Genomic DNA, 340,626 nt, shown 5'->3' on the forward strand with positions numbered 1-340,626 from the left:
AGCTACGGTGTGGGGTTGCCGTCGGCCCCTTCGAGGCCGACCGCGCGGCCGCGGCCGACGAGGCGGGCGCGGACGTGCTCTTCATCGACTGTGCCCACGCCCACAACGCGAACGTGATCGACAGCGCCCGCGAGATCAGTAGCGAGGTCGACGCGGACGTCGTCGTCGGCAACGTCGGCACCCGCGAGGCCGCCGCCGACCTCGTGGAGTTCGCCGACGGGATCAAGGTCGGCATCGGTCCCGGCTCGATCTGTACGACCCGGGTCGTCAGCGGCTCGGGAATGCCCCAGATCACGGCCGTCGCCCAGGTGGCAGACGTCGCGAGCGACCACGACGTTCCCGTGATCGCCGACGGGGGAATCCGGTACTCGGGCGACGCGATCAAGGCCATCGCGGCGGGCGCCGACGCCGTCATGCTCGGCTCCTATTTCGCGGGCACCGACGAGGCACCGGGCCGGGTCGTGACGATGAACGGCAAGCGATACAAGCAGTACCGGGGGATGGGCAGCGTCGGCGCGCTGAAGTCGGGCGAGGGCAACCGCTACCAGAAGGATAGCGACGAGGAGGAGGTCGTCCCGGAGGGCGTCGAGGCCGCCACGCCCTACAAGGGCACGCTCAGATCGGAACTCACCCAACTCACGGGCGGGATGCGCTCGGGGATGGGCTACGTCGGCGCCGGCTCGATTCCGGCGTTCAAGGAACGCTCGGAGTTCGTCCGGGTCTCGAGTGCGGGCCAGGCCGAGGGCCACGCCCACGACGTCGTCATCACCGACGAGGCGCCCAACTACAGTCCGGGCGAGGAGTAAAGGGAAGGCATACGGTCGTCGACCCCTTCGGTTCGACCGTGAACCGCCGTACGCTGCTCCGGGCCGGAACCGCTCTCCCGCTGGCCGCGCTCGCGGGCTGTCTCGGCTCGATCCAGGACCTCAGGCTCTCGACACCGGTGACGCTACGGATCGAAAACGAGAGCGACGACAACCGAAACGTCGTGATCGTCGCCCACACCGTCGACGACGACCGCCAGACCTACGACGAGGCGGTCTCGGCTCCCCCCGAGCAGTCGGCGAGCGTCGGCCACCTCTCGGACGAGGAACAACACCTCCGGGTCGAACTGGTCGACGAGAGCGGCGAGGAACCCGAAAGCGGCGAGGTGATCGCGAGCGAGGAGACGTTCATCGGCGCCGACACCCGAAGCGTCGTCGTCTACGTCTCCACGGAGGACGTCCGGGTCGAAGTCGACCGACGGGACTGAGCCGATTACTGGGCGTTCTCGTAGGCCTCGCCGACGCCGGCGATCAGCCGGTGGATCGGGAGGGTGACGCCGGCCTGGCGGGCGGCGATCGCGAGCGGCATCATGGCGATACCTGCCACGAGGCAGAGTTGATACAGTGCGAACAGCGTGACGCGGCGGACACGGGATTTCATCGACGTTCGCCCGTCCCGAGCCCACGGTTGTATATAAGCGTTCCTCCTCGGCCTCGGGGTGTATTATCGTTCGTTACCGTTTCAGGTCGCCGCCTGCCTGCGATTCAATCGTGGTTTCCTCGAGGACAACTGTACCCGCAGTTCGGACGATCCATGCCTATCCGTACGACAATCGACTCGTTCGATTCCGATAAGTTATCGCCATTATCGGTCTCTCGTGCGCGGCCGGCCCGAACCACAAAGCAGGAAAGGGCCGGGCGCGAGGAGGCGGTATGGGAAACTATCTCGTCGGGATGGAGGCCGCGTGGCTCGTCCGCGACGTCGGGGAGATCGACGACGCGATCGGCGTCGCCGTCAGCGAGGCCGGCAAGCGACTCAACCAGGAGGACATGGAGTACGTCGAGGTCGAGGTCGGCGCGACGGGCTGTCCGGCCTGTGGCGAGCCGTTCGACTCGGCGTTCGTCGCCGCCGAGACCGCCCTGGTGGGCCTGGCCCTGGAGATCGACATCTACAACGCCGACAGCGAGGAACACGCCTCCCGGATCGCAAAGAGCGAGATCGGCGGCGCCTTACGGGACGTGCCGCTGTCGGTCGTCGAGGTGTTCGAGGTAGACGGCGAGAACGACGAGTAACTAGAACCGTCGCTTCATCTCGACGACCCGGCCAGTGACGCCGGTCGATCGCGCCGCCGAGAACTCGTGGCGGTACGCCCGAACCCGCTCGTAGCCCCGCGACTCGTAGAAGCCGACCGCGTTCGCCGACGCCGTCAGCCCGAGGCGGGAGACGCCGGCTTCCCGTGCTCGTTCCTCGAGGGCAGCGAGGAGCCGCGAGCCGACGCCCTGGCCGGCGTCGGCGGGATGGACGTAGACGCCGGTGACCTCGCAATCGACGTCCGCGGCATAGTCCTCGGGTGGACCGACCGACAACGAGCCGAAGCCGACGATTTCGTCCCCGTCGGTCGCGACGAGGAAGGGCTCTTCGCCCTCGATCCCCGCGGCGTAGTCGGCGTCGGCACAGCCCGCCGCCCAGGCCGCGACCTGCTCGTCGTCGTAGGCCGCCGGGCCGAGCCCCAGGATCGACTCGCGGTGGACCGCCCGGATCGCCTCGCCGTCCTCGAGGACCGCCTCGCGAACGGCCACCCCGTCCTCCGAGTTCCGACCGGACCCTCCCGACATACTCGGTGAATGGCGTCTCGGACCCAAACACATTTCTATAACCCGTGGTTATCCACGCACATGGAGCTCCCGACGCCCGCGGACCTGCGCCAACGGCGGACAGATCTCGACTTGACCCAGAGCGAGTTGGCCGAGCGAGCCGACGTCTCCCAGCCGCTGATCGCCCGGATCGAGGGCGGCGACGTCGATCCGCGCCTGTCGACGCTGCGGCGGATCGTCACCGCCCTGGAGGAGGCCGAAAGCGACGTGATCCACGTGGGAGACCTGATGCACGAGGAGGTCGTCAGCGTCTCCCCGGACGAGACCGTCGGCGATGCCGCGACGCTGATGGAAGAGGAGGCGTACTCCCAGCTCGCCGTGATCCAGGATGGGGTGCCCGTCGGCTCGATCAGCCAGGGCGACCTCGTCGGCCTCGACTCGGCGGCCCGGGACGAACCCGTCTCCGAACACATGAGCGAGAGCTTCCCGACGGTCTCGCGGGACGCCACGATCGACGAGATCTCGAACCTGCTCGACCACTACAAGGCGGTGATGATCACCGAGGGCGGGGGAACCGTCGGGATCGTCACCGAGGCCGACCTCGCGGCGCGGCTCTCCTGACTGCCGGCCGTACCCGTATGGTAGGCCCGATGTCGGTCCTCGCGAGATCCCGACCGACGAAGAGCCGGGAACTCCGGGACCGCCGACGTCGGGACGGATCCTGTGGCGTCCCGCGGCTCTCTCCCGTTCGCAGGATTCGTTTCACGGCCCGGAGAACGATCACGAAACCCTTATACGGGTCAGCCGTCACTCTACGAAGGCAATGGCGAAAGGCAAGGTTGATTTCTTCAACGACACGGGCGGTTACGGTTTCATCGAGACTGACGACGCGGACGACGACGTGTTCTTCCACATGGAAGACGTTGGCGGTCCGGATCTCGAGGAGGGACAGGAGATCGAGTTCGACATCGAACAGGCCCCCAAGGGCCCCCGGGCGACCAACGTCACCCGGCTCTAAGCCGGACGACCCACTGCGGTCGGCCGAATCTACTTCGACATTTTCATTTCACCCTCGTAGCGACGGCTCGCGCCCTCGTGTGGTCGGGTCCGCCGGCCACCGCTGGGAACCCGTCGACCGATCGGGAGCGATCAGGAGTGACTCGAGACCCGGACCGGCTCGTAGGGCTCCTCCAGATACTCCCGGTCGCTCGCCGACAGGTCGATCTCTATGGCCTCGACCGCCTCCTCTAGGTGTTCGACGCTGGTCGTGCCGACGATCGGGGCGTCGACGGCGTCCTGCTCTAAGAGCCACGCGAGCGCGATCTGGGCCATCGTCGCGTCGTACTCGTCGGCGAGTTCCTCGACGCGCTCGTTGATCTCGCGGCCGCCGCCCTCTCGGTAGGGGTGATCGTAGAGGCGATCCTCGTTTTCCCCGCGGGTCGTCGCGTCTACCTCCTCGTGAGGGCGGGCGAGGTAGCCCCGGGCCAGCGGGCTCCAGGGGATGACGCCAACGCCCTCGCGCGCACAGAGGGGTAGCATCTCGCGTTCCTCCTCGCGGTAGACGAGGTTGTAGTGGTTCTGCATCGTCTGGAACCGCTCTTTGTCCAGCCGGTCGCTCGCGTGGAGGGCCTCGGCGAACTGGTGGGCCCACTGCGAGGAGGTGCCGACGTAGCGGACGTCTCCGCGACGGACGGCGTCGTCGAACGCACCCAGGGTCTCCTCGATGGGCGCGTCGTAATCCCAGCGGTGGCTCTGGTAGAGGTCGACCGTGTCCATCCCCAGCCGATCGAGGCTGGCCGCAAGCTCCTGGTCGATCGCCTTCCGGGAGAGCCCCCCGCGGTTGGGGCCGTCGCCCATCGAACCGTACACCTTCGTGGCGACGACGAGTTCCTCCCGGTCGTAGCCCTCGAGTGCGGAGCCGAGGATCCGTTCGCTTTCGCCCTGCGAGTAGACGTTCGCGGTGTCGAAGAAGTTGATCCCGAGATCGATCGCCCGGTCGATGATCTCCCGGCTCTCGTCCTCTTCGAGAACCCACTCGCGCCAGTCCGGCGAGCCGAAGCTCATACAGCCCAGACAGATCTTGCTGACCTCCATCCCCGTCGATCCGAGGGTCGTGTACTCCATACGCGAGCCATGTGAACGGGGACCAAAAGGCTACGCGAGCCGGGGAGTATCGCCGGGACGGCCCTGGCCGCCGTCGACGGTCGGCGGCGTTTCGCGGCTCGGTCGTGAGAGCCGAGGGCTCGAGAGGGCGTCTCAGTCGTTCGCCCGTTCCCGTTCGGCGGGTCCCGGGGTCGTCCCCCGGTTCCCGCCCTCCCGGTCGGACGTCGGGGAGACGGCGGGATCGCCCCGAACGATCGCGTAGCCGACGGCGACGAAGAGCAGTCCCCAGACCAGGAAGGCGACGTCCCAGAGGACGACGGGTCCGGGACCGGCCGGCCAGACGTGGTGGATACCGAGGAGGTGGTGGTTGAGGACCCCCTCAACGGCGTTGAACAGTCCCCAGCCCGCGATCGTCGAGCCGAATAGCGTCCGGCGGGAGGCGGGGACGCCGGAGAGCCGCCAGGCGCGCATGAGGAGGGTGATCCCGAGCAGGGTGAGGACGTACGTCGCCCCGTGGAAGAAGCCGTCGGCCACCACGTTCAGCCGGAAGTCGTTCGCGACGCTCGGGTCGGGGTACGACGACACCATGTTGTGCCACTGCAGGATCTGGTGGAGGACGATCCCGTCGAAGAACCCGCCCAGCCCGAGTCCGAGGACGACGCCCGCGACCACGAGCGGTCTGGCGAGTCGCTGGATGCCGAGCCACGTCTCCGAGGAATCGGGTTTGCTCATGGACCAGTCAACCGCGACGACGCGAAAGGCCCTTGTCCATTCCAATGCAGGGCGGACGGCCCCGGCCGGTCGGATTCAAGGCCAACGGTTAACGGTCGCCCCACCCGATTGTTCGTATGGCAGACGACGTCAAGGCCGGACTCGAGGGAATCGTCGCGGCCGAGACCCGGCTGAGCACGATCGACGGCGAGGCGGGGGAACTCGTGATCGCGGGCTACCCCGTCGAAGAGCTCGCGGGAAACGCACGCTACGAGGAGACCCTGTACCTGCTCTACCACGACCGGCTCCCGACGGAGGGGGAACTGGCGGAGTTCGAGGACGACCTGCGTGCCCACCGGGAACTCGACCCGGCGACCCGCGAGGTCGTCGAGGCGGCCGGCGAGGCCGGCGAGTCGGCGATGGACGCCCTCCGGATGGGGGTCGCGAGTTCGACCCTCGCCCGCGGGGAGGAAGAGCCCGAGCGGGATTCGCTGCTCGCGGTCGCACAGTTGCCGACGATCGTCGCAACCTACTGGCGCGCCCGCCAGGGCGAAGCGTCCGTCAAGCCCCACGACGACCTCCGGCACGCGGCGAACTACCTCTACATGCTCCGGGGCGAGGAGCCGACCGGGGAGGAGGCGAGGGGGCTCGAGACCTACCTCAACGCGGTCGTCGACCACGGCCTGAACGCCTCGACGTTCACCTCGCGGGCAATCGTCTCGACGGAATCGGACCTGATCTCGGCGGTGACCGGCGGCGTCGGCGCGCTGAAGGGACCTCTCCACGGCGGCGCGCCGGGGCCGGTCCTGGAGATGCTCCGGGAAACCGCCGACGGCGACACGGAGTCGATCCTCCGGGAAACGTTGGAGGACGGCGATCGGCTGATGGGCTTTGGCCACCGGGTGTACGACGTCCGTGACCCGCGGGCGGCAGTTCTGGAGGAGGCCGCCGAGCGCTTCTACGACGACGACGCGGCCGACACCGAGTTCTACGAGAGCGCCCGGGAGACCGAAGAGGTCGCCCAGGAGTTGCTCGAGGAGTACCAACCCGACCTCGATCTCGCGACGAACGTCGAGTTCTACACCGCCGTCTTGCTCCACGGCGTCGGCGTCCCCCGGGAGCTGTTCAGCACGACGTTCGCCGTCGCCCGGGTCGGCGGCTGGACCGCCCACTGCCGCGAACAACTCTCGGACAACCGGCTGATCCGACCCCGTTCGAAGTACGTCGGCGACCGCGGGCGGGCCTGGACGCCGATCGACGAGCGCGAGTGAGAATGGCCGATTCCGGCCCCGCAATCGACGCGGTCCGGTCGATCGCCGTCGACCCCGAGGCGGTCGTCGACGCCGTCGTCTACACCCGCGAGAACCCCGGCACGGCCGTGCTCCGGGTGACGCCGCCGTTCCACGGGCGGATGCGCGCCCGGATCCACGTCTTCCGGGACGCCCCCGGGAGGGACGCGGCCTACTGCCGGCCGGCAACGCTCCTCGAGGAGGAGGTCCTCGCGGTCTACCCCTCCCCCGGAGACGCGACGGAGAAGTCGGACGACGGCGATCCCGACGACCGCGCGTCCCGCGTCCGTGCGCTCGAGGACTGGCGCGACCGGGCCGAAGGGGCGGTCGTCGAGCGAGCGGTTCTCGAGCGCGGCGACGAGCGGGTCCGGGTCGACGTGGCGGTCCTCGGCTAACCTTCGCCGATCGTCTCGACGATCTCCTCGGCCTGCTCGCGGGCCGTCTCCTCGCCGACGCCCTTCTCGATCAGCACGCTCTGAACCTCCCACTCGTCCTCTCGTTTGCCGGTCCGGACCTCCGAGACCGACCGGGCCGCCTCGGCGGCCCAGTCGGGGGTGCGGATCGTCTCGTAGCGATCCGGATCGCGGTACCTGACGTGGATGTACTCCTCACCCGTCTCGAGGAGTACCTCGCCCGCGAGTGGTCCTAATGCGGTCGGGGGAGGGGTCCAACCCCGCGGACGCGAGTTCGCGGACACCACATCCCCCTTCGTTACCGGAGCGGGAACGTCGTGTCGACGGATCCGCGGGGTCGCTGTGACGAACCGGCCGGTTCGTCGTCGCGCCCGGCGAGGGCGGCGATCGCCTCGCCGACCGTCACGATCGCGAGGTCGTACTCCAGAGCGGTCTCGATCGTATAGCGGAGGCGCTCCTCGGGGAACGTCTCGAACTGGGAGTGGGCGCCGACGATCGCGAGAACGTCTTCCGTCGCGGCGGTCTCCATGAACGCCGCGATCTCGGCCTCGCTTGCCTTGTCGGTCTGGACGTACCGCCGGCGCATCGTCGTCGGATCCAGCCCGTCGATCCCGTTGTGGCCGCCGCCGTAGCGGTGGTTCGCGACCGCCCCGTAGCGCTCGCGGACGATCCCCTCGATGGCGCCGTGGTACCGGTCGTAGGGGTAGACGAACCCGGAGACCTCAACCCCCCACGACTCGAGACGTGCGTCGGTTCTGGCGAGAACATCCCGCATGAATCGCTCGGGATACCTGACGTAGCCCGACGCGCCGATCGACTCCGAGAGGGGGGCCTCGAACTCGACGAACTCGCCGGTCGAGTCGCTTCCCCGCCCCGCGACGGTGGCCGAGACGGTCGTCTCGTCGTCGAAGACGACCAGCGGATCCCCCTCGAACCGGCCGTGGCGATGGGTTTCGACGTACGCTCGCCGGTCGCCCTCGCGAGCGGGTTCGGCGAGCCCGATCCGCCCGAGCGCGCGGTGGCGATACGTATGCGAGAGGACGCCCCACCCGTCGCCGTGCATCTCCCGGAGGTGGCCCGGCTCGAGGAACCCCCCGGAGTCCTCCATCCGCCCGGGACAGACGGCGAGACAGCCGGGGACGCCGTACTCCCGGTGGATCCGGTAGGTCATCGTGTAGTCCTCGATCGGACCGTCGTCGTACGTGAACACCACCAATCCCGCCGCCTCCTCGAGGGGCGCCCCTCCGGCGTCCCCGTCGGTCGATCGCCGCTGGTCGCGTCCCACGTGAGGGGTGGCATCGGGAACGAGCGCGTACTCCCGCAGCACACAGCCGTTGGCGACGACCCCCGTGAGGAACTCCCGCCGATGCATGACCTGTTGGATCCGGCGACAGTAATTCGTTATGATCCGATTTCGAGGGACTAATCCCCACCTACCCACTGTTTCGGGACCTGCACAGACTGGGTCCGTTCGAGGCCGATACGGTGCCCGACCGGGCGACGGGTCTCCCGGTTGCGCTCGGAGCCGGTACGACTAACCGCGAGGGGGACCGACCGCCGGTATGCGACTCGCACGACTCTCTACGCCCGACGGGCCGGTCTCGGGACGCTACGACGAGGGCACCGTCCACGCCGAGGACGGCCGCTACGAGGTCGGCGTCGACGGCGACCTCCTCCCGCCGTGTCGGCCGACCGCGCTCTACTGCGTCGGGCGCAACTACGCCGAAACGCTGGAACAGATGGAGTACGACCGTCCCGAGGAGCCGGACTTCTTCATCAAGCCCCCCGCCGCGCTGGTCGCCCCCGGCGAGCCGATCCCCTCCCCCGAGTTCACGGACGAACTCACCTACGCGGGCGAACTCGCCGCGGTGATCGACGAGCGCTGTCGGACCCTCGCGCCCGAGGAGGTTCCCGGAGCCGTCCGGGGCTATACAATCCTGAATGACGTCGACGCCCTCGACCAGCAGGGCCGAACCGCCCGAAAGGCGTTCGACGGCTCCGCGCCGCTGGGCCCCTGGATCGAGACCGACCTCGATCCCCGCGCCATCGAGATGTGGACCGACGTCGCCGGCGAACGCCGCCAGGAGGCCTCGACCGAGCTGATGCTGTTCGACCCCTACGAGGTCGTTTCCTACCTCTCCGAGCGCTTTACGTTCCGGCCGGGCGACGTCGTCGCCTTCGGCAGCCCCGCGAACCCGGGACTGCTCGAGCCGGGAGACACCGTCGAGATCACCTACGAGGGCGTCGGAACGCTCGAGAACGCGGTCGAAGAGCCCGGCGAGCGGCGGCCGTAGCTCGTCTGAATCGCTACTCGAGGTCGAACCGGTCTGCGGTCATCACCTTGTGCCACGCGTCGACGAAGTCCTCGACGAACTCCTCCTCGCCGTCCTCGGAGGCGTAGACGTCCGCGATGGCACGAAGCCGGGCGTTCGACCCGAAGACGAGATCCGCGCGGGTGCCCGTCCACTCGACCTCGCCCGTCTCGCGGTCGCGCAGTTCGAAGACCTCCCCTGCGTCCGCGGGCTCCTCCCGGTCCATGACGTCCTCGGAGTCGTCGGTCTCGATCCCCTCCCACTCGTAGTCCATGTCGAGGACGGTCTCGAAGAAGTCGTTGGTCAGCGCCCCCGGCCGGTCGGTGAAGACGCCGAGTCCCGTGTCGTCGTAGGTCGCGCCCATCGCGCGCATCCCGCCGACCAGCGCCGTCATCTCGCTGGCCGTCAGATCCAGCAGGTCGGCTCTGTCCACCAGCAACTCCTCCTGGGACCGGTCGTTGTCGTCGCCGAGGTAGTTACGGAAGCCGTCGGCTTCCGGCTCAAGGACCTCGAAGGAGTCGACGTCGGTCTGTTCCTGGGAGGCGTCCGTTCGTCCGGGTTCGAACGGGACCTCGACGTCGTAGCCGGCCTCCGCCGCGGCCTCCTCGACGGCCACGTTGCCGCCCAGTACGATCAGGTCCGCCAGCGAGACGCGCACGTCGTCGGATCGCGAGGCGTTGAACTCCTCTTTGATCCCCCGGAGGGTGTCGAGCACGGTCGCCAGTTGCTCGGGCTCGTTTGCCTCCCAGTCGCGCTGGGGACGAAGCCGGATCCGGGCGCCGTTTGCCCCGCCGCGCTTGTCGCTGTCGCGGTAGGTCGAGGCCGCCGCCCAGGCGGTTTTCGCGAGCTGGGAGGTCGAGAGCTCCGACTCGAGGAGCGCGTCCTTGAGTTCGGCGACCTCCTCCTCGCCGACGAGGTCGTAGTCGGCGTCGGGGATCGGGTCCTGCCAGAGCATCTCCTCGTCGGGGACCTCCGGGCCGACGAGCCGCGAGGGCGGGCCCATGTCGCGGTGGATCAGCTTGTACCACGCCTTCGCGAACGCGTCCTGGAACTCTCGGGGGTCGTCCTGGAAGCGCTCGACGATCTCGCGGTAGTCGGGATCGCGCTTCAGGGCGACGTCGGTCGTCAGCATCATCACGTCCTCCTTCTCGGCGGGATCCTCGGTGCCCGGCGCGGCCCCATCGAGGGAGTCGTCGACCGTCGTCCACTGCCAGGCGCCACCGGGGCCCTTCTCGGGTTCCCACTCGTGGTCGAGCAGGTTGTCGAGGTAGCTCGTGTCCCACATCGTCGGCGTGGTGTTCCAAGGCCCCTCGATCCCGCTCGTGATCGCGTCGCTGCCCTTCCCGGAGCCGTGCTCGCTCTCCCAGCCAAGCCCCTGCAGGTCGATGGGCGCGGCCTCGGGCTCGGGACCGACGTGCTCGTCGGGGTCGTCGGCGCCGTGGACCTTCCCGAACGTGTGGCCGCCGGCGATCAGCGCGACCGTCTCCTCGTCGTTCATCGCCATCTTGCCGAACGACTCGCGGATGTTCGTCGCCGACGCCTCCGGGTCGGGCTCGCCGTCCGGGCCCTCGGGGTTGACGTAGATCAGTCCCATCACCGTGGCTGCGAGGTTCCCCTCGAGTTCGCCCTCGCTCTCGAAACGTTCGGAGGCCTCCCACTCGTCCTCGGGCCCCCAGTCGACGGCCTCGTCGGGCTCGAAGGCGTCCTCGCGGCCGCCGCCGAATCCGAACGTCTCGAAGCCCATCGACTCGAGGGCGACGTTCCCGGTCAGGACGATCAGGTCCGCCCACGAGAGCTTCCTGCCGTACTTCTGCTTGACGGGCCAGAGCAGCCGCCGGGCCTTGTCGAGGTTGGCGTTGTCCGGCCAGCTGTTGAGCGGTGCAAAGCGCTGGGTGCCCCCGCCGGCGCCGCCGCGGCCGTCGGTGGTCCGGTAGGTGCCCGCGCTGTGCCAGGCCATCCGAATCATCAGGGGTCCGTAGTGGCCGTAGTCCGCGGGCCACCACTCCTGGGAGGTCGTCAGCACGTCCTCGATGTCGGCTTTGACCTCCTCGAGGTCGAGTTTCTCGAACTCCTCGGCGTAGTCGAACTCCTCCCCTCTCGGGCCCGCCTGGCGGGCGTTCTGGTCCAGGATCTCCAGGTTCAACCGGTTCGGCCACCAGTCTCGGTTGGATCGGCTCATCGACCGGTGGTTGTCGCTCTCCCCTGTTAAGATTGTCTAATCCAGTAAGGAAACCCCTGTCACGACCTAACTACCCTTTTCGATAGGTGAAGTTTTATTCCCCGTTCGCACACCCGATCGAGGACAGATCGCGTCCACCGTCCCCGAACGCAGTCGTGAGCCTGCCCGTCCCACCGCCGACCGGATGCCAAAGACACTTGGCTTTCGCCCCCCTCGATCGAGCCGTGAGCGCCGAGCGCCCCCGAATCGAGGTCTACCCCGGTCGGGAGGCCGTCGTCGAGTTCGACCCCGACCTCACCTTCGAGTGCGTCGACGACTGCACCTGGTGTTGTCACCACGGGGTCTTGCTCTACGACCGTGACTTACTGGAACTCGCCGCGCGGGCGAACCTCGCGGAGACGACCACGGAGTTTCGCGGCGAGAAGTTCGTCGCTCGCGAGGACAAAGGGAGGGACGAATACGTCGGCGACGACGGGAACGCGTGTGCCTTTCTCCGCGAGGACGGCCTCTGTTCGCTTCACGCGGAAGAAGACTGGAAGCCCGCCCGGTGTTCGGTGTTCCCCCTCGGCGTCTGGCGCGAGTCGGGCGACCTCCACGTCGGGATCCGCGACTCCGCCCATGACCACTGCGAGGGACTGGACGTCAGCGAGCGCCGGGTGATCGACGAACTCGACGCCTTCCTCCCCGAACTGCTCTGGGAAATTCCAAATCCCGACAGCGACCGGGAACTGTAGCGGGCGAGTCTCGCGGCGCGAGGGCTCGCGGGCTCGAAAAAGTCCGAAAAGAGGTCCCGAGTTACTCCTCGGCGTCGAGTTCGACGTCGCCCTCGCCCTCTAGCTCCTCGACGATCTCGTCGGCATCGACGTCGGCGTCCTCCAGGGCCTCCTCGATGTCCTCCTCGCCGCCCATTCCGCCCATGCCACCCATACCGCCCATCATGCCGCCCATGCCCATCCCGCCGGAGCCGTCGATGACGTCCTGGACGATGACGCGATCGACGCCGACGTTCTCCATGACGTCCTGGGCGATCTGCTGTTTGGAGAACATCCACTGCTGGTTCATCGTCAACTCGGGAGTGGACTCGACGTAGAGGGTCTCCTTTTCGACCGTCTGGGTCTCGGTCTCGGGTTCGCTCTCCTCACCCTCGTCTTCGTCCTCGTCATCGCTCTCGACTTCCACTTCTTCCTCGACCTCGTCTACCTCGATGTGGACCTCGGGGCTGACGTCGACGTACATCTCGAAGAGGCCGGCTGCCTGCTGGGATCGGTCGTCGACCTCCGAGAGCACCTCGTACTCGTACTCGACGTCCTCGCCCGCAAGCGGGTGGTTGAAGTCGACGCGGGCGCGCCCGCCGACGACGGTCGTGATGTTGCCGTGCTGGCCGTCGATCTGGACGTGGGCGCCGGGATAGCGGTCGTCCTCGTCGATCTTCTCGGCGCTGATCGTCTCGACGTCGTCGGGGTCGTACGCGCCGAAGGCGTCCTCGGCGTCGATCGTCACGGTGCCGGTGTCGCCGGCCTCGGCGCCGACGACGGCCTCCTCGACGTCCTCGAAGATGTGGCCCTCGCCGAGGATGATCGTGCGGGGTTTGAACTCGTGGTCCTGGTCGGCGACACCCTCTTCCTCTGCGACCTCGATGTCGGTCGTGTCGACGAGCTGGCCGTCCTCGACGGTGCGGGCGGTGTACGCGATCTCGACGAAGTCGCCCTCGGCGAGTCCGTCCTCGCTTTCGGTTTCCTCGCTCTCCTCGCTTTCGGCATCGGTCTCGGATTCCTCGACCTCGTCGGCGGCCTCATCGGCCTGTGCGTCGGTCTCGGCCTCGTCGTCCTCGGTCATACCCAAACGTCCCCCCGTCGCCATTTAAGGACGACGTTTTGGGCCGGCGGTAACCGACCGATTCTTCCCCTCGCCGTCGGACTCCCCCGTATGTACGAGGTCGAACTGAAGGTTCCCGCCCACCTCGAGGCCGTCCGGGCCCGTCTCGAGGAGCGCGACGCCGCCTTCCGCGGGCGGGTCGTCCAGGAGGACACCTACTACGACGCCCCACATCGATCCTTTCCCGAGACCGACGAGGCCCTCCGGGTGCGCCGGGAGTCCGCCGACGGCGGCGACGAGAGCCGGCTGACCTACAAGGGCCCCCTCGTCGAGACGGAGTCGAAGACCCGCACGGAGATCGAGACCGCGATCGAGAGCGGCGAGGCAGTCGACGCGATCCTCACCTCCCTTGGGTTCGAGCCGGCCGCCACCGTGCGAAAGGAGCGCGAGCGAGTCAGGGTCCGCGAGTACACCGTCACTCTGGATCGCGTCGAGGGCGTCGGCGAGTTCGTCGAGGTCGAGACCGAGGCCGAGGAAGGCGAGATCGAACCCGCCCGCGAGGGCGCCGTCGCAGTCCTCGACGAACTCGGGCTCGACGCCGACGATCAGATCCGAACCTCCTATCTGGAACTGTTGCTCGAGGAGTGAGGTCGGGCGGTGATCGTAGCGTCACGACCCGTCGGAGAGCCGAGCGAGCCGGCGATCCATCTCGCCTTCGACCCACGCCGCGAGTTCGTCGGCCGGCTCTTCGCGGTACGCTACGTAGTTCTCGAAGAATCCGGAGACCCCCAGAAAGCGAACGGCATCGTAGATCGGACGGCGTCGCTCATACCCCGACGGGAGCCCGCCGGCCTCGGCCCGGTACCCCTCGTGGAGCGCCTCGACGAGCCTGTCGGGGCCGCACCCGCGGAGCGGGGCGACCTGCTGGTCGCAGGCGCGGTGGAGTTCCCTCGCCGGGTCGCCGACGTGGGCGATCTCCCAGTCGAGGAAGCCGACGCCCCGCTCGTCGCAAAAACAGTTCGGGCGAGCCGGGTCGCCGTGAACCAGGGTGGCGGACGCCCCCTCCAGCAGGTCCCGGTCGGCCTCGACGGCCTCGATCACCCGGTCGAAGTGGCGATCGAAGCGGTCGGCGGGTGCGAGCGATCGCATCGCCTCGATCCGTTCGACGAGGACCGTCGTCCACGGTCCGGTTTCGACGTCGAGTCCCTCGGGACCGCCGCCGGTCACGTGGCCGTGGTCGTCGAACCGGACCCGGTGAAGGCGCGCCAGCGCCCGTCCGACCGCTCGAGCGAGCGCCGCCCGTTCCGCCGGATTCGCCTCCATCCACCGCTTCTCGAGTGATCGGCCGGGGACGGGTTCCGTCACGAGGTACGGAGTCTCACGATCGACGTCGCTCGCCACCACGCGCGGTACCGCCACCGCATCGGTCGCCGAGACGAACGCGATCACGGCCCGCTCGCGGGCGATTCGGGTCCCGTCCCCGTCGATGGCGAGTTTCAGATAGATCCTCTCGCCGTCGGCGAACTCGACGCCGACCGTCCGGTTCGCGTCGTTCCAGGAGGGGCCCGTCGAGGCGACCGTCTCGACCGTCCGGTCGGGAAAGGCGTTCTCGAGAGCCGCCGCGACGCGGTCGTCCATGGACCGACGACGGAGATCGTCGCCAATGAGCGTTCCCCACGTGTGGGGCGTGGTGACGGGAGGCGTCCGCGACTGTCCCACAGTTATAATCCACGTCGAAATCATCTTCGCAAGTTATAGAACGGCCGGCGGCGAAGGCGAGACAATGACCGAACGGAACGTCCGCGTCGAGGCGATCGATCGACGCGCAGTCGAGGACCAGGAGGTAGAGATCGTCGAGCGAAAGGGGCTGGGACACCCCGACTCGATCTGTGACGGGATCGCCGAGAGCGTCGCGAGCGCGCTCGCCCAGGCGTATTTAGACCGAGTGGGCCACGTACTCCATTTCAACACCGACGAGACCCAACTCGTCGCTGGCGAGGCCGAACCCGCCTTCGGTGGCGGCGAGGTCGTCGATCCGATCTACCTGCTGATCGTCGGCCGGGCGACGAAACGATACGAGGGGACGACGATCCCGACCGAGCGGATCGCTCTCGAGGCCGCCCGGGAGTACCTCGCCGAGACGATCCCCCAACTCGAGTTCGGGACGGACATCATCGTCGACGTCAAACTCGGCGCGGGCAGCGGCGACCTCCAGGACGTCTTCGGTGAGGACAGCGAGGAGGCAGGCTCCTCGGATAGTTCGAGCGGGCAGAGCCCGCGAGAGGAGGTGACGGCGCCGATGGCCAACGACACGAGTTTCGGCGTCGGCCACGCTCCCCTCTCGGAGACCGAACGGATCGTCCTCGAGGCCGAACGCCATCTCAACGGCGCCTACGCCGAGGAGAACCCCGAGATCGGCTCGGACGTGAAGATCATGGGCAAACGCGAGGACGACGAGATCGACGTCACCGTCGCGGCGGCGATGGTGGACGAACACGTCGCCGACATGGACGACTACCGCGAGGCCGTCGAATCCGTCCGCGCGGAAGTCGAGGAGCTGGCGGGCGAGTACACGGATCGGGAGGTCTCGGTCTACGTCAACACCGCCGACGACTACGACGAGGGTTCGATCTATCTCACCGTCACCGGCACGTCCGCCGAACAGGGCGACGACGGTTCGGTCGGCCGCGGGAACCGTGCAAACGGCCTCATCACGCCCAACCGGTCGATGAGCATGGAGGCCACGAGCGGGAAGAACCCGGTCAACCACATCGGGAAGATCTACAACCTTCTGAGCACCGAGATCGCGGAGGCGGTCGTCGCCGACGTCTCGGGCATTCGAGACCTCCGGGTTCGGCTCCTCAGCCAGATCGGCCGGCCGATCGACGAGCCCCACGTCGCCGACGTCCACGTCGTCACCGAGGAGGGCGTCACGGTCGAGGACGTACGCGGCGAAATCGAGGCGATCGTGAACGACCAGCTCGCCGATGTCACCTCGATTACTCGCCGGGTCATCGACGGCGAGCTCTCGACGTTCTAGGACCCCAAGTCAGTCGATCCCATCATATCTCAATCGATTTTTTGTGGTTTGCAGAATATGCTCACTGAAGGTGCGAGTATATCACTACCCATATTATTTTTACTATACCACACCGACGTAAATAGGGGGACTACACGATGATCCAAGTCCGGATGTCAGAGGTGGAGTACGCCGTACTAATGCTGGTGCTATTTACTCTATTTACGGTGCTGTACGGCTATACTGTGTTGCGCTTGCGATCGGAGCTCGTTGTCGTACTTGGGATAGTTGTGGGACTCGTGGGCATCGGCTACAATCTGTTCATCCTGTGGTCGCTGTTTCGGGAGTAAGAATTCCTACGGGTCTGTACGTCTCCTGTCTGAAGCACGAGATTCCAGTCCAAATGGGTCGAAAATAACCCACAACGGCCCATGACCCCTTAGAAGTCGGTCACCCGCGACTGGATCCGGCCGTCCTCGACTCTCCGCTCGCCCGCGAGCGCGTCGGCCAGCTCCCCCCGCGGGACGTCGTCGCTTCGCTGGAGGTAGGCGAGTTCCGAAAGCGACAGCGTCTCGCCGTCCTCGAGCCGACGGAGCAGCCCCTCGCCCGACAGCGCGTGGAACGTCCGCTCGAACTCGACCGAGACCGCACGGTCGCGGTCGGCCTCGGCCAGTGCAATCCCCTCCCGGAGGACCTCCTCGACGTCGGCGTCGGAGTCCTCGGCTCCACGGTAGAGAAAGGCCATCGCCGCGACGAGCGCGTCGAACGCCTCGGGACCGTCGAGTTCCTCGAGACGCTTCTCGAAGACGAGTTCCCGGTCGCGTTCGGGGAGGTGTTCGATCAGGAGTTCGAAGTCCCGGAGCGACTCGAAGACCCGCTCACGGATCCGCCCGCGAGTGTTCCGCTCGGACTGGACACTCCCCGGTTCGTGCTCGCCCCGGAGGTACGCGCGGTCGGACGGGGTCAGGATCCCGCGAGATCGATCGTTGGTAGACATAACCCGTTCCAGGTTACGATATCTGATTGGGTCATATATAGATAACTGATATCGGATTATCTCCCTCGAACACCCAAGCCTCTCGACATAACGATTATACGGTCCGGGCGAGTACGTCGTTCCGGGATCCGAGACGCGATCGGCCGGTTTCCCTGCCAGGATCGCCCGGCCGATCGAAACGCGGAGGCGGCTGCCCCCACCGTCGGGTGGAACCCCGCACGGATAGCCGTTGCTCCGTCGGTCGAGGGTCCCGCCATCATGACCACGACCGACACCCGACCGACGCGAACGGAACAGTACGACGACGAACCTCCGGTCGAACTCGTCTGCTCGGCCGACACGCTCTCGACGACCCTCGAGGCCGTCGGGAGCGTCGTCTCCGAGTGTCGGCTCCGCCTCGGTCCCGACGGACTGGGGATCTCGGCGATCGGTCCGGCGACCGTCGCCGCGGCGAGCGTCGAACTCGAACCCGCTGCCTTCGACTCCTACCGGAGCGACGGCCGGACCCTCGGGATCGATCTCTCCCGGATCGACGACGCGCTCTCGGTCGCTCCTCGCGGGCCGATCCGGCTGTGGCTCGATCCCGACGGCCGGCTCCGGCTCGCGGCCGAGGGACTCGAGTACGCCATCGGCCTCCTCGACCCCGACTCGATCCGGGAGCCGCCCGACCTCGAAGCGTTCTCGATGGACGGGGCGGCGGTCCAAACGGAGGGCGAGACGGTCGGCTCGGCGATCCGGGCCGCGGGAACGCTCGCCGACCACCTCACGCTGGGGGTCACGGACGACCCCGCGTTCGTCGCCGCGGCCGACGGCGATACCGACGAGATGTCCCTGACCGTCCCCGAGTCCGATCTCGAGGGGCTCGAGCGGCCCCCGACCGAACCGTCGAGATCGACGTTCTCGCTGTCGTATCTGGAGGCCATCCATCGAGTGCTCCCCGACGAAGCGGTCCGGCTCCGACTGGGCGATGACGAGCCTCTCGAACTGGCGTTCGATCTGGCCGACGGTGCGGGTCGGGCCCGGCTGGTGGTCTGTCCCCGGATCCGGAGGGGATAGTTAGTAAAAGAGTTCGACGACGGTCAGCGTCTCGAAGGGGTAAGACTCGTCGGCGCGGGCGACAGCGCTGAAGCCGGCCTCGCCCGCTCGCTCGACGACCTCCGAGACGCCGGCGAGGCTGCTCACGAGCAGGAGGACCCGCCCGTCGGAGGTGAGCACGCGCCCGACGCGTTCGAGAAACGCCTCGATCACCTCTCGGCCCGACTCACCCCCCGAGAGCGCCCGCTCCATCCAGTCGTCCCACTCGTTATCGGGGTCCGTCGGGAGGTACGGCGGGTTGAAGACGACGGCGTCGAACGCGCCGTCTGCGAAGGGAGAGACGAGATCCGCCCGAACGGCCTCGACACCCCGCTCGCGCGCGCTCACACAGGCATGGGGGTTGACGTCCGAGGCGATCACCCGGGCACCGGTCTCCTCGGCCATCCGCTCGGCGACGTACCCCGAACCGGTGCCGACCTCGAGGACTCGGCGTGCGTCCGCAAGCCGGGAGACGGCGACGCTCGCGAGCAGCCGGGAGTCCTCGGCGGGCTCGTAGACGTCGGTCTCGAGCCCGCGGCGGTCGGCGAGGTCCCCCATTTACCCGTCTCCCCTCCCGACATCGTCGGCCAGGGCCGCGAGGTCGGCGAAGTCGGTCGGCGCGAGCGCGCCGGCGCGTTTCGAGAGGAGGGTCTCGTCGGCCGCCGCGACGACCGCATCGGGGTCGTCGAGCCCGGAGATGTGTGCGGTGTTCCGGATCGCGTTCCGGATCGTCTTCCGGCGCTGGGTGAAGATCGCTTTGACGAACCCGAGAAAGAACTCCTCGTCGCCGACCTCGTAGTCGGGTTCTCGGGGGGTGGTCCTGACCACGGCGCTCTCGACGGCCGGCGGCGGCGAAAACGCCTCCTTCGGGACGGTCTCGACGACCTCGCAGTCGGCGTAGTGTTGTGCGGAGACGGAGAGCCGGCCGTACTCCGGGGTCCCCGGCTCGGCGACCATCCGGTCGGCGAACTCGCGCTGGAACATCAGGACCAGGGGGCGCTTTTCGGGGAGCAGGCGAAAGGCGATCTCGCTCGAGACGCCGTAGGGGAGGTTCGAGACCGAGGCCGAAAATGCGGGGAGGTCGGCGTCGAGAGCGTCGCCCTCGATCACCGTCAACGCTCCCGCGTCGATCTCCGCCGCGAACTCCTCGCGGAGGAAGGACGCGAGGCCGGGGTCGCGCTCGACGGCCGTCACCCGCTCTCCGGCGGCGAGCAGACGATCGGTGAGCGCGCCGGTGCCGGCGCCGATCTCGAGGAGGTGGTCCGTGTGGGGTCCGTTCTCGGCCCCGTGGACCGACTCGAGGTAGCCCGGAAGCCGATCGAGGACCCGGTCGTCGATCAGGAAGTGCTGGTCGCGATCGGGGTTCCCGCGGACGCCGGCCCGCGCGATGAGGGCGTCAGGGTCCCGCCGTGGCTCGCTCATCGCCCTGGGTTGGCGGTCGCCGGCTGTAAACGCACCGTCTCGCGCCCGCTCGTCGCTGGCGCGCCCCGTGGAGGATCGTCCCTTTCATGGGCCCCCCCTTCGATTCACCCCGTATGATCGAGTCGGGCGTCGGGACGACCGCGAACGCGTGGCCGCAGGGATGAGCCTCGCGACGCCGGTCGGCGACCCGATCGCGATCTTCTTTCTCGCGATCGTCGCCTTCCTGGTCGCGCCCGCCGTCCTCGACTACGCCCGCCTTCCGGGGATCGTCGGGATCATCCTCGCCGGTGCCGTCGTCGGCCCCAACGGGCTCGCGATCCTCGAGCGCGGGGAGACGGTCGTCCTGCTGGGCGAGGTCGGCCTGCTCTACTTGCTCTTTCTCGCGGGCCTCGAGATCGACGTCGCCCGGTTCGTCGAGAGCCGCTCGCGGAGCGTCGCCTTCGGCCTGCTCTCCTTTCTCGTCCCCCAGGCCGTCGGCACCGTCGCGGGCGTCGCCCTCTTCGGCATGAGCCTCCCCGGAGCCGCGCTGTTCGCCTCAATCTTCGCCTCCCACACCCTGCTCGCCTACCCCGTCGCCTCGCGGCTCGGGCTCGCCGACCGCGAGAGCGTCGTTGCGACGATCGGCGGTACCGTCGTCACCGACACGATCGCGCTCCTTCTGCTGGCGGTCGTCGTCGCGGCCGACGCCGGGACCCTGGGCTTGGCGTTCTGGCTCCGGTTGGGGGTCGGCGTCGCGGGCTTCTTCGCCGTCGTCTGGCTCGCCGTTCCCCGGCTGAGCCGCGCCTTCTTCGCTCGCGGCGGGCGCGAGGGCGTCAGCGACTACCTCTTCGTGCTCGCGGTCGTCTTCGGCTCGGCGCTGCTCGCGGAGGTCGTCGGGATCGAGCCGATCGTCGGCGCCTTCCTCGGCGGGCTGGCGATCAACCGCCAGATCCCCCACCGCGGACCGCTGATGAACCGGATCGAGTTCGTCGGCAACGCGCTGTTCATCCCCTTTTTCCTGCTCTCGATCGGAATGCTCGTCGACGTGCGGGTGCTCGTCGCCGGCAGCGAAACCCTCCTGCTTGCGGCGTTCCTGATCGTCGCGACCCTCGCGACCAAGTGGGCCGCCGCCTGGATCGCCGGCGCGGCCTTCGGCTACTCGTCGGCCGAGCGGATGACGATGTTCGGGCTCTCGCTCGGCCAGGCCGCCGCGGCGCTCGCGATCGTCCTCGTCGGCGTCCGGATCGAACTGTTCGACGACGCCGTCCTCAACGCCACCGTCCTGTTGATTCTCGCGATGAGCGTCGTCAGCCCCACGGTGGTCGACCGGTACGGCCGCGAGATGGCCGGCGAGGGCGGGCCGGCCGGCGATCGCACCCCCACGGCCGGCGACCGGCTCCTGCTCGCGCTCTCGCCGTCGGCCGACCACGCCGAGGGGCTGGTCGAACTCGCGCTTTCCCTCCGGGACCCGGGTGGCACGCTCTCGGCGCTCACGGTGGTCCCGCCGGGCCGGTCGGTCGAACGAAACGTCGAGGCCGCAAGCGAGGCCCTCGAGGACGTCGCCGACCACGCCGCGGCCGCGGACGCCCCGATGGGAACCCGAACGCGGGTCGATCACGGCGTCCCGGCCGGCCTCGAGCGCGCGGCCGTCGAGGACCGGGCGTCGGCGATCCTGGTGGGCTGGGACGGGCGAGCCGGAAGGCGACGGACGATCGGGCGGACGGTCGATCGCCTGCTCGCCGGCAGCGACCGGCAGGTGGTCGTCGCGCGCGTCCGCGAGCCGATCGCGGCGACCGCGGCGGTTACGGTCGTCCTCCCGGCCGGTATCGAGGGGGAGTGGGGCTTTCCGGCTGCCGCCCGGAGCGCAAAACGGATCGCCGCGGCGGCGAACGCGCCGGTCTCGGTCCTCCTCGTCGGCGGCGAGTCGGGACTTGAGCCCTTCGAGCGAGTCGATCCCGAACTCCCGGCCGCCTTCGAGCGCGTCGGCTGGGACGACCTCCCGGAGGCCCTCGGCGAGGACGGCGAGCGGACGACCGTCCTCCTCTCGCCGCGACCGGGCGCGCCCGGCTGGAGTTCCGAACTCGAGGCGCTTCCCGCGACGATCGCCACCAGGTCGGGCAACCTCGCGGTCGTCTACCCCGCCCGCCGCGAGCGCGACGACAGGCGCTTCTTCGAGCTGCGCTGAGACGGTCGGAGACCGCCGACCCCTCGAACGCCGGTACGTTCGAGGGGGAGTGGCGTTCCCCCATCGTATGACCGTAGCCGATAAACCGCCGCCGTCCCAACCCCTCACTATGCAGGCGCTCGTCATCGCGGCCCACGGCTCGCACTTGAATCCCGGCGCCGCTCGGCCGACCTACGCCCACGCCGACACCGTCCGTGACGCCGGTGCCTTCGACGAGGTCCGGGAGGCGTTCTGGAAGGAAGAGCCCCACTTCCGGGAGGTGATCCGAACCCTCGAGAGCGACGAGGTGTACGTCGTCCCCCTCTTTATCAGCGAGGGGTACTTCACCGAGCAGGTGATCCCCCGGGAGCTTCGCCTCTCCGAGTGGGACCCCGACCGCTGGGACTCCGAGGGGACGGACGCCGACTGGGCGACCCTCGAGGCGGAGGGGAAGACGATCCACTACTGTGGCCCCGTCGGGACCCACGACGCGATGACCGACGTGATCGTCCGGCGCGCGGAGTCGGTGACCGACGACCCCGACGTCGGGGAGGGGGTCGGCCTCGCGGTCGTCGGCCACGGCACCGAACGAAACGAGAACAGCGCGAAGGCCGTCGAGTACCACGCAGATCGCATCCGCGATCGGGGACGGTTCGACGAGGTCGAGGCGCTGTTCATGGACGAGGAACCCGAAGTCGACGACGTCACCGACTATTTCGAGAGCGACGACGTGGTCGTCGTCCCCCTCTTCGTCGCCGACGGCTACCACACCCAGGAGGACATCCCCGAGGACATGGGGCTGACCGAGGACTACCGCGAGGGGTGGGAGGTGCCCGCGGAAGTAGAGGAGCACCGGATCTGGTACGCCGGCGCCGTCGGCACCGAGGCGCTGATGGCCGAGGTGATCCTCGAGCGGGCGGCCGACGCGGGTGCGGACATCGAGAACGCCATCGACCGCGTGAAACGGGCGACCGCCGAGATGGCGGACGCCGACGACCGGGGTTCGCGGGCGGAGGCGGGTGACTGAGCCGTGAACGCCGAGCGAGCGGTCGAGGCCCTCGTCGAGCGCGTCGATGGCGGCGAGACCGTCGACTGCGACGGGCTCTCGGTCGAGGGCGACCCGGAGGGGTACCGACTCGAGCTCCCCGAACTCGAACGGACCGGACTCTCGACGGAGGAACTCCGGCGGACGCTCTCGGCGTTCGGCGAGTACGCGACGAACTGGCGCTACTGGGATCGCGTTGGCGGCGCGGGCACCGCCCGCCGGGCGTTCCTCCGGTGGTGTGAACGCGCGCCCGTTCCCGGCGAGGCGACCCCCGGCGAGTCCGATCCCGAGCCGCTGGCGGTCCCCGACCGCTACGACGCGCTCGCGGAGGGTATCGACCGCGAGTGGGGTCAGCTCCTGCTCACGACGACCCTTGCTGAGAACGGAGACCGAAGGTACGACCTCCGCCACGTCGAGGACGCCGGCGCGGCCGTCGAGGACCTCGACACGTACGACGAGCCCCGCGAGGCTCGCGAGCTGACCACCTTCGACGAGGACGGCCGCTACCGGCCGCTGAAGACGGCGCCGACGCTCGTCCCCGGTTGGGTCTTCCCGTCGCTGTCGGCGACCGAACTCGTCTCCGCCGTCGGCTTTTTCTACCCCGCCACGGTCGAAAACTGGCACCGCGAGCGCGAAGGCGAGCTGGACGTCGATCACTGGATCGACACCGCGGAGCGCCAGACCGGGATCTACGACGTGATCGACGAACTCCCACGGGAGGCCGTCGACTGGATGGCCGAAGCCTGCTGTGTCGACTCCCAGTGTCTCCGCCGCCGGGAGTGGGAGTACGATTCCGAGGACCCGGTCGACGCCCCCGGCGGCGAGGGACCGTTCCCCTGTCGAGAGCCCTGCTCGCTCGTGATCGCCGCCGCGCGGAGCTGGGCGATCGACGAATCCGAGGAGAGCCACACCTGGGAGGTCGAGTTGACGAGGGGCGAACGCAACCAGATCGAGGAGATCGTCGACGCCGTCGCGGAGGGCCGGACAGAGGAGATCCGCGAGGCGGACGTCGGGGAGGGGGCGAACCGCTACCGCGCGCGATACCTTCGGGCGAAACGGTTCGGCGGAGAAGACGACGGCGACGAGGGTGGAGAGGGATTCGGCGACCTCGTCGAGTGACCGGGAGCGATCAGGCGGTGTACGCGAGCCAGCCCGCGACGGCGACCGCCGCGGCGACCGCGAGGACCGCGAGGAATCCCCACGAGCCGCCGACGACGCTCGCGGACACGACGGCGACCCCGATCGCGACGACGCCGACGAGGGTCACCGCGAGGGTCGTCCGGTCGATCTCCCCCGTGGCCGCCCGGTTCCGGGTTCGGCCTGCCGACCCGCCGGTCGTCGGCTGGACGAACCGTCCGCCGCCGCCCGACCCCGAGGAGCCGCTCGCGGGGATCCCCAGGGTCTCGTCGACCTCGATCTCCTCGGGCGCCGCCGTCACCGCGAGCCCGACGTAGACGGTGGTGGCGCCGTACCCCGTCGAGATCGCGAGCGTTCCCTCCAGCTCCCGGTCGACGTCGGGCGCCCGAAGCGAAATGTAGGCGTCGGAGTGTGCTTCGACGTAGTGGTTCGACTGGTCGATCGAGAGGTAGTCGCCGAGTTCGCCGGTGATCCGGCAGTGGACGTGGGCCGACGATCCCTCGTTCTCGATGGCGATCCCGAACCGGTCGCCCGCGAGCACCTCGAGCTTCGAGGGGCGGGCGTCCAGTGGCTGTGGGCCTTTGCGGCTGACCGTGACGGTGACCTCTTCGGGGGGCACGGTACTCACCCGTTAGGCCGGCGTCCCCTCGCGCATGTCCGGCGGGAGCAGGTTCGGGATGCCGTCCTCTATGGGGTAGCGTTCGCCACACTCCGTACAGACGAGGGTACCGGAGACGACCTCGTTCTCCTCGTACTCGGCGTCCTCGAGCTCGAGGTCGTGTTTGTCCAGCGGACAACAGAGGATCTCCAGGAGCGACTCCTTCATACTACCTTCGCTATCCGCATTCAGCAAAAGGTTTCGGGAAGAGCCCTATGGCCGTTCGACGACGACCGTCTCCTCGCGGGCGGGGCCGACGCCGACGGCATACACTGGCGCGTCGAGTTCGTCGGCGACGTACTCGAGGTACGTCCGGGCGTTCTCGGGGAGGGCGTCGTACCCCTCGGTCGCGACGTCCGCCCAGTCGACGTCGGGCCAGCCCTCGAACGTCCGGTACTGGGCCTCACACTGGCCCCACTCCTCGGTCGTCGCGGGCATCGTCAGGCGCTCCTCGCCGTCGACCTCGTAGGCGTGGCCGACGTTCAGTTCGTCGAGACCGGCGAGGGTGTCGACGTGGTTGACCGCGAGACCGGTAAAGCCGCTCGCGCGGGCCGCGTGGCGCAACATCGGCATGTCGAGCCAGCCGACGCGACGGGGACGGCCGGTGACGGTGCCGTACTCGCCGCCTTCCTCCCTGATCTGGTGGGCGAGTTCCTCGCTCTCGGTCTCGGGATTCGAGGGATCGCCGTCGTACCCCGGCGTGTCGCCGGGGACGCCGCCGAGTTCCGTCGGCATCGGGCCGCTGCCGACGCGCGTGAGGTAGCCCTTGACGACGCCGACGATCTCGCCGTCCCCGACGACGCCGGGGCCGAGTCCCGACCCGGTGGCGGCGCCGCCGGCGGTCGGGTTCGAGGAGGTGACGAAGGGGTAGTTGCCGTGGTCGATGTCGATGAGCGTTCCCTGTGCGCCCTCGAACATGAGGTCCTCGCCCTCGGCCATGCGGTCGGCGAGGAAGTCGCCGCTATCGACGAGCATCCCCTCCTCGGCGAGGCGCCGTCCGTACTCGGCATACTCCTCGTGGAGGGCATCGACCGAGAGCGCGTCGGGGTCGTCGAGACTCCCGATGTCGAGGCCGAAGACGTCCTCGACTAACGCGCGCTTCTGGGGGAGGACGTACGCGAGGCGCTCGCGGAGTGTGTCGGGGTCGGTCAGATCGGCGATCCTGAGCCCCCGCCGGGCGGCTTTGTCCTCGTAGGTGGGGCCGATCCCGCGGCCGGTGGTGCCGACCTCGTTGTCGTCCTCGCTCTTTCGGTCCTCCTCGATGCCGTCGAGCAGGCGGTGGTAGGGAAAGATGACGTGTGCGCGGCGGGCGACCCGGACGTCGGGGTCGACGCCCCGCTCGCGGAGGGCGTCGATCTCCGAAAAGAGGGTTCGGGGGTTGACGACGCAGCCGTTACCGAGGACGTTCACCTTGCCCCGGATGGCCCCGCTGGGAACCAGCGAGAGCTTGTACTCCTCGCCGTCGTGGACGACGGTGTGGCCGGCGTTGTCCCCGCCCTGATACCGGACGACGACGTCGGCGGAGTCGCCGAGGACGTCGACGATTCCGCCCTTGCCTTCGTCGCCGAGTTGGGACCCGACGATCGTGACGGTCATAACAGCGCCGGGTTTCTCCCCGGTCGATAAACCGATTACGGTCTCCCCGGTCCCGGGTGCCGCGACCAGAAGCGTTAACCCCTCCCACGAGAAAACTCGGATCTCACCCCTCGTCCCGGATCCCGGAGAGAAACTTTTAAAGGGTCCAAAGACAAGTTAACAAATGCCATGATAGATCGACTCGAGAAGGAAGTAGACATGCTGGAACGACACCTTCAGGTCCTGAAGATGGTCATCGAGAACGAGCCCATCGGCATCGTGAAGATGTCCAACGAGACCGGCTATCCCCACCACAAAGTCCGGTACTCGCTTCGGGTCCTAGAGGAGGAGAACCTGATCGAGCCCTCGAGCCAGGGCGCGATCAAGACCGAGCGCACCGAGGAGTTCGTCGACGAACTCGACGGCAAACTCGACGAGATCGGCGAGAAGCTAGACGGGATGAAGATCGAGGACGTCGCCGAGATCGAGGGTTAGAGGTCGGGCGTCGAGAGATACAGTTCCTCGCGTCTGGCCTCGACCAGACAGAGGTGATAGCCGCGATTTCTCGAGAGCGTGACGTAGCTTCGCTTCGGGCTCCGTCGCAGGAACCCCCCGCCGCCGGTGACGCCGTCGACTACCTCTAGTGCGTCGGGGTCGAAGTAGCTCGCGGCGACGACCATCGCCGCCGCGATCCCGGGATACGTCGAGGTCGCTCGCGAGGTCGCTTCCTCCACGCCGGCGACGACCTCCCGGCTCGCGGGCTCGCGCGACTCGTGACACCGTGCGGTCACCAGGGGGGTCCCGTGTCTGTCGAAGGCGACGACGTCGAAGGCGACCGACTCGCCGCCGTCGAGGTCGAGCGTGGCGTCGAACGTCGCGCGGTCGATCCGCGGGATCGCCTCGGAGAGGTCGGCCAGGGCCTCCTCGCTTCCGGTGTCTCTGATCTCGAAGGGGAGGGTCCCGACGAGCCAGTCGACGAACCGGTACTCGATGGTCGACTCGAGAAAGTCCTCGAACGGCCGGCCCTCGACGCTCGCACCTTCCTCGAACTCGGTGTGGTGGTCCAGGCGGAGGTTCGAGCGGACGGCCTCGGGGTCGGCCGAATCGAGGTCGGCCAGCGTCGACTCGCCCTTCGAGGCGTAGCGCACGAACAGGTTCGTCCCCGCGATCGCCTCCTCCGGCGCGACGTCGTCGCCGGCCGCCCGCTCGCCTCCCCCGCCAGCCTCGAGTTCCTCGATCCGGGCCTCGAGGCGGTCGACGGTCTCTCTGAGCACCCGGTTTTCCGCGACCAGCCCCGCCTCGCCCTCGCGCTCGATGGCATCGAGGCGGGCCTCGAGCCGGTCGAGTCGATCCCCGTCGCCGTCGTGGTCGCCTCCGGGCGGGTCGCCGTCGACCGTCGGCCCGAGGTCGGCGGGATCGACCGGCGCGAGCGAGACTTCGACGACCTCGTAGCCCTCGAGGGCCCTCGAGACGTGTTCGACGGCCCCGGCCCCCGTGAGGGGCTCGCCGCCCCCGACGGCGACGGCTGCCTCCCGGCTCCCGTCCTCGTAGACGATCGCCCACTCGTCGCGGGGTTCGGGGCCGCCCGCGGGATCGACGTAGCAGGTGCGCTCGTCGGCCGCGAGCACGTCGTGGAGCGCCTCGGGCGGCGTCTCCGCGGCGTCGTAGCTCCGTCGGGTTTCGCTCTCTCGCTCGGTCATCGCGTATCCGAGCACGAGCGCGGGGGCGGGAGCGACGTGGAGCCGGCCCGTTCGGACGACCCGCTCGGGGTCGCCCTCGCTCCCGACGATCCGGCCCTCGTGGACGAACAGATGGCCCTCCTCGGCGAGGACGACGCCCGATACCCCTTCCGCGAGGTCCCCTACCGCGCCGGTGAGCGACCGGGTCTCCCAGCCGTCGATACGCTCGCGGAGGCGGGGGTCCATGCGGTTTCGGTTCCTAGATCTTCGACTCGGCGTCGTCGGCGAGTTCCTGCATGCGCTTGCCCAGCCGGCCGGCCGAGGAGAACTCGTCCTCGCTCATCGCGCCCGCGAGGGCGTTGCCGAGGACGAAGACGGCGTGTTTGTGCTCGCTTTTCGATTTGTGGACGTGGGAGGGGTCGACATCGAGCCGGCGGTAGGGCTCGAAGAGGTCCTCGTCGACCTCCTCGCGGTCGCTGAAGTACTCCATGATGACCACCAGTTCGGCGTGGAGGTCGAGCAACTCGTCCTTGTGCATACGTCCGGGTACGGACGGTTTCGGTTTAAGGATTGTGTGCAGGAGAGTGCCAAAACCCGTTCCTGGCACGGACACCGCCGGTTTCGACGGAGTTCGGTTAGCTCCGGTCGAGCAACCGGACGGCGGCGACGGCCGTCCATCCGCCGAAGAGCACGGCAACAAGGAACTCGACGAGGCCGAACCACGCCCCCGATTCGAGGAGCCCGACGTCGATCGCGAGGAGCCAGCCGCCCCACAGCAGGAGGTGTGCCAGCCCGACCCCGACAGTCACTGCGCCCCACCGGCGCTCGCCGGCACGGACGGCTCCCGCGCCGAGCAACAGGTTCGCGACCGGGGCGCCGGCGAAGAAGGCGAGCGCGACCGGGCCGTGCAGCGACCGCCCGAGGTACCAGTCGGTGTGCTCGAGGAAGAACACCCCGACGAGGGCCATCCCGGCGATCGCGAGGCCGTAGCAGACGACGCCGGCACGCTCGAGGGGAGTCCGGGCCTCGGCCCACAGGCGCCCGACGAACGGCGCGCCGACGACCCCGCCGAGAACGAGCCCGCCGTTGAACAGGGGGAAGGTGGCGGTTCCCGGTCGACCGAGATCCGAGAGGGCGTGGCCCGACCAGGTAAAGGGGTCGGCGAGGGCAGTCGAGAGCAGGATCGCCGACAGCACGAGGACGGGCGCGGCGATTCCACAGCCGGCAGCGACGCGCCGGGACGAGAACGATCCCATCGGGTCCCCTCCTCGCCGCGGGGTTATCAGTTCCCGGCCTCGGCGATCCGATCGCTCCCGATTCGCCGCCCTCGCGGCGGTCTCGAATCCCGGCGTCACTCCCGTCGCCCGACGGTCACGAGCGGACGTCATCGATCCCGGAGGACGACGGCCGCGGCGACGAGCGCGAAGACTGCCATGGCGGCGGCGAGCAGCGCCATCGCCGCCCCGATCGTGTACCGGCCGGCGACCCCGCCCATCGCCGCCGGAAAGATCGCGAAGCCGGCGCCGCTGGCGACGAAGGCGACGGCGTTGACCGGGCCGCTGTACTCGGGGACGTGGTCGGTCGCCCACGCCAGCAGGGTCGGGAACATCCCCGCGACGAGGAAGCCGACGACGGCGACCGCGCCCAACATCGCGTACCCTGACGTCGAGAGGAATCCCACGAGCGCCGCCGTCGCGAGCGCCGCGCTCGCGAACACCAGCGCGAGCTCGTCGACCCGCTCCGTGGCCCGGCTGAACGCGTACCGGCCCGGGACGTACGCCGCGAGGTACAGTGACAGCGAGAGGTTCGCGACGCTCCGGGGAAGCGACTCCCCGACGTAGTAGGGGAGCCAGGTGAAGATCCCGCCCTCGACCAGGCTCAACAGAACCAGCAACAGCGCCATCGTCCCCACCGTCGGCCTGCGGAGGAGGGAAGCGAGTTCCCGGGGAGCAAGCGCCTCCTCGGCCTCGAAGCCGGGGGCCTCGAGTCGGCCGAAGGCGACGACGACGGGGACGAACGCACAGGCGAGAACGAGGAAGGCGAGGCGCCAGCCCCAGACGACGAGCGCGGCGGTTGCCAGCAGCGGGCCGAGCGTCGCCCCGACGGCCCACGCCATGTCCTGGGGGTAGGGGTTGAGTTGAGTAAGAGTTAAACAAGTAGTCCCTGAAGGTGGAGGCGTAATGTCGGACAAAACCAAGCGAGTCAACCTCGCTATCTCGGAGGGCAAGAAAGAGCGTTGGGAGGAATACCACCAAAACAACCCCGAGCTTCAGTCGATGGCCGACTTGGTTCGGACTGCTGTCGAGCGGGAGATAGCCCGTGAGGAGAACGAGACGCCCGTTGAATCGGGGGCTTCGGATCAAAAGGTGGCTCAGATCCTCGATAAAATGGACCTTCTCTCAGACCGAATGAAGAGCTTTGAGGGGCGTCTGAAGAATATCGAGGAACGGACGACGACGAACCCTGAGATTAACCGACTCAAGGGTGAGATCTATGAGATACTTCCTGACGAGAAGCCCGGGTCTGAGGGGTGGGAGGACGAGGTGTATACGATCAACAAGGCCGGCGGGACCGGGACGACGAAAGGTATGCCCGATGGATGGGAGGGGACCCCTGAGGCTCTTGCTGACGCTCTTGACGAGCCTATTCATTTGGTTGAGGAGGCCGTTGAGAAGCTTGAGGAGGCGAGTAAGAGCGTTTGGATGACTGAGGATGGCGAGTATTACATCCGCCGATGACTGAAATCTGTGAGGCCACTCTCAACGACGGGGAGCGCACCTGTTCCAACAAGGCCCGATACTCGGATGGGAAATGTGGGGTTCACTCCTCTCACTCGGATAGTAACACCGGAGGATCGGTTGAGGACGACGACATGGCCCGCTTTCTCAAGAGAGAGCGTCGGGACCCGAGCGTCGGTAAGGCCACGTTCAACAGTCGTCAGACCGGACTAAGAGCGTTAACGGAGTGGTTAGAGGCAGAGGGTCCCGAGGACGTTCGGGATATGACCCCTCTCGACGTTGAAGATTATGTTATTTGGCTTCAGTCGGGAGAGGGGAGAGGCATTTGCGACGTTACGGCTCAGGACTATGTAAATGAGCTATCAGTCTTTATTCAGTTTCTCCAGAAGAAAGGCGAGGACATGGAGAACCCCGTCCGTGAGGCCGACCTGCAACTCGACCCATCCCCTGAAATGAGCAAGCGTCTCAAGGACGATCAGGGGTATGTGGCTATGAGCACGGACCAATTTGAGGAGTTGATGAATCACTTGCCGGCCCCGACCGCTCGGAATCAGCTTCTCTTTCAGTTGATGTGGGATTGTGGGCTCCGTCCGATTGAGGCCACTCAGATAGAGTATGAGGACGACATAGACCGTGAGAAGCGTCAAATCAACGTTTACTCGACTAAGACGGGAACCAACAGGGTCGTATTTTACTCAGAAACGGCAGAAACGATGTTAGCCGAGTGGCTGGACTGGGGAGAACGGAGTCGATTCAATCCTGCTGAAGACTCTCCATACCTCTTCATTAGCCGAGAATCAGAGACGATCACGACATGGACCATCAATCAGGTCTTCCGAAAAGCCGCCGAGGCCGCCGGACTCCATGAGGAGGAGGTCTATAGAGACGCCAAGGGGAGCCCCCAGTACGACTTGAAACCGTACTCACTCAGGCATAGCTTCGCTGAGCGCATGATAGATCGGGGAGTCGATCTTGAGACACTAAGGCAAACGATGGGGCACTCGGATATCGGGACGACAAAACGATACGTCAATCCCGACCTCGAAACACGGCGGCTCCGTATCCAGTCGGCTCTTGACGATTAATCACATTGGAACGCTCTTTATCACCTGTAATTAAGCTCTCATCGCCCGGTTACGTTAACTGACTGATTGAGCTATCAGCCCTCTCAGCCCCCACTCCGAGGGGGGTCAGGATTAATGGGGATTGGAACGGAGAAATGAGGGCTGTAATAATCCCTGTCTCTCATCGATTACTGAATCTCACTACGCCCACATCGTCAGTTTGTCGTGAGAGGCACGAGGATAGGTTCTGAGAGTGTTCGTATCTCTCCGAGGCTCAGGCTATGTGTCGAGACACTCAACCCCCTCAGACACGGGATCAGCGGCTATGAGGGTCAGGGGTCACAAAGCAACTCCCGAAATTGACCGACTGAACCTCTTGGATATTATTGGGGCGGAGCAAATATCCTGAATTGAATCCCCACCCGTCTACTAAAAATTATATACTATAAACAAAAACTCGTAGATATGGTATACGATCATATCGCCTCTTCTACTGTCCAGATTCACTGTGATGAGATTGAGGGGCCGGGGGACGGCTCAGGCTTCCATTTTCAGGACGAGAATACCATCGTTACAAACGCTCATGTGATTGAGTCTGCCATAGTAGACCACGATGACATTTGGGCTGTAACAGAGGAAGACGAAGAATCTCGACTTGAATTACTCACCCATTCCCCTTCGCATAAATACGACTATGCCCTCCTAAATCTAAAGGAAGGGTTTTCGAATCCACGCAACGTACTAAATCCTAAGTTAGGAGGTGTTGATCGAGGCCAACAAATTTGCTTCGCTGGGTTTCCACATGGGATTAATGATCTTCTTGTTCAAGAGGCACGGGTTTCAGGGCCCAAAGAAGATTATGGCTTTTACATTGATGGATCAGTTAATGGCGGTAACTCAGGGGGACCCATTGTTGATGCAGATGATGGAAAAATCGTAGGTATCGTAACTGAGCGACGGTATTTAACCCCAATCGATATGGACGAGATTAGTCGGGAAATTAATGCTCTCCGACAACGCTACCAGAAAGGTGTGGGATTTGATATGGTAATGGGGGATATCAGCTTGAACGGGGTATTGGAACTAATTGCCGAGTCATTAGGACGGTTTGAGGATATTATGCAAGCAAACGCGAATACTGGAATTGGCATCGGTTATCAAATAATGTATGCTAATGATGCCTACGATTCCCTCTAACATAATCCAGTCTATCTTATCATCCGATTAATATGATGTTGTAGATTGCCCAAGTGAATACTAAAAATACGGTAATAGCTTCACTTTCAATTACTGCCGTTTCCCGAACCCAGTTCTTTACATCTTTGAGTATCCTTGTTGTCTCAGGGTCATTGGGGTGAAATACCACCCGTCCAAACGACCCGTCATCATATTCTGCATACATCATATAATTATTCGAACTCATATTGCCTTCGTATATATCAATGGCTAATGGTTCTGCTATCTGTCTAACCTGACCTGCTGCTAATCCATATTTTCTAACTCCGTTTTCAACTTGACCATGTTTTCGTAGTGATTTGTCTAATTGTTCAAATCCCGGCTCTCCACGATGAAGAGTGTTGTATTTCACGTCCTCGCTAAATTTTTCTTCACTGGGATTTTCAGCCATATCAAATTCAGATTTCTCCTTCAGAAGCCATCTCCCCATCTCTAACTGCTCATCAGTGGTTAATTTGTCAATTGCTCTATTAGCCTTTTTCACGAAATGTATCCGTTTACCCACTGGAATTGCTGGAATAGCGGCAGTCAGCATGATGTTCAACCAAGTTATAATCTCTGGGGGAATTGACATACAATAACCCGCTCAAGATATCGTTATAAAACCTACACTCAACGTCTCTTAAGCTTCCTCTCCCCTTACTCCGTATCGCACTGATCGGCTTTGTGAGGCGGCTGAGGGCCCCTCCCCCATCCAGTGACCCTTGCTATTGAGGCGGGATATTGCATCAGTTGCTTCTTAGAGCCTTAGATAGACTTGGGGTCGATCGGTTCGGCGCACCTCTCCAAATCCGACTCACGGACGTCTTAGAGCGTTGTATGAGCGAGTGAAAGCAACTCCCGGGAGCGACGTCAAGAACCCCTTGGATACTATCGAAAGTCCGCGCCTACCTTATTTCTGCCCCCCACCTTATGATTTCGGCCTATACTCCGTTCCAGCGACAATATACCCTTCCTCAGTCTTTTCGACCTTACTCGGCTCATGCCTCATCACTCTCCCGATCTGCTTCATGGTGAGGACGTCCCCATCGTCGGATACGTACTCCTGCTCCAAGCCCCGATCGCTCATGTGACCCTGTTTGCTCTCCCTCGCCCTTGTAGCCCCGACAAAGGAGATTTTGTCCTACTTCGAGTGTATGGGTCGTCTCGACCTCAGACAGCCTCAAACGGCGTGAGGGGCATTCTGATGTCCTTCTAATGCTCTAACTCAACCAGCGCCTCACTCGGTGTGAGCCTGTGACGCTCACAAATGACTCGGCAAATGAACCATGCCCGTTCAGCGTTCAATGGTTCGGCACTCTCCCACTCGCGGGCGAACTCGCCCAACGCGACGGCGATCAACAGCTCATCTTGGCGATCGAGGGTGTGGTCAGGAGCCATCGGCGAGCTTGGCCTCGTGATCCGATAAAAACCTCAGGACTTTCGACGTTATTAGCCTCAGCGCCTCTTAGAGCCTTAGATAGAGTCGGGGCCGATCCGGTTGTAAGTTCCTACTTGTCTCGCTGAATCCGCCTCATGGATGTCTCATGGCCTGTATTGGGTGTGAAAGCGACTCCCGAAACTCAGTCGCCCAACCCCTTGGATATGTTCGACACTGAGCGTTAACACCGTTTTCAGACCCCTACCCAGTCAATCGGGACTCAAATATGTCATATCTCAGTCTCAGACCCCCCACCGGGTCATCATAGAAAACTAAAGAAAGATAGCCCGAATCCGATAGCGCCGATTCCGAGTAAAGCCAACTTGATACGATCCTCAAGGCGGTTTTTGAATCGTATTTCCTCATTTCGCAGATTGTTTATCCGATTACCTTTTTCGTTAGTGACTTTGTTAGTATTGCAAACGAGCTTTCTACTACCGTCGTCCATTACAGCGTCAATGAAATGAAGAATATTTTGTGAGATCCCCCGCTCCTCTAACTTGTCAATATCATAGTTCGTTCGGTCCAACCTTTCTAATTTCACTACTTCTCTCTCTTGGTCAATGTCTTGGAAAATACTGGGGTTAATGTCTTTCAGGATTCCCAAAGACTCATCAAATCCATTATCATTTTTGACCAATACTCCATCCTTTCTTGAGTCCTCCAAAACCTCCAACGCCTCTATAACAGATTCTCGTTTTGTATATGAGTCTTGTTTGTGATATTTCTCCGTAGCCCAATCAAGAACTCTGTTTAGCCGCCTTTCCCCTTTGTGAGTCCCCAAGAAGCGGTATGTACCAGCCGCGATGCCGGTAAGAACCAAACCGATGATCCTAATCATATTACAAACCTACCTTTAAGCAATTGATTTCGTCTACTTCTCACCCTCTACTGGGGTTGAATCTACAACTCTACCTTTAGCTGACGACTCTACTCTGACAGATCCACTACCCTCAGCCACCCGCACAAATGTCACTATTGCAGCAATAAGTGTTAGAAAAGATAGGGTTAATCTGACCCACCGTAGCTCAGGGAAATACAGAGTAGCGATCCCAATAATAAGTGCTAAAAATGCTAATACTATGGTAAGCTGCGAGTCGTATTCCTTGAGAAATGTGGCTATTTTTCTTTCTCCCTTGCCTTTCACTTCAATCTCAACGCCCTCGGATCTGGATAATTCTTTAAATTCCATTGTTTTACTTTATGACTATCAGTATATACGTATACGGGCTTTGGGTCGCCCTGCTATTAGTTGGTATTTGGATTGGAGCGGTATGCGTGGTAGTTTCAGTTCTGTTTGTATGCCGGTTGAGACGGGAATAACTTGGACTTAGCCACCACTCTTAAGAAATCCTACCTGAACGTAACCCTATGGACCTGATGGGACGGCGAACGATGCTTGGGGGAATCGGCTTACTCGCTCTTTCAGGGTGCTTAGCGACTGATGAGGGTGACAGTGGGATTGAGATTGAATACAGCGTCTCGGACCCAATGAGTCCTGATGAAACACCCGAAGAGGTGATTGAGCACCCTAACCCCGAGGGTTTCGAGTGGGTAGCCATCGAGTTTGAATTTCTCAGCGGGTCTATTGACGTTGAGGATATCATGGGGCTCACTCAGGTCGAAGCTGGCGATACAAGTCACTTCACCCGGGCCGTCGAGATTACTTCCCCCGACGAGACCCTAATCACTGACTCTGAGGAGAGCTATTCAATGGAGCAAGGCACTGAGGGAGTCGCATATTACCGTATTGAGGAAGGAACTGAGCCGAGCGGATGGGTAGTTGAGCAGTTAGAGAACGAGTATGGCGGCTTAGAAGCGACTCAAGCGTGAGCTTCGGTAATGGAGTAGGTGTGTATTGCGCTGAGGAGCAAGACTGGTTGTAGCCTATTTACTGTTAGCCCAACCTAACCCCGATATTATGGGCTGAAGATGTGGCCATAACATTTATCGCCGGATATTTCTGTTTACTGTTAATGACTGATCATGACTCAGACGGGGAAAACAACAATACAAGCAATATGGGGCCCAATGAGATGAATTTGACAGACATTGACCCTATTGAAATCGACTTACCAGATTTGGACCCTATCGAGAAGGTTTTACCAAATGTGGATCCTCTCGAAATAGATCTGGACCGCGAGATAAAAAAAAAGAGGCCCGGGACGAGCGATTAGAAGAAATCAGAAAGCAGGGTCAGAGATACTTTGGAAAAGTACAAAGTTCTGTAGCTAATCAAATATCAATATCTCCACCTTGGGATTATGAACCCGAACAACACGAGATAGATCAATTTGCAATTAAGACCGGAATGAAGCACAGTCTCGAATCAAGAACGCAATTACAACAGTATGGTGATGCGGATCTTAAGGAATTGAGCGCACGAATGGAGTTAGCCGAGGACGCTCTTGTTCAAGCGTCTGAATTGAACAGACGTCCATTCGAAGCTTTCTACCTTCTTATATCAACGCAAGATGGGCTAATCTCTTGGCTTTGTGAGCATGATGACTGTGTTGACCCAAGCTTCACAAACGAAGGCGGGTCAGATGTATATCTCGGAAAAAAGAAGAAAAAGGTGGTTGAGAACTCATATGAGGAGTATAATGTGTTTTCAGTCGTAAATTCCGGAACTGAATTCAGGAGAAAATGGGCCGATTTTTGGTATCACCGTCACCGCATCATGCATGGACACCCTGAGGCATTTTTTGATGAGAACTTAGCTATCACGTCGTTATTATTTCTTACATCTATTGCGAATTTAGTTCTGCAACGGATGGATGATTTAGAGGGATACGATCGACCTTATCACCCCTAAGAGACTGTATCAACTACGAGAAGTACTCACCCAATTAACAGCGATCTCAAGCTCATCGTCAAGGGTCAGGTGAGCGTGGTCGTCGTCCTCAGCGTTCCGAACATGGTTCATGAACTCAGTAAAATCACTGCTCACTGCCGGGTCTCAATCAGGTCAACTTACCTCTCCGACCACCCCACCAAAATATGCGCCTACAGTGCCCTCACAGAGCCTTAGATAGACTCAGGGACAATCCGGTTGAGTTTCCCTGCCCTGCCTCGCTAAATCTAACTCACGGGGGTCTCAGAGCGTTCTAAGGTTAGTGAAAGTAACTCTCGAAACTCAACCACCGAGCCCCTTGGATAATATCGACTAAGTGGGCATACCCTCCTCAGATACCCCCGTCCCTATCTCAAGTCCCAGTAAGTGAATCCATATACTCGCCAAATCTCAAACAGTCAGTTTCGATATTTAGGTGGTCAAAGCGATCAGATAACCGAGTTTGGATCTCATTGGAACTACTACCGCAGACAAGTGTAATTGTACTATCTTTTTCCATATTTGTGTCAATTAATTCGATTAGCTTTGAATCCTGAGGGCTAATGCGACTACCAATCACCACTAATTCGTCTGTATTTTCTAGAAAGTGTCCAGCTGAAGACCATATTTTATCATACGCTTGAACTTTCTCATAGTCCTTTCTTCCCTCAAATGGTGGTATAAGTGCTGGTTCATATATCCCACCGCTCCTATGAACTAGTTGTTCATAATCCATAGATTCAACTTCATGATTGTCGATGTATTCGCATTTAGTTTGGACGCTATTTGAGTGAATGAATTTGACCCTTTGATGAAACGGCTGCCCATTTCCAAATTCGATCATACTAAATGGATTCATCCAATTAATCGATCCATGCAATTTAATTAAGGATATACTTTCAGATCGGTGTCTTGGGCCCACATAAAAAGAATAAGGGTGTCCTTTATATACGTAATCTAAATTCTCACTCTTTATAGCTTTTTCAAACATGATATCGTAATTTAGAGATAAAACGGTTGAATTTGTAGTGTGGACGTGGTTTGCCAGATTAGTATAGTTGTCTCGCTTAGGATAGTATTCTTTTGAATATTGGCGGAATATTTCATAGAAGTAATAATAAGATAAACTTAATGCCATCTCTTTCAATTGAATCAGATTAGATATATAGTCACTTTTAACCTCTTCTGGAAAACTATCATTTTCTAATCTTTCATATATGCCATCATCTTCAATTTCTGGTCTATTTCGAAGATGTTCTTGAAGTTGTTTCACCTCCTCCGACTCGTCCAGATCATCTAAAGACTGATACTGACTGGCAATTTGTAACAGCGAAAACTCTTCATCTAACTCTTTCAGGAAAATTTCTGAGTTAAATTCCAATTCTCCTTCATCTATGACCTGTCCATCTATACCTGCATATCTTTTCACTTCACGAAATAGCGGATTAAAATGCTCTTTTCTAAGGAGACCAGAATCCCATCCATCAACAAAGAGATATTCTCCCATTGGAGGTCGTTGGCCCTCAGGAATAGAGTCTCTAGAACCATAGGATGCCCCCGCTCCAAGTAAATAGCACTTTGACATACTTTGGGAAAATCATCCATTAATATAATACTACAGGTTCAACCACTTCAGTCGATCTCAAACTCACGCTCACTGTTTTCAGCCTTCTCAGTCTCGGTTTCAGTACTCAGCCTTCTCAGTCTCGGTTTCAGTACTGTCTCGAATCGCGGATTCGCTCAACGTCGTCGGTCGCTTTACTCATCGACTCGACTCACCCGATTTGACCGGATCATGTGAACCTTTGACAACCCATGCAGGATTCCCACATAGACTCTAATGGGGTTTCTGCATGGGGTGACACAGGTTGTCATGATGGCCACCTGTAGACCTTCCGATACGGGTGAGAATCCTCTCTTTCCTCATCTACGATCCCATGATCTTTGAAATCGTTGAGACGCTCCTCGACGGTCCGTTGTGAGACTCCTGATTCGGCCATGATCGCCTTTTTCGTTGTTCCGTCGTCACCGACCCGTTGCAAGTGATCGGCGATTTTGCGTTTCTTCTCAGTATCGAACTTCTCGACCGAAGCCGGTTGGATCTCAAGTACGTCGGGGATCGCCGATGTTTCGACGTATACGGTGGGCTCAATATCGGGAGCCCGACCGGCTCGGAGAATCGCCTGGAGGACCTGATTATGGACAAAGTGATGATAGATTTTGTCCCCGTACTCACCAAACGTCTTATCGGCTCCCTCACCCTCTTGCCCGATCTCTTGACCGGAGAAAGCGCCCCACATCTTGAGAACGTCGTTATTCGGATGAGGGCAACCAAGAGCAAGTTCGATACGTTCATGCTTTAGGTCATTATTGCTCGGGACCTTGGCGTAGTTGATCGACTCGCTCACATGGTCGAGTAGCCCCGAATCTTTACAGCTTGAGAGAGCTTTATCGGGGGTGATGAGAGCGGGCTTTTCCCCATGTTTGGCTTCGATCCCATAGAGGATACCCTTAACCCGTTCTTCTGAAATATTACCATTATGTAGTGGTTTCAAATGATCGGTCAATTGGTAGACCGTCGCTCCGTGAATATCGTGGTAATAGCCCCTCTCCTCGTTCTCATCAGCAAATATAGACCGTTCTTCTAAGCCGAGTCCGGTCGAGAGGTCCCACAGTTCTTTGGTCCCCGTTCCGTCGAGCCCGACGACCGACCGGGCCTCACTTAGGTCGGGGACGGTGAGAACGTGTAGCGTCCCGGCCTTTCTGTTAAATACGACTCGGCGATCCCTGTTATCAATGTAACAAGCTGATCCCTCATCCGCTTCGTTGAACCTGAAATATTCGATCTCATCATCAACGTTCTTAGTGTAACACAGACTGAGGGCTAAGAGGGGTGCAAGGGAGTTATATCGTCTGTTTTCGTCGGAATTGATGATCTCGTGGCTACTGATTTCTGACTCGTTCTCAGCTATCCACTCACCGACTTTGAGGGCTTGCTCGGAGTCGTCTCGATATTCGATTATATCAGTAACGGAGTTGAAAGGTATCTCGTCGGTTTGATCCAAGAACGGATTGATGGCCCCTCCGGGGTTGTCGATGGTCCTCTCAAGCTGTTCCCCCGGAAACTCGTCAATGACGACGAGTCGATTATTAGTCAGTGAGGGGACGTGAGCGTGTTTGTAGTGACCGATGAGGACGGGGTGATCGTTCGGGTCGAACCCATCCCAAAAATCGGAGTAGCGACAGTCTGAGCCGCCGTGTAAGGATAGCTCAGTGTGCATCTGTCCGGCGTTCGCTCCCAAGCCATACAGTCTAACGGCCTCAGGATCGTAATGTTCCGAGCCCTTGTCAAAGGCCGGACAAGCTCGATGAGGGCTCGGGATAACCGTCGCGTCAACTCCAAACTCATCAGCTAACCTTTCCCCATCCTCGTATCGCTCTTCCAGACCCGTGAGGTAGGTGATCGGCGTATCGAGTCGTGAGGCGATCTTGAACAGACCGGTCGTCTTTCCCGCTCCGGGGGGAGCCGTGAGTAGTATGTTCTTTTCGTCTCTTAGAGCGCTCTCAAGAGTCTCCTCAGTCCGGTCGTATACGTCCTGTTGAGACGTGAGATGACGACTCTCGGCGTCTGAACAGGCGTAATTGTTAACCGGATGGGATACGTTACTACTCACTGTCCGACGACCTCCTCAGCGTCATCGGACCTCAACTCATCCACAGTCGGTCCTGGGTCAGTCCTCAGGGGGGACTCCGGGGCTTGCTTTCCGTCCATTGATGAGCCTCAGCTTTGATTCTCAAGCGCCTCAGCGGCGTTTTCGAGAAATTCGTTCCAATTGAGGCCCAGTCCCTCTTTTGTCTCACGGGCCTTACTGATCGACGTTTCATGAGCCGGGATCGACTTGTATCCAGCCGGTCGGGTCGTCATACCCTCCCCTATTCGCTCAAGGTATATATGTCACATTGTAGGATAATTCGATGGTGGAGTCTGTAGCTATATGGTGAAAGGGTTAATAAGTGACACCACACCATATGATTCATGACCAAAGTTGAGGTCTCAGACGAAACTTGCAACGATTGTGGGTCTGATCTACTATTCCATAACCCAAGGCACCTATATCATTGCAGGGAGTGTGAGAAGACGTGGTCAAAGGAAACGTATGAGGACTGGGGAGACCACAATCAAATGCCGCCATCACAGGATCAATTTTCAAAACATTTCAACCACTATGGATAATTACCCTCAACCCCTCAAGCCTACTTAAGCCGTATAAACACATACTTCCTCATGTGTCCGGTTCTAAGCGAGCGACCCCCCATGAGCCAGAACACAACCTCATACACGGACTCTCAGACGGAGGGGGAGCCCATCGTGCTTCCCCCACCCCCCACCAACGGTTCGCTCGCTGAGCGGAAGCTATGGGCTTTCAGGGCGTATCACGGAGTCGGTCGAGATAGTCAAAGGGTCGATGAGTGGACTCAGGAGGCGATCGGCAACGTCTTCGGAGTGAACGTGAGGACGGTGAGACGCTGGCTCAATGAGGACGATATTGCTGAAGACGTCTTCGGGGGTCTTTCTGAACGCGACCGGTGGGTCATCTATGGGATGGCGATTACAGGGGGTCGAGTTGAGGAGTACTTTGAGCTTCTACGGCTTGAGAAGCGTACTGAGAACGCTGAGGTTGACGCTCATGCCGAGCCCGACGACTCGGAGGACGACGATACGGTGTTTTACCCCGATATCGATTAGAGCCGATTCTGAGGCGTTGTGGGGCAAATCGTATCGGCGACGACCGTTGTTCTCACCCGAGGTCAAAATCGCTCTCACGCCTCTCTCAGCGGCTCGGTTTCTCTCGTGACGGGTTGGCTCGTAGTGGGATTGACTGATAGAGGCGTATAAGGAGAACGTAACTCTATTCCAAAAATAATATGTTTCTTCGCTATCAATCTCTCCTTCATGCGATTCGGGTCAATCGGGGATCGGATAGACCTGTTTCACGAATTGAGACGTGAATATTTATGTAAAGGCGGAATCCTCTAATCACTACCCGTCCTGGAGGTTGTAGATCCGGCCCCGACGGTCGGGGTAGAGGTGGCTCAACAGGGGCCGGTCGAGGGCGTGGAGGCTTCCCTGGGCCAGCCCGGCGGCGCCAAAGCCCGCCAGCAGGACGGCGTACGTCGGCGCGAACGCGAGCGCGACTAGCAGTGCGACGAAGGCGACGCCCGCGACGACCAGCATCCGGCCGACGTCGATCCGGCTGACGGCCGTCCCGACCGCGGCCACCGAGACGAGGGTGCCCGCCGAGGCCGCCGAGGCGATCAGTCCGAGTTCGCCCTCCGAGACCGCGAAGCTCTCGCCGAAGCTGAGGAGCAGGGCGCCCCGGAGCTGGAGGAAGGCCCCGAGTACCCCGACCGAACAGAAGATACAGACCGTCCACGCTCGGCGGTTTCTCACAATCATCAGTCTCGGGAGAGGGTACAAAAGCCGCCTGAAAGCGGCGACCGGCCGCCGCCGTGGCAAGCGAAAGGACGTTGGCGCTCCGGCCCCTCTCCCGAGGAAATGGGCGATGCGAGGCGGTGGCTCGACGGACTGTGGCGGTTCTATCTCGGATACACCAATCGGCCGGTCCACGCCGCCAGCGCCGCTCTCCTGGCGATCTTCGGGATCCTCGTCTTCGTCGATCCCCTCTTTGCGATCCTCGCGGTCGCGGCCTACGTCGCCCCGCCCGTGATCCTCTACGTCCGCGCCGACGACCCCGAGGCTCAAGCGAGCCGACATCGGCGAGTGCCGGATCGGGACTCGCCCGCCCCCCGAGGCGATGTCGGGAGGGAACCGGCATCGAGTGGCGGACGGAGAGGTGCGGTGGGCGACGCCGATTCGGATTCGGACGCCGATTCCGACGGCACGGACGCGGACTCGGATTCCGATGGAGGCGATGGCGACTCCGATTCCGACGGAGACGACGGCGACACGGACTCGGACTCCGATGGCACGGACACCGACACAGACTCCGATGGCTGACGCTTCCCGGAGGATCGACCGAGCTAGTAAACTTGACTAGCGTTTACTCTTCTGTGGAGGGAAACGTTGAAACGGCCTCCGGTTGGACGGACGGTATGGAACTCGAGGACGTCAACAGCGTCGCAGTTCTCGGCGCCGGGAACATGGGCCACGGGATCGCGGAGGTCGTCGCGATCGCGGGCTACGACGTGGCGATGCGAGATATCAACGAGGACCTCGTCTCTGCGGGGTACGACGACATCGAGTGGTCGCTCGGGAAGTTGGTCGAGCAGGACAAACTCACCGAGGAGGAGGCCGACGCCGCCCTCGAGCGAGTGGAGCCGGTCGTCGAGATGGAAGCGGCCGTCGGGGAGAGCGACGTCATCATCGAGGCCGTCCCCGAGAAGATGGAGATCAAGAAGGACGTCTACGGCGAGGTCGAGGAGTACGCGCCCGAGCGCGCGGTCTTCGCGACGAACACCTCCTCGCTGTCGATCACGGAGCTCTCGGAGGTCACCGACCGGCCCGAACGGTTCTGTGGCATGCACTTCTTCAACCCGCCGATCCGGATGCCCTTAGTCGAGGTCATCTCGGGTGCCCACACCGACGAAGGGACGCTGGACCTGATCGAGGCCCTCGCCGAGGACGTCGGCAAGTCCCCGGTCAGGGTCCACAAGGACAGTCCGGGATTCATCGTCAACCGCGTGCTCGTCCCGCTGATGAACGAGGCCGCCTGGATGGTCCACGGCGAGGAGGCCACCGTCGCCGAGATCGACTCGACGGCGAAGTTCGACATGGGGCTGCCGATGGGGCTGTTCGAACTCACCGACCAGGTCGGCCTCGACGTCGGCCTCCACGTCCAGGAGTACATGCACGAGACCCTGGGCGACGCCTACGAGCCGTGTCCGCTGACCGTCGAGAAAGTCGAGGCGGGCGACCTTGGGAAGAAGACCGGAAAGGGCGTCTACGACTACGAGGACGGCGAGGGCGTCGAGATCCCGACCGACGAGGGCGAGGAGTGGATCGCCGACCGCCTACTCGCCGTGATGGCCGACGAGGTCGCCCAGTTGATCGACGGCGACGTGGCCGGTCCCGATGCCATCGACGAGGCGATGCAACTCGGCGCGGGCTTTCCCGACGGCCCCGCGAAGATAGCCGATAAGCGCGGCCTCGCCGATCTGCTCTCCGCGCTCGAGGACGCCCACGAGGAGACCGGGGCAGCCCGACACGCCCCCTCCGAGGCCCTCGGTGGGTTCGCCGACGACGGCGGCTTCTACGGCGCCGACGACGGGAACGACGACGGTAGCGACGAGCCCGACTACGAGGCGATCCGTGTCGAGTACCCCTGCGAGCGGGTCGCTCACGTCCTGATCGACCGTCCCCACCGGATGAACACGATCAGCTCGGACCTGCTCGAGGAACTCGCCGGCGCGGTCGAGGCGCTCGACGGGGACGACGACGTTCGCGCGATCGCGCTCACCGGCGCTGGCGACCGGGCGTTCTCGGCGGGCGCCGACGTCCAGAGCATGGCCGCCGGCGGCGGCGACCCGATCGAGGGGATCGAGCTCTCCCGGCAGGGCCAGGAGACGTTCGGCTCGCTGGAGGAATGTGACCTCCCGGTCGTCGCCGGCATCGACGGCTACTGTCTGGGCGGCGGGATGGAGCTCGCCGCGTGTGCGGACATGCGCGTCGCGAGCGAGCGCTCCGAACTCGGCCAGCCCGAGCTCAATTTGGGACTGATCCCCGGCTGGGGGGGGACCCAGCGGCTCCCGCGGATCGTCGGCGAGGGCCGCGCCAAGGAGATCGTTCTGACCGCCGAACGCTACGACCCCGAGACGATGGCCGACTACGGCTTCGTCAACGAGGTCACCGACAACGACTCCCTGGAGGAACGCACGCTCGACCTCGCAGAGGAGATCGCCGCGGGCCCGCCAATCGCCCACCGCTTTACGAAGCGGGCGATGCGTGCCGGCCGGGACGACATGGAGGCGGGCCTCGAACTGGAGGCGACGGCCTTTGGCCACCTGATGGGGACCGACGACCTGATGGAGGGGATCACCGCGTTCATGGGCGACGGCGAGCCGGAGTTCGAGGGCAAATAACCGAGTCGCGGGATTTATCAGCCGTTGTCACCATTCGGGAGGCGTGACTGGAGTCGCCGGGAGGCCGGGGAAGTGGTCGCGGTGAGCGAGCCCACCGTGCTCGTCGTGGACGACGAGGCCCGCCTGGCTGACCTCTTTGCGACCTGGCTCGAGCCGGAGTACCCGGTACGAACGGCCAACGACGGCGAGGCAGCCCTCGAGGCGATCGACGACACGGTCGAGATCGTCCTGCTCGACCGCCGGATGCCCGGACTCTCCGGGGACGAAGTCCTGGCGACGATCCGCGAGGAGGGGTACGACTGCCGGGTCGTGATGGTGACCGCGGTCGACCCCGACTTCGACATCATCGAGATGGGGTTCGACGACTACCTCGTCAAACCCGTCTCGAAAGACGAGTTGCTCGAGATGCTCGAGTCGATCGCGGCCCGCACCGAGTACGAGTCGGAGATCGGCGAGTACTACGCGCTGGTCTCGAAGAAGGCCCTGCTCGAATCCGAGAAGACCGAACGGGAGCTCGCCGACCACGCCGAGTACCGACGCCTATGCGAGCGCGTTGAGGAGCTCCGCGAGCGGGTCGATACGACCGTGACGGGGCTCTCCGAGGACGGCTTTGCGGGTGCCTTTCGAGACCTCGATCCGGAGAATTGAGCGGATCTCAGGGCGCCTGCCGGTAGATCAGGTTGCGCTGGATCTCGTTTGCCCCCTCGTAGATGACGGGGATCCGGGCGTCGCGAAAGACCCGCGAGATCCGGCGTTCGGCGAGGATCGACCGGCCGCCGTGGAACTGCATCCCCTGTTCGGAGATATCGACGGCGGCCTCCGTCGCCTCCGTCTTGGTCAGCGCCGCCCAGTAGCCCGCCTGGGTACCCTCTTCGACCTTCTCGCAGGCCCGCCAGGAGAGCGAGCGGGCGGCCTCGAACCGTCTGAGCATGTCGGCGAGGCCGTGCTGGACCGCCTGAAACTCGTTGATGTTCCGGCCGAAACCCTCGCGGTCGTGGACGAACTCCCAGGTGGATTCGATGGCCGCCGCCGCGAGGCCGATGCCGTGGCCGCCGACGATGACCCGGCCGTGGTTGAAGAACTCCGCGAGCATCCAGAAGCCAGCACCTTCGGTACCGATCAGGTTCTCCTCGGGGATCCGGCAGTCCTCGAAGGTGATGTGGGCCTGTTTGGAGGCCCGCATCGCGATCTTCTCGGGGATGTGTTCGGCCTCGTAGCCCTCGGTGTCGGTCGGGACGATGAACATCGAGTGGTTGCCGTACCGGTTGGTCTCGTCGTCGCCCGTCCGGGCGTAGACCGTGACCCAGTCGGCCTCAACGCCGTTGCCGATCCAGTACTTCTCGCCGTTCAGGACGTACTCGTCGCCCTCCTTTTCGGCGCGGGTGTCCATCCCCGCGAGGTCGCTTCCCGTCTCGGGTTCGGAGACCGCAAGCCCGGAGATCTGGTCGCCCTCCGCGACGGGACGGACGTACTCCTCGCACTGGGCGTCCGTGCCGTACTCGTAGGTCATCTCACAGCCGAAGCTCGCGAGTTGGAGGGTGAGCGCGATGCCGGCGTCGGCCCGATAGAACTCCTCTGCGATCGCGAGCGTTTGCGCGAGGTCGTACCCCTTCCCGCCCCACTCCTCGGGAACGTCCTGGGCGACCAGACCGGCCTCCTGGCCCGCCTCGAGTATCTCGTGGGGGTACTCCCCCGATCGGTAGTACTCCTCTGCGTTCGGCGCGATGTGTTCGTCGGCGAACTCCCGGGCAGTTTCCTTGACGTCGCGGGCGCGTTCGGGGACCGGATCCGGTTCGAGAAGCTCCATGTCCCCCCTGTCGTCCGCGGCACCGATATAGCTCAGGGAACCCACCGACGATTCAACGCGGGGAAACTACCGGAACGTTTGCAGGCGTTCGGCCGGCGGCCGGTCGTCGGTAGCGGCCCCCCGGACGTCCCAGACGAGATCGGAGACGACGTGGGCGTAGAGGACGACCGCCGTCAGGACCGCCAGCGGTCGGCTCGCGAGCACGAGGGCGGCGACGGCGAGTCCGCCGATCAGGTGATGAGAGAGGAGCCGCGAGAGGACGCCGACGTCGCCGGGAGCGAAGATCTCCCCCTGATCGGAGAGGGCGATCCGGGGGCTGGCGAGGCAGGTCTCGAGGGCGTCCCATCCCCCGGTCCGGAGCCGCGCGATGAGGAAGTGATCGAGGTCGATCAGGACGCCTGCGGCGACCGCGTAGAGAACGAGGACCGCGGGCGGGACGGCGGCGCCGAAAAGGGAGACCGGAGGGAGCACGAGGACGGCCGCCAGTCCGACGATCAGGGAGACGATCGCGTGGTGGACGGAGTACACGGATCAGCCGGCAAAGCCCGACAGCAGCCAGTCGTCGTCCTCGTCGTCGTCCCCCGAGAAGTTCGGGGCGCTGACGAGGACGAACGCGCTCTCTTCGTTCCCGTTTCTGATCTGGCGGGTCGACTCCGGTGGAATGCGGAGTGCGTCGCCGGTCTCCATCGCGACGTCCTCGCCGTCGACGTCGATCGTCGCCCGTCCCTCGATCAGGACGTAGACCTCCTCGTGGTCGTTGTCGGCGTGGTCGTGGGGCCGGCTCTTCCAGCCCGGATCACACCGGGCGACGGTGACGCCGACGCGCTCGGTCTGCAGAGGGTCTCGCAGGAAGTGCATCGCGTTCGAGACCTGGTCGACCTCCTCGTAGTTGACCTTCGTGTACGACATGGTACCCGTGGTTTCGTCGGCAGCGTAGTAAAACTACGCTCCCGTCTCAGGCGCCTTCGGCGACCGGATCGAAGTCGTCGACCGGGATCACCGAGTAGTCGACGGTCAGAACGTCCTGGGTCGCTCTGATCTTGCCGACGAACGTCGAGATGTCCTCTAACTCGCCCTCGAGGACGAACAGTTCCATGCAGTGGTGGTCGCCGACGTGGGTGTGGAAGTTCGAGGCGACTAGAGCCTCATGTTCGTGGCGCAGGCGCATCATCCGCTCTTCGACGCTTGTCGTCTCGTAGTCGAAGAGCACCGTGACGACGCCCATCAGCTCCCGGTCCTCCAGGCGGGTGTCCTCGAACTCCCCCAACAGGTTCCGGCCGGCCTCCCGGACGACCTCGCTGCGGCCGGTGTAGCCGTGGTCCTCGGCGAACTGGTCGATGCGCTCTAAGAGCCCGTCCGGCATGGAGACGCTGACGACTGCCATGTAACAACTCGACGCGCTTCGACTATTAAGGATTGGCATTGCCCGGGTGGGACAGTGACGGGATCGCTCCGCGACGGACCGCTACGCGATGTCACGGCTCGTGTCGATCGAGACCCGTTCGGAGAGCTCGAGCTTGATCGTCTCCGTCGGCGCGCCCCCGCCACGGAGTTTCGGAACCGTGAGGTAGGTCTCGAGTTCGGTCGCGCCGACGGCCGACCGGAGGTCGAAGACGGCGTCGGCGACGTGGAGCGTCGTCGAGCGAGTCGATGGAGGGGACTCGACTTTGGGACAGTGCAACACCGCGATCGAGCCGGTCTCGACGAGGTGTTCTTTCAGCCGGTTGAGAAAGGCGGTGTAGGCGGTGCGGTCGGTTCGCTCTATGACGTCCATCGTATCGACGATCAGGTTCGCGTCTGCAGGGAGGGCTCCGACCAGCTCGCGGGCCTCCGCCAGCGGCTCGTCGTCGCCGACTCGCCGGATCCGGGGGGTGCCGACGGGCGCCGCCGTCCGCTCCATCGCGTGTGAAACCGCCTCGGCCGACCGCTGGGTCGAGAGATACAGCGTTCGGCGGGCGGCCGTCAGTTCGTAGAGCAACAGCTCGGACTGGCTCGCCGGGCGGGCGGTGTAGGCGACGATCGTCCCGGGGGGGAGGCCGCCGGCGAGCTTTCGATCCAGCACGTCGATACCGGTGGCGACCGGATCTGCCATTCGGCGAACAACTCGTCCGTCTCGGTCATAACCTTTTGGTCTGCGAACCGGGCGCGCACACCCGTCCCCCCGAGCGCTCCCTTCGGCCGGGAGTCCGCCCGATCGGGGTGACGAAGGGGGAGATTCAAGGTCGCCCGGGGCGCCATCACGGACGAATGCGCCAGGACCACCTCGTCACGAGCAAACAACTCTCCCGGGCGGACGTCGAGGCCGTCCTCGACCGCGCGGCCGAGATCGACGCGGACCCGGGGGCCGTCGCCGACCGCCACGCCGGCTCCCTGCTGGGCCTGCTCTTTTTCGAGCCGAGTACGCGCACGAAGATGAGCTTCGAGGCCGCGATCAAGCGCCTCGGCGGCGACACCGTCGACATGGGAGCGGTCGACGCCTCCAGCGTCACCAAAGGCGAGAGCCTCGCCGATACGGTCCGGGTCGCAGCGGGGTACGCCGACGCGCTCGTGCTCCGTCACCCGCGCCAGGGCGCGGCGACGATGGCCGACGAGTTCGTCGACGTCCCCCTGATCAACGCCGGCGACGGCGCGGGCCACCACCCGAGCCAGACCCTGCTGGACCTCTATACGATCCGGGAGAACGCCGGGCTCGACGACCTCACCATCGGGATCATGGGCGACCTGAAGTACGGCCGAACCGTCCACTCGCTTTCCTACGCGCTGACGAACTTCGAGGCCGACCAGCACTTCATCAGCCCCGAGAGCCTCCAGCTTCCCCGCGAGGTCGTCTACGACCTCCACCTGGAGGGCGCGACGGTCCGCGAACACGAGGGCTACGAGGCGATCCTCCCCTCGCTGGACGTCCTCTACGTCACCCGGATCCAGCGCGAGCGCTTTCCCGACGAAAACGAGTACCAGCAGGTCGCCGGCGAGTACCGGATCGACGCCGACGCCCTCGAGGCGGCCGAGGACGACCTGACGGTGATGCATCCCCTCCCGCGGGTGGACGAGATCGCACCCGACGTCGACGACACCGACCACGCGGCCTACTTCGAGCAGGCCCACAACGGGGTTCCCGTCAGGATGGCCCTGCTGGACATGCTCCTGGGTGATGGAGATGAGTGAGAACGGAGACGACACGAGCCACCAGCTCCGGGTCAGCAAGATCCACAACGGAACGGTGATCGACCACGTCCGGGCCGGCCAGGCACTGAACGTCCTCGCGATCCTCGGCATCGACGGGGGCGACGGCGAGAGCGTCTCCGTCGGGATGAACGTCCCCTCCGACCGCCTCGCCCGCAAGGACATCGTGAAAGTCGAGGGCCGGGAGCTGAGCCAGGACGAGGTCGACGTCCTCTCGCTGATCGCCCCCGACGCGACGATCAACATCGTCCGCGAGTACGACGTCGTCGAGAAACACCGCGTCGAACGCCCCGACGCGGTTTCGGGAGTCCTCTCGTGTCCGAACTCGGGGTGTATCACGACCGCCGGCGAGCCAGTCACCAGCCGGTTCGAGGTCCTCAAGGATGGCGTCCGGTGTGGTTACTGCGGGACGATCGTCCGCGAGGGGATCGCCGACCAGATCGACACCTGATACGGGCTTCTGTAAATCATTACCGGCGAAACCGCGACAGTTCTGCGGTTTCACCGGTAAATCGTTACAGCAATCCGTATGAGAGGAACGGCTAAGTGGGAGGGGTCCGACAGGTCACACGCTATGGCACGTCTGCTCAAACTCGCGGCGGTAGTGGTCATCCTGGGAGCCCTCTGGAAGGTCCTCGGCGGTGGGGACGACGACGAAGTCGAGATCGAGTACGAACCGACCGAGTAGTCAGGAGGGCTCGCCGTGGGAGACCCCTTCACGCTCGTCGGCGCGCATCCGCCGGATCGCCGCCCGGGCGTTGCCCGCGTCGTAGCCGAAGAGGACGCCCTCCCCGTAGGCGGCGGCGACCTCCGTCGCGTGGATCAGCTCCTCGACGCCGACGTCGACCGCGTAGAGTTCGATGCTGAAGGGGGTCTCGAGTGCGCTCTCGAACCCGCGGGCGATCGTCTCGAGCCAGTAGGTCGTCCCGTAGTGGGTGTCGTACAGCGGGATCACGAACTCGTCGACGTGCTCCGCTAGCGCCGGGAGGTCGATTCCCGCCCGCTCGCGGAGGTGGCCAGGGTAGGGATCGGGATGGAGCGTGAGATACGTTCGGCCCGGAACCCGCGAGGCAGCGTCGGCGACGAACGCCGTAATCACGCTCGCGCGCCACTCTCCCCACTCGTCGTACGTGCTCTCGGCGAAGGCCTCCTCACAGCGCGAACACCGGCAATACTCCCCGCGGGGAAAGCCGACGTCGTCGAGGCGGACGTCGCCGTTTGCCGCGGCGCAGTCCTCGACGATCTCGAGGAGTCCCGCGCGGTAGTTCGGGTCCGTCGGACAGATGTACGCCCAGTCGAAGTACGGCTGCTCGCGGGTCGCACGATTGCCGTCGCCATCGACGGGAACGAGGTCGGGTTCGGCGTCGGCCGCGGCGTTGTCGGCGAAACACGAGACCATGTTCACCGCCGACTCGAGGGGTTCCTCCTGGCGCCCGGAGACGTCCTTGACCTCGAAAAAGCCCCGGTCGAACTCGGGCCACTCGAGGTCCTCGGGGTTGCGGGTGACGACGCCGTACATACCCGCAGTGGGGTCCGGGGACTGAAAACGGTTGCTCGTCGGGCTCACAGCCGGTCGCGGCGCCAGGCCTCCAGGTGCTCGCGGTCGCGGGTGTCCTCGGGGAGGTCCTCGAACCACCGTGCCTCGGAGATCTCGTCGTCGGGGTCGTCGATCTCGGGCACCAGGCTCTCGGCGCGGGCGGCGAAGACGGGCACCAACCCCCAGGTCTCGTAGCCGCCGGTCTCGAGCCCGATCCGTGTGAGCAGTCCCAGCCCGTCGTAGCTGGCTTCGATCCCGGCCTCCTCGGCGAGCTCGCGTCGGGCGGTCTCGGCGAGGGACTCGCCGGGCTCGACGCCGCCGCCGGGGAGGACCCAGCGGCCGACACCCTCGTGGCGGACCAAGAGGAGTTCGCCCGAGGGACGGTAGACGATCGTGTGGGCGCCGTAGGGCGCGCCCGTCCGGCGGATCCGGTCGACGAGCGTCGCAAAGCGCCGCCGCGAGACGCTCCGGCGGTCCTCGCGCTCTATGAACTCCTCGTGGTGTCCGGCGAGGTCCCGATAGCGCTCGGCGGCAGTGCGGGCGGCGTCGTCGGCGCGGACGGCGAGTTCGTCGAACGTCATCGCCCGCGCCCGGCCGATCCGACAGGTTCGGCGATCGACACGTCCATCGTGTGCCGACGTATATCGGGGAGGGAGAATAACGCTTCGGTCGTCACGACGGTCCGGCGCCGCTTTCGCCGGTCGTCGCGGCCGTCGTCGGACATCGTTTTGGTCCTTGGAGACGTACCACGAGGGGATGTACGACCGGATCCTCCTCCCGACCGACGGCAGCGAGACGACCGACCGCGCGCTCGCTCACGCCGCCGATCTGGCCGATCGGTACGGCGCGGACCTCCACCTCCTCTACGTCATCGACGTGACCGTGTTCGCAGACGACGTCGAGACGGCGGGGATCGTCTCGGAGTTCGAAACGATGGGCGACCGGATCGTCGGCCGCGTCGCGGCGGAGGCCCGGGAGGCCGGGGTCGAGCCCGCCGCGACGGCCGTCGTCCGGGGGACGCCCCACCGGACGATCCTCGAGTACGTCGACGAGGAGGGAATCGACCTCGTCGTGATGGGGACCCACGGCCGGACGGGACTGGACCGCTATCTGCTGGGCAGCGTCACCGAGAAGGTCGTCAGGCTCTCGGACGTCCCGGTCTTGACCGTCAGGGGACCCGGAGCGGACGGGGACGAACGGTGACCGGATCCGACGGAACGCGAGGGGGCTGAGAGCGGAGCGTGACGGAGCGGGGTGTGACGGGCATGGAACTTTGAGACCCCCCGACGTAGAGCCGGTCATGTCCCACTCGACGTTCGACGTGACCGCAGACGGGGAGCCAGCCGCCGACGTGCTCGTCGTCGGCCTCTCGAGTCCCGGCTTCGCCGGGGTCACCGCGACCGACTACCTCACCAGGCACCTGCCGAGCGAGGAGGTCGGTCACGTCTCGCCCGCGGAGTTCCCGACGATCACCCCGTTCGCGGAGGGACGCCCGCGCAACCCGACCCGGATCTACGATATAGAGGACACCGCCCTCGCCGCCGTCGTCGGCGAGCTGTTCGTCCCGGTGCCGGCCGCGCCGGCGTTCGTCGACTCGCTGCTCTCGTGGGTCGAGGAGGCGGGGATCTCCGAGATCGTCGTCCCCTACGGCATCCCCTTCCCCCACGGCCCCGAGGAACACGACGTCTTCACCGTCGCGACCGACGCGTTCCGGGAGCACCGCCTCGAGGGAAGCGGGTTCGACGGGCTCCGCGGGGGGGTCCTCGACGGCCCGGTTGGCGAACTCGTCGCCCGGAGCATGAACGACGCCGCGCCGCCGACGGGCGCGCTCCTCACGCCCGTCCACTCGCCCGGTCCCGACCTGGAGGCCGCGATCCGGCTCGTCGACGCCCTCGAATCCCTCTATGGAGTGGACGTTGACGAGGGCGAACTGCGCCGCCAGTCCCGGGAGCTCCAGGAGTACTACGCGACGCTGGCCGACCGAATGAACGCCATCGAGGAGGGCAGCCGGGACTACCCCGAGGACCGCTCGTACATGTAGCGGTCGCCGCCGCTATCCGGATCGCACGCGACAAGCGACGAGTCGGCGAGTTCGGTGCCTACAGGAGGCTGTCGTCATCGTCGTCGTTGCGGCGGGTATCGTCGTCGCCGAGGAGGTCGTCATCGTCGTCCGTGAGCCCCGAGTCGTTCCCGATGCCGGCGTCGTCGCCGACGCCGGACGTGCCGGCGCCGGTCCCCGCGGCCCCACTGGCGCCCGCGAGGTCCTGTTCGAGTCGGACCTCGTCGTCGGTGACGCGGCTGACGGCGTGGTCCTGAAGCGGATAGGTCTCCTCGCTAGTGTCCTCCCAGCCGAGTTTCGCCCGGATCGTGTCGGTGATCCCCGGGTCCGGTTCGACGCGGGCGGTTCCGTGTTCGATGGCCGAGACGATGCCGATCTCGTCGCCGCTCGCGTTGACGACGGTCTTGCCGACGTCGTCGTCGGTGAAGGTTGCACACATTGCGGTCTGATCTACCACGGTTTTACACAAGCCCCTGGTGCTTGCAGCCTCCGCGGTCGGAGTCGCCGGATCGGGGTCGTCCGCGGAATCGAAACAGTCAAACCCGCGACTGACCGTTCAGTTACCAACGTGGAGGCACTCTCGACCGGGGTCCGCGACGGGGGTGGGAGGGGCGACTCCGAGACGTCCAACGTCGTTCTCATCACGGTCGACTCCCTCCGGACGGACGCGATCGGTCCCTACGATGACGGCCGCCACAGCCCGGTGATCGATTCGCTCGCCGAGCGCGGGACCGTCTTCGAGCGGGCGTTCGCGACCGGAAACTGGACCCCCTTCTCTTTTCCCTCCATCCTCGCCTCCCGGCCGGTGTTCGCCGACACCGGCCGGATCGGCGTCGACGAGGTCCCGACCCTGCCCGAAACCCTCTCGGAGGCCGGCGTCTCGACGGCCGGCTTCAACGCCGCCAACGGCTTTCTCACCTCCAGTTGGGGGTACGACGACGGGTTCGACGAGTTCGAGCCGTTCGTCGCGAGCGTCGGCTCGAGCATCTACAGCCGGTACCTCGCGACCCACCCGACCGTCGAGGCCTGGCTCCAGCTCGCGGCCTCGCCGATCAGGCGCGCGGCCTCGCGCCTGCGGGGCAACGCCGACGACCGCCCCTTTCTCGACACCTCCCGGATGTTCGACGTCGAACACGCCGCGACCGACTTCATCGAGGGAACCGACTCGCCCTTTTTCCTCTGGATCCACTACATGGACACCCACACGCCATACGTCCCCGCACCCCGCTACATCCGCGAGGTGTCCTCGGACCTGATCGGCACCCCCCGGATGATCCACGCCCACACGCGAACCGGACTGGGCTGGGAGGTCGGCGACCGGACGCTGTCGGACCTGCGGACGCTCTACCAGGCGACGGCCAGACAGGTCGACGCCAGCATCGGCCGCCTCCTCGAGGCGCTGTCGGCGGCCGGCGCCCGCGAGGAGACCGCGATCCTCCTGGCGGGCGACCACGGCGAGGAGTTCCAGGAACACGGCCACCTCGCTCACTACCCGAAGCTGTACGACGAGCTGATCCGGGTCCCCCTGATCGCGGACGTTCCCGGCGCCGACGGCCGACGGATCGAGGGCCAGGTCGGCCTCGACGCGATCCCGCCGACGATCGCGGACCTGCTCGGCGCCGACGCCCCCGAGATCTGGGAGGGAGAGAGCCTCGTGTCGACCGTCCGCGAGGGCGACGCCCCGCCCGACGAGCCGGTCGTCTCGGTCACCGTCCGGGGCCAGGAGGTCACCGCCCAGCCGATCCCCCGCTCGCTTTCGGACGGCAACCTGCTCGTCTCCGTTCGCGACAGGGACTGGACATACATCGAGAACGTCGACACCGGCGACTCCGAGCTGTACCACCGCCCGTCGGACCCGATCCAGGGGACCGACCGCTCGGTCGATCCCTCCGAGGAGGAACGGGCGGTCGTCGAGGAGTTCCGTCCGATCGCCCGCTCGCACGCCAACAGGCTCTCGGACGGCGACGCCGCGTCGAAACCGGACGTCGACGACGATCTCGAACGACGGCTGGAGGCGTTGGGATACAAATGATCCGTGCGTTCGTCCGAAACCTCCGGAGCGGTCCGCTCGCGCTCCGGCTCCGGCGGTTCGTCCTCGTCGGGGCGATCACCGCCGGCGTACAGATGGTGTTGCTCTGGCTGTTCGTCGACACCGCCGGCTTGAACTACCTCCTCGGGGCGCTGATCGCCATCGAGATGACCATCGTCCTCTCGTACGTCCTCAACAACGCCTGGACGTTTCGGAAGAGCCGCAACACCGGCACCGGCGAGTACCTCGCCGGCCTGTTCAAGACGAACGTCGTCCGCGGGACGGCGATCCCGATCCAGCTGGCGATCCTCTTCGTCCTCGTCGAAGGGGTGAACCTCCTGTATCTGGTGGCCAACGGCGTCGCCATCCTCGTCAGCGGAGTGTACCGATACGTACTCGACGCACGATGGACGTGGGACGTATGATCGGGATACCGGTGCCGCTCCTCGTCGACTTTCTCGCCGGGGGGTTCGAGGGAATCGTCGAGTCGGCGACGGGCTGGCCCGGAATGGGCATCATCTTCGTCTACTCGTTTCTGATCGCGTTCGTGCTCCCCGGGCCCAGCGAGATCGTCCTGGTCGCACCGCTCGACCTCGGGCTCCCGACCTGGGCCCATCTCGGGAGCATCATGATCGTGAGCGCGGTGGGGAAAGCCGCCGGCAGCGTCTTCGCCTTCCACATCGGCCAGGAGGTCAAGGAGTCCGGCCCCGTCACCCGATGGCTGCGGCGCTCGCGGTGGGACGTCCTCGAGTGGTCGGAGGCCCGATCGGTCCAACTCGCCCAGCGCTACGGCTACGGCGGACTCGCGATCGCGCTGTCGGTCCCCTTTTTCCCCGACACGATCTCGATCTACGCCTTCGCCGTCCTCGAGAAGGACTACGTCCGGTTCGCGATCGCGACGTTCCTCGGCAGCCTCGGGCGCCTCCTCGTCACGATCGGGCTCCTCGGCGGGGTCGTGACGGTGTTTTAGCTCGGGCCTCGCCATCGGTCCCGCGAGCCCGACCGCCCGGTCACGCCAGTGACACGCCGTGGCAACCCTTATGCGCTGACGCCCCGTAAGCCGGAGACCGATGAACGGCCGTCCACCCGCTCCGACGACCCTCTCGCTGTCCAGGGAGACCCGCTGGACGCTCCACCACGCGCTCCTGTCGCGTCTCGAGGACGGCACGGAGCCCCGACCCGAACTCCTCCGGACGTTCGAGCGGGTAGACGCCGGCGAAACCACCTTCACGGCCGCCGAACTCGAGCGCATCCGGGACGTCCTCGCCGACTACCACCACGCGACGGGCTGGCCGGAGCTCGAACGTGCCCGACTCGAGGAGCTCCTCCACCGGGTCACGGAGGCCCTCGAGTCACCGGAAGCGGAGCCGATGCGGTGATCGGTGGCCCTCGTAGCGAGCCCAGCCTCTCGCTGATCGGGCGGCGCCTCGGTGGGCTCCGTCGGGAGGCGAGGGGCACGTCGTTGCCGGGATCGCCACGGCAGCCGACGGGCCGATCGCGTCCGAACTCGAGTCGCCGTGTCCGACGCGTTCCGGCGCCGGGCGGTAGACCTCCGGCAGGACCCGGGGCCGTCGAGCGTAAGGCGTGACATTATGGCGGAGGAGGCGGTTCGGACCTACTGACGCATGGACGACCACATCGGCATCGAACTCGTGACATCCACCGTGGCCACGTCGAGTATCCGGTCCGGACCGGCGGCGGCCGGTGACGGCCGGCCGATCCGGCCATCGTCGGACCGGAGAGCGATCCGACCGCCACCCAGCCAGTACCGTCGGCGTACGGTGAACGGATGCCGATAGTCCGATCGCTCGTCGAGAACGATCGGGTGAACGCGGCGCTTGCATGGCTGATCGTCTCGGCGATCGTCGTTGCAGCCGCCGCGACCGCCTGGCAGAATTCGGTCCTCTGGTCGTTCCTCGGGCTGAGTATCGTCGTTCTCGCCCTCGTCCCGCCGATCGTTCGGCGCGACCCGTCGTCGATGCCCCCGTGGGAGGTGCTGTTGACTGCCGCCGTCCCGATTTGGGTCCGGCTGTACGGAACCCTCCCGATCGCCGGCTTTCTGACCGTTGCGGCGATCGCCCTGCTGGTTACCGCCGAGATCGACGCCTTCACGCCGATCAGGATGTCCCCGCGGTTCGTCGTAGCCTTCGTCGTGCTCGCGACGATGGCCGTCGCCGGCCTCTGGACGATCGGCCAGTGGGTCTCGGACATCGTCTTCGCGACGTCGTTTCTCACCACGAAGAACGAACTGATGTGGGATCTCGTCTACGCGACCGCGTTCGGCGGGCTCGCCGGCGTCCTCTTCGTGGTCTACTTCTACCGCCACGACACGGCCGGCGGGGAGCACCACAGCCAGCTGGGTGATTCGTCGTGACGGACGAGGGCGGCGCCATCCCGGGACTGTCCGACCGGCGGTGCTGGCACGGCGTTCGATTGATCCAGGGCGCGCTGGGGCTCATCGTCGGCTACGCGCTCGTCACCGTCGATTTCGGGCTGGTCGTAAACGCGGGCATCCCGCTGGCGCTCACCTTCCTCCCGGCGCTCATACGCCGCGAGTTCGATCACGAGATGGGTGCCCCGCTCGCGCTCTGGATCGCGCTGGCGTCGTTTTTCCACGCGGTCGGTGCGCTCGGTCCCTACCAGACGTTCGGGTGGTACGATTCGATGACCCACACGGTGTCGGCGACCCTCGTCGCGGGCGTCGGCTATGCCGTCGTGGACGCACTCGACCGATCGGCCGACTCGGTCGAACTCCCCGGCGAGTTCCGGTTCGTGTTCATCCTCGTGTTCGTCCTCGCCTTCGGCGTCCTCTGGGAGATCGGGGAGTTCGCCTCCGCCGGCCTGGCGACCGTCGTCGGTGGCGAACCGGTGCTGGCCCAGTACGGAACGAGCGACATCGTCTTCGATCTCCTCTACAACACGGTCGGCGCGCTCCTCATCGCCCTGTGGGGGACCGGCTACTTCGACGGCGTCGCCACACTCGTCAGCCGGGGAGTCGGCGGGGCGGGCGACTCGAGGTGATCGCTCCATACGCCCGTCGTGTCACGACCGATGGACCAGTTTCGTCACTCGCGGTGTCGCTCGGAGCAGAAGCGGGCCGGGCGCGATTTGAACACGCGACCGTCTGATTAAGAGTCAGACGCTCTGCCGGACTGAGCTACCGGCCCTCGTATCCGAGATTCGGCGGCGCGTTGAAATACGTTTTGTTTGGCAGTCCCGTCTTTGGGGGTGTCGCGGAGGTTCCGGTCTTCGGGACCGTTAAGTAGACCGGGAGCAAGCTTTCGCCAACATGAGTTCCGGAGTCAGTATCTCTACGATTTCGGACTACGCGATCCTCGGCTGTGGGAGCGTCGGCTACGCCGTCGCCGAGGAGCTCGTCGAACAGGGCAAGGACGTGTTGATCATCGACCGCGAGGAGAGCCGCGTCGAGTCCCTGCGCGACCAGGACTTGGACGCCCGGACGGCCGACATCCGCGAGGAGACGGTCGCCGGCATCGTCGAGGATCGGGGGGTCGTCCTCATTCTGGCCTCCGACGTCGAGGCCAACAAGCAGGCCGTCGAGCACATCCGCGAACAGAACGGCGACCAGTTCGTCGTCGCGCGGGCCAGCGACCCCGTCTCCGGCGACGAGCTCTCCGACCTCGGCGCCGACATCGTCATCAACCCCTCGGCCGTGATCGCCGACTCGGCGCTGCGGGCCCTGGAGTCGGGCGAACTCGAGTACAACGCCGGGAAGCTGACGACGGTGTTAGAGGAGACCGACGAGAAGCTCGCGATCGTCACCCAGGACAACCCCGATCCCGACTCGATCGCGAGCGCGGCGGCGCTCCAGGCGATCGCGGCCCACCTCGGGGTCGGCGCCGACATCGTCTACTTCGGCGACATCGGCCACCAGGAAAATCGTGCGTTCGTCAACCTCCTGGGGATCGAACTCCTCCAGTGGGACGACGTCGAGGACCCCTCGATCTACGACACGACCGCGCTCGTCGACCACGATACCTCCGCCGAGTTGCCCCTCTCGGTCGACGTCGTCATCGATCACCACGAGCCCGAGCCGACGGAGGCGTTCGACCCCTCGTTCGTCGACATCCGGCCGAACATGTCCTCGACGTCGACGATCCTGACGAAGTACATTCAGGAGTTCGACATGAACGTCTCCGAGGAGGTCGCGACCGCACTGCTCTACGGCATCCGTGCCGAGACCCTCGATTTCAAACGCGACACCACCCCCGCGGACCTCACCGCCGCGGCCTACCTCTATCCCTTTGCGAACCACGACACCCTGGAGCAGGTCGAGTCGCCGTCGATGTCCCCCGAGACCCTGGACGTCCTCGCCGAAGCGATCGCCAACCGGGACGTCCAGGGGAGCCACCTCGTCAGCAACGCGGGCTTCGTCCGGGATCGCGAGGCCTTAGCCCAGGCCGCGAACCACCTGCTCAACTTAGAGGGGGTGACGACGACCGCCGTCTTCGGGATCGCCGAGAAGACGATCTTCCTCGCCGCGCGCTCGAAGGACATCCGGCTGAACATCGGGAACGTCCTGGCGGACGCCTACGGCGAGATGGGCGAGACCGCGGGCCACTCCACCCAGGCCAGCGCGGAGATTCCCCTCGGCATCTTCACCGGAATCGACATCTCCGAGGACACTCGCGACACCCTGCTCGAGCTCACCGAGGAGGCGGTGACGCGAACGCTGTTCGAGGCCCTGGGCGTCGACGGCGAGAACGGTGGCTGATCAGGCCGCGGCGGCTTCCTTTTCGTCTTCGACCTCGCCTTCCTCGTCGGTCTCGTCCTCGCTTTCCTCCTGGGTCCGTTCGACGATCTCGCTGACGAGGATCACGTCGTCGACCGCCCGCACCCACCGGTAGGGAACGATGACGCCGCGGGCGCCGCGGTTGGCCGCACTGAAGAGGTCGCCGTTTACGTTGCCGATCGCGAGCCCGGTAACGGTCTCGCGTCCGACGTCGAGTTTGACGTCGTCGACCTCGCCGATGTAGGTGCCGTTGCTCGAGTAGACGTCCCGGCCGACGAAGGAGGTGAGCTCCTGTCGTGTCTCGTCCATGCTTCGGGCCACGGAGGGCGCACTCTTAATTGTTGGTCAGACGGGCCCGCGGGTCACGGCGTCGCGGAAACTCGTCGGACCGTCGGTCGCGAGCCGCCGGGACGATCCCTCGGGAAATCGATCTCCCCGACCCTAATGGGTCGAGAGCCGGGCGACCGACCGGCTCGAGAGGGCGATCGCGGCGAGGTAGATCCCGATCGCGACGACGACGATCGACCCCCCGGAGGGGAGGCCGGCGGCGATCGAGAGCGCGAAGCCGCCGGCGATGGCGGCCTGGCCCGCCAGCACCGAGAGCGTGATCGTCTCCCGGAACCCGCCCGCGAGCTGGGAGGCTGCGGCGACGGGGACGACGAGCATGCCGGCGACGAGGATCACCCCCAGGACCTGCATCGCGCCGACGACGACGACGGCGGTCATCACGACCAGGAGGGTGTTGTACGCCGAGACGTCGAGCCGGGCGACCCTGGCTGCCTGCTCGTCGAAGGTGATGAACAGGAGCTGTTTGTACGTCAGGGCAACCCCGGCGACCACCGCGACGCTCAGGGCGGTCATCAGCCGCGCGCCCGAGGGGGTGACGACCGCGAGGTTCCCGAAGAGGTAGTCCTCGATGCTGATCCCGGTCTGGCCTCGGCCGTAGCTGACGATCAGCGTCCCGACGGCGAAACTGCCGGTGAGCATGATCGCGATGGGGACGTCGCCGTAGGCGTCGGTTCGTTCGGCGAGCCACTGGACGCCCAGCGCCCCGAGGATGCCGACGACGAGCGCGGCCAGCAGGGGCGAACCGTTCCAGCCGAGCGTACCGGCCGCCAGAAAACCGACGGCGACGCCCGCGAAGGCGGTGTGAGCGAGGGTCTCGCCGATCAGGGCCATCTGGCGGTGGACCAGAAACGTGCCCACGAGCGGTCCGACGACGCCGATGAGCACCCCGGTGGCCATCGACTGCCACATGTAGGGGTGGCGGAAGACGTTCGTTCCCAGATAGTAGTCGAGCCACTGGCCGGCGATCCGGTACTGCTCGTATGCGGCCCCGAGAGGGGGATAGTCCTGAAGCCAGTAGCAGAGGACGAACCCGACCATGAGCGCCGAGAGGGCGGCCGTCGCGGCGATTCCGAGGCGCTCGATCCGGCGGCGGAGCCCGGCCATCAGTGGTCGTGGTGGACGACCTGGCCGGTCGCCCCGTAGGCCTCGGCGAGCGCGTCGCTCTCGACGAACGAGTCGACGTCGCCGTGGTGGAACAGTTCGGTGTTGATACAGGCGATCCGGTCGGCACGGTCGGTGACGACGCCGATGTCGTGTTCGATGAGGACGATGGTGATCCCCGACTCGTTCAGCGAGTCGAGCAGCGCGTAGAAGGCGTCGCGGGACTCGGCGTCGACGCCGACGGTCGGTTCGTCCAGGGCGAGCAGGTCGGCCTCGCTTGCGAGCGCGCGGGCGATGTAGGCCCGCTGGCGCTGGCCGCCCGAGAGCCGGCCGATCCGCCGGTCCGCGAGCCCGGAGATGCCGACGGTCTCCATGGCCTCGCTCACCGCGGCGCGGTCATCCTCGTCGAGTCGGGAGTGGCCCGCGTGGGCGAACCGCCCCATCGTCACGCTCTCGCGGACGGTAACGGGCATCCCGCCCCCGCCGCTGGTGGCTTTCTGGGAGACGTAGCCGATGCGCTCGCCGTCGGTGAACTCGTCTACGGGCTCGCCGAACAGCTCGACGCGGCCGCTGTCGGGCGCGAGCAGGCCGAGCATGAGGTGGAGCAGGGTCGTCTTGCCCGAGCCGTTGGGACCGATCAGCCCCAGGAAGTCCCCCTCCTCGATCGACAGCGTGACGTCGCTGACCGCGGGCGTCTCGCCGTAGGCGAACGTCACGTCCTTCACGGAGACGACGTCGGTCACTGGTTGTCGTGGGTCGCCGTGCGGTTTAGTTCTTCCAGTTCCCGCGTCGCCGTCCGTGCCGGTCGCCCGCCGGGACCCCATCGTGCTCGCCATCACTCGACTCCGAGGGCCTGTCGGAGCGAGGGGAGGGTGACCTCCTCTAGCTGTTCGACCCAGCCCCAGCCCTCCTCGTCCCACTCGGCGGTCGTCCCCGCTGCGGGCGTCACCGGCGCCGTCTCCGTCGCCGGGCTGTTCTCGACGATCGTCTCGGCGAGCGGGGGCACCTCCCCTTCGGGTGCCTCGAAGGGGTCGTAGAGCACCGTATCGATCCCCTCCTCTTCGATCACTTCGATCGTCCCCGCGATCTCGCCCGCGCTCGGGGACTCCTCGGGGGAGGCCGAGACCGGGGTGTGGAGCTCGAAGCCGTACCGGTCCTCGACGTATCGGAAGGAGTCGTGGCCCGCGAGGACCGCGACCTCCCGGTCTGCCGACGCGACCAGTTCCTCGAACGCCTCGCCGACGCCGGCGATGCGTTCCCCGTACTCGGCGGCGTTGTCCTCGTACGTCTCCGCGTTGTCCGGATCGACCTCCGCCAGCCCCTCGGCGATCGTTCCGACCATCGCCTCGGCGAGAACCGGATCGACCCAGACGTGGGGATCGTGGCGGGCGCTCGCCCCGCCGTCCGTGTGGTTCCCCTCTTCGTGGTCGCTCTCGTTGCTGTGGCTGTCGTCGGCACCCTCGTGGCTGTGGTTGTCGTCACCCTCCTGAGAGTGGTCGTGATCACCGTCCTCGTGAGAGTGGTTGTCGCCACCTTCCTGGGAGTGATCGCCCGTTTCGTTGTCGTTCTCGTGATCACCCTCGTGGTCCTCGCCCTCCCCGTGATCGCCGCTCCCGTGGTCGTGATCCGCATGGTCGTGTCCGTCCTCCCAGGGGAGGAGTTCGGACTCGAGGCCCGCCATCGCGTCGATGACGGCCACGTCGTCGTAGTCGTCCTCAAGCTGTGAGGCGACGTCCTGGGCCCACGCGAACTCGGGGCTGTCGAGGTAGACGAAGGCGTCGGTGTCGGCGGCCTCGCCGGTGAGTCCCTGATCGGGGCTCCAACCGTGGCCCGCCTCGCCGACGCCGACCGGGTTCTCGAACCCGAAGGCGTCGCCGCCGACCTGCTCCGACCAGTCCCAGAGCGCGAAGAAGGCGGCGTACCCGCTCCGTCCTCTCTCTTCTCCGCTCTCGGCACCGTCGTCGGGCTCGCTCAGACAGCCGGCGAGCACGGCGAGTCCGCCGGCCCCCGCCAGCACGGATCGTCGTGTCGGGCTCATACCCACCGGTTGCCACCCCGGAGGTAAAAGTGTTATTATCTCCAACCTATTTTTTAATAACTCGTAGTATCGAGAGGAGGGGGGTTAGCAACGTGGCGAACCGCGCGTCGGCTCACTTCAGAGAGACGACCGGGTCGACGCCATCGAGACGGCGGTACTGTCGACTCCCGTCGGGAGACCGAACGATCTCGAAGGCCGACAACAGGACCACGAGCCGTCCGGGGCCGACCGTCCCCCGGAGGACGGGGCCGCGGCTCGTGACGACGACGTACGGCGGCGCCGCGACGGGCGTCGCCGAGAGGTCGTAGCCCGCCGCCCCGACGGCCTCGACGAGAACCGTCGCCAGGCACTCGAGCAGGCCGCGGTCATCGAGGCAGTCCTCGAGCCGGCCGGCGACTGCCGCGGGCTCGGTCGCCGACTCTCCGTCCCACTCGCTGGCGACCCGATCGGCACAGTCGCCGACCGCCGCGATCACGTCGGCGCGTTCCGAGCGGAGATAGCGCTCGACGGCGCGGACGGGGTCCGGAGGACCGGTCACTGTTCGGAGAGGAGGGCATCGGCGTCCGCCCGGTCGGGGAGGGCCGTCATCGCTCCCGCGGCCGTCGTCGCGCGGGCGGCGACCGCGTTCGCGAACGCGAGACAGCCCTCGAGGCCCTCCCTGCGGACGAGCGCGTCGATCGCGCCCGCGAGGAAGGCGTCGCCGGCGCCGGTCGTGTCGGCGACCTCGACGTCGAAGCCGGCGTGGGTGGCCCGCTCCGTCCCGTCGATCCAGGGAGCGTCCCGCCGGGCCAGCGCGAGGGCGCCCTCGCCGCCGCGGGTAAGGAGAACGGTGTGGGGACCGCAGTCGAGCGCGTCGCGGGCGCGCTCCTCGGCCGTGTCCCCCGCGAAGCCAAGGGCGTCGAGTTCCTCGACGGTCGCCTTCAGGACGTCGACCGCCGGGAGGACCTCCCGGACTTCGCTCGCGAACGCGTCCTCGCTCTCCCAGAGCTCCGGGCGCGCGTTCGGATCGAAGGAGACGGTACAGCCCCGGGTCGCGGCCCGTTCGAGCAGGTCCCGGGTCGCCGAGCGGGCGGGCTCGCTCGCGAGCGCCAGCCCGCCGGCGTGGACCCACTCGAGACCCTCGAGAGCGTCGTCGCCGACCCGACCCGGCTCCAGGCGGGTGTCGGCGGTTCCCTCGCGATAGAAGGTAAACGCCCGGTCGCCCGCCTCGTCGTGGGTCACGAACGCCAGCGTCGTCTTCGCGTCGGGGTCCCGCTCGACGTACCGCTCGGAAATCCCCTCATCGCGGAGGACGTCCTCGAGGTAGCGCCCGAACGGGTCCGCGCCGACCCGGGTCCAGAACAGCGGCGGGGCCCCGAGGCGGGCGAGCCCGACGGCGACGTTCGCGGGCGCGCCGCCGGGCCGACGCTCGAACCCGCCGACCCGCGAGAGCGGACCGGGGCCGTCGGGCAGCATGTCGATCAGGGTCTCACCGGTGACGAGGACGTTCGGCGCCATCCGTTTCCCGTCGCCTCGCGACCCGGTTAACGGTTTCCGGACGCGGCACCCGTGCGATTCGCTATCGAACAACTGAGCTAGCGAAAACGAGAATCGAGATTATCGATACGGAAACTATTATTCGGGGCCGGGGAATCTTTAAGTGGTCGGGGGCTGTAGGTAGCGACGAGATGAGCACCCAGAAGGAAGTCCGTCAGCAGGCCGGCACCGTCGAGGAGAACGAACTGCGACTCGACCGCGAGAAGGCAGAACAGGTCGTCGACGCGCTCAACACCGAACTCGCGAACTCGTACGTCCTCTACCACCAGCTCAAGAAACACCACTGGGTGGTCGAGGGTTCGGAGTTCCTTCCCCTCCACAAGTTCCTCGAGGAGTCCTACGAGCACGTCGAGGAGGGCGCGGACGTCATCGCCGAGCGCGCCCAGGCCCTGGGCGGCGTTCCCGTCTCGGGACCCTCGAATCAGGAGGACCGGGCAACGGTGGAGTTCGAGGGCGAGGACGTCTACGACGTCCGGACGATGTTCCAGAACGACCTCGAAATGTACGGCGACATCATCGAGTCGCTGCGCGGGAGCATCGAACTCGCCGAGAACCTCGGCGACTACGCCACCGCCGAGATCCTCCGGGAGATCCTCGTCACCCTCGAAGAGGACGGCCACCACTTCGAACACTACCTCGAAGACGACACGCTCACCCTCGAGGAAGCGACCCACTGAGACGGTCGGCGGCTGTCGAGAACCGTTCGGATCGAAGAACCGATTTTAGGGCTCGAGATCGACCGCGACCGTGCTCGAGATCCAGCCATCGCTGTTGTTTCGTTCGGTGAGCACGACCTTTCCGGGACGGGTCTCGTGGCTCGAGACGATCGACTCGACAGGGGCAGGTCCGTCGTCGGTGGCGTCGGCGTCCTCGCGCCGACGGGCGGGCACGTCCATCACGAGAGGTTAGGTGGGCCTAAATCTAAAAGGGTTTTGGTCTACCTAAGACGTGCATTCCGCGACCGGCATGCGCGAGGAGCGGAAGCCGCGGGCCTCCGGTTTTATGTCGCCGGTTGCCGGCCTATCCGTATGGTCGATGCCGGTTCGTCCGACTCGCCCCTCGAGGAGGTATCCGCCGGGGCGTACGCGACGGAGGCGTTCGAACTGCTCGGCAACGAGACGCGGCTGGCTATTCTGGTCGCGCTGTGGGAGGAATACGATCCGTTCGGCGAGGTCACCGTCCGGTTCTCGGAGCTTCGCGACCGGGTCGGGACGGCCGACAGCGGTCAGTTCAACTACCACCTCGATCGTCTCGAGGACCACTTCGTCCGGGCGACCGACGGCGGCTACGAACTCTCGCAGGCGGGGCTGAAGCTCGTCCGCTCGGTGATCGCGGGGACGGGCCTCGAGGAACCCACGCTCGAGTCGACCGCGGTCGATATGGCCTGCAAGCTCTGTGGCGAACCCGTTGCGGTCGCCTACGAGGACGGCTGGGTCTACGTCCGCTGTACGGAGTGTGCGGGGTTGTGGACGGATGCCGGCGATCGGTCGACGGGCCACCTCGCCAAGTTCTCTCTCGACCCCGCGGGACTCGCCAACCGGTCGGCAGGCGAGATCTACGCCGCGGCGTGGGTCCACAGCTATCAGCGGATATACGGCATGCTTGAGGAGGTCTGTCCCACCTGCTCCGGACCCGTCGAGCGATCGCTCGCGATCTGCGAGGACCACGAATCGGGGGGACCCTGTCGGAACTGCGATCGACACCTCCGGATCGTCGCCCGGCTTCGGTGTACCGTTTGCAAGGAACTCGCCCAGGCACCGTTGGGAACCGTCGCGAAGTACCACCCCGCCGTCGTCGCCTTCTGTGACGAACACGGCCTCGAGTTGCAGTACGGGTTCAACGACCTGGATCACATCGCCCGGCGCCTGGAGGTCGGCGGCTCGGCCGTCGAGCAGGTCTCCGAGGAGCCGCCCCGCGTGCGGGTGACGACCGCGATCGACGGCGACGAGGTCGCCCTGGAACTCGACGATGGTCTGAACGTCGTCGCCGTCGAGTGACGCCTTCGACCCAACGTTTTGAGGCGGCGGACCGTACGCCCGCGCATGGAGTTCGAGGTGATCCGGGGCGATATCGCCGCACAGTCCGCCGACGCGCTGGTCAACGCTGCGGGAACGAGCCTCCGGATGGGGTCGGGCGTCGCGGGGGCGCTCCGCCGTGGCGCGGGTGGGCCGATCAACGAGGAGGCGATGGAGAACGGCCCCGTGGATCTCGGCGAAGTAGCGGTCACCGGCGCTTACGATCTCGACGCCGACTACGTGATCCACGCCGCCGCGATGCCCCACTACGGGGACGGGCAGGCGACGGCCGAGACCATCCGCGAGGCGACCCGGAACGCCATCGCGGCCGCGGACGACCGGGACTGCGAGTCGCTGGTGATCCCCGCGCTGGGCTGTGGCGTCGCCGGCTTCGACCTCGAGGAGGGTGCGGCGATCATCGGCGAGACGATCCGGGAGTACGAGCCCCGGACGCTGTCGGACGTCCGATTCATCGCCCACAGCGACGAGGAGCGTTCGACGATTCGGGACGCGACGGCGGAGTGACCGGGCGGTCGTCGGACCTGCCGTGAGGTCGCCCTATCCGGACAGCGACAGGCCACGGATCTCGACGCTCTCGCCCGCCGCGACGCGGCCGATCACCCGGCCGTCGGTTTCGGCGGCCAGGGATTCTGCCTCCTCGGGGGCGAGCGCGAGGACGAACCCCGTCCCCATGTTGAACGTCCGGTACATCTCCTCGGCGGAGACCGAGCCCTCCTGCTGGACGAACTCGAAGATAGGCTGGGCGGGAAGCGGGTCCTCGATGACGTACTGGCGCTCCCCCATCCGGAGGAGATTCGTCCAGCCCCCGCCGGTGACGTGGGCCGCGGCGTGGATCTCGTGAGAGCCCATCGGCTCGAGCAGATCGGTGTAGATCCGGGTCGGCCGGAGCAGTTCCTCGCCGATGGTCACCTCGGGGTCGAGCGGGAACTCGTCGCCGTACTCGTGGTCGCGGGTCACGGCCTCGCGGGCGAGCGTGAGCCCGTTCGAGTGGATCCCGCTGGAGGGCACGCCCACGAGCGCGTCGCCGACCTCGGCGTCGCCGTCTATGACCTCCCCCTTCCCGGCGAGACCGGCACAGGTCCCCGCGAGGTCGAACCCGGAGACGACTTCGGGCATCACCGCCGTCTCGCCGCCCAGCAGCGTGAGGTCGGCCCGTTCGAGGCCGACCGCGAGCCCCTCGCCGATTTCGCGTGCCAGCCGGTCGTCGGGCTCGTCGACCGCGAGGTAGTCGACGAACGCGACGGGGGTGACGCCCGCGGCGACGAGGTCGTTTGCGTTCATCGCGATGCAGTCGATCCCGATCGTCGAGAACTCCTCGAGTGCGTCGGCGACCATCAGTTTGGTGCCGACGCCGTCGGTCGCCAGCGCGAGGTAGCGGTCGCCGATGTCGAGCAGGCCGGCGTACTCGGTGGTGAGGTCGCTGCCGAACGCCGCGAGCAGCGCCGCGGTCGCGTCCTCGCTGTCCCCGATGTCGACCCCGGCCTCGGCGTAGGTCAGCGAGTCTCCGTCGCCGCCGTCGCTTCCGGTCATGTGCCGACGAGCAGCGGGAACGGGCAAAAGCCCACCGGTCGGATCGAAACCCTTACTCCCGGTCCGAGAGTGCGAGTGAACATGAGCGACGACGCCGTCTCCCCCGAGGAGGTCCGCCACGTCGCCGAACTCGCCCGGATCGACCTCGCAGAGGACGAGGTCGAGGCCTTTACCGGCCAGTTCGGCGAGATCCTCGCGGCCTTCGAGACCCTGGACGAAGTGCCCGAAGTCGATCGCGAGGCCGACCTCGCGAACGTGATGCGCCCCGACGAGAGCCGGGACCCCTTGGAGCGCGAGCGGGCCTTAGAGAACGCCCCCGAGACCGAGGAGGGCTACTTCAAGGGGCCCAACGTCTCATGAGCGACGCGTTCATCACCGAAGAACGGATCGAGGGACGCGACGAGGGACCCCTCGCCGGACGGACGGTCGCCGTCAAGGACAACATCTCGACTGCGGGCGTTCGGACGACCTGTGGCTCGCGAATGCTGGCGGAGTACGTCCCACCGTACGACGCGACGGTCGTCTCCCGACTGAAGGAAGCGGGCGCGACGGTCGTCGGCAAGACCAACATGGACGAGTTCGGGATGGGCTCGACGACCGAAACCTCCCACTTCGGCCCGACCGAGAACCCGGTCGCACCCGGAAGAGTTCCGGGGGGCTCCTCGGGCGGATCGGCGGCGGCGGTCGCCGCCGGCGAGGCCGACCTCGCGCTGGGTTCGGACACCGGGGGATCGGTCCGGTGTCCCGCCGCGTTCTGTGGCGTCGTCGGCATCAAGCCCACCTACGGACTCGTCTCGCGCTATGGCCTCGTCGCCTACGCGAATAGTCTGGAACAGATCGGCCCGTTCGGCGAGACCGTCGCGGACGCGGCGGCCTTGCTCGACGTCATCGCCGGAAGCGATGATCGGGATGCAACTACCCGAACCGAGGGCGACGACTCGAGCTACGCCGACGCCGCCACCGGCGACGTAGAGGGGCTCACGATCGGCGTTCCGACGGAGCTGTTCGAGGGCGCCGACGAGGGGGTCGTCGAGACCACGAGGGCGGCGTTAGGGGAACTCGAGGACCGGGGCGCCGAGACCCGCGAGGTGAGTCTTCCCTCGATCGAACACGCCGTCGAGGCCTACTACGTGATCGCGACCTCGGAAGCCTCCTCAAACCTCGCGCGGTTCGACGGGGTCCGGTACGGCCATAGCGCGGAGGCGGAGGGCAACTGGAACGAGGCGTTCGGGCGGACCCGCGAGGAGGGGTTCGGCGAGGAGGTCAAACGCCGGATCCTCCTGGGGACGTACGCGCTCTCGGCGGGCTACCACGACAAGTACTACGCGAAGGCCCAGGACGCCCGCGCGTGGGTCAAGCAGGACTTCGATTCGGCCCTCGAGGAGGCCGACGTGCTGGCCAGCCCGACGATGCCCGTCCCGCCGTTCGAACTCGGCGAGAGTCTCGACGATCCCCTCCAGATGTACCTCGCCGACGCGAACACCGTCCCGGTCAATCTGGCCGACTTGCCCGCCATCTCCGTGCCCGCGGGCGAAACCGACGGCCTTCCCGTCGGTCTCCAGCTCATCGGCCCCGCCTTCGGCGAGCGGCGGCTGATCCGGGCGGCGAGCGCGCTGGCGTAGCCGGCGACCTGCCGGCGCCACAAGAGTTTTCCTGCAGTGATATGATCCCGGAAACGAGGGACTCATGGACACGCAATTCACTCACCGCCCGTCGTACAGCCACCTCGTCGTCGATCTCGACCCGGGCGAGGCGATCGTCGCCGAACCGGGCGCGATGGTGGGCCACTCCTCGACGGTCACGATCGAGACGACGAGCAGCCGCGACGGGCTCGTCAGTTCCGCGAAGTCGATGCTGGGCGGGGAGTCGATGGTCGCCAACCGCTTCGTCGCCGAGGACGAGCCCGGACGGGTAACGTTCGCCCCGCCGACGCCCGGCGACGTCTTCGCGTACGAACTCGCCGACGAGACGCTGTACAGCGTCGACGGCGCCTTCCTCGCGGCGACGGAGGGGATCGACATCGACTCCGAACTCGGCGGCCTCACGTCGATGCTCGGGGGCGCGAGCCTGACGCCGCTGGCGCTGAAGGGAACCGGCACGGCCTTCCTCGACGCCTACGGCGGGCTCGAGCGCCTCAACCTCGAGGCCGGCGAGACGTACACGCTCGACAACGAGCACCTCGTCGCCTGGGAGGACGGCGTCGACTCCTCGACCCGGCGGGTCGGCGGGCTGAAATCGACGCTGTTCAGCGGCGAGGGGCTGGTCTTCGACTTCACCGGTCCCGGCTCGGTCTGGTACCAGACGCGGGACCTCGATGGGCTGGTCGACCGGCTGGAGCCGAAGCTGTCGTCCGGCGGCGAGAGCTAGTCCTCGTAGGCGAGGTTCATGATCCACTGAGAGAAGGCGTCGCTGTTGGGATCGACCTCCTCCTCGCCGATAAAGGGCGAGAGCATGTCGCCGGCCATCAGCAGCGTGAAATCGAGGTCCTCTGCGGTCGGCGTGATGTAGTAGGTGTTGTGACCGCCGTAGACCGCCTCCTCGCGGTCGACGAGTTCCTTCTCGACCAGCGACTCGGCGATCCGGCTCCCCTTCCGCGAGGAGACGTCGAGTTCCTTCCAGAAGTCGCTCTGGTGAATCCCGCCCGACTCCCGGACGAGCGCGAGGCCGGCGCGTTCGTCCTCGGAGAGTTCGGATTCGATCTCCGAGACGCTCACGGCGACCACCCGACCGACGTGGCTCGGCCTATCCACAGGGGTTCGTCCATACGGGGAGACGGACCGCGATCCGCTTAAACCTGGCCCTCGCGGTCGCCCTCGGCGTCCGTCCGCGTGTCCGGCCGCACGTCGTCGCCCCACTCGACCGCGCCGTCGACCCGCTCGTAAGCCGTCCGACACGGCGGTCCGTCAGCGAACAGATACCGAGCACCCTCGCCGACGGCAAGCAGCGACGACGACCGGGTCCCGAAGCCGTCGCCGTGGACACAGACGCCGTACTCGTGGTTCGAGAGGACGTCGCCCGCGCGGTCGAGCCATCCCTCGACCCCCTCGCTCTCTCCCACGGTGAGTTCCCGTCGAACCCGCCGGGCGTTCTCGGCCTGCTGTCGCCCGACCTCCGCCCGGCGCTCGGGAATCGAGAGCCTGTCGTCGACGGCGACGTTGACGACGACGTGGACGCCCGGCGAGAGGTCGGTGATCGAGAGCTCCCCGTCCCACTCTGCGACGACCGCCCGCTCGCGGTCGGCGATCGTGAGGTTGAACGCGTCGTACTCACGGCGGTCGGTCTCTCGAGAGACGATGTCGATCGCCTCATCGGCCGATTCACAGTCGAGGACGTCGGCGACGAGCAGGCCCCGGGACCGGTCTCCGGCGACCTCGCGGTCGGTCCAGCGGTTGGTGATCGCCGCCACGAGTCCCCCTCGGGTGACGCCGATCCAGGTCCCCCCGGCCTCCAGATCGCGGGGCGCGAGGACGCCCGCGGCGAACTCCCCTGGGGGGTCGGAGGGCCGATCGGCCGCCTCGTCGCGGTTCGCGGCGACGGCGATCGGCGTCCCGTCGAAACAGTGCCAGGCGAGGACGAGCGTACACACGACCGGAGAGAGGGGGCCGCGGGGCTTAACTCCCGTCCCCGAACTCCTCTTCGGGCCGCGTCCCGGCGCTCTCGAGGCGCTCGCGGACGGCCTCCCGGTCGACGGTTCCGGACGCCGTCCGGGGGAGCGAATCGGCGAACACGACCGTCCGCGGGTGCTTGAACCCCGCAAGCCGATCCTCGTAGTGCTCGCAGAGTTCGCCGGAGGTCGGCGCCTCGCCGCGGGGGACGATCAGCGCCCCGACGCGCTCGCCCCACTCCGGGTCGGCGAGGCCGACGACCGCCGCTTCCGCGACCGCTGAATGCGCTTCGAGGACCCGGCTCACCTCGCCGGGATCGACGTTCTCCCCGCCGGTGACGATCCGGTCGCTTCGCCGACCCGCGATCCGGAGGTAGCCCTCGGTGTCGCGGGTTCCCACGTCGCCCGTCGCGAGCCCGCGGGGACCGAACGCCTCCTCCGTTCGATCGTCGTCGAGATAGCCGGGAGTCACCATCGGCCCGTCGACGACGACCTCGCCGACTTCCCCTGGCGCGACGGGCTCGCCGTCGTCGCCGACGATCGAGACCGACGCGGAGTAAAGCGGCTGGCCGACCCCCTGGGCGAGCGGGTCCTCGGCGGGGCTCGCGGTCGCGACCTGGGAGGCGGCCTCGGTCATCCCGTAGGTCGGACAGACGGTGACGTCCGCGTCCCCGGCGCGCTCGAGCAACGTCGGCGCCGCCGGCGCACCCCCGAGCAGGACGAATCTGAGGGAGTCGGGGGGAGTCCAGCCGGCCTCGAGCAGCCGGCGGAGCATCGTCGGGACGAGCGAGAGGCGGGTCACGCCCTCCCGGTCGATCACCTCCGGCGTCCGGTCGGCGTCGAACCCGCGGTCGATCACGACCGTGGTTCCGTACAGCGCGCACCTGATCGCCGGCGCGAGCCCGCCGACGTGGTACATCGCGAGCGGCGAGAGCCACCGATCACCCGGGACGACCCCGAGCCGGTAGGCCGAGGCCTGCGCGCTCGCGAGCAGGTTGCCGGCGGTGAGCCTGACACCTTTGGGCTCGCCGCCGGTTCCCGAGGTAAAGGCGATCAGCAGGGTCCGGTCGGGCTCGAGCGGTGGACGGTCTCGGGGACCGTCGGAATCGTCGGGACCGTCGGCGACGGGACCGGTTGTGAGCGCCTCGACGGTCGCCCTCGTGGGCTCGTCGACGGAGTACGCCGGGACCCCCGCGCTCTCGGCGAGATCGACGGCCGTCTCCTCGGTCGAGTCCCCGCAGACGACCGCGTCGACCCCCGCGCGATGGGCCTTGGCCGCGAGTTCGGGAACCGTCTCCCGGGTCGGGAGGAGAACGAGGGAGGCGCCGGCCCGCATCGCCGCGAACGGGAGGAGGGCGAACGCGGGCCGTGCGGGGAGCAGGACGGCGATCCGCGCCCCCGGATCGAGGGCGGGCGAGCGCCGGAGTGTCTCGACCCGTCGGTCGTACTCGCGGTAGTCCCAGGACTCCCCCGCCGCGTCCGTGAGCGCCGTCCGGTTCGGGGTCGCCTCCCGGCGATGGGCGACGGGATCGGTCGTCGGCCAGTCGGGCGTTTTACGCATCCCGACCACCCCACGCGCCCGCGACGCCGAGACCGGGCTCCTGGGGAACGGTCGCCTCGCCGCCCTCGAGTTCGACCGGGTCGGCCGCGAGGTCCTCACAGAGCAGGTCGGCGGTCGCCAGCCCGCTCGCCGGTCGCTTCCCCTCCGTGGGGATCGCCGCCGCGAGGTGGACCGCCGCCGTCCGCGCGAGGACCGCGTCGATCGTCGTCGTCACGACGGGGACGACCCCACACTCCCGGGCCCAGACCGCGAGCTTCATCCCGGCGTCCACCCCGCCGACCGCCATCGGTTTCACGACGATGGCGTCGGCCGCGTCCGCCCCGACGACGGCGTCGATCCCGCGCTCGTAGAGCCCCTCGTCGATCGCGACCGCGACGCCGCGCCCGCGGAGGTCGGCGTGGCCCGCGAGGTCGTCAGGGGAAAGCGGTTGCTCTAGCAGGTCCACGTCATCACCGAGGGCCTCGACGGCCTGCTCGGCCTCCGCACGCGACCAGGCGCCGTTGGCGTCCAGCCGGAGCTCGAGGTCGGCACCGACCGCCTCCCGAACCCGCCGGACCCGCCGCACGTCCCGCTCGACGCTCCCGACGCCGGCTTTCAGCTTGCAACACGAGAAGCCGTCGTCGACCGCCTCGCGAACGTCCTCGGTGGTTTCGTCGGGCGAGCCGTCGCCGACGGTGGCGTTGACCGGTACCCGCTCGACGCCGTCGCCGCCGAGATGGCGGTAGAGCGGTGTATCCGCACCGGTGGCCGCCCGGTCGAGTGCGGCGAGCGCGAGTCCGTGGCGGGCCGCCGGCGCATCCGAAACCGACTCAAGGGCGCCCGCGAGTCCCTCCTCGCGGGCCGCCTCCCGCGCCCGCTCGATGGCGCGCTCACAGTCCTCGATGGACTCGGTCCAGCCGGGTAGGGGAGTCGCCTCGCCGACCCCCTCGCCGCCGTCGTCGTCGGTCAGCCGGATCAGAAACCCCTCGCGGGCCTCGATCGGCCCCCTCGAGGTTTCGAGGGGCTCGGCGAGCGCCAGCGAGAACTGGCGATACGCCAGGTCGGTCACCCGATCGCCACCCCCGCGGCAAAGAGGAGTGCGAACCCCGCGAGCAGTTTTCCGGTTCGCTCGAGGGCGGGGTTGAGGGCCTCGCCGTCGGTCCGAGTCGAGAGGGTCCGGGCGACGAGGGCGGCGTAGGGAAGGGTCAGGAGGGGGAGGAGGACCGCGGGCGAGAAGCCCCGCGCGAGAAACCAGAAGGGAGTCAGGTACGCGAGCGCGAGGAGGGCGGCGTACTCGAGCCGGCTGGCCCGGTAGCCGAGCCGAACCGCGAGCGTTCGCTTGCCGGTCGCGGCGTCGGTCTCCAGATCGCGGACGTTGTTGACGACGAGGACGGCCGTCGAGAGCCCGGCGACCGGGAGGCTCGCGACGGCGGCTTCGGTGGTGACGGTGCCCTTGGGGACCCCCATCGGGAGCGGGGCCGCCAGGGTCGCCGCGGCCTGGACGTAGAACGTGCCGACGACGGCGACGAGCCCGAAGAAGACGAAGACGAAGAGGTCCCCGAGGCCGTGATAGCCCAGGGGATAGGGGCCGCCGGTGTACGCCCACCCACAGAGGACGCTGATCAGTCCGATCGCGAGGATCGGGAGCCCGCCGACGTAGACGAGGTACGTTCCCGAGAGAATCGCGAGCCCGAACGTAAGCAGGGTCGCGCGCTTGACGCTCTCTTCGGCGATCAGTCCCGACTGGGTGACCCGGGTAAAGCCCTCGCGGTCGTCGGTGTCGGCGCCTTTCTTCGCGTCGTAGTAGTCGTTCGCGAAGTTGGTCCCCACCTGGATCAGGGCGGCACCGACGAACGCGAACAGCGCGGGCAGGGGAGCAAAGAGTCCCTCGTGGATCGCCACCCCGGTGCCGACGATCACCGGCGCCGCGGCCGCGGGCAGCGTCTGTGGCCGGGCGGCCATCACCCAGGCCCTTCCCACCGAGAGCTCCGCCGTCTCGCTCATTGCCGGGGTTTAGACGAGGGGAGCCAAAGCGGTGGTGGTTCGGTCGAGTGTCCCGGCAGACGCTCCCCTAGTAGTGCCAGGGGAAGCCATCGAACTCCGGTTCCCTCTCCTCGACGAACGCCTCCCGACCTTCCTGCGCCTCGTCGGTCATGTAGCCCAGCCGCGTCGCCTCCCCGGCGAACACCTGCTGGCCGACCATCCCGTCGTCGGCCATGTTGAACCCGTACTTGAGCATCCGCATCGCCGTCGGACTCTTCGAATTAATGCGCTCGCCCCACTCGAGGGCTCGCTCCTCTAACTCCTCGTGGGGAACCGCCTCGTTGACCATCCCCATTTCGGCTGCCTCCTCGGCGCTGTAGGTCTTCCCGAGGAAGAACACTTCTCGGGCCTTCTTCTGGCCGATCTGTTTGGCGAGGTACGCCGAGCCAAAGCCCGCGTCGTAGCTCGCGACGTCGGGGTCGGTCTGGAGGAATTTGGCGTGTTCCTCGCTCGCGATGGTCAGATCACAGACGACGTGCAGCGAGTGGCCGCCGCCGACGGCCCAGCCGGGGACGACGCAGACGACGACCTTCGGGAGGTGGCGTATGAGCCGCTGGACCTCGAGGATATGGAGTCGGGGAGCCGCCGACTGCTCGCCATCGCCATCCCCATCGTCGTTCCCCCCACCTTCGCCGTCCGTGCCGTCCTCGCCGTACTCGTAGCCCTCGTCGCCCCGGATCGTCTGATCGCCGCCCGAGCAGAACGCCCAGCCGCCGTCCTTCGGCGAGGGACCGTTTCCGGTCAGGAGGACACAGCCGACGTCAGTCCGGCGCTTTGCGTCCCGGAGCACCTCGAGCAGTTCGTCGACGGTCTCCGGCCGGAAGGCGTTCCGGACGGCGGGGCGGTCGAAGGCGATCCGGACGGTGTCCGAATCGACGGCACGGTGATAGGTGAGATCGGCGGGGTCGAAGCCCTCGACGGGCTCCCAGCGGTCGGGATCGAACAGGTCCGAAACCATGTCCTCGAATTACGCGGAGAGCGCCAAATAGGGACCCGGTTCGGAGTCGCGACGATCTCGCCGTTCACAACGGCGATCGCGGTCTCCTCGTGGATGGCGAGTCGCCCGTCGACCATCGTCAGCGCCAGTGTGTCGGTCACCGCGAGGTCGGTTGGGACTGGTTCTCTCTGAACCCGCGATCGGCCTCCGGGGAGGGCTACGCGTTCGATCCGCTCGGTACCGTCCCTCCCGGCCGCCGCTCGAAAACGAGGTAGGCGGTTACGCAAACCCAGAGCGCGATAACGAAGCCGTACGTTCCGTCCCCCGCGGGATTTCCCGTCGCGCGAAGCGCCCCGATCGCGTAGGCGAGAACGGCCGCCCCGATCGGAACGCCGACGTACAGCCGGACGGACGGGAGCCGGTCCGTGGCGGGGTCCCGGGGCGCCGTCACGTCGATGAACAGCCCGACGAACGCGACGACGGCGGAGACGACGAGCCCGAACACACCCACGATAGAGAGGACGAGGCCGACGCCGCTCTCCGGTCGAACCCAAAGCACATACACCAAGACGATCGGTGCGACGACCGCGTAGACGAGAACGGCGAGCCACCATCGTGACCGACCGGTGGCACCCGTCTCCCCGCTTCTCGCTGCCCGGTTTCGCCGATCCCGCTGGAGCCGGGTCGTGGCCCATCCGCCGACCAGTGCGGCGACCGTCGTGAACGCGACCGTGAGGGCGACGCCGAGCCCGACGACGACCGGCCCCAGCACGGCCGCGAGCGCGACCATCCACAACGAGTCCGGCGGAACCGTCGTGACCGTGTTGGCAACGAAGACGGTTACCGTCCCGATCGAGGCCGCGAGGCCAGTCCAGATCCCGGCTCGGCGAGCCCCCCGGTTGCGATACAGGGAGCCGACGACGAGTCCGGCCAGGAGCATGGGCGTCCCCGAGACGGAGCCACCGACGACGACGGTGTCGCCGGCCGCCGGCTCCCAGGAGAGCACGAGCGTAAACGGAATCGTAGCGAGGCCGACGAGGATCGCGGTCCGTAACGAGTCATCAGCCAGGCCCTCGCGGAGGAATCGAACGGGATCCATTCGTCGGATAGACGTCCATTTCTGAGAACGTATTTCTCCCGGATTCGTTCACCTCGTGGAGTCAGAATATAAAGAACCTCGACCGAACACCCGCCGCGGTCCCCGGGCCGACTACTCGTCTCCGCTTTCGCCCGTCAAACTCCGTTCCTCCAACTCCTCCCGCCGACGATGGCTCGCCTCCGCGTCGAACGCCACCGAAAGCACCTGGGTTCCCGCACTCGCCAGCGAGGCGCGGTACCGCTCGGAGAAGTCGGCGGGCGCGACGCACTCGAACTCGAGACCGTAGCACTCGGCGAGGTACGAAAACTCGAGGCCGTGGGGCGTCTTGAACTGCTCCGTAAACGGCGGATCGAACTCCTCAATCGGGAGCATGTGGAAGATGCCGCCGCCGTCGTTGTCGAGGACGACGATGGTCGCATCGACGCCACAGCGCCCGACGGCGAGCAACCCGTTGGAGTCGTGGTAGAACGCAAGGTCGCCGGTCACGATCACGAGGGGCTCCTCAACCGCCGAACCGGCACCCAGTCCCGTACTCGTGATGCCGTCGATCCCGCTCGCGCCCCGATTGGCGAGCACCGAGAGCTCCGCCGCCCGGGGCCGGCCGAAACGGTCGGCGTCCCGGATCGGCATGCTGTTCGAGACGAAGACGGTCGCGGGGTCGGGCGCCTCGGCGAGCGCCGCCGCCAGCACCGCGCCCTCGAAGGGCGCTGCGGCCAGCCGATCGGGGTCGGTCGCCCGCTCGACGACCGACCAGTGGGCGGCCTCGCGGCGATGGAAGTCCTCGAGCCACTTGCCGGCGGATCCCGACGTGCCCGCGTCACCGCTCCCGTCGTTTCCGTCGGTCTCGAGAACCGCGAGGAGGTCGCCGACCAAGCGGTCGGGATCCGCGACGACGAGATCCGTCGCGGCGTAGGTCGCCTCGCGCCACCCTCCCGCGGGGTCGATCAGGAACTGCTTCGGAGCGACGTCGGACAACCAGTTCCGAAGCGGCTTCGAGGTCGGCGAGGCCCCCACTCGGAGGACGACGTCGGGAGCGAGGTCGGGATCGGGGAGGTAGGCGTCGTACCCACCGAAGACGACCCTCGGCGACTCCCCGTCCCGCTCGCGGACGTGCTCGCCGAAGCGCAGTCCCGACAGCGGGTCCGCGAGGATCGGGGCGCCGACCGCCCTGGCGAGACCTGCGATCCTCCCGGCGTCGATTCCCGGGGGGTCGGCGGGGCCGGCGACGACCAGGGGCCGGTCGGCGCTCTCCATGGTCTCCGCGATCCGGGCGACGTCCTCGGCTGCCGGGACCGGCGTCCCCCCGGTCGTCCGGACGGCGGGTCCCTCGTCCCCATCCCGGTCGATCCGGTCGAGAAAGTCGGCGTCTATCTCGCCCGTCTCGACGGGCTCCAGAGGCTTTCGGAACGGACAGTTGAGGTGGACCGGGCCCGCGGGCGTTCCGGTCGCGGCGGCGAGCGCCCGCGCGGCGGTCGTCCGGAGCATTTCGACCGGGCGCTCCTCGAGCCTGGCCTCGGGGAGATCCATTGCCCACCGGACGGCGTCCCCGTAGAGATCGACCTGGTCTATCGTCTGGTTGGCGCCGCTGTCCCGGAGGTCCCGGGGCCGGTCGGCGGTGAGCACCAGGAGGGGGACCCGGCCCTGGTGGGCCTCGATCACGGCGGGGTGGAAGTTCGCCGCCGCCGTTCCGGAGGTCGAGACCAGTGCCGTCGGCTCGCCGGTCCGGCGGGCGCGCCCGAGCGCGAAGAACGCAGCAGAACGCTCGTCGAGATGGGAGTAGACCTCGACGTCGGGATGGGCGGCGAAGGCGACCGTCAGCGGCGTCGAGCGGCTCCCGGGGGCGATACAGACCGCGGAGAGCCCGCCCGCGGCGAGTTCGGACACCAGAACCTCGGCCCAGAGCGTCGAGGGGTTCGGCGGCCGGCGGTCGGTCATCGTTCGAGCTCGTCGAGGACGGGCCGGAACTTGAGCTGGATCTCCGCCCACTCCTCGTCGGGGTCGCTGTCGGCGACGATACCGTTGCCCGCAAAGAGGGTGACCTCGCGCTCGCTCGCGACTCCCGACCGGATCCCGACGGCGAACTCGCCGTCGCCCTCCGCGTCGAACCAGCCGACCGGGGCGGCGTACCACCCCCGGTCGAACCCCTCGACCGCCCGGATCGTCTCGATGGCGGGGTCGGGGGGAAGCCCGCCGACCGCGGGCGTCGGGTGCAGGGCGCCGACGACATCGAGGACGTGGTCGGCCGCCCCGGCCCGGGCCGTAATCGGCGTCCTGAGGTGCTGGATCGTCGCCAGCCGGCGGACGGTCCGCTCGCCGACCGAGACGTCGGCGGCGATCGGCGAGAGCTGTGCTTGGATCGCGCGCACGACGACCTCGTGTTCGCGCTCTAGCTTCTCGTCCTCGCGCATCCTGTCGGCGAGTTCCTCGTCCTCCTCGGGGCTCTCCCCGCGGGCGACCGAGCCCGCGAGTGCCTCGGTCTCGATCCGGTCGCCCCGCATCGAAACGAGCCGTTCGGGGGGGGCCCCGAAGAACGTCCGCCCGCCCGCGTCGGGATCGATCAGGAACCGGTAACAGCCCGGATACTTCCGGCGGAGGCGTTCGACGGTCGCCGCGACGTCGATTCCCTCCCCGAGTTCGACCGCCAGGGTCTGGGCGAGGACGACCTTCTCCAGATCGCCGTCGGCGATCCGCGCCAGGGCGTGTTCGACCCGCTCGCGCCAGGCCGACCGCGAGGTGGGCCGCCGGCTCCGTTCGACCCCCGGCTTCGTCCCGCTGGGGCGCATCGTCGCCAGCCCCTCGAGGCGCTCCTCCCACTCCGCGAGCAGGTCCGTCGCGGCCCGCTCGCCGTCGCCGACTGCAGTCAGCCACGTCCCTCGGTCGGTCCGCGTGAGCTGGATCCGCGGCACGAGAAAGGACGCCGCGGGGAACCCGGTCCAGGGCGGAGTGGGGTCGTGGTCGGCGTGGAACGCGAGGCCGCCCAGGGCACGCGACCGGCTCTCGGGGGGACCGTCGTGGTCGAGCCGATCGAAGAACGCGGCCGCCGCCGACCGGACGTCCTCGATCCGGTTCCCGCCAGCGGCGGTAAACGCCGCCGCGACGCCCCGCCCGAGCAGCTCGAGTCCGTCGGGGGCCGCCCACTGGACGTGGGCCCCCTCGCCGACGTCGGCGACGGCGCCGAAGGAGACGTCCCCGAGTTCGCGGCTCCGCCCGACCGGGTCGGCCGCGATAGTCTCCCCAGCCACGTCGCCCGACGATCGGTTCATCTACCCGGACTCGGGCTGGGGACGCCTTCAGCCTAACTATCTCGCTCCGGGGGGCCGATCGTCGTCGCCGTCGGCCCCGTCGCCCTCTCCGGATTCCTCCGTGTCGTCTCCCTCGTCGTCCTCGCCATCGGTGTCGACGGACTCGTCCCCGCCATCGAGGCCGTCGGCCTCCTCGCCGCCCTCCTCGGGCCTGTAGCGGTCCCGAAGCGTGTCGAGTTCGGCGTCGACGTCCACGTCCGTCTCCTCGTCCTCGTCCTCCTCGTCGGGCGACGTCACCTCGATCGTCCGGGCGTCGCGAACGCGGTCGGAATCCCGCCCCCGTCGCTCGCGGCCCTCGGTCGCGTCCCGGAGCCGGTCGTCGATCTCGTCGCGCAGCTCGCGGGCGTCGGCGAGCAGCTCGCGGGCCCGTCGATCGGTCGGCTCGCCCTCGACGGTCCGCCCGAGTTCCGCGAGCACGTCATCCAACCCGTCGAGGGTCCGGTCCCGGAGGCCCTCGACGCGCTCGCGGCTCCGCTCTCGGGTCTCGCCCGTCCGCTCGCGGACCTCCCGCTCTCTGCGGAGGAGCCCGACGGCACGCTGGAGCCGTTCGAGGGCCCGGATCTGGGCCTCGAGGGTGCGGATCAGGAGCGGGATCGCGACCTCGTCGGCCATCCGGAGGAGCTCCCCGGGAGTAGGCGGGCGAAGCGGCGGTCCCCGCCCCGGTCCCGGGCTATCCGGCTCGAGTTCCCCCCGGAGTTCCTCCAGGGTGTCCACGAGGTCGCCGATGGCGTCGGCAGCGTCGTTTCGCTCGGCCATGGGGAGCGATACGGTCGGCCGGATGAAAAGTCGGCCGGTTCCGCGGGGTCCCGCCGTCGCCGGAAACCCGTACGCTTTAGATCACACGCGCCTCAGAAGGGGTGTGCGAATCGAGAACAGCTTCATCCCGGTTCGTGGCGTCGGCGAGCGAACCGAGCGGAAGCTCTGGGAGTCGGGGGTCACCCACTGGGACGAGTTCGCGGGGGACGTCGTCGGCCCGACGACCGCAGACCGGATCGAGGCCTACATCGAGGAGGGTCGGACCCGACTCGCCGACGACGACCTTTCCTTTTTCGCCGACGAACTCCCCGCCTCGAGCCGGTGGCGCCTCTACGAAAACGCCTCTCGGAGCGCGTGTTTTCTGGACATCGAAACGACGGGACTGGACGCCGACTCGAACGACGTGACGACCGTCACCCTCCATCGGGGCGGCGAGACGACCACGCTCGTCGCCGGCCGCGATCTGACGGCCGAGCGCCTCCAGGCCGAACTCGACCGCTCGGCGCTGCTGGTCACCTTCAACGGCCAGCGCTTCGACGTTCCCTTTCTCGAGACCTGCTACGACGTCGACGCCTCCTTGCCCCACGTCGATCTCCTCTACCCCTGTCGGATGCTCGAGCTTACCGGCGGGCTCAAGCAGGTCGAACGCGACCTCGGGATCGAGCGCGAGCGACCCGATCTCTCGGGGCGGGACGCCGTCCGCCTCTGGCACCGGTACGAACGCGGCGACGAGGACTCTCTCGAGCGCCTGATCGAGTACAACCGGGCCGACACGGTGAACTTGGAGACCGTGATGGAACGGGTCGCCGACCGCCTCCACCGGCAGGTCTTCGAGTCGGCGTGTGCGGACTGATGGAAAACCAGCGTCGGTCGGCCGGAACCGTCAGTTCTCGATCGAGACCTCGCCGCCGTCGGTGACGGTGACGTCGTAGCCACAGTACCGGAACTCGACGCGTCCGGAGGCGCGCTCGGCGCCGTTCTGACGGGGGGCGAACAGCGCGTCGAGCGCTTCGGGATCCAAGACCTCGTACAGCGCCTCGTACTCGGGGGGTTCGATCTCGGTCGGATCGACACCCTCGCGTTCGGCGACGGCCGCGATGATCTCGAAACTGAGCGACCGGGTAGAGTCCCGGTCCGATCGGTCCACTGAGAGGAGCATTGACCGGACTCACCACCTTCCTACTGATAAAGACTGTGGATTCGATTCCACCGTTATCGGCGGTTGCGGCCGGTAATACGAGGGTTTCGGATCGAATCGCTGCACGACCGTCGTCCGTCGATTCCCTCCGGTGGACGGTCGGGATTCCGTCGTTCGTTCCTGACTGTTTCGACGGGATTCGAACGCCGGACTAACAATATATTTTATAGATCCTCACCAAAACGTTTTTGCACCCGCTCGTAGACGGAGGACGTATGGAACGACGAGAGCTGCTGTACGGGAGTGCGGGCGCGTTGGCCGTCGCCGTCGCCGGCTGTACGGGGCGGGCCCAGGAAGGCGACGACACGGACGGCAACGAGACGTCCGACGAGACCTCCAACGAAACGGGCGGCGGCGAGGAGACGACCGACGGAAGCGAGAACGGCACCGACGAGAGCGGCACCGACAACAGCGACGACGGGACGGCCGGCGAGGAGAGCGGCAACGAGGAGTCCGACAGCGAGGGCGGTCCCGACGCCGACTACGACGGCGACGTCGAGGGGATCACGGGGTTCGACGCCGACGGGTTCAGCGTCGGGGGCGACGCCATGACCGTCGACTGGATGGCCTGCGAGGAGGGCGTCCTCGTCGTCAACGGGGTCGTCGACACCAGCCGCGAGGACCTCCTCAAGGAGGTCCCGATGTCGGCGGAGGGCCTCGGGATGCTCGCCGAGATGGACGCCGAATCGATCTCGAGCGAGGACGTCGAGTCGATGTCGGCCGAGGAGATCGAGCCGATGCTCGAAGCGATCGAACCGATGCTGATGGACACTGTCGAGTCGGTCCCGACCGACACCGTCGAGTCGATCGACGACATGGACGGGTTCAGCACCGACATCCACGAGGTCCGCGTCACGCTGTGTGACGAGACCGGTACCGAACTCCTCTCCTTTACCATCGACGTCGACTGGATGCTCGAGGTCGTCGCCGACCTCATGACCGACGAGGAACTGGTCGCACGCGTCCGCGAGACCGCCGAGTACCTCGTCGAGGACGACGAGCTGGTCGAACGCGTCATCGCCGCCGCCGAGGACGCCGAATAACCGTCACGAACCGCTTTCTTCTTTCGTATCGAGACCGCCTTCCGCCGTCTTTCGTCTCCGGGCCGGCGGGGTCAGTCATTTCGTTCGTGGTCGCCGACTGACGGACGTAGCCGCCGGATTCGGGTCGTTCGGAGCCACAGGGTCGGAACGTGAGTCAGCGCACCGTCGATCGCAACCTGGCGCTGCGATCGAGCGGTACATCGTCGTCTCCGACCGTCTCAGCCGAAGTTCTCGATCGCCGCGTCGTCGGGGTCGCCGCCGGCCGCCTCGATCGCGTCCGCGACCCCGCGGACGAACGCCTCGAACCCGAAGACGTAGAACCGGCCGTCCTCGACGTGGTCGGCGACGCGGTCGGCGAGCTCTTCGTCTCCCCCCTCGCTGCCCTCGAGGAGCGCCACCGACGCGCCCAACTCGGTGAGGGTCTCGAGACGGTCACCGTGGGCCGGATCGCCGTCGTACTGATAGACGACCGCGGCCTCCCGGCCGGCCTCGCGGGCGGCTTCGGCGATCGCGACCGCCGGGCCGATCCCGGGGCCGCCGGCGACGGCGACGACGTCCTCGCCGCCCTCGTAGGCGATCGTGCCGAAGGGGCCCTCGACGTGGACGGTCTCGCCGCCCGACAGCGAGGCGAGCCACGGCGAGAGGTCGCCGTCGGGGTCGATCCCGACCGTGATCTCGAACGTTTCGCCCACCCGGGGCGAGGAGAGGGTGTAGTGGCGGGCGATCTCCTCGCCGTCGACCTCCGCGCGCAACAGGACGAACTGGCCGGGGGCGGCGTCGAACCCCGCGGGAGTCTCGAGCTCGAGGGCGACGGTGTCGGGGCCGACCTCGTGGACGTCCGCGACGGTGACCGCGGTGCCTTCCATACCGGGGCGAGTCCCGGGAGGGCAAAAGGCGTTCCCCATGCGGTCGGCTACTCGTCTTCCGTGGGCACCGCCGGCTCCCGCTCGGCGGACGGGACCGTCGTCTCCTCGCGGTCGGCGTCGGGGTACTCCTCGAGACGAGACTGTCGCCCGGGTCTGCTCCCGAGGACGTACGGGAGGAGGATCGTGGCGGCGTTCGTCGCGAGCACGAGCACGATCGGGACCAAGAAGAGCCCGTAGAAACCGAAGACGACGGGGCCGACGATGTACGAAACCATCAGGAGGCCGGTGTGGGTCCGCTCGCCGCTGACCAGCGCCCGGATGAAGAAGTCGGGGATGAAGTCGATGACGACGGCGCTCACGGCAGCGAGAATTCCGACGGGGACCAGCAGCGCGGGCTCGCCCGAGAGCACGGCGGTCGCCCCCAGCCCGAGGACGACGGGGACGTAGACGAGTTTGATCCCGACGACGGGGATCAGGCTTCCGAGCCCCGCGAGCGCCCCCACCAGCGCCGGGAACGGCACCTCGACCGTCGGCGGGACGAAGAAATTGTAGGCGTAGAACGTCGAGACGCCGACGATCGCCGTCACGAAGACGTTGACGATGTTGCCGAAGAGCGTCAGCGACAGCTCCGGATCGACCGCCCGGGCGTATCGTCGGAGGGCGCCGGACTCGTCGAACGTCTCCACGATCCAGGCGACCAGCCGCGGGCCGTCGATCAGCATGTAGTAGGTCACCACGACGACGACGAGCAACTGGACCAGCGCCGAGCCGACGGCGCTGACCGCGCCACCGAGGCTCACGAGGGCGACTCCGAGGGAGGCCTGGGCACCCGCGCCGGCGAGGGCCTCCTGGAGCTCGTTCAGGTCGATCCCCGCGACGCCGAACTCCTCGATGGCCCGCTCGACGAGCTGGGTCTGGAGATCGTAGGTCTCGACGAACCCCTGCACCTCGAGGGCGACGATCATCAGGGTGTACCCCACAAGGAGGAGGAAGGGGACGCCGAAGAGGACCAGTGCGAGGCCGGCCCGGGTGCGCCTGGGGAGCCCGAAGCGCCCGAGCGAGCGGTAGATCGGGCGGACGGCGTAGTAGAGAAAGACCGCGAAGACGACGGCCGCGACGAAGCGCCAGACGATGTAGCCGACGACGGCCGCGAGCGCGAGGACGACGAGTCCGAGCCCGATCCGTCGCCGGAGTTCGCGGTCGATTTCCATGGCACCCGATACGGACGGCGGTCATTTCATCCCGTCGATGGTCCGAACTCCGACAGGAACTCGACGCGGAGGCGAAGGCTACCCGGGATGGGGAAACCGTAGCGGAAATTTACTCGGGGATGAGTAGCCGAGACGATCGTTCGGGGCCGGTAAGGGTTTCAGAAGCCTTTTCATTTGCCGAGGGTTAGGGCCGCCATAACATGGCCGAGGACCTAAACTGGGCGGTCGGCGGCGAGGCCGGGGACGGCATCGACTCGACCGGGAAGATCTTCGCCCAGGCGCTTGCCAGGGCCGGACGACACGTCTTCACGTCGAAGGACTTCGCGTCCCGGATCCGGGGGGGCTACACGGCCTACAAGATCCGAACCGCCGTCGACGACGTCCAGAGCGTCGTCGACCGCCTGGACGTTCTCGTCGCCCTGACCCAACGAACGATCGACGAGAACGTCGACGAACTCCACGACGGCAGCGCGATCATCTACGACGGCGAGCGCTCCTGGGAGGCCGACATCCCCGAAGAGATGACCGCCGTCGACGTCCCGCTGAAGTCCCTGGCCGAGGACGCCGGCGGCGCGATCATGCGAAACGTCGTCGCGCTCGGCGCGGCCTGCGAGCTCGCGAGCTTCGACGTCGAGTATCTCGATGAGGCCCTCGAGAAGCGCTTCGGCGGCAAGGGCTCGAAGATCGTCGACAACAACAAGGAGGCCGCCCGCCTCGGTCGCGACTACGTCCGCGAGAACTACGACGACCTCGATCTGGGCTACGATCTGGAGACCACCGACAGCGACTACGTCCTGCTCAACGGCGACGAGGCGATCGGGATGGGCGCGATCGCGGCGGGCTGTCGGTTCTATGCCGGCTATCCGATCACCCCCGCGACGAACGTCATGGAGTACCTGACGGGCCGGATCGAGGAGTACGGCGGCCACGTCGTCCAGGCCGAAGACGAGCTGTCGGCGATCAACATGGCCCTCGGGGCCGCCCGCGCCGGCGCCCGGTCGATGACCGCGACCTCCGGTCCGGGGATCGATCTGATGGCCGAGACGTTCGGGCTGATCGCCACCAGCGAGACGCCGCTCGTGATCGCCGACGTGATGCGGTCGGGCCCTTCGACGGGGATGCCCACCAAGCAAGAACAGGGCGACCTCAACATGACCCTCTACGGCGGCCACGGCGAGGTCCCCCGGTTCGTCCTCGCGCCGACGACGATCACCGAGTGTTTCTGGAAGACCGTCGAGGCGTTCAACTACGCCGAGAAGTACCAGACCCCCGTGTATCTCGTCTCCGACCTCGCGCTCGCGGTGACCGAACGGACGTTCCCGCCCGAAGCGTTCGACATGGACGACGTCGAGATCGAACGCGGCAAGATCGTCGACGACGAGGAGGCCCAGGAGTGGCTCGACGACCAGGGCCGCTTTCGGGCCCACGCCGACACCGACGACGGCGTCAGTCCGCGGGCGCTTCCCGGCACCGTCGACGGTGCCCACATGTCGACCGGGCTCGAACACGACGAACTCGGCCGACGGACCGAGGAGGAAGGCGAGCGCGTCCAGCAGGTCGACAAACGAAACCGGAAGATCGAGACCGCCCGGGACGAAGAGGAGTGGGACTACCGCGAGTTCGGCGACCCGGACTCGGAGAACCTCGTGATCTCCTGGGGATCGAACGAGGGCGCGCTCGTCGAGGCCCTGGACCTGATGGACGAGGACGTTCGCGTGCTCTCGGTACCCTACCTCTTCCCGCGGCCCGACCTCACCGACGAGATCGAGGCCGCCGAGAACACCATCGTCGTCGAGTGTAACGCGACCGGCCAGTTCGCCGACGTCATCGAACACGACACCCTTACCCGCGTCGACCGAATCAACAAGTATACCGGCGTCCGCTTCAAGGCGGACGAACTCGCCGCACAGATCGACGACCAACTCGCCTCGGAGGTGCCAGCACAATGAGCTCAGACGTACGATTCGTCGACTTCAAGTCCGACAAACAGCCGACGTGGTGTCCCGGATGCGGTGACTTCGGGACGATGAACGGCATGATGAAAGCCCTTGCCAACACCGGCAACGACCCCGACAACACCTTCGTGGTGGCCGGGATCGGCTGTTCGGGCAAGATCGGGACCTACATGCACTCCTACGCGCTCCACGGCGTCCACGGGCGTGCGCTCCCCGTCGGCACGGGCGTCAAGATGGCCCGCCCCGACATCGAGGTCATGGTCGCCGGCGGTGACGGCGACGGCTACTCGATCGGCGCGGGCCACTTCGTCCACGCCGTCCGCCGGAACGTCGACATGTCCTACGTCGTGATGGACAACCGGATCTACGGGCTCACCAAGGGCCAGGCCTCGCCGACCTCGCGCTCGGACTTCGAGACCGCGACGACCCCCGAGGGTCCCCAACAGCCCCCGGTCAACCCGCTCGCGCTGGCGCTCTCCTCGGGCGCGTCCTTCATCGCCCAGTCCTTTAGCTCGGACGCCCAGCGCCACGCCCAGATCGTCCAGGAGGCGATCGAACACGACGGCTTCGGCTTCGTCAACGTCTTCTCGCCCTGCGTCACGTTCAACGACGTCGACACCTACGACTACTTCCGGGACACCCTGGTGGACCTCGACGACGAGGACCACGACCCCAACGACTACGACGCCGCGGCAGACGTCATCCTCGACGGCGAAAAGGAGTACCAGGGCGTGATCTACCAGGACGAGAACTCGGTGCCCTACCACGAGCAACACGGCGTCACCGAGGACATGTCCGAGATCCCCGACGGCGCCCCCGAGGACGGGATGGACCTCGTCCGCGAGTTCTACTGACCTCCCGAACCCGGTTCCGGTCGTCCGGTTCCTGTTCGATCGCCCCTCGAGAGCGTCGGAACCGGAACGACTATTTCAGTTCCGCCGACACGTCGAGGCGTGAACCGAACGCCCCTCGTGGCCGCCCTCGCCGGTCTCGCGACCGGCGTCGGTCTCGTCGCGTTCGCGGTCGAGTGGACAACGGCGGCGGTCGTCGGCCTCGTCTACGCGGGGGCCGCCTACTTCGTCCTCGCGTCGGACCGGTCGCTGCTCGAGGCGAGTCCCGACTTCGAGGGGCGAGCGGCGACGGTCGCCTACGGCATCGGCGTGTTCGCGCTGTCGGTGAGTCCGCTGGCGTTCGGCCGGCGGACTGCGGGAGGCGACCTCGACCCGGTGTTCGTCGTCTGGCTCGCGGGCGTCATCGCCTTCCTCGAGTTCGCCCGGCCGGCGGCGGAGTGAGCGTCTCCGTGCGCTCGATCCGACAGCCGAGCCCCGCTCCTCGAGACAACCCTTATCGGCCGCGACGGCGTCTCCCGACTGGATGACCGAGACGAGCGTCCCCGAGGAGGTCGAGGAGTGGTTGACGACGGGTCGGGAGATGGCCCACCTCGCGACGAGCCGGGACGACCGCCCCCACGTCGCCCCGATCTGGTATCGCTACGAGGACGGCGTCGTCGAGTTCGTCACCGGCGGGAAGAAGTTGGAGAACGTCCGGGCGAACCCGCGAGTCTCGCTGTCGATCGAACGCTCCGAGGACGGGGTAGGGCAGTGGCACGTCGTCCTCTTCGGTACCGCGACCGTGATCACCGACAAGGAGGAGCTGTGGGCGGGCCGGACGCGGCTGTTCCAGCGCTATCGCGGCCGCGAGCCTACCCTGGAGGAGGACGGGGAGCCTCCGGAGGCCCTCGTCAAGGTCGAGGTGGCGTCGGCCTCCTGGGGCTGACGTTCGCCGCAGGTCAGTCGGTCTCCGACTCGATCGCGTCGATCAGGATCGAAATCCCGGTCTCGGCCTGGGCCTCCGTCATCACCAGCGGCGGGAGCAGCCGGATCACGTTGTCGCCCCGGCCGCCCGCCCAGACGAGGACGCCGTTCTCGTAGCAGGTCGTCCGGACCGTCTCCAACAGGTCGGGCGCGGGCTCGCCGTCGTCGGTGACGAGTTCGAGCCCGACGAACAGCCCCTTCCCGCGGACCTCGCCGACGTGGGGGTTTTCCGCCTCGCACTCGGCGAGGCGGTCCACGATGAACTCGCCCAGCTCCCGGGCGTGGGCGAGCAGGTCGTGGTGGCGGGTGTATTCGATCGCGCGGATCGAGGCGCGCATCGCCGGGTTGAACCCACGGAAGGTGCCGGTGTGGCCGCCGGGGCCCCACGCATCCAGATCCTCGTCGTACATCGTCCCCGAGAGGGGAAAGCCGCTTCCCAGCGCCTTCGCCATCGGCATGATGTCGGGGGTGACCCCGGAATGCTCGCTCGCCCACCACTCGCCGGTCCGGCCCATCCCGGTCTGGATCTCGTCGACGATCAGCGGGACCTCGTACTCGTCACAGAGGTCCCGGACTCCGGAAAGGAAGCCCTTGGGCGGGACGACGGTCCCGCCCTCGCCCTGAATCGGCTCGACCCAGACGCCCGCCGGGTTGGCCATCCCGCCGTAGCGATCGCCCAGGAGGGTTTGGACGTCCTCAAGGGCGCGTTCGACCAGCTCCTCGGGCGAGCCGTCCTGGCGGAACGGGTAGGGATACCGGGCGTGTTCGACCTCGGGGAGCAGGGGCGTGTAGGAGCGTTTGTACTTCGTGTCGGCGGTGAGGCTGTAGGCGCCGGAGGTCTCGCCGTGGAACGAACCCCGGAAGGCGATCAGCCCGTCATTTCCCGTCACCCGCTTTGCGAGCTTGATCGTCGCCTCGACGGCGTCGCTGCCCGTCGGCCCGCCGAAGTTCACCCGGTTTCGCCCCCGCAGTCCCTCGGGCGCGATCTCGTCCAACGTCTCGATCAGTTCGACCCGGGTCCGGGTCGGGAAGTCGAGCGTGTGGGGGAGGCGTTCGGCCTGCTCGACGGCCGCCTCGGTGACGTAGGGGTTGGCGTGGCCGACGTTCAGGACGCCGATGCCCGCGAAGAAGTCGAGGTAGAGGTTTCCGTCGACGTCTTTCAGCGTTGCGCCCTTCCCGTTCTCGAACGCGATCGGGACGTCTGTCGGGTAGAGGACGGCGCCGCTCTCGATCTCGGCTTGTCTGCGGACGAGCCGCCGGGATTCGGGACCCGGTGGGGAGTCGACGGCGGGTGCGTCCTCGAAGTGCAGTTCCTCGATGGCGGGGAGATCCATGGACGATTATGTGGGATATCGCCCGGTCTATATCTTCGCAAACGGGAAAACGAGCGCGGGGATCGGAGCCCGCGGCGTCCGTCGGTCGGGCCTGCGGTACGTGGATCACCGGGAGGGCCGGATGAAGACTTATCGCGCCGTCGTGACGACGTAGCCGTCGAAATTGAGGATGACCGCCTGGGCGGTGTCGCCGAAGATCGCCTTCCCCGTCGGGCTCCGCCGGCGTCCCAGGAGAAAGACGTAGTCACAGCCGCGCTCCTCGGCGACCTCGATGATCGCGTCGGCGCGGTCGCCGTCGTCGTCGACGTACCGGCCGACGGCCTCGGTCTCGACGTCCCGGTCGGCGAGCAGGTCGTTGATGGCGGTCTCAGCGACCTCCTGGGCGTACGTCGCCGGCTCGACGCTGTAGGACGAGTCCTCCATCTCGGCGATGGCGCCCAACACCTCGGCATCGTTCTGGTACTCCTCTTCGGTGACGACGGTCAGGACGGTAAGCGGGCCCCCCGAGAGCTCCGCGAGCTCCCCGGCCTCCTCGATGACGTCGACGACGCTATCACTCGAATCGGTGACCACGAGCGGTCGGTCCATACCGATCGATGATCGAAGAACTATTAGAAGCTTGTGGCGCGCTGTCGTCGGATCCGCGAGGGACTCGACGGGCCCCGTCGGCCGAACCCCACTGACGGTCACCCGTACGAACGACGGGAGAAACGTTTTCGGCCTGCTCGACCAGCGGGAACTATGACCGATCCCGGAACGCGGACGACCTACGAGACGGTCGCCGACCGGTACCGGAAGCGAAACGAGGACCGCTCTGCCGTCGAGGAACTGGTTTCGCGGTTTCTGGCAGCGATCGAGGACACCACCGATGGGCCGGCACGGCTCCTCGACGCGGGCTGTGGGCCCGGCTGGGAGACCGCGCGGTTCGGGGAAGCGGGCCACGAGCCGGTCGGGATCGACCTGACGCTCGCGTTCCTCGAGCTCGCACGCGAGGAGACCCGGAAGGCGTCGTTCGCGCGAATGGACATGCGCCGGCTCGGGTTCCCGGCGGCGACCTTCGACGGGATCTGGGCGTGTGCCTCCTTTCTCCACGTCCCCAAAGCGGACGCACGGGCCACGCTCGCCGAGTTCCGCCGGGTGCTCCGGCCGGAGGGTCCCGTCCACCTCTCGGTGAAACACGGCGAGGGGACCTGCGAGGGGTCGGCGTACGCGGACGACGACCGGACGTTCGTCCTCTACCGACCCGCCGAACTCGAGGAACTGCTCTTGGCGGTCGGATTCGCCGTCGAGACGGTCGGGACCGACGACGCCGACGAGTGGGTCCGGGCGGAGGCCCGGGCGTAGCCGGCCGGGCGTCGATCCCCAACGACTATAGGCCCGTCAACGAGTTTTTCATCGTGGTTTACGAAATAGGAAACCCGACGATCGACGGCGCGGTCCGGCGGGTACTGGAGGGCGAACGCCTCGACCGGACCGACGGGATCGCACTGGTGGCCCAGCCGATCGACGAGCTCGCCGCGGCGGCCGACGCCGTCCGCGCCCGACTTGGCGACGGCACCGTCGACGCCTGCAGCATCGTCAACGCCAAGGCCGGCAACTGCGCGGAGGACTGTGGGTTCTGTGCCCAGTCGGTCCACTTCGACGCGGGGGTCGACGGCTACGATCTCCTCGAGCCCGAGGAGATCCTGGCGGCGGCCCGGCGGGCCGAACGCGACGGCGCCCAGCGGTTCGGGATCGTCGTCGCCGAAAAGGGCGTCTCGAAGGAACGGCGTCCCGAGGAGTGGGAGCGTGTGCTGCGGGCGATCCGGCTGGTCCGCGAGGAGACGGCGGTCGAGGTCGACGCCAGCCTCGGGATCCTCACCCGCGAGGAGGCCGCGATCCTCGCCGACGAGGGGATCAACCACTACAACCACAACATCGAGACCTCGCCGCGGTACTTCCCCGAGATCGTCTCCACGCACGAGTTCGACGATCGGGTGGAGACCCTGGAGGTCGCAAAGGAGGCGGGGATGGACCTCTGTGCCGGCATCATCCTCGGGATGGGCGAGAGCCCGGCCGACCGGATCGACGCCGCCATTGCGCTCCAGGAGGTCGGAATCTCCTCGCTGCCGGTGAACGTCCTCAACCCGGTGGCGGGGACCCCGCTGGGCGATGAGATGGGGGAGTCGGCGGCGATCACGACCCGGGAACTGATCCGGACGATCGCGGTCTACCGGCTGCTCCACCCCCACGCGCGGGTCCGCCTGACCGGTGGCCGGGAGGCGAACCTCGCGCCCGACGAACAGCACCTCCCGTTCGAGGCCGGCGCCGACGGCATCCTCACCGGCGACTACCTCACCACGGAGGGCCAGTCGGCCGGCGAGGACATCGCGGTCATCGAGCGGGCGGGCCTCAAGCCCAACACCGACGCGAACGAGTTCGATCCCGAGGACGTGAAAGCACGCGCCGGCGGGGATGGCGGTGGAGCCGGGACGGCAGGGACGGCGACGGGAACCACGACCGACGGCTGACTCGTCCCCCCGGGAGGCGGCGCCGAATCGCAGGATACTCGGTCGCGGGCGGGACCGATACGAACGGCGATGGGATCCACCACGGCGGCGCGGCTCCGCGGGCTCGGCCGGTTCGACGCGCTCGTGTTGACGGCGCTGATCTGGTTTCTCGCGAAGTTCCTCCGATACGCGTTCCCGCCGCTGTTCGAGCCCCTCCAGGCGAGTTACGGCGTCTCGAACACCGCCGTCGGCGCCGCCTTCACCGCGTTCATGGTCGTCTACGCCCTCCTGCAGTTCCCCTCGGGGCTCCTCGCTGACCGGCTGGGCTCGGTGACGGTGATCGTCGGCGGCGCCCTGCTCGCGGCCGCCGGCGCCTTCGGGGTCGCGCTCGAGCCCCCCTTCCTCGCCCTCGTCGCCGCGATGGTCGTCATCGGTGCCGGGACCGGCGCCCACAAGACCGTCGCGATCCGGCTGCTCTCGCGGGCCTACCCCGCCCGGACCGGCCGCGCGCTGGGCGTCCTCGACACCATCGGGACCTTCGGAGGGGTCGCCGCGCCCGCCGCGGTCGTCGCCGTCGCGAGCGTCCCGCTGCTCTCCCCGGGCTGGCGGACGCTCTTTCTCGCCGCGGGAGTCACCGGGGTCGCGCTGGCCGCGGCCTTCCTCCGGCGGGTACCCGAGCGGCTCCCCGACGCCGGGGCCGCAGGCGGGAGCGACGGAGGCGTCGCTCTCCGGCAGTACCTCGCGGTGTTCGCAGCGCCTCGCTTTGCCGCCTTCGTCGTCGCCACGCTGGCGTTCTCGTTTGCCTACAACGGCGCGGTCGCGTTCGTCCCGCTCTATCTCTCCCAGGAGGCGGGCCTCTCCTCGGCGGCCGCCAGCGGCCTCTACAGCCTCCTCTTTGCGCTCTCGCTCGTCCAGCTCGCGACCGGCGAGGTCGGCGACCGGGTCGGGACCCTGCCCGTCATCGTCGCGGCCCTCGGGGTCGCGACCGTCGGGCTGGTCTCGCTGGTGGCGCTGACGCCGACCGGGAACCTCCTCGCGCTGGGGGCCGCGGTCGTCGCCTTCGGGATCGGCTCGCACGGCTTCCGGCCCGTTCGGGGCTCGTTCCTGATCTCGTCGTTTCCCGACTCGATCGCCGGCGGGAGCCTGGGGGTCGTCCGGACGCTGTTGATGGCCGCCGGCGCGGTTTCCCCGGTCACCGTCGGCTACCTCTCGGAAACCGTCGGCTTCCGGCCGGCGTTCTGGCTGCTCGCGGGCTCGGTGGCGGTCGCGACCGCCATCTGTGCCGCCCTGCTCGCGATCGGCGACCGCTCGTAGCGGTCGGCGACCGGGAGACCTTTGCTCTCGAGGTCCTTTCGATCACCGACGCATGAGAGAGGAAGCCGAAGCCGTCCTCCGGACCGACCCCGTGATGGCGGGGCTCATCGACGATCACGATCCCTACGGCGAACCCGACTGGAGCGAGTACGAGCGCCTCTCGATCTCGATCATCAACCAGCAGCTCTCGACGGCCAGCGCGGCCGCCGTCAGGGAACGCGTCTTCGAGGTTCTCGACGGCGAGGTCACCCCCGAGACCGTGCTCGCGGCCGACGAGACGGAGCTCCGGGAGGCGGGGCTCTCCCGGATGAAAGTGGAATACGTGCGAAACGCCGCCAGGGCCTTCGAACGGGAGGACTTCTCGCGAGAGGGACTCGCCGGGGTCCCCGAGGAGGAGGTCGTCACGCGCCTGACCGAGATCAAGGGGATCGGGGAGTGGACGGCCAGAATGTACCTCCTGTTCGTCCTCGAGCGCGAGGACGTCCTGCCTCTCGGCGACCTCGCGGTCCGGCGGGGGATCGAGCAGTTGTACGGCGACGGCGAGGAGCTGACCCGCGGGGAGATGCGCGAGATCGCCGAGGGTTGGCGTCCCTACCGGTCGGTCGCGACCCGGTACATCTGGGCGGAGTACGAGTCGGAGGGGTGAGCTACTCCTCTTCTTCGGGCGTGTCCTCGACGTCCGCATCGACCCGCCGGCCGACGTCCACCCGGTAGTGTTTGAGGATGTCCCGGCCGAGGATGACGGGGTAGTCCATGTGGCTTCGGTCCTCGACGCTCGCGGTGACGGTGTGTTGGGTGCCGCCGACGCCGACGACGACGTCGACGACCGGGCGGCTCTTTGCGGTCTTCTGGCTCCCCGAGCGCACGCGCGTGATCGACTTGATCGGGCCGGCGCCGATGTCGGCGGCGAGCTGGGTGTCGATGCTCGTCCGGGTCGCGCCGGTGTCGGACTTCGCGTACACCGTCGAGGAGCCACTGGTCCCCGAGAGGACGACCTCCTCGGTGTAGCCGATGACCGACGGTTCGCCCTCCTCGGTCGGGAGCGGCACGGGCATCGCCCGCGGGGTCGAGTCGTCGAGCGTCGCCGCGAGGTCCTCGACCCGGTCGTCGTCGACGCTGCCGCCGCCGCGCTCGATCGCGAGGCGAGCGATGTGGGGTGCCGGACTGATCCCCGTCGCCTCGTGGAGCCCCTTGAACCCCGCCGTCGGGTTGACCTCGAGGACGAACCAGCCCTCCTCGCCCTCGACGAGATCGACGCCGGCGTAGTCCAGTCCGACGACCTCGGCGGAGCGGCGGGCCATCTCGCGGGCCTCCTCGGGGAGATCGGCGGTGGCGTCCTCGACGCTGCCCCCGAGGGCGACGTTCGTCCGCCAGTCGTTGTCGGGCGCGTAGCGGTACATCGCGGCGACGATCTCGCCGCCGACGACGTAGACCCGGACGTCGCGGTGGCGCTCGTCGTCGCGCTCGATCAGCTCCTGGAGGAAGGCGTAACGGTTGCCGACGGTGGCGTTTACCCCCTCGCCGGGGCCGACCTTCCAGGTACCGCCGCCGTGGGTCCCGATCGCGGTCTTGTAGACGGCTTCCTCGCCGAACTCGCCGCGAGCGGCGTTGAGCCGGTCGCCGGAAAGCGCCAGCAGGACGTCGGGGACCCGGACTTCGGCGTTCGAGAGCGCCGCGGCCGTCGAGAGCTTGTGGAAGGCCGTCAGCGTCGCCGTCGGCTCGTTGAGCATGGGCACGAGCTGTGCGAAGGTGTTCGCCAGCCCGAGTTCCTCGCAGGGCTGGTCGGTGTTCGAGAGCAACATCCGGTTTGCGATCACGTCCACCTCGGGCTCGAGGGCGACGCCCCCCTCGCCGATTCGGACGGTGGTGTTCTCGGCCCGGAGCCACTCCGCACGATGTCCTAGATCCTCGACGGCGTTACAGATCGCCTTCGTCTCCTTGCTCGTATGGAGGCTCAACACGCCGACACGGACGCGCTCGTCGCTACTCATCGTATAGGAATTGCTGGGGTATCTGAAAAGCATTGCCCGAGCGATCGCCGACGCACGCGAGCACCCACCTCCCGTTCGAAACGGTCGGGATCGCGAGGAAGAACGTTTAAGTCCGGGCGACGGTTACGCCCGGGTGCGGGTTGGTGATCTAGTCCGGTTATGATACCTCCTTCACACGGAGGAAGTCGGCAGTTCGAATCTGCCCCAACCCACTCGGAATACTGACGAACGTGAAGGAGGGGACAGCGTCAACTTTGTCGCAAGTTTTTGCTGGTCTCTGTGTTTCATTAGCGGAAGTATCTCACCAGCACCAACCTCACGGCATTCATGCATGCCGGTTCAACTGCATTGAGACGCACCTGAATCATAGTTCTCGCCCACGTCCCAGTGATGACTTGGCAGAGGTGTGTCACTGGTCTAACCCTCGAATCCGTTTCTAATGAACTCCTCTGCGCCATTGAGTAACCGCTCGACATCTTCTGAGTTCGGTTCGTGCTCCGGATGGGCACAGTCTCCGCGAATTCCTCCTAAATACTTCAACCGCTTCATGGGCGAGTTCAAAATCACGTCAGCCTCGTATAAGGACTGCGCCAGACGCCCAATACTGTGTGAGGGGTCATAATCGACCTCTCTATCGGATGTTTCACATACGGTCATCAGATGTCTCTCAAGCGCCACACCAGCGATTACACCACCTTCACGAACTAAGCCATCCTCATATAACTCCCTTGCCCGCAACAACTCGTCAGCCTCGACATCAGCAGAAATGTCCTTTCGTGCGTTGAATTGCTTTGCAGCGACACGATTCGGGGCTGCCATTACGATGCTCTTTTGCCCATCTATTAAATTGACTATATCAACTGCCCGCTCCATAGGTGTCTCTGGAGCAGATTCCGTGAATCCAGACTCAAGATTTAGATAATTGAGGGTTTTTTCATGCATCTCATCAAATTCCTCGTACCTCCGTGGTAGATAGTCATACACTACAGGTTCGACAGCGTTGTACCACTGTTCGTACTTATCTCGAGCGTCTCTCTGGGCGGAACTCACCTCCGTTCGTGGAGCCCATTCGTAAGTTGAGAATGCTTCGGACTCCATCTCTTCGGAGAACGCATTTTCCTCGGTCTCAAGTTCCGAAAAGAAGTCCTCGATATCATCCCCAATTTTGTCCAGATGAGATTCCGATTCATTCAGATATTCTTTAATTTCTTCCTGTAGAGCCATACTTAATCAGTACCCGCCAAACAGTTAAAACTTTCAGCAATAACAACCTACTTGACGATTTATCTACCGTTGCGAGTTGTTGCTTGAGTCAGTCATGTATCCACCACTTACCGACCACGGGCCTCCTCTCCCATCGTCCACAGTGATTACTTTCTCTCGACAGAGTACGTTCGAATTCAGACTCGAGGTCAAGCGTCGTCGGTCCGTTTCTCCCCGGCCCGAGCAGCGAGCGACGCGCGGCCGTTCAGAAGCGAATCGGGCGGCGATTTCGTGCCCGAACCATGATCAACCATCATTTCCCTCAATCCGCCGCAGTCGCCCGATTCACTGGCGAAAGGTTTAAATAGTTTGCTAGCTTACCTTGGGTTAGTCGAAGATGAACATCCAGCAACTCGCCCGCGACGACGGGCAGATGGTCAGGCAGTACGAGTACGACGATAGCGACGTCTACGCGATCGACTTCGGCCCCGCAGGGGGCGAAACCACGGTCGATATCGCAGACGGCACCGTGATCGTCGTCACCGGCGACGACCAGCGGGAGTTCGACCTCCCCGAGGATGCAGGCGACGCGCAAGCGTTTATGAAAAACGGCGTCCTCACCATCGAACTGGAGGAAGACCGATGAAACTCACCGTCAAACCCCTCAAACAGAAGGACGCCGGCCGCGGACTCGCCGCGATCGACCGCGCCTCGATGCGCGAGCTAGAGCTCGAGAACGGCGACTACATCGTCCTCTCGGGCAACGGCGACGGCCAGACCGTCGCCCGCGTCTGGCCCGGCTACCCCGAGGACGAGGGCCGGGGCGTCGTCCGGATCGACGGGCGGCTTCGCCAGGAGGCCAACGTCGGCATCGACGACCGCGTCGAGGTCGAGGCCGCAGACGTCAAGCCCGCCGAGTCGGTCACCGTCGCGCTCCCACAGAACCTCCGGATTCGGGGGGACATCGGTCCCCTCGTCCGTGACAAGCTCTCGGGGCAGGCGGTCACCGAGGGCCAGACCGTGCCGTTCTCGCTTTCCTTTGGCCCGATGGCCAGCTCCGGCCAGTCGGTGCCCCTGAAGATCGCGAGCACCTCCCCCTCGGGGACGATCGTGATCACCGACTCGACGAGCATCGAGATTTCCGAGACCCCCGCCGAGCAGATCTCGTCGGGCGGAGCCTCCGGCCAGGGCGCCCCGGACGTCACCTACGAGGACATCGGCGGGCTCGATAGCGAGCTCGATCAGGTCCGCGAGATGATCGAGCTCCCGATGCGCCACCCCGAGCTGTTCCAGCAGCTCGGCATCGAACCGCCCAAGGGCGTCCTGCTCCACGGCCCGCCGGGCACCGGGAAGACCCTGATGGCCAAGGCCGTCGCAAACGAGATCGACGCCCACTTCGAGACGATCTCCGGCCCCGAGATCATGTCGAAGTACTACGGCGAGAGCGAAGAGCAGTTGCGGGAGGTGTTCGAGGAGGCAGAAGAGAACTCGCCCGCGATCGTCTTCATCGACGAGATCGACTCGATCGCCGCCAAACGCGAAGAGGCCGGCGGCGACGTCGAGCGCCGCGTGGTCGCCCAGCTCCTCAGCCTGATGGACGGCCTGGAGGAGCGCGGCCGGGTCACCGTCATCGCCGCGACCAACCGCGTGGACGCGATCGACCCCGCACTCCGGCGGGGCGGCCGCTTCGACCGCGAGATCGAGATCGGCGTCCCGGACAAAGACGGGAGAAAAGAGATCCTGCAGGTCCACACCCGCGGAATGCCCCTCTCGGATTCCGTGGATCTCGACCAGTACGCCGAGAACACCCACGGGTTCGTCGGTGCCGACCTGGCGAGCCTCGCGAAGGAGGGCGCGATGAACGCCCTCCGGCGGATCCGTCCGGATCTCGACCTCGAGAGCGAAGAGATCGACGCCGACGTCCTAGAGAACCTCCGAGTCACCGAGGCGGATTTCAAGGAGGCGCTGAAGGGGATCGAGCCCTCGGCGCTCCGCGAGGTCTTCGTCGAGGTCCCCGACGTCACCTGGAACGACGTCGGCGGCCTGGACGACACCAAAGAACGGCTTCGCGAGACGATCCAGTGGCCGCTGGACTACCCCGAGGTCTTCGAGTCGATGGACATGCAGGCCGCAAAGGGCGTGATGATGTTCGGCCCACCGGGTACGGGCAAGACCCTGCTCGCGAAGGCCGTCGCCAACGAGGCCGACTCGAACTTCATCTCGATCAAGGGTCCCGAGCTGCTCAACAAGTTCGTCGGCGAGTCCGAGAAAGGGGTCCGGGAGGTCTTCGAGAAGGCTCGGTCTAACGCCCCGACCGTGATCTTCTTCGACGAGATCGACTCGATCGCGACCGAACGCGGCCAGCGCACGGGCGACTCGGGGGTCGGCGAGCGCGTCGTCTCCCAGCTGCTGACCGAACTCGACGGGCTGGAGGAGTTAGAGGACGTCGTCGTGGTCGCGACGACCAACCGGCCCGACCTGATCGACCCCGCCCTGCTCCGGCCCGGACGGCTGGATCGCCACGTCCACGTCCCCGTGCCCGACGAGGAGGGTCGCAAACGGATCTTCGAGGTCCACACCCGGAACAAGCCCCTCGCCGACGACGTCGACCTCGAGGAACTCGCCTCGCGCACGGCGGGGTACGTCGGCGCCGACATCGAGGCGGTCTGCCGGGAGGCCTCGATGGCCGCGACCCGGGAGTTCATCCGCTCGGTCGCCCCCGAGGAGATGACCGACGCGGTCGGTAACGTCCGGGTCAACCGCGAGCACTTCGAGCACGCCCTCGGCGAGGTCCAGGCGAGCGTCACCGAGGAGACCCGCGAGCGCTACGACGAGATCGAGGACAGCTTCCAGCAGGCCGAACCCGCCGAGGAGGACCAGCTCGGCCGGACCTTCCAGTAGGACCGTTTTACTGGGGTCCTCGTTCGCGTTCGCTCACTCGAACCGTTTGTCAAAGTCTCCACGAAAAATCCGAGCGCGTAGCGTCCGGGGAACGGCGGCGAAAGCGCCGCGTATGCTTCGGTGGTTCGCATGCCGTGGGTCGATCTCTCGCTGAACCTCGTCGCTTACTGTAGAACCCGAATCCTCCCGTCAGCCACTCGTTTCCGAGGGGTTCAACTCGGCCCCGCAGTCGGGACAGACGAGTTCGACGTCCTCCGCGCGAGCGATCCGCATCTCCCCCTTGCCACAGCCCGGACAGGAGACGTCGGTATCGAGAACCGGAATCTCGGCGATTCGGACGTCATCGCTGTCCCGTGGCGCCCCGATCGCGATCGCCTCCAGCCGCCGGTCGCCGTCGTTTCGCCCCGACTGGAACTCCCCGGGCGAAAAGCGGATCGCCTCGCTCGCGCCGACGATCACCTCTTCCTCGCGCGTTTCGAACGTCGCTTCGCCCGCGAGCACGAGGAAGACTTCCTCCTGGTCCATGTGGGCGTGGACGGAGCCGCTGAACCGCTCGCCGGGTGCCAGGACATAGCGGTTGATCGCGACGTGCTCGGTAGCCAGGGCGTCGGTCAGCGACTGGCACCCGCCGCAGTCGGCGGGTTCGCGCTCGACGTCCTCGAACGAAACGCGTTCCATGCTTCGACCTCGGTCCCCGGAACCAAAAACCGGAACGCTCGGGTCAGGACGACTTTTCGTCGATTCCGTCGAGGACCTCTCCGGCGTGGCTCTCCGGCGAGACGCCCTCGTAGACGGCCTCGATCCGGCCATCCGGTCCGACGACGTACGTGTTCCGGAAGACGCCGTCGAACGTGTTGCCGAACATCTGCTTTTCGCCGTAGGAGTCGTAGGCCGCGGCGATCTTCCCCTCTTCGTCCGAGAGGAGGTCGAACTCGAGGTCGTACTCCGCGGCGAACTCCGCGAGGTCGGAGACCGGGTCGTCGCTGATCCCGACGACGGCGGCGTCGCGCTCGTCGAACGCGGGCAGTTCGTCCCGGAAGCCACAGGCCTCGGTCGTACAGCCCTCGGTGTTCGCCCGCGGGTAGAAGTAGACGACGACCCGGCCGTCGAACTCGTCGAGGGAGACGGGCTCCCCGTGCTGGTTGGGCAGTTCGAACTCGGGTGCGGGCTCGCCGATCTCGAGCATGGACCGGGGTTGGGCCGTCCCGGGGGTAGCTCTTGTGGTCCCCGGGTCCGGTTACTCGAGCGGTTCGGCGGCGTCGCGCTCGAGGAGGGGCGTCGCGTTCCGTTCGGGGAGGGTCACCACGTCGTCGTCGGCCAGCGAGTATTCCCGGTCGTCGACGCCCAGGATCGAGCCGACGTCGCGGGTGATCCTGACGGTGACCCGATCGACGTCCTCGGAGCCCGACGCGGGGGCGGTTCCGCCGCCGTCCGTCGATCGATCTCGCCCTCCCTCCGGCCGACCCGTGTCGGGTTCGTCGTCCGGTTCGGCCCCGCCGGAATCGGGGGTCGCCGATCCGGGACCGTGACTCGAGTCGGTCCCCGCTTCGGCGGGTGGGGAGTCCCGACCGGATCCCGGTTCGGCGTCGAACTCGTCGATGATCTCGTCGGGGTCGAGTCCGCCCTCCGCGCCGGACGCGCTCCCCGTCTCTAGTTCAGGTGTGGGATCGTCGCCCCCGGCGTCGGATGCGGGCGAGCGCTCCTCGAGATCGCCGCCCATCGCGTCGGCGACGGAGACGCCCTCGGAGTCCGAGGGCTCCGCCGGTTCGGCTCCGGCGGCGTCGGCACCAGGATCGTCGGGCGTGGGCTCCCGGGATTCCCCCTCGACGTCCGTCCCGTCTGCGGCCTCCTCGCTCCACTCGAGAACGTCGAGCACGCGGCCCTTGTTCGCCCGGATTCGGTCGATGAGATCCGAGAAGAGCTCCGCTTCCTCCTCGGTCAGCCCCTCGTCGTCGGCGGGCATCCCCGCGGCCGCGAGGCTGGCCTGTTTGACGAGTTTGCCCATCCGGCGCTCGTAGATCGCCTCGACGACGTCCTTGGCGGTCTCGATCTCGTCGGTGAGCCGGCCGACTTCCGGCGAGGAGAAGGGGTCGCTTGCGGCCTCGGCCGCGCGCTCGCGTTCGGCTTTGAGCTCCGAGATGTACTCGCCGACCTCCCGGTAGAACGAGGGACGCAGGTTCTGGAGGCTGTCCTTCTGGCGCTCCTTGCTCTGGACCGAGCGGAGTTCGTCGAGGTTCATCCGAGCTATACGGGTTAGGCGAACAGGTGCCGACGTTGTAAAGATACCGACCCGGAGCGTGGTCGCCGGCCCGTCGTGACGGGGACCTCCGACGTGCCGGATACGGTGAGTATATGGTGGAGCCACGGACTACCTGGAACCGATGCGACTCAGGAACGTTGCCGTGATCGCGGTCGTGGTACTCGTCGCCCTCTCGGGATGTGCCGCCTTCGGGCCGGGGGCCGACGACCCCGCAAACGACACCGGCGAGGACGAAGACCCAACGGACGCAACCGACTCGAACGAGTCCGACGGCGAGAACGACTCGACAGAGTCCGATACGGAAGCGAGTGAGGGCTCGGCGGACGACCCCGAGGAGAACGCGAGCGACCCGGGCGACGCCGACGACGCCTCGGCGAACGGGTCCGCCGGGAACGCGAGCGACGGCGAGAACTCGAGCGACTCCGACGGAGCGGGGTCGGCCGGCGCGGAGAACCAGTCCGACGGCGAGGACGAAAACGAGTCGGACGGGACGGACGAGAACTCCAGCCTCGGAGACGCCAACGAGAACGCGACCGACGAGGAGAACGCGACCACCGGGAGCGAATCCGACGAGGACGACGGGTCCGACGCCAACGACACCGAGGGCAACGCGACCGACGACGAGGAGGGGAACTCGAGCGGTCTCGAGGACCGGACGGACGACTCCGGCGAGGACGCTGGCGACGATGGAGCGGACGACTACGTCGACGACACTGCGGACGCCGAGTGGTCGCCGCCGGAGGAACCCAACCGGCCCCTCGAGCGCAAGGACGACGACGCGGACCGGATCGAGAGCATCGAGTTCGTCGATACCGTGCCAGCGGCCGACGGCGAGGGGTACTCGAACTTCAACGTCGAGGTCGTCGCCAACACCAGCATGGAGCGCGTCGACCCGCCCGAACACGGCGACGTGGTCGGGGAGCCGTACTTCTTCGTGAAGATCAACGAGGGCGCGGACAACCAGAAGATCGTCGAGCGCACCGGCGAGGTCGAGATGACCGAGAACGGCACCTTCCACATCCCCGTCCGGCCCGACGGACTGACGGAGTTCGGCGAGCGCGAGGACCTGACCGTCGAGGTCTTCCTGCTCGACGAGGACAAAGACTGGGACGACGTCTACGACGCCGGGAGCGAGACGATCCACTTCAACCCCGACGGCGCCGGGAACGGAACCGACGAAACCGACGAATAACCGACCTGCCTGGGCTTTCAAGGGACCGCTACGGTCCGCCAGGTTCTTCGAACGTCCGCGTTCCTAGACGGCGTCGGACGACTCGCCGGAGAGGGCGTTGAAGCGGGAGGCTTCGTAGTATGCCAATTAGACACATCTCCTTCGCTTCAGCCCCTCTGGCGTGGCGGACTCGTTTCGTTCGTGACTCGCGTCGAGTCGGGGAGCAGTCGCCACAACAACCCCACTCGATCGCCGCAAGCGTCGCATATTCCCCGCAGGCGGTCGAACCTCGAACCGACATGCCTTCCGAGATGACCGCCCACGTGATCGAGGAGTTCGGAGACCCGGACGTGTTCACGGAGACGACCATCGACGTTCCCGACCCCGATCCGGACGAAGTCCGCGTCGAGGTCGTCGCCTCGAGCGTCAATCCCGTCGATTACAAGATCCGGCAGGGGGCCATTCCCGATTTCGCGCCGGAACTCCCCGCGACGCTCCACTGTGACGTCTCGGGCGTCGTTAGCGAGGTCGGCGCGGACGTCACGCGCTTCGAGGAGGGCGACGAGGTGTACGGCATGCCCGGTGGCGCGGGCCGGCAGGGCTCGCTCGCCGAGTACGTCGTCGGACACGTCGGGACGTTCGCCCACGCGCCGGCGTCGATCCCGCTCGAGGACGCCGCGGCGCTGCCGGTCGTCGCGCTCACCGCCTGGGAGATGCTCACGGACAAGACGACCGTCTCCCTGGGCGAGGAGGTACTCGTCTACGGCGCGACCGGCGGCGTCGGGCACGTCGGCGTCCAGTTGGCCGACTGGTTCGGGGCCGACGTGACCGCGACGGCCTCGAGCGAGGAGAAATGCGCGCTCGCCGAAGAGCTCGGTGCCGACGCGACGGTCGACTACACCGCGACCGACGTCGCGTCGTACGTCGAGGAGTACGCGGGCGGCGACGGCTTCGACGTGGTCTTCGATCCGGTCGGCGACGACCACCTCCAGACCGCATTCGAGGCCGTGGGGCCGTTCGGAACCGTGGTAACGACCGAATCGAGTTCGACCCAGGACATCTCGGCGATGCACGAACGGTCGCTCGAACTCGGCGTCGTGCTCGTGATCCTTCCCGTGTTGCTCGGCGAGCATCAGGAACGGATCGGGGACGAACTCGCGGACATCGCCACGCTGGTCGACGACGGCGTCGTCGAACCGCACATCGACGCCCGGTTCGCCTTCGAGGACGTCGCCGACGCACATCGGCTGGGCGAATCGGGCGACTTCCAGGGCAAGCTTCTGCTCGTCAACGAATAAGAGGTCAACACAGTCTCCCTGTTTCGACTCCGTTGATTCACTGACGTTTCCCGACCCTGTCCACTGTTTCGACGCACCCCCTCGGACCTACTCCTTTTCCTTCTCGGCGCGTCCGCGAGCCATCAGGAAGATCCCGACGTACTCCGGCAGCGACTGGGGCCCCTCCTCGACCGTTCGGATCTTACCGCCCAGTTCGACCTCGCCACCTTCCTCGACATCGACCGCGATCTCGTGGCCGACGAAGGGGTCGGGAACCGCGTCGGCGAGCGGGTCGAACGCCTCCAACTCGGCGCGGTCTAGCCGGCAAACGGCGAGCCCGCTGCCGCCGTGGAGACTGCCCGGCAGCCGAATCAGCCGGTTCGTGTCGGTCGTGACGGGCTCGTCGATCGGCGCGTTGTCGCGTTCGACGGCCTCCTCGAAAAAGCGTTCGGCGAGCTGGGAGATCGCGGTGTGGACGGTGACGTTTCCGGCCTCCAGTTCCTCGCGGTTGTTCCGGGCGGCGTTCAGGGTCGCCGTCGCCTTGCCCTCGCCGATCCCTTCGAACGCCGTGAGCCGTTCGAGCGCGTCGTCTTCGGACAGATCGAGCAGTTCCTCGATAAAGGCCATGAAGTACCCGTGAACTCGCCGGCCCCAGCCGCCGTCGATCCGCAGCGTTCGGCGCTCGGTCGGGGTCTTCCGGCCCAGTCCCGAGACGGTCTCGCGATCGACCAGGTGGTCGTACTCGAGACCGATCCCGCGGACGTAATCGACGATCTCGCGGCGGTGGTCCCGTTCCAGATCGAGGACGGCGTCGTCGCGGACGTGGACGTGATACCCCCGTCCGCCCGAGAAGACGATTTCGAGTTCCGAGAAGCCGAAATCGTCCTCGAGAAAGTCGAGCAGGCGATAGAGGGCGTCCTTGCAGGTCGCGAGCATCTCGGCGTAGCTGTCCTCGCCGAGGGTCACGCCCGGCAGGTGGTCCGCGTCGAGATCGAAGACGAGATCCGACGAGCGCCACCCCTTCTCCCCCATCGAGCCCGCGCCGGGGTCGTCGTAGCGCCCCACCGAGAAGTAGACGTGGCGGGGGCGCTTTCGCTCGAGGAAGTCCTCGATGTCGCCGAGTTCGAGCAGCGAGCGGTGCCGGACCATCGTCGTTCCCGGCCCCTCGGTCCAGGGGATGAATCCCCACTCGCGCTCGTCGGCCTCGGGCGGCGGGGTGATCTCCGTCCGGCGATAGTAGTCCCGGAACCGCCCCCGGAGATAGGCCCGGGTTCGCTCCTCCATGGCCCGTGGTCCTCGGGCGGGTCTCAAAAGGGTGCCGTTCGCCCTGGGGCTACCTGCCGAGCAGATCCGAGAGCCGGTCGCGGATCCCCCCGCCCTCGCCCAGCGTGAGGTAGTAGGCGTCGCCGCCGTCCTCGTAGTAGTTGTCGATCCGGCGTTCGATCTCGAAGCCCACCGACTCGTAGAACTCGAGGGCCCCCCCGTTGGTCGTCCGGGCGTGACAGCTCACGGACTGGTTGTCCTCGACGACCCGGGCGATCAGGCGCTTGCCGATCCCGTCGCCGCGGTAGTCGGGATCGACCGCCAGAAAGAGAACGTAGCCGTCGCGGCGAACGGTGGCGAAGCCGACGATCGCGTCGTCGGCGAGATAGCAGTAGACCGTCGAGCGTCGGTAGGCATCGGTGAAAAAGCCCCGGCGCTGCTTGAGCACGCCCTCCTCGCGGCGGATGCGCTCTTTGAGCTCCCAGGCGTCCTCGAGATGGTCGTCGTCGCCGGGGGAGACGACACACGTGTCGAGATTGACGCTCACTGCCCTCCCGTAGCACTGACGCGAATATAATTCCACCGGCAGCGGGCCCCGACCGACGGACATACGGCCGCGGACGACCAAGTCCGACCGGATGACGACCGAGCCCCGCTTCGAACTCCGGGATCACACTGCCGATATCGGCGTGTGGGCGAGCGCCGATGACCTCGCGGGGCTGTTCGCCGCCGTCGCCGACGGGCTCGCCGCCGCGAGCTGTGAGACCCCCGAGCGGTCGGGCGGCGAACGTTTCTCGCTTGCCGTCACTGCGGAGTCCCTCGAAGCGCTGCTCTTCGAGTACCTGGACGAACTGATCTACCTCCGGGACGTCCGCCTCGAGCTCCCGGTCGAAAACGAGATCGTCGAACTCGTGGCTCCGGGGTGTGAGGAGACGGAAGGTGCGGGCGAGCACACGGACGAGGAGTTCCGTCTCGAGGCGACCGCCCGCGGACTCCCCCTCGACGCGATCGACGCCCGGGAGATAAAGGCCGTCACCTACTCCGAGATGCGGATCGAGCGCGTCGAGGACGGGTGGGAGGGGTACGTCGTCTTCGACGTCTGATGGGGTCGGTCGTCGTCCGTTACCGGCGATCACCGGTATATCGCTACCACCGACCCCATGAGCCCGGATCGAAAGCCGTGGAGACACACCTTTCAGCCTTCGCGTTCGACTGTCGGCTATGACCGCGCCCACGTTCGACGCCGGCGACGTCACATTGGAGCAGGTCCGGGAGTTCGTCTGGGAGATCCCCGAGGAGGGAGAGATGGGCGCACCCGCCCGCGTGCTCGCGAGCGAGGCTCTCCTAGAAGAGATCTCCGGGGACAAGACCCTCCAGCAGCTCCGGAACGCGACCCACCTCCCGGGGATCACGAACCACGCGATCTGTATGCCCGACGGCCACCAGGGCTACGGCTTTCCCGTCGGCGGCGTCGGCGCGATGGACGCCGAAAACGGCTGTATTTCGCCGGGAGCTGTCGGATATGATATAAATTGTGGCGTCCGAATGATGCGGACGAATCTGACGTACGATGACGTGAAGGGAAACGAGGAGGAGCTCGTCGATTCGATGTTTACCAATATTCCGTCAGGTCTCGGCGGCGGCGGCGTCGTCGAGAGCGGCATCGACACCGTCGAGGCGGTCCTCGATCGGGGAGTCGAGTGGGCTCTAGAGGAGGGGTACGCCGTTCCCGACGACCTCGCCCACTGCGAGGACGAGGGGGTTCGAGAGGGCGCCGATCCCTCGAAAGTGAGCCAGAAGGCCAAGGATCGGGGGAAAAACCAGCTCGGCTCGCTGGGGTCGGGCAACCACTTCCTCGAGGTCCAGCGGGTCACCGACGTCTTCGACGGCCAGGTCGGCGAGGCCTACGGGCTAAGCGAGGATCAGATCGTCGTCCTCGTCCACTGTGGCTCGCGGGGACTGGGCCACCAGACCTGCAACGACTACCTCCGGAAGATCGAGAAGCAGCATCGGGGACTTCTGGAGCGCTTGCCCGACAAGGAACTCGCGGCGGCGCCAGCGGGCTCACAGCTCGCCGCGGACTACTACGGCGCGATGAACGCGGCGATCAACTTCGCGTGGGTCAACCGCCAGCTCGTGATGCACCGCACACGCCAGGTGTTCGAACGGGTCTTCGACCGCCCGTGGGAAGAGATGGAGATGGACCTGCTGTACGACGTCGCCCACAACATCGCGAAAAAGGAAACCCACACAGTGGAGGGCGACGAACGCGAACTGTACGTCCACCGGAAGGGCGCGACGCGGGCGTTCCCGGCGGGCCACCCCGAGGTGCCCGCCGCCTACCGCGAGGTCGGCCAGCCGGTGATCATTCCCGGGAGCATGGGCGCGGGCAGCTACGTCCTCCGCGGGGGCGAGCACTCGATGGATCTCACCTTCGGTTCGACCGCACACGGCGCCGGCCGGCTGATGAGCCGGACCCAGGCGAAAAACGACTACTGGGGTGGGGACGTCCAGGACGACTTGCGCGACCAGCAGGTGTACGTCAAGGCCCAGTCGGGGGCGACGATCGCGGAGGAGGCCCCCGGAGTCTACAAGGACGTCGACGAGGTCGTCCGGGTCTCGGACGCGCTGGGCATCGGCGACAAGGTCGCACGGACGTTCCCGGTCTGTAACGTCAAGGGGTGAGTCACTTCAGCCGGAACTGGCTGTCATCGCTCCCGCCGGCCTCGTCCTCCCGGTCCCCGTCGTAGGCCCGCCGGGCGGTGATCGTGACCGACGCCTCGGGGTCGTCCTCGTCGGCCCAGGGGCTGTCGTACGCCGAGAGTTCGAGATCAGTGACCTCCCAGCCCTCGCTTTCGAGAAGCGCGACGAGCCGCTTCTGGTCCGCGAGCATGTCCTCGTCCATACCGCCGGTTCGGGCCTCGCAGGGGTATCTCTTGTGCCGGTCAACGCTCCTCGGTGCCGGTCGCGACCGCGTGCTCGACGAGAACCCGGTGGGCCCGCCGGAGGCGTTCGGACAGTGCCTGGCGGGAAACGCCGAGTTCGTCTGAGAGCGCTGCCATGTCGGCGTCGCGGGGGATCTCGTAGTAGCCACCGCCGAACGCCGCCACGAGCGTCTCGTGTTGGGCGTCGGTGAGCCCGTCGCGGCCGTGGCGGTCGTCCTCAAGCCCGTGGATCCCACGGATCTCGACCGCGAGCCCCTCCTCGGTCGCGAACTCGTAGGTCCGCGAGACCGCTTCGCGTTCCGAAAAGAGGACCCGGAGCCGCCAGCGCGAGCTGTCGCCGGTCGCGTCCAGAAGGGTCGCTCCCTCCTCGGCAAGTGCGTAGCAGACGAGAGCGACGTCCTCGACCCAGCCCATCCGGTAGAGGCGTTCGTCGCCGAGGTCGGTCAGAGACTCGACCGCCTCGACGCTGGGATCGGCCGCGAGGCGGTCGTCGAGCCCCGAGAGGGCGTCGGCGTCGGGGGCGGAAAACCAGACGTAGGGCATCACGCGATCGGGATCGTAGGCGGCGACGCGCTCGATCTCGACGTCGACGGGGAGGTCGGCGAGGGCCGCCCCGAGCGGGAACTCCGCGGCGGGCACGGAGAACTCGGCGATCGTGCTCATGGAGATCCCTGGCGGGCCAGCGCCAAGAGCGGTCCGTGCGCAGACACAGGGTGTAACCAAAACCAGTTACGATATCGGCGAACCGACCGCGCGCTTATGCGGGTGGAAAGCGAAGGGCGGCCAAGCGATGCTCACCGACGAGTTCGATCGGGACGTCACCGGGATCCGCGTCTCGCTCACCGATCGGTGTAACTTCGACTGCGTCTACTGTCACAACGAGGGGCTGGGCGACACCCGCGGTCCGATGGATCCCCGGGAGAACGAGATGGGGACCGACGACGTCGTCCGCGTCTGTAAAACGGCCGCCGAGTTCGGGGTCGACAGCGTGAAGTTCACCGGCGGCGAGCCGATGCTCCGGGAGGATCTCGAGGAGATCATCGAGCGAGTTCCCGACTCGATGGAAACCTCGCTGACGACCAACGGGACCTTCCTCCCCGGTCGGGCCGAGGGCTTGGTCGAGGCCGGCCTCGAACGGGTCAATATCTCCCAGGACGCGATCGATCGGGAGGCGTTCGCCGAGATCACGAAATCCGGAGGATTCGACCGGGTGATCGAGGGCGTCGACGCCGCCCTCGACGCCGGGCTCGACCCGGTGAAACTGAACATGGTCGTCTTCGAGGCGACGGCGGGCTACGTCCCCGAGATGGTCGATCACGTCGCCGAAAACGACGGACTCAGACTCCAGCTCATCGAGTACATGCCCGAACTGACGGGCAACCCCGAGTGGGCGATCGACATCGGGCGAGTCCACGACTGGCTCGCAGAGCGGGCCGTCGAGATCGAACGCCGGGAGATGCACGACCGCAAGCGCTACTGGATCGAAAGCGAGGACGGCGACGGCAGGGGGATGGTCGAGATCGTCGACCCCGTCGGCAACCCCACGTTCTGTGCGAACTGCCACCGGGTCCGGGTCACCCACGAGGGCTACCTGAAGGGCTGTCTCAACCGCAACGACGACCTGAAGCCGATGGGCGAGATGACCAGGGGAGAGATCCGCGAGGCGTTCCGCGAGGTCGTCGCCGACCGGGTGCCCTACTACGGCGAGTACCTCGTCGAGACCGACGAGGGCGGGTGGGAGATAAACGAGAAGTACCTCGAGACGGCCGACGCCTGAACCGGTGGAGCTACCGGTGGCTCCTGTGGGCCGACCGCGAGCGCCCGCTCGGCCGCGAGCGGCGGGCGCCCAGCCCGACCGTCACGAGCGCGGCCGCGAGCAAGAGGAGCACGAGCGCGGCGGCGGGCTGGCCGCCGCCGGCCACGAGGTACAGCGCGTAGCCGGCGCTGACGGTGACGACCCCGATCAGGACGCTCGAGGCGACGTGGACGGCCTCGAGGCGGGTCGTGTCGGCCTCCCGACCGAGTTGCTCGCCCAGGTCGATCGCACACTGGCCTAAGTCCCAGGCGACGACGCAGGCGACGGTGCCGACGAGGGTGGCCTCGACGGACTCGCCGACGAACCCGCCCGCGAGGACGCCGACGAATAGGAGGAGTCCGGCGACGTCTACCGCGGGCCGCCGGCCGTAGAGCAGGCCGAGCGCGAGCAGTGAGGCGCCGACGAGGGCGAGGCCGAAGGCAGGGAGCGAGCCGTAGGCGGCCGCGGCCGCCGCGAGGACCGCGCTCCCGGCGGCGACCCCGCCGTCGATCGTCGTCGGGCGCCGGGTCGCCTCCCGTCCCGCGGCGTCGGGGTCGGCGGCGTCGATCTCCTCGAGGTCCTCGTCGTCGGTATCGGCCGCTTCCTCCCCGCTCATCGAACCCCACCTCCCGTCGCTCCGACGCGGGCGAACGCCTCGTCGATCGATTCGTCCCCTCGCCAGTCGACGACGGGGACGCCCTCGCGCTGGAGGTCGAACCGGCGGAGCCGGCGGGCGACGCTCGCGAGGCGCTGGCCGGTGGTCTCGCCGGCGGTCGGATCCGGACTGACGACGGTGACGGCGTGGCCCCGCGCCTCGAGCCAGCGGACGATGTGGGGGGCCGCGCGGTCCGAAAGCGGCGAGAGTAAGACGACCTGCGTGTCGCCCCCGAGCCGGCGGTGGATCCGCCGGATCTGGGGGATCCAGCGGCGGCTCCCGCCGGGGGGGATCGTCGAGAACTGGGGGTGGGTCGCGAGCAGTTCCTGGAACCGGGCCCGGTGAGTGTGGCCCGACCCCGGCGCGAGCCAGCACTGGCCGTCGCCCTCGCCGCGGTCGTCGACCGGGCCGATGGCGGCGAGGCCGACCGTGTCGCCGTCGGCCATGAGGGTGGCGGCGATCCGGCCCGCGGCGGCGACCGACCGGTCGACCGCGTGGGGGGCCTCGGGGCCGGGCGCGACGTAACACGACTCGCGGGCGTCGACGAGGACGAGCACCTTCGCGGCCCGCTCCTCGTGGAACTCCAGGGTCGCCAGCTCGCCGGTGCGGGCGTGGCGGTTCCAGTCGATCCGGTTCAGCGGGTCCGAGCGGCGGTACTCCCGGACGGAGTGAAACTGGGTACCGGAACCGCCTTCGTCGGTCGTCAGCCGTCCCGAGAACGTCGCGGCGGTCTGGCGCAGGGGGACGCCGGCGGCGATCGGCCGGAGGACGGGCTCACAGACCAGCGTCGTCTCCGCCCCGACCAGGAACTCGCGTTCGACCGACCGCGAGAGGTCCCGCGTGACGACGAGGACGGGGTCGAACTCGTGGGTCCCCCGACGGGCGGTGACGGTGTACTCGAAGGAGACCTCCTCGCCGGGCCGGAGCGCGGTACCCAGACGGGCCGCGCCCTCCGTGACCGCGAGCCCGGGCGGGACGCCGTCGACGATCCGGAGGTCCGGGAGGAACCGGCTGCTCTCGTTTCGCACCTCGACCTCGATCGCGATCTCGTCGCCGGGTTCGGGGCTCGTCTCGCTCGGGGTTCGCTCGACCTCGATCTCGGGGGTCGGCGCCTCGAGGGCGTCGGCGACGGCCGCGTAGCCGATGCCGACGGCGCCGGCCATCACGACCGCGGCGGACTCGGCGAAGGTGCCGATCCCGATGGCGGCCAGGGCGATCACGCCGATCCCGGTCCAGTGGCCCGTCTCCCGGCTCGCGCGCTCGACGACCCCCTCGACAACGGAGGAGTCGGTCCGGGGAGCGGTTCCCGAGCCGGTCGCCCCGCCGTAGGCCGGCAGCTCTCCCCGGTCGTCGGTCCCGCCGTAGCCGACGGCCGCGACCGCGGCGGCGGTCCGGCGGACGCCCTCCCGAAAGCGGGTCTCGGAGGCGAGCCGGCCCGTCAACCGCTCGCGTAGCGACCGTTTCGGCGGGTCGAGTTCCGGAGCCAGGAAGGCGGCGGCGTGGGGGTCGTCGGTCCAGGTCCCCTCCTCGACGCGCTCGCGGGCCTCCACCTCCGAGAGGCCCCGAAAGCGGGTCAGGACCGCGACCGCGGCGTCGGAGAGCCCCTCCCGGATCCGGGTGCTCGGGGAGAGCCGGCGCTCGTACTCCGACCGAAACTCGGTGACGGTCGCCGAGAGGTCGGTTCCGGGGATCGGGACCGGCGCGCGGCGTTCGGGGTCGGGCGTCTCCCCGCGGTCGCGGGCGCCCCGACGGCGGGCGAGGACGTTCAGTGCGACCAGCAAAGAGATGACCGCGATCGGGAAGGCGAGCCAGCGGCCGACGTCGAAGACGATGACCCCACCCAGAATCGCCACGGCGGCGACGAACGCCGCGACCCCCATGGCGAGGGTGACCGATCGAAGCCTCATTCGTCCTCACCGCCGTCGGTGCCGTACTCGGCCTCGATCCGCCGGAGAGTTTCGACCGCGCGCCGTTCCTCGACGTCGGTCGTCTCGCGGTGGCCGTACCGGACGTCCTCGAACAGCCGGGTGAGGTCGGAGACGTCCTCGCGTGCGATGCCCGCCTCGACCGCGCTGTCGGCGAACTCGCCGGGGGTGAAGCTCTCGGGACGGTCGACCTCGAGCAGCCGGGTCATGTCCCGCCAGGCCCGATAGACCTCGTTGTCGACGTCCTCGCCGTCGCCGGCCTCGATCCGTTCTGCCGCCCGGCCGGCGGCTCCGGCGACGGCGGCGGCCTCCTCCTCGCCGTCGCCCGCCTCGACCGTCCCCGCGGAGTCGGGCGGGCCGGTGTCGCGCCTGCTCAGCGCGAGCGCGCCGACGAAGACCGCGAGGACGGCGCCGACGGCGAGCAGGACCGAACTGATCGGGCTCGTGTCGACGGTCGCGTCGCCGTCGCCCGAGCCGGGGTCGCCGACGGACTCGTTTTCCTGTGGGAGTGGTTGTGCCGGCGACTGGTTCCCGCCGCCTCCGAGATCGAGCATCGAGAGGCCGTAGATGAGCGCGATCAGGACGAGGACGACCGCCACCAGCGTCGCGATGATCTTGACGGCCTCCCGCCGGTGGTTGATCAGGTACCACGCGAGGGCGACCGCGACGAGGACGACGGCCAACAGGAGGAGGTACTCGAGAAACGGAGGGACGTCGACGGCCGACACCGGCCCCTCGGTTGCCTCGGGCACCGGCGTCCCGCTTCCCGTCCCCTCGCCGCCGGTGCCGCCGTCGCCGCCGGGCTCGACCGGGTCGTCGATCGTCGCCGCCGCGAACGCGATCGCGACGACGCCGACGACGGCGCCGGCCAGCCTGACGAGGAGGGTTCGTCGGGACACTTGTTGGGGGAGCTATCGGTTCGGGGTACATAAATCACGCCGGTCCGGACCGATCGGTCAGTTTGGTCGGCGCGGCGACCGGGAGCCGGCGTTTCGTTGGGCTTAAGTACCCGACAGGGGTAGGTTCGTCCGCACTACGATGTAGGGGTACGGTGCCCCGAGTCCGGAAGGGCGACGATAGCGGAGACCGGTGTCGTGGTAGCCAAGCGGCCCAAGGCGCATGGTTGCTAACCATGTGGCGTCAAGCCTCCGGGGTTCAAATCCCCGCCACGACGTCGACTGCGGCGGGCCGGCGAGGAGCCACCGTCGCACGCGAGAGACACCAGACGAGACACTCACAACATGAGCGAGACACAAGACACGGAGGACGAGGACGACATTCGATACTTCGTCCGGATCGGCCAGACCGACCTGGACGGGACGAAGTCCGTCGAGCGGTCGCTCTCGGAGATGAACGGGGTCGGCCGACGCACCGCCCGGATCATCGCCGACGAGGCGAACATCGACCGGACGGCAACGTTCGGCGCCTTGGAGGACGACGAGATCGAGAGCATCGTCGAGTTGGTCGAGAACTACGCCGCGGAGGTCCCCGAGTGGCTGGCCAACCGCCGCCACGACTTCTTCTCGGGCGAGACGAGCCACGAGGTCGGCAACGACCTCCAGCTCGCCCGACAACACGACATCAACCGGATGCAGATGATCGACTCCTACAAGGGCATCCGCCACCAGCGCGGCCAGAAGGTCCGCGGCCAGCGGACCAAATCGACGGGCCGCACCGAGGGAACCATCGGCGTCAACGTCGAGGAGATCCGCGAGGAACAGGCCGAGGAAGCCGCCGAGGAGGAAGACGACGAGGGAGGTGAGCTCTGATGCCGATCGGAACGAAGACCAAACAGTACGAGACGCCCAACCACCCCTATCAGGGCGAACGCATCTCGAGCGAACACTCCCTGATCGACCGCTACGGCCTCGCCAACAAGGAGGAGCTCTGGCGCGCACAGTCCGAGCTTCGCTCCTACCGCCGGGAGGCCCGTGACCTGCTCGCCCAGCCCCAGGACGACGAGACCGTCGAGCGCCGACGCGAGGAGTTCCTCGGTCGGCTCGCCCGGCTGGGGATCCTGAGCGAGGCCGACGAACTCGGCGACATCCTCGGCCTCGAGGTCGAGGACGTCCTCGAACGGCGGCTCCAGACCGTCGCCTACCGGAAGGGGCTGGCGAACACGCCCCAGCAGGCCCGACAGTTCATCGTCCACGGCCACGTCGTCGTCGGCGACCGGCGCCACCAGGTGCCCTCCTACCTCGTCGACGTCGACGAGGAGGACGCGGTCGCCTTCGACGAGACGAGCCCGCTGGCCGACGAACTCCACCCCGAACGCGCGGAGGACCAAGAATCATGAGCCAGGACGACGACAAGTGGGGGATCGCCCACGTACACGCATCGTTCAACAACACCATCATGACCGTCACCGACCTCACGGGCGCCGAGACCATCGTGAAGTCCTCGGGCGGGACGGCGGTCAAACAGAACCGCGACGAGGCCTCGCCGTACGCCGCGATGCAGATGGCCGAGTCGGTCGCCGACGAGATCAAGGCCGCGGGCATCACCGGGCTCCACGTCCGGGTTCGCGGCCCCGGCGGCAACCTCCAGAAATCGCCCGGCCCCGGCGCGCAGGCGACGATCCGCGCGCTCGCGCGCTCGGGCATCGAGATCGGTCGCATCGAGGACGTGACCCCGGTCCCACACGACGGATCGCGCGCACCCAAGGGCAAGGGCGGATACTGATCATGCCAGGGGAGTACGACGTCGAGTTCGTCGAACGCGGCGACCGGGAGGCCCGCTTTCTGGTGCGGGGAGCGACGCCCGCGTTCGCCAACGGAATCCGCCGGGCGATGGTCGCCGACGTGCCGACGATGGCGATCGACGAGGTCCGCTTCATCGAGAACTCCTCGGTGATGTTCGACGAACAGCTCGCGCTCCGGCTCGGGCTCGTCCCGCTGACGACCCCACCGGAAGGCGAGTTCGTCGAGGACGACGTCGTGACGCTCTCGCTCGACGTCTCCGGGCCCGCGACCGCCTACTCCCGGGACCTCGTCTCGGGCGACGCCCTCGTTACACCCGCCGAGGAGAACGTCCCGATCATCGAGCTGAAGGAGGGCCAACGCCTCGAAGTCGAGGCCGACGCCCGGATCGAACGGGGCCAGACCCACGCCAAACACCAGGGCGGCGTGGCCGTCGGCTACCGACACCTCCAGCGTGTCGAGGTCGTCGGCGACCTAGAGGAGTTCGAAGACGAGGAGAGCCGGATCGTCCGCGGAGTGATCGAGGACGAGGGCGAACTCCTCAACGCCGAGGAGTTCGACAACGACCTCGCAAAACGGTATCCCGGCAAGGAAGTGCGCGTCGAGGACGTCCCCGACGCGTTCGTCTTCCACGTCGAGACCGACGGCTCGTTTACCGTCGAGGAACTCGTGACGCGGGCGGCCGACTCGATCGAGGCCCGCGCCGACGAACTCGAGGAAGCAGTTCAGCTGTAAACAGCGATGTATCGACACCCCCACACCCCGACTCCGAGGCCTGTGCCGGCCGCCAGCGCGGCGTGTCGGACCGAAAGGGGTTTTACGGGGCGAACGATAGGAAGTGATGCGGGCAGGGATAGCCAAGTCAGGCCAACGGCGCAGCGTTCAGGGCGCTGTCTCGTAGGAGTCCGCAGGTTCAAATCCTGCTCCCTGCATCACTTTTCAGCGACCTACAACCAATGAGTAGCAAGACCAATCCGAGACTGACAGACCTCATCGCCGAGTTGAAGTCGACGTCCAGAGAGGCGGACGCCGACGTCTGGCGAGACGTCGCGGACCGTCTCGAGAAACCCCGGGGGAGCCACGCGGAGGTCAACCTGGGGCGCATCGAGCGGTACGCGCGCGAAGAAGAGACCGTCGTCGTCCCCGGCAAGGTGCTCGGGGCCGGCGCCCTACAGAAGAGCGTCACCGTCGCGGCCGTCGACTTCTCGTCGTCGGCGGCGACGAAGATCGACCAGGTCGGAGAGACCCTTCCCCTCGAGGAACTCATCGAGGACAATCCCGAGGGAAGCGACGTGCGGGTGATCGCATGAGCGTCGCCGAGTTCGAGGCCGACCTCGTCGTCGACGCCCGAGACTGCATCATGGGCCGTGTCGCGAGCCAGGTCGCAGAGCGCGCCCTGGAGGGCGAGCGCATCGCCGTCGTCAACGCCGAGGACGCCGTGATCACCGGCGACAGCGAGGACGTCTTCGACACCTACCGGACCCGGCTCCAGCTCGGGTCCGACCGAGGACCCGCCTACCCCAAACGCCCCGATACGATCCTGAAGCGGTCGATCCGGGGAATGGTCCCCTACAAGAAGCCACGGGGGCGCGAGGCGTTCGAGAACGTCCGGGTGTACGTCGGCGATCCGTACGAGGACGACGACGCGGAGATCCTGGAGGGAACGTCGCTGGATCGACTGTCGAACATCCGCTTCGTCCACCTCCACGAAGTCAGCGAGCAGCTGGGTGCTAACGTCACATGGTAACCAACACGAGCGGCAAGAAGAAGACGGCAGTCGCCCGCGCCACCGTCCGGGAGGGCGAGGGGCGGGTGCGGATCAACAGCCAGCCCGTCGAGCTGGTCGAACCCGAGATCTCGCGGCTGAAGATGTTAGAGCCGTTCCGGATCCTCGGCGACGACCTTCGCGGGGAGATGGACATCGAGGTCAGCGTCGAGGGCGGCGGCGTCAGCGGCCAGGCCGACGCCGTGCGGACGGCGATCGCCCGGGGCGTCGTCGAGTACACCAACGACGCCGAGCTCCGGGACGCGTTCATGGAGTTCGATCGGTCGCTGCTGGTCAACGACGTCCGCCAGTCCGAACCCAAGAAGTGGGGCGGCCCCGGCGCACGGGCACGCTACCAGAAGTCCTACCGGTGATCTCCCCATGATGGTACCGGTCCGGTGTTTCACCTGTGGCAGCGTCGTGGGCGAACACTGGGAGGAGTTCGAGGAGCGAGCCAAGGAGGGCGACGAGGATCCCGAAGCGGTCCTCGACGAGCTGGGCGTCGACCGCTACTGCTGTCGGCGGATGCTCGTCAGCCACACCGACCTCGTCGACGTCGTCTCACCCTACCAATAATGCAGGGCCAACAGTACAACCGCTACGAGAAGGCACGCATCCTCGGCGCACGCGCGCTGCAGGTCTCCTACGGCGCGCCGGTGTTGATCGACACCGATCAGTCGGAACCGATCCTGATCGCCGCCGAGGAGTACGACGCCGGCGCCCTGCCCTTTACGGTCAAGCGGGGGAAGGATCGACGATGACGCTCGTCACGGACGTCTCGCTGCGGAAGATCCTCGACTCGAGGGGGAATCCGACGGTCGAGGCCGACGTCCACACGGAGCGTGGCGGCTTCGGCCGCGCGGCGGCGCCCTCGGGCGCTTCGACGGGCGAGTACGAGGCCGTCGAACGCCCGCCCGGCGAGGCGATCGCCGCGGCCAGAGAACACGCCGTTCCCCGGCTCGTGGGCAACGCCTACGCGGGCGACCAGCGGGAGATAGACGCGATCCTGCGGGGTGCCGACGGCACCGACGACTTCTCGGAGATCGGCGCAAACAGCGCGGTCGCCATCTCGATGGCCGCCGCGAAGGCCGCTTCCGACGTGCTCGGCGCGCCGCTCTTTCAGCACCTCGGGGGGACCTTCCGCGGGGAGAACTTTCCGATCCCCCTGGGGAACGTCGTCGGCGGCGGCGAACACGCCGCCGACGCGACCGACATCCAGGAGTTCCTGTCGGCGCCCGTCGGGGCGCCGAGCGTCTCCGAGGCCGTCTTCGCCAACGCCGCGGTCCACGCGGCGGTCGCGGACCTGCTCGAGGAACGCGGCCATCCCTCGGGGAAAGGCGACGAGGGCGCGTGGGCGCCCTCGATCGACGACGAGACGACCTTCGAGGTCGTCGCCGAGGCGGTCGAACTCGTCTCCGACGACGTCGGCTTCGAGATCGGGTTCGGACTCGACGTCGCGGCCGCCGAGATGTACGACGCCGACTCCGAAACCTACGAGTACGAGTCGGAGGGAATCAGCCGCGACACCGACGAACAGATCGAGTACATCGCGGACCTCGTCCGCGAGTACGACCTCGTCTACGTCGAGGATCCCTTGGACGAGAACGACTACGACGCGTTCGCGGAGCTGACGGAGGAAGTCGGCGACCGGACGCTCGTCTGTGGCGACGACCTGTTCGTCACGAACACCGAGCGCCTCACCGAAGGAATCGATCGCGGGGCGGCAAACAGCATCCTGGTCAAACCGAACCAGATCGGGACGCTAACCGAGGCCTTCGACGCGATCGAGCTGGCGACCGAGAACGGCTACGACGCGGTCGTCTCCCACCGCTCGGGAGAAACTGAGGACACGACGATCGCCCACCTCGCCGTGGCGACCGACGCTCCGTTCATCAAGACGGGCGCGGTCGGCGGCGAGCGAACCGCCAAGCTGAACGAACTCATCCGGATCGCAGACGACGCAACATGACTGAGAACGAAACCCAAGAGGAGGGGCTCGACGCCGCCGAGGAGGAGATCGACGAGGAGCCGGACGCGGGGATGGGCCCCGGGTCCGACCAGGACGACGGCGACGTCGAGTCCACGGACGGAGAGGAATCGAACGAGGTCGACGAGGCCGCGAGCGACGAGCCGGCCGGCCCCACGCTCGACGACGACGTGATGAGCGACGAGGAGGCCGACCTGCTGATCCCCGTCGAGGACTACCTCGGCGCGGGGGTCCACATCGGGACCCAACAGAAGACCGAGGACATGGACCGGTTCATCCACCGCGTCCGGACCGACGGGCTCTATGTGCTCGACGTCTCGAAGACCGACCAGCGGATCCGCACGGCCGCGGACTTCCTCTCGAACTACGCGCCCGAACAGATCCTGATCACCTCGAGCCGCCAGTACGGCCGCTTCCCCGCCGAGAAGTTCGCCGAGGCCGTCGGCGCCCGCGCGCGCACCGGCCGATTCATCCCCGGGACGCTGACGAACCCGAAGTACGACGGCTACATCGAACCCGACGTCGTCGTCGTCACCGACCCGATCGGCGACGCCCAGGCGGTCAAGGAGGCCATCACCGTCGGCATCCCCGTCATCGCGATGTGTGACTCGAACAACGGGGTCAGCAACGTCGATCTGGTCGTCCCGACGAACAACAAGGGTCGCAAGGCCCTCTCGGTCGTCTACTGGCTGCTCGCCAACGAGACCCTCGATCGCCGCGGCGCCGAACCCGCCTACGCGCTCGAGGACTTCGAGAGCATGCCCTGATTCGGTTTCGAGATATCCACGTTCTCCGGACGCTTCTCCGTCGGCCAGCGACGGCGACCGGGCTCACTCCGCCGACCGATAGTCGAGCACCGCGGCGGCGTGCTCGCGGATGTCCTCGCTGGGATCGTCCTCGGCGACGGCCGCGAGCCGGTCGTCGATCCCCTCGCCGTCGAGCGCCGCGAGCGTCCAGACCGCGTTCCCCCGGACGCTTTTCAGGTCGTGGTCGAGCAGGGCGAGGACGGAGTCGGCCATCGGCTCGACGGCCTCCGGGCGCTCCTCGGCGACGTACGCACAGAGCCCGACGGCGGCGTTCGCGGCCACGTCCTCGTCGGACTCGAGCATCTTCCGGATGGCGTCCCCGCGGGAGGCTGTGGCGTCGGCGACCGATTCGGGGTGTTCCTCGGCGAGGATCGCGAGCAGAAAGGCGGCGTTGGCACGGACGGTCACGTCGGCGTCGCTTTCGAGGATCGCCGCGATCGGTTCGATCCCGCCCTCGAAGGCGTTCGGACGCGCCTCGGCGACGGTCGCGAGGATCGCGAGGACGTCGGTCCGGATCTCGGGATGGTCGCCTCGACCGGCGACGGCGACGAGGACGCCGGCGTCGTCGGCGATGGCCCCGGGATCGGCCTCGGCGACGCGTCCGAGCAGGGAGACGGCCCGCAACCGGCGCTTGCCGTGGGCACGCATCGTCGCCGGCGAGTCGTGTTCCACGACCGTGCCCTCGGCGAGCCACGCCTCGGGCGTCTCGCCTTCGAGACCCTCGCGGACCTCGAGAAACTCCACGACTTCGGGGACGGCGGGCGCGACGGCCTCCGGCTCGTCCTCGCTCATCCCGTGGAGGGCCTCGAGGGCGTGGCAGGCGTTGGTCCGGTCGTCCAGAGCCTCGACCAGGTCGGGGACGAGGTGGTCCAGCCCCTCCCAGTCCTCGCGGCCCTCGACCAGCGACCGGATCGCCTCGCGGCGGCTCTCGGGGTCGTCGCTGGCCAGGCCCTCGCGGATCGCGTCGACGGATGGCTCCTCGGTCATAGCGAGTCGATCGTGGCGGGCGACAAAAGAGCCGGCGGTGTCCGTCACCAGGTGAGCATCCTTAATACCTGCCGGGAGCACGAGGAGGTATGCACACGCGCGACCTCTCCGATCACGCCACCTACGAGGCGGGACGAGGGATCGAGGAAGTCGCCCGGAAACTCGGCCGCGATCCGGGGGAGTTCGTCACCCTCTCCTCGAACGAGAACCCCCACGGTCCGTCGCCGGCCGCCGTCGAGGCGATCCGCGAGACCGCCGGCGAGGTCAACGACTACCCCAAGGCCGCCCACGCCGACCTCCGGGAAGCGATCGGCGATCGCCGGGGCGTCGATCCCCGACAGGTGTGGCTCGCAAACGGCGGTGACGGCGCGATCGACTACCTCTCGCGGGCCTTCCTCGAGCCGGGCGACGGCGTGCTGGTTCCCGATCCCGGATTCGCCTACTACGGGATGAGTTCCCGCTTTCACCACGGCGACGTCCGGGAGTACGCGCTCTCGAAGGGAGAGCGCTTCGCCCAGGACGCCGAGACGGTCCTCGGAACCTACGACGGCGAGCGGATCGTCTACCTCACGAGCCCCCACAACCCCTCGGGCTCGACGATCCCCCTCCCAGAAGTCGAGACGATCGCCGAGCGAACCGGCGAGGAAACCCTGATCGTCGTCGACGAGGCCTACGGCGAGTTCGCCGATCGCGAGAGCGCGCTGGCGCTGATCGAGGACGGCCGCGAGGACGTCGCCGTCCTCCGGACGTTCTCGAAGGCCTACGGGCTCGCGGGCCTCCGGCTGGGCTACGCGCTCGTTCCCGGCACCTGGGCCGACGCCTACGCCCGGGTCAACACTCCCTTCGCCGCGAGCGAGATCGCCTGCCGGGCCGGCCTCGCGGCACTCGACGATATGGAACACGTCGCCCGCTCGGTGGAGTCGGCCGCCGCGGCCCGGGCGGCGTTCGAGGAACGCGTCGAGGCACCCGTCTGGGAGAGCGAGGGCAACTTCGTCCTGATCGAGGTCGGTGACGCGACCGCAGTAACGGAAACGCTCCAGAAGCGGGGCGTCATCGTCCGGGACTGCTCCAGCTTCGGACTCCCCGAGTGCATCCGGATCACCTGTGGCACGGACGAGGAGACCGACCGGGCGATCGAGGAACTGAACGCGGTGTTGGCCGAGCGATCCGCGGAGGCCGAACGATGAGACTCGCCGTCACCGGCACCCCCGGAACGGGAAAGACGACGGCGACGGACCTCCTGGAACGCGAGTACGGGATCGACGTCGTCCACTGCAACGAACTGATCGAAAACGAGGGGATCTCGACGGGCGTCGATACCGACCGCGACAGCGCGATCGTCGATCTCGACGCCCTCGAAAGCCGACTCGCCGACCGCGAGGACTGCGTCCTCGACTCCCACCTCGCCCACCACCTTCCGGCGGATCGGGTCGCCGTCCTGCGATGCGATCCCGAGGATCTCGAGGACCGGCTACTCGAGCGCGGCGAGCCCGAGGCCAAGGCCCGGGAGAACGCGGAGAGCGAGGCCCTGGACGTGATCCTCGCCGAAGCGGTCGATCGCCACGGTCGGGAGGCGGTGTACGAGATCGACACCACGGATCGAGAGCCCGGCGCGGTCGCCGACGAGATCCATGCGGTCCGGCAGGGGACCCGGGATCCGAGCGCGGGAACGGTCGACTTCGTGGGGTATCTGGCGTGACCCTCGACCAACTGCGGCCGTACGTCGCGGGAGTCATCGACCCGTTCGTCGAGGGGTTCGACCGGGCCGGCTTCACGCCCAACGGGGTGAGCATGCTCGCGTTCGCGGTGGCGGTCGCGGCCGCCATCGCCTTCGCCCTCGGGGGTGTCTCGGGACGGGGCTGGTACGCCGTCGGCGCCCTCCTCGTCCTCCTCAACGGCTGGCTCGACGTGATCGACGGCGCGCTCGCCCGCCGTCAGCGGGTCGCCTCCGCCGGCGGCGACCTGCTGGATCACGTCCTCGATCGCTACGCCGACATCGTCATTATCGCCGGGCTCGCGGCCGGAATCGGCTCGTTCCTGCTCGGCTTCCTCGCGGTGACCGGCGTCGTGATGACCTCCTACCTGGGCACGCAGGCCCAGGCGGTCGGGCTCGAGCGGGTCTACGGCGGGCTCGTCGGGCGGGCCGACCGGCTCGCGATCATCGCCGTCGTCGGCGTGCTTGCCTACCCGCTTGGCGGCGCGGTCGCGGGGCTGACGATCGTGGGCTGGCTGCTCGTCTTCCTCGCGGTCATCGGCCACCTGACTGCCGTCCAGCGGTTTCTCTACGCCTGGCGGGCCCTCTAGAAGCCATCCGCCGACCGATACGGCGGAGCAGTTAGGACGGCTGGTCGTCCGGATCGACCACCCCGACCGCACGAACCGGCGCGCCGTCGCCGCCGATCGGGAGCGGGTGGGCGCGCAGTTCGAACCGCTCGGGCACCCGATCGAGGCCGGTCAGGTTCTCGAAGATCAGCCGGTCGTCCCCCAGCAGGGCGTGGTGTGCCGGGACCCCGTCGGGTTCGGCCTCCTGGGCGTTCGGCGACGGCGTCGGGTCCGGGTTCAACGTGTCCGTGCCGACGGCGTACCCCTTCCGGACACACCGCCGGGCGGTCTCGGGGCTCAGATACGGATGGTCGAGATACCGATCGGTCCCCCAGTGGTCGTCCTAGCCGGTGTGGAAGACGACACAGTCGACGTCGCTCTCGGGTACCCGGCCGGGCGGGATCGGGTCGCGAGCCGAGAGGTCGAGGCAGTCGACCCGGACCGTCTCGAGGACGAACCGCTCTATCGGGAACTCCTCGAGGGCCCTCCCGTCGCGTTGGGTGTGTGCGGGGGCGTCGACGTGGGTCCCAGTGTGGCTGCCACAGCCGAGTTCGCGCACCCGGTAGCCGTCGATCGCGAACTCCCGCGTCGCGGCGAGGCTGACGTCGGGATCGCCCGGAAACGTTTGCATCGAGGGTTCGATTGGGTGTGACAGGTCGTACACGATCGGTCGAACGACGGAGTCGGGGATATGGATTGTGCACGGGCCCGGAAGTCGTCGCCCGCGGGACCCTCACCGGACGCGGGTCGTCGCATCCTTTAAGCCGCGCCGGGGTATAGCATCGGCTATGGTTCAGTGCGAGATGTGTGGCGCCGAGACGTCGTCTCCCAAGACCGTCAAGATCGAGGGGGCTGAACTGGACGTCTGCTCGGACTGCACGGACTTCGGCACCGAGGTACGTACCGAGAGCGCGTCGAGTACGTCGACCAAGTACTCGACGGACTCCGGTTCCGACTCGGGGTCGGGATCCGGTTCGACGGGGGGAACCACCGCCTCGGCCGGCGGTGGCTCACCACCGGACATGTTCGACGACATGGACGAACTCGTCACCGACTACGACGAGCGGATCCGCTCGGCCCGCGAGGACCGGGAGCTGAGCCAGTCGGATCTCGCCGACGAGTTGAACGAGAAGGCGAGTCTCATCCGAAAACTCGAGCGCGGCGACACCCTGCCGAGCGACCGGGTCCAGTCGAAACTCGAACGGTTCCTCGATATCGGGCTCTCGGCCGACGGCGGCGCCGGGGGCGACTCCGAGTGGAGCGGGGGCTCCTCGACGGGCAGCTACACGCTGGGGGACGTCGTCAAGCGAAAGGACTAGCGTCGAAACCTATTTCTTCCGCCGGCCACCCTCTGGGATATGTTCGTCCTCGTCAACCTGAAGACCTATCCGTGTGACCCGGTCGAGGTCGCCGAAGCCGTCCGCGACGTAGACCGGGAGACCGAAGCGACCCTCTCGGTCGCCCCCCAGGCCGCCCATATAGAGCGCGTCGCCGAGACGGGCGTCGAGACCTGGGCCCAACATGTCGATCCGATCGCACACGGCAGCAACACGGGCGGGACGCTCGCCGAAACGGTCGCCGACGCGGGCGCGGTCGGCACCCTGATCAACCACTCCGAGCGCCGCCGCCGGCTCGCGGACATCGACGGCGCCGTCCGGGCGGCCGACCGGGCGGACCTCGAAACGGTCGTCTGTGCGAACAACCCCGCCCAGATCGGCGCCGCGGCGGCGCTCGGTCCCGACCGGGTCGCCGTCGAACCCCCCGAACTGATCGGCACCGGGACCCCCGTGAGCACGGCCGATCCCGATATCGTCGCCGAGGCCGTCTCGGCCGCGGCGAGCGTCGATGACGAGGTGTCGGTGCTCTGTGGGGCGGGGATCACCGACGGCGAGGACGTCCTCGCCGCGGCCGACCTCGGCGCGGAGGGCGTCCTGCTCGCAAGCGGCGTCGCGAAGGCCGACGATCCTCGAGAAGCGCTCGAGGCGCTCGTCGAACCCCTTTAGCGCGGCGCGACCGAACCGGGAGAGCGATAGGCCCGGAGTCCAGACTTCCGGCCATGAGCGAGACCGCACGCGCGCGCTCCGGGCTGGTCGCGATCGATCGCCGGACGGCCCTCGTGGCGGCCGGCGACCTCCTCCTGTTGGCGGGGCTCCTGATCGTCGGCGTGATCCAGCACGGGACCGATCCGCTCGCCGACCCGCTCGCGACCGCGGAGACGATGGCCCCGTTCGTGCTCGCCTGGCTCCCGGTCGCCGCCCTCGCGGGGCTGTACGCCGCCGACGCGTTCGCGTCCCCGGGGCGGGCGATCCGGCTCGTCACGGTCGGCTGGCTCGCGGCCGCGAACGTCGGCCTGATACTGCGGTCGTCGCCGGCTTTCGACGGCGGCGCGGCCTGGCCGTTCAACCTCGTGATCGCCGGCCTGGGACTCGTCGTACTGGTCGTCTGGCGCGGGGCGGTCGCGGCCGTCTCCGCGCGCCGCTGAAGCGACCGACGTAGCCGAAACCTTCCTCGAAACCGTTCGTATCGACAACCAGTTCCGGTCGAGAGGATTTTTTCGATGATGAGTGGTCGTTCGAATCTCTTCTCGGAACGAAACCACACATTTGAGGGAGAACTCCGGGTATTGGAGTTCCTGATAGATAATGCAGGAAGTGACTGATCCCGTATGATTCGGCCGTTCTCACGAGAAATAACACTCGTATAAGTTATCGGTCCCGTTCTCAGTGATTCCACAGCACTTCCCGAATCAATATTCCCCGATTATGGGGAACACTTATATGGCTATTTCCCATACTATGGAGTAGATTATGGCTGGATATTATGACATCGTCTTGGGCCTCATTCCGCTCGCACTGCTCGGCATCACGGCCGCACTGACCGTCGTCGGCGCCTCCGTGACGACCGCCGTCCCCGTCGGCGCCGTCGTCGCCATCGGCCTCATCGGCCACGCGATGTTCGTCAACGCACCCACGGACTCGCCCGCGGCCGGCCGACCCGCCCGAAGCAACCAGTCCCCGCTCAACGCCGACTGAGCCGATCGCCTCTTTTTTCTCTTCGCGCCCGTATTCCCGTCCATGACGCTGTTTCTGACGAGCGAGGAGGTTTCCGGCCTTGCGACGCCCACGGAGTACGTCGAGGCCGTTCGCCGGGGCTACCGCGACCGCGGCGAGGGCGCGCCCGCCGAACCCCGCGAACGGTTTCTGCGCGAGGAGCCCGCGGGAATGTTGACGAGCTACGGCGCCCTCCTCCCGGAGACGGGCGCGATGGGCGGCTACATCTACGCCGCCGGCTTCGGGAGCGAGGACGCCTGGTTCGTGACCCCCATCTTCGACGCCGACAGCGGCGAGCCCCTCGCCCTCCTCGACGGTGCGAGCATGAATCCCTACAAGACCGGCGCGGCGGGCGCCGTCGGCGTCGACGCCCTCGCCCGCGAGGACGCCCGGACGGCCGCAGTGATCGGCTCCGGCGCCCAGGCGCGGGGCCAGCTCCGGGCGACGGCGACCGTCCGCGATCTCGAGACGGTTCGGGTGTTCTCGCCGACGGTCGAGAACCGCGAGGCGTTCGCGAGCGAGTTCGACGACTCGCTTTCGGCGGACGTGCGGGCGGTCGAGTCGGCGGCGGCCGCCACGGAGGGCGCCGACATCGTGATCACGGCGACGACGGCGAGCGAGCCGGTCGTCGAAAGCGCGGACCTCGCGGCCGGCGCCCACGTGACCGCGATGGGTCAGTACCATCCCGACAAACGCGAACTCGACGCCGACACGATCGCGCGGGCGACGTACGTCCCCGACCTCCGCAAGCGCGTGACCGAGGACGCGGGTTCGTTCATCGCGGCGATGGAGGCCGGCGCCGTAAACGAAGCGGACGTCCACGCCGAACTCGGCGACGTCGTCGCGGGCGAGGCGCCCGGCCGGACGGACGACGAGGAGTTGACGGTGTTCGACAGCGGCGGGACCGGGATCGAGACGGTCGCCGCGGGCGCCATGCTCTACGAACGTGCCCGCGAGGAGGGATTGGGCACCGAGATACCCTTCGCGCCGGCCAGCGAGGCGCTGACCGGGCGCTGAGGCGTCCCCGCCACCGATCTCGGGGCGGGCGGGGGCGGCGGGTTCAAACCCTCGGACCGCGTACTCCGTGGCATGTCCCGCGCGGCGGAGCTCGCGGCGACCCTCCAGGAAATCGACTCGCTCGCGGTCGTCGCCCACGACAACCCCGATCCGGACTGTCTCGCGAGCGCGCTCGCCCTCGAGACCATCGCCGAGCGAGAGGGGGTCGATCGGACCGCCATCGTCTACGGCGGCGAGATCTCCCACCAGCAGAATCGAGCGTTCGTCCAGGTCCTAGAGATCGACGTCCGGGAGGCCGACGGCGTCGACTTCGGCGAGTACGACTCGGTCGCCTTCGTCGATCACGCGGGACCGGCCTCGCGGGTCGGCGCCGACCTCGAGCCGACCATCGTCGTCGACCACCACCCCGGTACCGAGAGGGAGGCGGCGTTTTCGGACGTCCGGACGGGCTACGGCGCGACGGCGACGATCCTCGTCGAGTACTGTCTGGAACTCTCGATCCCGTTCTCCTCCCGGCTCGCGTCGGCGCTGCTCTTTGCCCTGCACCGTGAGCGCCTCGACTTCGTCCGCGAGCCGACGATCCGGGAGTACGAGGCGGCCCTCGCGGTCTACCCCGAAGCCGATCTCGAGGTCCTGGAGGGACTGTACGGCGCCGCGTTCACCCCGGAGACGATCGACGCCATCGGCCGGGCGATTGCCTCCCGGGAGCGCCGCGGATCGGCGCTCGTCGCGAGCGCGGGCCGGACCACCGAAACCGACGCGCTCCCCCAGGCCGCCGACTACCTGCTCAACGTCGAGGGCGTCGATACGGTGTTGGTCTACGGCGTGACCGACAGCACGATCCGGCTCTCCGCGCGCTCGATCGACCCCCGGATCCACGTCGGCAAGGCCGTCGAGCGGGCCTACGGCGATCTGGGTGCCGTCGGCGGCCACCACGACATGGCCGGCGGCCGCATCACGTTGGGGCTGTTCGCCGCCGAGGTCGACGACGACCGCCTGCTCGCGCTCGCCGGCGAGCGCGTCGCCGGCCGGTTCTTCGCCGAACTCGGGCTCGCGTAGCCTGCAGTCTCCGGCGAGGGCTTTTGGCGCCGACGCCCCTACGGCGGGTGATGACAGAAGCCCTGTTCGTCGTCAGCGAGGAAGGCTACTGGGGAGAGGAATGCGTCGAACCGCTCGAGACGCTTTCGGATGCGGGCGTCGAGATCACGGTCGCGACGCCGTCGGGCTCGCCGCCCGTGATCGACGAACGGTCGATCGATCCCGACGAGGTCGGCGCGGAGACCGCCGCCCACGTCGAGGAGGTCCACGCGAGCGACGAGCGGCTCAACGACCCGATCCCGGTCGCCGAGGCCAGCGCGGAGGAGTACGACGCCGTCGTCTTCCCGGGCGGCCACGGCACCGAGTGGGACGTCAACCAGGACCGCCACGCTCGCGGGCTGCTCGCGGCGGCCGTCGAGGACGAGGCGGGCCTCGCGCTCGTCGTCTGTCACGCCGTCGGCCTGCTCGCCTTTACCCGGGATCGCCACGGCGCCTTCCTGGTCAACGGCCGGTCGGTCACCGGCTTCCCCAACGAGTGGGAGGAGGGGATGGTCGACGACGCCGACCGGATGGACGACGGCCGGAAGCTGCCGTACATGGTCGAGGACGAGGTCGAGGCCGCCGGCGGCGACTGGGACGCGGAACTCGACGCCGAGACGAGCGTGACCGTCGATGGCGACCTGATCACGGCGCGGGGCCCCGAATCCTCGGCGACCGCGGCCGAGACCCTCCTCGACGAACTCGAGGGCTGAACACGCCCCTGCCGGGTACACGCCTTTCTGCCGGGACCGGTAATACGTGGACACACGATGAGTCCCATGATTCCCACGATGGCGCGAACCGCCGATGGCGAGACTGCCGAAGGAGCCGTCGGAGCGATCCCCGAGCCGGTCCGGAAGCTGATCGGCGAGTACGGGCGGGACGGCTCGATCTCGATGGCCGCCGGAGCGATCTCGGTGGTCCGCGGGCTCCAGCTCATGCGGTCGAACCGGAGCCGGGGGTTCGCGAAGCTGCTGTTCGGGGCCGGCTGGATCATGATCGGGCTCGTCCAGCGCCAGCACGCGACCGACGGCGGCCGCGGGGACCGCTCGGAGGAACTCGACGAGACCCTCGGCGACGAGATCGAGGCCGACGACGTGACGCCCGGCGAGACCGACGACGACATGGCCGCCGCGAACACGATACCCCCGAGCGGCGTCGGCGAGCCCGAGGGCCACGACGTCGGCGAGACCGGCGAGGTCGAGACGGCAGCGGAGCCCGCCGAGATGACGGGTCCGAGCGGCGAGGACGCCGTTCCCGAGGAGGACAAAACGACCGTCCCCGACGAGCCCCCCACGAGCGGCGTCTCGATGGTCGGGGAGGACGACGAGAAAACGGACGAGGACGAGGCCGACGGAAGTGGCGAGGACGGCGAAGCCGACGAAGCCGATCAAGCCGACGAAGCCGAGGAGGACGAGGAGTAGCCGCCGAATCAGTCCACTTTTACCCGACGGCGGGGAACGGAGGGGTATGAGCTTCGAGGAAGACGACCGGGTCGTCCTGTCGGACAAACACAGCGAGTTCGACGGCGAGACCGGGACCGTCACCCAGACGATGGAGTCGATGTTCGGCGACACCACCTACACCGTGAGCTTCGAGGAGGGCCAGGAGACCGGCGTCCCCGAGGACGCCCTGGAGGCCGCCGAGGAAGACGACGACGGGGACGACGTCGACGCCGAGGAGTAAGGTCCCGCGATCCCGCTGCACTGTCCGAGATGCCACATATCCCGCTTCACTACGTCGACTTGCGGACGTTTTGCTACGCCACCGAGGACGAAAAGCGCGTCGAGTCGGCGCTTCGGACCCTCCTCCCCGACGGGTTCGAAATCGAGCGCGCCGAGAGCGAGGGCCACTACGGCGACCGCATCCTCGTCCTCTCGGCACGCGTCGAGAACGCCGACGGGATCCGGACCGTCCTCGCGCGTCTCGCGGCGATCGAGGAGGGAGACCGGCTGGTCTCCGAACTCGACGAGCGGGTGACCGAGAACACGGAACTCTTCTTCAGAGTGGACAAGCAGGCGGCCTTCCAGGGGGAGGTCGCCATCGGCGAGGGGATCACCGTCCGCGCGAAGGTCGAGGCCTACCCGGCGACCAAGGAAGCCGCCGTCGAGAACGCCCGCGAGGTGCTGGAGGAACTCGAGGCGGAATCCGGCGAGGACCACGAGGAGGCCAGCGGCTAATCGCTCGTCCGCGAGCGGGTCGCTTTTCCCAGTGGGGGTCGAGCGGCTCGTATGGACGTACACATCGTCGGCGGTGACCCCGTTCGGGAGGCCGTCGTCGCCGCCCTGGAGGACGTCGAGGTCCGGGTCCGGGAGGGCGACCCCGCGGGCGTCGCGGAGGCCGACCTCGCGGTCGTCGCCGCCCGCTCCGGAAGCGGGACGCTCGAGCGGGCGAACGAGGCCGCCATGGCGGGCGGGACGCCCTGGATCGCCGTCGAGGTCGGCGGCGTCGGCGGGAGCGGGGGCGTCGACGCCGCGGTCGCGGGCTTTCCGGGGATCGAGCCCGGCTGTTATGACTGCCTGCGAACGCGGGTCGAATCGACGAGTGGCGATCCCGGCGGAGAGGAAGACGGGGAGACGAGCGCGGACGCACCGGAGGGGGCTGAGACGCCGGAGGTCCCCCGCCACGTCGCCCGCCTGGCGGGCGCGGTCGCCGGCCGGGAGTTCGTCTCCCTGCTGGAGGACGACGACCGTTCGATCATGGGCCAGGTGGTCGAACTCCCCCACGCCAGACGCCGGCTCCTCCCGGTTCCCGGCTGTGAGTGTGGTCGCGAGCGCGAGCGCGACCTCGGGCGGGACGACGACTCGCTGGGAGTCGAGGCCGCGGTCTCCCGCGCCGAGGCAGCGATCGACGACCGGGTCGGGATCGTTTCGACGATCGGCGAGGTCGAGTCGTTCCCGGCGCCGTACTACCTCGCGACGGTCGCGGACACCACCGCCTTCAGCGACGCCGCGGCCCCCACCAACGCGGCGGGGGTCGCCGAGGACTGGAACCCGGCGATGATGAAGGCCGTCGGCGAGGCTCTCGAGCGCTACTGTGCCGGAGTCTACCGCGAGACGGACTTCCACCACGCGCCGCCCGCCGATCTCGGGCGGGCGGTCTCGCCGACGGACCTCGTCAGACCCGACTCCGCCCCGGAGATCGACCCCGACGCCGAGCGGCGCTGGGTCGCAGGCGAGGAGCTATCGACGGGCGAGTCGGCGTACCTGCCCGCGGCGGCCGTCCAGTTCCCCCAGCCCGGAAAGCGGCTGGTGCCCGCGATCACGACCGGGCTCGGGCTGGGTTCCTCGACGGTCGGTGCCCTGCTCGCCGGGCTGACCGAGACCATCGAGCGCGACGCGGCGATGCTCTCGTGGTACTCGACGTACGAGCCCCTCGAGCTCGCCGTCGACGACGAGGGATTCGAGGCGCTCGCGGGCCGCGCCCGCGGCGAGGGCCTGTCGGTGACGCCGCTGCTCCTGACCCAGGACGTCGACGTCCCGGTCGTCGCCTGTGCGGTCTCCCGCGAGGGCGAGTGGCCCCGCTTCGCGATCGGCTCGGCGGCGGGCCTCGACGCGAACGCGGCCGCCAGAGGCGCCCTGGAGGAGGCGATCCAGAACTGGATGGAGCTTCGGTCGATGGGCGAGGAGGGAAGCGACGCGGCCTCCGGCGCGATCGGCGAGTACGCCGACTTCCCCGAGCGGGTCCGGGAGTTCCTCGACTGTGAGGGGCGCGTTCCCGCCGACTCCGTCGGTCCCGATCCGGTTCCCGAGGGGAGCGAGGCCCTCGACGCCGTCGTCTCCCGCGTCGAGGCGAGCGGACTGACGCCCTACGCGGCCCGGATCACGACGCCGGACGTCGCCGACCTGGGGTTCGAGGCGGTTCGCGTCGTCGTGCCGGGCGCCCAGCCGCTGTTCACGGGCGAGCCCTTCTTCGGCGAGCGCGCCGGGACGGTCCCCGAGAGCCTCGGGTTCGAGCCCCGACTCGACCGCGAGTTCCACCCGTATCCGTAGGTCACCCCCCGGTAGCGGGATGGAGTCGGAGAGAGCCGGGAGTGAGGAACGAACCGAAGCCTCGGCCCCGTACCATTATGTAGGTGTATTTATAAGATGTGTTCATGCGGAGCCGAATGGCGGCGCTCGGGGCGGTTTTCCTCCTGATCGGGGGCGTTCTGACTGCAGTCATCGCGCTCACGTTCCCGGAGTTACCGTCGACGTACTGTACCGACGTTGGATACAGAGGCGATCCGCCGGGCGGGTTCGAGTATTACGGCTATTCCGGGCTATCGATGGTCTACTCGCCGGACGGAGGCGTGAACCGGTGTGGTACGCCGGTCGTGACGTACGCGATCGCGTCGGTCGCCGTCGGCTGTGGCGTCCTGGGTTTCGAACGCCGGGGCCGATGAACCGGCTCCGGACGGGCACGAGTCGGCGCTCGGAAGAGAGTAGCTGTGAAGTGGCCGATTCGGCGGGCTGCCGCTCCCTACGCCTCCCAGCGGGCGTCGGCCAGCGTCCGCTGGACGACCTCGTTGCCGACCGCTTCGGCGAGGGTCTCGAAACCCGCACGCTCGCTTCGATCGCCCGCGTTTGCCACCAGCCGCGAGACGATGAACTCCGGGGTCGAACGTCCGACGGTGTCGAAGCGGGGCTGATAGTCGACTACCAGATCGAGGTCGGGATCGAGCCCCTCCGCGAAGATGCCGTCGACGCGTGCTTCGGGGGGAAGGGGCTCCAAGTCGTCGGCGAGGTGGGTGACGAAGACCCCGAGCGCCTCCCGGCCAACCGTCAGCCGGACCAGCCCGTGGAGCAGGTCGGCGGCGCTTCCGGGCTCGGTGATCGCCTCGAACTCGTCGACGAGCATCAGGGTTCGGCCCTCTCCCGACAGGGGCGGGACGATGGACTTGAGCGTGGACTCGAGGACGCCCGCGTTGAAGCTGGCGTGACGGCGGTGAAAGACGAGCGACTCGACGGGCGTCACCTCCGCGCGCTCGGCGGGCACCGGCAGCCCCATCGTCGCCAGCAGGACGACCTGACAGCAGGTCTCGAGCAGCGTCGTTTTCCCGCCGCTGTTCGCGCCGGTGAGGACGGCGACCCGCCCGGGCGGGACTTCATCGACGCCGTGGTCGCCGAGCGCGTAGGTGACCGGCTGGACCGCCTCCCCGCCCGCGGCGAGCGCGAGGTTGCGCGCCCCGACGACCGCGAGCGAGGCCTCCCTCCCCTCCCGGAACGCCGGGCGGGTGCAGTCGTAGGCCTCGGCGAACCGGGCCAGCGAGAGGTGGAAGGCGATCTCGTCTACGGCCTCGATCGCGACCTCGACCTCCGCCTCGGCGTCGGCGAGGGTCTCCTCAAGGTCGGCCCGGACCGCCCGCTCGCGGTCGTCGGCGGCCTCCCGGAGCTCCGAGCGGAGTTCCCGCAACGTGCTCCCGACGAAGTCGGTCGCGTCGGTCGCGTCCGTCGGCATCGCCGCCCGGACCCGGTCGATCGTGACGTCGGCCTCCGAGCGAAGCCGCTCCTCGAACGCGTCCCGAAAGCCCTCGACGTCCGCCACGCCCGCGGACTGGAGCTCCTCGATCAGGGAGAGCGCGTCGGCGTCCATGTCCTCGACGGCGCCCAGGCCCGTCCGGAGCCGGTCGAGTTCCTCGTCGGCGCCCTCCCGGACCCCCTCGTCCTCCAGGCCCTCGAGCGCGGTCGCCGCCGCCGCGAGGCGCTCGCGGTCGATGTCGGCGATCGCGCCGAACGGCCCCGCCTCGACCCCGGCGTCGATCAGGGCGAGGGCGGCCTCGACGGCGGCGCGGTCGCTTCCGCCGCGGTCGTCGTAGCGGCCGTAGGCCGCGAGGACCGCCTCGCGCTCTCCCTCGGGGAGCCCTGCCCAGGCCTCGCGGGCCCCGAGCACGCTATCGAGGCGGTCGTCCATCGCCTCGACGGTCGTCAGCGGCGTCAGTACCCGGATCCGGTCTGCGGCCCGCCCGGTGACCGCGTGCTCGACCGCGAGGTCGAGGACCTCCTTGTACGCCCGGCGGGCGTCGCTCGTCGCGAGGGTGTCCATCCCCTCGCCGCCGGTGGCCCGCCGGAGGATCCGCGTCGCCCGCCCGCGGGCCAGCCCAGCGTCGGACAGCGCCCGGACGTCCCCGCGCTCGATCGCCCGTACCGCCCGTTCGGCGCCGAGTTCGGAGACCAGCCGCTCGCGGGTCTTCGGCCCGACGCCCCAGTACTCCTCGAGTCGCATGCCCGATGGTTCGGAGGAACCGTCTTGAAGACTGTGACCGGCGGCCGAAAACGGAGGCCCGGCGACCCCACGGCGACGGGGGCCGGGTGGCGGTGGGACCGGGCGGTGGGGACGCCGCCCGGAGAGAGACATGAGCCGGTCGGGGAACCGACGACCGCGGGGCCGGCGTCGGCGAGCGACTCCGGCGGGGATCTCCTCCCCGCGGCCGACCGGACGGTCGAGACGACCTTCGTTATGCGGAGACTGTAGCCCGGACCGCGATCGCAGGGCCCGCATACGGCCCCTCTCCCCCGCCGGCAGCCCGCTGTCCGCCCCTACGCCAGCGTCCGCTCGACGTACTCGAGGATGTTGGCGGATTCGGACATCGTCACGCCCCGATCCTCGTCGACCAGCACGGGGACCCCCCGCTGTCCCGAGACCCGCTTGACCTCGTTGCGATCGGCGTGCAGGGCGTCGGTCCAGACCGTCTCGTACCCGATTCCGATCTCGTCGAGTCGGTCGGCGACCTTCTCGCAGTACGGACAGCCCTCGAGTTGGTACAGGGTGATCGCCATGCCCGTCACTCGCCGCCGGAGCCTAAAAGAGCCGAGGGTGGCGGTCGAGCCCGCCGGAAAGGCGGTCGGCATCGCCCGGTTTCGCGGGTAAACGATCGCATTCTCCGGGGTAATACGGTGTATATCCGGGGTAATCGGAGGATGGGATCGCGACCGCCCGGGTTACAGCCCGGATAACTACGATCCGATACCGGGTGTCCACTGCCATGATCGAATGCGCGAACTGCGAGACCGCTCAGTTCCTCCAGATCACCCGGAGCCGCGTCTACTTCGAGGCGGACGAACTGCTCCGCGAGATCGACGAACGCTACGAGTGTACCCTCTGTGGGGCCACCGGGAGCTACACCTACACCGGAACCGACCACGAGGTCGATCCCGACGCGAGTGCGACGGTCGCGGGCGGGGTCACACTGACCCGGCGAAAGCCCGAGCACGCCTGATTTCTCACTCGCCGTTTTCGCTTCCGTCGCCGACGTCGAGCGGCCCGTGCTCGACGTCGTCGTACTGCCGGCGATCGACCGCCGCCGCCCGCCGGCGGGCGTCCCACTCCGAAAAGAGGCCGTACTCGGTCATCGTCTCCATCCCCGCGATCGCCGCGCTAAGCTTGATCCCCACGAGCGGGACGTCCGCGACCGTGACGATCACGTCCGCCCGCAGGATCGCGCCGTCGCGGAGGACGACGTCGAGGAGGTCCACGAGGGCGTCCTCGTCCTTGCTGGGTTTCACTCTTCACCCCCGCCAAGCTCCGGGACGAACGTGTACGGCGGCCACGGCCCCGTAAATCGGACCTCGATCCCCTCCCGGTCGGCGACGGGATCGAGCGCGGCACCGACCGCCTCCTCGCGCTCCTCGGCGACGAGCAGCGTCAGCCGGCAGATCGTCTCTCCCTCCCGCTCTCTCCCGCTGCCTTCGGCGAGATCCGCGGCCGGCGACCGGTCGAGCTCGTGGATCTCGCGTGTGTGCTCGGCGAGGCGGTCAGCGAGATCCGCCGTGAGCTCCGCCCGGCGGTGCTCCCGCAGCGTCTCGACGCGTTTCTCGTACTGCTTCTCCATGAGAAACCCCGTTCCCTCCCCGCTCCCGTCGATGCGCTCGCGGAGGTCGGCGAGCTCCTCGTCCGTTTCTTCTAGCCGATCCGCGGACGGCGGGTCCCGTTCGACGACCTCGACCCGGTACTCCCAGTGGCCGGCGAGCGACGCCAGCAACTCCCGAAGCCGGTCGCCCTCCGCGGCGAGCCACTCCTCGACGGCTTCGTCGTCACCCCGGAGGATGGTGTCGAACTGGAAGGGAATCGGCGTGCCGAAGGCCTCCCCGGCGTCGTCGACGACCGACTGGTGGCGGACAAGCCACCGCCGCACGCGCCCGAGGTCCGCCGAGTCGTAGACCTCCTCGCAGGGGTGGACCACCGCGGCGATCCCCCCGTCCGTCACGAGCGATACGGGTGCGTCGGAGACGCCCGTCGCCTCGAAGGCCTCGACCGGGCTCCCCTCGTCGACCGAAACCACACAGTAGAGGTATCGTCCCTCGTCGATCTCGGGGGGCCCCTCGCCGTCCTCCGCGTCGGCAGCATCGACGTCGCCGGCGGCCACGCCCGGATCGAGCGGCCCGTCCCCCGTCACTCCCCTTCACCCCCGAACACGGAGTAGCCGGGCTCGTGGGGCGAGGTCTCGCTTCCGAGGCGTTCGATCGCGTCCGAGACGATCCCGTCGAGATCCCCCCGGAGGTCGGAAACGCCCTCCTCGATCCCCTGATCGTCCTTCAACTGCTCGATCTCGGCTTCGATCGCCGCGAGCTGTTGGCCCAGCCGTTCGACCTCCTCGTCGGAGAGCGTCCCCGACTCCATCCGGCGGATCGCCTCCCGCTCCAAGGCGTCGACGAGCAGTTCGACGACCGTCACGACCAGCGTCATGACGCCGTCGCTTGCCTCCCCGCCCTCGACGTCGATCGTGGTCATTCCCCACCTCCACCGCCGTCGCCGCCGGGTTCGGCCTCCGCCTCCGCTCTCTCGTCCGCACCGCCGTCGTCGTTTTCGGACCCGTCCTCGCTTTCGGACCCGTCGTCCGTATCGAGCGGTCCGCCGTCGAAGACGTCGACGTCGCCCCCCGTCGGCGTCTCGGGATCGGGGCGCGCGCTCCGGCTGTCGGTGCTGCGATCGTTCGCCTCGCTCTCCTCGCTCACGTTCACCCCGCGGGTCGCGTCGATCGGTGCCGTCGCCTCCTCCTCGGCGATCGAGGGGTCGCCGACGGCCGCCGCGACCCGTTCCATGTCGGTCCCCTCGGGGAACTCGAGGCCGTACTCCGCGGCGGTCTCGAAGGAGGCCAGCGCCGCCCGGAGCTGGATCCCCAGGAGCTGGGTGTCGCCGACCGAGACGGCGATGTCGGCGTTGATCACGACGCCCTTGTCCAGCAGCATCTCGACGACCTCCGCGAGGTCGGCCTGCTGTCTGCTCGGCTGGACGCTATCGACCATCGTCACCTCGCTGGGCGCGCTGGCGCTCTAACTCCGCCTCGAACCGCCGTCCGTAGATCCGCTTTCGGGTGGGACCGTTCGAGTGACGGACCTTCCGGGGCACGGTCGAGGTCCGGGCGACGGAAGGCAGGTCGCCCCGCTCTACGGGCATCGTTGAGGCCGCCGTCGGGTTCCGCGAGGAGGAGCTTCGGTCGGTCCGGCGCATCTTCTCTCTGTTGAACTCGTAGAGAGACTGGAACTCGCCGTGGGTCGCGATCAGCGCCTCGCGGAACTCGTCGATCCCCGCCATCGCGGCCTGCTGGATCATCGCCTGGTAGGCCTCGGTCTCCTCGGCGTCCATCCCGAAGGAGTCGCCGTCGCTGAAGTCGATCGAGCCGACCTCCTCGGCGAACTCCTCCCCGAACTCGTCGCCCAGGTCGCCGAGGTCGTCGAGGTCGTCGGTCCACCCCTCCCCGTCTCCACCCTCCTCGTCGATCATCGACTCCGCCGCCTCGTCCAGAAGGCTTCCCTCCTCGCTTTCCTCCTCTACCTCCTCGAGTTCGTCGTCGAGTTCGCGGGCGGACTCGAGGAGGTCGTAGATGTCGACCGCGTCCCACAGCTCCGTGACGTTGATCGCGCGGGCCAGCCGCCCGATCCGGACGACGTCGTCGCTCTCGCCGTCGGCGATCGCGTCGGGGATCTCGCCCGTGTCGATCGCCTCGAGGGCCGTCTCGCGGTCGATCGCCTCGGGGAGCTCCGAGAACTCGATCGCCTCCAGGAGGTCGATCGCCTCCGCGACGAGTTCCGAGAGGGCCTCGAGATTACCGACCAGCGACTCAACCTGGTCGTGGGTCAGCTCCTCGAAGAGAGTTCGGTCGTCGGGGTCGCTCCCCTCGAGTTCGAGATCCATCTCGTCGAGGTCGTCGATCGCGTCCTCGGCGGCTTCGAGGAGCTCCTCGAACCGATCGCTCATCGTGTCTCGCCCCCCTCGCCGTCCTCGTCGTCCTCGTCGTCGGGTTCGACGGTGACGGTGAGCATGCCGTTCCGGACGACGGCGTCGGCGGCCGAGTCGGGCCAGGGGACGTGGACGCGTTCTAGCTCCCGGCCGGCGACGCCGACGACGAGCGTCGAGTCGTCGAAGCCGACGGTGACGTCGTCGGGATCGGCCCCCGAGATGTCGGCGGTGACGATCACCTCGTCGTCGTAGGTCCGCGTCGAGACGTGGTGGTCGTCCGAACGGCGCCGAACGCGGCCGCCTCCGTCTCCCCCGCGCGAGCCGGGCGGCCCCGACGGGCGCCCGGCGCGCTCGGACAGTCCCGTATCGCCGCCCAGGCCCTCGAGGCCCGACCGGATCGAGACGTCGTAGTCGAGCCCGGACCGGCCCGACCGGTTCTCCAGGCGTTCTAGGGCGTCGATGAGCGTCGAGATCCACGACCCCCCGCGGGCGCTCTCTCGCCGGTCGTCGCTCCGGTCTCCGTCGTTCGGTGGTCGGTCGGTCATGATCAGGTCTTCACCTCCACGCGCCCGCTCGCGAGGTCCTCGTGGACCTCGCGGGCGAGTTCGAGTTCGGCCTCGAGTCGCTCCCTGGTCTCTGCGTACTCGGACTCGGGGCGTTCGCCGAGTTCGTACAGCAACTGGTTTTCCTTGAGTTCGTCCTCGATGGCCTCGACGTCGTACAGCTCGTTCAGTGCGAGGGTGTGGAGCGTGTCCACGATCCCGACGAACGGCCGAACGAGGAGGTCGTCTACGATGAACATGGTCACTGGGCCCCGATGTGGACGTCGACGAAGCTGTAGGGGGCGAACGGACCCGTATACTGGACGAGCAGGTCGCCGCCCTCCTCGAACTCCGCCTCGAGGGAGCCGATGGCCTCGTCGAACGCCTCGCGGTTCTCCCGGTCGACGAGATACGACCGGTTGACGACGAGTCGGTCGCTGAAGAGCCCCTCCTCAACGCTGTCGGCGGCCAGTTCCTCGAGTTCGTCGTCGACGGCTCCTCTCACCGCGTCGTCGTCGACCTCCGCCCCCTCCTCGCGGACGAGCTTGAGCCCGAGTTCGACGCGGCCCTCGACGTCGGAAAGCGCCCGCCGGAAGGCGGGGCGCCCGCCTCGAAGGACGTTCTTCAACGCGCGGTCGTTGTCGAACACCATCCCGAACTGCATCGGAACGATCGTGCGCTCGCCGCCGTCCATCAGCTCCCGGAGGATATCGTCGTGGCGGCGGGCGTCCTCGTCGGTCCGTTCGGGCTCGGTCGTGTCGATGTCGGAGACGACCGCGCCCAGCCGGCTGTGCTCGATCGTGTAGATCCGGTCGGCGCCGCCGACCGCGTCAATCTCGCGGTCGACCCCGTCGCCGGCCTCGACGACGCCGTAGACGTAGCGGTTCGTCACCGGCGGGTCACCCCGGGCTCCGCTCGGCTCCCGTGACCGTCGTGGCCACCGTCGGTCCGGTCGCGATTCATGCTCGTCCTTCCGCTCACGCAGGGATAAGTTGCCGGATTTGATGCCCTACTGATCGGTTTCCGGGGCCGCCTGCGTCGGCGCCCGGTCGGTCCCGGGCGGAACCGACGCCGGAAACGGACGGAGGCGGGACGGCTACCGGCGAGCGATCGGCTCCCCATCATGGACGTCCCGTCGCGTCGGCCAGTCCTTATGATGGTGCTTGCACTGGCAGACTGAACCGTCATACTGATCCGTCCGCGAAGTGAGGACGCGACTATGGCACAACCACAACGTAGCCGGCCGGATTCCTCGAGCCTCGCGGAAGTTCTCGACCGTATCCTCGACAAGGGCGTCGTCATCGACGTCTGGGCGCGAGTGTCCGTCGTCGGGATCGAACTGCTGACCGTCGAGGCCCGCGTGGTCGTCGCGAGCGTCGACACCTTCCTCCACTACGCCGAGGAGATATCCAAGATCGAACAGGCGACCTCCGAGGGCGACCTGGAGGACTTAGAGGAACTCGACGTCGAGACGCGACCCGAGTCCTCGCCGCAGTCGGCCTCCGAATAACTCGATGGCCGACGGATCGAGAGAGCGCAAGGTCCGGGGCCGGAAGATCGCGACCGACCGCGAGCAAAAGGAGCGACGGTGGGCGAAAAAGCGCCTGCGGTCGAACGGGGCCGCCGATGCGTCCGGATCGGCCAGCAGCGCCGGAAGCGGGGACGCCGGCGACGCCGACGGGCTGATGAGCCCAGAGGAAGCCGCCCCCGATCCCTTCGTTCGGACCGACGAGATCGAAGCGCTGTCCGACCGGATCACCGGCTGGATGGCCGCCGACCAGCCGGTCCACCTGATCGGTCCGACCGGCGCCGGCAAGACCGCCCTCGCGCTCGCGGCCGCCGCCGACCGGGGCCGGCCGGTCGTCTGGATCAACGGCGACGAGGCCGTCGACACCGCCGCGCTCGTCGGCGCCCACGCGGGCGGCGAGCGCTACGAGGAGGACGACCAGTACGTCAGCGGCGTCCGCAAACACACCGAGATCGTCCGGGAGCGGTGGGTCGACAACCCGCTGTCGGTCGCCGCCCGCGAGGGCGCGACGCTCGTCTACAACGAGTTCTCCCGGAGCCCGCCCGCCGCCCACAACGTCCTGCTATCGGCGTTCGAGGAGGGAATCCTCGAACGGCCCGGCAAACGTGGCTCGGAGCGAACGATCGACGTCCACCCCGAGTTCCGCGCGGTCCTGACCTCGAACACGATCGAGTACGCCGGCGTCCACCGCCCCCAGGACGCCCTCCTCGATCGCACCGTCGGCGTCCATGTCGGCTTCTACGACGAGGAGACCGAACGCGAGATCGTCGCCGCCCACACCGATCTCGACGAGGAGCGGATCGAGCGGGTCGTCGAGGCGACCAGAGCAGTACGGGAGGAACTCGACGGCGACGTCGTCGTCGGCACCCGGGCCGCGATCACGGCCGCGAGGGGGCTGGTCGTGTTCGACAGCGACGACGCGGACGACGCCACGCTCGCCGACGTGCTCGCGGACGTGCTGGCGCCGAAGGTCGCCGGCGAGGACGACCTGCGCGGACTCCGCGACCGGATCGAGTCCGCGATCGCGTAGGTCTGCGGGGCCGAGCAGTCGAGAGACGGCGACACACCTACCACACAGGGACCCGAACACCCCACTCATGGCCGAAGCCGACACCGCATCGGACGCGCAGTGCAAGGCACGAACCGTCGGCGGCGAGCGGTGCTCGCGTCCGGCGGGCGAGGACGGGTTCTGTCACCAACACGACGAGAGTGATCCAACAGTGAGCGACTCAGAGACCGACGACGAGAGCGACGAGTCGGAGAACCGGAACGAAGACGAAGAGCTCACCGAGCCCGAGGACGTCGGCGTCGATCCCGAGGAGGCCGGCGAGGTCGACGCCGACGACGACCGGATTGAGGGCGTCCTCGCGATACGGGAGACCGTCCAGGCGACCGCGGGCGAACTCATCGGACGCCCGTTCGACGGCGTCACCGAGGTCACCGCGACCCAGGAGGGGTGGCGCGCGATCGTCGAGGTCGTCGAGCGCCGGGCGGTGCCCGACACCCAGGACGTCATCGGCCGCTACGAGATCGAACTCGACGAGGACGGCGTCATCCAGGGCTACCGCCGGCTCGATCGCTACCGCCGCGGGGACACCGCCGCCTTCGAATAAGGGGAACCGGCAGTCCTTTTGGCCGTCGGCGTCTCGACCAGCGGTATGGATCCGGCGTGTGGCCCACCCGACGCCATGGCCGAGAAACGCGACGAGCTGACGCCGATGATGGCCCAGTACGAGGCGCTCTGTCGGCGCTACGACGACGCGCTCGTGCTCTTCCAGGTCGGGGACTTCTACGAGGCGTTCTGTGAGGCCGCCGAACGCTGTGCCCGCATACTCGAGATCGCGCTCACGAGCCGCGAGGACTCGACCGGCGAGTACCCGATGGCCGGCATCCCGATCGACAACGCCGAGAGTTACATCGAGACCCTCCTCGAGGCCGGATATCGGGTGGCGGTCGCCGACCAGGTCGAAGAACCCGGCGAGAGCCCGGGGGTCGTCGAGCGCGCGGTCACTCGCGTCGTCACCCCCGGGACGCTCACCGAGGACGAACTGCTCGCCGGCGAGGACAACACCTTCGTGGCCGCGCTCGCGCGCTCTGGCGAGCGCCTCGCGGTCGCCTTCCTCGACGTCTCGACGGGCGACTTCCTGACGACCGGCTCGAGCTCCGAGGCGGCGATCGCCGACGAGATCAGCCGCTTTGCCCCCGCCGAGGCCGTCGTCGGCCCCGACGTCTCGCCGGAGCTCCTTCCCGCCGACCGCGACTGCATGGTGACCTCCTACGAGAGTCGCGCGTTCGACCGCGAGCGGGCCGGAGAACGGGTCGATGCATATTTCGGCGACCCCGACCGGGTTCTCGGGGGCGACGCCGAGGTCCGGGCCTGCGGGGCCCTCCTCTCGTACGCCGAGTACGCCCGCGGGGGTGTAGACGAGGGTGCATCCGATGGAGAGGGCGACGGCTCGCCCGACGACCCGGAGGAGGGGACCCGACTCGAGTACATCACCCACGTCACCCGCTACGACCCTCGGGAGTACCTCCGTCTCGATGCCGTCGCCCTCCGAAGCCTCGAGCTGTTCGAGCCGCGCGCGGTCCACGGCCGCGAGGACGCGACCCTGATCGGGGTGATCGACGAGACCGCGAGCGCGCTGGGCGGCCGCAAATTGAGGGACTGGCTGCGCCGACCCCTGCTGGAACCCGACCGGATCGAGTCACGACTGGATGCGGTCTCCGAACTCGCCGGCGGCGTCAGGACTCGCGAACGGCTCCACGAGGACCTCGCGGCGATCTACGATCTCGAACGCCTGATCGGACGGATCTCGCGGGGACGGGCCGACGCGCGGGACCTCCAGTCGCTGCGGACGACCTTGGAGGCGGTGCCCGAGATCCGAGAGTCGCTGGCCGACGCCGACTGCGACCGTCTTCGGGGACTGCACGCCGCCCTCGACCCCCTGGCGGACGTCCGGAAGCTGATCGAGAGCGCGATCGCCGCGGAGCCGCCCGTCGAGATCACCGAGGGCGGCGTCGTCGCCGAGGGCTACGACGAGGATCTCGACGATCTGCGGGCGACCGCGCGCGAGGGGAAAGCGTGGATCGACGATCTGGCCGAGCGCGAACGCGAGCGGACCGGCATCGACTCGCTGAAGGTCGATCACAGCTCCGTCCACGGCTACTACATCGAGGTGACGAACCCGAACCTCGACTCGGTGCCCGACGACTACGAGCGCCGCCAGACGCTGAAGAATTCGGAACGGTTCGTCACGCCCGAACTCCGCGAGCGCGAGGGCGAGATCGTTCGCGCGGAGGGGCGGGCCGACGACCGGGAGTACGAACTCTTCCGTGAAATTCGCCGGGAGGTCGCAGAGGAGGTCGAGCGCGTCCAGGACCTCGCCGACGCACTGGCGACCGTCGACGCGCTCGTCTCTCTGGCGACCGTCGCCGCCCGGTACGACTACTGTCGGCCCGAGGTCGTTGCGGACGATCCCGTGATCGAGATCGAGGGCGGGCGCCACCCCGTCGTCGAGCGCACCCGGGAGTCGTTCGTCCCCAACGGCGCCCGCCTCGACGAGGAACGCCGGCTCGCGGTCATCACCGGCCCGAACATGTCCGGGAAGTCGACGTACATGCGCCAGGTCGCCTGCATCGCCGTCCTCGCCCAGATGGGAAGTTTCGTTCCTACCCGGAGCGCCCGCCTGGCGCCACTCGAGCGGATCTTTACCCGGGTCGGGGCGAGCGACGACATCGCGGGCGGGCGCTCGACGTTCATGGTCGAGATGGAGGAGCTGGCGACGATCCTCCGGGAGGCCGACGGCCGGTCGCTCGTTCTCTTAGACGAGGTCGGACGGGGCACCTCCACGGCCGACGGACTCGCCATCGCGCGAGCGATCGTCGAGCGCCTCCACGCCGAGGAGGTACTGACCCTCTTTGCGACCCACCACCACCCGCTGACCGAACTCGCGGCGGCGTTAGAGGGTGCCAAGCGACTCCACTTCGAGGCCGGCGAGGACGACGGCGAGGTCGTCTTCTCCCACGAGATCGAACCCGGTGCCGCCGAGGGATCGTACGGAATCGAGGTCGCGGCCGCCGCGGGCGTCCCCGAGGACGTCGTCGAGCGCTCCCGGGAGCTGGTCGCGACCGCGGCCGAACGCGGATCGGGCGAGAACGACGCCGGCGAGAGACGGTCGGCACCGACCGCCACGGCGACCGCCGATGGCGGCGAGCGACCTTCCGGTTCGCGATCCACGCCGGACTCGTCGGACCTCCCGGACGACGTCGCGGCCGAACTCCGCGCGCTGGACCTCGCTCACCTCACGCCCGTCGAGGCGCTGACGGAACTCGATCGGCTGAAGGGGTTGCTCGAGGAGTGAGCAGGCCACTGTTCGGGAGCGTCACGCGGTCAGTGCTGCTCGATTCGGACTGTCCGGTTCTCGCCGCCATGGATCGGTGACGGCTCGAACGGACGTTTTTATCCACGTTTTCGTTTGAAAGACCATTTATCGGTAACGATGAATACAAGGGTATTTGAAGCGGCGATGGGTTGGTCGAGCCATGTTCGAGAACCCGGTGATCGTGTTCGGTATCGGACTCGTCGCGGTCGTCGCCCTGTTGGTCTGGCTTCGTATCCCGGCGTTCATCGGGCTGGTGATCGCGACGCTGGTCGTCGGCGCCGCGACCGCCGAAGTCCCGCTGAACGAGGTCCCCGCGGAGACGGCGGCGGGGTTCGGCGAGACGATGACCGGCGTCGGGATCCCGATCCTGATGGCCGCCGTCATCGGGAAGACGATGATGGAAAGCGGCGCCGCCGAACGGATCGTCCGCTGGTTCCAGTCGTTTACCTCAGAGGAGCGTTCCTACCTCTCGCTCGGTGGCGCAAGCGGCGTACTCGCGATTCCGGTCTTCTTCGACAACGTCTTCTTCCTGCTTGCACCCCTCGCCCGGTCGATGCGCGCCCGGACAGGCAGAGACTACGCGCTGTTCATCACCATCGTCGGCGCGGCCGGCGTCACCGCCCACGGCTTCGTCCCGCCGACGCCCGGCCCGCTCGCGGTCGCGCTCGAACTCGGCGTCGACCTCGGATACACGATGCTGGTCGGGATCGTCGTCGCGATCCCGACGGTGTTCGTCTCCGGCGTGCTCTACGGGAAGTGGATCAACAGCCGGATCGAGGTCCCGCTCCGGGAGACGATGGGCTCCTCGGTCGAGCGCGTCGAGGAACTCGCCGACCGGCCGACGTCGGCGCTGCCCGGCATGGTCGAGGCCTCGCTTCCGATCCTGCTTGCGGTCGTGTTGATCGCCTCGAACACGACCGTCGATTCGCTGATCGACGCCGGATTCCTCGTAGAAGGCGGGACCGCCGACGTCACGGCGAGTTTCGTCGGCGACGCCAACATCGCGCTGACCGCCGCCGCCCTCGCCGCGGCGGCGACCTACCTCCGGACGGAGGCCATAGACCGGGACACCTGGTCGGACGAACTCGTCGATTCGCTCCAGAGCGGCGGCCACATCGCGGCGATCACCGCCGCCGGCGGCGCGTTCGGGGCCATGCTCGCGGCCTCGGGGATCGGCGACTACATCGCGACCGCCCTCGAGGGGCTTGGCATCCCGCTTCTGGTCGCGGGGTTCGTGATCGCGGCGACGATCCGGATCGCCCAGGGCTCTGCGACCGTCGCCTTGCTGACGACCGCGGGGATCATGGCGCCGCTGATCGGCGACCTCTCGGTCAACCCCGTCTACCTCGTGATGACGATCGGCTCCGGCGGGACGATCTTCTCGTGGTACAACGACAGCGGGTTCTGGATCGTCAAGGAGATCGGCGGGCTGACCCAGGAGGAGACATTCAAGATCTGGACCGCGCTGACGACCATCGTCGCGATCACCGGGTTCGTCGTCACCATGGTCGTCTCGACGGTCTTCCCGCTGGCGTAACCCCGATCAGCGCTCGGGCGGCTCCGCCGCGACGAACTCGAGGCCGTGCTCGGCGAGCAGGCGCTCGGCCCGGTCTGTCACGGAGGGCGCGACGAGGATTCCCCGAACCGTGGCGTCGGCGTGGAGGTCTCGCTCCAGAGCATCGACGTACCGGCGGAGCTGGCCGACGGCGTCGGGACCCACCCGGCGGCGCTTGAGCTCGACGACCACGGCGCGGCCCTCGCTATCCTCGCCGTAGATATCGACCGCGCCCGCGGGCGTGTCGCGTTCGGTCGCGAGCGGGGTGAACCCGGGTTCGACCAGCGCGGGCTCCTCTAAGATCCGCTCGCGGAGGTCCTCCTCGGTGCCGACGACGGCGAGTTCGCGCTCGTCGGCGAGAACGAAGGCCGAGACCTGGTCGATCCGCTCGAACGTGACCGCGAGACGCTCGGCGGGCGTCGAGCGCAGGCTCTCGATCCGGAGGGCGCCGTCGGAAAGCGAGACGCCGTGGTCGCAGCCGGGCGGTTGCCAGTTGACCGGCTGTTGGCCCTCGTCGGTGTGGACCAGGGCCGCGCCGTCGGGCTTGAGCATGACGTGCCGGTCACCGGGCTCCAGACGGCTCGCCGCTCGGCCGTCGTACTCGACGGTACAGCGGCCGACGATGGTCACGAGCGCCTCGCGGTCGATCCCGCCCTCGATCGCCTCGCGGGCGGCCGCCGGCGCCGGCTCCCGGAGAGTGCGAGCGACGTCTACGGGTTCGGCTCCGTCCCGATTCACGCCGAGGGATAGCGACCGGACCGCCAAAAGGCGGTCGGTCCGGCGGGGAGATCGGAGGGCGTATCCGCCTCCGGCGCCCGTCTTCGGGCATGAGCGAGGACCACAACCGACGACGGGTTCTGCGGCTCGCGGGGGCGGGCGCCGCGGTCGCGCTCGCGGGCTGTTCGGCGCTTTCGGGCGGCGACGGCACCGACGACACCGGCGACACCCCGGAACCGCCGCCGGAGGTCGAGGACGCCGACGTTCCCGAGTCGGCGGTGACCGCGTTCGTCGAGCCCGACCAGGAGGAGGTCCGGGCGATCCAGGAGGAGCTCAGGGGACGCATCGAGAACAACGAGACCAGCCAGATGGAAGCCCAGCGCGAACTCCGCCAGCGCCAACTCGAGCTCGTCACCGAGGAGGTCGAGGCCGTAGAGGAATACGCCGCCGACACGGACGGGCTGACCGTCGAGGAGACGATCGTTCAGGCGGGAGTGCTCCTGATCGACGGCGATCCGGCAGTGATCCGGGAGGCGCTGAACGCCGGCGAAATGGACGGCCTGCTCCCCGGCGGGCGGTTCGTGGAGATCAGCCAGCAGGCCACAGGAGCCACGGGAGGACCGGCCGCGAACGAGTCGGCGGGAGCGGGCGGGAACGGTTCGACGGAAGGTAACGCGACCGGCGATAACGAAACGACCGTCGGCAACGCGACCGCAGACGACGGGACGACCGAAGGCAACGAGTCGGCGGGAGCCGACGTGCCGACCGCAAACGGGACCACGGAAGGCAACGACTCCGCGGGCGAGGAGGGTGCCGCGAACGGCTCCACGGGAGACAACGAGTCGGCGGGTGCGGGGACGGGCGGGAACTGATCACTCCACTGCGAACGGACTCTCCTCGTCGGGCCACCCCCAACCCGGCAGCCGCTCGCCGAAGCCGGCCGCCAGTGCGGCCTCGAGGTCGTCGACGCCGGCCGCCTCACCGGGCGAGCCGTGGACGTGGATATCGGCGTAGTGGAAGGTCGCCTCGCCGAGCGTCCGCAGGGGCTGGGTTCCCGCGATCGTCGCCGCGAGCTCCCGGCCGAGCAGCTCGTCGACGACGAAGCCGGGATAATCACCCTCCACATCGAGTCCACGGAGGAGAGAGGCGAGAGCGGCGACGTTGACCGCGAGATCGCCGTCGGCGAACACCGCGTCGACCTCCTCGCGGTAGGCCGCCCGGTCGACCGGCGCGACGTCGATCCCGAACCGCTCGCCGAGTTCCCCGCGAACGTCGTTGATGAGGGGGACGACGCGCTCGCCGCGGTCGCGGATCCGATTGCGTTCGGCGGCGACCCGGGCGGGGGTAAGCTCGAGGCGTGGGTCCATACGTCCCCTTCGACGCCCGGGGTTCTGGGGTTTGCGAAGGCTTTTATATGCACCGGCGACTACATACGTCCAAGCGGGTTCTCTCCGAAATCGTCCCGCACGAGACGGGTGCGGCCATACGTGCGCGCCCGTCGATGATACCACGGACTACTGTCACGATGATTCGGGATAGCAGACGGTTCACGGCACGGGCCCGGCCCTCCACGGGCGAGGCGTGCGAGCCGTGGCCCTCCTCCCGGACCCCGTCCCGACGCGTCTCCCACCCGATCGATCGGGCCACACCGGTCGGATCCGGGATGGATGCCGGGACGCCGTGGACGCGGACGCCGACGACCCTCTGTCGACTATGAGTACTGTAGAGCAGCAACTCGACGAACTGGAAGCAACGATCACCGACGAACTCCCCGCCGGCGTCTCGGTCACATCGGTCGCCTACGAGGGCCCCGAGCTGGTCGTCTACACCCGGGATCCAAAGCGGTTCGCCCAGGAGGACGACCTCGTGCGCGGCCTGGCGAGCCGGCTCCGGAAACGGATCACCGTGCGGCCCGACCCGAGCGTGCTCTCCCAGCCAGAGCGGGCCCGCGAGGAGATCATGGACGTCGTCCCCGAGGAAGCGGGCGTCACCGACCTCGACTTCCACGCCGACACCGGCGAGGTCGTCATCGAGGCCCAGAAGCCGGGGATGGTCATCGGGCGCGGCGGCGCGACCCTCAGAGAGATCACGAAAACGGTGGGGTGGACCCCCGAAGTGGTGCGGACCCCGCCAATCGAGTCCTCGACGGTCACCAACGTCCGGAACTTCCTCAAGCAGGAACGCGAGGAACGCCGGGAGATCCTGGAGCGAGTGGGCCGCCAGATCCACCGCGAGGAGATGTCCGACGACGAGTACGTCCGGATCACGACGTTGGGATGCTGTCGCGAGGTCGGGCGGGCCTCGTTCATCCTCTCGACGCCGGAAACCCGGGTGCTCGTCGACTGTGGCGACAAACCCGGCGCGGAGGGCGAGGTCCCCTATCTCCAGGCCCCCGAGGCCCTGGGCGCCGGCCCCCAGAACATCGACGCGGTCGTGCTCACCCACGCCCACCTCGATCACTCGGCGCTGATCCCGCTCCTGTTCAAGTACGGCTACGACGGCCCGATCTACACCACCGAGCCGACGCGGGACCTGATGGGCCTGCTCACCCTCGACTACCTGGACGTCGCCGCGAAGGAGGGCCGGACCCCGCCGTACGAGTCGGCGATGGTCCGGGAGGCGATCAAACACACCATTCCTCTGGAGTACGGCGACGTCACCGACATCGCGCCCGACGTCAAACTCACGCTGCACAACGCCGGCCACATCCTCGGTTCGTCGGTCGCCCACTTCCACGTCGGCGACGGCCTCTACAACGTCGCCTTCACCGGCGACATCCACTACGGCGACACCCGGCTGTTCGACGGCGCGGTCAACGACTTTCCCAGAGTGGAGACGCTCGTGATGGAATCGACCTACGGCGGGCGAAACGACTACCAGACCGACCAGGACGACTCCGAACGCAAGCTCAAGCGACTCATCCGGGAGGCCCACGAGAAGGGCGGGAAGGTCCTGATCCCCGCGTTCGCCGTGGGCCGCTCCCAGGAGATCATGCTCGTCATCGAGGAGGCGATGCGCGAGGGCGAGATCCCCTCGATGCCCGTCCACTTGGACGGGATGATCTGGGAGGCGACCGCAATCCACACCACCTATCCCGAATACCTCCGGGACGACCTCCGTAGCCGGATCTTCCACGGCGAGGACAACCCCTTCCTCGCCGACGAGTTCAACCACATCGAGAGCGGCGAGGAACGCCAGGAGGTCGCCGACGGCGACCCCGCCATCGTCCTCTCGACGTCGGGAATGATGACCGGCGGCCCGGTCATGTCCTGGCTCGAGTTGCTCGGCCCGGACCCGGACTCGACGCTGCTGTTCGTCGGCTACCAGGCCCAGGGCACGCTCGGCCGGCGCATCCAGAACGGCCGGCGGGACGTCGCCGTCGGCGACGGCCGGGACACCGTCTCCGTGAACATGGACGTCGAGACCGTCGACGGCTTCTCGGGCCACGCCGACCGCGCCGGCCTCGAGAACTACGTCAAGACGATGAGCCCCCGCCCCGAGAAGGTCCTCTGTGTCCACGGCGACGAACGCTCGGTCCAGGACCTCTCCTCGGGACTCTACCACGACCACAACGTGCGGACGTTCGCGCCGAAGAACCTGGAAACCTTTCGCTTCCTTTAGGTGTATTCCGCGGGCGCATAGACGCTCACCGTCTCGAGGTCGTCCTCGCCGCCGTTTGCGATCTCGTGGGTCTCTCCGGCCTCGATCAGGAGGAGGTCGCCCGGTCCGATCTCGTGGGTCTCGCCCTCAAGGGTCACCTCTCCAGTACCCGCCTTGACGTAGAGCCACTGGTCGCTATCGGGGTGGCGGTTCGATGGCCCGCCCGTGGACTGGCCGGACTCCAAGATCATCGTCGCCGCGTCCGAGCGCTCGGTGCCCGCGACCACGGTGAAAAACCCCTCGGCCTCGTCGGTGTCGATGAGATCCATGGAGGGGAGTTAGTTCGAGGTGGTCAAAAGAGCGACGACGACGTCCTTTGCTCTGACAGTCCGTAGGAAGTCAAAATGAAGGGGACCGGATTCGAACCACGCGAAGACGTGCTCGCTTCGCTGCGCGCGTCTTCTTTAGTTCGAATCCTCGTCGCGATTTTCGTCCTCGCTATCGCTCGGACGGAAAATGCGCGGGACCGGATTCGAACCGGCGGACCCCTACGGGACAGCGTCCTAAGCGCTGCGCCGTTGGCCTGGCTTGGCTACCCGCGCGCAGTACGGCGTACCCACGATCCGAGTAAGAACCTGTCGGTCCCGGGGAGCGAACGGTTATCGAACGCGGCTTCGAGGACCGCACATGGACCGAACCGCGATCCATCCCGAGGGACTCGCCGACTCCAAACTCCACCACTTCACGCCCGCGACGGTCGCCGACGGGCGGCTGTACGTCTCCGGCCAGGTCGGGGTTACTGCCGACGGAGAACCCGCTGGCGAGGACGTCGCCTCCCAGAGCCGCCAGGCCTTTGCGAACGTCGAAACCCTCCTCGCTGACGTCGGCTCCGGCTACGGGCTCAAGGACGTCGTCAAGGTCAAAACCCATCTCGTCGACGTCGAGCGAACCTACGAGCCGTTCCACGCGGTCTACCGCGAGATTTTCCCGACCGAGCCCTACCCGTGTCACACCGTCCTCGGCGTCGATGCCCTCCCGACCGCCGACCTGCTGGTCGAACTCGAGGTCGAGGTCCCGATCGAGGACTGAACCGCGGGTTGGTCCAGGAAAGTCGGGTCCCTGCTCACTCCCCTTTCAGCCGGGAGATCGGAACCCACTCGGTGCCGGTGTGCCACTCCCACTCCTCCCAGGGATAGTCCCAGGCGTAGCCCTCCTCGCCGCGGATCAGCTGGTCGAACTCGCGGGTCGCCCCCGAGGGACTTCGGGGTTCGCCCTGGAACTGGATCCGGCCGTCCTCGACGGTCGCGAAGACCACGACATCGGCGTAGGGCCCTCGTTCGAGGTACGGCCATCTGAGCGTGGTTCCGTCGGGCAACATCGGAAGCTCTGGCTCGGGCATACGTTGGCCAGTCGGTTCGAGGCGACAAAACTGATAGGGTCGAACGGACGTCGGTGCGCCGTCGATCCCAACCCGTCGTTCGATCGGCAAATCGGTACATCCGACCCTAGAGGGGGTCTCCGAAGGGAGCGACGGTCCGGCGCGAGTCAAATCTAACTAATGAACTTGTTGTCCCGCCAGTCGACGCCGTTCTGGGAGGAACCCCGGTCGCGTGGGCCCTCGACGACCTCGACGTCGGCGGGGCGGACCTCGCCGTCGACGATCCGGGTCGCCTCGAGGTCGCCGTCGCGCTCGGAGATCGCGGTCAGCGTTCCCTTCTCGCACTCCTCTGCGATCCCACAGAGGACGCGGAACATCTCGTACTGCAACAGGGAGTTCTGGAGGACGGTCTCGCGGTCGCCCTTGAACGCGGCGAACTCGACGAGTTCGGACTCGATCTCCTCTTCTTCCTCGTCCCACCGAAAGGAGTTGCGCCGCTCGTCGGGGTCTTCCTCGTAGACCCGGTTCTCGGTGACGCTGGCCTTGAGCTGGGCCGATGGCGTGTACTTGCTGACCGTCTCGTCGTCGGAGACGGCCTTCAGGATCAGCGTGTTGTTCCGGCGGGTGATCTCGACGTCGGTGATCGCCGGAGGCAACGAGGCGTCCTCGAAGTGTTCGTGGAGCTCTTCTAGTGGCAACTCGAGCGTCGAGTGGAGCCGATACACGTGGCCGGATTCCTCAGTTGACATGATGGGGGGAGGTGTCGGCAGCCTTGGGGGGTAGTACGCGTGCGTGATTTATATGACCTGCTATTGGGTTCCGGACCGATCGGTCCTGCGTGTCGGCCCGGAAAGCGGTCACCCGAGGGTCTCCGCCAGCTCGCCGCGTTCGTCGAGCTCCGCTAAGACGTCGCTGCCGCCGACGAACTCGCCGTCGACGTACGTCTGGGGGATCGTCTCCCAGCCGCTGTGTTCGGAGAGGGCGGCCCGGTACTCCTCGAGGGATTCGAGGGTATCCACCGTCTCATACTCCTCGCGGTGGCTCCCGATCAGCTCTAAGGCGCGCTGGGAGTAGCCACACTGGGGCATCATCGGAGAGCCCTTCATGAAGAGGACGACCTCGTTCTCCTCGATCGCGCGCTCGACGCGATCGTCGACCTCCGACTGGTCGAGGCCGGCGTTCGGTTGGAACGTCATGCCTTCCAGTACGGGAGTGATCCGGATAGTCCTTGCGCCCTTACCGGGTACTCAACTCGTCTTTGTCGCTGACGAGTTGGGTCTCGGCCTCGCCGCTGGTGTTCTCGTTGACCACGTCGTAGAAGTCGTTCTGGAGGCCCGCCGGGAAGGTGACGACACCGATCCAGGAGCCGTCGGGCTGCCACTCCTCGCGCTCTAGGTCGCCGTACTGGCGGATCTTCGCCTGGGCACTACCTGCGTACTCGGCGGGGATCTGAACCGCGACCGTCACCTCCTCGAACCGGATCGGGATGAGCGGGCGGAGGTCGTCCAGAGCATCGTCGACCTGGTTCTCGACGGGCTCCATCGGATCGACCGTAAACCCCGCCTCCTCCAGGGCGTTCTCGATGCGCTCCGGGGGATGGGGCGCGTTGTCCATCTGGGGGTTGACCGCGTTCCGGGCGATCCGGTCGATCAGCTGGCGGCGCTTCTGTTCTTGCATCTCCCGGCGCTGCTCGGCCGTGATCTGGATCTCGCCCTCGCGGATCACCTGGGGGATCACCTCGAGGGGCTCGGTCGTTCCGAACACGTCCTCGAGGTCGCTCTCGGCGGGGCGATCCCCCCGGGAAGCGTCCTCGAAGACGTCCTCGGCGGCGATCACCTCCTCTAAGTCGCCCTCGAACTCCCCGCGTCTGATCGACAGCGCCGCGTCGGGATCCACCAGCACCTCGAAGCGCGCGCCGTGGGACTCCAGACGCGCGGTCACCGCCTCGTCGAGCGAGATCATGCCCGGAGCTAGCGGAGGGTGCCTAAAAGAACTTTCCTGCCGACTACTCCTCGCCGTCCTCGTCGCTCTCGTCGTCCTCGCCGTCGTCGAGCAGGTCGTTCTCCTCGAGTTCGGCCTCGATGCGTTCCTCGTCGTACATGTCGAACTGTTCGGTCTCGACGTCGACCGTCGCGAGGCCCAGTTCCTTGGGGAGCAACGAGCCGTCGTTGACCGAGGCCAGCGCGTCGAGCGCGAGCGCGATGCCGCCCGCGAGGTCGGCCTCCTCGTCGTAGTTGTCCTCAAGGTACGTCTGGAGTTCCCCCCGGTCGGCGCCGACCGCCAGGGCCTGCCACTCGTAGGGGGTTCCCGAGGGATCGGTCTCGAACAGGCGGGGCTCGCCGTTCTCGATGCCGCCGACGATCAGGGCGACGCCGAACGGACGTGCGCCCCCGACCTGGGTGTACTGCTGGATGTGGTCGGTGATCTCCTTCGTGAGCCCCTCGACGCCGATCGGCTCGCCGTAGCGAAGCTGGTTGACCTGGGCCTGGCGGCGCGCGAAGTCGATCAGCTGGCGGGCGTCGGCGACGTGGCCGGCGCTCGCGATGCCGACGTGGTCGTCTGCCTTGTGGATCTTCTCGACGCTCGAGTCCTCCAGCAGCGGGGAAGGGACGCGCTTGTCGACGGCGAGTACGACGCCGTCGGCCGTCCGAACCCCGATGCTGGCGGTGCCGCGTTTGACCGCCTCCCGGGCGTACTCCACCTGGTAGAGCCGTCCGTCCGGCGAGAAGATCGTGATCCCACGGTCGTAGGCCTGCTGTTGTTGTTGTCCCTGCATAGTTAGATCCGAGGTCTGTCGTGGATACGTACACCGGCGCCCGCGGATCGACTCGCGTGCGCGACGACCCGCTCGGCAGTATCGAACACGACGTTTCTCTCTCCCGAACCTTGCCGACGGCGTCCTAAATACTTTTCTTCCCGCCCGTCGGGCTCCCCGATACAAAGGTTCAAACGTGGTGAGTCGGCGGCCTCAAAGGTGGTTCTCCGCCGTCGCCCGGATCGTCCCGCCGATTCCCCCGACGGAGAGCCCGACGGGCGTCCCCTCGACGGTATCGACGCAGGCCAGCGCCGCCCTCGCCGGCCCCTCCTCGCCGCGGCGGGCCTTGACGACCGCTGACCCGCCGCCCGGAGAGACCGAAAACCGGACGACCGAGAGCACGGCGTCGGCGCTGCCGGGGTCGCCCAGCAGGTTCTGGCCGGCGTACCACAGTTCGCGCTGGAACGCCCGCCGGCCGACCGTCTCCCCGGCGGGCAGGTCGATCCGGACCGCGAGATACCGCCACCGTGGCCGGAGGTGTTTCGGGAGGTGTTTCATACCCGGCGTTCGGCGACGAGCACGCCGACCTGGTCGGCGACGCGCTCGACGGCGGTCAGCGAGAAGCCGGCATCCGTGAGCGCGTCCGCGAGCATCCCGACGGTCGCGGGGTCGTCGACCTCCGGCGAATAGAACGGCTCGTCGGGGTCGGGTTCGCCGAAGAACATCACGTCGCCCAGCACGAACCGCCGCGGACCGAGTTCGGCGATCCGCTCGATCGTCTCCCGTTTCTCCTCGTCGGCGAGGTGGTGGAGCGCGAAGTTCGTGGTGACGACATCGACGGGACCGTCGTAGTCGGGTTCGCGAAAGCGGCCGATCCCGAACGCGACGTTCTCGATCCCGGCCTCCGCGGCTTTCCGCTCGGCCTCCGCGAGCATCCCCTCGCTGACGTCCCGGCCGACGACCCGATCAGCCCGGTCGGCGAGCGCGAGCGCGATCGCACCCGTTCCGGTACCCAGATCGAGGACGACGTCGTCGGGGCCGGGGTCGGCGTGGTCGATCACCAGATCGCGACACTCGCGGTACTCGGGGGAGCCCCCGTCGTCGTACTCGTCGGCTTTCTCGTCGAAGCGTGCCGCGTGGTCGTCAACGGTCTTCGTCATACCGTCCCGCTTGGACCCCGGGCTCAATGAACGCCTCGGAGTCGATCCGTCGGTTTCGCTCGGCCAGCCGGCCCCACTCCGCCAGCCCGTCCTCGATGGTCTCCCGGTCGAAACCGATCGCCTCGCCGACCGCGGCCAGTTCCCGGGGCGCCCGGAGCTCGAACCGGGATTCGGGATCGGCGCTCACGACGACGGGTGCGTCGTAGTAGCCGACGACCTCCCGGAGTTTGCGAAGCGACTGGAGCGCCCGCACGCGGCGGCCGCCGCTCTCCCGGAGGACGGGCGACAGGGAGAACTCAAGCCGGACGCCGTTCTCGACGGCGGCCTTCGCGAGCACGTGGTTGACGTCGCCGTCGCCGGCCATCGGGCGGGCGAGCACGTCGACTTCGGGACGCTCGACCGCGAAGCGGTTCATCGCGTCGGTTCCGCCACGGACCGCGAGGACCGTCCGCTCCTCGCGGAGGGCGTTCACGCGTCCGCCGGCCTCGCCCGGGCTCCCCGCCTGGATCTCGACGCCGGCGACGACGTCGATCCCGTGCTCGGCGGCGAGGGCCTCCGGATCGATCCCGGACTCAGCGTCCGGGTCGAGCCACAGGACGACCCCCTCGAAGCCGTAGTCGGCCGCGGTCCCGACGAGCCGGTCGGCGCACTCGCCGTCGGCGCCGGAATGGACGGCCTCGTACATGCCCCGAAGAGGGGGGGCCGCGGACTTGGGGGTTGTGATTGTCGCTCACTGGCGACTAGAACGCCGGAGCCGGACGACCGCGTCGTCGCGCTCGCGAGGGAACGGCTCGTCCGCGCGGGTCATCCCGTCGCGGTTCGACGTGAGCACGAGGGGGGTTCCGTCGGGAGCCGCCACGACGCCCCGCAGCCGACCGAGTTCGTCCTCGAGGACCCGGTTGGCCGTCGCCGTGTAGGCGTCGTCGAGCCAGTCGGCGTCGAACCGGCGGCCGCGGTCGCCGACCGGCGGGAGGTCGGCCCCGGGCGGGGTCAGCGTGACGACGGCGAGGTGCCGTCCCGAGAGGGTCGCGACCAGCAGCCGGCCCCGCCAGGAGGGGATCGCCCCGCCGTCGTAGACCGTACAGCCCCCCGGTGCCCACGTCTCCTCGCCGGTGTTGACCAGGGGTGGCGCGTACTCCTCGCCGTAGGCCTCGTACTCCGGATCGTCGGGTCCCCCGCGGGCGACCGGCCAGCCCGCGTCGTCGCCGGGGCGGAGCCGGCGGATCTCGTCTCGCCCTTCGGGCCCGTGGTCGGTCGCGACCGGCGTCCCGTCGGGGAGGAACGCCACTCCCTGGGGGTTTCGGTGGCCGTAGCTGAACACCCGCGGATCCGCAAGCCCCGGGTTCGCCGGGGAGGGCGTTCCGTCGGGCCGGAGCCGCAGGATCGTCCCTCCGAGCGTCGAGGGGTCCCGGGCCGGGTCGCGCTCGGCGGTGCCGGCGGTGACCCAGAGATCGCCCCCGGGACCGAACGCGAGCCCCGTCCCGATCGTGTGGTCGCCGACGATCCCCTCGAGGATCGGCTCCCGTTCGCCGGGCGCGTCGGGATCGAACCGCTCGACCCTGGTCTCGCCGTCGGCGTGGGCGGCGACGTACACCCACCGCTCCCCGGGATGGACCGCGACACCGAGCAGGCTCTCGGCCGGCCACTCGCGGCGGCCCTCGAGGTCGGCCGCGTCGATCGGCTCGCCCGAGAGCAGTCGCTCGGTCTCGATCCGCGTGAGATGGCCCCCGCGTTCGGTCAGAAACGCCTCCGCAGAACCGAACGCGACGTCCCAGGGGACCTCGAGACCCGTCACGAGGGGATCGGTTTCGACCGATAACGCCGGCGTGTCGGTCGGCGCCCCGGAGTCGTCGCCGTTCTCGCCGTCCTCTCCGTCGTCCTCGCCGTCTGCCTCCGTCCCGTTCGTCTCCGTTTCGGGTTCACCCCCGGCCTCCCCGTCTGTGGACCCGGTCTCCGTGTCGGTCCCCGACTCGTCAGTAGGCTCGGTTTCCGTCTCGAGGTCGTCGGTCGCGGACCTTTCGTCCGATCCGTTTCCGTCGCTCTCGTCGGTATCGTTCCCCTCGGGCGATCCTGTCGGCGTATCGGTTACCTCCGGCGTCTCGCCAGTTCCCTCCCCGCCCTCATCACCGTCGGACCGCGAGAACGTACAGCCGGCGAGCACGAGGCTTCCCGCCGTCGCGAGAACCCGGCGGCGGGAGCGACGGGCCATCCCGTCGACTCAGCCCAGGACGTCCTGTGCGTTCGCGGCGAGGTCGCCACCCTCGGCGCCTCGAAGGCGGTCGTCGCCGATCTTCAGCCGGAGTCGGGGCCGGCCGACGTCGATCGGGACCTTCTCGGTGTCGATGAGACCCATCTCCTCGAGGCGGGTCTTCGTCCGGGAGAAAGTGGCCTTGGAGGCGATGCCGACGTCCTCGCCCCACTTGCTGATATCGTACAGTAAGGCGTCGTTTTTCGCCGCGACGAGCAGCGAGATGGTGACCTCGTCCAACCCCTCGCCGTCGCCGCGGGCGGTCTCCAACGAGTCGAGGATCGCGACGAAGTCGGCCTCGGCCTCCTCGGAGATCTCCTCGGCCAGGGTCTCCCGGACCCGCGAGATCGGCGGCGTCCGGAGGGTGAACTCCTCGGCTGCGTCCCAGCGATCGGCGTAGGCCTCGGTGGCGGCCTCGACGAACCCCTCGTCGTCGGTCGCGAGACCGCCGACGCGGTCGCCGGCGGCGACGACCGCGACCACCCGGTCGCCGGTGATCAGAAGCGAGTTCTCGGGGCTCTCGTCGAGCGTCCGGAAGGACAGCGAGCCGTCGGCGACCAGGTCGGCGGCGTTGCTCGCGACGATGAAGTCCTCCATGACGTCCTTCAGGGTCCGCTCGTCGGCGAGCAGTCGGACCGAGGGGAGTTCGCCGTCGAACTCGGTCGCGACGGCGACGAACGACTCGACGCCCTCGCGGGACGGGTTGACCATGTAGACCTCCCCGCTCGCCTCGGCGAGGACCGTAGAGAGGACCTCGTCGATCCCGCTATCGAGTAAATTTGAACTCATCTTACTGGTCAACTAAAAGTCTGCTACTTACTTAATTTTGTCGGCCGTTCGTTCGCCTCAACTTATAGTCGGGCCGCATTACCGGTAATTTTTGTCCGTTCTTTCGTCATTTCTCTCCGGTCGGAGCTATATCATCGATCTTTCGAGCTGGTTTAGGTCCGAATATCGTGATATTATCGGCTATGGGATTTGGATATATCCATCGGAATCGGTCGAGGAGCGGGCCCGTGAGTCGTGCCAACGAGGGGCTTTCATCGGTCGATCTTCGGGTGAAAGGTACACTTATGGCCGAGCCAGGATACGATTCGAACATGAACCACGACCGCGTCAGAGCCGTCGATCCGGCCGTCGCCGACGCCTTGGAGGGCGAGATCGAGCGCCAGGAGTCGAGCCTCCAGATGATCGCGAGCGAGAACCACGTCAGCCGGGCGGTGCTCGACGCCCAGAGCAGCGTGCTCACCAACAAGTACGCCGAGGGGTATCCCGGCTCCCGGTACTACGGCGGCTGCGAGTTCGCCGACGAGGTCGAGGAGTTGGCGATCGAGCGCGCGAAAGAGCTGTTCGGCGCCGACCACGTCAACGTCCAGCCCCATTCGGGGACCCAGGCCAACCAGGCGGTCTACTTCGCCATGCTCGAGCCGGGCGACAGGGTGCTCTCGCTGGATCTGACCCACGGCGGCCACCTCTCTCATGGCCACCCGGCGAACTTCACCGGCCAGCTCTACGAGGTCGAACAGTACGAGGTAGACCCCGAGACGGGCTATCTCGACTACGAGGGGCTCGCCGACCACGCCGCCGAGTTCGAGCCAGATATCGTCGTCTCGGGGTACTCCGCGTACCCCCGCGAGGTCGAGTGGGAGCGCATCCAGGAGGTCGCCGACGACGTCGGCGCCTACCACCTCGCGGACATCGCCCACATCACCGGACTCGTCGCCGCGGGCGTCCACCCCTCTCCCGTCGGTATCGCCGACTTCGTCACCGGCTCGACGCACAAGACGATCCGGTCGGGGCGGGGCGGGATCGTGCTGTGCGACGAGGAGTACGCGGACGACATCGATTCGGCGGTGTTCCCCGGCGGCCAGGGCGGCCCGCTGATGCACAACGTCGCGGGGAAGGCCGTCGGCTTCGGCGAGGCCTTAGAATCCGAGTTCGAGGAGTACGCCGAACGGACGGTCGAAAACGCCGAGGCCCTCGCCGACGGCCTCGCCGACCGCGGCTTCGAGGTCGTCTCGGGGGGGACCGACAACCACCTCGTGCTCGTCGACCTCCGGCCCTCCCACCCCGATACGACTGGCGGCGACGCAGAGGAGGCTCTCGAAGCATCGGACATCGTCCTCAACGGGAACACGGTCCCCGGCGAGACGCGCTCGGCGTTCGACCCCAGCGGGATCCGCGCGGGCACGCCCGCGCTCACCACCCGCGGGTTCGACACCGAGGACATGGAGACGGTCGCGGACCTGATCGCGCGCGTGATCGACGCGCCCGACGACGGGGACGTCCGCGAGGCGGCCCTCGAGGAGGTCGCAGAGCTCTGTGCGGAAAACCCCCTCTACGAGTAGAACTGGCATCCCTTCGGGAGAGGGGAAACGGTTATTGACGTGGTAGCTGTGATATCGGTTGACAACGACCGATGCCGACGCATTACTCACAACGACCGTACGACTTCGAGACCGGCTGCTCGGGACTCGAGTGTGTGGCCGCAAGCGCCATCGACCACACCCTCGTCTTCCTCTGGGTCGGGCTCGCCGCGCTGGCCGTCCTGGGACTCGTCTTCCTCCCCAAAGCTCGAGAGGCCTGCGAGAGCGAGCGCGAGCGAACCCGAACCGAGGCCCGGGCGTTCGACCGGTTCGCCCGCCGGATCGACCGGATCGAAACCGCCTCTCCGGAGACGACCGTCCGCGAACCCGCGGCGGGCCCACGGACCAAAACGCTCCTCCGCCCGCCCGACGCGACGGGCGACGGAATACGTGACGTCCGGGAGGCCTACCGCGAGACGGTGATGTCCGTCCCCCACTACGAGGAGGAGTACGACGAACCACTCGCCGAAAACGTCGCCGCGGAGTTCGACCCCGACGCCGCGGCCGCCCTCGCCTCCGGCGACCGCCTCACGCCCCAGGTCGAGCGCGCGCTCGTCCAGGCCGCGACCGACGCCCGCGAGGGCCGCGAAGACCTCGTCGACGCCCTCAACGCCGAGATTGCCTCCCTCGAGAGCTACGGTGAGACGCTATCGGGGCTCGAGCGCTCGCTCGACCGGCTCGACGACCGGCCCCTTCCCGGGCAGTCGTTCGACGAGCTCCGGGAGCGGTGGCGGGAGGTGGATCGGCTGCGAACGGAGCTCGGGGAGGTCCTCGCCGACCGCCAGGACGAGATCCAGTCGGGACACGCCCTCCGAGGCGGGTTCCCGGACCCATGGACGATGTACGCGTACTTCTACCAGTCGATCCCGACGACCCACCCCGTCCTGCGGGAGGGGGCGCGGGTGCTCGCCGACCTCTCGACCGCCGAGGACCGTCTCGCCCGCGCGCTGTCGCGGCGAGCGTAACGATACCCACGTTCGTGGATACAATTCCCGGGTAGCCAGGCGAGATAGGCACGGATCCGAGGTTTGAAGGGTGTCGCCGTCGCCCTCTCGACCATGACCGAGATCATCGACGGCGACGCGGTCGCCGCCTCCCTCCGGGAGGAGTTAGCCGAGTCGATCGAAGAGCTGGCGGACGCGGGCGTCCAGCCGGGGCTGGCGACGGTGTTGATGAGCGACGACCCCGCGAGCGAGACCTACGTCTCGATGAAACGCGGGGACTGCCGGGAGGTCGGCATCGAGGACTTCCATCGCGACGTCGATTCGGGAGCCGACACCGAGGAGCTGATGGCCGTCGTCGCCGAACTCAACGAGCGCGCGGACGTCCACGGGGTCCTGGTCCAGACGCCCCTCCCCGACCAGGTGGATTCCGAGCGCGCGCTCCGCAGCGTCACCCCCCTGAAGGACGTCGACGGCTTCCATCCCGAAAACGTCGGCCGGCTCGTCCGGGGCGACCCGCGCTATCGGCCCTGTACCCCCCACGGCGTCCAGAAGTTACTGGACGCCGCCGGCGTCGAGACCGAGGGCGCCGACGCCGTCGTCGTCGGGCGCTCGAACCTCGTCGGCAAGCCCCTGGCGAACCTCCTCTTGCGGAAGGCGCCCGACGGCAACGCCACCGTCACCGTCTGTCACTCCCGGACCGACGACCTCGCCGAAAAGACCCGTGGAGCCGACATCGTCGTCGCCGCCGCGGGCGTCCCCGAACTGATCGACGGCTCGATGCTTGCCGAGGGGGCGACGGTGATCGACGTCGGCTACAATCACGTCGACGGCGAGGCCGTCGGCGACGTCGCCTTCGAGAGCGCCCGCGAGACGGCGGGTGCCATCACGCCCGTCCCCGGCGGCGTCGGCCCGATGACCCGCGCGATGCTCCTCTGCAACACCGTCAAGGCCGCGAGCATCCAGTCGGGGACCGATGTCTCCCTCCCCTAAACGTCGTCGAGCGCCTCGAGACGGTCTTCTGCGCGCGCGAGCGCGACCTCGTCGCCGTCCCGGAGTGCTCTCCCCAGGTCCCGGGCCGTCTCGACGAGCCGTTCCGCAATCTGCGGGGAGACGTCGCCGTCGAGCATCCGGATCCGGGTGACGTGCTCGCCGAGCGAATCGAGGGCGCCGCGTTCGTCGGGGGCGAACTCGCGGCCCTCGAGCCAACTCCGGACGTCCCGGCGATACTCCCGGACGGCCTCGGCGTAGGCGAGCCCGCGGGCCATCGCGAGGCCGTGGGGAACCTCCGCGACGGGCGGGCGCTCGCCGCCGTCGGCGTCCCGGAGGAGCGAGACGAAGTACAGCTCCCCCTCGTCGGTCCGCTCGTGGGAGGGAGTCCGGGCGAGGACGTCGGCGACGTAGCGCAACTCGGCGGCCGCGAGATATGAATCGTCGAGATCGACCAGGTCCCCGCCACGGACGAACCCCCGGCGTCTGACGTAGGATCGGGCCTCCTCGGCCGCGCGCTCGGCGACCTCCTCAAGGGGGGCGTCGTCGATCAGCCCCCGGACCTCGGTCAGCTCGAGGGCGGCGTCGAGGTCGGTGTGTTCGGTCCGCTCGCCCGTGCCGACGCTCCGGAGGCTGCCACAGGCCGGACAGCCGACGCTGCCGGTCTCGTAGTACGACCAGCGGGTGCCACAGTCGGTGCACTCGCGTTCGCCCCGGATCTTCATGTACGGGCGTAGGCCGGACGCGGGGAAAGACCCTCCGTTCGCCGTCCGCCCTGCTCGGCGGCGAACCCATCGGCCGCTTGGCGAGGGTCGAGACGGGCCGAGACGTTCGACGGAACAGGGCCACGCTGGTTTCGGCGGACCGCGGATTCGAGCCCGACCACGGGACGTTCGTGACGAGAAAACTCTCGACCACGCGCGGGTGAGGGACTGTTCGGGGGCAAGCGACACCCCTCTTTCTACTTATGCCACCGTTTCACAACGAATATCCACTCCGTTATGAAGGTGCGGCAACTGCAGGCCCCATTGGAACCAACAGGACAGGCATAGCGGGTGAGTGTATGACCGAAGACCGATTCAGTCGACGCAGGTTCGTGACCGTCGCAGGTACCGTCGGTGCGCTGACCCTCGCGGGCTGTAGCGACGGCGGTGGTAACGGCAACGGCAACGGAAACGACACCGAAAACGAGACCGAAGAGGAGACCGAAACGGAGGAGGAAACCGAGACCGAAGAGGAGAACGATACCGGGATGGGCGAGGAGAACGACACCGGTATGAACGACACCGAGGACAACGACACCGGTCTCGGCGATGACGAGAACGACACCGGTATGAACGACACCGAAGACAACGACACCGGCATGAACGACACCGAGGACAACGACACCGGTCTCGGCAACGACTCCGGCATGAACGATACCGAGGACAACGACACCGGTCTCGGCAACGACTCCGGCATGAACGACACCGAGGACAACGACACCGGTCTCGGCAACGACTCCGGCATGAACGACACCGAGGACAACGACACCGGCCTCGGCAACGACTCCGACGAGTAACGCCCGCCGCACCCACTGCCGGTCGAGTCTCCCAATTTTCGTTTACCGGTGACTGGCCAGCCACGCGTCAGCCTGTGAGAACGGACCACACCACCCCAACCGCTTTCCTCCGATCGGTCGTAGCAGGTCACATGACCCGGAGCGATCGAACTCCTGATCGGGAAATCCCCCGGCGGTAGCGAGAGACGCACGCCCCGACCGGCTCCCGACGGCACCACGACGGCTTCCGACCGGGACTTCCTCCGGACGGTCGGCCGCCGCCGCGAGGACGGCGCCTACGTCGTCGAACGCCGCGGCACCGCGGCGGGCCACCGCAAGGTCTTCGAGTCGTTCGCCGACTGTCGGGCGTGTTTCGACGCGCTGCCGGCGACGTTCATGGCGGCCGACGTGGAGTGGCCCGGCGTCACCGGACGACGGCGCCACATGCTCGTCCACCACTTCGCCGAACACCCGGCCTTTCCCTGTCGGCTGGTCGGGCGCCAGCCCCTGTGCGCCCGGAAGCGAGAGGACCGGGACGGATGAGGGCAGTCAGCTTTTCCGGCTCCGCCGGGTAACCGGCGTATGCGAGACCAAGAGGAGATCCGCGAACAGTACGAATACCTGGCCGACCAACTCGAGAGCGAGGAGATGCGCCACGACGGCGTCCGGGAACTGTTCACCCACTACAAGCGGGCGCTGGGGTGGGTCCTCAAGGAGGAACACATGTAGACCGGTCGCGGACTCGGAGGGGGCACCGTTGGCTTCTCGGAGATTGCCGGTAGCTTTAAGTCGTTCCCCCGAATTTGGTCAGGTGACGCTTCGCTTGGAGGGCCGAAGCGTCAGCGGGGACCAATTCAGGGCGGCACGCGACCCGCGTGGCCTTTTTCACGCCCCGCGGGTCGCATTCCTGTTCGATCCACACGACCGAAAGCGACGCCCCCGCCCGGACGACACGGAACCGTATACGGCTCCGAACCCGCGCATCCGGAGTCTGTCGCTCCTCGAGTTCGTGACCGGTTCGGAACCGGCCAGGGTCGGTTCTCGGAGACGATGACACCGGTTCTCGGCTGTCTCGGAATACTTATTATAGTTCGGTAATGAGTGTGAACGAGACCTACCCAATGTACGACCTGACAGGATTCCAGCGTGACCTGCTGTACGTGATCGCGGGCGAAGGGGAGCCACACGGGCTGGCGATCAAGGAGGAACTCGAGAAGTACTACGAGAGCGAGATCCACCACGGGCGGCTCTACCCCAACTTGGACACCGTCGTCGACAAGGGGCTGGTCGAGAAAGGCCAGAAGGACCGCCGGACCAACGTCTACACGCTCACCCGTCGGGGACGTCGAGAGATCGAGGCCCGCCGGGAGTGGGAGGGCCAGTACGTCGAGGTGTAGCCGGATCCGGTGCGTCTCGGGCGGCCCCATCGGGTAACGAGCCGTTTATGACCCCCACGCTGCTACGTCGTGGGGTGAACGAGGCCGTCCCCGCCGTCGTCTTGCAGATCGCGGAAGCTCCCCTGGAGGAGTCCGTCGTCAGGATCGCGCTGGCGGGTGCCCTGGGGATGTTCCTGGGGCTCGAGCGCGAGTGGTCCCAGAAGTCCGCGGGGATCCGGACGTTCTCGCTGATCAGCTTACTGGGAGCGGTGTTCATGGTGCTCGTCCTCGAGGCCGACGCCGGCGAGAGCCTGCTCCTTCTCGGAGGGCTGTTGGTCATCGTCCAGGGAATCCTGCTGGCGGTCCAGGGGCTGTTGGACGACGACGAGGGAAGCGGCCTCTCGCTTACGACCTCGGTCTCGATGCTCGTCGCCTACGGCGTCGGCGCCCTGGTCGCCGCCGACTTCGTCATCGAGGGAGTGACCGTCGCCGTCCTCTCCTCGCTGTTGCTCGTTTTGAAACGCGAGCTCCACGAGTTCGCGTGGGGACTCACCCGCCAGGAGATGCGCTCGACGACGGAGTTCGCGATCCTCGCGTTCGTCGTCTACCCGCTGTTGCCCTCGACGTACCCCCTCGAGCTCGGCGTCACCACGATCGAGCTCGAGCCCCAGGTGATCTGGCTGATGGTCGTCGCCGTCGCCGGCATCGGGATCGTCAACTACGCGATCGTCTCGACCTACGGCGGCCGAGGGATCGCCGTCACCGGCTTCTTCGGCGGGCTCGCGTCCTCGACTGCCGTCGTGGGGACGATGCTCGATCACGTCAACCAGCGCTCGGAGGCCGCCTCCTACGCCGTCGCCGCGATCCTGCTCGCCGACGCCGCGATGGCCGTGCGCAACCTGGCGATCGCCGTCGCCTTCACCGTCGGCAGTGGCGTCTCGCCGCTCGTCGAGGCGATCGTTCCGCTGGGAGCGGTCATCGTCCTCTCCGTGCTGATCGCGGGGGTGACCGCCGACTGGTCGGAGTCGACCCCGATGGACCTCGAGAGCCCCTTCTCGCTGAAGAACGCCCTCGCGTTCGGCGCCGTCTTCCTGGTCGTCCTCGTCTTCGGCTCGGTCGCCGAGGTCTGGTTCGGCACGCTCGGCTTCTACGCGACCGCGGTGGCGAGCGGGCTCGTCTCCAGTGCCGGCGCGACGACGTCCGCGGTCGTCCTCTACCGCGGGGGCCAGCTCGCCGCGCCGGAGGCCACGGTCGCGATCCTGCTCGCGACGGTCTCGAGCATCGTCGTCAAGGCGGTGCTCACGGCGACGTCCTCGAACACCCGGTTTCGAAACCGGGTCGCGGCCTACAGCGCCGTCCTCCTGATCGGGGGCGGGCTCGCCTCGCTTCTCGTCGTGCTCTGACCACCAAGGGTTAATCCCGACGGCCCCGATTGGAGGGCATGGACCGAGAGACGACCGAGCCGCGGGTTGAGCACGTTCCCGGCGACCGGGCCAGCAAGTGGGTCGAGGCCCACCACGCCGTCGCCGCGCCGAGCACCTACGTCTACGAGTTCGTCTGGGACGCCGGGGAGCCCGCCGTCGGCCCGTTCTGTACCGACGTCGACGGCAACGTCTTGATGGACTTCACGAGCCACGTCGCCTCCGCGCCGCTGGGTTACAATCATCCCGCGATTTCCGACCGGTTCGACGAGTTCGACCTCCCCGACCCCTCGAAGATCGCCGGCCAGGACTTCTACGTCAGCCCCGGCGGCCCCGTCGACTCCCCCGACTTTCCCGGCCCCACACAGCTCATGGAACGGCTTGTCGAGATCACCGACCACTACGGCATGGATCGGGTGTTCCTCTCGAACTCCGGGGCCGAAGCCGTCGAGAACGGGATCAAGATCTGTTATGCCTCCGGGGGACATCGCGCCGTCACCTGCGAGGGGGGCTTCCACGGCCGGACGCTCGGTGCCCTCTCGCTCAACCGCTCGAAAGCCGTCCACCGGAAGGGCTACCCGGAGGTTCCCGGCGTCATGGAAATCCCCTTCCCCTCGAGCTCCGAGGAGTACGAGCGCCGGTGGAAGACCGACGGCCCCGGCGGCAACGTCCTTGCCGACAAACTCGACCCCGAGCAGGGCACCGTCGATCCCGACGAGGTCGCCTTCCTGATCGTCGAGCCGGTCCAGGGCGAGGGCGGCTACCGGCCCGCCCATCCCGCGTTCATAGAGGACCTCGCGGCCCTCCGCGAACGCTTCGGTCTCTGGATCGTCGCCGACGAGATCCAGTCGGGGCTCGGTCGCACCGGCGAACTCTGGGGGATCGACCACTACGACCTCACGCCGGACGTGATCACGAGCGCGAAGGGCCTTCGCGTGGGGGCGACGGTCTCCCGATCCGAGATCTTCCCCGACGAACAGGCCCGCCTCTCCTCGACGTGGGGCGCCGGCGATATCCTCGGGGCGATGCAGGGCGCGCTCACGATCGACGTCATCCGCGAGGAGGGGCTCCTCGAGAACGTCCGCGACCGGGGCGAGCAGTTCCGTACACGATTGGAGGAAATGGCCGACGGGCGCGAATCGGTGATCGACGTCCGCGGGCTCGGCCTCATGCTCGCCGTCGAGTTCGACACCAAGGAGCGCCGGGAGGCGGTCGTCGAGGCCGCGCTCCGAAACGGCCTGCTCACGCTGGGCTGTGGCCACAAGACCCTCCGCCTGCTTCCACCGCTCGACGTCACGGCCCGCGAGATAGCCCTCGCGAGCGACCTGCTGGCCGAGTCGATCGACGACACCGGGTAGCCGGTTCCCGCTCACCGGTCGGGAGCGTCGGGCAGGTGTGCACCCTGATGGGTCCCGGCAGTCGCCACGGGGGCTCGTTTGGCCATCGAATTATACTCGTCGGGGTCGAACATCCCATATGAGGGTGCCACACGTACACAGACTCGAGGAGTTCGGAACCCGTTCGCTCGTGACCCACGGGCTGATGGTGGTGACGTTCCTCGGCGCCGTCCTCGCGGGACTGTTCGTCGATGGCCAGTTTGGACTGGTGTCGTTCGTCGCGCTCGTCAACTTCACGGGCGGGCTCTGGGTCGCCCACTCGATCCACTCGCTGGGACACGTCCAGGGCGGCGGCGAGTACGTCGGCGTCCTGGCCGAACTGCGCGACGATGGCGATCCGGCCGAAACGGAGACCGACCGCGAGGGGTTCGACACGGGCCGGTTCGCCCGCCTGTTCACGCTCATCGCGGCCGTCACCGCGGTCTCGCTGCTGACGTCGGCACGGCTCCTGGGCGGGGCGCTCCTCGCGGCCGCAGTCGTCGGGGTCGGCACGATCGCGTTGATTACCGCGATGATCGGCTTTCTCATCTCGCTGGGGAGTTCCTACGACGCGGCACAGGCACAGGCAGCCGAAACCGTAGAGTCCGGATCCGAAACGAGGGACGCCTGAAAAACGGATCGAAAACAGTGCTCCGTCAGGGATTCGAACCCTGGTCCTTGCCGTGAGAGGGCAAGATGATTGGCCGGACTACACCAACGGAGCCTGTCCTATCGTTGCTCCGTATCGTGTTTAAGCGTTCCGTTTCGAGCCCCCAGTGGCCCGGTCTGGCACACGCTCGGACGGCCGGATCACTCCTCGAACGGGGACTTCGTCGCCTCGGGTTCGAACCCCTCGAGGCTGACGATGTTCTCGCGGCCGACCCGGAGCTTGCTCACCGTTCCCTGGTCTTCCATCTCCGAGAGCAGCATGCTGACCTTCGACTTCGACCAGCCGGTCTCCTCGACGATGTTGACCTGTTTCATCCGACCGCCGTTCTCCCGGATCAGCCGGACGACCCGGTCCTCGTCGGTCATCAGCTCGGACTCGGGGATCGGGTCGGGCTCACCGGGGGCCGCGCCGGCACCCTCGGCCGCCGTGGTGGTCCCCGCGCCGTTGGTGGCCGGCTCCCCGCTCGGTTCGGGGGTGTCCGTCCCTCTTCGCTCTTCGGCGGCCCCCTCCGACGACCGATACCAGGCGAGGGCGACGACGGCTCCGATCCCGAGGGCGACCAGCAAGCCGCCCGCGACCAGCCATGTCGATCCCTCTACGGGTGTGAGAAGGCCCTCGGTGCCCTCGTTGGCTCCGGCCGCGGCCTCGTCGGGATCCTCGAGGACCGCGTAGGGCCGGCCGTCGAGGAACTCGTGTTCGCCGGACCAGGTCACCGACGAGGCCGCCTCCAGGGAGGTGCCCGGATACTCGGGTTCGGGTCGGGCCTCGCGGAACTCGAGGTCCTCGCCGGCGACGAGCTCGAGGGACTGGCTCTCGCCGATGTAGAGCCCGCCGTCGAAGACGTCGCCGACGACGACGGTGCCGTCGTCCTCGACCTCGGCGAAGTTCGTCCAGGTAAAGCGCATTTCGACGACGCCCATCGGACCGGGACGGTACTCGACGTCGGCCGAGCGATTGAAGTTCCGGCTCTCCATCTCGCGGTCGGTCTGCTCGCTCCCGGTGCCGATCAGCGCCCCCGCCTGTTCGGTAAAGCGGGTGTACAGCGGGCTCTCCTCGTCCTCCTCGAAGTTCTCGGCGAACGACTTGAACTCCTCGACCTCTTGGTTGTCGAGCTGGCGTTCGTGGCGGTGGGTCCAGGTCACCGTCCCGTTCTCGTAGACGACGACCTCGAACCGAGTCGTATCGAACTCGTCGGGGGCGACGACGGTCGCCGGCCGTTCGACCGCGGTGTCGCTCTCGAGGGGTCCGGTAGCTGACTCCGAAACCGCCGAATCGTCGGATCCCGAACTGGTTTGGCCGGGGCCATCCGCGACGACGAGACCACACGCGCCGAGGACGACGACGGCGACGACGAGCGCAACGGCGGCCGACCGGGACATTCGTCCTACAGTACGTCCCGTAGCTAAAAGAGCTTGTGAATCCGGGGTCCTGATAGAACCCGACACGCACAAACGGCCGGTCGCCGAAGACCGAACATGATCGCGAACCTCGCGGACGGCGTCGGTACCTTTACGAGCAACGCCTTCCTGGTCGCCGGCGACCGCCCGACGCTGGTCGATACCGGCGCGAACTTCGACGCCGTCGCCGCCGTCGAAGAGCGCGGGATCGAGCCCGAACGGATCGTGCTGACCCACACCCACCCCGACCACGTCGGCAATCTGGGGGCACTCCGGGAGGCGTTCGACCCCGAGGTCCTCGCCTACGACCCCGACGCGGGGGACGGAGAACTCGACGACGGCGAGGCCCTCGCCATCGGCGACCACGACTACGAGGTCCTCTACACGCCGGGCCACAAGGACGACCACGTCTGTCTGTATGCCCCCGAGCCGGGGATCTGCTTCGCGGGCGATCTCGTCTTCGAGCGCGGGTTCGGCCGGACGGACCTCCCCGAGGGCGACCGGGCGACGCTCGTCGAGAGCATCGACCGCCTCGCCGACCGCGTCGGCCCCGACCTCCGGGAACTCCACCCCGGACACGGCCCGAGCGTGACCGACGATCCCTCCGGGACGATCGAACTCGCCGGGCGGATGGCCCGCCAGTAGCTCCCCGGCTACCGCTCCTCGACGACTTCGAGAAGGGCATCGTACGCCCGTTCATAGCTCCCCGCGACCCGCTCCGGATCGGCCCGCTCGCGAGAGGAAAGTGCCGGGAGCCGCCGGCTCCCGACGGGGTCGATGTAGTCGACGACGTCCCCGACCCGCCGTTCCATCCGCCCCTCTCCCGGGGCGGAAGTCGCCACCTCGCAGGCCCGCAGGTAGCGGTCGCCCCGATAGAGCCGGACCCGACCCGGCTCGACGGCGGCCACCGCGGCTGGCTCACAATCGAGGGGTAGGGCGACCTCGCCGTAGGACTCGACGACAGCGAACTCCGCCGACCGGACCTCGCGGGCGAGTTCGTCGAACAGCGGGAGATACCGCGCCTCGGTCAGCTCGTTCAACTCTCGAACGGAGTCGACCCGGGGGGCGTCCTCGAGGGCCAGGGCCTCGGCGACCCGATCGGGGACCGACGCCTCGGCGTTGACGACGAACCGATCGCCGACGCGGTCGACGACGAACTCGCGGTCGCTCCGGCCGAGCAGCCCCGATCCGCCCGCCGGCGCGGGCCGCCACAGCCGGTGGATCGGGTTCAGTTCCTCGGGGGTTCGATCGCCCCTCTCGGCGTCGGCGAGAGCGGCGGCGTCCTTCCCGTGGAGGCGGCCCTCCGCGAGCGAAGCGAGACAGTCGTCGTGGTCGAACCAGTAGTCGTTTCCCGCTCGGGGTTTGTACCCCCGCCCGCCGGTCCGGGCGAGCAGGCCGGTCGAAAACGTCGTCTTCCCCGCGTCGACCCGATCGGCGCCGACGACGAGGACCGTCGCCGTCATTCTTCGCCGTCGCGGAGCCCGTAGTAGCCGGGTTCGTCGTCGCTTCTCGGCTCGGCGACGGCCAGGTCGTCGGCGTTGACCATCACCCACGGGATCGCCCAGTCGAGCAGGACCTCCTCGGTCTCGACTTCGATCTCGGCGTCGGGATCTAACCCCTGGAGGAGTCGGGCGATCTCGTAGACCGAGTACAGCTCGTCGGGCTCTAAGAGGTCCGCGGGATCGTAGAACTCGCAGGGAACGATCTCGTCGAACTCGGATCTGGCGACTGGCATGAGGAGGCCTACTCCGTCGAGCGGAAAAACCGTGTGGATCGCGGGAGCCGCGCCTCGCCGGTGGCGTCGAAAGAAATCGGGGATGTAGCGACCGGGTCGTCGTCTACTCGAAGTGATCCAGGCAGGTCTGGTACTCCTCTGCGACCGAGTCCCAGTTGACGACCTCGAAGAAGCCCGAAACGAAGTCGCCGCGGTCGGGACCGTAGTCGTAGTAGTAGGAGTGTTCCCAGACGTCCAGTGCCAGGATCGGATGGGAGCCCCAGAGCGCGCCCTGGTCGTGTTTGTCGACCTTGACGTTGCGAAGCTGCTTCGAAACGGGGTCGTAGACCAGCAGCGCCCAGCCGCCGGCGGCGCTGGCGGCGGCCTCGAACTCGCCTTTCCAGCCCTCGTAGGAGCCGAAGTCCTCCTCGATGCGGTCGGCCAGCTCGCCCTCGGGTTCGCCGCCGCCGTCGGGGGACATGTTCTCCCAGAACAGCGTGTGGAGGTAGTGTCCACAGCCGTTGTGGGTGACGTTCCCCAGCGCGCCGGCCGTCGAGCCGTAGTCGCCGGACTCGCGGTTCTCGGCCAGGGTCTCCTCGGCGCTGTTCAACCCGTTCACGTACCCCTGATGGTGGGTATCGTGATGCCAGGTGACGACCTGTTCGGAGATCGACGGTTCGAGCGCGTCGTAATCGTACGGCAGCTCCGGAAGTTCGTGTTCAGTCATTGTGTGACACCTCTAGGCCTACTATCACTGTCTCAGGTGTTAAAGGTTGAGGAGTACGATGATAGCATTTCCCATAGAAGCCCGCCTTCCCGCGGTCAACCCGCCTCGAGTCCGCGCGGCCCACTCGCCGATCACCCCGCCCCGCGCTCGTCGCGGACCGTTCGTTCGAGGCGATCGAGACCTTCCTCCAACCGATCGATCCCCGCCGCGAAGCTCAGCCGAAGGTGGCCCTCGCCGCCCGCCCCGAAGGCGGTCCCCGGCGCGGTGACGACGCCGTACTCCTCCAAGAGCCGGTCGGCGACGGCCTGACTTTCGCCCTCCAAGTCGCTCACGTCGAGGAAGGCGTAGAACGCGCCCTCTGGCGGGGCGAGCGAGACTCCCGGGATCTCGTCGACCCGATCGCAGACCAGGTCCCGGCGGCGCGCGAACGCCCGCGCCATCTCCTCGATCGGCTCCTCGGGACCCGTCAGTGCGGCGATCGCGGCGTACTGGGCCGGCGCGTTCGTCGAGGAGGTGGTGTGTTCCCGGAGTCCCGTCATCGCGCCCACGACGTCCCCGGACCCGACGAGCCAGCCGACCCGCCAGCCGGTCATCGCGTACCGCTTCGAACACGAGTCGACCGTGAGCAGCCATTGTCGGAGGTCGTCGTCGGCGATCGCCGCGGCCGGCGGCGGGACGTCGGTGTAGGTCAGCCCTCGATACACTTCGTCGGCGATCACGAACGCCGAGTGGTCGGCCGCAGCCTCCAGAACTCGCCGGATCCCCTCCGCTCCGAACGTCCGCCCCGTCGGGTTCGCGGGCGAGGTGAGTATCACTGCTGCGGTCTCCGGCCCGATCGCTGCGACGATCCGGTCGGGATCGGGCGAAAACCCCTCCGCGGCGGGCATCGGAACCTCGATCGGCTCCGCGCCCGCCATCCTCGCCTGCGAGATCGGGTTCGGCCAGGCCGGCGTCGGGACCACGACTTCGTCGCCCGGATCACAGACCGTCTCGAGCGCGAGGTGGAAGGCCTCGACGCCGCCGTTCGTGACGATCACCTCGGTTGCGGGGTCGGGCCGGGGCTCCCGCGAGTCGGCGATCGCTTCCCGGAGTTCGAACAGGCCGGCGTTCGCGGTGTAGTTCGTCCGGCCCGCCCTGGCGGCCTCGTCGGCCGCCCGGACGACGTGGGCGGGGGTGTCGAAGTCGGGTTCGCCGAGTTCGAGGTGGACGAGGTCCCGGTCGTCCTCGCTCTCGAGTCGGGCGGCCCGGTCGAACATCGCGCGGATCCGCTGGGGGCCGATGGCGGCGGCCCGCGCGGAGATCCGGTCTCCCGACGACCCGTGGCTCATAGCGACGCCGACGGGCGGGGTCGCCAAAGAGGTTGGCAACCGGCAGGATTATTCCGAACGGGCCCCGACCCCCGGCGATGGCAGAGGAGCGGGAACCGACGTTCTACGCCGCCCTCGCGTTGAGCCTCGTCTCCTCGCTCGCCTGGCTCGCGGCCCCGGTGCTCGCTCTCTACACCCTCTACGTCGCCGCGACCGGCGGCGCGATCGGCGACCCCGCGTTCGCCACCGTCGCCGCGCTCTCGACCGGGATCGTCTTCGCACGCCTCGAGCGACGATACCAGCCCGAGGGGTTTCGGGACTAGCGCGAGCGGGCGAGGGTGACCGAGACGGGCGCCTCGCGGACGACCTCCTCGGCGACGCTGCCGGTCAGGATCCGCGAGAGCCCCGACCGGCCGTGACTGCCCATGACGATCTGATCCATCGACTCCGCGTCGGCGTATTCGACGATCGTTTCGGCGGGATCGCCGGCCCGGACGTCCGTGGTGACCGTCGCCTCGTAGACCTCCGCGCGGCTGCGGACCTCCTCGAAGATCTCCGAGGCGCGATCGGCCTCCTCTTCGGGGATCTCGGCACGGTCTCCCTCCATCGGGCCCAACCCGTTCGCGTCCGCGACGTAGAGGGCCGTAATCGCAGAGCCCGGGTGGACCTCAAGGGCGTGAGTGAGCGCGACCGTCGATGGCTTCGATCCGTCGAAGGGAACGAGTATCCGCTGATCCATGGGGGGGTGGTGGCGGCCGGGACGCTAATACGCTCGGCTTTCGGGCGGCTACTTCGAGGGCGAGGGGGTCTGGACGTGCGAGAGGTAGGCCGCTAGGTCTACCGTCGTCAGCATCCCGATGACGCCCTCCTCGTCGTCGACGACGGGGAGGTGATGGAAGCCGTGTTCGATCATCGTGTCCGCGGCGTCCCGGATCGACGCCTGCGGGCCGATCGTGACGACGTCGGTCGACATGTAGCGCTCGACGGTCGTCTCGGCTTTCGGCTGGCTCTCGGCGACGATGCCGACGAAGTCCGTCGTCGTCAGGATCCCCTCGACCCTGCCCGCGTCGTCGACGACGACGAGCGAACCGATCCCGTCCTCGATCATCGCCTCGGCGGCCGTCTCGACCAGCGTGTCGGCGGTCACCGACTGGACCTCCGCGGACATGAGCCGCGCGACGAAGATGTCGTCCATACCCCGTAGTTCGGAGCCACCGGGATAGGCGTATCGACACCGGAGACACCCACCGCGCGACCTCCGGTCGGCCTCCGGGAGACGCCATCGACGCTATACGCTGCCGGAGAAACGTTTAGGGAGGGCCGGACCCCCAGTCGACCCGATGCCAGAGAACCGCGTCGTCGAGGGACGGATGGTGACAGCGGAGAAACTCGCCGAACTGATCGAGGGCGAGTCCGTACTGGAAGCCGAGTCGATCGAGGACGCCGACCGCGAGTGTCCCGACTGTGGCGGCGACGTCTTGACGGTCGGCTACATGCCCACGGTCACGGAGTTCGTCTCCGGCTACAAGTGCCAGGAGTGTTCCTGGGCCGAGACCAACCGCGAATAGGCGAGATCGGGGGGCGACCCCAAACTATTGAATCCCGGAGGGCGCCCCCGGCGTATGGACGACTCCCTCCGATACGGAATCGTCGGCTGTGCCGGGATCGGGAACACGCACGCCGAGGCCATCGCGGACGTCGAGGACGCCGACCTCGTCGCCTGCGCGGACGTAAACGAGGACGCGGCGAGGGAGTTCGTCGCCGAGCACGCCCCCGACGCCGAAACCCACGCGGAGGCGGGGGAGATGGTCCGCGAGAGCGACGTCGAGGCGGTCAGCGTCTGCACCCCGAGTGGCACCCACGCCGACGTCGCCTGCGAGGCCGCCGAGGCCGGCGCCCACGTCCTCTGTGAGAAACCCCTCGACGTCTACCGCGACCGGATCGACCGGATGATCGACACCTGCAAGCGAGAGGGCGTCACCCTCGCGGGCGTCTACCAGAAACGGTTCGAGCCCCACGCCCGGCGGGCCAAGCGGGCGATCGAGGAGGGCGAACTCGGCGACCCCGTCTCCGCGTCGCTGACGGTCGACTGGTTTCGCTCCCAGCCCTACTACGACTCCGGGGAGTGGCGGGGCACCCGCTCGATGGACGGCGGCGTCCTGCTGAACCAGGCGATCCACGCCATCGACCGCCTCCAATGGCTGCTGGGCGGCGTCGAGAGCGTGAGTGCGATGACCGACACGCTCGCCCGCGAGATGGAGAGCGAGGACACCGCCGCCATCGCCGTCCGGTTCGAAAGCGGCGCGCTCGGTACGATTCAGGCGACGACGGCGACCAAGGGCGGCTCCCGGCGGACGGAAGTGAACGCCACCGAGGGCACCCTCGAGATCGAGGGCGGCGAGCTCTCGATCGAGGTCGGCACGGGCGAGGAGAGTTACTACGGTGCCGAAACCGAGTCCCTTGAGGTCGAGGGCGTGGCCCACGACTGCGGTGCGGGCCACGTCGGCGTCGTCCGGGACTTCGTCGAGGCGATCCGAACGGGACGCGAGCCGGAGGTGCCCGCCCGCGAGGCCCGCGTGGCCGTCGACACGATCCTCGCGGCCTACGACTCCTCGGAGACCGGCGAACGGATCGAGCTGTAGACGGGCTGATCCGTGCGATCGCGGCGGAACGGCTTCTGCGGACTGGTTCACGTGGGCGCCGAAAGTATATAGTCGTCCGGTCGACAGGAGAGGGCATGTCGGAACTGCCCCTCGAGACCTACTACGATCTGACCCAGGTCGGCGAGGTCGCCGTCTCGCCCGACGGCGATCGGGTCGCCTTTACGGCCACCGAGTACGATCCCGACGAGGACGAGCCGGTCGCCTCGCTGTTCGTCGCGCCCGCCGACGGCTCGCGGGAGCCACACCGCCTGACCCGGCTCCCCGGCGCCGGCTCGCCCAAATGGGGGCCCGAGGGCGACCGGCTCGCCTTCCTCGCCGGCCGCGAGGAAGACACCGAACGGCGCGTGGGCCGGGACGACGAGGACGAGGAAAATGGAGGTGACGACCCCAAGAGCCAGGTCTGGCTGTTCGATCTCGCGCTGGGCGGCGACGCCACTCAGCTCACCGAGTTCGACGAAGGAGTCCGCGAGTTCGACTGGAGCCCCGAGGCCGACCGCTTGGTGGTCTCGGCACGGGACCCCGACGAGGCCGAGGAGGCGTATCTCGAAGGTCGCCGCGAGGAGGGCGCCCCGATCGAGACCGAACGGCTCCAGCACAAACTCGACGGCGTCGGCTACACCGACACCGTCACGACCTACTTGTTCGTCGTGAGCGTCGGGGAGGAGGGAGAGCCCGACCGGCTCGACGACGCCTACGGCGGCGGGGCGATGGAGGGCCTCCGGGGGCTCCAGCCCGCGTGGGGCGCGGGCGACCGGATCGCCTTCCTCTCGACGCGGACCGACGAGCCCGACGACACGATGGTCGCCGACGTCTACACGATCGACCCCGACGGTTCGGGCCTGAAACGGTTGACCGACGGGGACCTCGGCTGTGGAGCCCCCACCTGGTCGCCGTCGGGCGACCGGCTGGCCTTTGCCGCCGGCGATCCCGAAAACTGGTGTAAACCCAGCGAGGTCTACGTCCACGACGGAGAGGGCTACGAGTCGCTGACCCCCGATCTGGACCGGACGGTCGCCCGCGGCGGGGCGCCCCGGTGGACCGACGAGGAGACGCTCCACGTCGCCATCGCCGACGACTCGCGGACGCGCCTGCTGCGGATCGACGGCGTCGGAGGTAGCGGTAGTGGGGACGGTGAGAGCGACGATCCGGAACGCGTCTTCGAGGCCCAGGGCGACGACCGCGCGCTCGCGGGATTTCACGCCGACCCCGAGAGCGACCGCGCGGCCATCGTCCTCTCGGATCCGGCCGACGGCCAGGACGTCTATAGCGTCGGCGTCGGAGACCTGGACGCCGACGAGGAGCCCGACTCCCTGACCCGGCTCTCGAACGCCAACGAGGAGCTGATCGGGGAGTACGAGATGCCCGAGGCCGAGCGCGTCGAGTGGGAGAGCGACGGCTGGACGATCGACGGCGTCCTCTACACCCCGCCGGAGTTCGACGCCGCAGACGGCCCCGCGCCGCTCGTGGTCGCGATCCACGGCGGCCCGATCTCCTACGACGAGCCGATGTTTAGCTTCGCCCACGCGGCGCTCACCTCCCGAGGATACGCCGTCCTCCGCCCGAACTACCGCGGAGGCTCCTCGCGGGGCCGGAAGTTCGCCGAGACCCTTCGCGGGCGGTGGGGCACCGTCGAGGTCGAGGACATCGCCGCCGGCGTCGAGTTCGCCGTCGAGGAGGGGATCGCCGACCCCGATCGGGTGTTCGGCTACGGCTTCTCGTACGGCGGGATCGCCCAGGGCTTTCTCGTCACCCAACGGCCGGACCTGTTTACCGCCGCGGCGCCCGAACACGGCATCTACGATCTTCGATCCTCCTACGGCACCGACGATTCCCACAACTGGATGGAAAACGAGTACGGGCTTCCGTGGGAGGAGAGCGACAAATTCGATGCCTCTTCGGCGATCCTCGACGCCGGCGAGATCGAGACCCCCCTCCTGATCACCGCCGGACAGGAGGACTGGCGGTGTCCGCCCTCCCAGTCCGAACAGCTCTACGTCGCCGCCAAGAAGTCGGCGGGCGAGGCCCGCCTCGTACTGTATCCCGACGAACACCACAACGTCGGCACCCCAGAGCGGGCGATCCACCGGCTGGAGGAGGTGCTGGCGTGGTACCGCCGTCACGATCCCGCGGTCGAGGAAGAAAGCGAAGACATCCACGGGCGGCTGGAGGACGGCAAGGACGAGAACGGAGACGATAGCGACGAGGACGACTGAGATGGACCGCGGTACGTCACTTCCGGAACACCCGCGACCCGTTGGGAAGCTCTCGGGAGCAGGTACGGGCGACCACAAGGATGCCGTACAACTGTTCCCCCACGGCTCCTGTCTTCGGTATGAGAGGAGGGTGACGGAGCTACTCGAAGCGGTTCCGTTGACTATACAGATAGATCGTGAGAAGGAGAGAAAGTACAACGGTGATCATGGCACCAGTGTCACCACCAAGTACATCAATCCCACCCCGGAGCGCTTCGACGGAGAATAGAACCATTGCAGCCACCAATCCCCACAACGAGAGCGTCCACAATCCATACGCAGCAGCGAAGGAAACGGGAGTGAGAATCCAATGTAACGGTGACCCCTGAACAGCCAGCAGGAGACTACCAACTCCGATGAGAAGGCAGTAGACGGACACGATTTTGACACCAACTGTCGTAGAGTTGGATTGTCCCATGTGAAAGAATTGATATCCTTCAATTGATAAATCCCCGGGGTTCATCAAGATAGATTCATATTCCGAGTGGAAAACCCGTCGAACGTTCTACGAAATCAATCCCGTCCACTGCTCGATGGACCCAGGACCGTCCCGATCCGGGCCGTCCGATCTCCGACGCGCTACCAGGTCAGCCCCTCGTAGACCTCGAGTCCCCCCTCGTCGACGGCGATCCGGCGACCGTCAACGAGCACCCGGCGGTTCATCCCCGAGAAGTCCAGATCGTCGAACTCCGCCCAGTCGGTCGCGACGACCGCGCCGTCGGCACCCGCGAGGGCTTCGCTCGCGGAGTCGGCGTACTCGATACTCGGATAATCGGGCCGAACGTTCTCGGTCGCGACGGGATCGTAGGCGACGACGCTCGCGCCACGCTCCGTGAGATAGTCGATGACGTCCAGCGCGCGGGACTTCCGGACGTCGTCGGTGCCGGGCTTGAACGAGAGGCCGAGCACGGCGATCCGGGCGCCCTCGAGGGGAACCTCTGCCTCGAGCAGATCGACCAGTTTCCGGGGCTGTTTGTCGTTGACCTCGACGACGGCATCGAGCAGAGAGGGGTCGTACCCCTGTTCGCGGGCGCCCGCGCGGATCGCGTTGACGTCCTTGGGGAAACAGGAGCCACCCCAGCCCAGTCCCGAGCGGAGGAACCGGTCGGAGATCCGGTCGTCGAGGCCGACGGCATCCAGGACCTCGTAGGCGTCGGCGCCGTACGCTTTCGAGATGTTGCCGAGTTCGTTCACGAGGGAGACCTTCGCCGCGAGGAAGGCGTTGTTGGCGTACTTGATGAGTTCGGCCTCGCGAACCCCGGTCTCGACGAGATGGGTCTCCTCGCGTGCGAGGATCGGCTCGTACAGTTCCCGGACCGCGCCCCTCGCGACCGAGCTGTCGGTGCCGACGACGACCTTGTCCGGTTCGAGGAAGTCCGCCACTGCGGTGCTCATCCGGAGGAACTCGGGGTTCATCGCGAGGTGGAGGTCGCCGCCGACGCGCTTGCCCGAGCGCTCCTGAACGATGGGGCCGACGACGCCCTCCGTCGTCCCCGGCAGGACCGTGCTCTTGACGACGACGACGTGGTCGCCCTCCTTCTCCGCTAAGGCATCGCCGAGCGACTCGGAGGCCGCACGCATGATCGCGAGATCGAGGCTGCCGTCGTCGTTCTGGGGCGTGGGCAGACAGAGCAGGGTGAGATCGGTGTCGCGGACGGCCCCGTAGTCGGTCGTCGCCCGGAGACCGTTTCCGGCGTGAGCGGCGATCCGTTCGGCGAGGCCGGCCTCGTGGATCGGCGCCTCGCCGGCGTTGATCGTCTCGACGATGTCCTCGTCGATCTCGATATTGACGACGTCGTGGCCCAGGTCGGCGAGGCAGGCGGCGATCGTCGTCCCGACGTAGCCGCTGCCGATGATGGAGACGTTCATGGCCGGAGAGAGAACGGGTGGGGGTTAGTGGTTTTTGGGTTCGGACAGAGTGGGCGGGTCGCGATCGTCGCGACCGGTCGGGATCTCGAGCCGTCGGCGGCCGGAACGGCCCCGTCAGCCCCCAACCACTGGAACGTCGAAGGGGAGGTTGTCCGTCACGGTCGTCCGGAACCGCGTCGAGATGACCAACAGCACGCAGATGTACGCGCCCGCGCCGACCCCCACGAGCGAGACGACGAACGGCGCGTTGTAGTCGGCGATCCAATACGTTTCCCCGACCCCCCGCGCGGCGTAGACGACCCCGCCCATCGCCGCCGCGGCGATCCACTGGCGGCCGATCTCGGCGTAGGGAACCGCGAAGTCGACGAGGGTTCGGGCGTACCGAAACGAAAGCGAGAGCCCGACGGTCGCCGAGAGGAAGGTCGCGACCGCGGCCCCGACCCAGCCGACGGTGGGAACGAGCGCGAAATTGAGCAGGAGGTTCGAGACGATGAAGACGGCGTTGGCACGGAAGGCCAGATCGGGGCGGTCGACGGCTCCGAGCGTGTTGAGCAGTTGCATCGTGTACGTATAGGCCAGAAGCGCGGCGACGAGGATCACGAGCACGCTCGTTCCCTCGACGAACCCCTCGCCGTAGATGAGCAGCAGTCGATCCCCCAGAAGCCCCCCGCCGATCAGGCCGGGGATCAGGAGCAGGCCGGCGTACGCGAGGGCGTTCTCGACGAGGTTCGAGACGGCCCGAGAGTTGTCCTCGGCGGCCTCCTTGCTGATCTCGGGAAACAGCGTCGTGCTGATGGCGCTCCCGAAGATGTTCAGGAACTGTGTGATCGACCAGACGACCGAGTAGATCCCGACCAGCCCCGCGGGGACGAAAAAGCCGAGCACGATGATGTCGACCGAGTCGAACGTCTTCGCGCGCATGTTTCCGAGCCAGGAGAACTTCGCGAACTCGACCAGCCGCCCGAAGTGCTCCCGGCGCGGCATCGCGGGCCTGAACCCGAGGATCCACAGCGAGGCGATGCCGACGACGATGGCGCCGGCGGCGTAGCCGACCAGCATCCCGCTCAGCGCCCAGCCGGCCACGACGAGCCCGATCTGTGCGAGGCTTCGCAGACCCATCTTGACGGTCGCGAGCAGCGCATAGACGTGGACGAGGTGGTGGCCCTGGAGCGAGGAGAAGGCAAACGACCGGAGAAGTTCGGCGAAGACGAGGAGGACGACGAACACCGCGACCGGCGCGCCGACGTAGCGGTCGATCGCTCCCCGGAAGGCCAGCGTCGCCAGGGCGATGACGACGAACACGCCCCCCATCATCAGCCCGCCGGCGGTGATGTACGACGCCCGCTCTTCGCCCTCGCTCACGCGCTTGACGATCGCACCGGTAATACCGATCTTTCCGGCGATCGCGAGCCACGCGACGAGCGCGAGCGTGATCGAGTAGTAGCCGAGCACCTCCTCGCCCAGGAGTCGCGCGAAGTAGACCGTCGCGACGAACCCCAGCAGCGAGCCGACGACTTTCGAGACGAGATAGACGATCGACGTTTGGCCGAGACGCATTCCTCGAAGACTACCTGCCGTATCGGGCGCGGCGAACGGACTTATCGCTTGTCATCACGCGGTTTCGGTGGCCCCACGCGAGCGGATCCCGCGAGTTCGCTCGGACGACCGCCGTCGCCGTCGAGCGACGCCGAGCGGTCGAGACGCCACCGTTTTCACGCCCAGCCCGAAAGCGGAGGTATGAACCTCGACGGGCCGGTCGTACTGCTCACGGTGGACACGCTCCGGGCGGATCGGTTGACGCCCGACTGTTTCCCGGAGTCGTTCCCGCTCTTCGAACGGGAGTTCGCACGGTTCACGTCCGCGATCTCTCACGGCAACGCCACGCCACACGCGTTCCCGGGGATCGTGACGGGCTACCCCGTCGTCGGCAACGGCGAGTTCCGGTCGGGGGCGACGACGATCGCGGAGATACTGGGGGGAGCCAGTTCCGGGTTCTCGAACAACGCGCATCTGACCGCCGAACGGGGGTACGATCGCGGGTTCGACCGCTTTCACGACCTCTCGCCGCCGGACTCCCGGTCGCCCGTCGAACGGCTCAAGCGCATCGAGGCTCTCCGCGACTCGGAGACGGTCGTCAAAGCCTACCGGCTGTTGCGCAGGCTCCGGGACGCGGCGAAATCGAACGGGGAGGAGGGCGTCGTCCACCCGTTCCCGAACCCGAAGACGACGGCCGATGTCGTCACCGAGTTCGTCGTGCGCCGGCTCGGCAAGGCCGACGACTTCGTCTGGGGTCACTACATGGACCCCCACAAGCCGTTTCATCCCGACCAGGCCGTCGACGGCCCCGAGATCGACCGCTCCTACGAGGAGATCGAGCACCTGAACTCCTACGAGCACACGAGAGATCCCGTCGACGAGGACGACATGGCGTTTCTGGAGTCGCTGTACGACTCGAACATACGGTACCTCGACCGGGAGCTGGCACGCTTGTTCGAAACCATGCGCGAGCGGGGCGTCTACGACGACGCGCTGATCGTCGTCGTCGGAGACCACGGCGAACTGTTCGGCGAACACGGGCTGATGTTCCACCCGATGGACGTCGATCCGGTCGACGAGCTGGTGCGGACACCGCTGCTCGTGAAGTATCCCGACGGAGCCCACGCCGGGGAGACGTTCGACCACCTCGTCCAGCACGCCGACGTCCTGGCGACGATCGCTCGAGTAACGGGAATCTCGTCGCCGGCGATTCCGGAGACCGCCCATCCGTTGACCGAGACCGACCCGAGACGGGTGATATCGAAGTCGAACACCTCGATCCGGCTCACCGAGCCCGACGGCGTCGCGTTCGTCCGGCGGGACGGGACCGAAAGCGGGATCGAGGAGGTGTCCGAGGAGGGACGGGAGCGACTCGAGGAAGCCGAGTTCCCCGCCGTCGAGACCACCGGCGGAACGGTAAAGGGGGTCGAGGAGGCCGAACGGAAGCGGCGGTTGGAGGCCCTGGGCTACCAGTGAAAAAGGAGGGCCGTCACATGGAAGGCCCGCGCATAACCGGCTGGCCGTCGGAACCTCGCGGATGGGAGCCGCCTACCTCGAACGGGCCCTGGACCGGGCCGGACTGCTCGAGCCGACGAGTCGTGCGTACAACTCCGTACTCCGGTACCGAAACGGCGCGACGCTCGCCACCGAGGTCGGCGGCCTCACCGCGCGGTTTTACACCGAAAGTGCCCCCGAATACGCCCACGTTCGCAACTTCTGGATGGACGACCTCGGCGGCGAGCGGGCGGTCCTCGAGCGCTTCCTCGCCGACCTGGTGCCCGAGGACGTCGTCTACGACGTCGGGGCCAACGTCGGAACGTACACCTGCTTCGCACAGCAGGTCGTCACCGAGGGTCAGGTCCACGCGTTCGAACCCCACCCGGAGAACGCCGCCCGCCTCGCTGACAACGTCCGCGAGACGGGGGATAGGGGAGTGACGCGGATCCACCGGGTCGCGGTCTCGAGTGATTCCGGGAGAATATCGCTCGCCGTCGGCGGGGGCGTCGTCGGGAAGGGGACCCACAACGTCCTCGACAACGGCGAGTCGTCGATCCCGGTGGAGGCCGAGCGGTTGGACACCTGTATCGAGGAACACGGCCTCCGGAGGCCGGACGTGCTCAAGATCGACGTCGAGGGGGCGGAGGATCGAGTTCTCGAGGGTGCCGAGGAGACACTCGAGGGCGCACGCCTCGTCTACGTCGAGGTCCATCCCCAACACGGCGTCTCCCTCAACGGCGTCGAGAGCCGCCTCGAGGACGCCGGGTTCGCGATCGAACCCATGGAAGTGCGGGGGAGCCAGCCGTTTCTCCGCGCGTCGAGGAGCGGGGAATAGGCGTCGGCTGGAGGACGCCGAGCGACGGGATCCGGTCGCCGGCGCCGATCGGCCGACGCGGAAGCTACTGGATGTACCCGAGGTCGCGGAGCCGACCTCTCGTCTCGTCATCGAACTCCGCTCGCTCCCCGTCGTCGCCCCGGGACCACTCGATTTCCTCCCTCTCGAGGACGGCCGCGAGCTCGCTCGCCGTTTCGGGCTCATCGGCCAGTCGGTCCTGGGACTCGTCGGGCAACCGGTAGAGCGTCTCGGATCGCCCGTCGGTGACGTACTTGTGCTCCGTCGTCCGGACGGCGGTGATCGGGTCCTCGAAGAACTCGGAGCCGAAGTCGGGGTCGTGCTCGCGGTAGGCCTCGAGGTCCGCGACACCGCGCTGGCTGATCGCGTACCGTCGACCCGGTTCCCGCAGGTCGCGGCCCTCGAACCCCTCGGTGGATGCACCGGCGAGCGCGCCGATGGTATAGGAGAGGTCGACGTGCTGTGAGAGTTCGTCGGGCCCGTCGGCGACGTCGTCGATTCCCGCCGTGACCATCGGGACCTTGATCAGCCCGTCGTGACAGACGAGGTCGTGGCTGAGGAGTCCGTACTCGCCGAACAGGTCGCCGTGGTCGGCCGTGACCACGATCACGAGATCGCGATCCGAACGCGACCGGGCCGTCTCGATGATCTCGTGGGTCGTCCGGTCGGCAAAGCGGATCTCGGCGTCGTACAGCGACCGGATCGCCTCCCACTCCCCGTCGGTGAGGTCGAGGCCGGTCGCGACCCGCCGGGTCATCTCCTCGCCGTCCGCATAGAGGTCGGAGACGAGCGAACACGCCTCCTCGACGTCGAGGGGAGCGTCGGAGGGGTAGGTGTCCAGATACCGACTGGGGGGCAGATAGGGGTGGTGGGGCGAGAAGACGTGGGCGTACGCGAAGAAGGGGGAGGTGCCCGACCACCGACGCTTCAGCCAGCGCCTCGCCTGATCCCGGACCAGGTCGTTCTTCCCGTCGCGGACGTCCCGCCGGAGCGTCTCCGGATCGAGCGTCGGGCTCTCGAGGAACCGGGAGAGCAGACAGCGCCAGCTATCCCTGGCCACCTCGTCGATCCCGGCGAAGTTCGAGGGCGTCATCCGGACGAATTTCGAGTAGTCGAAGCCCCGGTCGAGGCCCGTCGCCGCAGAGAGAAACGAGTTCGAGGAGAACAGCGCCGTCTCGTAGCCCGCCCGCGAGAGGCGTTCGGGCAGCGTCTCGAGGTCGTCGGGGATCTTGTACTCGGCCTTCCCGTCGGTTCCCAGGTCGTGCGTCGAGAGGTGGGTCCCGGTCAGCATCGACGCCGACGACGGCGGCGTCCAGATGGAGGCGGCGATCCCGTTCTCGAACAGGGTCGCGTCCTCGCGCTCGCACAGCCGTTGGAGGTACGGAGTCGTGTTCCGGCCGTAGCCGTACAGCGGCGTGTGGTCCGCACGGACGCTCTCGAGGGTGATCCAGAGGACGTTGGGCCGCTCCATGGCCCATCGCACGCGCCGGGGCGCAAAAAGCCCACCACTCGAGGCGCTCTTCCGGGGAACGCTCCCTTTCGATCGCGGCGGTCCCGAGGCGGCCGACTGGGCTACCCCTCGCCGAAGAAGACGTCCTCGTAGGCCGCCGTCACCACCGGGATCGAGAACTCGTCCGCGCGTGCCGAGAGGATCTCCGAGTCGGGCGGGTCGGAGAGCACCTCCCCGATCGCGTCGGCCATCCGGTCGGGGTCCTTTACCGGGACCAAGGGGCCGTAGGTTCCGTCCTCGAGGATCTCGCTCGGGCCGCTCGGGCAGTCCGTCGAGACGACGGGGGTCCCACAGGCCATCGCCTCGATGAGGACGTTCCCGAACCCCTCGTACCACGACGAGAGGACGAAGGCGTCGGCCCGTCCCATATATTTGAACGGGTTGTCGACGAAGCCCGGAAACGCGACTCGCTCGTCGATCCCGAGGTCGTCGGCCAGCCGCCGGAGCGACGCCCGCCGGTCGCCCTCGCCCAGGAGGACGAGCCGCGCGTCGTCGTCCGCGAGGGCGGCGAACGCGCGAAGGAGCGTGTCGAACCCCTTCTGTGGGACGTGTCTGCCGGCGCTCGTCACCACCGAGAGGGAGGGGTCGTCGAACCAGTCGTGATCCATGGGCTCGGCGGCGCGGCGCCTGATCCGCTCGACGTCGACGGGGTTGTGGATCACCGTGGCCTCCACGCCGACGACCCGGCGGAGGTCCTCGCGAACGCCGCGTGAGACCGCGACCGTCCGGTCGGCGTAGGGGTACGCGATGGCTGCGAGCCGGAGCGCGAGCCGGTCTTTGATCCCGTCCGCGCTCGCCGAGGGCGTGTTGTGCTCGCTGACCACCAGCCGCGTCCCGACCCCGGCGAGTCGGTGTGCGGCGACCGCGGCGACGTTGATCTCGGTCATCATCGCGTAGAGGACGTCGGGCTCCCGCGCCCGGAGGTATCGCCGGAGCGGGAGGGCACTGGTCGTCACCCGCGAGGCGTCGAGCCCGACGACCGAGATCTCCGGGGGGAGTTCCTCGAGAAGGTCCCCCTCGGCCTCGACGAGAACGAGATCGACCGTGTGGCCGTTCTCGACGAGGCCCGAACAGAGGTTGAACGCGACGCGCTGGGCGCCGCCGATCTTCATCGAAGTCAGAAACACTGCGACGTGGCCCATCGTCTACTGTTCATCGGCGTACGGGCCCATAACTGGTTTGGGTTCGCTCGGCTTCGGCCCGCACGGAGCACGCCCTCGAGCGATCCCGCGGAGTGAGGACGCGACCGTGGTCTATTTGGATTCTCGGGGCTACGTCCCGGTATGAGCCGGAACGTCGTCCTCGTCTGTCTCGACACGGCCCGAAAGGACCTGTTCGACGAGTACGCACGCGAGATCCGGCGCCGGGCCGACGTCTCCTTCGAGGGGGCCCGGGCGGCGAGTTGCTGGAGCGTGCCGAGCCACGCGAGCATGTTCACGGGAACGCTCCCCTCCGAACACGGCATCCACTCGCACAACCCCTCGTTTTTCGGGCTCGATCGCGCGGAGACCGTGATCGGCGACCTCCCCGACCACACCGCGATCGGCGTCTCCGCGAACGCCTACGCGCGATCGGAGTTCGGGTTCGACCGGCTGTTCGACTCCTTCATCGACGTGAGCAGGGGAACGGTGTTCAACGAGGGGCTCGACGTCCCCGCCTGGCACGACCGGGAGGACCGCGAGGGCGTCCGGAAGTACCTCGCGTTCGCGCGGACGGTCGCCGGCCACGACCACCCCGCAAAGAGCCTCGCCAACGGCGTCGCGAACCAGGCCCACTACGCGCTCCCGAAGGTCGGGATCGCCAGCCCCCTCGACGACGGCGCCCGCGCGATCGCACGGAGCACGAAACGGCTCCTCGAGGACGCCGACGAGCCCTTGTTCCTCTTTGCGAACGTCATGGACACCCACGGCCCCCGGTCCCCGCGGCTTCCCTACGACGAGTCGATCCACGGCCTCCCCGCCGACTGGTCGTTCGGCCCGGACGACTGGGAGATCAACCTCGCCGAGGACCCCGAGCGCTTCGAGGCGGAGTTTCGCGACCTCCGGCGGCTCATGGCCGCGGAGGTCGAGTACACGGACCGGGTGGTCTCCCGATACATCGACCACCTCCGGGAAACGACCGACCGGGAGACGACGGTGATTGTCACCGCCGACCACGGCGAGAACGTCGGCTACGCGTCCGAGGACGGCCTCTACAAACACACGAGCAGTCTCTCTGAGGGACTGCTCCACGTCCCGTTCGTGCTCGTCAATCCGCCGGCGGGCTACGACCGGGTCGAGGAGGGGCTGTTCTCCCACGTCGATCTCCGGCGGCTAATCTGCGGGCTGGCCAACGGCGAGACGCCCGACGTCTTCCGGGAGTCGATCGCGGCCGAGACGGTCGGGATCTGTTCGTCCCACCGGGGCAACCTCGAAGAGGAGGACCTCGAGTACTGGGACCGGATGATCCGGTGTGCCTACCGGGGGACCGAGAAGGTCGAGTGGGACTCGCAAGGACGGAGCCGACGGTTCGAGATCGACCCGGACGCCCCGAGTTCGCAGACCGAGCTCGAGACCGACGTCGAGGTTCCCGGCTGGGCGCTCGAGCACTTCTCCGAGGAGATCACCGCCGTCAAGGAGCGGGCGGTGGCCGAGGACCGGTCGGCCGAGATCGAAGACGAAATCTCCGAGGACGCGATGGGCCGGCTCGAATCGCTGGGATACGCATAACGCGGGTCGAAACCGACCCGTCGTCGGAGTCAGGAACGGAGTCGGTCGATCAGCCGGCGACACGCCTCCCCGTCCTGGTGTTCGTAGAGGAGATCCCGCAGGTCCTCCCGCCGGGGGCCGTAGCCGTCCTCGCCCGACAGGGCGTCGTCGAGGGCTCGTTCGAACGCCGCCCACGTCGTGGCCCGCGGACCGGGCGCCCGCTCCTCGTAGTCGTAGACGAAGCCGATCTCCTCGGCGAAGGTCTCGCGGTCGTAGGGAACGAGGACGATCGGCCGGTCCAGGAGGAGGTAGTCGTGGTACAGCGAGGAGTAGTCGGTCACCAGGACGTCGATCGCGGGGAGGACCTCGTAGACGTCGTTTACGTCGTCGGGACCGAGCGCGCTCGCGCGGGGAACCTCGCGTTCGATCTCGGCCAGGCGGCGTCGCACGCGGTCGCTCGCCAGGTCGTGGGGATGGGGCCGGAACAGGAGCTCCGCGCGGTGGCTTTCGAGCAGCGAGGAGAGGTCGTCGACGGCCAGATCCTCGAAGGGGAGGAACTCGGTGTAACAGTCCTCCTCCCGGACGGGATCGTACTGGCGCCACGTCGGCGCGTAGAGAACGGTCTCGTCGGTCCGTTCGCGATCGAAGCCCGCGTGTTCTGCGAGCTGCGAGGAGGCCCCTCCGTCGCCGCCGGTCCAGAGTGGGTCGTGGCGCGGGTAGCCGGTGACGACGGGCTGGTCCTCGGAGACGCCCAGACACCGCCGCTGGACGTCCGCGACGAACGGCGAGGTCGCGGCGATCGTGACCCCGCTCGCCCGCCACCGCCGCGACTGGGCGACCTTCTCCGGCGAGACCAGTTCGGGGTTCGACGGGCAGAGCTGGGTGTTCTTGACCGACTCGCCGTGTCTGAGGTTGACCAGGCGAAGCGAATCGGGGACGAGCGCGGTGTCGGGGGCGATGTCCGCCGTCGAGTGGGTGAAAAATCCGGTGTCCGCCCGGAGCAGCGTCGAGATCCCCGCCCGGGAGAGGACCATCTCGACCGGTTTGCCCGCCGCCCGGAGGTCGTCGTACACCCGCCGGTTCTTCGTCATCCAGACCGCCTCGACGTCGGGTTCGTTCGCCAGCACCCACTCGTAGAGGTACTTGGCGTTGTCGGCGTAGAACTCCCCCGCGTTCGAGCCGAAGACGTACAGGTCCTCGCGACTCCCCGCCAGCCGGGCGGCTCCGGTCGTGACGGCACGGGCGGCGCGGCCGACCGACCGGCTCCCGGTCAGCCGGTCGATCGGGTCAGCCATGAATCGTCCGCGCCCGCTCGAGGTCCTCGACCGTGTCGATCTCCGACCAGGAGTCGGCATCGACCTCGACGGTCTCGACCCCGATCCCTCGAGCGGTCAGTTCGTTCAACACGTCGTGCCAGTAGACCCGCGACTCGCTCTCGAGGAGGGTCTCGACCGCGTCGTCGAACGCCTCGCGGGAGGCGGCCCCGCGGACGGCGACGAGGCCGGCGGACTTGGCGACCGGCTCGCCCGAGATCGTCTTGCCGACCTCCGCAAGGCGGCCATCCTCTATTGTCAGGTTCATGTCGTCGGGCGAGAACTCCTCGGCCGGGGAGACGGCGAGGTAGATTCCGTCGGCGCCGGAGTCCGTGACCGCACGCAGGGCGTCGGGGCCGTAGATGGTGTCGCCGTTCTGGACGAGGAAGTCGCCGTCACCGGCCGCGTCGATCCCCTTCGAGAGCGAGTAGACGGGACCCGTGGAGTCGTAGCGTTCGTTCTCGACGAGCGAGATGGGGACGTCCCCGGAGCGGGCGCCGACGGCCGAGCGAAAGCAATCGGCCTCGTAGCCGACGACGACGACGGCCTCCCGGACCGATCCGACGCGTTCGGAGGCGTCCATGGTGAGGTCAAAGATCGACTCCCCGTCGGAAACCGTGACGAGCGGTTTCGGGTCGTCGGCGGTCAGCGGCCGGAGCCGGGTGCCTTTCCCGGCCGCGAGTATGATCTGTTTCATTGAGAGAGGGGTTCTCTCCGTCTTCGAGGCAGCTACCAATGGGCTTTTTGATGAGGCCGTGCTCTCGACGGGTGAATCGTCGTATGGATCACGAACCATCGGTCGCCGTCTGCGTTCCCGTCTACAACGATCCCGAGGGAGTACGGACGACGGTCGAGTCGCTGCGCCCCCAGACCGACGACCGGGGGGCGCCTCTCTGCGTCGTCGACAACGCCTCGACGGACGAGACCCCGGACGTGATCCGCCGGTACGCCTCCGAGGGGTCGGTCACACACCTCCGCGAGGGCGACGTTCAGTCCTCCTACGCCGCCCGCAACACTGCCGTCCGGAACACCGAAAGTGAGGTGCTCGCGTTCGTCGACGCCGATATGACGGTGCCCGAAGGCTGGCTCGAATCGGCGCTCGCTACGTTCCGGTCTGCGGACGCCGACTACATGGGCTGTACCGTCGAACTCACGCTCCCGGAAACCCCCTCGCTCGTGGCCCGCTACGACCACCATACGGGGTTCCCCGTCGAGCAGTACATAGACCGCCAGCGCTTTTCGCCGACGTGCTGTCTGTTCGTCCGCCGGGAGGTGTTCGAGGACGTCGGCCTCTTCGACCACCGGCTGATCTCCGGGGGCGACAAGGAGTTCGGAAACCGGGTCCACGACGCGGGCTACGAGATGCACTTCGCGAGCGACGTCACGATGTTCCACCCCGTCCGGGACTCCCTTCCGGCCCTCGTACGGAAGGACTTCCGCGTCGGCCGCGGACTCTGTCAGCTCCAGCGCTACCATCCCGAGCGCTACGGTACCCCGGGCGTTCCGCCCCGACCGACGGGCGTCAAGTCACCGGATCGAAGCCTGCCCCTCGAGGACCGCCTGGCCTTCGGCGCGCTCGCGAAGGCGATGGTCGGCGTCAGGGGACTGGGCTACGGTCGGGAGTACCTCGCCGCCCGCCGGGACTCGGGGGAGGGCTCGCGGTCCGGGCCGCCCGAACTCGACTTCCGTTAGTCCTCGCCGACGAGCGAGTCGCTCGCCCGGAGGAGCCCGTACAGGTAGCCGAAGCCGACCGCCGCCGTGAACACGAGGATCGCGACCAGCTGTTTTACCTTCGGGACCGTGGGCTCCTCCAGGAGGTCCCGGACGCGCATCGGGACGAACCGGCCCAGGAGCTGGCGGAGGTAGTCACCCTTGTCGCCGGCGGCCTGGGGGAGCAGGAGGTCCATGATCCGCTTTGAGTACCCCTGCCAGAACGAGCGGGCGACGAGCCAGCGGAAGTCCCCACGATACGGAAAGAGGGTGTGGTTGACCCTCGCGTGCGTGTTGTAGATCACGCCCCGGCCGGTCGCCTCCCGGAGCCGGATACAGACCGGGGCCTCGTGGGCCTGGATGTGACGGTCGCCCTTCCGTCCGGTGTTGCCGTCGTAGCCGCCGACGGCGAGGAAGGCCTCGCGCCGAAAGGAGATGTTCGAGCCGTAGGTGTTTCGCAACTCCTCCATGTGTTCGCCCATCCCGCGTTCGTCACAGCCGACGAGCCAGTAGAACTCCGCGGGGAAGAAGTCGGGTTTTCCCTCCACCCAGTCGGGGACGACCCGTCCGCCGACGGCGACGGTCCCCTCGTCGTACACCCGGGCGAGTTCGGCGATCCAGTCGGGTTCTGCGACCGCGTCGTCGTCGATGAAGGCGACGACCTCCCCGGAGGCGAGTTCGGCGCCCCGCGTCCGGCTGTAGGAGACGCCGCGGGTCTCCTCGTTGCGGTGGATCGAGAGTTCCTCGCGCCCGCCGAACTCCTCGCGGGCGCGCTCGTAGACCGCCTCGTTGCCGTCGACGACGACGACCACCTCGAGGGGCTCGTACGTCTGGGCGAGCACGCTCTCGAGGCAGTCGGCGAAGACGTCGTAGCGCTCCATCGTGTGCGTACAGACGACGACGGAGACTTCCATCGACTGGCGATTGCCAGAGGGCAGGAATAAGCGTTTCCGTCGGCGTATGGGAAGACTTATTCTCGGCGTGGGGCTGTGTGGCCCCAATGGGTGGCGACGCCGACCGCACGGACGGGCGATCCGTCCGTGCGGGGATCGTGGACGTGCTCGAGGAGTATCCGCTGATCGTCGTCGCGCTCGCGATGGGCTTCATGTTTCGCTCGCGGGCTCGCTCGTACGAACGGTTCCTGACGAACGACGGCGAGCCCGCTCTCGCGGGGATCGATCCGTGGTACCACTGGCGGACGGTGCAGTGGACCGCCGAACACTACCCGCATACGATGCCGTTCGAGGTCTGGACGGGCTTTCCCACCGGCCGGTACGTCGGCCAGTTCGGGACGCTGTTCGACCAGATCATCGTCACCGTCGCGATGGTCGCCGGGCTGGGCGATCCCTCGACGGAGACGCTGTATCTCGTCTCGTTGCTGATCGTTCCCGCGATGGCCGCGCTCACGGCCGTCCCGATCTACTTCGTCGGGCGCCGGCTGGGCGGACGACTCGGCGGCGTCGTCTCGGTGCTCCTGCTCGCGCTCTTTTCGGGCGAGTTCTTCCGGCGGACGACGGCCGGCCAGCTCGACCACACCGCAGGCGAGGTGCTGTTCATGGCCGTCGCGGTGCTCGCGCTGATGGTCGCCCTCGGGGTGGCCGAACGCCACAAGCCCGTCTACGAGCAGCTCCTGGATCGGGACTGGCGGGGGCTCAGGACCCCGACCCTCTACGCGGTCGCCGCCGGGATCGCCCTGACGTGCTACATCTGGGTCTGGCCCTCCGGGATCGTCCTGATCGGGATCGTCGGGGTCTTCTTCGGCGTCCATCTCGTCGTGGACTACGTTCGCGGCGTCTCCCCCGACCACGTCGCCTTCGTCGGCGTCGTCGCGCTCGGGACCGCCGCCGTCGGGACGCTGGCGCTGCTCGAAGAGCCCGGAACGAGCATCACGAGCTTCGGCTACCTCCAGCCGATCACCGCCGCGCTGGTCGCCGCCGGATCGGTCTTCCTCGCCGCTCTCGCCCGCGGCTGGGACCGTCGGGGGATCGACCGGCGGCTCTACCCGGTCGCCGTCGCGGGGCTGGCCGCCGCGGGGCTGGCCACGCTCGCGGTCGTCCTCCCCGACGTCTACGAGACGCTCGTGAGCAACCTCACGAGTCGGCTGCTCCCGATCGATCCCTCGACGGGCACGCTGACGATCTCGGAGGCCCAGCCCCCCGAGAACTTCCGCCAGCGATCGGTCGAGGAGTTCGGAACGGCGTTTTACACCATGTTCGCGGGGCTGGCGCTCCTGCTCGCCCGGCCGCTGACCGGACGGCCCTACCGCGCGGAGTACACCCTCGTGATCGTCTGGGCCGCGTTCCTGACGAGCATGGCGATGACCCAGGTCCGCTTTTTCTACTACTTCGCCCTGCCCGTCGCGGCGGGCAACGCCGTCCTCGTCGCCGACGTCGCTCGCCTGGTCCGCGTCGAGTTCGACGCCGACCCCCGGGAGACCCTCTCGTCGATCGAGACCTACCAGGCCATCGCTGTCGTGCTCGTGGTCGTCCTGCTGTTCGCGCCGATCGCGCCGCCGCTCGCGGACACGACGGCCTGGGAGGCCGGCGACCACACCGGCCCCCACTCCGACGCGATGGTCTGGGACGGCGCAAACGAGTGGCTCCAGGGCAACAGCCCCGAGCCCGGCAACTACGGCGGCGCCGGCAACGCCGACGAACTCGAGTACTACGGCGTCTACGACCGCCCCGCCGACGGCGACTTCGACTACCCGGAGGGCGCCTACGGCGTGATGTCGTGGTGGGACTACGGCCACCTGATAACCGTCCAGGGCGAGCGGATCCCCCACGCGAACCCCTTCCAGCAGAACGCGCGCTCGGCCGCCGCCTTCCTGACCGCCCAGTCCGAACGCCGCGGCGAGGCGGTCCTCGACGGGATCTCCGCGGGCGAGCCGGTCGTCGACCGACCGACGGAGGAACTCGAGTCCGTGGAGGCGGGCGACGAGGAGATGCGGTACGTGATGATCGACGACGAGATGGCCGGCGGGAAGTTCGGCCCGATCACCCGGTGGGCGGGCCCGAGCTACGGGAGCTACTTCGGCCAGGGCGAGTACACCGTCGACGGCGAGGAGCGGTTGCTCGCGGCGCCCGACGACTACTACGACACGATGCTCGCCTCGCTGTATCTCGATGACGCGAGCGGCCTCGAAGGCTACCGGCTGGTCTACGAGAACAATGACTACGCCGTCTGGAGTACGGCCTACGAGGGCTCGACGTACTTCGACTCCGAACGGTTCGACAACCTCCGGCTCATGGACGGCACGCCGCTTTCGGGCGAGTGGAACGCCCAGACCCGCTCGTTCTACGACCGGTACGCCACGGCCCGTGTGGCCGGTGAACCCACCAATTTCGGGATCGAGTCCCACGTCGTCTCCTCGGTGAAGACCTTCGAGCGCGTCGAGGGCGCGACCCTTACGGGATCGGTCGACGACGCCCCGGCGAACGCGACAGCCTACGCGACGGTCGAACTCGAGACCGCTCCGGGCCGAGTCTTCACCTACACCCAGCAGGCGGAGGTCGAGAACGGGTCGTTCGAGCTGACGGTCCCCTACGCGACGACCGACGAACTCGGCACCGAGGACGGCTACACGAACAGCAGCGTCGAGGCGACCGGCGACTACGAGGTCTTCGTCGGCACCGCGGGCGAGAACGGGAGCGTCGAGCAGGCCTACGTCGGGGAGACCGCCGTTCCCGAGACCGCCGTCGTCGAGGGCGAGGGGATCGACGTCGAACTCGAGGCGGGCGGCGAGACGGTCCCCGATCCGACCGCGGAGACGACGGCCGACGGCGAGCCGGTCGGCGTGAGCGTGGACGACGGGAACGAGAGCGGCGACGGGGAGAACGACTCCGCGGACGACACCGCCGACCTCCGGCTGCCGGCGAGGGCGCGGTAGCCCACGCACGACCCGGTGTCGGAACCGCCGCCGCGCGCCCGACGTTCTCCGACAGGCGGGATTGGTACGAAGGGGTTCAGATTGACGGACTTTCCAGCCGTCGGGTCCATCGGAGATGTCGAACGGCAAGAGTACACAGCGAGGGCTCCAGACCGGCGATATCCCCCCAAATCATTATACGGAAAGAGCAAGTAAATCCGATAACCCGGTGACGAATCGTCTTCTCTATGCCTACAATTATTAAATAATCCCTCTGGAACTTTTAGATAAGTTGATTACCAAAGGAAATTATTGTTAGAGTGCGATGGAAGCAAAAGACGACCTCAAGGCGTACATCGAATCGAACCCCCGAATGATCGGCGCGCTGTTCACCGTGATGCTGCTGCTCAGCCAGGCTGGATCGGTGGCAGCAGGAGCTGTCTCTTCAAATCCCGGTCCGTGAAGATCAGCCAGATGATAGGTAGTTGAAGCCGGTTGCCTGCTACAGGAAATCAATCGAAGTAAGGTTCTCGTTCCAGATCAACTCGTTGCCGTGTAAGATTGGGACGTCTATCCACAGAAGATACTCGCTGAGCCTCGGATGCTCTATAGTCCCAAGTTCCATATCGCATGGAGTCAGGCGTTTTTCGATATTTGATTCAATATTTGGGCTGCTGACTGTTCCGACGGGGAGTTCTTTGGTGGGATAAGTCCGAAGGACAACATCGTAGACATCACCTTGCTCTTCTATCTTGACGACAGTAGGAGCTCCTCCGTCGGTCTGAGCAATATCGGTAGATCCATCCCCGACGATCAAGTACCGATTACCCAAAACTGTTGTCTCCCGTGCAAGTTCAAGGGCCGCACGAAGCGGGAATCCCAAATTCAGCAACCGAGCGATGGTCTCGCCCATCTCCACGGCGCCTTCGTTGGCGACGTCGGCGAGGGTGGCGACGCCGCCGAAGGCGCCGCGCTCGGCCATCGCGTACCCCTGCTCGTAGGAGCGACAGGCGTTGAGGAAGAAGACGCCGAGGTCGATCGAGGGGAGCGTCCGAACGTCGAGTTCGCCGTCGGAACACCGGAGGCCGTTGGGGGTCGCGTGGCCGATGTAGTGGAGGAAGTCATAGCCGCCGTCGGTCAAGAGATCGGCGAGTTCGTCGGTCGTCACGCCGAACTCCGAGTGGACGTCGAAGGGGAGGGTCTCGCGCGCGCCGTAGGTATCGTCCAGGACGTCGTGTTCCTCGATCATCCGCGCGTCGTTGCAGACCAGCAGGATCTCGATCGAGCGGTTGCGCTCGCCGCGCTCAAGCTGGCTTCGAAACGCCTCGATGGTCCCCTTCGAGGCGCCGCGGGGGACCTGCGAGCCGAACCAGGCGTGTTCGATCGACTCGCCGGTGACGTCGGGTTCGACGAGGTCGAGCCCGTCGTCCTCCCCGGGCGTGAACACCGGCGCGCGGGCGGTGCCCGCAGAGCGGAGGAGCTGGGCCTCCCCGGCGGGCCGGTCTGCGACCGACTCGACGCGCTGTCCGCTTGGCTCCCGGACGATCCCCAGTTCGTTGACCACGAACGGGAGGACCTCGATGCCCTCCGGAATCGAGGGGACGTGGGCGGTCAGCGACCAGCGGGGGACGTACGGCTCCAGCAGGTCGACGGGAACGTCGAGGTAGCGATCGAGCCGTTCGGTAAGCGACGCGCGATACGTCTCACTGAGCGAGAAGGGGAGCCGCCCGTCGAGGGCCGAGCGTTCGTAGAGGTCGTACTGGAAGAGCCCGTTCATGCGGACGAGACAGTCGAGCAGGAAGACGTGTTTGAGCGTCCGGGCGACGTCGTCCTCGAGGGACATCCCGACGCCGAGCTCGTAGCGGTCGCGGTCGGTGACGATCGCGGGATCGCCGCCGGGCCGGACGTCGGCGCCGAGGTAGAACGCGAGGGGTGCGACGGTGTAGACGTTCCGGTGGGTCGCGGGCACCTCGATCGTCACCGGCGTCTCGATCGGCTCGATCGGGTCGGGGACGTCGAGTTCGGGCCCGCGCTCGATCAGCGGAGGGTGGCCCCGAAGGGTCGGCCAGGACCGCTCGGGGGAGGTCGTCTTGAGCGCCGAGGAGAACGCGGAGACCGCGCTCATCATCGACTCGGGGTCGTCGGGCGTGGTGATCGTCCCGTGGGGGTTCTCATGGAGCGAGCGCGCGCCGATCTCGACGTCGGTCGGCTCGGAGAACTCGAGACGGATCGAGTTGATCCCGGCCTCGAGCCGGGCGTCGCCGGCAACCCGACAGTAGACCTTGATCGGCCCACCCAGACCGACGAACTGCTCGTCGGCCCCGAGATGGATCGTCTCGCCAGCCTTCAGCCCCTTCTCCCACCGGCCGTCGCCGTCGTGGACGTCGACGGAGTACTTCTGGTCGAAGACGACGGACTCCGTCTCGATCGCACAGGCCGTGTCAACCGGGAAACAGAACTCCGTCTCCGGGATCGGCCGGGGCGCGGCCGGTTCCGGCGTTCGGATGTGCAGTCGCCGTTGCTCGATCGGATCGTACATCTCGAGCCCTGCGGGCTCCGTCGTGCCGTCGAATTCGATCACCATGCCACCGGTCCTTGTTACCCCCGATACCGTTCGGACCACCAAAAACTATCCGCCGCCGGGAGATACATACCAGTTTCGGTTAACGACCGGGCGGGGACAAGTGAGCCGGCGCGAGAGCCGTTCGTACGACGCCGACCGCGAGGGTTTAGGCCCGAGCGACCGAACCCGGGGCAAATGGCTTCGGACCCGCCGCTCGTCCTCGACATCGACGGCACGCTCACCCGCCCCGAGGGGTTCGGAATCGACCCCCGGATCTTCAACCCCCTCCTCGAATGGGACGCGCCGGTCGTGCTCGCGACGGGCAAGGCCTTTCCCTACCCGATCGCGCTCTGTCACTTCCTGGCGATTCCCGAGATCGCCGTCGCCGAGAACGGCGGCGTCGTCTACACCGGCGAGGAGGTGACCGTCACGGCAGACCGAGCGGCCGCCCAGGCCGTCCTCGAGGAGTACCGGGAGGCGGGCTACGCCGCCGGCTGGGGCGGCGACGACACGATCAACCGCTGGCGGGCGACCGAGGTGGCGATCAACCGCGACCAGCCCCGCGACCCCCTGGAGGCGATCGCCGCCGACTACGGCCTCGAAGTGATCGACACCGGCTACGCCTACCACGTCAAGGATCCCACGGTGACGAAAGGCCAGGGGTTGCTCGCGCTCGGGGAGGCCGCGGGTATCGAGGTCGCGGAGGCGGTCGCGGTCGGCGACTCGATCAACGACGTCTCGACGTTCGAGGTCGTCTCCCGGAGCTTCGCGGTCGCAAACGCCGACGCTGACGCCCGCAAGGCGGCCGACGAGGTCCTCGAGGAGACACACGCCGACGGCACCCTCGCCGTCGTAGAGCGCGTTCGCGCGAGCGGGGAGTGAACCCGGGGACGACTATCGGGGGACGAACTCGACGGCAGTGTCCTCGCCGATCCGCGATCCGCCCTCGACGCGCTCGACCCGGAGGACGACCTCCGCCCTCGAGCCACAGCCTCGGCTCACGAACTCCGGCCACTCCTCGCCCGCGGCGACCCGCCCCTCGTGGGCCCGCCGGAGGTATCGCCGGTAGCTCGGCTCGCCGAGGGCGTCCCCGATCCCGTCGGCCGCGGGGCCGTAGGAGACGACGACCGTCTCCGCCACCCCGTCGTCGTCGCTCATCGCGTTCCCTTCGCAGCCGACGGAGAAACGCCTTCCGCCGGCACGGCAGGGCCGGCGGACTACCGGTTGTTGTTCAGGTTGCGCTCGTGCTCCTCCAGTGCGTGTTCCTCGAGTTCGCGTTCGGAGTCGAGGACGTCGCCACAGACCGGGCACTCGTGGTTTCCGGGCATGAGCGGTCGTTGGCCCGCCGGGCGCAAAAAACGGCTGCCCTCGCACGAAAGCCGGGCCCGAACGAGAGTGGAGACGACGACGCGTCGGCCTCACGCGGAACGCTTTTGCGCCGAGCGCGCCGACCCCCGGTATGGCATCGACCGCGGTTGCCCTCGTCGGCTTCGCGGCGTCGGTGGCGCTCTTCTGGTACGTCCGGCGGGACGCGAAGAAGAAGGGCGTCCCCCGACCGCTGCTGTGGGCCGTCGTCGCCGGCGGGACCGCCGCCGCCGGCGTCTCGCTGTACGCGTTCGTCCCCACCGCACCGACGACCGGCGTGATCATGACGGGCAACACCGGGCTCGTCCTCTACGGCTTCGAGCGGGAGGTCGTCCTCGAGGACGACGGCCCGGCCGAGCCGGGAGAGCTCCCCGGCGGCCCCGGCTCGAACGGGGAGTGACGGCGAGCGACGGCGACCACACGCCTTTTGTCGGCGCCGGTGCAAGCGGGTCCAATGAGTGACTCCGCCGACCGCGACGCCGGGTCGGGAGCCGGCCCGGATACCGACGGCGGCCAGGACGGGCCGGCCCAGGTCTCGAGCCCGGACTACCACAGCGAGAACCACACCGCGGCCCAGACCTGTGGCTGGACCGCCAACGCCCTCCGGGGCGAGGGAAAGTGCTACAAGAACATCTGGTACGGCATCGAGTCCCACCGCTGCATCCAGATGACCCCCGTCGTGCGCTGTAACGAGCGCTGTGTCTTCTGCTGGCGCGATCACAACGGCCACGCCTACGAACTCGACGGCGTGGAGTGGGACGACCCCGAGGCCGTCGTCGACGCCTCCCTCGAACTCCAGAAGAAGCTGCTGTCGGGTTTCGGGGGCAACGACGAGGTCCCCCGCGAGGTCTTCGAGGAGTCGATGGAACCCCGCCACGTCGCGATCAGCCTCGACGGCGAGCCCTCGCTGTATCCCCATCTACCGGAGCTGATCGAGGCGTTCCACGACCGGGGGATCACGACCTTCCTCGTGTCGAACGGCACCCGTCCGGAGATGCTCGCCGAGTGCGATCCCACCCAGTTGTACGTCAGCGTCGACGCCCCCGAGCGCCACACCTTCGACGACGTGGTCGGCGCGATGGAGGAGGACGCCTGGGAGAAGCTGATCGACACGATGGACGTTCTCGCCGCGAAGGACGAAACTCGGACCGTCCTCCGGACGACGCTCGTCGCGGGCGAGAACATGCACAGCCCCGACTGGTACGCCGGCTTCTATCGCCGGGCGAAGCCCGATTTCGTCGAGCTGAAGGCGTACATGCACGTCGGCCACTCCCGGGGCCGTCTCGACCGGTCGTCGATGCCCGACCACGACGACGTCGTCGCCTTCGCCGAGGAGGTCGGCGAGCACATGCCCGACCACGACGAGGTGAAGGAAGTCCCCGCGTCCCGGGTCGCCCTGCTCTCGAAGACCGCCGACACCTGGGTTCCGAAGCTGAAGAAGGGAAGCGAGTTCTGGGCCGAGTAGCGTCCCATAATCGGTACGCTCCCCACATCCGGTACGCTTATGCCACGCCCGCTCGAAGCCGCGGCCATGAACGCGACCGCGGCGGCCGCCGTCGGCCCCGACGAGCTCGCCGTCCTCAAGCTCCTCGCGCTCGACGGCGGGCTCGCCGGCGACGTCAAGACCTCCTGTTCGGAGCTGGCCTCCCGCCTCGACGCCTCCAACCAGACCGCCTCCCGGCGTCTCCAGCGCCTGGAGGGCGCCGACCTGATCGACCGCGACACCGTAAGCGACGGCCAGTGGGTCGCGATCACCGAGAGCGGCGAACGGAGCCTCAGAAGCGAGTACGAGGCCTACCGGCGGATCTTCGAGCGCGACCCCGAGCTCGAACTCGAGGGGGTCGTCACGAGCGGGATGGGCGAGGGCCGCCACTACATCTCGCTGCCGGGCTACCAGGAGCAGTTCGCGGAGAAACTGGGCTACGAGCCGTTTCCCGGCACGCTGAACGTCGATCTCGAGAGCGAGAGCGTCCGCCGGCGGAGCGCAGAGAGCGGGCTCGACCCGGTCCCGATCGAGGGCTGGGAGGACGACGAGCGGACGTACGGCCCCGCGGTCTGCCGGCCGGCCCGCGTCGAAACCGCCGGCGGCGAGGCCTACGAGGGCGCCCACACGATCGCCCCCGAGCGAACCCACCACGACGACGACCAGCTCGAGCTCATCGCCCCCGCGAAGCTCCGCGAGGAACTCGATCTCGCCGACGGCGACCGTCTCACGATCCGCGTCGGGGCCGAGTCATGACCCGACGCCACCGGCAGGTCGGCGAGGGCGAACACGAGGGGGGCGACCCGCTCGCGGCCGCCCTCGAGGCGTTCGCCGCGGGCGAGCCCGTCTGCGTCCACGACGCCGAAGACCGGGAGGGCGAGACCGACCTGATCTACCCCGCGGGCGCGACCACCCCCGAGGCCGTCGCCCGGATGCGAAACGATGCCGGCGGGCTGATCTGTGTCGCCCTCTCGGATGCCGTCGCGGACGCCTTCGAGCTCCCGTTCTACGGCGAGACGGTGGATCACCCCGCGACCGAGGGCCACGACGTCGCCTACGACGACCGCTCGTCCTTTTCGCTGACGGTCAACCACCGCGACACCTACACCGGGATCACCGACACGGATCGGTCGCTGACGATCCGGGCGCTCGGCGAGGCCGCGAGCGCCCCTCGAGAGACCGAGTTCGCGAGCGAGTTCCGCGCCCCCGGCCACATCCACTTGCTGCGGGCGGCCCGCGGCGGGCTCTCCGAACGCGAGGGCCACACCGAACTCGGGATCGCCCTCGCCGAGGCCGCCGACCTTTCGCCCGCGGTCGTTGTCTGCGAGATGCTCGACGACCAGACCGGCGGCGCCCTCGCGCCCGCCGACGCCCGCGCGTACGCCGACCGCCACGGGTTGGTCTATCTCGAGGGGCGAACGATCGCCGACCGACTGGGATAGACGGGCCGTTCTCGCCCGCGAGCTCGCGAGTCCTCCGTAGCGACCTCCACGGGGACCGGTCCCGCAATCATAAAGAGGACCTCCCCGAACCGTTAGAGCATGGGATTCGAGGAGATGGACGTCGACACGATCTGGATGGACGGCGAGTTCGTGCCCTGGGACGAGGCCCAAATCCACGTCCTCACCCACGGGCTCCACTACGGCACGGGGGTCTTCGAGGGCGCGCGCTGTTACGACACCGCCGACGGCCCCGCGCTCTTCCGGTGGGAAGAGCATATAGAACGGCTGTTCCAGTCGGCCAAACCCTACGAGATGGAGATCGATCACGACCTCGAGGAACTCACCGAGGCCACGACCGAACTCATCGAGCGTCAGGACCTCGCATCCTGTTACGTCCGCCCGATCGCCTTCTACGGCTACGAGAGCCTGGGTGTGAGCCCGGGCGACTGCCCGACCCGGACCGCGATCGCGGTCTGGCCCTGGGGCGCCTACCTCGGCGAGGAGGCGTTGGAGGAGGGGATCGAGGTGATGGTCTCATCCTGGCGCAAACACGCCTCGAGCCAGATCCCGACGAACGCCAAGACCACCGGCCTCTACGTCAACAGCATGCTCGCGGGCGAGGAGGCCCGCCGGAACGGCTACGCCGAGGCGATCGTGCTCAACAAGGAGGGCAACGTCGCGGAAGGCCCCGGCGAGAACCTCTTTCTCGTCCGCGACGACACCATCTACACCCCCGGGCTCTCGGAGTCGATCCTCGACGGCATCACCCGCGATTCGGTGATCGAAATCGCCCGCGAGCTGGGGTACACCGTCTCCGACACCGCCTCGCTCTCGCGGGGCGAGCTCAACACCGCCGACGAACTCTTCTTTACGGGTTCGGCGGCGGAGGTCACCCCGATCCGGAAGGTCGACAACGTCGTCATCGGCGAGGGTACCCGCGGCCCGGTCACCGAGGAGATCCAGCAGCGGTTCTTCGAGATCGTCGAGGGCGAGGCCGAGGGGTACGACGACTGGTTCACATACGTCTGAGACGACCGGCCGTCACGTTCGGGTGCTGCCTCCGCCTCCGTCGTCGCCGGGATCGGTGCTCTCGCCGGCGTCGATCGTTCCCTCGCGTACCGCGCCGTCGGCGACGGCCGCGGCCGACTCCCGGTCGTCGACGACGTCGATCGGGACGCCGGCGTCCATCCCGCCGTGTCTGTCGGCGTCGCCGAAGCCCGCCGAGAGGATCCGGGTGAGCGCGTCCTCGACGTCCTCGTCGATCTCCATGAGTCGGTCGGGCTCGACCTCGATGACGTAGCCGGTGGTGATGTTCGGCGAGGTCGGCAGGAAGAGCACTTCGCGGTCGTCGTCGGTCGTCTTTCCCGTCCGGAAGGCGGTCATCCGCAGCCCCTCCCAGACCTCGAGCTTGACCGGTTCCTGCAGCGAGTCCTGTTCGCCGAAGGCGGTCTCGGCGGCCATCTTCGAGGCGTTGTAGACGACCCGCAGCCCCGGCACCCGGTTTGCGACGTCGTCGACCATCCGCTCGGCCAGCCCGCCGACGGTCGTCCGCATCAGGTAGCCGATCGAGAGCGTGAGCGCGGCGAAGACGACGAGAACCGTCGTGACCCGGACGAACTGGGCGAGCTGTCGGCGGGTCTGGGCCGCCTGGTCGCCGCTGCCGGGGACCAACCACTGGAGGGCCTCGGCATCGAGGATGACCGCGGGCGTGAAGCCGGCGACGAAGCCGTAGAGCCAGAAGAGGAGGTACAGCGAGACGAGGATCGGGCCGAGAACGACGAGCCCGCTCGCGAAATCCCGCTTCCACGAGGACATCTATGTCGTCAGTCTCACGCCACGGGATTATGAGCGCTTCCCTTCTACCGGCCGAGGATCGCCCGCAGGGCAAAGCGGAGGTTCCCCGTCTTCTCGGCAAGCCGCCGGTAGAAATAGGAGAGCCACCGGTCGCCGTAAGGGACGTACTGGTAGACGGGGTAGTCGGCGGCGAGGTCGTACTGGGCCTCCTCGCGGACGCCCATCAGCATCTGGATCTCGAAGGGCGTGCCGTGGGTTGCGTGGAGATCGGTCGCGTGCTCGATCATCGCGGGGTCGTGGCTGCCGACGGCGATCCCCCCCTCGTAGCGCTCGAACGCGTACGAGAGCAGTTCCTCGTACGATCGGTCGATCGCCTCGCCGTCGGTGTAGGCGATCTCGGCGGGTTCGTCGTAGGCACCCTTGACGAACCGGACCTTCCCCGGAACCCCCGCGAGGCGTTCGACGTCCTCGCGGGTCCGCCGGAGGTTCGCCTGGACGCAGACGCCGACCCCGCCGTCGTGTTCGCGCGCGAGGTCCTCGAAGGCGTCGAGCGTCGCGTCGGTCGTCGTGTGATCCTCCATGTCGATCCAGACGAAGACGCCCCGATCGGCGGCGCGGGCGACGACGTCCTCGAGATGGGTTCGAAAGAGCGATTCCCCGAGATCGAGACCGAGCTGTGAGGGCTTGATCGAGATGCAGGCGTCGAGGCCGCCGTCGGCGATGTCGCCGACGAGCCGGCGGTAGGCCGCGGCGTCTTCCGCCGCGGGTTCGGGCTCGTCGTAGTGTTCCCCGAGGCGGTTCAGGATGGCGCCGACGTCCCGGTCGTTGAGCTCGCGGGTCCGTTGGAGCGCGGTCGCGGGCGACTCGCCGGCGACGAACCGGCTCGCGATCGGCGGGAGCATACCGGAGCGTTCGGACGCCTGTTATAAGGGCGTTGTCTGATCGCGCCGCCGTCGCCGGACCCGGGATTTTAGCCGGAGTGGACCCTATCGCCGCCCATGACTCGCCGGATCCTCCTCGCGGTCGACGGCTCCGAGCCCTCGATCGCCGCCGTCGAATACGCCCTCGAGGTCTTTCCCGACGCCGAGTTGACGGCGATCCACGTCGTCGACGAACTCGAGGCCCATTACGGGGGCGAACGCGCCGACGGCGACCCCGAGTTCTTCGAACCGATCGCGGATCTCGCCGCCGACCACGGAACCGAGATCGGGACCCGCGTCGCTTCGGGAACGCCCGCCGAAACGATCGTCGCCGCCGCCGAGGAGATGGACGAGATCGTGATCGGGAGCGCGGGCCGATCCGGGGTTTCTCGGATGCTGCTCGGGAGCGTCGCCGAGGCGGTCGCCCGTCGCTCGCCGGTGCCGGTAACGATCGTCGGCCCCTCGCGGTGAGTCCGGCGGCCGTACCCGATTCGAGACGGTCGCGCTCCCGGCTCGTGACGGTCGGTACGGGAGGAGTCGGGAACTCGATCCCCGAACCGCCGGGGTTATGGCGCAGATCCCGGTGGGCAGGCGACGAAGACGACGCCGAGCAACAGCGCCGAGAGGACGCCCCGGGAGCCATGGAGGTAGACCCACTGGGCGAGCGCCTCGAGGCGGCCATCTTCGCCGAGCGCCGGGTCGGGTTGTGACGCCGGAACGTCATCTCCCCCGCCGGTCATCGGGTGTTGGTCGGGAGCCCCGTCGTTAGTAGCTCCGGCCTTCGTCAGCGGGGACCCCTCGCGGAGAGCCAGGCGTTCGTCGCCACGACGACGGTCGCGGCCGACGAACTCAGTTGGGGCGTGATCGGGAACTCACGCGGCTCGAGCGGTGATGCGGTGTCCGGATAAGCGTCGATCCGATCCGCTCTCGGAACTCGAGTTCGTCACCTGGTAGTTCACGAACTGAACGCGTACGGAGACCGGTCCCGGCGTGTCCGCCGTGATTCGGCGCTGTAGTGCCGCCGAGAGCTGTGGGTTCTCCCCGGTCGTCCGGTGGCCGACGACGACGGTGACGCTATCGGTGCCCTCGCTGTTCCGGGGGTAGAGGGAGTCCCCGCTGTAATCGGTCTGGACGTCGATGAGCTCGAGGTGGCGATACTCCTCCTCGGTGAGCACGTCGTCGACGTTGTGGTTGACAGTCTCGACGAGGATCAGGTACTGGATCGTGCTCACGACCGACGCGACGAGAACGACGAGAACGACGCCAGCCAGAATCGCGTATGCGGTCGACCGGAGATCGAATCGGAGGTGATCCCGGAGCCGGCTCGAGGAGGACGAGCGATAGCCGAACAGGGTGAGGGCGACGAACGCGGAGACGTTGATCAGGAGAACGTTCATCACCAGAAGGACGAGTGCACCGACCGCGAGCGACGGTTTCGCCCAGACGGTACCGAGCCCGATGGCCGCAGCAGCCGGAACGATCGCCGCGGCGACCGCGACGCCGGCGAGCGAGACGTCGAGATCGGTCGCGAGCGCGAGCGCGCCTGCGGCCCCGGCGAAGATCGCGATGACGAACGTGAGCACGATCGGGATCGAGAAGGCGTTGACCTGCGAGATGTTCTCGATGGCGAGTCGGGGCGGAACGAGATACCCCCATCTGAAGACGGCCGCTGCAGCGGTCGCACTCCCGATCGCGACGCCGAGACCGAGGAGCTGGGATTTGAAGCTATCGAGGACCGATCTGTGGTCCCCGATCACCATTCCGACGCTCGCCGAGAGGGAGGACCCGGCGAACGGCGAGATCACCATCGCACCGACGATGACGATGGCCGAATCGAGGACGAGTCCGGCGGCCGCGACGATGGCGCTGAGCGCGGCGAACGTGACGAACAGCGTCCGGCTGGGCGTGACTTCCCTCGCGTTCGTCCGCAACGTCGCGTGTGAGAGCCCGACTTCGTCGTCGGGTCCCTGGGTGTACTGGCTCTCGAGTTCGTCAAACGCCGGAGTGGTCGCCGATTGGATGTCGGTGATGACGGTAAACGCGTCCTCGTCGAGCCCGTCCCGCCGGAGCCGGTCTAACACCTTCTCGACTGCACCGTCGGGAAGCGGGAAGTAGGCGATAACCCCGTCGCCGTCGCCGCCTTCATCGGCGATGACGTACTCGATGTTCTCCTCGTCGAACGTGTCGAGAACGCGTTCTTTCACCTCCGTTGCGATCCGGATCTGTACGAGGCGCATGCCGCCTCCTTGTCCCATGAATCGAATAAACTCACGGCTTCCCCAACGACATCGAATCACGATACCGGCCCGTCTCGAATCCCTGGCCCGATCGTTCGAGTCGTGACAGTATCCAGTTAGATTCCGGCGCGGGCCGATCAGTGTGCAAGCGAGTGCGTTTTTCTCCCGTAGTATGAACTGACGGTATGGAGGTACTGGAGCCGCTGAGGGACCGTCCGACCACGAGCGAGGCGCTGCTCTCGACGGGGCGGACGCTGAGTCTTCTCGTACTTCTCGTCTTGCTGGCCTGGGCGACGGGACAGCCGTTCCTGTTTCCGAGCCTCGGCCCCTCGGCGTACGCACTGGCCGTGACCCCGTCGGCGGCCACGAGCCAGTGGCAGCGGACGATCGGCGGCCACCTGTTCGGCGTGATCGGCGGGCTGATCGCCTACCATACGATCGCCCCTGGCCTCACGGTCACCGACCTCCCGCCGGCGTTTTCGATGCCGGGACTGCAACTGACCGGTGCAGGGTTCGTCGCCGTCGGACTGACGACCGCCGCGATGCTTCGAACCGATCTGCGCCACGCTCCGGCGTGTGCGACCACGCTCATCGTCGGCCTGGGGCTACTGACCAGTCTGCTGGAGGCGGCGATCATCATGTTCGCCATCTCCGCTCTCGCCGTCGCCGATCACGTGCTTCCGACGACGGGAGTCGACGAGCCGCCACAGTGAACCGCTGGGGCCCGGTCCCGCGAGGATCACTCCTCGCCGTCCCGGCGCTCGAACGGCCGGTCCCGAAACTCCTTGCCGGGCAGCATCGGCCCGGTCGAGGCGGTCCGGCGCGTGATCGTCGCGGTCCGGAGGATGTACGACGCCATCAGCGCGAGCGGCGAGACGATGACCGTGAGCAACGCACAGACGACGACCGGGAGGCGATCGACGGCGATCGCGGGGCCGCCGACGTCGGCGTACAGAAAGCCGATCAGCAGCGCCGAGAGGATCGCCGGCACCCCACAGAGGATCGTCAGCTGGGAGAACCGGGTGAGTTCGCGCTGGAGGTACGTCGTCTTGAACTGCTCGCGGGCGACGCCGAAGCGCTCTACGGCCTCGACCAGGTCGTCGAACGCCTCGATACTTCCCCGGTTGAGCTCCTCCTCGTGTCGGTTCCGAAGGCGTCTTGCGAGGTAGAACTGCCAGGCGTCGTCGTAGCGGACCGAGGCCGAAAGCGCCTCGAACGTGTCCGAACGGGCGCCGTCGATGCGTCGGTCGATCCGGTCGGTACTCTCCCGAACGTAGTCGGCGTACTCCCCGACCGCCTCCCGGACCTCCTCGTCCTCCTGGCCCTCCACGCTCTCCGCGAGCGTTCCCGCCCTGGCGTGGATCGTTTCGAGGAGGAGCTCAAGCAGGCGCGCCGGGGCGGTCGGGCTCGCCGGGACCTCGGCGGCCGCTTCGACCTCGCGGCGGAGGTCCATGACGCCCTCGAGCCGCTCGCGGGCCTCGCTGACGGCCGAGAACTCCCGCGAGAGGATGAGCTGGTTGATCGAGACGACGAGCGTCACGAGCGAGAACGTCCCTGCGACCATCCCGCTCGCCGCTCGGGTGATCGAGTTGTCGTTGGTAAAGGCGATCACGTCGAGGGCGTTCAGTCCGAGAAAGAGGACGAAGATCGCCGCCGAGAGCATCGCCGCGAGGACCAGCCGGTCCCCGTCGAGCAGGATCCAGTCCCGGAGCCTGGCGACCACCCCCGGCTCCCCCTCCTCAAGGGCGTACGGGTTCCCGTCACCGGGTTCGACGTCGCTCATGTCCTCCCGTTTCGCGTACGGAGTAAAAACGTCCCGCGTTGCGCAGTCGGTTCGCGGCCCCGGAGCCCGGCGGCTCCGCCCCCGGGGAGCGGATTCAAGGATCACACTGAAATGGAGCCGCCTCCTCCGGACGACCATGACCGGAACCGCCGTCCGTACGAGGGATCGCTCCCGATGACGCTCGCGACGAGCCGTCGCCGCCTGCTTGCCGCCGTCGGCGCCGGAACCGCGACCGCCCTCGCCGGCTGTAGCGACGGCGGCGGCGGGGACCCGACCTACGAGGACGGCGAGATCGACGCCGACGGCGAGGGCCGCTCCGTCGAGGAGCTGATCGCCGCCGAGGGGGTCGCGATCACCAGCCCCCACCAGTCGGCGACCGCCCTCGAGGCGATCGAGCTCCGCGAGCACGAGTTCGTCCTCGAGGACGGCTACCTCGGCTCGACGGTCCAGGGCGTCGTCGAGAACACCGGCGACCCGATCGACATCGCCGAGGTCCGGGTCCGGGTGTACGACGACGCCGGCGACTACCTCGGCTGGTATCTCGCCCGGGCCGGCGACCTGGACGGCGGCGAGCGCTGGTCGTTCACGGTCGTCGTCCTCCAGGCCCCCACTGCCATCGCGAGCTACGACATCGCCGCCCTCGGAACGCCGTCGTAACCGGACGACGGCCACCGCGGCTACCGGCCGCTTTAAGAGGGGACCGTCCGTTCGGCCCGCCATGACCGTACTCGAGACGATCGCCGTCGCCGTCTGGGCGATGCTCCCCGCCTACGTCCCCAACAACGCGGCGGTGCTCGCCGGCGGCGGGCGCCCGATCGACGGCGGGCGGACCTGGGGCGGGCGGCGGATCTTGGGCGACGGGAAGAGCTGGCGAGGGACCGCCGTCGGCACCGCCGCCGGCGCCCTCCTCGCCGTCGCCCTGAACGCCGTCGCCGGCGACGTCGGGGCCGCTCTCGGCGCCGACCTGCCGACGTTTCCCCCCGCAGTGATCCTCGCGCTTCCGTTCGGCGCGATGCTCGGCGACGTCCTCGCCTCCTTTCTCAAGCGCCGGACGGGCCGCGAGCGCGGGGCCGCCTTTCCCGGGCTCGATCAACTGGACTTCGTCGTCGTCTCCCTGTTGCTCGCCTTCCTCGCCGCCCCCGACTGGTTCGTGGAGACGTTCACCCTGCCGGTGCTTGCCGTGATCCTGGTCATCACGCCCCTGCTCCACGTCTCGACGAACGCCGTCGCCTATCGGTTGGGGCTGAAGGACGAACCCTGGTAATCGGGCCGCGCCAGCCCGGCTACGACGGGCGTGCTCCGGACCGTTTATCCCCGTCGGGCCCGCGCCTCCGAGCGATGACCGACATACTCGACGCACTCCGGGCGGCCGACGCCGTCCGCTACGGCGAGTTCGAGCTCTCCCACGGGGGCACCAGTGACTACTACGTCGACAAGTACCGCTTCGAGACCGATCCCGACTGCCTGCGTGCGATCGCCGACGCCTTCGCCGAGCGTGCTCGCGGGACGAAACTCGCGGGCGTCGCCCTGGGCGGCGTCCCCCTCGCGGCGGCCGCGAGCGTCGCCGGCGGCCTCCCCTACGTCATCGCGCGCAAACAGCGCAAGGAGTACGGCACGGGGAACGTAATCGAGGGCGACCTGGAGGCCGGCGAGGAGGTCGTCGTCGTCGAGGACGTCGTCACCACGGGAACGAGCCTGGTCGATGCCGTCGAGGCCCTCCGATCCGCGGGCGCAACCGTCGAGCGCGCCCTCGTCGTCGTCGACCGCGAGGAGGGCGGCCGCGAGGCCGTCGAGGACGCCGGCGTCGAGATGGAGGCGCTCGTGACCGCGAGCGACCTGCTCGACGCACAGTGAGGGCATCACAACGCTTTTATCCCGGTCGGAACTACCCGTAGCCACGATGGTAGGTGTCCGTTTTACAGGGGTCCGCGCCCGCTTCTAACCCACACCTACCCCGTCCCGTCTCTCTCGATCGACCAGCCGACGGCACGGGAAGCGACCGCGAGCGCGGGCCCGCGAACGGACCACCCTGACCACCCTACAGCCATGTCAGAACCAGATTCGGAGTCACGATCGGAGATCGCCGTCGTCCTGCCGGACGGCTCGGAGCTCGCCGTCGAGGCGGGCGCGACCGTCGAGGACTGCGCCTACGAGATCGGTCCCGGTCTCGGCAGCGACACCGTCGCGGGCAAACTCGACGGCGAGCTCGTCGCCAAAGAAGAGCCGGTGTACGACGGCGCCCGTCTCGAGATCGTCACCGAGGACAGCGAGGAGTACCTCCGGGTGATGCGCCACTCGGCGGCCCACTGTCTCGCCCAGGCCGTCGAACGCCAGTTCGACGACCCGAAGCTCGCCATCGGCCCACCGACCGACGACGGCTTCTACTACGACTTCGACGACCTCGACGTAGACGAGGACGACTTCGCCGCCCTCGAGGCCGAAATCGAGGAGATCGTCGCCGCCGATTACGAGATCGAACGCGAGGAGGTGTCGATCGAGGAAGCCCGCGACCGGCTCGCGGACGAACCCTACAAGCTCGAACTCCTCGAAGAGCTCGCCGAGGAGGGCGAGCAGGTCACGTTCTACGGCCAGGGCGAGTGGGCGGACCTCTGTGCGGGCCCCCACGTCGAATCGACCGGCGAGGTCGGCGTGGTAAAGCTCCTCGAGATCGCGGGCGCTTACTGGCGCGGCGACGAGGAGAATCCGATGCAAACCCGGATTTACGGGACCGCGTTCGAGAGCGAGACCGACCTCGAGGCGTTCCTCACGCGGATGGAGGAGGCCGAAGAGCGCGATCACCGCAAGATCGGCGCGGAGATGGACCTCTTCTCGATCCAGGACGTGACGGGGCCGGGACTCCCGCTCTATCACCCGGCCGGGAAGACCGTCCTGCGCGAACTCGAACGCTTCGTCGAGGAGCTCAACGAGGACGCGGGCTACGACTACGTCGAGACGCCCCACGTGTTCAAGACGGACCTCTGGCACAAGTCGGGCCACTACGAGAACTACGTCGACGACATGTTCGTCTTCGACGTCGACGACGACGAGTTCGGCCTCAAACCCATGAACTGTCCCGGCCACGCCGCGATCTTCCAGGACCACTCCTGGAGCTACCGGGACCTCCCGATCCGCTATGCGGAAAACGGTAAAGTGTATCGCAAGGAACAGCGCGGCGAGCTTTCGGGACTCTCGCGGACCTGGGCGTTTACGATCGACGACGGCCACCTCTTTCTCACCCCCGAGGGGATCGAACGCGAGGTCGAGGCGATCATGGACGTGATCATCGAGGTCCTGGAGACGTTCGACCTCGACTACGGGATGGCGCTTGCCACCCGCCCCGAGAAGTCCGTCGGGGGCGACGAGATCTGGGAGCGCGCCGAGGACCAACTCGAGAGCGTCCTCGAGAAGCGAAACTACGACTACGACGTAGAGGAGGGCGACGGCGCATTCTACGGCCCGAAGATCGACTTCGAGTTCGAGGACGCCATCGGCCGGGGGTGGGATGGCCCCACCGTCCAACTCGACTTCAACATGCCCGACCGCTTCGATCTCTCCTACGTCGGCGAGGACAACGAGGAACACGAGCCGGTGATGATCCACCGCGCGCTGTATGGCTCCTACGAGCGCTTCTTCATGATGCTCATCGAGCACTACGAGGGCCGGTTCCCGCTCTGGCTCGCGCCCGAACAGGTCCGGGTGTTGCCGATCAGCGACGACAACCTCGGCTACGCCCACCGCGTCGCAAACGAGTTCGAGGGCTTCCGGATCGAGGTCGACGACCGGGACGCGACCCTCGAACGGAAGATCCGGGCGGCCCACGACGACCGGGTTCCCTACCAGATCATCGTCGGCGACGACGAGGAGGACGAGGGAACGATCTCGGTCCGGGACCGCTTCGAGGACCAGGAGTTCGACGTCGGAACCGGCGAGTTCCGCGAACATCTCGAGGCCGAACGCGCGGAGAAGCGGTCGGAGCCTGACTTCCTCGCCGATTAAACGGACGAGCGCGATCCAGCGAGTTCCCGGAACGTTTTCCGGCCGACGAATCGCGGCGTTTGCTCGGCATACCGCTCGTACGCTCTTCCATACTGCTCGCGGAGCCAGGGTTCCTCGGCGAGAGGGAGCGCGAGCCACCAGCCGAGGAGGGGGAGACAGACGGCGGCCACCAGGACCGAGTTCGCCACGACGGCGAAGCCGACGGTCGCGACGACGTAGGCGACGTACTGGGGGTTCCGCGAGTAGCGATACCAGCCGCCGGTCCGGAGGTCGCCCTCGAGTCCCGAGGTCTCGGAGACGCCGAGGTCGTAGCCCGCGGCCAGCGCGGCGGCCATCCCGCCGACGAAGAGGATGCCACCGGCGGCCACCACGGGGATCGGCAGGCCGAGCGAGCCCCAGTCTCCGATCGCCAGCGCGAACAGGGCGACGTTGACGACCTGGGAGAGCCCCCAGTGGGCGTAGAAGTACCAGCCCCGCTCGCCGGGCGGCCAGAGGTCGGCGACCCCGACGGCGCTGGCGACGATGGCGGACAGGTTGGCGACGACGAGGACGAGGGCGACGGCGAACGCGGCCGTCGTCAGCGACACGGACGCGAAACCATCTCCGATCATGTCCGATCGTCGGGTCGCGGGAGGCCTGGAGCTTCTCGCGGACTCACTAGGTCATTTATAACAAAGCGCGGTCAGGAACCGCCATGAAGTATCTCGACGTCCACCTCTCGCAACCGGAGCGGATGCTCCACCCGATGCAGCGGTTCATTCGCGAGCGGGAGGTCGTCCGCCGCGAGGAGCTCGTCGCCTGGAACGTCGCCGGCAGGGAGGGAGTGGAGTACGAGCTGTTCTACACGGAGGCCGACCTCGACGCCTACCGGGAGGCGATCGAGGGCGTCGAGTCGGTCCGGTGGTACGACCTGACGCCGATCGACGACGACGCGTTCTACGTCTACGTCTGCCAGGAGACCCGCACGGAGGACGTCCGGTGGCGCGGGGCGTTTGCCGCCCTGAACCTGCTGGTCGTCCCGCCGATCGTCTACGACGCGAACGCGGACTTCTCGATGACCGTCGTCGGCTCGGGTACGGACCTCCAGGCGATGATGGAGGGCCTCCCCGACGAGATCGGCGTCACGGTCCGGACGATCGGGGAGTACGACGCCCGGTCGGCGCCGATCGGGGGCGAGCTCACGGACCGCCAGCTCGAGGCGCTCTCGGCGGGAGCCGACCTCGGCTACTTCGAGGTCCCCCGCGAGGCGGGCGTCGAGGACGTGGCCGACGAGCTGGGTTGTGCCCCGAGTACGGCCGCGACCCTGCTCCAGAAGGGACAAGCGCGGGTCGTCCGCCGGCTGGTCGAGCGGCGCGGGCACCGTTCGTGAGGCCACGAACGTGGCCATCCCCGGGACGCTCGCGACCGAAACCCACATGGCCGTGGGGAGGCCCAGAACGGGCATGAACAGAGCCGAGAAGGCCGTCCTCCAGTTGCGGGCCGTCGACGTGCTCTCCGTGCTGAAGGAGACGCGGACCTACGACGAGCTCGCAGCGGAGACCGGCCTGCCGGCGGGGGATCTCAACAGATACGTTAACGGCCACGTCCTCCCGGGGGTCGACCGCGCAGAGCGGATCGTCGAGGACGTCGGCCGGGCCGCAATCGAGCGCGAACTCGAGGCTCGGATCCGGGTCGACGGCGAGGGGTACGTCGACAACTCGGGGGCCGTCTTCGACCAGCCCTTTTTGGACCTCGTCGCGCCCGTCGTCTCGACGGCATTCGAGTTCGACCGCCCGGACGTCGTGCTCACCGCGGCGACCGACGGGATCACGCTCGCGGCCTCGCTGGCGAGCGACGCCGGGGTCCGGTGTGCCTACGCGAAAAAAAGCAAGGAGACCGCCGTCGAGGAGTTCATCGAGGCCCGCAAGCGCCTCGAGTCGGGAATCGAGCTCACCTACTACCTCCCCGCGGAGGCGATCGAGCCCGGCGATTCGGTGCTCGTCGTCGACGACCTCATCCGCTCGGGCGAGACCCAGGAGCTCCTCTTGGACATCGTCGGGAGCGCGGACGCCTCCGTCGCGGGCGTCTTTGCGCTGATCGCCGCCGGCGAGGAGGGGATCGAACGCGCCCGCGCGCGAACCGACGCGCCCGTCGGCGCGCTGACGAGGGTCTGACCGTGCCGGCTCCCGACCGCCGCCGGCTCCTCGAGGCCGTCAGTGCTGCCGGTCTGGTCGGGCTCGCGGGCTGTACCTCGCCCAGGGCGGACTCCCATACCTACGACCGCGACCAGGGCGACCTCGCCCACGACCCGCTTCCCTACACCGAAACGTACCCCGACGACGACGCGATCACGATGTACCGGGGCGGGCTCCGGCGGCTGGGCTACTACCCCGACGAAACCGTTCCGGACTCCGTCTCGAAGAACTGGGCGATCCCGGCGAACTACATCGGCCACACCGCCGCGAAGTCGACGCCGCTTCCGACCCCCGACGGCGAGACGGTCATCATTCCGGCCGACAGCGGCCGGGTCCACGCCCGCGATCCGAAAGGGCGCCACCTCTGGACCACACAGACCGAGGCGACCTACCAGGGGTTTCACGGGACGCCCGCCGTCGTCGACGGCGTCGCCTACGTCGGCGGCTACGACGGGGCGCTGTACGCCTTCGACGTCGCCAGTGGCGAGGTGCTGTGGCGGACCGATTCCTTCGACGACCCCGTCGCGATCGGCTCGAGCCCGGCCTACTGGGAGGGCGTCCTCTACGTCGCCGTCGAGTACCGCCGGCCGAAGGAGGGGGCGCTGTGGGCCGTCGACGCGGAGACGGGCGCGACCCTCTGGTCGGACGACCGGATCTGGGGGATGCCCCACCCCTCGATAGCGATCGATCCCGACGCCGAGCGGCTGGTGACGGCCTCGAACGACGGCGTCTGTTACGCCTGGGAGTTCCCTTCCCTGGAGTTCGCCTGGGAGTTCCAGGCCGGCGGCCCCGACGGCCCCGACGGCGACCCCCAGGAAGGGGGCGCGTTCACCTGGGGCGCCCAGCTCAAGGGGACGACCGCGCTCTACGACGGCGCGGCGTTTTTCGGCTCCTGGGACGGTCGTTTCTACCGGGTCTCGCTTTCCGACGGGAGCGAGGAGTGGTCGATCGACACCGGACAGCGGGTGATGTGCGACCCCGCGGTCGACCCCGAGCGCGACGTCGTCTACATGGGCGGCCACGACGACTCCGTCCGCGCGCTCGATGCGGGAACCGGCGAGGAGGTCTGGCGGGCCGACGTCGGCGGCGACGTCATCGGCGCACTCGCCACCACCGGGGATACGGTCCTCGTGGGATCATACGACACGGGGGCCTACGCTCTCGACGCCGAAACCGGAGACCAGCGGTGGCGCGTGGGGAACCGGGGCACCGTCACGAGCGAGGTCGTCCCCCGCGACGGCCGGATCTACTACGCCGAACGCGCGGTCGTCTCGAACTACGACGGCGAGGACGCCGACGTGATCGTCGACGTCCCGGGCCACGCCTACTGCCTGGTCGGCGACTCCTGAAACTCGGTTCGGGAAACCTATTCGTCCCCCCGGCCCATCGTCGGGTCCATGGAGATCGTCGAGAACACCCTCGAGAAGGGGATCGAGGCGGTGCTCGACCGTCCGCTGTTCTGTTTCCTGGGAGCCGCGACCCCGGAGGGCCGTCCCCGGATATCACCGCTGTGGTTTCTCTGGGAGGACGAGTGTGTCTGGATCATCGCCGACACCGTCGAGAAGTCCTATGCGAAACGCGTCCGCGAGCGTCCGGAGACCGCGCTTGCGGTCGTCGACTTCGATCCGACGGAGGGACTGGTCAGACACGTCGGGATGCGCGGAGAGGCCTCGATCGTCCCGCTCGACGGCGAACGCGTCGAGCACCTGCTCGGGAAGTATCTCGGCCCCGACCGCGAGGAATGGGATCCGATGTTCCACGACCTCGATCCCGACCGCTGGGGGCTGATCCGCTTCGATCCTGACACCGTCGTCGCCCGCGACCAGTCGTACGCGGGAAGTCTCGCGTCGGTTCCGGAGCGCTAGCGGACGATCGTCACCGGCACCGGCGACCGCCGGGCGACGGTTTCGGCGACGCTTCCCAGGAGAATCCTGCTCGCACCGGTCCGGCCGTGACTACCGATCACGACGTGGTCGACGCCCTCCTCCTCGGCGTAGTCGACGATCGACCCCGGGACGCTGCCGACGACGTCGTCGGTCTCGATCTCTATGCCGTGCTCGGCTGCCTGCTCGCGGGCGTCCTTGAGGATCCCGTCCGCGCGGGTCTCGTGGCTCTGGCGGAGCTGCTCGTAGTCCACCATCCCGCCGGTCTCGACGCTCGTCGCCGCGTAGAAGTCCGAGGGATCGATCACGTGGATCGCGGTGATCCGGGCGTCGGGATGTTCGTTCAGGGCGAACTCGAGGGCGTCGGTTGATCGCTCGGAGTCGTCGACCGGGACGAGTACGTGTGACGCCATGGCTGGCGATACGGTCGCGACCGGAATAAGTGCCCGCCACGCGTCACAAGGTTCCCGACGACGCGAGCCGTTACTTCCCGCGGCCGCGGTCGCCGTTGTTGCTCGGACGGACCTTCTCGGCGCCAGTGCCGCGGTTGTCGAGACCACGGTTCTTCTTGCCGGCGCCGGTGAGCCCGCGCAGTGCGCGATTCTCGTGGTCGTCGCCACAGATCCAGCCCAGGTCGTCGTCGTTCTCGATCGCCGGGTGGTTCGGATCGACGAGGATCACTTCGAACCACTTCTGGGAGCCGTCCTCCCCGACCCAGTAACTGTTGAGCACCCGCAGGTTGGGATACTTCCGGGTGACGCGCTCCTCGCCGATGCGCTGGATGTTCTTCCGGCGGCCGATCCGGTTGACGCCCTGGCGCTTCGATCGCCGGCCCGCCTTGTGGCGTTGCTTGCGGGCAGTGCCCTTCCGGACGGCGACGCGTGCGACGACGACGCCCTGTTTTGCCTTGTAGCCCAGTCCGCGGGCCTTGTCCAGGCGGGTCGGGCGCTCGATGCGCTCGATGGCGCCCTGGTCGCGCCACTCCTGTTTTCGCTGCCACTGAAGCTCCCCGAGCTTTCCGTCGCCGGGGTCCTTCCATGCCTCCTTGATGTGTGAGTAGAAGCTCTTTGCCATGGTGTACCTGCGGGCGTTTCCGGTTCAACCCCGAGAGGTCACATGCCGACCCGTGGCCGATTCCGAACGGGTGCCCACTGGTGCCCGCCGTCCAGTAGTTGCCCCCAGCTATCCGGTTTGTGAGTATAAGGGCTTCGAACCCCGACGGCGGGAGTCATTGACGGGACCGAAGCCCCGCGACGGCGGCGTCAAGGTCGAAACGCTCGCGGAGCCGGAGGGCGAGGACGAACGCACAGACGCCGATCACGAGCCCCGCGAGGGTATCCGAGGCGTAGTGGGTCCCCAGATAGACCCGGGAGACCGCGACCGCCGCCGCCAGAACGGCGACCGGGGCGACCGGCACTACGGCCGAGCGACGGGCCGTCATCGCGTACACCGCCACGACGGCGGCGTGTCCGGACGGAAAGGAGGTGGCGACCGTGGGGGACCCGTCGGTCAGACAGACCGGCTCCGGGGGGAACGGGCGCCGGATCGTCCACATCAACGCCAGGACGGCGATGCCGGCGAGCCCGAGGGCGATCCCGGCCGAGCGGAGTTCGTCGGTCCACCCCGCGAGCCTGCAGACGCCGAGGAAGACGAGCGCCGCGGTTGCCGACCCGAGGCCCGTCACCGACGTCAGCACCTTCGTCACCACCGGGTGTCGAATCGCGAGCATCAGTTCGACCGCGCGGTGGTCGAGCCACACGACGACCTCCAGCAGTTCGACGAGAACGGCGTCCATGCACCGACGCTACGGCCGCGCGGGATTAGTCTCACTGGTCGGCCACCCCGCGATCGATCACCCCGCGTCGGCCCGGCGAGCCCGGAGACGACTCCGGAGAGCGACGGCCGCCAGCGTCGTCCAGACGGCGACCTCGATGAAGAACGCGGGCGAACCGAGATAGTACCCGACGAACGCGCCCGGCGGGAGCCCGAGCGGATCCGGCGGCGAGATCAGGGGCCAGAACGCGAACAACGCGTCGGCGGGCCGGCCGTTGACGACGACGTGGGTCACGTCGAGGGCGAGATGGGACGCCCATCCCGTCGCGACCGCCAGGCCGGCCCGCCCCGAGAGCGCGATCGGCACGACGACGACGGCCAGGACCAGCGAGTGGCCCACGGAGTGAAACAAGGCGGTCACGCCGAGGACCCCCAGTGGCTTGTCGACGAGGTCGGGAACCGCCGCGCCGACGACGAGCCACGTCGCCGGCAGTCGCGTGACCCGCGAGAGCGACGCCGCCGCGAGGAGGTGGGTCGGAAAGAGCATACCGTTCGTGGGGTTCGAAAGGGGATCAGTCCTCGGCGCGGAGCCGGCCGGTGGCGTAGAGGTAGTCGCGCGCGAAGACGGCGAGCGAGGGCGCGAGGACGACGGGTGCGACGGCGTGGACGAGGCCGGTCGGTGCGGGCGGCGCGAGCGCGACGGTCACGAACGCCATCTGGCCGCCCGCGAGGTACTTCCCGAGGTCGCTGTCCGGAAGCGGGTGGACCTGCCCGCCCCGCCGCCGGTGGAGCCCGACGGCGGCGACGAAGACGTACCGCGCGGCCGAAAGGAGGAGGTAGTAGGCGGGCAGCAGGCCCCAGACCACCGCGACGAGGGGCGCGGCGACGAACCCGAACGTGTCGAACGCCATGTCCAGGCGCCGCCCGAGTTCCGTCTCCCGGCCGACCGTGCGCGCGACGGCGCCGTCGAGTCGGTCCACGAGGACGCCGGCACCGTAACACACCGCGGGGACCCACGCCAGCGCCGTCCCCGCGGGGACGACGACGAACCCCGCGACGACCGCGTACAGCGCCCCCCGGAGGATCGTCAGCGTGTTCGCCAGGCCGAGCCTGCCGAGGGTCGAGTTCGCCCCGACGGCGTAGTTGACGTACCAGAGCTGACCCGTCCAGGCCACCCCGACGACGAGCACCGGGAGGATCGTCGGTGTGTCGCCGAGAGCGAACAGCGGCCAGAGAATAGCCATCAGACAGCCCGCGGCGACCGCCGGCCCGACGAGGAAGACGCCGGACCGGACGCGGGCGCTGGGCTCGCTGTTGGCCATCACCCTCCCCCCAGGCGGCGCTCGCGCGACCGACCCTCGCCGTTCACACGACCCCGGTTCGCCGGCGCCATCGACACGTTCGTCCCCACGTCGAGGACCGGAGAGCCATAAGCACGCGGGCGCCGGTTATCGGCGCACCAGAACCACCAACACGGCGAGGAGGACGACCTGTGCGATCTTGTCCACCGCGCCCAGGGTGCCGACGTCGCCGGGGATCGAGGCGTCCGTCCCCGCGAAGTTGACCGCGTACCAGAGGACGATCTGGATCGCGGTGAACGGGATGCCGACGGCGTACACCGCCCGGCGCCGGACGCCGGCGACCACGAGGACGACCCCCCCGACGAAGCCGAGCCCGGCGAGGACGAAGCTGATGCCGAGCGCGGAGGGGATCATCCGCACCCCAAGCAGGAGGTGGACGCCCGCCGAGACGAGGGCAGCGAGGACGCCGAGCCAGTGGATCGCGCCGAGCGCGTCGATGCCGGATGCCGTTTCGCGGGTCGTGGCCGTGCTCATGGCACCCACAACGTGGTGATCACACATAGTCACACGGTCGGCTCACCGCTCGAAGCCGGGATCGGCGAGCGAGGCGATCCGCTCGCGGTCGCGCTCCGCGAGTCGGGTGGCTCCCGCGGCCAGGTTCGCCACGACGTGTTCGGTCGTGGTGCTCGAGGGGATCGGGACGACGCCCTCGCTCCGGTTCCAGGCGACGACGACGCCGGCGGGCGACAGCCCGTACTCGGCACCGATCTCGGCGAGTACGGGCTCCTCGAGCAGTCCGGGGGCCGAAAGCGGCGCGTGGGCGACGACCCGGATCCCGCGCTCGTGACAGAACTCGACCAGCTCCGGGCGCGGCCGGTAGGGGTGGCGTTCGACCGAGACCAGCGCGGGGTCGATCGTTCCCGCCTCGAGCACCGTCTCGACCTGCTCGCGCGAGACGTTGCAGATTCCGAGGGTTCGCGCCCATCCCCGTTCGTGGACGCGCTCGAGGTTCCGCCAGGCATCGGCCAGCGCGATCGGTGCCGTCTCGGGGTCGCCGTCGTCGGTCTCGGGGAAGGCGAGCCGTTCGGCCTCCTCGGCGGGCAGGTCCGCGAGGCGCTCGAGCGGGCCGCGGTGGGCCCAGGCGCCCGGCCAGTGGAGGGCGTAGCAGTCGAAGGCGTCGATCCCGAGTTCCGAGAGGCTGCCCTCGCAGGCGGCGAGCAGGTGCTCCCGTCGGTGGTTCGTCCGCCAGACCTTCCCGACGAGGAAGACGGCCTCGCGGTCGGGGGCACCCGGCGCCGCGAGCAGATCGCCGATCCGGTGTTCGTTGCCGTACAGTTCGGCGCCATCGAACAGGCGGTAGCCCGCGTCCAGGGCCGTCTCGATCGACTCCCGGCGATCGACGTACGTCCCGTCGCGATAGCGCGAGCAGCCGAAGCCGACCGCCGGGAGACGGAGCGCGCTCCGCTCGTCGGGGCGCCCTCCCGACGTGGGCGCCGCCCCCACCGGGGGGACGTGCCGGTCGGCCGCGGCCCCGACGTCCGCGACGGGGACCGGCCCCCCCGAGTCGGCGGCCGTCTCGATGGCGTTACAGACCGCGACGACGTGGGCGCCCCGGCGTCCGGTCGCTCGCTCGGGGGCTCCCGCCTCGACGGACGCCGCGAGCCGGTCGGGGCCGTCGATGTAGCGCGCCGGATCCGTCGGCCACTGTGGGGGAACGGAGGTGTACTCGCGGCCGAGGCGGCCGAACCGGAGGTCGTCCTCGTCGGTGTCCATCGCGCCGCTGCCCTCGAGATACAGCGAGCCGTCGTCGCCGTGAAGCTCGAGCCCGTAGAACTCCCTGGCCCGGTGTGGGGCGTAGAAGCTCGCGGTCAGCCTGACCGTCGGGCCGTCGGCGAACGACAGCGTCGCCTCGACGTGGGAGGGAACCGACGGCCGCCGGGACTCGCGCTCGGGCCAGGGGGAGAGCGCGTCGGCGACCCGCACCCTCGAAACCGGGCCGAACCACGAGACGAGCAGCGTGAGCGGGTAGACGCCGCCGTCGTACAGCGGCCCGATCTCCAGAAAGGACTCGGGGCCGTCGTGCCAGTCGGTCACCCGTCCGACGTGGGCGTGGGCGTATCCCAGCCGGACCGCCCCGAGTCGGCCGTCGGCAAGCAGGCCCGCCGCCCGGCGCTGTGAGGGTCCCTGCGGGGACTCCGGCGCACACCCGAGCGCGAGGCCGCGGTCCTCGGCCGTCTCGACGAGGTCGATGGCCGTCTCCGCCGAGAGCGCGAGGGGCTTCTGTGAGTAGACGTGGCGCCCGGCCGACAGCGCGGTCCGCGTCACCGAAGCGTGGGCGCGGTGGCTCGTCAGATTCACGACGAGAGGCGCCTCGACGGCCGACAGCGCCGCGTCGAGGTCGCTAAAGGAGGGACAGCCGAGGCGGGCCGCGAGCGTCTCGGCTCTGTCGGCGTCGAGGTCACAGACCCCGGCGGGGTCGAGACGACTCCCGTCGAGGCCGTCGGCGTAGGCCCCGGCGATCGACCCGGCTCCGACGAACAGGCAGTGCACGTTCCGAGGGGAGGTCCCGAGGGACAAATACGGTTCGGCGGGAACGGGGTGTCGCCGGAGCGGTTTTGCCCGCGGCCGTCCAACGACGGCCGTGAGAGAACCGGGAATGGGACCTCTGGGGACGGCGTATCTGCGCGCGCTCCAGGCCGTCGGCCGCCGACTCGACTACGGCGAGAACGTCTTCGAGCGCGAGTGGGACGTGCTGGTCGTCCTCGACGCCTGCCGGGCGGACCTGCTCGCGTCGGTCGCGCCCCACGTCCCGTTTCTGGGCGAGGTCGAGACGGTGCGGTCGGTCGGGAGCTGTTCGTCGGAGTGGCTCGAGAACACGTTCCCCGGGCGCCCGGAGACCGCCCGGACCGCGATGGTCACCGGCAACACCTGGACCGACCGGTACCTCGATGCCGGCGCGTTCGCCGCCCTCGATGAGGTCTGGAAATACGCCTGGGACGACGAGTCGGGGACGATCCCGGCGCGGGCGGTGACCGATCGGGCGATCTCCCTCGCCCGCGAACGCGACCCCGAGTTCCTGATCGTCCACTACATGCAACCCCACCACCCGTTCGTTCCCGACCCCCTCGAGGGAGACGAGGGAATGGTCCGGTCGGGCGAGGAGAGCAGCCCGGCGAACCCCTGGATCTCGCTTCGCCGGGGGGAGATCGGGCGCCGCCGCGTCCGGAGGGCCTACGAGGCGAACCTCCGGTACGTCCTCCGCGAGGTCGGGGTCCTGCTCGAAAACGTCGAGGGACGGGTCGCGATCACCGCCGACCACGGCAACCTCTTCGGGGAGTGGGGGCTGTACGGCCATCCGATGTACACGCCCGTTCCAGCCCTGCTCGACGTGCCCTGGACGGTGACGACCGGAAGCGACCGCTCGACCCGGAGCCCCTCGCTTGTGCCCCCCGAGCCGTTGCCCGTCTCCCGCGTCCACGGCGAGGCGACCGACCGCGATCGCCTGGCGGCGCTCGGATACCGCTGATGGTTGGGAACAGACTTATTCCGGGACGCTCCCGCGGTGGTGACGTGAGAATCCGGGAACGCCGACGGAGACGCCCGCGAAGGGGCCGAACAGCGCCGCCGAGGCCCCTCGACCGATGAGCCGGCGATCGCTTTTCTTCACCGGCGAGCGGTCGGTCGAGGTCCGCGATCGGCCGGTGCCCGAGCCCGAGGCGGGGGAGGTGCTCGTCCGAACCGAGCGCACCGCGATGAGCCCGGGGACGGAGCTGCTCGTCTACCGCGGGGAGGTCTCCGCCGGGGCGGCGGCCGACGAGACGATCGAGGCCCTCGACGGCGAGTTCTCGTACCCGCTCCAGTACGGGTACGCGGCCGTCGGGCGGGTCGCCGAGACGGGCGCGGACGTCGGCGAGGAGTGGCTCGACAGGCGGGTGTTCGCGTTCAACCCCCACGAGAGCCACTTCACGGCCGACCCGGAGGCGCTCGTCCCGACGACGCTCGCACCCGAACGGGCGCTGTTCGTCCCCACCGTCGAGGCGGCGGTCAACTTCGTGATGGACGCCCGGCCGCGGATCGGAAGCCGGGTCGTCGTCTTCGGCCAGGGATCGATCGGCCTGGCGACGACGGCGCTGCTCGCCGAGTTCCCCCTCGCGGAGCTGGTCACGGTCGACTACGACGAGAAACGGCGGGCCGTCTCGGAGTCCTTCGGCGCCGATCGGGCGGTCTCGCCCGACGCGGTCGATTCGGTGCTCTCCGAACCGGCCGACGTCAGCCTCGAGCTATCGGGCAATCCCGAGGCGCTCGGCGACGCAATCGACGTCGCCGGGTTCGCGGGGAGAGTGATCGTCGGCTCGTGGTACGGAACGAAGGACGTCAGCCTCCGGCTGGACGAACAGTACCACCGCAGCCACGTCAGGGTTCGCTCGAGCCAGGTGAGCCGGATCGACCCGGACCACGCCGACCGGTGGGACAAACGGCGCCGGATGGAGTACGTCACCTCCTGGCTGGCCGACGCCGACCTCTCTCCCGTGCTCACCCACGAGTTCGAGATCGGGGACGCAAAGCGGGCCTACCGGGTGGTCGACGAGCGCCGCGACGGCGTGATACAGGCCGCGTTTAGGTACGACCGGTAGAGAACGGGACCGGCCGCTTCGCGCTGCCCTCGAAGGGCCAACAGGAGCCGGTCGATCCGTCCGAGGACGCCGTAGCCACCCCGCCTGGAGGATTTAGGTGGGTGGCCTCCCTCCGTTCGGACGTGTACGAAACGACGGTGTCCGTGGCGTTCGTCGCACAGCACTTCCTCACCGTGCCCGATCCAGGGCCGGAAGGCGTCCCACACTCCCACCGCTACGAGGTGGAACTGACGTTCTCGGGCCCCGAGTTGAACGAGTACGACTACCTCGTCGACATCGACGATGCGGAGGCGGCGCTGTCGGCGCTGGCCGATCGCTACCGCGACGAACTGCTCAACGACCACCCCGAGTTCGAGGGCGCGAACCCCAGCGTCGAGCGGTTCGCGCGCGTGATCTTCGAGGCGGTGACCGAGCGCGTCGGCGACGAAACCGTCACGGGTCTCGCCGTCACCGTCCGGGAGGACGACGTGGCGAGTGGCGCCTACGAAGCGAGCGTATGAGGATCGGCCTGGCGCTGTACGGGAGCATCGACGGGCGCTCGGGGGGGTTTCGGTACGACCGGCGCCTCGTCTCCGGGCTCCGGCGGGCCGGCGATACCGTCACCGTCATCGAACTGCCCTGGCGGGGGTACGGCCGCGGGCTGGCGGACAACGCCTCCCCGCGGTTCTGGCGGCGTCTCGAGACCGGCGCCGACGTCTTGCTCCAGGACGAACTCGCACATCCCTCGCTGGTCTCGACGAACCGCCGGCTCGACCGGCCGATCGTCAGCATCGTCCACCACCTGCGCGCGAGCGAGCCCCGGCGACTGGCTCCCCTCTATCGCGCCGTCGAGCGACGATACCTCGACACCGTAGACGCCGTGATCTGTAACAGCGCCCCGACCCGCGACAGCGTCGTCGATCTCGGCGTCGATCCTCGGGCCTGCGTCGTGGCCCCGCCGGCGGGCGACCGGTTCGATCCGGAGATCGCCGACCGGACCATCGAGGAGCGAGCCGAGGAGGGGCCCCTCCGGGTCGTCTTCGTCGGGAACGTCGCCCCCAGGAAGGGCCTCGACACGCTCGTCGAGGCCGTCGCCCGCGCGGACGCCCCGATGGAGGTGACCGTCGTCGGCCGACCGGTCGATACGGACCACTTCCGGGCGGTCGCGCGTACGATCCGCGAGCAGGGCCTCGGCGATCGCATCCGGATGACCGGCGAACTCGCCGACGAGCGCCTCGCCGAGACCCTCGCGCGCTCACACGTCGTTGCGGTGCCCTCGCGCCACGAGGGGTTCGGGATCGTCTATCTCGAGGGGATGAGCTTCGGCCTCCCGGCGGTGGCGTCGAGCGCGGGGGGCGCACGCGACGTCGTCACCGACGGCGAGAACGGGTTCCTCGTGGCGCCGGACGACCCCGGGGCCGTCGCGGCGGCCCTCGATCGACTGGCGGCCGATCGCGGGGAACTCGCCGCGATGGGGAGAGCCGCCCGACGGCGCTACGAGGCCCACCCCGGATGGAGCGAGACGACCGATCGCGTCCGTGACCTCCTGGCCGGCGTCGCGAGGGCCGCGACGTGAGCGGCTCGTTCCGGCGCTATCTCGAGGCGAAACGAACCGTCGACGACCGGGCGCTCGACCGGCGCCTGCTCCGCGCCCTCCGGGAGGGGCTCGCTGCGCGGGCCGACCGGGAGGGGCCGCTTTCGGTCCTCGAGGTCGGTGCCGGCATCGGGACGATGGTGATGCGCCTGCTCGAGTGGGAGGTGCTCCCACCCGGCGAGACCGTCTACACGGCGGTCGACGTCCGCGAGGAGACGGTCGCGGACGTCACGAGTCATCTTCGGGAGTACGCTCGCGGGGACGCCGCCACCGTCGAGACCCGTGGAGATCGGATCGTCGTCGAGACGGCCGACCGGCGGGTCGCCGTCGACGCGGTCGCCGCCGACGCCCTCGCGTTCGTCGAGGGCCGCGACCGGAGCCACGACCTGCTGATCGGGGCGGCGCTGCTCGACGTCTTCGATCTCAGTGGGTTGGAGCCGTTGCTCGGAGCGGTCGCCCCCGGAGGATACTACTACTTCCCGATCACGTTCGACGGGGCGACGCGGTTTCGCCCGGCCCACCCCGACGACGGCGTGATCGAACGTCGCTACCACGAACACATGGACCAGAAACCCGGCGGAAGCGCTCGCGCCGGCGGGGACGTCCTCGAGGAACTCCGGGCGACGGAGGGGGTGGCCCTGACCGGGGTCGCGGGGTCGGACTGGATCGTCCGGCCCTCCAATGGCGCCTACCCCGCCGACGAGGCGTACTTCCTCGGGTACATCCTCGATACCGTCGAGTCCGCCGTCGGGGAGATGATCGATGGAGACGAACCCCTCTCGTCGTGGGTCAACGCGAGACGCGACCGGCTCGAGGCCGGCGAGTTGAGCTATCTGACCCACCAACTCGACTTCCTGGGCCGGGTGAGAGAGCCGACCGACCCCGGTTCCGATGGCAAGAACGAGCGGTAGCGACCTCGAACGCCGGTGACTCGACCGGACTCGGATCCCACCCTCTCGAAGCCGCCGGCCCTCGCTCTCGCCGATTCAGTATAGCACTCAGTGGTTTATCGGGCCAGTGCCCGCACCGACTCGAATGACCCCTCCGAAATCGCGTTCGCGACCCGCTCGGCGTCGATCTCGGGCACGGACTGGGGGTACTTCCGGCTGAAGTAGCCGATCAGGTTCTCCGCGTCGCGCGCGAGGAACTCCGCGGCGTGGTCGTGATCCGTGGGAACCGCCTGGGGCCAGTCGAACACCGTCACTCCCTCCTCGCCGACGAAGACGTTGTACTCGCTCATGTCGGCGTGGACGTATCCCGCGTCGTAGGCGCCCGCCATCTCCCGGAGGATCAAGTCGAGGACGCCGACCACTTGCTCGTCCTCGAGTTTCGCCCGCGAGAGTTCGACCCCGGCCATCTTCTCCATCACGATGGCGTGACGGTTGCCGTCGATCGGTCGGGGGACGCTGACCTCCGGGTACAGCTCCTCTAGAATCTCGAGTTCGCGCTCGGCGGCCTTCCGGGCGGTGTACATCCAGGAGACGTGGTCGTTGTCGGAGGTGTAGTCGCGTTCCTTGTCGACCGCCCGGAAGTTGGTGTACCCCTCGCGGTGGTACTTCAGCGCCAGCGGTTTGTAGGACTTGACCTCGTAGACGTCGCTTTCCTTGCCGACCCCGAGGGGCGAGCCGAACTCGCTGATCGTCTCGCGCTCGGCGAGCGCGCGCAGCGCGAGGGCATCGTACCCCTCGAACTGGAGGGTGTAGCCCTCGTACTGGAGGGTCTTCTTCTCGACCAGCCCCCGTTTGAGTGCCTCCTCGAGTCGATAATCGACGTTCTCCGGCGAGAGGCCCGAAAACTCCGGGAGCTTCCCCCGATTGACCCACTCCGAAAAGCGCATTCCCTGCTCGACGCCCGAGAGGAGGTAGAAGTCGTCCCGCTCGAGTTCCGGCATGAAATCGGCGACGTTCCGCACCATGGACAGGGTAGCCGGCGCGGACGTAAAAGGGGTTCCCGTCCGAGACCGCCGCCGAACGTCCCTAATAAACCATATGACGCGATAGAAAATGGCAATCGAGCGATTCCGGTCGCTCTCGTAGGGCGTCACAATCGCTTTCTCCCCGCAGGGCGTCGATCGAACCATGACCGACCTCGCCGACCGCGAGTGGCGCCTGATCCGGGACGGCCCCCGCGAGGGGGCGACCCAGATGGCGATCGAGGAGGTCGCCGGGCGGACGGCCGTCGAGGAGGGGATCCGAACGGTTCGAACGTACTCCTGGGAGCCGAGCACCCTCTCGCTCGGCTACCGACAGGAACCCGACACCGTAGACTGGGAGTTCTGCGACCGGAAGGAGATCGACGTCACCCGGAGACAGACCGGCGGCGGCGGGATCTACCACGACCACCACGGCGACATCTCGTATACGATCGTCACAGCCGCCGACGAGGTCCCCGGCGACCTGATGGACTGCTATGCGCTCTTCTGTGAGCCGATCCTCGAGGCGTTCGACCGGATGGACATCGATGCCGGTTTCGCGGGCGAAAAGCGAGAGGCAGTCTACTACCCCTCCTGCTACCTTCGAGACATCAATCCCGCACACGACATCGTCGCGCCCGCGGAGTCGCGAGCCGACGCGAGAAAGATCAGCGGCAACGCCCAGTACCGACGGCGCGACGTGGTCATCCAGCACGGTTCGATATCGTTCGATCTCGCACCCGAAGCCCACGTCGGCTGTTTCGAGGGCGACGTCTCCCCCGAGACGTTCGAAGGGCGGGTGACGAGTATCCGCGAGCAGGCGGGGATCGACCGCGAGGAGGCCGTCGAGATCCTGGGAGACGCGCTGGGGGAGTGGTGTGGGGCGAGCGAGAGCGAGTGGCGCGAGGAGGAGCTCGAGGCCGCCCGAGACCTCGCCGACCGGAAGTACGGGAGCGAGGGCTGGATCCGTGATCGGGAGGAGTAGGGAGAACTCCGAAGTACCTATGCCGGGGGGATGCCGACTTCCGGCCATGAAGGTCGGCGCACACGTCTCGATCTCGGGCTCGCGCGTCTCCTCCGACGAGGAGACTCCACCGTACGACGACATCAGGAACGCCGTCTCCCGACAGCTCGCCTTCGGGGGCAACTGCGGGCAGGTGTTTACGACCTCGCCCCAGGTCTGGGCCGAACCCGAGATAAGCGAGGCGGCCGCCGCGGGCTTTCGAGAGGAAAGCGACGCGAAACTCGAGGGGCCGTGGGTGATCCACTCCTCGTACCTCGTCAACCTCTGTACGCCCAAGGACGACCTCCGCGAGAAGTCGCTGGCGTCAATGCAGGCCGAACTCGACGCCGCCGAGAAATTGGGGATCCCGTACGTAAACACTCACCTCGGGGCGCATACGGGCGCCGGCGTCGAGGGCGGCCTCGACAACGCCGCGAGCGCGATCGACGAACTCGACGTCCCCGAGGACGTCGAGATCCTGATCGAGTCCGACGCCGGCAGCGGAACCAAACTGGGCGGGGAGTTCTCGCATCTCGCGGGGATCATCGATCGAACCGACGAGGAGATCGGGATCTGTATCGACACCGCCCACACGCTCGTCGCGGGCAACGATCTGACGACGCCCGATGCCGTCGAGGAGACCGTCTCGCGGTTCGACGAGGAAGTGGGCCTGGAGTACCTGAAGTACATCCACCTGAACGACTCGAAACACGACGTCGGAACCCACAAGGACGAACACGCCCTCATCGGCGAGGGCTACATCGGTGAAGATGGGATCCGGGCGATCGTCACCCACCCCGATCTTCGAGAACTTCCGTTCGCCCTTGAGACGCCCACGGAGGACGGCAAGGGCTTTGCCTGGAACATCGCGCGAACGAAGGAGTTGCGCGAGGAGAACTGAAAGGCTGTTCGAGAGCGTTTACGCCGGATTACGCGCCCCGGAGCCGAACACCAGCGGCGCGAGAAACAGCGCCAGCGGGACGAGCACCCACACCTGCCCCGCGAGCACGTCGTACTGGGCGAGGGTGTCCTCGACGGGAATCCCCTCGAGATGGCCGACGAGGAACTCGAAGCCGACCGTGAGGACGACCCAGATCACCCCGACCGCCAGGAGTTCCGCTCGTCGGTAGTCGATTCGACTGCGCGAGAAGTAGCCATAGGAGAGAGCGAGGATCGCGGCGATCAACAGCGCGGTGCTGAGGAGGTGACCGGAGTAGTCGCCCATCCGCGGGACGATGGCCACCTCCCTGAAGACGCCGTTCGCGACGGCGACGACCGCCATCACGATCCAGAGCCCCAAGGGATAGACGACGGCCGCCGGGCGGACGGAACTCGTCGCGGATCGGGAGGTCACTCGACCGGCTACGACGGGCGAGCCGAAAGGGTTCGGGGTCGATTTCACCGCCCGAGAGCCCCGGGAAACCGACCCGTTTTTACTCGGATCCCTCGAATCCGAAGCCGTGCGCGAGTTCTCCGCGGAGTACCTCCGCCGGACCCGCGAGGGGATGTGGGACGACCGGGCCGCACTGGCCCCCCTCAGGCTCGAGAGCCGCGAGTCGGTCCTCGACGTCGGCTGTGGGACGGGAGAGCTGAGCCGCGTGATAGTCGAAGAGAGTCCCGGAACCGTCGTCGGCTGCGACGTCGATCGGGACCTGCTCGCGACCGCCCGCGAACACGTCTCCGTCGTCGCGGGTGACGCCCTTAGACTTCCCTTTCCCGACGACAGCTTCGATCTCGTCGTCTGCCAGGCCCTGCTGATCAACCTCCCGGAGCCTGCGGCCGCCCTCTCCGAGTTTGCCCGCGTCTCCCGGGAGCTCGTCGCGGCGATCGAACCCGACAACGCCCAGGTGAGAGTCGAGTCGAGCGTCGCGAGCGAGTCCGCCCTCGCGGCCCGCGCCCGAGAGGCCTACGTCGAGGGCGTCGAGACCGACGTCTCCCTCGGCGCCGACGCCCGCGAACTCTTCGCAGAGGCGGCCCTCGAGGTCCTCGAGAGCCGCCGGTACGACCACGAGCGCCGGATCGAGCCACCCTACGGCGAGGCGGCCCTCGCCGACGCCCGCCGGAAGGCGACGGGGGCAGGGCTCGAGAGCGACCGGGCGACGCTGCTTTCGGGGCCGATGGACGAGGAGGACTACGACGAGCTCCGGGGGGAGTGGCGCGAGATGGGGCGAGAGGTGATAGATCGGATGGGCGACGGGGCGTACCGTCGTCGGGAGGTCGTCCCGTTCCACGTCACCGTCGGGCGGGTTGCGGGAGCCTCGCCCGGGGAGTAACCGGTCGCGGCCGACTACCGGAGACCCGACAGCACCATGACGACCCCGAAGAGCGCGCCGAGCACGACCAGGCCGGCCCCGGCCATCCCGATCAGTTCCGCCGAGGTCCACTCGGGGATCCGGTAGCCATAGCGCATCACCCCGGCCGAAACGAGCAGCGAAACCCCCGCGCCGAAGATCGTCGTCGCCAGATCGACGCCGAAGGGGTTTCCGATATCACCCATACGGACCGATTCGAGCGAAACAGGGGAAACCCTGGTGCCGTCTCACGCAACCCACTGAGACCACAATGCCGAATCGGGCCGGCCCCCTCGTTCGCGTGATCGGCCGGAGTCGAAGTTCCAACAGTTTGTTCTCCCCGCGGGGTATCGTGGGCGTATGGATCCACGGATCGAACGCCACGCGTCGATACTCGTCGAGCACTCGACCCGGGTCGAGCCCGGGGACAAGGTGTTGGTCTCCGCGCCCCCGGTCGCCGAGGACCTCGTCGTCGCCCTCTACGAGAAACTCGGCGAGATCGGCGCCCGGCCGACGCTGTCGATGCGTTCTGACCGCGCCAGGCGCGCGTTCCTGCGCGCGAGCGACCCCGAGGAGTTCGGACTGAACGAACACTCGCTCGCACGGATCGAGGAGACCGACGTCGCGATCGGTATCAGGGGCGGGACGAACACGAACGAACTCGGCGACGTCGACCCCGGAACGATCGCGGCCTTCGGCCGGGTCCAGAAGCCGATCAGCGACGAGTACACCGAGAAACGGTGGGTCGGTACGCAGTACCCCGCGCCGGGAAACGCCCAGGAGGCCGAAATGAGCACGGCAGCCTACGAGGAGTTCGTCTACAACGCGGTAAACCGCGACTGGGAGGCCCAGCGGGAGTTCCAGTCCCGGCTCGTCGAGCTTCTCGACCCCGCAAGCGAGGTGCGCATCGAGAGCGGCGACACCACCGACCTGACGATGAGCGTCGAGGGGATGATCGCGGTCAACGACTACGGCGAGAAGAACCTCCCCGGCGGCGAGGTCTTCACCGCGCCGGTCCCCGACAGCGTCGAGGGCGAGGTCCTCTTCGACAAGCCGCTGGTGACCCGGGGCCGGGAGATCACCGACGCCTCCCTCGAGTTCGAAGCGGGCGAGGTCGTCGCCCACTCGGCGGTGAAAAACGAGGAGCTGCTGACCGAGATCCTCGGGACCGACGACGGTGCCCGCCGGCTGGGCGAACTCGGCATCGGGATGAACCGCGGCATCGACCGCTTCACGCACAACATGTTGTTCGACGAGAAGATGGGCGACACCGTCCACATGGCCATCGGCCGAACGATCGACGAGACGGTTCCCGACGGCCGATCCGGAAACGAGAGCGCGGTCCACGTCGACATGATCGTCGACATGAGCGAGGACTCGAGAATCGAGATCGACGGAGATGTCGTCCAGGAGGACGGAACCTTCGTCTTCGAGGACGACAACTAGACGACGTCGCCCCGCACCGTCACGCCCTCCTGACTCTCCCGCCAGGCGTGGACCTCGCGGGCGGCCTCGCCGGCCTCGTCGTCGTCCATCCCGAGCATCTCGAGAGCCGCCGACAGCGTCGGGAGCGCGAGTTCGCTCTCCCGGAGCTTGCGGAACGCTTCGTCGCTTCGGGTGCCATCGACCCAGAGACAGGCTCCACGGGGGTCCAACAACTGGGTGTAGTCCTCACGCATCCGCGCGCCCCGCAGGCGCTGGGTCACGTTGTCCTCGAAGGAGGCGTTACAGACCTCGAGGTGGATCGGCTCCGCTTCCTCGAGGAGGTGAGCCGCGAGGCACTTCTCGGGGGCGGCGTGGCCGTTGGTGTTCGCCCGGAGCGAGTCGGGATACGCTCTCGCCCAGTCGGCCCGGACCGACTTGCCGACGCCGGCGATTCCGTGCGAATCGCGAAACGCCTCGTCGGCATCCGGGTCGTCCTCACCGACGAGTACGTCCTTCGTGAGGTAGACGTCGAGGCGCTCGACCGGGTCCACGCCGAGTGTGACGTCGCCGTAGGCCCAGATCTCGCGGACCGGGACCGGCATCCGCTCGTCCTCGACCCGTTCGACGAGTTCCTCGAGGCGATCGACGGCGTCGTGTCGGGCGAGTTCGCTCATCCGGCGACCGTACGGCGCCGACGCCCAAAGCGGTTTCTCAGTCGCGACGCGAGGCCCGTTCTCGTCGCATCGATCACGTGGACGGTCTCCATTGACGAGGTCGACGGTGTAAACGCGGTCTCCCGACTCCGCCCTCTCGAGGGAGTCCGGTTCGCTCAGGCACGTTTTTGACCCCACACGACGAACGCGGAGGTATGAGACACCGGATCTTCAACGACGAGGCCGACGAGGACCTCGTCTTCGTGATGGGCTGGGGCAACCGCTGGACCCACGAGAACGTGAGCTGGCTGATCGGGAGCTGTGCGAACGCCGGCTACCGGGTCCACGCCTTCGAGCTTCCCACCAACATCGACGACTTCAAGGCCGACTGGCTCGAGCCGATCGCCGAATACGTCCGCGATCTCGATGCCTACCAGTTGCTGGCCCACAGCGCGGGTGCCCTCGTCGCCCCCTTCCTCGACGGCGCCGAGAACCACGTCTATCTGAGCCCGTGGTGGGGCTACGGCGACGCCTTCCCCGACCGCCTGCTCGACCTCGTCGGCCGGGTTCGAACGGATTTCCCCTTCCTCCCCACCGGCGGATTCGACCGCGAGGACCTCGGCGAACGGACGACCGACCACCAGCTCTCGACGGCGCCGGGGTGGATCTCGCCCGCGTTCGTCCGCGAGACCCGCCACGCCCAACGGGACCTGCTCGAAATCGACCACGACGCCGTCGTCTTCTGTTCGCTTCGCGACCCCGTGATCTCGCTTCGCCCGATCGGCGAGCGCGTCCCCGCCTCCCACGTCGTCCTCTACGACGGCGGTCACGAACTGTTCTCCTCTTCCGCCCGCGACCAGTACGTAGACGCCGTCCTCTCGGCGCTCGAGGCAGGCGCGAGCGCCGTCGAGGAACGGCCCCTGGTCGCGGTCTGAGGAGCGAAACCCCCTTCCGCGCTCCCCCGCTATCGGGAGGCGATGGATTGCGATCGCTGCGGCGGGGAGGCCGTGGTCCACGCCGCCTACTCGGGCGCTCACCTCTGTGGCGACCACCTCCGGGAGTCGGTCGAAAAGCGGGTGCGCCGCCGGGTCCGCCGGGACGACCTCGTTCCCCGCGAAGCGACCCCCGAGAACCCCCAAACGTGGGTGATCGGCCTCTCGGGCGGGAAGGACAGCGTCGTCCTCACCCAGGTGCTCCACGAGACGTTCGCCGAGGACCCCCGGATCGAGCTGGTGGGGCTGACGATCCACGAGGGGATCGAGGGCTACCGCGACAAATCGGTCGAGGCCTGCGTCAAACTCGCCGACGACCTCGGAATCCGCCACGAACTCGTGAGTTACGAAGAGGAGTTCGGGATCAGGATGGACGACGTCGTCGAGGACGACCCCGAGAACATGGCCGCCTGTGCCTACTGTGGGGTCTTCCGACGGGACCTCCTCTCGGAGTACGCCGAAAAGCTGGGCGCCGACCTCCTGTTGACGGGCCACAATCTCGACGACGAGGCCCAGACCGCCCTGATGAATATTCTAGAAGGTGACGTCGCCCAGATCGCCAAACACTTCGACGCGAGCCTCGGTCCCCTCTCCGAGCGCGAGGAAAGCGAGGAGTTCGTCCCCCGCGCCAAACCCCTCAGGGACGTCCCCGAGAAGGAAGTCGCCCTCTACGCCCACCTCCGGGACCTGCCCGCCCACATCACCGAGTGTCCCCACGCCAGCGAGGCCTACAGGGGCGAGATCCAGCAGTTGCTCTACGGACTCGAGGAGAACCATCCCGGCACCCGCCACTCGATCATCTCGGGCTACGAGGAACTCGCCGGGATTGCCGCCGGCGAATACAACAGCGAGGGCGGCGCCGATCTCCGGGACTGTGCGGAGTGTGGCTCGACGACGACCCGCGAGATCTGCCGGAAGTGTTCGCTGCTCGAGTCGATCGAGGCCGTCTGAACCTCCTCGAGAGCGGGATCGCTCTCCCTGGGGGACAAAAAGGCCTTCCCGCCGGGAACTGGCCGGGTCCGTCCGTGCGTCAGTCGCGTTCGTGGAGGGCCGGGGGACCGGGGCGATGGAACGTCAGCGGATGACGTCGACGCCGTTCTCGCGGCCGGCCTCGTCGCGGCCGCCGTCGCTCTGGGCGACGCCGGTCGCCGACTCCGCCGCGCGCTCGCTGGCGTCGAACTCGGTCTCGCTCTCGAGGCTCTCCCGGGAGCGGTCGGCCTGCTTCTGGGTCGTCGGACCCAGCACCTGGGCGCTCTGGACGCCCGTCATGATCGCCATCACGCGGACCTTGCCCTTGTAGGACTCCCGGATCCGGGCGCCCCAGATCACGTTCGCGCTCGCCTCGAGGCGTTCGGTGATGGAGTCGGCGATCCCCTCTGCCTCCTTCAGGGTGAGGTCGGGTCCGCCCGTAATGTGGACCAAGCCGCCGGACGCCCCGCGGTAATCGACGTCGAGCAGCGGGTGGTTCAGCGCGTCCTTGACGACCTCCTCGCTTTTGTTCTTGTCCTGGGTCTCCCCGACGAGCATGACCGCGACCCCGCCCTGGTTCATGATCGAGGTCATGTCCGCGTAGTCCAGATTGATCAGCGAGGGCTGGGTGATCGTCTCGCTGATCCCCTTTACGGTCTCGGCGATGATCTGGTCCATCACCGAGAACGCCTTCCCGATCGGGAGGTTGGGGACGTAATCGAGCAGCCGGTTGTTGTCCAGCACGATGATCGAGTCGGCCTCCTCGCGGAGGCTCTCGAGGCCTTCCTCGGCTTTCACCGTGCGGGCGCGCTCGACGTTGAACGGCGTCGAGACCATCCCGACGACGATCGCACCCTGGTCTTTGGCGATCCGGGAGACGACCGGCGCCGCGCCGGTGCCGGTCCCGCCACCCATCCCGGCGGTGACGAAGACGAGGTCCGCATCGCCCAGGACCTCCTTGATCGTGCTCTGGGCCATCTCGGTCGCGCGTTCCCCCATCTGGGGGTCGCCGCCGGCACCGAGCCCGTTCGTGAGCGACTTGCCCACGAGGACCTTGGTGTCGGCCTCGATCATCTTCAGGTGCTGCTTGTCGGTGTTGATCGCGACGGTGTCGGCGCCGTCGACCCCGATGTTGTACAGCCGGTTTACGGTGTTGTTGCCGGCGCCGCCACAGCCGACGATGACGATCCGGGGGTCGCCGAACTCCTCGTCGTCTAAGGCGGCGTCCATCTCACGGGCCTCCTCCTCGGCGTTCTCGAGGGCGTCCTGGACGATGTCCTGCATGAATTATGCCTTGGCCCAGCCGCGTTTGCCCGGTTGGGACTCCTCCCGGCGACCCTCCTGTTCGTTGATCATCTCGCGGACGGCCGCCCGGATCGCCTCGCTCCGGTTGGGGTACTCGCCCGTCTCGACCATCCGTTCGACCTCCTCGATCTGCTGTTTCGGAATCCGCAGTGTCACACGCTCCATTGTTGTATACCCTGTTGGGTAAGACGCGCGCCCTGTCAGACGCGTTCTGTCTTACGCCCGAATCGCACGAAGGCGCTCCCCTGTACCGTGCATGATCGGGCTGTAAGACAATCGTCTTACGCTGATACCCACAACTCCGTCATACATAATAAACGTTTCGGCTCCGGTGAACGTCCGTGTCTTACACCGTCACCCGGGCCGGCGGTCCGGGTCGAGCACGTCCGCCGCCGGCGTCCGACGCCCACAGCCCGGACAGAACGACCAGTCCGATCTGAGCTCGTCTCCACACTCACAGAACGCCCGACGGGACGCCTTCTCGCCGCAGTTGGGACAGTAGACGTGATCCCCGGCGAGGGTCTCCCCACACTGGGTACACCCCACCGGCGTCGCGCCGTCGGACGCTTCGTCGGCGGGCTCCGTCTTACGCACGGTCGTGTTCGTCTCCCCACCCGCAGCGTCCTCGCGAACGACCCCCTCGAGTCCCTCCAGGGAGATCGAGACGTCGACGTCGGGCGCACGTCGTCCGACCCGTTCGTCGAGGCGGTCCTCGACGCGTTCGTCGACGCGCTCGCGGACGAGGTCGTCGATCGACGGCGACGTGCCGACCTCCGTGCGCGATTCCGCGCGGGAGGCGTCCTCGAGGTACGCACGCAGCGCCTCGCGCATGACCTCGCTTTTGGAGGCGTCGAAGGCCTCGATCCCCTCGACGAGGTCATCGTCCGCGCGGAACGTGATCTTGCTCATCGGCGGTTCGATACCTCTCCCTTTCGGCGCCTCCCATATCAATCATTCTCTCGCGTCCGACGTTTGTAACACATCGTCCGCGTTTCGAATGATAACCCTTATGTCCGCCTCACCGATTAGATTTCGGTGACCGCTCTTAGCTCAGCCTGGTAGAGCAGTCGACTGTAGATCGACTTGCCCCCCGTTCAAATCGGGGAGAGCGGACTCGGTTTTCAGCCGATTCTGATTGACCGGACGGCGTCGGCTTATGACGTCGCTTCGCGATCCGGTTCGAAGACCGATAACTCCCCTATATCTGTGAATCGGATACTTTGATAAGAGCGGCCCAAGCAGTTGCAGGACATGGACGAGGAGGCGGTACAGGACTACGTCGAGAAAACCCAGTCCCTGATAGACGCCTCACCGCAGATGGACGAAGCCAACACGAAGGCGGCCGTTTTGCGCGATTTCTTGGATCTACTCGACTGGGAAATCCCCACGAACACGAAACTCGAATACTCGGTCGAGGCGTTTGGACAGACCTACAAAGTCGATTACGCCCTCATCATCGAAGAGACCCCGGTCGCGTTTCTCGAAGCGAAGGGAGTCGATACGTCCTTGACCGCGAAACACGACGAGCAGCTCTCGTCGTACATGACGAACAGGAACGTCAACTACGGGATTCTCACGAACGGCGAACGATACCGCTTCTTCCAGCGGCGCGTCGATGCCTCCAACGTAGACGTCCGGAAAATCAGCGACTCGGAACTCGTCGAACTTCCCGACCAGGGTACGGTTCTGAGAGCCTACACGAGAACCGCCATCGAGTCGGGAGAATCGAGGAAGATCCTCGAAAGAATCAACGAGTTGCGGGAGGCCCGACGGCATCTCGAAGCGGACAAAGACCGGCTGGCAACCGAACTCGCCGAGCTATTGGCCGGCCAGGTTTCGGAAACGGTCCACTCGCTCGCCGAGTCCCAATCGAAGGAGTTGATCGACAGGCTCGTCGAGGACATCGAACGGGAAATAGACTCCGACGAGGTCGTGACGTCCGACGAAAACGAGGGAGTCGAACCGACACCTGCTCGAACCGTTCGGGCCGAGTCGGGGAAGTACGTGATCGAGATTCGGAACGGCAAAACCGATCTCGCCACCGTTACTGGCGACAATCAAAGCGACGTGACGGCGAAAGCGGTGGACTATCTGATCGAGAACCACGATCTGACGTCCGAGATCAAGCCTCTCCCCTATATCCCCGGCCGGGAGAAGGCCATCATCAACGATACGCCGACGTCCCCACACGACGAGGAAGCGATGAGAGCATACCGAGAGTTGACGAACGGCTACCATATCGACACGCACGCCAACAAGGGAGGAAAAATGCGGATCGTAGAGGGACTGGTCGATAAGTGTGGCCTCGCCGTTAGCTTCGAAGGGGAGTGGAACGAGTAGCGGGGCTACGTAATCGGGAGCAACGGCAAGCGTCCCAAACGATCCCGTCGGCCGCGGGCTTTTGGGTACCACGGTCGTAGGGCCGCTTATGGAATCCTCGCCGACCGACCGGAACCGCCTCGACGAAGAGGAGAGCCCCTACCTGCGCCAGCACGCCGACAACCCGGTGAACTGGCAGCCCTGGGATGAGGCGGCCCTCGAGGCCGCCCGCGAGCGCGACGTCCCGATCTTTCTCTCGATCGGCTACTCGGCCTGTCACTGGTGTCACGTCATGGAAGCGGAGAGCTTCGCCGACGAAGAGGTTGCAGAGGCCCTGAACGAGAACTTCGTCCCGATCAAGGTCGATCGGGAGGAACGGCCGGAGGTCGACTCGATCTACATGACGGTCTGTCAGTTGGTGACGGGACGGGGTGGCTGGCCGCTGTCGGCGTGGCTCACCCCCGAGGGAAAGCCGTTCTACGTCGGCACCTACTTCCCGCGGGAGGCCCGCCAGGGGCAACCGGGCTTTCTCGAGCTCCTCTCCGACATCGGCCGCTCCTGGGAGCGAGAGCGCGAGGAGGTCGAGAACCGCGCCGAGCAGTGGACGGAGGCGGCCCGCGACCGGTTGGAGGAGACCCCCGGCGCCGACGACGGCACCGAACCGCCGACGAGCGACCTGCTCGAGTCGGCCGCCGAGGCCGCCCTCAGAGGAGCCGACCGCGAGCACGGCGGCTTCTCCTCGGGCGGCCCGAAGTTCCCCCAGCCCGCCCGGATCCGGGCGCTGTTTCGCGCATACGACCGGACCGGCCGCGAGCCCTTCAAGGAAGTGGGTCTCGAGGCCTTAGAGGCGATGGCCGCCGGGGGACTCTACGACCACGTCGGCGGCGGCTTCCATCGCTACTGCGTGGATGCCGACTGGACGGTGCCCCACTTCGAGAAGATGCTGTACGACAACGCCGAGATCCCCCGGGCGTTCGTCGAGGGCTACCGGCTGACGGGCGAGCGCCGGTACGCCGAGGTCGTCCGCGAGAGCCTCGAGTTTGTCGAACGCGAGATGAGCCACGACGACGGGGGCTTCTTCAGCACCCTCGACGCCGAGAGCGAGGACGAGAGCGGCGACCGCGAGGAAGGCGCCTTCTACGTCTGGACGCCCGAGACGGTCGGGGAGGCGATCGAAGATGACCTCGAGGCCGACCTCGCCTGCGCCCGCTACGGGATCACCGAGTCGGGCAACTTCGAGGGTCAAACCGTGCTGACGATCTCGAAGGGAGTCGAGGAGCTCGGAGAGGAGTTCGACCTCACGCCTACGGAGGTCGAGGAACGCCTCGAGTCGGCCCGCCAGACGCTGTTTCTCGCCCGCGAGAACCGACCCCGACCGCCCCGCGACGAGAAGGTGCTCGCGGGCTGGAACGGCCTGATGATCTCGGCGTTCGCCGACGCGGGCCTCGCCCTCGACGCGGGGGAGTTCACCGAGCGCGCGGTCGAGGCCTGCGAGTTCGTCCGTGAGGAGCTCTGGAACGCCGACACGGGCCGGCTCGCCAGACGATACAGGGACGGGTCCGTGGGAATCGACGGCTACCTCGAGGACTACGCCTTCCTCGCGCGGGGAGCCCTCGACTGCTATCAGGCCACCGGCGACCCCGAGCACCTGGCCTTCGCCCTCGACCTCGCCCGGACGATCGAGGTGGAGTTCTTCGACGCCGACCGGGGAACGCTCTACTTCACCCCCGAGAGCGGCGAGTCGCTGGTGACCCGCCCCCAGGAACTGGGCGACCAGTCCACGCCGTCGGCGACCGGCGTCGCCTGCGAGCTCCTGTGCGCGCTCGATCCCTTCGCCGACGACGACTTTTCGGGGATCGCCGAGACCGTCCTCGCGACCCACCGGAATCGCCTGGAAGCCAACCCCCTCGAACACGTCACGCTCTGTCTCGTTGCCGACCGTCTCGAGCGGGGTGCTCTCGAGCTGACGGTCGCCGCGGACGCCGTACCCGAAGAATGGCGCCGCCGGATCGGCGAAGCCTACCTCCCCGACCGGCTGCTCACCCGGCGGCCCCCCACCGAGGAGGGACTGGAAAAATGGCTCGGCGATCTCGGACTGGCGGAGGCGCCGCCGATCTGGGCCGGGCGGGCGGCCCGCGGGGGCGAACCGACGATCTACGCCTGTCGCGACCGGACCTGTTCGGCGCCGCTTTCCGACGTCGAGGCGGCCCTCGAGTGGGCCGAAGGCGGAGTCGATGCCGGCGGGCCGGACGACGAACCGAGCGGGGAGGATCCGAGCGAGGACGGCCCCGAAAGTCCGTTCTAACCCTCGAGCTCGGCGTCGATCTCCTCGGCGAGCCAGACCGCCGGCGGAAGCTCCTCCTCCTCGACGAACCGGGTCACCTCCCGGCCCGCGTCGTCCTCGACGACGATCGTCGGAATGTACTCGATGTCGTACTCCTCGACGCCCTCGCCGCGTTTCTCCCGGTCGAGATCGATCTCGACGATCCGATCGTCGGGGATCTCGGCCGCCGCGAGGGCGGCGCCGAAGTCCGGAAGGAGCGCCCGGCAGTCCTTGCACCAGTCGCCGCCCCAGATCCGGTAGGTGAGCTCCTCGCGGTGGGCGGCGAGGGTATCGACGGTCGATTCGTAGGCCGTGGCGTCCCACGTCGGCGTCGGACGCATCGTCTCGAGGCTCATGGGCAACGTTCTCGCCGTGTGGGCTTAACCGCGACGCTCCCGCGCGGACGCCGCGACGCCGGCACGACCTGCCGGGGTCCGCCACGGCTTTCCGTTTCGACCGCCTACCCGGCGGCGATGGACGCCAGCATTCTGGGGACGATCGGGTCGCCCCTCGTCGAGGTCGGCTCGCCGGAGGGCGCGACGGTCGCCGCCAAGATCGAGTCGTTCAACCCCGGCGGCTCGGCGAAGGACCGACCCGCGATGGCGATGATCCGCGCCGCCGAGCGCGAGGGCCGTCTCGAGCCCGGCGACAGCCTCGTCGAGCCCACCAGCGGGAACACGGGGATCGGGCTGGCGCTCGTCGCCGCCGCCCGGGACTACGACCTCACCGTCGTGATGCCGGCCTCGAAATCCGAGGAACGCCGCCGGATCATGGCGGCCTACGGCGCCGAGATCGAACTCGTCGAGGGCGGGATCGACGCCGCCCGCGAGCGCGCCGACGAGATCGAGGCCGCGGGCGCGGTCCAACTCGGCCAGTTCGACAACCCCGCCAACCCCGAGGCCCACTACCGGACGACCGGCGAGGAGGTCGTAGAGCAGGTCGGCGAGCGCGAGGTCGATACCTTCGTCGCTGGCGTGGGAACGGGCGGCACCCTCACGGGAATTGGCCGCCGCCTGCGCGAGGAGTTTCCCGAAATGGAGATCGTCGCGGTCGAACCCGCCCGCAACCCCGTCCTCTCGACGGGCGAGTCGGGCAAAGACGAGTTCCAGGGAATGGGTCCCGGGTTCGTCAGCGAGAACCTCGATACCTCGCTCATCGACCGGGTCGAGACCGTCAAACTCGAGGACGCAGAGGCCGAGTGTCGCCGGCTGGCCCACGACGAGGGCGTCCTCGTGGGCCAATCGAGCGGCGCGACGAGCCTCGTCGCCCGAAGCGAGGCCGACGCGATCGCAGAGCCCGAACGGGAGTGCCCGGAGGTCCCCGACACCTACGAGACGATGGGCGCGAGCGAGGCCGAGACCGACGGCGGGGAGCCCAAGGACTGCCCGCTGGTCGTCACCGTCTTCTGGGACAGCGGCGAGCGCTACCTCTCGACGGGGATGTTCGACGATAGCAGTCAGTAACCGGCTTGCGTACCGAAACGGCGCGGTCGCACCATCGCGCGCATATCGATTCTCACTGGCGACGGGAGCACTCGAGGAACGTCCGGATCAGAGCGACGAACTCGTCGGGCCGTTCCCGGGGCACCCAGTGGCCACAGTCTACGGTCTCGAGGCGAGCGTCCGGGATCTCCGTCGCCGCGCGCTCGGACCAGGCGACCGGGAACAGCGGGTCCGCCCGGCCGTGGACGAGCAGCGTCGGCACGGAGAGGTCGCCGAGGCGATCGGTGTAGTCGGTTCTGGCGGTTCCATCCGATCGGAGTTCGGCCCGGACGAACGCCTCGAACGCCCGGCCCGCGTCCGGCCGACGGGCGCGGGAGACGACGCTCTCGACGAACTCCGGCGGGAGCCCGCCGGGATCCGCGACGACGTTCCCGAGGCCCATCCGGGCGGCCGCCCGCGAGGTGCCAAGCGCCGCCCAGCCGGCGGCGTTCGCTCCCGGGACGTGTGCGAGGGTCTTCCAGAGCGATCCCCCCGGAACCCGCGGGCCGAGCCCGTAACTCCCGACGAGGACGAGCCGATCGACCCGCCCCGGATTCTCCAGGGCGTAGCCGAGGGCGGCCGCCCCGCCCATCGAGATCCCCGCGAGGGCGACGGGTTCGTCGGGAACGACCCGATCCAGAAACCCCCCTAGAAGCCGGGCGTAGGCCGCAGTCGAGTGTTCCTCTCGATCCGGACTGTCGCCGTAGCCCGGCCAGTCGGGAGCGTACACCCGGTGGTCGGTCGCGAGGTCGTCGATCGCGTGGCGCCAGGAGAGGTCGGCGTCGTCTATCCCGCCGCCGTGGAGGAGGACGACCGGCGGCCCGTCGGTGCCCGCGCGCCGGTAGGCCAGTCGCGTCCCGTCGATCGTGGTCGTACCGCTGCCGATGCCCGGCCCGTCGCCGGCGTCGTTCGAGCGGCTCACTGGGAGAACTCCTCCTCGGTCAGCCGGACGACGAGGGTGTCCTCGACCTCCCGGAGGTCGTACTCGGGCAGGTCGCCGTCGGTCCGGCGGACGAACAGGGGTTCGACGAGCCGCGGCGCCGTCTCGACGACCGTTCCGGCCGCCTCACCCGCGTCCTCTCGGCTCCCGTCGCCATCGGACTCCGCCTCGCCATCGGACCGCTCGACGCCGTAGACCTTCAGGTACTCTCCCGTCTCTCCCGGTTCGATCCGACCGTCCCGAAGGGCCTCCGCGAGCGACCGGGAGAGCCACTCGTCGGGGTCGACGCTCGGTTCCTGGACGATCGCCTCCTCGACGAACCTGACGAGGTACCAGTCGAGATCGTTGAGAAAGGAGACCGCGCCACCGACGCTGACCGTCCGGACTGCGATCGAGTTCTCGTAGGGCCGCGAGCGGTCGTAGGTCGCAAGCGCCTCCCGCGAGGTCTCTCGGGAGAGGAGTTCGTAGCGCAGATCGAGATCGTCCTTCCCGAGGAGACAGACGCGCGTCACGCCCCGAGGTGGGGCCGGCGGCGTAATGGGGGTTTCGCTCGCCAGTCAGGGCTCAACGACGGTGGCCTCGCTGGCCGCCCGCTCGGCGCGCGCCGCGAGGTCGTCGGGTTCGACCTCGAGCAGCCGATCGAGGCGGGCGTTGGTCTCGGCCTGGTCGGGCGCGATCCGGTTGCAGCCCGCGTCGATCGTCGACTCCTCGAACGTGCCGATCTCGCGGGCCGTGGCGATGATCTCCTGTTTGTCCCACGCCAGCAGCGGCCGGTGGATCGGGAGGTCGGTCACCCCGTCGGTCACGGCGAGGTTCCGGACGGTCTGGCTCGACTTCTGGCCGATCGCCTCCCCCGTGACGATCCCGCGGGCACCCGTCCGCCCGGCGACCCGTTCGGCGATGAGGTAGAAGAACCGTCTGAGAGAGAGCATCCGCCCCTGCTCCATCGTCTCGGCGAGGTGGGCGACCGTCTCGCCGCCGGGAACCCGGTAGACGCTCAGGTCCGTGTTGGGCGCGTACTCCGCGAGCCGGGAGACGGTCTCGATCGCGCGGGCCTCGTGATCGGGGCCGCCGTAGTCGCCCAGATCGACGTACACCGGGACGACGGGGCTCCCCCTGCGCATGGCCTCGTAGGTCGCGACCGGCGAGTCGATCCCGCCGCTGACGAGCGCGACCAGGGGTGCCTGGGTCCGAAGCGGGAGTCCGCCGGGACCCTCCTCGACGTCCAGCGAGAGGAAGGCGACGTCGCCGTGGACCTCGACCGCGAACGTGAGATCCGGGTCGTCGAGATCGACCTCTGGTTCGAACTCGCCTTCGTCCTCGACTGCTCGCCAGACGGCGTCGCCGCCCTCGCGGGCGACGTCCTGGCTCGTAAACGGGAGCTCCTTGTTCGCCCGGCGGGCGTCGATCGCGAAGCTCCCCTCCTCGTAGCGCTCTCGGGCGACCTCCGCGAGCGCGTCGGTGATCGCGTCGAGATCGGGTTCGGTGGTCAGACAGGCGCTCGCCGAGACCACGCCGAAGGCGTCGCTTGCGGCCCCGCGGGCCTCGACGATCCGGCCGGGATCGGTGTGGACCAGCGGGCGATTCCATCGGCGTTCGACCTCCCCTGGGATCCCCCGATCGGCGAGCAGCGCTTCGACGTTCTCCGCGAGGAACCCCTCCATGCGCCGCTTGACGCGGCGGCTCTTCGTGTTGACGTCCCCGTGACGGACGAGGACGGTGTCGGCTCCCGGCGGATACATGGAGAGCGATAGACGGTGGGAGCTATAAGGGGGTCACGGCTTCGTGCCGCGAGCCTCGAGCTTCTTCACTCGAGTCGCGAGCGCGAGAAAGAGCGCCAGCAGCGTAAAGAGGGTCGCGCCCGCGGCGACGGCACCGAGGGCGGTCGCACCGAACCCCATCTCCGTCTCGCGGGCGACCGGGATCGCCGTGTGGTGGTAGGTGCCGACGACCGGGACGAAGAAGTCCACGACCAGATCGATTGCGTACCACGCGAGAGCGACCGCGGCGGCCCAGACCGGAAAGTCGGTGATCCGGTGGAGCACGAGCGCCTGGACGACCATCGCGAGGTGGCTACAGAACAGGAACAGGAACATGAGAGGATGCGTTTGGGCGGTGTAGGTCTCGTAAAAGACCAGCAGGGTGTAGGGGGTCCACAGCCCCAGGATGACGTTCCCGAAGAAGGCGAGCGCGGCCAGCCAGGGGAGGTCGTATCCCAGGCGCCAGGCCGCGAAGGCACAGGCGATCAGCAGCGTCGCCAGCGGACTGTCGGGGACGAACGGCCACATCACCGCCGGCTCGGCGGCGAACTGAGCCCGGTAGTACCAGAAGCCGAAGGCCGTCCCCGCGAGGTTGATCGCGACGACGAGCCAGACCAGGCGAAGCCCGAGGTCCTCGATACGTTTCGGGACCGGAGCGAGGTATCGCGGGAGCGGGTCCCGGTCGGGAACCCGTCCGTCGAGAACCTGCATCGTCGGGAGCGAGGACGGGTCGGGCCAAAACGATGGCGGTTGGGCGCTCGAGGGGAACCCCCGCCGAAGATCGAACCGCCGACGGCGTGAGACCGAACCCGTATCAGCCCCCGGCGGAAATCGCGTGTCGATGGCCGAACCCGTCTCGCTGGACGGACGGACCCTCGTCGGCGTCGAAAACGACGCGGCGGGGGACGTCGGTCCGGACACCGTATTCGAGTTCGAACAGGACGGAAACCGCCTCTCTGCCACCTACTCCGGAGGGAGCGTCGTCGAGGGCCACCTCCTCGGAACGATCGAGGAGGACCGATGGGACGTCCGGTACGTCCAGGTGACCGCCGACGGCGAGACCGCGACCGGACACTCGGTCGGGGTCGTCTCCCGGCTCGAGGACGGCCGCGTCCGCGTCGAGGACGAGTGGGAGTGGGAGTCGAAGTCCGGCAGCGGAACCTCGGTCCACGAGGAGATCGAGGCGTAGCGACCGGGCAAGGGAGCCGGAAACCACCGCAAAACGCCGTTTCCCCCGATCGACGGAACGGATGATCCTGACACGCACGGAACGGACACGCGTAAGTGCGCCCGGTCCAAGCCGTAGGTATGTCAGAGGAAACCGGCGCCGGCGCTGACGCCGACTCCGACCTGGATCTCGAGGGACTCCGACGCGGGACCGACCTCGTCAAGCGCGGGTTCGCCCGGATGCAGAAAGGCGGCGTCATCATGGACGTCGTGACCCCCGAACAGGCCCGAATCGCCGAGGACGCCGGCGCGGTCGCCGTGATGGCCCTGGAGGCGGTGCCCGCGGACATCCGCAAGCGCGGCGGCGTCGCCCGGATGGCCGACCCCGGGCAAGTAAGGGAAATCGTCGAGGAGGTCTCGATCCCGGTGATGGGCAAGTCCCGGATCGGCCACCGGAAGGAAGCTGAGATCCTCGAGGCCGTGGGCGTGGACATGATCGACGAGAGCGAAGTCCTCACGCCGGCGGACGACGCCTACCACATCGACAAGCGGGAGTTCACCGCGCCGTTCGTCTGTGGCGCCCGCGATCTGGGCGAGGCCCTCCGGCGGATCGGCGAGGGCGCGGCGATGATCCGCACCAAGGGCGAGGCGGGCACCGGCGACGTCAACCAGGCGGTCCACCACCAGCGAACCATTCGAGGAGCGATCGCCGAACTCGAGGGCAAGAGCCACGAGGAACGGGAAGCCTACGCCCGCGAGATCGAGGCGCCCGCCGAACTGGTCCACGAGGCGAGCGAGATGGGGCGGCTCCCCGTGGTGAACTTCGCCGCGGGCGGGATCGCGACGCCCGCCGACGCGGCGCTGATGATGCACCACCAGTGTGACGGCATCTTCGTCGGCAGCGGGATCTTCGGCGCCGAGAACCCCGAGGCGATGGCCGACGCGATCGTTCGGGCGGTGAACTCCTGGGACGACCCCGAGGCCCTCGCGGAGATCTCGGCTGGCCTCGGCAAGGGAATGCGCGGCGACGCGAACGTCGACCTTCTCGAGGAGGAGAAGCTCCAGGGGCGGGGCGTCTGATACGGATTGCTGTAACGATTTACCGGCGAAACCGTGACCGTTCCGCGTTTCGCCGGTAATGACTTATACCGGTCCGTATGAGTCGGGTTCCGGAGTCGACGTCCTCCCACTGGGCGGAGGAAACCGTGCTCGCGGGTGAACCAACCCCACTTATGGCCTCCGAGCCGAGACCACGACGCATGACGGATCACCGCGTAGCTCGAGTTACCCCGAAACCGACGTCACCCGGGCAATCGCGCCCGTGAGACGCGTGTTCCGCGACACGAACCCCCTCAGACGGAACGCCACGCGATGAGCGACGAGGAACTCGCCAAGGACCTCGGCCCGCTGGCGGCGCTGACGATCGGGATCGGGACGATGATCGGCGCCGGGATCTTCGTCCTCCCCGGGACGGCGGTTGCGCGGGCCGGCCCGCTGGCGGCGGCCACGTTCGTCCTCGGGGGCGTCATCGCCCTGTTCACGGCGCTTTCGGCCTCCGAGCTGGGGACGGCGATGCCCAAATCCGGCGGCGCGTACTTCTACATCAACCACGCGCTCGGGCCGCTGTTCGGCTCGATCAGCGGCTGGGCCAACTGGCTCGGGCTGGCCTTTGCCTCCGCCTTTTACATGTACGGTCTCGGCGAGTACGTCAACAGCTTCGTCGGCCTCTCGGCGCTCGAGGTCGGTCCGGTCGTCCTCCAGGCCGCCCAGCTCATCGGGCTGGTCGGGGCCCTGGTTTTCATCGCCGTCAACTACTTCGGGGCCAAGGAGACGGGAGGCCTCCAGATCGTCATCGTGACGCTCCTGATGGCGATCCTCGCGATATTCACCGTTATCGGGCTCGCGAACGCCGACCTCGAGAGCCTCACCCCGATCGCGCCGCCGGGAGCGACCGGGGAGGTGCTGCCGGTGACCGCCGTCGTCTTCGTCTCCTACCTCGGGTTCGTCCAGATCACCTCGGTCGCAGAGGAGATCAAGGATCCGGGACGCAACCTCCCCCGGGCGGTCATCGGCTCCGTCCTCATCGTCACGGCGGTCTACGCGCTGTTTCTGGTCGTGCTCCTCGCGGCGGTGCCGACCGACCTCGTCGCGAACAACGAGACCGCCGTCGTCGACGCCGCACGGCTGCTGTTCGGGCAGTACAGCCTCTTCGGGTTCGACTTCGGCGCCGTCGGTTGGGCGCTGTTGTTGTTCGGCGGGTTGCTCGCGACGGCCTCCTCGGCGAACGCCTCGATCCTCTCGTCGTCGCGGATCAACTTCGCGATGGGCCGCGAGAAGATCGTGACGCCGTCGTTGAACGAGATCCATCCCCGATTCGGTACGCCCTACAAGTCGATCGCGATCACGGGCGCGCTCATCCTCCTGTTCTTGCTCGTCGGCAACCTCGAACTGCTGGCGACGGCGGGCTCCGTGCTCCACCTGATCGTCTACGGCCTGTTGAACCTCGCCCTGATCGTGATGCGGGAGGCCGATCCGGCTGGCTACGATCCCGACTTCGAGGTGCCGCTGTACCCGGTCGTCCCGATCGTCGGCGCGGTGACGTCGTTCGCGCTGATCGCGTACATCGAACCCCTCGTGATCGGGCTCTCGGCCGGGCTCGTGGGCTTCGCCGCGCTCTGGTATTTCGTCTACGCCCGCACTCGCGTCGAGAGCCCGGGCGTGCTCGCGGGCTGGGTGCTCGATCGCTCCGAGGACCTCCCCGACTCCGCAGTGTCGGTGACGACGTCGGTCCAGCCCGGCGGCGACGACTACCGCGTCATGGTGCCGCTTTCGAACCCGGCGACCGAGAAACACCTCATCACGCTCGCGTCGGCCATCGCCAGCCGGCGAAACGGGACCGTCGTCGCGGTCAACGTCGCGAACGTCCCCGATCAGACGACGCTCTCGGCCGCCCGCGACCGGGGCGCACACGACGCCGCCCGCGACCTCCTCGAGCGGGCCCAGGCGGACGCCGAGACGTTCGGCGTCGACGTCGAGACCCACGTCGTCCTCTCTCACCGCACGTTCGAGGAGGTGTTCGACGCGGCACGCACCTACGGCGCCGACCTCGTCGTGATGGGGTGGGGCGAGGACTCCCACGGCGCGCCCGGGCGTGCGGAGTCGGCGATCGACGAACTCGCCCACTCGCTGCCCGCCGACTTCCTCGTGGTCCGGGATCGGGGCTTCGACCCCTCCCGGATCCTGGTTCCGACCGCCGGCGGCCCCGACTCCGACCTCTCGGCCGCGATCGCCCGCACCCTCGCCGCCGAGTTCGACGCCGAGGTGACCCTGTTGCACGTCGCCGACGACGCCGACGACGGCCGGGCGTTCCTCTCGGAGTGGGCCGGCGAACACGGCCTCCCCGACGCCGAACTCCGCGTCGAGACCGGCGACGTCGAGCGCCACATCGAACGGGCCGCCGAGGACGCGACCCTGCTCATCATCGGCGCGACCGAGACCGGCTTTCTCTCCCGGCTGTTTCGGGGTTCGCTGGTACTCGGCGTCCTCGAGGACGTCGACTGCTCGGTGCTGCTCGCCGAGAAGAAACACGACCGCGGCATGATCGACCGGCTCGTCGGCTCCGGGCGACGAACCAAGACCCCCCCGGAGACCGCCGGTGGAGAGTCCCCGGCGGCCGCTCTCGAGACCGACGAGGAGTAGGGGCGACACGCTTATCCGCGAGTGTCACTGATTATCACACGTCGGCCCGCTGCGGCCGGCGTCACTCTCGCGCGTCGCACGACCGCCCCCGACATGCCACTCACGGGGGCGGTTTTCTTTCCCCGCGTTCCCGCTAGCTGAACCCCGTCGCGCCTTTCTGTCCCTCGAGTTCGCCCTCCCGTTCGTCGTCATCGTCGCCATCGCCGGAATCGGCATCCTCGTCCCGCGAGGGGCGCGGCGAGCGGGACCGGTAGGTCGCGGCGGCGACCGTGACGACCGCGAGCGCGCCGAACCCGCCCCGGACGGAGAGGGGAGCTCCCAGGAACGCCGAACGACGCTTCCGACCAGACTGACGAGTGCGATCGTACCGTAGGCGTTCGGCCGGGGGATCGAGCGATCCACCATACCCCGACTCGTGTCGCCTCCGGTAAATAACTCGTCCCGCTCACCGGCGACCGGAGCGTCCGAACGCAGTGCTTCCGGCCAGAACGAGGAGATACGCCGCCAGCGCCCCGACGACCGCAGGGAGGACCACCGACGGCGCGAGGACGGCCCCGAGAGCGACGCCTGAAAGCGCGAGAACGACCGAGGCCGCCTGCACGGCGGGGCGCTCCCAGCGACGCCGGACCGCTTCCGGGTCCCGCGACGCGACGAGCTCGAAGCCGACCGTTCCGAGCGCGCCGAGGGCCAGCCAGCCGGGGGTGAGCCTGGCCCCGACGGCGGCGAGGACGACCCCGGCCGCGACCAGCACTGCCCCGGCGAGGGCGGCGTCCCGCCGGGCGGTCACTCGTAGAGCCGGGCGCCCTCGCCGATCGCGGTCTGGTAGGCCCGGCTCTCGACGCCGCGGGCGTCGAACGCATCGAGCATCGCGCCGGCGACGCTCCGGCGGTTTCCCTCCCGGCAGACCGCGAGCAGGGTCGGGCCCGCGCCGCTTACGGTGACGCCGGTCGCCCCCGCGTCGAGGGCCGCCTCGCGGGCGTCCCCGTAGCCCTCGATCAGCGCGACCCGTTCGGGAGTGACGATCCCGCCGTCCATCCCGCGGCCGACAAGCTTCGGGTCGTCCCTGGTCATCCCGACCGCGAGCGTCGAGGCGTGGCCGACCGTCTCGACGACGTCCTCGATCGGCGCCGACCGCGGGACGACCTCGCGGGCGTCCCGAGTCGAGACCGATGCCTCGGGGAGACAGGCCACGATCGGGAGCGAGGCGTCGACGCGGACGACCTCGCCGCCCGCGACGATCGTGAACCCTCCGAGCAGGGCGGGCGCGACGTTGTCGGCGTGGGCGATCCCCGAGACGACCTCCTCGCCCTCGGCAGCGATCGGGACGAGTTCCTCCCGCGAGCGTCCCCGATCGTAGAGTTCGTTCAGCGCGACCGCGGCGCCCGCCGCGCTTGCGGCGGAGGAGCCCAGCCCGGAGGAGGGTCTGACGCCCTTGTCGATCTCGATGTGGGCCGGCGCGTCAAGGGCGTCGGCGACGGCCCCGACGGTGTTCTTTGCGGGGTCCTCGGGGATGTACTGGCTGCCGACCCCGGTGACCGTGATCGTGGTCTCGGGGGCGCGTTCGACCCGGATCACGTCGGCGGGCCGGTCGAGCGCGATCCCGAAGACGTCGAAGCCGCTTCCGAGGTTCGCGCTCGTCGCGGGGGCCCGCACGGTGAGCATACCCGCTGTTCAGACAGTGTGGCAAAAAAGGTAGCGACAGCGGCCGAACTTCGGCTCCGGGCGTCGCTACCGCCTCCCGGAGTCCCGGAGACGATCCCCGCCAAACACTGGGCGGCTCCCGCCCCGGCGGCGCCCCCGCTTCGCAACCCCCAAGGACCGCCCCCCGAAACGGCGACCATGATCGGCGTCGTCGGCGGCGGCCTCGCGGGGCTCGCGGCGGCCTACCGCCTCCGGGAAGCCGGCCGCGAGGTCCGGGTGTTCGAGGCCGGCGACGAGGTCGGCGGCCTCGCCCGGAGCTACGAGACCGCCGGCGACCCCATCGAGGCCTTCTATCACCACCTCTCGAGGGCCGAGGAGACGATCCTCGAGCTCGCCGACGGGCTCGGCGTCGAGGTCGACTGGCGCGTCGGCCGAACGGCGACGTACGCCGACGGCGTCGTCCACCCCCTCGACACGCCCTGGCAGATCCTCGCGTACCCGCGGCTCTCGACGATCGACAAGCTTCACCTCGCCGCGCTCGTGAGCGAGATCGACGTCCGGTTCGACGGCATAGTCCCGAGAATCGAGCGCTACGGCGATCTGGAGGAGTACGACGACGTCCCCGCCGAGACCTTCCTCCGGGAGCGGACCACCGACCGGGTCTACGAGAACTTCTGGGCGCCCCTCCTCGAGGCGAAGTTCGGCTCGCGGGCCGACGAAGTGAGCGCGGCCTGGCTGCTCGGCCGGGTCCGCTTTCGGGGCGAGCGGGACCTCCTCCGGGGCGAGATCCTGGGCTATCCCGACGGCGGGATCGGCGTCCTCGTCGACGCCCTGATCGACGCCGTGGGCCGGGAGACCATCGAGACGGGCGCGCGAGTGACCGAACTCTCTCCTGGCGACGCGGTCGAATCCCTGACCGTCGAGCGCGACGGGAAGCGGGAACGCCACGAGGTCGACGGGGTCATCGTCGCCGCGATGCCCTCCGTCCTCGAGAGCCTGACGGGCTACGAGTGCGGGATCGAGTTCCAGGGGACGATCTGTTCGGTCGTGAGCGCCGAGCAGTCGCTCACCGATACCTACTGGCTCAACCTCGCCGACGAAACCCCCTTCGGCCTCTTCGTCGAGCACACGAACTTCATCCCGCCCGAGCGCTACGGCGGCGAACACCTCTACTACCTCGCGAGCTACGTCCAGAACCCCGACGAGGAGCTCTGGGGGCTCTCGAACGGGGAAGTCGAGCGCCGGTGGCTCCGCGGCGTCGCCGACCTCTTTCCCGAGTTCGATCCCGAGAGCACGAACTGGGTTCGGACCGCGAGGAACCCCCAAACCGCGCCGGTCTACGACCTGGGTTATCTCGACCGGGTGGTTCCGTACGACCTCGCGGAGGAGGTCGTAGACGGCGTCTACTACGCCGGGATGGCAAGCCGGGCGCAGTATCCCGAGCGGAGCCTGAACGGGGCGATCGAGGCGGGGTTTGCGTGTGCGGATCAGATCCTCGGGCACTAAAGGCGCGGGACGGACGCCTACTCCGCCGACCGAACCTCGCGGACCGCGAGAGCTTCGTCGATCACGACCGTCACGGACACCGCCTCGATCTCGACGGCGAGCAGCGGCGGCTCCCGGGACTCGACCCGCGCCGTCGTCTCGGGGAGCTCCCAGCAGTACCTCCCGGTCTCGACGCCCGCCTCCCGGAGGACGGAGGCGACCCGTTCGTCCCCCCGGATCGCCGCGAGGGCGTCGATCCCGACGACGAACGGACAGACGTCGCAGCCGATCCCGACGTAGTGGGCCTCCGAGCCGACCGCATCCGGGCGGAGATCGACGGTCGTCGATCCCGCACAGTGAGGACACTGGCCCCCGCGGGCGAGTTCGAGGTGGTGGCGGACGCGATCGGAGAGCGCCTCGAGCACCGCCTCGCCGTCCCGGCCCTCGAACCCGTTTCGCGGGAACGGGTACGTGAACCCCGGCCACCGCTCGCAGGCGTCGCAGTCGAGCGAGGCGAACCCGCGCTCGTACTCGAGAGCGAGGGCCGACCCACAGGCCGGACAGGCGGCGTCGATCGAGCCAGGATCGGGTTCGATAGAACTGGTCGGCCGGTGGGCCAGCACCGCCCGGTAGAGCGCCGTCGCGCTCGCGGTGGGGACGTAGCCGCCCTCGACCTTGCGGACGTACGCGCCACGCAGCCGCTGGAGGTGGTAGTTGAACCGGCCGCTGTCCTCGACCCCGACGGCGGCCATCAACTCGGCGTACCCCACGGGCTCGGTGTAGATCGCTTCCCACTCGGCGAGCAGGGCCAGCAGGATCTCGAGGCGGAGGTCGTGCCCGAGGAGGGCGAACGCCTCCCGGGCGTCCGCGGGGAGGTCCTCGTCCGTTCCCATACGCGGCGATACGCCGCGATCCGGATGACGATTCCGGATCGTCGTGACACTGCCTCACGTGAAACGAAGTTCACAGAACGGTTACGTTGCCGACCGTCGTCCGTCGACTCATGAACCGGCGGGAACCGCACGGACGGCCCGGACGCGCAGATCAGCCGTCGCGTCGGACGAGCGTGGAGGGAGAACCGAGAACTCGGCTGGACGGGACTGGCCGGGAACCGGACGGGGGGAGGCGGCGATGACGGGTGCCGACAGGGAGCCGTCGGGAGACCGGGCGACCGAAGTTCGACGTCGGCTCCGGGAACTCGACCCCGCCCGGGTCGGCTTCCTGGGCGTGCTCTCGGTTCCGGGCTACCTGTTCGAGTCGCTCGAGTTCATGCGGCCGTTCGCGCTCTGTTTCCTCGCGTTCTTCTGGGTGTGGATCGGACCGCTCCTCGACTACGCCCTGGCACGCCGCGCCGACGGGCCGGCCGAGCCGACCGACTGGATCCACATGGGCGATCGTGGCGAGTGGCTCGTCGCCTATCTCTCGATCCCGCTGGCCGTCCTGAACCCCCTCGCGATGGTCCAGGACCTGTTTCAGCTGGCCGGGTCGGCCGTCGCCGTCGTGCGGTATCGCGGGTCGATCCCCGCGAGCCCGCGGTCGGCGTATCGCCTCCCCGTTGCCGGCACCTGGACCGTCGTCAACGGCAGTACCGAGAAGGACCACTCCCACTCCTGGTTCCCCGCGAACCAGCGCTACGCCTACGACCTCGTCGTCACCGACGACGACGGCCGGACGCGCCCCGAGGGAACCGACCCGGCGACGGCCGACTACTACTGCTACGACGAACCCGTCCTCGCGCCGGCGGACGGCGTCGTCGTCGACGCCCTCGACACCGACCTCGAGCCGGCGCGTGCGGGGGGGTTTTCCCATCCGCTGAAACGGGACATCCGGGGCAACTACGTCACGATCCAGCACGGCCCGGAGGAGTACAGCTGTCTGGCCCACCTCGTCCCCGGCAGCGTCGCCGCTTCCCCCGGCGAGCGCGTCGCCCGCGGCCAGCCGGTCGGGCGGGTCGGCCACTCCGGGAACTCCTCGGAGCCACACCTCCACTGCCAGTTCCAGGACCACCCCGTCTTCGAGATGGCCGCCGGCCAGCCCCCGCTGTTCGAGAACGTCACCGTCGAGTCGCCGTGGACCGACGACGCTGCCGGAGCGTCCGCCGCCGGTCCCGACGGGGAGAGACCTCCCGACGACGCGACCACGATCACTGCCGGACAGCGCGTGACCTCGAGGGCCGACGAGGGCCCCGAGGACGACGTCGACGGCGCGACGACGGCCGGACGCGAAGCCGTCGCCGCCGCGGAGCGGGCGGCGTTCGGGGTCGCCGTCGGCGGCGTCGTAGCGTTCGCAGCCGGCCTCGCCGTCCCGAGGATCGCGGTCGGGATCGGGCTCGCCGGGCTCGCGGTCGTCGGCCTCGCCATCCGAGTTCTCGCCGGGACCGATCGGGTCCGGCGACCCGGCGGGCTCGGTGCCCCGCTGGGGCTCGGGCTGGTCGCCGCGCTCTGGACGGTCGGTCCGGCGACGGTCCGGTCGCCGGCCGGGCTCGTCCTGGCCGGGTTCGCGGTCTACACGCTGGTCGCGACGGTCGATCGCTACCGGCTGAAACGGGCCTTCGGGACCGGCGAGACGGCCCGGGAATCCCGACGACGAGCGGGATCGAACGCATAGGAATCAGTCGTCGGCCGTCGCCTCCTCGCCGACGCTCCAGAGCACCCGATCGACGCCGGCGGCGAGGGCGACCGCCAGCGAGGCGCCGACGAGTGCGAAGCCCGCGAGCATCGCGAAGAACAGTTCGAGCGAACTCCCGAGGACGAAGCCGCCGATGGCGATGCTCGCGGCGCCGAAGCCGAACTCGCCGAGATAGGTGTAACCGTAGGAGAGCCCGCGGCCGTCCGGCGGGGTGTAGACCGCGACGGCTTCCTGGTAGAACGGCTGGATGGCAAAGAGAAAGAAACCCAGCACGGCACAGTAGGCCACGATCACGGGAAGTCCGAGCCCCGAGACGGGGACGAACGCGAGCGCGAGGAGAGCGAGGATCGCGAAGATGGCGGCGAGTCCGCGGGCCGCCCGGATCCGGTCGGTCAGCTTCCCGCCCGCGTACTGGCCGGCCATCCCGACGACCAGGAGGGCGACGTAGACGTACTGGCCGGGTTCGATGCCCTCGAGGCCGGCGCCGAGATCGACGCCGTCCATCGCGGGAAGCCCCTGAAGGATCTCGGGGAGGTAGGTGAGCGTCCCGCGGTAGAACAGGCCCTCGAAGGTGACGAGGACGAAGACGATCGCGAACGCGCTCGCAAAGAGCGCCCGGGAGCTCCCGAGCAGTTCCGCGGGCGAGAGCGACTTGGTCGATTCCTCGTCGGTGGTCTCGGCGGCGGCCTGGGGGTCGAACTCGGCTCGTAGCCCGTAGGCGACCGCGACCAGCCCCGGAAGGGCGAGGAGGGCGGCGACGTACTGCCACTCGAGGACGATCAGGAGCGTCGCGGCGACGAACGGGCCGAGGGCGATGCCGACGTTGCCGGCGATCCCGTGCCAGGCGAACACCGTCCCGCGCTCTTCGACCCCCGTCGAGATCAGCGAGAGGCCGGCGGGGTGGTAGACGCTGGCGGCGACTCCCCACAGCACGAGGCCGACGGCGATCGCGTAGATCGACTCCACGAGAGCGGCGGCGGCGATCGCGAGGAAGGCGAGGCTCATTCCGGCGAGACACGAGAGAATGAGCCGCTTGGTGCCGAAGCGATCGGCGAGGATCCCCCCGGGGAGCGCGCCCAGGCCGAAGGGGGCGTAGCCGAGCGCGACGACGACCCCGACGAGGGCGACGCCGACGTCGAACTCGGCGAGCCAGACGACCAGGAAGATCGGGATCGACGTCTCGAACCAGTGGACGAGCGCGTGGCCCGTCATCGTGAAGCCGGCGATCGACCGGTCGTTCGAATCGAGTGCCACGAGTGGGTCTTGGGCCAGAAACGCCCCCGGAACTACTTAGCGGCTCGGATAGCCGGCGGCGCTTTCGGGGGCCGACCGGCTCGTGGCCGGCACCTGGCTACGAACCGCCGTCGAACGACTCGAGGAACTCCTCTCGGGATCCCCGCCAGGCCTCGATCAGACGGTCGTAGAAAGGGTCCGCCTCGGCGTCGTCGATCCGGTCGTGCTCGTCGAGATGGGTTACGGTTCGCTCGACGCCGCGCTCCCAGTCGATCGTGTACTCGAAGTCGAGGTCGCGTTCGGCCTTCGAGTTGTCGAACAGCGTGCTGTACTGGAGGAAGTCCTCGAGGAGATCCGTCCGCTCGGGCGCGGCCTCGATGAGGACGTCGGTCGGGATCGAGACGAGATCGGGCTCGGGGGCGTCGAGGGCGTCGGCGACCTTCCGGTGGTAGACCTCCCAGGTCATCACCTCCTCGCTCGTGACGAGGTAGTCCTCGCCGTAGGCGCGCTCGTTGCCGACCGCGTTGACGAACGCGCGGGCGACGTCGTCCCGGTGGCAGGGGCCCCACAGTCCCGAGCCGTCGCCGTGGACGACGATCGGCTTCCCGCGACGGATCCGGTCGATGTAGGCCGTGTCGCTCCCGAGGGTGTGGAGGATCGTCCCGCCCTCGCCGTAGGTAGACCACGGACGGAGGATCGTCGTCTCGAAGGCCTCCTCGCGGTGGGCCTCCATGAACAGGTCCTCACAGCGGGCTTTCTTGGTGCCGTAGTCGGTCGGCGGCGAGCGCGGGCCGTCCTCGTCGATCGGGAGCGAGTCGGCCGGCCGGCTGTACACCGACTCGGTGCTACAGAAGACGAACTGGTCGGTCCGGCCCTCGAACGCGCGGATCGCGCTCTCGGCGTCGGCGGGATCGAAACAGACCATGTCGATCACGCAGTCGGGAGCGAGGTCGGCCATCCGGGACTCGAAGGCGGCGTACTCCGTCCGATCGGCGATCAGGTGGTCGACCGAGCCGGGAAGGTCGGCGTCGGTCTCCCCGCGGTGGACGGCGGTCACGTCGTGTCCCTCGCCGATCAGCTGGCGGACGATGCCGGTGCTGATCAGGCCCGTGCCGCCGATGACGAGTACGTCCATGGCAGGGGTCTATACCGGGAACGGATAACGCCTCGGGAACCGGCCGGATCGGCCGATCGACACGATCTACCGGTTCCAGGGACCGAACCCGGGATCGATGATGCGGTGTTCGCGTTCGATCGCGTCGATGCGCGCCGCCTCCTCGTCGTCGAGTTCGAGGCGCTGAGATGACAGGTTGTCGCGCATGTGGCTCTCGCTGCTCGCTTTCGGGATCGCCGCAACGTTCTCCTTCCCGATCAGCCAGGCCAGGGCGACCTGGGCGGGCGAGACGTCGTGTGTTTCGGCGATCTCGGCGACGACCGAATCCCCGGATTCCGCGTCCTCGAACACCGCACCCTGGGCGAGCGGACAGTAGGCGACCAGCCAGTGGTCGTGTTCGCGGGCATATGCGCGAAGCTCCTCCTGGGGAAGGAAGGGATGGCACTCGACTTGGTTCGCGACGATCGGCGCGTCGAGAGCGTCGCGGGCGCGGTCGAGCTGGTCGGACTCGAAGTTCGAGACGCCGACGTGTCGGATCGCTCCCCGATCGCGGAGCTCGTCGAACGCCGACAGCGTCTCCTCGGGGTCGTAGGCGTCGGTCGGCCAGTGGACGTAGAGCAGATCGAGGTACTCCGTCCGCAGGTTTTCGAGGCTTCGCTCGACGGTGTCGAGCACGTCGTCGTACGCGAGAGCGCCCGACGAGACCTTCGTCGCGAGAAAGAGTTCCTCGCGGGGGACGTCGGCAGCCTCGATCCCCTCGCCGAGATAGGCCTCGTTGCCGTACCCTTGGGCGGTATCGACGTGGCGATATCCCAGGTCGAGTGCGGTCCGTACGCGTTCGCCCCACTGCTCGCGGTCTCCCTCCGAATAGGTTCCCAGTCCGATCTCGGGTAGCTCCTCGAGTGGCATACTCGACGGGGGCGTCCGCCGGGACGTGGCTCTTTGGGTCCCGGTCGATCGCGCCCCGACCTGTCCCCGAGTCCGGCGGGCCGGGCGTGAGAGGGCCGGAGACGAGTCAGTGTGCCATCGGTCGCGACGGTACCCCGACCGAACGGGACATCGCCGTCTCCGACCCTACGAGTCACTTCGAGGGGCGATCGCCCACGTCGTCACCGTCGACGCCGACGGCCCTCGAGACGTCCACCTCCGCCGGACCCTCCTGGCCGCCGACGACGAGGTCGCCGTCCTCGGTCTCGACGTAGACATCGTCAGCGAACCCGCCCTCGGCGTGTGGGTGGTCGGGGTCGTCGAGTTTCTCGGGGGTCGACGGCGCCTCGGGAATCTCGCCCTCGGGTTCGAACTCGCCCAACGGGTCGGCGATCGTGATCCCCCACGTCGAGAAGAACTCGGCGTGGCGGTCGTAGTGTTCTTCGAGTTCGTCGCCGGGGAACTCCATCATCTCGGTCCAGCCGTGGTTGTAGAAGTCGAAGTTCGCCTGGACGTGGGTGATCTCGCGGGCCTCGGCCTCGGAGTAGCCCGCACGGAGGGCCTCGAGGTAGGTGTCCATCGTCGCCTCGAAGAGGCCGTCGAGGTGGTCCTTGCGCTCCTCGGCGTGGGCGGGGTCTGCCTTCTTCGTGAAGACGCGGGTGTGGAGACGGACGAGGCCGGCGACGGCGAGCGAGCGGACGACGGGCGTCTCGAGGGCCTTCCGGGAGGCGAAATGGCGTGCGTTCTGGCTGATCTTCATGCGTGAGGCTGGGGACGCCACCGTAAAGAGCGGTTCGGCCGCCGGGAGGGGATAGACGTTCGTACACCGTTCGCGGAGAATAGACGAGATAGCAATCCACTTTACCCCTCGTTACGAACGGACCGTACATGACCGAGTACGTCATCATCGGTGACGGCATCTCGGGCAGCTCGGCTGCCGAGACGCTCCGGGAGGAGGACCCGGAGTCGTCGATCACCGTCATCACCGATGAGGGGGAAGCTCTCTACAACCGCATCCTGATCAAAGAACACGCGAAGGGGAAGCTTCCCGAGGCGCCCATCTCGATCCACGACGAGGAGTGGTACGAGGAGCGGGACATCGAGCTCTCCTTGAACACCCACGTCACGACCGTCGACACCGACGGGAAGGTCGTCCGGGTCCACGACGGGGCCGACGTTCCCTACGACAAGCTCCTGATCGCGACCGGGGGGACCCCGACCCAGCTCCCCGTCGACAACAGCGACGCCGAGGGAGTCCTCCACTTCTGGACGTTCCAGGACGCCCGGGCAATCAAGGAGTACGCCGAGGACGCAGACCGGGCGGCGATCGTCGGCGCCGGCTTGCTCGGGATCGACTTCGCCGCCGTCTGTGGCGCCCAGGGGATCGACGGCAGCTACCTCATGCGGGGCGATCGGTGGTGGCGCTACGCGCTCTCGGGAGAGGGCGCCGAGATCATGCACGAGGGCATGCGCGAGGTCGGCGTCGAACCCGTCTTCGATAGCGGCGTCGATCGCTTCGAGGTAGACGACGACGGTCGCGTCGCCGCCGCGGTCGCCCCGGACGGCGACCGCTTCCCATGTGACTTCGCGGGCGTCGCGATCGGCCTCGACTTCAACACCGAGTACCTCCACGACGTCCCCCTCGAGATGGACAACGGGATCGTCGTCGATGAGTACATGCAGACCAATCTCGACGACGTGTACGCCGCGGGCGACATCACCCGCTTCTACGACGTTCTCCTCGGCGAACACGCCCAGAACGGCTCGTGGGGCTCCGCCAAAGAGCAGGGGCGGATCGCGGGCGTCAACATGGCCGCCGGAGACGAAAGCGAGGGCTTCGAGTGGGTCTCCTCGTACTCGATCACGCACTTCGACTTCCCCTTCCTCTCCTTTGGCCACCCCACGCTGGGCGACGACCACGCAGAGCGAAAGTACAGCGACACCGAGTGGCGCCGGGTCGCGTTCAAGGACGGCAAGATCGTCGGCGGCGTCCTCATCGGCGACCTCGCCCCCCAGAGCAAGTTCAAGCAGCTGATGCGCGAACAGCGGTCGGTCGCCGACCAGAAGGAGGTCCTGCTCGCCGAGACCGTCGATCTCGAGGAGCTTGCGCCGGTTCAAGAACAGTCCTAGTCCAGGGCATCATAGAACCACTCGGGTTTGTTTTCACGGGGTACTCGGTGTACCGTGTGCTCACTGCGGATGCGTATCGGCCAATATGGGTTAGTTCTATTTTGCTCTGTGAGTCATTGTATTATAATCTGGCAAATATTCTATATTTGCTGTGATGATTGTCAGAAGGTATGTGAAGATCGGGATAATCATTCCAGTGAGAAATAAAAATTGCCAGTCGATGGTGCCTTCGTTTTCATAGAATATACCCATATATTGGAAGAGAGCAAGCAATAGCAGGAACGTTACTGTTAATTTGATTATTTCTCGCAGGTTCGGTCTCGGAAACTCCATACCTATATGTCGTTCATCGTTCGACAAGTACCTTCCCTATACTGAGCGTGATGGGGCTGGTGGCGGACGGCGTGCGGGGACCGTTCTAAGGCGGTACGATCGAAGCCGTTTTCCCCCGTCCTGCCCCAGTATCGGCCATGAACGGCGGCAGCGACATGACCCTCGCGTTCGAGCTCGAGGCGCTCCAGGGACTGGCCTCCCCGGAGGGCGTCTTCGGCGACGCCCGCCAGTGGAGCACGTACGTCGGGGTCGTCTCGGAGAAACCCACCTACGTCGTCACCAACTTCACGCGCAAGAACCGGATCCGCCAGGACTTCTTCTCGGGCCCACGCGGGAAACGGGAGAGCCTGGAGAGCGTCGGCGACCAGTTCGATACCGACCGCCACGTCTTCGTCGGCACCGGCCCCGATGACGAGGACCTGGCCGAGGCGGTCGGCTGGGAGTACCTCGCTCTCGAGGACGCCGCCGAGGCCGCCGGCTGGGAACTCGCCGGCGAAGGAGGCGACGAGGCGGAGTCCGAACCCGTCCGCGAGGACTGGCCGTAGGATGGTCCTCGCCGTCGGGGGCTCGATCTCGGAGGGGCTCGACCGCCTCGGCGGACGGCTCATCCCGCACCTGCTCGGGCTGTTCGCCGTGATCCTCCTCGTCCAGGTCGGCACCCAGAGCCAGCTCGCCGCCCAGTCGCCCGACGTGATCGCGGACGTCCCGCTCGTGACCGACGCGTTCGTAGAAGAGCTGCCCCTCGCGGTCGACCTCTCGCTGGGGGCGGCCTGGCTCGTCTGGCTCGCGGGCGTGGTCTCGTTCGTCGCCGTCTCGCTGCTGGCCTTCCGGGCGCTCTCGGAACGCGCCGGCCCGGGCGGGGAGCCGACCGAGGGCGAGGGCCGCGAGCGAGAACCGCTCGACGCGGGGGCGCTCGTCGGGATGACCCTCTCAGGGGTCGTCGCGTCGATGGTCGGGCTGTTCGCCGTCGGGATCGGACTGGCCGCGCTCGTCGTGCCGGGACTCGTCGTCGCGACCCTCTTCGCGTTCACCCACCCTTACATCGCGACCGATCGCCTCGGGGTCGTCGAGGCGATGGGCCGGAGCTACGAGCTGACGAAGGGACACCGCATCCGGGTCTTCGCGATCCTCGCCGTGACCGTCCTCGCGTTCTACGCGGTGACGACCGTCGGAGCCCTGTTCGCGGTCGCGGTCGGTGGACTTCCCATCGCCGCCGAACTCGTCAACGTCGCGTTCGGGGCCGTCGGCTGGCTGGTCGCACTCTCGATCCTCGCGGCCGCCTTCGACCGGCTCGAGGGGGTCCGGGCCGAACGCGAGGCGAAGTCGGAGGGGATCGACGACGAACTCCTCCCCTGAGCCGCGGCCCTTATGGGGCCGCCGGCCGAACTCCCGGTGAATGGCCGAACCCCGCGTTCCGGGCGGCGAGGCGGAGGATTTGGAGCTTCCGTGTGGCGAGACCGTCGACCCCCGCTCGATCGACCTCGGGATGCGCGAGTACTCGTGTGACTGTGGCGAACGCCACGCGGTCGTGACAGACGTCCACCCGCCCTCCCGGTTCGTCCCGGAGTCGCTCGTGGAGGTTCTTCGGGAGACGATCGAGACCGACGACGACTTCGAGGAGTTCGGCACCGCCCACCTGCTGGGGGTCGTCATGGAGGAGTTCCCCGAGGAGGTCGCGGTCTACGACGCGAGCGAGAGCGGGTCGCTTGGCTACAGCGTCCTCTGGATGACCGGCTTCGACGCCCGCCGGCTCCACGAGATCGTCGTCGAACTCGTCGTCGAACTGATGGAACACGCGATCAGCCACGCCGACGAGGGCGCGGCCTCGGAGTTCGAGTCCCAGATGCTCGAGTTCGACGTGAGCGAGTTCGTCGACCAGTATCGGGACGCTCGCGAGTTCGAGAGCGAACACGATCGCCCGGTCTGAAGGCAGTCGTCGCCGGTCGGTATCGTCCTCCCCCTTGAACCCGACCCGACCCCCCGAGCCGGGCGTCCGCCGCGGGCTGGCATACGAAATTCGAAATCGAGTTACGAGAATCGTATCGTTTCGTGGCTCTTATTACGATGAACGAACTCGGGACGAACAGAGAAATGAGTACGGACCATCAGGGCGACGGGGACGCCACAGGGGACGGACGCACGATCCTGCTCATCGGGAGCGGGCCGATCCAGATCGGACAGGCCGCGGAGTTCGACTATTCCGGCGCACAGGCCTGCCGGGCGCTCCAGGAGGAGGGCGCGCGGGTCGTCCTCGTGAACTCGAACCCCGCGACGATCATGACCGATCCGGAGATGGCAGACCGGGTCTACATCGAGCCGATCACGACCGAGGCGATCGGCGAGATCATCCGGAAGGAAGAGCCCGACGGCGTCATCGCCGGCCTGGGCGGCCAGACGGGGCTGAACGTCACGGCCGAACTCGCCGAGGAGGGCGTCCTGGAGGAACACGACGTCGAGATCATGGGCACACCCCTCGAGACGATCTACGCGACCGAGGACCGCGATCTGTTCCGCCAGCGCATGGAGTCGATCGGCCAGCCCGTCCCCGCCTCGACGACCATCTCGCTGGACGAGGGCGAGTCGGTGTCGGCGCTGACCGAGGCCGATCTCGAAGAACGGGTCCGGGCCGCCGTCGACGAGGTCGGCGGGCTCCCCGTCATCGCCCGGACGACCTACACCCTCGGCGGGTCGGGGTCGGGCGTCGTAAGCGAGTTCGACGAACTCCTCTCGCGGGTTCGCAAGGGGCTTCGCCTCTCCCGGAACAGCGAGGTCCTCATCACCGAGTCCATCGCGGGCTGGGTCGAGTACGAGTACGAGGTCATGCGCGACGCGGACGACTCCTGTATCATCATCTGCAACATGGAGAACATCGATCCGATGGGCATCCATACGGGGGAGTCCACGGTCGTCACGCCCTCCCAGATCGTCCCCGACGAGGGCCACCAGGAGATGCGCACCGCCGCGCTCGACGTCATCCGCGAACTCGGGATTCAAGGTGGCTGTAACATCCAGTTCGCCTGGCGCGACGACGGCACCCCCGGCGGCGAGTACCGGGTCGTCGAAGTCAACCCCCGGGTTTCGCGGTCCTCGGCGCTCGCCTCGAAGGCCACTGGATATCCGATCGCCCGCGTCACCGCGAAGGTCGCCCTCGGCAAGCGCCTCCACGAGATCACCAACGAGATCACGGGCGAGACGACGGCGGCGTTCGAGCCCGCGATCGACTACGTCGTCACGAAGGTCCCGCGCTGGCCCAAGGACAAGTTCGAGGACATCGACTTCGAGCTGACGACGGCGATGAAGTCCACGGGCGAGGCGATGGCGATCGGCCGGACCTTCGAGGAGTCGCTGCTGAAGGCACTTCGCTCCTCGGAGTACGACCCGGACGTCGAGTGGGCCGACGTAAGCGACGACGAGCTCGAGGAACAGTACTTAGAACGCCCCTCGCCCGACCGGCCGTACGCGATGTTCGAGGCCTTCGAGCGGGGCTACGATCTCGAGAAGGTCGTCTCGCTGTCGGGAATCTTCGAGTGGTACGCGGAACGGTTCGAACGGATCGCCGACTCGACCCGTGCCGCACAGGACGGCGACTTCACCGAGGCCGCGATCGCCGGCCACACCAACGCCTCGATCGCAACCACTGCGGGGACGGACGTCGACACCGTCGAGAGCGAGGTCCCCGGACGCACGTACAAACAGGTCGACACCTGCGCCGGCGAGTTCGCCGCCCAGACGCCGTACTACTACTCGGCGCGCAAGTCGGAGTTCGACTCCGGGCCGCTGCTCGGGGCGGCCGCGGCGGGCGAACTCGAGGTCGATCGCGATGTCGAGAGCGTCATCGTCGTCGGCGGCGGCCCGATCCGGATCGGCCAGGGCGTCGAGTTCGACTACTGTTCGGTCCACGCCGTCCAGGCCCTGCGCGAGCAGGGGATCGACGCCCACGTCGTCAACAACAACCCCGAGACGGTCTCGACGGACTACGACACCTCGGATGGGTTGTTCTTCGAGCCGATCACCGCAGAGGAAGTCGCAGACGTCGCAGAAGCCGCCGACGCCGACGGCGTGATGGTCCAGTTCGGCGGCCAGACCTCGGTGAACATCGGCGAACCCCTCCAGGACGAGATCGATCGTCGCGGCCTCGACTGTGCGGTGATGGGAACGAGCGTCGAGGCGATGGACCTGGCGGAGGACCGCGACCGCTTCAACGCCCTGATGGACGAGTTGGGGATCGCCCAGCCCGATGGCGGGGCCGCCTACAGCGAGAATGAGGCGATGGAACTCGCCCACGGGATCGGCTACCCGGTGCTCGTCAGACCGTCGTACGTACTCGGCGGGCGCGCGATGGAGGTCGTCTACGACGACGAGGAACTCGAGCGCTACATCGAAGAGGCCGTCCGCGTCAGCCCGGACAAGCCGATCCTGGTGGACGAGTTCCTGGAGGACGCCGTCGAACTCGACGTCGACGCCGTCGCCGACGGCGAGGACGTCCTCATCGGCGGGATCATGGAACACGTCGAGAGCGCGGGCGTCCACTCCGGCGACTCGGCGTGTATGATCCCGCCCCGGTCGCTCTCGGAGGACACTCTCGCGCGCGTTCGCGAGGTCACCGAGGAGATCGCGAGCGCCCTCGACACCGTGGGACTGTTGAACGTCCAACTCGCGGTGAGAGACGGCGACGTGTTCGTCCTCGAGGCCAACCCCCGTTCCTCCCGGACGGTGCCGTTCATCTCGAAGGCGACGGGCGTCCCGATCGCCAAACTCGCGGCGCGGGTGATGGCCGGCGAGTCGATCGCCGACCTCGCTATCGACGAGCGGATCCCCGAGCAGACCTCGATCAAGGAGGTCGTCCTTCCCTTCGACCGGCTGCCGGGCTCGGATCCGCGTCTGGGTCCCGAGATGAAGTCGACCGGCGAGGTCATGGGCAGCGCCGACGGCTTCGGGAAGGCCTACGACAAGGCCCAGGACGCGACCGGAAAGCCGATCCCCGACTCCGGGACGGCGATCATCGACCTCTCGGACGGGAAGTTCCCCGACCCCGACACCGAAGACGGCGAGGAACTGGTCGCCGGCTTCACCGACCACTTCGATCTCTGCGAGGAGGTCGACCTCGTGCAGGCGGTTCGGGAGGGAAAGGTCGATCTCATCGTCTCCCGGGACCGCGACCTCCTGGAGGTCGCCGTCGAGGAGGAGATCACCTACTTCTCGACGCCCGCGAGCGCCGCCGCGGCGCTCGAAGCCCTCGAAGCCAAAGGGGAGCCGATCGACGTCCAGGCGGTGAGCGATCGCCCCAAGCGAAGCGCGGAGTGGGGCCGCTCTCCCTGAGAGATCGGATCCTCGCTCACTGAGCGATCGGAGAGTCCGACACGCTAAAGCGAGCGGGCTCTCTGTGTCGGATATGGAGTACCACGAGGCGGCGGACCTGCTCTTCGATCTGCGTCGCTTCCGGCCAAGCCCCGGAACCGCCTCGACGGCAGCGCTGTTGGAGGAACTCGGCGACCCCCACGAGGACCTCGTCTGCGTCCAGATCGCCGGCTCGAACGGGAAGGGGAGCACGGCGCGAATGGTCGAGCGCGTCATCCGGGAGGCGGGACTCTCGGTGGGACTCTACACCTCGCCACACTTAGAGGACCTCCGCGAGCGGGTCCGGGTCGACGGACGGAAGATCCCCCGGTCGGCGGTCGCCGACTTCGTCGAGGAAATCGAGGAGTACGCCGTCGACCGGGCCGCGGAGGACGACTCGCCGACCTTTTTCGAGGCGATGACCGCGCTGGCGCTCTGGCGCTTCGGCCGGGCCGACGTCGACGTCGCCGTCCTCGAGGTCGGCATCGGCGGCAAGTACGACGCGACGAGCGTCGTCGACCCGGTCGCGAGCGCGGTCACGAGCGTCACCCTGGAGCACACGAGCGTCCTCGGGGACACCCACGAGGAGATCGCCCGCGACAAGGCCCACGTCGCCCCCGACGGGCGGCCCCTGGTGACCGGCGTCGATGAGGAATCGGTCCTCGAGGCCCTCCGGGAGGTCGCGGGCTCCGTCGAGACTGTCGGCCGCGGGAACGACCGGGACGTGAGCGTCGCCTACGGCGGCCGGACCAACCGCGTCGAGGCCGCCGTCTCGATCGACGGCGACGGCTGGGACGTCGATGCCCGCCTGCCCCTGCTGGGCGCCCACCAGGCCGAAAACGCCGCCATCGCCGCGGTCGTCGCCCGCCAGGTCGCCGGCGAACTCGACCTCGATATCCCCCCATCGACGATCGCTCGAGGGCTCGGAAACGCCCACTGGCCCGGCCGGTTCGAGGTGATCGACACCGACCCCCTCGTGGTCCTCGACGGCGCCCACAACCCCGGCGCCTGCGAGCGCGTCGCCGAGACCCTCGGGGGCTTCGCGTACGACGATCTCCACCTCGTCTTCGGCGCGATGCACGACAAGGACCACCGGGGGATGGCGCGGGCGCTTCCCGATCCCGACTCCGTCCGAACCTGCGAGCCGAACCTCCCGCGCGCGGAGGATCGGGCGGTCCTTGCGCGAGTCTTCGAGCGGGCGGGGGTCGACGCCGGCCGTATCGAGGAGCAGTCGGCGGTCGCGGACGCGCTCGCCGGCGCGCTCGACGACGCCGACGAGGGCGACGCCGTGGTCGTCACCGGCTCGCTGTTCGCCGTCGCGGAGGCCCGACGGCGGTACACGCACACGACGACCCCGAAACGGGTCCGAAATCGCGAGGAGGCCCACACCGTCCTCGAATCCGCGAGCGTCTCCGAGGCGGGGGTCGAACGGGCGACCGAGAGCGCTATCCATCGGGTCCTCACGACCCGGGTCCAGTACCGCCAGGCGACGACCCTCGAGCGGGAGCTTGCGCGTCTCGGGGGCGAGTGTGCGATCTCCGGGTTCAAACGGGACGACGAGCTCGTCGACGTCGTCCTGATGGGAACCGACTCGGAACTCTCGGCCCTCGTGGCTGCCCTCCAATCCGAGCCCCACGGACTGGGCGAGATCGCCCGCGAGGTCCGGGCGACGGTGGAGGAAAACCCCGGTTCGGTTTCGAACCGGAGTTCCGCCTCCGGCTACCCCTGGGAGGGGGAGGGGACGGCCGTAATGGGGATCCTGAACACGACCCCCGACAGCTTCCACGACGGCGGCGAGTACGAGACCCGCGAGGACGCCCTCGCCCGCGCGGAGGCGATGGTCGAAGCCGGCGCGGACGTGATCGACGTCGGCGGCGAATCGACCCGGCCGGGGGCCGATCCCGTGTCCGTCGACGAGGAGATCGAGCGGGTCGTCCCGGTGATCGAGGGGATCGGCGATCGGGCGACGGTCTCCGTCGACACCCGGAAGGCGGCCGTCGCCGAGGCCGCAGTCGGCGCCGGCGCCGACGTCATCAACGACGTCTCGGGGCTCGAGGATCCCCGGATGCGCTTCGTCGCGGCCGACCACGACGTGCCCCTGATCGTCATGCACAGCATCGACGCCCCGGTCGTTCCGGGAAAGACGATCGAGTACGACGACGTGGTCGGGGACGCCATCGACGAACTCCGCGAACGGATCCTGCTCGCCGAGAAGGCGGGCCTCGACCGCGAGCGGATCGTCGTCGATCCCGGGATCGGGTTCGGGAAATCGGCCGCGGAGAGCTTCGAACTCCTCGACCGACTGGGGGAGTTCCGGGCGCTGGGCTGTCCGATCCTCGTCGGTCACTCTCACAAGTCGATGTTCGAGCGGGCGGGCTGTGGCCCCGACGACCGGGGTGTGGCGACCGTCGCCGCGACCGCACTCGCCGCCGACCGGGGCGCCGACATCGTCCGGGTCCACGACGTCCCAGAGAACGTCGCCGCGGTCAGGACCGCACTGGCGACCCGCGAGGGGGCGGCGTTCAGGACCGACCGCTGACCCGGGACGGGTCGAGTCCGGGGGAGACCGGACTCCTGCGGTCGATCGTCGAGCCGTTTCCGGCGCCGTCGGGGTTCACCCGACTGTTCTCGGAGGCGTTCGTCTCGCCTTCGAAACCGGTGGGATCGGCGTTCGGGATCCCGTCGCCGCCGGTGCCGTCGTCCCTGATCTCGGGGAGTCCAGTCGTCTCGTCGTCGAGGACGCCGACGGCGAGGACCGCGACGACGGCAGCGAACCCGATCATCGTGGCCGCGATGACCGCCAGCACGGTCCCGGTCCCGATCGGCTCCCCGTCCGACTCGAGGGCGTCGTCCATGGCGACCGGGAGATCCCGAGCGGCTTTGTTATCCGGAAGCGACGGGCTGTAGGCGGGGCCTACCGCCGACTTCCGCGATCCAAACCCATTAGCCGGTCGGTCGAGACGGGACCGGTGTGAGCTACGATATCGAGCGCTACCTGAACGTCCGCAGCGCCTACGGCGCCTCCGTCGGTCCCGAGGGCGACCGCCTGGCGTTCCTGATGGACACGACCGGCGTCCCCCAGATCTGGACGCTGGACGGGCCCCGGGAGTGGCCCGAACAGCGCACGTTCTACGACGAGCGGATCACCTTCGCCTCCTTCTCGCCCGAGCGGCCCGAACTCGCCTTCGGGATGGACGAGGGCGGCAACGAGCGCGCCCAGCTCTACCGCCTCGATACCGAGAGCGGCGAGATCGACGAGTGGACGGCGATGACCGACGCCAAACACCGCTGGGGCGGCTGGAGCCACGACGGCGACCGCTTCGCCTTTACCTCCAACCGCCGCGACGAGTCAGTGTTCGACGTCTACGTCCAGGGCCGCGAGGAGGCGGGCGACGACGCGGAACTCGTCTGCGAGGGCGACGGCTGGCTCTCGCTGTCGGGCTGGAGCCCCGACGACTCCCGGCTGCTGGTCACGCAGTCGTACTCGAACTTCGACCAGGATCTCTCCGTGCTCGACGTCGAGACCGGCGAGCGTACGCACCTCACGCCCCACGAGGGCGACGTCCGGTATCAAAGCGCGTGCTGGGCGCCCGACGGCGAGGGGATCTATCTCGTCACCGACCACGGCGACAGCGACACGCTCTACCTGGCCTACCTCGAGTGCGGGGCCCGCGAGACGGGAGAGCTGCAGACGGTCGAGGGCGGCGGCGAGTGGAACGTCGACGGGATCGCACTCGACGACGAGACCGGCCGCCTGGTCTACTCGCGAAACGTCGATGGCTACACCGAGTTGACCGTCGGCGAACTCGCGGGCGACGAGCCGACGGCCTACGAGACGCTCCCTGAACCGGAGCTTCCGGGCGGGGTCTCCGGCGGGGTGAGTTTCGGCCCCGACGCCGAGCGGTTCGTGCTGTCTACGGCCGGCGATGCGGTCAACACGAACGTCTTCGTCGTCGACATCGAAAGCGGCGAGGCCGAACGCTGGACCGCCGCGCCGACGGCGGGGATCCCCACCGAGACCTTCGACGAGTCCGAACTGGTCCACGTCGAGAGCTTCGACGGGCTCGAGATCCCCGGATTTCTCACGTTGCCCGACGGCGGCGAAGCCGAGGGTGACGACGGGAACGACGGCGAGATCCCGGTGATCGTCGACATCCACGGTGGCCCCGAAGGCCAGCGCCGTCCCTCCTTCTCGTCGATCAAACAGTACTTCGTCGACCGGGGCTACGCCTACTTCGAACCGAACGTCCGGGGATCGTCGGGGTACGGAAGCGAGTACGCGAGCCTGGACGACGTCGAAAACCGGATGGACTCCGTGGCCGACATCGAGGCCTGCGTCGGGTGGCTGGCCGACCGGCCCGACGTCGACGAAGAACGGATCGTCGCGATGGGGGGCTCCTACGGCGGGTTCATGGTGCTCGCCGCCCTCACCGAATACCCCGACCTCTGGGCGGCCGGCGTCGACATCGTCGGAATCGCGAACTTCGTCACCTTCCTCGAGAACACCGGCGACTGGCGCCGCGCGCTCCGGGAGGCCGAGTACGGTTCCGTAGAGGAGGACCGCGAGTTCCTCGAGTCGATCTCGCCGACGAATAACATCGAGTCGATCGAGGCGCCGCTGTTCGTCCTCCACGGCGCGAACGATCCCCGAGTCCCCGTCGGCGAGGCCGAACGGATCGTCGAACGGGCCCGCGAACAGGGCGTCCCCGTCCGGAAACTGATCTTCGAGGACGAGGGCCACGGCTTCTCGAAGCTCGAGAACCGCATCGAGGCCTACTCGGCGATCGCGGAGTTCCTGGCCGAACACGTCTGAGCGTCCCCAGCGGCGAATCGGGAACGGAACGTGCTCGATGGGCGGGGCGTTGGTGTCGGTGGGTTAACACGTTTGTGTGGATGATCCGAGCATATGGCAGCGATCGAAACCACCGCCTTGACGAAACGCTTCGGCGAGGACGTCCTCGCGGTCGATTCGGTCGATCTCTCGGTCGAGGAGGGCGAGATATTCGGCTTCCTCGGACCCAACGGCGCCGGCAAGTCGACGACGATCAACGTCCTGCTCGACTTCGTTCGCCCGACGGAGGGGACGGTGCGCGTGCTCGGCCTCGACGCCCAGGCTGACACCGAGGAGATCCGTCGGCGCATCGGCGTCCTTCCGGAGGGCGCAAGCGTCTACGATCGCCTCACGGGTCGCGAACACCTCCGGTGGGTGATCGAGACCAAAGACGCCGACGACGACCCGACGGCCCTGCTCGAACGGGTGGGTCTCGGCGACGATGGCGATCGACCCGCCGGCGGCTACTCGAAGGGGATGACCCAGCGACTCGGCTTCGCGATGGCGTTAGCCGGTGATCCCGACCTCCTGCTTCTGGACGAACCCTCCTCGGGGCTCGATCCCACGGGGATGCAGGAGATGCGCGAGATCATCCGCGCGAAGGCCGACGACGGCACCACCGTCTTCTTCTCGAGTCACGTCCTCGGGGAGGTCGAAGCCGTCTGCGACCGCATCGGGATCATGAACGAGGGCCGCCTCGTCGCGACCGGAACGCCCGACACCCTCAAAGGTGATCTCGATCTGGGGGCGCCGATCACGCTCGAGGTCGACGCCGTCCCCGCGGATCTCGACCTGGAGGCGATCGCGGGCGTCCGGTCGGTGGCCGTGGACGGGGCGACGATCACCGCGACCTGCGTGGACCCCTCGGTCAAAGCCGACGTCGTCTGTACGGTCGCCGACGCGACCGCCGTCACCGACGTCCTCTCCGAGGACGTCTCCCTCGAGGAACTGTTCAACACGTACACGAACGGCGGCCACCCGGATGCCGAGACGCCGTCGGAGGTGTCGGCATGAGCACGCTCGACGTCGCACGGAAGGACTTCCTGGACGTCCGGCGGGCGAAGATCGTCTGGTTCGTCGGCGCGCTGTACGTCGTCTTCATGGCGCTGCTCGTCTACTTCGGCCAGTACGGCGTCTCGGAGCCAAACGTCCGCGACGCGCTGTGGAACCTGACGGCCGTCGGCGCGCTGTTCATCCCGCTGATCGCGCTCGTGACGGCCTACCTCGCGATCGCCGGCGAGCGCGAGTCCGGCGCCATCAAGTACCTGCTGTCGATTCCGAACTCCCGACGCGACGTCGTTCTCGGCAAGTTCCTCACCCGAACGGTCGTCGTCAGCGCGTCGATCGCCGTCGCGTTCCTCGTCGGCGGGGCGCTCGCGCTCGCGCTCTACCCGTCCCCGGCGATGGACGTCATCGCCATCATGGCCGCGCTGACGCTGCTCTACGCGCTGACGTACGTCGCCGTCGCGATCGGTATCTCCGCCGCAACCGACTCCCGGTCCCGGGCAATGGGCGGCTCGATCGCCTTCTTTTTCGTTACGAGCGTGTTGAACGTCCTCGGTCCGCTCCAGCTCGCCATCGACTACCTCGCGAACGACCTGGCGGGGCTCGAAATCTCGTCCGAGCAGATCCTGTTCGTCCAGTCGCTGATCAGTCCGACAACGGCGTACGTCAACTCGACCGGCCTCGCCTTCCCCGACGGGTTCAGGACCATTCCCGAGGAGCTCCCGTGGTTTCTCGCGGGCGAGGTGATGGTCGTCGTCATGCTCGCCTGGCTCGTCGTCCCGCTCGCGCTGGGAACCGTGTGGTTCGGCCGCGCGGACCTCTGAACCGGTCGTCAGATCACGCCCGTTTGGCGCGCGACCTGTCGGGCGGCTTCCTCCTCCATCCCGTCGCCCAGGATGGTGTAGCGGTCCCGGATCGCGTGACAGGTCGCAAGCGCCTCGACGACGGTGTCGGCGTCGATGCCGAGCTCGTCGGCGGTCGTCGGCGCGTCGATGCTCGCCAGCGCGTCCCGAATGTCGGTCCAGATCCCGCGGTCGCCGCCGTGGAGGTAGGCGGTCATGATCGCGCCGACGCCGACCTGGTGGCCGTGGAGCGCGGCGCCGGGGACGAGCCGGTCGAGTTGGTGAGAGAAGAGGTGTTCGGCGCCGCTGGCGGGCCGCGAGGAGCCGGCGATGCTCATCGCCACGCCAGAGGACATCAGCGCCTTGGTGACGATCCAAGCCGACTCCTCGATCCCCGGCCGAATCAGGTCGGCGTTGTCCACAAGGATCTCGGCCGTCATCTCCGCTAAGGCGGCGGCGTACTCCGAGTATTCGACGTTCTTCAGTCGGTTCGCGAGCCGCCAGTCCATTACCGCGGTGTAGTTGCTGATGATGTCCGCACAGCCCGCGGTCGTCAGCTCCCAGGGCGCGTTCGCGAGGATCCCCGTGTCGGCGACGACCGCCAGCGGGGGCTCGGCGGCGACGCTGTGCCGGGTGTCGCCGTCGGGCACCGACCCCCGGTTGGAGACGATCCCGTCGTGGCTCGCCGCCGTCGGCACCGAGAGGAAGCCCATCCCGAGGTGGTCGCTCGCCATCTTCGCGATGTCGATGGGCTTCCCGCCGCCGACCCCGACGAGGTAGGCGGCGTCGCCGGCTTCTGCCTCCGCGATCACCTCCTCGACGGCGTCGAAGCTCGCGGTCTCGACCGTGACGACCAGGGGGTCGATCCCGCGTTCTTCGAACTGTGCGGCGATCGGGTCGGCCGCCAGCTCGCGGGGCGTCGGGCTCGTCACGAGCAGCGGCCGCCCCGAGAGGTGGACGTCGTCTACCACCTCGAGGGTCCGGCCCAACACCTCGTGGCCGACGACGACGTTCCGGGGGAGGCGGATCCACGTCGATTTCTCGAACATGGGGCCCCTTCCCCGCGAGCCCATTTACCTGTGGCGGGCCTCAGACGGGGACGCTGAAATCTCGTTTCTCCGGGATTCCGGCCTTGAGGACCGCGATCCCGTAGCGCTCGGTCGTCACCGAGAGCTCGACCCTGGGGTCGGCCGCGATCGTTCGCCAGGCGCCGTCCATCCCCTCCGAGTAGCCGACGACGTCGTCGAAGACGACGACCGCGCCGGGGTCGGCGAGCTCGTAGAGCGCCTCGAAGTACTCGAGGGTCGCCTCGTGGTTGTGGTGGCCGTCGAGGAAGGCCATCTCGAAGCGGGGGCTCTCCCCGCCCTCGAGGAGCACGTCCTGAAAGCGATCGTGGCGGACCGTGGTGTGGTCGGAGACCCCCAGTTCCGCGAACGTCTCGCGGGCGATCCCGACCTGGGGCTCGCCGCCCTCGACGGTGAGCAGCCGGTTGTCGTTGCGGAAGCCACCGGCGATGTAGGCCCCCGAGATCCCCAGACAGGTGCCCAGCTCGAGCACTCGATCGGGGTCGAGTTCGCGCGCCAGCGCGTACAGCAGGGGGCCGTACTCCGGCTTCGCCCCCGGGAAGTCGCTCACCCGGACCTCGTGGCGGTAGCCCTCGTAGACCTCCTCCGTGAGCCCCTCGTCGCTGGGCCCGTGGAGGTGGTACTCGACGGGCGTCTCGTCGGCCGCGAGGGCCTGCCGGCGCTCCTCGACGGCCGCCAGCTGCGAGCGCTCGTAGGGAAGAAACCCGTCCTCGTGGACACAGCGAAGCGCTCGCTCGACCGCCCGGACCGACGGATCGCGCGCTCGCGCCAGCTCCGAGAGCCCGCGGCGGATCCGGTACTCGTCGGCGACCGGCCGCGCCAGCCGCCCGATCGCGCCCTCGAGGAGGCGTCCGTACTCGCCGTCCTCGAGGAGTTCTCGCGCCCTCGTTACGTCCCGCTGGAGATCCGGCAACACGTTCCCCGATCGAGCGCACCCCGTGAAAACGGTTGCGTCCTCCTCCCCACCGGGTCGGGAGCCATCCGATCGTCGCGGTTCCAAACCATGCGAACGTTTATCCCGTTATCAGCCGTTCGTCCACTAAAATAGTCTTATGTTGGCCGATACTACGCTTGAATCCAGTATGGGCGGCAGAGTCGTATGAAAACGAGCGTCGAAGTCGAATACTGGGTGATCGACCCGGACGGCGCGCTCGCTCCGGCGGCGCCCCTCGCCGCGGACCTCCCCTTCGCCGAGGAGGAGTTCGTCGAGCCCCTCTTCGAGCTGAAGACGCCGCCGTGTGCGACGATCGAGGAGCTCCGGGAGACGTTCGCCGATCGGCTCCGGCTCGCTCTCGAGGCCGCCGCGGAACGCGACAGGCTGCTCGTCCCCCTCGGAACTCCGATCGACGCCGGCCCGATCGAGACGCTGCCTTCCGACCGGACCCGGATCCAGGAGGCGGTCGTCGGCGACCCCTTCGCCCACACGAAACACTGTGCGGGGACCCACGTCCACGTCGAGCAGCGAAACGTCGCCGACCAGCTGAACGTCCTGACGGCACTGGACCCGGCGCTCGCGCTGTGTCATTCCTCGCCGTACTGCGGGGGACAGCGGGTCGCCGCCTCCGCACGCGCCCGCTGCTATCGCGGGCGGAGCTACGCCGACCTCCCCGATCACGGCCGGCTATGGCCCTACACCGGAACGGTCGCCGAGTGGGAACGCCGCCTCGAGAAGCGCTACGCGGAGTTCGTCGAGCGGGCGGTCGAACGGGGGATCGACCGCGAGCGCGTCGAGACGGAGTTCTCGCCGTTCGACGCCGTCTGGACTCCCGTCAGGCTCCGCCGGGAGATGCCGACCGTCGAGTGGCGCGCGCCCGACGCGACGCTGCCGAGCGAACTGCTCCGGCTAGTCGAGGGGGTCCGAGAGGTGATGGATGACGTCCACACCAGCGTCGTCCGCATCGAGGGCGAAGAGGGGGAACGTACTGAGGACGAAATCGTCCTCCCCCGGTTCGAGGCGCTCTCCGAGTACGTCGAACGCGCCATCCACGATGGTCTGGCGTCGCTGGCCGTCACTGCCTATCTGGAACGGATGGGATTTCGGGTCGGGGAGTACGACCCGCTGACCCACGAGTTCGAGGGCGACCGGATCGAACGCGAGGACGTTCGAGGGCTCCGGCTCGAGTACGCAGAGCGGCTCCGCGAGGACGTCGCCGGACTGACCGGCTGACTCCGCCGAGCGGGCTCACAGCGTGTCCAGAACCCCGAGCACGCGCTCCTCGGCCGCCCGGTCGGGGGCGTGTTCGCTCCCGTCGCGGTCGCTGTCGACGTGGTCTGCGACGCTTCGGTCGATCGCCTCGGCCACGGGCGTCGAGTCCCAGCCGAGAGCCGCGAGCTTCGCCGTCGATAGCACGTGAGGGTACTCCCGGTAGAGGACGTAGTCCGTGGGGGAGAGCCCGCCCGCCGCGAGTTCGCGGGAGCCGGCGTGGACGACCTCCACTTCCTCGCCCATGGCGTCGGCGATCAGCTCGACCGACTCGGTCAGGGTGACCAGTCGCCGGTCGCCGACGTTGTACACCTCGCCCGCTTCACCCGCTTCGGCGACGACCCGGAGCGCGCTCGCGACGTCCCCGACGTAAGCGCGGTGCCAGAGGGTGGTGCCGTCGCCGGGGACGATCATGCGGTCGTACTCGCGGACCCGGTCGATCCAGAAGTCGAACCGTTCGGTGTAGTCGTGAGGGCCGTAGACGATACAGGGACGGACGCTCATGGCCCGAACGCCCCGCTCTGCGGCCGCAAAGACCGCCCGGTCGCCCTCTGCCTTCCGGTTGCCGTACGTCTCCCCCGAGCCGTCGGTCGCCTGCTCGTCAGTGCAGGGCTCGAGAGCGGTTTCGCCCTCGCGTTTGGGGATCGCCTCGTCGGCGTAGGCGGCGCCACTGGAGACGTAGACGTACGCCGAGTCGGCGAAGATCCGCGTCGCCGCCCGCACCTCCCGTGGCTCGTAGGCGACCATGTCGAAGACGACGTCGGGGGCCGCTCGTTCGCGGGCGAGTTCGAGCGCCGAGTCGTTCGTCCGGTCGCCCTCGATCCGGTCGACCCGGTCGTCGTCCGCGAACGGGTTCCCGTGATTTCCGCGGTTGAAGACGGTGACGTCGTACTCGTGATCCAGAAGGTCGTTCACGAGGTGTCGGCCGATGAAACGGGTACCGCCGATCACTAAGGCGCCGGTCATGCGCGAGGGTCGGTCCGCGGGAGTGAAAAACCCTTGAGTGGGGGCCGTCCGGGAGGACGGTGGCGAGCGGCGGGTTCCCCTCGTCCGACCCGAACCGGCCGCCTCTCTCAGGCGCTGCAGGTCGGCTCTCAGGTTCTGGAAGAGGGCTCCCGCATTGATTGCCCGGGACGTCACAGGTGTCGGCCACCGAATGAGACGCCTTCGATCGGGAGCCGTGGGCCGGAGCGGTGGGGTATCGAGAGACCGGCGGGGAGTCGTGACGGTGCGTCCGGCCGACGACGGCGCGCCCGCGACCGGGGTGGGGAGATGAGCGACCTCCACGGCACGGTGGGCGCCGACGCGCCGGGCGTGTTCGACGACTGGATCGGGGTCGGGGGGACGGTCCACGAGGCCGACGGCCTCTCGATCGCCGCCGGCTCGCGATACCCCCGCGACCGATCTCCCGGGACGGACGAACGGACGTGCTGGGTGCTCGGCGAACTCTACGGCCACGACGCCGGCGCCGCCCACACCGATGGTTCCGGAGGTCCCGGCGGTTCCGAGACGGTCGGCCCCTCGAGGGCGTACGAGCCGCGACCTGCCTCCGTCGCCTCCGCGAACTACGCGCTCGCGCTCTACGATCGGTACGGGAGGTCGTTCGTGTGCGGGCTCAACGGGAACTTCCTGCTCGCGATCCACGACCCCGAGCGCGGCCAGTTGCTCCTCTCGACCGACCGGTTCGGGACGGTGCCGCTGTACTGGACCCGCCCCGACGACGGGACGGCCGTCTTCTCGACCAACGTCCAGACCCTGCCCTACCACCCGGCGGTCGACACCGCGTTCCACCCCGGATACCTCCACGAATACCTCGCGTTCCGCCGGACCTTCGGCGTGAGAACGCCCCTCGAGGGCGTCGAGAAACTGCGCCCGGGAACGGTCACGACGATGGACCTCGCCGACGGCACCGTCTCTGCCGACCAGTACTGGCGCCCCCGATACCGCCCCTGTGAGGTGCCGTTCGAGCGGTTCGTCGACGAGTTCGTCGGCCGGTTCCGGGCGGTGCTCGACGAGTGGCTCCGAGAGGACCGGGAGTACGGCGTGCTCCTGTCGGGCGGGAGCGACTCCCGGCTCGCTCTCGCCGGGCTCTGTGACGCCGGCGCCGACGCCACGGCGTTTCACATGAACGACTGGATGAACAGGGAGGCACGGACCGCCGAGCGGGTCGCCATGGAGACCGGGACGCCCTTCGAGTGGCTCCGTCGCGGACCGGGCTACCGGATCGGGGCGACCGAGCGAAACCGGTGGGCGACGACGTTCAACGGCTGGTTCAGCCAGCCGTACACGAGCGGGTTCGAAGCCGAGATAACCGGGCGGGTCGACGGACTGCTCTCCGGGCTCTACGGCGACTCGCTGTTCCGTGGCTACGGCGTACCGTCGCCGACGGTCCCGCTCGGCGGGCTGGGATCGGTGACGCTCCCGGTCGAACGGCCCGTCGACTCGATCGACGGCTACGTCGACCTCCTCGTCGAGCGGGCCCACGACGGCTACGACCTGCCGACGGAACTCCGGAGCGTGCTCGACGAGGAGATCCACCGCGACGGCGGGAAGATCCGCCACCACGGCGTCGTCTACGACTCGCTCGACGACCTCGTCTACTACGGCGGCTGTTACCCGCTCTCGAACGACGACGACGTGCGGTTTCAGACCGGGCTCCGCAAACTGCGTCCCTACCGAACCCCCTACCTTGACAACCGCCTCCTCGAGCTCTCCCTGTCGATGCCGGTCGGCTACCGGCTCCGGCGGAACGTGATCGACCGGGCGGTCGCCCGGCTCGCCCCCGACCTCGCGGAAATCGCCCACGCGAGCACCGGCGTCGCGCTCTCGCGGCCGTTCCCGGTGAAGTACGCCGGCGAGCACCTGACGGAACTGCGCCGGAAATGTGACTCGACCCGGGCTCCGCCGGAGCCGTATCTGACCCAGGGTCCGTGGCTCGACGACGCGGAACTGCTCCGCTCGAGCCGGTTCGTAACCGAGGTTCTGACGGAGAACCGCGCGCTCGCCGACGCGGTACCCGGCATGAGCGCCGGGGAAGTACGGCGGCTGTACGACGAGCACTGCAACGGGGAAAACCACGTCGGCGAGCTCTACACCCTCGTGACCCTCCTGACGATGCCGGCCACGGCACGGGTCCTCGCGGGCGACCCCGGCACACCGGACCGAACTTCGTCGGCGGAGCCGCCGGTGCGTCCCCCGCGTCGGGTGATCGCCGATGACTGACCGGAAGGGTGGCGCCGTGGTCACGGCGTCGCGCTATCCACACGGCTACGCCTCCGTCCGGTCGCTCGGCAAGCAGGGGGTGAGAACGATCGCCGCGGTCGACGACCCCGACCTCGGGACCTCCGCCTCGCGGTACTGCGACGACTCCGTACTGATCCCGCCGCCGAGCGATCTCCCCGCGTACAGGGACGCGCTGTTGGCCCTTGCCGCGCGCCCGGACGTCCGGACGATCGTTCCCCACCGCCCGCAGGACCCCTACCTGCTCTCGCGGTACCGCGAGGAGTTCGAGCGGTATATCGACGTCACCGTCCCGCCGTTCGAGACCCTGCGGGCCGTCCACGACCGCAAACGGCTCGCGGACGTCGCCGAGTCGGCCGGCGTCGCGGTTCCGGAGACCCGACTCCTGACCGCGGTCGACGACTGGCGTGGCGACCGGATCGTCAAATCGCGGTACAACCTCCTCACGGAGGCGTATCTCGACGATCTCGAGCCCGGAGAGTCGAGGATCGCCAAATCGATCGAACACGTGCCCGCCGGCGAGCGGCCGGACGTCGACGGGCTCCTCTCGACGATGGGCCACGAGCCGATCGTCCAGGAGTACGTGTCCGGAACGGAGTACCTGTTCGGCGCGCTGTACGACGAGGGCCGTCCCCTGGGAACGTTCCAGCACCGCCAGATCCGGGGCGACTCCTACACCGGCAGCGGCGGCGTCTTCCGGGAGTCCGTCGACATCCCGGAGCTCGAGGCCGCCGGGCAGGCGATCTTCGACGAACTCGACTGGCACGGCCTCGCCTGCATCGAGTACGTCAGAGACGAGACCGGCGAGTTCTCGCTGGTCGAGATCAACCCTCGCATGTGGCAGTCGCTGGCGTGTGCGACCCGGGCCGGTTCGGAGTTCCCCTGGTGGTACTGGCTGTCGGTCACCGGACGCACGGACGGGATCGACGCCGGCTACGAGCCCGGCGTCGGCACCCACTACCTCTACGGCGAGGTCGAACACCTCGTGAGCGTCCGCCGGAAGGAGTCGGCGCTCGTCGAGCGCCCGTCGCTGCTCGCCCGGGCGGCGGAGATCGGTCGCTCCTGTTGTGAGGTTCCGGCGTTCGACATGCTCCACCCCGACGACCCGCGGCCGGTCGCCCGCCAGGCACGGACCGAACTCGAGCGCGCGATCCGGCGACGCGTCGGCTGATCGCCGTCCCCATCGCGTGGCCCTGTCGTGGAATCGACGGGCTACGACCCGGTCCGGGGGGAGTCAGTCGAGGGGTCCGCCGGGAGGTCGACGGAGAGATCGACCCGGGTCGCGTCCCGCTCGTAGGCCTCGATCTCGCCTTCGGCCCAGCGTCGGGCCTCCGGGTCGGTAGTCTCCAGTAACGCCCGCGGCTCGCCCGCCTCGTCGACGCCGATCTGGACGATATCGTCGAGGAGTCCGACGAAGTACGGGATCGAGCCGTCGTACCGGGAGAGCCGATACCGGCCGGTCGTCGCAAGCTCGGCCGTCATGTCGGCATAGGCCGGATCAGTCCGGAACGTCCGGGCGACGTCGGGGCTGACGATCAACTCGGCACGCCCGCCGGCCACGACCCCCTCGTACACCGCCTCGTAGGCGTGTAACCCGGTCAGGGGGAGCACACACCGGACGTCGTCGGCCGCCTCCAGGGCCGCGACGTGTCGGTTGACCATGGCCCAGGGGTCGCCGGGTTCGGGCACCCACAGCTCCGCTCCCGAGAGATGTTCGAGGCCGAGATCGAACTCGCCTTCCGGAGTCCACTCGAGGAACGGCTCGAGTTCGATCCGGCGCTCGACGGTCTCCACCAGCGCCTCGAGCCCGCTCGCGACGGTCTCACCAAGCGGCGTGACCCCGTGGTCGCCCTCGCGGTACTCGACGACGCCGATGGACTCGAGTTCCCGGACCGCCCGGTCGACCGTCGATCGGGAACAGTCGACGTCCCCGACCAGCGCCCGCTTATCCTTCGGTCCTTCCCGCAGGCTGTCGACGACCTCCCATCGCTGGAGAACGACGGACAGGATCTCGGTGTCCATGCGATCACCCACCGGGAGTACGGTGGACCGTACGAACAGTTAGCAGTTCGGGAAAATACTCCCCGGAAGACGGTTGAACTATTCGGACGGCAGTGTGGATCATTCGGTACGTTTTTGTACGGGAACGCAGGTCGCGAGAGGGTGCACGGACCGTGAGCTAAAGCGGATGGGGGTCGGGAAAGGGCGTATGAACGGTCTCGAGGCGAGCACGCAGTCGGGGCGGTGGGACTGATGGGGGAGTGTCCACACTGCGGGGAGGAGATCACGCCGGTCAGAGACGAGTCCGCGACGCCGGAGGGAGGCGGCGAGGGGGTCTCGGGCGGGACGTGGATCTGTCCCGCCTGCGAGACCATCCTGTCGGTCAGCGAGGTCGACGTCCTCTGATCGGAGGGCGCGACGGTCGACCGACCTCCCGCGGATCGGCCAAACGAGTTTTATAGGGGTTTCCAGCCCCCGCTCGCTCGATCAGGAGGTGACGCAAAGTAGGAGGCCCACGGAGGAGCGATCCGGGGGAAGGAGGCGAGAACGGTGGTGGGGGACCCCCGAGCCGACCATTATTCGGATTCCCGTATCGGGCCCGCTGACTCCGAGGGCCACGACACCGGATCGAAACCTGCAGCGGCGGGAACCGATCGGGCCGGGAACCGACGACGCTCGAGGGACGACTCCCGGTCGAACGCTACACGAGTTCGTCGTAGATCCCGGCGAGCTGTCCGACGGAGTGTTCGACCGAGAGCATCGACCGGCGGCGCACGCAGAGATCGGAGAGACGGTCGCGTTCGGCGAGGGCGCGCCGGATTGCGTACCGGAAGTCCTCGACGTCGCCCCGGCGGTAGCGGTAGCCGGTCTCGCCGCCGATGACGAACTCGGTGAGCGCGCCGGCGTCGACGGCGACGACGGGCGTCCCACAGGCCGTCGCCTCGAGGGCGACCAGGCCCTGGGTCTCGACGGGGCTCGGGAAGACGAAGGCGTCGAGCGCGGAGTAGAACGCGGGGAGCTCCGCCCGGTCGAGAAAGCCAAGGAAGCGAACGTCGGCGTCGGCCTCGCGGGCCCGGGCCTCCCACTCCCCGCGAGCGGGGCCGTCGCCGGCGATTGCGAGGGAGACGCCGGTGCCGGAGACGGCGTCGATCGCCTCCTCGAGGTTCTTCTCGGGGCCGTGGCGGCCGGTGTAGCCGACCAGGGGGGAGTCGGGGAGGTCGTACCGGCTCCGGAGCCTCGAGGGATCGACGGGGCGAAAGAGGTCGGTGTCGATCCCGTTCGAGACGACGCGGGCGTCGACATCGGCGCCCACCGTCTCCAGGAGGTGCCGGCGTGCGAAGGCGGTCGGGACGACGACGCGGTCGGCCCGCTCGAAGAACGCACGCTCGTAGCCCCGACAGACCGAGCGGAGCCCGTCCGAGAACGGCCGCGGCGCGATCCGGTCGGCGCGCTCGCCCAGCAGCGTGTGGTAGGAGGCGACGACCGGCAGCCCCCGCTCGCGGGCAAAGCGGAGGCCCGCGTAGCCGACGGTAAACGGCGTGTGGACGTGGACCAGGTCGGGCGCTGCGAGCCCGTCGGGGACCAGCGGGAGACCGAGTCGGTATCGCGGGAAGAAGGGTGCGCGGACGCTCCGCACGGGGTGTTCGTCCTCCGCGGGCTCGTAGCCCTCGACCCGCGGGTAGACGACCGACATCGGTCCCCTGCGGGCGGACCAGTGTTCGCGCCAGAGCCCGACGGTGGAGGTGACGCCGTTGACCGTCGGCAGGTAGAGATCGGTGAAGGCACCGACGGTCTCCGTGTGGGACATGGGCGCCCTTCGTCGGGTCGGGCCGTAATACGTGGGGTCAGATCGGCCCGCGACGAGGACCCTGGGCGAGGACGACCGTCCCGCCGCCGACGACGAGCGGGAGCCAGTAGGTCCCGCCCCGGTAGAGCAGGGTCGCCGCGGCCGCCGTCGGCGCCGGCACCCCCGCGGCGGCGACCAGCAGGACGATGAGGATCGACTCGACACCGCCGATCCCGCCGGGAACCGGGAGGACGTTCGAAACCGCGGCGATGGGGACGGCAAAGAGGGCGACCGCCGGAGACGTCGCGTGGCCGACCGCGTACAGCGCGAACCACAGCGCTGCCGACAGCGAGAGCCAGCCGAGCGCCGAGTAGCCGAGCCCGAGCGCCAGGCTCGAGCGGTCGTCGGCGACGGACTCGACCTCCCGGACGAAGGTTCGGATCCGGGCCTCGAGGGGCGCCGGCCGGACCGGGCGCACGCCCGGGACGACCCCGCTCATCCGCGTCGAGAGCCCGCCGATGGTCGTCGCGAGGGCGACGGCGGCCCGGTCGCGCCGGCGCCAGCCCGCGACGACGACCGCGATCAGGGCGAGCAGGGCCGAAAAGACCGCGGCCAGGGCGAGTTCGGTCCGCCCGCCGACGACGGCCGTCGTCGTCACGTAGAGGAGTCCGACCCCCGCCAGGGGCACCATCGGCGCGTAGTTCAGGAGATCGGTGCTCGTGACCGCGGCGAACCCGGTCTCGTAGCCCGTCCCAGTCCGCCGCGAGAACAGGAACGCCGCGAACGGCTCCCCCCCGAGGTACGTCGAGGGCGCGACGCTGTTGGCGAAGACGAGGTTGCCGAACAGCAGTCCGGCCTCGACGGGCCCGTGGGCGACCCCGAGGACCGAAAGGACGATCGAGAGCGTGTACGACCAGGCCACGGCCCAGAGGGCCACCGCACAGCAAAGCGCCGCGAGGCCGAGCCGGTCGGCGCCCGCGAGGACCGAGACCGTCGGCTCGAGCCCGACGACCGCAAGGACGACCGAGAGGAGGGCGACGGCGGCGACGAAGCCGCCGACGACCGTCGCCAGTCCGAGGTCGGGGGATGTCACGGCGGCCGATACGACGGTGGGTCGGAAAGTCCTGCGGGTCGACGGCTCACTCGATCGAGAACGCGACGCCGTTGTCGGCGAGCAGCGACCGCATCCGGGAGACGCCGCCAGCGGTGTCCCACCCCTCCGAGACGTAGTGTTTGTAGGGGTGTGTCAGCCAGGAGTACTCGCGGTGGGCGAAGACCTCGACGGTATCGTGCTCGCCCACGAAGAGCGTGACGTGGAGTTGCCAGTCGGCACCGATGGAGGCCCTGTGGACCCAACTGCCGGCCGACCGCCGGCCGTCGGGGTGGGTCTTGAGCGAGGCGATCGGTTCGGGTGTGAACTCCATCGCCCGGAGATCGGCACGGAAGGAGGCGAGATCCCGCCGAACGGTCCCGACGTACTCGGAGGGGTGGGTGATACACTGAGCGAACCCGCCGAGCGGTTCCTTGATCCGGTGGACGGTCGGGAGCACGCGCCGACGGAAGCGGGTCATCCAGGAGAGAGCGGGGTTCGGATCGGCGTTCGTCGACACGGGTTGAGATAGCGATTCGGAGGTCAAATGCGTTGTGGACCCGGCCGCGAGCCCGAACGGGCCCGGCCGTCCCCGGGAGACATATACCCTCCATCCCCTACCCGAAGCAGTGACTCAGTCCACGACCAAGGTCCACACGGCACCGCTGACCGACGTGATCCGGGACCAGGGAGGGTTCCGGACCCACTTCGACTTCCCCGGGCGGAACCTGCCGGGCCACGACGACCACGGCTACGGCCCGCTCGCGACCGTCGTCGAGTCCTCCCTCGATCCGGGCACCCTCATCCCGATGCACCCCCACCGAAACGAGGAGATCATTTCGTGGGTGCCCGCGGGCGTCATGCGCCACGACGACCGCGAGGGCAACGAACTCGACACCGACCCCGACCACCTGCTCGTCATGAACGCCGGCAGCGGCTTCTGGCACGAGGAACGCACCCTCGAGACGGATCCGCCGCTGCGGATGCTCCAGATCTTCGTCCGGCCTCGGGAACTCGACCTCAAGCCCGGACTCCAACACGGTCCGGTTCCCGACCCCACGAGCGGCGAGTGGCGACACCTCTTCGGCCCCGAGGAGTCCGAGGCACCCTTTACCGTCCGCAACGCCGTCGATTTCTACGACGCCCGGCTCGAAGCGGGTACGGAAGCGGAGGTGCCGACGATGGCCGGCCGGGATAGCTATTGCTACGTGTTCGAAGGGGAAGTCGAGGTCGGCGACGCCCGATTGGAGGTGGGCGAGAGCGCCCTGCTCGTCGGCGGCGGGCCGGAACCGGTCCGGGCGACCGAGGAGTCGGTCGTCGTCGCCTTCCTGATCGATCCCGACGCGCCGATCACGCGCCAGGGGACGATCGGTCGGTAGCCCGTCGTAGGTAGCTCGAGGACAGCCGACCGAAAAATCGCCTGGGAATTTCACCGTCGTCTCCACCGCTGTCCTACCGGGTCCACACCGACCGAACGGGACTCGATAATCAGCCCCCACACTTTGAGGAGGACGAGGGTGGTAGGAAGAGACATGACCCTCGTGATCGGAACCGACGACGGCGTGTATCGCGCTTCCGGACCCTCCTTCGACGACGCGACCCGGGAACTTGACTGTGGCCGTGTAATGAAAGTCCGGGAGTTCGCCGGCACCGACGGCGTCTTCGCGTGTTCGAAGGCCGGACTCTACCGCTCGAGTGACCGAGAGTGGACGGATCTGGAGGTCCCCCGCGAGGAGGTCTACTCCGTGCTGGCGAGTCCCGACGGCGAGCGGCTGTACGCCGGGACCCACCCCGCTCACCTCTACGTCAGCGAGAACGAGGGCGAGAGCTGGCGCGAACTCGAGGGCTTTCAGGAACTCCCCTCCCGAGAGGAGTGGTTCACGCCCCGCCACCGGAACGAGGCCCACATCAGGAGTCTGGGCGCCCACCCCGACGCGCCCGACCGGGTCGTCGCCGGCGTCGAGGTCGGCGGCGTCCACGTCAGCGAGGACCGCGGCGAGAATTGGACGGAGCGCCGGGACGGCCTCCAGGACGACGTCCACCACGTCCTCGTTCTGGGTCCCGAGGAGTTCGTCGCCTCGTGTGGCGACGGGCTCTACCGCACCCGCGATGCCGGACAGTCGTGGAATCGACTGGACGGGGCGCTCTCCCACCGGTACTTCCGGGAGGCACTGGTCCACGACGGGCGGCTCTACGCGGCGGCGGCCCGGTCGTCGCCGGGGACCTGGAGTGGGGCGGACGGCGCCGACGGCGCGCTGTTCGTCTCCGAGGACGGAGAGAGCTTTCGGCGGGAGTCGTACCCCGGCGAGCCGGAGGAGGTGATCCTCGCCTGGACGGTCGAAGAGGGGACCGTCGTCGCCGGGACCAACGAGGGGCGGGTGCTCGTCGATACCGATGACGGCTGGGAGGCCGGCGGGAACCTCCCGGCGGGCATCCGGTCGCTGTCCGCGGTCTGATCAGAGTTCGGTGATCGCCTCGCGAATCTCCTCGTCGGCGAGGTCCATGTTCGCGTGCTCCTCGTCGGTGTGATGTCGCATCGCGTCGGCGGCCTCCCGTTCGGTCTCCGCGCGGGTCTCGAACTCGCAGCCGTACTGGACGCACTCGACCTGATAGGCCATGGGACGGGTACGCCGGAGGCGCCCCTATCGCTGGTGCTTGTCAGCGACTGCCAGCTATCCCGGCCGTCCGCGTCGCCGGGACGTGCGAACCGATCTCACACGACCGGAACGGCTTTCCGTCCGCGCATGGACGATCCCGGCAGGCGAATGGAGACCTCGATCCGTTTCTGAGCGGCCCTCGAACCGGAGGAAGCCAGACGGCCAGCGTACCGTTTTCGACCGCCCAGCAACGGACATCCATGCAAGAGACACGAACCGAATCGACCGCCGTCATCGCCGCCAGATCGACCGACCCGCCCGTCGAAACGACCGAGATCGAGGACCTCGCCGCGGCCCGTGGCTACGACGTCGCCGCGGCCGTCACCCAGGCCGGCCCCGAGGACTCGGGTACCTATCTCGGCCGGGGGAAATGCGAGAAACTCGCCGCCGCCGTCGCCGAAACCGGCGCCTCCCTCGTCGTCGCCGACGGCGACCTGACCCCGAGCCAGCACCACGGGTTGCGGGCCGAACTGCCCGATGGAACCGAACTCTTCGATCGCTACCGGCTCGTCCTCGCCATCTTCGAACGGGGCGCCGGCACGCGCCGGGCACGACTCCAGGTCGAACTCGCCCGGCTGCGCTACGAACTCCCGAGAATCGTCGAGTCCGCCGACGAGGGGATGCTCAACAAGCGCACCGAGAAGGGCTCGCCCGTCTACGACGTCCGCGACCGGATCGACCGCCTCGAGGCCAAACTCGACTCGCTTCCCGATCCCGCCGAGGAGTTCCGCCGGCGTCGCCGCGAGGAGGGGTTCGACCTCGTGACGATCGCCGGCTACACCAACGCGGGGAAATCGACGCTGTTGCACCGCCTCGCTGACGATCTCTCGATCGACGAGGCGACCGACGGCGAGCGCGAGGGACCGAACAAGGACGCGACCGCCTCGGCAGCCGATCGACTGTTCGAAACCCTCGAGACGACGACCAGGCGGGCAACGGTAGGGGGTCGGCCGGTCCTCGCAACCGATACCGTAGGATTCGTCTCCGACCTCCCCCACTGGCTCGTCTCGTCGTTCAGCGAGACCCTCTCGGAGGCCGCCGCGGCCGACGCCGTCGTCCTCGTCGCCGACGCCAGCGATCCCCCCGAGGTTTTCCGGGAGAAACTCGAGATCTCTCTCGAGCTCCTCGCCGACCAGGGCGTCGATCGAGAGGACGTGGTCACGGCCTGCAACAAGACCGACCTGCTCCCGGCAGGGGAGCGCGAACGGCGTCTCGCAATCGCCGCCGAACGCGCGCCGGAAGCGGTCGCGACGAGCGCCCGCGAGGGGACGGGCCTCGATCGCCTGCGGTCGGTGGTCGGCGATCGGTTACCGACCGAGGAAGCGCGGCTGGGGATGCCGAACTGCGACGAGGCGATGTCGATCGTCTCGCAGGCCTACGACCGGACGACCGTCGAAAACGTGGCGTACGACGGCGATCGTGTGACGGTCGTCTGCCGGGGTCCGCCGACGGTGATTGAGCGGCTTCGGGCGCGGGCGGACGCTATCGACGGGTGAACGCGTCGTCGACGAACGGTCACTCGTCGAACGTCGCCGAAGTGAACCCGTCGTCTACCGTAACGATCTCCCCGGTCGTGTAGCTGGCCGCGTCGCTCACGAGGTAGAGTGCCGCGCCGACGATCTCCTCCGGTCGGCCCAGCCGGCCGGTCGTCGTTCGCTCTCGGATCGTCTCGAAGCGGGGTTCGCCCTCGGTGTACGTGCCCTCGGTCTGCTCGCTGCGGACGAACCCCGGGCGGATCCCGTTGACCCTGATCTCGGGGCCGAGTTCCTCGGCGGCGACCCGGATCAGCGTGTCGAGCCCGCCCTTCGCGACCGAGTACGCCGCGAGGTTCGGGATCGCCGTCTCCGCCGAGGCCGAGGCGATGTGGAGGATCGACCCCCCGTCCATCTCCCGGGCGAAGAGCTGGGTCGCCCGGCGGGCGCCGGTCAGCTGGACGTCGAAGACCCGCTCCCACTCCTCGTCGGTGACCTCGAGAACGCCCGCACGGGCGATGTAGCTCGGCGCGTAGACCACGACGTCGACTCCGCCGAAAGTCTCGAGGGCGGCCTCCCGGAGTTCGACCAGGTCCTCCCGGACGGTGACGTCACAGGTCCGTTCGATCGTGTCGGCGCCCCGCTCGCGGAGTTCGTCGGCCGTCCGCTCGACGCGGTCGGCGGATCGGGAGGTCGCGACGACGTCGGCGCCCTCCGCGGCGAACCCCAGCGCGATCGCGCGACCGATGCCGCTGGTCGCACCGATCGCGACGACGGTCTGCTCGCTTACGTCGATCGGCGTGTGTGAGTACTCGAGTGGCACGTCCGGCCGGAAGGGTGATCGGGACATAGTTCCACCGTCGCGGCAGAGTGGGAGCGGCGAGGGCATCGAGAGTTCGATCGGTTCATGTGAACGCCGGACACACGCCCCCCGAAGACTATACGAACCGATCCGTATGGCCGGGCATGGCCCATGACGGGTGCGGAATCGACGGGGTGGAGAGGGTTCTCTCGGAGGCGGGGATCGAGGCGACCGGCTTCGACGTGCTCGCCGACGGGATCAACCTGATGGTCGCCGTCTCGACACCCGGAGATCGGTATCTCCTCCGACGACCGAACAAGCTACGGGATACCGATCTCTTCAACGATCTCGAACGGGAGTATCGGCTCCTGAAACGCCTCGAGGCGACCGAAATTCCCGCGCCCGAGCCGGTCGCGTTCCGCGGGGGCGAGGACCCGGTCCTCGTCACGACGTATCTCGAGGGCGAGACCGTTCCCCTGGGATCGGGTCTCCCCGAGGGGTTCCGTACTCCGGAGGGGCGTCGGGCAGTGGCTCGCGACCTGATCGACGTCCTCGCCGACGTTCATCGGCTCGAAACGGAGCCGTTCGAGGACGTCTGCGAGCGCCAGACCCCCCGAACGCAAGTCGAGCACGCGACCACACGGCTCGACCGGGCGACGGCGGTGACGGGCCGGAAGTTCGCCGACCTCCGGACCGTCGGTGACCGGCTCCGGGAGACGGCGCCCGACGAACGGGAGACGACGCTCGTCCACGGCGACTTCAGGCCGGGAAACGTCCTCCTCGACGACCGACGGGGGATCACGGGCGTCATCGACTGGGAGACCGCCATGCTCGGCGACCCGCGGACCGAACTCGGCTACCTCCTCCTTCGGTGGCGCGACGACGGCGATCCGGTTCCCTCCCTCGACGGGATCGACACCCGGTATCCGGACTCCGAGGCGGTTCGGGACCTGCGGGAGTCGAACGAGGCCGGACTCGCGCCGTTTACGGGCAGGGAGGGGAGCCCCGACCGATCCGAACTGATCGCCCGCTACGAGGAGCGGACGGGAATCGCCGTCGAGAACGACCGGTACTACCGAGCCCATGCCGCCTTCATGCTCGCAGCGGTCTGGGCGGACCTCCACCGGTATCGGGTCGAGGCCGGCGAGGACTCCGACCGGGAACCGTACATCGAGTACATGACACGGGTCGCCGAGGGAATCGCCGGCGACGGACGCGGCGGACGCGACGGGTAGCGGGCCCCTTATGCCTCAGCTCCCGATACTCCCGACCGATGGCCCGCGGCACCTACGTCCTCGCGATCGACGTCCCCCCGATCGAGGTCGAGATCGGCGCCGCAGGCGAGTACCGCCTCGAGGGACCCTACGCCTACGTCGGGAGCGCGTTCGGTCCGGGCGGCTTCTCGCGGATCGAGCGCCACCGCGACCTCGCCGCTGGCGAGCGCGAGGTCCGCCACTGGCACGTCGATTACCTGCTCGGCCACCCCGCGAGCGAACTCGCGGCCGTCGCGCGCTTTCCCGGGGCCGACCGCGAGTGTGAACTCGCCGAGAGCCTTCCCGGAGAGCCAGTCGGGGGCGTCGGCGCCTCGGACTGTGACTGTCCGGCCCACCTCCTGTCGGTCCCCGACGTCGGGCGGCTCCGGGAGGCCCTCGAGAGCGAGGGCGGCGTCGTCGGCTGATCGAACGCGCGAACGTTCGAATTCGACCCGGCCGATCCACCGGTAGTACCGCACGTGACACGGTCGTCGATTGTCAGGGCCGCTCGAGGGATCGATGCCGGGGTGGCGGTTCTCGCGTTCCTGCTCGGTCGGATCGGCGGAATACCCCTCTCCGTTCTCGGGCACTGCTCGCCGTCGACACTGGGACCCTCGTCCTCGTCGCCGGCCCATCGGTGATCCGGGAGGCGTTCGGCCGGGACCGACCGGGGACGGCGAGGGCGAAACGGCTGACTGGTGGCTCGCGAACCTCGAGCGCAGGCTCGAGGACGTCTGGAACCGATGGTCCGACCTCGTTCTCGTGGTCGGGTTGGCGGGACATCGGGTCGTTCGCCCTGCTCGTGAGCTCGCCCGATCCCCACCTGGGGCTGTTGGTGACGGGGTTCATCGGCACGATGGGCGCGATCGTCGTCCCGGCGTTCGCGTTCGAGGACGAATAGAGCGCGGTCCCCGGGACGACGATCGGCGTACGATCAGTCGTCGCTCGCGGCGTAGTCGGGCGCGCGGGCCTCGACGTCGGCCTCGGCGCTGCCGGGGAGGAGCTCGCGGACGTCGTCGCGGCCCTCCTCGCTGATCGCGTCGTGGTAGGCGTCGGGCATCACCTTCACGAACGACTCGAGTTCGGTCTCCCACTCCGCCAGGAGCGCGTCGGCCCGGTCGGAGCCGGTGTAGGCCGCGTGGTTCTCGACGAGACGGCGGAGCATCGCCTCGTCGGTCTCGTCGAGGTCCTCGTGGAGGGTCACCATCCCGGTGTTCGTCCGGTCGGGGAACGTCCCGTCGGGGTCGTAGACGTAGGCGACCCCGCCGCTCATCCCGGCGGCGAAGTTCTTCCCCGTCTCGCCTAAGACGGCGACGACGCCGCCGGTCATGTACTCACAGCCGTGGTCGCCGACGCCCTCGACGACCGCCTTCGCGCCGGAGTTTCGCACGGCAAAGCGCTCGCCGGCGACGCCGTTGACGTAACACTCGCCGTCGGTCGCGCCGTAAAGGGCGACGTTGCCGATCGCCATGTTCTCCGCGGCCTCGTAGGCGGCCCTGTCGGGCGTCCGGACGGCGAGTTTTCCGCCCGAGAGCCCTTTGCCGACGTAGTCGTTGGCGCCGCCGGTCAGCCGCATCGAGATCCCGCTGGCGAGGAACGCGCCGAAGCTCTGGCCGGCGGTTCCCTCGAGGTCGACCGTCAGGGTCCCCTCGGGGAGCCCGGACTCGCCGTAGCGGTCGGTCACCCGGTTCGAGACCATCGCGCCGATCGTCCGATCGACGTTGGTGACCTCCGCCGAGAGCGTCACCGGCTCGTGGTCCTCGATCGCCGCCTCGGCCTCCTCGATCAGACGCCGGTCGAGTTTGTCGCCGAGTTCGTGGTCCTGTTCGCTGATCTTCGTGCGGACCTCGCCCGCGGGTTCGGCGAGCACCGCCGAGAGATCGACGTTGCGCGCCTTCGGGTGATCGACGTCGGTGCGTTGTTCGAGGACCTCGACCCGGCCGACCATCTCTTCTACACTACTGAACCCGAGTTCGGCCATGATCTCTCGTAGCTCCCCCGCGATGAACGTCATGTAGTTGATGACGTGTTCGGGCTCGCCGGGGAACCGCTTGCGGAGGTCCTCGCGCTGGGTCGCAACGCCGACCGGACAGGTGTTCTTGTGACACTGGCGGGCCATCACACAGCCCGAGGTCACCAGGCTCGCAGTGCCGAAGATGTACTCCTCTGCGCCCAGGAGGGCGGCGACGGCGACGTCCCGACCTGTCTTCAGCCCGCCGTCGGTCGAGACTCGGATCCGGTCGCGCAGGCCGGTCTCACACAGCATCTGGTTTGCCTCCGCGAGGCCGAGCTCCCAGGGCAGGCCCGCGTTCTTGATCGACGTTCGGGGCGAGGCGCCGGTCCCGCCCGAATCGCCGGAGATGTGGACGACGTCGGCGTTGGCCTTTGCGACCCCCGCCGCGATCGTTCCGATGCCGGCCTCGCTCACGAGTTTGACGTTGATGTCGGCCTCTTCGTTCGCCGTCTTCAGGTCGTGTATCAGCTGTTTCAGGTCCTCGATCGAGTAGATGTCGTGGAGCGGCGGCGGCGAGATCAGCCCGACCCCCGGCGTGGACTTCCGGACGTGCGCGATCATCTCGTTGACCTTCGAGCCCGGCAGGTGGCCGCCCTCGCCGGGCTTGCTCCCTTGGGCCATCTTTATCTGGAGCTCGTCGGCGCTCGAGAGATACGTCGAGGTGACACCGAAGCGGCCGGAGGCGACCTGCTTGACGTTGCACTCGCGTTCGGTGCCGAAGCGTTCGGGGGGCTCGCCGCCCTCGCCGGAGTTCGACTTCGCGCCGATCCGGTTCATCGCGATCGAGTTGTTCTCGTGGGCCTCCGGCGAGAGGCTCCCGAGGCTCATCGCGGCCGTCGAGAAGCGCCGGACGATCTCCTCGACGGGCTCGACGTCCTCTATCGGGATCGACTCGCGATCGGAGTCGAACTCGAGCAATCCCCGGAGGGTCTGGAGCTCCTCATTCTGGTCGTTGATCATCTCGGCGAACTCGCCGTAGCGCTCGGCGTCGTTCGCTCGTACCGACTGCTGGAGCGCGCCCACGGTTTGGGGATTCCACTGGTGGAAGATTCCCCCCGAGCGGAACTCGTACTCGCCCTGTCGGTCGAGGGTGGTCTCCTCGCCGTCGTCGTGAAAGCCCCGCTCGTGGCGTTCGACGACGTCGCGCTCGATCTCCGCGAGACCGATGCCCTCGGTCCGGTTCTCGGTCCCCTCGAAGTATTCGGCGACGAGATCGCTATCGAGGCCGACGGCCTCGAAGATCTGGGCGCCCTGGTAGCTCTCGACCGTCGAGATCCCCATCTTCGCCATCGTCTTCAGGAGGCCGTCCTCGAGGGCGGTAATGTACGCCGAGATCGCCTCGTCGGCGTCGGCGCCGTCGGGGCCAGCGGTCATGTCCTCGATCGTCTGGAAGGCGAGGTAGGGGTTGACGGCGCCGGCGCCGTAGCCCACGAGCGTCGCGAGGTGGTGGACCGCACGCGGGTCCGCCGACTCGACAACGAGGCCGACGTGGTTGCGAAGCCCGTTGCGAACGAGGTGGTGGTGGACCGCCCCCGTCGCCAGCAGGCTCGGGACCGCGAGCCGGTCGGGATCGGTCGCGCGGTCCGAGAGGATCAACACCTCGGCGCCGGACTCGATCGCCTCGACGACGTCCTCGCGGATTCGCTCGATCGCGGCTTCGAGGGCCTCCCCGTCGGCCTCGTCGGGACGCTCGTAGGTGATGTCGACCGTCCGGGCCGTAACGTCTCGCTCCTCGTTCTCCCGGATAGCCTCGAGTTCGGCGTCGGTCAGCACCGGCGAGTCGACGACGAGCTGGCGGGCGTGTGCCGGCGATTCCGAGAGGAGGTTCCGCTGGTGGCCCAGCCGGCTCTCCAGCGAGGTGACCAGTTCCTCGCGGATGTAGTCCAGCGGCGGGTTCGTCACCTGGGCGAACAGCTGCTTGAAGTAGGTAAACAGCGGACGGTTGAAGGGGGTCAACACCGAGAGCGGGGTGTCGTCGCCCATCGACCCCACCGGGTCCTTGCCCTTCTGGGCCATCGGTTCGATCAGGTTCTCGAGTTCGTCGTGGGTGTAGCCGAACGCGGCCTGGTGGTCCCGGAGTCCCGAGACGGGCGCCTGGGTCGTCGGGTCCGCGGTCGTCGTGATCTCGGGGAGAAGAAGCTGGTTCTCTTCGACCCACTCGCCGTAGCGGTCGTCGGTGAGGCCCTCGAAGACCTCCTCATCGGGGATGACGCGCCCTTCCTCGGGGTCGGCGAGGAAGAGCTGGCCGGGCTGGAGCCGGCCGCGTTCGGCGATCTTCTCGGGCGGGGTTTCGACCGCACCCGCTTCGCTCGCCATCACGAGCCGGTCGTCGGTCGTGACGTCGTACCGGCAGGGTCGCAGGCCGTTGCGGTCGAGGACGGCGCCGACGCGCTCGCCGTCGGTGGCGGCGACGAGGGCGGGCCCGTCCCAGGGCTCGATCAGCGAGGCGTGGAAATCGTACCAGTCCCTGCGAGCCTCGTCCATCGTCTCGTCGCCCCGCCAGGCCTCGGGGACGAGCATTCGGAGGGCGTGAGCGAGGTCCCGGCCGTCGGCCATGAGGAGCTCGAGGGCGTTGTCGACGCTCGCGGTGTCCGATTGGTCGGGGTCGTCGATGATCGGCTTGACCGCCTCGAGATCCTCCAACACCTCGCTCTCGATGTCGGTCTCGCGGGCGCGCATCCAGTTGATGTTGCCCTGGATCGTGTTGAACTCGCCGTTGTGGACGATGTTGCGGTAGGGATGGGCGAGGTGCCAGGCGCCGAGCGTGTTCGTCGAGAACCGCTCGTGGACCATCACGAAGTTCGACGCGACGCGCTCGTCGGTCAGGTCGGGGTAGTACGAGGGGACCTGGACGCCCTTCAGCAGTCCCTTGTAGACGACCGTGTCGGCGTCGAGCGAGCAGACGTAGAAGCGTTCCTTCCCCTCGATGTCGGCCGCTTCGACCGCGTTCTCGACGGCCCGGCGGGCGACGTAGAGCCGGCGGTCGAAGCTCTCGCCGGAGACGTCGTCCGTGGGCGCGACGAACGCCTGCCACACGTCGGGCTCGGAGTCGAGGGCCGTCTCGCCGAGCCCGTCGTTGTCCGTCGGGACGTCCCGCCAGGCCGCGACCTCGAGGTCGTAGTCGGCCAGCGCGTCCTCGACGAGCGCGACCAGTTCCTCGCGAGCCTCGTCGTCCCGAGGAAAGAACACGGAGCCGGCGGCGTAGCTCTCGGGCAGGTCGCAATCGAGAACCTCCCGGAAGAAGGCGTCGGGCGTCTGGAGCATGACGCCGGCGCCATCGCCCGTGTTCTTTTCTGCGCCGGTCGTGCCGCGATGCTCTAGGTTCGTGAGAAGCTCGAGTCCGTCGGCGACGACGTCGTGGCCCGATCCCCCCTCGAGGTCCATGACGACGCCGACGCCGCAGTTCGACCGTTCGTCCGCCGGGCTCGCGAGGCCCCGCGGACTGCCGGTGGAATCCACTCCCGATGGCTGTTGCATGCCACCTACTGAACGGACACTGCATAAGAGGTTATCCCATAATGGCTAAGTGTATTATAAACGCATACAAGGAGATAATAGGACTTCGTATATCGGGCGTTCGTCCATCGAATCCCGGCTCTCGGAAAACGATCGCCGGTCAGTCGGAGGCACGTCCCGATCCGCCAGAACGTCCGCGGTTGGCCCGCGAGGGCGGAGGGATCTCGCCGTCGGCGCCGTCCGCGCTCGCCGGCGAAGAACGGGGCAGTTCCGGGAGCACGCACCGGTCGGGCGTGCGGTTGACGTGTTCGTACCGGCCGGGCGCGTTCGCGAGGGGATGAGCGGGGTTGCGGTCGCTCTCGATCCGGGCGGCTCTGGCCTCGGCGAAGCCGGTGAGCCGGGCCCGGATCCCCCGCCAGTGGTTCGCGCTCGCGGGCGGTACGTCCACCGGATGCGGGGACCGCCCGTCGGGGTGGTCGGCGGCGAGGACGGCGCCGTTGACGTTGCTCGCGAGCGCGTCGTGGTCGACGAGGACGCCGACCCGCGCCTCGGGCGGCGCGCGGGCGGCCAGCACGTCGAGGCCCAGGTGGAGCGCCCGGTACTCGGCGACGTTGTTGTCGGGAGGGGTGTCGGTCGTCGAGAGGCGCGCGACCCGGGTCCCGTCGCGCGTTTCGATCACGGCACCGAGCCCGCCGCCGGCCTCCCGGAAGGAGCCGTCGGTCGCGACGTAGAAGTCACGGTGGTGGGTTCGGGGCGGGTGGGCGATGTGGGGCGTCGGCGACTCGTCGAACAGGTCCCGCAGCGCAGGGCGGCCGTGGGCGGCCATACCAAACGGTAGGCAATCCAGCGGTTTAACTGTACTGCCGGCTCGCGTGACGTGCGGGCGAAAACCGGGATACGGGCCGACCGCTCCCGGTGGATCGATTCTGCTTTCGATCCGCGCGCGCGCCGGCTCGGCCCCCGGCTGTCGCCGCCTCGCGGACCGATCCGAAGGAAGTGGACGAACGGCCGTTTCCTCGGCCGCCCATATCTGTACATTAGTGGATGAATTTCCTCAATTCTTCGTGGGAATAGATATACGTCTACTGAACGAGGGCAATTTATAAATAATGCCCAGTCCACCTACGGGGTATGTCAGATGGGAACGAACTGACGGTAGACCGCAGAACGCTCCTCCGGATGACGGGGACGACGTCGACCACCGCAGCTCTCGCGGCGCTTGCGGGCTGTATGGGCGACGACGGGGGGAACGGAAACGGCAATGGAAACGGGAACGGGAATGGAAACGGGAACGGAAACGGGAACGGAAACGGCAATGGGAACGGAAACGGGAACGACGACAACGAAACCGGGAGCGGTAACGGAAATGGGAACGGGAACGGCAACGAAAGCGAGGGCGACGGTAACGAAAGCGGCAACGGCGGAAGCGGTTTGAACGAGATCACGATCACACTCTCGCAGTTCCCGGACACGATCGACCCGCTCGATCACATCACCGGGGACTACTTCGACGTGTTCGATCACATCTACGAGCCGCTGTTCGACTTCGAGCCCGGGGAGGGGATCTTCCCGAGAGTCGTCGAGGAACAGGAGGTCCAGGGGGAGGGGACGACCCATCTGATGTTGCGCGACGACGTCGTCTTCCACAACGGCGACGACCTCACGGCCGAGGACGTCGCCTGGACGATCAACCGGACGCTCGACCCGGAGATCGGCGTGGAGAGCCCGATCGGCACCTTCGGCCTCGGCTCGATCGAGAGCGCGGAGGCGGTCGACGACCTGACGGTCGCGGTCAACTACGGCGCCGCACCCGGCCTCGCGGAGTTCGAGTACGGCAACTACGGCCGGGCGATGAACGAGCAGTGGGCGATCGACAACTACGACGCCGAGAACTCGGCCATCTCCGGATCCGACCCGGAGGCGTTCAACGGGACCGGACCCTACGAGGTCGTCGACTTCACGTCCGGCGAGGAGGTCGTCCTCGAGGCGTTCGACGACTACTGGGGCGAGCAGCCGCCCTTCGAGACGGTCACGTTCCGGGCCAACAGCGAATCCAGCGGCCGTGCTGCAGCCCTCGAGGCCGGCGAGACCGACCTCACGATCAACATCCTCCCCGAGGACGTCGGGACGATCCAGGACGCCGAGGGCGTCGAGGTGCGGAACGTGACGAGCTTCCGGACGGTGTTCTGTCCGATGAAGAACACCGTCGAGCCCTACGACAGCCAGGAGTTCCGCCAGGCGATGAACTACGCCGTCGACAACGCGGGCATCGTCGAGAACGTGCTCAGCGGGTTCGGCGAGCCGGTCGGACAGCCGGTCGCACCCGCGATAAACGGCTACAACTCCGATATCGAACCGTACGAACAGGACGTCGGACAGGCCGAGAGCCTCGTCGAGGAGAGCGGCTACGGCGGCATGGAGATCACGCTGACCGCCCCGCAGGGCCGATATCTCAACGACGCCCAGGTCGCCGAGACGGCGGCCGACCAGATCGATCAGCTCGGCAACGTCAGCTGCGAGGCGAACATCGTCGAGTTCCCGGTCGTCTCCGACGAGAACAACGCCGGCGTCGAGCCCAACAACATCGAACACCCCTTCTACATGATCGGATGGGGAACGATCACCGGTGACGCCGACTACGGGACCCAGGGGTTCTTCACGATCCCGGACAACCCGAGCAGGACGTTCGAGGACGAGGAGCTCAGCGACGCGATCATCGAGAGCCAGCAGATGGAAGACCCCGAGGAACGGACCCAGCAGCTCCAGGAAGTGATGCAACTGGCCCACGAGAAGGCGCCGTGGCTGTTCCTCCACGTCCAGGAGAGCATCTACGGGGTCAACGAGGCCATCCAGTGGGAGCCCCGTCCCGACGAGGTCGTCTACGTCTGGGGCATGGACGCCTGACAGTGAGGCGGCCCCACGATCGGCCACGCGACCTCGGCGGGCGGACGCGAACCCGACTACGGGAAACGAAAACGTCATGATAGTCGTTACACGATTTTGGGATAGTCAATGTCGATGCTGAAGTTCCTGCTCCGGCGGACGCTCCAGGGCGTCTTCGTCATCTGGGGCGTCGTGACCGTTCTGTTCGGGCTGAGGGCCGTGTCGCCCGGCGACCCGGCGTCACTGATGCTCGGACAGGGGGCGACCCAGGAACTCGTCGAACGGGTCAGGGAGGCCGAGGGATTGAACGAGCCGATATACGTCCAGTACGCGGATTACCTCGGGAGCCTGGTTCGGGGCGATCTCGGATACTCCTGGCGCTCGGAGCGCGAGGTCGAGATGATGGTCCTAGAGCGCGTCCCCGCGACGATCGAACTCGCCGTCGCCGCGACGGTAATCGCGTTGCTGATCGCGGTCCCGCTCGGCGTCGTCTCGGCGACGCGCCGCGGGACCGCCTCCGATTACGGCGCGACGCTGTTCTCCCTGCTGGGGATCAGCACGCCCAACTTCTGGCTCGGCCTGATGTTGATCCTCGTGCTGGGCGTCTGGTACGGCATCCCATATCCGTCGCTCTCCGGGAGCGGGTCGGTCCCGATCGGGGTCGGCTTCGTCGACCTGCCGACCGGCCGCCGGGCGGTCGGCTTCGGCGAGGCCCTCATGGCGATCGTCCAGGAGGGATCGTTCGGCGAGATGGGGCTCTGGCTGAAACACATCACGCTCCCCGCGATCACGCTGGGGACGTACTTCACGGCGCTGATCACGCGACTCACCCGGAGCGGCATGATCGACGAGTTCGGCAAGCCCTACGTCACCGCGACGCAGTCGAAGGGGCTACCGGGCGTGCTCGTCCGGTACAAGCACGTGCTCCGGAACACGATGATCCCGATCATCACCGTCCTCGGCCTCCAGATGGGGACGCTGATGGGCGGGGCCGTCATCACCGAAACGGTGTTCAACTGGCCGGGGCTCGGGCTTCGGCTGATCGACGCGCTGGGCGTCCGCGACTGGCCGCTCATGCAGGGGATCATCCTCTTTATCGCAATCATGTTCGTCACCATCAACATCGTCGTCGACGCACTCTACACGTATCTGGATCCGCAGGTGAGCGTCGAATGATCTCGGATCGCGTCAAGCGGAACCTGACACGGACGTTCCGGGAGAGCATGCTGCCGAAGCTGGGACTGGTGTTGCTGGTCGTGATCGTCGTCATGGCCATGTTCGCGCCGATCCTCGCAACGCACGACCCGACCCGGACCGGATACTTCCACGAGGAAGGCGGGCCGTACCCGCCCCCCGGATTCGAGTACACGACGACGGTCGCTTCCGACGGCGAGATCGGCGACGTAGAGGTCACCTCGACGAGCGAGCACCTCCTCGGGACGAACACGGTCGGACAGGACGTCTACTCGCGGTTCCTCTATGGAGCCCGGGTTTCGCTTCTGGTCAGCCTCTTCGGCGTGAGCCTGGCGCTGCTCATGGGCGTACCCTTCGGGCTCGTCGCGGGCTACTACGGCGGCCGGATCGACGACGGACTGATGCGGCTCGCCGACGTCATGCTCGCGTTCCCGGCGCTGGTGCTCGCGCTCGCGCTGATCGGCGTGTTCGGATCACAGCCCATCCAGGTACCCGACCCCATCGTCCTCGCGGGCGTTGCCGACGGGATGCCCGAGTCGATCCCGATCCCCGGGAGCGTGACGGTCGTCGTCGCGCTGGTGACGTGGGTCTGGTTCGCCCGCGTCGCCCGCGGCGAGGCCTTATCGATCCGCAACGAGGAGTACGTCAAGGCCGCCAAGAGCTTCGGGACCGCCGACTGGCGGATCCTGCTCAAGCACGTCCTGCCCAACAGCCTCACGCCGATCATCGTCCTCGCGACGATCCAGATGGCGATCATCATCCTGATCGAGGCCTCGCTCGCGTATCTGGGGTTCACCGGGACGACGCTCTCGTGGGGCTACGAGATCGAAACCGGGCAGGACGTGCTCCGGACCCGGCCGTGGGTCGCGATGGTCCCCGGTATCGGCATCGTCCTGGCGGTCATCAGCGTCAACCTGCTCGGCGACTGGTTCAGGGACGCCCTCGATCCCAACATCGAGGGGAGCGAACGGGGGGCCTGAGATGAGCGAGGACCTCCTCCGCATCACGGGGCTCTCGACCCGGTTTTTCACCGACGAGGGCCAGGTGAACGCGGTATCGGACCTCGACGCGACGGTCGAACGCGGCGAGGTGTTCGGGATCGTCGGCGAGAGCGGCAGCGGGAAGAGCGTCACGGCGCTTTCGATCATGGACCTCGTCGAGTCGCCGGGGGAGATCACCGCCGGCTCGATCGAGTACCGCAACGCCGACCTCGCCGCGGACGTCCGCGAGGACCACCCCGAGGCCGTCGACGGCGAGTTCGTCGACCTGCTCGGAGTGCCGTCGTCGGTCCGCCGGTCGCTGCGCGGGACCGCCTTCAGTATGATCTTCCAGGACCCCGAGAGCAGCTTCAACCCGACCCTGACCATCGGCGAACAGATCGCCGAGGCCGTCGAGGTCCAGCGCCGGGCCAGCGCGACGCCGCGGCTGTCCCAGGGCGTCGAGTACTCGTTTGCATCGCTCATGGCGTCGACGGTCCTCGGGTCGAAGAAGTTCGTCACCGCGGAGAGCCGCGAGCGCGCGATCGAGTTGCTCGAGCTCGTCGGCATCCCCGACCCCGTAAAGCGCGCCGAGGAGTACCCCCACGAGTACTCGGGGGGGATGCTCCAGCGGGCGATGATCGCCCAGGCGCTTGCGGGCGAGCCGGACGTCCTCGTCGCCGACGAGCCGACGACGGCGCTGGACGTCACCATTCAGGCCCAAATACTGGATCTGCTGGCGGACCTCCAGGAGGAAACCGGGATGACGATCCTCCTGATCACCCACAACCTGGGCGTGATCGCCCGGATGTGCGACCGCGTCGGCGTGATGTACGCGGGCGAGATCGTCGAACGCGGGACCCTGGCGGACGTCTTCGACGACCACGTCCACCCCTACACCGAGGGGTTGCTCGGCAGCGTCCCCGATCTGGAGCGGGTGGGCGACCGGCTTCGGCCGATCCCGGGGAACGTCCCGAGCCTGCTCGACGACGAGATGGGCGATCGCTGTTACTTCGCCGACCGCTGTCCGAAGGCGATGGACGCCTGCCTCGACCACCCGCCCTCCTACGACGCCGGGGGCGAGGAACACGCCGCTCGCTGCGTGCTCGCCGAGATGGACTACGACGAGTCCCGGGCGCTCCCCAAAAGCTACTTCGGCGAGGGCGAGCGGCCGGCGGCCGACCGGGAGGCAGAACCCCACGGCGCCGAGATCGAACCCGACGGCGCCGGCGGGACCCGCGAGCGGGGTGAGAACGAATGAGCACCCCGACCGAGCCCCTGGTCCGGGTCGAGGGGTTGGAGAAGTACTTCTGGGAGGACGACTCGGTCCTCGACCGGCTCATGGGGTCCGAGCCGACGGCGGTCCGGGCGGTCGACGGCGTCGACTTCGAGATCCACCGGGGCGAGACGCTCGGGCTGGTCGGCGAGAGCGGCTGCGGGAAATCGACCGCGGGCGAGACCGTACTCCGGCTCCAGGAGGCCACCGGCGGTCGGGTGGCGTTCGACGGCGAGAACGTCTTCGAGCTCTCGGGCGACGAACTCACCGCCTTCCGCCGGGAGGCTCAAGTGGTGTTCCAGGACCCGTTCTCGAGTCTCGACCCGCGGATGACCGTCGGCGAGATCGTCGCCCAGCCCCTGCGGGTTCACGGCGTCGGCACGAAGGAGACCCGCCGCGAGCGCGTGAGGGAGTTGCTCGAACGCGTCGGGCTCGCGGTCGATCAGCTCGATCGCTACCCCCACGAGTTCTCCGGCGGGCAACGCCAGCGCATCGGCATCGCTCGCGCGCTCGCCCTGGAGCCCGACTTCCTCGTCCTCGACGAACCCACGAGCGCGCTCGACGTGAGCGTCCAGGCCCAGGTCCTGAACCTGCTGGACGACCTCCAGGACGAACTCGACCTGACCTACCTCCTGATCAGCCACGACCTCTCGGTGATTCGCCACGTCTGTGACCGCGTCGCCGTGATGTACCTCGGCGAGATCGTCGAGATCGGTCCCGCCGAGGAGCTGTTCGGCGACCCCCAACACCCCTACACGCAGGCCCTCCTCGAGAGCGTCCCACGGGCCTCGACCGACGAACAGGACCGCGAGCGCGAGACGCTGTCGGGGGACGTCCCCTCTCCCAGGGATCCGCCCTCGGGCTGTCGGTTCCGAACCCGGTGTCCCGAGGTGATCCCGCCGGAAGGCCTCGACATCGATCGGGAGACCTACCGCTCGGTGATGGACCTCCGCGAACGCGTCGAGAGCCGCGAGCTCACCATCGCCGCCGAGGAAGAGGCCGGAGCGGGAACGGCGACGGTCGAGTCTGTCAAAGAGCGCTTCTTCGAGGAGCCGCCGTCGGACGACGACGAGCGGGCGATCACGTCGGCGCTGGAACTCGCGGCCGACGGCGAGTGGGTGCGGGCCGAAGAGACCCTCCGCGAACGCTACGAAAGCGTCTGCGAGCGCGAGAACCCAGCCCTCGGCGAGGGCGCCCACCCCGTCGCCTGTCACCTCTACGGCGACCTCGACGACGCCGACAACGTCGGCGACTGAGCCGAAAACGGAACCGATAGGGACCACGGGTTCGGATCGTCGCCGTGACCCGTTACCGGAACCTCGCGGCCTTCCTCGTGCTCTCTTCGATCTGGGGATCGGCGTTCGTCGCGATCAGCGCCGGCCTCGAACACTTCCCGCCCGTCCTCTTCGCCGCCTTACGCTACGACGTCGCCGGTCTCCTGATGCTCGGCTACGCCGCCGTCGCCGTCGAGGACTGGGTTCCCGAGAGCCGGGCCGACTGGGCGGAGGTCGCCGTCGGCTCGACGCTCCTGATCGCGGCCTACCACGTCTTCCTGTTCGTCGGCCAGCAACACACGACCGCCGCGGCGGCGGCCGTCCTCGTGAGTCTCTCGCCGGTGTTGACGACCGTCTTCGCCCGCGTCCTCACGCCCGCCGACGCGCTCGGTCCGGCCGGGACCGTCGGCCTCCTCGTCGGACTCTGTGGGGTCGCAATCGTCGTCGGCCCAGACCTCTCGGACCCGCTCGCGACCGACGCCGTCGCCCGACTCCTGATCGTCTGTGCGGCGACCTCCTTCGCGCTCGGGGCCGTCCTCACCCGCCGGATCGACGGCTCGCTCCCGGTCGAGACGATGGAGGCCTGGTCGATGCTCGGCGGCGCCCTCCTCATGCACGCGATCAGTGCCGCGATGGGCGAACCCGTAGAGCCGGCGGCCTGGACCCACCCCGAGGCTCTCGGCGCGCTCGCCTACCTCGCGGTCGTCGCCAGCGCCCTCGGCTTCCTGCTCTACTTCGACCTGCTCGACCGGCTGGGCGCCGTCGAGATCAACATGGTGTCCTACGTCGCGCCGGTCGCCGCCGCCGTCGTCGGCTGGCTCTACCTGGGCGACATCGTCGGCGCGACGACCGCGGGGGGGTTTCTCGTGATCGCCGCCGGCTTCGCGCTCGTCAAGCGTCGCGCACTGCGAAACGCGCTCAGTTGACCCGGCGGTGGGAGTGGCCGACGTAGAGCGCGAGCGCGTTCGAACAGAGCAGACAGAGGAAGAGGGCGGTCTCGAGCGCGCCCGAGAGCCCGGTAAAGAGAAGGGGAACGTAGAGGAAGGGGAGCACAATCGCGGACCAGAAGCTCGCGACCCGGATCGGCTTCGCGAGCGTCGGCAGGTACCGCTCTAACCCCCCACGTCCGGGATAGCCGTCGGCGGAGTACCCCGAGGCGCGGTCGCGGGTGGAGTGGGAATCGGTCATCGAACCACGCCCGGTCAGTCCACGGCGGGTCACATATAGCTCGCCGAGCGTTCGCGCGGATCGGCGACCGTTTAGGCGACTCAATCCCGATTCACGCTCCGGGCACGGACCCGCTCGCGGGTTAGGGACCGCCTTCCGAACCCCTTCGGGCGACCCGACGGGGCCATTGCTCGCGGCGGGTGGAGAAACGAGGGATTAACCGGGCGCTACTGGAAGCCGATCCGGCTCCCGCGGCGGCCGGCGCCGGGTTCGGTCGTCTGGCCGCCCCGGAACTCCTCTTTGATCTGCTCGTAGTACTCGAGGATGTCGTCGGTGATCGTCGGGCGGACGTTCTCCAGGGCCTGTCGGAAGTGGCGCATCTCGACGATGTCGGCCTCGTGGTCCTCCCGGAGGGCCTCGATGGCGGCCTCGCGGGCGATCGACTCCAGGTCGCTGCCGACGTAGCCGTCGGTAATCTCGGCGATCTCTCTCAGGCTGACGTCGGAGGCCAGCGGCGTCTCCCCGGTGTGGATCTCGAGGATCCGCTCGCGGCCCTCGACGTCGGGCTCGCCGATCATCACCAGCCGGTCGAACCGCCCCGACCGCAGCAGTGCGGGGTCGATCATGTCCGGACGGTTGGTCGCGCCGATCACCATCACGTTCTCCATCTCCTCTAACCCATCGAGTTCGGTCAGCAGCTGGTTGACGACGCGCTCGGAGACGTTGCTTCCGACGTCGCCACCACGGCCCGGGGCAAGCGAGTCGAGTTCGTCGAAGAAGATCACCGTCGGGGAGACCTGGCGGGCCTTCCGGAACGTCTGGCGGATCGCCTTCTCGCTCTCGCCGACCCACTTGCTCAAGAGTTGGGGGCCACGGACGGAGATGAAGTTGGCGTTGGTCTCGTTGGCGACGGCTTTGGCCATCAGGGTCTTGCCCGTCCCCGGCGGCCCGTAGAGCAGGACGCCCGCGGGCGGGTCGATCCCCAGCCGGTCGAACCGGCCGGGGTTCGAGAGAGGCCACTCGACGCTCTCTTTGACCTGGTCCTTCGCGTCGTGGAGCCCGCCGACGTCGTCCCAGGAGATCTTGGGGAGTTCGACGAGCACCTCCCGCATCGCCGACGGCTCGACCTCGTTCAGGGCGCCCCGGAAGTCCTCGCGTTTGACGATCATCCGGTCGATGAGACTGGGGGGAATGTCCTCTTCGTCGAGGTCGATCTGGGGGAGGTAGCGCCGGAGGGCCTTCATCGCGGCCTCCTTCGTCAGACTCTCGATGTCGGCACCGACGAAGCCGTGGGTCTCGTCCGCGAGATGCGAGAGGCTGACGTCGTCCGAGAGGGGCATCCCGCGGGTGTGGATCTGGAGGATCTCCTCGCGGCCCACCTCGTCGGGCACCCCGATCTCGATCTCGCGGTCGAACCGGCCCGGCCGCCGGAGCGCGGGATCGACGCTGTCGACGCGGTTCGTGGCGGCGATGACGATGACCTGGCCCCGGGACTCGAGCCCGTCCATCATCGTCAGCAGTTGTGCGACGACCCGGCGTTCGACCTCGCCGGTGACGTCCTCGCGTTTGGGCGCGATCGAGTCGAGTTCGTCGATGAAGATGATCGACGGCGATTCTTCAGTAGCGTCCTCGAAGATCTCCCGCAGTTGCTGTTCGCTTTCCCCGTAGTACTTCGAGATGATCTCGGGGCCGGCGATCGAGAAGAAACTGGCGCTGGTCTCGTTCGCGACCGCCTTGGCGAGCAGCGTCTTCCCGGTGCCCGGCGGGCCGTGGAGCAGAACCCCTTGAGGCGGTTCGATCCCCAGTTTCTTGAAGATCTGGGGGTGTTTCATCGGGAGTTCGACCATCTCCCGGACGCGCTGGATCTCGTTGCTGAGCCCGCCGATGTCCTCGTAGGTGATGCCGCCGCCGGTCTTCTCGAACCCGCTGATCGGCTCTTCTCGCAACTCGACCTCGGTGTCCTCGGTGATGAGAACGACGCCCTCGGGCTCGGTCTCGACCGCAATGAGCGGAATCGCCTGGCCGGGCGAGCGCATGAAGGGGTGGTTCGTCGAGGACATGACGGGAACGATGTCGCGGCCGACGACCGGCCGTTTCAGGATCTGGCGTTTGACCATTCCCGCGGCGTCGCTCCCGAACTGGACGGACGCCTCCTCGGGCGGCGCGAGAGTCAGTTTGTCGGCTTTCGTCGCTTCGGCCTTCCGGATCGTGACGCGTTCGCCGATGCCGACGTCGGCGTTCTGGCGGGTGAATCCGTCGATGCGGACGGTGTCGGTGTTCCAGTCCTGGCGGTCCGCGCGCCAGACTTTCGCGGCGGTCGTGTCGGCGCCTTCGATCTCGATGATGTCTCCCGGGGACAGCTTCAGGTGCAACAGCGTGTCCGGATCGAGTCGGGCGATCCCCCGACCCGAGTCGTTCGGGTACGCCTTTGCGACCTCCAGTTGGACTTCGTTCATTGGTTGGGGTGGGCGGGGTTAGCTCTCTCTCCGACTCGGACTCGGATAGATGTTTTGCTGTGGTGAGCCATCATTTCGAGGCCTTTCCCTCGCCGTACCGTTCGGGTAGAAGCGACATAGAACTACCGGCGGGCGACCCCTTAGAAGGGGTCCGAAGAGTCGATAGATGGCTTTTTTGGCCGGCGACGTCCTCTCTCGAGTATGCGACTCCTGGCGTTCGACGGCCGGTCGGGTGCGAGCGGCGACATGGTTCTCGGGGCGCTGCTCGCTTCCGGCGCCGACCCCACCCGTCTAAGACCGGTCGAGGACGCCCTCGGTGCCGAGTACCGGATCGGATCGACGACGACCTGCGGGATCGCCGCGACGACCGTCGACGTCCTTCTCCCGGACGACGGAACCGACGAGGACCGCCGCCACGACCACGACGAGGGCGACGAAAACGGCCACGATCACGAACACGGTCACGACCATCACCACGGGGACGAGGAGGGTGGCCACGACGGTCACGGCAACCACGACCATGCACACGGCCACGAGGGGGATCACCAGCACGGGGACGCTGACCACTCCGGCGCCGTCCCCGCCGAGGGCCACGGTCCGAGCCGTTCGTACGCCGAGGTCGTCGAACTCGTCGAGGACCTGGAACTCGAGTCCGCGATCGAACGGACGACCCTCGCGATCTTCGAACGCCTCGGGCGCGCCGAAGCGGCGGTCCACGGCACCGAACTCGACGACACCCACTTCCACGAGGTCGGCGCCGACGACGCGATCGCCGACGTCGTCGGCGCGGCCGTCCTGCTCGCCGACCTCGACGCCGACCGGATCGTGACGACCCCCCTCGCGGCCGGCGGCGGGACGGTCTCGATGAGCCACGGCGAGTACCCCGTGCCCGCGCCCGCGGTCGTCGAGATCGCCGGAGGCGCCGACTGGACCCTGAAGGGTGGACCCGTCGAGCGCGAACTGCTGACGCCGACGGGCGCGGCGATCCTCGCCGAGGTCGCGGAGGGCGTCGAGAGCCTTCCCCCGATCGCGGTCGAGGCGAGCGGCTACGGTGCGGGGAGCATCGATATATCTCCCCACCCGAACGCCCTTCGGGTCCTGGTCGGCGAGACCGAGGGCGAACTCGCCCGCGAGGAGATCGCGGTCCTCGAGACGAACGTCGACGACGTCAGCCCCGAGATCCTCGGTGGGCTCCAGGACCGGCTGGCCGACGTCGGCGCCCGGGACGTCTCGATCGTCCCGACGACGATGAAGAAGTCCCGTCCGGGCCACCTCGTGAAGGTGATCTGCAAACCAGAAGACCGGGAGCGGGTCGCTTCCCGCCTCGCGCGCGAGACGGGTACCCTCGGCGTCCGGGAGGCCGGCGCTTCCCATCGCTGGATCGCCTCCCGACGGGTCGAGGAGGTCGTCCTCGAGATCGACGGCGAGCGCTACGAGGTGGCGGTGAAGGTCGCGAGCGACGAGGACGGTGCGGTCTACGACGTCAGCGCGGAGTACGACGACGCGCTCGCGGTCGCCCGCGAGACTGGCCTGGCGGTCCGGGAGGTCCTCGCGCGGGCCGAGCGGTCCTTCGACGCCTGAGTCAGCCGCTCCCGTCTGTCCCGTCTGACCTCTCGCTTTCGCCGCCCTCGCGGTGGACGTCGAGGGCCTCCTCGATCGTCAACTCGCCGGAAGCGACCCGCCGGGCGAGGGTGGCGTCGATCGCCCGGTTGCCCTCGCTTCGCTCCCTCGAGCGGTCCTTGATCGTCTGGATCTCCCCGGCGGTGGGCTCGACGATGCGCTCCTCGCGGACCTCGCCGTCGATCCGGGCGATGTTGACCGCCGCGAGCACGTCGCCCATCCCGCGTGCACCGGCGCCGAGGGCGGGCGTCGTCCCCGTCTCGTCGACGAGTTCGACCCGAACGTCCTCCAGATCGTTGACGATCCGGGCGCCCTGGATCCGGGCGCCGTCGCCGACCCGAACCACTGGGTCGGGGGCGTCGGCGACCGCCTCCCGAATGGTCGAAACGGCGTCACCGAGAGGTACGTGAAAGGCCTCGACGACGACCTCGCCGGCACAGACGACGATCCCCGGGCGCCGGCCCGGATCGACACCGACGATCGTCCGCCCGCCTCCACCACGGACGGCCGCGAGCGCGCGCTCGACCGCCCGCCGGGGATCGTCGGGGTCGGCGACGATTCTCGGGAGATCCGTCTCGATCCCGTCGTCGGCCGCGGTGACGACCGCGGTCGCCCCCTCGGGAAGTTCCTGGTCGGGTTCGATCGTCGTAAAACGGGCGCCGCGCTCGCGAAGCTCCGTGACGACCCCGTGGTAGACCTCGAAGTCCCCTGTCGCGACGACGATCACGCCCGTTCTACGCGGCGCGGGCGAATAAACATGGGCGGTTGCCGGGCGGGAATCAGGCGTCCGACTCGGGAGCGTCGGCCGGATCGACGACCTCGCCGGTGTCGGGGTAGACGCCGACTTGCTCACAGAGGTCGGCCATCGGACAGGCCTCCGGATCGTCCAGACAGGCGGGCTTTCGCGCGGTGCAGTACTCCCGGCCGAACTGGATCGTGGCCGTGTGGCCGAACCCACATTTCTCCGCGGGCACCTCGCTCTCGACGACCGCCCGGACCGCCTCGTGGTCGGCGTCGGCGGGCGCGATCCCGAGCCGCCGGAAGATCCGGTGGACGTGGGTGTCAACCGGGAACACCCCTCCGCGACCGCCCGAAAACAGCAGGACGCAGTCGGCCGTCTTGGGACCGACGCCGTCGATCTCCAGTAAGCGGTCGCGCACCGCCTCGGGCTCGCCCTCCCGAACGAACTCGTCGAATCCCTTCTCGGAACCGAACTCCGCGCGGATCTCCTCGGCGGCGGCGATCATCACCTCCGATTTCCGGTTGTAGAGTCCCGCGGAGCTGATCGTCTCGGCGAGCTCCTCGCGGTCGGCGTCGGCGAGCGCCGCCACGAGGTCGTCCTCGGCGTCGGCCGCCGGGCCGTCGCCGCCGTACCTGGCCATCAGATCGTCGTGGGCGGGCTGGCTCGCCTTGTCGCTGGTGTTCTGGCTCAAAATAGTGCGAACCAGACACTCGAAGGCGTCCTGGCCACCGTAGGTCTTCTGCCAGTAGAGTTCTCCCAGACGGTCGATCACGGCCTCCGCACGGGTATCGGCCTCTGCCGGATCGAACTCGGCGGGAGTGCCCCCGCCCGCGCTCCCGCCGCTGATGTTCTCGGCGGGCTCTCGATCGGACTCGTCGCTCATACTCGGAGTAGGGATTCGGTCGCCAAAACGGCAGGGAAGCCGGAAGCCTCCCTCCTCACTCGACCGAGAGGGTCACCGTCGCCTCCGCTCCGTCCGCGAGCGCCTCGATGAGTTCGCGCTCGACCCCCTCCGCCGCGGTCTCGCAGTTGAGAACGACCGTCCGGTCGTCGATGTAGTCGCTGGTCCGCCCGACCGCGCTGCGCTCGCTCTCGAAGGTGAGGTCGGGGTCGCCCCGGCCCATGAGGGTCTCCTCGTGGCCGCCAGCTTCGACGGTAACGGTGATCTCCGCCTCCCGATCCCGGCACGCTTCGACGAACGCAGGGTCGAAGTCGGCGGGGGCGCGGTCGGCCTCGACGGCGAGGATGCAGTCGCCGGCGGGGGTGAGGTAGTCGTCGGTCGTCACCTCGAACGTGCTCGCGTGGGTCGCAGAGACGTTCTCGTGGCCGCGGGCGCGGATGACCTCCTCCATACGCTACTCGGGTTCCGCGGGCCGGAAAACGGGCTCGATCACGATCGGTTCCGGATCGCTAACCCGCCTGTGATCGGTAGCCTGTACGGAACTCCCGGACGATCGCGCCGAGCAGGACTCCGAGGACGACGATGGCGAGCACGGCCGGGAGGCCGACCGAAAGCGTGGCATTGACGTTGCCGCCGATTCCGCCAGCGATAAGCGCCAGGGCCGCACCCGCAGCGCCGAACGCCGCGAGGCCGAGGCGGAGCGGGGACCCCTCGCGGCGGGCGAGGAGGTACTGGGGGACCGCCAGCCCGACGACCAGATAGACCGCGATCCCGGTCGGCGTCGCCCCGAGGACGGCAGGGCTTTCCGTAACGAGGCTGACTGCGGCCGTGGCGACGATGGCGGCCAGAAGACTCCCGGCGACGAGGCGACGGTCGCTCATGGCCAACTCTACGGAGTGACCTGCGAAAAGTGTTCGTGATAGAACCAGTCCGCGTCGCCTACAGGAGGCTCGCGCCGTCGAACTCGCCGCGGTTGAAGTCGACGTCCATCAGGTCGAGGATCGTCGGCGCGATGTCGAAGAGGTCGGCGCCGTCGGTCGAGACGCCGGGCTCGTCGACGTACAGCGAGGTGTCGTCGAAGCTGTGCATCCCGTTTCGGGGACCGGTGTCGAACACGTCCGCGTCGCCCTTGAAGCCGGCCTTGAAGTCGAACCCGTTGGCCGGGATCGCGACCAGGTCGGGGGCGATCTCGTCGTGGTCGCCCCGGAAGGCGTCCTCCTTCTCGACGACCCGATCGACCACGTTCCGGCCGTCGGGACCCTCCAGGTCCTCCAGCATCCCCGCGAGTTCGTCCCGGACCGCGTCGTACTCCTCCTCGGGGACCGATCCGCGGGGCTCGCGGCCCTCCAGGTTGATGTAGAACCGACCGGGGATGAAGGAGTACGCCCGGGTGTCGTCGGCGATGTCGCCGAGCTCCTCGGGCTCGTCGGTCGAAAAGGAGAGCCAGCCCTGTTCGGCGAGCCAGGCGTTGAAGTGGACCTCGTAGTCGAGGCTCGTAAAGCCGTGGTCGGAGGCGACGACGAGGGTGACGTCCTCGGGGAGGGCCTCGCGGATCCGGCCGAGGTAGTCGTCGACGGTCCGGTAGAACTCCATGAACTCCTCCTTGTACTCGCCGTCGCGCTCGTAGTCCTTGAACAGGAAGTGGTTGACCCGGTCGGTCGTCATGAAGACGCCGAAAAAGAGGTCCCAGTCGTCGGCCTCGATGTAGTTCCGGAAGGCGTTGTATCGGGCCTGGACCGTCTCGCGGGCGTCCTGAATGAACTCGGACTTGTCCGCGTCGTGGCCGAGTTTCGGGTTGACGTCGATCCGGTAGTCCATCCCCTCCAAGGTATCGCGGGCGTCGTCGGGATAGGCCGCCTTCTCGAGGTCCGGCGAGAGGAACCCGGAGACCATTCGCTGGACGTCGCGCTGTGGGGGGAAGGTGACGGGAACGTTCATCACGGTCGCCTTCCGACCGGCCTGCGTGACCCGGTCCCAGACGCGGGTCGCCTGGACGTCCCGGCCCATCGGGACGTACGTGTCGTAGGTTCCCGACTCGCGGTCCTGGAAGCCGTAGACGCCGGTCTCGCCGGGGTTCACGCCGGTGGTAAGCGAGGGCCAGCAGGCGCTCGATTCCGGCGGCACGATGCTGGATATCTCGCCGGCCGAGCCGTCGCCGGCGATCGCGGCCATGTTGGGGAACTCCTCGGGATGGTCGGAGAGTAGACTGTACGGCACGCCGTCAATTCCGATGAACGCGACCCGGGGATCGCCGTCGCCCCGCAATCGGTCGAACAGACCCATGGAGCCCGGTAGTCCGACCGGATACAAGAAGGTTCGTTTCCGGACACTGTTTTCGGTGAGGGCGGCCGCCGGCCCCTAGTCGTTCTCGTCGCCGCCGTCGTCGATATCGATGTCGATCGGATCGACCGCGCTCCCGTCCTCTCGGTCCCCGCCACGCCCGCTCTCGCCGCCGCCCGGGATCTTCGTCCTGAGCTCGGAGGCAAACGACTGGACCTGGTCGCGGATCGTCTTGACCTCCTCTTTGAACTCCTCTACGGTCCGCTCGACGTGGTAGACCCGCTCGGCGGGGATCCGCCGAACCAGGTCCCGGCCCTCCTCGTCCTCGCCGGTCTTGATGATCCAGTGGTCCTGGAAGTACGCGATGTGTTCGTTCGGCACGGTCCAGTCGTCTACCTCCCCCTCGGGGGTCTCGTAGACGATCGTCGCCTCTCCGACGTCGCGGTCGAGCTCGAGGTCGTCCTCGGTGTCTCCCATACCCCTCACTCGGGGGCGGCCCCGAAAAGAACCCCTGGTTGCAGGGCCAAGCCTTCACTCGAAGCGGTCCCTGACCGCGAGGGCGGCCTCGCCGCCGTAGGCATCGACCAGCGGGCAGAGCGCGTCGCCGAGCGCCCGCATACACTGGCCCGTCGAGTGATACCCCAGGAGGTCGGCGGCGGCGGCCCACTCGCGGGCCTCGAGGACGCGGGCGACGAGCAGGCGTCGTTCGCGCGCGGAGAGCCCCAGTTCCCGCCCGTCGAGAAAGTAGCGGACGACCAGCGTCCGAAAGGGGCCGGGGTCGACGTCGAAGAGGCCGGGACCGTAGGCGCTGCCGGCGACGATCCGCCACTCGCCGTCGGAAAGCGAGAGGGCGGGCGGATCGATGTCGATGCTCTCGAGTAGACCGCGGGCGACGTCGGGGTCGAGATCCGACAGCGAGTCGGAGGCGATCGCCGGAAAGCGCCGGGCGAAGCGGGCTCCGTGGCGGTCGGCGAGCTCTCGGCCGGCCTCGCTCGTCGGCGCGAGCATGATCGTCGAGTACTCGCCGCTGGCGTCGTTTCTGGTCGTCGAACAGTGGACCGCGCCGTAGCCGTTCTCGTCCCAGAAGGAAACCAACTCGGGGGTCGCGCCGAAGCCGGTTCCGAGCCAGTCGGCGTCCCCGAACTCCTCGCGGACCCGGCGGAGAAGCAGCGAGCCGAGGCCCCTCGAGCGGGCGGCGTGGTGGGTCGCGATCCGCATCACGCGCAGCCCCCGGAGCCGGCCCGCCTCCTCGTCTCTGAGCTGGCTCGTGAGCACGTCCGGGATCATGTTTCCTCGAATGCGCTCGCCCTCGTACATCCCCGCGCGCCACTCGGCGGAGAGCCCGCCCTCGCGGGCGAGCAGACAGACAGCCACGACGTGACCGTCGTGGGTCAGCGCCCGAACGTGGAGGTTCGGCGCGTCGAGCACTCTGGCCAGGTCGTCGGGCTCGGTCCGGTAGTGTGCGAGGACGAGCAGGCCGAACGCCTCCCCGAGGAGGGTCTCGTCGGTCGCGAGTTCGTCCGGGTCGAGCCGGCGGTAGCTCGCGGTCTCGGGGGTCGCGTCGGCGACGACCTGGCCGACCGCGGGGCGAGCGCCGAGCTCGAGGGCGTGGCCGGCCCAGGCCTCGACGGGGTCGCCCGCGGCGTACCGGATCGGCTCGGCCAGGGCGAGTTCCCGGACGTCGTGGCGGCTCTCGGCGAGCCGGTCCATGAAGCGAACCGAGAACCCCCGGCCCGCGCCCTCGTAGCCGTGGACCGTCGTCGCGAACGCGAGCCGGTCGGCCGCGAGCAGGTCGGTGAGCCGTCGGACCGGGACGGCGGCGGCCTCGTCGACGAAGGTGAGGTCGGGCTCGCCCGCCCCGGCCGCCTCGACCGCCTCCTCGGGGGGGCGGAACTCGACGGAGCCGTCGCCCGCGTCGACCTGGCCCGGCTCGGGGCGCTCGGTCGTCGAGTCGAGTTCCGTGAGGAGCTCCTCGGTCCGATCGAACAGTTCGCGGGCGTTCCGGAACGCCGGCGCGGTCACGAGAACGTCCTCGCCGCGGGCGGCGAAGCAGGCGGCGGCGAGCCCGAGAGCGCTCGACTTCCCGCGGCCGCGGTCGGCCTCACAGACGACCGCCCTCGGCTCCGGCTCGACGAGGGATTCGAACGCCGCGAGCGCGTCGGCCTGATCCCCCGTCAGGCAGGCGTCGTAGGCCGCCGTCGGAAACAGGTGATCGTCGGGGAGCTCGAAGCCCTCGTCGGGAAGCCGCGGGGTCGGATGGGTCAGGCCGTCCCGGAGGAGCCGGTCGCGATCGACGTCGGCGATCGCGACCCCGCGGTGGGCCCCCAGGGTCGAGACGAGGCGCTCGCGAAACCGACCCGACACGTCCTCGAGGCCGAACGGCGGAACCGCGAGCGACTCGTCGAACCCGTCCCGGCGGTCGGGCCAGCCCTCGAGGGCGGGCACAAGCAGGATCAACAGGCCGCCGCCGTCGACCGCCCCGACGACGCTACCCAGGGCGTTCGGCCGGAGCGTCGCGTGGGCGTCGACGGCGACGACCGACCGGGTCGCCCCCAGAAGCCGGCCGCTTTCGGCCGTTTCGAGGTGCTTACACCGGAGCCGGTCGTCGGGACCGACGAGCGTCGTCTCGCCGATCCCGACCGGGAGCGCCTCGAGGACGGTTTTGAGGGCGTCGTACCCCCGCTCGCGGTCGCCTGCGAGCACGAGCAGCCGCCGCTCGGTTACCTCCCGGGCTTCCGCCGAGAGGGCGAGGGCGGCACGTTCGACGTCCATACCGTCCGTTGTCGGCGCGGGCGAAAAGCCTCCTCGGTTTTCCTCGGGACCCAACGGGACGGATCGGGGCGAAAAGGGACGGATCGGAACGAAACGGGCGTGCGGGGGGCTCTCACCCCCTCGTCCGTTTGAACACGCTTTTAAAGGGTGATACGCTACGTGGTCGTACAGCCTGCGCGGGGTTGATGATGCTCCTAGCCCTACAGGAACTCCGCCGGTACCCCGGCCCGGGACGCGCCCGGACGGCAGGGGAGCGCGAGCCCACGCGCGGGAGGTGACCACAATGCCAGTCTACGTAACCACCGACGTGCCGGCCGACCTCGCCGAGGACGCCTTAGAGGCCCTCGAGGTCGCCCGGGACACAGGAACGGTCAAGAAAGGAACGAACGAAACGACCAAAGCGATCGAGCGAGGCAACGCCGACCTCGTCTACGTCGCGGAAGACGTCTCCCCCGAGGAGATCGTCATGCACCTTCCCGAACTCGCAGAGGAGAAGGGGATCGAGGTCGTCTTCGTCGAGACCCAGGACGACGTCGGCCACGCCGCCGGCCTCGAGGTCGGCTCGGCCGCGGCGGCCATCGTCGATCCCGGCGAGGCCGACGACGACGTCTCCGAGATCGCAAGCAAACTCGAGGACCTCGACTGAGGTGAATTGAGATGAGCGCTGAAGAGGGCGAAAGCGGATCCACGCCGGCCGAGGTCATCGAGATCGTCGGCAAGACCGGCATGCACGGCGAGGCGATGCAGGTCAAGTGCCGGATCCAGGAGGGAGAGAACCAGGGTCGAATCATCACCCGGAACTGCCTCGGGCCGGTCCGCGAGGGCGACATCGTCCAGCTCCGAGAGACCGCCCGCGAGGCCGACTCCATCGGGGGCCAGTAGGATGGTCGAACACCGCACCTGCGACTACACCGGCGAGGAGATCGAGCCCGGCACGGGCATCATGTACGTCCAAACCGACGGCTCGATCCTCCACTTCGTCGACTCGAAAGCCGAGAAGAACTACAAGCTCGGCCGCGAGCCCAGAGACCTCGAGTGGACCGAGGAGGGCCGTCGCGGGAAAGGCCCCGCCGACGCCGCGACCGACCCGGACCGTGCCGAGGAAAGCGAGTTCGACGACGACGGCGAGACGGCGACCAGCGACCGGGTCGAAGCCGAGACCGAGCCCCAGGACGAGGTCCACGAGGACGACGAGAGCGAGGAGGGCGACGGCGGCGAGGACGCAGACGGGATCGACGCCCAGGAGGACGGAGACCAGTGAGCGACCACGAGCGCACGTTCGTGATGGTCAAGCCCGACGCGTTCGCGCGCGGGCTCGTCGGCGACGTGATCTCCCGGCTCGAGGAGCGTGGCCTGAAACTCGTCGGGATCAAAGTCGAGACGATGCCCCGCGAGCGCGCCGAAGAGCACTACGGCGAACACGAGGACAAGCCGTTCTACGACGACCTCGTCGAGTTCATCACCTCCGGTCCCGTCGTCCCGATGGTCTGGGAGGGCCAGGACGCGACCCGGCAGGTCCGCCGGATGATCGGCGACACCGATCCCGCGGAGGCTGACCCCGGCACGATCCGGGGCGACTACGCGTTAGACCTCGGCCGGAACGTCGTCCACGCCGCCGACCACGCCGACGAGGGCGCCAACGAGCGGGAGATCGGACTCCACTTTGACGAGGACGAACTGACGGAGTACGACGCCCACGACGCCGAGTGGCTCTACGAGTAACGAGCTTGCACTGAGCCTCGCGGCCGGAGGGCGCCGTCGTCCGGTCGGTTCCCGGACCGGTCGGTTGTATTACTCGATTCTCGGGAGCGAGAACGACTGTCTCGTGAGAGCTGTCGCCGGTTCGCCGGCCGATCGGCCTGCGTCGACTCCTGGCGCCGACCGGACATATTGTATGTTGGAGGGACACAACAACTAATGTCGATGGGGGAGTAGCCCGCATCGGTGGTCACGAATGGTAACTCACGGTAGGTGGTGTGTGAATGCGTGAGACCGAGCGATCGGCCGCGCGCCTCGTGCGGGAGGCGCCGTCGCTCGATCTCGTCTTCGATCTGCTCGCCGACCGCCAGCGGCGGTACGCGCTGTACTACCTCTCGGAGGCCCGCGACGGCGTCGCGACCGTAGACGACCTCGTCGAACACGTCTCCCGTCTCGAGGACGGTCCGGGCGAGCCGGGGCGGGCGTCGGTCCGGGCCGCGCTCGAACACGTCCACCTCCCGAAACTGGCCGATGCAGGCGTGATCGAACACGACGCGAGATCCGGGACGGTGCGTTACTGGCGCCAGCCCTCGATCGAGGAGTGGCTGGAGCACGCCCGGTACAAGGAGCGTTCGTAGCCGGCAGGCTTTTGAGAGCCCCGGGCGAGCGGCCCGCATGGACGTCCTGCACGCGGCGATCCGGGTCGACGACGTCGAGGCGATGAAAGCGTTCTACACCGAGGGTCTGGGCTTGGAGCGCAGCCGGGAGTTCGAGCGAAACGGCGTCACGAACTACTTCCTGGCCGGCGAGAGCGACACCGAGATCCAGTTCAAGTACGGCGAGGGGGTCTCCGCGGGCCCGAGCCCGAAGGAGGGGTTCGATCACACCGCGATCGCCGTCGACGATATCGACGACGCCGTCGATCGACTCGTCGCCGACTACGGCGGGGAGCTAAAGGAAGAGCCCACGGAGTTCGGAGACGTTCGGATCGCGTTCGTCGCCGATCCCGACGGCTACGTCGTCGAGTTGATCGAGGAGTAGCGGACGGATTTATGACGGTCGGCTCCCCTTCTCCGGACATGTCCGAGGGAGAGTTCGAGGGTTACGGCGGCCGACACGTTCCCGAGCCACTTTTCGAACCGCTCGCGACGCTCGCGGCCGCCTACGACGAGGTCGGCGACAGCGAGGCGTTCCAGACCGAACTCAGGGGCTACTTGGAGGACTTCGCGGGCCGACCGACCCCGCTGTACCACGCGGCGAACCTGAGCGAGCGCTACGGAGCGGAGATCTACCTCAAGCGCGAGGACCTCCTCCACGGCGGCGCCCACAAGATCAACAACTGCCTGGGCCAGGCGCTGCTCGCCAAACGGGCGGGCCGAGAGCGCCTGATCGCCGAAACCGGCGCCGGCCAGCACGGGGTCGCGACCGCGATGGTCGGCGCCCTGCTGGGCCTGGAGACGGAGATCTACATGGGCGAGAAGGACGTCGCCCGCCAGGAGATGAACGTCTTCCGGATGCGCCTGATGGGCGCGGACGTAACCGAGGTCACTCGCGGGGGCGCGGGGCTCGCGGATGCGGTCGACGCCGCCCTGGAGGACTTCGCCGAGAACGTCGACTCCACCCACTACCTCGTGGGCAGCGTCGTCGGCCCCGACCCGTTCCCGCGGATGGTCCGGGACTTCCAGAGCGTGATCGGCCGGGAGGCCAGAGAACAGTTCCGCGAGCGAGTAGGTGAATTGCCCGACGCCGCCGTGGCCTGCGTCGGCGGCGGCTCGAACGCCATCGGCCTCTTTCACGCCTTCCGGGACGATCCCGTCGACTTCTACGGCGCCGAGGGCGGCGGCGAGGGAAGCGAGTCGGATCGCCACGCCGCGCCCCTCGCGCGGGGCGAGGACGGCACGATCCACGGGATGCGAACCCGGGTCATCGACGACGACGTCGAGGTCCACTCGGTGTCGGCGGGACTGGACTACCCGGGCGTCGGCCCCGAGCACGCGATGTTCCGGGCCGTCGGGCGGTGTGAGTACACCGGGGTCACCGACGAGGCGGCGCTGGCGGCGTTCCGGGAACTGGCCGAGACCGAGGGGATCATCCCGGCACTGGAGTCGAGCCACGCGGTCGCGCGGGCGATCGAACTCGCCGAGGAAGGAGCCCACGACACGATCCTCGTCAACCTCTCGGGACGGGGCGACAAGGACATGGCGACCGCGGCCGAGAAGTTCTCCTTCCAGTAGTTCCGCCGGCCGACGACTACTCGGCGAGTGCGAGCGCGAGGCCGGTGCCGACGTTCGCCATCGTCACCGAGACGCCGACGACGAACAGCCCCAGGACGAACGCGAGATCGACGGCTACGGGCGCACCTGGGGCACCGTCAGGCCGGTCACGGCGAGCGCCGACAGCCCGCCGAACGCGCCCGACCAGAGCCGCGGGCCCGATCCCCAGTCGGAATCGCTCCGTAGCAATCCCGGGATCGAGTCCGCGTTGTGAACGGTCAGTCCCGCCCCGATCGCCCAGAACCCTCCGGCGTAGACGGCCAGCAGAGGGGCGCCGGCGGTCAGGAAGGCAACTCCGGCGACGCCGATGCCGAGCGCGATCGCCGCGATCCAGGCGTGCGTCCGGGTCATGTGTGTTACTAGTTAATAGCTCGTGATAAGTCCGTCGTGGATTCCTCCGACCGGGAGGCCCCGCCGCTGGAGGTCCCGTCGCCGACCCCCACGAGCCCCGCGTTCGCCGGCAGCCCGTTTTTCGGGCCGGCCGCCGTACCGTCGGCCATGAGCGACGGACCCAGCCGCGACCGCGCCCAGGATCGAGCGGAGGCACGGAAGTCCGAACGTGCCGACCGGACCGAGGCGGTGTTGGAGGAGGTCGAATCCCACCTCGGCGGCCTGGAGTACCCCGTCACGGGCGAGGAGCTGGCGGTCGAGTACGCCAACGATCCGATCGACCTGCCCAACGAGACCGAGTCGCTGGGAAGCGTCTTCGACCGGCTGGCAAACGAGGAGTTCGAGACCCCCGAGGAGGCCCGCGAGGCCGTCCACGGCGAGATCACCGGCGAGGCCGGCGGTCCGGCGGAAGCGAACCCCGAACGCGACCTCGAGAGCATAGAGGAGGAGAGTCAGGGGTCGCTGTCGGACGCGGGCGGCGACCAGCACTGAGGACGAGAGCAGAACGGATTTACGTCGCCGACCCCCACTAAGGGTATGGATTATAGCTCGAGTCTCGACCGTGCGATGGAGGAGGTCCCCGACATCGGCGGGGACCAGGAGCGTCTCGACATCCCCGACCCGACCGCACAGAAAGACGGCGCCTTTACCCGGTTTACCAACCTGGGGGAGATCGCCGACGTGCTCTCGCGGGAAGCCGAACACGTCCACCGGTTCGTCCAGCGCGAACTGGGGACCAGCGGGAAGTTCGCCGACGGACGGGCCCGCTACAACGGCTCCTTCTCGGGGACCGAGTTCGGCGCGGCGATAGACGCCTACGTCGAGGAGTACGTCCTCTGTTCGGAGTGTGGCCTCCCCGACACCCGCCTCGTCCGGGAGGACCGCACCCCGATGCTCCGGTGTGACGCCTGTGGCGCGTTCCGCCCCGTCACGAAGGGCCGGTCGGGCGGCCAGCAACAACAGCAGAAGGAGGCCGTCGAGGAAGGGAAGACGTACACCGTCGAGATCACCGGGACGGGTCGGAAAGGCGACGGCGTCGCCGAGAAAGGCGAGTACACGATCTTCGTCCCCGGCGCAGAGGAGGGCGACGTCGTCGAGATCTACGTCGAGAACATCTCGGGCAACCTCGCGTTCTCGCGGCTTGCGTAGTCGGGCGAGAGGTTAGGGATCGTACGGTTCGACGTCGTCGACCGCCGGCGCGCCGACCGCGAGGACCGAGACGGGAGCGTCGGCGCTCGCCGGATTGTGCGCCCGGTGGGGGCTCCCCGGGTCGGCGACGAACGCCTCCCCGCGTCCGACGACGAACTCCCGCTCGGGGGTCTCGACGTGGAGGGTCCCCTCGAGGACGTAGAAGACTTCCTCCTGTTCCCCGTGGACGTGGTAGGCAAGCGGGAGCTGTTCGCCCGGCTCGGCGTCGTAGCGCCGGATGCCGACGTTGTCCAGGCCCGCGGCGTCACTGATCGAGCGCGCGTCGACCGGTCGGTCCGGAAGCGAGTCGAGGTCGTCCGGGTCGATGACGTGGTAGCCCATGGCGGGCGATCGGTCGCGGGGCCCATAGTCCTCACCCATGCTGGCGGGTTCCCGCGGGCGGTCAGACCTGTACGGTCTCGCGGTGCCACCCCGTCGCCCCGTCGGGGAGCGTATCCGCCTCCTCGTCGGTCTGGACGGTGCCGTCGGCCTCGATCGCGCGGACGACCACGTCGAACTCCGAGCCGTCGGGGGCGTCGAACGCGTATCGCCACCGACGCCAGGCGTGGGGGGCCAGTTGGGCCTCCAACTCGCCCTCGTTCCAGGTCTCGCCGCCGTCGACGCTGACCTCGACCCCGGCGATCTCCTCGACGCCCGTCTCGAGCCCGCCGAAGGCGACGCCGCCGACCGTGACCCGGTCGCCCTCGCGCGTGGCGGCGCGGACGTACGACATCGTGTTGGCGATCGCCCGCTCGTTCCAGTCGCGTTGCTCCCAGTAGGCCTCGTGTTCGGCCTCGGCGACCTCGATCCGGGTGATCCACTTGGTCATCTTCATCCCGTAGCGGCCCGGGACGAGCAGGCGCGCCGGGAACCCGTGGCTCCGCGGGAGCGCCTGCTCGCCCATCCCGTAGGCGATCAGGACGTCCTCGCGCTCGACGAGCTCGAGCGGGATCGCCTCGCTGTAGCCGTCGGCGGCGTGGGTCACGAGATCGACCGCCCCCTCCGCCGGCTCGGCCGCCTCGACCAGCGACGACAGCGGGACGCCCGTCCAGTGGGCGGTCCCGATCAGGTCGCCCCCGACCGGGTTCGAGATACAGATCAGCGTCGTGGTCTGCTCGACGCTGTCGTCGTGGCCGCGTAGCTCCTCGTAGCCCAGTTCGTATGGCTCCTCGACCGCGCCGTCGATCCCGAGGCTCCACGATTCCGGGTCGATGTCGGGGTCGTCGACGCTGATGTCGATGGTGTAGTGGTTCCGGGGAGGCGTGACGGCGGCCGGCATCCCCTCGAAGTCGAAGGCGGGGTCGCCGGAGGGTGGCGAGATCGACCGTGACAGGGGCTCGCCGGCCCGATCGCCGCCTTCAGACTCGAACCGGGAGAACAGCGCGCGGAGCCCGGCGGCCGAGACCGCCCCGGCGGCCACGACCCCGCCGACCCGGCGGAGGAACCGTCTGCGGTTCGGCGGTGCCGGCGGGCGCGTCAGGTACTGTGCCGCGAGATACGGCGCGCCGACCGCGACGACGAACGCGACGGCGACCCCGATCGAGAGGCCGCCGCCGGTCGCGAGAAACAGCCACGCCGTCGCGACGGCGACGGCGACGGCGTACGCCGGGGTGAGCACGTCGGGCGCCCGCGGTCGGACGATCTCCGCAATCGCGGCCGCGGCGAGAACCGCAGCGACGACGCCGGCGACCAGCGCCGGCTGGGCGGCAAAGCCGAGGAGGCCGATCGCCGACGACGACAGCCAGCCCGGCGAGCGAACGATGACCGCCTCGGCGACGGTCACGACCGCAAAGCCGCCGACGAGCGGCGAGACGACGAACGACGCGGCGATCCACGTCGCCGCGACGACGATCCCTATCGCCGCCCGTTCGAACCGCGTCGAGGCCGTGTTCATGATACGTATTGGCTTGGGGATGCCCCGTGATAGCTTCCGCGGAGTTTCCCCCTTGAATACCGAGGAGGACGCCGGACGGAAAAGCGCGACGCCGAACAGTGATGGATCGGGGCCGTCCGAGGAGGGTGGGAACGAAGCGAATCGCGTCCCGTCTACCGAGTGAGGTCGATCCCGAGGACGAAGTCGGGCTCCTCGCTGACCGCGTCGGCGACGGAGGCGGCGTCGCTCACCGTCTCGGCGGTCTCGGGGAGACAGACCCGGACCTCGCTGGCGCCGACCGCGGCGGCGTCCCGGGCGATCGCCCCGAACAGCGCGCGGGCGCCCTCGAGGTCGGCCCAGGCCGCGCCGGCGTACTCCGCCCGGGTCCGGACCTCGCCGTCGTCGCCGGTCCGTTCGTCGACCCGGCTCCGGTAGGCCGAGCCCCGGAGGCCGTCGCCGTCGGCGACCGCGAGCGCCGGCAGTTCCGTCAGGTCCTCGCGGGTGAGCTCCCGGAGTGCCCAGCTCTCCTCGGGGGCCAGCCCGAGCCCCCGGAGGTGTTCGCGGGCGGGGCTATCGGTCCAGTAGCGCCACGCCGCCGCGGGCTTTTCGAGAACGTCGTACCCCTCGGGGATCGCCGCGTCGGGGTCGGGCTCCGGGTGGGCCCACCGGAACTCCGTGATCGGCTCGAACCCGCTCGAGCGCGCGGCGGCGAGCGAGGCGACGTTCCACGAGAAGATCATGACCCGACCGACGGTCGCTCCCCGGTCGCGCGCCCAGTCGAAGGAGGCGCGGTTGAGCCGGCCGCTTATCCCCTGCCTGCGGTAGTCGGCGTCGACCCGCATCGTCTGGAACCAGGCTTCTTCCGGGCCGACCAGTACGGCCTGGACGATCCCCGCGACGTCGTCGCCGACCTCCGCGACGAACGTCTTCGTGTCCTCTGCGCCCTCCTCCTCGAGCCAGTCGTGGTAGATCTCGGGGAGGTAGTCGCCGCCCCGATCGGCCCAGACGTCCTCGACCATCGCGACGACGGCGTCGTAGTCGTCGTGGGTCGCCCGACGGATCCGCACGTCCGAGACGCTCATGCCCACGGAGTCGACCGCCGGCGGAGTTCGCCCGAAAGCGAGGTCTCCATCGCCTCGGCGGGATCGTCGGCGTTCGCTAACGCCCACATCAGCTTGACCTTCGCCGTCCCGGGGAGGGTGTCGCCGGCCTCGATCACGCCCGCATCGAGCAGGTCTCGGCCGGTGTCGTAGACCCGATCGCAGACCCGACCGTCGAGACACTGGCTCGTCATGACGACCGTCGTCCCGTCGTCGACCAGTTCCTCGATCCGCGGGATGAGGTCGGTGTGGACGTGACCCAATCCCGTGCCCTCGATGACGACTCCCGACTTCCCCGCCATCGCGTCGAGGAGCGCGGGGTCCATCCCGGGAGTGAACTTGAGGAGGTCGACGTCGTCGGCGAGTGCGGGCGAGAGGGCGAGTTCCGATTCGTTTCGTCGTTGGTGATCGCGGTGGAAGACCGCCTCCTCGGTGTCGTAATCGATGGTTCCCAGCGGGTCGGCACCGACGGTCTCGAAGGCCGCCCGGCGCGAGGTGTGGTTCTTCCGGACGCGGGTCCCCCGGTGGAGCGCACAGCGGTCGTCGCTCCCGGTGGCGTGCATACAGACCAGCACCTCCGCGCAGTCTGCTTTGGCGGCCTCGACCGCACAGACCGCGTTCATCACGTTGTCCGAGGACGGGCGGTCGGCCGAGCGCTGGGAGCCGGTGAAGACGATCGGGACCGGCGTCTCGAGCATGAAGGAAAGCGCCGACGCGGAGAACTGCATCGTGTCCGTGCCGTGCATGACGACGACGCCGTCGGCGCCGGCCTCGATCTCCTCGGAGACCGCGCTCGCGAGCTCCTGCCAGATCGGGACCTCCATGTTCTCGCTCAGGATGTTCGCGACGACCCGGCCGCGGTAGTTCGCCCGGCCCGCCAGGTCGGGCACCGCCCGGAGGACGTCCTCGGCGTCGAAGCGGGCGGTGACGGCGCCGGTCCGGTAATCGACCGTCGAGGCGATCGTTCCTCCCGTCGAGATCAGCGCGATCGTCGGCAGCTCGTCGTCGAACTCGACGGCCGAACGCTCGCCCTCCGCGTCCCGGGCGTCCCCGATATCGTGGACGCCCTCCGCCAGCACGTCGACCGACGCGGCCTCCCGGTCGATGCCGACGTTGTAACCGCCGTCGAGTTTGACGACGAGGTGGGCGTCGGTGCTGGAGGGAAGCACCACCCCCTCGTAGGTTCGGTCCCCGCGGTCGGCACGAACGCGGTCGCCTGGATTCATGCCTGGAGGGTCGGGCCCGCCGGACTTCAAGCCATCCGTTCGGCCCCGCCCGCGAGCCAAAGACCCATAGGGCCCGCCGACCACGCCACCACCATGAGCGACCGAACGGAATCGACCGCCGGCGGGAGTTCGGACGGCGAGTCCTGGCTCGCGTCGCTGTCCGCGATGCCCTCGATGCCGGGGGCAGAGAGCTACTTCTCGCTCCGTGCGACCGTCGGGATCGCCCTCGCGGTCGGTGCGGGCATCCTCCTCGGGGGAATGACGCTCCCGGCCGGACGGCTCACCGGGCTGGCCGCGGTCGCGGTGACGATCGGCGCCCTCGCCCCGCGGCGCCTGTACGCGGAGGTCGTGACCGCCGGGATCGCCATCGGCGGCATCTCGGCGCTGTTCAACCACGCCTTACTGGCCGCCGGGTCGGGCGAATCGATGGCCGCCGTCGGGTTCTCGACGGGCCTCATGGTCTGTCTCACCGGCTACTACCTCGGGCGGCTCGCTCGCTCCCGGCTGGGAATCGGAGGGTCGTAGGCCGACCGCCGACCCCACAGTCATGACGCAGACACCACCCGACACCTGGACGACCTACCTCGTCACCCAGGAATCGGTCTCGGCTCGCTCCACGCCGGAGGTCGTCCGCCGCGCGCTCTCGGGCGGCATCGACGCCGTCCAGCTCCGTGAGAAGGGGACGGCGGCCGCCGACCGCCACGAACTCGGCCGGAAGCTCCGGGAGCTCACTCGCGAGGCGGACGTCCCCCTGATCGTCAACGACCGTGCCGACCTCGCGCGGGCGATCGACGCCGACGGCGTCCACGTCGGCCAGTCGGACCTCCCCGTCCCCGTCGCCCGCGAGCTGGTCGGCCCCGACCGGATCGTCGGTTGTTCGGCCTCGACGGTCCCGGAAGCGAGGCGCGCGGAGGAGGCGGGCGCGGACTACCTCGGCGTCGGCGCGGTCTACGGCACCGACTCGAAGGACGTCGCCGACCGCAAGGACGGGATCGGCCCCGAACGGATCGCGGCGATCGCGGAGGCGACGTCGATCCCCGTCGTCGGGATCGGCGGGATCACGGCCGACAACGCCGGGAGCGTCGTCGAGGCCGGCGCCGCCGGCGTCGCCGTCGTCGGCGCCATCGCCGCCAGCTCGGATCCCGAGAGCGCGACACGGGGGCTTCGGGCGGCAATCGAAAGCGAGTGACCGATGACGATCAGTCGGTCGGGGGGGTCTCGGCTTCCGCCTCGCCGGTCGCCAGCTCCCAGCCCCGCTCCGAGCGCCGGACGATCCCCTCGTCGGCCATCTCCTCGAGGAGCTCGCCGATGACCTCCCGCGGGGCCTCGACCTGGTCGCTGAGCGTTCCCACTCCCTTTGGCTCCTCGCGGATGCTCGCGAGCACGTCGGCGTAGATCCGGCTCTCGGGTCCGGTGCCGACGTGCTCGGAGATGCGATCGAGGACGTCACAGAGCCGGCCCTGGACCCACCGCTGGGCCAGCGAAAGCTCGTTTTCGAGCCCCTCTAGGTCCTCCAGGGCCCGGAGGAGTTCGTCGAGTTCGCTCGAATCGTCGTAGGAGACGTCCAGCGAGAGGTGCCGACAGGTGGTAATGTCGAAGCTGTTGTTCGATGGGTAGGCGCTTTTCGCGCCGAAGCCGTACGGCGAGACGCTGACCTCGAGGCGGACGTTGCGGGCGATGTGGAAATATTTGCGGCGCTGGTCGTCGGTGCGGCTCTCGACTAACCCTGCCTCCTCTAGCTTCCGGAGGTGTTCGATCACCGCCTTCGGGCTCACGCCGAGGTAATCGGATATCTCGGTGACATAACAGGGTTTGTGCGCTAGCAGTCGGAGGATCCGGCGGCGGTTCTCGTTGCCCAGAAGGTCCAGAAGCGCCGCAGAGTCCATCGGTGGACGGTAGGAGCCGGGCGCTCAAAAGGGTGTCTGACCGACAGCGATCCGACAGGAATCAGGACGTTCCAGTCGCGATCCCGGCGTCCGTACGGTTCGACTCGGCCAACTCCGCCGCCCCCGTCCGAAGCTCCGCGACGCTCTCGCTTTCGATGCCGACCTCGTCGGCCCGGGGCGCGAGCTCGTCGATCGCTCGCTCGAGGGTCTCGATTTCGGCCTCGAGGCGGGTCAACTGCGCGGTGTAGGCGAGCGAGGCGGCCTCGGGCCGGTCGGCGATCGAGGAGGCGTTGGTGCGATCGGAGAGCCGGTCGTGTTCGTCCCGGAGCGTCGAGAGCTTCGCCTCGAGTTCGGCCGTTCGTTCGGCGACGGCGGCTTCGCGGCGGTCGGCGTCGCCGTTCTCGTAGCCGGCGAGGAACATGCCGGTCGTGACCGCCGCGCCGGCGTCGGCCGTACTCGACTGCAGGAACGTCGAGAGTTCGGTTCCCATCGGGCGCTCGGCGCCGGCCGGCTCGTCGGTCCCGTCGTCACCGTCGGCGACGGCGATCGAACCCGCACTGGCGACGACCACGCTCAGGACGGCCAGGACGAGAAGAGCGGAGCGGATCGTGGTCATCGGTCGCGATCATGTCGCCCAATGTAAAAAACCCGGAGTTCCGTTCGGATCGTTTACCCGTCTCAGTCGCCCCTTTCGCTCCGTTCGAACCGTTCACGACCGTTGTGTCGCCCGACCGTTTGAGACGCGTTCGGCGGCTGACGGCAGGCGGGACGGCGAGTAGCAGTCGTCGAACCGGGGCCGGCGGCGGCGGCGGCCGAAAGGACGCTGATAGCGCTCGGGCTTAACTCGTCCGGCCAACCGTTATGTTACTTCGACCCATGGGTACTAATATCATGTTCGAGGCCTTTTCGGGAGGCTACTATCTCGGCCGTCTCTACGTGACGCCGACCGACGGCGACCGCGTACTGATGGACGACGGCCAGCACGAACGCGTCAACCGGGAGCTGTACGCGACCGGCGAGGGCGTCGAGCCCCTCGACACCCCGGTCGTGATGAAACTCGACGCGACCCACTTCCGGGTCCACGGGGACGAGGCCGTCCCGGCGAACACCCTCGAGATTCCCGAGGCGCTCCTCGAGGACTCGCGGATCAGAAATCCCCCACAGCTCCGGGAGGTCCTGCTCGCGCGGCGCGAGCGGGCCCGACAGCTCGTGGCCTACGGCGCCGGCTGATCCGACCGCTACGTTTACCCCGGGAACCGACGATAGCCCGCCATGGACGTCGCGATCCTCGCACACGAGAAGTTCCCCGACCTGGCGAAGACCGCCACCGGAGTGCTCCGCTACGGCGACCGGAACATCGTCGCCGTCATCGACCGCGACCGGGCGGGCGAGCGGGTCAAAGACCACCTGGCGGGCGACGTACGGGACGCCCCGATCGTCGCGGGCATGGACGAGGTCCCCGCGGCCGACGCCCTCCTGATCGGGATCTCGCCGATCGGCGGCGGGTTCGAGGAGAGCTGGCGCGGGGACGTCCGCGCCGCCCTCGAGCGGGGCTGTGACGTGATCTCCGGGCTCCACTACTTCCTCGCCGACGACGAGGAGTTCGCGGCCCTCGCCGCGGAGTACGGCGCCGACCTGTGGGACGTCCGCAAACCCCCCGAGGACCTCTCGGTCGCGGAGGGGATCGCGGGCGAGGTCGACGCCGAGGTCGTGCTGACGGTCGGTACCGACTGCTCGGTCGGGAAGATGACGGCCACGATGGAACTCGCCCGCGCCGCCCGCGAGGCGGGCCACGACGCCTGCGTGATCCCGACCGGCCAGACCGGGATCATGATCGAGGGCTGGGGGAATCCGGTCGACCGCGTCGTCAGCGACTTCACCGCGGGCGCCGTCGAGGAGATGGTCGTCGAGCGAGGCGGGGAGTACGACTACCTCTTCGTCGAGGGCCAGGGCAGCATCGTCCACCCCGCCTATTCGGCGGTCACCTGTGGCATCCTCCACGGCGCCGCGCCCGATCGGCTGGTGCTCTGTCACGAGGCCGGCCGGGAGGCGATCCACGGCTACGAATCATTCGAGCTTCCGCCGATATCGGAGTACGTGGATCTCTACGAATCGCTCGCCGCCCCCGTCGCGCCGGCCCCCGTCGTCGCCGGCACGCTGAACACCGCCGGCCTCGAGGAGGGCGCGGCCGGCGAGGCCATCGCGGCCTACGAGGCCGAACTCGACGCCCCAGCGACCGACCCCATCCGCCGGGACGCCGCCGACCTGCTGGAGGCGGTGCTGTGAGCCTCGAGACGGAGTTCGAGCGAGTGGCCCTCCCGCTCGAGTACCCCTTTACGATCGCCCGGGGGACCCAGACGACCGCGGAGACCGTCGTCGTCCGGATCACCGACGGGGACGGGACGGTAGGGATCGGTGCCGGCGCCCCCTCGACTCACTACGGCGAGACCGTCGCCACCGTCGCGGCGGTGCTCCCCGACCTGCTCGCGGCCGTCGAGGACGTCGGCGATCCCCACCAACTCGCGCGGATCGAACGCCGGATGCGCGAGACCGTTGCGGGGAATCCCGCGGCCCGCTGTGCGGTGAGCATCGCCTGCCACGACCTCGTCGCAAAGCGCCTCGACCTCCCGCTCCATCGCTACTGGGGACTCGACCCGACGGAGACCGTCGAGACCTCCTACACCATCGGGATCGACGACGCCGAGCGGATGCGCGAGAAAGCCGAGACCGCCATCGAGCGGGGCCACGACAGGTTGAAAGTCAAACTCGGCACCGACCGCGACGGGGAGATCGTCCGGACGGTCCGGGACGTCGCTCCCGACGCGACCCTCACCGTGGACGCAAACGAGGCCTGGACTCCCCGGGAGGCCGTCCGGAAGATCGACCGGCTCGCGGACGAAGACGTCGCGTTCGTCGAACAGCCCGTTCCGGCCGAAGACCCCGAGGGCCTCCGCTTCGTCTACGAGCGGTCGGCGCTACCGATCGCCGCCGACGAGTCCTGTGTCACCCTCGCCGACGTTCCGCGGGTCGCGGGGCGATGCGACGTCGCGAACATCAAGCTGATGAAGTGTGGCGGGCTCCGGGAGGCGTTCCGGATGATTCACGCCGCCCGCGCCCACGGGCTCGAAGTAATGGCCGGCTGTATGACCGAGTCGAACGCCTCGATCGCGGCGGCGTGTCAGCTCGCACCCCTGCTGGACTATGCCGACCTCGACGGCTCCCTGCTGCTCGCCGACGACCCATACGAGGGGGTCCCGATGGAGGGCGGACGGATCGACCTCGAGGCGGAGCGGCCGGGAACGGGCGTCCGGCCGCGGTGAGACGATCGGAAAGAGCAGGGTACTTACGCACGCAAGCCGACGCCCCGGCCATGGGAGGAACGGTCGTCGAGATCGGACTGGCAGCCGAGGAGTTCGCACTGAGCCAGACCGCAGCGCGGTTCGAGGACCTCCAGTACGAGATCGAGCGGGTCGTCGCTCACGACACGGATCACGTCATGCCCTACGTCTGGATCGACGGGCCGAGCGTCGGCGAGATCGAGTCCGTACTGGAAGACGACGACAGCGTCGAGGAGTTCGACCGGCTCGCTGATCTGGAGGAAGAACGACTGTACCGGATGGAGTGGGTCGATCAGATCGACACCCTGGTGCAGATCCTGGTCGAGGAGGACGGGGCGATCCTTTCCGCACAGGGCAACGGCGACGACTGGACGCTCCGCATCCTGTTTCCGACCCGGGACGCCCTCTCGCGGACCCACGACTACTGCGAGGACCAGGGCCTGCGGATGGACATCTACACGATCTACAACGTCGATGACGGCCGAAAGGGCCGCTTCGGCCTGACCGACAGCCAGCAGGACACCCTGCTTTCGGCCTTCGAGAGAGGGTATTACGAGATCCCTAGGGACACCTCGATGACCGAACTCGCCGAGGAGATGGACGTCTCCCACCAGGCGCTGTCCGAACGCCTCCGGCGGGGCCACGAGGCGTTAGTCGAGAACACCGTCGTCATCGGGCGCGAGGACGGCCCGGAAAACGATCGGAAGAAACGAGAAGCCTAGAACTGGTAGCGCCGTTCGTCGTCCATCGCCGGATACTGGTCGCCGCCGGTCATCTCCTCGTAGGTCATCCCCGACAAGTATTCATCGTAGGTGACATCGTACCCCGACCGGAGGTGAAAGTCGAGGTTCCCGGTCTCGACGGCCGACTGGAACAGCATGTGGATCGCCCGCCGGACGAGTTCGTCGCTCTCGTCGGGTCCCAGGGCCGACGAGAGGAGGGCGAGTTCGTTTCTGGTCTCGCGGTCGAGCGATATCGAGAGTTCGTCGCCGAAATCGGAGTAGGTGGTAGAGACGTCGTCGTTCAACTCCTCTAAGCTCATAGGGAGGGGTGACGAGCCCGGAGTATAGGCCTTTCGTCGCCGCCGGCCGAACCGGTAGCGGTAAACGGCGGGGTTCGTTAGGGCGAGCGATGAGCGAGGGTACGGATGCGGCGGGGGAGCCCGAGCCGTTCGCCGACGTCGATCGCGAGGCGGTCCGAACTGCCCTGATCGAGTGGTACGAGGCAGACCACCGCGAGTTCCCCTGGCGGGAGACCGACGACCCCTACGCGATCCTCGTCAGCGAGGTGATGAGCCAGCAGACCCAGCTCGGCCGGGTCGAGGAGGCCTGGGCGAAGTTCATAGAGCGGTGGCCCACCACGGCGGAGTTGGCGGCCGCCGACCGATCCGCCGTCGTGGGGTTCTGGACCGATCACAGCCTGGGGTACAACAACCGAGCGAAGTACCTCCACGAGGCCGCCCGACAGGTAGAAGAGGAGTTCGGAGGGGAGTTTCCCAGGAGTCCGGACGGCCTGCAGGAACTCATGGGCGTCGGGCCCTACACCGGCAACGCCGTCGCGAGTTTCGCGTTCGACAACGGCGACGCCGTCGTCGATACGAACGTCAAGCGGGTGCTCTATCGCGCGTTCTCGGTGCCCGACGACGACGCGGCCTTCGAGGACGCCGCGTCCGAACTGATGCCCGAGGGCGAGTCGCGGGTCTGGAACAACGCGATCATGGAACTCGGCGGCGTGGCCTGCACCCAGACCCCCCGCTGCGAGGAGTCGGGCTGTCCCTGGCGCCGATGGTGTGACGCCTACGCGACCGGTGACTTTACGGCGCCGGACGTCCCCACCCAGCCGGCGTTCGAGGGGAGCCGCCGGCAGTTCCGCGGACGGGTGCTCTCGACGCTCCGAGAGTACGACGATCTCCCGATCGACGACCTCGGCCACCGGATCCGGATCGACTACGCGCCGGAGGGCGAATACGGCAAGGAATGGCTGCAGGGGATCCTGGCGGACCTCTCGGAGGACGAACTGATCGAGATCGAGAACCGGGAGGGTGGGACGGTCGCGCGCCTCCGGCGGTAGATCGGGCCCTCGAAGGGAGAGCGGGGGAATTACGGTTCGTACGCGATCCGCTCGACTGCGACCACCAACCTGTAGAACAGGGAGACCACGACCGAGAGGAGACCGAGGGCGGCGACCGCGAGGACGGTCCGGAGCCGGAGAAACGACTGGCCGACCAGGACCGCGCACGCGAGGGCTACGAGCACGACGAGGAACGTGCCGATCCCGTACCGGGGCGGGATCCCCTCCTCAGAGCGAGCGGCCGACATGAGACGGCCATCGCGCCCACGCATCAAAAATGTAGATTTTTGGACGCCACGCGTCGGCCGAGAAACGAGGGCGCCTGGGCGCCGACAGTATCCTTTTGGCCCGGCCCGCCAACGAAGGGAGCATGAACCCGACGAAGTCGGAGGGACGGACCCGCGTCGAAGCCGACGGCGGCCAGGAGCCGATCCGCGTCGCCGCCCTCTGTGGCAGTTTACGGGAGGAGAGCTACACCGCCCTCGCGCTCTCGCGAGCCCTGGAGGAAGCCGGCCGTGGCGGCGCCGAGACCGACTTCGTTGACCTCCGGGAGCTCGAGGTGCCGACGTTCGACGCCGACATCGATCGCTCGGAGGCCGGGGACGCCGGGGAGGTCGCCGCCCGGCTTCGGGATGCGGACGCGATCCTGCTCGGGTCGCCGATGTACCACGGCTCCTATTCCTCGCCGCTGAAGACCGCACTCGACTACTGTGGGTTCGACGAGTTCGAGGACAAGACCGTGGGGCTGCTGGCGGTCGCCGGCGGCTCGTTTCCGGTGACGACCCTCGAACATCTGCGGTCGGTCTGTCGGTCGCTGAACGCCTGGGTGATTCCCCATCAGGCCGCGATCCCGACGGCCCGGACCGCCTTCGAGGACGGCGAGTTCGTAGACGAGAAGTTAGAAGAGCGCGTCGCGACGCTCGGCCGCCACGCCGTCCAGTACGCCCGGATCGAGCCCGACCCGGACTCCTTCGAGAGCGAGCAGAACGTCGGCGCCCGCGGGAGGTGATACTGCTGGCTGTAACTACGTGAAGATTCTCGCCAGTACGGGGCGCCGAGAACCTTGAAAGACGTCTCGCCGTAGTATGAACCCGAATCGGCAGACGCTTGAGGCCGCCATCCCGAGTTCGCCACGAATGACGACCTGGATCGAGGAGCCCGAGGGCGGCCGGGAGCGGGGTCCGCGGGCGATCGCGCGCGCCTGGCTCGAGGTGCTCGTTCGCCCGCGGCGGTTCTTCGAGGCCGGGGTCGCCCCGGGCGATCAGGCGCCCGGACTCGTCTTCTTCGTGGTCGTCGTCTTCTGTGCGGAGGCGACCCGCTACGCCCTGGAGCCGGGAGCGTATCCCGACCTCGGGGTCGCCCCGGCGCTGGCCGCGGCGTTCTGGCTCGGACTGGTGGTCCTGCTGGTCGCTCCCCTCGCTCTCCACGCCATCGCGGCGATCCAGACGCTCTGTCTGATGGTCCTCGTCCCCGATCGGGCGGGGATCAGCCAGACCGTGCAGGTGATCGGCTACGCGGCCGCGCCCTGTGCGCTCGCGGGGGTCCCGGTGCCCGCGCTTCGGCTCCTCTCTGCGTCCTACGGGGCGTTTCTCCTCGTCCTCGGGCTCGTCGTCGTCCACGACACCTCCCGCATACGGGCGGCGCTGGCGGGGGCGATCCCGGCGACACTCCTCTTTGGCTACGGCTTCCGGGGGTTCGCGGCGGCCGGCGACCTCGGGATCGGGGTCGCTCTATAGGCCGGGACCACCGCGCCAGCGAAGGGCGTCGAACCCGCTCTCGACGAACGACGACCCACATCGAACCGCCGCCGAGAGGGCGTCAGCGCGCCGCCAAGGAATTTTACGCTTCGAAAAGACACGATATCAATATTGGACAGACCTATCAGTGGGGACGTTCTCTGGTGAGACATGCCCGCAGACGAAGACGAAGCACAACCCCTCGCGGAACGTGTCGTCAAAGAAGCCGTGACCGTCGGCCTGGAGACCCCGATGCGCGAGCCGATCCTCGACGCCATCGACGAGGCGGGCGAGGGGAAGAAAGACCCCTCGCGGACGGTCCCGATGGCCGGCGCCCTCCTCGGGCTGGGCGCTGCCGCGGGCTACCTGCTCGGGGCCCGCGACGTCGACATCGACGCCGAGGACGTTCCGATCGACGACTTCGAGGAGCCCGACGTGATCGACGATGTCGTAAGCGGCGAGGACGAGGGAAGTGAGGACGCAGAAGAGGACGCCGAGGAGCCCTCCGGCGGCCGGCTCCGGCCGATCCTGGTCGGCCTCAGTCTCGTCGCGGCCGTCGCCCTGATCCGGCGCAAGCTCCAGTCGGGAGACGACGAGTGGGAGCCCATCGAGGAGTTCGAGACCGCAGACGAGGACGACGAGTTCGGCGGCGACTTCGACGACGACTTCGGAACCGACGACGACGAGGACGATGAGGAGGAGGCCGACGACGACGAGGACGAGGAAGAGGCCGAAGTCGAGGAAGAAGAGGCCGAGTAACCGGCGCTTCGGGCGGAGTTCGTCTTTTTCACGACTGCCGACCCGCGAGCCGGCGGTTCGTCGGTGTCCCTCGCCGACCCCCGAGAGGGCCTTCGAGCCGCGACGAAGGAGCTAAGGGACGGACGGCGAACCGAGGAGACGAATGGAGACGACCCACCGCGTCCGCGTCGGCGACGCACGCGACCTCTCGCTCGCCGACGACTCGGTCGAACTCGTCGTCACGTCCCCGCCGTACCCGATGATCGAGCTTTGGGACGACCTCTTCTCGGAGCTCGATCCGGCGGTCGGGGCGGCTCTCGAGGCGGGCGAGGGCGAGCGGGCGTTCGAAGCGATGCACGCCCAGTTGGACCGCGTCTGGGACGAGCTCTCCCGGGTGCTCGTCGATGGGGGCATCGCGTGTATCAACGTCGGCGACGCGACCCGCACCGTAGACGACCGGTTCCGGGTCTATCCGAACCACGCGCGGATCGTCGAGGCGTTCGCCGACCGGGGGTTCGACCCTCTCCCCGATATCCTCTGGCGAAAGCCGACGAACAGCGCCGCGAAGTTCATGGGCAGTGGGATGGTCCCCCCGAACGCCTACGTCACCCTGGAACACGAGCACGTTCTCGTCTTTCGCAACGGTGGCGAGTCGCGGTCGTTCGAACCCGGAGCCGAGCGGCGATACGAGGCCGCGTACTTCTGGGAGGAGCGAAACCGGTGGTTCTCGGACCTCTGGAGCGACGTCCGGGGGCGCCTGCAGTCCCTTTCGGGAGACGACCTCCGGGACCGCTCGGCGGCCTACCCCCTCGAGATCCCCTACCGGCTCCTGTGTATGTACTCCGCCTACGGCGACACCGTCCTCGACCCCTTCTGGGGGACCGGAACGACGACGCTGGCGGCGATCTGTGCCGGGCGGAACTCGGTCGGCTACGAGCTCGAGGAGGGGTTCGTCTCCGCCTTCGAGGAGCACGTCGGCGAGGTGGCCGACCTCTCGCGGTCGGTCGCCCGGCGCCGCCTCGAGGACCACCGGGAGTTCGTTTCCGAGCGGCGGGCCGACGGGGAGGACCTCGAGTACCGAGCCGAACGCTACGACGTGCCGGTGATGACAGCGATGGAGCAGCGAATCGCGTTCTAT

The 340,626-nt window shown here is 68.0% G+C and carries 369 protein-coding genes, 7 tRNA genes and 2 pseudogenes (1 of these 378 running past the window's edge); 201 read left to right on the plus strand and 177 right to left on the minus strand.

Annotated elements, in window-relative coordinates; all coding sequences use genetic code 11:
* Together guaB and DVH23_RS00795 are read left to right on the plus strand one after the other, a co-directional pair.
* Nucleotides 1-806: the 3' portion of an IMP dehydrogenase gene (gene guaB, locus DVH23_RS00790; protein WP_114575531.1), read on the plus strand. Its footprint begins 685 nt before the window's first position; only the last 806 of its 1,491 coding nucleotides appear in the window; its start codon lies off the left edge, out of view; its stop codon occupies nucleotides 804-806.
* A gap of 38 nt (nucleotides 807-844) precedes the next feature.
* Nucleotides 845-1,252 carry a hypothetical protein gene (locus tag DVH23_RS00795; RefSeq protein WP_114575532.1) on the plus strand — a complete coding sequence of 136 codons (408 nt, stop codon included), beginning with the start codon at nucleotides 845-847 and terminating at the stop codon, nucleotides 1,250-1,252.
* A gap of 5 nt (nucleotides 1,253-1,257) precedes the next feature.
* Here DVH23_RS00795 and DVH23_RS24040 read toward each other — a convergent pair whose 3' ends face one another.
* Nucleotides 1,258-1,425, minus strand: a complete 168-nt coding sequence (locus DVH23_RS24040) for a hypothetical protein (RefSeq protein WP_198667804.1) — start codon at nucleotides 1,423-1,425, stop codon at nucleotides 1,258-1,260.
* 272 nt (nucleotides 1,426-1,697) lie between these two features.
* On the opposite strand from DVH23_RS24040, the gene DVH23_RS00800 reads away from it, so the two are divergent.
* The gene (locus DVH23_RS00800; protein WP_114575533.1) at nucleotides 1,698-2,057 is read left to right on the plus strand and encodes a DUF555 domain-containing protein; all 360 of its coding nucleotides are present in this window, start codon (nucleotides 1,698-1,700) and stop codon (nucleotides 2,055-2,057) included.
* Here DVH23_RS00800 and DVH23_RS00805 read toward each other — a convergent pair whose 3' ends face one another.
* Nucleotides 2,058-2,600, minus strand: a complete 543-nt coding sequence (locus tag DVH23_RS00805; RefSeq protein ID WP_114575534.1) for a GNAT family N-acetyltransferase — start codon at nucleotides 2,598-2,600, stop codon at nucleotides 2,058-2,060.
* 60 nt (nucleotides 2,601-2,660) lie between these two features.
* Between DVH23_RS00805 and DVH23_RS00810 the strand changes: the two genes are divergently transcribed.
* Nucleotides 2,661-3,200 carry a CBS domain-containing protein gene (locus DVH23_RS00810; protein ID WP_114575535.1) on the plus strand — a complete coding sequence of 180 codons (540 nt, stop codon included), beginning with the start codon at nucleotides 2,661-2,663 and terminating at the stop codon, nucleotides 3,198-3,200.
* Between the two features lie 202 nt (nucleotides 3,201-3,402).
* Nucleotides 3,403-3,597, plus strand: a complete 195-nt coding sequence (locus DVH23_RS00815) for a cold-shock protein (RefSeq protein WP_114575536.1) — start codon at nucleotides 3,403-3,405, stop codon at nucleotides 3,595-3,597.
* A gap of 131 nt (nucleotides 3,598-3,728) precedes the next feature.
* On the opposite strand, the gene DVH23_RS00820 is transcribed toward DVH23_RS00815, so the two are convergent.
* Nucleotides 3,729-4,703: an aldo/keto reductase gene (locus DVH23_RS00820; RefSeq protein WP_114575537.1), complete on the minus strand. Its 975-nt coding sequence runs from the start codon at nucleotides 4,701-4,703 to the stop codon at nucleotides 3,729-3,731.
* A gap of 132 nt (nucleotides 4,704-4,835) precedes the next feature.
* A complete protein-coding gene (locus DVH23_RS00825; protein ID WP_114575538.1) occupies nucleotides 4,836-5,414 on the minus strand; it encodes a DUF2243 domain-containing protein in 579 nt (192 codons plus the stop codon).
* A 116-nt stretch (nucleotides 5,415-5,530) separates the two neighbouring features.
* Here DVH23_RS00825 and DVH23_RS00830 point away from each other — a divergent pair, with 116 nt between their 5' ends.
* Both DVH23_RS00830 and DVH23_RS00835 read left to right on the plus strand, forming a co-directional pair.
* A complete protein-coding gene (locus DVH23_RS00830) occupies nucleotides 5,531-6,664 on the plus strand; it encodes a citrate synthase (protein WP_114575539.1) in 1,134 nt (377 codons plus the stop codon).
* Between the two features lie 2 nt (nucleotides 6,665-6,666).
* On the plus strand, nucleotides 6,667-7,077 hold the full coding sequence (locus tag DVH23_RS00835; RefSeq protein ID WP_114575540.1) for a hypothetical protein: 411 nt from the start codon (nucleotides 6,667-6,669) through the stop codon (nucleotides 7,075-7,077).
* Here DVH23_RS00835 and DVH23_RS00840 read toward each other — a convergent pair.
* Together DVH23_RS00840 and DVH23_RS00845 are read right to left on the minus strand one after the other, a co-directional pair.
* Nucleotides 7,074-7,283 carry a hypothetical protein gene (locus DVH23_RS00840; RefSeq protein WP_114575881.1) on the minus strand — a complete coding sequence of 70 codons (210 nt, stop codon included), beginning with the start codon at nucleotides 7,281-7,283 and terminating at the stop codon, nucleotides 7,074-7,076. The genes DVH23_RS00835 and DVH23_RS00840 overlap by 4 nt on opposite strands.
* Nucleotides 7,284-7,393: 110 nt before the next feature.
* Entirely contained in the window at nucleotides 7,394-8,467 is a 1,074-nt protein-coding gene (locus tag DVH23_RS00845; protein WP_114575541.1) for a polysaccharide deacetylase family protein, read from the minus strand.
* Nucleotides 8,468-8,657: 190 nt separating this feature from the next.
* Between DVH23_RS00845 and DVH23_RS00850 the strand changes: the two genes are divergently transcribed.
* The gene (locus tag DVH23_RS00850; RefSeq protein WP_114575542.1) at nucleotides 8,658-9,389 is read left to right on the plus strand and encodes a fumarylacetoacetate hydrolase family protein; all 732 of its coding nucleotides are present in this window, start codon (nucleotides 8,658-8,660) and stop codon (nucleotides 9,387-9,389) included.
* 13 nt (nucleotides 9,390-9,402) lie between these two features.
* Here DVH23_RS00850 and katG read toward each other — a convergent pair whose 3' ends face one another.
* A complete protein-coding gene (gene katG / locus DVH23_RS00855; RefSeq protein WP_114575543.1) occupies nucleotides 9,403-11,586 on the minus strand; it encodes a catalase/peroxidase HPI in 2,184 nt (727 codons plus the stop codon).
* A gap of 224 nt (nucleotides 11,587-11,810) precedes the next feature.
* Here katG and DVH23_RS00860 point away from each other — a divergent pair, with 224 nt between their 5' ends.
* Nucleotides 11,811-12,320: a YkgJ family cysteine cluster protein gene (locus DVH23_RS00860; protein ID WP_114575544.1), complete on the plus strand. Its 510-nt coding sequence runs from the start codon at nucleotides 11,811-11,813 to the stop codon at nucleotides 12,318-12,320.
* Nucleotides 12,321-12,381: 61 nt separating this feature from the next.
* Here DVH23_RS00860 and DVH23_RS00865 read toward each other — a convergent pair whose 3' ends face one another.
* Complete coding sequence (locus DVH23_RS00865; protein ID WP_114575545.1) at nucleotides 12,382-13,422, minus strand: peptidylprolyl isomerase; 1,041 nt, start codon at nucleotides 13,420-13,422, stop codon at nucleotides 12,382-12,384.
* A 90-nt stretch (nucleotides 13,423-13,512) separates the two neighbouring features.
* Between DVH23_RS00865 and cyaB the strand changes: the two genes are divergently transcribed.
* Nucleotides 13,513-14,049, plus strand: a complete 537-nt coding sequence (gene cyaB / locus DVH23_RS00870; protein WP_114575546.1) for a class IV adenylate cyclase — start codon at nucleotides 13,513-13,515, stop codon at nucleotides 14,047-14,049.
* A gap of 21 nt (nucleotides 14,050-14,070) precedes the next feature.
* Here cyaB and DVH23_RS00875 read toward each other — a convergent pair whose 3' ends face one another.
* Nucleotides 14,071-15,039 carry a phosphotransferase family protein gene (locus DVH23_RS00875; protein ID WP_114575547.1) on the minus strand — a complete coding sequence of 323 codons (969 nt, stop codon included), beginning with the start codon at nucleotides 15,037-15,039 and terminating at the stop codon, nucleotides 14,071-14,073.
* Between the two features lie 145 nt (nucleotides 15,040-15,184).
* Between DVH23_RS00875 and DVH23_RS00880 the strand changes: the two genes are divergently transcribed.
* Nucleotides 15,185-16,441, plus strand: coding sequence for a methionine adenosyltransferase (locus DVH23_RS00880; RefSeq protein ID WP_114575548.1), 1,257 nt, complete (start codon nucleotides 15,185-15,187; stop codon nucleotides 16,439-16,441).
* Between the two features lie 418 nt (nucleotides 16,442-16,859).
* On the opposite strand, the gene DVH23_RS00890 is transcribed toward DVH23_RS00880, so the two are convergent.
* The gene (locus DVH23_RS00890; protein WP_114575550.1) at nucleotides 16,860-17,417 is read right to left on the minus strand and encodes a hypothetical protein; all 558 of its coding nucleotides are present in this window, start codon (nucleotides 17,415-17,417) and stop codon (nucleotides 16,860-16,862) included.
* Nucleotides 17,418-17,675: 258 nt separating this feature from the next.
* Between DVH23_RS00890 and DVH23_RS00895 the strand changes: the two genes are divergently transcribed.
* Nucleotides 17,676-18,473 carry a DNA polymerase sliding clamp gene (locus DVH23_RS00895; RefSeq protein ID WP_114575551.1) on the plus strand — a complete coding sequence of 266 codons (798 nt, stop codon included), beginning with the start codon at nucleotides 17,676-17,678 and terminating at the stop codon, nucleotides 18,471-18,473.
* On the opposite strand, the gene DVH23_RS00900 is transcribed toward DVH23_RS00895, so the two are convergent.
* On the minus strand, nucleotides 18,474-19,049 hold the full coding sequence (locus DVH23_RS00900; RefSeq protein WP_114575552.1) for a HemK2/MTQ2 family protein methyltransferase: 576 nt from the start codon (nucleotides 19,047-19,049) through the stop codon (nucleotides 18,474-18,476). It lies immediately after the preceding gene.
* A complete protein-coding gene (locus DVH23_RS00905) occupies nucleotides 19,050-19,913 on the minus strand; it encodes a 16S ribosomal RNA methyltransferase A (RefSeq protein WP_114575553.1) in 864 nt (287 codons plus the stop codon).
* Between the two features lie 160 nt (nucleotides 19,914-20,073).
* Between DVH23_RS00905 and DVH23_RS00910 the strand changes: the two genes are divergently transcribed.
* From DVH23_RS00910 to DVH23_RS00920, 3 genes are all read left to right on the plus strand, one after another.
* Entirely contained in the window at nucleotides 20,074-22,077 is a 2,004-nt protein-coding gene (locus DVH23_RS00910; RefSeq protein ID WP_114575554.1) for a cation:proton antiporter, read from the plus strand.
* A 109-nt stretch (nucleotides 22,078-22,186) separates the two neighbouring features.
* A complete protein-coding gene (locus DVH23_RS00915; RefSeq protein ID WP_114575555.1) occupies nucleotides 22,187-23,083 on the plus strand; it encodes a CbiX/SirB N-terminal domain-containing protein in 897 nt (298 codons plus the stop codon).
* A 3-nt stretch (nucleotides 23,084-23,086) separates the two neighbouring features.
* Entirely contained in the window at nucleotides 23,087-24,220 is a 1,134-nt protein-coding gene (locus DVH23_RS00920) for a DR2241 family protein (RefSeq protein ID WP_114575556.1), read from the plus strand.
* 10 nt (nucleotides 24,221-24,230) lie between these two features.
* On the opposite strand, the gene DVH23_RS00925 is transcribed toward DVH23_RS00920, so the two are convergent.
* Genes DVH23_RS00925 through DVH23_RS00935 form a run of 3 tightly spaced genes read right to left on the minus strand, consistent with a single transcriptional unit; the run spans nucleotide 24,231 to nucleotide 26,492 of the window.
* A complete protein-coding gene (locus DVH23_RS00925) occupies nucleotides 24,231-24,866 on the minus strand; it encodes a hypothetical protein (protein ID WP_114575557.1) in 636 nt (211 codons plus the stop codon).
* Nucleotides 24,867-24,869: 3 nt separating this feature from the next.
* Nucleotides 24,870-25,064, minus strand: coding sequence for a methytransferase partner Trm112 (locus tag DVH23_RS00930; RefSeq protein ID WP_114575558.1), 195 nt, complete (start codon nucleotides 25,062-25,064; stop codon nucleotides 24,870-24,872).
* A 45-nt stretch (nucleotides 25,065-25,109) separates the two neighbouring features.
* The gene (locus tag DVH23_RS00935) at nucleotides 25,110-26,492 is read right to left on the minus strand and encodes an adenylosuccinate synthase (RefSeq protein WP_114575559.1); all 1,383 of its coding nucleotides are present in this window, start codon (nucleotides 26,490-26,492) and stop codon (nucleotides 25,110-25,112) included.
* A 168-nt stretch (nucleotides 26,493-26,660) separates the two neighbouring features.
* On the opposite strand from DVH23_RS00935, the gene DVH23_RS00940 reads away from it, so the two are divergent.
* A complete protein-coding gene (locus tag DVH23_RS00940; protein WP_114575560.1) occupies nucleotides 26,661-26,966 on the plus strand; it encodes a hypothetical protein in 306 nt (101 codons plus the stop codon).
* On the opposite strand, the gene DVH23_RS00945 is transcribed toward DVH23_RS00940, so the two are convergent.
* The 4 genes from DVH23_RS00945 to DVH23_RS00960 all read right to left on the minus strand — a co-directional run bounded on the left by DVH23_RS00945 (nucleotide 26,963) and on the right by DVH23_RS00960 (nucleotide 30,266).
* Complete coding sequence (locus DVH23_RS00945) at nucleotides 26,963-28,396, minus strand: hypothetical protein (RefSeq protein WP_114575561.1); 1,434 nt, start codon at nucleotides 28,394-28,396, stop codon at nucleotides 26,963-26,965. The two genes, DVH23_RS00940 and DVH23_RS00945, sit on opposite strands and share 4 nt — an antisense overlap.
* 13 nt (nucleotides 28,397-28,409) lie before the next feature.
* Nucleotides 28,410-28,688: a UPF0058 family protein gene (locus tag DVH23_RS00950; RefSeq protein ID WP_114575562.1), complete on the minus strand. Its 279-nt coding sequence runs from the start codon at nucleotides 28,686-28,688 to the stop codon at nucleotides 28,410-28,412.
* A 97-nt stretch (nucleotides 28,689-28,785) separates the two neighbouring features.
* Nucleotides 28,786-29,406 (minus strand): DUF998 domain-containing protein, encoded by a 621-nt coding sequence (locus DVH23_RS00955; RefSeq protein ID WP_114575563.1) that lies wholly within the window; start codon nucleotides 29,404-29,406, stop codon nucleotides 28,786-28,788.
* Between the two features lie 128 nt (nucleotides 29,407-29,534).
* A complete protein-coding gene (locus DVH23_RS00960; protein ID WP_114575564.1) occupies nucleotides 29,535-30,266 on the minus strand; it encodes a sugar MFS transporter in 732 nt (243 codons plus the stop codon).
* Between the two features lie 64 nt (nucleotides 30,267-30,330).
* Between DVH23_RS00960 and DVH23_RS00965 the strand changes: the two genes are divergently transcribed.
* From DVH23_RS00965 to DVH23_RS00975, 3 genes are all read left to right on the plus strand, one after another.
* The gene (locus DVH23_RS00965) at nucleotides 30,331-30,888 is read left to right on the plus strand and encodes a hypothetical protein (RefSeq protein WP_114575565.1); all 558 of its coding nucleotides are present in this window, start codon (nucleotides 30,331-30,333) and stop codon (nucleotides 30,886-30,888) included.
* Nucleotides 30,885-31,973 carry a site-specific integrase gene (locus DVH23_RS00970; protein WP_114575566.1) on the plus strand — a complete coding sequence of 363 codons (1,089 nt, stop codon included), beginning with the start codon at nucleotides 30,885-30,887 and terminating at the stop codon, nucleotides 31,971-31,973. The genes DVH23_RS00965 and DVH23_RS00970 overlap by 4 nt, the downstream gene beginning before the upstream one ends.
* A 444-nt stretch (nucleotides 31,974-32,417) precedes the next feature.
* On the plus strand, nucleotides 32,418-33,149 hold the full coding sequence (locus DVH23_RS00975) for a serine protease (protein ID WP_114575567.1): 732 nt from the start codon (nucleotides 32,418-32,420) through the stop codon (nucleotides 33,147-33,149).
* Between the two features lie 19 nt (nucleotides 33,150-33,168).
* On the opposite strand, the gene DVH23_RS23395 is transcribed toward DVH23_RS00975, so the two are convergent.
* The 4 genes from DVH23_RS23395 to DVH23_RS23405 form a co-directional block, all read right to left on the minus strand.
* A complete protein-coding gene (locus DVH23_RS23395; protein WP_157972294.1) occupies nucleotides 33,169-33,762 on the minus strand; it encodes a hypothetical protein in 594 nt (197 codons plus the stop codon).
* A 336-nt stretch (nucleotides 33,763-34,098) separates the two neighbouring features.
* Entirely contained in the window at nucleotides 34,099-34,257 is a 159-nt protein-coding gene (locus DVH23_RS23400; protein WP_157972295.1) for a hypothetical protein, read from the minus strand.
* Nucleotides 34,258-34,870: 613 nt separating this feature from the next.
* The gene (locus DVH23_RS00985; RefSeq protein ID WP_114575569.1) at nucleotides 34,871-35,449 is read right to left on the minus strand and encodes a hypothetical protein; all 579 of its coding nucleotides are present in this window, start codon (nucleotides 35,447-35,449) and stop codon (nucleotides 34,871-34,873) included.
* Nucleotides 35,450-35,482: 33 nt separating this feature from the next.
* The gene (locus DVH23_RS23405; RefSeq protein ID WP_157972296.1) at nucleotides 35,483-35,800 is read right to left on the minus strand and encodes a hypothetical protein; all 318 of its coding nucleotides are present in this window, start codon (nucleotides 35,798-35,800) and stop codon (nucleotides 35,483-35,485) included.
* A 179-nt stretch (nucleotides 35,801-35,979) separates the two neighbouring features.
* On the opposite strand from DVH23_RS23405, the gene DVH23_RS00990 reads away from it, so the two are divergent.
* The 3 genes from DVH23_RS00990 (at nucleotide 35,980) to DVH23_RS23410 (ending at nucleotide 37,423) form a co-directional block, all read left to right on the plus strand.
* The gene (locus tag DVH23_RS00990; RefSeq protein WP_114575570.1) at nucleotides 35,980-36,441 is read left to right on the plus strand and encodes a hypothetical protein; all 462 of its coding nucleotides are present in this window, start codon (nucleotides 35,980-35,982) and stop codon (nucleotides 36,439-36,441) included.
* Between the two features lie 143 nt (nucleotides 36,442-36,584).
* The gene (locus DVH23_RS00995; RefSeq protein ID WP_114575571.1) at nucleotides 36,585-36,785 is read left to right on the plus strand and encodes a hypothetical protein; all 201 of its coding nucleotides are present in this window, start codon (nucleotides 36,585-36,587) and stop codon (nucleotides 36,783-36,785) included.
* A gap of 209 nt (nucleotides 36,786-36,994) precedes the next feature.
* On the plus strand, nucleotides 36,995-37,423 hold the full coding sequence (locus tag DVH23_RS23410) for a hypothetical protein (protein ID WP_157972297.1): 429 nt from the start codon (nucleotides 36,995-36,997) through the stop codon (nucleotides 37,421-37,423).
* 391 nt (nucleotides 37,424-37,814) lie between these two features.
* Here the strand turns inward: DVH23_RS23410 and DVH23_RS23415 are convergent, their stop codons facing one another.
* Together DVH23_RS23415 and DVH23_RS01000 are read right to left on the minus strand one after the other, a co-directional pair.
* The gene (locus DVH23_RS23415; RefSeq protein WP_157972298.1) at nucleotides 37,815-39,026 is read right to left on the minus strand and encodes a hypothetical protein; all 1,212 of its coding nucleotides are present in this window, start codon (nucleotides 39,024-39,026) and stop codon (nucleotides 37,815-37,817) included.
* A 286-nt stretch (nucleotides 39,027-39,312) separates the two neighbouring features.
* A complete protein-coding gene (locus DVH23_RS01000) occupies nucleotides 39,313-41,115 on the minus strand; it encodes a hypothetical protein (protein WP_157972299.1) in 1,803 nt (600 codons plus the stop codon).
* Between the two features lie 641 nt (nucleotides 41,116-41,756).
* Between DVH23_RS01000 and DVH23_RS01010 the strand changes: the two genes are divergently transcribed.
* On the plus strand, nucleotides 41,757-42,188 hold the full coding sequence (locus tag DVH23_RS01010; RefSeq protein ID WP_114575574.1) for a hypothetical protein: 432 nt from the start codon (nucleotides 41,757-41,759) through the stop codon (nucleotides 42,186-42,188).
* 294 nt (nucleotides 42,189-42,482) lie between these two features.
* Here DVH23_RS01010 and DVH23_RS01015 read toward each other — a convergent pair whose 3' ends face one another.
* Nucleotides 42,483-42,893, minus strand: a complete 411-nt coding sequence (locus tag DVH23_RS01015) for a sugar MFS transporter (RefSeq protein WP_114575575.1) — start codon at nucleotides 42,891-42,893, stop codon at nucleotides 42,483-42,485.
* Between the two features lie 105 nt (nucleotides 42,894-42,998).
* Here DVH23_RS01015 and DVH23_RS01020 point away from each other — a divergent pair, with 105 nt between their 5' ends.
* The 3 genes from DVH23_RS01020 (at nucleotide 42,999) to DVH23_RS01030 (ending at nucleotide 46,189) form a co-directional block, all read left to right on the plus strand.
* The gene (locus tag DVH23_RS01020; protein ID WP_114575576.1) at nucleotides 42,999-43,460 is read left to right on the plus strand and encodes a hypothetical protein; all 462 of its coding nucleotides are present in this window, start codon (nucleotides 42,999-43,001) and stop codon (nucleotides 43,458-43,460) included.
* A 95-nt stretch (nucleotides 43,461-43,555) separates the two neighbouring features.
* The gene (locus tag DVH23_RS01025) at nucleotides 43,556-45,541 is read left to right on the plus strand and encodes a 3-hydroxyacyl-CoA dehydrogenase/enoyl-CoA hydratase family protein (RefSeq protein ID WP_114575577.1); all 1,986 of its coding nucleotides are present in this window, start codon (nucleotides 43,556-43,558) and stop codon (nucleotides 45,539-45,541) included.
* A gap of 81 nt (nucleotides 45,542-45,622) precedes the next feature.
* Entirely contained in the window at nucleotides 45,623-46,189 is a 567-nt protein-coding gene (locus DVH23_RS01030) for a HalX domain-containing protein (RefSeq protein ID WP_114575882.1), read from the plus strand.
* Nucleotides 46,190-46,196: 7 nt separating this feature from the next.
* On the opposite strand, the gene DVH23_RS01035 is transcribed toward DVH23_RS01030, so the two are convergent.
* The 5 genes from DVH23_RS01035 to DVH23_RS01055 all read right to left on the minus strand — a co-directional run bounded on the left by DVH23_RS01035 (nucleotide 46,197) and on the right by DVH23_RS01055 (nucleotide 49,440).
* Nucleotides 46,197-47,348: an acyl-CoA dehydrogenase family protein gene (locus tag DVH23_RS01035; protein WP_114575578.1), complete on the minus strand. Its 1,152-nt coding sequence runs from the start codon at nucleotides 47,346-47,348 to the stop codon at nucleotides 46,197-46,199.
* Between the two features lie 66 nt (nucleotides 47,349-47,414).
* Complete coding sequence (locus DVH23_RS01040) at nucleotides 47,415-47,876, minus strand: hypothetical protein (RefSeq protein WP_114575579.1); 462 nt, start codon at nucleotides 47,874-47,876, stop codon at nucleotides 47,415-47,417.
* 3 nt (nucleotides 47,877-47,879) lie between these two features.
* Entirely contained in the window at nucleotides 47,880-48,257 is a 378-nt protein-coding gene (locus tag DVH23_RS01045) for a cupin domain-containing protein (RefSeq protein ID WP_114575580.1), read from the minus strand.
* Between the two features lie 46 nt (nucleotides 48,258-48,303).
* Nucleotides 48,304-48,732 (minus strand): nickel-responsive transcriptional regulator NikR, encoded by a 429-nt coding sequence (gene nikR / locus DVH23_RS01050; RefSeq protein WP_114575581.1) that lies wholly within the window; start codon nucleotides 48,730-48,732, stop codon nucleotides 48,304-48,306.
* An 81-nt stretch (nucleotides 48,733-48,813) separates the two neighbouring features.
* Nucleotides 48,814-49,440, minus strand: coding sequence for a transcriptional regulator (locus DVH23_RS01055; protein ID WP_114575582.1), 627 nt, complete (start codon nucleotides 49,438-49,440; stop codon nucleotides 48,814-48,816).
* A gap of 155 nt (nucleotides 49,441-49,595) precedes the next feature.
* Between DVH23_RS01055 and pyrB the strand changes: the two genes are divergently transcribed.
* Both pyrB and pyrI read left to right on the plus strand, forming a co-directional pair.
* Nucleotides 49,596-50,513: an aspartate carbamoyltransferase gene (pyrB, locus tag DVH23_RS01060; protein ID WP_114575583.1), complete on the plus strand. Its 918-nt coding sequence runs from the start codon at nucleotides 49,596-49,598 to the stop codon at nucleotides 50,511-50,513.
* The gene (gene pyrI / locus DVH23_RS01065) at nucleotides 50,506-50,982 is read left to right on the plus strand and encodes an aspartate carbamoyltransferase regulatory subunit (RefSeq protein WP_114575883.1); all 477 of its coding nucleotides are present in this window, start codon (nucleotides 50,506-50,508) and stop codon (nucleotides 50,980-50,982) included. Before pyrB ends, pyrI begins: the two co-directional genes overlap by 8 nt.
* Before the next feature lie 237 nt (nucleotides 50,983-51,219).
* Here pyrI and DVH23_RS01070 read toward each other — a convergent pair whose 3' ends face one another.
* The gene (locus tag DVH23_RS01070) at nucleotides 51,220-52,050 is read right to left on the minus strand and encodes a hypothetical protein (RefSeq protein ID WP_114575584.1); all 831 of its coding nucleotides are present in this window, start codon (nucleotides 52,048-52,050) and stop codon (nucleotides 51,220-51,222) included.
* Between the two features lie 44 nt (nucleotides 52,051-52,094).
* A complete protein-coding gene (locus DVH23_RS01075) occupies nucleotides 52,095-52,649 on the minus strand; it encodes an NUDIX hydrolase (RefSeq protein ID WP_114575585.1) in 555 nt (184 codons plus the stop codon).
* 175 nt (nucleotides 52,650-52,824) lie between these two features.
* Here DVH23_RS01075 and DVH23_RS01080 point away from each other — a divergent pair, with 175 nt between their 5' ends.
* Nucleotides 52,825-53,271 carry a universal stress protein gene (locus DVH23_RS01080; protein WP_114575586.1) on the plus strand — a complete coding sequence of 149 codons (447 nt, stop codon included), beginning with the start codon at nucleotides 52,825-52,827 and terminating at the stop codon, nucleotides 53,269-53,271.
* A gap of 97 nt (nucleotides 53,272-53,368) precedes the next feature.
* On the plus strand, nucleotides 53,369-54,109 hold the full coding sequence (locus tag DVH23_RS01085) for a proteasome assembly chaperone family protein (RefSeq protein WP_114575587.1): 741 nt from the start codon (nucleotides 53,369-53,371) through the stop codon (nucleotides 54,107-54,109).
* Nucleotides 54,110-54,167: 58 nt separating this feature from the next.
* Here DVH23_RS01085 and DVH23_RS01090 read toward each other — a convergent pair whose 3' ends face one another.
* A complete protein-coding gene (locus DVH23_RS01090; RefSeq protein ID WP_232833680.1) occupies nucleotides 54,168-54,584 on the minus strand; it encodes a hypothetical protein in 417 nt (138 codons plus the stop codon).
* Between the two features lie 111 nt (nucleotides 54,585-54,695).
* Between DVH23_RS01090 and DVH23_RS01095 the strand changes: the two genes are divergently transcribed.
* The 6 genes from DVH23_RS01095 (at nucleotide 54,696) to DVH23_RS01120 (ending at nucleotide 59,177) form a co-directional block, all read left to right on the plus strand.
* On the plus strand, nucleotides 54,696-56,159 hold the full coding sequence (locus tag DVH23_RS01095) for a sulfatase (protein WP_114575589.1): 1,464 nt from the start codon (nucleotides 54,696-54,698) through the stop codon (nucleotides 56,157-56,159).
* Nucleotides 56,156-56,581 (plus strand): GtrA family protein, encoded by a 426-nt coding sequence (locus DVH23_RS01100; protein WP_114575590.1) that lies wholly within the window; start codon nucleotides 56,156-56,158, stop codon nucleotides 56,579-56,581. Before DVH23_RS01095 ends, DVH23_RS01100 begins: the two co-directional genes overlap by 4 nt.
* Nucleotides 56,582-56,664: 83 nt before the next feature.
* Complete coding sequence (locus DVH23_RS01105; protein ID WP_114575884.1) at nucleotides 56,665-57,126, plus strand: YqaA family protein; 462 nt, start codon at nucleotides 56,665-56,667, stop codon at nucleotides 57,124-57,126.
* 100 nt (nucleotides 57,127-57,226) lie between these two features.
* Nucleotides 57,227-57,535, plus strand: coding sequence for a hypothetical protein (locus DVH23_RS01110; RefSeq protein ID WP_114575591.1), 309 nt, complete (start codon nucleotides 57,227-57,229; stop codon nucleotides 57,533-57,535).
* A gap of 410 nt (nucleotides 57,536-57,945) precedes the next feature.
* Complete coding sequence (locus DVH23_RS01115; RefSeq protein ID WP_114575592.1) at nucleotides 57,946-58,530, plus strand: hypothetical protein; 585 nt, start codon at nucleotides 57,946-57,948, stop codon at nucleotides 58,528-58,530.
* Nucleotides 58,527-59,177 carry a hypothetical protein gene (locus tag DVH23_RS01120; protein WP_114575593.1) on the plus strand — a complete coding sequence of 217 codons (651 nt, stop codon included), beginning with the start codon at nucleotides 58,527-58,529 and terminating at the stop codon, nucleotides 59,175-59,177. The genes DVH23_RS01115 and DVH23_RS01120 overlap by 4 nt, the downstream gene beginning before the upstream one ends.
* A 72-nt stretch (nucleotides 59,178-59,249) precedes the next feature.
* On the opposite strand, the gene DVH23_RS01125 is transcribed toward DVH23_RS01120, so the two are convergent.
* A tRNA-Lys gene (locus DVH23_RS01125) sits at nucleotides 59,250-59,323 on the minus strand.
* Nucleotides 59,324-59,445: 122 nt separating this feature from the next.
* On the opposite strand from DVH23_RS01125, the gene DVH23_RS01130 reads away from it, so the two are divergent.
* Complete coding sequence (locus tag DVH23_RS01130) at nucleotides 59,446-60,891, plus strand: DHH family phosphoesterase (protein WP_114575594.1); 1,446 nt, start codon at nucleotides 59,446-59,448, stop codon at nucleotides 60,889-60,891.
* On the opposite strand, the gene DVH23_RS01135 is transcribed toward DVH23_RS01130, so the two are convergent.
* The 6 genes from DVH23_RS01135 to DVH23_RS01160 all read right to left on the minus strand — a co-directional run bounded on the left by DVH23_RS01135 (nucleotide 60,892) and on the right by DVH23_RS01160 (nucleotide 65,893).
* Nucleotides 60,892-61,218 (minus strand): PRC-barrel domain-containing protein, encoded by a 327-nt coding sequence (locus tag DVH23_RS01135; protein ID WP_114575595.1) that lies wholly within the window; start codon nucleotides 61,216-61,218, stop codon nucleotides 60,892-60,894.
* 132 nt (nucleotides 61,219-61,350) lie between these two features.
* Nucleotides 61,351-62,361, minus strand: coding sequence for a metal ABC transporter permease (locus DVH23_RS01140; protein WP_114575596.1), 1,011 nt, complete (start codon nucleotides 62,359-62,361; stop codon nucleotides 61,351-61,353).
* On the minus strand, nucleotides 62,361-63,101 hold the full coding sequence (locus DVH23_RS01145) for a metal ABC transporter ATP-binding protein (RefSeq protein ID WP_114575597.1): 741 nt from the start codon (nucleotides 63,099-63,101) through the stop codon (nucleotides 62,361-62,363). The genes DVH23_RS01140 and DVH23_RS01145 overlap by 1 nt, the downstream gene beginning before the upstream one ends.
* Nucleotides 63,102-63,193: 92 nt before the next feature.
* Nucleotides 63,194-64,396 (minus strand): metal ABC transporter substrate-binding protein, encoded by a 1,203-nt coding sequence (locus DVH23_RS01150; RefSeq protein WP_114575598.1) that lies wholly within the window; start codon nucleotides 64,394-64,396, stop codon nucleotides 63,194-63,196.
* A gap of 112 nt (nucleotides 64,397-64,508) precedes the next feature.
* Nucleotides 64,509-64,934 (minus strand): hypothetical protein, encoded by a 426-nt coding sequence (locus DVH23_RS01155; protein ID WP_114575599.1) that lies wholly within the window; start codon nucleotides 64,932-64,934, stop codon nucleotides 64,509-64,511.
* Complete coding sequence (locus tag DVH23_RS01160; RefSeq protein ID WP_114575600.1) at nucleotides 64,931-65,893, minus strand: carbohydrate kinase; 963 nt, start codon at nucleotides 65,891-65,893, stop codon at nucleotides 64,931-64,933. The genes DVH23_RS01155 and DVH23_RS01160 overlap by 4 nt, the downstream gene beginning before the upstream one ends.
* A 170-nt stretch (nucleotides 65,894-66,063) precedes the next feature.
* On the opposite strand from DVH23_RS01160, the gene dpsA reads away from it, so the two are divergent.
* A complete protein-coding gene (gene dpsA / locus DVH23_RS01165; protein WP_114575601.1) occupies nucleotides 66,064-66,609 on the plus strand; it encodes a DNA starvation/stationary phase protection protein DpsA in 546 nt (181 codons plus the stop codon).
* Between the two features lie 45 nt (nucleotides 66,610-66,654).
* On the opposite strand, the gene DVH23_RS24045 is transcribed toward dpsA, so the two are convergent.
* Nucleotides 66,655-66,828, minus strand: a complete 174-nt coding sequence (locus DVH23_RS24045) for a hypothetical protein (RefSeq protein ID WP_198667805.1) — start codon at nucleotides 66,826-66,828, stop codon at nucleotides 66,655-66,657.
* 132 nt (nucleotides 66,829-66,960) lie between these two features.
* On the opposite strand from DVH23_RS24045, the gene DVH23_RS01170 reads away from it, so the two are divergent.
* The gene (locus DVH23_RS01170) at nucleotides 66,961-67,929 is read left to right on the plus strand and encodes a helix-turn-helix domain-containing protein (RefSeq protein WP_114575602.1); all 969 of its coding nucleotides are present in this window, start codon (nucleotides 66,961-66,963) and stop codon (nucleotides 67,927-67,929) included.
* Between the two features lie 45 nt (nucleotides 67,930-67,974).
* Nucleotides 67,975-68,472, plus strand: coding sequence for a macro domain-containing protein (locus DVH23_RS01175; protein WP_114575603.1), 498 nt, complete (start codon nucleotides 67,975-67,977; stop codon nucleotides 68,470-68,472).
* Nucleotides 68,473-68,505: 33 nt separating this feature from the next.
* Here DVH23_RS01175 and purM read toward each other — a convergent pair whose 3' ends face one another.
* Nucleotides 68,506-69,498: a phosphoribosylformylglycinamidine cyclo-ligase gene (purM, locus tag DVH23_RS01180; protein ID WP_114575604.1), complete on the minus strand. Its 993-nt coding sequence runs from the start codon at nucleotides 69,496-69,498 to the stop codon at nucleotides 68,506-68,508.
* 81 nt (nucleotides 69,499-69,579) lie between these two features.
* On the opposite strand from purM, the gene gatC reads away from it, so the two are divergent.
* The 3 genes from gatC to DVH23_RS01195 all read left to right on the plus strand — a co-directional run bounded on the left by gatC (nucleotide 69,580) and on the right by DVH23_RS01195 (nucleotide 71,865).
* Complete coding sequence (gatC, locus tag DVH23_RS01185) at nucleotides 69,580-69,858, plus strand: Asp-tRNA(Asn)/Glu-tRNA(Gln) amidotransferase subunit GatC (RefSeq protein ID WP_114575605.1); 279 nt, start codon at nucleotides 69,580-69,582, stop codon at nucleotides 69,856-69,858.
* Entirely contained in the window at nucleotides 69,855-71,120 is a 1,266-nt protein-coding gene (gene gatA / locus DVH23_RS01190; protein ID WP_114575606.1) for an Asp-tRNA(Asn)/Glu-tRNA(Gln) amidotransferase subunit GatA, read from the plus strand. Before gatC ends, gatA begins: the two co-directional genes overlap by 4 nt.
* Nucleotides 71,121-71,184: 64 nt before the next feature.
* Nucleotides 71,185-71,865: a TIGR00266 family protein gene (locus DVH23_RS01195; RefSeq protein ID WP_114575607.1), complete on the plus strand. Its 681-nt coding sequence runs from the start codon at nucleotides 71,185-71,187 to the stop codon at nucleotides 71,863-71,865.
* Here the strand turns inward: DVH23_RS01195 and DVH23_RS01200 are convergent.
* The 10 genes from DVH23_RS01200 to DVH23_RS01245 all read right to left on the minus strand — a co-directional run bounded on the left by DVH23_RS01200 (nucleotide 71,862) and on the right by DVH23_RS01245 (nucleotide 82,779).
* Nucleotides 71,862-72,212, minus strand: coding sequence for a MarR family transcriptional regulator (locus DVH23_RS01200; RefSeq protein ID WP_114575885.1), 351 nt, complete (start codon nucleotides 72,210-72,212; stop codon nucleotides 71,862-71,864). The two genes, DVH23_RS01195 and DVH23_RS01200, sit on opposite strands and share 4 nt — an antisense overlap.
* 74 nt (nucleotides 72,213-72,286) lie before the next feature.
* Entirely contained in the window at nucleotides 72,287-73,084 is a 798-nt protein-coding gene (locus tag DVH23_RS01205) for an NRDE family protein (RefSeq protein ID WP_114575608.1), read from the minus strand.
* A gap of 25 nt (nucleotides 73,085-73,109) precedes the next feature.
* On the minus strand, nucleotides 73,110-74,663 hold the full coding sequence (locus DVH23_RS01210; RefSeq protein WP_114575609.1) for a class I adenylate-forming enzyme family protein: 1,554 nt from the start codon (nucleotides 74,661-74,663) through the stop codon (nucleotides 73,110-73,112).
* On the minus strand, nucleotides 74,656-75,711 hold the full coding sequence (locus DVH23_RS01215) for a mandelate racemase/muconate lactonizing enzyme family protein (protein ID WP_114575610.1): 1,056 nt from the start codon (nucleotides 75,709-75,711) through the stop codon (nucleotides 74,656-74,658). Before DVH23_RS01215 ends, DVH23_RS01210 begins: the two co-directional genes overlap by 8 nt.
* Nucleotides 75,708-76,646: a 1,4-dihydroxy-2-naphthoate polyprenyltransferase gene (locus tag DVH23_RS01220; protein ID WP_114575611.1), complete on the minus strand. Its 939-nt coding sequence runs from the start codon at nucleotides 76,644-76,646 to the stop codon at nucleotides 75,708-75,710. The genes DVH23_RS01215 and DVH23_RS01220 overlap by 4 nt, the downstream gene beginning before the upstream one ends.
* A 67-nt stretch (nucleotides 76,647-76,713) precedes the next feature.
* Complete coding sequence (locus DVH23_RS01225) at nucleotides 76,714-77,643, minus strand: 1,4-dihydroxy-2-naphthoyl-CoA synthase (RefSeq protein ID WP_114575612.1); 930 nt, start codon at nucleotides 77,641-77,643, stop codon at nucleotides 76,714-76,716.
* A gap of 196 nt (nucleotides 77,644-77,839) precedes the next feature.
* Nucleotides 77,840-78,721: a hypothetical protein gene (locus tag DVH23_RS01230; protein ID WP_114575613.1), complete on the minus strand. Its 882-nt coding sequence runs from the start codon at nucleotides 78,719-78,721 to the stop codon at nucleotides 77,840-77,842.
* A 111-nt stretch (nucleotides 78,722-78,832) separates the two neighbouring features.
* Nucleotides 78,833-80,656, minus strand: coding sequence for a 2-succinyl-5-enolpyruvyl-6-hydroxy-3-cyclohexene-1-carboxylic-acid synthase (gene menD, locus DVH23_RS01235; protein ID WP_114575614.1), 1,824 nt, complete (start codon nucleotides 80,654-80,656; stop codon nucleotides 78,833-78,835).
* On the minus strand, nucleotides 80,653-81,984 hold the full coding sequence (locus DVH23_RS01240) for an isochorismate synthase MenF (protein WP_114575615.1): 1,332 nt from the start codon (nucleotides 81,982-81,984) through the stop codon (nucleotides 80,653-80,655). Before DVH23_RS01240 ends, menD begins: the two co-directional genes overlap by 4 nt.
* Before the next feature lie 36 nt (nucleotides 81,985-82,020).
* On the minus strand, nucleotides 82,021-82,779 hold the full coding sequence (locus DVH23_RS01245; RefSeq protein WP_114575616.1) for a hypothetical protein: 759 nt from the start codon (nucleotides 82,777-82,779) through the stop codon (nucleotides 82,021-82,023).
* Between the two features lie 103 nt (nucleotides 82,780-82,882).
* On the opposite strand from DVH23_RS01245, the gene DVH23_RS01250 reads away from it, so the two are divergent.
* Nucleotides 82,883-83,632 (plus strand): ribonuclease H-like domain-containing protein, encoded by a 750-nt coding sequence (locus tag DVH23_RS01250; RefSeq protein WP_114575617.1) that lies wholly within the window; start codon nucleotides 82,883-82,885, stop codon nucleotides 83,630-83,632.
* Between the two features lie 30 nt (nucleotides 83,633-83,662).
* Here the strand turns inward: DVH23_RS01250 and DVH23_RS01255 are convergent, their stop codons facing one another.
* Complete coding sequence (locus DVH23_RS01255) at nucleotides 83,663-83,938, minus strand: HalOD1 output domain-containing protein (RefSeq protein WP_114575618.1); 276 nt, start codon at nucleotides 83,936-83,938, stop codon at nucleotides 83,663-83,665.
* Between the two features lie 254 nt (nucleotides 83,939-84,192).
* Here DVH23_RS01255 and DVH23_RS01260 point away from each other — a divergent pair, with 254 nt between their 5' ends.
* Nucleotides 84,193-85,020, plus strand: a complete 828-nt coding sequence (locus DVH23_RS01260) for a hypothetical protein (protein WP_114575619.1) — start codon at nucleotides 84,193-84,195, stop codon at nucleotides 85,018-85,020.
* A gap of 218 nt (nucleotides 85,021-85,238) precedes the next feature.
* Here the strand turns inward: DVH23_RS01260 and DVH23_RS01265 are convergent, their stop codons facing one another.
* Nucleotides 85,239-85,886, minus strand: a complete 648-nt coding sequence (locus DVH23_RS01265; protein WP_114575620.1) for a ferredoxin--NADP reductase — start codon at nucleotides 85,884-85,886, stop codon at nucleotides 85,239-85,241.
* 47 nt (nucleotides 85,887-85,933) lie between these two features.
* Nucleotides 85,934-87,097: an AI-2E family transporter gene (locus DVH23_RS01270; protein ID WP_114575621.1), complete on the minus strand. Its 1,164-nt coding sequence runs from the start codon at nucleotides 87,095-87,097 to the stop codon at nucleotides 85,934-85,936.
* Between the two features lie 200 nt (nucleotides 87,098-87,297).
* Here DVH23_RS01270 and DVH23_RS01275 point away from each other — a divergent pair, with 200 nt between their 5' ends.
* The 4 genes from DVH23_RS01275 to DVH23_RS01290 all read left to right on the plus strand — a co-directional run bounded on the left by DVH23_RS01275 (nucleotide 87,298) and on the right by DVH23_RS01290 (nucleotide 90,828).
* Complete coding sequence (locus tag DVH23_RS01275; RefSeq protein ID WP_114575622.1) at nucleotides 87,298-89,046, plus strand: 2-oxoacid:acceptor oxidoreductase subunit alpha; 1,749 nt, start codon at nucleotides 87,298-87,300, stop codon at nucleotides 89,044-89,046.
* Nucleotides 89,043-89,906, plus strand: coding sequence for a 2-oxoacid:ferredoxin oxidoreductase subunit beta (locus DVH23_RS01280; protein WP_114575623.1), 864 nt, complete (start codon nucleotides 89,043-89,045; stop codon nucleotides 89,904-89,906). The genes DVH23_RS01275 and DVH23_RS01280 overlap by 4 nt, the downstream gene beginning before the upstream one ends.
* A 99-nt stretch (nucleotides 89,907-90,005) precedes the next feature.
* Nucleotides 90,006-90,344 carry a hypothetical protein gene (locus DVH23_RS01285; RefSeq protein WP_114575624.1) on the plus strand — a complete coding sequence of 113 codons (339 nt, stop codon included), beginning with the start codon at nucleotides 90,006-90,008 and terminating at the stop codon, nucleotides 90,342-90,344.
* A gap of 82 nt (nucleotides 90,345-90,426) precedes the next feature.
* Nucleotides 90,427-90,828 (plus strand): pyridoxamine 5'-phosphate oxidase family protein, encoded by a 402-nt coding sequence (locus DVH23_RS01290; RefSeq protein ID WP_114575625.1) that lies wholly within the window; start codon nucleotides 90,427-90,429, stop codon nucleotides 90,826-90,828.
* A gap of 13 nt (nucleotides 90,829-90,841) precedes the next feature.
* On the opposite strand, the gene DVH23_RS01295 is transcribed toward DVH23_RS01290, so the two are convergent.
* Together DVH23_RS01295 and DVH23_RS01300 are read right to left on the minus strand one after the other, a co-directional pair.
* Nucleotides 90,842-92,200, minus strand: coding sequence for an aspartate aminotransferase family protein (locus tag DVH23_RS01295; RefSeq protein ID WP_114575626.1), 1,359 nt, complete (start codon nucleotides 92,198-92,200; stop codon nucleotides 90,842-90,844).
* Nucleotides 92,201-92,329: 129 nt separating this feature from the next.
* Nucleotides 92,330-92,788 (minus strand): universal stress protein, encoded by a 459-nt coding sequence (locus tag DVH23_RS01300; RefSeq protein WP_114575627.1) that lies wholly within the window; start codon nucleotides 92,786-92,788, stop codon nucleotides 92,330-92,332.
* A gap of 153 nt (nucleotides 92,789-92,941) precedes the next feature.
* On the opposite strand from DVH23_RS01300, the gene DVH23_RS01305 reads away from it, so the two are divergent.
* From DVH23_RS01305 to DVH23_RS01320, 4 genes are all read left to right on the plus strand, one after another.
* Nucleotides 92,942-93,544, plus strand: a complete 603-nt coding sequence (locus DVH23_RS01305; protein WP_114575628.1) for a class I SAM-dependent methyltransferase — start codon at nucleotides 92,942-92,944, stop codon at nucleotides 93,542-93,544.
* 53 nt (nucleotides 93,545-93,597) lie between these two features.
* Nucleotides 93,598-94,710, plus strand: a complete 1,113-nt coding sequence (gene bioB, locus DVH23_RS01310; RefSeq protein WP_114575886.1) for a biotin synthase BioB — start codon at nucleotides 93,598-93,600, stop codon at nucleotides 94,708-94,710.
* Between the two features lie 69 nt (nucleotides 94,711-94,779).
* Nucleotides 94,780-96,003: an MFS transporter gene (locus DVH23_RS01315; protein ID WP_114575629.1), complete on the plus strand. Its 1,224-nt coding sequence runs from the start codon at nucleotides 94,780-94,782 to the stop codon at nucleotides 96,001-96,003.
* A 52-nt stretch (nucleotides 96,004-96,055) separates the two neighbouring features.
* On the plus strand, nucleotides 96,056-96,649 hold the full coding sequence (locus tag DVH23_RS01320) for a DNA-3-methyladenine glycosylase (RefSeq protein ID WP_114575630.1): 594 nt from the start codon (nucleotides 96,056-96,058) through the stop codon (nucleotides 96,647-96,649).
* Nucleotide 96,650: 1 nt separating this feature from the next.
* On the opposite strand, the gene DVH23_RS01325 is transcribed toward DVH23_RS01320, so the two are convergent.
* Nucleotides 96,651-97,994 (minus strand): RimK family alpha-L-glutamate ligase, encoded by a 1,344-nt coding sequence (locus tag DVH23_RS01325; RefSeq protein ID WP_114575631.1) that lies wholly within the window; start codon nucleotides 97,992-97,994, stop codon nucleotides 96,651-96,653.
* Nucleotides 97,995-98,131: 137 nt separating this feature from the next.
* Here DVH23_RS01325 and DVH23_RS01330 point away from each other — a divergent pair.
* A tRNA-Val gene (locus DVH23_RS01330) sits at nucleotides 98,132-98,206 on the plus strand.
* Between the two features lie 205 nt (nucleotides 98,207-98,411).
* Here the strand turns inward: DVH23_RS01330 and DVH23_RS01335 are convergent.
* Nucleotides 98,412-99,218, minus strand: coding sequence for a hypothetical protein (locus tag DVH23_RS01335; RefSeq protein WP_114575632.1), 807 nt, complete (start codon nucleotides 99,216-99,218; stop codon nucleotides 98,412-98,414).
* Nucleotides 99,219-99,594: 376 nt separating this feature from the next.
* Between DVH23_RS01335 and DVH23_RS01340 the strand changes: the two genes are divergently transcribed.
* Nucleotides 99,595-99,843 carry an Hsp20/alpha crystallin family protein gene (locus tag DVH23_RS01340; protein ID WP_114575633.1) on the plus strand — a complete coding sequence of 83 codons (249 nt, stop codon included), beginning with the start codon at nucleotides 99,595-99,597 and terminating at the stop codon, nucleotides 99,841-99,843.
* Complete coding sequence (locus tag DVH23_RS01345) at nucleotides 99,840-102,098, plus strand: CDC48 family AAA ATPase (RefSeq protein WP_114575634.1); 2,259 nt, start codon at nucleotides 99,840-99,842, stop codon at nucleotides 102,096-102,098. Before DVH23_RS01340 ends, DVH23_RS01345 begins: the two co-directional genes overlap by 4 nt.
* Before the next feature lie 189 nt (nucleotides 102,099-102,287).
* On the opposite strand, the gene DVH23_RS01350 is transcribed toward DVH23_RS01345, so the two are convergent.
* Genes DVH23_RS01350 through DVH23_RS01360 form a run of 3 tightly spaced genes read right to left on the minus strand, consistent with a single transcriptional unit; the run spans nucleotide 102,288 to nucleotide 104,337 of the window.
* On the minus strand, nucleotides 102,288-102,776 hold the full coding sequence (locus DVH23_RS01350) for a cupin domain-containing protein (RefSeq protein WP_114575635.1): 489 nt from the start codon (nucleotides 102,774-102,776) through the stop codon (nucleotides 102,288-102,290).
* Nucleotides 102,777-102,819: 43 nt separating this feature from the next.
* A complete protein-coding gene (gene bcp, locus DVH23_RS01355) occupies nucleotides 102,820-103,284 on the minus strand; it encodes a thioredoxin-dependent thiol peroxidase (RefSeq protein WP_114575636.1) in 465 nt (154 codons plus the stop codon).
* 51 nt (nucleotides 103,285-103,335) lie between these two features.
* The gene (locus DVH23_RS01360) at nucleotides 103,336-104,337 is read right to left on the minus strand and encodes a hypothetical protein (RefSeq protein WP_114575637.1); all 1,002 of its coding nucleotides are present in this window, start codon (nucleotides 104,335-104,337) and stop codon (nucleotides 103,336-103,338) included.
* Nucleotides 104,338-104,479: 142 nt separating this feature from the next.
* Between DVH23_RS01360 and DVH23_RS25210 the strand changes: the two genes are divergently transcribed.
* Both DVH23_RS25210 and DVH23_RS01370 read left to right on the plus strand, forming a co-directional pair.
* On the plus strand, nucleotides 104,480-105,550 hold the full coding sequence (locus DVH23_RS25210; RefSeq protein WP_394342618.1) for a hypothetical protein: 1,071 nt from the start codon (nucleotides 104,480-104,482) through the stop codon (nucleotides 105,548-105,550).
* 278 nt (nucleotides 105,551-105,828) lie between these two features.
* Nucleotides 105,829-106,827: a zinc-binding dehydrogenase gene (locus DVH23_RS01370; protein WP_114575638.1), complete on the plus strand. Its 999-nt coding sequence runs from the start codon at nucleotides 105,829-105,831 to the stop codon at nucleotides 106,825-106,827.
* A gap of 87 nt (nucleotides 106,828-106,914) precedes the next feature.
* On the opposite strand, the gene priS is transcribed toward DVH23_RS01370, so the two are convergent.
* A complete protein-coding gene (priS, locus tag DVH23_RS01375; protein WP_114575639.1) occupies nucleotides 106,915-108,090 on the minus strand; it encodes a DNA primase small subunit PriS in 1,176 nt (391 codons plus the stop codon).
* Between the two features lie 49 nt (nucleotides 108,091-108,139).
* Nucleotides 108,140-108,616 carry an N-acetyltransferase gene (locus tag DVH23_RS01380; protein ID WP_114575640.1) on the minus strand — a complete coding sequence of 159 codons (477 nt, stop codon included), beginning with the start codon at nucleotides 108,614-108,616 and terminating at the stop codon, nucleotides 108,140-108,142.
* A gap of 91 nt (nucleotides 108,617-108,707) precedes the next feature.
* Here DVH23_RS01380 and DVH23_RS01385 point away from each other — a divergent pair, with 91 nt between their 5' ends.
* A complete protein-coding gene (locus DVH23_RS01385; RefSeq protein ID WP_114575641.1) occupies nucleotides 108,708-109,172 on the plus strand; it encodes an archease in 465 nt (154 codons plus the stop codon).
* 118 nt (nucleotides 109,173-109,290) lie between these two features.
* On the plus strand, nucleotides 109,291-110,754 hold the full coding sequence (locus tag DVH23_RS01390; protein WP_114575642.1) for an RtcB family protein: 1,464 nt from the start codon (nucleotides 109,291-109,293) through the stop codon (nucleotides 110,752-110,754).
* A gap of 1 nt (nucleotide 110,755) precedes the next feature.
* Here DVH23_RS01390 and DVH23_RS01395 read toward each other — a convergent pair whose 3' ends face one another.
* Nucleotides 110,756-110,974: a hypothetical protein gene (locus DVH23_RS01395; protein ID WP_114575643.1), complete on the minus strand. Its 219-nt coding sequence runs from the start codon at nucleotides 110,972-110,974 to the stop codon at nucleotides 110,756-110,758.
* A gap of 40 nt (nucleotides 110,975-111,014) precedes the next feature.
* On the minus strand, nucleotides 111,015-111,677 hold the full coding sequence (locus DVH23_RS01400; RefSeq protein WP_114575644.1) for a helix-turn-helix domain-containing protein: 663 nt from the start codon (nucleotides 111,675-111,677) through the stop codon (nucleotides 111,015-111,017).
* Between the two features lie 127 nt (nucleotides 111,678-111,804).
* Here DVH23_RS01400 and moaA point away from each other — a divergent pair, with 127 nt between their 5' ends.
* Nucleotides 111,805-112,791: a GTP 3',8-cyclase MoaA gene (moaA, locus tag DVH23_RS01405; protein ID WP_114575645.1), complete on the plus strand. Its 987-nt coding sequence runs from the start codon at nucleotides 111,805-111,807 to the stop codon at nucleotides 112,789-112,791.
* A gap of 10 nt (nucleotides 112,792-112,801) precedes the next feature.
* Here moaA and DVH23_RS01410 read toward each other — a convergent pair whose 3' ends face one another.
* Genes DVH23_RS01410 through DVH23_RS01420 form a run of 3 tightly spaced genes read right to left on the minus strand, consistent with a single transcriptional unit; the run spans nucleotide 112,802 to nucleotide 116,288 of the window.
* A complete protein-coding gene (locus DVH23_RS01410) occupies nucleotides 112,802-113,425 on the minus strand; it encodes a hypothetical protein (protein ID WP_232833681.1) in 624 nt (207 codons plus the stop codon).
* Nucleotides 113,422-115,371 carry a DUF58 domain-containing protein gene (locus DVH23_RS01415; protein WP_114575646.1) on the minus strand — a complete coding sequence of 650 codons (1,950 nt, stop codon included), beginning with the start codon at nucleotides 115,369-115,371 and terminating at the stop codon, nucleotides 113,422-113,424. The genes DVH23_RS01410 and DVH23_RS01415 overlap by 4 nt, the downstream gene beginning before the upstream one ends.
* Nucleotides 115,368-116,288, minus strand: coding sequence for a DUF4129 domain-containing protein (locus tag DVH23_RS01420; protein ID WP_114575647.1), 921 nt, complete (start codon nucleotides 116,286-116,288; stop codon nucleotides 115,368-115,370). The genes DVH23_RS01415 and DVH23_RS01420 overlap by 4 nt, the downstream gene beginning before the upstream one ends.
* A 192-nt stretch (nucleotides 116,289-116,480) precedes the next feature.
* On the opposite strand from DVH23_RS01420, the gene DVH23_RS01425 reads away from it, so the two are divergent.
* The 13 genes from DVH23_RS01425 (at nucleotide 116,481) to rpsB (ending at nucleotide 122,607) form a co-directional block, all read left to right on the plus strand.
* A tRNA-Ser gene (locus tag DVH23_RS01425) sits at nucleotides 116,481-116,563 on the plus strand.
* A gap of 67 nt (nucleotides 116,564-116,630) precedes the next feature.
* A complete protein-coding gene (locus DVH23_RS01430; protein WP_114575648.1) occupies nucleotides 116,631-117,158 on the plus strand; it encodes a 30S ribosomal protein S13 in 528 nt (175 codons plus the stop codon).
* A complete protein-coding gene (locus DVH23_RS01435; protein WP_114575649.1) occupies nucleotides 117,158-117,685 on the plus strand; it encodes a 30S ribosomal protein S4 in 528 nt (175 codons plus the stop codon). The genes DVH23_RS01430 and DVH23_RS01435 overlap by 1 nt, the downstream gene beginning before the upstream one ends.
* On the plus strand, nucleotides 117,682-118,071 hold the full coding sequence (locus DVH23_RS01440; protein ID WP_114575650.1) for a 30S ribosomal protein S11: 390 nt from the start codon (nucleotides 117,682-117,684) through the stop codon (nucleotides 118,069-118,071). The genes DVH23_RS01435 and DVH23_RS01440 overlap by 4 nt, the downstream gene beginning before the upstream one ends.
* Before the next feature lie 2 nt (nucleotides 118,072-118,073).
* Nucleotides 118,074-118,823, plus strand: a complete 750-nt coding sequence (locus DVH23_RS01445; RefSeq protein ID WP_114575651.1) for a DNA-directed RNA polymerase subunit D — start codon at nucleotides 118,074-118,076, stop codon at nucleotides 118,821-118,823.
* 112 nt (nucleotides 118,824-118,935) lie between these two features.
* A tRNA-Leu gene (locus DVH23_RS01450) sits at nucleotides 118,936-119,020 on the plus strand.
* A gap of 24 nt (nucleotides 119,021-119,044) precedes the next feature.
* Nucleotides 119,045-119,398 (plus strand): 50S ribosomal protein L18e, encoded by a 354-nt coding sequence (locus tag DVH23_RS01455; protein ID WP_114575652.1) that lies wholly within the window; start codon nucleotides 119,045-119,047, stop codon nucleotides 119,396-119,398.
* Complete coding sequence (locus DVH23_RS01460; RefSeq protein ID WP_114575653.1) at nucleotides 119,395-119,835, plus strand: 50S ribosomal protein L13; 441 nt, start codon at nucleotides 119,395-119,397, stop codon at nucleotides 119,833-119,835. Before DVH23_RS01455 ends, DVH23_RS01460 begins: the two co-directional genes overlap by 4 nt.
* Nucleotides 119,829-120,227 carry a 30S ribosomal protein S9 gene (locus DVH23_RS01465; RefSeq protein WP_114575654.1) on the plus strand — a complete coding sequence of 133 codons (399 nt, stop codon included), beginning with the start codon at nucleotides 119,829-119,831 and terminating at the stop codon, nucleotides 120,225-120,227. The genes DVH23_RS01460 and DVH23_RS01465 overlap by 7 nt, the downstream gene beginning before the upstream one ends.
* Nucleotides 120,228-120,234: 7 nt before the next feature.
* On the plus strand, nucleotides 120,235-120,429 hold the full coding sequence (locus DVH23_RS01470; RefSeq protein ID WP_114575655.1) for a DNA-directed RNA polymerase subunit N: 195 nt from the start codon (nucleotides 120,235-120,237) through the stop codon (nucleotides 120,427-120,429).
* Nucleotides 120,429-120,614: a DNA-directed RNA polymerase subunit K gene (locus DVH23_RS01475; protein WP_114575656.1), complete on the plus strand. Its 186-nt coding sequence runs from the start codon at nucleotides 120,429-120,431 to the stop codon at nucleotides 120,612-120,614. Before DVH23_RS01470 ends, DVH23_RS01475 begins: the two co-directional genes overlap by 1 nt.
* On the plus strand, nucleotides 120,611-121,822 hold the full coding sequence (gene eno / locus DVH23_RS01480; RefSeq protein ID WP_114575657.1) for a phosphopyruvate hydratase: 1,212 nt from the start codon (nucleotides 120,611-120,613) through the stop codon (nucleotides 121,820-121,822). Before DVH23_RS01475 ends, eno begins: the two co-directional genes overlap by 4 nt.
* The gene (gene rpsB, locus DVH23_RS01485) at nucleotides 121,819-122,607 is read left to right on the plus strand and encodes a 30S ribosomal protein S2 (RefSeq protein ID WP_114575658.1); all 789 of its coding nucleotides are present in this window, start codon (nucleotides 121,819-121,821) and stop codon (nucleotides 122,605-122,607) included. The genes eno and rpsB overlap by 4 nt, the downstream gene beginning before the upstream one ends.
* A 63-nt stretch (nucleotides 122,608-122,670) precedes the next feature.
* On the opposite strand, the gene DVH23_RS01490 is transcribed toward rpsB, so the two are convergent.
* On the minus strand, nucleotides 122,671-123,633 hold the full coding sequence (locus tag DVH23_RS01490) for a hypothetical protein (protein WP_114575659.1): 963 nt from the start codon (nucleotides 123,631-123,633) through the stop codon (nucleotides 122,671-122,673).
* 89 nt (nucleotides 123,634-123,722) lie between these two features.
* Here DVH23_RS01490 and hisC point away from each other — a divergent pair, with 89 nt between their 5' ends.
* Genes hisC through DVH23_RS01505 form a run of 3 tightly spaced genes read left to right on the plus strand, consistent with a single transcriptional unit; the run spans nucleotide 123,723 to nucleotide 125,937 of the window.
* On the plus strand, nucleotides 123,723-124,820 hold the full coding sequence (hisC, locus tag DVH23_RS01495) for a histidinol-phosphate transaminase (RefSeq protein WP_114575660.1): 1,098 nt from the start codon (nucleotides 123,723-123,725) through the stop codon (nucleotides 124,818-124,820).
* Nucleotides 124,817-125,332, plus strand: coding sequence for an adenylate kinase family protein (locus tag DVH23_RS01500; RefSeq protein WP_114575661.1), 516 nt, complete (start codon nucleotides 124,817-124,819; stop codon nucleotides 125,330-125,332). Before hisC ends, DVH23_RS01500 begins: the two co-directional genes overlap by 4 nt.
* Complete coding sequence (locus DVH23_RS01505) at nucleotides 125,329-125,937, plus strand: CDP-alcohol phosphatidyltransferase family protein (RefSeq protein WP_114575662.1); 609 nt, start codon at nucleotides 125,329-125,331, stop codon at nucleotides 125,935-125,937. The genes DVH23_RS01500 and DVH23_RS01505 overlap by 4 nt, the downstream gene beginning before the upstream one ends.
* 31 nt (nucleotides 125,938-125,968) lie before the next feature.
* Here DVH23_RS01505 and DVH23_RS25215 read toward each other — a convergent pair.
* A pseudogene (locus DVH23_RS25215) lies at nucleotides 125,969-126,622 on the minus strand (cyclase family protein).
* A 121-nt stretch (nucleotides 126,623-126,743) separates the two neighbouring features.
* Between DVH23_RS25215 and DVH23_RS24495 the strand changes: the two are divergent.
* From DVH23_RS24495 to DVH23_RS01570, 12 genes are all read left to right on the plus strand, one after another.
* Nucleotides 126,744-127,274, plus strand: a complete 531-nt coding sequence (locus DVH23_RS24495; protein WP_114575663.1) for a multiprotein bridging factor aMBF1 — start codon at nucleotides 126,744-126,746, stop codon at nucleotides 127,272-127,274.
* Nucleotides 127,275-127,313: 39 nt separating this feature from the next.
* Nucleotides 127,314-127,958 carry a triose-phosphate isomerase gene (gene tpiA / locus DVH23_RS01520; RefSeq protein WP_114575664.1) on the plus strand — a complete coding sequence of 215 codons (645 nt, stop codon included), beginning with the start codon at nucleotides 127,314-127,316 and terminating at the stop codon, nucleotides 127,956-127,958.
* A gap of 53 nt (nucleotides 127,959-128,011) precedes the next feature.
* The gene (locus DVH23_RS01525) at nucleotides 128,012-128,437 is read left to right on the plus strand and encodes a DUF3054 domain-containing protein (protein ID WP_114575665.1); all 426 of its coding nucleotides are present in this window, start codon (nucleotides 128,012-128,014) and stop codon (nucleotides 128,435-128,437) included.
* A gap of 325 nt (nucleotides 128,438-128,762) precedes the next feature.
* A complete protein-coding gene (locus DVH23_RS01530) occupies nucleotides 128,763-128,987 on the plus strand; it encodes a hypothetical protein (RefSeq protein ID WP_114575666.1) in 225 nt (74 codons plus the stop codon).
* 42 nt (nucleotides 128,988-129,029) lie between these two features.
* The gene (locus tag DVH23_RS01535; protein ID WP_114575667.1) at nucleotides 129,030-130,022 is read left to right on the plus strand and encodes an ornithine cyclodeaminase family protein; all 993 of its coding nucleotides are present in this window, start codon (nucleotides 129,030-129,032) and stop codon (nucleotides 130,020-130,022) included.
* Between the two features lie 72 nt (nucleotides 130,023-130,094).
* A complete protein-coding gene (locus DVH23_RS01540; protein WP_114575668.1) occupies nucleotides 130,095-131,081 on the plus strand; it encodes a bifunctional oligoribonuclease/PAP phosphatase NrnA in 987 nt (328 codons plus the stop codon).
* 50 nt (nucleotides 131,082-131,131) lie between these two features.
* The gene (locus DVH23_RS01545; RefSeq protein WP_114575669.1) at nucleotides 131,132-131,812 is read left to right on the plus strand and encodes a type 1 glutamine amidotransferase domain-containing protein; all 681 of its coding nucleotides are present in this window, start codon (nucleotides 131,132-131,134) and stop codon (nucleotides 131,810-131,812) included.
* A gap of 57 nt (nucleotides 131,813-131,869) precedes the next feature.
* Nucleotides 131,870-132,523 carry a hypothetical protein gene (locus DVH23_RS01550; protein WP_114575670.1) on the plus strand — a complete coding sequence of 218 codons (654 nt, stop codon included), beginning with the start codon at nucleotides 131,870-131,872 and terminating at the stop codon, nucleotides 132,521-132,523.
* A gap of 46 nt (nucleotides 132,524-132,569) precedes the next feature.
* Nucleotides 132,570-132,785 (plus strand): DUF1918 domain-containing protein, encoded by a 216-nt coding sequence (locus DVH23_RS01555; RefSeq protein ID WP_114575671.1) that lies wholly within the window; start codon nucleotides 132,570-132,572, stop codon nucleotides 132,783-132,785.
* Nucleotides 132,786-132,814: 29 nt separating this feature from the next.
* Entirely contained in the window at nucleotides 132,815-133,279 is a 465-nt protein-coding gene (locus tag DVH23_RS01560; RefSeq protein ID WP_114575672.1) for an RNA-binding protein, read from the plus strand.
* A 51-nt stretch (nucleotides 133,280-133,330) separates the two neighbouring features.
* Nucleotides 133,331-135,091: a YcaO-like family protein gene (locus DVH23_RS01565; RefSeq protein WP_114575673.1), complete on the plus strand. Its 1,761-nt coding sequence runs from the start codon at nucleotides 133,331-133,333 to the stop codon at nucleotides 135,089-135,091.
* Between the two features lie 104 nt (nucleotides 135,092-135,195).
* Entirely contained in the window at nucleotides 135,196-135,483 is a 288-nt protein-coding gene (locus DVH23_RS01570) for a hypothetical protein (protein WP_114575674.1), read from the plus strand.
* A gap of 77 nt (nucleotides 135,484-135,560) precedes the next feature.
* On the opposite strand, the gene DVH23_RS01575 is transcribed toward DVH23_RS01570, so the two are convergent.
* On the minus strand, nucleotides 135,561-137,303 hold the full coding sequence (locus DVH23_RS01575; protein WP_114575675.1) for a DNA mismatch repair protein: 1,743 nt from the start codon (nucleotides 137,301-137,303) through the stop codon (nucleotides 135,561-135,563).
* A gap of 314 nt (nucleotides 137,304-137,617) precedes the next feature.
* Entirely contained in the window at nucleotides 137,618-137,857 is a 240-nt protein-coding gene (locus tag DVH23_RS01585; protein ID WP_114575677.1) for a glutaredoxin, read from the minus strand.
* Nucleotides 137,858-138,063: 206 nt separating this feature from the next.
* Here DVH23_RS01585 and DVH23_RS01590 point away from each other — a divergent pair, with 206 nt between their 5' ends.
* Nucleotides 138,064-138,297, plus strand: a complete 234-nt coding sequence (locus tag DVH23_RS01590; RefSeq protein ID WP_114575678.1) for a hypothetical protein — start codon at nucleotides 138,064-138,066, stop codon at nucleotides 138,295-138,297.
* Nucleotides 138,298-138,301: 4 nt separating this feature from the next.
* On the opposite strand, the gene gvpM is transcribed toward DVH23_RS01590, so the two are convergent.
* Genes gvpM through DVH23_RS01630 form a run of 8 tightly spaced genes read right to left on the minus strand, consistent with a single transcriptional unit; the run spans nucleotide 138,302 to nucleotide 142,691 of the window.
* Nucleotides 138,302-138,583, minus strand: coding sequence for a gas vesicle protein GvpM (gene gvpM / locus DVH23_RS01595; RefSeq protein ID WP_114575679.1), 282 nt, complete (start codon nucleotides 138,581-138,583; stop codon nucleotides 138,302-138,304).
* The gene (gene gvpL / locus DVH23_RS01600) at nucleotides 138,580-139,473 is read right to left on the minus strand and encodes a gas vesicle protein GvpL (RefSeq protein ID WP_394342619.1); all 894 of its coding nucleotides are present in this window, start codon (nucleotides 139,471-139,473) and stop codon (nucleotides 138,580-138,582) included. Before gvpL ends, gvpM begins: the two co-directional genes overlap by 4 nt.
* Nucleotides 139,470-139,808: a gas vesicle protein K gene (locus DVH23_RS01605; RefSeq protein WP_114575680.1), complete on the minus strand. Its 339-nt coding sequence runs from the start codon at nucleotides 139,806-139,808 to the stop codon at nucleotides 139,470-139,472. The genes gvpL and DVH23_RS01605 overlap by 4 nt, the downstream gene beginning before the upstream one ends.
* Nucleotides 139,805-140,323, minus strand: a complete 519-nt coding sequence (gvpJ, locus tag DVH23_RS01610) for a gas vesicle protein GvpJ (RefSeq protein ID WP_114575681.1) — start codon at nucleotides 140,321-140,323, stop codon at nucleotides 139,805-139,807. The genes DVH23_RS01605 and gvpJ overlap by 4 nt, the downstream gene beginning before the upstream one ends.
* Complete coding sequence (locus DVH23_RS01615; protein WP_114575682.1) at nucleotides 140,313-141,275, minus strand: hypothetical protein; 963 nt, start codon at nucleotides 141,273-141,275, stop codon at nucleotides 140,313-140,315. The genes gvpJ and DVH23_RS01615 overlap by 11 nt, the downstream gene beginning before the upstream one ends.
* Complete coding sequence (locus tag DVH23_RS01620; protein WP_114575683.1) at nucleotides 141,272-141,802, minus strand: Hsp20/alpha crystallin family protein; 531 nt, start codon at nucleotides 141,800-141,802, stop codon at nucleotides 141,272-141,274. Before DVH23_RS01620 ends, DVH23_RS01615 begins: the two co-directional genes overlap by 4 nt.
* A 2-nt stretch (nucleotides 141,803-141,804) precedes the next feature.
* On the minus strand, nucleotides 141,805-142,059 hold the full coding sequence (gene gvpF, locus DVH23_RS01625) for a gas vesicle protein GvpF (protein WP_114575684.1): 255 nt from the start codon (nucleotides 142,057-142,059) through the stop codon (nucleotides 141,805-141,807).
* Nucleotides 142,060-142,061: 2 nt separating this feature from the next.
* Nucleotides 142,062-142,691 carry a GvpL/GvpF family gas vesicle protein gene (locus tag DVH23_RS01630; protein WP_114575685.1) on the minus strand — a complete coding sequence of 210 codons (630 nt, stop codon included), beginning with the start codon at nucleotides 142,689-142,691 and terminating at the stop codon, nucleotides 142,062-142,064.
* Between the two features lie 327 nt (nucleotides 142,692-143,018).
* On the opposite strand from DVH23_RS01630, the gene gvpA reads away from it, so the two are divergent.
* The 5 genes from gvpA (at nucleotide 143,019) to DVH23_RS01655 (ending at nucleotide 149,246) form a co-directional block, all read left to right on the plus strand.
* A complete protein-coding gene (gvpA, locus tag DVH23_RS01635) occupies nucleotides 143,019-143,309 on the plus strand; it encodes a gas vesicle protein GvpA (RefSeq protein ID WP_114575686.1) in 291 nt (96 codons plus the stop codon).
* A gap of 4 nt (nucleotides 143,310-143,313) precedes the next feature.
* The gene (gene gvpN / locus DVH23_RS01640) at nucleotides 143,314-144,357 is read left to right on the plus strand and encodes a gas vesicle protein GvpN (RefSeq protein ID WP_114575687.1); all 1,044 of its coding nucleotides are present in this window, start codon (nucleotides 143,314-143,316) and stop codon (nucleotides 144,355-144,357) included.
* 67 nt (nucleotides 144,358-144,424) lie between these two features.
* Entirely contained in the window at nucleotides 144,425-144,940 is a 516-nt protein-coding gene (gene gvpO / locus DVH23_RS01645; RefSeq protein WP_114575688.1) for a gas vesicle protein GvpO, halophile-type, read from the plus strand.
* 45 nt (nucleotides 144,941-144,985) lie between these two features.
* Entirely contained in the window at nucleotides 144,986-147,688 is a 2,703-nt protein-coding gene (gene mutS / locus DVH23_RS01650; protein ID WP_114575689.1) for a DNA mismatch repair protein MutS, read from the plus strand.
* Between the two features lie 181 nt (nucleotides 147,689-147,869).
* Entirely contained in the window at nucleotides 147,870-149,246 is a 1,377-nt protein-coding gene (locus DVH23_RS01655; RefSeq protein ID WP_114575690.1) for a GntP family permease, read from the plus strand.
* 6 nt (nucleotides 149,247-149,252) lie between these two features.
* On the opposite strand, the gene nucS is transcribed toward DVH23_RS01655, so the two are convergent.
* Nucleotides 149,253-150,002 (minus strand): endonuclease NucS, encoded by a 750-nt coding sequence (gene nucS, locus DVH23_RS01660; protein WP_114575691.1) that lies wholly within the window; start codon nucleotides 150,000-150,002, stop codon nucleotides 149,253-149,255.
* 89 nt (nucleotides 150,003-150,091) lie between these two features.
* Between nucS and DVH23_RS01665 the strand changes: the two genes are divergently transcribed.
* Nucleotides 150,092-150,853, plus strand: a complete 762-nt coding sequence (locus DVH23_RS01665) for a hypothetical protein (protein WP_114575692.1) — start codon at nucleotides 150,092-150,094, stop codon at nucleotides 150,851-150,853.
* Here DVH23_RS01665 and DVH23_RS01670 read toward each other — a convergent pair whose 3' ends face one another.
* A complete protein-coding gene (locus tag DVH23_RS01670; RefSeq protein WP_114575693.1) occupies nucleotides 150,854-151,348 on the minus strand; it encodes a hypothetical protein in 495 nt (164 codons plus the stop codon).
* Nucleotides 151,349-151,694: 346 nt separating this feature from the next.
* On the opposite strand from DVH23_RS01670, the gene DVH23_RS01675 reads away from it, so the two are divergent.
* On the plus strand, nucleotides 151,695-153,602 hold the full coding sequence (locus DVH23_RS01675; RefSeq protein WP_114575889.1) for a beta-CASP ribonuclease aCPSF1: 1,908 nt from the start codon (nucleotides 151,695-151,697) through the stop codon (nucleotides 153,600-153,602).
* Here the strand turns inward: DVH23_RS01675 and DVH23_RS01680 are convergent.
* Together DVH23_RS01680 and DVH23_RS01685 are read right to left on the minus strand one after the other, a co-directional pair.
* Nucleotides 153,599-153,910 carry a cupin domain-containing protein gene (locus DVH23_RS01680; RefSeq protein WP_114575694.1) on the minus strand — a complete coding sequence of 104 codons (312 nt, stop codon included), beginning with the start codon at nucleotides 153,908-153,910 and terminating at the stop codon, nucleotides 153,599-153,601. The two genes, DVH23_RS01675 and DVH23_RS01680, sit on opposite strands and share 4 nt — an antisense overlap.
* A 188-nt stretch (nucleotides 153,911-154,098) precedes the next feature.
* Nucleotides 154,099-154,183 (minus strand) — tRNA-Leu (locus DVH23_RS01685).
* Nucleotides 154,184-154,268: 85 nt separating this feature from the next.
* On the opposite strand from DVH23_RS01685, the gene DVH23_RS01690 reads away from it, so the two are divergent.
* Nucleotides 154,269-154,670, plus strand: a complete 402-nt coding sequence (locus DVH23_RS01690) for a RidA family protein (protein WP_114575695.1) — start codon at nucleotides 154,269-154,271, stop codon at nucleotides 154,668-154,670.
* A gap of 34 nt (nucleotides 154,671-154,704) precedes the next feature.
* On the opposite strand, the gene DVH23_RS01695 is transcribed toward DVH23_RS01690, so the two are convergent.
* The 10 genes and pseudogenes from DVH23_RS01695 to tbsP all read right to left on the minus strand — a co-directional run bounded on the left by DVH23_RS01695 (nucleotide 154,705) and on the right by tbsP (nucleotide 161,911).
* The gene (locus tag DVH23_RS01695) at nucleotides 154,705-154,980 is read right to left on the minus strand and encodes a hypothetical protein (RefSeq protein WP_114575696.1); all 276 of its coding nucleotides are present in this window, start codon (nucleotides 154,978-154,980) and stop codon (nucleotides 154,705-154,707) included.
* A gap of 152 nt (nucleotides 154,981-155,132) precedes the next feature.
* Complete coding sequence (locus DVH23_RS01700) at nucleotides 155,133-155,708, minus strand: hypothetical protein (RefSeq protein WP_114575697.1); 576 nt, start codon at nucleotides 155,706-155,708, stop codon at nucleotides 155,133-155,135.
* Between the two features lie 108 nt (nucleotides 155,709-155,816).
* A complete protein-coding gene (locus DVH23_RS01705) occupies nucleotides 155,817-156,155 on the minus strand; it encodes a glutaredoxin (protein WP_114575698.1) in 339 nt (112 codons plus the stop codon).
* Between the two features lie 40 nt (nucleotides 156,156-156,195).
* Nucleotides 156,196-156,921 carry a ribosome assembly factor SBDS gene (locus tag DVH23_RS01710; RefSeq protein ID WP_114575699.1) on the minus strand — a complete coding sequence of 242 codons (726 nt, stop codon included), beginning with the start codon at nucleotides 156,919-156,921 and terminating at the stop codon, nucleotides 156,196-156,198.
* Nucleotides 156,922-156,964: 43 nt separating this feature from the next.
* The gene (gene psmA, locus DVH23_RS01715; RefSeq protein ID WP_114575700.1) at nucleotides 156,965-157,735 is read right to left on the minus strand and encodes an archaeal proteasome endopeptidase complex subunit alpha; all 771 of its coding nucleotides are present in this window, start codon (nucleotides 157,733-157,735) and stop codon (nucleotides 156,965-156,967) included.
* A gap of 2 nt (nucleotides 157,736-157,737) precedes the next feature.
* A pseudogene (locus tag DVH23_RS24055) lies at nucleotides 157,738-158,272 on the minus strand (Rpp14/Pop5 family protein).
* Entirely contained in the window at nucleotides 158,269-158,874 is a 606-nt protein-coding gene (locus tag DVH23_RS01725) for a class I SAM-dependent methyltransferase (protein ID WP_114575702.1), read from the minus strand. Before DVH23_RS01725 ends, DVH23_RS24055 begins: the two are co-directional and overlap by 4 nt.
* Nucleotides 158,858-159,559 carry an RNase P subunit p30 family protein gene (locus DVH23_RS01730; protein ID WP_114575703.1) on the minus strand — a complete coding sequence of 234 codons (702 nt, stop codon included), beginning with the start codon at nucleotides 159,557-159,559 and terminating at the stop codon, nucleotides 158,858-158,860. The genes DVH23_RS01725 and DVH23_RS01730 overlap by 17 nt, the downstream gene beginning before the upstream one ends.
* Before the next feature lie 45 nt (nucleotides 159,560-159,604).
* The gene (locus DVH23_RS01735) at nucleotides 159,605-161,083 is read right to left on the minus strand and encodes a sorbosone dehydrogenase family protein (RefSeq protein ID WP_114575704.1); all 1,479 of its coding nucleotides are present in this window, start codon (nucleotides 161,081-161,083) and stop codon (nucleotides 159,605-159,607) included.
* A 9-nt stretch (nucleotides 161,084-161,092) separates the two neighbouring features.
* Nucleotides 161,093-161,911 carry a transcriptional regulator TbsP gene (gene tbsP / locus DVH23_RS01740; protein ID WP_114575705.1) on the minus strand — a complete coding sequence of 273 codons (819 nt, stop codon included), beginning with the start codon at nucleotides 161,909-161,911 and terminating at the stop codon, nucleotides 161,093-161,095.
* Nucleotides 161,912-162,222: 311 nt separating this feature from the next.
* On the opposite strand from tbsP, the gene glyA reads away from it, so the two are divergent.
* The 3 genes from glyA to DVH23_RS01755 all read left to right on the plus strand — a co-directional run bounded on the left by glyA (nucleotide 162,223) and on the right by DVH23_RS01755 (nucleotide 165,422).
* Nucleotides 162,223-163,470 (plus strand): serine hydroxymethyltransferase, encoded by a 1,248-nt coding sequence (gene glyA, locus DVH23_RS01745; protein ID WP_114575890.1) that lies wholly within the window; start codon nucleotides 162,223-162,225, stop codon nucleotides 163,468-163,470.
* 71 nt (nucleotides 163,471-163,541) lie between these two features.
* Nucleotides 163,542-164,453: a hypothetical protein gene (locus DVH23_RS01750; RefSeq protein WP_114575706.1), complete on the plus strand. Its 912-nt coding sequence runs from the start codon at nucleotides 163,542-163,544 to the stop codon at nucleotides 164,451-164,453.
* A 93-nt stretch (nucleotides 164,454-164,546) separates the two neighbouring features.
* A complete protein-coding gene (locus tag DVH23_RS01755; protein WP_114575707.1) occupies nucleotides 164,547-165,422 on the plus strand; it encodes a tetrahydrofolate dehydrogenase/cyclohydrolase catalytic domain-containing protein in 876 nt (291 codons plus the stop codon).
* Here DVH23_RS01755 and DVH23_RS01760 read toward each other — a convergent pair.
* A complete protein-coding gene (locus tag DVH23_RS01760) occupies nucleotides 165,419-166,144 on the minus strand; it encodes a TFIIB-type zinc ribbon-containing protein (protein ID WP_114575708.1) in 726 nt (241 codons plus the stop codon). The two genes, DVH23_RS01755 and DVH23_RS01760, sit on opposite strands and share 4 nt — an antisense overlap.
* Before the next feature lie 338 nt (nucleotides 166,145-166,482).
* Between DVH23_RS01760 and DVH23_RS01765 the strand changes: the two genes are divergently transcribed.
* From DVH23_RS01765 to DVH23_RS01790, 7 genes are all read left to right on the plus strand, one after another.
* Entirely contained in the window at nucleotides 166,483-166,980 is a 498-nt protein-coding gene (locus DVH23_RS01765; RefSeq protein ID WP_157972300.1) for a hypothetical protein, read from the plus strand.
* A 375-nt stretch (nucleotides 166,981-167,355) separates the two neighbouring features.
* The gene (locus tag DVH23_RS24060) at nucleotides 167,356-167,502 is read left to right on the plus strand and encodes a hypothetical protein (protein WP_198667806.1); all 147 of its coding nucleotides are present in this window, start codon (nucleotides 167,356-167,358) and stop codon (nucleotides 167,500-167,502) included.
* Nucleotides 167,503-167,541: 39 nt separating this feature from the next.
* Nucleotides 167,542-167,688, plus strand: coding sequence for a hypothetical protein (locus DVH23_RS24065; protein WP_198667807.1), 147 nt, complete (start codon nucleotides 167,542-167,544; stop codon nucleotides 167,686-167,688).
* A gap of 392 nt (nucleotides 167,689-168,080) precedes the next feature.
* Nucleotides 168,081-168,356, plus strand: coding sequence for a PadR family transcriptional regulator (locus DVH23_RS01775; protein WP_114575891.1), 276 nt, complete (start codon nucleotides 168,081-168,083; stop codon nucleotides 168,354-168,356).
* 47 nt (nucleotides 168,357-168,403) lie between these two features.
* The gene (locus DVH23_RS01780) at nucleotides 168,404-169,738 is read left to right on the plus strand and encodes an MgtC/SapB family protein (protein WP_114575710.1); all 1,335 of its coding nucleotides are present in this window, start codon (nucleotides 168,404-168,406) and stop codon (nucleotides 169,736-169,738) included.
* 38 nt (nucleotides 169,739-169,776) lie between these two features.
* Nucleotides 169,777-171,114, plus strand: coding sequence for an aminotransferase class III-fold pyridoxal phosphate-dependent enzyme (locus tag DVH23_RS01785; RefSeq protein WP_114575711.1), 1,338 nt, complete (start codon nucleotides 169,777-169,779; stop codon nucleotides 171,112-171,114).
* A gap of 118 nt (nucleotides 171,115-171,232) precedes the next feature.
* Nucleotides 171,233-171,763 carry a hypothetical protein gene (locus DVH23_RS01790; RefSeq protein ID WP_114575712.1) on the plus strand — a complete coding sequence of 177 codons (531 nt, stop codon included), beginning with the start codon at nucleotides 171,233-171,235 and terminating at the stop codon, nucleotides 171,761-171,763.
* A gap of 18 nt (nucleotides 171,764-171,781) precedes the next feature.
* On the opposite strand, the gene DVH23_RS01795 is transcribed toward DVH23_RS01790, so the two are convergent.
* Both DVH23_RS01795 and DVH23_RS01800 read right to left on the minus strand, forming a co-directional pair.
* Nucleotides 171,782-171,856 (minus strand) — tRNA-Glu (locus tag DVH23_RS01795).
* 86 nt (nucleotides 171,857-171,942) lie between these two features.
* Nucleotides 171,943-173,181 (minus strand): helix-turn-helix domain-containing protein, encoded by a 1,239-nt coding sequence (locus DVH23_RS01800; protein WP_114575713.1) that lies wholly within the window; start codon nucleotides 173,179-173,181, stop codon nucleotides 171,943-171,945.
* Nucleotides 173,182-173,277: 96 nt separating this feature from the next.
* Here DVH23_RS01800 and DVH23_RS01805 point away from each other — a divergent pair, with 96 nt between their 5' ends.
* On the plus strand, nucleotides 173,278-173,844 hold the full coding sequence (locus tag DVH23_RS01805; protein WP_114575714.1) for an MBL fold metallo-hydrolase: 567 nt from the start codon (nucleotides 173,278-173,280) through the stop codon (nucleotides 173,842-173,844).
* An 8-nt stretch (nucleotides 173,845-173,852) separates the two neighbouring features.
* Here the strand turns inward: DVH23_RS01805 and DVH23_RS01810 are convergent, their stop codons facing one another.
* The 4 genes from DVH23_RS01810 to DVH23_RS01825 form a co-directional block, all read right to left on the minus strand.
* Nucleotides 173,853-174,662 carry an ATPase gene (locus DVH23_RS01810; RefSeq protein ID WP_114575715.1) on the minus strand — a complete coding sequence of 270 codons (810 nt, stop codon included), beginning with the start codon at nucleotides 174,660-174,662 and terminating at the stop codon, nucleotides 173,853-173,855.
* Nucleotides 174,659-174,934, minus strand: coding sequence for a DUF5827 family protein (locus tag DVH23_RS01815; RefSeq protein ID WP_114575716.1), 276 nt, complete (start codon nucleotides 174,932-174,934; stop codon nucleotides 174,659-174,661). The genes DVH23_RS01810 and DVH23_RS01815 overlap by 4 nt, the downstream gene beginning before the upstream one ends.
* Before the next feature lie 103 nt (nucleotides 174,935-175,037).
* Complete coding sequence (gene sod / locus DVH23_RS01820; RefSeq protein ID WP_114575717.1) at nucleotides 175,038-175,640, minus strand: superoxide dismutase; 603 nt, start codon at nucleotides 175,638-175,640, stop codon at nucleotides 175,038-175,040.
* Nucleotides 175,641-175,771: 131 nt separating this feature from the next.
* Complete coding sequence (locus tag DVH23_RS01825) at nucleotides 175,772-176,968, minus strand: pyridoxal phosphate-dependent aminotransferase (RefSeq protein WP_114575718.1); 1,197 nt, start codon at nucleotides 176,966-176,968, stop codon at nucleotides 175,772-175,774.
* A 77-nt stretch (nucleotides 176,969-177,045) separates the two neighbouring features.
* Here DVH23_RS01825 and DVH23_RS01830 point away from each other — a divergent pair, with 77 nt between their 5' ends.
* The gene (locus DVH23_RS01830) at nucleotides 177,046-177,270 is read left to right on the plus strand and encodes a hypothetical protein (RefSeq protein WP_114575719.1); all 225 of its coding nucleotides are present in this window, start codon (nucleotides 177,046-177,048) and stop codon (nucleotides 177,268-177,270) included.
* Here DVH23_RS01830 and DVH23_RS01835 read toward each other — a convergent pair.
* Entirely contained in the window at nucleotides 177,267-177,686 is a 420-nt protein-coding gene (locus tag DVH23_RS01835; protein ID WP_114575720.1) for a universal stress protein, read from the minus strand. The two genes, DVH23_RS01830 and DVH23_RS01835, sit on opposite strands and share 4 nt — an antisense overlap.
* 48 nt (nucleotides 177,687-177,734) lie before the next feature.
* Nucleotides 177,735-178,142: a CBS domain-containing protein gene (locus DVH23_RS01840; protein ID WP_114575721.1), complete on the minus strand. Its 408-nt coding sequence runs from the start codon at nucleotides 178,140-178,142 to the stop codon at nucleotides 177,735-177,737.
* 145 nt (nucleotides 178,143-178,287) lie between these two features.
* On the opposite strand from DVH23_RS01840, the gene DVH23_RS01845 reads away from it, so the two are divergent.
* The 4 genes from DVH23_RS01845 (at nucleotide 178,288) to DVH23_RS23420 (ending at nucleotide 182,091) form a co-directional block, all read left to right on the plus strand.
* Nucleotides 178,288-178,515, plus strand: a complete 228-nt coding sequence (locus DVH23_RS01845) for a DUF5795 family protein (RefSeq protein ID WP_114575722.1) — start codon at nucleotides 178,288-178,290, stop codon at nucleotides 178,513-178,515.
* Between the two features lie 54 nt (nucleotides 178,516-178,569).
* A complete protein-coding gene (locus DVH23_RS01850; RefSeq protein WP_114575723.1) occupies nucleotides 178,570-179,589 on the plus strand; it encodes a Gfo/Idh/MocA family protein in 1,020 nt (339 codons plus the stop codon).
* 95 nt (nucleotides 179,590-179,684) lie between these two features.
* Nucleotides 179,685-181,823, plus strand: a complete 2,139-nt coding sequence (locus tag DVH23_RS01855) for a S9 family peptidase (RefSeq protein WP_114575724.1) — start codon at nucleotides 179,685-179,687, stop codon at nucleotides 181,821-181,823.
* A 1-nt stretch (nucleotide 181,824) separates the two neighbouring features.
* A complete protein-coding gene (locus DVH23_RS23420) occupies nucleotides 181,825-182,091 on the plus strand; it encodes a hypothetical protein (RefSeq protein ID WP_157972301.1) in 267 nt (88 codons plus the stop codon).
* A 350-nt stretch (nucleotides 182,092-182,441) separates the two neighbouring features.
* Here the strand turns inward: DVH23_RS23420 and aglM are convergent, their stop codons facing one another.
* Complete coding sequence (gene aglM, locus DVH23_RS01865; protein ID WP_114575726.1) at nucleotides 182,442-183,731, minus strand: UDP-glucose 6-dehydrogenase AglM; 1,290 nt, start codon at nucleotides 183,729-183,731, stop codon at nucleotides 182,442-182,444.
* A 114-nt stretch (nucleotides 183,732-183,845) separates the two neighbouring features.
* Nucleotides 183,846-185,288, minus strand: coding sequence for an oligosaccharide flippase family protein (locus DVH23_RS01870; RefSeq protein ID WP_114575727.1), 1,443 nt, complete (start codon nucleotides 185,286-185,288; stop codon nucleotides 183,846-183,848).
* Between the two features lie 180 nt (nucleotides 185,289-185,468).
* Here DVH23_RS01870 and DVH23_RS01875 point away from each other — a divergent pair, with 180 nt between their 5' ends.
* Nucleotides 185,469-186,743, plus strand: coding sequence for a sulfatase (locus DVH23_RS01875; protein WP_114575728.1), 1,275 nt, complete (start codon nucleotides 185,469-185,471; stop codon nucleotides 186,741-186,743).
* A 61-nt stretch (nucleotides 186,744-186,804) separates the two neighbouring features.
* A complete protein-coding gene (locus DVH23_RS01880; protein WP_114575729.1) occupies nucleotides 186,805-187,599 on the plus strand; it encodes an FkbM family methyltransferase in 795 nt (264 codons plus the stop codon).
* A 64-nt stretch (nucleotides 187,600-187,663) separates the two neighbouring features.
* On the opposite strand, the gene DVH23_RS01885 is transcribed toward DVH23_RS01880, so the two are convergent.
* Entirely contained in the window at nucleotides 187,664-189,088 is a 1,425-nt protein-coding gene (locus tag DVH23_RS01885; protein ID WP_114575730.1) for a sulfatase, read from the minus strand.
* Nucleotides 189,089-189,189: 101 nt separating this feature from the next.
* Nucleotides 189,190-190,269, minus strand: a complete 1,080-nt coding sequence (locus tag DVH23_RS01890) for a glycosyltransferase (RefSeq protein WP_114575731.1) — start codon at nucleotides 190,267-190,269, stop codon at nucleotides 189,190-189,192.
* Between the two features lie 141 nt (nucleotides 190,270-190,410).
* On the opposite strand from DVH23_RS01890, the gene DVH23_RS01895 reads away from it, so the two are divergent.
* Nucleotides 190,411-191,835, plus strand: coding sequence for a sulfatase-like hydrolase/transferase (locus DVH23_RS01895; protein ID WP_114575732.1), 1,425 nt, complete (start codon nucleotides 190,411-190,413; stop codon nucleotides 191,833-191,835).
* A 29-nt stretch (nucleotides 191,836-191,864) separates the two neighbouring features.
* On the opposite strand, the gene DVH23_RS01900 is transcribed toward DVH23_RS01895, so the two are convergent.
* Nucleotides 191,865-193,109 carry a CDP-glycerol glycerophosphotransferase family protein gene (locus DVH23_RS01900; protein WP_157972302.1) on the minus strand — a complete coding sequence of 415 codons (1,245 nt, stop codon included), beginning with the start codon at nucleotides 193,107-193,109 and terminating at the stop codon, nucleotides 191,865-191,867.
* Entirely contained in the window at nucleotides 193,102-193,824 is a 723-nt protein-coding gene (locus DVH23_RS01905; RefSeq protein WP_198667808.1) for a sugar phosphate nucleotidyltransferase, read from the minus strand. Before DVH23_RS01905 ends, DVH23_RS01900 begins: the two co-directional genes overlap by 8 nt.
* 83 nt (nucleotides 193,825-193,907) lie before the next feature.
* On the opposite strand from DVH23_RS01905, the gene DVH23_RS01910 reads away from it, so the two are divergent.
* Nucleotides 193,908-194,819, plus strand: a complete 912-nt coding sequence (locus DVH23_RS01910) for a glycosyltransferase family 2 protein (protein WP_114575892.1) — start codon at nucleotides 193,908-193,910, stop codon at nucleotides 194,817-194,819.
* Here DVH23_RS01910 and aglG read toward each other — a convergent pair.
* Nucleotides 194,816-195,751 carry a glucosyl-dolichyl phosphate glucuronosyltransferase gene (gene aglG / locus DVH23_RS01915; RefSeq protein WP_114575735.1) on the minus strand — a complete coding sequence of 312 codons (936 nt, stop codon included), beginning with the start codon at nucleotides 195,749-195,751 and terminating at the stop codon, nucleotides 194,816-194,818. The genes DVH23_RS01910 and aglG overlap by 4 nt on opposite strands.
* Before the next feature lie 86 nt (nucleotides 195,752-195,837).
* Here aglG and DVH23_RS01920 point away from each other — a divergent pair, with 86 nt between their 5' ends.
* Together DVH23_RS01920 and DVH23_RS24070 are read left to right on the plus strand one after the other, a co-directional pair.
* Nucleotides 195,838-198,726: an oligosaccharyl transferase, archaeosortase A system-associated gene (locus DVH23_RS01920; RefSeq protein WP_114575736.1), complete on the plus strand. Its 2,889-nt coding sequence runs from the start codon at nucleotides 195,838-195,840 to the stop codon at nucleotides 198,724-198,726.
* A gap of 304 nt (nucleotides 198,727-199,030) precedes the next feature.
* On the plus strand, nucleotides 199,031-199,168 hold the full coding sequence (locus tag DVH23_RS24070; protein WP_198667809.1) for a hypothetical protein: 138 nt from the start codon (nucleotides 199,031-199,033) through the stop codon (nucleotides 199,166-199,168).
* Between the two features lie 39 nt (nucleotides 199,169-199,207).
* Here the strand turns inward: DVH23_RS24070 and DVH23_RS01925 are convergent, their stop codons facing one another.
* Entirely contained in the window at nucleotides 199,208-201,289 is a 2,082-nt protein-coding gene (locus DVH23_RS01925) for a hypothetical protein (protein ID WP_114575737.1), read from the minus strand.
* Nucleotides 201,290-201,463: 174 nt separating this feature from the next.
* On the opposite strand from DVH23_RS01925, the gene DVH23_RS01930 reads away from it, so the two are divergent.
* Complete coding sequence (locus DVH23_RS01930) at nucleotides 201,464-202,150, plus strand: HAD-IIB family hydrolase (RefSeq protein WP_114575738.1); 687 nt, start codon at nucleotides 201,464-201,466, stop codon at nucleotides 202,148-202,150.
* 12 nt (nucleotides 202,151-202,162) lie between these two features.
* Here the strand turns inward: DVH23_RS01930 and DVH23_RS01935 are convergent, their stop codons facing one another.
* A complete protein-coding gene (locus DVH23_RS01935; protein WP_114575739.1) occupies nucleotides 202,163-202,426 on the minus strand; it encodes a hypothetical protein in 264 nt (87 codons plus the stop codon).
* Nucleotides 202,427-202,727: 301 nt separating this feature from the next.
* Between DVH23_RS01935 and DVH23_RS01940 the strand changes: the two genes are divergently transcribed.
* The 5 genes from DVH23_RS01940 (at nucleotide 202,728) to DVH23_RS01960 (ending at nucleotide 206,587) form a co-directional block, all read left to right on the plus strand.
* Nucleotides 202,728-203,033 (plus strand): hypothetical protein, encoded by a 306-nt coding sequence (locus tag DVH23_RS01940; RefSeq protein WP_114575740.1) that lies wholly within the window; start codon nucleotides 202,728-202,730, stop codon nucleotides 203,031-203,033.
* 54 nt (nucleotides 203,034-203,087) lie between these two features.
* On the plus strand, nucleotides 203,088-204,098 hold the full coding sequence (twy1, locus tag DVH23_RS01945) for a 4-demethylwyosine synthase TYW1 (protein WP_114575741.1): 1,011 nt from the start codon (nucleotides 203,088-203,090) through the stop codon (nucleotides 204,096-204,098).
* 66 nt (nucleotides 204,099-204,164) lie between these two features.
* A complete protein-coding gene (locus DVH23_RS01950; protein ID WP_114575742.1) occupies nucleotides 204,165-204,872 on the plus strand; it encodes a DUF120 domain-containing protein in 708 nt (235 codons plus the stop codon).
* Complete coding sequence (gene ribB / locus DVH23_RS01955; protein WP_114575743.1) at nucleotides 204,869-205,558, plus strand: 3,4-dihydroxy-2-butanone-4-phosphate synthase; 690 nt, start codon at nucleotides 204,869-204,871, stop codon at nucleotides 205,556-205,558. Before DVH23_RS01950 ends, ribB begins: the two co-directional genes overlap by 4 nt.
* A 99-nt stretch (nucleotides 205,559-205,657) precedes the next feature.
* Nucleotides 205,658-206,587 carry a branched-chain amino acid transaminase gene (locus DVH23_RS01960; protein WP_114575744.1) on the plus strand — a complete coding sequence of 310 codons (930 nt, stop codon included), beginning with the start codon at nucleotides 205,658-205,660 and terminating at the stop codon, nucleotides 206,585-206,587.
* Between the two features lie 12 nt (nucleotides 206,588-206,599).
* Here DVH23_RS01960 and DVH23_RS01965 read toward each other — a convergent pair whose 3' ends face one another.
* Both DVH23_RS01965 and DVH23_RS01970 read right to left on the minus strand, forming a co-directional pair.
* A complete protein-coding gene (locus DVH23_RS01965; protein ID WP_114575745.1) occupies nucleotides 206,600-207,373 on the minus strand; it encodes a DUF502 domain-containing protein in 774 nt (257 codons plus the stop codon).
* A gap of 44 nt (nucleotides 207,374-207,417) precedes the next feature.
* Complete coding sequence (locus DVH23_RS01970; RefSeq protein WP_114575746.1) at nucleotides 207,418-208,254, minus strand: proline dehydrogenase family protein; 837 nt, start codon at nucleotides 208,252-208,254, stop codon at nucleotides 207,418-207,420.
* 96 nt (nucleotides 208,255-208,350) lie between these two features.
* Here DVH23_RS01970 and DVH23_RS01975 point away from each other — a divergent pair, with 96 nt between their 5' ends.
* The gene (locus DVH23_RS01975; protein WP_114575747.1) at nucleotides 208,351-208,743 is read left to right on the plus strand and encodes a universal stress protein; all 393 of its coding nucleotides are present in this window, start codon (nucleotides 208,351-208,353) and stop codon (nucleotides 208,741-208,743) included.
* Nucleotides 208,744-208,838: 95 nt separating this feature from the next.
* Here DVH23_RS01975 and DVH23_RS23425 read toward each other — a convergent pair whose 3' ends face one another.
* The gene (locus tag DVH23_RS23425; RefSeq protein WP_157972303.1) at nucleotides 208,839-209,012 is read right to left on the minus strand and encodes a hypothetical protein; all 174 of its coding nucleotides are present in this window, start codon (nucleotides 209,010-209,012) and stop codon (nucleotides 208,839-208,841) included.
* 132 nt (nucleotides 209,013-209,144) lie between these two features.
* Nucleotides 209,145-210,509: a TIGR00341 family protein gene (locus DVH23_RS01980; protein WP_114575748.1), complete on the minus strand. Its 1,365-nt coding sequence runs from the start codon at nucleotides 210,507-210,509 to the stop codon at nucleotides 209,145-209,147.
* Nucleotides 210,510-210,694: 185 nt separating this feature from the next.
* Between DVH23_RS01980 and DVH23_RS01985 the strand changes: the two genes are divergently transcribed.
* On the plus strand, nucleotides 210,695-211,222 hold the full coding sequence (locus DVH23_RS01985) for an HPP family protein (RefSeq protein ID WP_114575749.1): 528 nt from the start codon (nucleotides 210,695-210,697) through the stop codon (nucleotides 211,220-211,222).
* Between the two features lie 26 nt (nucleotides 211,223-211,248).
* Here the strand turns inward: DVH23_RS01985 and DVH23_RS01990 are convergent, their stop codons facing one another.
* Nucleotides 211,249-212,292, minus strand: coding sequence for a hypothetical protein (locus DVH23_RS01990; protein WP_114575750.1), 1,044 nt, complete (start codon nucleotides 212,290-212,292; stop codon nucleotides 211,249-211,251).
* Nucleotides 212,293-212,466: 174 nt separating this feature from the next.
* On the opposite strand from DVH23_RS01990, the gene DVH23_RS01995 reads away from it, so the two are divergent.
* The 4 genes from DVH23_RS01995 (at nucleotide 212,467) to thrS (ending at nucleotide 216,288) form a co-directional block, all read left to right on the plus strand.
* Nucleotides 212,467-212,949, plus strand: coding sequence for an FxLYD domain-containing protein (locus DVH23_RS01995; protein WP_114575893.1), 483 nt, complete (start codon nucleotides 212,467-212,469; stop codon nucleotides 212,947-212,949).
* 61 nt (nucleotides 212,950-213,010) lie between these two features.
* Nucleotides 213,011-213,556 (plus strand): CDP-2,3-bis-(O-geranylgeranyl)-sn-glycerol synthase, encoded by a 546-nt coding sequence (locus tag DVH23_RS02000; protein WP_114575751.1) that lies wholly within the window; start codon nucleotides 213,011-213,013, stop codon nucleotides 213,554-213,556.
* A 74-nt stretch (nucleotides 213,557-213,630) separates the two neighbouring features.
* Entirely contained in the window at nucleotides 213,631-214,146 is a 516-nt protein-coding gene (gene pyrE, locus DVH23_RS02005; protein WP_114575752.1) for an orotate phosphoribosyltransferase, read from the plus strand.
* A 192-nt stretch (nucleotides 214,147-214,338) separates the two neighbouring features.
* Complete coding sequence (gene thrS, locus DVH23_RS02010; RefSeq protein WP_114575753.1) at nucleotides 214,339-216,288, plus strand: threonine--tRNA ligase; 1,950 nt, start codon at nucleotides 214,339-214,341, stop codon at nucleotides 216,286-216,288.
* On the opposite strand, the gene DVH23_RS02015 is transcribed toward thrS, so the two are convergent.
* A complete protein-coding gene (locus DVH23_RS02015; RefSeq protein ID WP_114575754.1) occupies nucleotides 216,285-216,899 on the minus strand; it encodes an isoprenylcysteine carboxylmethyltransferase family protein in 615 nt (204 codons plus the stop codon). The genes thrS and DVH23_RS02015 overlap by 4 nt on opposite strands.
* A gap of 83 nt (nucleotides 216,900-216,982) precedes the next feature.
* Here DVH23_RS02015 and DVH23_RS02020 point away from each other — a divergent pair, with 83 nt between their 5' ends.
* From DVH23_RS02020 to DVH23_RS02035, 4 genes are all read left to right on the plus strand, one after another.
* Nucleotides 216,983-217,657: a helix-turn-helix domain-containing protein gene (locus DVH23_RS02020; RefSeq protein ID WP_114575755.1), complete on the plus strand. Its 675-nt coding sequence runs from the start codon at nucleotides 216,983-216,985 to the stop codon at nucleotides 217,655-217,657.
* A gap of 73 nt (nucleotides 217,658-217,730) precedes the next feature.
* Nucleotides 217,731-218,441, plus strand: a complete 711-nt coding sequence (locus DVH23_RS02025; protein WP_114575756.1) for a phosphoribosyltransferase family protein — start codon at nucleotides 217,731-217,733, stop codon at nucleotides 218,439-218,441.
* 2 nt (nucleotides 218,442-218,443) lie between these two features.
* Nucleotides 218,444-219,811, plus strand: coding sequence for a PQQ-binding-like beta-propeller repeat protein (locus DVH23_RS02030; RefSeq protein WP_232833682.1), 1,368 nt, complete (start codon nucleotides 218,444-218,446; stop codon nucleotides 219,809-219,811).
* 48 nt (nucleotides 219,812-219,859) lie between these two features.
* Nucleotides 219,860-220,327, plus strand: a complete 468-nt coding sequence (locus DVH23_RS02035; RefSeq protein ID WP_114575757.1) for a pyridoxamine 5'-phosphate oxidase family protein — start codon at nucleotides 219,860-219,862, stop codon at nucleotides 220,325-220,327.
* On the opposite strand, the gene DVH23_RS02040 is transcribed toward DVH23_RS02035, so the two are convergent.
* The 7 genes from DVH23_RS02040 to DVH23_RS02070 form a co-directional block, all read right to left on the minus strand.
* On the minus strand, nucleotides 220,324-220,758 hold the full coding sequence (locus DVH23_RS02040) for a universal stress protein (RefSeq protein WP_114575758.1): 435 nt from the start codon (nucleotides 220,756-220,758) through the stop codon (nucleotides 220,324-220,326). The genes DVH23_RS02035 and DVH23_RS02040 overlap by 4 nt on opposite strands.
* 70 nt (nucleotides 220,759-220,828) lie before the next feature.
* A complete protein-coding gene (locus tag DVH23_RS02045; protein WP_114575759.1) occupies nucleotides 220,829-221,419 on the minus strand; it encodes a 50S ribosomal protein L15e in 591 nt (196 codons plus the stop codon).
* A 154-nt stretch (nucleotides 221,420-221,573) separates the two neighbouring features.
* Entirely contained in the window at nucleotides 221,574-222,140 is a 567-nt protein-coding gene (locus DVH23_RS02050; RefSeq protein WP_114575760.1) for a phosphatase PAP2 family protein, read from the minus strand.
* Nucleotides 222,141-222,197: 57 nt separating this feature from the next.
* Nucleotides 222,198-222,665 carry a metal-dependent hydrolase gene (locus DVH23_RS02055; protein ID WP_114575761.1) on the minus strand — a complete coding sequence of 156 codons (468 nt, stop codon included), beginning with the start codon at nucleotides 222,663-222,665 and terminating at the stop codon, nucleotides 222,198-222,200.
* A gap of 25 nt (nucleotides 222,666-222,690) precedes the next feature.
* The gene (locus tag DVH23_RS02060; protein ID WP_114575762.1) at nucleotides 222,691-223,440 is read right to left on the minus strand and encodes a CDP-alcohol phosphatidyltransferase family protein; all 750 of its coding nucleotides are present in this window, start codon (nucleotides 223,438-223,440) and stop codon (nucleotides 222,691-222,693) included.
* A gap of 126 nt (nucleotides 223,441-223,566) precedes the next feature.
* Nucleotides 223,567-223,953 carry a hypothetical protein gene (locus tag DVH23_RS02065; protein WP_114575763.1) on the minus strand — a complete coding sequence of 129 codons (387 nt, stop codon included), beginning with the start codon at nucleotides 223,951-223,953 and terminating at the stop codon, nucleotides 223,567-223,569.
* Between the two features lie 42 nt (nucleotides 223,954-223,995).
* Nucleotides 223,996-225,969: an aldo/keto reductase gene (locus DVH23_RS02070; protein WP_114575764.1), complete on the minus strand. Its 1,974-nt coding sequence runs from the start codon at nucleotides 225,967-225,969 to the stop codon at nucleotides 223,996-223,998.
* A 106-nt stretch (nucleotides 225,970-226,075) separates the two neighbouring features.
* Here DVH23_RS02070 and DVH23_RS02075 point away from each other — a divergent pair, with 106 nt between their 5' ends.
* From DVH23_RS02075 to DVH23_RS02095, 5 genes are all read left to right on the plus strand, one after another.
* The gene (locus DVH23_RS02075; RefSeq protein WP_114575765.1) at nucleotides 226,076-226,945 is read left to right on the plus strand and encodes a sulfatase-like hydrolase/transferase; all 870 of its coding nucleotides are present in this window, start codon (nucleotides 226,076-226,078) and stop codon (nucleotides 226,943-226,945) included.
* 115 nt (nucleotides 226,946-227,060) lie between these two features.
* On the plus strand, nucleotides 227,061-228,053 hold the full coding sequence (locus DVH23_RS02080) for a zinc-binding alcohol dehydrogenase (RefSeq protein WP_114575766.1): 993 nt from the start codon (nucleotides 227,061-227,063) through the stop codon (nucleotides 228,051-228,053).
* A gap of 122 nt (nucleotides 228,054-228,175) precedes the next feature.
* Nucleotides 228,176-228,553 carry a 6-carboxytetrahydropterin synthase gene (locus DVH23_RS02085; protein ID WP_114575767.1) on the plus strand — a complete coding sequence of 126 codons (378 nt, stop codon included), beginning with the start codon at nucleotides 228,176-228,178 and terminating at the stop codon, nucleotides 228,551-228,553.
* Nucleotides 228,550-229,608: a glycosyltransferase family 4 protein gene (locus DVH23_RS02090; RefSeq protein WP_114575768.1), complete on the plus strand. Its 1,059-nt coding sequence runs from the start codon at nucleotides 228,550-228,552 to the stop codon at nucleotides 229,606-229,608. Before DVH23_RS02085 ends, DVH23_RS02090 begins: the two co-directional genes overlap by 4 nt.
* Entirely contained in the window at nucleotides 229,605-230,537 is a 933-nt protein-coding gene (locus tag DVH23_RS02095) for a hypothetical protein (RefSeq protein WP_114575769.1), read from the plus strand. Before DVH23_RS02090 ends, DVH23_RS02095 begins: the two co-directional genes overlap by 4 nt.
* A 95-nt stretch (nucleotides 230,538-230,632) precedes the next feature.
* On the opposite strand, the gene DVH23_RS02100 is transcribed toward DVH23_RS02095, so the two are convergent.
* The gene (locus DVH23_RS02100) at nucleotides 230,633-231,541 is read right to left on the minus strand and encodes an RIO1 family regulatory kinase/ATPase (RefSeq protein ID WP_114575770.1); all 909 of its coding nucleotides are present in this window, start codon (nucleotides 231,539-231,541) and stop codon (nucleotides 230,633-230,635) included.
* Nucleotides 231,542-231,704: 163 nt separating this feature from the next.
* On the opposite strand from DVH23_RS02100, the gene DVH23_RS02105 reads away from it, so the two are divergent.
* Complete coding sequence (locus tag DVH23_RS02105) at nucleotides 231,705-232,523, plus strand: biotin/lipoate A/B protein ligase family protein (RefSeq protein ID WP_114575771.1); 819 nt, start codon at nucleotides 231,705-231,707, stop codon at nucleotides 232,521-232,523.
* A 46-nt stretch (nucleotides 232,524-232,569) separates the two neighbouring features.
* On the plus strand, nucleotides 232,570-233,442 hold the full coding sequence (locus DVH23_RS02110; RefSeq protein WP_114575772.1) for a deoxyribonuclease IV: 873 nt from the start codon (nucleotides 232,570-232,572) through the stop codon (nucleotides 233,440-233,442).
* 18 nt (nucleotides 233,443-233,460) lie between these two features.
* On the opposite strand, the gene DVH23_RS02115 is transcribed toward DVH23_RS02110, so the two are convergent.
* Nucleotides 233,461-233,895 (minus strand): hypothetical protein, encoded by a 435-nt coding sequence (locus tag DVH23_RS02115; RefSeq protein ID WP_114575773.1) that lies wholly within the window; start codon nucleotides 233,893-233,895, stop codon nucleotides 233,461-233,463.
* 106 nt (nucleotides 233,896-234,001) lie between these two features.
* Here DVH23_RS02115 and DVH23_RS02120 point away from each other — a divergent pair, with 106 nt between their 5' ends.
* Nucleotides 234,002-234,814 carry a class I SAM-dependent methyltransferase gene (locus tag DVH23_RS02120; protein ID WP_114575774.1) on the plus strand — a complete coding sequence of 271 codons (813 nt, stop codon included), beginning with the start codon at nucleotides 234,002-234,004 and terminating at the stop codon, nucleotides 234,812-234,814.
* 14 nt (nucleotides 234,815-234,828) lie between these two features.
* Here DVH23_RS02120 and DVH23_RS02125 read toward each other — a convergent pair whose 3' ends face one another.
* On the minus strand, nucleotides 234,829-235,038 hold the full coding sequence (locus tag DVH23_RS02125; RefSeq protein WP_114575775.1) for a hypothetical protein: 210 nt from the start codon (nucleotides 235,036-235,038) through the stop codon (nucleotides 234,829-234,831).
* A gap of 154 nt (nucleotides 235,039-235,192) precedes the next feature.
* Between DVH23_RS02125 and DVH23_RS02130 the strand changes: the two genes are divergently transcribed.
* Entirely contained in the window at nucleotides 235,193-236,278 is a 1,086-nt protein-coding gene (locus tag DVH23_RS02130) for an aminopeptidase (RefSeq protein ID WP_114575776.1), read from the plus strand.
* Here the strand turns inward: DVH23_RS02130 and DVH23_RS02135 are convergent.
* The gene (locus tag DVH23_RS02135; RefSeq protein ID WP_114575777.1) at nucleotides 236,275-236,931 is read right to left on the minus strand and encodes a hypothetical protein; all 657 of its coding nucleotides are present in this window, start codon (nucleotides 236,929-236,931) and stop codon (nucleotides 236,275-236,277) included. The two genes, DVH23_RS02130 and DVH23_RS02135, sit on opposite strands and share 4 nt — an antisense overlap.
* Before the next feature lie 194 nt (nucleotides 236,932-237,125).
* Here DVH23_RS02135 and DVH23_RS02140 point away from each other — a divergent pair, with 194 nt between their 5' ends.
* Both DVH23_RS02140 and DVH23_RS02145 read left to right on the plus strand, forming a co-directional pair.
* Nucleotides 237,126-237,845, plus strand: coding sequence for an alpha/beta fold hydrolase (locus tag DVH23_RS02140; protein ID WP_114575778.1), 720 nt, complete (start codon nucleotides 237,126-237,128; stop codon nucleotides 237,843-237,845).
* 42 nt (nucleotides 237,846-237,887) lie between these two features.
* Nucleotides 237,888-238,853 (plus strand): TIGR00269 family protein, encoded by a 966-nt coding sequence (locus tag DVH23_RS02145; RefSeq protein WP_114575779.1) that lies wholly within the window; start codon nucleotides 237,888-237,890, stop codon nucleotides 238,851-238,853.
* A gap of 123 nt (nucleotides 238,854-238,976) precedes the next feature.
* On the opposite strand, the gene ftsZ is transcribed toward DVH23_RS02145, so the two are convergent.
* The 3 genes from ftsZ to DVH23_RS02160 all read right to left on the minus strand — a co-directional run bounded on the left by ftsZ (nucleotide 238,977) and on the right by DVH23_RS02160 (nucleotide 241,085).
* Nucleotides 238,977-240,155: a cell division protein FtsZ gene (gene ftsZ, locus DVH23_RS02150; RefSeq protein ID WP_114575780.1), complete on the minus strand. Its 1,179-nt coding sequence runs from the start codon at nucleotides 240,153-240,155 to the stop codon at nucleotides 238,977-238,979.
* Between the two features lie 3 nt (nucleotides 240,156-240,158).
* The gene (locus tag DVH23_RS02155) at nucleotides 240,159-240,341 is read right to left on the minus strand and encodes a ribbon-helix-helix domain-containing protein (RefSeq protein ID WP_114575781.1); all 183 of its coding nucleotides are present in this window, start codon (nucleotides 240,339-240,341) and stop codon (nucleotides 240,159-240,161) included.
* A gap of 189 nt (nucleotides 240,342-240,530) precedes the next feature.
* Nucleotides 240,531-241,085: a zinc ribbon domain-containing protein gene (locus DVH23_RS02160; RefSeq protein ID WP_114575782.1), complete on the minus strand. Its 555-nt coding sequence runs from the start codon at nucleotides 241,083-241,085 to the stop codon at nucleotides 240,531-240,533.
* 130 nt (nucleotides 241,086-241,215) lie between these two features.
* On the opposite strand from DVH23_RS02160, the gene DVH23_RS02165 reads away from it, so the two are divergent.
* The 3 genes from DVH23_RS02165 (at nucleotide 241,216) to DVH23_RS02175 (ending at nucleotide 244,800) form a co-directional block, all read left to right on the plus strand.
* Nucleotides 241,216-241,289: transfer RNA gene (locus tag DVH23_RS02165), tRNA-Tyr, on the plus strand.
* Nucleotides 241,290-241,427: 138 nt separating this feature from the next.
* The gene (locus DVH23_RS02170) at nucleotides 241,428-242,516 is read left to right on the plus strand and encodes a type I restriction enzyme HsdR N-terminal domain-containing protein (protein WP_114575783.1); all 1,089 of its coding nucleotides are present in this window, start codon (nucleotides 241,428-241,430) and stop codon (nucleotides 242,514-242,516) included.
* A gap of 88 nt (nucleotides 242,517-242,604) precedes the next feature.
* The gene (locus tag DVH23_RS02175; protein ID WP_114575784.1) at nucleotides 242,605-244,800 is read left to right on the plus strand and encodes a thioredoxin domain-containing protein; all 2,196 of its coding nucleotides are present in this window, start codon (nucleotides 242,605-242,607) and stop codon (nucleotides 244,798-244,800) included.
* Here DVH23_RS02175 and DVH23_RS02180 read toward each other — a convergent pair.
* Nucleotides 244,797-245,174, minus strand: coding sequence for a thioredoxin family protein (locus tag DVH23_RS02180; RefSeq protein ID WP_114575785.1), 378 nt, complete (start codon nucleotides 245,172-245,174; stop codon nucleotides 244,797-244,799). The two genes, DVH23_RS02175 and DVH23_RS02180, sit on opposite strands and share 4 nt — an antisense overlap.
* Before the next feature lie 117 nt (nucleotides 245,175-245,291).
* On the opposite strand from DVH23_RS02180, the gene DVH23_RS02185 reads away from it, so the two are divergent.
* Nucleotides 245,292-246,281 (plus strand): PLP-dependent cysteine synthase family protein, encoded by a 990-nt coding sequence (locus tag DVH23_RS02185; RefSeq protein WP_114575786.1) that lies wholly within the window; start codon nucleotides 245,292-245,294, stop codon nucleotides 246,279-246,281.
* Between the two features lie 52 nt (nucleotides 246,282-246,333).
* Here the strand turns inward: DVH23_RS02185 and DVH23_RS02190 are convergent, their stop codons facing one another.
* From DVH23_RS02190 to DVH23_RS02205, 4 genes are read right to left on the minus strand one after another with little or no spacing between them, the layout of a single operon-like run.
* Nucleotides 246,334-247,221, minus strand: coding sequence for an alpha/beta fold hydrolase (locus DVH23_RS02190; protein WP_232833683.1), 888 nt, complete (start codon nucleotides 247,219-247,221; stop codon nucleotides 246,334-246,336).
* On the minus strand, nucleotides 247,218-247,751 hold the full coding sequence (locus DVH23_RS02195; protein ID WP_114575787.1) for a DUF5804 family protein: 534 nt from the start codon (nucleotides 247,749-247,751) through the stop codon (nucleotides 247,218-247,220). Before DVH23_RS02195 ends, DVH23_RS02190 begins: the two co-directional genes overlap by 4 nt.
* Nucleotides 247,752-247,796: 45 nt before the next feature.
* A complete protein-coding gene (locus DVH23_RS02200; RefSeq protein ID WP_114575788.1) occupies nucleotides 247,797-248,981 on the minus strand; it encodes a tRNA sulfurtransferase in 1,185 nt (394 codons plus the stop codon).
* Between the two features lie 33 nt (nucleotides 248,982-249,014).
* Entirely contained in the window at nucleotides 249,015-249,710 is a 696-nt protein-coding gene (locus DVH23_RS02205; protein ID WP_114575789.1) for a DUF1405 domain-containing protein, read from the minus strand.
* Between the two features lie 130 nt (nucleotides 249,711-249,840).
* Here DVH23_RS02205 and DVH23_RS02210 point away from each other — a divergent pair, with 130 nt between their 5' ends.
* The 3 genes from DVH23_RS02210 (at nucleotide 249,841) to DVH23_RS02220 (ending at nucleotide 253,865) form a co-directional block, all read left to right on the plus strand.
* Complete coding sequence (locus tag DVH23_RS02210) at nucleotides 249,841-250,188, plus strand: hypothetical protein (protein WP_114575790.1); 348 nt, start codon at nucleotides 249,841-249,843, stop codon at nucleotides 250,186-250,188.
* Between the two features lie 119 nt (nucleotides 250,189-250,307).
* Nucleotides 250,308-251,246 (plus strand): pyridoxal 5'-phosphate synthase lyase subunit PdxS, encoded by a 939-nt coding sequence (gene pdxS, locus DVH23_RS02215; RefSeq protein WP_114575791.1) that lies wholly within the window; start codon nucleotides 250,308-250,310, stop codon nucleotides 251,244-251,246.
* A 291-nt stretch (nucleotides 251,247-251,537) separates the two neighbouring features.
* Complete coding sequence (locus DVH23_RS02220) at nucleotides 251,538-253,865, plus strand: amino acid permease (protein WP_114575792.1); 2,328 nt, start codon at nucleotides 251,538-251,540, stop codon at nucleotides 253,863-253,865.
* Between the two features lie 445 nt (nucleotides 253,866-254,310).
* Here DVH23_RS02220 and DVH23_RS02225 read toward each other — a convergent pair whose 3' ends face one another.
* Together DVH23_RS02225 and DVH23_RS02230 are read right to left on the minus strand one after the other, a co-directional pair.
* The gene (locus DVH23_RS02225) at nucleotides 254,311-254,652 is read right to left on the minus strand and encodes a hypothetical protein (protein ID WP_114575793.1); all 342 of its coding nucleotides are present in this window, start codon (nucleotides 254,650-254,652) and stop codon (nucleotides 254,311-254,313) included.
* Nucleotides 254,649-255,527 (minus strand): homoserine kinase, encoded by an 879-nt coding sequence (locus DVH23_RS02230; protein WP_114575794.1) that lies wholly within the window; start codon nucleotides 255,525-255,527, stop codon nucleotides 254,649-254,651. Before DVH23_RS02230 ends, DVH23_RS02225 begins: the two co-directional genes overlap by 4 nt.
* A 177-nt stretch (nucleotides 255,528-255,704) precedes the next feature.
* On the opposite strand from DVH23_RS02230, the gene DVH23_RS02235 reads away from it, so the two are divergent.
* On the plus strand, nucleotides 255,705-257,012 hold the full coding sequence (locus DVH23_RS02235; protein ID WP_114575795.1) for an NAD(P)/FAD-dependent oxidoreductase: 1,308 nt from the start codon (nucleotides 255,705-255,707) through the stop codon (nucleotides 257,010-257,012).
* Between the two features lie 17 nt (nucleotides 257,013-257,029).
* On the opposite strand, the gene DVH23_RS02240 is transcribed toward DVH23_RS02235, so the two are convergent.
* Nucleotides 257,030-257,884, minus strand: a complete 855-nt coding sequence (locus DVH23_RS02240) for an ArsR family transcriptional regulator (RefSeq protein WP_114575796.1) — start codon at nucleotides 257,882-257,884, stop codon at nucleotides 257,030-257,032.
* A 238-nt stretch (nucleotides 257,885-258,122) separates the two neighbouring features.
* Here DVH23_RS02240 and DVH23_RS02245 point away from each other — a divergent pair, with 238 nt between their 5' ends.
* Nucleotides 258,123-259,598: a M23 family metallopeptidase gene (locus DVH23_RS02245; protein ID WP_114575797.1), complete on the plus strand. Its 1,476-nt coding sequence runs from the start codon at nucleotides 258,123-258,125 to the stop codon at nucleotides 259,596-259,598.
* A 3-nt stretch (nucleotides 259,599-259,601) separates the two neighbouring features.
* On the opposite strand, the gene DVH23_RS02250 is transcribed toward DVH23_RS02245, so the two are convergent.
* The 4 genes from DVH23_RS02250 to DVH23_RS02265 form a co-directional block, all read right to left on the minus strand.
* Entirely contained in the window at nucleotides 259,602-260,873 is a 1,272-nt protein-coding gene (locus tag DVH23_RS02250) for an MFS transporter (protein WP_114575798.1), read from the minus strand.
* A 97-nt stretch (nucleotides 260,874-260,970) separates the two neighbouring features.
* Nucleotides 260,971-261,987 carry an NAD-dependent epimerase/dehydratase family protein gene (locus DVH23_RS02255; protein ID WP_114575799.1) on the minus strand — a complete coding sequence of 339 codons (1,017 nt, stop codon included), beginning with the start codon at nucleotides 261,985-261,987 and terminating at the stop codon, nucleotides 260,971-260,973.
* Nucleotides 261,988-262,053: 66 nt separating this feature from the next.
* Nucleotides 262,054-262,875: an aldo/keto reductase gene (locus DVH23_RS02260; protein WP_114575800.1), complete on the minus strand. Its 822-nt coding sequence runs from the start codon at nucleotides 262,873-262,875 to the stop codon at nucleotides 262,054-262,056.
* A 172-nt stretch (nucleotides 262,876-263,047) separates the two neighbouring features.
* Nucleotides 263,048-263,653, minus strand: a complete 606-nt coding sequence (locus DVH23_RS02265; RefSeq protein WP_114575801.1) for a DUF6149 family protein — start codon at nucleotides 263,651-263,653, stop codon at nucleotides 263,048-263,050.
* A gap of 128 nt (nucleotides 263,654-263,781) precedes the next feature.
* Here DVH23_RS02265 and DVH23_RS02270 point away from each other — a divergent pair, with 128 nt between their 5' ends.
* Nucleotides 263,782-265,023, plus strand: coding sequence for an NAD(P)/FAD-dependent oxidoreductase (locus tag DVH23_RS02270; protein WP_114575802.1), 1,242 nt, complete (start codon nucleotides 263,782-263,784; stop codon nucleotides 265,021-265,023).
* 96 nt (nucleotides 265,024-265,119) lie between these two features.
* Here the strand turns inward: DVH23_RS02270 and DVH23_RS02275 are convergent, their stop codons facing one another.
* Nucleotides 265,120-265,356 carry a hypothetical protein gene (locus tag DVH23_RS02275; protein WP_114575803.1) on the minus strand — a complete coding sequence of 79 codons (237 nt, stop codon included), beginning with the start codon at nucleotides 265,354-265,356 and terminating at the stop codon, nucleotides 265,120-265,122.
* 137 nt (nucleotides 265,357-265,493) lie between these two features.
* On the opposite strand from DVH23_RS02275, the gene DVH23_RS02280 reads away from it, so the two are divergent.
* From DVH23_RS02280 to folP, 5 genes are all read left to right on the plus strand, one after another.
* Nucleotides 265,494-265,901 carry a hypothetical protein gene (locus tag DVH23_RS02280; protein WP_114575804.1) on the plus strand — a complete coding sequence of 136 codons (408 nt, stop codon included), beginning with the start codon at nucleotides 265,494-265,496 and terminating at the stop codon, nucleotides 265,899-265,901.
* Nucleotide 265,902: 1 nt separating this feature from the next.
* A complete protein-coding gene (locus DVH23_RS02285) occupies nucleotides 265,903-266,712 on the plus strand; it encodes a hypothetical protein (protein WP_114575805.1) in 810 nt (269 codons plus the stop codon).
* Nucleotides 266,713-266,752: 40 nt separating this feature from the next.
* Complete coding sequence (locus tag DVH23_RS02290; protein WP_114575806.1) at nucleotides 266,753-267,283, plus strand: DUF5815 family protein; 531 nt, start codon at nucleotides 266,753-266,755, stop codon at nucleotides 267,281-267,283.
* A 164-nt stretch (nucleotides 267,284-267,447) separates the two neighbouring features.
* Nucleotides 267,448-270,675 (plus strand): carbamoyl-phosphate synthase large subunit, encoded by a 3,228-nt coding sequence (gene carB / locus DVH23_RS02295; RefSeq protein ID WP_114575895.1) that lies wholly within the window; start codon nucleotides 267,448-267,450, stop codon nucleotides 270,673-270,675.
* Nucleotides 270,676-270,748: 73 nt separating this feature from the next.
* On the plus strand, nucleotides 270,749-273,232 hold the full coding sequence (folP, locus tag DVH23_RS02300) for a dihydropteroate synthase (protein WP_114575807.1): 2,484 nt from the start codon (nucleotides 270,749-270,751) through the stop codon (nucleotides 273,230-273,232).
* Here folP and DVH23_RS02305 read toward each other — a convergent pair.
* Nucleotides 273,216-273,548, minus strand: coding sequence for a hypothetical protein (locus tag DVH23_RS02305; protein ID WP_114575808.1), 333 nt, complete (start codon nucleotides 273,546-273,548; stop codon nucleotides 273,216-273,218). The two genes, folP and DVH23_RS02305, sit on opposite strands and share 17 nt — an antisense overlap.
* Nucleotides 273,549-273,664: 116 nt before the next feature.
* Between DVH23_RS02305 and DVH23_RS02310 the strand changes: the two genes are divergently transcribed.
* From DVH23_RS02310 to DVH23_RS02320, 3 genes are all read left to right on the plus strand, one after another.
* Nucleotides 273,665-275,506 (plus strand): S9 family peptidase, encoded by a 1,842-nt coding sequence (locus DVH23_RS02310; RefSeq protein ID WP_114575809.1) that lies wholly within the window; start codon nucleotides 273,665-273,667, stop codon nucleotides 275,504-275,506.
* Nucleotides 275,507-275,599: 93 nt separating this feature from the next.
* Nucleotides 275,600-276,538 (plus strand): ABC transporter ATP-binding protein, encoded by a 939-nt coding sequence (locus tag DVH23_RS02315; protein ID WP_114575810.1) that lies wholly within the window; start codon nucleotides 275,600-275,602, stop codon nucleotides 276,536-276,538.
* Nucleotides 276,535-277,353 carry an ABC transporter permease subunit gene (locus DVH23_RS02320; RefSeq protein ID WP_114575811.1) on the plus strand — a complete coding sequence of 273 codons (819 nt, stop codon included), beginning with the start codon at nucleotides 276,535-276,537 and terminating at the stop codon, nucleotides 277,351-277,353. Before DVH23_RS02315 ends, DVH23_RS02320 begins: the two co-directional genes overlap by 4 nt.
* Before the next feature lie 8 nt (nucleotides 277,354-277,361).
* On the opposite strand, the gene DVH23_RS02325 is transcribed toward DVH23_RS02320, so the two are convergent.
* Both DVH23_RS02325 and DVH23_RS02330 read right to left on the minus strand, forming a co-directional pair.
* Nucleotides 277,362-278,420 carry an NAD(P)-dependent glycerol-1-phosphate dehydrogenase gene (locus tag DVH23_RS02325; RefSeq protein WP_114575812.1) on the minus strand — a complete coding sequence of 353 codons (1,059 nt, stop codon included), beginning with the start codon at nucleotides 278,418-278,420 and terminating at the stop codon, nucleotides 277,362-277,364.
* A gap of 40 nt (nucleotides 278,421-278,460) precedes the next feature.
* The gene (locus DVH23_RS02330) at nucleotides 278,461-279,372 is read right to left on the minus strand and encodes an O-methyltransferase (RefSeq protein WP_114575813.1); all 912 of its coding nucleotides are present in this window, start codon (nucleotides 279,370-279,372) and stop codon (nucleotides 278,461-278,463) included.
* A 183-nt stretch (nucleotides 279,373-279,555) separates the two neighbouring features.
* On the opposite strand from DVH23_RS02330, the gene DVH23_RS02335 reads away from it, so the two are divergent.
* A complete protein-coding gene (locus tag DVH23_RS02335) occupies nucleotides 279,556-280,623 on the plus strand; it encodes a glutamate-cysteine ligase family protein (RefSeq protein WP_114575814.1) in 1,068 nt (355 codons plus the stop codon).
* Between the two features lie 15 nt (nucleotides 280,624-280,638).
* Here DVH23_RS02335 and DVH23_RS02340 read toward each other — a convergent pair whose 3' ends face one another.
* Nucleotides 280,639-281,625: an NAD-dependent epimerase/dehydratase family protein gene (locus tag DVH23_RS02340; protein ID WP_114575815.1), complete on the minus strand. Its 987-nt coding sequence runs from the start codon at nucleotides 281,623-281,625 to the stop codon at nucleotides 280,639-280,641.
* A gap of 306 nt (nucleotides 281,626-281,931) precedes the next feature.
* Between DVH23_RS02340 and DVH23_RS02345 the strand changes: the two genes are divergently transcribed.
* Both DVH23_RS02345 and DVH23_RS02350 read left to right on the plus strand, forming a co-directional pair.
* Nucleotides 281,932-283,881 (plus strand): asparagine synthase-related protein, encoded by a 1,950-nt coding sequence (locus tag DVH23_RS02345; RefSeq protein WP_114575816.1) that lies wholly within the window; start codon nucleotides 281,932-281,934, stop codon nucleotides 283,879-283,881.
* Nucleotides 283,874-285,070, plus strand: coding sequence for a carboxylate--amine ligase (locus DVH23_RS02350; protein WP_114575817.1), 1,197 nt, complete (start codon nucleotides 283,874-283,876; stop codon nucleotides 285,068-285,070). The genes DVH23_RS02345 and DVH23_RS02350 overlap by 8 nt, the downstream gene beginning before the upstream one ends.
* Nucleotides 285,071-285,111: 41 nt before the next feature.
* Here the strand turns inward: DVH23_RS02350 and DVH23_RS02355 are convergent, their stop codons facing one another.
* Nucleotides 285,112-285,921, minus strand: a complete 810-nt coding sequence (locus DVH23_RS02355; protein WP_114575818.1) for a winged helix-turn-helix domain-containing protein — start codon at nucleotides 285,919-285,921, stop codon at nucleotides 285,112-285,114.
* A gap of 231 nt (nucleotides 285,922-286,152) precedes the next feature.
* Here DVH23_RS02355 and DVH23_RS23430 point away from each other — a divergent pair, with 231 nt between their 5' ends.
* The gene (locus DVH23_RS23430; protein ID WP_157972304.1) at nucleotides 286,153-286,305 is read left to right on the plus strand and encodes a hypothetical protein; all 153 of its coding nucleotides are present in this window, start codon (nucleotides 286,153-286,155) and stop codon (nucleotides 286,303-286,305) included.
* Nucleotides 286,306-286,600: 295 nt separating this feature from the next.
* On the opposite strand, the gene DVH23_RS02360 is transcribed toward DVH23_RS23430, so the two are convergent.
* From DVH23_RS02360 to DVH23_RS02370, 3 genes are read right to left on the minus strand one after another with little or no spacing between them, the layout of a single operon-like run.
* Nucleotides 286,601-287,707 (minus strand): glycosyltransferase, encoded by a 1,107-nt coding sequence (locus tag DVH23_RS02360; RefSeq protein ID WP_114575819.1) that lies wholly within the window; start codon nucleotides 287,705-287,707, stop codon nucleotides 286,601-286,603.
* A gap of 37 nt (nucleotides 287,708-287,744) precedes the next feature.
* On the minus strand, nucleotides 287,745-288,779 hold the full coding sequence (locus DVH23_RS02365) for a flippase-like domain-containing protein (RefSeq protein WP_157972305.1): 1,035 nt from the start codon (nucleotides 288,777-288,779) through the stop codon (nucleotides 287,745-287,747).
* Nucleotides 288,780-288,825: 46 nt separating this feature from the next.
* Nucleotides 288,826-289,257: a hypothetical protein gene (locus DVH23_RS02370; RefSeq protein ID WP_114575896.1), complete on the minus strand. Its 432-nt coding sequence runs from the start codon at nucleotides 289,255-289,257 to the stop codon at nucleotides 288,826-288,828.
* Between the two features lie 148 nt (nucleotides 289,258-289,405).
* On the opposite strand from DVH23_RS02370, the gene DVH23_RS02375 reads away from it, so the two are divergent.
* Both DVH23_RS02375 and DVH23_RS02380 read left to right on the plus strand, forming a co-directional pair.
* Nucleotides 289,406-290,155 carry a pirin family protein gene (locus DVH23_RS02375; protein WP_198667811.1) on the plus strand — a complete coding sequence of 250 codons (750 nt, stop codon included), beginning with the start codon at nucleotides 289,406-289,408 and terminating at the stop codon, nucleotides 290,153-290,155.
* 153 nt (nucleotides 290,156-290,308) lie between these two features.
* The gene (locus DVH23_RS02380; RefSeq protein WP_114575821.1) at nucleotides 290,309-291,232 is read left to right on the plus strand and encodes a glycosyl hydrolase; all 924 of its coding nucleotides are present in this window, start codon (nucleotides 290,309-290,311) and stop codon (nucleotides 291,230-291,232) included.
* On the opposite strand, the gene DVH23_RS02385 is transcribed toward DVH23_RS02380, so the two are convergent.
* The gene (locus tag DVH23_RS02385; RefSeq protein WP_114575822.1) at nucleotides 291,233-291,394 is read right to left on the minus strand and encodes a DUF1059 domain-containing protein; all 162 of its coding nucleotides are present in this window, start codon (nucleotides 291,392-291,394) and stop codon (nucleotides 291,233-291,235) included.
* Nucleotides 291,395-291,633: 239 nt separating this feature from the next.
* Between DVH23_RS02385 and hflX the strand changes: the two genes are divergently transcribed.
* On the plus strand, nucleotides 291,634-292,929 hold the full coding sequence (hflX, locus tag DVH23_RS02390; RefSeq protein ID WP_114575823.1) for a GTPase HflX: 1,296 nt from the start codon (nucleotides 291,634-291,636) through the stop codon (nucleotides 292,927-292,929).
* A 19-nt stretch (nucleotides 292,930-292,948) separates the two neighbouring features.
* On the opposite strand, the gene DVH23_RS02395 is transcribed toward hflX, so the two are convergent.
* On the minus strand, nucleotides 292,949-293,728 hold the full coding sequence (locus tag DVH23_RS02395; RefSeq protein ID WP_224926083.1) for an SDR family NAD(P)-dependent oxidoreductase: 780 nt from the start codon (nucleotides 293,726-293,728) through the stop codon (nucleotides 292,949-292,951).
* 143 nt (nucleotides 293,729-293,871) lie between these two features.
* Between DVH23_RS02395 and DVH23_RS02400 the strand changes: the two genes are divergently transcribed.
* Nucleotides 293,872-294,942 carry a phosphotransferase family protein gene (locus DVH23_RS02400; protein WP_114575825.1) on the plus strand — a complete coding sequence of 357 codons (1,071 nt, stop codon included), beginning with the start codon at nucleotides 293,872-293,874 and terminating at the stop codon, nucleotides 294,940-294,942.
* Nucleotides 294,943-294,980: 38 nt separating this feature from the next.
* Nucleotides 294,981-295,385, plus strand: a complete 405-nt coding sequence (locus DVH23_RS02405; protein ID WP_114575826.1) for a DUF123 domain-containing protein — start codon at nucleotides 294,981-294,983, stop codon at nucleotides 295,383-295,385.
* Nucleotides 295,386-295,894: 509 nt separating this feature from the next.
* Here DVH23_RS02405 and gltB read toward each other — a convergent pair.
* A complete protein-coding gene (gene gltB, locus DVH23_RS02415; protein ID WP_114575828.1) occupies nucleotides 295,895-300,451 on the minus strand; it encodes a glutamate synthase large subunit in 4,557 nt (1,518 codons plus the stop codon).
* A gap of 139 nt (nucleotides 300,452-300,590) precedes the next feature.
* Nucleotides 300,591-301,256, minus strand: a complete 666-nt coding sequence (locus DVH23_RS02420) for a ribonuclease H (protein WP_114575829.1) — start codon at nucleotides 301,254-301,256, stop codon at nucleotides 300,591-300,593.
* Between the two features lie 305 nt (nucleotides 301,257-301,561).
* Here DVH23_RS02420 and DVH23_RS02425 point away from each other — a divergent pair, with 305 nt between their 5' ends.
* From DVH23_RS02425 to DVH23_RS02450, 6 genes are all read left to right on the plus strand, one after another.
* Complete coding sequence (locus DVH23_RS02425; RefSeq protein WP_232833684.1) at nucleotides 301,562-303,334, plus strand: ABC transporter substrate-binding protein; 1,773 nt, start codon at nucleotides 301,562-301,564, stop codon at nucleotides 303,332-303,334.
* A 108-nt stretch (nucleotides 303,335-303,442) separates the two neighbouring features.
* Nucleotides 303,443-304,489 carry an ABC transporter permease gene (locus DVH23_RS02430; RefSeq protein WP_114575830.1) on the plus strand — a complete coding sequence of 349 codons (1,047 nt, stop codon included), beginning with the start codon at nucleotides 303,443-303,445 and terminating at the stop codon, nucleotides 304,487-304,489.
* A complete protein-coding gene (locus tag DVH23_RS02435; RefSeq protein ID WP_114575831.1) occupies nucleotides 304,486-305,487 on the plus strand; it encodes an ABC transporter permease in 1,002 nt (333 codons plus the stop codon). The genes DVH23_RS02430 and DVH23_RS02435 overlap by 4 nt, the downstream gene beginning before the upstream one ends.
* A gap of 1 nt (nucleotide 305,488) precedes the next feature.
* Nucleotides 305,489-306,745, plus strand: a complete 1,257-nt coding sequence (locus DVH23_RS02440) for an ABC transporter ATP-binding protein (RefSeq protein ID WP_114575832.1) — start codon at nucleotides 305,489-305,491, stop codon at nucleotides 306,743-306,745.
* A complete protein-coding gene (locus DVH23_RS02445; RefSeq protein WP_114575833.1) occupies nucleotides 306,742-308,016 on the plus strand; it encodes an ABC transporter ATP-binding protein in 1,275 nt (424 codons plus the stop codon). The genes DVH23_RS02440 and DVH23_RS02445 overlap by 4 nt, the downstream gene beginning before the upstream one ends.
* A 44-nt stretch (nucleotides 308,017-308,060) precedes the next feature.
* Nucleotides 308,061-308,960: a DMT family transporter gene (locus tag DVH23_RS02450; RefSeq protein WP_114575834.1), complete on the plus strand. Its 900-nt coding sequence runs from the start codon at nucleotides 308,061-308,063 to the stop codon at nucleotides 308,958-308,960.
* Here DVH23_RS02450 and DVH23_RS02455 read toward each other — a convergent pair.
* On the minus strand, nucleotides 308,953-309,222 hold the full coding sequence (locus DVH23_RS02455; protein ID WP_114575835.1) for a hypothetical protein: 270 nt from the start codon (nucleotides 309,220-309,222) through the stop codon (nucleotides 308,953-308,955). The two genes, DVH23_RS02450 and DVH23_RS02455, sit on opposite strands and share 8 nt — an antisense overlap.
* A gap of 206 nt (nucleotides 309,223-309,428) precedes the next feature.
* Nucleotides 309,429-311,657, minus strand: a complete 2,229-nt coding sequence (locus tag DVH23_RS02460; RefSeq protein WP_114575836.1) for a CDC48 family AAA ATPase — start codon at nucleotides 311,655-311,657, stop codon at nucleotides 309,429-309,431.
* 201 nt (nucleotides 311,658-311,858) lie between these two features.
* Here DVH23_RS02460 and larC point away from each other — a divergent pair, with 201 nt between their 5' ends.
* Nucleotides 311,859-313,238 (plus strand): nickel pincer cofactor biosynthesis protein LarC, encoded by a 1,380-nt coding sequence (gene larC, locus DVH23_RS02465; RefSeq protein ID WP_114575837.1) that lies wholly within the window; start codon nucleotides 311,859-311,861, stop codon nucleotides 313,236-313,238.
* A 1-nt stretch (nucleotide 313,239) separates the two neighbouring features.
* Here the strand turns inward: larC and DVH23_RS02470 are convergent, their stop codons facing one another.
* The 7 genes from DVH23_RS02470 to tmcA form a co-directional block, all read right to left on the minus strand.
* Entirely contained in the window at nucleotides 313,240-314,004 is a 765-nt protein-coding gene (locus tag DVH23_RS02470) for a hypothetical protein (protein ID WP_114575838.1), read from the minus strand.
* A 52-nt stretch (nucleotides 314,005-314,056) separates the two neighbouring features.
* On the minus strand, nucleotides 314,057-314,902 hold the full coding sequence (nth, locus tag DVH23_RS02475; protein ID WP_114575839.1) for an endonuclease III: 846 nt from the start codon (nucleotides 314,900-314,902) through the stop codon (nucleotides 314,057-314,059).
* Between the two features lie 55 nt (nucleotides 314,903-314,957).
* A complete protein-coding gene (locus tag DVH23_RS02480; protein WP_114575840.1) occupies nucleotides 314,958-315,371 on the minus strand; it encodes a DUF371 domain-containing protein in 414 nt (137 codons plus the stop codon).
* 58 nt (nucleotides 315,372-315,429) lie between these two features.
* The gene (locus DVH23_RS02485; RefSeq protein ID WP_114575841.1) at nucleotides 315,430-315,801 is read right to left on the minus strand and encodes a hypothetical protein; all 372 of its coding nucleotides are present in this window, start codon (nucleotides 315,799-315,801) and stop codon (nucleotides 315,430-315,432) included.
* A gap of 58 nt (nucleotides 315,802-315,859) precedes the next feature.
* Complete coding sequence (locus DVH23_RS02490) at nucleotides 315,860-317,203, minus strand: alkaline phosphatase family protein (RefSeq protein ID WP_114575842.1); 1,344 nt, start codon at nucleotides 317,201-317,203, stop codon at nucleotides 315,860-315,862.
* A 75-nt stretch (nucleotides 317,204-317,278) separates the two neighbouring features.
* Nucleotides 317,279-317,677, minus strand: a complete 399-nt coding sequence (locus tag DVH23_RS02495) for a hypothetical protein (RefSeq protein ID WP_114575843.1) — start codon at nucleotides 317,675-317,677, stop codon at nucleotides 317,279-317,281.
* A 54-nt stretch (nucleotides 317,678-317,731) separates the two neighbouring features.
* Nucleotides 317,732-319,972: a tRNA(Met) cytidine acetyltransferase TmcA gene (gene tmcA, locus DVH23_RS02500; RefSeq protein WP_114575844.1), complete on the minus strand. Its 2,241-nt coding sequence runs from the start codon at nucleotides 319,970-319,972 to the stop codon at nucleotides 317,732-317,734.
* A 283-nt stretch (nucleotides 319,973-320,255) separates the two neighbouring features.
* Between tmcA and rpl7ae the strand changes: the two genes are divergently transcribed.
* The 7 genes from rpl7ae to trpB all read left to right on the plus strand — a co-directional run bounded on the left by rpl7ae (nucleotide 320,256) and on the right by trpB (nucleotide 323,904).
* Complete coding sequence (gene rpl7ae, locus DVH23_RS02510; RefSeq protein WP_114575899.1) at nucleotides 320,256-320,618, plus strand: 50S ribosomal protein L7Ae; 363 nt, start codon at nucleotides 320,256-320,258, stop codon at nucleotides 320,616-320,618.
* An 11-nt stretch (nucleotides 320,619-320,629) separates the two neighbouring features.
* Nucleotides 320,630-320,854, plus strand: coding sequence for a 30S ribosomal protein S28e (locus tag DVH23_RS02515; protein ID WP_114575845.1), 225 nt, complete (start codon nucleotides 320,630-320,632; stop codon nucleotides 320,852-320,854).
* A 1-nt stretch (nucleotide 320,855) separates the two neighbouring features.
* Nucleotides 320,856-321,233 (plus strand): 50S ribosomal protein L24e, encoded by a 378-nt coding sequence (locus DVH23_RS02520; protein ID WP_114575846.1) that lies wholly within the window; start codon nucleotides 320,856-320,858, stop codon nucleotides 321,231-321,233.
* A complete protein-coding gene (ndk, locus tag DVH23_RS02525) occupies nucleotides 321,230-321,694 on the plus strand; it encodes a nucleoside-diphosphate kinase (protein ID WP_114575847.1) in 465 nt (154 codons plus the stop codon). Before DVH23_RS02520 ends, ndk begins: the two co-directional genes overlap by 4 nt.
* A 260-nt stretch (nucleotides 321,695-321,954) precedes the next feature.
* Nucleotides 321,955-322,308, plus strand: a complete 354-nt coding sequence (locus DVH23_RS02530; RefSeq protein ID WP_114575848.1) for a hypothetical protein — start codon at nucleotides 321,955-321,957, stop codon at nucleotides 322,306-322,308.
* Between the two features lie 37 nt (nucleotides 322,309-322,345).
* Complete coding sequence (locus DVH23_RS02535; RefSeq protein WP_114575849.1) at nucleotides 322,346-322,711, plus strand: VOC family protein; 366 nt, start codon at nucleotides 322,346-322,348, stop codon at nucleotides 322,709-322,711.
* 38 nt (nucleotides 322,712-322,749) lie between these two features.
* Nucleotides 322,750-323,904, plus strand: a complete 1,155-nt coding sequence (gene trpB, locus DVH23_RS02540) for a tryptophan synthase subunit beta (RefSeq protein WP_114575850.1) — start codon at nucleotides 322,750-322,752, stop codon at nucleotides 323,902-323,904.
* A gap of 114 nt (nucleotides 323,905-324,018) precedes the next feature.
* Here trpB and DVH23_RS02545 read toward each other — a convergent pair whose 3' ends face one another.
* Complete coding sequence (locus DVH23_RS02545; protein WP_114575851.1) at nucleotides 324,019-324,294, minus strand: hypothetical protein; 276 nt, start codon at nucleotides 324,292-324,294, stop codon at nucleotides 324,019-324,021.
* 147 nt (nucleotides 324,295-324,441) lie between these two features.
* Here DVH23_RS02545 and DVH23_RS02550 point away from each other — a divergent pair, with 147 nt between their 5' ends.
* Nucleotides 324,442-324,825, plus strand: a complete 384-nt coding sequence (locus tag DVH23_RS02550) for a hypothetical protein (protein ID WP_114575852.1) — start codon at nucleotides 324,442-324,444, stop codon at nucleotides 324,823-324,825.
* 45 nt (nucleotides 324,826-324,870) lie between these two features.
* Nucleotides 324,871-325,482: a translation initiation factor IF-2 subunit beta gene (locus tag DVH23_RS02555; RefSeq protein WP_114575853.1), complete on the plus strand. Its 612-nt coding sequence runs from the start codon at nucleotides 324,871-324,873 to the stop codon at nucleotides 325,480-325,482.
* Nucleotides 325,483-325,494: 12 nt separating this feature from the next.
* On the opposite strand, the gene DVH23_RS02560 is transcribed toward DVH23_RS02555, so the two are convergent.
* From DVH23_RS02560 to gatD, 4 genes are all read right to left on the minus strand, one after another.
* Nucleotides 325,495-325,863, minus strand: a complete 369-nt coding sequence (locus tag DVH23_RS02560) for a cupin domain-containing protein (RefSeq protein ID WP_114575900.1) — start codon at nucleotides 325,861-325,863, stop codon at nucleotides 325,495-325,497.
* A gap of 61 nt (nucleotides 325,864-325,924) precedes the next feature.
* Nucleotides 325,925-327,415: a molybdopterin-dependent oxidoreductase gene (locus tag DVH23_RS02565; protein WP_114575854.1), complete on the minus strand. Its 1,491-nt coding sequence runs from the start codon at nucleotides 327,413-327,415 to the stop codon at nucleotides 325,925-325,927.
* Between the two features lie 152 nt (nucleotides 327,416-327,567).
* Nucleotides 327,568-328,476 carry a GNAT family N-acetyltransferase gene (locus tag DVH23_RS02570; protein ID WP_114575855.1) on the minus strand — a complete coding sequence of 303 codons (909 nt, stop codon included), beginning with the start codon at nucleotides 328,474-328,476 and terminating at the stop codon, nucleotides 327,568-327,570.
* Nucleotides 328,473-329,720 carry a Glu-tRNA(Gln) amidotransferase subunit GatD gene (gene gatD / locus DVH23_RS02575; RefSeq protein ID WP_114575856.1) on the minus strand — a complete coding sequence of 416 codons (1,248 nt, stop codon included), beginning with the start codon at nucleotides 329,718-329,720 and terminating at the stop codon, nucleotides 328,473-328,475. Before gatD ends, DVH23_RS02570 begins: the two co-directional genes overlap by 4 nt.
* A 93-nt stretch (nucleotides 329,721-329,813) precedes the next feature.
* Here gatD and DVH23_RS02580 point away from each other — a divergent pair, with 93 nt between their 5' ends.
* Nucleotides 329,814-330,245, plus strand: coding sequence for a hypothetical protein (locus tag DVH23_RS02580; RefSeq protein WP_114575857.1), 432 nt, complete (start codon nucleotides 329,814-329,816; stop codon nucleotides 330,243-330,245).
* A gap of 22 nt (nucleotides 330,246-330,267) precedes the next feature.
* The gene (gene thiE, locus DVH23_RS02585; protein WP_114575858.1) at nucleotides 330,268-330,909 is read left to right on the plus strand and encodes a thiamine phosphate synthase; all 642 of its coding nucleotides are present in this window, start codon (nucleotides 330,268-330,270) and stop codon (nucleotides 330,907-330,909) included.
* Between the two features lie 10 nt (nucleotides 330,910-330,919).
* Here thiE and DVH23_RS02590 read toward each other — a convergent pair whose 3' ends face one another.
* Both DVH23_RS02590 and DVH23_RS02595 read right to left on the minus strand, forming a co-directional pair.
* Complete coding sequence (locus DVH23_RS02590; RefSeq protein WP_114575859.1) at nucleotides 330,920-331,606, minus strand: metalloregulator ArsR/SmtB family transcription factor; 687 nt, start codon at nucleotides 331,604-331,606, stop codon at nucleotides 330,920-330,922.
* 61 nt (nucleotides 331,607-331,667) lie between these two features.
* Nucleotides 331,668-332,222 carry a hypothetical protein gene (locus DVH23_RS02595; RefSeq protein ID WP_114575860.1) on the minus strand — a complete coding sequence of 185 codons (555 nt, stop codon included), beginning with the start codon at nucleotides 332,220-332,222 and terminating at the stop codon, nucleotides 331,668-331,670.
* Between the two features lie 275 nt (nucleotides 332,223-332,497).
* Here DVH23_RS02595 and DVH23_RS02600 point away from each other — a divergent pair, with 275 nt between their 5' ends.
* Genes DVH23_RS02600 through DVH23_RS02615 form a run of 4 tightly spaced genes read left to right on the plus strand, consistent with a single transcriptional unit; the run spans nucleotide 332,498 to nucleotide 335,666 of the window.
* Nucleotides 332,498-332,836: a DUF5802 family protein gene (locus DVH23_RS02600; RefSeq protein WP_114575861.1), complete on the plus strand. Its 339-nt coding sequence runs from the start codon at nucleotides 332,498-332,500 to the stop codon at nucleotides 332,834-332,836.
* Between the two features lie 42 nt (nucleotides 332,837-332,878).
* Nucleotides 332,879-333,892 (plus strand): DUF1611 domain-containing protein, encoded by a 1,014-nt coding sequence (locus DVH23_RS02605; protein ID WP_114575862.1) that lies wholly within the window; start codon nucleotides 332,879-332,881, stop codon nucleotides 333,890-333,892.
* Complete coding sequence (locus DVH23_RS02610) at nucleotides 333,889-334,926, plus strand: dipeptide epimerase (RefSeq protein WP_114575863.1); 1,038 nt, start codon at nucleotides 333,889-333,891, stop codon at nucleotides 334,924-334,926. The genes DVH23_RS02605 and DVH23_RS02610 overlap by 4 nt, the downstream gene beginning before the upstream one ends.
* Nucleotides 334,927-334,976: 50 nt before the next feature.
* Nucleotides 334,977-335,666 (plus strand): bacterio-opsin activator domain-containing protein, encoded by a 690-nt coding sequence (locus DVH23_RS02615; protein ID WP_114575864.1) that lies wholly within the window; start codon nucleotides 334,977-334,979, stop codon nucleotides 335,664-335,666.
* Here the strand turns inward: DVH23_RS02615 and DVH23_RS02620 are convergent.
* Nucleotides 335,663-335,986, minus strand: coding sequence for a hypothetical protein (locus DVH23_RS02620; RefSeq protein WP_114575865.1), 324 nt, complete (start codon nucleotides 335,984-335,986; stop codon nucleotides 335,663-335,665). The two genes, DVH23_RS02615 and DVH23_RS02620, sit on opposite strands and share 4 nt — an antisense overlap.
* 89 nt (nucleotides 335,987-336,075) lie before the next feature.
* Here DVH23_RS02620 and DVH23_RS02625 point away from each other — a divergent pair, with 89 nt between their 5' ends.
* Nucleotides 336,076-337,014 carry an A/G-specific adenine glycosylase gene (locus tag DVH23_RS02625; RefSeq protein ID WP_114575866.1) on the plus strand — a complete coding sequence of 313 codons (939 nt, stop codon included), beginning with the start codon at nucleotides 336,076-336,078 and terminating at the stop codon, nucleotides 337,012-337,014.
* A gap of 29 nt (nucleotides 337,015-337,043) precedes the next feature.
* Here DVH23_RS02625 and DVH23_RS02630 read toward each other — a convergent pair whose 3' ends face one another.
* Nucleotides 337,044-337,262 carry a hypothetical protein gene (locus DVH23_RS02630; RefSeq protein WP_114575867.1) on the minus strand — a complete coding sequence of 73 codons (219 nt, stop codon included), beginning with the start codon at nucleotides 337,260-337,262 and terminating at the stop codon, nucleotides 337,044-337,046.
* A gap of 122 nt (nucleotides 337,263-337,384) precedes the next feature.
* Between DVH23_RS02630 and DVH23_RS02635 the strand changes: the two genes are divergently transcribed.
* The 4 genes from DVH23_RS02635 to DVH23_RS02650 all read left to right on the plus strand — a co-directional run.
* Nucleotides 337,385-338,023, plus strand: coding sequence for an NADPH-dependent FMN reductase (locus DVH23_RS02635; protein WP_114575868.1), 639 nt, complete (start codon nucleotides 337,385-337,387; stop codon nucleotides 338,021-338,023).
* Nucleotides 338,024-338,150: 127 nt separating this feature from the next.
* A complete protein-coding gene (locus tag DVH23_RS02640; protein ID WP_114575869.1) occupies nucleotides 338,151-338,750 on the plus strand; it encodes a YIP1 family protein in 600 nt (199 codons plus the stop codon).
* A 171-nt stretch (nucleotides 338,751-338,921) separates the two neighbouring features.
* Nucleotides 338,922-339,509, plus strand: a complete 588-nt coding sequence (locus tag DVH23_RS02645) for a hypothetical protein (protein WP_114575870.1) — start codon at nucleotides 338,922-338,924, stop codon at nucleotides 339,507-339,509.
* Nucleotides 339,510-339,651: 142 nt separating this feature from the next.
* Nucleotides 339,652-340,626 (plus strand): site-specific DNA-methyltransferase (locus tag DVH23_RS02650; protein WP_157972306.1); only part of this gene is annotated, 975 nt, incomplete at its 3' end.

Origin of the sequence: Saliphagus sp. LR7 (assembly GCF_003344565.1) — an archaeon.
GTDB lineage: Archaea > Halobacteriota > Halobacteria > Halobacteriales > Natrialbaceae > Saliphagus > Saliphagus infecundisoli.

Bases quoted from the DNA above. Each gene is read 5' to 3' on its own strand.
- DVH23_RS24040 (WP_198667804.1), bottom strand. From the start codon at position 1,425: ATGAAATCCCGTGTCCGCCGCGTCACGCTGTTCGCACTGTATCAACTC.
- DVH23_RS00800 (WP_114575533.1), top strand. From the start codon at position 1,698: ATGGGAAACTATCTCGTCGGGATGGAGGCCGCGTGGCTCGTCCGCGAC.
- DVH23_RS00805 (WP_114575534.1), bottom strand. From the start codon at position 2,600: ATGTCGGGAGGGTCCGGTCGGAACTCGGAGGACGGGGTGGCCGTTCGC.
- DVH23_RS00810 (WP_114575535.1), top strand. From the start codon at position 2,661: ATGGAGCTCCCGACGCCCGCGGACCTGCGCCAACGGCGGACAGATCTC.
- DVH23_RS00815 (WP_114575536.1), top strand. From the start codon at position 3,403: ATGGCGAAAGGCAAGGTTGATTTCTTCAACGACACGGGCGGTTACGGT.
- DVH23_RS00820 (WP_114575537.1), bottom strand. From the start codon at position 4,703: ATGGAGTACACGACCCTCGGATCGACGGGGATGGAGGTCAGCAAGATC.
- DVH23_RS00825 (WP_114575538.1), bottom strand. From the start codon at position 5,414: ATGAGCAAACCCGATTCCTCGGAGACGTGGCTCGGCATCCAGCGACTC.
- DVH23_RS00830 (WP_114575539.1), top strand. From the start codon at position 5,531: ATGGCAGACGACGTCAAGGCCGGACTCGAGGGAATCGTCGCGGCCGAG.
- DVH23_RS00835 (WP_114575540.1), top strand. From the start codon at position 6,667: ATGGCCGATTCCGGCCCCGCAATCGACGCGGTCCGGTCGATCGCCGTC.
- DVH23_RS00845 (WP_114575541.1), bottom strand. From the start codon at position 8,467: ATGCATCGGCGGGAGTTCCTCACGGGGGTCGTCGCCAACGGCTGTGTG.
- DVH23_RS00850 (WP_114575542.1), top strand. From the start codon at position 8,658: ATGCGACTCGCACGACTCTCTACGCCCGACGGGCCGGTCTCGGGACGC.
- katG (WP_114575543.1), bottom strand. From the start codon at position 11,586: ATGAGCCGATCCAACCGAGACTGGTGGCCGAACCGGTTGAACCTGGAG.
- DVH23_RS00865 (WP_114575545.1), bottom strand. From the start codon at position 13,422: ATGACCGAGGACGACGAGGCCGAGACCGACGCACAGGCCGATGAGGCC.
- cyaB (WP_114575546.1), top strand. From the start codon at position 13,513: ATGTACGAGGTCGAACTGAAGGTTCCCGCCCACCTCGAGGCCGTCCGG.
- DVH23_RS00875 (WP_114575547.1), bottom strand. From the start codon at position 15,039: ATGGACGACCGCGTCGCGGCGGCTCTCGAGAACGCCTTTCCCGACCGG.
- DVH23_RS00880 (WP_114575548.1), top strand. From the start codon at position 15,185: ATGACCGAACGGAACGTCCGCGTCGAGGCGATCGATCGACGCGCAGTC.
- DVH23_RS00890 (WP_114575550.1), bottom strand. From the start codon at position 17,417: ATGTCTACCAACGATCGATCTCGCGGGATCCTGACCCCGTCCGACCGC.
- DVH23_RS00895 (WP_114575551.1), top strand. From the start codon at position 17,676: ATGACCACGACCGACACCCGACCGACGCGAACGGAACAGTACGACGAC.
- DVH23_RS00900 (WP_114575552.1), bottom strand. From the start codon at position 19,049: ATGGGGGACCTCGCCGACCGCCGCGGGCTCGAGACCGACGTCTACGAG.
- DVH23_RS00905 (WP_114575553.1), bottom strand. From the start codon at position 19,913: ATGAGCGAGCCACGGCGGGACCCTGACGCCCTCATCGCGCGGGCCGGC.
- DVH23_RS00910 (WP_114575554.1), top strand. From the start codon at position 20,074: ATGAGCCTCGCGACGCCGGTCGGCGACCCGATCGCGATCTTCTTTCTC.
- DVH23_RS00915 (WP_114575555.1), top strand. From the start codon at position 22,187: ATGCAGGCGCTCGTCATCGCGGCCCACGGCTCGCACTTGAATCCCGGC.
- DVH23_RS00930 (WP_114575558.1), bottom strand. From the start codon at position 25,064: ATGAAGGAGTCGCTCCTGGAGATCCTCTGTTGTCCGCTGGACAAACAC.
- DVH23_RS00935 (WP_114575559.1), bottom strand. From the start codon at position 26,492: ATGACCGTCACGATCGTCGGGTCCCAACTCGGCGACGAAGGCAAGGGC.
- DVH23_RS00940 (WP_114575560.1), top strand. From the start codon at position 26,661: ATGATAGATCGACTCGAGAAGGAAGTAGACATGCTGGAACGACACCTT.
- DVH23_RS00945 (WP_114575561.1), bottom strand. From the start codon at position 28,396: ATGGACCCCCGCCTCCGCGAGCGTATCGACGGCTGGGAGACCCGGTCG.
- DVH23_RS00950 (WP_114575562.1), bottom strand. From the start codon at position 28,688: ATGCACAAGGACGAGTTGCTCGACCTCCACGCCGAACTGGTGGTCATC.
- DVH23_RS00955 (WP_114575563.1), bottom strand. From the start codon at position 29,406: ATGGGATCGTTCTCGTCCCGGCGCGTCGCTGCCGGCTGTGGAATCGCC.
- DVH23_RS00960 (WP_114575564.1), bottom strand. From the start codon at position 30,266: ATGGCGTGGGCCGTCGGGGCGACGCTCGGCCCGCTGCTGGCAACCGCC.
- DVH23_RS00965 (WP_114575565.1), top strand. From the start codon at position 30,331: ATGTCGGACAAAACCAAGCGAGTCAACCTCGCTATCTCGGAGGGCAAG.
- DVH23_RS00970 (WP_114575566.1), top strand. From the start codon at position 30,885: ATGACTGAAATCTGTGAGGCCACTCTCAACGACGGGGAGCGCACCTGT.
- DVH23_RS00975 (WP_114575567.1), top strand. From the start codon at position 32,418: ATGGTATACGATCATATCGCCTCTTCTACTGTCCAGATTCACTGTGAT.
- DVH23_RS23395 (WP_157972294.1), bottom strand. From the start codon at position 33,762: ATGTCAATTCCCCCAGAGATTATAACTTGGTTGAACATCATGCTGACT.
- DVH23_RS23400 (WP_157972295.1), bottom strand. From the start codon at position 34,257: ATGAGCGATCGGGGCTTGGAGCAGGAGTACGTATCCGACGATGGGGAC.
- DVH23_RS00985 (WP_114575569.1), bottom strand. From the start codon at position 35,449: ATGATTAGGATCATCGGTTTGGTTCTTACCGGCATCGCGGCTGGTACA.
- DVH23_RS23405 (WP_157972296.1), bottom strand. From the start codon at position 35,800: ATGGAATTTAAAGAATTATCCAGATCCGAGGGCGTTGAGATTGAAGTG.
- DVH23_RS00990 (WP_114575570.1), top strand. From the start codon at position 35,980: ATGGACCTGATGGGACGGCGAACGATGCTTGGGGGAATCGGCTTACTC.
- DVH23_RS00995 (WP_114575571.1), top strand. From the start codon at position 36,585: ATGACTGATCATGACTCAGACGGGGAAAACAACAATACAAGCAATATG.
- DVH23_RS23410 (WP_157972297.1), top strand. From the start codon at position 36,995: ATGGAGTTAGCCGAGGACGCTCTTGTTCAAGCGTCTGAATTGAACAGA.
- DVH23_RS23415 (WP_157972298.1), bottom strand. From the start codon at position 39,026: ATGTCAAAGTGCTATTTACTTGGAGCGGGGGCATCCTATGGTTCTAGA.
- DVH23_RS01010 (WP_114575574.1), top strand. From the start codon at position 41,757: ATGAGCCAGAACACAACCTCATACACGGACTCTCAGACGGAGGGGGAG.
- DVH23_RS01020 (WP_114575576.1), top strand. From the start codon at position 42,999: ATGGGCGATGCGAGGCGGTGGCTCGACGGACTGTGGCGGTTCTATCTC.
- DVH23_RS01025 (WP_114575577.1), top strand. From the start codon at position 43,556: ATGGAACTCGAGGACGTCAACAGCGTCGCAGTTCTCGGCGCCGGGAAC.
- DVH23_RS01035 (WP_114575578.1), bottom strand. From the start codon at position 47,348: ATGGAGCTTCTCGAACCGGATCCGGTCCCCGAACGCGCCCGCGACGTC.
- DVH23_RS01045 (WP_114575580.1), bottom strand. From the start codon at position 48,257: ATGTCGTACACGAAGGTCAACTACGAGGAGGTCGACCAGGTCTCGAAC.
- nikR (WP_114575581.1), bottom strand. From the start codon at position 48,732: ATGGCAGTCGTCAGCGTCTCCATGCCGGACGGGCTCTTAGAGCGCATC.
- DVH23_RS01055 (WP_114575582.1), bottom strand. From the start codon at position 49,440: ATGGCAGATCCGGTCGCCACCGGTATCGACGTGCTGGATCGAAAGCTC.
- pyrB (WP_114575583.1), top strand. From the start codon at position 49,596: ATGCGCCAGGACCACCTCGTCACGAGCAAACAACTCTCCCGGGCGGAC.
- pyrI (WP_114575883.1), top strand. From the start codon at position 50,506: ATGAGTGAGAACGGAGACGACACGAGCCACCAGCTCCGGGTCAGCAAG.
- DVH23_RS01070 (WP_114575584.1), bottom strand. From the start codon at position 52,050: ATGTACGGCGTCGTCACCCGCAACCCCGAGGACCTCGAGTGGCCCGAG.
- DVH23_RS01075 (WP_114575585.1), bottom strand. From the start codon at position 52,649: ATGACGTTCGACGAACTCGCCGTCCGCGCCGACGACGCCGCCCGCACT.
- DVH23_RS01080 (WP_114575586.1), top strand. From the start codon at position 52,825: ATGTACGACCGGATCCTCCTCCCGACCGACGGCAGCGAGACGACCGAC.
- DVH23_RS01085 (WP_114575587.1), top strand. From the start codon at position 53,369: ATGTCCCACTCGACGTTCGACGTGACCGCAGACGGGGAGCCAGCCGCC.
- DVH23_RS01100 (WP_114575590.1), top strand. From the start codon at position 56,156: ATGATCCGTGCGTTCGTCCGAAACCTCCGGAGCGGTCCGCTCGCGCTC.
- DVH23_RS01105 (WP_114575884.1), top strand. From the start codon at position 56,665: ATGGGCATCATCTTCGTCTACTCGTTTCTGATCGCGTTCGTGCTCCCC.
- DVH23_RS01110 (WP_114575591.1), top strand. From the start codon at position 57,227: ATGAACGGCCGTCCACCCGCTCCGACGACCCTCTCGCTGTCCAGGGAG.
- DVH23_RS01115 (WP_114575592.1), top strand. From the start codon at position 57,946: ATGCCGATAGTCCGATCGCTCGTCGAGAACGATCGGGTGAACGCGGCG.
- DVH23_RS01130 (WP_114575594.1), top strand. From the start codon at position 59,446: ATGAGTTCCGGAGTCAGTATCTCTACGATTTCGGACTACGCGATCCTC.
- DVH23_RS01135 (WP_114575595.1), bottom strand. From the start codon at position 61,218: ATGGACGAGACACGACAGGAGCTCACCTCCTTCGTCGGCCGGGACGTC.
- DVH23_RS01140 (WP_114575596.1), bottom strand. From the start codon at position 62,361: ATGGCCGGGCTCCGCCGCCGGATCGAGCGCCTCGGAATCGCCGCGACG.
- DVH23_RS01150 (WP_114575598.1), bottom strand. From the start codon at position 64,396: ATGAGCCCGACACGACGATCCGTGCTGGCGGGGGCCGGCGGACTCGCC.
- DVH23_RS01160 (WP_114575600.1), bottom strand. From the start codon at position 65,893: ATGGCGCCGAACGTCCTCGTCACCGGTGAGACCCTGATCGACATGCTG.
- dpsA (WP_114575601.1), top strand. From the start codon at position 66,064: ATGAGCACCCAGAAGGAAGTCCGTCAGCAGGCCGGCACCGTCGAGGAG.
- DVH23_RS24045 (WP_198667805.1), bottom strand. From the start codon at position 66,828: ATGGACGTGCCCGCCCGTCGGCGCGAGGACGCCGACGCCACCGACGAC.
- DVH23_RS01170 (WP_114575602.1), top strand. From the start codon at position 66,961: ATGGTCGATGCCGGTTCGTCCGACTCGCCCCTCGAGGAGGTATCCGCC.
- DVH23_RS01175 (WP_114575603.1), top strand. From the start codon at position 67,975: ATGGAGTTCGAGGTGATCCGGGGCGATATCGCCGCACAGTCCGCCGAC.
- purM (WP_114575604.1), bottom strand. From the start codon at position 69,498: ATGACCGGAAGCGACGGCGGCGACGGAGACTCGCTGACCTACGCCGAG.
- gatC (WP_114575605.1), top strand. From the start codon at position 69,580: ATGAGCGACGACGCCGTCTCCCCCGAGGAGGTCCGCCACGTCGCCGAA.
- gatA (WP_114575606.1), top strand. From the start codon at position 69,855: ATGAGCGACGCGTTCATCACCGAAGAACGGATCGAGGGACGCGACGAG.
- DVH23_RS01195 (WP_114575607.1), top strand. From the start codon at position 71,185: ATGGACACGCAATTCACTCACCGCCCGTCGTACAGCCACCTCGTCGTC.
- DVH23_RS01210 (WP_114575609.1), bottom strand. From the start codon at position 74,663: ATGCGTAAAACGCCCGACTGGCCGACGACCGATCCCGTCGCCCATCGC.
- DVH23_RS01220 (WP_114575611.1), bottom strand. From the start codon at position 76,646: ATGAGCGAGACGGCGGAGCTCTCGGTGGGAAGGGCCTGGGTGATGGCC.
- DVH23_RS01225 (WP_114575612.1), bottom strand. From the start codon at position 77,643: ATGGTTTCGGACCTGTTCGATCCCGACCGCTGGGAGCCCGTCGAGGGC.
- DVH23_RS01230 (WP_114575613.1), bottom strand. From the start codon at position 78,721: ATGGATCCCGTTCGATTCCTCCGCGAGGGCCTGGCTGATGACTCGTTA.
- menD (WP_114575614.1), bottom strand. From the start codon at position 80,656: ATGACCGACCGCCGGCCGCCGAACCCCTCGACGCTCTGGGCCGAGGTT.
- DVH23_RS01240 (WP_114575615.1), bottom strand. From the start codon at position 81,984: ATGAACCGATCGTCGGGCGACGTGGCTGGGGAGACTATCGCGGCCGAC.
- DVH23_RS01245 (WP_114575616.1), bottom strand. From the start codon at position 82,779: ATGGCCGAGCGAAACGACGCTGCCGACGCCATCGGCGACCTCGTGGAC.
- DVH23_RS01255 (WP_114575618.1), bottom strand. From the start codon at position 83,938: ATGCTCCTCTCAGTGGACCGATCGGACCGGGACTCTACCCGGTCGCTC.
- DVH23_RS01260 (WP_114575619.1), top strand. From the start codon at position 84,193: ATGGAACGACGAGAGCTGCTGTACGGGAGTGCGGGCGCGTTGGCCGTC.
- DVH23_RS01265 (WP_114575620.1), bottom strand. From the start codon at position 85,886: ATGGAAGGCACCGCGGTCACCGTCGCGGACGTCCACGAGGTCGGCCCC.
- DVH23_RS01270 (WP_114575621.1), bottom strand. From the start codon at position 87,097: ATGGAAATCGACCGCGAACTCCGGCGACGGATCGGGCTCGGACTCGTC.
- DVH23_RS01275 (WP_114575622.1), top strand. From the start codon at position 87,298: ATGGCCGAGGACCTAAACTGGGCGGTCGGCGGCGAGGCCGGGGACGGC.
- DVH23_RS01280 (WP_114575623.1), top strand. From the start codon at position 89,043: ATGAGCTCAGACGTACGATTCGTCGACTTCAAGTCCGACAAACAGCCG.
- DVH23_RS01290 (WP_114575625.1), top strand. From the start codon at position 90,427: ATGACCGAGACGAGCGTCCCCGAGGAGGTCGAGGAGTGGTTGACGACG.
- DVH23_RS01295 (WP_114575626.1), bottom strand. From the start codon at position 92,200: ATGGATCTCCCCGCCATCGAGGAACTGCACTTCGAGGACGCACCCGCC.
- DVH23_RS01300 (WP_114575627.1), bottom strand. From the start codon at position 92,788: ATGGACCGACCGCTCGTGGTCACCGATTCGAGTGATAGCGTCGTCGAC.
- DVH23_RS01305 (WP_114575628.1), top strand. From the start codon at position 92,942: ATGACCGATCCCGGAACGCGGACGACCTACGAGACGGTCGCCGACCGG.
- DVH23_RS01315 (WP_114575629.1), top strand. From the start codon at position 94,780: ATGGGATCCACCACGGCGGCGCGGCTCCGCGGGCTCGGCCGGTTCGAC.
- DVH23_RS01320 (WP_114575630.1), top strand. From the start codon at position 96,056: ATGAGAGAGGAAGCCGAAGCCGTCCTCCGGACCGACCCCGTGATGGCG.
- DVH23_RS01325 (WP_114575631.1), bottom strand. From the start codon at position 97,994: ATGAGTAGCGACGAGCGCGTCCGTGTCGGCGTGTTGAGCCTCCATACG.
- DVH23_RS01335 (WP_114575632.1), bottom strand. From the start codon at position 99,218: ATGGCTCTACAGGAAGAAATTAAAGAATATCTGAATGAATCGGAATCT.
- DVH23_RS01340 (WP_114575633.1), top strand. From the start codon at position 99,595: ATGAACATCCAGCAACTCGCCCGCGACGACGGGCAGATGGTCAGGCAG.
- DVH23_RS01345 (WP_114575634.1), top strand. From the start codon at position 99,840: ATGAAACTCACCGTCAAACCCCTCAAACAGAAGGACGCCGGCCGCGGA.
- DVH23_RS01350 (WP_114575635.1), bottom strand. From the start codon at position 102,776: ATGGAACGCGTTTCGTTCGAGGACGTCGAGCGCGAACCCGCCGACTGC.
- bcp (WP_114575636.1), bottom strand. From the start codon at position 103,284: ATGCTCGAGATCGGCGAGCCCGCACCCGAGTTCGAACTGCCCAACCAG.
- DVH23_RS01360 (WP_114575637.1), bottom strand. From the start codon at position 104,337: ATGAACCTCGACGAACTCCGCTCGGTCCAGAGCAAGGAGCGCCAGAAG.
- DVH23_RS25210 (WP_394342618.1), top strand. From the start codon at position 104,480: ATGCGACTCAGGAACGTTGCCGTGATCGCGGTCGTGGTACTCGTCGCC.
- DVH23_RS01370 (WP_114575638.1), top strand. From the start codon at position 105,829: ATGCCTTCCGAGATGACCGCCCACGTGATCGAGGAGTTCGGAGACCCG.
- priS (WP_114575639.1), bottom strand. From the start codon at position 108,090: ATGGAGGAGCGAACCCGGGCCTATCTCCGGGGGCGGTTCCGGGACTAC.
- DVH23_RS01385 (WP_114575641.1), top strand. From the start codon at position 108,708: ATGACGACCGAGCCCCGCTTCGAACTCCGGGATCACACTGCCGATATC.
- DVH23_RS01390 (WP_114575642.1), top strand. From the start codon at position 109,291: ATGACCGCGCCCACGTTCGACGCCGGCGACGTCACATTGGAGCAGGTC.
- DVH23_RS01395 (WP_114575643.1), bottom strand. From the start codon at position 110,974: ATGGACGAGGACATGCTCGCGGACCAGAAGCGGCTCGTCGCGCTTCTC.
- DVH23_RS01400 (WP_114575644.1), bottom strand. From the start codon at position 111,677: ATGAGCACGATCGCCGAGTTCTCCGTGCCCGCCGCGGAGTTCCCGCTC.
- moaA (WP_114575645.1), top strand. From the start codon at position 111,805: ATGCTCACCGACGAGTTCGATCGGGACGTCACCGGGATCCGCGTCTCG.
- DVH23_RS01410 (WP_232833681.1), bottom strand. From the start codon at position 113,425: ATGAGCGGGGAGGAAGCGGCCGATACCGACGACGAGGACCTCGAGGAG.
- DVH23_RS01415 (WP_114575646.1), bottom strand. From the start codon at position 115,371: ATGAGGCTTCGATCGGTCACCCTCGCCATGGGGGTCGCGGCGTTCGTC.
- DVH23_RS01430 (WP_114575648.1), top strand. From the start codon at position 116,631: ATGAGCGAGACACAAGACACGGAGGACGAGGACGACATTCGATACTTC.
- DVH23_RS01435 (WP_114575649.1), top strand. From the start codon at position 117,158: ATGCCGATCGGAACGAAGACCAAACAGTACGAGACGCCCAACCACCCC.
- DVH23_RS01440 (WP_114575650.1), top strand. From the start codon at position 117,682: ATGAGCCAGGACGACGACAAGTGGGGGATCGCCCACGTACACGCATCG.
- DVH23_RS01445 (WP_114575651.1), top strand. From the start codon at position 118,074: ATGCCAGGGGAGTACGACGTCGAGTTCGTCGAACGCGGCGACCGGGAG.
- DVH23_RS01455 (WP_114575652.1), top strand. From the start codon at position 119,045: ATGAGTAGCAAGACCAATCCGAGACTGACAGACCTCATCGCCGAGTTG.
- DVH23_RS01460 (WP_114575653.1), top strand. From the start codon at position 119,395: ATGAGCGTCGCCGAGTTCGAGGCCGACCTCGTCGTCGACGCCCGAGAC.
- DVH23_RS01465 (WP_114575654.1), top strand. From the start codon at position 119,829: ATGGTAACCAACACGAGCGGCAAGAAGAAGACGGCAGTCGCCCGCGCC.
- DVH23_RS01470 (WP_114575655.1), top strand. From the start codon at position 120,235: ATGATGGTACCGGTCCGGTGTTTCACCTGTGGCAGCGTCGTGGGCGAA.
- DVH23_RS01475 (WP_114575656.1), top strand. From the start codon at position 120,429: ATGCAGGGCCAACAGTACAACCGCTACGAGAAGGCACGCATCCTCGGC.
- eno (WP_114575657.1), top strand. From the start codon at position 120,611: ATGACGCTCGTCACGGACGTCTCGCTGCGGAAGATCCTCGACTCGAGG.
- rpsB (WP_114575658.1), top strand. From the start codon at position 121,819: ATGACTGAGAACGAAACCCAAGAGGAGGGGCTCGACGCCGCCGAGGAG.
- DVH23_RS01490 (WP_114575659.1), bottom strand. From the start codon at position 123,633: ATGACCGAGGAGCCATCCGTCGACGCGATCCGCGAGGGCCTGGCCAGC.
- hisC (WP_114575660.1), top strand. From the start codon at position 123,723: ATGCACACGCGCGACCTCTCCGATCACGCCACCTACGAGGCGGGACGA.
- DVH23_RS01500 (WP_114575661.1), top strand. From the start codon at position 124,817: ATGAGACTCGCCGTCACCGGCACCCCCGGAACGGGAAAGACGACGGCG.
- DVH23_RS24495 (WP_114575663.1), top strand. From the start codon at position 126,744: ATGGTTCAGTGCGAGATGTGTGGCGCCGAGACGTCGTCTCCCAAGACC.
- tpiA (WP_114575664.1), top strand. From the start codon at position 127,314: ATGTTCGTCCTCGTCAACCTGAAGACCTATCCGTGTGACCCGGTCGAG.
- DVH23_RS01525 (WP_114575665.1), top strand. From the start codon at position 128,012: ATGAGCGAGACCGCACGCGCGCGCTCCGGGCTGGTCGCGATCGATCGC.
- DVH23_RS01530 (WP_114575666.1), top strand. From the start codon at position 128,763: ATGGCTGGATATTATGACATCGTCTTGGGCCTCATTCCGCTCGCACTG.
- DVH23_RS01535 (WP_114575667.1), top strand. From the start codon at position 129,030: ATGACGCTGTTTCTGACGAGCGAGGAGGTTTCCGGCCTTGCGACGCCC.
- DVH23_RS01540 (WP_114575668.1), top strand. From the start codon at position 130,095: ATGTCCCGCGCGGCGGAGCTCGCGGCGACCCTCCAGGAAATCGACTCG.
- DVH23_RS01545 (WP_114575669.1), top strand. From the start codon at position 131,132: ATGACAGAAGCCCTGTTCGTCGTCAGCGAGGAAGGCTACTGGGGAGAG.
- DVH23_RS01550 (WP_114575670.1), top strand. From the start codon at position 131,870: ATGAGTCCCATGATTCCCACGATGGCGCGAACCGCCGATGGCGAGACT.
- DVH23_RS01555 (WP_114575671.1), top strand. From the start codon at position 132,570: ATGAGCTTCGAGGAAGACGACCGGGTCGTCCTGTCGGACAAACACAGC.
- DVH23_RS01560 (WP_114575672.1), top strand. From the start codon at position 132,815: ATGCCACATATCCCGCTTCACTACGTCGACTTGCGGACGTTTTGCTAC.
- DVH23_RS01565 (WP_114575673.1), top strand. From the start codon at position 133,331: ATGGACGTACACATCGTCGGCGGTGACCCCGTTCGGGAGGCCGTCGTC.
- DVH23_RS01570 (WP_114575674.1), top strand. From the start codon at position 135,196: ATGCGGAGCCGAATGGCGGCGCTCGGGGCGGTTTTCCTCCTGATCGGG.
- DVH23_RS01575 (WP_114575675.1), bottom strand. From the start codon at position 137,303: ATGCGACTCGAGGAGTACTGGGGCGTCGGGCCGAAGACCCGCGAGCGG.
- DVH23_RS01585 (WP_114575677.1), bottom strand. From the start codon at position 137,857: ATGGCGATCACCCTGTACCAACTCGAGGGCTGTCCGTACTGCGAGAAG.
- DVH23_RS01590 (WP_114575678.1), top strand. From the start codon at position 138,064: ATGATCGAATGCGCGAACTGCGAGACCGCTCAGTTCCTCCAGATCACC.
- DVH23_RS01605 (WP_114575680.1), bottom strand. From the start codon at position 139,808: ATGACCACGATCGACGTCGAGGGCGGGGAGGCAAGCGACGGCGTCATG.
- gvpJ (WP_114575681.1), bottom strand. From the start codon at position 140,323: ATGGTCGATAGCGTCCAGCCGAGCAGACAGCAGGCCGACCTCGCGGAG.
- DVH23_RS01615 (WP_114575682.1), bottom strand. From the start codon at position 141,275: ATGAGCGATCGGTTCGAGGAGCTCCTCGAAGCCGCCGAGGACGCGATC.
- DVH23_RS01620 (WP_114575683.1), bottom strand. From the start codon at position 141,802: ATGACCGACCGACCACCGAACGACGGAGACCGGAGCGACGACCGGCGA.
- gvpF (WP_114575684.1), bottom strand. From the start codon at position 142,059: ATGTTCATCGTAGACGACCTCCTCGTTCGGCCGTTCGTCGGGATCGTG.
- gvpA (WP_114575686.1), top strand. From the start codon at position 143,019: ATGGCACAACCACAACGTAGCCGGCCGGATTCCTCGAGCCTCGCGGAA.
- gvpN (WP_114575687.1), top strand. From the start codon at position 143,314: ATGGCCGACGGATCGAGAGAGCGCAAGGTCCGGGGCCGGAAGATCGCG.
- gvpO (WP_114575688.1), top strand. From the start codon at position 144,425: ATGGCCGAAGCCGACACCGCATCGGACGCGCAGTGCAAGGCACGAACC.
- mutS (WP_114575689.1), top strand. From the start codon at position 144,986: ATGGATCCGGCGTGTGGCCCACCCGACGCCATGGCCGAGAAACGCGAC.
- DVH23_RS01655 (WP_114575690.1), top strand. From the start codon at position 147,870: ATGTTCGAGAACCCGGTGATCGTGTTCGGTATCGGACTCGTCGCGGTC.
- DVH23_RS01665 (WP_114575692.1), top strand. From the start codon at position 150,092: ATGAGCGAGGACCACAACCGACGACGGGTTCTGCGGCTCGCGGGGGCG.
- DVH23_RS01670 (WP_114575693.1), bottom strand. From the start codon at position 151,348: ATGGACCCACGCCTCGAGCTTACCCCCGCCCGGGTCGCCGCCGAACGC.
- DVH23_RS01675 (WP_114575889.1), top strand. From the start codon at position 151,695: ATGAGTACTGTAGAGCAGCAACTCGACGAACTGGAAGCAACGATCACC.
- DVH23_RS01680 (WP_114575694.1), bottom strand. From the start codon at position 153,910: ATGGATCTCATCGACACCGACGAGGCCGAGGGGTTTTTCACCGTGGTC.
- DVH23_RS01690 (WP_114575695.1), top strand. From the start codon at position 154,269: ATGGACCGAACCGCGATCCATCCCGAGGGACTCGCCGACTCCAAACTC.
- DVH23_RS01695 (WP_114575696.1), bottom strand. From the start codon at position 154,980: ATGCCCGAGCCAGAGCTTCCGATGTTGCCCGACGGAACCACGCTCAGA.
- DVH23_RS01700 (WP_114575697.1), bottom strand. From the start codon at position 155,708: ATGTCAACTGAGGAATCCGGCCACGTGTATCGGCTCCACTCGACGCTC.
- DVH23_RS01705 (WP_114575698.1), bottom strand. From the start codon at position 156,155: ATGACGTTCCAACCGAACGCCGGCCTCGACCAGTCGGAGGTCGACGAT.
- DVH23_RS01710 (WP_114575699.1), bottom strand. From the start codon at position 156,921: ATGATCTCGCTCGACGAGGCGGTGACCGCGCGTCTGGAGTCCCACGGC.
- psmA (WP_114575700.1), bottom strand. From the start codon at position 157,735: ATGCAGGGACAACAACAACAGCAGGCCTACGACCGTGGGATCACGATC.
- DVH23_RS01725 (WP_114575702.1), bottom strand. From the start codon at position 158,874: ATGACGAAGACCGTTGACGACCACGCGGCACGCTTCGACGAGAAAGCC.
- DVH23_RS01730 (WP_114575703.1), bottom strand. From the start codon at position 159,559: ATGTACGAGGCCGTCCATTCCGGCGCCGACGGCGAGTGCGCCGACCGG.
- DVH23_RS01735 (WP_114575704.1), bottom strand. From the start codon at position 161,083: ATGGCCCGTCGCTCCCGCCGCCGGGTTCTCGCGACGGCGGGAAGCCTC.
- tbsP (WP_114575705.1), bottom strand. From the start codon at position 161,911: ATGAGTTCAAATTTACTCGATAGCGGGATCGACGAGGTCCTCTCTACG.
- glyA (WP_114575890.1), top strand. From the start codon at position 162,223: ATGAACCACGACCGCGTCAGAGCCGTCGATCCGGCCGTCGCCGACGCC.
- DVH23_RS01750 (WP_114575706.1), top strand. From the start codon at position 163,542: ATGCCGACGCATTACTCACAACGACCGTACGACTTCGAGACCGGCTGC.
- DVH23_RS01755 (WP_114575707.1), top strand. From the start codon at position 164,547: ATGACCGAGATCATCGACGGCGACGCGGTCGCCGCCTCCCTCCGGGAG.
- DVH23_RS01760 (WP_114575708.1), bottom strand. From the start codon at position 166,144: ATGAAGATCCGGGGCGAACGCGAGTGCACCGACTGTGGCACCCGCTGG.
- DVH23_RS01765 (WP_157972300.1), top strand. From the start codon at position 166,483: ATGACCGAAGACCGATTCAGTCGACGCAGGTTCGTGACCGTCGCAGGT.
- DVH23_RS24060 (WP_198667806.1), top strand. From the start codon at position 167,356: ATGGCGGCCGACGTGGAGTGGCCCGGCGTCACCGGACGACGGCGCCAC.
- DVH23_RS24065 (WP_198667807.1), top strand. From the start codon at position 167,542: ATGCGAGACCAAGAGGAGATCCGCGAACAGTACGAATACCTGGCCGAC.
- DVH23_RS01775 (WP_114575891.1), top strand. From the start codon at position 168,081: ATGTACGACCTGACAGGATTCCAGCGTGACCTGCTGTACGTGATCGCG.
- DVH23_RS01780 (WP_114575710.1), top strand. From the start codon at position 168,404: ATGACCCCCACGCTGCTACGTCGTGGGGTGAACGAGGCCGTCCCCGCC.
- DVH23_RS01785 (WP_114575711.1), top strand. From the start codon at position 169,777: ATGGACCGAGAGACGACCGAGCCGCGGGTTGAGCACGTTCCCGGCGAC.
- DVH23_RS01790 (WP_114575712.1), top strand. From the start codon at position 171,233: ATGAGGGTGCCACACGTACACAGACTCGAGGAGTTCGGAACCCGTTCG.
- DVH23_RS01800 (WP_114575713.1), bottom strand. From the start codon at position 173,181: ATGTCCCGGTCGGCCGCCGTTGCGCTCGTCGTCGCCGTCGTCGTCCTC.
- DVH23_RS01805 (WP_114575714.1), top strand. From the start codon at position 173,278: ATGATCGCGAACCTCGCGGACGGCGTCGGTACCTTTACGAGCAACGCC.
- DVH23_RS01810 (WP_114575715.1), bottom strand. From the start codon at position 174,662: ATGACGGCGACGGTCCTCGTCGTCGGCGCCGATCGGGTCGACGCGGGG.
- DVH23_RS01815 (WP_114575716.1), bottom strand. From the start codon at position 174,934: ATGCCAGTCGCCAGATCCGAGTTCGACGAGATCGTTCCCTGCGAGTTC.
- sod (WP_114575717.1), bottom strand. From the start codon at position 175,640: ATGACTGAACACGAACTTCCGGAGCTGCCGTACGATTACGACGCGCTC.
- DVH23_RS01825 (WP_114575718.1), bottom strand. From the start codon at position 176,968: ATGAGCCACGGGTCGTCGGGAGACCGGATCTCCGCGCGGGCCGCCGCC.
- DVH23_RS01830 (WP_114575719.1), top strand. From the start codon at position 177,046: ATGGCAGAGGAGCGGGAACCGACGTTCTACGCCGCCCTCGCGTTGAGC.
- DVH23_RS01835 (WP_114575720.1), bottom strand. From the start codon at position 177,686: ATGGATCAGCGGATACTCGTTCCCTTCGACGGATCGAAGCCATCGACG.
- DVH23_RS01840 (WP_114575721.1), bottom strand. From the start codon at position 178,142: ATGGACGACATCTTCGTCGCGCGGCTCATGTCCGCGGAGGTCCAGTCG.
- DVH23_RS01845 (WP_114575722.1), top strand. From the start codon at position 178,288: ATGCCAGAGAACCGCGTCGTCGAGGGACGGATGGTGACAGCGGAGAAA.
- DVH23_RS01850 (WP_114575723.1), top strand. From the start codon at position 178,570: ATGGACGACTCCCTCCGATACGGAATCGTCGGCTGTGCCGGGATCGGG.
- DVH23_RS01855 (WP_114575724.1), top strand. From the start codon at position 179,685: ATGTCGGAACTGCCCCTCGAGACCTACTACGATCTGACCCAGGTCGGC.
- DVH23_RS23420 (WP_157972301.1), top strand. From the start codon at position 181,825: ATGGACCGCGGTACGTCACTTCCGGAACACCCGCGACCCGTTGGGAAG.
- aglM (WP_114575726.1), bottom strand. From the start codon at position 183,731: ATGAACGTCTCCATCATCGGCAGCGGCTACGTCGGGACGACGATCGCC.
- DVH23_RS01870 (WP_114575727.1), bottom strand. From the start codon at position 185,288: ATGCGTCTCGGCCAAACGTCGATCGTCTATCTCGTCTCGAAAGTCGTC.
- DVH23_RS01875 (WP_114575728.1), top strand. From the start codon at position 185,469: ATGAACCTCGACGGGCCGGTCGTACTGCTCACGGTGGACACGCTCCGG.
- DVH23_RS01880 (WP_114575729.1), top strand. From the start codon at position 186,805: ATGGGAGCCGCCTACCTCGAACGGGCCCTGGACCGGGCCGGACTGCTC.
- DVH23_RS01885 (WP_114575730.1), bottom strand. From the start codon at position 189,088: ATGGAGCGGCCCAACGTCCTCTGGATCACCCTCGAGAGCGTCCGTGCG.
- DVH23_RS01890 (WP_114575731.1), bottom strand. From the start codon at position 190,269: ATGGGCCACGTCGCAGTGTTTCTGACTTCGATGAAGATCGGCGGCGCC.
- DVH23_RS01895 (WP_114575732.1), top strand. From the start codon at position 190,411: ATGAGCCGGAACGTCGTCCTCGTCTGTCTCGACACGGCCCGAAAGGAC.
- DVH23_RS01900 (WP_157972302.1), bottom strand. From the start codon at position 193,109: ATGGCTGACCCGATCGACCGGCTGACCGGGAGCCGGTCGGTCGGCCGC.
- DVH23_RS01905 (WP_198667808.1), bottom strand. From the start codon at position 193,824: ATGAAACAGATCATACTCGCGGCCGGGAAAGGCACCCGGCTCCGGCCG.
- DVH23_RS01910 (WP_114575892.1), top strand. From the start codon at position 193,908: ATGGATCACGAACCATCGGTCGCCGTCTGCGTTCCCGTCTACAACGAT.
- aglG (WP_114575735.1), bottom strand. From the start codon at position 195,751: ATGGAAGTCTCCGTCGTCGTCTGTACGCACACGATGGAGCGCTACGAC.
- DVH23_RS01920 (WP_114575736.1), top strand. From the start codon at position 195,838: ATGGGTGGCGACGCCGACCGCACGGACGGGCGATCCGTCCGTGCGGGG.
- DVH23_RS24070 (WP_198667809.1), top strand. From the start codon at position 199,031: ATGGAAGCAAAAGACGACCTCAAGGCGTACATCGAATCGAACCCCCGA.
- DVH23_RS01925 (WP_114575737.1), bottom strand. From the start codon at position 201,289: ATGGTGATCGAATTCGACGGCACGACGGAGCCCGCAGGGCTCGAGATG.
- DVH23_RS01930 (WP_114575738.1), top strand. From the start codon at position 201,464: ATGGCTTCGGACCCGCCGCTCGTCCTCGACATCGACGGCACGCTCACC.
- DVH23_RS01935 (WP_114575739.1), bottom strand. From the start codon at position 202,426: ATGAGCGACGACGACGGGGTGGCGGAGACGGTCGTCGTCTCCTACGGC.
- DVH23_RS01940 (WP_114575740.1), top strand. From the start codon at position 202,728: ATGGCATCGACCGCGGTTGCCCTCGTCGGCTTCGCGGCGTCGGTGGCG.
- twy1 (WP_114575741.1), top strand. From the start codon at position 203,088: ATGAGTGACTCCGCCGACCGCGACGCCGGGTCGGGAGCCGGCCCGGAT.
- DVH23_RS01950 (WP_114575742.1), top strand. From the start codon at position 204,165: ATGAACGCGACCGCGGCGGCCGCCGTCGGCCCCGACGAGCTCGCCGTC.
- ribB (WP_114575743.1), top strand. From the start codon at position 204,869: ATGACCCGACGCCACCGGCAGGTCGGCGAGGGCGAACACGAGGGGGGC.
- DVH23_RS01960 (WP_114575744.1), top strand. From the start codon at position 205,658: ATGGGATTCGAGGAGATGGACGTCGACACGATCTGGATGGACGGCGAG.
- DVH23_RS01965 (WP_114575745.1), bottom strand. From the start codon at position 207,373: ATGTCCTCGTGGAAGCGGGATTTCGCGAGCGGGCTCGTCGTTCTCGGC.
- DVH23_RS01970 (WP_114575746.1), bottom strand. From the start codon at position 208,254: ATGCTCCCGCCGATCGCGAGCCGGTTCGTCGCCGGCGAGTCGCCCGCG.
- DVH23_RS01975 (WP_114575747.1), top strand. From the start codon at position 208,351: ATGACTCGCCGGATCCTCCTCGCGGTCGACGGCTCCGAGCCCTCGATC.
- DVH23_RS23425 (WP_157972303.1), bottom strand. From the start codon at position 209,012: ATGACCGGCGGGGGAGATGACGTTCCGGCGTCACAACCCGACCCGGCG.
- DVH23_RS01980 (WP_114575748.1), bottom strand. From the start codon at position 210,509: ATGCGCCTCGTACAGATCCGGATCGCAACGGAGGTGAAAGAACGCGTT.
- DVH23_RS01985 (WP_114575749.1), top strand. From the start codon at position 210,695: ATGGAGGTACTGGAGCCGCTGAGGGACCGTCCGACCACGAGCGAGGCG.
- DVH23_RS01990 (WP_114575750.1), bottom strand. From the start codon at position 212,292: ATGAGCGACGTCGAACCCGGTGACGGGAACCCGTACGCCCTTGAGGAG.
- DVH23_RS01995 (WP_114575893.1), top strand. From the start codon at position 212,467: ATGACGCTCGCGACGAGCCGTCGCCGCCTGCTTGCCGCCGTCGGCGCC.
- DVH23_RS02000 (WP_114575751.1), top strand. From the start codon at position 213,011: ATGACCGTACTCGAGACGATCGCCGTCGCCGTCTGGGCGATGCTCCCC.
- pyrE (WP_114575752.1), top strand. From the start codon at position 213,631: ATGACCGACATACTCGACGCACTCCGGGCGGCCGACGCCGTCCGCTAC.
- thrS (WP_114575753.1), top strand. From the start codon at position 214,339: ATGTCAGAACCAGATTCGGAGTCACGATCGGAGATCGCCGTCGTCCTG.
- DVH23_RS02015 (WP_114575754.1), bottom strand. From the start codon at position 216,899: ATGATCGGAGATGGTTTCGCGTCCGTGTCGCTGACGACGGCCGCGTTC.
- DVH23_RS02020 (WP_114575755.1), top strand. From the start codon at position 216,983: ATGAAGTATCTCGACGTCCACCTCTCGCAACCGGAGCGGATGCTCCAC.
- DVH23_RS02025 (WP_114575756.1), top strand. From the start codon at position 217,731: ATGAACAGAGCCGAGAAGGCCGTCCTCCAGTTGCGGGCCGTCGACGTG.
- DVH23_RS02035 (WP_114575757.1), top strand. From the start codon at position 219,860: ATGGAGATCGTCGAGAACACCCTCGAGAAGGGGATCGAGGCGGTGCTC.
- DVH23_RS02040 (WP_114575758.1), bottom strand. From the start codon at position 220,758: ATGGCGTCACACGTACTCGTCCCGGTCGACGACTCCGAGCGATCAACC.
- DVH23_RS02045 (WP_114575759.1), bottom strand. From the start codon at position 221,419: ATGGCAAAGAGCTTCTACTCACACATCAAGGAGGCATGGAAGGACCCC.
- DVH23_RS02050 (WP_114575760.1), bottom strand. From the start codon at position 222,140: ATGGACGCCGTTCTCGTCGAACTGCTGGAGGTCGTCGTGTGGCTCGAC.
- DVH23_RS02055 (WP_114575761.1), bottom strand. From the start codon at position 222,665: ATGCTCTTTCCGACCCACCTCCTCGCGGCGGCGTCGCTCTCGCGGGTC.
- DVH23_RS02060 (WP_114575762.1), bottom strand. From the start codon at position 223,440: ATGGCCAACAGCGAGCCCAGCGCCCGCGTCCGGTCCGGCGTCTTCCTC.
- DVH23_RS02065 (WP_114575763.1), bottom strand. From the start codon at position 223,953: ATGAGCACGGCCACGACCCGCGAAACGGCATCCGGCATCGACGCGCTC.
- DVH23_RS02075 (WP_114575765.1), top strand. From the start codon at position 226,076: ATGGGACCTCTGGGGACGGCGTATCTGCGCGCGCTCCAGGCCGTCGGC.
- DVH23_RS02080 (WP_114575766.1), top strand. From the start codon at position 227,061: ATGAGCCGGCGATCGCTTTTCTTCACCGGCGAGCGGTCGGTCGAGGTC.
- DVH23_RS02090 (WP_114575768.1), top strand. From the start codon at position 228,550: ATGAGGATCGGCCTGGCGCTGTACGGGAGCATCGACGGGCGCTCGGGG.
- DVH23_RS02100 (WP_114575770.1), bottom strand. From the start codon at position 231,541: ATGGTGCGGAACGTCGCCGATTTCATGCCGGAACTCGAGCGGGACGAC.
- DVH23_RS02105 (WP_114575771.1), top strand. From the start codon at position 231,705: ATGACCGACCTCGCCGACCGCGAGTGGCGCCTGATCCGGGACGGCCCC.
- DVH23_RS02110 (WP_114575772.1), top strand. From the start codon at position 232,570: ATGAAGGTCGGCGCACACGTCTCGATCTCGGGCTCGCGCGTCTCCTCC.
- DVH23_RS02125 (WP_114575775.1), bottom strand. From the start codon at position 235,038: ATGGGTGATATCGGAAACCCCTTCGGCGTCGATCTGGCGACGACGATC.
- DVH23_RS02130 (WP_114575776.1), top strand. From the start codon at position 235,193: ATGGATCCACGGATCGAACGCCACGCGTCGATACTCGTCGAGCACTCG.
- DVH23_RS02135 (WP_114575777.1), bottom strand. From the start codon at position 236,931: ATGAGCGAACTCGCCCGACACGACGCCGTCGATCGCCTCGAGGAACTC.
- DVH23_RS02140 (WP_114575778.1), top strand. From the start codon at position 237,126: ATGAGACACCGGATCTTCAACGACGAGGCCGACGAGGACCTCGTCTTC.
- DVH23_RS02145 (WP_114575779.1), top strand. From the start codon at position 237,888: ATGGATTGCGATCGCTGCGGCGGGGAGGCCGTGGTCCACGCCGCCTAC.
- ftsZ (WP_114575780.1), bottom strand. From the start codon at position 240,155: ATGCAGGACATCGTCCAGGACGCCCTCGAGAACGCCGAGGAGGAGGCC.
- DVH23_RS02155 (WP_114575781.1), bottom strand. From the start codon at position 240,341: ATGGAGCGTGTGACACTGCGGATTCCGAAACAGCAGATCGAGGAGGTC.
- DVH23_RS02160 (WP_114575782.1), bottom strand. From the start codon at position 241,085: ATGAGCAAGATCACGTTCCGCGCGGACGATGACCTCGTCGAGGGGATC.
- DVH23_RS02170 (WP_114575783.1), top strand. From the start codon at position 241,428: ATGGACGAGGAGGCGGTACAGGACTACGTCGAGAAAACCCAGTCCCTG.
- DVH23_RS02175 (WP_114575784.1), top strand. From the start codon at position 242,605: ATGGAATCCTCGCCGACCGACCGGAACCGCCTCGACGAAGAGGAGAGC.
- DVH23_RS02180 (WP_114575785.1), bottom strand. From the start codon at position 245,174: ATGAGCCTCGAGACGATGCGTCCGACGCCGACGTGGGACGCCACGGCC.
- DVH23_RS02185 (WP_114575786.1), top strand. From the start codon at position 245,292: ATGGACGCCAGCATTCTGGGGACGATCGGGTCGCCCCTCGTCGAGGTC.
- DVH23_RS02200 (WP_114575788.1), bottom strand. From the start codon at position 248,981: ATGTATCCGCCGGGAGCCGACACCGTCCTCGTCCGTCACGGGGACGTC.
- DVH23_RS02205 (WP_114575789.1), bottom strand. From the start codon at position 249,710: ATGCAGGTTCTCGACGGACGGGTTCCCGACCGGGACCCGCTCCCGCGA.
- DVH23_RS02210 (WP_114575790.1), top strand. From the start codon at position 249,841: ATGGCCGAACCCGTCTCGCTGGACGGACGGACCCTCGTCGGCGTCGAA.
- pdxS (WP_114575791.1), top strand. From the start codon at position 250,308: ATGTCAGAGGAAACCGGCGCCGGCGCTGACGCCGACTCCGACCTGGAT.
- DVH23_RS02220 (WP_114575792.1), top strand. From the start codon at position 251,538: ATGAGCGACGAGGAACTCGCCAAGGACCTCGGCCCGCTGGCGGCGCTG.
- DVH23_RS02230 (WP_114575794.1), bottom strand. From the start codon at position 255,527: ATGCTCACCGTGCGGGCCCCCGCGACGAGCGCGAACCTCGGAAGCGGC.
- DVH23_RS02235 (WP_114575795.1), top strand. From the start codon at position 255,705: ATGATCGGCGTCGTCGGCGGCGGCCTCGCGGGGCTCGCGGCGGCCTAC.
- DVH23_RS02240 (WP_114575796.1), bottom strand. From the start codon at position 257,884: ATGGGAACGGACGAGGACCTCCCCGCGGACGCCCGGGAGGCGTTCGCC.
- DVH23_RS02245 (WP_114575797.1), top strand. From the start codon at position 258,123: ATGACGGGTGCCGACAGGGAGCCGTCGGGAGACCGGGCGACCGAAGTT.
- DVH23_RS02255 (WP_114575799.1), bottom strand. From the start codon at position 261,987: ATGGACGTACTCGTCATCGGCGGCACGGGCCTGATCAGCACCGGCATC.
- DVH23_RS02260 (WP_114575800.1), bottom strand. From the start codon at position 262,875: ATGCCACTCGAGGAGCTACCCGAGATCGGACTGGGAACCTATTCGGAG.
- DVH23_RS02265 (WP_114575801.1), bottom strand. From the start codon at position 263,653: ATGAAGATCAGCCAGAACGCACGCCATTTCGCCTCCCGGAAGGCCCTC.
- DVH23_RS02270 (WP_114575802.1), top strand. From the start codon at position 263,782: ATGACCGAGTACGTCATCATCGGTGACGGCATCTCGGGCAGCTCGGCT.
- DVH23_RS02275 (WP_114575803.1), bottom strand. From the start codon at position 265,356: ATGGAGTTTCCGAGACCGAACCTGCGAGAAATAATCAAATTAACAGTA.
- DVH23_RS02280 (WP_114575804.1), top strand. From the start codon at position 265,494: ATGAACGGCGGCAGCGACATGACCCTCGCGTTCGAGCTCGAGGCGCTC.
- DVH23_RS02285 (WP_114575805.1), top strand. From the start codon at position 265,903: ATGGTCCTCGCCGTCGGGGGCTCGATCTCGGAGGGGCTCGACCGCCTC.
- DVH23_RS02290 (WP_114575806.1), top strand. From the start codon at position 266,753: ATGGCCGAACCCCGCGTTCCGGGCGGCGAGGCGGAGGATTTGGAGCTT.
- carB (WP_114575895.1), top strand. From the start codon at position 267,448: ATGAGTACGGACCATCAGGGCGACGGGGACGCCACAGGGGACGGACGC.
- folP (WP_114575807.1), top strand. From the start codon at position 270,749: ATGGAGTACCACGAGGCGGCGGACCTGCTCTTCGATCTGCGTCGCTTC.
- DVH23_RS02305 (WP_114575808.1), bottom strand. From the start codon at position 273,548: ATGGACGACGCCCTCGAGTCGGACGGGGAGCCGATCGGGACCGGGACC.
- DVH23_RS02315 (WP_114575810.1), top strand. From the start codon at position 275,600: ATGGCAGCGATCGAAACCACCGCCTTGACGAAACGCTTCGGCGAGGAC.
- DVH23_RS02320 (WP_114575811.1), top strand. From the start codon at position 276,535: ATGAGCACGCTCGACGTCGCACGGAAGGACTTCCTGGACGTCCGGCGG.
- DVH23_RS02325 (WP_114575812.1), bottom strand. From the start codon at position 278,420: ATGTTCGAGAAATCGACGTGGATCCGCCTCCCCCGGAACGTCGTCGTC.
- DVH23_RS02335 (WP_114575814.1), top strand. From the start codon at position 279,556: ATGAAAACGAGCGTCGAAGTCGAATACTGGGTGATCGACCCGGACGGC.
- DVH23_RS02340 (WP_114575815.1), bottom strand. From the start codon at position 281,625: ATGACCGGCGCCTTAGTGATCGGCGGTACCCGTTTCATCGGCCGACAC.
- DVH23_RS02345 (WP_114575816.1), top strand. From the start codon at position 281,932: ATGAGCGACCTCCACGGCACGGTGGGCGCCGACGCGCCGGGCGTGTTC.
- DVH23_RS02350 (WP_114575817.1), top strand. From the start codon at position 283,874: ATGACTGACCGGAAGGGTGGCGCCGTGGTCACGGCGTCGCGCTATCCA.
- DVH23_RS02355 (WP_114575818.1), bottom strand. From the start codon at position 285,921: ATGGACACCGAGATCCTGTCCGTCGTTCTCCAGCGATGGGAGGTCGTC.
- DVH23_RS23430 (WP_157972304.1), top strand. From the start codon at position 286,153: ATGGGGGAGTGTCCACACTGCGGGGAGGAGATCACGCCGGTCAGAGAC.
- DVH23_RS02360 (WP_114575819.1), bottom strand. From the start codon at position 287,707: ATGTCCCACACGGAGACCGTCGGTGCCTTCACCGATCTCTACCTGCCG.
- DVH23_RS02370 (WP_114575896.1), bottom strand. From the start codon at position 289,257: ATGACCCGCTTCCGTCGGCGCGTGCTCCCGACCGTCCACCGGATCAAG.
- DVH23_RS02380 (WP_114575821.1), top strand. From the start codon at position 290,309: ATGACCCTCGTGATCGGAACCGACGACGGCGTGTATCGCGCTTCCGGA.
- DVH23_RS02385 (WP_114575822.1), bottom strand. From the start codon at position 291,394: ATGGCCTATCAGGTCGAGTGCGTCCAGTACGGCTGCGAGTTCGAGACC.
- hflX (WP_114575823.1), top strand. From the start codon at position 291,634: ATGCAAGAGACACGAACCGAATCGACCGCCGTCATCGCCGCCAGATCG.
- DVH23_RS02400 (WP_114575825.1), top strand. From the start codon at position 293,872: ATGGCCCATGACGGGTGCGGAATCGACGGGGTGGAGAGGGTTCTCTCG.
- DVH23_RS02405 (WP_114575826.1), top strand. From the start codon at position 294,981: ATGGCCCGCGGCACCTACGTCCTCGCGATCGACGTCCCCCCGATCGAG.
- gltB (WP_114575828.1), bottom strand. From the start codon at position 300,451: ATGCAACAGCCATCGGGAGTGGATTCCACCGGCAGTCCGCGGGGCCTC.
- DVH23_RS02420 (WP_114575829.1), bottom strand. From the start codon at position 301,256: ATGGCCGCCCACGGCCGCCCTGCGCTGCGGGACCTGTTCGACGAGTCG.
- DVH23_RS02425 (WP_232833684.1), top strand. From the start codon at position 301,562: ATGTCAGATGGGAACGAACTGACGGTAGACCGCAGAACGCTCCTCCGG.
- DVH23_RS02430 (WP_114575830.1), top strand. From the start codon at position 303,443: ATGTCGATGCTGAAGTTCCTGCTCCGGCGGACGCTCCAGGGCGTCTTC.
- DVH23_RS02435 (WP_114575831.1), top strand. From the start codon at position 304,486: ATGATCTCGGATCGCGTCAAGCGGAACCTGACACGGACGTTCCGGGAG.
- DVH23_RS02440 (WP_114575832.1), top strand. From the start codon at position 305,489: ATGAGCGAGGACCTCCTCCGCATCACGGGGCTCTCGACCCGGTTTTTC.
- DVH23_RS02445 (WP_114575833.1), top strand. From the start codon at position 306,742: ATGAGCACCCCGACCGAGCCCCTGGTCCGGGTCGAGGGGTTGGAGAAG.
- DVH23_RS02455 (WP_114575835.1), bottom strand. From the start codon at position 309,222: ATGACCGATTCCCACTCCACCCGCGACCGCGCCTCGGGGTACTCCGCC.
- DVH23_RS02460 (WP_114575836.1), bottom strand. From the start codon at position 311,657: ATGAACGAAGTCCAACTGGAGGTCGCAAAGGCGTACCCGAACGACTCG.
- larC (WP_114575837.1), top strand. From the start codon at position 311,859: ATGCGACTCCTGGCGTTCGACGGCCGGTCGGGTGCGAGCGGCGACATG.
- nth (WP_114575839.1), bottom strand. From the start codon at position 314,902: ATGAGCGACGAGTCCGATCGAGAGCCCGCCGAGAACATCAGCGGCGGG.
- DVH23_RS02480 (WP_114575840.1), bottom strand. From the start codon at position 315,371: ATGGAGGAGGTCATCCGCGCCCGCGGCCACGAGAACGTCTCTGCGACC.
- DVH23_RS02485 (WP_114575841.1), bottom strand. From the start codon at position 315,801: ATGAGCGACCGTCGCCTCGTCGCCGGGAGTCTTCTGGCCGCCATCGTC.
- DVH23_RS02490 (WP_114575842.1), bottom strand. From the start codon at position 317,203: ATGGGTCTGTTCGACCGATTGCGGGGCGACGGCGATCCCCGGGTCGCG.
- DVH23_RS02495 (WP_114575843.1), bottom strand. From the start codon at position 317,677: ATGGGAGACACCGAGGACGACCTCGAGCTCGACCGCGACGTCGGAGAG.
- tmcA (WP_114575844.1), bottom strand. From the start codon at position 319,972: ATGGACGTCGAACGTGCCGCCCTCGCCCTCTCGGCGGAAGCCCGGGAG.
- rpl7ae (WP_114575899.1), top strand. From the start codon at position 320,256: ATGCCAGTCTACGTAACCACCGACGTGCCGGCCGACCTCGCCGAGGAC.
- DVH23_RS02515 (WP_114575845.1), top strand. From the start codon at position 320,630: ATGAGCGCTGAAGAGGGCGAAAGCGGATCCACGCCGGCCGAGGTCATC.
- DVH23_RS02520 (WP_114575846.1), top strand. From the start codon at position 320,856: ATGGTCGAACACCGCACCTGCGACTACACCGGCGAGGAGATCGAGCCC.
- DVH23_RS02530 (WP_114575848.1), top strand. From the start codon at position 321,955: ATGCGTGAGACCGAGCGATCGGCCGCGCGCCTCGTGCGGGAGGCGCCG.
- DVH23_RS02535 (WP_114575849.1), top strand. From the start codon at position 322,346: ATGGACGTCCTGCACGCGGCGATCCGGGTCGACGACGTCGAGGCGATG.
- trpB (WP_114575850.1), top strand. From the start codon at position 322,750: ATGTCCGAGGGAGAGTTCGAGGGTTACGGCGGCCGACACGTTCCCGAG.
- DVH23_RS02545 (WP_114575851.1), bottom strand. From the start codon at position 324,294: ATGACCCGGACGCACGCCTGGATCGCGGCGATCGCGCTCGGCATCGGC.
- DVH23_RS02550 (WP_114575852.1), top strand. From the start codon at position 324,442: ATGAGCGACGGACCCAGCCGCGACCGCGCCCAGGATCGAGCGGAGGCA.
- DVH23_RS02555 (WP_114575853.1), top strand. From the start codon at position 324,871: ATGGATTATAGCTCGAGTCTCGACCGTGCGATGGAGGAGGTCCCCGAC.
- DVH23_RS02560 (WP_114575900.1), bottom strand. From the start codon at position 325,863: ATGGGCTACCACGTCATCGACCCGGACGACCTCGACTCGCTTCCGGAC.
- DVH23_RS02565 (WP_114575854.1), bottom strand. From the start codon at position 327,415: ATGAACACGGCCTCGACGCGGTTCGAACGGGCGGCGATAGGGATCGTC.
- DVH23_RS02570 (WP_114575855.1), bottom strand. From the start codon at position 328,476: ATGAGCGTCTCGGACGTGCGGATCCGTCGGGCGACCCACGACGACTAC.
- gatD (WP_114575856.1), bottom strand. From the start codon at position 329,720: ATGAATCCAGGCGACCGCGTTCGTGCCGACCGCGGGGACCGAACCTAC.
- DVH23_RS02580 (WP_114575857.1), top strand. From the start codon at position 329,814: ATGAGCGACCGAACGGAATCGACCGCCGGCGGGAGTTCGGACGGCGAG.
- thiE (WP_114575858.1), top strand. From the start codon at position 330,268: ATGACGCAGACACCACCCGACACCTGGACGACCTACCTCGTCACCCAG.
- DVH23_RS02590 (WP_114575859.1), bottom strand. From the start codon at position 331,606: ATGGACTCTGCGGCGCTTCTGGACCTTCTGGGCAACGAGAACCGCCGC.
- DVH23_RS02595 (WP_114575860.1), bottom strand. From the start codon at position 332,222: ATGACCACGATCCGCTCCGCTCTTCTCGTCCTGGCCGTCCTGAGCGTG.
- DVH23_RS02600 (WP_114575861.1), top strand. From the start codon at position 332,498: ATGTTCGAGGCCTTTTCGGGAGGCTACTATCTCGGCCGTCTCTACGTG.
- DVH23_RS02605 (WP_114575862.1), top strand. From the start codon at position 332,879: ATGGACGTCGCGATCCTCGCACACGAGAAGTTCCCCGACCTGGCGAAG.
- DVH23_RS02615 (WP_114575864.1), top strand. From the start codon at position 334,977: ATGGGAGGAACGGTCGTCGAGATCGGACTGGCAGCCGAGGAGTTCGCA.
- DVH23_RS02620 (WP_114575865.1), bottom strand. From the start codon at position 335,986: ATGAGCTTAGAGGAGTTGAACGACGACGTCTCTACCACCTACTCCGAT.
- DVH23_RS02625 (WP_114575866.1), top strand. From the start codon at position 336,076: ATGAGCGAGGGTACGGATGCGGCGGGGGAGCCCGAGCCGTTCGCCGAC.
- DVH23_RS02630 (WP_114575867.1), bottom strand. From the start codon at position 337,262: ATGTCGGCCGCTCGCTCTGAGGAGGGGATCCCGCCCCGGTACGGGATC.
- DVH23_RS02635 (WP_114575868.1), top strand. From the start codon at position 337,385: ATGAACCCGACGAAGTCGGAGGGACGGACCCGCGTCGAAGCCGACGGC.
- DVH23_RS02640 (WP_114575869.1), top strand. From the start codon at position 338,151: ATGACGACCTGGATCGAGGAGCCCGAGGGCGGCCGGGAGCGGGGTCCG.
- DVH23_RS02645 (WP_114575870.1), top strand. From the start codon at position 338,922: ATGCCCGCAGACGAAGACGAAGCACAACCCCTCGCGGAACGTGTCGTC.